The sequence below is a fragment of the Peribacillus simplex genome (assembly GCF_900156045.1).
In the GTDB taxonomy this organism is placed as follows: Bacteria; Bacillota; Bacilli; order Bacillales; family DSM-1321; genus Peribacillus; species Peribacillus simplex_D.
Genome location: NZ_FTMX01000004.1, coordinates 115,343 through 576,715 on the forward strand (window position 1 = coordinate 115,343; position 461,373 = coordinate 576,715).

Here is a 461,373-nt window from a genome sequence, read left to right on the forward strand (position 1 = left end):
CCGTCCGATAGCCAAAAGAAATGCTTTCTTGTTCTTTAAGAGGACCTTCAATAATCCCTCTATCATCTACTAGGAATGCACAAAAAGAATCATAATTTTGTGCATGATTTAAAGCAAGTCGTGCATTTTCCTCCGCAGCCAATGCAGTTTCCCCATAGCCGATCCCAACATTCGATGGTAATTCCGATATTAAAGCTAATTTTTCCAATAGATCCCCAATTTGTTGCCCTGTTTCTTTTATGGAACCTCTCGTGGAGAAAATTACAAATGTTCCAACCCCAAGAGGTACAAAAGTGCCGAAAATCGATTCGGAAAAGTTTAATACGGCATCTTGTACCTTTAAGTTCAAGCGATGTAAATCGTAGGATATGGTGTGGTGATTCATGTTTGTATCCATATTCTCTACTTTGATAAATATAGCAGCAATTTGTGATTGTTTAAAATGAAGGGTTTCCCATTTTTGGATCGCTGTTTTTAGCGTTTCACGTATGTTACTGCGTGTAGGGGTAACTCGATAAACAGGAATTCCTTGTAACTTCAATTTTTCGTATACAAAGTATAGACAGGTAATGCAAATATCAACTTGTCCCTCTTTAAATAGTTTTTGATGATATGCAAGAAGATCCTGGAGAGTAGTATCATGAAGATATTCATGAACATGAATATCTTCATATGAAATGCCAAGATCATGATATGTCTCATATACATCACTTTCTTTAAGCAAATCTATACTCATCCGATTGAGGCTTTTAGAATCTTTATAACCTACTTCCACCAACGTTTTTGTTAAGCTTGCCCCATCTAAGTTAAGATAAAAAAAAGGTTGTTTGGAACCGCTTTTTTCAACAAAAGGATAGAGGGCTGGACCCGCAAAAATCCAAAGGTCGACCAACTGTTGATTTTGTTTCACGATATTTGTCGCCTCTTCAGCATTTTGATATCCAAATGGAATCGGGTACAGTCTGTCGGAGTATTCTTTTGCAATATCGCATATAATCTGTACATAGTCACTTGGACCAACAATTCCGGCTTTTATTTTCATAGTCGAACACCACCTAATAGAATAACTTGCAAAATTTTTCGAAAACGTTATGTATTATATAGGGAAATATATTAATTAATCGATTAATTCCAGCATTTTGCCTACTAATTTGTTAGGGTTTTCTTTAATTGATTATAACAATTATAGTAAACATTAGTATATATGTTGAGTGAATTGCTCTATTGCAACAAGCAGCATTTCTTCTTTTAAAAGAAACGGACCTTTAATGGATGATCAAGAAAAATAAAATTATAAGAATTGTTAGAAAATTCAGTTGACATTCTGCTGGATTTTTTTTATGATTTATTTAAGGAACACATTGAGAATTATTCCTTAAATAAAAAAAGGGGGATGCATTTTATATGAGTAATAACTCTTCTCGGGATAATCAATCGTTACAGTTAGTGAGTCCTGAATCGTTTAGAAATGTAATCAGTCATTTCACAAGCGGAGTATCGATAATTACAGTAAGGGAAAGTGAAATAGATTATGGGATAACTGCCAGCGCAGTTAGTTCCGTGTCTCTTGAGCCTCCAATGCTACTAGTATGTGCCAATAAAAATACAGGTACATGCCATGCTATTTCGAAAGCGGGTTCATTTACTGTAAACATTCTTGCTGAAAACCAGGGGGAGCTTGCGATGCAGTTTGCCAGGTCGAACACTGAGAAGTTCAAAGGTGTGGAAATGTCCTATGGCGAACTGGGTAACCCCGTTTTAAATAACACACTTGCCCAGATTGAATGCCGGGTGGTCGAAGAAGTAACAGGAGGTACTCATTCCGTCTTTCTGGCGGAGGTTCAAAAAGCCCATGCACTCATAGGGGATCCGCTCGTGTATTTCAAAGGAGAATTTGGTTCGTTCAAGAAAGCTTAAAACTGAAGGAAAACAAGCTGTTGGTCTAAGCCCTTTCAAAATGAAAATTGGATAACAAATCATCTAAAAGGAGGAAATAGTATGGCTTTAATGACTGGTAAGCAATATCGTGAATCATTGAATGACGGCAGGGAAGTATTCATCGATGGGAAAAGGGTCAAAAATGTAGCTGAACACCCATCATTCAAACCGATAGTTGATGTGAAAGCAAGAATGTATGACATGGCCTTTGAACCTGAAAAAAAGGAGAAGTTAACAACTAGATTGGAAGATGGCGAAGTCGTTTCACGAGCGTATAAAGCTCCAAAGACTAAAGAGGATTTAACTGGAATCCGCAATCACGTGGAAACCGTGCTTGATGATCTTGGCGGAGTGGTATACCGTGTTGGGGATGAAACGATAGGTGAAATGTGGTCCTTATATGACGCGCAGGATAAATTAAATGAAATTAACCCTTCTTATGCGAAAAATATTGCGAATCATATCGATAGAGTGGCAAGAGAAGATTTGTTCCATGTTTCCGCTAATACGGATCCAAAAGGTGATCGAAGCAAACTTTTTAGCGGAAAAGATGGCGGAACCCTGCTGCATGTTGTTGAAGAAAACGATAAAGGAATTGTCGTAAAAGGTGCGAAGTTTGAAACGGCTGCCGCCTATGCTCACCAGGCATTCGTTAAACCGACTATCTTGAATTGGGAAGCCGGAGAAGAAACTATGGCGCCGTTCGCTTGTGGATTCATCGCTGATATGGGAGCTCCCGGATTAAAGCACATTTGCCGTACGTCTCTCGGGACAGGAAAAAATGATACAGATTATCCGATCTCTACAAAATTTGAAGAAATTGATACATTGCTAATATTCGATAACGTACTAATTCCATGGGAAAATGTCTTGTTCCATCGTTCATTGGCCTCTGCTGCGTACATTCGTTCCACACTGCATCGGTATTCTGCCTTTAACTACGTCCTTAGAGTATTGCGCAGAGCAGATTATTTGCTAGGAACGGCTTTATTGAACGTTGAACAAACAGGTCTGACAAAGCTGCAGGCAGTAAGGGAAAAAATATCTCAGCTTATTAATTATCGTGAAGGAATTAATGCTCATTTAACAGCTGCTGTTGCAAATGCGGAAGTCAGCCCCGGCGGTTTAATGATGCCAAACCAATCTCTTCTGTATACTGGCCGTGTATTTGCACTATCTAATTTCCCGGCGATGGCGCATTTAACAAGGGAACTCGTAGGAGGGCAACTAGCCGTTACACCAGATTCCGAAACGTTTGCAGATCCAGCGATTCAAGAATATGTTGATAAGTACTATTCCGTTGGTGAGTGGAGCGCGAAAGAAAGAGGAAAATTACTATACTTTGCGAGAGACCTTTTGAATTCTTCTTACGCAGGCCATAGAACTACTTTTGAATTGTTTGCTCAAAGTCCTCCATTTGCTCAACAGATGTCAGTTTTCAATAGCTTCGATATGGAAGCACAGCGCGAAATGGTTCGTAAAGCAGCGGATTTAAAAGCGGCTATTACTGTTACTAATCAGTAATCTTGAATATAGAAAGGGGAAGTTTTCATTGGAAATACATACACAAGGCACCTTACAGCTTTCTGAATCGGTTCTATCGATTGGTGCACTCGACGGCATCCACAGGGGGCATCAAGCATTGCTATTAAAGGCAAAAGAACGGGCCATGAAGCTTGGAGTTCCTTTTGTTGTATATACTTTTGATCCTCCTCCAAAAGTCTTTTTTAAAGGATGCCAACTGTTAATGTCAGTGGAAGAGAAGCTTCAGCGCCTCGAAATGCTAGGAGTTGACCATGTTATAGTCGGTCCATTTGATGAAGCGTTTACTCAAAAGGAAGTTCCGGTATTCATTGAAGAATTAAAAGAAATAAATCCCATTGAAATCTGGGAAGGCCCTAACTTCTTATTCGGAAAAAATAGAAAGGGCACCATCGATGTATTACGCCGCTATTTTAAAGTAGAAGTGTTACAGCCCCTGACATGTGAACGAGGTGAAATGATCTCTTCTTCACGCATTCGCAAGCTTTTGCAACAAGGAAACTACCCTCAGGCAAAAAAGCTGCTAGGGGCCGAGTGTTTTACGATGATTTCAATGTGTGAGAACCCATATGCCAGAAAAAATAGGTTGGAAATTCATTAATATAATAAGAAGCAAGGGAGAATTAAGAAAATGGAAATTAAAAGATACCGTAAATTTGAAACGAATAAATTTTATCCAGCTGATATGGGGGAGGAATCTCATCACGTAGCAAATGAGTTTTCTATGGTTGTCCGTGCTGGAAACCGTATCTTCATGAGAGGGCAAACTGCATTTGATCTGGAAGGTAATTTTCACGGGGAGAATGATGTTACTGAACAGACAGAGAATGCTTGTCGCTGCATCAAGCAGTTGCTTGAAGAAGCAGGGGGGAAAATGGAAGACGTTTGCAAACTCACAACTTATGTCACTGATCGTTCCTATCGAAAAGAAGCCTACGCTGTTATTGCTAAGCATTTTAAAGGCGTATATCCAGTTAGTACAGGACTTGTCGTCAATGGGCTGGCTCTTCCTGAAATGCTGGTGGAAATAGACGTCGAAGCAATTATTAGCGGTAAGGAATAAGGGGATATGTCGAATATAAATTAAATGAATGGAGCAGCAACTATTGAAAAGAATCATGCTTGTTGCTCCTTATTTTCTCAAGGGAGGATTAAAAATGAACATAACAAGTACGTTTTCCGTGGCAGGACGTTGCTCTAGAACAGGAGCTTTAGGAGCTATTGTCACTTCCAGCAGCCCAGCTGTTGGGGCAAGATGTCCCTGGGTCAAATCAAATATAGGTGTCATCCTGACGCAAAATGTCACAGATCCCAGACTAGCAGACATAGGACTTTCAGCTTTGGAAAAAGGTTACGGCGCCCAGGCGTCAATTCGGACAATGGTGGCTGCCTCGGACTTTCCTGATTTTAGACAGCTGGCTGTTGTCGATACCAACGGTGAATCAAGCGTGTTTACAGGTGAAAAAGCGCTTGGAGTACACGGGGACTATTATGCTGATAATGTTGCCAGCATAGGTAACCTGTTAAGCAATCCAGAAATCCCAAAAGCAATGGGCCAACATTTTCTTGAACGGAAGGACCTTTCTTTACCTGAGCGGTTAATTTCAGCTCTTGAACTCGGTTTTAACATGGGAGGGGAGCTTGATCAAGAACATTCTATTGCACTCTTGGTCTATCATCCGGATACTCCGTTTGCTTATGTAGATCTGCGTGTTGATTATAGCGATGATCCACTAAATGATTTGAAAAAACTATGGGAGATTTATAGTCCGCAAGCGGAAAATTATAAATCTAGGGCAATTGAGCCGGAGCTTGCACCTTCCTATGGGGTAAAAGGTGACGAATAAAAGGTAACGCTAACCAGTTTGGAGTTCCTGGGAGAAGGGTGGAAGTGAGCAGCTATGAAAATCGATATTGACCGATTATTGTCGGACATCAAGGAGTATGCTGAATACGGAAAAAATGATCAAGGAGGGGTGACAAGGCCCAGTTTTTCACAAGCCGATCATGAAGTGCGTGCACGGTTTATAAAGGAATTAGAGGACATAGATTTAAAGGTCACTATTGACGGGGCCGCCAATATTTGGGGAAGGCACAAGGGGAGTGGAAAAAAACAAGGCAGTATTGTCATTGGATCACACCTTGATTCCGTTCCGAATGGAGGTAAGTATGATGGCCCGTTAGGTGTTCTTATGGCGAAAGAAATTATTAAAACATTAATTGAAAATAACGTGATTCTTGACCATGACTTGGAAATCGTTTCATTTACGGCAGAAGAATCGAATGATTTTAACTTATCAACGTTCGGAAGCCGTTCTTTCGTCGGCCGATTGAAAATCGAGATGCTGAAAGATGTCTTTGATTCAACAGGTGCCCGGCTTAGTGATGAACTGATTAAAGCTGGGGGAGGCCTTGATAAATTCCCAATGATGAAGGAAATGGGAAAGAACAAAAAGGGTTTTATTGAACTGCACATTGAGCAGGGACAGCGGTTGGAAAGTAAAAATATATCCATGGCGGTCATCAACAGAGTTGTCGGAACTTATCGAAGTAAAGTAAGGGTTATCGGGCAGTCTAACCACTCCGGTACGACAATGATGGAACATCGGAAGGATGCATTGACTGCTGTAGCTGAAATGATCCTTGAAGTGGAACGTCAATGCCAAGAAAGTGGCAGCAGTGTAGTTGGAACAGTCGGTAAATTGAATGTTTTACCGAATGCAGCAAATATTATTCCAGGACAAGTTGATTTTATCTATGAAGTCAGAGGAGAAACAGAAGAGGGAATTCAACATAAGGTCAACGTAATACAGAGCGTTTGGGAAGAAATCGCCAGGGAAAGAAAGGTGGACATTCAGCACCGAGTTTTTCTTGATCAAAAACCAGTTGTTTTGGATGAGGATATTGTTCATATATTACAAAGCACAGCTCATGAGATGGAAGAACCTTTTATGACGTTCTCCAGTATGGCGATACATGATGCAGCTCATATGGCAATGATTACAAAATCAGCTATGGTCTTCGTGAAAAGCATTGATGGGAAGAGTCATTGTCCAGAAGAATACAGTCTGCCTAAGGATATTGAAAAAGCTGGTAACTTAATTTTGCAGGGAATTATGAACATTGATCGGGAATTGACGTGAAATTCCTCAGTTTATGAGTTCAAGTTTTTAAATAGTATAGTCAGCTTTACACGATGGCTCCGATTTTTCATGAAGGATATTTGCATTTTCAAACAAATAAGTTTCTTGGTGTTTTTTTCTATTAGAAATATTGCTCCGTTCGTTACTTTTTACCAAAAATGATAGAGTAATGCCCTCTATTATTAAATAAGTATGGCTTTAGAGATTAAATAGAGTTAAATTCTATTATGGTAGCTTTTTAATTACATGATGCTAATTTAAAAAAGTCAGGGGGATTGATTAATGGCATTTTTAACTGACAAACGCTCATTTTAACCGTTTAAGATTGTAAGCGCTATCAAATTTTTGAAAATTTCTTAGATAGTAATCGAAACTTGGAGTTAAAAAGTAAACGGGGAGTGAAAATGAGTGAAACAGGAAAACAATGTGAATGTGGTGAAAACCCCTTCTAAATGGCTAGCTTTAATACCAATCGTGTTTATGGCATGTGCACTGGCAATTGGGATTGGTGTTTATGGTGCTGATCCACATGTACCCCTTTTAATAAGTACGGTCGTTGCAGTGATCGTCGCTTTGAAGCTTGGTCATAATTGGCATTCAATTGAAGAACACTTAGTAAAAACAATTAGTGTATCAATTAAAGCCTTACTGATACTAGTGATAATCGGGGCCTTCATTGGAGCTTGGATGGCATCTGGAATTGTGCCATCGATGGTTTATTATGGATTAGGGGTCGTATCTCCAACGTATTTTCTTGTTACAGCCTGCATCATATCTGTTCTTGTCAGCATCGCTGGAAATGCCTGGTTTGCTGCTGGTACGATTGGAGTAGCGTTAATGGGAATTGGGCATGGCTTGGGTGTTCCATTACCGATGGTTGCTGGTGCAGTCGTATCGGGTGTTTATTTCGGCGATAAGATGAGCCCTTTATCGGATGTGACGAACTTCACCTCGGCGGTTGTGGGTGTAGACCTTTTTGAACATATTAGGAACCTAATGAACACTACATTCCCCACACTCATTATTTCGCTAATGCTGTATGCATTTCTCGGGTTTAAATTTCGTGGAGAAGGTGCAGATTTGTCACAGGCTGAAAAGATTCAAGGAATTCTTTCAGATCAATTCGTTATCTCGCCGTTTTTATTAATTCCGTTACTATTTATTGCGCTAATTTTCATTTTGAAGATACCGGCCATTCCTGGCTTGACTGTCGGGGTCCTTATTGGTGGGGCTTGTTCCCTATTTGTCCAAAAGACTTCGTTAGGTAATATGATTAACATCATGAATAATGGTTATGCTGCCAAAACGGGTTACAAAGTTACGGATGAATTGTTAAACCAAGGTGGGATTCAAGATATGATGTATACGGTTTCTTTAATCCTTATCGCTCTATCATTCGGCGCTATTCTCGAAAAAGCGAAAATATTGGAAACTCTTCTTGGGTCGCTGCTTCGGAAAGTAAAACGGACAGGCAGCTTAATTACAGCGACTGCTGGTACGTGTATCGCTTCAAACATCGTAGGATGTGACCAGTTCATGTCCGTTATTATCCCTGGACGCATGTATTTGAATGAATATAAAAAACGGGGGCTGCATCCGAAATTGCTCGGACGTACATTGGAAGATTGCGGGACAGTGACAGCAAGTCTTATTCCATGGACCACTTGTGGTATTTTTATGTTTTCTGTTCTAGGTGTTTCTCCGATTGAATATGCGCCGTATGCATTCTTTTGTTATATCAGTACTTTTGTAGCTATCGCTTTTGGATATTTAAATATAAAAATCAACCGTTTAGAAGTAGAAGAACTAGCTGGAAAGAGAAGTGAGAATAAAGGTAAAGATCTCGAATCTTCTTTTCCAATGGAATAAAAATCATAAAAAACAACTGGATTAATTATTCAGATTATTGACAATAGTCTAATTATAATATATATATTTATTTAAGGAATAATTCCTTATTTGTTCTCAATATAAATTTTACTAGGTTAATAGCGAAAGTGTTTCATTTTAGGGATTTTAAATAGTTATTACATTGGGAGGTATGGAATATGGTAATTTCTAAAACCGAGTCGAAAATCGAAAAATTAATTGAATCAGACAAAAAACATTATCTTCATCCAACGACTGTACCTAAATTGTTTATTGAAAATGGCCCAAAAATAATTTTTCAAGAAGGAAATGGGATCCGTGTAACAGACATTAAAGGTGATACATATATTGATGGCGCTTCCATGCTTTGGAATGTGAATTTAGGACATGGAAACAAGGAACTTGCGCAGGCTTCATATGATCAGATGTCTACTCTTGCTTACAGTTCTTCATTCTATGGCTACTCAAATGAAAAAGCTGTTCGCTTGGCCGAAAAAGTAGTTTCCGTAGCACCTGGTGATTTAAGTGCTATTTTTTTCACATCCGGTGGGTCGGAATCAAACGATACGGCTTTTAAACTAGCACGTTTTTATTGGAATTTAAAAGGTCGTCCAACAAAGAAAAAAATCTTATCGATAAGCCGTAGCTACCATGGTGCAACGGTTTCTGCTGGAACAGCAACTGGCATAGATGCTTTCCATAGTTTTGCAGGTTCAAGAGATGCCGATATGGTGAGGGCAAAATCACATTTGACTAATTGTGAGCTTGGCGATAAAAATGATCCGAACTATGAAGGATGCATTCGTGATGTCATCGAAAAAGAAGGAGCGGAAACCATCGCTGCCCTAATCCTTGAACCAATTCAAGGTGCAGGAGGAGTTCACGTTTCTCCTGATGGTTATTTAAAAGCAGTTAAAGCCCTGTGTGAAGAAAATGATATCCTGATGATTTCTGACGAAGTCATTTGTGGATTTGGCCGTACCGGAAAAATGTTCGGTGTCGATAACTGGGACGTTGTGCCTGATATCATGAGTGTAGCAAAAGGGATTACGAGCGGTTATGCCCAGCTTGGCGGCGTTTTGGTTAATAAAGAAATCAGAGATACTATCGTTCAATATGATCAAATTTTAGGTCATGGATTTACTTATAGCGGACATCCAACAGCTTGTGCCGTTGGATTGAAAACGATTGAAATTCTCGAACGCGACAACATTCTTGATAACGTTAACAAAATGGAGAAAGAGCTGAAGAAAGGGTTTGAATACTTAACGGATAAACACCGGTATTTCACGAAATCAAGAGCGGTCGGCTTGCTTGCCGGATTTGAGCTTCAGCAGGACCGTGACTTGGATGTACCATTTGCAGAATCAGTCAAACCAGCTTCGTTTGTCGTTGATCAGTGCTTCAAACGCAAATTGATTTTAAGAGCTGCAGACTTTGAAAAGGGCAAGGATATTGTTGCCATTGCTCCGCCGCTTATCATTAATAAACAAGAAATTTCGGAAATGATCAATATCATCGATACAGCAGTGACTGAATTTAATAAAACCATTAAATAAATGATTGGATTCATACAACATGCTAGAGAGCTAGAAGGCTTAGCGGCTCGATCTCTGGCATGTTTATTTTTAGACTGGAGGAACCAAGAATGGCGAACCAAACACTTGAAATCAGCAATAAGGTGAGTGAGTTTTTAAAAGGTACGAAAAAGTTGTACATCGATGGAAAATTTGTGGAATCGTGTTCTTCAAAAACCTTTGAAACTATTAATCCAGTTACTGAAGAAATATTGGCAACAGTCTATGAAGCGGAAGAAAAAGATATAGATTTGGCAGTTAAGGCAGCAAGGAAAGCATTTGATGAGGGGCCATGGTCAAAGATGAGTGCCGCTGAAAGAGCAAAGTTCATCTTGAAATTAGCTGACCTTATTGAAAAACATCAAGAAGAGCTGGCACAATTAGATACTTTGGACAATGGAAAGCCAATAAATGAAACACGGTCCGTCGATGTACCAGGTACGATTGAAACGTTCCGGTATTTTGCTGGTTGGGCGACAAAGAATATGGGGCAAACAATTCCTGTTTCCGGTCCATTCTTAAACTATACTCGTCACGAACCAGTCGGAGTAGTAGGACAAATTATCCCTTGGAACTACCCTATTAATATGGTTTCATGGAAAGTGGCTCCGGCTTTAGCTGCAGGCTGTACGGTTGTTTTGAAGCCCGCTGAACAGACTCCGTTATCGGCACTTTATTTTGCAGAACTTGTTGAAAAAGCAGGATTTCCTGCAGGAGTTTTTAACATTGTTCCTGGATTCGGTGCGAAAGCCGGTCATGCAATAGTGGATCACCCAGATGTAAATAAAGTTTCGTTTACCGGCTCGACGCCTATCGGGAAGCAAATAATGAAACAAGCCGCAGATTCAATGAAACGGTTGACGCTGGAGCTTGGGGGAAAGTCGCCTAATATCATACTCCCTGATGCGGACCTTTCAAAAGCGATTCCCGGAGTGTTCAACGGCATTATGTTCAACCAAGGAGAAGTTTGCAGTGCGGGGTCGAGAGTATACGTTCAGAAGGATCAATTCGATGAAGTTGTTTCCGGTATGGTTTCCCTAGCTGAAAACGTTAAGCTTGGAAATGGATTGGATACAGATACGACGATGGGGCCTCTTGTTTCTAAAAAACAACAAGACCGCGTGTTTGAATTTATTAACATTGGTAAAGAAGAAGGAGCAAAAGCAGTAACAGGCGGAAGAAAATCGGATAAAGGTTTCTTTGTCGAGCCGACTATTTTTATTGATGTAGAAGAGTATATGACGATTGCAAAAGAGGAAATCTTCGGACCAGTCGTCGTTGTCATGCCTTACGATACGGTGGAAGAAGTCATTGAACGCGCAAACAACTCTCCTTACGGTTTAGGTGCGGGTATCTGGACAGAGAACGTGAAAATGGCACATAAAGTTGCTAATCAATTAAAATCAGGGAATATCTGGATTAATTGCTATGATGTAATAGACCCTGCCTCTCCTTTCGGGGGATATAAACAGTCGGGATTTGGTAGAGATTTAAGTGCCTATGCTTTAGAAAGTTATACCGAGGTGAAGAGTGTTTGGGTAAATTTGGAATGAATATAGTTTGTGGTGAAATCACTATCAAGCCGTATTTAAATATATCTATCACATAGGAATAAAGATATAAAAGAAAACCAGTTTACAGATTTGTTTTTTGCTTGGGGATCTATATTTACAGTCATCGGTTTTTAAAGGAAAAATTGCTTATAGCGAAGACCTATTATGACAACAAAGGCGCCGGAGCTTGTGGGATTTTGGCTCCGGCTTTATTTCATGAATGATATAGAGATGAACTGATCGAAAACACAGTTATTATTTTGGCAGCCAGCTGCTCATATACGCATCATCTTCTATAGCGTGTGCTTCTTTTACGATATACAGCGGACGGAATGTATCGACCATGACTGCTAATTCACGCGTTTCTTTTTTACCGATACTTGCTTCAATTTTACCTGGATGCGGACCATGAGGTAAGCCGCTTGGATGAAGGGTAATCGATCCGGTTTCGATGCCGCGGCGGCTCATGAAGTCTCCATCCACATAATATAGCACTTCATCACTTTCCACATTGCTGTGGACATAAGGAGCAGGGATGGCTTCTGGGTGATAGTCATACATACGTGGTACAAATGAACATACAACATAATTATGTGCTTCAAACGTCTGATGAACTGGCGGTGGCTGATGAACACGTCCGGTTATTGGTTCAAAATCATGAATGCTGAACGCATAAGGGAAGAGGTAACCATCCCATCCAACCGCATCAAGCGGATGAAAATCATACGTATAGGATGTGATCATGCCTTGTGCACGCACTCTGATTTCATATTCTCCTTTTTCATCTTTAGGCTCCAATTTTTCTGGTGTCCGGAAATCACGCTCACAATATGGCGAGTGCTCAAGAAGTTGGCCAAACTCATTACGATAGCGTTTTGGTGGTACAATTGATGAATTCGATTCAAGGATGAAAAATCGAGCTTCTTCTGATTCCAAGACTACGCGATACGTGGTGCCAATCGGAATGATGAGATAGTCACCTGGCCAAAAGCTTAGTTCACCGAAAATACTTTCGATTTTGCCTCTTCCTTCATGGACAAACAACATTTCATCACCCTCACCGTTTCGATAAAAGTAATCCATTTGCTGGTTAGGGCGAGCAACGCCAAGTGCAACATCATCGTTTGCCATGAAAATTTTGCGAGCTTCAAGAAAATCGCCGCCAACATCCGTATTCCATGTCCGGAAATGACGATGTTTTAATGCATCTTTTTCTTCATATTCATAACGAACATCACGAATTTTTTGTGCTTTTTTTACTTGTGTTGGTTGATTGATATGATAAATGAGTGACTGAATACTCGAGAAACCTTTCGTACCCATCAATTGCTCATAATATATGCTTCCGTCCTCCTGGCGAAACTGAGTATGACGTTTATGGGGAATGCGGCCCATTTTAACATAATGTGTCATTGCCTAAACTCCTTCCATGTAGCAGTCTTTTACATTTAGTATATTAGTTGCTAAATCTTCATTTTTTGATTGCCTAAAATCTGTGCCTCCGAAAGGGCTGGTAAAACTTGACCGCTTACTTGACCAAATCCAATTCGATACCCATCTCCTTGACACCACCCGCTGATAGTCAACTTGTCCCCATCTTCAATCCAGCTTCGTTCACCGCCGTCGTTAAGTTGAAGCGGTTCTGTGCCGCGCCAAGAAAGTTCAAGGAGGCTGCCTCGTTCTTCACGGCTTGGACCGCTGATAGTTCCAGATCCATGCATGTCACCAGGACGGATATTACAGCCTGTAATGGTATGGTGAGCGACTTGCTGAGCGATTGACCAATACATATAGCTAAAGTTGGTATTCGTAATTCTGGTTGCTTGTTCTGTATTTTCTGGTGCCAAATGAACTTCAAGGTTAATATTAAATGCTCCATCTTTTGTTTGCTGCAAGTAGGGAAACGGCTCTGGATCCTGTTGCGGTCCAGCAGTACGGAAAGGTTCCAGCGCTTCTAGCGGCACAACCCATGGCGAAATGGATGTTGCAAAGCTTTTTGAAAGAAAAGGGCCAAGAGGCTGGTACTCCCATGCTTGGATATCACGTGCACTCCAGTCATTTACGAGTACGAGCCCGAAAACATGATTTTCTGCCTGATTAACTGGAATTGGTTCTCCAAGAGGGTTGCCAGTTCCAATAAACCAGCCCATTTCAAGTTCGAAATCAAGCTGTATAGATGGACCAAATACTGGATAATCTGCACCCGTTGGTTTGCGTTGTCCCGAAGGGCGACGCACATGGGTACCACTTGGTACGATGGAACTGGCACGTCCATGGTAACCAATCGGCAAGTGTGTCCAGTTTGACATGAGGGCATTGTCTTTCCCTCTGAAAATTGTACCCACATTGGTCGCATGCTCTCTTGAGGCATAGAAATCTGTATAGTCTCCAATATCTGCAGGAAGAAGCATCTCTACATCTGTCAATGGGTGAAACGCTTTCAAACGAAGCTCTTCATTATCTCGTAAATCAGGCGTTTTCGAATCCAAAAGGTATTGAAGTTTGTTACGTACAGCAGTCCAGACAGGACGGCCAAGTGACATAAATTGATTAAGAGAGGAAGAGGAAAAAACTTTTTTTTCTTCTGCACCGGTCCCACTTAGCAATCCAACTTCATCGATTACAGATAAATCAAGAACATAATCACCGATGGCTGTACCGGCACGGGGACTTTGCCCTTTTTTTTGGAAAATGCCGTATGGCAAGTTTTGAATTGGAAAATGTGATTCTGGTGTTGTCTCAATAAAGGAATGTTTCATCGTACTGCCTCCCCATGAAAAATAGTTAGCTCTCCTAGTTCTTCCTGAGGCTCATTAAAGCTGCAGCTTCCATATGAAGCTGCAAAGAAACTGCGCGCTTTGAAGATATCGGCCGAACTGACAGTAAAATCGCGCCAGGAAAGCGAGTCTGTTGTAAATGAAAAATTTGTTGGGTCTTCATCAAGCAAAATGGCTTGAATGGTTGCTGTATTGACAGAACGGCTATATGCCAAAATAGAAGCGGTAAATACGTTAACAAAACCATGCATACGTGTTTCCACTTCCGTTCGGTACTGGCGAATCGGATGGTGCAGTCCTGCTGTGAATTTAAGTGCCAGTTCTCGTTTCTGGCATTCGTGTATAACGAATGCGGCTTGTTTGACAGAAGGAAACAAATTAGCCGCGATTCCACCCATGCGCATTTTGATACCTATACGTTTCAGAGATTTTTGATTAATCGAATGGATGGTTTCCAATGTATTTAGAAGTTGATCATTCGTTCCTGTCATTTCACAATAAATGGGATAACTCCCTGTTCGTTTTTCAAGATTCTCTAAGAAGGAAGAATTAATCTGTGGTGGAAGCGGAAACTCGATTGCTTCTATGGTTCCCGCGGTTTTATATGTTTCTAAAAAAAGTCGGATAGCTTCCATTTCGGTTTCGATTTCTTCGGATTTCGTTAAAATTACAGATAACCTAAGTGGATATTGATCATTAAACTGGGCTTTAAATGGTATAAGTTCACCCAATCGTGAAGCAGGAATAACAAACGGGCCGAGCATCCAGCTGTCCGATTCATGGATGTATGCATGGAAATTTGAAATAGCTTTTGGAAGCGGAAGCGCGGCCGGTGGAAATAGACCTGCATAATCTATAAGTTCGGTCATAAAATGACTGACCGCTTCTTCCCTCCACTTAACATTTACTTTAGTTAACAACTACCTCACACCTCCTATTAAAGGAGGCCATACCGTGAGAGACAACGGTATGACCGTTCCAAATCAAATATTTCCGCGAAGTTCTTGCTCACGTTCAATCGATTCAAACAATGCTTTAAAGTTCCCGTCGCCGAATCCAAGTGCACCTTTACGCTGAATGACTTCGATAAACAGCGTTGGACGATCAACAAGTGGTTTAGTGAAGATTTGTAGCAAGTAGCCTTCATCATCACGATCAACCAAAATATTAAGTTCTTGAAGTCGTTTCACATCTTCATCAATATTTCCTACACGATCGGCAAGTTCTTTATAATAAGTCTCAGGGGTATTTAAAAATTCCACACCATTTTCTTTGAGGGCAGCCACCGTCCCGATGATATCGTTTGTCAAAAGGGCAAGATGCTGAACACCTGGTCCATTATAGTAATCTAGGTATTCTTGAATTTGAGACTTTCGCTTTCCTTCCGCAGGCTCATTAATTGGGAACTTAATGCGTCCTGTTCCATTCATCATGACTTTTGACATCAAAGCAGAGTACTCGGTCGAAATGTCTTCATCATCAAAATGCTTGAGTACTGTAAAACCGAATGCATTTTCATAATAGTTTGTCCATTCTTCCATAACTTCCACATTACCAACAAGGTGGTCAACACCAATTAAACCGGTTGGTTGAGATTTAAATGTGTCCTCGCGAGCTTCGAACCCTGGCATAAATACGCCTTTATAATCGATTGGTTCAATAAGCGTATGAATTGTATCCCCATATGTACCTAGAATCGCTTTTTTCACCTTGCCGTTTTCATCTTCTTCCACCCATGGTTCCCGAAGAGCGATGCCACCTCGTTCTATCGCACCCGCAAATGTTTTATCCAGATCTTTTACGAGGAGGGCGATATCTTTTACACCCTCGCCATGAAGTTTAATAAACTCGGCAACGTCTGTATCGTCTGATAAGGTGCCTGTTAAAATCAATCGGATAGCACCCTGTTCCATCACGTAAGATACACGGTCACGGGAACCTGTTTCTAATCCTTTATATGCTACAAGTTTGAAACCGAAAGATTTTGCATAGTAATAAGCTGCCAGCTTTGCGTTTCCTGTATAGATTTCTACGTAATGAACATTCTTTACCGGGAACAATTCTTCTTTTTTTGCTTTAGGTGATGCTACCATTTTTTCTGACATTTTAACCACTCCTTTATCATTTTTAACTTTTAAGAAACAGAATTTTCGAAATTCGGATTCTGTAATGTTTCACATCTTAATCTATAAAAATCCAACGCGCAAATATGTGTTTTAACGCGTTTAGTATTTGCGGCATCAGTCTTTTAAACCGTTAAAGCGAGTATGCGTTTGAGTGTACTCTTGCAAACATTTGGTTAATCCAATTAAAATGTTGGCAACAAAAACTGAAGGGGAGTTAACCATGAAAATTAACGTAAAGTTCTGTCCATGTAATTTCGAAGACGAGTTGGAAACTATAAAGGGAAAATTAATTGAGCGCAGCGACTTGGAGGTTATTGAGGATAAGTGCTTGTTATATTGCGGTCAATGTTTGATGGACCCATTTGCACTTATAAATGGTGAAAATATTGTTGCTGACGATCCGGATGAACTTTATAAAAAAATCAATCAATATGTGGCTAGCATTAAACCAAGGGAAACTGTGTAAAACGAAGAATAAAAAAATTTTTTGATAGATGTTTTGATCGAGAATTGTATTTTTAGGGTTGTTACCATCCGCAAACTTGAGGCCTTCAGAAGGGATCTATGTATGATAAAATATAAGTATGCCCTACTCCAAATTGATGATAGTAGGGCCTTATTTTTATTCTGAAGGGAATTTAATTATGACTGCATTAATTGGTAAAAAGTTCGAAAATGGTGTTTTTATCATGGCTGATAAAAGAATAACCTACAGAGGGACTGAAAACTTTAGTGATGATGAAAAAAAAGTAATAGCATTAAATCAAAATGTGATCTTTGCCTTTGCGGGTGTTAAAAATATCATCGATATATGTATGGAAGAACTAAAAATGTTTTCACTTGGAACAATTTCAATTGAAGAAATCGAGGCTCAATCACAAAGAATGTTTAGAAATTCATTGGAGATATTCAAGAAGTTATATCCTGAACAAGATTATGCAACTGTTTATATATTGGCAGGGGTTACAGCTGATGGTATACCTCGTGTCACTTACTTCTCTTCAGATGATGATTTTCAAAAAAGCAATCCTCTCGACTTTTTTTATAAAACGTTTCCGAATACAGAAATGATGTACCTTGGGAATTATTTAATAAATAAAGTGGATGACACCAGAACAGATATGAGTTATTTTATCAATAAATTTTCTTCAGCCATCCGTCAGATAAACAATGAAAAGGTCAGTAAGGCTACGTATTCTTTATTCTTAACCAAAAATGGCTTATTTGAGATAGACGTTGATGAGGATGGAATTATTAAGGTTGACCATATGAATCTTGATTGTTAAAAGAAAGAGACTTGCTGCTCCCCGCAGACTCTTTTATGATGAGAATTGAGAAAACTATTTAACTTTAACGCGGTGAAAGATAGCTGTTTTGCAGAATGTCCGCTTTAGAGTATAAGCTTGCAGGAGTGGGAAACTTGTAATAATATTTAGAAAAATTGTGAAAATTAGTGTATAAATTGCTCTAATTACACTATTTTCACAGTGAAGGGCAGGTGGAATTAAAAAACGAGTATATGTTATGATGCTGACAATATAAATATCACACTATAGTCAAAAACAATAAATTGATTTATGATGATGTAGACATATATTTTTTTGTATACATTATCTGAAAATTTTGATTACGGATGTGATAAAAATGAAATTAAAAACAGTACAGTCGCAAACTCTTCAAAATCAAGTATATGAATATTTACATGAACAAATTGTAAGCGGGAACATACCACCTGGCCAACGAATTGTGGAAGGAAAAGTTTCTCAGGAAACAGGTGTCAGTAGAAGTCCAATCCGAGAGGCGATCCGCAGGTTAAACAGTGAAGGATTAGTTTCCGTCAGTCCAAGAGGCGGAGTAAGAGTGTACCGCGCAACTTTTTCAGATTTTAAATATCTTTACGAATGCCGGCTAAGCCTGGAACCTACAGCAGCTTTTTATGCCGCTTCACGTATGAATGAAAAACAGCGTAAACAATTGTCAGATTCAGTTGATAAAATGAACCTCATGGTTGATAAGAAAGAGCTTGAAAAATTAAAGATCCTAAGCAGCCAATTTCACTACCTGATTGTGGAGGCTAGTGGCAATCCTTATTTGCTGAAAATGATGAATCAGTTGAATTCATTAATTTCTTTTTATCGAAATGCCGTATTGAATATCCCTAAGAGAATAGAAGAGGGTGCAGATGAACATAAAGCGATATGGAATGCTATAAAAAATGAGGATGGGAAAGCTGCAGAGGAGTTAATGAAGGCACATATTCAACGTGATTATCAATTTTATGTTTCCATGTACTCTGGTGTTAAGGATGACGAATATTAATAAAAGGAGAGTGAAAAAATGATTTTTCCAGAAAAACTTAAAATTCGTGATGTTACATTGAGAGATGGTCTGCAAAATGAGCCAGTTTTTGTAGAAACCGATCAAAAGATAAATAAAATTAAAAATTTAATTGAAGCAGGATTTGAACGTTTGGAAGTCACGTCCTTTGTTCATCCAAAGTGGGTTCCTGCGATGCAAGATGCGGATGAATTAGGACAAAATCTGCCAATGGCTCGTGGAGTAGAATATGAAGCTTTGGTCCCCAATAGACGGGGATTAGATAGGTTCCTAAATTCAAAGATACACAATGCGCTTTTTTTCCTGTCTGCGAGCACACAGCATAACCAGGCAAATTTAAATAAGAGTTCCAATGAATCTTTAATTGAAATAAAAGATTTAATTGAAGAAACCACTAAGGAGGGTAGAAAAACAATTGGTGCAATTTCAACCGCATTTGTTTGTCCGTTTGCTGGGATCGTACCGTACTCAGAGGTGGAAAGGATCGCAGAGTTCCTGGTTAATAATGGGATTTGTGAATTGGGCTTGGGAGATACAATCGGCAAAGCAACACCGAGACAGGTATATGAATATTGTAGCCGTTTAGCAGAGAAATTTCCGGACATTCCTATTGGACTTCATTTGCATGATACATATGGATACGGTTTGGCAAATGTTATGGCTGGGATACAGGCTGGTGTTCATTTAGTTGATGTAGCCCAAGCTGGTCTAGGAGGATGTCCGTATGCTCCTGGTTCTCCAGGGAATATTCAGGCAAGTCGTGTAGTGGAATTTTTAGAAAAACAGAACATCAAAACGGGGTTGGATTTGGAACAGGTAAAGAATTTAGATAAAGCATTCCCTCAGCTGTTGAATAATGCTAGAAATTTTAAAAAAACTGTATAAATTGATTAGGAATGGAAAGAACCCCGCAGTTAATTGTATACGTTATCTGAATATTCAGTTAATTTTAAAAATGACATTTTACCTTATTAGGGAAACAAGAGTGAAATGTTAATAATTGAAGGGCGGTAATCCTATGAGAAAACCTTTAGAGGGTATTAAAGTTTTAGAATTAGGTAACTTTGTAGCAGCTCCATTTGCTGGGAAAATTTTTGGTGAATTTGGTGCTGAAGTGATAAAGGTTGAGGATCCTAATAAAGGGGATTCTTTACGAAATTGGCGAGTGATGCATAACGGAACGTCCCTGTGGTGGTACGTGCATGCAAGAAATAAAAAATCTATAACTCTTAACCTTCGTGAAGAAGAGGGGCAGGAGATGGTTTGGGAGTTAGCAAAGGATGCAGATGTAATTATTGAAAATTTCCGTCCAGGAACGTTGGAGAAATGGGGAATTGGCTATGAAGATATTAAGAAAATTAATCCCAGTATCATAATGACAAGGATTTCTGGTTATGGTCAAACAGGTCCTTACCGAAATAAAGTAGGATTTGGCAGCGTTGCCGAATCAATGGGTGGTCTCCGATACCTGACAGGATTTCCTGATCGTCCCCCAGTTCGAGTTGGTTTAGCAGTTGGAGATTCCATAGCAGGTTTATATGCAGTGAATGGTACGTTAATGGCATTAAGAGCGAGGGATAACGATCCATTAAAAAGAGGACAATATGTGGATGTGGCTCTAACTGAAGCGGTATTTTCTTTGCTGGAAGGCGTACTGCCAGAATACGATTTAAAAGGAATAATAAAAGAAAGAACAGGTGCTACATTGGAAGGAATCGCTCCTTCAAATACCTATATATGTGCAGATGGAAAATATATCGTCATTGCAGCAAATAGCGATAGCATTTTCAAAAGATTTGCGCATGCGATAGGGCGACCAGAATTTGCGGAAAATCCGACTTATTTAACCAATAATGGCAGAGCTGAAAATGCGGAATATCTAGATCAAGTTATTGAAGAGTGGACTAGGAAACACTCACAAAAAGAAGTGCAAAAAATATTAGATGAGGCTGGTGTGCCGGTTGGGCCTATTTATAATATTGAAGATATTGTAAGGGATGAACACTATCAAGCACGTGATATGCTTCAGACGGTCACTTTGCCGGATGGGGAGCAGGTACTAGTTCCAGGAATTGTACCAAAACTATCAGAAACTCCGGGTAGCATTGAATGGATTGGTCCTGAACTGGGACAACATAACGACGAAGTCCTTGGGGGAAAAAAATTGAATCAGCAAAAATAGTGCACTTTATTTTTGCTAGATATATCATAAAATTTCATGCCTGTCTGTCGGCCTATAGAGGTAGAAAGGGAATGAATACCTTTAAGCTATAAGGGGTTATAATGCTCTTATTCTGACCTGAAAAAAAAGAGATGGTTACAGTGGATTTTCGGGTGATTTTTGAAAGCGGTACCAATAACGAACCTTGGGGAGGAAGTTTATGTTATCTATTTTAGGGTTTGCAATGATTTGTACCTTCTTATTTTTGATCATGTCAAAACGTATATCTCCGTTTATTGGCCTAACAATTGTACCTATCATTTTTGGTTTAATCGGAGGGTTTGGACCAGAATTAGGGACATTGATAATGGAAGGTATTCAAAATGTTGCGCCTACCGCTATTCTTTTGTTATTTGCCATTTTGTATTTTGGTGTCATGGTAGATACAGGGTTATTTGATCCCTTAACCTCAAAAATTATTCAGTTAGCTAAAGGAGATCCACTAAAGATTATCGTAGGAACTGCTGTGTTAGCGGGAATAATAGGGTTTGATGGTGATGGATCCACGACGATGATGATTGTTGTAACAGCTTTCCTTCCTCTATATAAAAAAATGGGGATCAGTCCTATCATATTGGCCTCCATTACAATCATGCAAATTGGTATCACAACACTTGTTCCATGGGGAGGACCTGCTGGCCGTGTAGCGAGTGTGTTAAATCTTAATCCAACTGAATTATATCTTCAAATGTTGCCAGGAATGCTTGCAAGTTTGCTGTATGTTATTGCCGTTGCTTATTTTATCGGTTTGAAAGAACGGACTAGATACAAAAAGATAAATACAGAATCTTTATCATTGCCTGAAGCAAGCATAATAGATGCTGCAATTGAAAGCGCTACAATAGAAAATATCTCACCAAAAAACACAAACATTAAGCGTCCTAAATTAATTTGGATCAATTTCCTTTTATCAATTGTTATTATGATTGCCATTGTACTAGAATGGTTACCTGCTTACGTACTCTTTATCATTGGTACCGCTCTAGGACTGCTCATTAATTATCCAGTCTTAAATGATCAACGAGATCGAGTCGCCGCTCATGCACCCAATGCAATAGCAGTGGTTACCATGGTTTTTGCTGCTGGGATTTTCTCGGGAATTTTCAAAGGTACTCCAATCTCTGATTCTATGGCACAATCGATTGTTTCCATTATCCCTACAGACCTTGGTCCATATATGGCTTTAATTACTGCGGTTGTTAGTGCACCTGCCATCTTCTTGATTGGTCCAGATGGATTTTACTTCGGGATTCTGCCAGTCCTGGCTGAAACTGCTTCTACTTACGGCATTGATACTTTATCAATTGGAACAGCTGCATTATACGGAACTCCTTTTGGTATTATGGGTCCACTCGTAGCATCAGTTTATTTATTGATTCACATAACTGGAATCAGCCTAGGTGACCTTCATAAATATGCAGCAAAATGGTCTTTAGGGATTTTTCTTATTTATATCATTGTAGGAGTGATATTAGGGACAATCTCTTTCTAAAAATGAATACTTAACAAAATCATTGGAGAGAAGGAAGACAAACTCCATTGGTGGCTGTTAATAGTTAGGTGGAGACATATTAGGGAACAAACCGTGGCGGTTGTATGCAGAGGCCAGATTTAAGATTTTTATTCTATATTAATAGTGTTTAAGAAAGGTTCCGAATAGTGGTTGCTTTGGTTTTATTCTGGAATAATCAACATATTTTAAAAGGAGGAATGAATAATGATTCATAAATTTAAAGGACACTACCCCAATGTACATCCAAGCGCATATATAGCCCCGGGAGCACAGTTAATTGGAAACATAGAACTTAAGGAAGATACGTCTGTTTGGTTCAATGCCGTTTTAAGAGGAGATAATGAGAAAATAACGATAGGAAAAGGATCGAATATTCAAGATGGTGCAATAGTTCACGTGGATCCAGGTTTTCCAATTAAAGTCGGAGAAAATGTTACTGTCGGACATAACGTGGTTCTACATGGCTGTACTTTAGAAGATGGGGCATTAATTGGTATGGGTGCAACAATTTTAAATGGGGCATTAATCGGAGAAGGCACTCTAATCGCTGCGGGGGCACTAGTTCCAGAAGGCAAGATAATTGAACCGGGTGTTTTAGTAGCCGGAGTTCCCGCCAAGGTCATCAGAAAACTTACACCAGAAAACATAGAGCGGGCAAAAGAAGGAGCATCCCAGTATATCAAAAATGGCGCTCTATATAAAGAAGAGAACATAAGCGAAAAAGAGGTATCATTTAAATAATTTGCAGCTCTGTAAGTAAAAAGTGAGAAGGCAGACTGTCCGCAAGATTGGACGAGTCTGCTTAAATATTAATAAAACGGTAGAAAGATTTGGATTAAAAAAGCAGAAAAACCTTGCTGTATATTTATTTGAAGAGCCTTTTGAATGGGTGTTTAAGGAAACATTTGTAATTGGTTCCCGGTTTAAAATATGAGCGCACCCCCATTGTGACGATAAATTTTTCTTCTAATATATATCATAATAGATATAATGGAGGTAGGTTATGTACAAAAATAAATTGTCTGAGAAAAACATAAAACAATTATTTAAGGCTATTCTTTCATTACAGACACAAGAAGAGTGTATGGCTTTTTTTGATGATTTGTGCACAATGAATGAAATAAAAGCTTTTACCCAAAGACTAGAAGTTGCTAGAATGCTTCAGGATGGCTTAACATACGAAGGTATTGAGGCAGAAACTGGTGCCGCATCAGCTACTATATCAAGAGTTAATAAACTATTGAATTATGGGAGTAATGGTGGTTATCAGATGTCGTTAGATCGCATGGATAATACTAAAAAATTGTAAGAGTTTCGGCAGTTGGGGACTGATATTTTGGGTCTAGGTCATTCTTTAATTTTTATGAAAAAATATCAATATAATAATAGAAGAAACTCGTCAATAAATAGCTTTTCGATTTCTTTTAAAACATACAACACTTGGGATTGTAATATACAGTCTCTTTTTTTGTTTGAAAAAGTGTCATAGCATAGATAGGGTAACGCTTGTCCAAACACTTGCATAATATATAAATAAGGCGTGAGGAAGCACCTGACGTCACCTTAGACTGACTATAGTCAGTCTTTTTTTCGGAAGAAAATTTACCCAATACTTAAAAGAATAGATAACATGTTTAAATATTATAAAAACAAGGAATTCTTCCACATGAATCCAATCGATTCCCGGTATGTAATTGTATGTATCGTTGTCAAAATAATTTGGCTTGTTTAAAAATCAAAAGAGTATGTGGATATATAGATTGTTGGTTTATTAGATGTTTAGTAGAGTTCAATGTTATTTTACTGAAAAATTGAGTTACCTAAAATTCTGAATATTCAAAAGATATTGTTGACATTTATAATGATGGCTTGTAATATTTCATTAAAGGAATATATAAGGATATATTCCGAATGTTACCAACTTCATTGTGTAAGAATATAAGAGGAGGAACAGAAAATGACTTAAAGAGGGCGTTGAAATGAAGAGAATTTGTAGGTTTGTCACCGAAAACTTTCAGGATACATTCCCCATTATGTATAGTCCTTAGTGCTCGTAATCGAAGATACCCTTTAAAAGTCGGAAAGACACAACTTCTTCAGAATATAAGGAGTTAAGCAGAGCAGATATGCTAGTACCGTGAAATGGAAAATCGGCTGAAATTAAACCAATAGTAAAAGGAAGGTGAAACTATGGCGGATAATTACACCAAGCAGGATTCATTTACACAGGACAAACTCCAAAACACGTTAAAGAACCGGCACGTAACAATGATAGCACTCGGTGGAATCATCGGAGCCGGGCTCTTCGTTGGAAGCGGTGCGGTCATCAATTCAACAGGGCCGGCGGCTGTAATCAGTTATACTTTGTCAGGAATTCTCATGCTTTTAATCATGCGCATGATAGGTGAAATGGCAGTAGCACAACCATCTGCCGGTTCAATTTCCGAATATGCACGGTCGGGATTAGGGAATTGGGCTGGATTTAGTGTTGGCTGGCTCTATTGGTATATGTGGGTGATCGTGGCTGCAATTGAGGCTGTAGCTGGTGCTGGAATACTTGTGAATTATTTTCCGGATATTCCACCTTGGATATTGTGCTTGGTATTATTAGTGGTGCTCACTTTGACCAACCTTTACTCGGTGCGTTCATTCGCTGAAACTGAGTTTTGGTTCGCATCTATTAAGATATTCGCGATAACCTTCTTCATTGTCTTTGGAGCCATATATACTCTTGGGCTATGGCCTGGTGAATCACCCGGTCTCTCGAACCTGTATACAGCAGGCGGCTTCTTTCCAAATGGGATCGTTGCAGCTCTAGTGGGAAGCGTTACTGTACTTTTCTCGATGGGAGGGGCAGAAATTGCCACCATTGCAGCAGCAGAGTCCGATCAGCCGGCAAAATATGCGGCGAAAGCTACCAATCAAGTCATGTATCGAATCTTATTCTTTTATATCCTCTCTGTCTTCTTCATCGTTGCAATCGTGCCATGGAATTTCGAGTTTGCTGGCATTGCTATTCAAAGCCCGTTTGCGATTGCACTAGAACGATTAGGTATTCCTTTCGCTTCTTCGCTAATGCAAGTAGTAGTTCTTACCGCAGTACTCAGTTCGCTTAATTCTTGTCTGTACATTACGTCTAGAAGTTTATTTACCTTAACCAGACAGGGAGACGCACCAAAATTTCTCATCAAACTTAATAAAAGGGGCGTTCCGATCAGGGCAATACTGGCAGGGACGGTCTTTGGATATGTAGGCGTTGTTTTAAACTACTTTTTTCCACAGACAGTTTTTTTATTTTTAATCAATTCCGCTGGGGCAATTAGCCTATTCTACTATTTGGTGCTCGCTTTCGCTCAAATCCGTCTGCGACGAAGGTTAGAACTGGAAGCACCTGAGAAATTAAAGTTGAAAATGTGGCTATTTCCCTATCTATCTTATGTAGCCATTATCTGGATGTTCGTAGTGCTTATAGCAATGGCATGGATTCCTGGTACACGTTCGCAACTTCTTCTCAGTTTAGCGAGTTTCGGTTTGATTCTTGTAGCCTATTTAGTACGGTCTTGGTACAGTAAACGGAAAAATGGGCAGATTGCTGAAGAGAGTGAGGACTATGCCGATGCTACTGTAGGTGAGTGAAAACATTAACTTTTATGTTGTGGGAAATATTTTCCCCAAGAATAAATCTTGGGAGGACATTATTTAATTAGGTAATAAAATAATGAACTGGAGGTATTGGATGATATGACAGGACTGGGAGAAGTTAAAAATTCAGGGATTAAGAGATTTAGGAAGTTCAAAACAGATCAGTATTATCCTTCAACGTTGGGAAAGCCAGAGCATCATATTGTAAACGAGTTTAGCATGGCAGTAAGGGCAGGAAACAGAATCTTCTTAAGAGGGCAAACTGGTTTTGATTTAGACGGTACTTTTCATGGGATTGGAGATGTGGTGAAACAAGCTGATCAGGCATGTAAGTGCGTTAGGCAGCTTATTGAAGAAGCGGGCGGTTCAGTCTATGATATTTGTAAGATTACCGTGTACTTGCTTGATCGGGAAGATCGAAGTAAAGTTTATCCCGTAATAGCCGAACATTTTAAAGATGTTTATCCTTGCAGTACTGGTCTAATAGTAAGTGGTTTTGCTATGCCGGAAATGCTAATGGAGATAGATGTTGAAGTTATGATTAGTGAAGGAAGAATTGAAAATTAATAGGTATCGCTATCAATGAGTGAAATCAATCAAAACGCAAACCCTTGAAACGTAAGGGTTTGCGTTTTTTTTATATTTCGTAATGGATGTAACCATTAGGGGGAGGGGACAATACTTGTGAGAACTACAATAAAAGTGTGTGAATTTCTTGTTATGAAAAGGCAGAATTACACGAGAGTGAAAATATTAGAATTCGAAAAAGAATAAGGCCTACAAAAAGCAACTACCCCTCAAAGCTTAATTCGTATTAATTAAGTTTAGTAGGCATACGAAAATTAAAAATTCTTTTATCAGAGGCACAGTTTTTGAAATTCGATATATAAATAGGAAGAAATACGTCATTATAAGCGTAAACAGATGTATGTGCTGTTAAAAAGTTTGTTAGCAAAGTAATTAAGATAGCAATTTTCCCTTATTGGAAAAAATAACTTCATTGTTAAATTATTGTTATTGAATTATAATCTTCTTGAAACATATGAAATGTTATGAATAGGAGAAAAGTATGAAAATGAAAAAACTGTGGACCATTTTACTTTCATTTACGTTGTTAATTAGCTTATTCCCGCAATTAGCGATGGCAGCACCAAGCAAAAATTTTGAGCAGGAACTCACAAAGTATTTAAAAGAGGTAAGCCTTGTTAGAGGTTTTGAAGTGACGAAGGATGATATTGAAACGTCTCTTTCTTTTTACGATGAGAGTATTGAAAACTTTGAATCTATTGATGATCTTAAAGATGCCTTGGGCGAAGTTATTAAAGCAGATTTAAGTAATTTAGATGTCATTTATGAAGATTATAATCTAACAAATGAGAGCCTAATTAAACTATTGCATGAAAATGGCGAAGAAATTGACGATTATATTTTTATCTGGGACCTCGATGAGGCTGTTTATTTCTATGCAGAAGAGGGCGATTTTGAACGCGATCCAAACTTTGACAAAGAATTTGTCAATTATTTAGCCAAGGTTAGTAAAGAAAGAGGCTTCGAAGTAACAAAGGAAGATATCGAAGCGTCTTTGGAACTCTATGATTTTAGCACGGAAGAATTCGAATCTGTCGCTGAGCTTAGCGAATTCTTAGGTGACGTGATAAAGGCAGACCTAAGCAACTTAGATTATTTTAATGAGAATTATGGATTGGATAAACAAGCGTTGCTTCAAATGTTGGAAGAAAATGGTGAAGATATTAACGATTATATTTACATAGATAATCTTGAAGAAACTGTTTGGAACCTTACTGGTGGGGGAATAGATGGTGAAGTTGCCGAAGATTTCCTTCCTATTTTCGAGGAAGAACTCGGTTTAACGGAAGAAGAATTACAGCGGCTTGAAGACCACTTAATGTCTTTGGAAGACCATCTTTCCAATCCGGAAACAGTCAAGCGACTTGAAGAATTGGGCAACCGCATGATGGCTTTCGAGGAATTTGATGTAGCAACCGAGCTTACAGCTGAACAGATAGCTGAAATGGCATCAATCTATGAAGAATTACTTTCCATCTTTAAGCTGAATGTATCCTATTCCCTTGTGAAAAGTGGCTCGGAATCTCCTGTAACCCTTTTGGATTTAATGAAATTGGAAGAACTGAAAGGTGCTAACCTGAAAATAGAGATATACTCTACTGACGGAAAGTTCCTGGCTGATCTTTTAATAACAGGTGATATGGTAGATTCCGACACTCTTACTAATGCAGGCGGACAAATAAAGGAATCTGCTAAAGAGGTGCAAAAGACCATTGAAAAGGCACCAGTTGCTAAACCAGTAAAACAAAAGATCAGCACTCATACTAATTCGGAACATCAAACTGTAAAAGGGGCTAAACTACCAAATACCGCTTCCGATTATATACCTAATGCCCTTTTAGGACTATGCATTGTCTTGTTCGGAAGCTTGATGTATCGAAAAATCAGGAAAGCTTAATATGAAACAATTAAAGAAAAGGCGGTTGCTTCTGCTTTCTTGCACAATTGCCATCATTTTATTTGGGGTTTGGTTTTCCACATCCAATATGTATAAGTTTGCAAAAGGCTACTTTCTTTACAAGACTCATACTCCAAGTAGCCAAGTGAATGAAACTGTTCAGAAGCCACCAAGTAGTGAACCAATAAGTAAAAAAACAACAAAGAAAGAGCTATATCCTGTCCGCCCTAAAACGGGTGAAGAAATCGGGGAACTGTATATACCCAAACTAAAAGCCAAACTCCCTATTTTCCATGGCACAAACGAGGATGAATTGGAAAAAGGCGTTGGTCACTTCGCAGGAAGTGTACTACCAGGTGAAAATGACAATTCCGTTCTTTCCGGTCATAGAGATACGGTATTCCGTAAACTCGGACAAGTTGGCGAAGGAGATTTGTTGATTGTAAGAACATCGGCAGGCGAGTTCACATACAAAGTCAACAAAGTTCGAATTGTGGATGAAGATGATCGAACCGTTATCGTACCAAAGCCGCGGGCAACGCTAACAGTCAGTACCTGTTATCCCTTTGATTATATCGGGGCGGCACCTGAACGCTATATACTTGTCGCTTATTTGTCTTCAAAAAAAGTAAGTTCTTAATAAGCAACTTTTTATTACATGTTCTAAAAAAAAAGAGTCCCGATAAGGTAAAACTTATCGGGACTCTTTTAATTTCCAATTCTTCTTATATGAGACGAGATTATTTCACATTATTATATTGTTAAGCTATCCTTATTGCTCAAAGTGCTCGATGTAGCGGATTTTAATATTTTATGATGGTAAATATAAGAGCCGGCTATCAATATATATCCGATAATGAAAAGCAGCCATCCACTGGCAGGGTCGCCCACTGATATGCTTGAATACATAGCACCCGTCAAATCAAATACAAAACCGGCATAAGCCCATTCCTTAATTCTCGGAAAACCTGGAATGAGTATTGCCGCGACACCTAATAATTTGGCTATTCCAATGAAGGGCAGAAGGTAGGTAGGATAACCTAAATGATCAAATAAAGCGACTGCATCGGGAACAGACATTATATCCGGAATAGAACCCAAAACCATTAGTGCCACCAAAAGCCCTGTGAAAATCCAATATATAATTTTTATTTTTTTCATTTATTCACATTCCCTCCCTTAGGTTGACATTTTAATCATATTCCACTTTCCTTTTTTTAATGCACTCTATATTATTGAACTTCTACAGTCGTGGCGCGATTCTTTAATAAGAATCGCGCCACGACTGCAGGCAAACTCGAAGAAAAGCGAGTTTGCCTGCGGTTTTTTCTTGAAAAATAGTCAGATGATTTCAGAAATCCGTCCCCACGAGTAAAGGTGCGAAATCAAAGGTGCAGCACGAATTCACGAGTAAAAGGCCAAAACTCACGAGTAAACGGTCCAAACTTACGAGTAAAAGGCCAAAACTCGCGAGTAAACGGTCCAAACTTACGAGTAAAAGGCCAAAACTCACGAGTAAATGGGCCAAACTCACGATAAACGTGCGAAATCATGGGTGCAGCGCGAATTCACGAGTAAACATGCGAAATCCCGGGCGTAGCACGAAAGCACGAACAAAATGTATATCGATAGGGGGATATGCTTGATCAGTCTTCCCTGTTGCAGCACTTGTAGGTATGGCTTTATCTTATAAAAATGTTTATTGCCTTAAAAGAATTGATAATGGAGACGCATATGCCGACACAGGAAATCGTGATGAGTGAATACATTAACTTTAAGTCATTCAATATAATAATTCCCGCAATTACTATGAGTGAATCAATAATAAAAATAATGATTCCAGGATTAGTTGCTGTGGTTTTAGCGATTAATAGTGCTAGTAAATCCACTCCACCGGGGCTAATATGTTGTCTCAGCATAAAACCAACACCAATCCCAATCGTCATTCCACCGATAATGGCACTCGTTATGATCGGTAGATGAACCAAACCGTTTAGTGGTGTTAGCCAATCAATAATGGTTGAAGTAAAAGCTAACCCAAGGATGGCATTGAAGAAATAAGACTTGTCGTATAGAAGAGATACAAGGTATATGGGAATGTTGATCATGATCATGGTATGTCCAACCTGGATTCCCCAAACATATTTGATTAACAAACTTATTCCGAATATCCCGCCATTTATTAGATGAATGGGGACAATGAACAGATTAAGACCTACTCCAATGCAAAAACTTGAAAAAAGCAGAGTAACGAACTTTTTCATAAAAACATTCCCCTTGTCCAAATCATTATCTTAAAATATATGAGAGGAAAGTAAATATATACTTAGTATAATGAAAGTACCATTGCAATTTGTGTATTGTTTGCTTTGCTCCCCAAATGATGTTCTGAAATTTTAGATGCATGCGAGCAGCAGTATCAAAATGGATGCCGTCACATTGAGCACATGAAGTAATTTGGCAAAAAAAAGAGACACTCATAAAAAGTGTCTCTTTTTTTTGCCTTAATGGGGCAAGTCAGTTTTTAAGAATTTTTTATACCTTGGAAAATAGGTTGAATTTAGCCTTGTTTATTCAAGCTCTTTTTTTTGATAGGCGATTTGTAATGGTATCTTCTTGAGGTGAAGTTTGCCGTATATAAAAGGCCAGTATGAATGCAACTATGGTCAATCCTGTTGCAATCATGAATGCATCATCCACTCCCATTACGCTACCTTGTTTAATGGCCATGGCCATTTGTGATGTATTATCTGGTGATATGTTTCTTTGAGATAAGATTTCCTGAACATGCTTCGTTCCCTGGTTTGTCATGATGGAAACAAAGAATGCCATGCCAACAGCACCTGCTACCATTCTCAATGTATTGACCATTGCTGTTCCATATTTATTTAGGCTAAGTGCCAATTCATTTAATCCAGCAGTGAAGATGGGCATCATCAGTATCGACATTCCGAACATTCTAATAGTATATACCCACACCACATAAGAATAGGACGTATCTGTTTCAAGCCGCGTTAAAAGATAGGTTGTAATGATAGTGATGGCAAGTCCGCTCACCGCAAGCCATCTCGCACCAAATCGATCGAACAGCTTACCTGTGATAGGAGACATGATCCCCATTAAAATCCCGCCAGGCAATAGCATGAGACCGGATTCCATCGGAGTAAACCCCCGGATATTCTGCATATAGATTGGCATGATGATCATTCCAGAGAACATACCCATAGTTGCGATGATGTTGATAACCGTCGTTAAAGTGAACATCCGATACCGAAAAATTCTAAATTCCAAAATAGGATGGGATACAGTAAATTGCCTCCAGACAAATAAAACTAAACTGATTCCCCCTACAAGGAACATCGTCAGTACTTCGGGACTGTCCCATCCCTTGGTACCGCCTGTAGCGAATCCATATAGAACTCCGCCAAATCCGATAGTGGAAAGAATTACACCCATTTTATCGAGTTTAGGCCGACTCGTTTTCCCTACTTTTTTGATGATGAAAATGGCAAAGATGAAGTCAAGCAGTGCAAATGGGAAAATGACAAAAAACAGAACCCGCCAAGAGTAGTTTTGTATAATCCATCCTGATAACGTCGGTCCTACAGCAGGGGCAAAATTCATCGCGATACCAAATATACCCATTGCGAAACCGCGTCTGTTAGATGGAAATATAGTGAAAATCACATTTGTGATCAAAGGGAATAAAATCCCCGCCCCGGCGGCTTGAACCACACGTCCGATCAATAAGACGGAGAAGCTGGGGGCAATTCCACATAGGAAAGTTCCTAAAGCGAAAAGTCCCATCGAAGCAAGATATAGTTGTCTTGTATTGAAACGTTCCATTAAGAAAGCAGTGATAGGGATGACGATCCCATTGACCAATAGGAAGATTGTAGTAAGCCAGTTAGCTGTTGCAGCTGAGATTTCAAAGTGATTCATTAATTGAGGCAATGCTATATTAATTAAAGTCTGATTTAAGAAAGCGACTAGAGCCCCAGCCAGCATCACCGCAAACATGGGACCCGTACGAACTTTAGTGATGGCTGTTTTGTCGTGATTCATTATTATGGCACGTCCTTTCCGCTAAGATAGTACGTATTGTACTGTCTGCTAGTTTTTAAAATTATAGAAGTTAAAGCGACTTCACTAAGTTTATAAGTAAACCAACCTATATTTTCCAATGATATACACCATCTTAAGGAGATTAACCTCAATTCACGATTTTGGAGGTGTTTATTCTTCATTAGCAACTTACTTGACAATAACCAGGATATATTCTCTTTTTTAGGAAATTCCCCAGTTTAACATCCATTCTACAGGTATACCATACTTCGAACAATAATCACCAATATAATACTTAATACGTATCAGAAAAATTGTTCCCTTTAGTATAAATACTTTAACATTCTATCATTCGTATTCACTAAATAATAGTTAATTGATAAAAAGGTGTGATGGACAATAAAATCACGCCTTTTCCGTATGTTGAGAATTAATGTTTTTTAAATATTCAAAATAATCATTGCAATCGATGTACTGTTTAATTATAATACAAAGCATAACAAATAAAAAATCTTTATGAGGAGGTGAAATAATTGAACATTGCAGGGATGAATATCACTTTTAGGCATTTCCCTTTTCATTATTTTTTGGATTGCATGGATCACCTTGAGATTAAAAGCATTGAATTATGGGGTGGGGAGCCACATCTATATGTTTATCGCAACATACTAGAAAATATAAGAAGTTTGAGAAGGGAAATTAAGTCCAGAAATATGAAAATCATCTGCTATACTCCAGAGCAATGTATCTATCCTTATAACATTGCATCCTCGGATGCACATTGGCGAAAAAAAAGCATTGAATATTTTATGGACAATCTTTACGCCGCGCTGGAGTTAGACACAAACATGATGCTTATCACTTCTGGAATAGGGGACTTTTCCGTCTCACAAGAGGAATCATGGAAGTATGCGAGTGACTCAATCTTTCAATTAACCAAAGTAGCTGAGATGGAAGGTTTGATTCTTGCTTTAGAGCCATTAACAAAATATGAATCCAATCTGGTAATAGACTCTATAGGGCTAAGGAAAATGTTAGAGGAAATCCAGTCTTCCTCATTAAAAGGAATGATAGATACAGTTTCGATGCAGCTGGCAGGTGAAACGCCTGATGAGTACTTTTCCTTCCTTCCCGAATTAAGCCATTTTCACCTAATGGATGGAGATGGTCAATCAGATACGCATCTGGCACTAGATGATGGGATTTTAAATTGGAGAGAATACTTAGCAAGCCTTAAAGACCATCGTTATAAAGGAAGTTGTTCTCTAGAGATTATGGGATCAAATTATTATCAAAATCCAAGAGATGCAATCATGAAATCTATTGAAAAAGTAAGGGAAATGGGAATTTAATCATCTAATTTGGAGGAACTCTTTATGAGTAATGGCACACTTACAAGAAAACTGGGTTTTTGGTCTGCTCTGGCTATTGCTGTTGGAACTACTATAGGGTCAGGTATTTTTGTCTCATCTGGTGATGTTGCAAGGGCTGCAGGTACTCCTTCCATTTCTATTCTAGCCTGGATAATAGGCGGGGTGATTGCCATACCGCAAGTAATGGTGCTGGCAGAGTTATCGACGGCATACCCCCAAAATGGAAGCGGTTACGTTTATTTAAATAAAGCTGGATGGAGGCCTTTGGCATTTTTATATGGATGGGCCACTTTCTGGGCTTTGGATCCTCCATCTATATCGATTATGGCATTAGCGATAGTTTCTTATTTAGCAACCTTTTTCCCATTTTTCTCAGGAGTGGCCGGGAAATTATTGGGTATTGCGATCATCCTGCTCATCACATCGATTCATTATCGAAGTGTGAAAGAAGGAGGTCTTTTCCAAGTCATAATCACGGCTGTCAAAATCATTCCTTTCCTGATTGTCATTGTCCTGGGAATCATGTATATGAACCCTGGTAACTTTACTTATACTCCAGGACCTGGTACCCAAAATTCAAGTTTAATAGGTGGTGTATCTGCAACCACATGGGCATATACGGGGATGGCCGCGATTTGTTTCATGGCTGGGGAGTTCAAAAATCCAGGGAAAATACTTCCGCGGGCTCTTATTAGTTCGGTATTCATCGTGTTGGCTTTATATACGCTGCTAGCCGTTTGTGTCATAGGCTTGATGCCATTTGAAGAATTAATGAACTCCAATGCGGCTGTTTCTGAAGCTGTTAAATATATTCCGGGATTATCTGATATTGCCTCATCATTTGTAGCCATTACGGCGATTATTGTTATCTTGGGTTCGCTGAGCTCTTGCATAATGTTTCAGCCCCGCCTTGAGTATGCAATGGCAAAGGACGGACTATTCTTTCAGCGCTTTGCAAGAGTCCATCCTAAATATGAAACTCCAAGTTTCTCCATCATCGTTCAGGTTACGTATGCATGTATTCTTGTGTGCTTTAGTAATTTAACGGTGTTACTAGGCTATTTCACACTGATTCAATTGATTATTAACATTATGGACTTTGCCGCTGTTTATAAATGTCGTAAAAGGGATGATTATAACCCAATCTATCGTATGCCAATGTGGAGATTAACGACGGTTTTAGCTATTCTTGGAGCATCATGGCTGGCCTGGGGAACATTTACTTGGGCGCCAATTCAAGGAGTGATTGCAGCATTGATCGTTATCGCAACAGGTCTGCCGGTTTACTATTATTGGGAAAAGAAATATGGATCAAAGAATAATAACGACAGCGATATCGTCGCTTAGCAGAATGCTAAGGGAAGTTAGGCCTCTTCGATAAACGCCCTAAAAATTTAAACTAAAACAATTGTGAGATTTATTATATTTGGATATAATACAAGGCATAACAAATAATTGAGGATACAGGGAGGAATATATTGATGCTAAAGTTTGATGAGGGGTTATTTCTTGATCTTGTAGAAAAAGAGGGCCTTGCTTTTAGAGGTCAGATTGAAGAAATCGTAGATGGAATCACAAAAAGGGGCTACAGCAATATTTTCCTGATCGGGGCTGGTGGCACCATTGCCATGATGTATCCATATGAATACATTTTAAAATCAAATTCTACCATTGATGTCCATGCAGAAATTGCTGCTGAGTTCATGGTGATGGATCATAAGCATTTCAGCAAAGATTCAGTCTGTATTTTTACATCTGTATCTGGGACAACTCAAGAAACAGTTGCCGCTGCTGAGTATTGTAAAGCAAAAGGGGCTACTACAATCGCTTTAGTTGCAGAGCCAAATACCCCGTTAACACAAATTGCGGATTACTGTATAACGACAGGTTCTGAAACGCACTCTTTTGATACTTTCTTTATGCTTTTGTACATGTTCGTCTTCCGTTTCATGTATAACAATGATGAATTCCCACAATATGAACAATTCACGAAGGAGGTTTCTCTACTTCCACGTGCAATTCTGGATGCCGTTAATTCTTTTGATAAAAAAGCAGAGGAATTTGCCATTACCCATAAAGACACGGATTACCACATGATGGTCGGTTCTGGTAACCTATGGGGAAACACTTATTCATATGCGATGTGCATTTTAGAGGAAATGCAATGGATCCAAGCGAAATCCATCCACGCGGCAGAGTTTTTCCATGGTACGCTTGAACTTGTTGTTGAAGATACAAGTGTTATTTTACTAAAGGGAGAAGACGAAACAAGACCGCTGATGGACCGTGTAGAGAGATTTGTAGAAAAAATCTCAAAAAATATAACGGTTATTGATACCAAAAACTTTGATATGGAAGGCATCAGCGAAGAATTTAGAAAGCACTTTTCTGTTAGTATTAACTGGTCAATATTAAGTCGAATCAGCGTTTACCTTGAGCGTGAAAGAAATCATCCATTAACACTTAGAAGATACTATCGACAAATGGAATATTAAGATATGTAGAGCATTACTTAGTAGTGCCCAAGACTGTATCTTAAAAAAAGTTCCAACAGATCAAAAAAGCATTCCAGTTGATTGGAGCGGGTGTGCGAGACTCCTGCGGGAAATACGTGCCCAAGGGAGACCCCACACACAGGCGCACATAGCGCCAAAGGAGGCTCCCTTTCCGCCGACTGTCTGCCAAGCCTCATCAAAGCATGAGCCAATGTGGTCTTGGCTAGCCAGTTATTCGGCAGGAGTGTCGCAAATCTCTTCAATTCAGAGGGTGTTTCGTTTCATTCTTAAAATCAAGTAAAAAACATGAAGGATTCACCTGACGTCAAAACGGAGCACTACTTAAGTAGTGCTCATTTCTTAAGTTCAAAGAAAGCGGGGGAAAATGATGAGAACGGTTTCAGTCGGAGATAACTGTATGGATGTCTATCAAAAGAGCGGGGAGGTCTATCCTGGCGGTAATTCTTTAAATGTGGCTGTCTATTTAAAAGGGTTAGGTGCTGAATCTGCTTATATTGGCTGGGTGGGTTCCGATCAATATAGTGAAAAAATGGTTCAAGCGATTCTGGGAAAAGGCGTTGATATAACTCATCTTTCGAGGAAAGAAGGAAAAACAGCGGTTACTTTTGTTGAAATGGTAGGAAATGACCGGAGGTTTGGAGAATACGACGAAGGTGTCATGGAACATTTCTGTTTAACGACGGAAGAACTCCAATACATTCAAACATTTCAGCTCATACATTCAGGGATTTGGGGACATGCGGATAAGTTCTATTCCTTTTTTAAAGAAAAAGGAATGCTCACGTCTTTTGATTTCTCAGATCAGCTTGATCACGATTTAGTGAAGACTTTGCCGCAGTTTGTTGATTATCCTTTTTTTTCTTATACGAAGGATGATGCCTTTATCCGCCAATTTCTAAAGGATGTAAAAAATCAAGGATCTAAAATTGCGGTCGCCACTTTAGGTGAAAATGGTTCACTTGCCTATGACGGTATTCAATTTTATCAATGCGGTGTCGTTGAAGCGAAAGTGTTGGACACTATGGGGGCAGGGGATTCCTTCATTTCTGGATTCATTTATGGAATATTGAATGGCAAATCTATCGGCAATTGCTTGGAATTGGGTACAGAGTCTGCTGCGAAAACAATTAGATATTTCGGTGCGTGGTGACTGGGACTGGAAATAATGTATAATAGATAGTAAATAATAAATTTTGACGGATAAGGATGAATCTAATATGAATTTAAATCCTTCAACCCCTCAGCCATTATATATGCAAATAAGGCAAATGTTGAAGAATGATATTCAGAACGGTAAATATAAACCAGATGAACAGATCCCAACCGAAGCGGAGCTTTGTGAAACTTATAGCGTTAGTCGCATTACCATACGAAAAGCAATAGAGGAATTGGTGAAGGAAGGAACACTGACACGTATTCCGCGCAGAGGTACCTTTGTTGCATCTAATAAGTTCCATAATGAATTGTTATCCATAAGTGGATTCTCGGAGTTTAGTCATCAGCTTGGGATGATACCTAATTCCCGGATTTTAAGAAGTGAGGTCATACCAGCGCCAAAAGATGTTGCAGGTCATCTCCTCATTGAAGAAGGTAGCCCCGTTCTCGAACTTGAGAGACTCATGTATGTGAATGATCGTCCGCTTTTCTACGATACCGCTCATTATTCGTTAATTCGTTTTCCGGATTTAGAAAAGAAGATTGCAAGGGATGAATCAACTTATAAAATCCTTATGGAAGATTACCATACAGAAATAGTCAGTAACGATAAAATTATAGACGTGATTGGTGCTACAAAAAACTATGCTAAATTTTTAGAATGTGATATTGGCGCCAATTTATTTAGAATATTAAAGACCGCCTTCGATGCAAACGACCGGCCTGTGCATCTTTCAACGTTCATGTGCGAAACCAACAAGGTCAATCTGACTGTTCATCGGGCAAAATAGGTCATGCCAGTTTATTGGCATGACCTATTTTGGTGTATTACTCCTTCAACTCTCATCTTCCAATCTTTCTTCTTTGATCATTGCATATAAAATATCCTTACAATTAAAACATAAGATTTTTTTGTTATCTAACAGAATACCGTTCAGAAATCCAGCAGTACAATATACTTTACGTGCACAGCGAACACAATTGCCAACTAGTTCGTCCATCGATACATCCCCTTATTCAGGAATCGGATATTGTTTGGTTTTCTATTTTGAATAAAGGTAAAGGCCAAAATCTTGCATAACGGAAGTGTGCCCCATTTGCCGCAACATGGTAGCAATATTGCCACGATGATATGATCCGTGAGTGACAACGTGTAAAACCGATTCGGAAATGGAAGTTTCAAGCAACCCAGCATATGGGTTATCCACGACAATTACCTTATCCGTATCCTCCTCTGTACTCAGTATTTCTTTGTTTCTGTCGTATAAAGCTACAAATATTTTTTTCATTTCCTCAATACTTTTCTTTTCAACCTCTTCTCTTAATTGATTGGAACATGCCATTGCTTCATCCATACTTTTACCCGAGATAATGTCAAACCACGCATAATCTGTGAGATAAATGTGAGACAACACTTTTGAAACCGACGAAAAACCACTCTGAATTTCCTTATGGTAAATGTGCTGTGGAAGATCATTTAACCGATCGATGATGACTCCGTTTGCCCATGAGTGATAGTTATACATTTCTAATACTGGCTCGGGATGATTCATTAAAAAAACCCCCATATACACTAGTTTTTTCGTATTCAACAATTTATGCAGTAAAAACAAAAAAATACACGAATGTATAATTATTAATATACTGTTCTCTTATATATATAACAATTCCCCCTAACCGTTCGTACGCTCATCGCGAATTTCCAATGTATAAAAAAGAGGTTTTGAGATAATACGGACTACTTATCACTCTGATTAGAAAAATGAATAGTTAGTGGAGGTCACCTTAGAGTATAATTTCTTGCAGGAAAACAGCTCCTTATATCGAACTGATAGTAAAGGAGATGGTATTTTTATGAATCTGAGGATCAAATATAGGCTTTATATCCATGTAGACGGAAAACTTATTCCAGAACAGTATGACCGATACGAGATACTAAATGTCAGGGAAGGTATAGATCCAAATGATACTAAGGATTACCAAGAGCTCATTAGTAAATTGAGTAAGTCGATTAATCGACCACTAAGTGAATTTGAAATAAAAAACTATGAAACAATGTAAGTGCAGTTACGTATTCTAAAATTTTCTTCTTCATTAGAATGAAAATCAAAATATAAAAGTGAAAATATTTAAAGAGAACTAGTTTCAGTCTCATTTTTCTTCTTTACTAGTTTAAAATGTTGTAGGTATCTGAGTGAGCACCGCCTGATGTATCTCTAAAAATAACGGCGGTGGTATAGACTTGCTCCGGTAGAGGCCAAGGAGACACACATGATTGAAGTGCATGATATATAACGCCAATTAAGCGCGCCATTTTCTTGGAGCGCTTAATTGGCGTTTACTCATTTAAATCAGATATCCGTCGAAAATATTGTTTACGGCTTATTTATTGAGAAATTGTTTCTGATTTTTTGAATAGTCGTTGAAGCGCTTCATCCGAATGGGCTGGCATTTATATTTGTGAACAAAAAACCTCCTTATTAACCTTGACTTTGTAATATTTATTTCATATTATATTTTATAATGAAATGTTTATTTTAATAATTAGGGAATTCACTTTGGGTACAACCGGGGGTGAATGAGAAGCTTGGAATGATGGTTGGTGGAAGCAATTTCAAAGTGTATACCTTATCTTCTTTTATCTTCTTATGGTCGGGCTGGACCTGGTTGCTTAATCAATTGAGTATCTGGGTTTGGTCTGAAAAATATCCACATTTAATAGAAGTTTGATTAAATTGTAAAAAATATCTTCTATTATTTATCAATCCTTTCGCATGAAAGAAATCTATATAAAGGGGAAATTAATTATGATACTACACGAGAAGAATTCATTGTCAGAAAAAACGAAAAAATCAGCTGATTTATTTGAAAAAGCTTGTGACGTGATTCCGGGCGGTGTCACAGCACATATTAAATACTTTCCGCCACATCCATTAATGATGGAAAAAGGAAAAGGCAGTAAGTTATATGATGTAGATGGCAATGAATATATCGATTATTTATTATGTTATGGAGCTCTTATATCAGGTCATGGTCATCAACAAGTATTTGATGCTGTGACAAAACAAATGTTAGAGTCTGGAACTACCATATTCGGTACGCCTCACAAGATGGAAACAACAATGGCTGAAAAATTAGTAGGGTTATATCCTGGGATTGAAATGGTTCGTTATACGAATTCGGGCTTAGAAGCTACACTTCTTGCAATTCGTACGGCGGTGGCTTATACCGGAAAACCGAAATTGGCAAAGTTTGAAGGACATTATCATGGGGGATATGATCAAGTATTAGTGAGTGTTAACCCTGATATGGATCAGGCAGGTAACGCAACAGCTCCTAAAGCGGTAGGGGAATCAAGAGGAATACCAGATTACTATATTGAAAATACCGTCATTCTTCCATTCAATGATTTAGAATCTACCGAGAAGATCTTACGTTCACATGCACATGAATTAGCAGGTGTTATTTTAGAGCCAATTCAAGGAGGGTTCATACCTGCTGAACAAGAATTCATGGAAGGACTTCGTAGAATAACAGAAGAACTTAATATTGTGCTTATTTTCGATGAAGTAAAAACAGGTTTCAGGATATCAATTGGGGGAGCTCAAAAAGTATATGGCATTAAACCGGATATCACTACCTTAGGAAAAGTTCTGGGCGGCGGATTCCCAGTAGGGGCCATTGGAGGTAAAAAAGAAATAATGATGATTACCTCTGCTAGAGGCGGACGAGATATTTTAACAGCTGGAGCAGATAATGCAGATAAACAAAATCCGTTATATCATAGTGGAACATACAATGGTCATCCAACCATATTGGCTGCCGGTTTAGCAACTATTGACTTATTGGAACAAGAAGGAACAATGGAAGATTTGTTTGCTAAGACGCAATCTTTACGTAAGGAACTTGAGAATGTGTATAAAAAACATGGCTTAAACATGCAAACGGTCGGTATGGGCAGTATCTTTAACATTATCTTAGCCGAAGGCCCGATTAAAAATTATCGTGATATGAGCAGGGCAAATACGAAGTTAAGAAAAGAGATTGACTATGAGTTATTAAAATTAGGTATTTATACAAAGCCGCTAAATCGTTATTCGATGTCTGTTGTACACACGGAGGAAGATATTCTTCGAACTGTGGAAGCGCATGACGAAGCCATTGGGCGGATCCTGAAATAATTCAGCTTAACTGAGTGTCAGATGAGAAAGCAAAAGGCCCGATCAAAGCGATTTTAATTGATCTGGCCTTTTTTAATTCCACCATGGCACTTGCAATTAACTTGACAAAAAAGGATGAAAAAACCTATTGTTAAATTATAATCCTTCACAAAAAGGAAATAGATACTCCTACAATACATAAATATAATTAAAGGGGCGCTCTTTTTAATGTCAAACGTCTATCAAAACATCGCTGGACAAATAGGGGAAATGAGCAAGTCCCACGTGAAAATAGCTACATATATTTTAGAGAATCAAACGACCGTTCCTTTCTTTACAGTTGGGAAATTAGCAAAAATGGCAGGCGTCAGTGATGCCACTGTTGTACGGTTTGCAACCTCCCTTGGCTATACAGGCTATCCAGAGATGCAGCAGTATATGCAGAATTCCGTTAAGCAGCAGCTGACAACGACAGAACGATTGAAGATGTCCCAAAAAGTATACAATAAAGAGTCTTCAGGGGTATACGAAGTTTTCCAGGATGACATCGCAAACATAAAATCCACTATGGAGAAATTGGATGAAGATGCATTCCATGAAGCAGTGAAATGCTTATTACAAGCGAGACGAGTATATGTTATCGCAAACCGCAGTGCCACTTCCCTAGGCGTGTTTTTGGAATATTATCTTCAAATTGTTTTAAATAATGTGGAACTTCTGCAGTCATTGGAGAATTCATCGGAAAAGTTATATAATTTAGGTGAAAAAGATGTAGTGATTGGCGTCAGTTTTGCACGATATACGAAAAGCACAATTCAAATGTTTTCGTTTGCAAAGGAAAAAAATGCGACAACAATTGCCATTACTGATAATTTACTCTCACCGCTTATTCCTCATGCGGACATTCCGTTGACAGCATCCAGTCAGATGCCCAGCTTCATTGACTCTTTCGTTGCACCATTAAGCTTGATTAATGCTTTGATCATGTTTGTCGGAAAAGAGAAGCAGGAAGATATACACGATCGATTAGAAGTTTTGGAAGACATCTGGAGTCATTTTGATGTTTTTCAAAGAAAGAAAATGCAATAGAAAAAAAGCCTTACTCTTCCAATGTGGAAGAGTAAGGCTTTTTAATTTATCACATAATGATATTCCGCCATAGCTTATTTCAATGGAGGCAAATTACTGGATAGTTTACTTTTCTCCTCTGCGCTACTGATTTTCTTTTTTCCGAAAAAATGAGTCAACACAATGATTACCCCGGTTAGTAATAGTGTTGAATATAGTTGGCTTCTTGTAGAATCGATAAAAGCCATGGAAATTAAAATGATGGAAATCCCCAGGATCGTCGCATATGTCAAATATGGGAACAACCACATCTTCACTTTCAGAGCATCAGGATTCTCTTTTTCCAATCTATTTCTCATCCTTAACTGAGAAATGGAAATAACCAAATAAACTAGCAAGATAATCGCTCCTGAAGAGTTAACCAGAAAGAGAAAAACCAATTCAGGCGAAACATAACTCATCACCACAGCAATATAAGAAAATATGGTAGCTGCAAAAACAGCTCTGGCAGGTACGCCATTTTTATTCAACTTACTAAAATATTGTGGGGCATCCCCTTTTTTTGCTAAAGAGAAAAGCATTCGGGATGTTGTATATAATCCAGCATTTAGACATGATAAAACAGCAGTTAGTACGATGAAATTCATGAGGTGAGCTGCAAAAGGAATTCCTAGGTTTTCTAAAACGGCAACAAATGGACTTTGTAATACATTAGCAGAATTCCAAGGAAGTAATGTCACAACTACGGCTATTGAGCCTACATAAAAGATCAAGACACGCCAAATTGTACTATTAATGGCTTTAGAGACGGACTTAACAGGATCCTTTGATTCAGCTGCTGCAATGGTCGCTACTTCTGTACCGGCAAAAGAGAAAAATACAGTGATGACTCCAACGAAGACGGAACTTACACCATTAGGGAAAAATCCCCCGTTTTGCACAAGGTTAGATATTCCAACCGTCGATTCTCCAGAAAATCCGAATATATAAGATACCCCTAAAATTAAAAAGGCGATGATGCTCGCTACTTTAATCATGGCAAACCAATATTCAAATTCTCCAAAGGATTTCACTGAATAGATATTTGTTAAAGTCAAAGCGATTGTCAAGGCCAAAGCAAGAAACCATAAAGGAATACCTGGGTACCACATATTGATGATGGCTGCACCTGCAATGGCTTCAATGGCAATAACGACAACCCATTGAAACCAATAAAGCCACCCAACCGTAGTACCTGCCCAAGGGCCAATTGCGTCCCGGGCATATTCTGAAAATGAACCACTTGATGGATTGGAAGTGGCCATTTCACCGAGGCTCTTCATAATCAAGAACACTAATACACCGGCAATTACATAAGAGACCAAGATGCCAGGCCCGACCTTATGTATGGCAGCTCCACTACCTACAAAAAGACCTGCACCAATGACGCCTCCGATTGCAATCATTGACATGTGACGAGAACTGAGTGATTGTTCTAAATCATTCTGTTGTTTTTTCATGTAAGACCTCCCTGAAAAATGTTGTGTAAAAGCTTACAATTACCCTAACCGAAACTGGATTGATTATAGTTTACACAATTTTTAGATTTTTTGAAATAAAAAATTCAAATTTATATACAAAAAGAAATAATCATTGCTTAATTGAATGAAATAAAATATTATTAAATTAAACACAGATTTCTAAAAAATCTGATAATTTTCGTTTGCAGAAAAGGATGTGCTTTTGTTGATTAAGGTTGCTGCAGTTCAATTACAAGCTATCCCTGGTGAAAGGGATAAAAATATTAAAAATTGTATAGAAATGGTTGAAGAGTCGGCTAAACAGGGAGCTGAATTAATCGTATTACCTGAACTTTGGGTGAGTGGCTACTATTTATCGAAGGAGCAATTCGAATCGTTGCAAGAGGTTCCGGCTGGAGAAACCGTTACATTATTTCAAAAGCTCGCTAAAGAGTTAAAAGTAATACTCATCGTCCCTTTTGTTGAGGGAGAAAATGGAAACCTTTACATATCCTTAGCTGTAATCGAGTCAACAGGGGAAGTCATTGCCACTTATCGAAAATCATTTTTATGGGGAAGAGAGAAGGATATATTTACTCCTGGTGAGAAAGTCTATAATGCAATAGAAACATCGAAAGGGAAAATAGGTGTTCTTATTTGTGCAGATATTGAATTTCCTGAACCAAGCCGGATTCTAGCTCTTCAAGGTGCAGAACTTATTATTGTTCCTTCAGTGTGGAGTTACGGAGCTGAAACAAGATGGGATATTCAACTTCCGGCACGTGCACTCGATAATACGGTTTATATTCTTGGAGTAAACACGGTTAATGAGGGAAGTTGCGGAAAGAGTAAACTTGTTGCTCCGAACGGTGAGGTCCTATGTGAAGCTTCAAGAACAGAGCAGAGTATTCTAATTCATGATGTGGATTTTTCAATTATATCCGAGGTGCGAAATGAAGTTCCTTATCTGGAGGATTTAGACAAGAAATTGTGGCCGAATGAGTCGTTATTTGCATTGGAAAAATAGATTTTTTCAAAATTCATTAAACGAATCACGTGGGTCTATAACTAAAATCTTATAAAAGTTTATTAAAATCCATTTTTCATTATTAAATGATTAATGGATTTTTTGTTTTATTAGGAATTATAAGCAAAATAATTTTTGAACCATGAATCGGGTTTTTCGAATTATCATGCCCCTTCTAAAGGTCAATGTATTGATCCCTGTAAAACTACATTTATCACAATAATAATTATAAACCGGGGAAAAATTTCAGAAAATTATTGTTTTTCTGAAATATACACTTTATAATTTACCTAACAAACGTTAGGTGGGGATGAATTGAAAAAGCAAGAATTGATAGATGCAGCCCTTTTGCATTATTCACTACATGGATATCAAGGAGCTACCATGAAGAAAATCGCGGATGAAGTGGGAATAAAACCAGCATCCATTTATTTTTTTTATAAAAACAAAGAGGAATTATTTATCGCCGCTTTTCAACATTTACTTGATAACCATTTAGCCGAAATGAAACGAATTTTAGCTAAAACAAGTTCACGATCAGTTGATCGGATTTTTAGCGAAATGCTTCATGGGATCGTTAAGTATCACAAAAATGATGAGAGAGGGACTATGGCGTATATATCGTTAGTTACGTCACCCATTCCGGAAATCAAACTATATTTACAAAAGTATTTGTTGCATTTTAATGATTGGATGGCCAGTTCACTTGAGGATCTATTGAGGCAGAGGTATCCGAGCATTTCTTCAGACGAAGTGGACCAAATCATTAAGCAATTTGTTTTACTCGGGAATGGATTATTCTGGGGTATAAACTTGTATGAGGGACAAGATTTAATGGAACAAGTTCATATTGCAGATCGTTTCATCAGCTCCATGTTTAGTGATATAGAGAGGAAATATGTGAAGTCATAATTATGGCAGGAATGGATTAGTTGCTAAAAGGGGGTGATATAAATAATAAAATCATGACAAAGAAAAAATGGTTCAGCATGTCTATTAAAAACAAAGGAGTGTATTCCAATAAAAATTAAAGTGATCATGCCAGTTATATCGGATATTTTTAATGAAGAAATTAGAAAAGAGATTAAATCTTATGTTTCTGAAAGCACTGAAGTAGGAGTTTGCAACCTTGATTATGGACCTGAATCAATTGAAAGCGAATATGATGAAGCACTATGTATACCTAATTTCCTGGAAAAAGCAAAGCAGGCTGAAGAAGATGGGTATCAGGGTGTAATCAGTGATTGTTTTGGAGATCCAGGTGTGAAGCCTGCAAGAGAAATATTGGATATTCCCGTTGTTGGGCCGTGTGAGTCCTCCATGCTTGTTGCGAGCTCATTGGCAAAATCCTTTTCGATTGTAACGGTGCTGCCTAATGTTGTGCCCATGATTGAAAATATAAGTAAAACTCTAGGTGTGGATGGGAATGTCGCCTCCATTAGATATGTAAATATTCCTGTTCTGGAAGTTCAAGACAAGGAAAAGTTAAAAAGTGCGTTGTTTGAAGAAATGATAAAGGCGATTGAACATGACAATGCCCATGCTTTAGTGTTAGGGTGTACAGGCTTTATGGGTGTTGCAGCGGAGCTTCAGGAACGATTATCGCAAAAAGGTTATGATGTTCCGGTTATTGATCCCGCATTTGCAGCTACAAAGATGCTTGAAATTTTAATTGCTATGGGGGTTAAACAAAGCCGCTTGACCTACATGACTCCACCTTCTAAACAGAGAGTAAAAAGTTCATAAACATTTTTGAAGAAAAAGAAAACACCGAATCTTGTAAAGTGAATTAACGGAATATTCAGGATATTAAAGATTCAGGATAGCTTTAAAAAGGCAGGGAAATCTCCAAGTTGATCGATAAAGCTGAGGAGTAATTCATAGGGGGTGAGTTTATGGAAGATCATACAAAGTTGGGAGACGATTACTCTCTATCGAGAGTTCCACAAAATGCGAGATTGCCAATGTGGGATATCATGATTGTCAGAGTCGGTGCCCTTGCTACACTTTCTCAATTTATGCTAGGAGCGGCATTAGGATACGGAATGACTTTTTGGCAGGCGTTTTGGGCCATGATGTTTGGAAGTGTCATTTTACAAGTTATAAGTTTTCTAATCGGTTATGCCGGTGCACGTGAAGGGCTTTCAACTAGTCTATTGTCGCGTTGGACAGGATTCGGCAGGTATGGTTCGAGTATCATTGGCGCGGTCATTGCTTTTTGTACAATTGGCTGGTTTGGAGTGCAGAACACTGTTTTTGCTAATGGATTGGTCGAAGCCACCGACGGTAAATTGACCCTCCCAATTGCAGCTGCCATTACCGGATTAGGTGTAACTGTGCTGGTTATATTTGGTTTTAAGCTATTAAGCATGACAGCTAAAATTACCGTTCCTGCCTTTTTATTGGTGGTAGGGATTGGCATCTATCAAGTTCTTAGTGATCATTCCATTTTAAGTTTAATGGGAACGCCGCCTCCGGGAGAGAGTCTTTCTCTGGGAGTGGGTGCAACAATGGTTGCTGGAGGATTCATTATTGGTGCCGTAATCACACCTGACTTCAGTCGGTTTGCCCGAAATGGTAAGGATGTTTTTTGGATGACTACCATTGGTACGCTAGTGGGTGAACTAGGGGTGGGAATGATCGCTGTGTTAATGGCCCATGCAGCAAAAACGAGCGATGTCGTCAGCATCATGCTACAAACATCTGGCTGGCTTGGCGCTGCAGTTGTCGTTTTTTCCACAGTGAAAATTAATAACGTAAATTTATATTCCTCTTCTCTTGGCTTTACTAATATTTTCGATTCTGTTTTTAAGGTCAAGATGAATCGAGGACTCGTTACACTTGTAATTGGTGCTATCGGCACTTTGCTTTCCATTATGGGCATTCTTGATAGATTTGTAGACTTCCTTGTTTTACTTGGAATCATGATACCTCCAATAGCCGGAATTATGGTGGTTGATTACTTCGTGCTTAGAACGTATCGAAAAGCCCTTGATGAAAGCAGGGAAAAAGGAACATTGCCATCTGAGCCTGAAAAATTGAATCCAGTTACATTAGTTGCCTGGGCAGCAGGATTTGCAAGCGGCTATTTCATTACAGTTGGCATACCATCTATCAATTCCCTTCTAATAAGCGGCATTATCTATTACGCAGGTGTGTTATTCACAAAAGCCATCAAAGGGAAAAAAGAGAATAGGGATCATATCGCATCATAATTTTTGAAAATCGGGGGTTGTGAGAAAATGAGGAGATTAGGTAAACAGGAAATTGAAGATATAGCAGTAGGTGCGGCTTTACTCGGAACGGGTGGAGGAGGAGATCCTTACATTGGTAAACTAATGGCTTTACAGGCAATTGAAGAATACGGGGAAATCACATTGTTGGATGTGGATGAAGTTCCTGATGACGCACTAGTAGTTCCTTCCGCGATGATGGGAGCACCGACGGTAATGTTGGAAAAAGCTCCAAGTGGTGAAGAAGCAACAGCTGCTTTCAAAAACCTCGAAGCTTATTTAGGAAAAAAGATTTTTGCAACGATGCCGATTGAAGCAGGCGGAGTGAATTCGATGGTGCCACTTGCGCTTGCTGCCAAACTTGGCTTGCCTGTAGTGGATGTTGATGGAATGGGAAGAGCTTTCCCCGAATTGCAGATGGTCACTTTCTATTTGGATGGAATTGCAGCCACTCCGATGGTTCTTGCGGATGAAAAAGGCAATACGTCACTGCTCTCAACCATAAACAATGTCTGGACGGAAAGGATTGCCCGTGCCGCAACGATTGAAATGGGCGGTTCCACCATGACAGCCATCTATCCAATGACAGGAAAGAATATAAAGGAAAGTGGAATTAGAAATATACTAAGTTTAGAAGAACAAATCGGCAAGACAATAAGGCTTGCAAAGCAAAACAATGTTGATCCAATAAAAGAAGTGTTGAATAAGGCGGACGGGTTTGAATTGTTTCGTGGAAAAGTGAGTGATATCAACCGCAAGACAGAGGCGGGATTTGCTAGAGGTGTGGCAACATTCGAGGGAATCAATGAGTATAAGGGAGAAAAACTCGAGGTGCGATTCCAAAATGAACATTTAATTGCACAGACAGAGAAACGCTTGCTTTGTGTCACTCCAGATTTGATTGCCGTGCTTGATGCAGAAACAGGCTTGCCAATCACTACTGAAGGGATCAGATATGGAGCAAGATGCGTGGTGATCGGAATGCCATGCCATCCTAAGTGGCGAACGGAAAAGGGAATTGAAGCTGTAGGCCCAAGATACTTTGGCTATGAAGTTGGTTATGTACCTGTTGAAGAACTAGTGAAAAAAGGAGGGATAGCATAATGGGTGTTTATCGAATAGGAATTGATGTCGGGGGAACCCATACAGATGCAGTGCTTTTAGATCAATATAATCAGGTCATTTCGGAAACGAAATCGCATACAACGGAGGATGTTTCCATTGGCATCTATACAGCAATGAGAAAAATAATCGATGATGCAAAGGTTCCGGTGGAGCAAATTAAGTATGCAATGCTCGGTACGACCCATTGTACAAATGCTATCGTTGAACGAAAGAGATTAAACAAAATCGCAGCAATCCGTATTGGTGCACCGGCTACTTTAGCAGTTAAACCGCTGATCGGCGTACCTGAAGACCTCTGCGCAGTACTCGGAAAATACGTATACCTAATCCGCGGCGGACATGAATATGATGGCCGTGAGATTGTTGAATTAGATGAAGCCCGTTTGTATCAAATTGCAGAAGAAATCAATGGGAAAGTGGATTCCATCGCGATTACATCTGTCTTCTCACCTGTATCGCAAACACATGAACAAAGAGCAAGTGAAATTTTCAAAGAAGTGCTGGGAGAAGAAATTTCAATTTCTTTATCTTCAGAAATTGGTTCAGTCGGTTTACTGGAAAGGGAAAATGCGACGATTCTTAATGCTGCTGTCGTAAATGTCGCTAAAACGACTGCTGACGGATTCATCAATGCCCTGAAGAATGAAGGAATTGAGGCAAAAGTATTCTTTTGCCAAAACGATGGGACATTAATGTCAATTGAATATGCGGTTAAATACCCAATCTTCACTGTTGCTTGCGGTCCGACTAACTCATTAAGGGGAGCATCCTATTTGAGTGAGTTAACAGATGCAATCGTTGTTGATGTTGGGGGGACAACAACAGATATTGGTGTTCTAGTTCAATCGTTTCCAAGGGAATCTTCTTTGGCAGTAGAGATTGGAGGAGCCAGAACAAACTTCCGGATGCCTGATTTAATTTCGATTGGACTTGGCGGAGGGACAATAATCCGCATAGAAGATAATGGGGAGTTTACAATTGGACCCGACAGTGTCGGTTACCGACTGCCAGAAAAATCCTTGATTTTCGGAGGTGATACTTTAACGACAACTGATGTTGCTGTGGCTCTTGGTAAGGTGGAACTTGGGGATGCTTCAAAAGTGGCTCACCTTGATAAGGAATTATTAAATAGAGTCTATTTAAATATGGTCAATCTGGTCGAAGAAGCCATTGATAAGATGAAAACAAGTGCTGCACCAGTGCCTGTCATTCTCGTTGGAGGTGGAAGCATCCTTTTACCTGAGGAATTAAAAGGTGCATCTGAAGTCATACGCCCGTTACATTCAGGTGTAGCAAATGCCATTGGGTCGGCTATCTCACAGGTTAGCGGACAGATTGAAAAAGTATATGCACTAGCTGAAATAGGAAGGGAAACAGCATTGGAACAGGCAAAGGAAATAGCGATGTCAGAAGCGATCAGCGCCGGAGCCGATCCAGAAACGCTTGTTATTGTCGATATAGAAGATGTACCTTTAGCGTATATGCCTGGGAATGCAACCCGTATTCGTGTGAAAGCAGCTGGTGATTTAGCCCAGACTGAAATGAATGAACTGGTGTAGGCGTGGCAGGGGACTGTAGTTTAGCTATTTACTGTGCAGATGGAAGCTTTTCTTTTTTCAGTAAGTGGAAAAGGCGAGGCGCTATGCTAACACAGATAAATAAGCTTATACACTAACTTGTTTGCCGAATAACATTGAATATAAATGTTTTTGATTGGCGATAATTATATTATTGTACTACCCCCTAAGTGGTACTCCTCCATTGTTAAAAGCCCCTCTCTTAATCGAGGGGCTTTTTTTGTGTCGGGAATTGTTAAATGAATTTGTAGGAGCTTTTTGGACTGCATTTAGATTGAATTGGATTTTTTATACTTCTGTCCAACCAAAAATATCAGCGGTGAACCTATAATGCTTGGAAGAAACCAAAAAATTAATGGGTTCCATTCATTCAAGAAAGTTATATTGGGTACATTCACTACAAGAATGGCAGTACAAATGGCGATATAGGAACCGAGCATCCCGCTAATATGAGATGCGATCCAGTTTTTCCATTTCTTCTTACCAGCAAGATAGCCTATAAATGCGAAAGAATATGAAAATATCCCAATGAAAAATAAATATGCGCTGCTTTCCCAATTCAATATTGCCATTGTCAGGGATGTGACAAAGAGTACAACATATGCACTGTGATAAATTTCACCACAAATTGTATGCATACCTCTTTTTTTATTTGAAGACATAGCACCTATTCCACTAATAAGACATATGCCTCCAGCGAAAATATGAATGAATAGAATGATCTGAAAGATAAGCATCTTTCCTTTCGTTAAATAATCAATATCATAACGTAACAGATTAAATATTTATTTTATTATAATACAAATATTTACCAAAATATGAATGTAATTTTTGCAAAGAACAAAATCAATTTAGTTATGGAAGATGAGTTTCAAAATACAATGGAACATCCTTTGCAAAAAGGGTTCAGACGCTGTATTCGTGGCGGATAGTCGTCAGTGAATCTGGTTTTTTTATGAGTTGAAAGGGCATACCCACTCAAATAGGCAGTATGCGTCGTCCTTTTTAAGGATAAAGGAGGATTTTTCGTTTCATTTGAAGAATGTTTTGAGGAATGGGGGTGGATTATTTGCGACAACATATTGAACAGGACTTATCTAAAGATGATATTTTTAGAATGATTGTTAAGCACCTTGATGTATTTCCGTTGACTAGTCTAGAGGCTATTAGAGAAGTGATCAGAAGTTCATTAAAACAAAGAGGCTTGATAGGGGGGATGAATAAACAATCAGGAGCCGCTAATGTAGCATATAACCGGAAAATATCAAACCAGGATATCCAGTTATTAAATGATTGTATTTGTGACCTTCTATATAGCCGCATTATCCAACCTGGTATTAATGAAGTTAATCAGGATTTACCATGGATTTCTGTTTCTGATAAAGAGAAACTTAAAACATATCTAAAATGAAAAATATAGTATTTAATCTGAAAAAAAAACCTTTATCATTCATGAAATATTTTCTTCTTCTACTTAAGGGGCACCATTTCTGTAAAGAATAAGGTTAAAGCATGAACGCCCACTTAGAGGTCAGTTTTTTTTCATATTCTTAATATATCGCGGCCCAATCAAATTAATATTTGAGGCTGCTGAATTCGTAAAACTTCAACGTTAGTTCAAAATTAGCTGCTCCAATTTTCTTCTGTACGACATAATTTCCGTGCACGTTCTCAGATTCTAATAAAATTAAGTGACTCGAAAAGGTAACCCCCTTTTTGAGTCACTTAATTTTATTCACGAAAAGACGTTATAATGTTAAAAATCCAGTAAATTGTGGTCACTAAGCCATGAGCGGACACAATCAATAAACTTTTTAGTGGCTGGGGATAAATTAGGTTTTGTAGCAATACCTATAAAACGAAAAGACTCCTTTTCCAAATTAAGTATACGAACGTTTTTAGGGATTTGAGATAAAGTCATTTCTGGTCTTATACTGATTCCTAAATTATTTTGCACCATGGCCATAATGGCTTGATCATCTGATACCTCAAATTTCACATTCGGTTTAATATTATTTTCTCTAAAAATTTGATTTATTTCATTATCCCAACCTACTTTGGGCATAATCATAGCTTCTTCTTCTATTTGTTTAAAGGTTATTTTATCTTGATTATGAAGAGGATGCTGATCTGATAGAATACAAAGCAAGTTATCCTGTTTTAAGGGAAGAAATTCAATTGATTTCGAAGTAGGTAAAGTGAGAAAACCACAATCAATAACCCCGCTTAAAATCCACTGTTCTAAGGTAGAGTAATCACCTTCAAACAATTTCACGACGATGCCTGAATAATCATCTTGGAACTGTTTTATAATATAAGGCAACCATTGAATAGCAACACTCGAAAATGTACCTATTCTCACTACACCCACATCTAATCCGTTTATTGCTGATGCTTCTTGTTTCATTCTATCATTTAAGATTAAAATATCACGGATATATTCAAGCATACGTTCACCGTTATTTGTTAAATAAATCCCTGATCGATTTCTTGTGAGCAACGAGAAACCTAATTCATTTTCAAGACTATTAATTGCATGGCTGATGCCAGATTGTGATAATTTTAACATTTCTCCAGCCTTTGTAAGACTCCCTGATTCGACTACAGTGTGAAATACTTCAAATCTACTAAGTGTCATCTTTATCTCCTTATTCTATTAATTCACCTCATACATTACATTATAAACATTCATTTTAATAATGCAAAATATTGGGTTATACTAGAAATAATCCATATAATCGATCCTGCAACTTGAAGTAGCTTCATGCTAAGTTATACGGTCTCTATCTATATGATAAATACTATTTAGGAAAAATGAAAACGCTTTAGTTATAAGTGGACAGTAACAGCTTATTTAGTTTTTCATTCTATTTTTTTAAAGCGCTTTCTTTGCAGTTTTAAAATGTGTTTAACTATGTATTTAATATGTAGATGTGAGTTGTATGTGAGAATATGTGACATGTTTATTGGAGGGGATATAGTTTATGGATATAATAAATGTTTGAATAAATAAAAATCCAAAAAAGTATTTCTAAAAAAGTCCGAATTTTCAAATATCTTTAGGGAGTAATAGAATAATCCATTGTAATTAAGATAGCTCAGGATTTTATGAATTCACTGTATGTATATTAAAGTTTCTCTAAAACCGAATAAGGAGGAAGTTTCCCATGAATTTTGAAGTAGAAATATCGGTTCAAGAAATTTTACAGAATAAACATTTTGAACATGCAAAAGTAATCGCTGGAAAATCCGGACTATATCGGCAGGTCAGATGGGTCCATGTTCTGGAAGTGCCATCTATTGAAAATCTGTTAAATGGAAATGAACTTATTCTATCTACAGGGGTTGGATGGAATGAAGATAAAGAGGTTTTTGGTTCATTAGTTCAACAGTCTATTAATTCTAATGCTGCTGGCCTCTGTATAGAATTAGGATCTTATTTATCTAAGGTACCAAAAGCAATTATAGAATTAGCTGACTCTTGCGATTTTCCAATAATCGTTTTCTTCAAAAAAGTGAAATTCATTGATATTACCCAAGAGATACATAGTCTATTTATAAAAAAACATTATCTAACTCTTTCGGAATTGGAAGAATATTCGAGTAAATTGAATCAATTACTTCTTACTTCTAATCCACAAAAAAAAATCTTGCAACTTTTACATGAGCAATTAAAAGTTACAGTAGTGAACATTTCCAATCAAGGGGAAGTTCAAGTTATCTCTAAAAAGACAAAAGCAGAACAAAAGCAAATAATTCAATCTCTAAAAGATGATAAGTTATCCAATCATTTGAACATTGCTCACCAATCTGTACAGGCCCTAAATCAGACTTTTGCAGATTTGTTTATTATTTCGGAAAGGGAGGATATTACCGAATTTGAATCTCTAATTTTAGACCGAAGTTCTATAGCTCTAGCTCAAAGTCTTTTACGCGAACTATATTTTGAAGAACAAAGTAAGGCTAAAGAAGCTGAATGGGTCCGAACTTGGCTTGAAGGGGGGGAAAGTGATGAACAAATTCATAGATATCTTTCAGAACTTGAACCTAATCTCAAACCCAATGGATGTACTGTTTTACTCTGTAAAGTGGATAATCTGGAAAAAGTAATTTCAGAATTTACCTACTTAAAATTATATATTCGCTCTATTTTTGAACAAAGAGGTATCTTCCTTTTAGCTCATACTGAAAAAAATAAAATGATTTTTGTACTTCTTAATAACCGCAAAAATAGTGATTTCAAATGTAGAGTGCTAGAAGGAATAGAATGTTTGAAAAGATCTGATTTTATAAAAAAACAAAAATTCCTTGAATTTAGTGTAGGGAAATTTGTGAATAATTTAAGTCATGTTAACAATAGTTATCATACAGCAATCGAAACATTAAATATTCGAGAAAAAATACCAAATGAATTAAGCAGTTACTTTTATGAGGATTTATATATTTTCCGCATGATATTAGCCGCCCATGATCAAGGAATTCTTAACGACTTTATTGCAGATTATTTGGGTCCGGTTCTATCACAAGATCAGCAGAATAGCGGTGAGTTGCTAAAAACACTAAAAACATATTTACAATGCAAAGGTGCAAAAAAAGAAACAGCCGAACAGCTCCATATTGTTCGCCAGACCTTGTACCATCGCCTTGAAAAATTGTACGAATTAATCGGAAGAGATTTTATGGATTCCTATAAGCGTCAAGCGATTGAAGTAGCAATTTCTGCTTATGAATATCTTTCTACTTCTAAGCCGGAGTATGAATACTCTTCCTTGCCAAGGGCAGCTAATAGTTTGTACTAAAGAACTTTAGTTTTGACGGGGGAGAATTATATGGAGGAAGTTATAAACTGGCACAATGGCAATGGAGTTGTTTGGAGTTCAGCACTGGTTTAAATTTTCTTGTAATTAGGACTATTCTATTTAATAGCTACTCACTTCCTTCAAATAAGACATTTCAAGGACATGAGAAAGTTAATTTTTTAAGGTGGAAGTTCTGGTTAAGGGTTTTCTCCTTTCCAAGCATTAGCCATAGTAGGCAACATCTCTAATAAAGGGGAAGTTCAAGTTATCCCTTAAAAAAACAAAATCAATCTTTAAAAGATGATAAGATACCCAATCATTTAATCATTGCTCACCAATCTGTACAAGCTTTAAATGAGACATTTGCAGATTTGTTTATTATTTCGGAAAGGGAGATATTACCGAAATTTAAAGTAGGTAGCAACAATAGTATGGCTTGGTTTAAACAGAAACATACTTTTAAATTAAGCTTTAAGAGGAAGACACTATTGTCATCATCTCTTTAAAACCGTTGGCAAAAATGAGATTTCAGAAAAGGAATAAATGAATGAAGGGGCGGTTTTTAATGGAGACATTAGTAAATTGGTTGAATGGGTATATTTGGAGTCCGGTTTTGGTTTTTATCTTTCTGGGAATTGGATTAGTTTACTCAATTGCTACTCGTTTTCTTCAGTTGAGATACGTTAAGGAAATGGCTGTATTGGTGTTTGATAGCAAGAGTTCTTCTTCTGGAATTTCCTCTTTCCAAGCATTAGCTTTGTCACTAGGCAGTAGAGTAGGAGTAGGAACCATTGCAGGTGTAGCTACGGCTATTGCATATGGAGGACCAGGTGCAGTCTTTTGGATGTGGGTTACGTCTTTTCTTGGAGCCAGTACCTCATTTGTTGAAACAACCCTTGCTCAAGTATATAAAAGCAAACAAGATGGTGAATTTCGAGGAGGCCCCCCTTATTATATTGAAAAAGGTTTAGGAATAAAGTGGTTTGCCGTATTATTTGCCATTGTTACCATGATTGTGTCGGCAGTTCTGCTGCCGGGTGTACAGGTAAACGCTGTTTCTGCTGCAATGGATAATGCATTCGGCGTAGAACCTGTGGTAACTGGATCAATATTTGTTGTTGCTCTAGGTCTGGTTATTTTTGGTGGTATCAAACGAATTGCAACAGCTTCTGAGTTTTTGGTGCCTATTAAAACAATTGCTTATCTTGTTGTATGTTTTATAGTTTTGCTTGCCAACATCAATGAATTGCCTAGTGTAATTGCGCTCATCTTTAATAGTGCTTTTGGTATGGATGCTACCTTTGGTGGGATTATAGGTTCTGCAATCGTATGGGGGGTAAAAAGAGGGGTATACGCAAACGCAGCAGGAGTCGGTAGCGAAACGTTTGGACCTGCTTCTGCAGAAGTATCCCATCCTGCTAAACAAGGATTAGTCCAGGCCTTTTCTGTCTATATAGATACATTGATACTTTGTTCAGCAACTGCATTCATGATTCTTGTTACAGGAATGTATAATGTCGGAGCAGAAGGAAAACCATTAATTGTAAATAATATTGGTAACATTGAGCCAGGCGCAATTAATGCGCAACAAGCAGTAGAATCGGTATTACCAGGGTTCGGGTCACCATTTATTGCTATTTCCCTCACACTTTTTGCTTTTACTACTTTATTGTCATACTATTATACTGCAGAAACGAACCTTGCTTTTCTTAATCGTAATCGTAAGGTGAAAATGGTTTGGCCGAGCTATATTTTAAGAATTGGCATGGTGATTGCTGTCTTCTATAGTAGTGTGAAAACATCTGCTCTGGCATGGGCTCTAGGAGACACAGGCTTAGGAAGTATGGCCTGGTTAAACGTTATTGCTCTGCTTCTTCTCACAAAACCTGCACTCAAAATACTAAAGGACTATGAAAATCAGAAGAAAGAAGGAAAAAATCCTGTGTTCGATCCAGTAAAGATAGGATTTAAAAACGCTGATTATTGGGAGAGAGAGTCCGAAAAAAGAGAAAATTCTGAATTAATAGAAAGAAAAAATATACCTTCCTAAGAAAAAAGTGATTGATGTTGGGGTGGATATCGTTGATACGGCGATTTGATATCTTGCAGGATTAACTTCTCAACCAAGTGTACAAACACTCCAATATGCATTATACCAGACTGTGTATTTCGTATGTTTAATAGTGATATGTTTTCCGCTCATGCCGCTCTTTGTAAAGATATGGGCGAAAATTTAATAGGTATCTTATATATGTCGAAGTTTTATCCACGAAAGGGAGAAAATTCATATGAATGTTCGTGTTGTTGTTATTACAGGGGCTGGAAGTGGGTTAGGTGCTTCATTGGCAAAAAAATATTCTGATCTAGGCTGTCACGTGTGCTTGCTTGGACGAACCAAAACAAAACTTACTCGAACAGCTGAAACATTAAGTAACAATTATTCTATCTATGAAATAGATATTTCGTCTAAAAATGATGTAGTAAAAACCATGCAATTGATTAAAGAAGAAGTTGGACTAATTGATCTATTAATAAATAATGCAGGAGTTGGCTTCTTTGATTTGACGGAAAATTTAAGCGAAGAGTCTGTCCATCAAATGATTGATATTAACTTAAAAGGCACTATCTTTTGTACTCAAGAAGTATTAAACGACATGAAAAAGAGAAATCAGGGTTGTATTGTCAACATCGTATCTCTATCAGGTAAGAGAGGGAAAATTAATGAGTCTGTTTATAGTGCGAGTAAATTTGGCGCAAGAGGGTTTACTGAAAATCTAGCCATTGAACTCGAGGATACTGGGATCAGGGTATTTGGAGCTTATATGGGGAACATGAAAACTGAATTATGGGAGGGGGCTAGAATAGAGGAAACGTATATGGAACCAGATGATGTTGCTGATATCATCATGGAAAGTATCAAACCGCGAAAAAACGTATTAGTTGAAGAAGTGGTTATTAAAGACAATAAATATAAGAATTAACAAAATAAGGTGTTTATACAAAGTCATATTAGTTAGAGTCTATTTAAAATTAATAAAGATAAAAAATACTTACATTTTAGGAGTGTTGAATTTGAGACTTAAAGATAAAGTGGCGTTAGTGACGGGTGCAGGATCTGGTATGGGAGCTGCGATTGCACAAAGATACCTTAAAGAAGGCGCACAGGTTGTTTTTGCAGATATAAATATAGAATCAGCGCAAAGAGCAGCTCAAGAATCAGGAGCGTCAGAGGATATGTGGCTTGCCACATACATCAATGTTGGCAGCCAAGTCGATGTGAAAAATTGCGTAGAACAAACAGTTCAAAAATTTGGCAAGTTAGATATTCTCGTGGCAAACGCAGGAATTACGATACGGAAACCTTTTCTTGAATTAACCGAAGAAGATTACGACCGTGTTATGCAAGTTAATGCTAAAGGAGTATTTCTTTGCAGCCAAGAAGCTGCTCGTGTTATGTCTACTCAAGGAGGTGGCGCTATTATACATATCTCTTCTACTACTTCTATCCTTGCAGAACCAAATACTGTAGAATATGGTGCTTCCAAAGGAGCGGTTGCTGCTATGACACGTCATATGGCATCTGATCTTGGAGGGATGAAAATCCGAGTGAACGCCATTGCACCAGGAACTATTCGGACCAATTTGACCGGGGCACGGCTCGCAGATCAAGGGGTAATGGAACGTGAAAGTAGTCTAACCATGCTTAACCGGGTTGGTGAGACTGGAGATATTGTAGGTCCAGCTGTTTTTCTGGCCTCAGACGAATCTTCCTTCATCACTGGGACTCATATTTTCGTAGATGGAGGTTACTCAGTGAAATAATTATGTGATTAGAAGCTATATGCAAATTCAAGGCAAGTTCGGACTATGAGAGTGTTGTCAATCCAAAGGTGTAATGTGTTTATGAATATGTCTCTGAGTTAATATATTCTTCTTTATATTTCTATATTATAAAATTTGTACTGAAACCCTTAAAACAGGTTACTCAATTTATCGACAAATGGAGTTCGGATGGTCTCTCAAATCATGATTTTAAAACAAGACTAGGTTATACATAATGGTTTTTTACTGACTTTTGAAACCCTTATTGATTTAAGAGATTTGCCACCGAACATCGTTAGAAGCTTGCGGTGAGGAGGATTGGCAGACAGTCGGCGAAATGGAAGTGTTTCTGAAGACAACTGAACGTTTTTCAAAGAAATTAACTGAAGGCAACTCGATTTCCTCGAATTTGTCTTCAGTCTTGAAACCCATAATACGGGTTTCTTTTTTTTATACAGGACAACTTGTAAATAATTTATTTTCATGTGCAGAAAAAAGTTGCAGAATATTTTACATCTTGTCTAATGGTGTGGATTTAGAGAGCTAATATAATAAGCTCTAAGGATGGCTAAACTTTTACATATAGGGGGATTTAAAGTGGAATTAACAAAGGAAGTTCAAATACTAAAGAACTATATCGGCGGAGAATGGGTAGAATCTGCAAGTGCGCAAATTGAGGAGGTTCCAAACCCAGCAACTGGAGAAATCATTGCTCGTATACCAATTTCTACTCGTGAAGATTTAGACCAAGCGGTTGTGGCTGCAAAGGAAGCCTTTAAAAAATGGAGAAAAGTGGCTGTACCTCGACGGGCACGCATTTTATTCCGCTATCAGCAACTGTTGATTGAAAACTGGGAAGAGCTGGCCAAGATTGTTACATTAGAAAATGGAAAAAGCTATAACGAAGCTTATGGAGAAGTTCAAAGAGGGATTGAGTGTGTAGAATTTGCGGCAAGTGTGCCAACTTTAATGATGGGGGAACAACTTCCTGATATTGCAACAGGTGTCGAGTCAGGCATGTATCGTTATCCAATTGGAGTTATTGGTGGTATTACTCCTTTTAATTTCCCTATGATGGTTCCGTGCTGGATGTACCCGCTGGCCATTGCATGCGGAAACACGTTTGTATTAAAGCCATCAGAAAGAACACCTTTGCTGGCTAACCGTTTAGCTGAACTTTTTAAAGAAGCAGGTCTTCCAGATGGCGTATTAAATATTGTCCATGGTGCACATGACGTTGTTAATGGCATTCTAGACAATGAGGATGTAAAGGCTGTATCTTTTGTGGGCTCTCAACCTGTGGCTGAGTATATATACAAAACAGCAGCAGCTAATGGCAAACGTGTTCAAGCTCTTGCTGGAGCAAAAAATCATTCGATTGTCATGCCAGATGCAGATTTGGACAATGCCGTAACCAATATTACAGGTGCTGCCTTTGGATCTGCAGGTGAACGCTGTATGGCTGCTGCCGTCGTTGTTGCAGTTGGAGACGTAGCAGAAGAATTAATCAATCGGCTTAAAAAAGCAGCTGATGAAATCAAAATAGGAAACGGGATGGATGAAGGTGTATTCCTTGGGCCAGTTATCCGTGATTCACATAAAGATCGCACCATTAGTTATATAGAAAGTGGCGAAGCTGAAGGCGCTTCCTTAATCCGAGATGGAAGAAATGATGCAGTAGATGAGCAAGGCTACTTTGTTGGACCGACAATCTTTGATCATGTGCAGCCTAAAATGAAAATCTGGCAGGATGAAATTTTTGCTCCTGTATTATCGGTTGTACGAGTGGAAAGTTTGGAAGAAGCAATTGAACTTACAAACAAGTCTGAATTCGCAAATGGTGCATGTCTATATACAGACAGTGCGAAAGCGATTCGTGAATTCCGTGAAGAAATAGATGCTGGCATGCTTGGTGTTAATCTTGGAGTCCCTGCTCCCATGGCTTTCTTCCCATTTTCAGGTTACAAGAAATCCTTCTACGGTGATCTTCATGCAAATGGAAAAGATGGGGTAAACTTCTATACTCGTAAAAAGATGCTTACTGCCCGATATTAAAAAATAAATATAGATTCAGTCGTATATGGGGGTTGATTATTGTGAAAACAACAGAGCTTACGAAGAGTTTACAAGCAACAGATGAAAAGTACTTATGGCATGCAATGAGAGGTGCAACTGTAAATCCATCAAATTTAATTATTACAAAAGCAGAAGGTGCATGGGTGACTGATATTGATGGAAAACGTTATTTGGACGGAATGTCAGGTCTTTGGTGTGTGAATGTTGGATACGGTAGAAAAGAGCTTGCGAAAGCCGCCTTTGAACAGCTTGAAGAAATGCCATATTTCCCTTTAACGCAAAGTCATGTCCCAGCCATTAAATTGGCCAAAAAGTTGAATGAATGGCTTGGTGATGATTACGTTATTTTCTTTTCTAATAGTGGATCGGAAGCGAATGAAACTGCATTTAAAATCGCTCGTCAGTATCACCAACAAAAAGGGGATAATGGACGCTATAAATTTATCTCACGCTATCGTGCTTACCACGGTAATTCAATGGGGGCTCTCGCAGCAACAGGTCAAGCACTACGTAAGTACAAATATGAGCCATTAGGGCAAGGCTTTTTACATGTAGCACCGCCTGATACATACCGAAATCCCGATGATGTTCATACCCTTTCGAGTGCTGATGAAATTGATCGTGTTATGACATGGGAGTTAAGCCAGACGGTAGCTGGTGTGATTATGGAACCGATCATTACGGGGGGCGGGATTTTGATGCCTCCTGATGGATATATGGAAAAGGTGAAAGAAATTTGTGGGAAGCACGGTGCGTTACTTATTTGTGATGAAGTAATATGTGGATTTGGCCGGACAGGGAAACCGTTTGGGTTTATGAACTATGGAGTCCAACCAGATATTATTACAATGGCAAAGGGGCTTACAAGTGCTTATCTTCCTTTGTCTGCTACAGCAGTCAGAAGAGAAATTTATGAGGCTTTCACAGGTAGTGAAGATTATGACCGGTTCCGCCATGTCAATACATTTGGAGGAAATCCTGCTGCTTGCGCTCTAGCTTTGAAGAATTTAGAGATTATGGAAGACGAAAAGCTCATTGAACGTTCCAGAGAGTTGGGTGAACGGCTGTTACGTGAGCTGGAAGATGTAAAAGAGCATCCAAACGTAGGAGATGTTCGCGGAAAAGGTCTTCTTTTAGGTATAGAACTAGTCGTAGATAAGCAAACAAAGGAACCAGTTGGGATTAAAAAGGTGAACAAAGTGATTAACTTTTGTAAAGAAAAGGGTCTTATTATTGGTAGAAATGGTGACACCGTTGCAGGTTATGATAACGTTTTGCAACTATCTCCTCCATTAAGTATTACAGAAGAGGATTTTACTTTTATTGTTAAGACATTAAAGGAAAGCATATTTCAATTGTAGTAACTTTGTCATAAATCAATTTTAACTAACAGACTTTGATAAAAAATATCTTATTTTAATGTTGTGTAAGAAACAGAATTGAAGTAGATTAAAAGCCTTTTAAATCAAATTTTTATAAAAAGGTGGGGCTTGCCCCATCTTTTTTATTTCTAAACAATAAGGAATTTGAGGGTAGGGGGAGAACTTTGATAGTCAAACATATACTGGTAGGCCAGCTTCAGCCACTTTTGGACTAAATGGACCGTAGTGTGAAAGTGTAATTAAAGATTGAAAGTATCAAAACGACTAATGAAATAAGTCTTAAGGTGACATCAACTCAACAATATAAACTCTATTAGTGCTCTATGCCCGGAATTGTTGTCAAAAATATAAGAAAATGGAATTAAAATAAAAGAGGTTTTTCTATGGAGATAAGTGACATATATTATGGCGGTTTTTCTTTGTTTAGGGGCTATTGATAAATGTATGGGGTAAATTATTTCAAAATTATTAATATTTTATTATTTAATTGATGAGTAATGAAATATTTAAATGCATAATCTTGTGGTAACTACTATATTACAAAACACGAGATTTAATAATAAATTGTTGAGATAAATTAACTGCAATATTTTCATGGTGGATGAGAAGTGAGTAAATTAAATGTTGGAAATATAGGGAGTAATACCTTTCAATAAAAGCTTTCCTTCTTCATTAAGCCGAGAGAACAAAAGTTAGATAAGCCAGAACAGAAACATCATTAGAAAGCCGGTATTTGGAAGAAGAAACTCTTTATAATACTCTGATGATCTCTCATAAGACAAAGGCAAAAATGAGAAATCAGAAGGGAAACTGCAACTGGATGAGAGGGGTATTCATTATGGGGACATTAGTAGACTGGTTGAATGGCTATGTTTGGAGTCCAGTATTAGTCTATACTTTTTTAGGTTTAGGATTGTTTTACTCAATTTCTACTCGTTTTCTCCAGTTCCGACTTGTTAAAGATATGATAAAACTTATTTTTGAAAGTAAAAGCTCTGAAGCTGGAGTATCTTCTTTTCAAGCATTAGCTTTATCATTATCTAGTAGAGTAGGGGTAGGAACGATTGCAGGAGTAGCTACAGCAATCGCTTACGGTGGACCGGGTGCCGTATTCTGGATGTGGTTTATGACATTTTTGGGTGCATGTACTGCATTTATTGAAACAACCCTTGCACAAGTGTACAAAAGAAAACTAGATGGAGAGTTTCGTGGTGGGACACCTTACTATATTGAAAAAGGATTAAAAATAAAGTGGTTGGCAGTTTTATTTGCTGTGATAACAATGATTGTTTCATCAGTTTTGATACCTGGTGTTCAAGCGAACGCTGTTTCATCTGCAATGAATACTGCATTTGGGATAGAACCTTTAGTCACAGGAATTGTATTTGTTGTTGGACTAGCAGCCATTATTTTTGGTGGTGTGAAACGTATCGCTAAAACTGCTGAGATTGTTGTTCCATTTATGGCCATTGCCTACATTTTAATTTGCGTGATTGTATTAATTAAAAATGTTGCTCAAATCCCTGATGTAGTAACCTTGATTTTTACGAGCGCCTTTGGGACAAATGCTGCATTTGGTGGAATTATTGGTTCAGCTATCACATGGGGAGTAAAGCGAGGTGCTTTTGCGAATGCTGCTGGATTTGGCAGTGAAACATTTTATCCTGCTGCTACAGAGGTATCTCATCCGGCAAAACAAGGGTTAGTTCAGGCTTTTTCAGTCTATATTGATTCATTAGTAATTTGTTCAGCAACAGCATTCATGATACTAGTTACAGGTATGTATAATGTGACACCAGAAGGAAGAGCACCAATGGTAAATAATCTAGGGGATCTAGAACCCGGTCCAATCTATACGCAAAAAGCAGTAGAATCTGTAATGCCAGGCTTTGGAGCTCCTTTCGTTGCCATTGCAATTTTGTTCTTTGCTTTTACTACTCTCATGACTTATTTCTATATGGCGGATACAAACCTTGCATTTCTTAATCGGAAACGAAAAGTGAAGTTAGTTTGGCCAAAACATGTTCTAAGGGTTGCCCTATTGATCACTGTTTTTTATTGTAGTATAAATACATCGACACTAGCATGGGCATTGGGTGATCTCGGTTTCGGGGTGATGGCCTGGTTAAATCTTATAACCCTCATAATTCTTACAAAGCCCGCCATAAAAGTTCTAAAAGATTATGAAAGACAGAAGAAAGAGGGGAAAGATCCTTTATTTGATCCAATAAGGATAGGTGTTTCAAATGCTGATTTTTGGGAGAAGGAATATCAGGAAATAGACTCCCCAGAAAAAAAAGAGCAAAAAACTATGTCTTCCTAAAAAAAGACACTTTAACTTATGCCTAGTATGTAGCTAAAATGCTTTGATGAATAACTAAAAATTCAGTAATAAAGCAGCGGATATAGATTCTCTTGATGAATATGTAACAACTTTAAGCAACCATTCCTTAATTCTCAATAGAATATGGTTGCTTTTTTTTATTAGGTTTAAAGTGGTCTGATTATACTTTTGTGTAATTTGAGGTTGTGTTGCGATATGTGTCAAATGAGAGAATAGCTATTTTTTACACAGTGTCCAATGGAAACAAAAGTAATATATCTTATCTTTAGATTAATCACATATTAAAAGTTCAATGAACTTAAAATTAGTGAATTCATAATTACGTTGAAGAGGTGAGTGTAATGAATTTAGTTATAAATGAACTTCAATCAGCTTTAGTCAACACTGATATTACTCAAAAAATGTATATCAACGGTGAGTGGGTGTTAAGTGAAGCCAATCAAACAAGAGACATCATTAATCCTGCAAATGGAGAGGTAATTGGAACAGTTACTGAGGGATCAACAGAAGATGCAAAAAAGGCAATTGAAGCTGCGCGAAAGGCATTTTATGTAAATGGATGGATGAATAGCAGAGCTAGACATCGTTCAGAACTCCTTCTGCAAATTTCAAATAAACTAGAAGAAAGAAAAGCAGAATTTGCTTATTTGGATACATTGAATAACGGAAAAACATTAAGAGAGTCATTGGGTGATGTTGAAGATGCAGTAAACCAATTACGTTATTATGCAGGGTTAGCAACGAAACCTCATGGTCAGACATATGATGTTCCGGATGATATTCAAGCAATGGTTGTACGTGAGCCAATCGGAGTTGTAGGAATAATCGTTCCGTGGAACTATCCATTAGTAATGGCAAATCAAAAAATTGCTGCTGCCCTAGCTGCAGGTTGTGCAATAGTAGTCAAACCAGCACAACAGACACCACTTTCTGTCATTCGCCTATTTGAAATAATAGAAGAAGTAGGATTTCCGCCAGGTGTCGTTAACTTAGTGTTGGGTGCTGGAAGTAAAGTTGGAGCCGAGTTAGTTTCTAATCCTGATGTAGATAAAATTTCCTTTACTGGCGGTACCGATACAGGTATTAAGTTAATGAAATCAGCGGCAGATACCGTTAAAAAAATTAGTTTAGAATTAGGTGGAAAATCTCCTAACATCGTTTTTGCTGATGCAGATTTTGAAACAGCAGTTGATTATGCATTATATGCTATTTTTGCAAATCAAGGCCAAGTGTGTTCGGCAGGTTCAAGGTTATTACTGGAAGAAAGCCTCTATGAAAAGTTTGTGCCTGAACTAGTGAAACGTGCGAATAAGATTAAGGTAGGTCCAGGATGGATAGACGGAATTGAAATGGGACCACTGGTTTCAGAGGCCCATATGAACACTGTGCTTGATTATATTGAGATTGGAAAAAATGAAGGAGCCACCTTGCTTTGTGGAGGAGACCGAATTGTCGAGGGTGATTATGGAAAAGGTTATTTTGTTAATCCTACAATCTTTGGCGATACGACTCCTAGTATGAGAATTGTACAGGAAGAGATTTTTGGTCCTGTTTTGGTGATTCAAACGTTCAAAACAGAAGAGGAAGCCATTGAATTAGCGAATGGTACTGCCTTTGGATTGGCAGGTGCTGTTTTCTCAAATGACGGCGCTAAAGCACAGCGTGTGATTCGCCAATTACGTGCAGGGATTACTTGGATCAATACGTATCATCCAACATTTAATGAAGCTCCTTGGGGCGGATACAAGCAAAGTGGAATCGGAAGAGATCTGGGAACATATGGTTTTGACGAGTATCTAGAAACGAAGCAAATTAACATAAATCTTAAAGTAGAACCATCAGGATTTTTTGAAGGAAACTAATCGTAGGGAAACTATTTATTTAGAGGGGATTACAAATGAGAAGTTTCGACGTCATTGTCATTGGAGCAGGTGTAATCGGATCTAGCGTTGCATATCATCTGACAAAAAAGGGTCTTAAGGTTGCATTAATTGAAAAGGGCGGCGTTGCCTCGGGTACATCCAGTAGATGTGACGCAGTTGCATTAATTTGTGATAAAAAACCTGGTATTGATACCGAAATAGGGTATGCAAGTATTCAACTCTTCAAACAATTAGCCAAAGAATTTTCAGTGGATTTCGAATTTGCCTCACGAGGAAGTCTATATGTTTGTGAAACAGAAAAAGAGCTTGAAATTGCTAGGGGATATGTTTCTCAACAAGCTAAAGATGGTTATGATATGCGCATGGTTGATAGACATGAATTGCAGGAAATTGAACCATATTTGGCTGATGATTTAGCTGGTGGGATTTGGACAGAAGTAGATTCTTCCATGAACCCATATAAATTATGTTATGCGTTTGTTGAAGAAGGAAAAAAGTTAGGGTTGGAAGTTTATGACTATCATTCTGTTCAGAGTATTTCACTGGATACCAAAGGGCGAGTTGAACGTGTAGTGACAGACCGGGGCACGTTTAAAACAAAAAGGATTGTAAACTGTGCCGGTGTATGGTCACCTAAGATAGCAGAAATGGTAGGGATTCACATACCGATCAAGCCAAGAAAAGGAATGGTATTAATCTCTGAAAAAACGCCATTCAAAGTAGCCAGTCAAAAAGTTCATGAATTTGGATACATGTTATCCAAATTTGAAGATATTCAGTATAAAAGAAATGTAAGTGAATTAGTAGAAAAACATAATGTAGCTTTTACAATTGAACCTACTGATGCCAATAATTTCTTGGTGGGAGGGCATCGGGCCTTTACAGGATATGATGTTAGTTCTGAAGTTGAAGTTATGCACGCAATAGCAGAGAGGGCAATTCGGTTCTTGCCTATCTTAAAAGAAATTAACTGTATAAGAGCTTACGCAGGAGTAAGACCTTGGGTTGAAGATCACCTTCCTATTGTATCAGAAGTAGAAGAAGTCCCAGGGTTCTTTATTGCCAGCGGACATGAGGGGGACGGCATCAGCATGGCTCCTATTACAGGAAGAATGGTGACGCAGCTTATTGCGGGTGAGCCAACAGATTTTAATATTGATAAACTAAATTATTCTAGATATAAGAAAAAACAAGCTGTTAATGGCTGAAACTTATGAATGTAATTAAAAATTAAAATAATAGGGTTAATAATAGGAGGAATAAATTATGAGTATTGCACCAAAAGGGATTTTTGTACCATTAATTACACCATTCAATGAGGATGAAACAATAGATTTTCCGTCTTATAAGAAAGTAATCGACTTTCAAGTAGAAAATGGAGTCCATGGTCTTCTGGTTGGAGGCACAACAGGAGAATATCATGTTATGTCATTAGAGGAACGTAAAAGCTTAATCAAGGCGGGGTGTGAATATGCTGCAGGACGAGTGCTTGTTATGGCAGGTGTTGGATGCTCAACGGCCCAGGAGACAATCGAACTTGCCAATTATGCTGCAGAATGTGGCGCTAAATGGGGGCTGGCTCTGCCTCCGTATTATCATAAGACAAGTGAAGAAGGCATTCTTGAATTCTTCAAAGAAATAGCTGCAAAATCAAATGTCGGAATCGTCATCTACAATTATCCAGGAGCAACTGGTGTTACCATTTCACCTGAAATGATTTATGAATTGAGCCAGGAAGAAAACATTGTAAGTGTCAAAGAGTCTGCAGATTTTGGTCACTTATGTGAAGTTGTGTCTTTGACGAAGGATGTTGAAAACTTTACTGTATTTACCGGTGAAGAACACTTTATTCTTCCTACTTTCTCTATTGGAGGACAGGGTGCTTTTGGAATCCTCGTCAACCTGCTTCCTAAGGAACTGGTTGAGCTATACGAGCTGGTCGTTGAGAAGAGCGATATAAATGCTGCACGTGATTTGAATCGAAAATTATCAAGTATCTATGGCTTAATGGAGGCGGAAGGCAATCCATATCCTGGTCCGGTAAAAGCAGGCATGGACTTGATCGGCCTGAAAGGCGGAAAAGTGAGAAAGCCTTTAACACAGCCTACTGACGAGATAAAAGCAAAACTTAATGAGGAACTGGTCAAGTTAGGATATGAGGTTAAATCACTGACAAAAGCGTAATTTGAATAGAATAAGATTAAGAGTTTCAGAGAATACACATTTGTATTCTCTGAAACTAGAAGGAGGGTCCTTCATTGACCACCAAATCATTGAACGATGAACGGGAATATGGCTATTTGGAAAAGGAAATCCAGATTATCACCATGAAAAAAGGGCAATATGTAGCGGGCTATTCCGTTGGCATTCTTTATTTAGATGACTGCTGGTATCCGGTTTTACCGGGAAACGTTGCTAACCTTTCCACTTACGACTTCCCAGTACAGCTAAAAGTAGTGCCCAACTGTAACCAGGAAAGAATCCATGCAGGCGATCCTACACTGCTGGATGACATAATAAAAGCAGCCAAGCAATTTGAAGCAGAGGGAGCACGCGCCATATGTGCAGCATGCGGATTTTTTGGGAATTTTCAAGATAAAGTAGCGGCAGCTGTTGATATCCCTGTTTATCTTTCAAGTGTTGTTCAAGTACCTTGGATCAAAACAGGCTTGAAGCCGAGCCAGAAAGTAGGCATGCTTACAGCAGACGCTCATGGAATTACGCCCGAGTTATTCAAAAGCTGCGGGGTAGATAATCCGGATATGTGTGTAGTAAAGGATTTGGGAAAACTGCCGGAATTTTCAGCGATTATCGAAAGCAGAGGATCTTTTGATAATGAAAAAGTGAGAAAAGAGGTAGTGGATGCAGCTGTACAAATGGTGAATGAAAATCCTGATATTGGTGCCATCCTGCTTGAATGCAGTGATTTGCCACCATATGCAGCTGATATTCAAAGAGCAGTGAAGCTTCCAGTATTTGATTTTATTACGATGATCAGATGGGCTCATTTTGCGACCAGCCAAAAACCATATAACGGCTTTATCTAAAACATAAAGATAAAACAAGATAAACGTAGCATGCAAATCTGTAAACACCCCAGCTTTTCAACATATCTTCTGATGTGCTGCTCTATACTGTACGTATGAGACATCTAACGTTCTCTTCTGCGTAAAAATAGTTGGTTGCGCATCTATTTTTATACAAGAAGAATGTTGATGTCTTTTCTTCTAAGGAATTGAATCCTTATAAGGAATTACTAGAACACTTTGATAGAAATTGCAGTTTCTAACACAATTCAAAAAAACTTAAAAAATAAACTAGCTATTTTGAAAGTAGTGGAGGTGCATTCAATGAATGAAAAACAAACAATAGTATGTAGATGCGAAGAAATCACTATGAATGAAATAAAAGAAACCATTGAACAGTTTCATTGTTCCTCACGTGAAGTGAAATTGCGAACACGTGCAGGAATGGGCTCTTGTGGAGGGCGTACTTGCCGCACCGTAATTGATCGATTAGTAGAACAGCTGGGAGGAACAGCTATTTCTAATGAAGTGCCACTTAGCTACCGTCCTCCTGTACGGCCTATTACATTCGGGGTTTTAGGAGGAGAAAAAGAATGAATTCTATGAGAGTGGAACATCATCCTGTTCTAGGGGATCTTAACAATCAAAAAGAAATTAAGATTTACTTTGATGGTCAACAATATACGGCTCGCGAAGGTGATACAATTGCCTCTGCCTTGCTCGCATCTGGAATTCGAACGCTTCGCCTTCATGAAGACAAAGCAACGCCACGTGGGATTTACTGCAATATCGGCCACTGTTTTGAATGTCGAGTAAGGGTGAATGGGAAAAATACAGTTCGTGCTTGTTTAACGCCAGTAGAAAACAAGATGCATATTGAATCAGGCAAAGCTCTTCCTGCCTCTTTATTAAAAGGAGGTACATTATGATTGACGTAGTTGTTGTAGGCGCAGGCCCCGCTGGGCTAAGCGCAGCTATTGGAGCTGCAGAACATGGGTTACAAGTATGCGTGGTTGATGAGTTTCTAAAGCCTGGAGGTCGTTTATTAGGGCAATTGCATGAAGAGCCTGATGGGAAATGGGTGAACGGTATCGAAGAAGCCCAAAAACTTTATAATCAAGCCATTGAGCTGGGCGTGGATATCCGCTGCGGTATCTCTGTGTATGATTTAAGAAAATTAGAAAGCAGCTGGTGTGTATATACCACTGATGACATGATCGAGTCTAAATGCCTTTTGCTTGCTACTGGTGCATCAGAAACTCCGATCCCTATTCCAGGGTGGACGCTTCCAGGTGTAATGTCGATTGGAGCAGCCCAGGTAATGGGAAATGTGCATCGTGTGAAGCCCGGGGAAAAAGGCATTATCATCGGTGTGAATGTGCTTTCGGTTGCCATCGCAAGAGAATTGCAGCTATGTGGAGTCCATGTTGAAAGTATTTTACTTCCGCAGCCAGGACTTTTGGCTGGAAGTGCCGGCAATCCAGAAAAAATGATGGAATCCCTTCTGAGATTGTCTCATCTGGCTCCTTCCCCTTTAATACGGATGGGAGGAAAATGGGTAAGTCCAAAATTGGGTGCGCGTTTGTTTCCGAAAAATGGATTCAAAATGTGGGGTATTCCGATTCAGCTGCGTAAAGCGGCTCTTGAAATCTTAGGGGACAATCAAGTGGAGGGTGTTCGAATGGCTGAAGTTTCTGCTAGCGGGGAAGTGTTGCCAGGAACTGAAAGAACAGTATCAGCTGATTTTGTTTGTATTGCCGGCGGCCTTACCCCTATGTCTGAACTTGCCTCTGTTGCTGGGTGCTCTTTCTGCTATGTTCCTGAACTGGGCGGGCATGTTCCCTTACACAATGAATTTATGCAGACGAACCTTTCCGGTTTGTATGTAGCAGGCAATATTACAGGTGTTGAAAGCGCTAAGGTGGCAAGGGCTCAAGGAACAGTGGCTGGTCTTACGATTGCAGGTGAACTTAACGCCCTAGCGGGACGTGCTGATGCAAAGATTAAAGAAGCTATTGCAGAGGTTATTGAAACACGACGCAAAGCGCTAATTCAATTCCAACCAGGAATTCAAGAAGCACGTACGGAACTTCATCATAAATTTTATGAAGAGCGTGGGAAAAGAATCTTGGTCTAATTACGGATATTCATGACTGTTAGTTGTTTTTTACTGAATACAATCTTGTGCCCATGCTAAAAAATTCAACTCCCGTATTAGAAAAAAGTCTAATGCGGGCGTACTTAGTTGACTTTCAGAAGATTATATTCCTGATTCGGTTTTCGTTAGGTTAAATTACGGGTTTTTCAAAATCAATGCATGGAGGTTATATAAATGAAGGTTTTAGTCATTGTAGCTCATCCAAATATTGAAGAGTCGATTGTGAATAGAACATGGATAGGAGAATTGAAGAATCATCCCTCTGTAACTGTTCATGAACTATATAAACAATATCCGGATGAAAAAATTGATATTGAAAGAGAGCAAAGGCTATGTGAAGAACATGATAGGATTGTTTGGCAGTTTCCATTTTATTGGTATAGCTCTCCGCCACTTCTTAAAAAATGGCAGGATGAGGTACTCACACATGGATGGGCTTACGGTTCGGATGGGAATAAATTACATAATAAAGAGCTCATTTTAGCAGTATCGACTGGAAGTGCAAAAGAAAGGTACCAAGCTGGTGGGCGTAATAATTATTCTATGAGTGAACTCTTAAAGCCCTTTCAAGCAACTAGTAATTTAATAGGGACAAAATTTTTACCTCCAATAATTTTCAATGGAACATATACCGCAAATGACGAAGAGATTAAAGAAAGTGCAAAAGCATATGTGGATTATATTTTTACCAAGGATGTTTTTCAATAAGAAATATTATATTTGCGATAAGTGAGGGATTGAATCTAGAGCATTATTAAGGTATTTTATGTTGCTCGAAAAACACAAAACTAATCTAAATTGAAACTTCATTTCCAGGTTTAGATTTTTTTACATAGATCCAAGTCCAGTTTCAAGATGACAATCAGCAATAAAAAAGATGAATTTAAGGTTAATGGATACAATTGGTTAACTCCCAGTCTTGACTTTTTACATATAAAAGCCCTTCTCATAATCGAGAGGGGCCAATTTTTATTTGAATTTATTAATCCATCATAGCAAGTTTTTTAAAACCATTATTTTTTTATATCCTTCATCTCAATTAAGTATATGTTTCACCTGTAAGGTGGGATTCAAACATATCGATGATTTCAAGAAAACGTTCAGCTTCACGGAAAACGTGATCTGCCAATAAAGGATGGATAATGCTCTTGATTTTGCATTCTTCGATTAAATCTCTGGCGGTTTTCTTAAAGTCTCGAAGTGATACGACGGAAACTCGGTTCTGATCTAGAAATTGATCCAAAAGAGGAGCGGTTTGAGATTGCGGTTTCATGGACTCTAAGTCCACAGCTTGAAAGACTAATTGATCAAAATCATTGCTAAATCCTCGCGCCATATCCACCAGCTTTCTTTCCGAGGGATCAAGAAGATGTCCGATGAATTTTGCATGATCCGCCATGATCCTTAAAAAGAAAACATTTTCTTTGATGATGGCATCTGCAAGTGGTTTCAATTTGCCCTCATTTAATTCTTTTAATCGTTTTCTGAAATAATTGGCTTCCCTGCTTGTATGGTCGACTAAAAGTGGGAAATTGTTTGCACCAGGCAATTTACAGGTGAGTATCAACCCCAATACCTTCCTTTTGAATAAAAATATTCCTGTAGCGGCTTGTTGCACTTCCGAGTTAAATCTCCTAATCTGTTCTGGATCAGTTTGATTTGTTAATGAATGGGATTGCTGTTCTATCCGTTCAAATAAATGATAAAACTGATTTGCCTCCTCAATTAGCTGTGTATCTTCACATCTAAAACCTAGTCTTAAAAATAACGAGTGTTCCTTCATTATTCTTGACCAAAAACGAATCTCATCTAAAGAGCGTGCAACAAACATTCCTGATTTATTCCTCATAGCTTCCTGTATGTCCTCATTCATATCTAAAGCCCCCTTTATAAAACAAAACCATCATTGAATCTTATTAACAAAGGGACATTAGTATTCTGCTCAATTTGAATATAGATAAAATTAATTACTATATCCTTTTAGCACCTCAAACCAATCGGTGCTTGTTGGCGTTTTTATGATGAGTTCTTATTGTAATTTCTTGAAGGGGAATGCCATTCATCCATGTTCTTGCCGTATATGTGATTATTTGCATTTTAGCGAGAAAGGAAAATGGATGTTGAACCTAGGATGGCACCAAAAGCAAGTAACATTAAAGATTCAAAGGGGGAATCGAATACCATGTATTTTCTAGAAAAAATTTCGGCAGCCGCTTTGTTTAAAAACCCTTAGACTTTTGCCTAAGGGATCTCACATTTTAATCCAGCAGTATCATTAGGTTACTATTGATCGTCATTTGTCACTAAGTTCATTTATTTTTTTCGTAAGCTCGTTAAACTTCTGGTCGAGTTCTGTGTACGCTTTATCGTTTGGAGTCATAAAGCTAAGCTTTCCCAAAACTTCTTGTCTTTCTGTTTCAAGTGTTAATCGTAGTTCTTCCAGATCATCTCTTTGGGAGGATGATTCATACAATTGTTTTTGTATGTGATGATTTGAAATGATGAGTTTGCTGCTTGTCGTTTTTTCGAGAAAATATCGATCATGCGAAACGACGATTAGCGTTCCAGTATACTGTGCTAAGGTATCTTCAAGTTGTTCCCGTGAAGCTAAGTCCAGGTGATTTGTCGGCTCATCCAAAATAAGCACATCTTTTTCTTCCAGGATATATTCCATTAACTTACACTTCACTCGTTCACCCATACTCATATTCTTAATGGGTTCTGTCCATTGAGATGCCGTGAAGCCTAAATGCTTCATTAAAGTTTGAACGTTACCTCTCGACTCGAAAGATTCTTTATGAAATAGCTGGGAGGGTGTTAGTTCAAGTGGCAAATCAAACACCTCTTGCGTCAAATAGCCAATTTTTGCAGATGGTGAAATCCAAACATTGCCCGTAAAAGTTTCATGACCAAGAATTATTTTTAGTAATGTCGTCTTTCCGCTGCCATTGGGACCTATTATGGAAACCTTCTCACCATGCTGAATCGTGAAATTGACGTTTTTAAATAGTGTTCGCTCGTTAAAACCCTTAGTCAAATTCTTAACTTCCAAAAAACGTTTTCCCGTCTTATTTTTTGCTTTAATTGAAAAGCGTACAGTATATTCGGATTCAACAGGTTCAGCTTTTGCTTTTTCTAGCTCTTTTTCAAGACGCTTTTGTTTAGATTTTACCTGTGCATCCATTCGTTTTGCTTTTACGCGATAGTATTCCTTAACTCCTTCCTTTTTCGTCGATTGGGAATGGGCTTTTTTTGACCAAGAAGTGATTTCATTCATTTGTCCCTCAATCCGTTCAACCATTTTTTGCTGTTTTTCAAATTCCCGTTGTTGTGTAAGTCTTTTTTGTTTGCGAACCTCCATATAACTAGAATAATTCCCTCTGTGTTCAATTAGCTTTTTATCTTCAATCGACCAAATTTTCGTTGCAACAGCATCCAAAAAATAACGATCATGCGAAACAAAAATGATGGTACCTCTATAATTTTTTATTTGTCCCTTGAGGAATTCTAAGCTGTCCTCATCAAGATGGTTCGTCGGTTCATCTAATAGTAAAAGGTCTGCATCCATAGAAAGTCCTTTTGCAAGTCGGGCTTTCAGTTTTTCTCCCCCGCTTAATTGCTGGAATTCATGGCCTGGTACATGCATTTTATCAAGTAATTTAACTTCGGAAGGGGTCTTATCTTCGGAAGGATGCGACACGACTTCTTGTTCAACCATAAAAACTTTCAAGTCTTGCTGCAGCCATTGGAATTGTCCACGTACAGGCTCTAAATCATGGTTAATTAATTGCAACATCGTAGATTTACCGGCACCGTTTTTGCCAATGATACCGATGATTTCCCCTTGTTGAACACTGGCATTTACATTTTCAAAAATGTTTACGTCCATTACTTCATAGCTAATATTAGTTAATTTTAATAATTCTTTCATATAATTCATCCCTCTCCTTAATGGGAGGATAAAAAAAATCCTCCCAATTCATATGGAAGGATTAGCCGTACCTGTGCATTGTCAAATAAGAGCTATTTGAGTATAGCTCTGTAATTTATAGAAAATGGGCAGACTAATCCTATTTCGTATGATTTGAAATATGTGATTTCAAATTTTAAAAATAAGATTAGTTAATCATCGGCCACCCATCATCCCTTCTGATATTAATAAAATCAGTATAGCATAAATTGATCTTTGAAAACAAAAGGAAACAGCATAATACTTTGCTTTCAGTCCAATTTTAAAGATTTATTATTGTTTAAACTCCATCAAATATCTTATTATAAGGTGGGCAATAGGACTGCATTAGTCCTATATATGATGTGTTTATTAGGGGTATGTTAAAATCATAAAACATTTACCGCCATAGGGTTGTTTCCTTAAGGAGGACATTAATATGGAATATATAAAGGGAATCGATGTTTCACATTGGCAAGGTGCCATTAATTGGGGGGAAGTTGCAAAGGCAGACGTGAACTTCGTGTTCATTAAAGCAACAGAGGGAACGAGTTATTCTAAGTTATCCTATTTCAAAGAAAATGCACCACAAGCATTGGCAGCTGGATTGAAAGTCGGGGCCTATCACTATGCAAAGTTTGCAACTGTTGCAGAAGCAAAGGCTGAGGCAGCTTATTTTTTAGATTCAATCAGCACTTTTGCTTTAAATTACCCTGTTGTTCTTGATCTTGAGGAAAATAAAAAAAGGGCAAAGAAAAAAACGCTGACCGATGCAGCATTAGCTTTTTTAGAGTCTATTGAAGAAGCTGGATATACGGCCATGCTGTATACTGGTAAATACTTTCTCGAAAATAGTTTGGATGAATCAAGGTTGACGAATTACGCATTGTGGATTGCCAGATACAACAGCGCGTTGGGACGTAGCGCAGATATTTGGCAGCATTCTGATTCGGGTAAAATAAGGGGCATCAGTACAAAGGTGGATTTGAATATAGCCTATAGGGATTTTACAAATACAATAAATACTTTTAGGAAGCACAACTCCCGTGCATTGAAAACCGAAACAACGACAACTTATACTGTAACAAAGGGCGACACACTTAGCTTCATTGCAAAAAAACATAACACAACTGTAAAATCCCTTGTTAGTCTTAACGGAATTAAAGACCCCGACAAAATTTATATCGGTCAAAAATTAAGGTTGAAATAAATAAAGGCTCTTCTCATTACGAGAGGAGCTCAGTTTGTATAATTTAAAACAGAGTAGATTGGAACGGAAGGTGCGAGACTCCTTCGGGAAAAGCGCGTTCAGGGGAGACCCCGCAGGCGCAAAGGCGCCGAGGAGGCTCCCGTACCGCCCGCGGAAAGCGAGTGCCTGGAGAGTAAATCAACGTTCAAATTGTACAAACCCTTAAAATACTGTAGATAAACTCGACTCATCTCATTACGATAGGACTTATTTTCTAATATATTCCTTATATTTCTTTAAGTTCGTCAATTGCTACTTCTGATCTTTCCTCTAATGGTCCTCTTAAATGTACGGTAGCCGTTCTTCCATCTTCATTTAAATTATCAATCCATACTGAGGTGCCATTATATCTCACCTCAATGTCGGATGAAGAAGAAAGTATCTGTTTTACACGCTTAACATCCACATATATCCCTCCCTGCTAATTAGTCTACCTATTATTTGGGGAAAGGCTTAATTTTATTCGTTTATTCAGGGAATAATGTTGCAACTAATTCATATAAGGCTAGATGATGTTTAACCTTCCGTGTTATTCTTAATCTTGAAAATATTGTAAAATGAATCTTGGCGTGATGAATTTTGAAAAAATGCAGACTGGAGTCAGTTTTTCTCAATGGGCTAAGTCTAAACAAAAAAGAATATGTTATAGAGCTAACGGATGCCTTCCTTTCAAATAGGGGAGTGCTTCGTACCTCCTACTCAAATGGAGTTTATGGGACGGAAGGGTTGAATAAGGAAGTAGTTAAGATGGGACAATATTGGAGGAGAAAGTGTTGTTTGGTTTGAAGTCCATAAGCATTCTATACATGTTTTAAGGGGGGTATCATGGAATTATCGTTATTATTGGAATATGGCTGGGTATTAATTATTCTAATTTTTTTAGAAGGATTATTATCTGCCGATAATGCATTGGTTTTAGCCATTATGTCAAAGCATTTACCAAAAGAACAGCAAAAAAAAGCGATTAATATTGGGTTGCTTTTAGCTTTTATATTTAGGATTGGTGCAATCTTTATTATTTCGTACCTTTTCCATGTTTGGCAAGTTCAAGCAATTGGTGCTGCATATTTGATTTTCATCTCATTAAAGCATTTACTAAAAAAAGATCACGGGGAGAAAGAGGGAAAAGGGAAAAGCTATCGCATGACCGTTGCGCAAATTGCATTGGCTGATATTGCTTTTGCTATCGATTCCATTTTAGCTGCAGTCGCTCTTGTCATTGCCTTGCCAGATACACCAATGGGTGATATAGGAGGTATGGATGGGGCAAAGTTCATTGTAATTTTATTAGGAGCAATTGCAGGTTTAATTGTCATCCGGTTTGCAGCAGGATACTTTGTTAAGATACTGACGGAACGACCTAGCCTCGAAACGGCAGCCATGTTAATCGTTGGTTGGGTAGGGGTTAAGTTATTAATGCATACCCTTGCTCATCCAGCCGTGCACATTATCCCACACGATTTTGTTGAAGGACCGATTTGGAATATTATCTTTTGGTCAGTCATGCTTCTTATTGCTATAGGCGGATGGTTTTTATCTGGAAAAACAGTGAAAAATGATAGGCAAAATGACTAATGTTATCAGAATAAAAAAGAGTGGAAATACCTTAGTGTTAATTTTTGTAAACCTTATGTTTCTAAATAGGATTTTTAGACCGACTTCCAATTTCGGTCTTTTTTTGCTTCCAGGCATTTGCTTTCCGCGGCGTTCCGGAAGCCTCCTCGGCTCCTTTACGCCTGCGGGTATACAATGGACTCGCTTTTCTAAGCAGGAGTTGATTTATTCACTGCTAAAATCTGTGTACTGTGCACTATGCGATGATGAGGATACTAGAAGATTTATGGGCAGCGTTCAAAAAACCAGAGGCAGCACTGCCGAAATGTAAGAAAGGGCACAGCATTGTTTTTATATCCACCCCGATGACCAGTTCTGATCGGCTAGGATCTACTTTCCTTCCTTATGGCACCGCCGAAATCCAAATGAATGAGCCCAGTTACATTAAGGATATATTTTTAAAAGAAGGCTCTTTTCGTAAAGATTGTTGTTTTTGTAACGAAACGATTTTAGGTTGATTGAAGCGGAAGTGCGAGACTCCTGCGGGAGCAGCGGGACAGGTGAGATCCCACAGGCGTTCACGCCGAGGAGGCTCACCGCCCGCCTCGCGGAAAGCGAGCATCTGGAGGGGAAATCAACCACACCGCATTACTTGGTAAATAGCAACAAAGTATGCGAAAACAGCCTAAAAGAATCAATTATAAAGGTCTAAATCTTTACAGTATTTCCGCACTAACCGTGATGCTTTTGATTGGCTAATGGATAATTGATGAGCGACCTTCCTTGTACTCCTGAGTTTTGTATATGAGTTAACAATCAGGTTTCTTTCAAGTTCTTCTATTGCTACATCTAATGAATCATCTTGTAGCATTTGACTTGATTTGTTCTGGATGGTGCTGTTTTGACCATGTGGCGTTTCTTGACTTGGGGTTTCTTGAGCATTTTTTTGCTGTAGCATTATCGGTAAATCGGATACTTGAATGATAGCATCACTCGTTACAACTAAGCTTTCTATTAAATTCTCTAATTGTCTTATATTTCCGGACCATGGATAGTCATAAAAAATATCGAGGACTTCCTTCGATATAATCCGATTAACTTGATACTTTTTATTGAATACTGAAAGAAAATGGTAAGATAGCGGAATGATATCTTCTTTTCTTTCCCTTAATGGCGGTATTTGTAAATTAACTACATTAAGTCGATAATATAAATCTTCTCTAAATCTTTTTTTCTGCACCATTTCAAATAAGTCTCGATTGGTAGCGGAAATAATACGAATGTCCACTTTCTTTAGTTCTCTGCCCCCGACAGGAAGAAATTCAAGGTCTTGAATAACCTGTAAAAGCTTAGCCTGAATATTAAACGGGATTTCCCCTATTTCATCCAAAAATACAGTACCGCCGTTTGCCATTTCAAGTAGTCCTTTTTTTCCGCCTTTATTTGCCCCGGTAAAAGAACCATCGGTGTATCCGAAAAGTTCTGATTCTATTAATTGTTCCGGTATGGTAGCACAGTTAATGGATAAGAAAGGCGAGTTCTTTCGAAGTCCTCTATTATGAATGTATTTAGCCAACACTCCTTTCCCAGTGCCAGACTCCCCTTGAATCAAAATGGTCGCATCAACCATGGAAATCTTATCGCAGACCTCCATTACATTGTTCATCTGTTCGTTGTTCGTAATTACGCTTTCTTTTAAAGAATTCTTTTCACTTAGTTTTTCTGGTTCTTGTTCGTCCGGAATGTATAACCCTTTATAGTTTGGTTCTTGTGCTGTTGTAATAATAAGTTCAATTTCCTGTTCATCGTTAAGTAAAGGGATAGCTGTTGTAATCATTTCCTTTCCAATATATGAAACTTGCTTGATTGTAACCGATTTCTTTTCTTTCAAAACAAAGGGTAAAATACTGGGTTTCCAATATCCTTTGGAGAAAATTTCATTATTATGTTTTCCGACTATTTCGTTTAACTGCTTTCCATAATGCCTTTCATACGCTTTATTTGCATAAATAATGCAGGCATCTTTGTTAAGAACATATATCTCATTAGGTGAATGATCTAAAATTTTTTTCAATATCTCCGTACTCATTTCAATTTTTCCTTCATTATTCATTAAGTTTTGCATGAGTTTGCTCCCTTCATCTCCTTTTAAGTGTTAGGTGAGTCTATAATAACTAGGATGAGTCTATTGTGGTTAAATTGAGTCAATTATAAATCATATTTATACATTAAAGAAGGGGGAAATAGTAAAATATCGGTAATAATAGGGGTCGCCGAAATGGCATTATCCTTGCATAAGAGTTAAGTAAAGCTTGCTGCAGAAATAAGGAAATATGATGCCAATCGGCAGAGGAGGTTTAAAAGTGATACCTGTATCCTTATTCAGAGCAAGTCTTTATTTTTAAGGATAATTAAAAGGAGGAACTGCCATTATGTCGACAAAAGAAGAAATGAAAAGGCTGGACTATACACTACCTTATAATAAGTATGTGGATCCTGAAGTCATGAAGGAGGAAAGGGAAAAAATTTTCTATAAAAATTGGATCATGGTTGGGCATACAAGCCAGGTAGAAAAGGTTGGAGACTTCTTTACATTTGATTTGGTTGGGGAGCCGATTATTGTAACACGGGGCAAGGACGAAGAGTTGCATGCTTTTTATAATATTTGCCCTCACCGTGGTGCGATAGTCGAGCGGACAGAACAGGGCAATAAAAAAATTCTCCAGTGTATTTATCATGGATGGACATTCCATTTAGATGGTAAGGTGAACAGGACTCCAAATTTCAAAACAAATGATATAGAAAAACCTAGCTGCATGACTCCCATTCGTTTAGAAGTGCATCAGTCGATGATATTTGTAAATCTAAATCAGGATGCACCTGCATTCGAAACAGATTATCAATCTTTTTTAAATAACATAAATGAATATACATTTCTTAGTTCTTTAAAAAAGGTCAGGGAAAACCGTCGAATTGTTCAAGCTAATTGGAAATCAATCATTGACAATTATTTGGAATGTGATCATTGTCAAATTGCACATCCTAGCTTCTCGAAGGCCTTCGATTTAACTAAATATAGTATTACTCCTTGTGATAATTTTTCCTATCAGTGTACAACAGCTAGTGATGAAGAAGAAGGCCCTGGTGCACGTTTTTACTGGGTTTGGCCGAATACCATGATAAGTATATACCCAGGTACTGGGAATATGACGACGAGCCATATCATCCCGGTTGATGAAAAAAGTTCATTGGCCATTTATCGTTATTATTTTGCTGATGAGAACTTGACTGCAGACGAGGAAGATTTAATTAAATTTGTAGATCAAGTGCGGGAAGAAGACTTCGAATTAGTTGAGTTATTACAAAGTGGATTACATTCCAGGGCTTGTGGAAGAGGAGTATATTCTCCGACCGAGCATGGCTTGAAACATTTTCATCAATTAGTCACAAAGGCGATGCAAAGCTAGTCTGTAAGCTATAAATGACCTATGGTTTGATGGAATGAAAGCGCTTTATATGTTGGTCGTTCGTTAGGTGAATGATATAAAAGCTGGAGCTGAAAGTGTAAGTTATCATACTATCAAAAAGCAATGAAAGAGGGGTTCTTTTATTATGAAACAATCAAATGTTGATAAAGCAATCTTTTGGCCGGCTCTAGCTATTCTTGCTGCTTTATCAATTCCTGTACTATTAAATCCTAAAAAAGGGACTGCAATCCTCGGAGATATTCATCATTTAATTGCCGAGAGTTTGAGTTCATTATATTTATGGGCTGTGGTGGCGGCTTTAGGTTTCTTGATTTGGCTGGCATTTAGTAAATATGGAAGGATAAAATTTGGTGCGCCTGATACCAAGCCGGAATTTTCGACATTCAGTTGGTTAGCCATGTTATTTACCGCGGGAATTGGTGCAAGCATCACGTACTGGAGCGCGATTGAATGGGCGTATTATTACACGGCTCCGCCTTTTGGGGCAGAACCAAAATCTGCGGCGGCGGCAGATTGGGCATCTACTTATGGATTATTTCATTGGGGTTTTAGCGCATGGGTACTATATTGTCTACCTGCTTTGCCGATTGCCTATAACTTATATGTGAGGAAAAATCCGAGTGTGAAATTGAGTTCAGCGTGTGAAGGTGTTCTCAAAAAGGGAGCAAATAGCTGGTTAGGTAAAGCGATTGACGTTTTTTTCATGGTTGGACTGGTTGGAGGAATAGGGGCTGCACTAGGCTTGGGACTTCCAATGATTTCTGAGGGTATTTCTGAATTATTTAATATACCTCGAAGCTTTATGTTAGATATGACGCTAATAGTGGCCTTGACATTGATATTCTGTGTTAGCACGTATTTTGGTCTGAAAAAGGGCCTGAAAAGATTAGCTAACATCAATACGTACCTTTTTTTGGCACTTTCTGCATTCGTTCTTTTAGCTGGTCCAACTTTGTTTATAATATCCAGATTTACGGATAGCGTTGGAATTTTGTTGCAGAATTTCTTTCGTATGAGTTTCTATACCGACTCTGTTGCCAATTCTGGCTTCCCGGAAGCTTGGACGATATTTTACTGGGCCTGGTGGTTTGCTTGTGCTCCTTATATGGGCATATTTGTAGCGAAAATCTCGAAAGGAAGAACGATAAGGCAAGTCATTTTTGCTGAATGTATTGGAGGAACAGTAGGGTGTTGGGCGGCGTTTTCCATCATGGGTAATACAGGTCTTTACTTTGAACTTAATAAACTTGTTCCTGTCATTGACATTTTAGAGAAAAAGGGTGGGGAAGCTGCCATTGCTGCCATTTACCAGGGGCTTCCCGGCGGCAGTATAGCCTTGTTTGCCATTATGATTATCACCCTTATTTTTCTTTCTGCTACACTGGACTCTTCATCTTTCACATTAGCAAGCGCAGCATCAAAAAAGTTGTCATTAGATCAAGAGCCAGCTGGATGGCACAAAATATTTTGGGCGTTGGTGATAGAGCTTGTAGCGTTTTCAATGATGTTCGGTGGAGGACTGCATGCTCTTCAATCAGTAGTAGTCATTACTTCCGTTCCACTCATCTTAATAATGGCGATGGCTTCGATATCGCTCATTAAATGGATAAAAGAGGATCAGGCAGGAGGCAGCAGTATAGAAAACACTATCAATGAAGAACCTACAAAGCTAACATCTTAAAGTATCATTCAAACTAGGAGGATACAGTATATGGGATAAAAAACAGGCACCAGCTAAAGAAAATAGCTGGTGCCTGTTTGGCGTGATTTGTAGACAAAAAATGTCTCTAAACTACTTATCGCCAAGCCTGTGATAAATGGGAGTTTGATTCAGCGGAGCTTATTGACGGAGGGGACGTTCAGATACCTATCTGTCCCTTAAAGAAATGATGCACCGTATGAATAAAAACAAAAATGCCTCCTCATATTAAAAGAGAGGGGATGTGTCACATGATAAAAAATATATCTACTTTTCAAGCGACACTGGTGCTGATTCTATCTATTGGGTTGATGAACCATGTTATCGTTTTGCCTTCTCTGCTTGGGGCATCCGGAAGAGATTCATGGATCAGTACTTTAGTCACCGGGATGCTTTTTCTATTATGGCTTCCCATGGTTTATTGGATCATAAATAAAACAAAACAACAGCATATCATTGGCTGGCTTCATACTCACAGTCACCCGCTCGCCGCCTGGTCCATAAAAATCCTTCTTTTCTTCTATATTTTTTTAAACTTGTTTGTCACTTTATTTAGCACATTTTCCTGGGTAAACAGTACTTATATGATTCAAACGCCAGAATATATATTATTTATACCTTTCATCATCCTATGTTTTATTGCCGCCGAGGCTGGAATCAAAACGATAGCCATTGCCGGGGGATTGGTTTTGCCCCTTGTTGTGGCACTTGGATTTATGATAATGACGGCTAATATACAGTATAAGGATTACTCCTTGCTTTTCCCCATTTTTGAAAATGGGATTACACCTGTTTGGGACGGGGTCGTAATTCTAGGTGGAGGTTTTACAGAGATATTTCTACTCGTTTTGATTCAACAGTTTGTAAAGACAGAAATAAAGTTCAGGAGTTTACTTTTTTTAAGTTTATTTCTTTTGTTTATCAGTATGGGACCCATAATAGGCTCCATTACAGAGTTTGGTCCGGTGCAGGCTGCTAAAATCAGCAATCCTGCATACGCTCAATGGCGGTTACTAACCATGGGGAAGTATTTGAACCGGCTGGATTTTTTATCAATATACCAATGGCTTTCAGGTGCATTTATCCGTGTCTCTTTATCGATATTCCTCATGGGGGAACTGTTTCAGATTAAATCAAGGAAAATAAAAAATATTGTATTGCTTGCTATATCTGTCTCCTTAATCATTGCGCTTTGTATACCAATCGACATTCCAGCGTACAGGGATTTTACGGAACGATATTATTTTAAAGTGAGTGTGATTAGCATTTTGGTTATAACCTTTTTCATTAACATGGTCATTTTTTTGAAAGAAAGGGTGAAAAAGAATGGAGCCTCTATTGAACAAGGCAAATAAGGGGAGTTCTTCGGAGATCCAACTAAAAACGGAGTATTTCAATGAAGTATTCGGAATGAGCTCGGATGTAAAATTCAAAAAGCATACCATTACATCTGAAGGGAAAACAGATTCGCCCCTTATTTGCACTTTGATTTATTCAGAGGTGTTGGTCGATGTCAAAAAATTGTGGGAATCAGTAGCACGGCTTGAAGGTAGTGTATTGATAAATTCTAAACTGAAGGAAGAAGATGTTATAGAGGATCCGCAAGACGAACTTAAAGTCAGTAGGGTTTTCTCTTCCTCCACTTTAAAAGAAGATGTGGAGGAGAACGTATTTTCCGGGATGGTCCTGATGCTATTTGAAGAATTGGAATTATTATTCATGTTTTCCCTACCAAGCATTCCGAATCGAAGCCCCGAGGAAACAAGTAGTGAAATTTCCATCCGAGGTCCACGTGATGGATTTATTGAAGATATCTCTGTTAATTTAGGATTGATCAGGAAGAGATATAAAACTGCATCACTCGAAAATCAAGAATTTACGATTGGGAAAAGGAGCAAGACAAAAATCAATTTATTATATGTGAAGGATGTTGTAAATCCAGAAACCATTGAAAAAGTAAAAAGGGAAATCTCCTCAATAAACACAGATATCTTGTTGGGAACTACTGAACTTGAAGAATTTTTATCAGGCAGTAAGTTCAAACTGATCCCGTTTTTTGATTATACAGGGAGGCCGGATTATGCTGTAGCCAGTTTAAATAATGGGCGCTTTGTCATTTTAGTGGATGGGTCACCAACTGCCTTAATTGGGCCAGGTAATATAACACTTTTGTTAAAAGCCGCGGAAGATCGTCATACTCCATCATACTATACAAATTTCGAATATTTCTTTCGCATTGTCGGACTGGTGGTATCAATATTTCTGCCAGGTTTTTATATAGCACTAATATCATTTCAATTAGACCAGCTCCCCTTCTCATTTTTGGCGACGATAACCGTATCTAGATTTGGGTTGCCTATATCACCTCAACAAGAGGCTTTCTTGATTTTGGGTTTATTTGAGTTGTTTCGGGAGGCAGGGATCACACTCCCAAAAGCAATCGGTCAATCACTGGCTGTTGTGGGTGGATTAATCATAGGTGATGCGGCAATTAGAGGCGGGATTACATCCCCGACGATGTTGGTGGTGGCTGGTACTACTGCGGTAGCCACCTATACATTAATCAATCAATCTTTAGGTGGAATTGTAAGCATGGCCAGGTTTTTTGTATTATTTCTCTCTTCTGTTTTAGGTTTATTCGGATTCTTTCTCGGTGTATTCTCTATTGTCCTTTATTTATCAAGGCTGCAGATTTATGGTTTACCCTACTTAGCTCCTATTTCACCAATATCCTTGAAAGATCTACTAGGGGGCGGTGTCTTTGTGAAGCCATATCTCTTTAGGAAGAAACGAGCCGAAATGCTGAAAACTAAGGACAAAACAAAAGGAAATCGCTAATGACAATGATCCTTAGAATTATACTATTTGTAACGAGTCTTGCTCTTTTAAGTGGCTGCTGGGATACCAAGGATATTCAAGATATTCAATATATAAGTGCAATGGGAATAGATTATCAGAATGGTCAGTATGTCATTTATGTACAGGTGACGTCTTTTGCCGGTGTGGCTAAACAAGAAGGCTTGGAACCAAAACCAACACCTGTTTGGGTTGCCAAAGGGCGAGGGAAAACAATGAACGAGGCCATGAATGACATTTATAAAAGGTCAAACCAGTATATTTATTGGGCTCATGTTAAATTGATCATTTTCTCTGAAAGCTTACTAAAACATGGATTGGTCAACGTAAACGATCCCATTTTAAGATTTCAGCAAATCAGGGAAACAACTTGGCTGTATGGAACCGATGATTCCTTGGAAAAGATCCTCTATGTCAATAGTCTATTCGGCTCTTCGGTGCAAACAAGCATTTTCAATCCGAAGGATATTTATAAATTAAGATCCTTTGTCGAACCCATCAGGATCCAAAGATTTTATACGCAAAATTATGAAACAGGAATGACAATAAAACTACCGAAGATATCGTTAAAAAATGAGGTGTGGAAAGCAAAAGGAAAATCACAGAACACCGTAAAACTATCAGGGGCCTATTTTATTGAAAATAATCAACTAAAGGGAGAGATAGCGAATAAACATCTTGGTGGGATAAGATGGTTGACAAAATCAACGGTAAGGTCCCCAATTGGAATAAAAATCAACAAAAACAACAATGTTCAATTATCTCTAATGAGGCCAAAATTCAATATAAAGCCAATCCATGTAAATGATGAAGTCGAATTCGATATTTCAATTGAAGTAGAAGGTGCCGTAATGGATATGGAAGAAAACATCTCCTTACCCCGCCTTAAAGAAAAAATACAGAGGGCATTAGAGAAAGAAATTAGGGATACTTACAAATATGCTCTTGAAAAAAATATAGACATCTATAATTTAGAAGGAGTTATCTACAGAAAGGATTTTAAGAAATGGAAAGAAGTTTCTAAAAAGGATTTTAGCCTTAATGAAGAATCCATTCGTAATATTCAGGTGGATATTGCTATTAAAAAAACAGGCGATTATAAATATGAGTACATGAATTGATACTTTTAGAAATGGATCGTAGGCTGCCATGACAGAATCTTTCTTCAAAGTCGTTACCAATGATTATGATATGGCAGCTACTGTAAATGATATATCCAACAACTACAATGTAAGGATTTATTTTGACCTACATAACGATAGAAGGAACCAGATTTTACTTTAATAGACCTAAACGAAATCCATAGACTACGACTTGGGTACGGTTCTTGGCTTTAAACTTTGTCATTAAACTGCTTATATAATCCCTTATAGTATGCTCGCTTAATTGCAATAATTCGGCCATCTTTTTATTGTTAAACCCCTCCGCCAGCAAATTTAAAATCATGGATTCCCGTTCCGTCAATTGTAGATCTGTATCAATGTATACCTCCTCATCCTTTCTTGATAAATATAAGCCTAACCTTTTTCCGACCTGTTCAAGTAAAGTTAATTCATCTTTTGAATAATCGAATTCCTCTCCTAATTGATCAAAGGTCAGCCAGCCGAAAACTTGCTGGTCATGAACAATCGGCACAAATATGACAGATGAAAGATTAAACAAGGTTATATGTTCCTTTTTAATATAGTGATTGGGGTCCTTTAAGAATACAGGCTTTTTTGAATTGAAAACAAAGGATTGCTTCAAGCTGAGTTGTCCTCTCATGCTTTGAACCTTAGGAAGCTCCAATCCAATGGTGCCATAAAATTGATTGGACCAAGGAATATAAGCATAAAAAACACACCTTTTATAGTGGAAGAACTCTTCACATTTTTTTAGGATATGAGCAAAATCCCTAATTCCTGATGAGTTAATTAGTAGCTCATCTAACTGGTCTAATAGCTGCAGCCTTTTCAGTTCAGCATTTTCTTCGTGGGCTTTTGAAAGTTGTATCGGTTCGACATCCATCCATTTGTTATAGCTATGGATGAGATGAGTGAAAATGGATAATAAGAACATTAGAATGGAAATGGTATGGGCATGTTTCAGGCTGGCCATTAAGGTAACGATGGACTTTTCAAAGATTAATCGGAATATGCTGAAATGGTTCACATTTAAAATGGGTAATTGTGATTGAAGCCAAGTTTCCAGATGCTTATCGTATGTTTCATTTATGTCTTCGATTTTTGGGGCAGATAAAAATAGTAGAAATGATTCGAGTAATGTTTGTATCACCTTACGTTCATTTTCTAATATAAGAGGCTCTAGATTCAAATAAATATTGATATTTTCTTCAATTTGTTTGTTATGGCTTTTGATGAATAATATGAATTGCTGAAACGATATCTCTTCATAAGTATGAGAGGGCTGGGTCATACGGGTCTCTTCTCCTTAAACGAAATACCCCTATATAAGGGGGATACTAACCCTATTATTATACAGCATATTATAGGATAGTATTTCAAAATGCGAGGAGTAAAATAAAGGCATAGACAGACAATGAAGCTTTTTTAGCGGCATTCCATTTAATGGGGTGGACAATTGTTAAAGTCAGCTTCATTTACTTGTAAAGGAATACTTGTCTAGTGAGAACCTCTAAGGATGAGGATTTCATTAGCAGAAAATAAGTAAAGGAGATCTGGTGAAATCATGAGACTTGAAAACAAAGTGGTAATCATCACTGGCGGGGGTACAGGAATCGGGAAAGAAACAGCTTTGCTATTTGCTAGGGAGGGAGCAAAAATCGTCATCACTGACATAAACCAACAATCCGGTGATCAAGCTGTGAATGACATTCAGGCCATCGGCGGAGAGGCACTATTCATTCGTCATGATGTCAGCAATGAAGAAGAGTGGAAAAAGGTTGCAAAGGAAACGATCGATACTTTTGATAAGGTGGATGTTCTGTTCAACAACGCGGGTATTTATATCATTAAACCGGTTGCGGAGATTGAACTGGAGGAGTGGAATCGTCTCATGTCGATTAACGTGACCGGCGTATTCTTGGGAATGAAGCATATTATGCCACTGATGGCGAAACAAAATAAAGGTTCAGTCATAAACGCTTCTTCTATAGCAGGCTTGATTGGCGCCCCTGGTCATGTTTTATACGGTGCAAGCAAGGGAGCGGTCCGGACAATGACTAAAGATGCTGCTATCGAGTATGCTTCAAAAGGGGTCCGTGTAAACTCGATTCATCCAGGATATATCGATACCGGGATGGCGGACTATGCATCTGAACAAACGGGCAGTTCAAAAGATGAATTGGGTAAAGAATTCCCGTTGGGACATCTGGGCAGCGTCAATAATGTTGCGAATACAGTGCTTTTCATTGCCTCTGATGAATCTTCCTATACTACGGGTACTGAATTTGTAATAGATGGCGGAGCGACTGCTCGCTAAAATCCCATTCTAACGGATATTGGAAACTAAAAAACTAAGGAGTGTTTAATTATGAGATTGGAAAATAAAGTGGCAATCGTAACTGGGGGAGCAAGCGGGATTGGAGCAAGTACAGCTCAATTATTTGCAGAAGAAGGAGCAAAGGTGGTCATTGCCGATTTTGCTGATCATGGACAAGCTGTGTCAGAAGAGTTAAATGGAAAAGGGTATGATACTCTTTTTGTTAAAACGGACGTGACAAATGAAAATGACGTAAAGAATATGATTGAAGAAACGGTTAATAAGTATGGAAAACTGGATATCATGTTCGCAAACGCTGGGATTGCAAGAGACGGAAACATCCATGAGTTAAGCTATGAACAATGGCAAAAAACAATTGATATTAATTTATCCGGTGTCTTCCTATCCGATAAATATGCGATAGAGCAAATGCAAAAACAATCTACAGGCGGCGCCATTGTCAATACAGGCTCCATCCATAGCCATGCAGGGAAACCAGGGGTAACAGCCTATTCTGCTGCGAAAGGCGGTGTCAAACTATTAACACAAACGTTAGGTTCGACTTATGCCAAAGATGGAATTCGTGTAAATGCAGTTTGCCCAGGATATATTGATACACCACTTATTGCGGAAGCACAAGGTGAGATCAGACAAGGTTTGATCGATTTACATCCAATCGGCCGTTTAGGTAGAGCGGAAGAAGTGGCGAAAGCCGTTCTCTTCCTTGCAAGTGACGATGCATCATTTGTTACAGGCACAAGCCTTATTGTAGACGGCGGTTATACGGCAGTATAATAAGGGCACGTCTGGTTCTCTCAAACAGTCAAATTCGTTTGCTGCGATATTAACATGGAATATAGAGTCCTCCAGTATGATAGGTGTCCGTATACACCAAACATACTGGAGGGCTCTTTTTTTTTGCATATGATGAATAAATCCCCGGAATGCTAAAAACATTTCCTTGGAAGATGAAACGATACAAGCAGTTGCAGGGGAGAGGTGATTCAGTAATTTTATGTCTATCGAGGATACTTTTAAACTCTTTTTGAGTGTGCGGCAATAAATAAGGCCAAACGGATAATTCGATTACGATCTAGATCGCTTAATAGCTCACTATAACTTTTATATATGTCCGGGTATCTCCCAGTAGGTATATACACCATTTCATTTCCTTCCTTTTTATATAGATTATATTTAGTTCAATAACAAAAGTGGAAGTAAATCCAATTAATAGTATTTTTATGTTAAAGTTATAAAGTTGATATTTTATTACATAATTTCCTTAGGAAGGAACGAAATCTGTTGATAAAGGAAGGGTTAAATGGCGAAAAGAATATTAGGTAGTATATTGCTTTTATTACTAGGCATGGTTAGTTTTTCATTTTTATCTGGCTTAAAAGTTGAAGCGGCAGATCGAGTGCATACTGTATCCTCTCAAGAAACGGTAGAATCGATTGCAGCGATCTATGATATATCGACAAAGCAATTAATGAATATGAATGGTTTACCGGATGGTAAGTTATATATTGGCCAGAAGTTAACCATTCAGACTGCTTATACTCCTTCGAACTATCAGTGGTCAGAGAGAGGGAAACAAATTGGGAATTATGCGAAATCTTTTACAGGATTTAAAAAAACGGCTGGAGAAGAGACACCTATCAAAGGGTTTGATTCTAGCGGATTGATTCATTGGGTACTCTCCCGACAAAAGGTGTCAATCGACCGTTTGTCAGTTGAAGGCTATTATAAGCAAGGAATGGATACAAATACGCCTAAGGCTGGAGATATTATATTTTTTCTGGAAAAGGGAAGTTCAACAGCCGTGACCGCTGGGATCTATCTGGGGGGAAATCAGTTCATTAATTCTGGATACGGAGCAGAGACAGTTCAGGTGAGATCTACCACAGAAAAATATTTTGCACAATACCAAGTCGAGTATAAAACGTATACACCAAAAGGAGAGCATGTCGTTCAAAATAATGAAACACTTAAAAGTATCTCGGATAATTACGGTGTATCGGTGGATACAATCAAAAAGCGTAACGCATTACCAAATGATAGCTTGATGCAGGGACAGTATCTTCAAATATACAGCAATCCCTTGTATCCATTTTATACAAATCAAGAGGCTTCCTATGATAAAGCTTATGATGTCATAAAGTATGCCTATACTCTACGTGGATTTACCTATGTTTTCGGAGAATATGATCCGATGATTGGAATGGATTGCAGCGGTTTTATCTATTGGGCCATGAAGGAGCAGGGCATTTCCCTTAAACGTGGTTCGGCAGCGGACTACTATTCCTCGCTGCCTAAACTCAGCGATCCAAAGGCAGGGGACTTAGTATTTTTCAGAGATACAGACTTAAGTCAAGAGATAACCCACGTCGGTATTTATCTAGGGGATGGTCGCTTTATTCATACAACAAGGAATACTGGAGTTCATATATCTGATCTTACTTCAAGTTATTTTACTCAGAAGTTCGAAAGTTTTGGGCAAGTCCAAGTCAATATGGACTAAGATAGCCACGAGAGAGTTAGACTATTTGAATTTTCTAGTCTTATTGAATACGGGATTTGTGTTTGATCTTCTCCTTTAGTTGAAGAAGGAGGCACCATTAACGAACGTTTATGATGAGAGCGTTTTTAAAAGTTTTCACTTTATGACAGGTTAATTGAAGTAATAATTATCTAGATGAGTTTTGGTTTATGTATACTCTCACCATTCTGAGGGGCTCTGTTTTTTTAAACCCGATAAATAATGCTCTACAGGATTCTAACGGGGCAGAATAGCTCAATAAAAATGGGTATAAGGGTGTTCAATAGTTTGTGGAGTAAATGAAAATAGAGAATGTTATGGATACTAATGATGTATAAAATATATCAAAAGAAAAAACCAGCTTTATTAGACTGGTTTTTTCATCTTAATTTAACACTTTGTTAAATTAGTTTTTAAGACTTACATGTTCAATCATACGCTTCATTGCCTGAATTTGCCCCATATGAGTCGCTTCATGCATTAATGTTAAACCTGCAAGTTCTATAACAGTCTTACAACCGAGGAATGGTGTATCCAAATCTCGATCTAGCTGTTCAGGAGGAATTTGCTTTAAACGAGTTAATTGATCTTTCAACTGTACAACCAGCTCATCCATAGCAGGTATATTCCCTGTCCAATCAGCTGGTTTTGTTCCATTCCCAAACAATTCTATATAATTCGTGGGAAGATGTGTTGTTACATGCGGGAAACCAAACATCGTTTGTTCTGTAATTGTCAAAACGTGACCAGTATGCCAATGAATTGTGTTATTAAAACCTTCTGGCTGCTTATCGGTTTGTTCCTTAGGAATGGACTCTGCATTCTTGATGAAGTATTCTCTTGTCATCTCAAATTGCTTAAATACAAGTTGATTCATCTTTTTCTCTCCTCTCATTAACAAAATCATCCATATTATACCAGTAAAAAACGGAAAAGAATATGGTTGAAACTTCCTGAAATTAGTTTTATGTCAACCGGTTCTTTTTCCACAATAGGGAGCGATCAAGAATCGCTTTACTTATAGAACTTATGGGTGAGTTATTTTATGTAAGGCTCAATAAAAATAATAAATCCAATTGCACCCTTCCATTTTATAAGCATTCTTACAAAAGTAAAAAGTCCCATAAGGTTTTTTGAAATTAACTGAAAATTCAATATATATACTTTAAATACTAATTTATAATTGTTATACAATTGTAAAATTATACAGCTTCATTTTCGGTATAATGGGAATTATTAGAAATTTATTATGGTGTATGAATATTTACCAATAGGGAGCTATTCATTTCTTCAAAATTCTAGAATTTTAAAAAATCATCATAAGGACGCTCTAACGTTCCCAGGAAGTTTGATGATTCCTGGAATACAAGGGAGGCCACCCCTTACCCGAATGTATTCTAAATATGATTTGGTGCAGTATAACGCCAATAGAAAGGCGAAAGATGCAGTGTGTTCCAAACTAAGTAGGCCTAAAGGATATGAATGTGAGGAATTTCGATTTGCCACTTATGAAGGGGCTGGAACTGGAGATGTAAGATTCTCGGTTTGATACATTCCGAGAGCAGCGAATAATACACATGGACGCTGGCTCGGTGCATGGTCTGCATATGATCGGCTTTTGCACAAAGATCAATTTTATATTGGATTTAATGAGTAACTGTCGCTGTGTCGGTTAGATGAGACTTAAGAGTTTGTACCGAACCACGTATTTCCCTTTTTCTATTGAATCGGCAGCCAGTGAGGGGTTGTTCACGCTCGCTATAGGGTGAAAATCCCGAATGTGCCCACCGTATAGTTTTAGCAAAAATCAATGGTACTTCCTCCTGAATAGAATGCTCGATATAAGTACAACCATTGAAATCCTTCAGACTTATCAAGACTCAGTTAAAGATTGACAGCTATATAACTTTGGTGAAGAACGCCTGCTTTTTGGCTTAACCACCATACAAGGCTATTAAATCTTTAGCTTGGTATTTGTTCGGCCTTTGAACAAATCTACTTTTTTGTAAAGTTCTGGAGAGCTTTTGGAGACAAAGAGTGTTGTCAATCCCTGTGATCTACCCCTTAGATAAATGTCGAATGTAGTTATGATAACCTCAAAAGAATCAACTATTAGAAGTAAGTTTGAGGGTAAAGGTATTAAAAGGGAGGCGAATTGTTTTTGACTATAATAGATATTGACCAATTGCTTTTAGCTACTGAAGAACTTGCTGAAGAGTCAATTCCATTTCATCTCGATGCATTTGATATTGATCAATTATTAGATAAAACGGATAACTGGTAAAGAAAAGCATACCCGAATGAAGTGAACCCAAAAAGATGATCCCGGCAATAGCGTCGGTGGCATTCTATATTAACGCCGGTTATGTACTGGATAAAGTGAAAGTTCGTCGGGAAAAATGGATAGGGGGCTTTAGTGGCTTAGGTCTAGCATTTTTCGTTTATCTCATGTTTCATGCATAAACGGTAACGGGAGTTATCATCTATCAAATCATTATACCTATATTTTCCGCAGTCTTATCCACTATTATATTTAGTCTGCCGCTGAAGTATTTACCGGAAGCAATAGGAGGTACGGCAGTGGGTGTGGTCAATTTAGGGATGCAGGTAGCTGGCTTCATCGCTCCTTTGACGATTGGTTTAGTCATAGACGCTTTCGATGGATCGTTTAATGGAGCTGTTTGGTTATTGGTTTCATTCGGAGTCGTTTGTTTTATCGCTTTTATGACCTTGAAATCGGGTAAGGGAAATTTCATGACTGAACATCCACAAACAATTCCTGCTGTAAAATAGATTGAAATCAATGCATACGGATTTATAAAAGTTTGTTCGAAATGGTATATAGATCGTGCAAAAACTCTACCTGGTAGATCTTTAAAGCCTGATGTTACTGAATTTCAGCTAACAGGGCTTTTTATTTTTGGCTGTTTTCGCATACTTTGTTGCTATTTACCAAGTAAAGTGGTGTGGTTGATTTCCCCTCCAGATGCTCGCTTTCCGCGGGGCGGGCGGTGAGCCTCCTCGGCGTAAACGCCTCTGGGGTCTCACCTGTCCCGCTGCTCCCGCAGGAGTCTCGCACTTGCGCTCCAATCAACCTTAAATCGTATCGTTTTAAAAACAACAATCTTTACGAAAAGAGCCTTATTTTTTTATACGACTTTAGCAATAATGTGCTGCAATTAATCTAAATGGTGGAGTGTTAAGACCTATATCCGGAAAAAGGGAAATGCATGTACCAGTATCGTGAGTAAAGTCCGAAGGAAGCACGGAAATCTAAGTTTTTATTAATGTATAACTTTGGTAAAATTAGATTTTAAAACTAACCAACATCTTTTGGGGAGGAAGCAAATGAAGGTAAATAAAATACATCATGTAGCAATAATTTGTTCCGATTATGAAAAATCCAAAAACTTCTATGTCAATATTTTAGGGTGCGATATCAAGAAGGAAACTTATCGGTCAGAAAGGAAATCATATAAATTGGATCTAAAAGTCGGAGGGGAATATCAGCTGGAATTGTTCTCATTTCCTGATAGCCCCCATCGACCTAGTTATCCTGAAGCAAGAGGGCTTAGACATCTTGCTTTTGAAGTGGAAGATATTAATCAAGCGATTGAGGATTTAGAAAAAGAAAACATTCCAGTCGAACCTATCCGTGTTGATGAGTTAACAGGAAAAAGGTTTACTTTTTTTTGTGATCCGGATGATTTGCCTCTTGAAATATATGAAAAGTAGGAATTACAAGCTTAGTTAGGTTGATGAGAGAGCTTTAAGACAAAAGTTTGCTGGGAGAGCAAAACTTCAAGAATTGAAGTTGATTTCAATTCTTGAATACGAATATTTAAAGAAGTTGGCCAATTATACGATAAGGATTCCTGAATGTGTCGAAACTTCTAATTTATCTCCACTTGTATTTCATATTTCGATGGGGGCTGAAATAACCACCAGCTATAATATCGGTAGATCGGTCATTTAAATATGTCAGGAGATAAAAAAATGAATGTTTACAAATTTACACTGTTGATACTTTTAACGACATTTTTAATGGGTTCTTCTTTTGCAGTGGTTAAAATTGGTTTGCCTTATTCATCGCCATTATTATTGGCAGCATTACGCTTCACACTTGCCGGATTCATAATGGCGATAATCGTAATCTTTTTAAAAAGACCGCATCCAAACTCTAGAGGGGATTGGATTAAAATTCTTATTATCGGCACTTTTCAAACAGCCGGAGTAATGGGGTGCATTTTCCTGAGTTTACGCACTATTACGGCAAGTGAATCCTCAATTCTTACTTTCACGAACCCGTTACTTGTTGTTGTATTCGGTACCATCTTTTCACAAACACGCTATAAACTATATCAATGGATTGGAGTTTCATTAGGATTAGTTGGTGTAATTATAACGATGGGGGCTCAACTTGAATTAAAGGTTGGTATTCTGTTCGGCATTCTTTCTGCTGTTTTCTGGGCCATTTCCACCTTATTGGCGAAAAAATGGGGAGCGATTTCCGATACATGGGTATTATCTGCTTATCAGATGCTTTTTGGCGGTTTACTGCTTTTACTTGGCAGCTTTATTCTTGAAAAACCTTTTTTCATAATGAATGGTCATTCGTTGTCCATTTTATTATGGTTAAGTATCATGTCATCGATCGTGCAATTCGCTGTTTGGTATTACCTTTTACAAAAGAGTGATCCAGGAAAAACAAGTACCTTTTTATTTTTGGCACCTTTCTTCGGAGTATTATCAGGGTGGGCACTATTAGGTGAACCGATATACACTTCACTCCTTATTGGCGGACTGTTTATTATCATTGGCATCTATCTTGTAAATAGCAATTTCCAAAAGGAAAATAAATTTGTTAAAAGAGCTTTATAGTAATCGCATGGATCGTCCTAAGCTGCTAAGGACAGAAAATCCCTCGTGAAAAAGAAGAGAGCCTCTTTACTTTTGGCTCTTTTCGTAAAGATTGTTGTTTTTAAAACGAAACGATTTAAGGTTGATTGGAGCGGAAGTGCGAGACTCCTGCGGGAGCAGCGGGACAGGTGAGACCCCACAGGCGTTTACGCCGAGGAGGCTCACCGCCCGCCCCGCGGAAAGCGAGCATCTGGAGGGGAAATCAACCACACCGCTTTACTTGGTAAATAGCAACAAAGTATGCGAAAACAGCCTTACTTTTTCACGAGGGATTATTAAATTATACCTCTATACAAAAAACTTCCTTAAATCCTTCTTTCCCTTTAGACGTTACTTTTACTGCGCGAATAGATGGAACACGGACTATCCAGCCTAGATCAAAAAAATGTGTAAGGAGCCCATTTCCTAAAGCACCGCCAAGATGATGGTGACGTTCACTCCAGTCTAAACATGAGTGCGAAAATGAACGACGTTTTTTCCTTAAATCAAGTAAATCGATGCCGAATTCAGAAAAAAAATGATCTCCTTTGGGTGTGACTGTAAACTCTCTCTCTTCTTTTATCAAATATCCGGCTTTCAACATCGATTCAGTTATTTGGACTCCTAGTTTTCCTGCCAAATGATCATAGCAAGTCCTGGCTTCCTTAAGCAATTTGACTTGGCTTGATTGTTTTAACGACCGAACTTCAGGAGGTGGGGAAATGGCCAGAAACGATTCTAAAATCTGCGCAATTTCTTCATTTGCTAGCTGATAGTAACGATGTCGTCCGTGCTTTTCAACTTTAACAAGGTTACCTTCTACTAATTTAGAAAGGTGAAAGCTGGCGGTTTGTGGTGTTATTACAGCCATCAATGCCAATTCACCTGCCGTATGAAAACGCCCATCCAGTAAACTTGCAAGAATTGTTGCACGTGACTTTTCCCCAAGAAGGGAGGCTATCTCCACCATATTTGGATTTATACTCAAAATAGTTACCAACCTTTCTACCGATATTTTAGTTGAGTTTTAGTTTGAATAAGCTGAACGCAAAGTAAATAGCATTAAAAGTATGTAAACTTATTTTTCTATTATACAGTACCGCTGCCCTGGTGATATTCTGTATATTCACGATTCCCGCTTTAAATATTTATTAATAAGCAGAAACGGTTATTTTCCGCGGTAATTATTTCTTATTTCATTGCTTGTACTTCCTTTTTAATATCTTATAAAGCTTTCTATAAATATGTACAGGACTTAACAGGTACATTACCTGATAAAGAAACAGCCGAAAAAATTCTTTAAGGCTGGATATGGTCATTTTAGAATTTACAGGGCTAAATTCTCTGGAGAAAATAGGGATTCTATATATCTTATCAAATCCGATTATTTCTCATCAGGCAAATACTTCCGGTTTGCGAAAGGTAAAAACATACGCAATCGATGCGAACCAGTTGAGTGCTGTATTTCAAAGGTGAACCTCATAAAATTAGAGGAATTCAGAGCTTTTAGACCTTCGTAATTTGTTAAGACAACAGTAAATCATAACGAATATGCTTGTGGAAGTTAAACAGAAGAAAGACTGTCTATCCATTGGTTAAGCGTTTTTTAATGAAGTATATTCTTTGTGAACTAGGCATACATTTTTACAAGCTCACTAACAGGAAATGTTCCTTAATAGTCTTGGAATAAATACCGGTGAATAGTCCCTTTTTGTCGAATTTAGTAGTCAAATAGGAGGGAATGAAGAGTATGAAAATATCAGACGTTGGATTTAAAGGTCAAGTTTTTGGATTTATAAAGTTCACACCTTTTGTGGAAAGTTTCTTGTCCGGAGATTTATATATGAATAATTTCAAAAAGTATATTGATATGGAAAGTGCTTCAGGGGAAAAAGGTGTAGGGGACAAATTTGAAGCAGCACATGTTTTTACGGAATTAACAATGAATTTCTTTACTCAAGATACTCATGAATTAATCATGTCGGGGCGAACTAAAAAAATGAATTTCAGAAAAAATATAAATGAAAAAAGACCATTATATTGTATGTTTGCAATTGTCGGCGATATGTTAAAAGTGGTTAAGGAAGATGAAAAGTATTTCTATACCAAATTTGATTTACCTAATGAACAAATCGATAAAATGATCAGGGAGTTCGGAGATAGCTTGATTTTTGTTACTCCATCGCAATTTATTGACAGAATTACTAGAACCCTCAATGAAAAAGGTTATGCTTACAGAGGGGGCTTGGTAAAATATGATGATTATAACATCAATTCCTCAGCTAGGATGAGCTCCTATAAAAATCAAGGGACTGATATTTATTTTTGGAAAGATAAATATTTTGAAAATCAATATGAATATCGCATAGTCCTCACAGATCAAGAAGTTGATGAAGCATTAATCGTGAACGTAGGTGATATTTCAGACATTAGTACTATATTTAATGCAAATGAATTTTTCAGTGATAAATTTGAAATAAGATTACGAAAGAAAAGAAATCCAAGCATCCATTAAATTGGGTGTTTTTTATTTGCAGGAGGGAAAAAGAGAAAATATTGAACTTTTTAAATAGAAGAGTTAAATTAACCGGAAATTCTAGGATTATCGCATACACAAGGGGGTTAATGACTCGTTTATATTCACTATTATTGGTTTTGTCTATTGGGTTTATAAATATGCCCGATCCAGAAGATATTTCCACCTTTCTGTACAAAAAGAACAAGAAATACCCGCTGCTTAAATTTCCTATCAAAAAGAACGACAATTGGAAAGTTGAGCACGGTTCGATTCGTCAAGTAGTAGAAACGAATGCAAGTATCAATAGACTTAAGGATATTATAGTTGTGAAAGAGTGGTATTCTGGTGAATTTAGAGCTACTTACTATTATTACGACAATGATTAGGCGACTTGGAAAGACTTTTAAAAACAGGTAAAGTCAAAACACCGCCTGCTATCGATCAAATACTGTATAACTTTAAGAGAAATAAAGCCATCTGTCTCTCGAACAAACAACAAAGCATGCATCCCAATTGGATACACTGCTTTGTTGTTTTCATTTTATTTATTTGTATCAAATTCCCCTTTACTGTCTCCAAGGTACCCTATTGTGAAAGAACTTTTCTTGTAAAAGGATTTCTTCCCATGTGATACCCAAATCGTTGAAAGAGCCTTTTATGCTGAATATTCTACTAAGCACCCATATTTAAAATAAATAATAAAATTTGCAAAATCGGTAGTATTAGTGTTTTTTACTCATTCTTTTTCAAATGTAAATACTGTTTTACCCCCTGATAAGAAACTCCTGATTTCTTCTAATGGCATTTCCATTATTATAGCCATTTGAATGAGCTCAATCCATTCTTTATCAAGTTTCTCTAGTGTGTTATTTGTCTGAATTAACTATTCCTCCTGAGGAGGTAACCTAGCCATCCTAGCATCGCAGTAGACTCGTTGGTATTCCGTCCTAAACTTTTGATTTGTTTGCCCCTTTTCTCTCACTTGGTAGCAGTTAGATAATACCATTTTAATGGTATATTCATAAAAAAGTTAAAACTTTATAATTTTCAAATAACCACGAGTGGGTTCCTGATCAACAAATTCCTGTCTTACTAAAAGGCTTTTGACTTTACGATCATTATTCAAATTGATTTATCCACTTCAGCGAATTCTGCCTTCTCTATAAGCTTTTGTGTGTAATATTGATTAACTATTTCAGTCCATTTTTTCAATGTTAGTAAGAAAGATGGTATTGGATGATTAATCGAATAATCAAAAGGATTTTGATTGTAGTCATTTGTTGCGATTTTTAGTTGAATATTATTATGCCTAATTTGAATAGGGTTACCTGAATCACAAAAGTGGAAACATATGATTTTTAATTTTTGATGTTATGTGAGTCTCCTTTAGATAGGTTAAAACACAATGTCTACTAAGACAACAGATAAATATTACGAAAGTAAGTGAATGAGTGAAACATGAAACAAAAATGTAAAATAATTAATCAAATTTTAAAAAAAGTATATTAAATACATCTTTAATGCGTTACTATAGTAATGGTAAAAATATATAACATAGTCAATATGGAGGGTACGGAGTGAAATATAGAAAAATTTTAGGTAATCCAGCATTAGCCTCGAGAATTATGGCGGGTTGTGATCAAACCGTTGAGAAAGATACAGTTACACATCGGGGTCTTTAGTTATTGGTAATAAATCATAAAAAATCAATTTTTTACTAGGGAAGGAAGTTTGTTACGATGTTTGAAAAAATTCTTAGGTTCACCAAAAAAAATTGGAGATACATTCTCCCTGCCATTATCGCTTTGTTTATTGGTTCATTGTTTGGCCCTTCCGGTGAAGAATATGATGCTGCTGTTCGTAAGAATGCAGAACTGGACAATAGGAATGAAGAATTGACATTAGAAAATAGCCAATGGGAGGAAGAAAACAAACAGCTTGAAGCTAAAGTGAAAGAAGCGGAACCTTTCTTCAAGTTAAAAGATGAAGAACGTAAAGAAAAAGAAGCTGAACTAAAGAAAAAAGAAGAAGCTGCCAAGGCTAAGAAAGAAGCTGAGGAAAAAGCAGCGCGTGAAGCTGAAGAAAAGGCTCAAGAAGAAGCTGATCGATTAGCAGAAGAGGAAGAAAAGAAAGGCTATGACACAGGAATCACCTATGACCAATTAGCTAGAACTCCTGATGACTATATCGGTGAAAAAGTAAAATTCCATGGGACAGTTGTTCAAGTAATGGAAGGTGACGGTACCACTCAAATAAGATTTGCTGTTGGTGATGATTACGACACTATCCTTTATGCAGAGTTTGACTCTTCTATCGTTGACTCTAGGATTCTTGAAGATGACAAAATTACGGTCATGGGATTATCAACCGGTTTGATAACTTATGAATCTACAATGGGTGGAGATATATCCATTCCAGGTATGTCTATTGAAAAAGTAGAACGCTAATTTGCCTATTGATTAATTAAGAACTAACGCTTATGTTTTTGAATACTTACAAACGAACAAACAACTTGGAATTAGCTAAACAAGGAATGACTGCAGAACAATTGGCAATGGTACAATCCGAAGTAAATAGCAAGGCAAAATCAAAAGGAATTGCTTATGCTCATTGGTGGTTCACAGGGTTTGGGGCTGTCATAGATTTTATGCTGGTGATACCGGTATGGGAATTGGAATGTTGCTGACTTTTGGCGGTCTTGGAATTTGGTCTCTATTTGACGGATTTGCTATCGGTAAAGCAATTGACCGTAAAAATGATACGATTGAAATGGAAGCTATTACTATGGTAAAAGTGCTACAACAAGCAAGTAACAACCGCACAGAAGCAGAATCTGCTATTTAAAAACAGAATATAGTCTATTACATGAGAATGTATGATAATCTATTGAACCCTAGTGGATTACCGTATATTCTCTTTTTTGCCAGAAACCAATATTACTCTTCCCCACCAGGGATTATTACATTTAATGATTGGGCGTGTTATTATGACGAAGAATACAACAAATCCAATCCACCACATTGAACTATGATACATAGCAAAAAATACGCTGAAATTGGAGATATTGTAATAATTGATCATGGAATTCTCGGTAAGTATGGTTATAAAGTAACCAATGATTTTCACATATTTTATCTATATATATAATGAGATGTTTAATAAAATTTCTTCTTCCTTCTGTAAGTGAGTAATCTCAATTTAGACCACCCCAAACTTCATCTGTATATAGATCGTCTTGTCCATCATCTTCCCAGTTACGAAGTTCACATATTTCATAACTCCTAAGCTCGTCTAATGTCGGAAATCCACAGCAAGGGCATTTTACACGTTGCACTAAAATCCCACCCTCATTTTTCTTATAAATTTCATTAATATCAAAATCTTTCTTTACGGATTAAATATTCTTTCTAAACTATCCTGCCCCGATAAGTGGATTAAGAACAAACTGCCTTGAAGACAGATCGGAACTTAAGCTAACGCACCTGTTACATACCTGTAGAATAGAAGACTTGGGGCATGTCAGTGTCTCAATTTTGTCTTCCCTCCAATTGTTAGTTGTGTCTAACAATTGGGGGGCAGTTCATTATTTAATGGTGACTTTATTGCTTTTATTTTTAACAGCAAATAACTGGATATCTGATGTAAATTCGTGTAATCTACAAAAGTATGTTTTTTCCTAATCGTAAAGGGGGACCATAATTGAGTTCAACAAATAGTAAACAGACAACGATTGTTGCCCTTTTGCTTGCGGGTACATTTATTGCGATCTTGAATCAAACATTAATGATTACCGCGATTCCTCCTGTAATGGAAGAAATGAATATTACGGCAAATAGTGCACAGTGGCTAACAACCGTTTTTATGCTGGTCAATGGGATCATGATCCCTGTGAGCGCGTTTTTACTGGAGCGCTTTACCACCAGACAGCTCTTCCTTTCAGCCATGGGGATCTTTGCTATTGGTACATTGGTAGCGGGGCTAGCTCCTAATTTTGGAATGCTGCTGCTAGGAAGGATGATTCAGTCGAGCGGAGCCGGAATTATGCTCCCGTTAATGCAAACAGTCTTCCTAATGATTTTCCCTGTTCATAAACGGGGTGCAGCCATGGGACTGGTCGGTCTGGTCATTTCCTTCGCGCCGGCTATTGGGCCAGCTTTGTCGGGATGGGTTACGGAGACCTACTCATGGAGGGTGTTATTCTTTATCATTCTTCCAATTGCCATTATTGATATCATAGTTGCGTTCTTCGCTCTAAAAAATGTAACAGAAGTTACACGGCCAAAAGTGGATGTACTTTCGATTGTTTTATCTTCCGTAGGTTTCGGTGGATTATTGTATGGATTTACAGCTGCAGGTAATTATGGCTGGACAGACGAGAGTACCATCATATCCCTAGGCATTGGCACAATTTCACTTGTTTGGTTTATCAAAAGGCAACTGCGATTGAAGCATCCAATGCTGGAGTTCCGTGTGTTCACATATTCATTATTCCCGATTGCCATTATTATTGGAGCCATTACCTTTATGGGTCTGATAGGTGCCGAAACGCTCATTCCGCTATTTATGCAAAACATGCGAGGATTTACGGCGTTTGAAGCTGGATTGGCGATACTCCCTGGAGCACTTATTACCGGGTTAATGTCCCCGTTCATCGGACGTATTTTTGACCGGATTGGGGCCAGGTGGTTGGTTATTGGCGGATTACTCCTCATAACCGCTTCCTCTTTTACTTTTATGGATGTTGGTCCTTCGACAAGTTTTACATTTATTATGGTAATGTACAGTATTCGGATGTTCGGATTAGCCATGGTTATGATGCCCGTTTCAACGGCAGCCTTAAACCAGCTGCCTAAACGGTTAATCGCCCATGGTGCAGCAATGGATAATACGATGAAAATGATTGCCGCATCTGTAGGTACTGCAATACTTGTTACTGTGATGACATCAGCTACCGAAAATGCTCAGCAGCGTCCCGAGATAGTCCATCCTGATATGTATGGCGCGCAAATCTCATTTATTGTCATCGCTGTACTTTCGTTAATTAGCTTCCTCATTTCTTTTAAAATAAAGGATCAAAAATCAGCAGGAAAAGAGTTCGGAAAGAAGAATTAAAGATTTGAATCCGAGTTTTTTAAGCTTGAAAAGAATCACAATATAGATTCATGATTCTTTTTAAATTAAATCTCCTATTTTTCGCCGCCAGAGTAGAAACGATTCCTAGTATCAATGGACTTAAGGATGTTATAGTTGTGAAGAAGTGGGGGTCTGGTGAAATTGGAGCTACTTACTATTATTACCACAATGATTACAGTAAACTTGGAAAGACATTTAAAACAGGTGAAGTCAAAACAAAGGCTGCTATCGCTCAAAACTGTATAACATTAAGAGAAATAAAGCCAGTTATCTTTCGAACAAACAACAAAACAGTGCATCCCAATTTTCGGGATGCACTGTTTTGTTGTTTTCATTTAGGTTTCCAAAAAGGATTAAATCTTGGTTTTAAAATAGATGCATATCAAATAGAGGCAGATCTCACATGGTCGGATTTTAATAATGCAGGATTCAGGCTCAGGGAGTCAGATGATCAAAAACGCCACGTTGACGTAGGCGTTTTTGCAGAAGAAAATTACACTTATGTCAATCGAGCATTCACAGATCAACCTGACGAAACGAATCAGTTCGTTGAAAGTACTGCACCATTTGATGCGAGTAAGAAGAAGGTTCATTTAAAGATTCTCGTCGATAAAACGAGTATTGAAGTTTTTGTGGATGATGGAAAGGCTGCTTATTCAAACTTAATATTCCCTCATGCTGAAGATAAAGGAATTACTCTCTTCTCCGAGGGAGGCAAAGCGATCTTTAAGAATGTGAAGGTTACACACTTTGATTCGATTAATTGAACCTCATCTTGGCAGATACCTTTCATATGTGTACACATACATTCTTTATAAGAAATGACTCTTCAAATATGAACATTTACTAAAAGGCGTACCACCAACATTTCGCGCAAAACATACGTTTAGCGATATATTGCGCGTGTTTTAAGTGATAATTTGCACATCCAACTTTTAACCCTAGCTACCTTCATATGAGAAGTTTAGCTGGGGTTCTTCATTAATTATGTCCAATCACTAAGCTATTTCGTGCAGCCTATACTACTTCGGTGGTAATGGATGTAAGGTGCTTGATTTCGAGGATACGTTCAATTTGAGTAAATAGACGGTAAAGTTACCGTTTATGACTTTCATGATGATTGTGAGCGCCTCGTAATCGGAAAAGTCCTCTCGATTAATGGAGATACCTAATTCACCCCATTTATATTCTAAAATATGGTGCATCTCGTCTTTAATGAGTTTCTAAAATTCATGAGCAAAACCAATGCGGGAGTAAAGCTGGGGATATCGCTAACCTTTTTTCAATCCCTGGCATCCCGATGAATATCATGGCTAGGTCATGTTGATCATAGATGTCACGAAGTTGCTCTAAGTGTTACAGTTTCAGTCGATCGATTTCATCCACCATAATTAAGTGAATCCCTTCAAAAGCAAAATGACCTATCTAAGGCTCATTTGGCAGGTATTTCTTTAGTGGTATGAACGATTGTTTTGTAAAAATGGATCTACTTTAAGTACTCATTGGTGTTAGCTTGATGGGTATGTGTCTGTACCCCTATAAGAGATACATCTTTTTTCGATGGATATTTGATTTATAGTTTGATTCAAAAGTGTTAACGCTTACATTTTTGCAAATTGAAGTTGCAATAAGATGTACTAAACTATTTGAATATTGCGACTTATAATAAAATTATGAAAGGAGTTACTATCATGAAAGACCGGACTCAACGAGTACTTACCAGATTTTTGACAGTAAATACCTTTTTGACTTGTGAGGATTTAAGTAAAGAGTTCAATATTAGTGAGCGTACTTTTCGAAACGAATTGGTCCTGATTAATAAATATCTGGCAGAAAATAATTATCCATCAATTACGACGAGTAGAGGAAAAGGGTTGAAGTTAGACCTATCTGATGTGGATCGCGAAAAGCTCCTGTCCAAAATTGGTGATGACAGAGAAACAGATTATTATCGGCCCAATGAACGTTTTCTTGCCTTGCTTTTAGATATTGCCGATACCACAAGAACGACAATGCTCTTTGAAATGGAAGAAAAACTGCAGGTATCGAAAAGTACATTGGATGAGGATATGAGAAGACTTCGTCAATTTTTAAAGGAATATGGTATTTCTGTAGTGAGTTTAACGAAGCAAGGTATTGTATTAAAAGGCGATGAACGATCAATACGCACTATGTTATACGATGTGATTAACAGTATGACAGATATCGCTAAACTAATGGAGTATCGAGATATAGATACAGTGAATACTTTTGCAGATCAATTTGTTCTTGATTATTTGGATACAAATGCATTGAGGGTCATTGGAGAACATTATGACGAAGTCTTTGAAAAGTCCAGAGTTGAGATTAATCATGTATACCGGAATCAAAGCATTCTTTTTTTAGGTATATGGGTAAGGCGGTTGCAAGAAGGAAATACCCTTAGGGAATTAGCCAAAGTTAGAGCCGAGATAAAAGAAGATCCTGTCAGAAATTTTGTCGATTCCATCTGTATGGAGTTTGGTTTGTATCCATCATTAAATGAAATTAAATATACTACCTTTACAATCGAATCGTTTAATCCAAAAGATATGAATAATTCATTCGATTGGGTTACCGCACAATTATTAACTATCCAATTAATTGAGCATGTAGAAAAAGTAACCAGAATCCCCTTTTCTCAGAGAGAAGAAGATTTGTATGAAGGTTTGTATAGGCATATCACAGGGTTATTAAGCAGGGCGAAGAACGATTTACAGGTATTTAATCCATTGAAAGACACTATTAAGGAGTCCTATGCCGAGATTTATCAGGCAGTCACTTGCTTTAGTAAGCAAATAGAGGACTACATCAAAAAAACATTATCAGAAGATGAAATCGGTTTTTTGACCGTTTATTTTTCAACGTCTGCCAGCCAGATAAAGCAGAAAGAACAATATGTTTATCAGGCGGTTGTGCTTTGTAATCATGGGATTTCAACTGGAAAGCTGTTGGCTGCGAATTTGAAAGAGCATTTCAATATCGAGATTGTTGCGATATTGAGTTCTTATGAATTAGCCTTTATTGACAAGCTGGATGTTGATTTAGTTTTTATGACCATTTCAATTGATTATCCAAGAAAACCTGTATTATTGCTTAATCCAATATTAAGAGAAAGTGACAAGAAGGAAATTAAAGATTTTTTACTCAAAAATAAGAATAAGAGAAGGATCGTTTCCAATAAGTTAGATGCCACACAGCTAATGCAGGATATTTTGATGTTAATTGTAGAAAGCGGCGGTAAGGTAACAAAGGAAAGCTATCACAAAGTAGAAGATACTTTTAAAGAACATCATTTAAAAATTAATACAAGGGAGATACAGCCGATGTTGCAGGATATTTTGAGGGATTCCAACATTCTACTAAAGCAAGAATGTAAAGACTGGAAAGAGGCGATTACGAAATCTGCCCAGGTATTGTTAACAGAAGAGGTCATTGAAGAGCGATATGTAAACGCCATGATTAAATCTGTTGAAGAGTATGGGCCTTATATAGTAGTAGGGAAGCATTTAGCGTTAGCACACGCAAGGCCGGAAGATGGAGTAAACAAATTAGGCATTAGTGTCATGACGTTAAAGGAACCGATTAATTTCGGAAATCCGGATAATGATCCGGTAAAAATTGTTTTTTGTCTAGCCGCAGTGGATTCTTATTCTCATCTAAATGTGATGAAAAATCTGATTGAGTTAATTAATGATGAAGAGAAATTAGACCTGTTAATTACAGCACAAGATGTAAACATGTTTAATCAAGTTTTATATGGTAGTGAAGTGGTGGAGAGAAAGTAACAGTTTTAAAAGCAATTGATAAGTATATAATCCCAAAATTGAAAAATGAGGAGAGAGCGAAATGAAAAAAGTAAATATATTATTTGTATGTGGAGCAGGTTTAGGAAGCAGTTTTGCTTGTCAAATGTCGGCAGAGGATGTATTAACCAAGTTAGGTGTCAACGCCAAGCTAGATCATAGTGATATCTCGTCTGCTGTTTCAGTAAAACCCGATATTATTATTACGGCACAGAATTTCAAATCCCAATTCGAGAAATTTTCAGTTGATCCTAAACAAACGACAATTGTTTATTTGAGAAATATTGTATCTAAGGCAGAGATTGAAGAAAAAATCACCCCGGTATTAAGGGAAAAAGGCGTTTTAGCTTAAAAATAAATAGAGATAGCTAGAGATGGGGTGGGAAAAAATGAGTGTAGTTAACTTTATTATCGAGAATATTTTGACACAGGCATCTGTCACAATCGCGTTGATTGCTATGTTGGGGTTAATTTTGCAAAAGAAATCAACAGGGCAAGTTATTTCTGGTTCTTTAAAGACGATGTTAGGGTTTATGGTATTGTCAGCAGGTTCTAGCATTATTGTTGGTAGTTTAGTCTATTTCGGTCATATTTTTACAGAGGGTTTCCATATGCAAGGGATTATTCCTTCGATTGAAGCTATTAATGGCCAAGCAATGAATGAGTTAGGATTGGGTCGTGATATCGCACTAACTTTCTTAGCTATCTTTGTTTTTAATATTATCATTGCCCGGTTCACTAAATGGAAATACATCTTTTTAACTGGTCAGGCAATTCTTTGGATGGCTACTATGACAACAGTATTTGGTTACTTTGCAGGTTTACGTGGTGTTGCATTGATTTTAGTAGGCGGTTTCATTGGGGGCGTATTTGCGGTAGCTATGCCCGCGATTGCACAACCATTTGTTCGTAAGATTACTGGTATGGATGATATTGCTTTAGGACACTTTTGTACGGTTGGGTATGTGTTTGAAGCAGGTGTAGCGAAACTAGTTGGGGGAAAAGGCGAAAAGAAAAAATCTGTTGAAGATTTGAAATTACCAGCTCAATTTGAATTCTTACAAGATACCTATCTATCTTTAATGGTGGTAATGACCCCTCTTTATATTATTACAGCAGCGTTTGCAGGTGAAAAGTTCGCTTCTACATTATCAGGAGATACCAATTATTTAATGTTTGCGTTCTTACAATCTATCCAATTCGTAGTTGGAGTGTATGTATTATTAGCAGGAGTTCGCTTATTACTAGGTGAAATTGTTCCGGCATTTAGAGGGATTGCCATGCGGTTGGTCCCAAATGCAATACCTGCATTAGATTGTCCAGTCCTATTCCCATTTAGCCCTAATGCAGTCATTGTAGGGTTTATCACAACTACTATAGGTTCGATTATTGCAATGTTTGTATTACCTGTCTTCGGGTTGGCGATGATCTTACCAGGTATGCTTACAGCTTTCTTCGCGGGGGGTACCGCCGGTATATTTGGTAACTTAACAGGTGGTATTCGTGGAGCAATTATTGGTGGTGTTGTACATGGTTTCTTCATTACATTATTACCAGCACTATTAGTAACGACATTCAATTCTATGGGGTTTGTCAATGCAACAGCAACAGATGTTGATACAGTAACAGCTGCTTTATTATATGCATGGCTCATTGGTCCACTTTTAAAAGCTTTCTAGGATGTAGGTAGAGAAAAGGAGGCTCAAGTAATGTTTGGATTTGGAAAGAAAAAACCTAAAGAACCGAAAAAAGAAACAATCGAAGTGGTATTGTTAACAGTTGAACGAAAAGAAGAGTTATTACGTACCATTTCCTTAAAAAAAGAAGAAGTAAATCAAGCAGCTGGAGAAAAACAAGCAAAAATTTATGAGGAGATTGGTTTAGCATTTAATGAACTTGGTGAAGAAGATCATGCTATTGATTCGTTAGAAAAAAGTATTCAGGCCAAAAAGTCATTAGGTAATGGTTACAAAACTTTATTAAAACTTTATAACAAGAAGCGTGCAGAAGCAGCAAAGGTGAATAATGAAGAATTATTACAGATATATCTAAAGAAAATGGATCAAATGATGCAAGTTTCTAAAGAGGTTACGCGTGGTGTTCGATAAGGAAGAAAATAAAAGATTAGTATAAAGGGAGAGTAATTGATCATGTATACAACATTAAAAGAAGTAACACTTAGGGCTGAAGAATTGAATTATACAGTTGGTTCATTTAATGCACATAATTTAGAGATGTTACCTGATATGATCCGTGCAGCAAAAGAGCAAGGAGCACCAATTATTATTCAAACAAGTATAGATACTGCGAAATATATTGGTCATGAAAATATTGTTGCTGTATGTAAAACGATGGCCACAAATGAAATGGTAGATGTGGTATTGCATTTAGACCATGCAAGGGATTTTGATGATATTAAAGAGGCAATCCATAAAGGATATACATCAGTGATGTTTGATGGTTCTCATTTACCATTCAAAGAGAACATTATGAAAACAAGAGCAGTAGTAGAATATGCACACAAATATGGTGTTTCAGTAGAGGGCGAACTAGGGACTATTGGCGGTACTGAAGAAGGAATTCATGTAGATGAGAATGATAAGGTTTATACTGACCCAAAAGATGCAGAAGAGTTTGTTAAAGCAACAGGGGTAGATGCTTTGGCCATTGCCATTGGTACTAATCATGGTCAATATAAATCTAAAACAGAAGTAAATCTACCACTATTAAAAGAAATCAACGCTGTAGTAGATGTACCTTTAGTTATTCATGGGGGTACAGGTGTTAATGAAATGGATGTACATGAATTAATTAATAACGGGATTCGTAAATTTAATGTAGGTACTGAGTTGTTAGTAACATGGACGAAAACAGCGAAAGAAACATTCGGAGAAACAAAAGTAACGAAATCATTACGACATAATATTATTCCATGTAATCAGGCAGTAAAAGAAATTGTCAAACATAAAATTGGAATCTTCATGAATAAAGAAGACCGTACCCTCCAATTAAAATAATGACATAAAAAGTTCATTAGTCTTTTTCATAAGGGTTGGAGAAGATGTGTCTAATAAAGAGAGTACTAGGAATTCCTTGTACTCTTTCTTTATTCGTTAGATGATGAGGTGGTAAGATGGAGAAAGTCTTAATCTTATTAGCAGGTTTACCAGGAACAGGAAAAACCTATTTAAGTAATATCATCCATAGTAAATTAGGGTCATTTTATAATCTTTCTCAGGATGACTTGAAAGAATATTATTGTGATATGTATGGTTATCGTAATCTAGAAGAAAAGCAGAAGATAGAAAAGATAGCATGGGCGAAGTACTTTGAAATAATGGAAAAGCAAATGCAAGTAGGTAGCAATATTATGTCTGATTATCCTTTTAGTCAAAAACAAAAGCCTCATATTCAGCAATTAGTAGAAAGATATAGTTATGAGGTTGTTACTATTCGGTTAATTGCAGATTTAGATGTATTGTTTGAACGACAAAAAAAACGAGATTTGGATCCGACAAGGCATTTGAGTCATATCGTAACTTCCTACAAAAAAGGGGATAAGTTAGCTGATAGAAGTATTGCAGATAACTTATTGAACTATGAGGAATTTATAAAAAGATGTACAACTAGAGGATATGACACGTTTGAATTAGGAACTTTATATGAAGTGGATGTATCAGATTATACAAAAGTGAATTATTCTATGTTGTTGGAAGATATAAGACTGGGGTACATTAAAATGTACATTTCTGGAACTAGCAAAGAATTTTAAAATCCAAAACTTAGGGGCTTTTTAATCTCATTAATATTATTCATCTCTTTGAGCATATAACCCTTGGTGCAGAATTTAAGGGCTTGAAGGATTCGATTTAACTGTAGAGAATGTCCTGACAAAGTAAGAGAATTATCGAATTTCTTCACTTATAAAATAAAAGAGTTTTTTAAAGATGGAGGAATAAAATTGAAAAAATATATTCAATAATTAGCGATTCTGGAATTCATGCAAGACCTGCGACCTTATTAGTTAGTATGGTTAAGCCATTTTCTTCAGATGTGATCCTTGAGTATAAAAGAAAACAGGTAGACTTAAAATCAATTTTGGGTGTAATGTCGCTAGGAATCCCGCAGGGAGAAACAATTAAAATAATTGCTCAAGGCGATGATGCAGAAGAAGCGCTATCTAATATTGATGAAATGATGAAAACAGAAGGCCTAGGTGTATAAAATCAGTTTCAAATTCGATAATCTAAAAATACTCCCTTGAATGGAATATGCGAATAATAAATTTAGCTAAATCAAAGGCATTCCCTTAATAAAAATATTTCTCTGGAGCAAATCGTTAATGGGTTTGCTCTTATTTAATTGAGCGATACAAAGTGGCACCCGAAATCCCAGTCGCCTCATATATTTCCTTCACTGTCATCCGCCTAGAATGAAATCTTCATTTAAAAACATTGCACAAATGCTGGAAAAACATACTGTAGATAACGCCCTGTTTGTTGAATAGCAAATAAGAACCTGATCTCTCCTTAAACTATACTTTTATATATATTTCTGCTTAAGGATTACTACCAAATCCTGTGAATAAGTGAGCATTCGAGAGATATTCGGATCAAACTAAGGGAGTTCAATAACATCAAGTAAAATATCATCCCAGTTTTATGTCGCATAAGAAAAAGATGTGCAATAAATAAGTAATAGACTAATAAATTATCTATTACTATATATTTCTTATTCATCTGTAATTTTAATCGAAAAATCGGGTGAGAACTGAATCTGGTACTGCTGTATTAAAGTGTGCTAGCGATTTCTTGACTAAGCCATACGCAAAGGGCAATGAGTTCGTTTGCTTGATACTTACTAGATCGCTATACAAAGCCAACTTGTTTGGCGATATCTTGTAGGACTACTGGAGATAAAAAGTACTGTAGTTCTTGTGCGAAAAGATTCAGTCCATTTGAAATGATAGGATTCATCAAAAACGCCATCCTTTCTCGTAAACATCTTACGATAAGCATAGCGTTTTTTCATTTTGAGGGTATGATTTTAACTTCGCTAACCTTGTACGACCGTCTAAAATGTATAAAAAGTACAAAATGTATAAAATGTCAAATCTATTAGTAAGTAAAAACACATGATTGATACCCCTCTTAAATTTAGAAAAGTATTTTTTCTGTTTTTATGAAATCTCTTATAACCCCTGTAAATACAAGATTTACAACCCTTTTAACAATTGAAGATAACATTCCTCCTATCCATGTGCTCATAACTTGGCACGTAAATTGCATTATATAAATTGAAACCCTTTACATATGATTGCCTAGCAAATGTAAAGGAGAATTACAAGTTGAGAGGAGACATAATATTGGAAAACATTAAGAGCAAAAACAAGTTAAGAGGAGACAATATGGATGTAATTTCAGATCGCAAATGGGTTTCAGAAACACTGGAGATTGGAAAAGAGATGTTATATTTAACTCAAAAAGAGGTTATTGGAATTGGAATTAATGAGGAAGAAATTCTTAATCTGACAAAAGATGCTTTAGTTGCACATGGTAAAAAAGAATACGAAATGCCTGCTAAAATTGGCGTACATCCTTATCAAGAAGTCTTTTATCATGCGATGCCTGCCTATGTGCCATCGAAAAATGCAGTTGGTATGAAATGGATCGAGTGTTACCCATCTAATCCAAGTAAATTTGATTTGCCACAAACTACAGGGCTTCTAGTACTCAACGATGTATCTTCCGGTTGCCCGATTGCATTGATGGACTCCGCATGGATTACGTCCAAGAGAACTCCTGCTGTGACAGCCCTAACAGCTCAGGCTTTACATCCAGATGCTGAAACTTTTGGAATGTTCGGATGTGGAATTCAAGGGATCGAACATGTTAAATATATTGGACATACGTTAAAAAAATTAAAAAAGATTTATGTTTATGATGTGAGAGAAGACGCAATGGATCGCTTAATTAAAGAGGTTCAACCTAAAATTGATGTAGAAATTGTTAAAGGAAAAAGTCCTGAAGCGGTAACCAAAAGTTGTGAAGTTTTAAGTTCTGCGACGGTTATATTAAAAGAACCCCTTTCAGTGGTTAAAAATGAGTGGATATCAAGAGGACAAACCATTTTACCATGTGATCTCAACACATTCTGGGATCCGGAAATATCTAAAAGAGCTGATAAGTACATTGTTGACAGTAGAGAAGAACATGAATTATTTAATGACATGGGATATTTCCCGAATGGGTTACCAAGCATCCAATGTGAAACAGGAGAAATCCTTGCCGGAGTTAAAAAAGGCAGAGAATCGAAAGAAGAATTGATCGTTTGTAGCAATATAGGAATCGCTGTATGTGACATAGTAGTTGGGAGAGAAATATTTAACCGCGCATTAGTAAATCAAGTAGGTAAGAAATTAACACTATAAGAAAAGCTGACAGTCATCGGTAGTTATGTTTGTATTACTTCTATTCCCCTTAGGGAATAGAAAATCAAACATAACTACATATACTTATATTTCTTAGATACTCGGATTAAAAACTTGAAACCAACATGAGCATGAAGGATTAGAAGATGGGGTTACTATAGGAGGATAACTATGGCACAAAACGTACAACTTCAGAAACAATTAAAAACCCGACACGTGACGATGATTACTATAGGAGGAGTCATCGGTGCTGGTATTTTTGTTGGGAGTGGAGCTGTCATTCATTCTACTGGACCAGCTGCTGTTATCAGTTATCTTCTAGCTGGTATATTAGCAATGTTTGTAGCACGTATGCTTGGAGAAATGGCTACTGCTAACCCACATGCAAGTTCCTTTTCAGAACATGTACGCTTAGCATTAGGAAATTGGGGTGGATTTACAGTTGGATGGTTGTACTGGTACTTCTGGGTTATTGCCGTTGCAGCCGAAGCTGTAGGAGCAGCCGGTATTTTACATTATTGGTTTCCTAGTATTCCAGTTTGGGCAATGAGCTTAGGCTTATTGATTCTCATGACCTTGACCAATATCTTTTCCGTAAAATCCTTTGGTGAAGTTGAATTTTGGTTTGCTTCTATTAAGGTAACGGCTATCATCTTATTTTTAACTGTAGGAATGGCCTATATACTAGGATTGTGGCCTGATAAAGTGCTTAGTTTTGAAAATTTAACCACTCATGGTGGATTTGCGCCGCACGGTATTGCATCTATCTTTCAAGGAATTGTTCCTGTTATGTTTGCCGTTATTGGTACAGAAATCGTCACCATTACCGCAGCAGAGTCAGTGAATCCTAAAGAAGCCATTGCGAAAGCAATTAAATCCGTTATTTGGAGGATTATGCTTTTTTATGTAGGTTCCATATTTATCATCATTTGTGTTTTACCTTGGAATCATGCAGGAATTATTGGTAGTCCATATGTAAGCGTTATCAAATTTCTTGGCATTCCCGGCGCAGACCAAATAATGAACTTCGTAGTGTTAACCGCCCTGCTTTCCTGCTTGAATTCAGGGTTGTATATTTCTTCGAGAATGCTGTTTGGATTAGCCAATAAGGGGGATGCACCGCGGATGTTTGTTTCTCTTAATCGAAATGGTGCCCCCGTTAAGGCTTCTCTTTGGAACAGTTTTTGGTTATCTGGCGATCATTGCAGCCTACTATTCGCCAGAGTTAGTATTCAAGTTTCTTATAAACTCAAGTGGTACTGTAGTGTTGTTCGTTTACTTGTTGGTTGCTATTGCACAGCTTCGTATGCGTGCTCGTTTGGAAAAAGAACAGTCAGAGTTGCAAGTACGAATGTGGGCGTATCCCTATTTGACATATTTCACCATTCTAAGCATTTTAGCTATCCTCGTTTTGATGGCTACAAACTCAGAAATGGTTTCTCAATTGATAATGAGTTTAGTTTCACTTGTAATTGTACTAATTATGTATGGAATAAGGCGTTCGAGGTATTCAGAGGTAAAACCGACCATTAGCAATGAAGTATCAGAAAAAAATCGAAAATTAGATCTTTGAACAATTGAGATAAATAACTATTTAAAAGGAGAAAAGAACAACATGAAAGTTGAGCAGGAACAAACGGTGTATGATATTTTAGACCAACTTAATATTTCCTATACAAGGTATGAACATGTGCCTGTTTTTACAGTTGAAGAAATCCGTAATTTGGATACTTTTATTCCCGGAGAACATTGTAAAAATTTGTTTTTGCGAAATCGAAAAGGAGACCAACACTTTCTAGTGATTGTATCAGAAGCCAGATATGTAGACTTAAAAAGATTATCTCAGCTTATAGATAGCACTAGTTTGAGTTTGGCTTCTTCAGATAGATTAAATAAACATTTGAACGTTAATCCTGGGGCAGTCGGTCCTTTAGGATTGATTAATGACATGAATAAGCATGTACATGTAGTATTAGACAGTGATTTGCTTGATAAGGACACAATTAACTTTCACCCTAATGTGAATACAGCAACCATCAACCTTTCAGTTCGAGACTTCCGAAGGTTGCTCGTTTGGACAAACAATCCTACTTCTTATGTGAAATTTTAGTTTTCGTAATTCCGAACAAGGATGATAAAATGATCGATAACCGCCCCTTAATCAAAATTCAAATGTTAAATGGCTGATTAAATCTAAGGAGTGAACGATAATGCACAAAAAAGATTCACTTTATCATACCTTGTTCAATATTCTTTTCAATAATGTTCAAGATGGAATTGCTATTATAAACAGTCAAGGGAAAATTGAAAAATGCAATCATATATTGCAAAAAATAACAGGCCAATTAGAGAAGGAAATCATAGGTTTGACTTTGGAAGAATTGATGCCCGGAATTCAATTAAATAACAAGGAATTTGTGCAATATCATATTACGTCTATGAAAAAAGACGTTATATTAAGAAAAAATGTAGTTATGGAAGGGAATAACCATTTAGAAATTTTCCTTGTAACAGAAAATAATATTGACGAAAATAATATTGACGTAAAACTTACTCATGAGTATAAGGAAATAAAATGGTTAAATGAAATGTACGAAAATGTACTAAATTCCATTGATGAAGGAATACACGTTGCTGATGTAAGTGGCTCTATCCGTTTTATTAATTCTGCACAAGAAAAATTGGACGGTTATAAATCTGAAGATATTTTAGAAAAACACTGGCTGGATGTATATGACTTAACAGAAGAATCTTCTTTAGTCTTAAAAGCAGTTAAAGATAGAAAACCTATTTTAGATAGATATCAAAATTATGTAACGCATAATGGGAAATATGTAAGTATAGTTGCAAGCGCTATACCGTTGTATTCTAATGGAAATCTTTTCGGTGCAGTCGCTATTACAAAAGATTTTATAAAATTCAAAGAAACTTCCGATAAATTACTAAAGCTATATAATGGAACGCCTAATCAGAATGGAAATAAATCAAAACACTCTATTAAAGATAGTCATTTTACGTTTAATGAGATTTTAGGGGAAAATGACCATATTTTGGAGAGTATTAAATTAGGAAGAATGGCTGCTCATAGTGAATCACCAGTATTCATTTTTGGTGAAACAGGAACCGGTAAAGAAATGTTTACTCAAAGCATTCATATGGCTAGCAAGCGATCCAAAGGGCCATTTTTGGCAATAAATTGTGCAGCTATACCGGAAAGCCTTCTAGAAGGAATACTTTTTGGAACTACTAAAGGCGCTTTTACAGGTGCAGTTGATAGAAAGGGCTTAGTTGAACAAGCTAATGGAGGAACATTGTTTTTGGATGAAATCAATTCAATGTCACTAACCTTACAAAGTAAACTACTTAGAGTGTTGCAAGAAAAGAAGGTGATGAAATTGGGCGGTAATCACGAAACCTCTGTTGACGTGCGAATTATTAGCAGTTGTAACATAGAACCTATAGAAGCTATTGAACAAGGAAAATTGAGAAATGATTTGTTTTATCGTCTGGCAGTAATTTATTTACCAATTCCTCCTCTTCGAGAGCGTTTAGATGACATACAGCTTCTTCTCAGACATTTTATTGAATACTACAATAAATCAATGAACAGAAATGTTATAGGAATCCGGCCTCAGGTTTTAAATATGTTTCATAATTATCAATGGCCTGGAAACATTCGACAACTTAAGCATTGTCTTGAATCTGCTATGAATCTAATTTCAATTGATGAAAGTTTCATTGGGCTCGAACATATACCTCAATATTTAAGAAATTCATTCAAATTGAATAACGAAATGAAGACAGGTATCGCAAGTGGAACTTCTAATCTTAACATTTTAGGTGAAATTAAAAGAGAGGAAAAAGAAAACATTATCATTGCCCTTAAGCGAAATAATGGAAATGTCGCCAAAGCAGCAGAAGATTTAGGCATGAGTAGACAACGACTACATTATCGTTTAAAAAAATATAACCTTAAATAAGTATTGTAGAATATTAGATTTTGCCACTTATAAGGACTCGGAATTTTTGAAGCCAATCAAAGGTTTAAGCAATCTTTAAGGGGTGCTACTACAGCACATCAAGCTAAGAAAACAGGTCACCCCAAAAACAAAAAATGCGCTTCCTTGTTTGCTTCTTTGTTATAAGAAAACCCAATATTTTGTTCTGGGGGAGTTATAAAACTTTAACTTGATGGCGATGTGGTGGTACCCCTTTTAGAGATATTTTGCACTTTTTAAAACTTATTTTGCTTGGATAAAAAATAAAGGATTACACAAATTAGTCCTGACTAATTTGTGTAATCCTTTTACATTTTTTCAATAAACACACTTTAATATTCAGTAGCAGAGACAAGAGTTTGATAGTATGCACCTTTTATCCTTGTGTAACTACATTCTGCGTACAATATAACAATGCTAAAAGGATGTCCAGGCACGCAGTTATATTGCGTTAAAAGCTCATACCAAGATTGTTTTCACACGTTATATCATGTTTGCGCTTAGTGCTCGAGAAGAGAAGGATCCAAAAACAATTGGTCAACTCTTCTATTTGTGTAGCAATGAAATGGAAGATATTTGTTTCGCTCAAGCTCTTATAAGGACTTTTTTCTAAATCGGCAATGCCCCGGTTAATGTATAAACAACTAGGTATATAAGTATAATGGGCCAAGCATAAAAAACATACTTTTTTTGAAAGTCTATAAAGTTTGTCTCCGTAGAATCAACTAACATATATAGAGCTGGAATAACTGGTGAAATTAGACGGAATGCCTGTCCCACCATGGAAGCTACAGCTGCTTCGCTAGCAGAAATTCCATATTGCCCCATAACATCTGACATTACGCCGGCAATCCCAAAGTAGAAAGCATCTTGCGGTAAAAATGTAATTGCAGGTGCTGCAATTAAGGCATAGATTGGTGCCATATTTGAGCCTAATGATTCTGGGATCATAGCTGTAATAGATGTTGCTAATGCAGTTGACATTCCACTACCTGTTAAAACTCCAGAGAAAACCCCGGCAGCCAAAGTTGCCAAAGCTGGTGCTAAAGCATCTGCTGCTAAGTCATCAATTCGTTCATTAATAAGGCTTGCAGACTTATAGTTTACCGTAAGGGCAATTGCTGCACCTATACCAAATAAAACACCGCCATGTGCGACATCCATCACAAGCATAACTAAAATAGCAAGCGTAAAAATCAAATTAAAAGCATATAGTTTAGGTCTCTTTAATTCAGGATCTTTTAGACGAATAGCGTTTAACATACTTTCCAATTGCTCTGGTGAAATATCTTTAGCAGTCTTAGGATCAAAGTTCAAGCGTTTTCTTTCCTTTATTCCGATAAAATAAGCCATGAAAATTGCAAATACTTCAGCAACTAGCATTCCTGGCAATAAATCTGCAAACAATTCGCTAATACTTACATCCATTGCTGTGCTTGCAGCAATTGTTGGGCCTCCCCATGGTAACTGATTAAAAATTCCAATAGGGGTAACAATAATTACAGCTAAATAAACTAGCTTAATATTCATTTGTTTATAAAGTTGAAGGAAAGCAGCAACACAAATAATAATAGTTGTAGTAGTATCACCATTCATAGTGACTACTGTTGCAGTTAAAACAGTTGCCATTGTAACTTTCAATGGATCCCCTTTTGCTTTTTTAATAAAGAATTCGCATAAAGGGTCAAACAAGCCGACATTAAGCATTAAACCAAAATACAAAACCGCAAATAAGATAACAATAGCCGGTGAAATAACCCCAGTAGAAACCTTTCCTGTTTCTTCATCTACACTAAATAAAATACCTTCTTTAATCCATTCAAAGAGATCTAAAAAGGAAGCACCCGTTACAAAGGTTGCAATTGCTCCAAAAACAAATGGAACAATTGTTAATGCTCCGAATACAGATAATTTATTTTTTGAGAGTAGTACAATGAATACAATGATCATTAATAATGCTAGGAATGTTAACATTCAAACCAGCTCCCATAAAAAGTTTAAATTGAATTATTTGTAATTTTAAATAGTTAAGTGTATTACTAATCTTTTATCCAGAGCCTTATCAGAAGGGAAAGCCTTTAATGAGGTTCTAGGTTCTTATTCGTTTACTTGATGAAACTAACTTGTTAGCAATGGAAGCGTATACAAAAATGTTCATCCCTTACGATAATTCGAAAAAACAAAACGTGTCATGTAGAGAATAAATTGGTAGGGCAATGTTGCTCAAATGATCTCTTTTATCTACACCTCCATTTCTTTAATTTTTGTGTGATAGGTCATTTTTTCTAATATCCAAGTTATCCAGCTTAAGAATGATCACAGATGAGAACTTATTTTTCTGAAAGCGCATCCAATAGTATAAATGCTATATTTCTAAATTTGATTGTATGTTAATGTATACATTAATGTCAATGTACTTTTTGAATTTTTAATCTTTTCCGATGTGGCAATTATAAAAAACACAGAGATTCTACATAATATACAAGCAACAAACCATATTTTTTCAAAAAATAATTTTATTAAAATAAATTAAAATTATTGACTTTAACGTATACGTTATTTAATAATTAGCTCATAAGATATTCATTAAGCTGATTCACATGAAAGAGATGTGGATAGTGGTAAGAGATCTATCGATGATTGAAAAACGTGTTTTGCATCTAGTTGTTAACCCTGATGAAGGAATTTGAAAAGAAATAAACAGTATGGTTACATGTACTGGATCATTTTGCTCAAGCATCAGGCGGGAAATTTTTCCTTTGAAAGCGGTTTCTTCCTTTGGGGTTGTGAGTATTACTTAAATGGACGTATGGTGGGAGCTAAGGGATTAGAAAAACTTAAACACGATTCTGTTATTTGTGGGCTCAATCGCGTTAGCTATAGCAATCGATATAGCTGGAATCGGGACACTAATAACAGAAAATTCCGTCATTACAACTTTGGGCAGTTACCAATTTTCTTCCCTTTCTACACAAAAAAAATTAAAGATAAAAAAGGAGAGTTATTATGAGCGTTATTATGGATAAGTTACAGCAAAAAGAAAAGATGACTGATTTGATGGCAAGGTTTGTCTCCCTTGTCAGCTACAAACTTCCTGATGATGTGGAAAATAAACTGAAAGAACTAAGTGAAGAGGAAGATAATAAGCTTGCAAAAATCATATACAAAACCATGTTTGATAATCAGAAGCTGGCTTATGAGTTAAAGAGACCTTCATGTCAGGATACGGGTGTTCTCCAGTTTTTTGTTAAGTGCGGACAGAACTTCCCCCTGATTGGACAGTTAGATAGTATTCTGAAGGATAGTGTGTATAAGTCAACTCAAGAAACTCCATTGAGACACAATTCTGTAGAAACATTTGATGAATACAATACAGGAAAGAACATCGGTGACGGTTCACCAAGCATCTTCTGGGAAATTGCAGAAGACAGTGATAAAGTGGAAATCTATACTTATATGGCAGGAGGAGGTTGTACCCTTCCTGGAGTGGCGACGGTCCTAATGCCGGGTGAAGGCTATGAAGGTGTGGTAAAGTTTGTACTCGATCGGATGACTAGTTATGGAATTAATGCCTGTCCTCCACTTCTTGTTGGTGTAGGCGTCGGTACTTCTGTAGAAACTGCAGCTATGAACTCTAAGAAAGCTCTTATGAGACCTGTTGGAAGTAGTAATGAAAATGAAAATGCTGCTAAGATGGAAAAGCTTCTTGAAGATGGAATTAACGCTATTGGCCTTGGTCCTCAGGGACTTAAGGGATCTAAATCTGTCATGGGTGTAAATGTTGTGAATACGGCAAGACATCCTTCTACTATAGGAGTTGCAGTTAATACAGGGTGCTGGTCCCATAGAAGAGGAAAGATCACCTTTGACAGTAATTTGAACTATGAAATTAGTACTCACGAGGGGGTAACACTATGAGTAAAAAAGTATTAACCACACCTATAAAAGATGAGGATCTTAAGGACATAAGAATTGGAGACATTATCTACCTAACAGGTACACTGGTTACTTGCAGAGATGTTGCCCACAGGAGACTCATAGAAGAGAAGATCCCTTTACCTGTAGATCTTAAGGGCAAAGCTATATTTCACGCAGGTCCCATTGTTAGAGACCTTGGAAATGAAAATTACGAGATTGTTTCTATTGGTCCAACAACGAGTATGAGAATGGAAAAATTCGAGAAGGAATTTATCAAAGAAACAGGTGTCAAACTTATTGTTGGAAAAGGTGGAATGGGGAAGAACACTGAAGAAGGATGCAAGAATCATAAAGCACTGCATCTCGTCTATCCAGCCGGAAATGCTGTTTATGCGGCAACAAAGGTTGAACAAATTAGAGAAGTACACTGGAAAGACCTTGGAATGCCTGAGTCTCTTTGGGTATGTGAAGTGAATGAGTTCGGTCCTCTTATTGTTTCCATTGATACAGAAGGAAATAACATCTTTGAAGAAAATAAGGTGGAGTTCAATAAAAAGAAGGAAGAACAATATGAGTTAATCAGTAAGCAAGTAAGATTCATTAAGTAAGTTATGGAGTTGGTGTGGTCATGCAGGTACTACAAAAAACACAAACGATAGTTCGCTATCAGCAACATAACGGAAAAATATATTACGGAATTGTTGAAGATGATGAAATTCTACAATTGTCTAGTGACTTTATTGAAGTTGTAAACAATGAACTAAAATATGATGGATCAAGAGTTAAATATAGTGATGTGAAGATTTTGGAGCCAGTAGTACCCTCAAAAGTCGTTAATTTTGGATGGACATATGTTGAACACGCAAAAGAGACTGGGGGGATGGCAAATCTGAAAGAACCGTTCCTGTTTTTAAAACCTACATCTTCGGTGATTCCAGATCAGGGGGAAATCATTCTTCCCTCTAGTGAACTAACCAAGCAGGTGGAGATGGAGGGGGAAGTGGCACTCGTTATTGGTAAACGCGGCAAAAATATAAAAGAAGAAGAAGCATTGGATTATGTTTTTGGCTGTACTATATTTAATGATGTGACTGCAAGAGATCTTACAAAAACTGATCCCCAGTTTACGCGCGGCAAAGGTTTTGATACCTTTGGCCCGTTGGGTCCGAGTATTGTAAAAGGTGTAGATCCTACTAATTTACGAATCGTTACAACTTTAAACGGCAAAGTCGTACAAGAGGGTAATACTAATCAGATGTCCCTTTCAATTCCTTTCCTTATCAGTTGGATTTCACAGGTTATGACACTAGAACCAGGTGATGTTTTGGCTACTGGTTCGCCTTCTGGAAGTTGTCCAATGAAGTCGGGAGATATTGTAGTTGTTGAAGTAGAGCAGATTGGTAAGCTTTGTAACTTTGTAAAATAGAAATATTATACTGAAAACTAATGGATGTTAATTCAACACTTGGTTAGTTTATATTAATAAGCATCATATCATAACTGATTGATCAATATTAAACACGACTGTCTAATAAAGAAAGGCTGTAGTTGATTTCTTTGAAATCTCTACAGCCTTTCTTTATTAATAATAATAGATTCTTACATCATGGAAAAGTCTCCTTATTTACCGTTTCTCTTCTGGTAACGGAGGCAAAGATCGAAGAGCCTCTAGAATTTCGTTGCGTGCTCTATAGCGATGAGACTGCAACATAGTTCGTACAGCTTCAGGCTCTCCTGCTCGCATGACTGCTAAAATCGCCTTATGTTCAATCACTGAACGTGTTGGCTTTGGTCGAAGCCCAATTGTGTATAAGCGTGCGCGATAGAGTTGGTCAGACTGACTGTCAACAATCCCTCTAAGGCGTGGGTTTTCGGCTAAATCAACAATGTAATTATGAAATTGTTCATCAAGGTCTGTCCATGCAAGTAGATCGTTAAGTTCTAGTGCCTTTTCTTGTTCTTCAATCAAATGCTCAAGTTGGGTTAACTCTTCGTGAGTAGCACGACCGGTAGCGAGTCTGCCTGCAACACCATCCAGCGCTTCCACCACTTCATAAATCTGTTGAAGATCATCTGCTACAAGTGGCGCAACAATAAAACCACGTCGCGGTATGAGCCGTACCCATCCTTCCGTTTCCAAACGGACAAGTGATTCACGTACAGGCGTCCTGCTCATGCCCAGGATTTCTGTCATCTCCCTCTCTAGCACAGTCTGTCCAGGCGGTAATTGAAGGTGGCGAATCGCATGGCGAATAGCTAGATAAGCACGTTGTGGCAATCGTGACTCTCCATTTATATCTAATTTAGATAAAAATGAACGAACAACTAGAGAAATGTCAGACTGATCTAGTCTTTTAACATTAGAATCAGGTGTTTGAGGTGTTTTTTGATTATTCATTTCATTATCACTCATCCCGACAAATATCAAATTTTATGTAACACTATAACCAAATACTGTTGAGTAGGTATGATTAACAAGGTTATATTATGACTTTACAAGTAAAATCATAACAGAAAAACAATCACTCCCTCAATTGGTAAAATAGAAAAAAGATAATCTGGGTATAGGCCATAAGTGATAATGAAAGAAAATTCCACCTCAAATCAAAATATAACCCGTACAGGTACACATATAAATTGCTTTAGAACATATCACCTTTATATATCAAACGTAATGTTTTGCTCGGTTGACGATTCACAGGTAGAAAGTGGTCAAACTTTATTTCACATCAAAATAACCACTGGATATGATCCTGAAGAGTGGAATGAAAAATCCAGTTTAGCTACTGCTAAAATTGAGTATTCATTTCTTCTAATTATGCGTAAAATTTTAAGTTTTACGCATAATTGGACATAGGAATGAATGTTTGGTTAAATGAGAAACCATTTGTACTTACATTCTTAAATGAAGATGAAAAGGGGAGTAACTGACTTTTACACATAGTTTGAAATTTAACTAGTTAACATAATTGTAATTATCGACATTGAAAGGGATCTTCAAACGAAGATCCCTTTATGTTTCTTGTTAAATTAAACAATAGAATTATTTTCTTTTGTTCTTTAAAAGTTTAAAAATTTGATAGAACAAAAAACCAATAAGATATAATCCAATTTCATATATATCGCTACAATATTGAACATCTTGTGGAGTAAAGATAAAACTTAGGCTTACATTCTTCTTGCGACCAGTTAGCAAGAAACTCATGTCCTATGTTTTTTTGAAATCATCTTTGCACCAGAACCACAATTAAAACCTCCACCGCGGTTTGGTGGGAGTTCAGGCATTCCGAACGTGTTTAGTTTGTTAAATGTTGTTAGATTATTTCAGAAAGTGATAAAAGTAAAAGCGGGAAACCCTGAATAATCAATGTTTTTCCCGCTTTTTATCATTTTATATTTGATTTACATATAATCATAAACAGAGTCATCAAAATAGAGCCAGTGATAATATTCAATCTGTGAATCTGTCATCTTGGAAATCTCTTTCTCATTGAATTTTTGTTGCTCAATTAATTTCTGCAATTTGGAATTTCTTTCTACTTGGCTCATTTTAAATCCTCCTTATAGTATGAGAAGTAACGAAGTATTTAAATATTGAAAACGCTTTCTTTTTTCTTATTTTGATTATATATCTCAATGTGAGATTAAACAAATATCATTTATAGATGATTTTTCAGGAAATAATATAGAAATGATATTTATCTATTTACTTTGAAGCAGTAAAAGAGGCAAGGTCGAATTGCCTAAGCCTGTGTTTTGTTAAGGATTATGGATTTGATTCAATAAGTTGGACACAAAAAAGTGGGGATTATGCTGCTTTTCGAGTTTGACCATCGAAAGCTTAAGGAGTCAGCGCAATTCATTCACACACTCTCTCAAGGTGAAAAAAGAAAAGTAATGATTGCAAGGACCCTCATGTCTTCACCGCAATTATTAATCTTAGATGAGCCCTGCAATGGACTGGATAGTTACTCTAAAGAAGAGCTGTTAGCATCTATTGAAGAGATGATTGCTGCACCGAACGGCCCAACCATTTTATATGTTACACATCATATTGAAGAAATTGTACCATCTATAACCCATGCTATGTTAATCAATTCGGGGAACGTTATGGGTAAGGGAGAAAAAAGGGACGTTTTAACCGAATCATTATTAGAAAAGACCTTTCGTGTCCCAGTCAAAGTAGAATGGGAGAATGAGCGTCCCTGGATCCGAATTAAATCCCTGTTATTAACTGAAAAAAAATAAACCTAGTATGTTGAAGAGTAAAGTAAAGCAGTCGTATTGGTAAAACTACAAGATGGATATAGATTGCTTTCCATTGCAGGGCCTAATTAAATAATTTAATTTAGTGAGTCATAATCATACTCGTTAGGACATCTTCATTTATCCCAATATGTAGAATGGTAGGTGTCACTATAAGAGAGTACTATACTTGGCATTGTTCCTTGTCCCTTTTAAAAAAAATGATTTTGAAAGTTCACTGGAAGAGGAGGCGAACCAGGCATGTCCAACTTGCCTGAGGATCAACGTCTTAAGAGGGTGTTTTTTTTATAAAAGACATTGATTTGGATAAAGGACCAGTTTGTCCGTACTTATATCAATGAGCGTTTTGTAGAACGGTTGAAAAAAGAAATGGAACTTGGTAAGTAAGTCATGGAAGGACATTCTTTACATTAACATCATGAATGATAAAAATATTTACAAGCACTAATCCAACAGATCCACATAATATCAGTAAATACTTCAGTTTTCCAATCTTATTTCATGGTTTCAATTATGGTACTTTACCTGACAACAAAGTTGTATCAAAAAACTATCTAGCCGAAAAATGCCAGAAAGTCCTTGCAAATAAGTATACAAGGACTTTTATCATTTACATAAAAGAAATAGCACCACTAATTATAGCTAATACTGTTAAGATTAACGATGTCAAGATGGCCCATTTGTATGCGAATTTCTGATATTCTCCAAGGTCTTTATCAACCATACCAACTAATAGAATGGTTGATGCAACAAGCGGACTCATTAAATGAGCGGGTTGTCCCAATATAGAAGCCCGAGCAATTTCTAACGGACTAATACTATAGGCTGAAGCTGCTTCTGCAAGAATAGGGAGAACTCCAAAATAATAGGCATCATTCGATAAAACGAAAGTGAATGGCATACTTGTAATGCCAACAATAACAGGAAAAAACTGTCCTAATGAAGCAGGTATTATCGCAACCAGTCCATTAGCAATAGCATCAACCATTTTTGTACCGGAAAAGATTCCTGCAAATACTCCTGCCGCAAAAACTAATAGGACAACAATTAATGCGTTTCCAGAGTGCGCTAAGATACGTCTTTTTTGCATTTCCAGATTGGGATAGTTAATCATTAAAGCAATAGCGAATCCGACCAAAAATAAAATGGGGGAAGGTACTAATCCCATAATAAGGAGAACCATAATGCCTACCACAATTAATAAGTTAACCCACAAAAAATGAGGACGTTTAATGTCAATATGAGGATATGTTTCAGTGGCTTCATTTTCTACAGTAGCAGCTATTTCATTTTTAAACTCTTCTATGTGTATTACACCAAGTCGTTTACGTTCTTTTTTCCCTAAAATAAATGCGACGAAAATAACCCAAAGGGCACCACCAATCATGGTAGGAATAAGTGGAACAAAAAATTCGGATGCATCAAGTCCCAATACTGCTATTGCTCGGGTAGCAGGTCCACCCCAGGGAGTCATGCCACTCATTACACTTAAAGCTAGCATGGCTACTGTGGCTAAAACTAATGGATTCATACCGATTCGTTTATAAAGTGGATACATAGCTGAGACAGTAATGATATACGTTGTTGTACCGTCTCCATCTAGGGCCACGAGTAAAGCAAGAATTGTGGTACCCATCGAAATTTTGACAGGATCCCCCTTGACAACTTCTAATAACTTTTTGATAAGTGGGTCAAATAAGCCCGTGTCTATCATAATACCAAAAAACAATATGGCGAATAATAATAGAGCTGCAGAAGGAGCGACTAGCTTAATGCCATCCATCATCATAGTGCCAATTTTACTTCCAAAACCACCAACTCCTGCAAAAATGATCGGTACTAAAGTTAAAGCAACAATGGGTGATAAACGTTTGGACATAATTAAATAGGTAAAAACGGTAACCATGGAGATGCCTAAAATTGTAAGAAACATTATTAAATCCCCTCCCAAATTTTGAATGCGCTTTCAAATGATCTCTGGATGACTAAGAATTAGTTTTGTGACTCTTCAGAAAAATTAACTGGTAGATTAATAAGTTTTACACTATGCTTATGCGCTTTTCTTTATTAAAGGTAATACAGGGAGAACAATAAGTTAAATACATATTTTTTTTGTATTGGTATCAAAATAATTTATTCTTAAAAAAAGATTAGGGAGGATAGCAAAGAAAGCCAAGGGATAAGTGATACAATAAAGAAATTTTTTAAAATTTGATGCTATTTTTAGTATTTAAAAAGAAGGTCATCATCTAAATATTGTGGATGATGACCTTCTTTTCTTTATAAATCAGACTTTTTCAGTGTTCTTGAGCAAAGCTCTCCCTTTTTTTATTTAACATTTAGTTTTAACGTTACTGTTCTTGTCTTTTTTTCTTAAACTTAATTTTAATACCAATCTTAGTAATGGAGGCACTGCGGCATAAATAAAAGCCATCCGAAATAGTTGATAGCTGGAAACAGTAGATACATCAGCATTTACTTCTTGTGCAATGATTCCCATTTGATCCATTCCACCAGGGGCTAAACTTAAAAAACCCGTAATAGTTGATAAATCATAATACTGGGTCAGTAGAAAACTAAAAAACATTGTTGCGCAAATCAAAATCAGTCCATTCATCAAAGCCAAAAATAAGGTTTTTCTTTTGTTGTCAAGTTGTTCCGGTTTTAATAGTAAACCGATATAACCGCCAACCATAAATTGAGATATATCAAGAAGTGAAGGAGGAAGTGGGGGTCCCTGCAAACCAAAAAGGCCAATTGCTGCAGCAACGATTACTGGTCCTAAAAAGTAAGGAGCTGGTAATCTGATTATTTTACCTATTCTTGCTGCGAGGAAACAAATAAGCGCGAACAGAAAGATAAGAGGAAATAAATCACTCCACTCTGGAATAACGTTATCCATTATTTTAGATGAGTCATTGGTACTTTTCGCTGCAAAAATAGGACTGAAAATTAAAAGGGGAACTAAGAAAACAACCATTATCACTCTTGTAACATGGAAAAAGGTTACTGTCGTAATATCAATACCTTTCATTTCTTCTGCAAACACAACAATTTGTGACAAACCTCCAGGAATACTACTCGTTAAGGAGGTAGGATAGTCAACGCCGGAGTATTTTGACATAAAAAAAGCCGAACATACACACACAAGGACAATTAAGGTTGTAAGGATCAACATTGAGGGAAGGTGTCTAATCATGTCAGACAGTGAGCTCTTGGTAAAAGAGATGCCAATTGAATAACCTACAATAATCAATCCAGTATTTCTCATCGAAACGGGCCAAATTAATTTAACGTTTTTGAAACGTGATGCAATTAATAGGGCTGCCATTGGACCTAGAAGCCAGGGGATTGGCAACTTGATAAGAGAGAAAAGGCCGCCTCCAATAAAAGCAGTTAGAAGTGCAGCAGAAAATTGGATTGTCTTGCTTGCATTATTTAAATCCCACTTTTTCATATTAATTCTCTTCCTTTGTCCGATTTTTATTTCTATTGTTTAGAAGCATTAAGAAAATCAATAAATGCTTTTACTTGTGCTAAATCCATAGTCACATCCCGATAAAAAACCCAAGTTTCTCTAAGCAAATAGCTATTATCGCTTAATACAATGGGGAAAGTATACAGTGGTTCATCATTTTTAATACAGATTTCTGGTAAGATGGCATATCCTAAACCATTAAGAACCAGTTCTTTACATGTTTCAATCCGATCTACCTCCATTGAAATCTTAGGTGGTAACGCAAATGTTTCCTGCCACCAGTTTTCAATAGTATTCCTTAACGATTGGTCTGTCTGATAATTAACTCTAGGAAGAAAAGGAAGTTCTTTTAAATCAATTTTTTTACTGGAGGCAATACAAATCTTTTCTTCTTGAAATAACACTTTATTTTCCTGCCATTTGTAAGGGCCTCTAACTATCCCGAGGTGTGCTTCTTCTTTTTGAAGCATTTGATGAATTTGAGAACTCCATCCAGTTTTCAAACTAATTTCAACCTCTGGATACAGAGTTAGAAATTCTTTTAATAATACTGGTAGTTTATAACGGGCAAACAAGCCAGATACACCCAATCGCAAAGTTCCTTTCACTTTTTTATCCAAATTTGAAATGTGTTCTTTTGCAGCTCCTAATTGCTTACGCATATTTTTCGAATATTGAACGAGGTATTCCCCTTCAACTGTAAACTCGACACCTCTTTTGCCTCTAGAGATTAAATTTGTTTTGAACTCTTTTTCCAGCTGTTTTATACGATAGGATAAAGCTGGCTGAGAAATAAATAGTCGTTGTGCCGCCTTTGTTATATTTCTTTCTTCGTAAAGAGTAATTAAAATAAGCCAGTCTTTTTCATCCATAAAATTTTTCTCCTTTAACCATAAAAAATATTTATGGGTAATTATAAATAATAATAATTTATTTGATTTCTAAAAGTATAATACAACTAATCAATAAAAGAAATCTATCTTTTTATGTAAAGCAATAGACTCACTCTAGTTCGCGTTTCCTGCATTTTTCATAAAATTTTTTTATGGCAATGAATAAAAAAACAATATTATTTTTATTCATTATTTTCACTTATTATTTACATGAAGAGTTATCACTACTTAACAGGAGGGGTAAAAATGGCAAATACACAAAATTATGATGTAGTTGTAGTAGGGGCAGGAAACGCAGCTTTATGTGCGGCAATCTCAGCAAAAGAGGGCGGTGCTAGAGTTCTTGTATTAGAACGAGGACCAATGGAAAAGCGTGGAGGAAACTCTTTCTTCACAGATGGAGCCATACGTGTTGCCTACAATAATTTAGACGCAATCAGAAAAGTAATACCTGAATTAACAGACGCAGAAGCCGAGTTAATTGTTATGCCTGAATACGCTGAATCTGATTATTTAGATGATTTAATGCGAGTAACAGGTGGACAGAGTAATCCTGAATTAGCAGAACAGCTGGTTACTAAATCGTATGAAACAATAGCGTGGATGCGTGATCAGGGAATAAAATTTGAATTGAATTATGAAAATCAATCTTTCGTACAAGATGGCAAGCGCAATTTCTGGGGAGGACTGCCAATCAAAACGGAAGATAAAGGCGTTGGCTTAATGAGACAGCTCTTTGCGCGGACAGAAGAAATTGGCATTGACGTTTGGTACGATTCACGTGCTGTGGAGCTTGTATCAGAGAATAACACAATATCCGGTGTCGTTGTTGAGAAGGATCATACAATGGTAACAGTTCAGACATCCGGTGTGATTTTGGCTTGTGGCGGCTTTGAAGCCAATAAGCAAATGAGATGTGAAAATATTGGTGAAGAATGGGAAGCGGCAATTGTTCGTGGAACCGAATTCAACACAGGAGACGGCATTTCCATGGCTATGGCAGTCGGGGCTCAAAAATTTGGGCAGTGGTCTGGATGTCATTCGATTGGGACAGATTATAACGCGCCAAAAGTAGGAGACTTCACGAAGCCGGGAGATATTTTTAAAAAGCATTCTTATCCGTACAGCGTCATGCTAAATAATGAAGGGAAACGTTTTGTTGATGAAGGAGCAGATTTGCGAAATTACACCTATGCCAAATACGGCCGTGAGGTATTAAAACAGCCAGGACATGTGGCATATCAAATTTATGATGCACAGGTACGCCCGATGCTGCGTAAAGAATATGACCTTGAAGAAGCGACTATTTATAAAGCAGATACACTTGAAGAGTTGGCTAGTTTACTGCCGGTCAATCAAAAACAATTCCTTAAAACGATCGAAGAATATAACAGTGCCGTACAAGATGGCGAGTATAGACCCGCAGAGAAAGATGGCAAAGGAACGAAAGGAATTACCCCTCCCAAATCCAACTGGGCACTTCGAATTGAGCAAGGGCCATTCTATGCTTTTCCTGTAACGTGCGGAATCACCTTCTCGTTCGGTGGTTTGCATGTAGATGTTACGGGTCATGTGTTAAACAAAGAAGAACAACCGATAAAAGGTCTATTTGCGGCTGGTGAAATGATTGGGGGGATTTTTTATGAAAACTATCCTGGTGGATCCGGGTTAATGTCTGGAGCAGTCTTTGGAAAATTAGCTGGTTCATCCGCAGCCCACTATATTCAAGAAAAGGTTGAAGCGATCAATAATCATTGAGTTTGCTCCTTGCATAGTTAATTAGATAAGAATTTTTCCAAAAGTTCTAGGGATACATTAAATAGAAGAATGAAAAACAGCCAAGGCTTAAAATAGTTCTTGGCTGTTTGGTACTTCAAATATTAAAAGTCTTTATGCATTGACTAAAACTCATATCATATAGGGATATGAGTTTTAGAAAATAGCTTTAAGCGTCCGGATGGCCAGGCAATAAATAATCGGTTTGTTTGTGGATATTTACCTCTATAACAAGGATGATAGATAACAATTAGTTTTCTTTTTGTTTAAATACCCTAGTAACCATGAAATTCTGGATTCAGTATCTATATCCTAAATTGTATAAGTGTGAGCGCTCCCTCCCGGAAATTTTTCAACTATTCTCAATCCTATTTTATAATTGAATTTTGTAGGCATCGGTTAGTTGGAGATACATTAGAGTCTGGGCTCAATTGAAAACTCACTTATACAAAACAAGGATCATTGAAGTAAACTATTTCGGAAAGAATTTTAGTGCCATTCATATTTATGAATAGTTCTTTCGCTTCTTTTTCTGTGTCAAATTCAAAAATTTTAATATTTCCTTTTAAAAAGACAGTGATGACCCACATTGCAAAGCCTCCAAATGATAGATAATTTTTTTGCGTAATTTGCAAAATCAATTCAAATCAAGCTAATTGATAGGTAAGCTCGTAATTATTTTTCGTGTACACGTATCCCTCTAAAATGATTCTCGCTGTGCGTACCACTTTAATAGCGCGAATGTGTCCTGCCAGAAAATCAACTTTTGTTTCCATTATCCCCGCCGGGTGGGCTAATCGAAAAATTTCCTGTTTGATGTCCACCATATCCGATAAAATCGTTTCCTGTAAGTAAGCTCCTGCAGTTGCACAGATTGCTCCTGTAATAGCAAGCGCTTGATGGGGCTTTTGCATCGACATCATTCTGATCATCAAATCCATCTCTGACGCTTTTCTTTCCGTTCCGTTTAGGTCGACGTAATCCATAGGAGGAGCAATTAGGGTCATTTTAGGCACAGCAGGAGATTGGACAGTTGCTGATTTCTTATCGGAAAATTGACACATTTCAGCTGCAATTGACCGGATTTCTTCTAGTTCATTTAATTTTTCCGGTGAATATTCAGTGGGCAATTCGCTCCCGTTTAGACCAATATCCTGTGCCCTTACAAAAACAAGTGGATTAGCAACATCAATAATTGAAACTTGAATCAGTCGATCCTTCGTTTTAATCATGTCAATTGGATTTCCTGTAGGGAATAGTTTTCCTGTAACTGCTCCTTCAGCACGAGTAAAAGAAAGATAGATAGGTGATCCTTTACCAGGCACGCCTGGAATTGAGCAGCTGCCTTCTGTTTTCACTTGTCCATTTTCAACCTCTACTTCTGCAATAATCAATTTTTGCGTATTTGTGTTAAAAATTTTCACCGTTGTAACAGGTTCTTTTGCCGGAACTAATCCGTGCTCAATTGCGTAAGGTCCTACAGCAGATGAAATATTACCACAATTCCCTTTAAAATCAACCATTTGATTATCGATGCTGATCTGCGCAAATGTATATTCCACATCGAATTCTGTTGAATCCGATTTTTTGATAATCGCAGCTTTACTTGTCAATGAATTCGCTCCTCCAAGACCATCAATCTGTCTCCGATCCGGACTGCCCATCACGTCAAGTAAGAAACCTTCCCAGTGTGAGCGATTCGAAGGCATATGTTCAAAGTTAAGGAACACACCTTTACTTGTCCCGCCGCGCATTACAACTACTGGTACTTTCATTGTATAACCACCTTTTCTCAAGACAATATTTATAGCACTACCGGTTCCATTGAGAATATAGTATGATGAGTTCTGTAATAAGTAAAATACATATTTTTTTAATAAAAATGATAAAAAAACTTATAATCTAAATGTGGGAGATGGTTAAGTGGACGAAAAAGATTGGATTGCGATAAGGATACTATATGAAGAAAAAAACATTAGCCGTGCCGCAGAGCGTTTATATATATCGCAGCCGGCGTTAACGTACCGGCTTAAAAATTTAGAAAAAGAATTTAGCACGAACTTATTTTTCAAAATAAAAGGAGGCATTGAGTTTACTTCCGAAGGGATACATTTAGCGGGATATGCGGAAGAAATGGTGAAAAAGTTGCAAAAAACGAAAGATTATATGCTGAATATGAAAAATGAGGTAAGAGGAACTTTAAGGCTTGGCGTTTCCAGCAACTTTGCCCAATATAAACTACCAGAAATATTGAAAAAGTTTTCAACACAATATCCTCATGTACAATTTAATGTGAATACAGGCTGGAGTACAGAAATCATGCATCTTCTGGATTCCTCTAGTGTTCAATTAGGCATTCTGCGTGGAAACTATGAATGGTATGGAATCAAATCGTTACTGCATAAAGAAAGACTTTGTTTAATCTCTAAAAAAGAGGTAGACTTGGATGATTTGCCACAACTTCCATTCATAAATTATAAAACAGACAGTTCTTTAAAAAACTTAATAAATGGCTGGTGGCATGATAGATTCCCGGAGCCACCATTTGTAACTATGGAAACAGATCGGCAGGAGACGTGCAAAGAAATGGTCAAAAATGATCTTGGTGTTTCTATTTTGCCGGAAATATGCCTGCAGCCTTCAGATAACTTGCATACATACGGGTTATCTTACAAAAATGGGAAGCCAGTCTTAAGAAATACATGGTTAATGTATAACCAGGATTCTTTAAAACTATCTACTGTGAAAAACTTTATTGATTTCTTGAATAAAAATTCCAATCTTTAATGAAAAAGCACAATGAAATTTATTGACAATTTCATTGTGCTTTTTCGATTTCCTAATTAATATAAAATGGATTATAAGTTTTTTTTTCGAAAAAGTAAAAAAAATATGTATTTCACTTATTTCAAGAAATGAACTATTCTAAAAATAGAAACCAAATCAACAGGGAACCAGAAAATATTATATAATGTTTTTTAACTATTCAAACTTTTTATCTGATTTGTAAGCGGTTTCTTTAATAGGAGGGGATTCATATTCTTACGTTACTTGGAATTTCAATGGTCGTTGTCTTTACTTATTTAATCATGTCTAAACGGTTATCACCTGTTAATTCTCTTGTGGTCATTCCAATTATCTTTGCATTAATTGGCGGATTTGGTCCAGAGCTCGGAGATATGATGCTCGATGGAATAAAGGTTGTCGCACCTTCAGCCGCTTTGCTATTGTTCGCTATTTTGTTTTTCGGAGTTCTGATTGACGCTGGATTATTTGATCCACTTATTAAAACTATGTTAAAAATCGTAAAAGGGGATCCGGTTAAAATAGCGATAGGAACAGCAGTAATCGCAATGACCGTTGCCTTAGATGGGGATGGTACCACGACTCATATGATTACGATTTCCGCTATGCTGCCTCTTTACTTACGACTTGGTATGAATCCACTTATTCTTGCCACTATTTCTATGCTGGCTGTCAGTATTATGAGTGGTATGACTCCTTGGGGAGGACCTGCAACAAGAGCAATAGCATCTTTAGGTCTCGATGCAAATGAATTCTTTGTACCGATTATCCCAACACTATTCGCAGGTATTGCAGCTATTCTTTTTACCGCTTATGTACTTGGGAAAAAAGAGCGCAAAAGGCTTGGTGTTGTACATATCAAAGCTGCACCTGAAATGAAAGGAGCTCTTGCTGAAGCAGCGGTAGCTTCCGCCATACAAGACGATTTAAAGCGCCCTAAATTAATATGGGTCAATCTTTTGTTGACGCTCACGGTCATGTTCATTCTTGTAATGGGCTTCGTACCGGTACCTGTGTTGTTTTTAATCGGATTTGTGCTTGCTTCGATCATTAACTACCCTAACTTAGAACAGCAAAAAGAGCGAATCGTGTCACATGCAGGAAACGCTATAACCGTCGTCACATTAGTATTTGCGGCTGGTATTTTCACAGGGATCTTTTCCGGAACGAAAATGGTAGACGCCATTGCAAATTCATTAGTGGCCATCATTCCGGATTCTTTAGGCTCTTTTTTACCGATGGTCGTTGCGTTCACAAGCATGCCATTTACGTTCGTTTTATCCAATGATGCTTACTACTTTGGTGTTTTGCCAATTCTTGCCGAAGCAGGAGAAGCTTATGGGGTGAGTCCTCTAGAAATTGCCAGAGCTTCCGTACTGGGCCAGCCTGTACATTTCTTAAGTCCACTCGTGGCATCGACTCTTTTATTAGTAGGGATGGTAAAGACAGATATCGGGGAACTACAGCGGTATGCATTTAAATGGGCTCTAATTTGTTCATTAGTCCTTATCATTGTTGCCATCTTGACAGGGGCTATCATTTAAGTAAAATGTTATCTAAAAAATTCTTCGAACTTAAACAAAGTAGGGCTGTGCCAAAACCAATTATTATTAGTGGTTTTGGCACAGCCCATTCTTTTATTTAATTCCAGTAGTCTCGCCGCTAGCTTGAGTAATTATTTTTACGATTGTTTTCGCAAGGTTCATAACCGTGTATAGACGAGTATCATTTAAAAATTGCATGGTTGGCAGCGGATCTATATAATTGACCATTCCTGTAATATGATAATCTCCCACTTCCGGCAATACTTTTTTTAAAGCTTTCCCTGGGACAAGTGGTCCATCCTTCAAGAAAACATGACCGACCTGGTTTTGATTCCCTAAACAAGCATCAACACTAAAAATAAGAGGCTTTTTGAATTGTTTTTTAATTATTTTCAACGTGTCTTTTAAATTAAATGCATGAACGGGATTTTCCAAAGTACCGTAAACACGATAAGGCACCGTTTGTTCTTTAAGCATTGTCCCGACTAAAGGGCCTAAAGAATCCCCAACTGATCGGTCTGAACCAATGCACAGAAAGATTACATCTTCATTTTGACATCCAGAAGATTGAATAATCTCTTTGACTTTTGATGCTAAGCAGTTTATTTCTTCGCCTTTTGGTTCCACAGAACAAATTGCTCCTCTTCTTGTAAATTAGACTCATCTTAATTCCCCTTTGTTCTATTATACGAACAAAAAGGACATCATGCATGTAAATATATGCATATGCTTGAGGTTAAAGGTTTTTATCCAATATTTTAATTTTGGAGGAACTTTTTAAATATACTTCTCTGTGATTATCTGGTCTTCTTCAAATTCTCACCTGGCGTGTCAGTATTGCTTTTGAAATACCGGGTAACAACATCTGAATATCATTAATCATCTTGTTCTTTTAGACATCTTCATCTAAAGTAAATGGATATATGATATAGAGGTGAAGAGATGGCATTTAGGCTATTACGGTATTTTATTTTTTTTCTTGGTTTAACTTTCTTTGGATTAGGGAATGCGATTGCGGTAAATGTTCAATCCTTGGGGCTGCACCCATGGGAAGTTTTGAACGTTGCCCTGTTCCAGCGGTTCGGGTTCACGATTGGGACGTGGAGTGTCATGTGTGGATTAGTACTTGTGGTGATCACCTTTGTAGTCGATAGGAAGTATATTAGTATTGGTACCTTTCTAAATGCTTTATCAATAGGACCAATCATGGATTTTTTCTTACATCTCAACATTCTTCCTCATGAAACGGATCAATTATGGTTGAATCTACTCATCTTGTTGATGGGTATCATCATATCCGGCATTGGCGGAGGAATTTATGTGGCTGCGGGAATCGGGGCAGGTCCTCGAGATGGTTTCATGCTTTCCGTTTCGGAAAAAACCGGGTTATCGGTCAGCCGGGCAAGAATCGTTGTCGAGAGCCTCATCTTGATATTCGGGTTCACCCTTGGAGGTCCAGTGTTTATTATGACGTTTGCATATACCTTTATTCAAAGCCCAATCTTTCAGTTTTCCATGAAGCTAATGCGTTCCTTTATCGCTAGTTTGGAGCGGAAGCAAAAGGGACAATTTGAGCTTCCATTATAAATTGGAAGGTGGATTCAAAAATGATACAGATATTGATGCACGAATATTTGCTGAGATGATTATCGAAAAACTCAACTATTCTTATGAAGATTTTAAAAGGGAGGGGTTTTGATAAAAGAGTTAGTTTTTCTTTTATTATGATTGGCAGGGGAAGATAAAATGCCCAGTATCACCTTCTTTACTGGTGATACCGGGCGGTACTTTTTTTATTTAGTAGTTGTTAAATAGGATTCCCCTAGAATTTCCTTCACTTGATAACGATCTGGTGAAAGCTCTTTATCAATGAAAGAGTTAACATCTGTTTTTTCAACATCGTACATTACTTCAATTTCCTTAGAAAATAGAAGTTTTTCTTTTTCAAGCAAGGTGGAAAGGGAAGGTTGTTGTTTTGGTTGCAGTTCTTCTGTATTTAGAACTTGTCTTAATCCGTCAACATAGTATTCAAAGGGACGACCACCGACAATTTTTACGCCTTTATTTTCCTCATTGATTATGATAATAGTAGGAAAACCTCTGGCACCCAAGCTTCTAGCTAGACCAAAATCTTCATTCAATAATTGTTGTCCGATGAGTTGCTCAGCCTCATTTACAATGGCTTCTCCATCAAGTCCAAGTTTATTTACGATTTCAATCATAACGGATAAATCTGAAATATTATGATTAAATGCGAAAAGTGCTTCTCTTGCACGGCGCAAATATTCAAATGCAATTGCATCATTATGATTTTTTTGAATTACTTTAAATACACGAGAAGGTGGGTAGGAGGATTGGACTGGGTTATCAATCATTAAAGTCCCATCAATTGGCATTCTTGAATATTCACCAACTTCTCTCCAGTGACCAGCAACGTCAGCCGGTTTATAAATTCCGTTTGCAGGATCGATTGGTCCGTCATGCCATTTTTCCAGTAAGCCTCCCATAACCGTATGGAAGTTAAAATAATCACCATACTGCTCGACAAAACGACGAAGAACCGGTTCAATTGCCCAGCAATGAGAACAGATAGGATCGGTCACATAATAAAGATTAATTGACTTCTTTGGTTGATTAAAGTCAATAACCTCCATTTCCTCACTGTCAGCCACTCCGCATACACCTGTTTCTAAATCACAAATCATATTATTATTGTTCTTCAATTCATTTCCCTCATCTCTATTCAATACTTTAATTACATACATAAAGGAAAGCGAGGAAAAGAAGTTATGTTCTTTTCCCACACTTTTGATCATTTCTTGAAATTATTTTCTAATTGTTCATGAAATGGTGCAGGCCTAGAGGTTGACATTTTTTCAAAATCCGTAAAGTGACATAGTGCCGGTTGTGTACGTACTGTTTACTTTTCAAAGAGGCAATATAATATTTGCTTTACAATTGAATTTTAAGTCATAATGATAAGCATCAACACCAATAGTTCTGTGGATTTGTCGTTTATACAACATATTTAAGAAATTGTTGAAAAAATAGGAGTGACAACAAAATGACGCAATCAAAGACGGACCCTCGAGTTCTACGTACCCGCAAATTAATTATGGATTCCTTCATTAAACTTTCAGAAGGAAAGGAATTTAAGGATATTACGATAAAGGATATAACGTCAGAGGCCATGATTAATCGTGCAACCTTTTATTATCATTTTGAAGACATATACGACTTATTAGAGAAGGTATTATCAGAAGTATTATTAGTTAATTTGGATTATGATATTTACCAAAATGACGTACTGACTGAAGAAGCTTTCGCTAGTATCTTTAAAGCTATTACAAATTTTCAAAAGTCATTATCCAATCGTTGTCATAGAGGATACAAAGATACCATTGCCCGTATTATTAGGGAACAGCTCGAAATCATTTTTTACAAAATGTTGTTAAAACAAAATACAACTGAAGAGGATGAATCTCTAAAAATTACTGCTGTCATGTTAAGTTGGGGAATTTACGGAGCATCTGTGGAATGGAGAAGGAATAGTAAGGTACCTCCAGAAGAATTTATCAAATTAGTCATTCCTTCTATAATGTATGGGATTGATTTTGAAACTGAAAATTAACAGGTATATAAGTTGACAATTAAAATAGGTTGATTCAATATACATGCTATAGCATGTATTTATTGATATCCATAAATCCACAATGGAAGATTTAGTAATATGCTTAGCCCTATCTTATATCTTAATTAATAGAGGTGATATATGGATTTACAAGATTTAATTGGGTATCTTATTCATCGTACGGATGTAAAAATGACCAATTATTTTACCAAGAGGTTAAAACCATATGAAGTTACCCCAGAACAATGGGGCATTATTAGTGTTCTTTGCAGCCAAAAAGGCACTACTCAAAAAGAGTTGGCAGAAGCCATTGATAAAGATCAAACTACTATCGTAAGAATGATACAGTCAATGGAAAAAAAAGGGGTTGTAATGAAGTCATTTAATGACCAAGACAGGCGTTCACATTACCTTTTCTTAACTGAAAAAGGTGACGATATAAAACAAACTATCCTGCCTGTGGTTAAAGATGCTCATCATTTCGTTACGAGTAATTTAAGCGAGGAAGAGATCCAGCAATTAAAATCGTTATTAAACAAATTATATGATACACGCTACTAATACTTGTTCCTTATGGATGCTATGCAATTATAAGGAACAAAGTCAATTTTTCGCATTATATATGCTATAGCATGTATTTTTCGCTTGTGTCATATATAGTTGGTAGCGTCAATAATTTTAATTACAAAAGCTAAATGAAGGAGTAGATAGAGGATGCTGAATGGAAAAGTAGCAATTATAACAGGAGCAAGTCGAGGGATTGGAGCTGCTACAGCCAAATTATTTGCTCAGTATGGGGCTAAGGTAGTTGTAAACTATGCCAATAATATGGGTGCTGCAGAGGAAGTAGTAGAATTCATCCGTGAAAATGGTGGACAATCCATTGCGGTTCAAGCAGATGTTAGAAATCAAGAAGATATGAATTCTCTAGTAAATCAAACTATTTCACATTTCGGAAAAGTAGATATTCTGGTAAACAACGCAGCCATTCACTTTGCTATGAAACCCTTCTTTGACATGGAATGGGATGAATTCAGGCCCAAAATTGAAGAGGAAGTGAAAGCAGCTTTCGTTTCAACAAAATCAGTATTACCGATTATGAAAGAACAGAAATACGGGAAGTTAGTTTTCATTTCAAGTGGTTTAAGCCACCAGCCTATGCATGGCTTTATTGCACATGGAACAGCAAAGGCAGCAATTAATTCCTTTGTACGGTATCTGGCTCAAGAATTAGGACCATATAATATTACAGCTAATACAATATCACCTGGTATGGTCGAAACAGATGCCACTAAACATACTCCTGCAGAAGAAAAAGAAAAAGCAGCCATGTTTACTCCATTAGGAAGAATTGCAAACCCTGAGGATATTGCTCGTGCTGCCTTATTTTTTGCAAGTGATCAAAGTGCCTTTATGACAGGAACTTATGTCCCGGTATCCGGTGGCATGGAAATGAATTCATGAATTTATAAAAAATCAAATCTAATTTGAGATGTTTACGGAAGTTTTAGTCAGGAGAAAAATAATATTAGCCTTTGATAGAGAGCTTGTGATTGCAGAGAAAACAAGATTACTTGTCGTTTTGAGACGGATTTTTTTTGCGCCATTAACTTCTGATGATTTATCTTATGTTAACTAGATTTGTATAGAGTATACAGTGTTCCCTTTTTATGTAATGTGTCCAATCTATATTTTAAATACTTCATACTATAATTATAGATCCTCTTATTCATAGGAGATATTTATTCTTTAGATCGGGTCAATTGTATGAAGGGTGAACTATGATAATGGGATATACAAAATGGTAATTTGTTATCAATATAGACGAATACTTTACTTTTTATTTGCTTTTCATATATTGATAGAAAACTTAATAGAAAAAGATGATATTACTGTAACTTGTTACTATGATTTTTGTTGTAAGAAGAAACACTATGGTTATGTTAAAACTTTATTTTAATTAGAGGGAGTGTAAAGATGTCTAAAAATTTAGCTATTGATTTATATTTAGAATTACTTAAAAAAACAATTTTGTATGAGATATGGCTTGAACATGAAGGTGTTGACCCTGATATTCGTCGACAAGGTCTTGATTGTCCAGCAATTGCACATAGTATGATTGGAAGACTTCGTATGGAAAATATACAACAATGTATGACATCTGTATTGGAGGAAAACATTGAAGGTGATTTTATAGAAACAGGTGTATGGCGAGGTGGAGCTTGTATCTTTATGAGAGGTTTCTTGAAGGTCCATGGAGTGAATGATCGTAAAGTATGGGTCGCTGATTCATTCGAGGGTTTGCCAGTACCAAACATTGAACAATACCCTCAAGACAAGGGAGACCCTCATCATACATTTGATTTTCTACGTGTATCACTCGATGAAGTACGGGGAAATTTTCAAAAGTATGACTTACTTGATGAGCAGGTCCATTTTTTAAAAGGATGGTTTAAAGATACGTTACCTACTGCTCCCATTGAAAAGATCGCTGTTGCAAGACTTGATGGAGATATGTATTCCTCAACTATGGAAAGTTTGAGAAACATTTATCCAAAAGTCTCTATAGGTGGATACATTATTATTGATGATTACGGCTGCTTACCAAATTGTGCAGCTGCAGTAACAGATTTTAGAAAAGAATTTGAAATAGATGAACCGCTTATAAAAATTGATAACACAGATTTAACTGGTGTATATTGGAGGAAAATGAAATAACTGACTCAACAAGGGAGTGCTTTTTTGCATGCCAATTTCCATAGTTTACAAAAGACAACTAGGAATGTAATAAGATTGTTTAACTAACGATAGTTGAAGAAGAAGCCGATTTCCTTATCTAAAGAAGAATCGTTTTTTCGCTACCTCCTGGCTTTATGTAAACTGGAAATGTATATCATATACAATTATATTATTTTGATAATAAACATCATATTTCCCACACTCTAATAATTAGGAAAGTTAGCCAAAAGAAGCATAAAAAAAGTGAATCCCTTGTTACTAATGGGATTCGCTTTTTTCAGTATTAACATTTTTATCGTTAATACATGATTTTTAACATAGTTGGCACATCAAAGTTTTCCTCTGCCAACAGTTCAGGGAACTACGCTACTTTAAATAAAACTCGCTAAATTTTCCTGAAATTGGCTCTAACCCAATCAATTAAAATAAAATTTAATAAAATAAAAGGATAAATTAAAAGGAGTTGTTATGATGGCAAACATTGTAAGTATTGGGACAAGTGTCCCTGCCCCTCCGGTGAGTGGTTCTCTTGATAGAGAGGTTACTACAACACCAATTTCTCTTGCATTATTTGGTTTAGTTATTCCAGAAGGTGACAATAGGGTATTATTACATGCTACAGTAGGAGTTACATCTGCCTTATTAGCCCCAGTATTAATATTTAACATATTTAGAGGTGACCAAGTAATTTTTTCTAGTAGAGAAGAAGTACTATTATCAGCAGGACAAGAACAAACGGTTTCACTTCACGCAATTGATACGAATGTTCCTGCTACAATCAACGAAGCATATTTGTTAACTGTTCAACTAGAAAGTGATCTATCCGCTGCAGATGTTACTGGACCAGTTACTTTTTCAGGAATATCATATTCATATCCATAAAATTATACAATCACTCCAAAGCTCTAACGCATAGTTTACCGACCTGCCTCTCCCAGCCATAGAATCAATATTGACGGTTCTAATCCATTTTCATTCTCTGTGGTGCAGGGACGAGTTTGCACTGCATGAATGACAAATGAGTGGGGGTAGTTGAATAAGAGATTGCATAAACCCCTACTTTTTTATGTAGTTCCCGGACTTCTTTAGAAGCCAAAAACGTTGATAAATCAATAATATATAAAATCTATGCATAATCGATAAAAAATGAAAGAAAGCCAAACCCAGATGTATCAAGGGTTTGGCTTTTTTGCTAACTTCTTGAAATTGACTTTATGTATACTGAATCATCAAAATGACAAAGACTATAGGCTCTTCCTTTTTCTATAGTTTTACGTTAGAGCGTAAAGACTCATGTTATTCGGTAGCAATTGTTGGATAATTAACCATAATTAAATATGGACGAAAAAAAGAACTCCAACGTGTCTAAGTGGTGGTGTAACACCCTTAAACATTTCCCCTAATTGCCCTAGGGAAAACACTTGTCGAAGTCCTTTGTTACTAATAAAGTTATATCACTTGTTTTAATGTTTATTGCTTTCAGTTTCAAGGGAAAAATATTGTTTCTTTCTATTTAGACACAATAAAAAAGATGCTGTTTCCCTTAATTTTTATCGGGATCAGTGTCTTTTTTAATGTCCTCTAAGGAGGAAATGCTATTTTAGTAGCAGGCAGAATTCTGATTTGCTGAATTTCTATTGGCTATCCAGCAAAGCCCCAACTTCCTCATTTATGATAATCGTCTTCCGTACCTTTGTGCCTTTTTCTAAAGTTATCTTTGATACAAGTCATTACTATGTCTATCTTGCTGGTCGTTAAGCACATATCCTCTTATTAAATCTAAGAATCGCTCTTTCTTCTGGTGTGAATTCCGTGTGAATCGAACTAACCCAAACCTATTTGAAGACGGAGGACACCGAATTTACTATGTAGGTATAAGTAGAGCTACGAACAGATTATTTATAGTAACACCAAAATTATCTAAAGAAACCGAGAAATAGTTAAATCAAAATTCCAATTAATATAATGGGAGCCATGAAAAGATCTCCAATTGACGAGTGTTCGGTAGGTAAGGTAACTAGCGTTCGGGGTAATGGATAAGTTAACTGAGGCATCATAAGAATTCAGTTTATATGAAGATTACATAACGTTTAGCGAGAATAGTAGAGAAAGGAGTTCATCAAACGATATCCACTTGATTCATTGAAGCGGCTGTAATGCTTCCAATTTGTCATATATAGAGGCGGCAATGGTCTTTACTGTATGGTGTGTCTACGAAAAAGAAGGAATTAACTTAGAGGGGACGGTCTGGAGACCGAATACAAGACTGTCGAGGTCTTCTCGACAGCCTAAGATTTAGTAAATGAATAGCTTTTAGCTTTATTTCATCTTGTAATTATTACCAAGGTTGACTTGTTGGTCCAATTGTAAACTCATTAATGTTCGTATCATCTGGCTGATCAATCGCGAATGCCACAACATTGGCAACTCGATCAGATGTAATACCGTATTGTTTGTACAAAGCAGTCATACCTTCTGAAGTATCCTTATCCGTAATCGTATCCAACAATTCCGTGTTGATTGCTGCTGGATAAATAGTTGCTGTGCGGATGTTAGTACCTTCTTGGGCAGATTCCATACGCAGAACCTCCATTAAATCACGAACAGCCCACTTTGTTGCGCCATAAACCGCACCTCCTGGATAAGCTTTAATCCCAGCTACTGATGAAGTGGTGATGATATGTCCAGAATTTTGCGATGTAAATGTTGGCAATACTGCCGCGATACCATTCAACACACCTTTAATATTAACATCAACCATGCTATTCCACTCGTCAGTTTTTAATTCAGAAAGGGGTGAGTTAGGCATTATTCCAGCGTTCAAGAAGATTACATCTACGCCACCAAAAGTGTCTTTAGCTAGTTGAACAAGTTGCTGACTATCATCTGGATTAACAACATCTGTGACGCGATAAGCAGCTTGTCCACCAGCTTTTTGAATTTCCTCGGTCAATGCTTTTAATTTGTCTTCGCGACGAGCGCCTAAAACAATTTTAGCACCTTTACTCGCCAATAATTTTGCAGTTGCTTCTCCAATTCCAGATGAAGCTCCAGTGATTATAACTACTTTGTTTTCAATTGCCATCTTTATTCCTCCTTTGTGTACATGGTGAGTTTACCCCTTAGAGTTAACTCTAACGCAAGAGGAAATTTTAATATTGTTAGAAATTAGTTTAATTGTTTGTAAAAAAGAAGAACCAGAATATCTTATTTTCTAAAAAAGAATTTCGATTTTTTTATTGCACTAACGTATTTGGTTGTGCAAGTAAATATCACAAAGAAGCAAGGCTTCCGTTAAGTTAGCAGTTGCCGGATTAGGGCGTATTGATGGTCAATATCACTGTAATCCATAGTGGCTACTTCGAGGAGTAGATTATAATAAATAATTCATTATATTTTTACGCGATTTTCCTATATATCTGATAAAGAACTTGGAAATTTCCCCTGAATTTCTTTTAAAAACAGTTCAGCAGCAGCGGAAAAAACCTGATGCTTTTTCCAAACAATGTTTAAGCCAGATTCAAGTCTTGGTTCTAGCGGTCTAAAACAAAGGTTACTATCACTAGACGTATTTACTATTTTATCAAGGGTTAGTGCATAACCAATACCCTCTTCAACCATGATCGCAGCATTATAGGCAAGATTGTATGTAGTCACGACGTTTAATTTATCAAAATTTCCACCAAACCAATCTGCAAATTCATTTTTAGACAATGTTTGTTTCATAGCCTGCCGTGAACAGATTAGCGGAACATTTAATAAATCCACTGCTTGAATGGTATCTTTGAAAGCAAGAGGGCTATCTTTCCTCATAACAACACCCCAAACATCTTTGGTTGGGATATTGACATAATTGTATTTGGATAAATCCGCCGGTTGAATTAATATACCAAAATCAAGCAATCCCTTGTCAAGCCGTTCATTCACATCATCTGAATTTCCACTGTACAGGTGATACCGGATATTTGGATAACTCAATTGTAAATTTTTCACTACCCGTGCAATCTGTCTCATGGCGTCAGTTTCCCCACCACCTATATATACGTCACCACTTATTGTTTCTTCCATAGAACTAAATTCTACACCTAATTTTTCGACCATATCAACGATTTCTTCTGCTCTCTTTCGGAGGAGCATCCCTTCATCTGTGAGTATGATACTGTGACTACTGCGAATAAATAGTTTTTTTCCTAACTCTTGTTCAAGATCTTTTATTTGTCTTGACAAGGTGGGCTGTGTCACATGCAAAACATTAGCTGCAGCTGTTATGCTTCCTTCTCTTGCAACAGTAAGAAAATACCTCAAAACTCTAAATTCCATTTATCACACCTCTTCTTTACTATTTTTAGTATATATATATTAGAAATGCTTAACAAGCATATCTCATTATAAGATATAAGCATTTGTTATGAACAAAAGGCACAGCTAGAATGAATTACACAAAGTAAAAAATAGTAAGAAAGGATGTTATCTACTATGTCTACTATTAAGATAAAGTTGTTGTGATTACGGGTGCATCAATTGGAATTGGTAAGGCAACCACTAAGAAATTTGCAGAAGAAGGAGCAAAAATAATCAGTGCCGCTCGTCGTGGAGAATCTTCAGCTTACTATCGGTATAAATGCAAAGTGATATAGCGTATGCAATCCCTTATGCCATAAACAAACCTGACACTGCTGCGGTAAGCGAGATCATCGTCCGCCCAACTAAACAAGTTGACTGACGGATACGTCAATGAAGGAAATAATGATTCTTCCTACAACACAATCGCAATGAAAAATATTGCCTATAAACTGATAGAGGCAATTTTCTGTTCATGGTAAACCAATAGTTTAAATTCCGTTTTATTGGCCTGTAACTGTACCCTTAATTGATAAAAGGATGTGAAAAAATTGAACTACAAAAAGCTAGCAGAAGAAATCATTTACTTCGTGGGTGGAGAAGAAAATATAAAAAATGTCGTGCATTGTGCAACGCGATTACGATTTAACCTTCATGATAATAAGAAAGCGGGTAAAGAAAAACTAGAAAATTTAGATGGTGTGTTGAGTGTTGTTGTAAATAGCGGCCAATTTCAAGTAGTAATTGGAAGCAATGTATCTGAAGTTTTTAAAGAAATACAATCTGCTGTAAATATCGATGGTGAAGGAACTACAAGACCATCAAAGCAAAAAGTAAATATTATTGAAAAGGTTTTTGAAGTGATCTCAGGAAGTTTCTCGCCTTTACTTGGTGCGCTAGCTGGGGCAGGTATGCTGAGAGCATTAATAGCTCTTTTAACAATGACCGGTATCCTATCAACTGACAGCGGAACTTACACTATTCTATTAGCTGCCGGGAATGCGATTTTTTATTTCCTTCCCATTTTTCTAGGTATCACAATTTCTACAAAGCTTGACGCAAACCCTTATGTAGGTGGGATGATAGGAGCAACATTACTAGAGCCTAATTTCACTGGATTGTTAGAAAATCGTGGGGATATGACAGATTTCCTTGATATCCCTGTTGTTTTAATGGACTATTCTTCATCTGTGTTTCCAGCTTTTATCGCAATCACTATTTATGCTTTATTAAATAGATATCTTAAAAAAATCATTCATAAAGATTTGCAAATGTTTATGCTCCCTATGTTGGCTTTAATTATTATCGTGCCATTAACAACGATAGCATTTGGTCCTATTGGTGTATATATTGCTAATTCGATCGGAACTTTCATTAATTTCTTATATGCAGAAACTGGCGTAGTAACTGGTGCTATCTTGGGTGGAAGTTGGACCTTCCTTACCTTATTTGGAATACACACTGGATTCACACCTTTTATTCTTGAAAATGTAGCAATTGGAGGTGATCCGATTCTTGCATTGGTGTCTGCGTCTGTCTTTGCGCAAATCGGTTTAGCATTCGGTGTGTTCTTAAAAACGAAAGATAAGAAATTAAAAGCACTGGCTGGCTCAACATTGATGCCTGGACTATTTTCAGGAATTACGGAACCAATCCTTTACGGGTTAGCACTTCGGTATAAACGTGGACTTATTTATATAGCAATCGCCGGGATAATCGGTGGAGGTGTCAGTGGTTTACTTGGAGCAGTAGCCACTGCATATGCCTTTCCTTCTATGTTGAGTGTTCCTATATATTCTCCGTTAATTTCTTATGTTATTGCCATGTTTCTTGCATTTGCAGTTTCAGCCGGATTAACAATTGTTTTAGGTTTTGAAGATAAGAAAACAAAAGCAATGGACGAAAAGAAATTAGAGTCAGAACCATCATCTGAAAAACACGAAACGATATTGAGCCCATTATCTGGTTTAGTTAAACCGTTAAAGGAAGTCAATGACTCTGTATTTTCTTCCTATGCGATGGGAAGAGGTGTTGCAATAGAGCCGACTGAAGGGCGAGTTACCTCTCCTGTGAATGGTGTCGTGACGATGGTTTTTCCAACCTATCACGCAATTGGGATTCAATCGGATGAAGGGGGAGAAATATTAATTCATATTGGAATTAATACAGTTTCGTTACGAGGAGAACATTTCTCATCTGAGATTAAGCAAGGAGACCGAGTGACTCAAGGGCAACATTTAATTGATTTCAATGTCGAGAAAATCAAAGAAGCCGGCTATGAAGTAATTACACCGATTATCATAACCAATACAGATCATTATATTGATTTTATTGAACTGAAATCCGATACCGTTCAAGCAAAAGAAAGGTTGTTAACATTAGTCCCGAACTAGTTGTGATCATACATAGAGATGTGACTATGTCGTGGGACAAGCATTTAAATTGATTTCCTTAAAATAGCGGATAAATAGAACAATGCTAATCCTACAATTTCTGTTTAATTGTATTTTTCTTAAAGTAATACAAAGAAAATGAACTACCTACGTGAAAAGAATGAAGGAGGAAATATTAAATGAGTGAATTTAAAAAAACTGTCTTCCCAGCAGGTTTCTTATGGGGCGGAGCAACAGCGGCTAATCAATGTGAAGGTGCGTTTGATGTGGATGGTAAAGGGATATCTGTTGCTGATACAATGCCTCGGGGTAAGGATAGGTTTTCAATCATTGCTTCACCAGACTTTGATTGGGAGATAGATCAAAACAAATACTATTATCCAAACCATCTGGGTATTGATCATTATCATCGATTTAAAGAAGATCTTGCTTTATTTTCAGAAATGGGATTTAAAGCTTACAGGTTTTCAATTGCTTGGAGCCGAATTTTCCCAAAGGGTGATGAAGGAGAACCTAACGAGGCTGGACTGTCTTTCTATGAAGAATTGATCGATGAATGTTTAAAATACGGAATTGAGCCTGTGATAACAATTTCTCACTATGAAATGCCAGTTCATTTGGCAAAAGTTTATAGTGGCTGGAAAAACAGAGAGTTGGTTGGTTTTTTTGAAAATTATTCTAAAGTTGTCTTGAATCGGTTTGCCCATAAAGTGAAGTATTGGATGACATTTAACGAAATCAATTCGGCAATGGAATTTCCGGCTCTATCTCAAGGGCTGATTGCATCTTCTGGCGCTCAAGACTATACAAATCGTTTTCAAGCTTGGCATCATCAATTTGTTGCGAGTGCTTTAGTAGTAAAAATTGCACATGAGTTAAGAGAAGATATTCAAGTAGGGTGTATGCAGATTTATGCCCCGTTATATGCTTTTGATTCGAATCCTGTAAATCAGTTTGCTTCACAATTAAAGCAACGAGCTTTTGATTATTTTACGAGTGATGTCCAAGTTCGTGGATACTATCCAAGCTATTTTAATCAATTACTAAAAGAGTACGATGCAAAAGCTCCAGAAATTGAAGATGGAGATTTAGAGATTCTAAAAAATAATACGGTGGATTATATCGGATTCAGTTATTACATGAGCATGGCAATTAATGATTCAAATTCTGAAAAGAGCGATCCAACTTCTGAAAAGAGCGATCCAACTTCGGGAAATCTTATGCAAGGAGTTAAGAATCCATTCTTAGAATCCAGTGAGTGGGGATGGCAGGTTGATCCTTTAGGGTTGAGAATCTCGATGAATGATCTGTGGGATCGTTATCAAGTTCCCTTATTTATCGTTGAAAATGGCCTCGGTGCAAAAGATGAAATAGAGGATAATGGTGAAATTAACGATGATTATCGAATCGATTATTTGAAAAAACATATTATAGCGATGCACGAAGCTGTGGAAGATGGAGTTGATTTAATAGGATATACACCTTGGGGCTGTATTGACTTAGTAGCAGCTTCTACAGGAGAAATGAGCAAACGTTATGGTTTTATTTATGTGGATTTAGATGATTACGGAAATGGTTCTCTTGATCGTATAAAGAAAAAATCTTTTTATTGGTATAAGGATGTCATTGCTACAAATGGAGCAAAATTAGAATAAACGTCAATATGAATGATTAAAGGAAGTGGAACACTAATTTATGAAGAATTCTAATAGTTTATTTATATTTATCTTAGCAGTTGGTGTATTTGGTATTATCAATACCGAAATGGGCGTAATTGGTATACTCCCTGCCCTAGCGGATCACTTTGATGTCAGTGTCTCTACAGCTGGTTTAATGGTTAGTCTTTTTGCGCTAGCCATTGCCATTGCTGGTCCAACTCTACCATTAGTATTTTCACGTATAAATCGAAAAAAGGTCATGTTACTGGTATTAGCTATATTCATTATCGGTAATGTTATTTCCATTTTTACAACTAATTTTACAGTAGGATTGCTAGTTCGTGTTATACCAGCCTTCTTCCATCCTGTATATGTCTCTATTGCTTTATCAGTAGCTGCTGCCTCTGTTAGTGAAAGGGAGGCACCAAAAGCCATCTCTAAAGTATTTATAGGGGTTTCCGCAGGTATGGTTCTAGGTGTTCCTGTGGTAAGCTTTATTGCCAATACGATTTCACTTGAAATGGCGATGTCCTTTTTCGCTGTCGTAAATATTTTTACATTTATTGCGACTTTACTATTTGTACCTTCTATGCCTGTGCAGGAAAGACTTTCTTATGGTTCTCAGCTAAAAATTTTAACGCAGGGCATTACTTGGCTCTCTATTTTGGCAGTTCTTTTTTTAAACGCAGCCATTTTCGGTGTATATAGTTACCTAGCTGAATATTTAGATGTAGTAACGAATATGTCATTAAATATGATTAGTACCATGTTACTTGTCTACGGCTTAGCTAATATTATTGGGAATATTATCGCAGGCAGATTACTAACGGACCATCCAATTCGTTCTGTCACAATCTTTCCCATTGTATTAACTGCTATTTATATTATCTTTTTCTTTGTGCGAGAGCTTACTGTACCTACAGCTATTATTATTTTAGTTTGGGGGATGCTTGGAGGTATTGGTGCAAACATTAATCAATATTGGATTATGTCGTCTGCGCCCAAAGCTCCAGATTTCGCGAATGGGTTATTCTTAACTTCCGTTAACTTAGGTACAACTATCGGTGCTGGTGTAGCCGGAATCATTATCGCACAATTTGGCACAGAATATATTTTATTCGTAGGTGTACTTACATTAGTATTAGGTTTTATATGTATTTTACTTAGAAATTATATGTATAGACTTAAAACAAATCAACTAATAGAGAATGATTATTGACAAACACAGGTAGAAATTAACAATCTTTAATTAATAAAACCAATCTTAAAATCTACTGAAAAAGAATCCATTTTGATCAGTCTTTTTTCAAAATGGATTCTTTTTATTTATCGTAAAAGTCTGGATTGTGAGATGTTCTTTTTGATCGAATTTTATTTCAAAGCAATCGTGCTTATTCTAGAGGTGTAAGTTCTGAAAATCCTATATATCTGATAAAGAATTTACATAGGAGCATTCCTTCATCTGTTTCCCTAACTCTCGTTCAAGTTCTTTTAATTGTCTTGACAAGGATGGCTATGTACCATGCAAAAAATCAGTAGCACCCGTAATACTTATTTCTCTTGTAACCATAAGAAGATATCGCAATTCTCTAAAGTCCATATAACAGTACTCATTTATAATGTTTTAGTATATATCAAGATATGCTCATAAAGCATATCTTGATATGAGATATAAGCAATGGGATATATGTATATAACACGCTAGAATAAATTACAAAGGAGGTTATGTGATAGCTGCCACAGAAGAAAATCCTTTAATTATCCTAATTTGAAAGGGTGTTATTTAAAATGAAAAAAAAATCGATTATCATGCGTGTACTCACAATGATAGCAATGGGCTTGCTTTTGTTTGTGACCATCGTTGCAGCCAAGACCGACGTTGGCGCCGTCTCCAAGACTGTTGCATACACGCCGGACATGTCCAATGGAGCAGACAATTTTTACAAGAGCAACAAGGTAAACATGAAGAAGGTTTCTTTTGAAAATCAATACAAGATGAAAGTTGCAGGGAACCTTTTTATTCCCAAAGGTTTGAAGAAGAAAACCAAAAATCCCGCAATCATTGTCGGGCATCCTATGGGTGCAGTAAAGGAACAAAGTGCGAATCTGTATGCACAAAAAATGGCTGAAAAGGGATTCGTTACTTTGTCCTTGGATTTGTCTTTCTGGGGAGAGAGTGAGGGGCAGCCTCGCAACGCTGTCTCGCCAGATATCTATGCCGAGGATTTCAGTGCTGCGATGGATTTCCTAGGCACGCGGCCGTTTGTTGACAGGAATCGGATTGGGGTTCTCGGGATTTGCGGCAGCGGGAGCTTTGCCATCAGCGCAGCCAAGATTGATCCGCGGATGAAAGCCATTGCAACAGTCAGTATGTACGAAATGGGGGCAGCTAACCGTAACGGGCTTAAACACTCGCAGACTGTCGAGCAGAGAAAGAAGATTCTTGAAGAGGCAGCAGAGCAACGCTATGTGGAGTTCACAGGCGGTAAAACCAAATACACCAGTGGGACGGTACATGAACTAAATAAAAACTCTACCGAAATTGAGCGTGAGTTTTATGATTTCTACCGTACTCCAAGAGGTGAATACACCCCTAAAGGTCAGTCGCCGGCACTTACAACGCATCCTACGCTTACCAGCAACGTCAAATTTATGAATTTTTACCCATTCGAAGACATAGAGACGATATCTCCTCGTCCGATGCTTTTCATCGCGGGTGAAAATGCTCATTCTAAGGAGTTCAGCGAAGAAGCATACAGGCTAGCCGGCGAACCGAAGGAACTCTACATTGTTCCGGGCGCAGGTCATGTAGATCTGTACGACCGAGTGAATTTAATTCCCTTTGACAAGCTTGAGTCCTTCTTCAAAGAAAATCTGAAGAAAAAATAATGCTTGTGTTGGAAGATCATGAAGAGCTTTTTGTGCTAATGATACATTGAATGAAACCATGGTGTGAATTCCACATATCTTGTCGGGATTCACATTTTTTTGTCTAGAGTTCCATATTTGGAAATGATTCAACAGGAGCTTTCAAGCGTTCTTCACCACATATGAAATCTCAGTACGCTACTAAGATTTGAGAGGTATTGTATTAATTACCATGAGGTGCAACGACTAAGAAATTTGTTCCTTATTGTGCAAATTTCTTAGTCGTTGCTTCACCAATTCCATTGGATGCTCCCATAAATAACAACAATTTACTTGTTACATCTGAGACTGCACTTCGGAGTTTTTTTGCTTGGCGGATTTAACGAACAGAGAAGAAGTCAGTATGAAAGTAATCCCCTTACCATCTAAAGATAAAGATATCCATCTTGGATTAATTAATACAGCGAGAAGCCCAGTCACGATGAATTTACTAGACAAAAAACGAAACTTGAAGGAGGAAAACGGGATGAACAAACAATTAATCCATTCATTTGCATTGTTACTAGCCCTCGCCCTTACTGCTTGCAATAACAATGATATTGAAACAAAGGACAATGCTCGTCAAGAAGAGGGTTCCTCTGGGGCTAAGTCTGGGGAATACGCTGAGATTGGATCTGGTGCTAACCTTGTAAAATTCCCTGAAGACCTTGAAAAGGGGATCGTGTTTGCCACTTATGATCGAGGAGATATCCATGAAAACATCTATGTAAATAGTAGGGAAGCAATTGAAGCGGTGCGGAATGGAGAGGAGCTTCCGAGCGGCACCGTTATCACTCTGGAAGGATTTCGAGATGGAGAGATTGAGCATTATTTAGTGATGGAAAAGCGTACCGGCTGGGGTTCCAAATACTCGCCTGAAGAGCGTAATGGGGAATGGGAATACCAGCATTTCACACCTGACAGAGAAGTGGCTGAAGACAATATTGGCCGTTGCTTTTCCTGCCACGCAAACCAGGAAAGAGATGACTATATGAATTCGATGGATCAGATGAAAGAGTTTGATTTGGGAGAGATTTCACAAGCAAAAAGCAGCAGTTCAGAAACCCCACTCGCATCTATCCTTACAGAGCATTGGAAGGTTAGTGAAATAGCTGCTCATGTGAATTATTCTAAGGATGTAAATAAAGATAGTAATGTAATAGATGATGAGGAAAAAGCGAAAAAAATTCAGAACGTTCTTTTAAAGATGTATTTACAGCAATATAAAAGCTAATCAAGCATTAAATAGAAAGAGGAGAATATTTTGAATCGAAAGATGTTATTCAGGCTTATTAATGACCTTGTTATGACAGTTCTTATGTTAATAGCAATGGCTTACTATATTACCGGAAATAGGATTCATGAAGTCATTGGCGTTGTGGTCCTTGTATTATTTATCGTCCATAATTTTTTAAATCGACGTTGGTATAAAGCGATTCTAAAAGGAAAGCACACTTTTCGGCGTATTCTGCAAATCGGCCTCAATCTGCTTTTTCTAGTTGCAATGATTTTGATGATGATATGTGGAATACTAATATCCAGTGATATATTTCCCTTTATACCGATAACTAATGACATGACCTTCCGGCAATTACATGTTCAGACAGCCTATTGGGGATTTATCATCATGGCTGTACACATAGGATTATCATGGGGAATGATTATCAATTCAGTACGGAGGATGTCGAGAATCACCGATATTAGCCCTATTCGTACCATTACTTTACGTATTTTGGCGGTATTAATTGTTGCCTACGGGGTGCATTCCTCCTTTGAGGAAGAAATGGGTACTAAGCTATTCATTTACAACCCATTTGGTTGGTTCAATGATGATTCTACAATAAGGTTTTTAATTGACCACTTATCAATCATGGGAATCTATATTGCTGGGACACATTACGCTTTGAAATTTATTTCGAGGCAGGAACAAAAAGAGGCACCAAGAACTAGTGGAGGTTTAAAAGGATAGATATCAAATGAATATCTTGGATTGGGTTCAGGCATCAGTTCAATAGAAGAATATGATGGGAACAGATGTAGCTTTATTCATTATGCTGATGGTACTCACCCTTCGGTAGTATTGCTAATGAAATAAAGGGTATCATCATCAATAAACGTACAAAAAGAAGGAGCAAACAAGATGAAAAAACTGTTAGGTTTGGCTATCTTAGTAATGAGCTTTCTCCTCGCTGCTTGCAGCAGTAATGACAATAATTTATCTGAAACCGACAGAAGTCATAATGCAAGTGACAAATCAAACCGTGCACAAGAAGAACCAACAGAAGATAGCCTTTCAGATATAAGAATAAAATTATCGTTTAAAAAGGAGGAAGTACTTGTTAGAATGTACGATAATCCAGCAAGTAGGGATTTTTTAACTCAATTGCCGTTAACGGTAACATTTGAAGATTACGTAGGTAAAGAGAAAATTAGTATTTTACAGAAAAGATTATCAGCAGATAATGAGCAATCCCGAAACCAACCAACAAAAGGAGACTTTGCTTATTTTTCACCTTGGGGAAATTTGGCTATTTTTTATAAAGGTCTTGAAGATTCTACAAGTGATCTTATTATATTAGGTCAGATTGAATCAGGAAAAGAAAATCTTGAAAATATTCAAAGTGATTTTACAGTTTCAATTGAAAAAGTTGACTAATTGATAGAGAATAAGATAGCTCCTTATATAACTCACTATTTTACTAAGAAACTATGCATTCCTCTATACAACAATTTTTTAGAGAAGGTATTCATTCCAACAATCTATAACAGTTTTCTAACCATTATTGATTTATCATCCATGTTCCATATCATTGACTGAATTACCGGTGATACCATAAAATGCCGAAAAAAGATAGTATCCGTCAAGCTGCGATTACATTAAATGAGCGGTATGGAAGATTAGTCGTATTGAATAATAATGCTGGCGTTTATTTGGATAAAACTGAAAAGTTATTGAATATGAACCTTCCATTATAGAAAAAACTATGGCAACTAATTTCTTTGGGGTTTACCATGTGGTATTTAATATTATTGGGAATAAGCCTATTCGAGAACGACTCTCGAGTAGGCTTATTTATTTTTAAAAAAAAGCCTTTACTTATGGTATGGTTCACGTAGTGCATCTAAATGATTTTTTTATTTTTCCGTTATCAAACTATCAATTGAACAATTTTTGTTTGATACCCTTTTGGTTATTTTTCGGAGGTGTAAGCTCTTTGGGAATTAGGGATGTATACGTTTCCCCGTCGAGTCTTTCAGCTAACTCTTTTTTAGCATGAACAAGTAATTCTGGGTTTTCAAGAGCCGAAATAGCGGTACATGCCATTGCTTTTCCAGCTAATAACATGGCATCATGGGCGTAGCTTTCTTTACCTTGTGCGACAGCCTGCCAAGTATGAAATGGTGTTCCAAATGCCCAGGTGGAAGTAACGCATTGTGCTGTTGGAACATTCCAGCTAACGTCGGCAACATCTGTAGACCCACCCATAAATGTTTCTTTTTCAGAAAAAGGAACGATAAAGTCGGCAATAGGTCGTTCTGCTAATTGAGAAGCTCCTTGTTTCCCAACTTGTAAAGCTGCCGCACGCTTCTCCTCGTCAGTTAACGATTCATAGATTGTTTTTGCATAGTTTATATCCTGTTCAGTAGCAAGAGGAGCTCCTATTTCCTGCATATATTGGTGCATCACTTTTTCAAGGGTCATATTAGGAATTAAATTATGGCAGGAACCTTGAATTTCGAAATCAACTTTCGTTTGCGTCATAAGTGCCGCACCGCGGGAACAGTTAACTACCCTGTCATAAAGCTCTTTTACTTGATCTGGTTTCGGTGCACGGATTAAGTAAGTCACTTCCGCCTCAGCCTGAACAACGTTTGGAGCCAATCCTCCTGTATTGGTTACAGCATAATGAATCCGGGCTTCATCAATCATGTGTTCTCTCAAATAATTGACTCCAATGTTCATAAGTTCGACTGCATCTAATGCACTTCTTCCTAAATGTGGTGATGCAGCGGCATGGGCACTTCTCCCTTTAAATTTAAAGTGTGCATGGATTACCGCATTGGCAGTGGAGTTCATGACAGCATTCATTGTTGAAGGATGCCATGAGAAAGCAGCATCAACATCTTTAAAAAGACCGTCTCTTGCCATAAAGGTTTTCCCGTATCCACTTTCTTCTGCTGGACAGCCAAAATATTGTACTGTTCCAACTAGCTTATTTTCCATCAAATAATCCTTAACCGCAATGGCTGCCGCTAAGGAACCCACTCCCAGCAAATTATGGCCACAGCCATGGCCATTTCCATTTTTAATAAGGGGCTCAGATTTACTGCTGCGTGCTTGTTGGCTTAGTCCTGCCAAGGCATCATATTCCCCGAGAATCGCAATGACCGGATGACCAGATCCATATGAGGCAATAAAACCGGTTTCAAGACTAGCTATTCCCTTTTTTACAGCAAACCCTTCCTTTTCCATTGCTTCGCTAAGCAGATCAGCCGAATGGAATTCCTCAAATCTAGTTTCTGCAAACTCCCATATTTGATCACTTAGCTGTGTAAACAAGGTGCGTTTATTATCTATTAAATTTGTAATTTTTTCTGATAGAGTAGTCAATTTTCCCATCTCCTAAATTGCATTTTTTTTGAAAGAAGGAACCTCTTTTTTAGAGCGAATTAAAAATAAAGATCCTGCACATAATAGCGCAAACATAATCAGCATCATAAAAGCAACTGTATAAGAGCCGTCAAAAGCATCGACTAAAAATCCTATTAACATCGGAGTCAGAACACCAGCGAATTGGGCACCGGTATTAATGAACCCATTTGCAGTACCTACAACCTCTTCAGATAGCATTTTTAATGGAGCTGAAATGATCAGAATAATATTAAACGACATGAATACAGTAACAACACTTTGATAGACAGCAAACATTGCTATATTTGGCGCATAAGCCATTAAATATAGAAAGACCGCCGTTAATACTGCAAATACAGCTGCAATTACCTTATCTTTCCCTTCAGGTAATTTATCCAAAATATAGCCGCTTACAATCATTGCAATAATTCCTGCAAACGCTGGAATAGCTGAAATATACCCGACCGATGTTAAGTCGAGATGGCGTTCCGCCACTAAATACGTTGGCATCCACGCCATTAATCCCCATTGAACTGCGTAAATGGCAAAATAGGCAATGAACAAATTCCAGATAATCGGAGTTTTTATAACTTCTCTTAAAGGCGCTTTATTTTTGGAGGGGTTTTCACTTTTTCCTACAGTTGAATCATTCCGCTTTTATGAAAAATACATAGAGGAAGGCAAATATAATACCAATGGCACCCGCAATATAAAAGATGGTTCTCCAACCGATAGTTTGCATGGATTGTGTACCAATTATTGGTGTTATTACACCCATAATCGTCCCAGAAGTTAGCATGAAGGACATGGCACGGCTACGTTCATTTTGTGGAAACCAACTCGCAATACCTTTTGACGCAGATGGAAAAAAGCTGCCTTCCCCAAGTCCAAAAAGAAATCGAATGAGGATCAAGGACATGAAGGACCACGCCATTCCTGACAAAATCGTGAAAACGGACCAAGCAAAAACAGCCATGATAATGATTTTTCGGAAACCAAACCGATCTGCGAGCCACCCACCGGGAATTTGCATTAAGGCATAACCTGCAAAAAAGCTGCTTAAAACAATTCCAGTCTGGGAGGCACTTAAATGTAGATCCTCTGAAATGCCTAAAATCGCATAATTCATAAAAAATCGATCAAAGTTTCCAATTGACCATCCTAAAAATAGCAAGATGATAATGACATACTTCCAGTTCTGCGACAATTTAGATACCATATAATTCCTCCTAGCAAAATTAGTAGAATTCTGTATCATTATAAAAAATTCTGACTATTCAAACAATGTGTGATTCTATATAATAATTACATAAACTATGTGGAGGTCTACATATTCCTATGGAGGTTGTAAAAAGTGGAAACATTGATGAAAATCAAACAATTTTTAGTGGGTGACTGTTGCCTTTCAAATTTTCAACTGTGGCAAAGCATAAATGGATTAGATTTTTCACTTGTTTTATCTCATCATTTTGACAAAAAAACACCCATACCAGAAAGATTTTTAAATGAAAAAATTCGCACCCATGAAAATTACACCGATATTTACTATCATTATTCCAATCATACAACCATTGTCCTCAGGCTCAGCGTATCATCCGCATTAAAAATCGAAAGCAAGCAAAAACTTAGGCCGATAATAGATTTACATTACTTGCAAGTAATGCTAGATAGAGAAAAATATATTAGGAACAAAATGATGGAGAGCATCCGTGATATATCCGTACACGAAGATTTAGATGACTTGTTAAAAAAAATATTAGAGAATGCCTTATCTGTTATACCTGTAGCTACTATGGGAGTTCTATGGATATACGAACCAAGCTTAGACGTGCTTTTTCCTAAAGCTTGGACAGGCGGTCCTAATGAAGAAATCGGAAAAATGAGGATGAGGGTAGGGGAGGGGATTATTGGGAAGACATTTAAAGATAATAAATCTTTTACGCTTACAAATATAGAGGGAATTCTCTCGGAATCCTCTAATATTTCACCAGGTAATCTTTTTCATTTGTATAACTCTGTCCAATTTGACGATTTACAATCCATTATTTCAGTTCCAATAAAGGTTGAAGAGAGTGCTTTATGTGTATTGATCGTCTACCAAAACGGTCCTTATCCTCTTTTAACGAAAGATGATCAACAACTGTTAGAAAGTTTTTCCGATCAGGTTTCTATTGTCTTAAGAAATTCGAAGTTATACCAAAATCTAAAAAAACAAAATGACCTTTTAATTCAACGAGATACCATACACAATTCTTTAATAAAACTGTCTCTTCAAAGTAAAGGGTTACAAAAAATCGCAAATGAAATAAAAAAGATGATAAACCATCCAGTAATGATAGTAGACTTAACAGATGATCAAATATATTCAAATCCAACCCCATGGAAAGTGGAGCTTCCTTCAGAGTTGATAAAAATAAATACAAAATTACCAACTCAATCTTTTTTTACTAAGTCCTATAATAGTCAGTCCTGGTACATTCACCCTATAATTGCCATTGATGTTCCAATTGGAATAATGGCCGTAGAAATGGAGGAAGATGACCTTTTTCCTTTAAACAAAATGATTATTGAACAGGCAAGCTCAGTAATTGCATTAGAGATTATTAGAAAACAAACATTAGTGGATTCTTTTTATCAAAAAACAAATGATCTATTTAATGATTTTATTCAGAGCCAAGAATATAACCTGATACGAAAGAAGGCCATTGAGCTTAGAATTAATGATCATCCCTATTATATGGCAATCGTGATTCATCTACATCCTCATGCAGATTTCCATTTCGTTAATATGCAAATGCATAAAATTATTGCCCAAATTAAAAAGCAATTAGGAATATTTGTTTCAATCGTTTTTGGTTATGGAAATAAAGTGACGTTGGTATGCCAATTTAATAACTTTGCAGATCAAGATTATGTAAAAAAGAGACTAGAGCTTATTCATTCCAACTGGGTTAATGTGCATGAAGAACCTCTAAAAATAGGGATTGGTACCTGCTATCCAAGTATGAATAATATAGCAAAAAGTTACTCCGAAGCGGATAAAGCCCTTTCTTTTCTGATCTCGAGGCAGCTTAAAAGTATCGTGAATTATCAAGATATTGGCATAAATCATCTTTTTATTCACCAACCCATTGATGACTTGAACTCTTTTGTAAATGAAGTTTTTAATCCCATCCAATCTGATAAAGACGGTACTTTGGATTTAGAACAAACCCTGCTTGCCTATATGGAAAACGACCGTCAAGCTACACAAACAGCCAAAATTTTGCATATCCATGTTAATACTTTATATCAAAGGCTAAAAAGGATCGAAGAAAAGCTTCAAATTTCCTTTTCGAATCCAGAAGATATTTTAAAAGTTCAACTTGCATGTTATTTGAGAAATTCAATCGTCTCACTAACTTGACTACCGCAATATTGCTATTAACAGTTTGGCAAGAAACTCAACGAACCTGTAGATGGATGGGATTATATTAGAACACTACTTTAAACTAAGATAATTAGATACTAAATTAAAAGGTAATATTAATATATCGTTGACGATGGTAGTAATGGATATATTCTTCTAGTTTTGCCCCCTTGGGTGAAGGGGATAAACTAAAAAAATTGAGAAAACAAAACAATGCTCTTGAAAAAATTATAAAATGTTAAAATGTAAGTATAATTACATTATTCAGTTAATTTGCTTTTTACACTAACACTGTTTGTTAGGTGACATTGGATATCGCCTATGAACGCAGCAACGGACCATGGAAACATTTTAAAGATATTGTACATGGGGAAAACCGTCTGAAAAGGATTTAATACGTTAAGGAGGAGAAAAAGTGAGCCGAACGGAAAGCATCATTTCACTTAAAAACATTATCTGGAAACGAAATGGAAAGCTGTTATTGAATGGGGTTTCATGGGAGGTCCAAAAAGGGGAACATTGGGCTCTTCTAGGACTAAATGGATCTGGGAAAACATCCCTTTTAAAAATGATTACAGGTTATCAATGGCCAAATAGTGGTGAAGTGTCCGTGTTAGGAAATCTTTTTGGAAAAACGAATATTCCTGAACTGCGGAAATCCATCGGCTGGGTCAGTTCCTCATTAGATCAGGAATATCAGTCTCGCCCAAATGATACAGCACTTGAAGTAGTTTTAAGCGGAAAATTTGCTTCAATTGGATTATATGAGGAAATTACAGAGGATGATGTAAAGAAAGCAAAAGCATTACTTGACCAATTCAGAATCAAACGTCTGTCTAACCAATTTATCCACACACTCTCTCAAGGTGAAAAAAGAAAAGTAATGATTGCAAGGGCCCTCATGTCTTCACCGCAATTATTAATCTTAGATGAGCCTTGCAATGGACTGGATATTTACTCTAAAGAAGAGCTGTTAACGTCTATTGAAGATATGATTGCTGCACCGAACGGCCCAACCATTTTATATGTTACACATCATATTGAAGAAATTGTACCATCTATAACCCATGCTATGTTAATCAATTCGGGGAACGTTATGGATAAAGGAGAAAAAAGGGACGTATTAACCGAATCATTATTGGAAAAGACGTTTCGTGTCCCAGTCAAAGTAGAATGGGAGAATGGGCGTCCCTGGATCCGGATTAAATCCTTGTTATTAACTGAAAAAAAATAAACCTAGTATGTTGAAGAGTAAAGTAAAGCAGTCATAATGGTAAAACTACAAGATGAATATAGATTGCTTTCCATTGGAGGGCCTAATTAAATAACTTAATTTAGTGAGTCATAATCATACTCGTTAGGACATCTTAATTTGTCTCAATATGTAGAATGGTAGGTGTCTCTATAAGGGAGTACTATACTTGGCATTGTTATGTGCTCTCAAACTAAAAAGGCGAAGACTAAAAATCTTCTCCTTTTTTTAATCCTTTTCAAGCCTTCTCTTGCTCAGGGTTTGTATAGAGGGCAGCCGTTGTGGTTGAAGTATGACCGAGTTGAGTCATCAACAAATGAATTCTCCTGATTGTTCCATTAAATTCGTCCCATAGGTATGCCTCAGTTTGTGTGGGGACATGGATTTATTGGAGTTAAAGGCCTTCTTGTATTTCTTTACTAGTGCCTCGATGCGGGAGTGGAATGAGTAGTTTTCTACATGGTTAGTGTATGATCTGATCTACTTAAACTAATATTTTATTTGGTAACTTTACACTATTTTTCAAGACACCAATATTAGAGACTTCAATTTCAATCTCATCGCCATCTAATAAGGTGAAGTCATTTGGTGGAATTATACATGTACCAGTCAATAATACAGTGCCGTCAATAATTTCATTGTCGCGTATGAGGAAAGAAATTAATTCATCAAATTTTCTTTTTAACTGGCTAGTATTCGCTTTTCCCTCTACTTTAAGCTCGTCATTGCGGTAGATTCGACATGTGATGTCAAAATTGTAGGGATCTTCCACAGACTCTGCAAGGAGAATGGCCGGTCCAATGGAACAAGAATTTTTCCACATTTTTGCTTGTGGTAGATAAAGAGGATTCTCCCCTTCAATGTCACGACAACTCATATCATTTCCAATCGTATATCCAAGGATTTCACCATCTCGATTAATAACAATGCCTACTTCTGGCTCAGGAATCTGCCAATTAGAATCACTGCGTATGTAAACGTCCTGTCCTGGACCAACCGTACGGGCAGCCGTAGACTTAAAGAAAATTTCTGGCCGTTCAGCCTCATATATCTTGTCATAGAAAGTGGTTGCATCAAGCTTTCCACCTGTTGCTTCATAGTTACGTGCATCGCGACTACGCTCATATGTAACACCGGAAGCCCATACTTCTTCAGCTACGATAGGAACAAGTAACGATAAATCTTCTACAGAGTATGGAATGGGCTTTGAATTGGAAATGGTGAATTCTACAAAAGAGAGGGGAGAAACATTTTGTTCGTTTGCCTGTTGGATTAATTCAATCAATCCATCTTGAGGAAGAGGGTATACTTTTCCCTCATTTGTAACAGCGGCTAGAGTTGTTTTTGAATGATCATGTAAATATCGGATAATACGCATAAATTTAGCCTCCTAATGTTTTATATTATAAAACTAAGTTTTTATATATAGACAAAAGAGAAGGGAACCATCTCTATGAAATTGGTATCCCATTTCCCATTTGTTCTGATAATTGGAAAGCTGCCTGTTTCAATTGTTCAATAAAAATGTCTAGCTGAGCCTCATCTATACGAGCTATAAGTGTAGAAATGCTAATAGCGGCAACAACTTTGTTCTCATGATTTCGAATGGGTGCTGCAATACAGCGAACACCTGGCTCGTTTTCCTGATTATCAACTGCGTACCCTTGAGATTGAACTTGTTGGAGCTCACGCAAAAATTCAGATTCACCTGAAATGGTAGATTCAGTTTGTTTAAAATAGACATATCCATTTAGAATTTTTTTAATTTCTTCTTGATCTTTAAAAGCTATTAAAGCTTTACCAACAGCGGAGCAGTGAAGTGGAATTCGTTTCCCTATTTTTGAATAAAGAATAACAGCCATAGGACCTTCAACTTTATCAATATAAACTCCCTCTTTGCCGTCTAGTATAACCAAGTGGGCAGTCTGTCCGGTTTTTAACGATAAATCCATTAAGTATTTTTTTGATAAATCTCTAACGTCTAAAGACTGAATGACATAGTTTCCTCTTTCAAAGAGCTTCATTCCCAATCCATACTTCCCATTCTCAGGATTTTGACTAATATACCCATGATTTAAAAGCGTTTTCAATAAAGAATGAACAGTGCTTTTGTGAAGTCCTAACTGATTACTTATATCTGTTATTTTCAATTCTGCTGTATGTTCGTCAAACAAATCAAGAATACGAAGAGCACGATCTACTGATTGAATAACAGGCATGAATTTCACCTACTTGTTTTAAATTATAAAACCTGTTTTTACTATTATAAACATCTTGCAATTCAAATATAATACTAGTTTTTTTAAAATGTCAAGAAACATATATAAATACATGGACATTTTTTGTCCAAAGAGAAATTATAAAGAATTTATTAATTATTCTCATTCTACAATGCGAAGTTATTAAGTCATACATTTATCTACGTAAGTTAATAACTTCTATTGAAACTAGTATTTATTTAGAATTATTCACTCTGTTTTTAAAACAATTAGATTCCTTTTGAGGTTCCTTACGTGGATATGAGTAAAATGTAGAGGTTTCTTATAAATAACATGAAATCTGACTCTATAATCGGCTCTAAAATAGTTGATTGACTTTTCAGAAAAAATATATATGATTATTTTAAATGGCAACAAAAGTTTAATATAGATGAACTCGGTTTTATAATATAAAACAAAGGGAGGGGTTTTTATAGAGAGTATTCAAAGATAAACAGTCCTATGAAAATTCAATATTCCTGATGATAAAAATTTAAATAGCAATAGGCAAACATGATAGTAATGGCTATAAATTAAGACGAAAATTAGCAGATTATTATGTGAGCTACATAAAAAATATTTCTTTTATTGTAATAAAAAAACCTTATTAACGGAGGAATACATATGTCATTGCAATCAATATTTGGCGAAGAGGATGTATCTTTTTACAAAGTTCAAACTCATTCAAAAGGGGCAGATGGTTCACTTCCACTTACATCCGAAATGTTGCTAGATTCACCAAGTGGTGACCTTTTTGGATTATCTCAAAATGTTGGAATGGGATGGGCACCTTCAAACCTCCTTGGAAAACAAGTTCTAATCCTCGGTACTCAAGGTGGAATTAGGAATCATGATGGTACTCCAATTGCATTAGGCTATCATACCGGCCATTGGGAAATAGGTTTATTAATGAAGGCCTCAGCTGAAGAGATTAGTAGACAAGGAGGAGTTCCTTTTGCAGGGTTCGTAAGTGATCCATGTGATGGTCGTTCTCAAGGAACTGCCGGTATGTTTGATTCCCTTCCTTTTCGGAACGATGCAGCTATAGTTTATCGAAGATTAATTCGATCATTGCCTACGCGTCGTGCAATTATTGGGGTAGCTACATGTGATAAAGGTCTTCCAGCAATGATGGTAGCTCTAGCGTCAATGCACGACTTGCCAACTATCATTGTCCCTGGAGGTGTTACTCTTCCGCCTACAAATGGAGAAGACGCAGGAAAGATTCAAACAATTGGGGCAAGATATGCAAACAACGAAATTACTTTACAAGAAGCTGCTGATCTCGGGTGTCGTGCTTGTGCTACACCGGGTGGAGGTTGTCAATTTCTTGGTACTGCTGGCACCTCCCAAGTAGTTGCTGAAGCCATTGGGATGGCTTTACCTCACTCGGCACTAGCACCTTCAGGTCAGCCAATATGGATGGAGATGGCTAAGCAATCAGCACGTGCAGCTTTAGAATTGGAGAAGAAAAAGCTATATACCAAAGATATTATTACGGATAAAGCGATAGAAAATGCTATGGTGATTCACGCCGCTTTCGGAGGTTCAACAAATTTATTGCTTCATATCCCAGCAATTGCTCATGCAGCTAATTGTAAAATCCCTACTGTTGAAGATTGGACTAGAATCAATAAGAAGGTTCCTCGCTTAGTCGATGTACTGCCTAATGGTCCTGTTGGTCACACAACCGTTAAGGTATTCCTGGCTGGTGGGGTTCCAGAGGTTATGCTTCATCTAAGAAAATTAGGTGTCTTGCATGAAGATGTACTAACCGTTACCGGAGAAACCCTTGGTGCAAACCTCGATTGGTGGGAAAAATCAGAAAGACGTGCATTGATGAAAAAGCAATTGTTAGAAAATGATGGGATTAATCCTGAAGATATTATCATGGATCCAGTCAAAGCAAAAGAAAAAGGTCTAACTTCTACAGTTACATTCCCAAAAGGAAATATTGCTCCTGAGGGATCAGTAATTAAATCAACTTCCATTGATCCATCTGTGGTAGGAGAAGACGGAGTGTATCGGCATACAGGAAAAGCTAAAGTCTTTACTTCAGAAAAGACAGCTATAAAAGCTATTAAAACAGGGGGCATTGAAGCAGGAGATATAATGGTAGTCATGGGCGGTGGTCCTTCAGGAACCGGGATGGAGGAAACCTATCAACTAACATCGGCATTAAAACATTTGTCTTTTGGCAAACATGTCTCCTTAATTACTGATGCGCGTTTTTCGGGTGTTTCGACAGGAGCATGTATTGGACATATTGGACCTGAGGCATTGGCTGGGGGAGCAATTGGGAAATTGCGTGATGGAGATGTTATTGAAATCATTGTTGACCGCAATCAGTTAGTGGGTTCCGTTAATTTTGTTGGAACTGAGAATGAAAGACTTTCTTTAGAAAAAGCAACGAATGTCTTAAAAGAACGTGACCTTCATCCAGACCTCAAACCGGATCCTGGTCTTCCGGATGATACTCGTTTATGGGCTGCGCTTCAATCAGTAAGTGGAGGAACTTGGCGCGGAAATATCTATGATACAGATCGAATTATTGAAGTTCTAAATGCGGGAGTTAAAGCATTAGGTGAAGAAAAAACACTAGTTCAAAATTAATCTATAATTGCACAACTTTAAAGCACATTTAAGACCTTACTTTTTTAACTTAATCGTTTATTCTCCCATTTTATTAAATAGTAGTGCACGCTAAAATTTTGTAATAACTTCAAATGAAAGCGATTACTATATTTCGTTTTTTCAAATATCTACACTTTATGACTAGTAAACAAAATAGCATAAGCATCCTAGAGTTACTTACTAATTAAAATATAGGTTCGGTATTTTTGTAAGTTGAGCAAATAGAAATATTTTAATTATTTTTTTGGAGGTTTATTATGCCATTACTTATAGTAGCGATTGGGATTATCCTGTTGCTAATTTTGATTACTGGATTCAAATTGAATACATTTGTTTCATTAATTATTGTATCTTTTATTGTATCTTTAGCACTAGGAATGCCGCTGGAAAATGTTGTTGCATCAATTGAAGGTGGATTAGGTGGTACACTTGGCCATATCGCTTTAATATTTGGACTTGGTGCCATGCTTGGTAGGTTAATTGCTGATGCAGGGGGAGCCCAGCGTATTGCAATGACCTTAATTAACAAGTTTGGAGAAAAAAGAATTCAGTGGGCAGTTGTAGTTGCTTCATTTATTGTGGGTATAGCACTATTTTTCGAAGTAGGCTTAGTTTTATTAATTCCGATTGTATTTTCAATTGCGAAAGAATTAAGAGTTTCTATTATGCACCTAGGTATTCCCATGGCTGCAGCCTTATTAGCAACTCATAGTTTCTTACCCCCACATCCAGGGCCAACAGTAATAGCTGGTGAATATGGTGCAGATATTGGCTTAGTTTTACTTTACGGTATTATTGTCGCAATACCAACCGTCATTATAGCAGGCCCTTTATATACTAAGGTTGCTAAAAAAGTTGTACCTGATGCATTTAACAAAACAGGTAATATAGCTTCTTTAGGGGAACAAAAAACATTCCAGCTTGAAGAAACACCAGCTTTCGGTATAAGTGTATTGACTGCAATGTTCCCCGTTTTATTAATGGCTATATCTACAATTATTGATATGATTCAAAAATCAGTAGGGTTTGAAGGGAATACATTATTAGAAATTGTACGTCTTATAGGAAACCCTTCGTCTGCAATGTTAATCTCTTTATTTCTTGCATTCTATACAATGGGAATAGCAAGAAATACTCCAATAAAAGAAGTGATGGATTCTTGTACATCAGCAATTGCAGCAATTGGCATGATGCTATTAATTATTGGCGCTGGGGGTGCTTTCAAGCAGGTACTAATTGATGGTGGTGTAGGAGATTATGTAGCAGAATTATTTACAGGAACTTCAATGTCACCTATCATACTTGCTTGGTTGGTTGCTGCGATATTACGAATATCTTTAGGATCAGCCACAGTTGCAGCTATGTCCACTGCAGGATTAGTTATTCCAATGTTGGCTCAATACGATGCTAATTTGGCCTTAGTAACTCTTGCAACTGGAGCAGGCAGCTCAATTTGCTCGCATGTTAATGATGCAGGATTTTGGATGATTAAAGAATATTTTGGGTTAAGCATGAAGGAAACGTTTTCAACATGGACAATACTTTCCACTATTACTTCTATAGCAGGATTAGGGTTTATTTTATTATTAGATGCATCTTTAATTATTTCGGGAGCAGTAATAATTCTTATTAGTATAGTATCCATATATTTCAGTATGTTTGACCGATTCAAAGATAAAAGAAACGCTTTGGGGAATATAAAAGCATAAAACCTTTGGAAAACAAGGGGACGGTTTGAGACCAGTGATAAAGTCTATTTAAATAGAAATGGAAGTTGAAAACCTACTATAATGTAAGACGGGGGAAGAATTGCTTGTGATGATTGAAGAGCAGAGAAATAAGTTTATAAATCTCGTCCAAAAAGATTTGCTCGATTAAGCAATTTCCGGGATATTTACATTATAGTAGGTTTTTTCGAGGTCCTCAGTGAGAGGGCTTTTTTTGTTGCAAATATAAATACCCGATCAATTCTAGTTATTTTTGGAGTAATGTGCGTATATGTATTGGATGCAATTCAAAAGGAATATTTTAAAAGTAAGCCCATTACACTAGGTTGGTTTGATAGACTAGAACAGTAAAAATTGAGAGGGTCACTTTATTTTATTAGGTATGAATGCAATTGCAATATTCATCTTTATAAGTCTTTTTCATTAATTTTAAAAAAAACGGTAAAGCTAAGAAACGTTTTCTTTTTGCTGGAGTTTCTTTTGTAGTGATGGTAATAGGCGCTTTATTTATGGTCGCTTTTCAATAGGGTGAACAGTATAGGAAGAAGCTGAAGCCGAACAAAAGGCTAAAGAAGAAAGAGAAGCTAAAGAGGCTGCCGCATAAGTTAAGATTTCACTTTACAATGAGATACTAATAAATAAAGCCTATATGAGATACCTAGTTGGTTTTCTGTCTATGGAGTCCCGGAAAAACCGTGATTGAAGTTTCCCCCAATTTTAAAAATGCTTTTTCCGTTCTTGTCAGGTTAAATAATTCTTCCCATGTACTAGCTGATCGAATGCCATCTAAGTATAAGCCATCAGGAACATCATCTAAATGGTCATCGATGTGAAGTAAAACAGAATCAGAACCGATGTTACCTGGGAATTAGCGGCATTTGTACAGTGCAAGTACCCAATAATGAAGCAGAAAATTGTATCTTTAGGGTTAAAGGACACTCAGATTTTAAAAGAGTGTTTTTTTGTGCAGAAGTCTACTGAATTATCTTAATTTTCCAAAATTATAATTGACCATAATGGGACGACTGATTTAGAATTGGTATGTATATGAAATTATGTTTTATATATAAAACGAAAAAGAGGGGGGAACGGCAATACCTTATGGACAATCTTCAATTGAAATAAAAATAAATCTGATTTGGGGAGGTAAGGAATATGTTTAAGAATAAATTGGCGTTCGTTCTGCTTTGTTTAGTATTAATATTGTCTGCGTGCGGTTCAAGTGACGAAACTACTACAGAAAATAAGGGGAGTTCAGAAGGAAAAGCGGTTAAGCTTACTTTTACGGAACCTGCACGGTTGTTGTCAGTTGCCCCTTTATATGTAGCCATCGAGCAAGGATTTTTTGAAAAAGAAGGAATTGACGCTGAGATTGTATCTGGTGGTGGAGGAGCACAAGTCATCGCTTCTGTATTATCGGGAGAAGCTCAATTTGCCGTTTCAGGTCCTCGAAGTATGTTCACTCCTCTTGACAAAGGTGAAGATTTATTGGCTATTCAATCATTGAATTCGGCGCTAACCTATCAAATTACACTCTCTAATCAATATCTAAAGAAAAAGAATGTTTCTAAAGACTCATCATTTGAAGATAAAGTCGCTTCATTGAACGGCGCAACAATCGGAACAAACCTTGTTGGTGATTCTGGGGACGTATACACCCGATATTTAATGCAAATGCATGGCGTTGATCCGAATACTCTTAAAGCAGTCAAATTAGCAGGAGATGGATCGAAGATTGGCGGTATGCAGGAGGGGGTTGTTGACGGGGGAATAGCATCACCTCCGATGGGTTTACAAGCGGAAAGTAAAGATGTTGGTGAGATTGTAATCAATACAAGTGAAGAGCCAATGTATGGGAATATGGTCTGGGAAGCTGTTTTTGCTAAAAAAGAATATTTAGAAGAAAATCACGAAACATCTTTAAAAGTAGTTCGGGCAATAGGGAAAGGTATGGAGTTCACACGTAATCATCCAAGAGAGGCAGCCGAATCAATCGTATCTTATTTTGATGGAATTGATGTTGATATTCTAGAGGAATCAATTATCGGATTGAAAAACACTTTTAAAGGCTATGGAGAAATGAATCAAGAAGCTTGGGATAATGCCCAGGATCCATTAGTTGAATTTGGCAAGTTGTCAGGCGTTTCTACTAAACAGGATACTACTGAAGATGTTATATGGACAAATAGTTATATAGAAGAAGCTTTTAAAAAATAAGTAGATGGAAAGGAGATGATGGTCAAGATGGAAAATTCACAACTTGAAAAGTTCAAATTGTCCACTCGTTTTTTGGATGTTACTTACGTAAACAATAAAACTGGTGCAGAAGTGATTGCCCTGCAGAATATAAACTTGCATATCAAAGATGGTGAGTTTATATGTATTGTAGGACCGAGCGGCTGTGGGAAAACCACTTTTTTAAATACTGTAGTTGGATTACTGAAGCCAAGCAAGGGAGAAATTCTATTAGATCAGCAAAAAATTGATGGGCCCGGCAAGGACAGGGCAATGGTTTTTCAAAACCCTAGTCTATTACCTTGGAGAACAGTTAAGGAAAATGTTCTTTATGGAGTTGAACTGCAAAAGCAAATAACACCAGAGAAAAAGAAAGAGGCCAAAGAATTTATTGAAATGGTCGGTTTAAAAGGTTATGAAAATCATTATCCCCACGAATTGTCAGGAGGGATGCAGCAAAGGGTAAACTTGGCTCGGGCATTAACGGTAAACCCGTCATTAATATTACTGGATGAACCATTTTCGGCATTAGACGCACAAACCAGGGAATTTATGCAAGGTGAGTTACTTAGAATATGGGATGAGACAAAAAAGACAAGTCTTTTTATTACACACCAAATTGATGAAGCGGTATTTTTAGCTGATAGAGTTTTTGTTTTTGGGGCAAGACCAGGACGTGTAGTGGAGGTTGTGGATGTTGATATACCTAGACCGAGAGATCTCCACGTGAAGCGTAGCCCGGAATTTTTAGAGTTTGTCGATCATATATGGTCCATCATTGAACAGGAGTCTTCAAAACAAGGTTTCGATAATAAAGAAAAATAATAACGGGAAAGGAGAATAATATGACGAAGGGTACGATCCAACTTACACAATCAAAGCACAAGATAAAAAAGGCGAAGAAAATAAAAAAAGAAAAGAAGTCATTTTTCATCAGTGTTGCTTCTGTTTTACTATTCCTGTTGCTTTGGGAAGTTGCTTCCCAAAATGAATGGATAAATCCATTGTTCATTAGCTCACCAATTGAAATTGCACAAGCGGCAGTTTTAATGGTCCAAGAAATTTCTTTTTGGGAAAATATGAAAGTAAGTGGTTACGAATTTATTGCAGGCTTTGTTTTAGCCATACTTATTGGAATTCCAATTGGTGTGTTATCGGGCTGGAATTCCAAATTTAATGCTGTAGTTAATCCTTTCATTTCAGGATTATATGTAACTCCTAAAGTCGCCCTTTTACCAGTGATCATAATTGCGTTCGGAATAGGCCCAGCATCAAAAATTGTTATCGTATTTTTGATGGCCTTCTTTCCAATAGTGATGAGCGCTCAAAAAGCTATGTTAACATTAGATCAAAACTTAATAAAAGCAGCAAGAACATTTAGTGCAAGTGAATTTCAAATTTTTAAAACGATTGCTTTGCCTTCGACGGTACCATTCCTTTTAAACGGTATTCGCTTAGGTATTGGTCAAGGATTAATTGCTGTAGTTGTAGGTGAATTATTCGCTTCGACAGCTGGTATCGGTTATCAATTGACAAGCAATGGTCAAAATCTGCAAACTGATCGTATGTTTGTTGGAGTGTTGGTCATTACGATTACGGGAATCATTCTTACTTCATTATTAGGCATTATTGAAAGACGATTTTCATCTTGGAAACCAGAAAATAGTTAATAAAATTTACCCTTTAAAGGTTATTATTGCATTACTGTTACAGATTAAAAGCCTCAAGACAATATTTCAAGTAAGCTTAAATTTGGAAAAGGTATTTGTAAACGAGTTTGTATACAAAAGGGGTTCCTTCTGAATTTTTAAACAAAGCTGATTGGAACGGAAGGTACGAGACTCCTGCTTAGAAAAGCGTGTCCAGGGGAGACCTCACAGGCGCCAAGAGCGCCGAGGAGGCTCCCGGACCGCCCGCGGAAAGCGAGTGCCTGGAGTGGAAATCAACGTTCATATTTTACACTCCCGCAAAAAAATGTAGGTAATCTTAATATCGAATTTGTCTACAGTCTGAACAAAAGGTGCTTCCAATACGAAGCACCTTTTGTTTAGCATGGTTTTCAAACCTAATCCATCTTTTAATGGAAATTTCCAATCCAATCTCATATGGAATAAAATTTCGTCAGCGATGATTACATCTCAAAATGTATTATGATTCGTTATTTTTACTGTTCCACTTCACAGCGAGATAGAAAATTTATTGAAGTTCTCCTGTATCCATGATACCTTCAGTTTATAGTGAATGGTTGGGAGGAATGGGTTTTGAACACTAAAGCGTTTTTATTGGCATCTATTACAGTTATTATTTGGGGATCTACATTCGCGGCCATTCGTGCAAGCTTACATGGCGGGTATTCAGCCGGCCATTTGGTACTTGTTCGTTATCTTATAGCATCTGGGATTTTTGTCCTTTATGCTCTATGGCCTGGGGTGAAATTTCGACTCCCGAAAAAAGAGGATTTACTGAGGATATCGATCCTTGCATTTATTGGTATTAGTATTTATCATATCGGGGTGACATTCGGGGAACAAACCGTTTCGGCGGGAACGGCTGGAATGCTGATTGGTTCAGCACCTGTTTTCATTGCGATCATCGCTGCGTTCGTTTTAAAAGAACGCCTCGGCCTATTCGGTTGGATTGGTTTAGGTATAGGATTCACAGGGATCACCTTAATAACATTAGGTACTGCAGGCCCTTCCCTGAAAATTTCTGAAGGTGCCTTTTTAGTGCTGATGTCCGCTATTGCTTCTGCAGTGTTTTTTGTTTTCCAAAAGCCGCTGTTTAGCCGCTACAATCCGATTGAATTGACAGCCTATTTCACATGGATCGGTACCATACCCTTTTTCATATTTTTTCCTGGGCTATTTCAAGAAATTCAACACGCTACAATGGAAGGTCATTTATCAGCGGTTTTTGTTGGTATTTTCCCTGCGGCCATCGGTTATGTAACTTGGGCAGTTGCTCTATCATTAGGAAAAGCCAGTTCCGTTTCCAGTTTGTTATACCTTGAGCCTGTGATTGCCATTTTCGTCGCTTGGGTTTGGCTGCGGGAAGTGCCTAGTACTCTTTCAGTCATGGGCGGCGGAATTGCGATATTAGGGGTTCTTGTCGTTAATGGGTTCGGAAAGTATAAGTCAGTAATGAAAAAAGCAGCATGATGGTTGTTTAAACCAACAGGAAAACATCACAGCATTTTTAAATTCATCATGAAGAATGAGAGTTTATCCTTCTTGTACGACGCAACAAATAGGAGGGCACCCAATAAAGGAATTCACCCAGGTTGCTGAGATATATCAGTTACACCTGGGGAATTGAATTTTTTCCTCCTCTTTTAATTACTTAAAATCAAATCTTTTTTTAAAGTCCCAATACAATTTAAATGAATTATTTTCACCTGTTAAAAATTTGTAATCGATATAGGATTTTTCCTTTTTAGACATTTCGTCGACAAATGGCGAATAGGTACGGAATACCAATCCATTTTTCTTTTCATCAAACTCTACAAGTCTTAGCCAGCCATTACCCCCTCGATAATTCGTTTGGTAATTGACCAGCATTTGAATGACATCATTTCCTGCTGAATTTTGTTTTACCCGATGTGCTATCCCAAAATAATGTCCATTAACCGTCATGAACACTTGATTATGGTCCTTTACAAGTTCATTCCAAATCAGCCGGCCATTAGACGACTCGACGGCGATGGTTTTATCATCCTTAACCTTCGGAAATATAATATCATGTGAGACGAGGATTGTCGGTTTATCTTTATGCAGATCTAGAACCTTTTTTGACCATTCCAGGTCCTTATGCAGATTTTTCATATCCACTATCAAGACTAAGTATTCATAACTCCCTGCCTTAGCGATTGCATATGAGCTATAACCAGAGAGAGACGACCCCTTATAGTATTTTTTATTCAAAAAACGCTGCGGCCCATAGTGTGTTAAGAAAGGGTCTCCGGCCGCATAGTCATGATTCCCTGCTGCCATCATATATGGAACTTCCTTTTTATCCAAAAGGGAAATGGCCTCGAGGGAATTCTGCCATTGTTTTTCTGAATCACTATCGACAATGTCCCCAACAAATGTATTCATGATGATATTGTTCTTCTTGGTGTTATTGGAAATCCAGTTCATTTGGCTATTAAAAATCTCTGGATTTTGGCTTGAATATTTCTGGGTATCTGGTACAAAAAGAAAATTATAATTCTTTTTATTCGTTAGAAAGGGTAAAGCCTTGTTGGATCCTTCGAATGGTTCATCGTCACGGGCGTCCTGCACAAGCCATTCTTTTTCGGTTAAAGCCTTATTAGCGACTCGTATTTCCTGGATATTCCCTTTGAATAGTGCACTAAACTTATTTCCCCACTCAGATGCCCCGATGTTCCAGCCTTTACCTTTAACTGCTGCAATACCTATTACTTTTTCTGATTTTCCGTAATCACTTATGCCATTCAACGTTAAAGTCGTCGTGTCACCATCATTTACAACTGCCAAATGGTACCATTCATCAGCGTTTAAAGATCGAGACCAATTGCTTACATTATAATTTAAATTAGATGGATGACTTGTCCAGTGGATTTTTTGATCACTGGATACAGTTAAAGCAGAAAGGATTTTTTTCTCGCCTTCCATTTTATTAAGATCGGCAGCCTGTCCTTGTCTAGAAAAAAGCCCCATGACACTCTTGGAATCACTTGGCAACTTAAAAATCGCTTCAATGGTAAAACCCTTATCGAAATTCTCCGAATTGATAGGTGCATTCTTATTGGTTTTGAAATATCTACCTGAAGGGGCGTTTTCGTAATTAGCGAACTCCAAGCTATCCACTTTTTCTTGATCATCATAATCTTCTTCAGACCATTGAATCATATTTTTTAATTCAGGCGAGGCAGGATCACCTATCGTCACTAACTCTAAATCATTTCCATGTTTGCTTGTATCTTTTATAATTAAATTACCTTTATCGATTGAACCGCTTTTAACATGTTGTTTTGTGAATTTCCAATTTGCTACGATACTGCTTCGATTATTTTCAGCAACGGAATCAGCCGATTTGGCAATACCAGGAACAATCATACATAAGAGTGAGAGACCTATTAATGCTTTTTTCATTCTCATAAAACATTCACCCCATTACATTTTGATTAAGCGATATACATTTATCCTTTTACTACCTGGATTAATTTGTAGCGAACTAAGCCTAGGTAGATTCCGTATAGCTGCAATATGGTATAGTTTGCTTATCTTCTCGATAACTTATTAAGGATGAGTAAAAAAGTCTTATTCTTTTGAAGGGCATTAGGATATAAGTCCTAATGTGTACGAATTATCTTGTTGAAATCAGGGAATGCAACTAATTGTCGAAAGAGATTTGCAGTAATTTGAACTTCAGATGGGAAAGCATGAATAGCATACTGGTAATTGGAGTTAATGGACAAAACGAAGAAAAAGCAAAAAAAAAGAGACAGCCATAAGCTGTCTTTTTTCACCACCTACAAATCCAAGACCACCCAAATCCGGGAACCCATACTCTTCTACAACGTGGAACCCAATGCCCGTGTTCCCAATGACCACCGCCATGACCGCCACCGTGTCCATCCCAATGACCACCGCCATGACCGCCACCGTGTCCATCCCAATGACCACCGCCATGACCACCGCCGTGTCCATCCCATTGACTGCCGCCATGACCGCCGCCGTGTCCGTCCCATTGACCGCCGCCATGACCACCGCCCGGGCCCGGTATTCGTTCTCCATCTATATAATAAGGCACATTATTAGGGTAATAAGCGTAATTATACATTCAAGAAATCCTCCTTTTTTGTTTACCCTTTCAGGATATGTACAAAGGGTGGGAAGTGTCCTATATGGACAATGATGTACGATAAAATAGGCCTGCCTATTTATTGTTGTCAAAATAAAAGACAGCAATATTAATGGCTGTTTTTTTCCCTCATATTGAATTTTAAACACTATTGGTACTTCAGTTGTTTTGTGATAGAGAACTGTTAGTATTATGAAAACTAAAGATGATAAGGAGTATTCAGTAGATAATAAGAAAAAATAATCCTTTTTAGACTTAACAAAACATTTGTTTTCTAGGTTGAACATCCAATCTTTACTTCTCGCAATGAACAAGCTTGATATGTAGATGATCAAGGAAATCATCTGCATTGGCCAGTAGGCAATTATCAATTCGAAGGTGTGAGAGAAACAACCTTCTTAACCGAAAACGTAGTAAAGTATCATCGTACAATTTCAACATATATAAATGACTTAATTGGTGCTTGATTCAGCGTAAGAGCCGTAAAGGAACCGATGCCATCTGATGAATTGTTAAAAAGTGTTCCTGAAATGATAGATGAAAACCGAAGGCCCATGTTTTTAATGATTTCAGCAGTAAATGAAACGAATTCTATTAATGAAGGAATCAAGTAAACGGAAAAAAGGCGTTTCTACGAAAGTAGGGACGCCTTTTAGTTATTATCATTATTTCTTTATACAATAAAGCGTTGATTATTGGCTTTAATTAGGTAATGATTAAATCAGTTACGTATGGAAAAGGGACTTTGGAGGAGGGAAATTGGATGGAGAAGGTATTTCCGCTTATTGAAACACGACGATTGATCTTAAGGGAAGTAACTATAGAAGACGCGGGTGATATGTTTAAATATTTATCTGATACGGATGTAGTGAAGCCAATGGGGCTAGATCCATGCCAAACAGTCAATGACGTATGGGATGAAATTAAGTGGTACGAATCTATATTCCAGGAAGGTACGGGAATCAGATGGGGAATTACATTAAAAGAATCCGGTAAGGTTATAGGAAGTTGCGGTTTTCTGAATATGGTCACCAAACACTATCGATCTGAAATTGGATATGAATTAAGTAAAGATCATTGGGGAAAAGGCATTGCTAGTGAAGCATTGGAAGCCGTTGTTAAGTATGGTTATCGCCACTTTCACCTGGAAAGGATTGAAGCGTTAATTGAACCTGATAATCACCCATCCCAAAAACTCGTGGAAAAACAAGGATTTAGAAGAGAAGGATTGCTAAGGCATTATGAATATACATGTGGCAAATTCGATGATTTATATATGTACTCACTCATAAAAGAAGATCTGATTGACATTTCCTTTAATTCTTTATCATGATTTTAAAAGAAAATTTGGTTGTGTTTTTTACTTTTGATGGTTTACAAAATTTGAACGTAGGGAACTGGCTTTCCCTCAGGAGTCTCGAACACCCGATCCAATCAACTTTGATTTGAAATTTAGATAGAAGCCCTTTTGTTCATAAAATGGAAAAGGATGTTGAAATCAACTGGAACTTGGAGATTCATTTAAATGGTCTCACTCCTAACCGTAATTTTAAAACAAACTTGGTGTACTTTTATATGGATGAAACCCTCATTGGATTGAAGAAATTTGCGACACTCCTGCCGAGACCCCACAGCCGTTAACGGCGAGGAGGCTTGGCAGACAGTCGGCGGAAAGGGAGCGGATTTCTGAAATCAACTGAATATTTTTAAAACTGAAGGCAAATCTGCTTTAATTCGAGTTTGTCTACATCTGAGACCGCTAAAAAAGCGGTCTTTTTCTATAGCTGGAAATTTCATGAAAAACCATCTCTGTACATGAAATCTTAGTTTCCTCACTTGCTTGTATAATCTCTTTCCACCTTGCAAATTCGGGTTGAGTATGACGAGTACCAATCCTTCATCCCTTTTTCCTGTGCCTTTTTGTGAGCAGCATTTTCTTTCCAAAGCTTTATGGCATCCAGGGACTTCCAATAGGATACGGTAATTCCTAAACCGTTTGGATCTCTTACGCTTTCCACTCCTAAATAGCCATCTTGTTGGGCAGCAAGTTCAACCATGAATTCCGCGGTTGAATTATAGCTTGCAGCATCCTTATCGCTTCTTTTAGAAGTGAAAATACATGCGTAATAGGGTGGTTCGGGAGTATTTGCAAACATGAAATGATGCCTCCTTTTAACTTAATATTCAAAACAATACCACATGGGCGGGAACATGGATAGATGCCAGGTAAAGCGGTTCCTTGATATCCGCCAAGAAAACAATGTGGTAAGCGCGGTATATATCACTGACACGGCTAATTCTTTGGAAGGGATTTTATTCTGATTACCGAATATATATTACTTTGACGGTTTTACAAAAAAAGGAGATGGTTTTGTGTGCGGAATATGATCCCAGAATTCCTTAGACTAAATAAATACCTATGTACGCAAGTGGGTGTCGAAATAAATGAAGACCATATCAAGAGTATAATGGATATGGTTATCTGAAAGTTATAAGACACTCGTTGTTCGTGTAAAATGTGTAATCACTTTTGGAGGGATGGCTAAGTGGCAGAATTGGTATATCATGTAGCGGTTTCACTGGACAATTTCATTGCGGATCAAGCAATGTTGGATGGGGATATCAATCAATCTTTTTTCTTATTTGAAGGAGATCATGTCCCAGACTTTTTATCCGATATCCAGCAATATGAAGCGGTGTTGATGGGAAGTAAAACATATGAATTTGGATTTCAATTCGGAGCTAAACCGGGTGAACCGGGTTATAAGGGCTTGAAACATTATATATTTTCGAGCTCCCTTCAGTTTGAATCGAATGAGGAGGTAGAACTTATCGAAGGAAACGCCGTTGCGTTTATTGAAAACCTCAAGCAGCAAGGTGATGGAAAGCTATGGCTTTGCGGGGGAGGAGAACTGGCTGGAACGTTATTGAAACATAAACTCATTGATCAATTGGTGCTGAAAGTGAATCCAGTCATAATCGGTGAAGGCATCCCTCTTTTCGGCAGCGTTAAGCCTAGTCTAAAATTAGATTTAGTTGAAATGAAACAGTTTCCAAATGGAGTGATTAAACCTACATATAATATTATTTATACTTAGGAATATGGTGGAGGGCTGCCGATACTTCATTCCTTCAATAGTTAGGGCTGCTTTGGCGCAGCCTTTTTCTTATGAATATTCACTGGTCATTAAAAGTGAAATAATTTAAAGAAAATTAATTAGAAATTTATTTTTAACATATATCCTTTCAGTATAACTTGAAAGGAGTTTTCTCTATGAGGAAAATGTTGAAAGTATCAAACAATATATTTTTTATCTTCATTGCTATTATCATATTTGTAGAAATGGCTGTTTTTATTTACCATAATTATCAAATGGGAAAGGAATCATCATTAATTAGAGAAGTAACATCGGTTGATTTTAATAACAAGGGAATTAATGTATATACGGAAGGCAGCGGTGAGGATACATACGTTTTTATGTCCGGTTCCGGGATTGCGGCTCCAGTTTATGAATTGAAAGGATTATATAGTAAGTTTGCAAAAGAAAATAGGATTGCAGTCATTGAAAGAGCTGGATATGGATACAGTGATGTTTTTCACGATGATAGGGATATTGATACAATATTGGAGCAAAGCAGGAAATCATTAATGGAAAGTGGAAATAAACCTCCTTATTTTTTGGTTCCACACTCAATATCAGGTATCGAAGCTATTTACTGGGCACAAAAATACCCAAGTGAAGTAAAGGGAATCATTGCTTTGGATATTGGTTTACCGCACCAATATGTAACTCATAAAATGGGCATGGTAGATTCATTGACTGTAAGAGGAGTGAATATTTTAACGAAAATGGGTTTGCATCGTCTTTTTCCTTCTGCTGTTTATAATCCCGAAGTGATTCGGCAATCTTTCTTAACTGACCATGAAAAGGAAATATATAAAGCACTATCATATAAACAGTTTTTTAATGATGATATGGAGCAAGAGCTTTTACAAAGTTACAGTAATGGGAAAAAATCAGTTAACTTGCCGATTCCAAAAGGTACACCCATTTTATTTTTAGATGCGATTGCCGATGAAAATAAGGATTCTAAATATACAAAACAAAAAAATGAAGATTATGAGAAGTTTGCACAAAAACTATTAAAAGCCGATGTAATTAAACTGAAAGGGACGCACAGCATTTATTTATATGCGCCAGATGAGATTTATGATCTTGCCATGGAATTTATCAAATGAATAAAGAAAGGCTTTGTGATGAAAAGATATAATATTTTAATTGTTGAAGATGATTTGATGATTGGTGATTTATTGAAAAAAATTTTGCAACGCGAAGAATACAATGTACGTTGGATGAAAGAAGGAAAAGATATTATAGAAATAATCCATGATATGGATTTAGTCATTATGGATGTTATGCTGCCAGGAGATGATGGCTATCAAATTACAAGGAAAGTAAATAGTCTAGGATTAAATATTCCAGTTATTTTTCTATCCGCCCGAAATGATATCGAAAGCAAACTCCAAGGTTTGACAATTGGTGAGGATTATATGACTAAGCCTTTTGATCCCAGGGAGCTATTACTAAGAATGCAGAAATTGCTGGATAATCAATATGGCACTTTCACGCAAATTAAGCATATATATATAGATGCCGAACATAAAAAAGTATTCAATAATGACTTGCATAATGAAGTGGTTTTTACTGCTATAGAGCGTAAAATATTTTTCTATTTATATGAAAATAGGGGTCGGATCTTAACGAAAGAACATTTCTTTGAATATTTATGGCAGCTCGAAGATAGGAATCAAAATATCATTAATGTTCATATAAAAAAAGTTAGAACAAAAATCAATGATAACAACGGTGAGATCATCCAAAATATATATGGGGAAGGGTATAGATTGAATACCTATATAAAGAAATGAAATTAAAGAAAAAATACCAGCTATTATTATTTATCGCCGTTATTAGCGTACCATTTATATTACTGTTAATCAGTATCTTTATGTCAGTCATTTATGATTTGGCCTTTAAAACCAAAAATGATGATATTCCTTTTCATGAATCTTTTGCATATCCTACAATGCTGGGGGTATTTATTTTATCATTGTTATTGTTAGCCTTCTTATTTTCCAAATCTATTAACTCACTATTAAATAAAATCAATATATTGAATGAAACCATCAGGAATTTGGCCAGTGATAAGGAGATTCCGAATAAATTAGAGATTAAAAGCAATGATGAAATCGGGAAATTAACTAAATCGGTGAACTTATTGATTGAAAGAACGACCTATCGGGAATTGGAACTAAAACAACAGGAGGAAATGAAAAAGGAACTCTTGAATAAATTAAGGCATGACATCAATACACCTTTAACAGCAATAAAATTACAATTGTTTTATTTAGAAGGTCAATATACGGATCAAGTTCCACTACTGCAATCACTATATCAACAAATTGATTATATTTCCGAATTAACAAATGAATATAAAATTCAATCCACTGAAGCGTTAGATAATTCTTATATCTTAAATGATGAAGTGAATATGCACGATTTATTAGAAATGATGGTTAAAAAATGGGACTATTTGTATAACATGCATGGTATTGAATTAATATATCACCCATTAAATGGAGAGTTGGGATGGATAAGTAATGACTTGTGGCTTCAAAGGTTGTTCGATAACGTTTTCCAAAATGTGTTGAATCACTCGAGGGCTGATAAACTTGTGATAACCATTGAAAATAATGGAGTCATTATCAAGGATAATGGAATTGGTTTTGATATCGATAGTAAAAGTAAGGGGCTTGGCTTAAAAATAATTGAGGATATAGCCAAGACACTACATATAAAATATAATTTGCAATCAAACGAAAGCGGAACTTCATTTTGTTTTACAGTCGAAAAAACGATATAAATCTCACTTGATTCGTTATTTTGCGGCGTTAACATCCGGGGATTTTGTCAAGGGTTCATCAATATCAATCTTTTCAGATAGTTTGCCCCATGCAACATAGTTATATATCACTTACTTATATAAAGCGATACAAAAAGGTTGCTATAGACCCACCCATTTTTAAGTTGATATGATATTCAGGTACTTAATTGTGGGGGGAAGTTGAATGGAAGAACAAAAATATAATGACCTCAAATTAGGCGAACGTGGTGCAATCATTAGTATCATTGCTTATATTTGTCTATCAATCATGAAACTTGTTATAGGATACATAAGCGACTCAGCGGCCTTGAAAGCGGATGGTTTGAACAACACGACTGATATTATCGCGTCCATTGCCGTGCTGATCGGTTTAAGGCTAGCTCAAAGACCCCCCGATAAAGATCATGGTTATGGTCATTGGAAAAGTGAAACGATTGCTTCGATGGTAGCTTCATTCATCATGTTTGCTGTTGGTGTACAAGTTTTAATAGATGCAGTTGCTTCCATGCTTAAAGGTGGAAAGGAATCACCTGATATTATTGCAGGGTATGTAGGTGTTTTATCAGCAATAGCCATGTATTTTGTATACCGATATAATAAAAAGCTTGCTATAAAAATTAATAGTAAAGCCGTTATGGCAGCTTCAAAAGATAATATTTCCGATGCTTGGGTAAGTATCGGAACAGCTATTGGGATTTTCGGTTCCCAATTGAATATGCCTTGGCTTGATTCACTTACTGCCATCATAGTTGGATTATTGATATGCAAAACAGCCTGGGATATTTTCATTCAAGCCTCGCATGAACTTTCTGATGGATTTGATGAAAATAAAATTCATCTATATAAGGATGTAATTACAAATGTTGATGGAGTCAAGGGGATAAAGGAAATTAAAGGGAGAAATTACGGGAATAATGAAGTGATTGATGTTGTCATCCTTGTCAATTCTACCCTGGATATTAAAGAAGCACATGATATAGCGACCCATGTAGAGAAAGTGATGATGAAAGATCATGGAGTGTATGATGTTCATGTCCATGTTGAGCCCAATTAATTCTCTCTCTTGAGCATTAATAAAAAGGGAATAATATGGCTTTACAAACATATGAATAATATGCAATCATTAATTCATTACATTGGAAGGAAAAGGTACCTTATACAATGAAGCAGTAATCTTATCAAATAAACAGTAAATCTAAATCTATATCAATGGGTGTAATCGGTTAGATATGTTCAATGAAAATACGCGTCACTTTTTTTGCTTACCGGATTTATTGGTGAGTAAAGTGAATCACTATTCCATTTGAACAAGAATCTTTTGAGATACCCTTGTGAGATTTTTAATGATTATGTTTAGAGATGGGATTCGTCTGTTCGTTTATAGGTACTAATTCATATACAACTGCTTTATCTGTTATCAAATCAGATGGGGTATATTTGGTTTATGTATATTAATTTAGTAACAGGCGATCTCTCTCTAGAAAAATAGAGGGGGATTTTTCATGTTATTTTTAAAAGCGAATGATTTAAAGAAAAGTTACGGGAACCGTAAAGTTCTTTCCGTTGACTCACTTCATCTTTACAGCCATGACCGTGTTGGTTTGGTTGGCAGGAATGGAGAAGGTAAAACGACCTTGCTTTCTATTCTAGCGGGCGTGAGGGAACCCGATACCGGTCATATAGAAAGCTATGGAACAGTCAGCTATATCCCGCAAATTGAAGAAAATGAACAAGAAATAAGCGGGGAGTTAACGAGCATATGGAAACTGCCCAATGAGAATCAAGAAATCATAAGCGGCGGCGAGCGTACTCGAAGGAAAATCGCCGCAGCTCTGTCCTCCAATGCGGATGTATTGATTGCGGATGAACCTACCAGTCATTTGGATATATCTGGAATTGAACAATTGGAAAAGGATTTAAAGTCTTTTAATGGCGCTATTTTGCTTACTTCACATGATAAAGCTTTCTTAAATCATCTGTGTACAACAATATGGGAAGTCGAGCAAGGCAAGGTAACTGTATATGAAGGGAATTACGAAGCGTATATCAAACAAAAGCAAGCAAAAACAGAAAAGGAAAATAAGCAATATGAAGAGTATACCCGTGAAAAGAATCGGTTGAAACAGGCTGCACAAAACCTTCAAGCCAAATCTGATTCAATCAGGAAAGCCCCTAAACGAATGGGCAATTCAGAAGCAAGGCTCCATAAACGGAGCTCCGGGAAACAGAAGGCGAAATTGAACCGTTCTGCTGAAGCGATTGAAACCAGAATCGAAAAATTAGCAAAAAAAGAAAAACCGAGGGAAGATTCCCCTATAATCTTTGATATTTCAGAATTTCCATCTTTGCATAGCAAAAGGGTCATTCGATTTAATGGCTGTTCCCTGAAAGTCGGGTCAAGAATGCTGAAACAACATATTTTTGGAGATGTCCCGCTAGCTTGCCGACTCGCCATCAATGGTCAAAATGGTTCAGGAAAAACGACATTATTGAAAAAGATAGTGGAACGGCACCGAGATTTATATGTCGCGAAGCCAGCAAAAATTGGATTTTTTGCCCAACAACAAGAAAATTTGAATGAAAGTAAAACGATACTTGAAAATATATTGGAGGACAGTCCCTACAATAAAGCCTTTATTCGTACACTATTATCCCGATTAGCTTTTAAAGGAAATGATGTTCACAAACAAGTATCACTTTTAAGCGGTGGGGAAAGAGTCAGGGCTTCTCTGGCAAAAGTTTTTTTGGGAAACTATAATGTACTGGTTTTGGATGAACCTACAAATTACCTGGATATTCAAACTAAAGAGGCTTTAACCGAGGTGTTAAAAGCATATCCAGGTACCATCGTTTTTGTAACTCATGATCGTTCATTGATCCAATCGCTTGCAACACACTCCCTTTCATTTGAAGATGAACCTCCGAGAGTATGTGCTATCAATCAGAAATCAACTAAATCGGCTGCGCTTGAAGACGGTCATCAAGATAAACAGGCTGAACTTCTTATGGTTGAAGTGCAACTCATCGAGACACTTGGGAAGCTGTCCAGTGTTATGAAGGAAGAGGAAAAAGCGGAATTGGATAGGGAATACCTCCAACTCTTGAACAAGAAAAAGGAGCTTGAGGGTTAAGTGCCATCCATTATTAAAGGCCCTTCTTAATCGAGAGGGGCCCTATTGATGGATAAAGAGCGGTTAAAGTAGGGGATGATAAAATAGCTATAAAATGGATTAGTCCTAATTAGTCTTGATCGGTATAGGAAATAAAAGGAGATTTTATCAAATGGCAGTTTTTTCGACGTGACAATTTCGATGACGCTGTATGGGGGAAGGGGGAAATTACGATTAAAATCAGTAATCCGTATCCACAGATAGGCTTGTGATCAAAACAACTGAAGAAAACCAATACATAGAGGAATAGAGGTCCTTGCTCAAACCTCAGTAATTTGAGGTAGAACCTTCACTTGGTCTTTTTGAACGGCGATTATTTACACCTATCAAAAAAAGGAATGCTAATTATTGAAGCATTCCAATGCATTCAGATTTTTTAATCTGGTATGAACTAAAAGCGTTGGTAACCAATAGAGGGTGAAAGTAAGTAAGAAGGAGGTCAATCATGAAACCGCGTATTACTGTCATAACATTGGGTGTGGATGATTTGGAAAAATCGTTGAAATTCTATCGGGATGGCCTGGGATTTCAAACAGAAGGAATAGTGGGCAAAGAATTTGAGCATGGAGCTGTTGCCTTTTTCGACCTGCAAGAAGGCTTAAAGCTTGCCATATGGAATCGAAGGGATATAGCTCATGAGGCCAAGGTTCCTTTGTCTCCGACAAGTCCTACTGAATTTACCCTTGGTCACAATGTAGGTAGTAAAGAGGAAGTGGATATTGTGTTGGAAAAAGCAAAAAAAGCTGGAGCGATCGTAACTGATCCGGCACATGTCACTTTCTGGGGAGGATACTCTGCACACTTTCAAGACCCTGATGGACACCTTTGGGAAATCGTTTGGAATCCGCAGTGGGACATCATTTAATCATGAATGTGATTCATATCAAGTTGATATCACTGAATGGAATCATGTTTAGAAAGCATCCTCATCACCTCAAGTTTTAATATTTCTAAAAAGACTCTAGGCAAAAGGATTCTATCTAAAGGTTAAAACAAAGTTGATTGGAACGGAAGGTACGAGACTCTGCGGGAACAGCGTGTCTACGGGAGACCCCACAGGCGAAAGCTGAGGAGGCTCCAGGACCGCCCGCGGAAAGCGAGTGCCTGGAGTGGAAAGCAACGTCCAAATTGTACAAGCCATAAAAAACTGTAGGTAAACTAGATTTTCATCGAGTTTGCCTACAGTATGAAACAAGCACTTAACCTAAGGGTTAAGTGCTTGTTTTTTATTAATGAATTCTCTACTTTTTGCAATACTTTCTTTATTCTTTTCTATCGCTTCGTTATTACTGTATTTCACCTGATTAACGGTCTCATTATCTTCCATGTATTCAAGCAACAAATCTACAGCTTTATCCATCAGTCTTTCGATGGGGATATTTCTTTCTTCAGCCAGATTAGCGAGTCTATTAGTCAAGTACGGATTGAGGGTAATGTTTATTGGTTTTCTCGTTTCAGAATTAATAAGTCGTTCCACCTACAATCTTTTTATCTATCATATACCTTTAATTGAAGTTAAACAAATATGTGTAGGGAAATGTAGACAAGAATTTTACACGCCTATGATTTCAAAGTCTGCAACACAAACCATATTTTCAATAAAAATATTGACATAATCAATATAACGTTATAATGTTTATTTATTGAAATTGTTTGTTTTTTCAGACTTTTATTCAAAAGGGGGAAAGGTTATTGAATAATTTTATGGGTTTACTCGAAATGAAAGTGCTTCCAGTTGCAAACAAGATTGGTTCACAAAGACATCTGCTGGCAATCAGGCACGGTGTTCTAGCAACACTTCCATTGACGATCATTGGATCATTCTTTGTTATTTTGTTGAATTTTCCAATTGATGGATATGATGAATGGATTGCACCTTATCGTGCTGCTTTGGATGTTCCGTTTCGGTTTACAGTGGGAGCAATGGCATTATATGCAGCTTTCGGGGTTGGTTCAGCGCTTGCTGGCCATTATAAATTAGATCAGCTCAGTGCAGGCCTTCTATCAGTCCTAGCTTTCCTGATTACATGTGTTGTGCCTACCCAAGTCATGGAATCCGTTCCAGGGGTGATAGAAGCGGGTCGCTGGTTACCTATCAGCTCTTTGAGCGCAGCGTCATTATTCGGAGCAATCGTAACGTCGCTGATTTCCGTTGAAATTTTTCATTTTTTAATTAAACGCGATATAAAAATCAAATTACCGGAAAGCGTTCCGCCAATGGTTTCCAATTCCTTTGCGGCCCTTATTCCAACATTGGTCGTGGTCCTTCTTTTCTGGGGCATTCGTTATGGTTTAGGCTTTGACATTAATTCGATCATCACCACTTTGGTGTCTCCTCTCAAAAATTTATTGGTTGGCAATAGTTTAATAGGTGGTCTGCTTACAGTCTTTCTCATCGTTTTCTTTTGGTCGCTGGGCATTCATGGACCGGCAATATTAGGTCCGATCATAAGGCCGATGTGGGATTCGGCGATTCTCGAAAATATGGATGCATTTGCAAGAACGGGTAATGCGGCGAATCTGCCCAACTTATTTACCGAACAGTTCATTCAATGGTTCGTATGGATTGGAGGGGCAGGATCGACTTTATCGCTTGTTGTACTGTTCTTATTTTCAAAATCGAAGTATTTGAAAGAACTGGGTAAACTGTCATTTGTTCCAGGGATTTTTAATATTAACGAACCAATCATTTTTGGAGCGCCGATTGTCATGAACCCCATTTTAATGGTTCCGTTCATTGTTGCTCCCTTGGTAAATGTCATAGTTTCCTATACTTTCTTTCAATTAGGGTTGATACCGATGATAATGGCTAAGCTGCCGTTTACGGTCTTTAGTCCAATTGCGGCTGTCATCAGTACAAATTGGACGATCATGGCCGGGGTACTGGTTTTGTTGAATTTCGTCATCTCATTAATGATCTACTTTCCATTTTTCAAGATGTTCGAGAAGCAGCATTTACGTGATGAAAATAAAATAGAAGCCGGACCTGAAGATAAAAAGGCGGGCATTAAATATGCTTGAAATAATTTTCGCAACCCTATCATTTGTAGGGGCCCAAATCATTTTTTCCCGTACCGCTCTAGGTGAGAAATTAACACCCTGGAAATCAGTCGGCCTGTCCATTGTAATCATTGGCTTTTCAATCATTCTGTTTAGCGCAATGGGATCGACTTATTATTTAATTGTCATTGTACCGACGGTCATTTGTTCTGTAATGGTATCCTCACGATACCGTGATTATTTAATGGATTTACAGGCCAGGAGGGCCCAATGGAAAGAAAGCAAGTAAGGAGGAATAATAGGTCATGAGAAGATTGGGTATTTCAATTTATCCGGAACACTCTACACCGGAAAAAGACAAGGAATATATTAAACTGGCCCATGGTTATGGTTTTGAACGAATTTTCACATGTTTATTATCGGTTTCAAAACCTTATGAAATTGTCATGGAAGAATATAAAAATATTATTTCTTATGCGAAAACATTACATATGGAAGTCATTCTTGATGTTGCTCCAGCTGTTTTCGACAAGTTTGATATCAGTTATGACGATTTGAGTTTTTTCGCAGAAATGGGAGCGGACGGTGTTCGTCTAGACCTTGGGTTCGATGGCTTGAAAGAAGCTAAAATGACATATAATCCTTATGGATTGAAAATCGAATTGAATATGAGTAATGATGTTGATTATTTATTGAATATTCTGACTCATCAAGGGAATAAAAATCAAATGATTGGCTGTCATAATTTCTATCCCCAAAAATTCACAGGTCTCCCTTACGACTTCTTTATTTCCTGCAGTAAACGTTTTAAAGAACATGGCATTCGTACAGCTGCATTTGTTACTTCGAAAACTGGTGATATAGGTCCTTGGAGTATTAATGATGGATTATGCACATTAGAACAGCACCGTGAACTTTCAATTGATGTACAAGCCAAGCATCTATGGGCAACTGGTTTAATTGATGATGTCATCATCGGGAATGCTTACGCGAGTGAAGAGGAATTAAGAATGCTGGGATCATTGCAGCGTGACATGATCGAACTGAAGGTGGAACTCCATTCAGATGCGACACCAATTGAGAAAAAGGTTGTATTGGATGAATTACACCTTCGCCGTGGCGATATCAGTGAATATATGGTCCGTTCAGTGGAGGTCAGGAAAAAATATGCGAATGAAGACTTTGCAATCCGGGAAAGTGTCCCACAGCGAAAAGGGTCCGTTTTCATCGGAAATGATTCTTTTGGTAAGTACAAAGGGGAACTTCAAGTCATTTTAAGGGATATGCCATTGGATGAACGAAAAAATGCAGTCGCCCATGTTGTAAAAGAGGAACATTTTTTAATGGATTATATTAGGCCATGGGGCACATTTAAATTGGTTAAATAACTTGTACCTAATTTTTAAGGAGGAATACAGAATGAATATACTATTATGCTGTTCTGCAGGAATGTCCACTAGTCTATTGGTCAATAAGATGGAGAAAGCGGCGGCGGAAGAAGGATTGAGCGTGAAAATACAGGCTGTTGCCACAACGGAAGTAAGAAACCATATTGACGACGTGGATGTTATTCTTTTAGGCCCTCAAGTTCGTTATTTACTTAATGATATAAAGAAAATAGGGGATGAAAAAGGAGTACCGGTAGATACGATAAATCCAATGCATTATGGATCATGTAATGGAAAGGAAGTATTGCGTACGGCCCTCCAATTAATTTCAAAATAAAATACTATCAAAAGGGGTGTTAATATGGCGAAAACGAAAGAGGATCTATCTGAATTATCATTTCAATTAATTCTTCATAGCGGGAATGCCCGCAGTTGTGCAATGGAAGCCATCGCCTTGCAAAAACAAGGTAAATCAGGCGAAGCCCAGGATAAATTAAAGGAAGCGGAACATGAGTTTGTTGCTGCACATAAAATCCAAACCGCATTGATTCAACAAGAAGTGAGCGGTGAGAAATTCGAAATTCCAATGCTCCTGATCCATGCTCAAGATCACCTGATGACCTCCATGACAACAAAAGATTTAGCGATGGAAATCGTGGAATTACACGAGAAAATACAAAGGAACCAATGAAGTGATTCATGCTGATGGATTCCTTTTAAGAGGCTGCTGCGGCAGCCTCTTTCTTATGGAACAAAGGGGTGAAATTACATGACAAGGCGGCGATGCATTTCTTTAGCATAGGTTCATGAATTTATGCTCGGGATATAAGGGTCACTCAAGATTAGGAATCTCCGAAATTTTAAATTATACTAATAATGATACTGCCTTGAACTAACGAAGGATGATCATGAAAAGCAGAACAAACAACTGATTAGCAAGATTAATCATGTTATAAAAGGGGAGAATAACATGCAAAGAGTCAATCTAACTGAAGATTTTAGTCTTTCACGCATTGTACACGGTATGTGGAGATTGGCAGATTGGAGATTTTCTACAGATGAAATCCTAGCTCTTATTGAACATGGGGTGGATCGGGGCATCACTACATATGATCACGCCGATATATATGGCAGCTATACGTGTGAGGAGATTTTTGGGAAAGCACTTGCATTAAAGCCATCTTTACGCGATAAAATGGAAATCGTTACGAAATGCGGCATAGTTCTTCAATCAGAAAACCGTCCATCACATAAAAGTCACCATTATGACACTAGTAAACCCCATATAATAAAGTCTGTTGAACAATCTCTAATGAATCTTAAAACGGATTATATTGATTTATTGCTTATCCATCGTCCGGATCCCCTGATGGACCCGGCGGAAACGGCTGAAGCGTTTAATCAATTAAAAGAATCAGGAAAGGTCCGTAACTTTGGAGTATCGAACTTCAAAAAAACGCAATGGGATATGCTTCAATCTTATCTTGAATATCCCCTTGTGACGAATCAACTGGAGCTTTCTGCATATAATCTTGAAAACTTCGAGGACGGAACCGTTAATCTATGTCAACAAACGGGCGTGGCTCCTATGGCATGGTCACCTCTTGCAGGAGGAAGCATCTTTGAGGAATCGAATGAAAAGGCTGCCCGGTTAAGAAAAATGTTAGAAATCGTAAAAGAAGAAATCGGTGCTAACGGAATAGATGAAGTGATGTATGCATGGCTATTGAGACATCCTGCAAAAATCATTCCGATTGTTGGATCCGGTAAGAAAGAACGACTGGACAGCGCAATTGATTCACTAAACCTAAGCATGGAAAAAGAGCAATGGTTCAATATTTTAACCAGCTCGATGGGACATGATATCCCGTAATGAAATGATATCCCGTAATGAAATGTACCGTTGAACAAGAAACCTTAATGGGGACCTCCGTGAAGAGGTTCCCATTCTTAAATTGCAAGAGATGGACTTTCACTTTTCAAACCATGATTTTTGTGAATTTTTTTAGTACTAATAAGATTCTGCCGTATAATAAAAATACTATTTCATTTCGAGGTGAAACAACATGAAAATCGGGGTAATAGGCTCAAAGTATTTTTTGGAATCCATATCAATCCACTTTCCCATGTTTCCTGAGGTACAATTCATTTCCTTTCAATATGACATGCCGGAAGAAAGCAGTCTATTAATAGAAAATGCGGGAAAACAAACCGATCTAGTACTGTTTTCAGGTTCCATACCTTTTTATTACGGATACGAAAAAGTTAAAAGGGGTTTATTGGAAGCTATTTATGTCCCATTTGATGAATTGACAGTTGCGCTTTCGTTGTTATCGATTTCTCATAGGGAACAGGTTACTATAAATCAAATCTCAATAGATTTACCGGACAGAAAAAGGTTAATGAATGTATTGGAAGAATCGGAAATTGTTGAAGAATTCCTTTGTGTGAAAGATTATCCTTGGATATACAAGAGGGAAGAAAGTATCCAGACACTAAATATAGCCGAATTCGTTCAATTCCATAGCAACCTGCATAAAGAAGGAAAAACACATATCGCATTAACGAGCATACATGCTGTATATCATGAGCTTCAAAGACTGTCCATTCCTTCCAGATTTATGGTCCAGCCCAAACACACCTTAGTAGACAGTCTTACAAGAGCTATCTCCTTATTAAAACTAAAGAAAACGAAAGAATCCCAGATTGCTGTCATTTCCATTCAAGATTATCAACAAAACGCTAATGAAAGTGAAAGATTATTAAATTTTTTACAGAAATTGAGTAAGAGATTACAGGCTCGTGTTTCACTTGAATACTGTAATCCACATTTGATTTATACGACACGCGGTGCATTGCAGGCATTTGAATCAGGTATATATGATGAAATTATCGTACAAATGGAACAAGAATTTCAATCCCTCTTCCAAATTGGCATTGGATATGGATATACGATTCAAGAGGCGGAAAAACATTCGGCTCAGGCACTATTTTTCACCAATAAATTTCTTAGGAACAAAACGGTAGTTTGCTTGGTGGATGAAGATCAAAAACTCAAGGGACCATTATTTGAAGGGAATCACCAAGTGGAATTGAAAAATGAAGATGAAGCCATTCAAAAATTAGCCAGTGAACTAAAAATGAGTGCAAAAAATATAAAAATGATTCATCAGTTTATTTCGATAAACCATTTTCGAGCTTTTTCTGCAGCAGAGCTGGAGGAATACATGAGTTGTACCAGACGATCGGCAGAAAGATTCGTAAAAAGACTTACTGAAGGAGGCTGTCTAACCAGAGTTGGAGAGGAACATCCATATGGGCAAGGAAGACCCCGCAATTTATATGTACCTGAGGAAAAATTCAAGAAAATTAACGGAAATTAAAATTTTCAGACTTTACAGAAAAAGGAGGTTGGTATATATTGTTTTTATTAACGACATATAACGACAACGGAAGGGGAGGTTAGTTTTGTTTATTGAACGTATTGAAATTCATGCCGTTCATTTGCCATTAAAAGAGCCATTTGTCATTTCCTATGAAACATACAAGCATATGCCATCTATTATCGTAAAATTAATAGCAGATAACGGTCTGGTGGGGTATGGTGAGGCAGTGCCTGATGAACATGTAACCGGGGAAACGTTTTTTGCGACATTCGAAGTACTAAAGCATGTCCTTTTACCTGCTATAAAGCAGGAAAACCCATTTAATTTAGAAAAGATTCACGATATCATGAATTCCGCCATCATTGGAAACCCCTCAGCAAAAGCGGCCATTGATATAGCCTGCCATGACCTGATGGGGAAAAGCGCAAAATTACCGATTTATGATTTACTGGGCGGGAAATTCCATGAATCCCTCTCTTTCGCCAAGGTATTGAGTATAGACGAACCGGGGATCATGGCTGAAAAAGCGCAGGAAGCTCTCAATCAAGGATATAGTTCTTTAAAACTTAAAGTTGGCTGGGATATTGAGTCAGATATAGAACGGATTGCTGCTGTCCGACAAAAGGTCGGGAAGAAGATTCCGATTCGGGTCGATGCAAATCAAGGGTGGGGGACATTTGCCAACGCACTTCCGGCAGTGAAGGCTCTGGAACCATTAAACCTTTCATGGTTGGAACAGCCGATTAGAATGGGGGATATAGACGGTCTTGCTGAACTAAAGGGAAAAACGACCATTCCACTTATGGCTGATGAAAGCATCCATAACGGAACCCATCTACTCGAAATCATTAAAAAGAATGCAGTGGATAAAATCAATATTAAACTAATGAAATGCGGCGGAATCTATCAGGCTATTCAATTGGCAAAGACAGCAGAGGCTGCAGGAATCAGCTGCCAAATCGGTTCCATGGTGGAGTCTTCCATCGGATCTGCAGCTGGGTACCATACGGCCATTTCACGAAAGAATATTACCAGTACTGAATTGACGGGCCCGCTTCTATTCAGTCTCGATATTGGGAATCTTGATTACGAAATTCCATATGTCCATCTTACAAAAGAACCTGGGCTTGGAATCGTAATTAACGAGGAAGTTCTTGAGCAATTAACGATAAAAAAAGAGCTGGTTTAATCATAAGCCGTACAGGATGGGGTGAACGGATGGAAACGGAAAAAAATAGTGTGACGGTCAAGAAAAAGGCAAGGTTGAAAGTACCGCATACATACACACTTATCTTTATCATAATCATCTTGGCAGGACTTGCTTCATATGTTATTCCGGCCGGCGAATTCGACAGGGTTGAAGATAAAGAATCAGGAAGAATGCTTGTAGTCGACGGAAGCTATCATTCTATTGAACAAGACCCAGTGAGCTTCTTTGACCTTTTCACCTCCATTCCATTGGGATTGGAAAAAGGAGCCCAAATCATTTTTTATATCTTTCTTGTAAGTGGTGTATTCGGGATAATACGCACTACCGGGGCCATTGAAGCAGGAGTCTACAAAGGGGTCCGATCACTTGAGGGCCGGGAAAAGCTTTTGATTCCATTGAGTATGCTGCTTTTTTCGATTGGCGGTTTTAGCATGGGGATGGCAGAAGAGACCATCATCTTTGTACCGATTGGTATCGCTATAGCTAGGGCGATGGGCTTTGACGCAGTTACTGGAACGGCCATGATTACACTGGGTGCAGCGAGCGGATTTTTTGGGGGTATGCTCAATCCCTTTACGGTAGGGGTGGCGCAATCACTTGCTGAAGTACCTTTATTCTCAGGAATCGGTTTTCGCTTTGTGATTTATATTTTTGTACTAGCATTTGCCATTTGGTATGTTAGCCGTTATGCGAATAAGGTAAAGCGGAATCCTGAAAATAGTGTTATCTATGATATTGAACAAAAAGAAAAACGAACGGTTGGTCTAGTCGACTTTCCAGAACTGACGGGGCGTCACAAGCTAGTCTTCATCGCGATGATTTTGGGTCTGGCTTTTAACATTTATGGTGTGTTTAAATGGGGTTGGTTTTTAACCGAGCTTACCGCTTCATTTTTGATTATGGGTATTGTAAGCGGGATTGTAGGCGGTTTACAGCTTGGGAGAATTTTCGATTCATTTATCGATGGGGCCAAAGCGGTAACATTTGGAGCCTTGATCGTCGGCTTCGCAAGAGCAATAACAGTAGTGTTGGAAGAAGGGAAAATCATAGATTCTTTGGTCTTCATGGCGGCGTCCGGGATCGGCCACCTACCGCAGGCATTGAATGTCGTAGGCATGTTCTTCACCCAAGCAATCCTGAATTTATTCATCTCTTCGGGTAGCGGGCAGGCTGCGGCAACAATGCCGATCATGGTTCCCATTACGGATATTTTAGGTTTGGAAAGGCAGCTTGCCGTTCTTGCCTTCCAATATGGAGATTCGGTTACGAATTCCATCATTCCAACGTCATCAGCGTTAATGGGATATCTGGCCATCGCTGGGATTCCCTATGAGAGATGGGTGAAGTTCATTTGGAAATTAATTCTCGGGTGGGCTTTGATTGCTTGCATTGCATTAATGGCTGCAGTGGCCCTCGGTATCTCCTAAGAAAATAAGGAGTGGTTTAGATGAAGGAATTATTGAATGAAATTAAACCTCAAATACTGGAGATTTTCCACCATCTTCATGAGAATCCTGAAGTGAGCTGGAAAGAATATCAGACTACGTCTTATATTTCAAAGATCCTCCAACAAAATGATATTGAGGTGACCAGTTATGAGGATATGCCTGGGATTGTGGGGAATTGGCATCCAGATGAATGGCGAAAAAACTTAACGGTCGGATTGCGTGCCGATATGGATGCTCTCCTTCAGGAGGTGGATGGGACAATTCGTGCCAACCACTCCTGTGGGCATGATGCTCATATGACGATTGTTTTGGGCGTCTTGCTGGTATTAAAAAAAATGAAGATTAATCTTCCAGGTACGTTAAAATTTATTTTTCAGCCTGCCGAAGAAGTTGGTGAAGGTGCTTTAAAGATGATTGAAAAACAGGTATTGGAAGATGTTGATTTTCTATATGGTCTTCATTTGCGCCCCATTCAGGAAATGAAACTTGGACAAGCCTCATCAGGCATCATTCACGGGTCAGCCAATACAGTGTATGGTGAAATTCACGGATTTGACGGACATGGTGCCAGACCCCATTTGACTTTAAATGCCATTGAAGTGATCACATCCATTGTTGACCAGCTTAAAGGAATACGGCTAGACCCGCAAATATCATATTCAGTCAAAATGACACAGGTTTCTGCAGGAGGGGAAAATGCGAATATTATACCTGGGTCCTCCAGGTTCAGTCTTGACTTACGCGCCCAGACGAATGAAGCGATGGATGAATTGATCGAAAAGGTGGAGTGTGTCTTGAAGAAAATGTCCGTCTTCCATCAATGCGAAATTAGCTTTCAGCATAAAGAAAGAGTATATGCCGCATCCATTGACCAAGAAGCGGAACGATTTATGGAGAAGGCAATTGAAAAAACCTTAGGGGCCAAAGGAGTAGTCAGGCCCATCATCACTCCTGGAGGTGAGGATTTTCATTTCTATACAAAAGAAAGACCTGCTATCAAGGCAACGATGTTGGGGCTGGGCTGCGATTTAGAGCCAGGTTTACACCATCCCAATATGGTGTTTAATCATGATGCCATTTTCACGGGTATTGAAATAATAACCAGGGCAGTCATTGAAACTTTTTCTAAAGATGACAAGTAAAAAAGGCACCATTTAATTTCTATCCCGCTAAGTTCTCCGAAAATGATTAAATTGCTAGGAATTAGACTTATTTTTATTATTCAAGTTAATGGTAAACAAGCGAGGCCACTAATTATTTAGTGGCCTTTGCTAATTAAAGATTGGCCTTGGCAGAGAATTTTTTGTTATTTCCCCAAAAAAACTTCCATTCCAACTATGAAGCCTGGAGTCGAACAGCGGGACATATGTCCTTTCCGGAATCTTTAATCCGTTATTTAATAATGGAAAGAAAGAAGGGGGGAGACACAGTGAAAGGGATTTTCTTTTCGTTTTTTGGAGGAGCCTTTCTAACGTTGCAAGGTGTAGCCAATTTTCAGATTAGCCGGGACCTTAGCACGTGGCAAGTCGCAACGATTACACAGTTCACTGGTTTCATCATCGCCGGGATGATATTAATTATGATACGTAAAGGGGATTCTCTTGAATTAAAAAAAGTAAAACCAATGTATTTGTCAGGTGGCGCCTTTGCTGCGGTGATAATTTTCAGTAATATTACCGCTTATAAACAGATCGGAGTGACGTTTTCGGTATCTGCTCTATTGCTTGCTCAGCTAATTCTTAGCTTTGTCATTGATAGCAAAGGGTGGTTTGGGGTAACGAAACAGAAGATGGAATTACCACAGTTCATTGGGCTTGGCTTGATGATGGCAGGAATCATTTTATTAGCGTTATAATTGTAAGGATATAAGTAATAGGCAGGAAGTGAATCTTAATCAGATGAAAGAAATAATGGATTCGGAAAAAATCAATCACTATTTGAAGGTCCATCAGTTGGAAAACATTTTTAATGGAGCCTTGATGCCCTATTTATCTCTCTACCATGTTGAGTCAGGTGAATGTATTTGCTCCCAAGGCGATCGAGTGAATTATTTGTACGTGCTGGTTAAGGGAAAAGTTAAAGTGTATACGACATCAGTTGAAGGCAAGAATCTGATTCTGTCATTCAAGACCCCTCTTGAAGTAATTGGGGATATTGAATATATACAGGGAATCGATATCATCAATACTGTTGAAGCGGTATCGGATGTCTATGTTATCGGCATCCATCATCAATGGTTAAAAAAGTATGCCGAAGGTCAACCGGCCTTCCTCCAATTTTTACTAAGGGTCATCACCCAGAAGTTTTATGTTAAATCCAAGTCACTTAGTTTCAATTTAATGCATCCAGTTGAAGTAAGGCTTGCAAGTTACCTCCTATCTGTTTCGTTCGATGAAACAAATGCCCAAATCACTGGACGGTTGAATACTGAGAGCCTGAAGGATACGGCAAACTTTATTGGGACAAGTTACAGGCACCTTAATCGGGTCATCCTGCAGCTTTGTAGGGATGGTTTGATTGATCGGTCCGATGGGTTCATCCAAGTTAAAGATTGGGAAGGTTTAAAGGCACTGTCAAGCCATAATATTTATGAGTAGATAGTTTATATGATTTGGAGGAGGCGTTACGATGTTACTTGGATTAAGTTGGGCAATCCTCGCGGGTTCAATGGTCAGTTTACAAAACGTTTTCAATAGTAAAGTAAATGAACATGTCAATTCATGGTCAACGACTACACTAGTATTAGGGTTGGGCTTTCTTGCCTCGTTTTTATGTGGGTTCGCATTTGAGGGAATGGAGTTTTTTCAACTGCATAATATGAAGCCCTGGTATTGGCTCAGCGGGTTGGTTGGCATAGGCGTGGTCATTTGTGTGACACAGGGAGTTAAGCTTCTAGGACCAACCTTCGCCATTTCAATCGTGATGGCGGCACAGCTTTTATTTGCTCTCGCTTGGGATTCTACAGGTTTGTTGGGGCTGGAGAAGGTTCCCTTTACATACAATCAGTTGGCGAGTATCCTGATTATCATTACTGGGATGATAATATTCAAAATAGGAGGGAAAAGGAAAACGGTCTCTTGAAATGACTTAGAAAGACCATTGTATGGTCACGAGTTATTCAAAGTATGATGAAACATTGAATGGAGCGATACACTTGAACAGATACAAAGCTTTATTTTTTGATATAGATGATACACTTTTAGACTTTCGAAAGGCTGAAAGTGATGCACTGCGCTTACTTCTCAAGGAGCAACAAATTTTGTATACACCGCAAGCGGAGGCGCATTATAAAACAATCAACCAAAACCTGTGGAAGTCATTTGAAATGGGGGAAATATCGCGGGATGAGGTAATCAATACACGATTTTTAATTTTTTTTAAAGAATTTGGCCGGACAGTGGACGGGGGTGCACTGGAGAAAACCTATCGTGGTCACTTGGAACAAGGGCACAAAGAAGTTAATGGGGCACAAGAATTGGTAGCGAATTTAGAACAGCACCATGATTTATATATTGTGTCAAATGGGGTCTCCATGACCCAAGATAAACGCTTGCGGGATTCAGGCTTGCATGCATATTTTAAACGAATTTTCATTTCAGAGGATACTGGATATCAAAAGCCGATGAAAGAGTTTTTTGATTACGTATTTGCCTGTATTCCTGATTTAAAACCGGATCAAGGATTGATAATCGGGGACTCATTAAGTGCGGACATAAGAGGAGGACAAATTGCCGGCATGGATACCTGCTGGTTTAATCCTGAACAGAAGCTGAATGAAACGGGGATAGAGCCAACCTACGAAATCAAGCAGCTTAGTGATCTATATTCCATAATCAACAAAGCATGACTTGAGTTTCAAAAGCTAGTTGTAATATCATTGTATTTGCGATCAGTACATGGACGATAAAGAATGGCTAAATAAGCAAGTATAACCTGAAGAAAAGAAGTGAATTGAATGGCTGAACCCTTAAAGGATTTATATAATGAAACGTTCATTCGTGAATTCGGTGAAAAAGTAAAGGGTGTCCATCCGTCCTTCTCTACCGAATTGTTTGTAGAGGAAGTGATTGATGAACATTGGGACGAGAGGAAGTTAAAAGAACGAATTAGACATATTTCCATTACTCTTGGAAAGCACCTTCCAAGTGATTATCAAGAGGCTTTGGATATTTTGTATCGACTTGATAAGGATTGTGAAGGTTTTAGATATTTATTTTTCCCGGATTTTGTAGAGGTACATGGATTGAATAAGAAAGATTGGCCGTTATCGCTTGATGCCTTGGAGCGGTTTACTTCAAAGTCATCTTCCGAATTTGCAGTGCGTGCTTTCATCTTACTTGACCCTGTTCAAATGATCGAAAAAATGAAGAACTGGACAAAACATGCGGATGAGCATGTCCGCAGGCTGGCAAGTGAGGGATGCAGGCCCAGGTTACCTTGGGGGCAATCTTTACCGATGTTCAAATCCGATCCGGCACCTGTCTTGGAATTACTTGAGAACCTGAAAAACGATTCATCCCTATATGTTCGCAAAAGTGTGGCCAATAATTTGAATGATATTGCCAAAGATCATCCTAAAACCGTAATAGAAACTGCAAAGTGCTGGTATGAAAGCGGAGAGCCCAACACGATTTGGATTGTCCGACGGGGATGCAGGACCCTAGTTCGTCAAGGAGATCCAGAAGTCCTTTCATTATTTGGATACACGGATGTATTGAATAATCCGAATATCATTACAAAGGCATTTATAAGAAATGAACCTGACTCGATTTATATTGGGGAAACCACTGAACTTCATTTCGGCTTTCAGGTGCATGCGGAGAAAACAGCGAAACTTCGCATTGAGTATGCCATCGATTTCGTAAAAGCCAATCAGAAAACGTCCCGTAAAATTTTCCTTTTGGCAGATAGGGATTTCTCAGATGGTGAAAGAGTTGAAAGAGTGAGGATTCACAGTTGGAAAGACCTGACGACCCGTCGACATTATATGGGAATCCATCGAATAACACTCCTTGTGAACGGAGTGGAGGTTGCAGAAACGCATATCAAACTAAACGCTGAAGGATAACTTAAAAAGTATGGGAGTTCTTGATTAATTAACAGGATTACCAGCACTTATAACTGACAAACGAGGAGCTGAAAGTTCCTCGTCATTAATTATTTGATGATAGTGAAAGAATTGCAAATAACACATTAAAAAGCAATCAAATCCAAAACGTTGGATAGCTCCGATTGCTGCGCAAATTATTAATGAGCAATGCCAGTAAGACGATTATCACAGCACCAGTTAAAACAGGCGTAAATAAATAACTCCAGCTATACTGGCCAAGCATGACTACAAGCGGGTCTGCCCCAGCTGGCGGGTGCGTCGTTTTTGTCAGCATCATCACCGCAATTGCTAATCCGACAGCCAAGCCGATCGCCCAAGGCTCATCGCCAAAAAAATGATAGGAAGCTAAACCTACGAATGTTGAAACGAAATGGCCGCCAATTATATTCCTGGGCTGTGATAACGGCGCGTTCCACAGACCGTACGCCAGTACACAGCTGGCACCAAAAGGAGCCATTAACCACGCTGCTGAAGTTATTCTTGTTAAAAGAATTAAAGCGAATATTGTTAAAAATCCCCCAATCAGTCCCGTTATTGCGTCCTTTACATTTATCGGTAAAGGGCTTCTTCCTTTTCCCTTCATCTTAGAAAAATAACGAAGATGAAAAAAGCGTTTGTCTTTAGGCCTCGCTATTGATATACGGTCCAATATTACCCCTCCCTTTTTATATAATTAGACATTACACGAAACACACTAACCTGTCAAAAACAATTTTATAGGTTAGTTTAAAAATTATAAAAAAACCAACTTTTATAATAAGTTGGCTCTTCATTGATCATCAGATTTCCGGTGTTGAAATCGGGCAACCTTTTTCCTATTCCCGCATATTTTCATTGAACACCACTTGCGCCTTCCGCTTTCATCGATAAATAACAGTACACAATCATCATTCGAGCACCGCTTTAGTGATGACAGCTTATTTTCTTCGATTAATGTTAATGTGTCAAAAGCAATATAAGATAGCAGGATATCTTCGGCTTCTCCAACAGGTATGGGAACAAGTTTTTGATTCATTAATTTATAAGCGAAAGGTGATTTTTCAATTTTATTTTCTAAAAAAGCGATAAACTCATCGGAAATCATATTTCCATCCGCTATTGACTCAAATTGTTTTCTTAAAAAAGTCCGCATTTCCAGTATGTCTACAAATACCTGTTGAATTCTCTCTTTAATTTTCAAGGATAGCTGATTATCCCAATATGCGTTTTTCCCTTTTATTACAGCAAGCCATTCCAACACATCCGATTCTGAGAGTAATAAGTCTTGCCGCTGACCACGACTGACTAGTTCCGTGTTCACTAAATCCAGAGAAAGATTACCTGATATTAATGGAAATTTATTAGTTTCGGACATAGATTCATCTCCCATTTTCTAACGAAATTCTAACCATTAAAATGCTAATGGAGAGGTTATGTCATCATTATACCCTATTTCGGAATTTTTCAGCTACTCGTCTTTCTTGAGAAATGACGGCGATAACATGAAGCGTATTATCAAAAATCATATTGTCAATTAACAGTATAGTAAATGAAATCACATGATTATCAATCCTATTAAAGTGAGGGAAAAAGTTCTTGACAGAACCTGTACGTACAGGATAATATGAAAGCGTATACAGAACCTATACGTACAGGTTATAAAAACAACTATATTTTGCTTTCTAGGGAAAGGAAGTAGTGAAATGGGTAAATACACAGAACCAGCAACGGATTTGCTTCAACATGTCGGAGGGAAAGAAAATATTGCAACGGTTACGCATTGTGCGACAAGAATGCGTTTTGCTTTGAAGGACCCCTCCAAGGCGGATGTGACGAATATCGAATCAATTAAGCTTGTGAAAGGAACGTTTACACAAGCGGGCCAGTTCCAGGTCATAATCGGGAACGAAGTATCATCGTTTTATAATGAATTCGTTTCCATAGCTGGACTTCAGGAAGCGTCAAAAGAAGATGTGAAAAATGCTGCTAAACAGAATATGAGCTGGCTGCAGCGTATGATTGCCCATCTTGCGGATATTTTCACCCCGCTGATTCCTGCCATTGTCGTTGGCGGACTCATTCTTGGATTCCGCAATATCATTGGTGATATTAAAATGTTCGATGATAGCACAAAAACCCTTGTGGATATTTCCCAATTTTGGGCAGGGGTCCACGCCTTCCTTTGGCTGATAGGTGAAGCTATTTTTCATTTTCTTCCTGTTGGGATTACATGGTCAATCTCGAAGAAAATGGGCACGACTCAAATTCTCGGCATCGTCCTTGGCTTGACCCTGGTTTCCCCACAACTTCTTAATGCATATGCAGTGGCAAACACAAAGGCAAGTGACATACCTTTTTGGGATTTCGGTTTTGCCCAGGTCGATATGATCGGCTATCAGGCTCAAGTCATCCCAGCTATACTTGCAGGGTTTGTCTTGGCGTATTTAGAACGGTTCTTGAGAGATAAAGTGCACAATTCCATTTCCATGATCGTCGTTCCATTTTTCGCTTTACTTCCAACTGTAATCATTGCCCATACCATTCTGGGGCCTTTAGGCTGGAAAATCGGTTCTGTCATCTCTACAGTTGTATATTCGGGATTGACTTCATCAGTTGGCTGGTTATTTGCTGCCGTTTTCGGCTTTGCCTATGCACCGCTTGTCATCACGGGACTGCATCACATGACAAATGCAATCGATCTTCAGCTTATGAGTGAACTTGGCGGTACGAACCTATGGCCGATGATCGCATTATCCAATATTGCACAAGGAACGGCCGTGCTTGCGATGATTTACATCAACAGAAAGGACCAGGAGGAAAGGCAAGTTTCCATACCCGCTACGATTTCATGTTATCTCGGTGTAACCGAGCCAGCCATGTTCGGGATTAACCTGAAATACGGCTTTCCGTTCTTAGCCGGTATGATCGGTTCACTTTTCGCAGGGATCGTTTCAGTCGGATCTGGAGTAATGGCAAATTCCATCGGTGTTGGAGGGATCCCAGGTATCCTATCCATCCAGCCACAGCACATGGGAATGTTTGCGCTTGCGATGTTGGTAGCTTTCGTTGTGCCATTCATTTTGACTATTGCATTCTCCAAACGTCCTAAAATGAATTTGAAAACAAGAACGAAAACAACGAAATTAAATGCTTAATAACGCGGAGGGAGAGCATTCTCCCTCTTTTTTACCATACTGGCAATAGATACATCAGGGATAGCAGAGGAGGATCACAATGAAGGATTTTAAAAAAAGCACCATCTATCAAATTTATCCGAAGTCATTTATGGATTCGAACGGTGACGGCATCGGGGACATAAATGGTGTTATTGAAAAACTTGATTATCTGAATGAACTGGGAGTGGATTATATTTGGCTGACCCCTTTTTATCGTTCACCTCAGAATGATAATGGATATGATGTAGCGGATTATACATCCATCGATCCTGTTTTCGGGACGATGGATGATTTCGAAAGATTGGTGAAGGAAGCCAATTCGCGGGATATCCAAATCATGCTGGATATGGTATTCAACCATACATCAACAGAGCATGAATGGTTCCAAAAAGCATTGGCTGGAGATAAAGAATATAAGGACTATTATATTTTCAAGAAATCGAAAAATGGAGAGCCCCCTACCAATTGGATATCGAAATTCGGAGGCCCTGCATGGGAATATGTAGCGGAACATGATGAATACTACCTTCACTTGTTCGATCGGACCCAAGCTGATCTTAACTGGGAAAATCCCAGAGTAAGGCAGGAAATCTTCAATGTAGTAAACTTCTGGATGGATAAAGGTGTCAAAGGATTCCGTTTGGATGTGATCAATCTTATTTCGAAACCTGACTCCTATGAAAATGACGATGATGGAGATGGACGTTGCTTTTATACAGATGGTCCCAAAATTCATCAATTCCTTAAAGAGATGAATGAAGAAACATTTGGGAAGGATGTAGAGGTGATGACTGTAGGGGAAATGTCATCGACGACCATTGACCATTGCATCAAATATTCATCTCCAGTTGAAAAGGAGCTGTCCATGGTATTCAGTTTCCATCATCTAAAGGTGGATTATAAAGATGGGGAAAAGTGGTCACTTGCAGATTTTGACTTCAGGCAGTTAAAGGAGATCCTAAGCAGCTGGCAGTATGGGATGCAAGAGGGAAATGGATGGAATGCCCTGTTCTGGTGCAACCATGACCAGCCGAGGATCGTATCCAGGTTTGGGAATGATCAAGAGTATCATAAGGAATCTGCCAAGATGCTGGCAACAGCCATTCATATGCTTAGGGGAACCCCTTATATTTATCAAGGGGAGGAAATAGGAATGACCAACCCTAAATTCAATGATATTGGACAATATCGGGATGTGGAATCGATTAATTATTATAATATTTTAAAAGAGGCAGGCAAGGATGAAAAGGAAATAATCGAAATTCTTCAGGCTAAATCCCGTGATAACTCTCGAACTCCCATGCAGTGGGAAGATACGGAGCACGCAGGCTTTACAAAAGTGACGCCATGGATTTCGGTGCCTGATAATGCTAAGGTAATAAACGCTGAACACGCACTGAAGGATCAGGATTCCATTTTTCATCATTACCAAAAACTTATATTCTTACGCAAGAAACATGATATCATTGCATATGGGGACTACCAGGAAATTCTAGGCGACCATGACCAATTGTTCGCATATGTTCGTAGTTATAAAGATGAGAAACTTTTGGTCATCAATAACTTTTATGCAAAAGAAGCGTCCTTCAAGATTCCAAAAGATATGGACCTATTCGGATACAACTCAGAGCTCTTGCTCTCAAACTATATCGATTCGAAAGAACTTGCAGGTGATTTTATCCTTCGTCCCTATGAATCGGTTGCCTATTTGTTGAAAAAGGACAAGTAGCAGACAAGAAAAATATATTGTGGTGATGAAATGAACAGCAAATATCTATCGCTATATGGTGATATCGTTTCAAAAATTGAAGAAGGAACCTTTCCGACAAATTCAAAGCTTCCTTCCGAAAGCAGCTTCATGGAAGAGTATGACATATCCAGGGATACGGTGAGAAAGTCCTTACAGTTGCTTGAACAAAATGGATATATCCATAAAATCAAAGGCAAGGGTTCATTTGTCTTGGATTTCAGCAAATTTAATTTTCCTGTAGCAGGATTGATTTCCTATAAAGAAATGGTGGAAAAGTTGAATTTGCATTCCAAAACGATCATCCATAAGTTGGAGCTTGAGACCCCCGACGCAAATATGTCCAAGCTTTTAGACTTAACTGATGATCGTGAGGTATGGAAAGTGTTCCGGGTACGGCAAATCAATGGCAAGAAAATCATACTGGACAAAGACTATTTCAAAAGCGAGTTCGTAACTAACTTGACGAAGGAAATTTGTGAGGATTCGATTTATGGATATATCGAAAAGGAACTCGGGCTCCAGATCGGTTTTTCCAATAAGGAAATTACCGTGGAACCATGCAGTGAAGAAGATAAACAATTATTGGACATTGAAGACTTCGATATGGTGGCAGTCGTGAAAAGTACGGTCCATTTAATCGATGGAAGCTTGTTTCAGTATAGCGAATCCAGGCATAGACCCGATAAATTCAAGTTCACGGACTTTGCACGCAGGACTTGGTGAAGGCTATAGGTATTTGATGCCTGGCAGACTACGGATGAAATGTAAAAACAATTAGCTTGCCAAGGAAATGCTGTAGAATCAGGGATGGACTGATTCATGAAAGTTCAGTTCCATGCAAAAGGAGAAGGTCGCCGTGGCGGCCTTTTTTAATGCTGTTCAATGTATCGTGTCATTCTTATAGATATCGAATTGGACTCTTTTTATTTTTGAACGACCGGGGGGAGAGGAGGAGAATCGTCAAACCATTAGTTTGACGATCCCTCTGCTTGTTTGGGAGAATGGGAAGCATTTAGTAAAACCACTCCACCAATGATTAATACTAAGCCACCAAATGTAGTGATACTAAATGGCTCACTCCAAAATAGTACGCCAATTAATGCCGTTAAAGCTGTGCCTATTCCTGACCAAATGGCATATGCCAAGCTTAACGGAATTGTTTTAAGACATATAGATAAGCTATAAAATGCAATTCCAAATCCTATTATAACTCCAAATGATGCGAATAAATGCGAGAATCCTTCAGACAACTTAAGCATGGTTGTACCAAATACTTCGCTTATGATGGATATCCCTAAAGCTATGTATCCTTTCATACTATTACCTCCGATTACTTATGTTAATTGCCCCCGCTTGAGACCTTCAAAACCACCACTCCTCCAATGATCAGGACTAAACCTAAAAATTTCTTCAGGCTAAAGCTTTCTTTATAAACGATAACTCCCACTAAAGCCGTTAAAGCTGTGCCTATTCCCGACCAAATGGCATAAGCCGTTCCAAGCGGAATGGTTATTAGTGATAATGACAGGCAATAAAAAGCCAAACCCATTCCAATTACCACACCAATGGAAGGGAATAACTTTTTAAACCCGTTTGATACTTTTAACATCGAGCTGCCAAACACTTCACTTAGGATGGCTATTGCCAAAAACGCATAAGGATTCAAGATGAACTCCTCCTAAATATTCATTCTAATTTCGTCACTTCCCCCAAGAATCTTAACATCTAAAGGACTCATATTAAACTAATACCACCTATAGTTAGTTTCATTTTTTCTGTCATTGCTGTTCACGCTCAATATTAGGCTGAAAGTGATGCAATAAGCGCTTCTTCGACCATGATAGCAACATATAAGAAGGATGAACTGATTTAAACAAAGAATGCTTCAATAAGGCGATTACGGATGTCAGCCATGCCGTTTCCATAAAAACATCTATACCCATTTTATCAGGAAAAAAGATAGTGGCTAATGACGTTTGCTTAACCCTTCTTGGCAGTAATTCCGATATTGTCATTATTTTGGCTTGCTTGAGCACTGGCGGAAGAATCTCTTCAAAGAGGTTTATTTTAAGATAAACCTCGATAGAATATATGGTATGGATATGACCCGACAATAGCTAAATACTCACGATTCGTTTTTCAGTAGGATTTATTCCCCTAAGTCCAGTGAGGAACGCGCCAAGTACAATACCGGAGCATTTAAGCCAATGGGTCTTTACAGAAGGTTCATTTTATAGCATGGAAACATAAAAAGATGGGGATATGCAGCAATTCCATACTAGCCTTTGGAATAAAATAAGAAAGGGGGAGAAAAAGTCAACCATATGATTTGTTCTCCTTTTTGTTCTTAGGAATTCGCCACTTCAATCAGACAGTTAGGGCGAAACAGCTAAAACTACATACTTTAATATAACCTAATTGTTCTTTCTTTACTTTTTCTCACCTCTGATAATCCTTTTATTACAGGCATATAGGCAATTAACATAGTAATTTTAAACTTACTATTACATCTTAAAATCAAACTATTAAACTATTACACTTTTATATTTCTTTCATATACTACTATATCTTTTAATAGAAAGGGGGAAGAAAGAGTGCAATCACCTTGTATCTTAGAAGTTGATGGTCAATTCTTTTTAGTTACTGAAATTGATGATGTAGCTACACTTAGAATCCGTATTTCATCTCTATTAGCATCAACTTTGATTGGATTAGGATTTCCAGTCTGCGGAGAATAGATCACGTTCCCAATAATTTAGGTATTCCATTTTAGTGCATACACTTCAAAACTAGTAATATAATCAGATGTTATCGGCATGTAAAAAGGGATCTTCCAATTGAAAATCCCTTTTTACTACTTCTTCAACTAACGACCAGTAAATCATAAGCTAAACAAAAAGTCTTTTTTTTACCCAGAATGAAAAAAGAACTTTGCCTGTGTCTTTAGGAATGGGATTCTTTTTTACGGCTATTGACTGGCTTTATAAATGATTGTACTTTTGAATGAAGACATTGTTGGTATATGGAAATTCACAGGATATAGACAGGGGGATAATCATGTATGTTTGTCAAACTAGGGATCATGAAGTAATTGCAAAATTAAATCGAAATGTTCACAATTTGCATGCAAAACTATATCCTAAGTATTTTAAGGAATATGATTATAGTGCCATGAAAGAAACTTTCAAAAATCTGGTTGAAAATAACAGTTTTGTTTTTCTCGTTTTAAAAGAACTTGAAGAACCGATCGGTTACGCATGGATTGAAATTAAAACCTATCCAGAAAGCGCTTTTAAAAATGAGTATAAATCAGTATATGTGCATCAGCTTAGTATCGATGAAAATCAAACCCAAAAAGGTTACGGTAAAAAACTAATGAATGAGGTCTATGAAATTGCCAAAAAGAATGATATAGATTTAATTGAACTGGATTATTGGTTTGAAAACATAGCTGCAAAAGAGTTTTATAAGAAACAAAACTTTAAAAAGTGTAGGGAGTTCGCGTATAGACAGTTGTAAATCCTTTGGATGTCCATTTTCAAAGGTTGAAGGAATGAATAAAAACCCCTAATTGGGGTTTTTTAATTAATATCTTAACATTCTCCTCGAATAACTGGGGGGTTGAGGAACTCCACAAACAAAGCTTTGGCTATAACACTCTTTCACAATACTTCGGGTATGCGGTATATATGTGTTGAAGTGTTTATTCACGGTAGTTGTATGTGTCGGGTGAAAAACTGGAATCACAGTGTTAATGACATTAGTTTTAACATTTTGCTTTGTTGGGGAGATTTGAGGTGGAATATACTGAGTAGGCATTCTGTGAGGTGGGCAATATTGTGGTGGACATTGACCGCCTTTCGGATGCCTCCAGGGCTTATTATACATTTAAACACCTCCTGGATTTTTTTGAGAGTCATTGTTAGTTTATGAAAAAAATTGATAAAGGGACTGGTATAAATGCCTTTATCAAAAGTTCATGGGCATATCAGATCTTTCACTCATTTTTAAAAAATTGAATGAACATTAATTTAAACGAATTTGGTTAATTGCTTGACGAACAAATGACTTGTGTCTTTTCCTCCAGCTATTTTCCTTGCTTTTTTCCAAGCCCCATTCAGGAAATGTAGATAACCGTAACGCGGCAAATAATTGCCAGAAGGGTAAGTTTGTAAAATTCACCTCCGGCATCATGGATTTATATTGATTTGTGAAGTGATCCATCGCTTGCATTCCAAAATGATATGAAATTTCGAGTTGACTATTGGCGAGGTCAGCCAAAGGGTCCCCTAAGCCTGAGTCTTCCCAATCAATTATTGAAACTAGTTTATCTTCTTTCCATAATATATTTCCTGGCCAATAATCACCATGAAGGATCACTTCTTTATTCATGGAGGGTAATGGAAAGGAAGATTTTAACAAATCTCTAATCAAGCTCAGATTTAATGTTTCGTCCAGGACTACCTTATTTTTATTATTTAACATCTCTACATATGTATTTTCTAGTTTAGGAAGGAATGATAAAGAAAGATTTGCACAATCAACACGATGGATTTTTGCCAGATTGATTGCCAATTGTAAGATATGATCATTAAGATTTGAAGGGGTGAATTCCGACTTACCCCCAATAAACTCGATAAGTATGCATGGCTTGGAAAATATCTCGCAGGATTCCTCGATGTAATAAGGCATCGGTACAGGCAAACCGGCAGCTTTCAATATCCCTAAGAGCTTGTGTTCATCTGCTGCAATATTTGGATTCCGTTTCAAGTCATTATCACCATGCTGACGAACGATCATTTTTATGATTCGCCCTGACGGTTGCAATATTTCAAGTCCTGTCACCTGTGCAGAAATTCCGCCTTTTAATTTCCATGCTCGAATTAGCTTGTTTCCTGGATCTAACTTTTGAACCAATCGTTCAAACTTATCATATTCGTTCATCATATGACATCTCCTTAATCCCGTTCAATGTTAAGGAATTTAACTTCACATTTTCCTATAACATTCATGAAAAATTCAAAAGCCTCATATTTGATTGCAATTTCAATAAATGAAACCAATAGCTTGTTACACACGTAAAGTAATTTAAACAAGTGAGGTGTGCTGGCATTGAAAATTGAAAAATATAAAGTGGATACACCAAAAGGGACGTTACAATATAATATTAGTGGAAACGGCAAGCCAAATATAGTTTTAATTAACGGTGGCTCTGGACCGATAGAGGGTTGGATGAAAATCCTGCCGGCTATTTCGGAAACTTCATCAGTATTTTCCTATAATCGTTTTGGTGTTGCTGGCAGCGATAAACCGAAGGAAAGCCAAGACGGGATAAATATTGTTAACACTTTACGAGAAGCATTAACAATCGTGGGATTTGAACCTCCATATTTATTGGTGGGACATTCCCTAGGCGGCTTATATGCTAATTTATATTCCCGACTTTACCCAAAAGAAGTAGCGGGAATTGTTTTTTTAGAATCCAGTACCACGAAAGATATTAGCCTTAATGAATATCAAGGCAAGGCAGTAAAAACCATTAATAAGATGTTCAAGATGTTTGATTCCTTGTCTTCACATAAACAATTCAATGAAGTTAATTTTGTGGAAAAAACTGTGGATCAAATCCAACAAACTGATACATTTCCCGAAATACCTGTATTTGTAATTACTGGTGGACAAGAAAATCGAATGATGCTAGAGGAAGTTCGAAAAAAAAGACTTGAGAACCAATTGGAATTACTATCATTGTCAAGAAACAGCAAACACATTGTCGCTGAAAAAAGTGGACATTTTCCACAATTATCAGAACCAACCATAGTGATTGACTCAATCAAAGATTGTGCAGAACAATTAAATAAAACAAACCATAAACATTAGATGCAAAGCTTTTCGTTAGAGTATTTTGGTTAATGCTGACTATTTTAAATCTCTCTATCTCCTTCCATCACTTTGTTTATAGATGGCTTATTCTCCAACAATTCCTGATACCAAAGTGAAAAAATAGAAGAAAGCTTTTTCAAAAAACTCTCGTCCGTTGGGAGAATGTCATAAAATAATATGCCATAAACACCTTTTGGGGTGTATTTTTTTTGGGAACGGAAGTCGAGATGAAGAATTCTATATTATTTTGAAATTTCTTTAATCCGATAGTTATGTGTACAAGCATTTGTTAATACATAGCATAAGATTAATAGAGGTGATAGAAATGGTAAAAGTATTTATTGATCCCGGCCATGGAGGTACGGATCCAGGCTCGGTGGGGAATGGATTGATAGAAAAGGATTTAACTTTATCCATTGCAACTCGAATCAAAGACATCTTATTACTAGAATATAAAAACGTTTATGTGAAAATGAGCAGGACCCAAGATTCGTACCCCTCCTTAAACGATCGTACGAATGCAGCGAACGTGTGGGGAGCTGACTTTTATCTCTCCATCCACATTAATGCCGGCGGAGGAACTGGGTACGAGGATTACATCTATACGTCCACTAACCAGATCACGAAAACGTATCAAGATTATATTCATTCAGAGATCATGAAGCTTATCAACATCCAGGACAGAGGACAAAAAACAGGAGATTTACATGTACTCCGTGAAACGGACATGCCTGCACTCCTGACTGAAAATGGATTTATCGATAATGTCAATGACGCAGCCAAATTGAAAACGGCATCCTTTATCGAATCACTGGCTCGCGGACATGTAAACGGATTAGTTAAATGCTTCAATCTTACAAAGAAAAGTACAGCTGTATACCACACTGTCGTTAGTGGGGATACCGTATACTCCTTAAGCATCGCTTATGGCAGTACGGTTCAGCAAATTAAAGATTGGAACGGTCTTGACAGTCAGTACACAATTACAGTAAACCAGAAGTTGCGGGTGAAATGAATAATTAATAATTGACTGGTTAAATTATTATTAACTTCCAGAAGCACTCCACGCAGGAAGCCCTTCTCAAAAAGAGAGGGGCTTTTCCTCATTCAGGAATATGCATGTAATGAAATAATCATGTACATTCAACTGTCCTGATTTGATCCATCACTTGGATATTCTGAAGGAAATGTGGGTCAATTTCTGGAAGGATATACAAGCGCATTTTTCAGGAAACAAGCCTCTGACGGGATTCGAACCCGCACTCCTTTCGTAAGCATAGGCTAGGGGAGAACACGCTTCCCTACGGATTTTCACCGGCAGGAATTCCACCTGCCTCAGCGTATTTGCTTTTCGGTGCTTCTGAAACCCTTACCTTGCGACCCGGTGGCTACAATGTTTTCCGGCGCTCTTCCCTTCTAGAGCTACAGAGGCAAATGCTTATTCTCCAATTATAAGATTCTTACATGAGTTATGAATCGAATAATAAAAAATAAGGCCTGCTACGCATATAGTTTCCAAATACAGTTACGCAATGAAATAAGTAATCTTGGTAAAATGGATATGATTTTAAATCGCCGAATGATAATTGCAGGTGATTCAATGTTACGATAGTTTTCGTTTTTTTTAATTCATCAGTAAATGGTCTAAAAAACTGGTTCTGCGGGAGTTGTATAAGCTGGTTATTCCACTTCTTAACTAAAGTAAGCTATGCTTTTTCATATAAGCTGACACAAATTTAAATGGATTCTTTGTAATGGCATATAAAAAGAACAAAAGCTAAAAAGCACAAACCATAATGGCTTGTACCTGAAATGTATCAGCAAATAACTGAATTGAATCTATGTATTGTTGCTCATTACTCATTTATTTTCCTTTCCGTAAAGAAACCCTCGAGTTAGATATTAATCGTATATTTTAATGGCTTGAACCACTTTTCCTAAAATACGGACTCTATCATTTTTGATGTTATATGTTTTTTCTTCATAAAAAGGATCCGTGCTGCAGGGAGTGAGTGTGATGTTCCCTTCATTGATATTCACTTTTTTGACCGTAGCATCGTGACCATTTACTAAAACCACACCAATCTTTCCGTTTTCGATGTAGGTTGTTTTTTCAACGAGAATTAATGATCCGTCTCTGAATTCTTTGTTCATGCTATTGCCATTCACTCTAAGGAAAAAATATTCTTTATTCGATTTTAGCATCGAATTTAATGTCGGCATATAGGCTTCAATATATTCATTGGTGAAATTAGGATCTCCAGCAGGGATATTTCCGTAAACACCAATTAATCTTACATTCTTTTCATTTAGGAATTCCATTCCAGGATTATTGCTGACGACAGGTGCTCCTTCAATGAGGTGGGATAGCGGTATTTCAAAGCATGTGGACATCATGCTCAGTTTATCCATTAAAGGTTTATTCCGCCCGGATTCCCAGGCCGATACTGCCGTTGGGGCCACTTTTAATATATTTGCCAAATCTTCTTGTGTCATTTTTCTTTCTTTTCTTAACATTTTAATCCGTTCACCAATGTGCATATTTCTTCACCTCTTACTTGAATATACACTAAGAGTGAAAGTGAGTAAACTTAAAGTGTGTGAATTTTGCGAAAAATTGTTGAAAACTATACTTCAAGTGTGATATTATTTTTTTAGACAGGTGGTGACAAGATATGACAAACGTTAAGTTCACTCTTAAACAAGCGAGGAAGTATAAAGGATTAACTCAAGATGAAATGGCTAAAGTGCTGAAGATGGCGAAGAGGACTTACATTGACTATGAGAAATATAAGATTCCTTTGCGAATCGATAAGGCTTATTTATTTGCTGAATGTGTAGGATTCTCAATCGACGAGATCATTTTTTTTGACCCTAACCTACACTTCAAATGTAGTTGAAAGTCCAAGTGTACCAGCGTTTATTTAACAGAGTGGCCATTAGGAATGTAAAGTCTAATCAAGGCAATCCTAACTTCCATGGGACAAGATTCAAGGAATGATGGAAAGAAGGTGAACAAAGTGGAAATGGAAATTAATTCTTTAGAAGTTGCAGTAGGAGCTGCTGCCGTTAGCACATTTAAGAGTGTAAGGAAATTCGTGGAGAGGTCATAGAGGATATTATCGTACACGGCGGTGTTGTCAAATTGGCTTATCACTGAAAATATTGATCCTGTTCTCAGGATGAAAAGGAGGAATTACTTAAAGGAGTAAAAATCCAAACTTCTTGGGTGTTCCTTAATAAAAGGGCTGTATGCTGATAAATTATATAAAATGGACGATTGATACTGAGATCCCAATGAATGACAGCCAATTGTTGTGAAACATTTTTATTTAATTAATGTATAGAACGGATTTTCAAAACACCATGAATAGGAGCAATTGGACAATGGCAAATTCGAAGGAAAAGTTAATATGGATGAACAAGCCCTTATCCTTTGCAGGATAAGGGCTTGTTCTCATTTTTGTGAACTTGAAGCAATCCGATTTCCTCCGTAATTACGACTTCATGAAATAAAAAAGACTGCATACCTAAATGACTGAAAGCGAATCTTCATACTTTATCTCCATTTTTAATGAACTTCTTCTAGTTTTTTTCTCCCATCTTTATGAACATGGCAGGTAATGGTATGCAAAAGTACAATTATATAATAATGAAGGCTATGGAAGTCCGGGGAAGGGGACATTGATAATAGGATGAGTTCGAAAAAATCCCACAGGATATTGGAGGAGATAACATTTGAAAAGAAATGTATTCAATTATGTCGTTTTTCTTGTCCTCATGCTAACCATATTAATTATGGCTAAGCCAGATATTTCCTCAGCAGGGAAATTGAAGCCGCCCTCCGAAACTTTCAGCCCAGGGGATTGGTTTCTTGGAAGCACTCCCCCCAATCTTGATAAAGAGAAACCACCGATCGTGTTTGTTCAAGGGAGAAACAGCAGTTCGACCAGTTGGTACGGTGAAACGGAATATCATGGAATCAATGATATGTATACCAAAGCGTATGAAGCAGGCTACCAAACGGTTTTTGTTCAGCTTCATGATTCAGCTGGAAATGGATCTGTGAGCCAATATGACAATGGAAGGCTTTTAGCCCAAATGCTTTCAGAAATCAGTAACCATTTCGGAGGCGCAAAAGTAAATATTATAGCTCACAGCAAAGGGGGGGCAGACACTCAAGCGGCTCTAGTACACTATGGAGCCCACCAATATGTTGGAAGGGTCATCACTTTAGCTTCCCCTCATCATGGTTCTTACCTTGCCGATTTGGCTTATAGCTGGTATGCGGGCTGGCTTGGTTCCCTATTAGGTCAAAAAGATGATGGAACTTATTCTTTACAAGTTGGTAAAATGGCGGAATTCCGTTCTGTCACGGATAACCATGTTAACTCTCGTAAAAACATGTATTTCACTGTGGCGGGTATGAACAGAGGCCCGGTTCTTTCTGCTTTATCAATGGGTGGACAATATTTATCTTCCTATGGCGAAAATGATGGTCTAGTAAATGTATGGAGTACAAAAATACCGTACGCAACACATTTATTTACGGATCCCAACTTTGACCACGACAATATTCGAATCGGTTCAGCTGTATTTTCAAGAATTGAACCCTATTTAAGGAGTACTTCCACAGCTGATATTCCAGGATTAAATGTCAGCTATAAAGAACGAGTTGAAGATGAGGTCATTACAACCGCACTAGCTCAAACCGTTCTGGGTGATGTCCTGAAACAAAATGTTTGGACTGAACAAAGTTTTCATGTAAATGAAACAGCCCCGGGTAATATTACCATATATACAGCCTCGGATGATGTCGAGGTTGAATTGATCTCTCCATCCAATAAAAAGTATTCACCTTCCTTAAAGGTTGATTCAGCCAAAAATGAAACTTCCTTTTTTAATGGTGCAACCATCCAATCATTCAATAGGAACAAGCTCGAAATCGGTGACTGGATAGTACGAATGAAGACTAAATCACCAAAAGACGCTTACCTGTTCACAGCACAATTTAACGAAAAGAATCCCATTACATTAAGCATTGCCGGAAAAGTTAAGCAAAAAGATGCAAAATTTTCAATAAAGAATCCAATGAATGGTAAAAAAACGCCCATTAGCACAACATTTTTGGTTCATTTAGTAGATGAAACCGGTAATGAAATTAATGGGAAAAGCTCAATTAAGGTACTGGAGACCGAAAAATTTACTGGTACCCTTCCAGAAGTACCTAAGTCAGGTGTTTATAATGTAACAATTGATGTCAAGGAAAAAAATGTGGATGGCACTGAAAGAACCCGGACGCTGATACGTTCGGTCTATATCGAGAAATAGTGAAATGCCTTCTCTTATTGAGCAGGTATCAAATTCAAAGAAAAGTCAGTTTGCCTATAGTTTTTTCTGTAGGCTCTTTTCATAAAGATTGTTGTTTTTAAAACGAAACGATTAAAGGTTGATTGGAGCGGAAGTGCGAGACTCCTGCGGGAGCAGCGGGACAGGTGAGACCTCACAGGCGTTCACGCCGAGGAGGCTCACCGCCCGCCCCGTGGAAAGCGAGCATCTGGAGGGGAAATCAACCACACCGCATTATTTGGTAAATAGCAACAAAGTATGCGAAAACAGCCTTTCTAACAAAGCATTCAGTTTGAAAAATCGCCTCCATTTTCACTGACTTTCTGCCAAGCCTCATCAAAGCATGCATCTAATGGATCTCGGTTAGTCAGTCTTTCGGCAAGAGCGTCGTAAATCTCTTAAATCAGGTGAGGGTTTCATCCATATAAACAAATAAAAAAATGAAGCATAACCTAGTTTTCTTTTTAAAATCATGGTTCGGGATAAGGGCATTCCGAACCTCCTTTTTCACCAAATTGATACCTCATCTTTTGAAAAGGAATTTTGTGGGTAATGTTTAATGTTATGGTTAACATGGTAGTTGGTGATTTAGACAAAGGAAACATTCAGGTAGTAATTGTTAATATAGATATTAATTTAACTGATGTTCCATGGGGATAGAAGCAAGCTGGGTCCTGGCAATACAAGAGACAAGGGGTTTATTCTGTTTTTTGATAAGTTTCTCTATAAGACAAAATACCCGTTTTAAGTGCAGCATAATTGCCAATGCTTGCATATCCATAAAACCAGCCCATGAAAATCCCTGCAACCAAATGATGACGATGACTGATGAAAATGGAAATGAATAAGCCAAGACCCAAAGCGATCAAAGGGATGAATTTTGGATGAATATGAAACATGATCTTAATAAGTTGAGTAAGAATCATGATGATAGGAATGGCTATTACTGCATCCCAAAAGTTTGTATGGATGGTTGGGAAGTCCATGATTTCACCACCTTAAATTGAAGTTTTCAAAATTAATTTTCACTTTTTATCAAGGCTTTATACAATAATAAATAAATTCATATTTAAAACTAATAAATAAAAGGCCATGCAACCAGGTTTTGAAGATTTTCAAAGTTCGGTTTAAAAAGCCGTCAATCCATATAATTATATGGTTTGACGGCTTTTTCCGGTTGGGGGAGGGAATGGTTTAATAAAACTCGGAAGGTTATCTATTGCAAAAATAATAAACGAAATAACGGAATCATTTTTGTTGGACAAGCTGTAACTTTTTTCATGGTTAAGAATACGATATGAATGAAGATAAACAGTAAAAAATAAGATAATACCTACTAATGGGAGGTTCTAATGAGCAAGGAAACATTGCTCCTTATGCCCAGAAAATCCAAAAGGAATTTAATATTTTACCTTCGGTTGTCATTGCACAAGCTTGCTTGGAGAGTGGATATGGGACAAGCCTATTAGCAAGTCAAGGAAAAAATATATTCGGTACAGAAGGTGACTTTAAGGGCGAGTCTGTCATTATCCAAACAATGGAATACGTTAACGGTGTGCCCGTTCAAGTATGGAACAAATTCAGAAAATACCCATCTTGGGAAGAAAGTCTTCGAGATCTTGCCAATCTATACGCAAAGGGGACTTCATGGAATAGAAGTCTATATACAGCTGTCATTGGAGAAAAAGATTATAAAAAAGCACTTAAAGCAATATTCGATACGGGGTATGCCTCGGATCCGAAATATACCGAAAAACGGGTGAACCTTATCGAAGCAAGCGCTTTAACTAAATATGATGCAAGCAACGAGGAGGTTTATCATATTGTCAAAAAAGGGGACTCCGTCTCTGTGAGTGCAAAAGCATATGGTTCAGCACAGTGCAGATTCAACAGTGGAATGGCTTGGTCGATCCTAACCTTATTAAAGTGAACCAAAGATTAAGAGTGAAATGAATTTTAACTGGGAGCGGTATTTTAACGCTCTCATTTTTTATTTGAATGAGCTTTTCCAAAGTATTTATATTAAGAGGGATAATGACCATTAGGTCCGAGATAAAAGATGTAATATTCCCATGAAAATAAATTCTATTAAAAAAATACCAAAATCTACTCTACCATATGCATATTGAGAGAATTAGGGACATAAATTAAACAAACAAAAAAAGCGCGGTTAGCGCTTTTAGTGTATTTGTCTATATAAGCCTATTACTTTTCCAAGTATCGAAACATCTCGTAAAATAATCGGTTCCATATTTGAGTTCTCAGGCTGAAGCCTTATGTAATCCGGTTCCTTAAAGAATCGTTTTACAGTGGCTTCATCATCTTCCGTCATGGCCACGACGATATCTCCATTATTGGCATTGCTTTGTTGTTTAACGATGACATAGTCTCCATCATGAATTCCAGCTTCGATCATACTCTCACCCATGATTTCCAGCATGAATACATGGTCATCATGCGGAACCATGCTTTCGGGAAGCGGAAAGTATTCTTCTATGTTCTCGATGGCCGTTATGGGCATGCCCGCTGTTACTTTTCCAAGTAACGGCACGTTCACGACATTGGCTTTGGGAATATTGCTCGCTTCCTCCGAATTCATTATTTCAATGGCCCTTGGCTTGGTTGGGTCACGTCTAATCAGGCCTTTACTTTCCAGGCGGGATAAATGTCCGTGAACTGTTGAACTTGATGCAAGTCCCACTGCTTCACCAATCTCCCGTACGGAAGGTGGGTACCCTTTTTGGCGAACCTCTTCTTTAATGAAATCAAGAATATCTTGCTGCCGTTTTGATAGTTTAGTCATTTGTGCACCTCTTCCCCAATGTTCTTTGCTATATTATAGCATGGCCCCCAACTCTATACAAACATAAGTTCGAATTTTGTTGTTGACTGAAACAAACGTTCGTATTATAATTTGACCATAACATACGAACGAACATTCGCTTTGGAGGGATATTTATGAAAAAATTATACAAAAATTATATTTATACGATTCTATTAGCGGGATCAGTATTCATCTTTTCAATTTTATTCTCTTGTACATTGAACAATGATCAAAAAAATGATTTCCTTTCTATAGAAGTAAGTGAAGGTGACACCCTATGGGGAATTGCCGAAGAATATGAAGAAGCAAATTTGACAAAAAAAGAATTCATTGGTTGGATAGAAGAGCATAATGGAGTAAGGGCGGATTCGATTAAACCTGGTCAAGTCATCGTCATACCGGTTAAAGGGGAAGAACTTGTCCAGAATTTGGCCAGTGAGCAGTAAGCAGTGAAGGTAGGGTATTATGAAAGCGGTAATCTATTGTAGGGTCAGCACAGAAAAAGAGTCACAGGAAACATCATTGGCAAGGCAGGAAGATGAATTAGTCAAATTGGCAGAAAAGATGGATGTCGAAGTCATTTCCATAATAAAAGAACAGGCAAGTGGTTATGAGTTGAATAGGGATGGCATTTTTGACATGCTCGAATTATTTAAAACCAAGGAAGCTGAAGTGCTATTAATCCAGGACGAAACAAGACTGGGAAGAGGAAATGCCAAAATAGCCCTTTTCCATGTCATCCTTAAAGAAGATGTGAAAATTTATACGCTCTCACACGATGGGGAACTTGAGCTATCGGATTCGGATGCAATGGTCATCCAGATAGTCGGAATTGTAGAAGAATATCAAAGGAAATTACATAATCTTAAAATAAAACGCGGGATGATAAGGGCCGTTGAAAAAGGGTATCGTCCTCAAGAAAATCTTCAGAATCAAAGGAATTCCACTGGAAGGGACCGTAAGGAGATTCCTATAGAAGAAATTATTAAACTCCGGGCCAATGGATTGACATTTGCAGAAATCGCAGCAACTTTAAGGGGCTTTGGATACAATGTATCTAAGGCTACTGTGAACAGGCGTTTTCTCGAACATCAACTGAATACACTGGAAAGTCAATCATAGAACTTGTAATTTCGCTATTTTTTTAATACCATGACAATATCCGCAGATTAAGAAGGAGCGAAATTATGTTATCAAAAGAAAAATTAGCCCGTATTAATGAACTTTCTAAAAAGGCAAAGGCTGAAGGTTTGACGGAAGTTGAGGCGAAAGAGCAAACCCAATTGAGAAGTGAGTATTTGGAAACATTCAGAAAGTCCATGACCAATACGTTGGAGCATGTGAAAGTCGTGGATCCAGAAGGTAATGACGTCACTCCTCAAAAGATAAAAAATATAAAAGAGAAAAGAAACTTACATTAATAATGCTTGGATTCTTATGATGGAACATTCCATTTGAGGATTCTATTAGCATTTAGGAGTAAAAAGAGAGTGCATTCATGTATGTATTCTCCTATTTAGTTTAATCTAAATAGGGGACTTCTCTTATTTCTGGAAAATTGCAATATTGATGCAGTAAATAGTGATTTTAGTTGTGATATTAGGCTTGTCACTATAATATAAAGAGGTACATTACAGGAAGGGATGTTTTTACGATATGTTAGATAAATTAGATGCACTTTCTATTAATACGATTCGTACACTATCGATTGATGCAATTGAAAAGGCTAATTCTGGCCATCCAGGTATGCCGATGGGTGCAGCGCCGATGGCGTATAAACTATGGACCGAATATATGAACCATAACCCGAAAAATCCAGATTGGTTTAATAGAGACCGCTTTGTTCTTTCAGCTGGTCATGGGTCTATGCTGTTATACAGCCTTCTTCATTTATCAGGCTATGGCTTATCTATCGATGATTTGAAAAGCTTCCGCCAATGGGGCAGTAAAACTCCAGGACATCCTGAATTCGGTCATACGGCTGGTGTAGATGCTACTACTGGGCCGCTTGGACAAGGGATCGCAATGGCAGTCGGAATGGCAATGGCAGAACGCCACTTGGCAGAAAGCTATAACCGCGATTCTTATAATGTTGTCGATCATTATACATATAGCATTTGTGGAGATGGGGATTTAATGGAGGGTGTTTCTGCAGAAGCCGCTTCATTAGCTGGACATCTACAACTAGGAAGACTTGTTGTTTTATATGATTCTAATGATATTTCCCTTGATGGAGACTTAAGTCAATCATTTAGTGAAAGCGTGGCAGACCGGTTCAAATCTTATGGATGGCAATATATCCGCGTTGAGGATGGGAACGATCTTCAGGAAATTGCTAAAGCGATTGAAGAAGCGAAAACCGACGATGCACGCCCAACATTAATCGAAGTGAAGACGGTTATTGGTTACGGTTCACCAAACCGTTCAGGTAAATCCGCTGTTCACGGCGCTCCTCTTGGTGCAGATGAGCTGAAATTGACAAAAGAAGCATATAAATGGACATTCGAAGAGGACTTCCATGTTCCGGAAGAAGTGTATTCACATTTCAATGAAGCTGTTGTTGATGCAGGCGCTCAAAAAGAAGAAGCTTGGAATGAATTGTTTAAAAATTACAAAGAAGCACATCCTGAGTTAGCAGAGCAATTGGAGCTTGCCATCAAAGGTGAGCTGCCTGCTGAATGGGATCAGGAAATTCCAGTCTATGAAGAAGGTAAGACATTGGCTTCCCGTGCTTCAAGTGGGGAAGTACTAAATGCGATTGCCAAAAAGGTCCCTAGCTTCATCGGGGGTTCTGCGGATTTAGCCGGATCTAATAATACCGCCATCAAAGGTGAGACAGATCTATTACCTGGTAATTACAGTGGCCGTAATATATGGTTCGGTGTACGTGAATTCGCTATGGGTGCGGCTTTAAATGGAATGGCACTTCATGGTGGATTAAAAGTATACGGAGGAACATTCTTTGTATTCTCTGATTATCTACGTCCTGCGATAAGAATGGCAGCACTAATGGGACTGCCTGTAAACTATGTCTTCACTCATGACAGCATTGCTGTAGGGGAAGACGGACCGACTCATGAGCCAATCGAACAATTAGCATCATTGCGCGCAATGCCTAACCTAGGGGTAATTCGTCCAGCTGATGGCAATGAAACGGCAGCAGCCTGGAAAGTGGCAATGGAGTCTACAAATAAACCAACTGCACTTGTACTGACTCGTCAAGGATTGCCAACAATAAAAGACACTTCCGAAACTGCGTATGAAGGTGTTTCAAAAGGTGCTTACATCATCTCTGCTTCTAAGAAAGAAGTAGCCGATGCATTACTTCTTGCGACAGGATCCGAAGTGAACTTGGCTGTGGAAGCACAGAAAGCTTTAGCGAACGAAGGAATTGATGTTTCGGTAATCAGCATGCCATCATGGGATCGTTTTGAAACTCAATCTAAAGAATATAGACAAAGCGTAATCAATCCGGCAGTGAAAAAACGTCTAGCTATCGAAGTGGCTTCACCATTTGGCTGGGATCGTTATGCAGGTGATGAGGGTGAAATATTGGCCATCAATCATTTTGGAGCTTCTGCACCAGGCGGTAAAATCATGGAGGAATTCGGTTTCACTGTAGAAAATGTAGTTGCTCGAGTTAAGGAAATGCTTAAATAATAGTAATGGGGAACTGACACCAACTGGATTGGTGTCAGTTTTTTTACCAAAAACAATCTTATTTTATATTGAATGTATTCCTATTCGAAAGGAAATCTTCTATTCGACAAAAAAAGAAGAAAATTTCTCCAGCAAACAACATATCTTTTTAGTTTGTCAATATATAATGAGAATAAATAAATTTCGTTTAAATGTGTCAGTTAAAGGGGAAAGTCATCAATAGTGGAAAATAGTGGAGAGGGTCCTGGTGGTTAGATGTTTTGTGACCAAAATAGGAGAGCTAGGAGGCATTGGCTGATGAGAACCTATCAAATTTATTTAATCGAAGATGAATTTGCCCATCATTATTATGGAAGAGAAAAGCTATTTTTCAATTTGTTTTTGGAGTATATTCAAGCAAGGGGCAGACTGAAGAGTATTTTGCAAAAACAAATCGAATACGTCACCAAAACAGTCCCGATTAATCAGTTGCAGGTAGCTATTGAACAACGTTTGCAAAAAAAGATGAATTATTGGACTCAAAATGGAAAATACTATTTAGAAAAAACAAACGGAACAAGTAAAGCCGTGTTAATCATTCAAAATGAGTCCATTACGCTTAAAGCTGAAGGAGATTATGAAGCGGAGACCGCTTTCTTTGAAAGTATTCGAAAATATGAAGCGAGTTTCCTGGCCATTGATTTTGAACATGAAAAATACGGTTGGTTAAAACCGATAAAAGAAAGAAAATTTGTCTAAATGGGGGACTTTTCGGTAGCGGGTATTGTATAATAACCTTTGGTCTAGTACACTGATGTTAGACAACATGAAGGAGGAAATAGTATGTGGGTTTACATTCTAGTTGGCGTACTGGCATTGATTGCTGGAGTAGTGCTGGGATTTTTCATCGCTCGTAAATACATGATGGATTACTTAAAGAAAAATCCGCCAATTAACGAACAGATGTTGAAAATGATGATGATGCAAATGGGTATGAAACCATCCCAAAAGAAAATTAATCAAATGTTGAGCGCCATGAATAAACAACAAACAAAATAAGATAGCATGAAACCTTGATATATCAATGTTCTTGGAAGATTGGATGCAAAATTTTATATAATATCGAAATGGTTGATTCTTTTAGATTGAATTCTTCCACCGATTTTATATAAAATTTTGGTTTATCTTTCATTTTTGTTTCTTAAGCCACTTTTTCTGAATGAATGATTCAGTAATGGTGGTTTTTGTTTTGGAATTGTAAGGTAAGTCCTCGTTCTATGGAAGGGCTTTCTTATTTTGAAAAATAAACAATCAAACTTAAAAAAATACTTGTCCACACCTTCTATCAAAAGATGCATATAAAGTATTAAGGAGGGTGTTAGAATGATAAATGATTTTGTGAAAAAATGCTTTGAGGATACTTGTAAATTGTGGTTTCCTATATGTGAACATAAATTTGAACACAAAAGTAAATTTAAAGACAACAAATGGGAATCTAAATTCAAATGGAAATCTAAATGTAAATGTAAAAAATAATCTCTTTTCTATTAATCCTTTATTTAAGCACTAACCAATAAAGAGTTAGTTAATATATAAAATTGATTAGAGGTAAACAACAAAGTAATAGGTGTTTTGGAATGAACTTTATAAATAGAAAAGCAATTAACCTGAATTTGGTCGGGTGCTTATTTTTTATATAGGATTTTTTACACCGACAGCCCCCATTGGCTTGTGGCAAATAACATAATCCGTTGGTTTATTTGGAAACTTTGATGAATCAAGCTCAAAACGCTGAAGTTGTAACTTTTACGATCATATCATCTGAAATGTTGGTATAAGGTTATTTAACTTCTTTTGGGTTAAATGGTTTCAAAAGGTTATTATCATCCTCAGGATAAAAGTGAGCAATATAGGTTAATCTAATATCGGCATATACAGCATGGAATTTTTCTCAAACAATGAGATATCCCTCTAAAAATCATTCCTTCTATCCTGTGTGTAGGGGGATTTCATTACAATAATAAATTAATCAACACAGTTATGGAAGCTGTTGAGTTTTTGACTTGACTTTATCAACTGTAAATATTATTATTACAGTAATCTTCTTGAGGAGGATGCGAAAGTGAATAGTGATTTTACCATAGCTGTGCATAGTTTGGTCTATTTAGCTTATCTACCAGATCATATGGCAAGCAGTGAGTCTATCGCAGAAAATGTTTGTACAAATTCGGCAAGGATTCGGAAAATGATGAGCTGCTTAAGAAAAAAAGGATTTGTTAAAACTAAAGAAGGTGTTGGCGGAGGCTATATTCTAGACTGTAACCCCGAAGAGGTAAGTTTGGCAGATATTTATATAACCGTTTCGCATGGGACCTTGAAACCGAAGTGGTGTACAGGTGATCCGGAGAAAAAATGTGTCATATCTTCCAATACCCAGATAGTCATGAATCAAATATTCGATGAAGCTGAATTATATTTTGAAAAATATTTAGAAGATATAACCCTCAGCACTTTTTTGGAAAAAATTAAACAATGTCCATGATATTGATTTAGTTTTTTCTTTGCACTAAATGTATATTTTATTATTACAGTTAATAACTATAGTTTAAATATCAAATGACATAAAAGGGGTGTTAAGGAAATGGTTGAAAACGTTCAGTTCAAAAATGGGGATTGGGTACAGGGAAAATCAAGAGACGGGGAACTTATCCATGGTTTCATTGAAACGGTAAGTGATAATCGAGAAATCGTTAAAGTGAATGTGGTGGAAAGTGACAATGAAAAAGCGGTTGGGAAATCGATTTGGATTCCGAGTAAATGGACTGAAAAACTGCCGGATCTAGAAATCAGTAACGAAAATCATCTTTTGGCCTTAATTGATTTAGCGTTACTTTCTAAAGATGAAACATGGTTTATGGAGTTATCCGGTAAATTGGAATCCATCAAAATCCATCCGAAAATAAATTCGAGGAAATCAGAGTTTCTTATCCCGGGAAATAGAATCGCTAAACATGATTTAAATAGATGATGAGTAAAGACCATAAATATTTCGGATAATACAAGGAGGAAATGATCATGACGATAAAACATGTAACAGATGATAATTTTGCTAGTGAAATCAAGGAAGGTTTAGTATTGGTTGATTTTTGGGCACCGTGGTGCGGTCCGTGTAAAATGATTGCTCCAGTGCTTAATGAAATTGATATGGAAATGGGTGATCGGGTTAAGATCGTAAAACTTAATGTGGACGAAAATTCAGATACGACAAGCGAATATGGAGTGATGGGAATTCCAGCTCTAATTCTATTCAAAGATGGAGAAAAGGTAGATCAAGCTATTGGCTTCCAGCCAAAAGAAGCCATTTCGGCATTAATCACAAAATATGCATGATCATAAAGATTATCATAATATGCGGATGTGTATTGTGAATTAAGGACTTATACCAACCAACATGGTAGTAACTAAATGGAGGATTACTAAATGAATTCTATATATACACCATTATTTGAATCGTTCAATTTAGGAAAGAAATTAGAAGTGAAAAATCGATTGGTGATGGCGCCAATGACAAATTTCTCTTCTAATCCTGATGGGACTGTAACCGACGCCGAAGTTAACTATTATGAACGTAGGTCAAGCGGGGTCGGCATGGTTATAACGGCATGTACTTACGTTACGGCTAATGGCAAAGGTTTTCATGGGGAATTTGGCGGAGATCAGGATGAATTGATACCAAGTCTAAGTCGTTTGGCATCAACGATTAAAGCGAAAGGTGCAAAGGCAATTCTTCAGATTTTTCATGGCGGACGTGAGGTACCACCGGAATTAGTAAATGGCGATGTTGTCAGTGCAAGCAATATCCCATCGGAAGGCGAAGGGAAGGCAGTTCCGCGTCCACTATCTGAAAAGGAAATTGAGTCGATCATTCTCGACTTTGGTGAAACCACCCGACGTGCCATTGAAGCGGGATTTGACGGTGTCGAGATTCACGGTGCAAATGGTTACTTGCTACAGCAATTCTTTTCGCCTCATTCAAACCGGCGTGAAGACAAGTGGGGCGGTTCCCTTGAAAAGCGTCTGACTTTTCCATTAGCGGTTGTAGATGAAGTGAAAAAGGCTGTTGCTGAACATGCCAAGGATCCATTCATCGTTGGATATCGTTTTTCACCGGAGGAGCCTGAAACACCAGGAATTACCATGGATGATACCCTTACATTAATTGATGGACTTGTAACAAAGAATCTTGATTATCTTCATGTTTCATTAATGGATTTCTGGTCGAAAGCAAGAAGGGGAGCCGAGGTTGACAGACCTCGGATAGAAATTATAAAAGAACGTATCGGAGACCAAGTACCTGTCATTGGTGTTGGTTCCATCTATACAGCGGATGATGCGATCAAAGCACTGCAATCGGGTGTTCCGTTAATCGCATTAGGCCGTGAAATCATTATCGATCCTGAATGGGTACAAAAAGTGGAACAAGGCAGGGAAGCAGAGATCGTGACAAAAATAAACAAGGATAATCAGCAGCAACTTGATATTCCAGACCCACTATGGCAAGCGATCATCCACTCTCCAGGATGGTTTCCAGGGATTGAATAAATAGACGTTCATATATTAGTGAAATAAAAAATGCATAGTGGTTTTACAAAACCATTATGGAATGAATATACTTGGAATAATAACCCCTGACAACGGACACACATATAAAAGTGTTCCTTAGTCCGGGGGTTTTTATGTTTATGGAAGGCTCTTTTCGTAAAGATCGTTGTTTTTAAAACGAAACGATTTAAGGTTGATTGGAGACTCCTGCGGGAGCAGCGGGACAGGTGAGACCCCACAGGCGTTTACGCCGAGGAAGCTCACCGCCCGCCCCGCGGAAAGCGAGCATCTGGAGGGGAAATCAACCACACCGCTTTATTTGGAAAATAGCAACAAAGTAAGCGAAAACAGCCTTATGGAAAGATCAAGTATATTCTTCTACTAGTAAAACCAAGCATAAAGGGTATATTGGACAATAAAATATGTGCCACATCCAAAAATGGTAAAATAAACATATATTAATGTTTTTTATCTAAGGAGTATCCTCTCTGAATCAAAAGAATCAGGGTTATGATCCTTCTCATTATTACTTTACTCTATTTTTCCTGATTTTGAGTTTCAGTTTGTAGAAATGATATTTCAAAATGAACTTTTGTTTTCATTCCAAAATTTCATTTGTACAGGTAGTTGGCATTTCAATATTGAAACCATTTAATTTAAATATGGGACAACCTATGTTTCTATTTACTCAACACTATAATCGGAGTATCCATTACTCGAGTTATAAGCTTTGATAACCAATAGAAAAATTTTTGAGCAATAGAGAGAAAAACACGGAGTGGTTTTATCCAACTCCGTGTTTTTCATAATGTAGGGATTATAAAACTCAAGCTTTCCTTAAAATAGAAAAGAATCAAGTGAGTATGGGCCAGCTCCGGTTAACGCAACGCCAATCGCCACTGCAAGAACGGCAAGATTATATTCATAACCATTTTGAGTTGCCCAGTAGCCATTTGCTCCATGGACTTTAACGATCGCAACGAGCATCGTTAGTGCAATTAATATACCTGCAAAGGGTGTAAGGAGACCTAAAGTAAATAAAGCTCCGCCAATAAGCTCGGATAGACCTGCAAATAGGGCCATGGTAACTCCTGGCTTCATGCCAATCGAATCAAACCAGCCACCTGTACCTTTCAAGCCATGTCCGCCAAACCATCCAAATAATTTTTGGGCTCCATGTCCAACAAACGATAATCCGATTACTACACGTATAACTAATAAACCTATACCAATCATTTATGATTCCTCCTGGAATTTTATTTTTAATTTAGATATCTTTAATTCAAGATTTATGCTAAAAAAAGTAAGGGTTTTATCTCGAATTAATTTATCTTTAATTAAAGATAATATTTTTCGAGCGATTTGTCAAATATAATTTTCTCATTTTAATTTGAATGATTGCCGTGGATAAAAAGGATGAGACCGATTCAGAAAAAGAGGAGGAATGTTCACTGTCAGCCACCACAATTACAGCGAACTGCATGCAAATCTGGATGGGAGGAAGTTTTGCTTTTTGAGATGGTACTGCTTTCAGAAACCGTAACACATTATTTTATCGTTCTGTAGGAGACTTCATCATGAATATTTTGGGAGTAACAGCCACAATTAGGGTCTTCAGACGAATGCTCTCCTGTTTACATCTATCTTACTCGTGAATTTGGCTGATTTACTCGTGATTAAAATGCCATTTATAGATTCATATAGGATACCTTTGATGGATCTGGCATTACCTTATTTAGGGCGCCCGATTGATTAGTTTATTAGGTGACTGCCGCATCGACTGTCACAACCACGCATTCAATTGATCGAGCAAGTTTTTTCTCGGATACTGGTGATCCTGCGACTGTTCCTGCATTAAGTACTGAAAACAGTTCATATGAGGTGTTCATTAATGGGGTGCTGCAAATGGAGAATTAACAACATACACACCAGGTGCCTTTGGGGTAGGAAGTCTTGTGATTATTGTTACCGGACGGTTTTTCCATCTTAGCTGATCTCCTATTGTTCTTGTTGTGACAAACTATGCACCGACATCCGATATTGTAACATGATTCATATGCATTATTTTAAAGGCTGTTTTCGTATAGATTGTTGCTCACTTGAAAATACAGATTATTGTTGAATATAATGCAGTAGTTTCAAGGAGGTATTCAAAATGTGGAGATATGTTTATGAAGATTTCAGTAAATTAGATAAAAAAATCAGTTGGCACTTTTTAAGGCGATGCAACAAGATTTATTTCCAAAGAGTTTATATAAATTAGACAAATTACTTACGAATATAAGAGAATCTCGTTTTTCGTCTGGTTTGGGATGTCTTCATTGCGGCAGCACTGTTGTTAAACGTAATGGTAAATATCGTTCCGGACAAAGATATTTATGTAAGAATTGCGGAAGAACATTCAATGATATGACAAATACGCCAGTCTCGGGTTCCCGTTACCCTGACAAATGGATGAAATACATTGAAATGATGATAAACGGATTAACATTGCCTAAAATAACTGAACAATTAAACATCCATATATCTACTGCATTTTACTGGAGGCATAAAGTTTTGAATGCATTAGGAAGTCAAGGATTTAATCAGTTATCCGGTATTGTAGAAAGTGATGAAACATTTTTTAGAGAGTCATTAAAAGGGCGTCAATTTACACATCGAAAACCCAAAAAACGCGGAGAAAAAGATGAAAAAAGATGAATCTCAAACCTAAAAATTGCTGTAGTTGTTGCATTAGATCGTACTGGTAATATTTTTGCAAGGGTAGCAGGAAGAGGTCGTGTAAAAGCTGAAGAAATTGATGCGGTTTTCGGGGAATGTATAGAACCTACTTCTTTGCTATACAATCCTCCACATACAGCACGTTAATAATTTTCACCGTCGTTTAAAAGGATGGATGGAACGTTTTCAAGGCGTTGGAACACATTATTTAGACAAATACCTCTACTGGTACAGTTGGCTTGAGTCACATAAAAAGTTAGCATTTGAAAATCGAATAGACCAAATGCTTATTTCAGCTTGCCAAAAAAATCCAACTAATTCACAGTAGAGACACTTAGAAAAAGGCCCATTTAACTATATAGGAAAAAAAGTTATTATACTTTCAAAATAAACACCTCACATTTTTATTTCTTTTTTCCTAGGATATTTTTTAATGGCTTTTGAAGTACATCCACAATGGCAGCGATGATAGCTGTTGCTAAAATCCCTATTAGACCTAGTGCTCTCGGACCTGCTGAGTCATCACCTGTGAAATAAGAATGCACCCTTAAGTAAACTATTCCTAACAAAATGAATAAAATGATTGTAAAAGCACATTTTTTTATAACCTTCAAGGATTTAAGGGATAACTCGTAAAAAGCGTTATTTTTATCGATATAGCTCAATAGTTTAAATGCTTGATACAAAGCAACAGAAAACGTAATGCATATTCCATACGCACATACTAACAATGGATATATCGAGTAATCTCCTGGACGCACTTTCGCATCTCTTATAGCTGCTTGAGGTAACCAATATATACACACAGCAAGTACCGCAATTCCAATAAGAAAAGCAACGACTCTTAAGAAAAAAGTTGAATCTGGTTTAACAGGCATTTAAAGCACCTCACTGATTTATGATAATATGATTTTAGTATATTTATTATCGTTTATCAATAAATTTATTTTGTTTTCCATTATATTATTATTGTTATTTAAATATTAATTTAATTATATGTGGGAATCATACTTCAGTTATTGTAAGTGTTATTATAAAGTAACATAACAATAGGGGCATTTTGTTTAAAATCAAAAATTATAAAAAGAAGGAAATATGCGCGACTTTATTCATTTCTTCAATAAACATACTGCCACAAATGATATCTATTGAATGTCGAATACAACGACAAATTTGATTCCTAAGCTTTTTAAAATTTTATTTTCTTTTGATTATTGTACATATAGAGCTATTTAAAAATTGGGAGATATCATTAAAGTTATGATTCAAGAGAGTTGTTTTATTAAATAATCAGAGTTGATCTATCAAGAATAAACTCTGTTTTTATTTTTAACCTCTAATAGCTACAACTTTGAGAAAACAGCCATTTTAAATAAAAAAACAGGAAAACAGGCAGCGCACATAGCGCTTGCCTGTTTTTTTATATAGCAAAGGTCATGCCTAAGTATTCAAATTGAGAATGAATGTAAAAAGGGGAGATTGACAGCAAAATAATTCATATAATAACATATGCGGTTATCTATGGGAGATGAACTGAGTTAAAAACCTGTACCGGTTTTATAAAAAAGTTCATTATATTTATTTAATAATTGATCAAGTTGCTGACTATATTCCACGGCAACATGCGAGTTTAAGCCATCTTTAGCGACAATCTTGATAAGTTCATTTCTCTTTAATTCAATCTGTTCGAGAAATTCATTCTTTTTAGCCATTATCTTTCCTTTCTGGCCCCAACTTTTTTTCAAGGTACCCTTAATTTATGTGTTCGTTGTAAAATATGTATGAATATAACAATTATATCGGCTTGGACTAATGAATACAAATAAGTTAACTTGATCCGTCACCCCATCCAGTTATAAGCAATTGGTTGTCATGAAATATTCACAGTTCCATAAATGTATTTTTTTATCTTATTTGTTACAATGTTTATAGGTTGACATACATAGGAGTGAGCTTACTTGGATGATATTAATATTTTTTTAGCTTTTGGGGCGGGATTTCTGAGTTTTATTTCGCCATGCTGCTTACCGCTATATCCGGCCTTTTTATCTTATATCACTGGTATGAGTGTTGGTGAAATCAAATCCGAGAACGCCATGCTCCAAAGAAGAAGCATGCTGCATACTTTATTCTTCCTTCTTGGGTTTTCTCTGGTTTTTATTGCAATAGGGTTTAGCACATCATACCTAGGTTCTTTTTTCTCGAATTATAAAGAATTAATTCGTCAGATTGGAGCCATCCTGATTATCATTTTTGGTTTATTCATTGTAGGAATCTTTCAGCCGAAATCTTTTATGAAAGACAGTCGTTTTGAATTTAAGAACCGACCTAGCGGATATATAGGCTCCATTCTAATCGGACTTGCCTTTGCGGCTGGATGGACCCCTTGTGCAGGTCCGCTATTAGGTGCTGTCATTTCACTGGGTGCAACTAATCCCAGTGCGGCCATGAGCTATATGACTGCCTATATTTTAGGATTTGCCATACCGTTTTTCATATTATCCTTCTTTGTCGGAAAATTGACATGGATCAAAAAGTACAGCCAATACATCATGAAGATTGGCGGATATTTAATGATTGTAATGGGTGTGATTTTGTTTTTTGATTGGATGACCAAAATAATCGCAGTCCTGTCTAGACTATTCGGTGGCTTTACCGGCTTTTAGTCCATAATAAGCTATTTTTTCAATAAAATTCAAAATTGAAAATCTTTAATTAGGTTTTATGATGTGATTTTTTAATTTTTGATCAGTGAGGGCGGGAATGGATGAGAAGCCATGGAATGATATCGAATTCTAATCCTGATCTAATGATGGGTATTCACATGCCATCTTGAGCGGGCTGGATGCCGTTAAAGAAATCAAGAAGGAATTTCAGGCTAATGTGCTCTGCCATGGGTCAGCAAAAAATGATTGTCGAGGATATAGAAGCTGGGGCGCAAGATTTTAACGTCAAGCATCTTGATGATGGCAGTGTATTGGATGACATAAAAACGGCGCTTGATTAATAACACTCTCCTTGTTTATCTCAAATAGGTAATATATACTTTGTTTATAAATTGAAGTCATATATAATTTTAATGGTATTTACCTATTTTTAGTTTAAAGGGATGGTTAAGAGATGATATATATATCAACAGGTATAGCGATTGTGATGGCTATAGGTGTTTTCATGTTACGGATGAAGGAAACGAAAAAACCAGTGAATGAAAAGAAAATCATTTTACCGCCGCTTTTTATGAGTACGGGTGCTTTGATGTTCATTTTCCCGATGTTCCGGGTGACTCGATACGAATTGATGGAGGCTCTTGTTGCAGGGATGTTATTTTCCATCTTATTGATTAAAACATCTAAATTTGAAGTTAGAGATGAAAAAATTTATATTTTGCGCTCTAAAGCGTTCATATTCATATTGATTGGTCTCATGGTGATTCGACTGGTGGCAAAACTGATGCTGGGAAGCACGATTGAAATCGGTGTATTGAGCGGAATGTTTTTCTTACTTGCTTTTGCGATGATCGTTCCGTGGAGAATTGCCATGCTTTATCAATATAAAAAAGTTAAAGCAGCCAGTTTCGGCAGAAGTAGCATGGTGTAATACATGTACTGTAGGATGTAATCAAAGGAACATTCATTAAACCTGAGTCGATAAATGACTCAGGTTTTTCATTTGCCTGGAAACTTTTCATGAGGATAAAAAAATTCATCCAAAAACCTAGTAATTTTATCTGAATTATATTATATTAGTATTATAATATTTTACTTAAGGAGGAAACGGTTCATGTTACAAATGATTCTGTTCGGTATTATTTGTGGTTTACTGCTGGGATTTGTGCTTCAAAGAGGCCGTTTCTGTGTTGTTGGTGCATATCGTGATTTGATTTTAGCTAAAGATGGACGGATGTTCTTAGCTACATTTATTGTAATAGCAATACAAAGTATTGGTGTTTATGCATTGAATGATACAGGGGTCATTCAGTTTGGAAATGATGGTTTTCCATGGTTGGGAACAATCGTGGGTGGCTTTATTTTTGGTATTGGCATGGTTCTGGCAGGAGGTTGCGCCACTGGAACATGGTATCGTGCCGGAGAGGGCATGATCGGAAGTTGGGTTGCTCTTTTTGGATATATGCTAGGGGCAGCTATGACGAAATATGGTGTATGGAAAGTGGCTGGAGATAATCTGTTATCTTATCGTACAAGTGATACGTATATTCATGAAACATTAAATGTTTCGCCATGGGTGCTTGTTATTATTGTGACTCTTTTGGTTGGCCTATTGGTGATTCGTGAATTGAAAAAACCGAAACTTCCAATCTTTAAAATGAAACCGAAAAAAACGGGATTGGCCCACATCTTATTCGAGAAAAGGTGGCATCCCTTTGTTACGGCATTATTGGTCGGCCTTATTGCGATCGTGGCATGGCCGCTAAGCGCTATGACAGGCAGGATGTTCGGACTGGGAATTACAGCTCCTTCCGCGAACATTCTAACTTTCCTTATAACAGGAGATGATGCGTTAATCGATTGGGGTACGTTTTTAGTATTGGGTATTTTCCTCGGTGCTTTCATTGCTGCCAAAGGAAGCGGGGAATTCCGTTGGCGTTTGCCTGATATGAAAACGTTACGTAACAATGCAATGGGCGGTGTAATCATGGGGTTCGGTGCAAGTGTTGCCGGGGGATGCACAATCGGAAATGGTCTAGTGAACTCGGCGCTATTTGCTTGGCAGGGTTGGATCGCGATTGTCTTTTTCCTGCTGGGTACATGGGTAGCAACTTATTTCACGATTATCCGTAAGCAAAAGCAGACAGCTGCTGCATCCAAAGCGGCATAAGATACGAGTCGAAAATTTTTAAATCGAGGAGTGGAATATAAATGGCAAAAGTATTGGAAACGACTGGAATGGTATGTCCATTCCCTTTAGTGGAAGCAAAAGAAGCGATAGTGGACATGGCAATAGGAGAGGAATTGATCATTAATTTCGATTGCACACAAGCAACCGAGAGCATACCGCGTTGGGCTGCTACCGAAGGTCATGGAATCACGGAGTTTGAGCAAATCGATGACGCTAAATGGCGTATAATCGTGAAAAAGGGAAAGTAAACTGATTTGAAGAAAACGTGTTCGGGTTTCCTGTGCACGTTTTTTTGTTTTTTCGAGGTTAAATAATTGGAGCTGAAAGTTTCTAGTGATAACATGTCTTTAACCAATTTATTAAGGAGATGTTGATAATGGTAGACAAGGTCATTTTAAACGATGTTCCACTTCATGTCACTGACCTTCTTTCTGAAACTGTAAAGGATTCTGAAGGAAAGGAAATCAGAAAAGTCAGTTTCAATTTTGAGGTTACACATAGTGAATATCATGATATTACAACACTGCTTTATCAAATGGTATTTGATTTAAAGATTCCACAGTCAAACGAGGAGTTTCGAGCAGAGATCTTTAACTACGCAACTTCGGTCACGAATCTATATGAAGAAAATGCCGTGGGGGAATTTTCGCTTGTCTTGCTGGAAGTGAACGGTCAGGAATGATTGCATTGCCAGTCTTGTAAAGATATGGGTTACTGTCTATAATAATAGTGACGATCATTCTATACATATGAGGTGGTACTTTTGCTTAGTGGATGGTTTTTATGGTTTATTCTATTTTGGGTAGCCCTTTTAATTATATTGATGAGCATAGGTGGCTTTTTCATGTTTCGGAAGTTCCTGAAAAGATTTCCGAAAGAAGATGGGAAATCCGATATGGATTGGGAAGAATACTATTTGGAACAAACAAGGCACTTATGGTCAAAGCAGCAAAAGGAATTACTGGAAGATTTAGTGAGCCCTGTGCCAGAACTTTTTCGTGATGTTGCACGTCATAAAATCGCTGGGAAAATCGGAGAGTTGGCGTTAAAGGAAAAAGCGGGCGATATTACGGAAGATTTAGTGATACGCGGCTATATCATTGCCACACCAAAACGTGACCATAAATTTTTACAAAAAAAATTGGCTGAAAGAAAGGTGAATATGGGTCCATATGAACATTTATTCAGCTAATGTTGAAAAAAGCAGACTCTTTTGGAGTTTGCTTTTTTTATTCTGAATCTTTCAAAAGAATGTGGCAGTGTGGTAAAAATTAGAACGTTTGTACCCAAACCATGCTATTCGTTAAATTTTTGATATAATAATAGTAAGTAAAAATTAGGACGGAGTGAAACTATGAAATTTATCCATACGGCTGATTGGCATTTAGGGAAAATCGTTCACGGTGTACATATGACAGATGACCAAAGGCATGCACTCTTGCAATTCATAGAAATTGTCGAAGAGGAAAAACCGGATGCGGTCGTGATTGCCGGTGATCTATATGATCGCTCGGTTCCGCCGACTGAAGCGGTGGAGCTTCTTGATGAAATCCTCTATACGATAAATGTGAAAATGAATACTCCGATCGTTGCGATATCGGGAAACCATGATTCTGCGGAAAGACTCGCATTCGGTTCATCATGGTATCGTCATAGTCAGTTATACATTCATGGGAAATTGACAAAATCATGTGAGCCGGTCCGTATCAAAGGCGTGAACTTTTATTGTGTTCCATATGCAGAACCTGGGACGGTCCGCCATCTTTTTGAAGATGATAGTATCCATTCCCATCAGGAAGCGATGAAGCGGATAACCGGAACGATTGCCGAGAATTTCAATAAGGATGAGCCGAATGTCTTCGTGGGACATGCTTTTGTATTAGGCGGAAAAACGAGCGATTCGGAAAGGGTCTTGTCTGTAGGTGGCTCCGGCTGTGTTTCAGCCGACTTATTCGATGCGTTCGATTATACGGCACTTGGGCATTTACATAGTCCAGACGCAATACGTCATCCTAAGGTGTTTTACTCTGGATCACTATTAAAATATTCTTTTTCCGAGGCCAAGCAAAATAAATCGCTTTCCATCGTCGATATGCATGAAGGTGGGAGCTTTGATATACGCTATCGTTCTTTGGCACCCAAGTTCGATATGAGGGAAATATCCGGATCGATGGAAGAGTTGCTTGATTCCGCTTTTTATCAATCGCAAAAAAGGGATGACTATTTGAAAATAACATTAAATGATGAGGGGGCACTCATCGATCCTATTAACCGCTTGCGCCAGATTTATCCGAACGTACTACATCTGGAGCGTAAATGGGATTTGACCGACCTTAGAAGAAAAAAATCTTTTTCCTCTGTAAAAGATGAACGGAAATCAGAATTGGACCTGTTTGAAACGTTTTATCAAGAAATGACAGATCGGGACTTTGATTCTCAAAAGCAGGATTTGATGGTATCGGTAATTGAGGCTGTTAAGAAAGAGGAGGCTTTGAAATGAGACCGGATATATTAACGATGCAGGCATTCGGACCATATGCAGGAAGGGAAACCATTGACTTTAATTCCCTTGGAGAACGGACGATGTTTGTCATTTCTGGAAAGACAGGCGCAGGGAAAACAACGATATTTGATGGCATTAGTTTTGCAATATATGGAAAAGCCAGTGGTGAAGATCGAAGCGGGCAAGATTTACGAAGTCAGTTTGCCGAAGATGTTATTTTGACGGAAGTCTCGTTACAATTTACCTTGCGTGGAAAAACGTATTTGGTGACCCGGTCCCCGCAGCAGGAACGCAGGAAAAAATCAGGTGAAGGAACAACAACGGTTGGAGCAAAGGCTGAATTATATGAGATATTGGCCGAAGGAAAAAAATTGCTTGGAGCAAATGTACGGGAAGTTGAAGAAAAAATCAAAGTACTCATTGGACTTGACGCTAATCAATTCCGGCAAATCCTGATGATTCCTCAGAATGAATTTCGAAAACTGTTAACATCCGACAGCAAGGATAAAGAACAGATTCTCCAGAAATTATTTCATACTGAACTTTATAAACGAATAGAAGAAAAATTAAAAGAAGAGGCTTCCATCCTAAAAAAGGAAAGTGAAAAAAGTGCTCAGCGGCGAATTGAATTAATGAAAGGCATCCAGCCTGGCAATAATGAAGAATTACAGGCACAAATACAAGGGGAAGAGCCTAATGAACAACAGGTTCTACCGCTGTTACAGGAAGTTCTTTTGAAAGCGGCAGAAAAAAATGAGTATATAAATAAACAAATACAGGAAAAGCAGAAAGCTCGTGACCAAGTAAATCAAGAACTTTCAAAAGCTGTCGATTTATTAAACCGATTTTCGGAAAAAGAAAAACTGCGAAATGAAAAGGAGGCCCTTGAAGCAAAGCTGCCAGAAATGGAATTAGTGAAAGTCCAAATAAAAATGGCACACAAAGCGGCTTCGCTTGAAAAGCAGGAACAATACTATTTGCGAATAGGCAAACAAGTACAAGATGCGAATGCCGAACTTCAAAAGTTAAGTGAGCAGTCCGAGAAGTTACTGATTGAGCGCATCGAGAAGCAGGAGTCCTATGATAAGGAAAAGTTGAAGGATAATCAAAGAGAGCAGGCAGTCCGAACTGTTCATCAGCTTGAGCAGGTAAAAGAGGCTGTCATGACTTTTGCAAGCTTAAAAGCACAGGTTACTTTAGATGAAAAAGAGTGGCAAACTAGTAAACGACTTCGTGAAAAAACTGTTTCGGAACAGCTGTCGATCGAGGCGGAAGCGGAGAAAGTCGCTCAAGAAAAAATAGAAGCGGAAAAAGCGGCTGTTCTTTATCGTGATCAGGAAATTGAAGCAGAAAGAAATAATCAATCGTTATCGAAGATAAAAAAGCTTCAAGAAGTTCTTTATGAAATCCAGAATACGAAACGAGTTCTGGATGATAAGGATAATCGGTTCCAAGAGTTACAAAGAATACAAATTCAGGAGAAGGAAAGACTGGAAACCCTGAACCGAAACTGGAGATCTGGCCAAGCGGGTATGCTTGCTTCCATGCTGCACTCTGGGGAAAATTGTCCTGTGTGCGGTTCGCAAAGTCATCCAAAACCAGCGCAATTGCATGAGCATATGCCGATGGATTTGGAACTGAAAGAGCAAGAAAACAAGCTGAAAACGGCAGAACAACAAAAAAGCCAAGCGGAAAGTGAATATTATCAAGCGAAATCCAAATATGATGCACTGGTAGAGTCTTCACAAGAAAAGTTAAGTGACTTACAAAATGACATGCCGGAGTTTAGGTGTGAAAATATTGATGGGCATTTGCAACAGTTTGTACAAAAAGGAAAAATGCTGCAAGAGCAGCTAAAAGAATTGATGAGGAAAAAGTCTGTTTTAAATGATCTGGAAAAAAGGTTGCAGGATTTAAAAGAGAAAGCATCCCAGCTTAAGGATAATATGATCTCTTTAGAGAGAAAAGAGGACCAAGGGAAAACGAGGTATATTGAAAACTCTACAAAACTAACAGGGTTAACCGATTCCCTGCCAGACGGAATACGGACTGAAGAAGAATATAATGAAGCTTATCAAATGGCAGTAAATACACAGAAACGCTTACAATCGGCCTTGGAAGATGCACAAAAAAACCTCCAACTTGTGAAGGAAAGAGAATCGGCCATCATTGCAAAAAAAGAATCCTTAAGTGGAAATATAGAGGCCTTGAATACAGAATTGAAAGAGGAGCGGGAAAAGTTAATTACGGATATGACCAATCAAGGCTTTTCCAATTATAAAGAATATACGGCAGCAAAAAAATCGGAAGCGGCTCTAGGAAATTTGGAGGACCAAGTACAACAATATAATCAAAATTGGCAAAGTGTTTTAAGTCTGTTTCATGATATGGAAATGAAATTAAAAGATGTGACCAAACCAGATCTTGAAGGATTGAAAAAGACTTTCGATTTCATAGATGGAGAATTGGAGTCGTTACGCCAAAATCAGAATGAATTACAGGCTGAAATTCGGACTAACGAAGAAATCGAAAGGAAATTGGCGCAAATCAGGGAAGATCAGAAAAGTTTAGATGAAAGGTACAGTATCGTCGGTCATCTGTCTGAAATCTCCAAAGGTCAAAACTCCTTCAAAATAACGTTTGAACGATATGTACTGGCAGCCTTTTTAGATGATATTTTAAAAGAAGCCAATTCAAGGCTGCTGAAAATGACAAGCGGCAGATATCAGCTGTTGCGAAAGCTTGATCCTACACGCAGGAATATCCAGAGCGGTCTGGAGCTATCTGTGTATGACCAATATACAGGACATGAGAGGCATGTCAAAACCCTTTCGGGAGGTGAGAGTTTCAAGGCATCCCTTGCACTTGCTTTGGGTCTTGCGGATGTTGTCCAGCAGAACGCTGGCGGTATTTCACTCGAAACGATGTTCATCGATGAAGGTTTTGGTACGCTCGACCCTGAATCTCTTGATCATGCGATTGAAGCATTAATGGATATACAAAGTACCGGGAGATTGGTCGGGATAATTTCCCATGTGCCGGAATTGAAAGAAAGAATCGATGCACAGTTACAAGTCATTTCGACACAAAATGGAAGTCGAACGTCCTTTTACTTTGCTGGATAATCAAGAAAAAAGAATGGCTAAGGGAGATGTGGTTCCCTAGGCCATTCTTTTTATTTTTATGAAAGAACTATTCAATGTTAATATCTTCAGCCGTTTTTCCGGGGGAAAACTTATGGATGCGAATCACCAATATCGGATTCGAGAATTCAGCGGTAATTCTTCGAGAGCAAATCGAAAAGGGGAAAGGGATCTTTCTCTGTGTTGGCAGTGTATCTTCTTTTTTTTCAAGAATTGGCTTATCAGTATCGTCAACGATGATCGATATCTCATTATCACATAGGCAAACTTTTATATCTTTCACATCATGATTTTCCAAAACCGCTTCCACCATATACTCATCGTCACTTTCGTATATATCAATTGAAAAAAGTTGATGATCCAACGCACAAGTTTCCGGATCCAGAAAAAAACTTTTTACCCATTCATCAAACTTTTCAACCTCATTCATTTGCGATCCATGTTGATTGTCTTGCATGTTGATACCCCCGGTTTTCCTTTGAGGTATTATATGTAGGACCATGAAGAATGGTGATTGAAAAAGTGAAATAGGTGCTGATAAAAAGATTCCAATAAAGTGGTTCAAAAAATGTAATGTCAACTAAGGACTTTAGAAAGGAATCAATGCAAAGAAACGATATGTGTGGGTATTAAAGGGAATTAATTTGCAGGAAATTAATGAAAGTGATGACCAATTCTATATGAGTTGGTCATTTCTTTAGGCTGTTTTCGCATACTTTGTTGCTATTTACCAAGTAATGCGGTGTGGTTGATTTCCCCTCCAGATGCTCGCTTTCCGCGGGTCTCACCTGTCCCGCTGCTCCCGCAGGAGTCTCGCACTTCCGCTCCAATCAATCTTAAATCGTTTCGTTTTAAAAACAACAATCTTTACGAAGAAAGCCTTTCTTTATTATCGATCTTGTTTTCTATTAAGCTCGTACCTCTATATCTTAATATTTAAAGTTAGGTTTTTACTGCCGTCAAAATGAACAATCCATATCATTGTTAATACAGTCACAAATAACATATTAAATGTAAATTTTAAATAATTTACCAAAAATAATTGCAATTCTGAAAATTAAGTAGTATATTATGTAATATAAACGGAAGGAAATAAAACATAATACAAAATTCAGAGGAGTGTTGAAGAATGAGTACAGCAGTCGAAGCAAAGCAAACGCTTACAATCCAAAAAAACAAAGAAACTGGGGTAGCGGAGGTACATCTTCATATTAATAAGACTAATGCCTATACGCTTGATTTTTACAAAGAATTAAATGCAGCAATTGATGATATTCGTTTTGATCCAGATATGAAAGTAGCTGTATTAATGAGTGATATGCCTAAATTTTTCTCGGTCGGAGCGGATATTAACTTCCTTAAAGCTGCTGATCCGGTTTTTAAAACACAATTCTGCTTATTCTGTAATGAAACTCTTGATAAAATTGCCCGTTCACCGCAAATCTGGATTGCATGCCTCGAAGGTCACACAGTAGGTGGGGGACTGGAAATGGCGATGGGTTGTGATCTTCGTTTTATGGGTGATAAAGCAGGGAAAATCGGTTTACCGGAAGTTAACCTTGGGGTCCTTGCAGGTACTGGCGGGACACAACGTATGGCTAGATTAGTTGGTCACTCCAAGGCAATCGACCTGAATATCACAGGAGAGTCCATCTCACCTCAGGAAGCTAAGGAAATACGATTAGTAGATCGGGTTTTCCCACAAGATGAAATACGTGAAAAAACATTGGAATATGCCAAAAATGTCGCAAGTAAGGCTAGTTACGCAGTAACTAATATAAAACTATCGATAATGAACGGCAAAGAAATGCCTTTAAACGCGGCGATTCGTTATGAAGGGGAAATACAGAATCTTTTATTTCGCTCTGAAGATGCTAAAGAAGGATTAGCTTCCTTCCTTGAAAAGCGTGAACCACAGTGGAAAGGTAAATGATTGATTTGTCCTTTTAAAAGTAAAAAAAGCAATATCGGTTCCTGCCGATATTGCTTTTTTACTACGAATGTTATTGGGAGGATGGTGTGTATATATAATGGAAGAAACTCATTTGAAAAGGCGCGTGAACGAAACGAAATTTCAAATTCAATGGGGTGATACAGACCGAGCAGGAATTGTCTATTATCCGAATTATTATAAATGGTTCGATTTAGCGGGTCATAATTTTTTTCGTTCCATGGATATGAGCCCTAAATATTTAGAAGAAGAGAAGAGAATCATCATTCCATTACTCGAAGCTAAGTGTACTTTTGAAAAACCGCTGTACTATGACGATGAAGTGACAGTATACACTCATGTGAATGAGGTGAAAACGAAGACCATTCGTTTTCATCATGAGGTTTATTGTGGGGAAAAAAGGACTGGGTATGGTTATGAAATTCGCGCATGGACTTCCATCGGGGATGATGGGTTCAAGGCTGTACCAATTCCGGAAAATGTAAAAAGACTATTAAAAGTCCTATAGCGGGATATGAAGGGATGATTAACTCCAACAAGTTTGAAAATTGAACCAATTTAGATTACATTAAGAAGAAAAGGCTTTATGAGAACAGGAGAATCAACATGAAACCAAGGTCATTATTGTATACTCTTTTTGGTGATTTCGTTCAATTCTACGGTGGGGAAGTATGGATTGGGACACTTATTAAAATGATGGGGCATTTTGGTGTTTCTGAATCCTCTGTGCGTGGAGCCATTCTCCGTCTTGTACAACAGGATTTAATTACTGGGCGAAAAATAGGTAATAAAAGCTATTATTCATTAACTCAAAAAGGGAAACGCAATATGGATGATGGTGTCAAACGTGTTTATACGATCCGGAATAATCATTGGGATGGTTTGTGGAGAGTTGTTACCTACTCCATCCCTGAGGAGAAGCGAGTGCTGAGGAATCAAGTGCGTAAGGAATTGAGCTGGACAGGTTTCGGGCTTTTGTCCAATAGTATTTGGGTCAGTCCCAATCCATTGGAAAAACAAGTTCTGACCTTGATGGATACATATGATTTAAATGACTACCTGATTATTTTCAGTTCCAGCCAAGTCATCACCCACTCAAATGAAGAGATTTTACGTGCTTGTTGGGATTTAAATGAAATAAACAAAAACTATTTAACTTTCATACAGCAATATGAAACGAAGCTTCAGGACATGCAGCAGGCTGTATGGGAAGATAGCATTTCAAATGAAGAATGTTTTTATGAACGAACCCGGCTTGTTCACGAATATAGGAAGTTCCTTTTCCTGGACCCTGGTTTCCCGCTAGATTTATTACCTGAAGACTGGCATGGAATCAAGGCTAGGGAGCTATTTTGGAATATTCATCAGCTTACCTCGGTCAAAGCAGTGAAATATTTTGAATCAATCATGGAATACCCTCCTGATAAGGCAGGATTTGTAAATCGCGAGAAAGCAATTAACCCTTTTTCAGAAATCTATCATGATTAAGAGGGGAGGTTTTACGCAGTAAAAAATCCATGTTACAGAAAAAGGTTTGGAAAAGCTGGATGCCTTGATTATGAGATATGTGCGATTAATAAGGGGAATGCTACTAATTTACCAAAGGCATTGCTATTGGATCAAAGGCGTATGAGTTAACAGTCGTAACAGGAGATAGAAAGGAAGCTTTGCTTGCCTTTCAACACAACTGGAAACCAGTTTTAGGGAGTGATGATCATTACTGAGCCATCAGGGAACTATCAACAATTAACGGAGTATTTAATTCGCATAGGCATACCTGTTCCATTCCCCATGAAGCATGTTTATTGTTATTTATTTCGAATGAAAGAAGAAATCGTACTGGTGGATGTTGGGTTTCCAACAGAAGTCGCCAAGAAGTATTGGGAAGAAGTCCTTGAAGAGTTGTGCATTAAACCAACAGATATATCAAAGATTATCCTGACCCATTTTCACCCTGATCATACTGGTTTAATCAGCTGGATGCAGCAAAAAACCGGTGCTCGCGTTTATATGAGTGATGCGGAAGCCCAAATGATTAAAACTGTCTTTGGGGGGAATACAAAACAGGCTGAAGCAATATACGAATTATTTGGTAAACATTCCGTACCTGAGCCTTTGTTGACAAAAGTGAGAGAAAACGTATTGTTTTTTTCGAATAAAGTGAGTCCGCTTCCTGAGATTGAGGGTATTCAAGAAACCTATATAGATAGTCCTGGAGGAAGATGGAGCGTCAAAACATATGGCGGTCATGCGGAGGGACATTTATGTTTTTATCAAGAGACCCAAAAAATCATGTTAATAGGCGATGTAGTCTTGAATAAGATCACTCCGAATATTAGTCTTTGGCCAAATTCCGATCAAAACCCTCTAAAAAGTTACTTTTCTACTTTGTATCAACTTGTTGATCAGGATGTGAACATTGCATATCCTGCCCATGGAACACCAATAGTGAATCTTGCCCAGCGGGCTAAGGAAATCATTGAACATCATCATGAACGTTTAGCGACCATTTTAACCATTCTGGAATCAAAAAAAGACGCGTATAAGATTACGGAAAAGCTTTTTCAACATAAGAAGCTCACTGATCATCAATGGCGATTCGCCATTGCGGAAACGTTAGCACATCTGGAATATTTAGTTGAAGAAAAAAGAATACAAAAAATTTCAAATGGCGGAATGTTTCGCTACGAATTATAACAAATAAAACGAGTTGCACTTTTGTGCATCTCGTTTTATTTGTTTTCTGAAAAATCTGATAAAGTGTTGACTAACCAGATAAAGTAAATTATTATATTACTTATATAAGACGATAGTTCAAAAAACATAATATGATGGGGGAGAGACAGATGACAGGGTTTACAAATGATTTGATGGGCAAGATCCAAGCCGGGTTTGTGGTCGAGAGACTGGAAGATATGGATGAAAACTATAAAAAGGCATTGAAACAAACTTTGATGATAGTTGCGGATACAGAATTATTAAGTGTTCCGCCACTTCTGACTGTTTATAAAGATGCCCCCAATTTAAATTACAAAATCACGGCACTTGCTGTGATGCAGGATGAAATCGGCCATGCGCATATTGCGTACAGATTATTAAAGGATTTAGGAGAAAACGTACAATTCATGTTATATGAGCGATCGCCAAATAGATGGAAGAATCCATATGCTTTTGATTTTAAATTAGATAACTGGGTTGAACTGGGAGTATTCAACGGATTATTTGATCGAGCAGGTTACACCTTATTGGGAGATGCGCACCAACATACTTCATACGGACCTTGGAAACGGGCATTGGTCAAGGTTGATAAGGAGGAACTATTCCATTTAAGAAACGGAGAAATCATAATGAAGGCAGCCATGAAAGATCCTGAAACGGCTAAGCAGGTTCAAGACGCTATTGATTGGATGTTCATCATGTCCCTTGAATTCTTCGGTGTAGCAGATAACTTGAAAAGCAGGTCAGCCCAACTGGATTATAAATTGAAAGGAAAGACTAATGATGAATTAAGGCAGAAATGGATGTCCACTGCCGTTCCTTTCTGTGAATCCCTCGGACTTAATGTACCTGCTCATTACGATGAAGGGACTGGAAGGTATGAATTGAAAGTTCCTTTTCCATGTAAATTCGATGTGGAAAACAAGCGGTGGAAATATGATGAACCCGATACGTGGGATAATGTCATCAACCGTTTTAAGCAGCGTGGTCCACAAAATCAGGAGTTCGTTAACCGGATTCAAAAAGGATATCAGCTACTTGATGCATATCGAAATGAGGCGATTTAGATGGGTGGGGTGTTATATAAGGATCCGGTATTAATCCATGCGTTACAAGAAGTTTCTGATCCTGAATTTCCTATAAGCATCGTGGATATGGGCTTGATTTATGGTGTAGAAAAGCAAGGGGATACAGCGTATGTAACGATGACCTATACTTCAACGGGATGCGGGTGCATGCAGTGGATTGAGAGTGATATTAAAAAAAGGCTTCTTCAAGAAGAAAGTGTTCATGCAGTGGAAATAGAGGTGGTTTGGAGTCCAGCTTGGACGGTCGACCAAATGAGTGAAGCAGGCAGGCAGATATTAAAGTCCTGGGGGGTCAGTTCAAAATGAGTGATAATAAGGTCCAAAACTTTGAATATGATGTGTTTTCAAGAATCAATCGTGGTGATGACTTAATGCATATTGGAACAGTTGAAGCAGATAATGATGAGTTGGCACGTGTTTATGCCCGTTATGTTTATGATGAAGAAAAATGGGTGGAAATGTTTATAGTCAAACGGGAAAACATGATTTGCATTAGAGAAGCAGAACCATTTTTTAAGAAAAGGGTGATTTAATATGGTGAATTCAACAAATGGCAACACTGAATTGATTACCTTGATAGAAACGATTGCTGATAATAAATTCATTTTAGGAGATCGTCTTGTTGAGGTCGGTGTCAGTGGTCCAGACTTAGAAGGGACCCTTGCCGCTATTGCAATGGCCCAATCGGAGCTAGGTCATGCCCGCCTTCTCTATAATTGGGGAACGAATTTGAAGAGCGGAAAAGGCAGCAAAAAGGAAGTGAAGGAACAAACGGGTAAAGCGTTTGACAGCATTGTTCAAATCGGGGAGTGGATACAACTGATTGCAGGGCTCTATTCTATGAATACGGCACTCAATACTTTGATAACCGCTTTGACCAGCCATCAAAAAGGCAGTGAAATCGAACTGCAATTCAATAAATTGGCAAGAGAACAGTTAGAGCATATTTTGTACTCGAAAAACTGGGCACTCAAGTTACTGAATGATGGAGGCTCAATTCCTGCCCGTTTTGGGAGAGCATTTAAACTTTGTGAACAAGAAGTAATTACTTGGTTGAAACAAGTGGAAAACAATAGTGTGCTTATTGAAAACGAGATCCTTCCTGTAAATAGTAATTTAGTAAACTCCTATAAGGAAGCTTTGATCCCGCGTTTAAGGGACGAGGAGATAATAAATGCCCGCTGAAAAGGAGAATCCGGCATGTCCATTTTGTGATGGCAAAAATGTTGAATTATATTCATCCTTCGGTACTGCACAGCTCGTTAGGCAATTCTATTGCCTAAACTGTAAAACGGTTTTTGAGAGTATACGATGGAAAGGTTCTTCTGATCGGCCTCATGAGCCAACTGATCCTAATGGGTAGTCATTACTTGCTAAAAGCCTTTCCAGTGCATTTTGCACTTGTGAATGTGTAAAATATTGGGGTGGATATCAGACTATAAGTTTCATAGCCTGTGGAATTACTTTACCCTTGATTGGAGGTTTGACTGATTTGAAAGCGGTTACTGAATGAAAAAGAGCATTGGCGGGAAGGGGACTTGCTCAAATTAGGTCGTATAGCGTTTCCAAATGAATGGCCTTTTTCCACAAAGGAGATTTTTAAAATGGAAGGTTAGTGAATTTATCCGGCTTGTATGGCAGCCGTCCTTCTTTATGGAATAAAGGAGACAGTGGATGACGTGTCTAAAACCAGTAGCTTTTTTAGGAGGGTAAATGTGTGATAAAAACCGAATGTAAAATTAGAGGACTGGGCGCGATGTACAATGCTTCCTATAATTTCTTCCAGAAAAACATTGAGGCAGGCAAGGGGGATAAAACCGCTATTTATTATGAAAATCAATCTTATACCTATCAAGATATCGATACCCTTGGTAATCAATTTGGTGCGGCATTAAAAGAATTGGGGATGGAGATGGAACAGCGCGTCCTGCTTTTATTACATGATTCTCCGGAATTCATCATCAGTTTCTTCGGTGCAATAAAGGTTGGTGCAATCCCGATTCCAACCAATACGCTTTTGCCCATAAAGGATTATGAGTATCTTTTGAATAATAGCCGTTCTAAAGTGTTGGTTACTACTTGTGAACAATGGGAGAAGTTAAAGCTTGTTAAAAATAGATTGCTTTTCTTGAGGCATGTCGTCTTGGTTGATGGGGTTGATCTGAAACTGAAGGAAGAAAACGAACATTCTTTCCAGACTCTTACTCGCAGGCAAAATAAAGACCTGCCTCCTTGTTTTAGCAACATTAATGATCAAGCATTCTGGCTCTATACTTCAGGAAGTACAGGTGAGCCAAAAGGGGTTATTCACCTTCAAACCGATATGGAAGAAGCCTTCAAAAACTACGCCAAGAACATTTTGCAAATCACCGAAAATGATATTACTTTTTCGGCTTCGAAGCTTTTCTTTGCTTATGGTTTGGGAAACGCGATGTATTTTCCTTTTGGAGCTGGGGCAACCACTGTTTTAATGCCGGACCGGCCGACTGCAGAAAAGGTATTCGAGACGATAGAGAAGTATCGTCCAACCATTTTTTTTGGTGTCCCGACTCTGTATGGATCGATGCTCAATTACCTTGAGAAGACGAAGGAAACCTATGATCTTTCTTCAATTAGACTTTGCGTATCAGCAGGAGAGGCACTGCCGGCTTCTTATATCGAACAATGGAAAAGAGTTTTCGGATTGGATATTATTGACGGAATTGGTTCGACCGAATCACTTCATATATACCTTTCCAATCAAGCAGATGATATTCGGCAAGGAAGCACAGGAAAAATCGTTCCCGGTTACGAAGCTAAAATAGTGGATGAACAAGGTCATGAAACTCAGGTGAATGAAGTGGGAGATTTATTAATTAAGGGAGAAAGCATTGCAGCTTCTTATTGGAATCTCAATGAAGAAAACAAAAAGAAGTTTATTGGTAATTGGCTGGTGACTGGAGATAAATACTTCAAGGATGAAGATGGCTTCTATTGGTACGCGGGCCGCAATGATGACATGATGAAGGTAAATGGAATTTGGGTATCGCCAATAGAAATAGAAAATGCACTCTTATCACATCCCGATATACTGGAAACGGCGGTTGTTGCTGTAAAGGATGAAAATGGTTTAGTAAAGCCAAAAGCCTTTATCGTATTAAAAGCTGATGCGGAATCAGGTGAAGGAGTAAAAGCGGAATTAAAAGGGTTTGTCAAAAAAGTGTTAGCACCGTATAAATATCCTCGTGACATTGAATTCGTGAACGAGTTACCAAAGACTTCGACAGGAAAGATACAAAGATTTAAATTAAGAGAGTCAGAGATCAAATCACAATCGTAAACAAGAAGGAGGATTCAATTCCTTGAATGTGGACTCAAAATGAATGCCTACAATAAGGGGGATTCATCCAGCATGAAAAAATATTAAATTGTCATTTGAATGGTGGGGGGCGAGAATAGTGAATGCAAGAGCATACCGGCATGAATTGATCGAAGTGGCACAAGGACAACGACCCGCTGATATGTTCATAAAAGGCGGAACTGTTATTAATGTATATTCCGGTGAATTTCTTCAGCAAAATATTGCGCTGTATAAGGACTGCATTGCATATGTAGGGGAAAATGAAGTGAAGATAGATGAAAACACCACTGTAATAGATGCAAATGGTATGTATGTATCTCCAGGATTCATTGAAACTCATGCACATCCCTGGGTTATATACAATCCTATAAGTATCACCGCAAAAGTATTGCCATTGGGAACTACCACTACAGTGAATGATAATCTATTTTTTTATTTGCACTTAGGTCACTCGGGCTTCAAAAAGCTTCTAGGCGAGTTGAAGAAACTGCCAGGAAACTTTTTTTGGTTAATAAGATTAGTTTCACAGGCTGGATATCCAGGTGAAAGGGATTGGTTCAATAAAGAGGATATAATGGACCTTCTTTCGATTGAAGAAGTACTTGGAACGGCAGAAGTGACTCGTTGGCCTTTACTATACAAAGGGGATTCGGTTTTACTCGATATTATAGATGCGGCTAAAAAAATGGGGAAAGTGGCAGATGGGCATAATGCGGGGTGCTCTTTTGAAAAATTAAATTCGATTGCAGCTTCAGGTATAAGTGCCTGTCATGAAGCGATAACCGCGGAAGAGGCCCTGGATCGTTTACGGTTGGGTTTATGGACAGTCTTAAGAAACAGTTCGCTTCGTCCGGACTTGTCAAAAATAATCAAGCTGATTACTGATGGACAGGTAAGTACCGGCAGGATCTTGATGACTACGGATGGTCCGCATCCATCTTTTATTGAAAAAGAAGGATTCGTAGATGGACTTGTAAGGCAGGCTGTGGAACATGGAGTCCCGGTTATGGAAGCCATTCAGATGGTCACCATCAATGCGGCTACATACCTTAAACAAGACGATTATATTGGCGGATTGGCTCCGGGTAAAAAAGCGGATATATTATTGTTGCCTGATTTGGAGCAGTTTCGTCCGGACTTAGTGATCTCAAACGGGAGAATTGTTGCAAAAAATGGAGAGTTGACGATCAAGATGCCAGATTTGGATTGGGATATGCATTTACCTGAAAGTACATTCTCCTTTTCAAGAGGAATTCTGGCAAATCATGATTTGTATCTATATCCACACACCTCTTCAAATGATTCAGTCCCTGTTATTCATTTTGTTAGCAATGTAATAACCGAACTGAAAAATTTGGTTCTCCCAGCCAAGAATGGTTATGTCGATCTTTCGGCCAAAGAGGGACTAATGTATGCAGCTCTTATCGATAGAAAGGGGGAGTGGGTTACAAAAGGTATTTTAGAAAATTTTGCGTTGAATTTAGACGGTATAGCCTCGACCTTTAATACAACGACTGACTTGCTCACCATCGGAAGAAATCCAGAGGCGATGGCAAAAGCTGCTTCAAGAGTTCATGAACTGGGAGGAGGAATCGTAATTGTCGATGGCCATGAAATAATACTTGAAATTCCTTTACAGGTTACGGGAATGATGACTTCTGATCCTTCATTTGATAAGGCAGTTGAATTTAATGATAAATTATTAAAGGTGCTCCAAGCGAGAGGATATCCTTTTCACGACATTTTGTATACTTTATTATTTTTAACTTGCGACTTTCTTCCTGGACTGCGATTAAATCCCTTTGGTCTATATGATGTGAAAACCGATAGAATCTTATTTCCTTCCACATCCATGACGAACTTTTTAAACGAATTGAAAGCGTAGAAAAGAATAAATGATAGGAGTATTTAATTTTGCACATATAGTATTAAATATGCGATGGTAATATTATTCAATTATTGGATGAGCCTATGTAGGAATAGAGGAACTGTGTTTCAAAAATATAATGCCCTACTCGCCACAAGTACAAGTTTTATTAGAAATGAATTTAGAAGAATTATGGCAAGTACCTAGTGATTAAGGAGCGAGATTCAAAGTTATCTATCATAAGTGTAAAAAAAATCTTCTTATTGCCATTCAGTAATAAGAAGATTTTTTTTAGATATTGTGTAGAAATAAATAAAAGATTTCGTTCTGATGTAAATAAGCATTAAATTTTCTAGAACTATCTTAGAAATACACCCAAACCAACAGATAGTCTTTGCAAATGAAATTGTACCAGTAACATCGTTGAAAAAATTTCATAAGGAACAAAAACAACTCAAAGAAAAGTAGAGCAGCTAAAAAAGTTTTAAAATAATTGGAAATCAATAATATTCGGAAGAAGAAGTAGAGACAATTATCCAGTTGAAAAGCCTATTAATTAGGCTTTTTATTGTGTTAATAAATTAAAGCAGGGGTCTCAGTCATAACTAATGGTTGGCATAAGAAGCACGATAATTTATAAGAGGTATAATTTTTACAAAAAAAATATTTTATTACCAGATTATTTTAAAGTGATATAATTTTCTTAAAATTATATTTATTTAAGTGAGGACTGATGGAGAGCATGCTGACATTTGGTACAGTTATAAAGCAAAATGCAAGTAAGTACAAAAATAAGCCGGCTGTTATTTTTCAAGATACGATCAAGACATATGAAGAGTTAAACATTCGCGCGAATAAAATTGGAAACGCTTTCTTGGGACGTGGCTTTCGAAAAGGCGATAAAGTGGCTGTCATATTAAAGAATCATTCTGCTTATGTCGAGATCATGGCCGGGCTGTCCAAAATCGGAGTCATCATTGTACCGATAAACTATCGCCTGGTTGGACCTGAAGTAGAATATATACTAAGAAACTCTGAAAGCCGGGGATTCATTATTTCAAAAGAATATGAAGGGATTGCCCAAGAGTTGCTTCCAAAAAACTCTCAATTAGACACCGTTCTGGTAGTGGGTGGTGCATCCAATGAAAATATGGAAGGGTATGTAGATTTTCTTGCTTCAGGCTGTGATGCGGAACCGAACATAGAGGTTAATGAGAAAGATACTTTCTATCTGGGCTACACTTCAGGTACGACCGGAAAGCCAAAAGGAGTGGTCATTTCCCATCGATCCCGCATACTGACAGGAATGGCCGCAGCTTATGAATACAAGATCGACGAATCAGATATTCACCTTGTTGCCGGGCCTGTTTATCATGCAGCACCATGGATTTTTCTTGTCATGCAGCTGCTCGTGGGCGGCACCCTTGTCATTCATGAATCATTTAATGCAGAACAGGTGCTTGAAGACATTGAGCGATACAAGATCACAAACACATTCCTTGCACCAACGATGTACAATTTCTTGATCAACACGAGGGAAGACACAAAAACAAAGCATGACATCACCTCTATGCGCGTGTTGATTTCAGCAGGCTCGCCGCTGCCGACACAAACAAAAATGGATATTCTGGAATTTTTCAAAAATGCCGATTTGAACGAATTTTACGGCTCGACTGAAAGTGCGATTACACTGAACATTAAACCGGGTGACATTCGCCGGAAGGAACGTTCAGTGGGACATCCTTTCCCGCTTGTGGAATGTTTAATTTTGGATGACGAGAAGAATCCAATTTCGAACGGTGAAGTAGGGGAGTTGTATTTTAAATCACCGTACAACTTAGACGGCTATTATAACAATCCGGATGCTGACGCCGCTTCATTTTATCATGGTTTTTTTACAGTAGGAGATATGGCGCTGCAGGATGAGGATGGATTTTACTATATTGTAGACCGAAAGAAAGACATGCTGATCAGCGGCGGTGTTAATATTTATCCGCGTGAAATTGAGGAAGTCCTTTATTCGCATCCCGGGATTCTCGATGTTGCGGTGATTGGTGTACCGGATGCCGTGTGGGGGGAATCGGTTAAAGCCATTGTTGTACAAAGAGAAGAGGCTAATCTCAAAGCAGAAGATATCATTAGTTACTGCGAAGGAAAATTAGCCGGCTATAAGAAACCAAAATCGGTAGACTTTGTGCATGAACTCCCACGCAACCCATCGGGGAAAATATTAAAAACAACATTGCGGGAATCCTTTGCAAATGATAGAAATGGAATCTTTCATATTAATTAATTTTTTCTATTACGGAAGCAAGTTAAAAAGCAACTGCGTTGATCAAGCAGTTGCTTTTTTTTTATAAAATAGACAAATTGGACTATCGATTCTCTAATGGTATTTCCATTTTAATAGCAATCTGAATGAGCTAAACCCATTCTATATCAAGTTTTCTAAAGTAACATAACTATTCCTCCTGAGGTAATCCCACCATTAAGGATTTAGGGACATCACCTTGTTTAAGGAAATTTAATCTACGGTCATCTCTCTAGCTATGCCGAGTGTGTTTCACATTAGTTAAATATAATAGACAATAATTAAAGTTGTGCATAAATTATGGAAAAAATAAAGAGAGCTAAAGAGAGATCTTCATCCCTCAGGTATTTTCCCCAACTTATGCATTGCTTTTTTTTTGAGGAAGAAAAGAACAGTTTATAGAAATATGCTCATAAAGGTGTATTCCAAGTATTTCCTCTGTTAGATCATAAGATTTTAACTAACTGATTCATTACTTCTATGTAAATGTTGTTGGGATATAATTTGTAAAATAAGAACGGTTTATTTTACACATATAAGCTCTTAAAGATTTTTAAATATAATGTTAAAGCGAAAATGATTATATGATGTAGCATGTGTTCTGGTAATTGAATGTTTGTTTTTGAGCTTAATTTTACCTATTTTTTTCAAATTAAAATGAATATTGATGAGGAATAACGAATAATAAATAAGATTATATATAAAATATAAATTTTTTTAAGTGTTGTGAAATTTTTAATAATCCTATATACTAAAAAAAAACTATTTTCCTATATGTAACTGGCGCAACATGGAGTACCATGGGGGAGCATATAGAGTATAAGCCGCGCGCCTGGGCAAACACTTGATTAATAAATAGATCGAGTGTTTTTTATTTTCCTAGGAAGAGGTGTAGGTAGAGATGAGTAATATGCATAGAAAGATGGGGACTTTTGCTTTAACTATGACAGGTATTGGTTCTATTATCGGCTCAGGTTGGTTGTTCGGAGCGTGGAAAGCTTCCCAGATTGCTGGGCCAGCAGCTATTTTTTCTTGGATTATCGGTATGGTTGTAATTTTATTTATTGCATTATCATACGCAGAGCTTGGGGCAATGTTTCCTGAAGCTGGAGGAATGGTTAAGTATCCTCAATATTCGCATGGCTCTTTTATTGGATTTTTAGCTGCGTGGGCGAACTGGATTTCTATCGCTTCGACTATTACCGTTGAGGCCATTGCTTCGGTACAATATATGAGTACGTGGCCTTGGGAATGGGCCAGATGGTCGCATTCTTTAGTTGATAACAATATCTTAACGACCAAAGGATTATTCATAGCTTCTTTATTATTATTGTTTTATTTCTTTGTAAACTATTGGACAGTTAACCTTTTTGCTAAAGCAAATTCATTTATTACTATTTTTAAATTAATTGTTCCAGGTGTAATGGCAGGATCGTTATTTTTTGCTGGATTCCATGGTGAAAACTTTACAAGTTCTCATGGAATCGCACCATATGGTTGGGCAAGCGTTTTAACAGCAGTAGCTACTTCTGGTATAGTGTTTGCGTTTAACGGATTTCAAAGTCCCGTTAATATGGCAGGAGAAGCTAAGTCGCCAAATAAGTCTATACCAATTGCTGTTATAGGGTCTATTCTAATTGCAGGTTTTATATACGTTATTTTACAAGTTGTTTTTATCGGTGCAGTTGATCCGTCTATGATCGTGAACGGATGGAGTCATCTGAATTTTAATTCACCTTTTGCAGATTTGGCAATTGCTCTTAGCCTTAACTGGTTAGCGATTGTATTGTATGTAGATGCGTTTGTATCACCGTCTGGTACAGGTGCCACTTATACAGCTACAACTTCGCGAATGCTTTATGGAATGCAGAAAAATGGGTACTTACCGAAAATCTTTGGTACATTACATCCACTTTATGGTGTTCCTCGTCCAGCAATGTTATTAAACTTAGGCGTATGTTTTATCTTTTTATTTTTATTCCGCGGATGGGGCGTACTTGCTGAAGTGATTTCAGTTGCTACACTTATTTCGTATATCATGGGGCCAGTTGCATTGGCAACTTTAAGACGTACTGCTTCTCATTTTAACCGTCCATTTCACTTAAAGGGTGCTTCTATTATTGCACCTTGTGGATTTGTTTTTGCATCGCTTACATTATACTGGGCGCGTTGGCCATTAACAGGAGAAGTCGTTTTCATCATTGCCATTGGACTGCCTATTTACTTTTATTATCAAGCTAAAAATAAATGGGATGGATTCAAAAAACAATTTTTATCAGGTGTTTGGATGCTTCTTTACTTAGGTTGTATGATTTTGATATCTTATATTGGAAGTGAGAAGTTCGGCGGAAAAAATATTCTTACATTTGGCTGGGATATGGTGGTCATCGCATGTCTGGCACTCTGCTTCTATTGGTGGGGAGTTAAGAGCGGGATTAAAACAGAATACATGGCTGAGGCTGAAAAAATCAACAAAGAATTTATCAATAAATAACTCTTAGTGTATAGACACAGCTATATGAGTAAAAAAAACATGGTTACTTTATGACCATGTTTTTTTATTTGGCTCTTTTCGTAAAGATTGTTGTTTTTAAAACGAAACGATTTAAGGTTGATTGGAGCAGAAGTGCGAGACTCCTGCGGGAGCAGCGGGACAGGTGAGACCCCACAGGCGTTTACGCCGAGGAGGCTCACCGCCCGCCCCGCGGAAAGCGGGCATCCGGAGGGGAAATCAACCACACCGCTTTACTTGGTAAATAGCAACAAAGTATGCGAAAACAGCCAACCAAAAAAAGAACTGTACATGGGACAGTTCTTTTAAAGAGGGATTATTTCACTTTTTTGAGAGGTGAAATGATTTTGTTATAAAAATATCTTTCCCATTTAGCTAATAAACTGTTCCCATTTTCACCTCGCTGTATTTCAATTTCGTGTTTTTTATGAAATTCGCTTACTCGCTTATTATGCTCTTTATGCCAGTGATGGAGAGCTTTTTGGTTCATTTTTATTCCTCCTCCAAAATATCATCATAATTATAGCTTTATAATTGTTAATTTTAAAGCTATTTTAGCCCGCAAATTTTGACATAAAAGATGCAAATTGATGTCAAAACCTTCTTTAACAAAATAGCAACAATCTATGCGAAAAGAGCCTTTTATTTATTAAAAAGTGTTCGCAAATTGGAACACCTGACAATATTAATGAAAAATTTAAACTTTTACCACACGTCTATAGCCGACCTCACTGAATAATGGATTGGCAGGTAGTATAAACATTTCACCTCCCAAGTCTAGTCGTATCGGATGAGAGATAATGTCCCCGTTATATATGAATGAGTGATATTCACCAAACTCACCACATGGATCAACATCCTCTGGTAAATCCTTAAATTTTTGGTCCGCAGCCAGTAAGTCCATCGGACTTCGGCAAGGCTCCGAAATGGCAAAACTGGAGCTGAAAACGCCTCTGGAGGGGGTTGTTTCGTATAATTAAAAAAATATTAAACCCAAATATTGTTCCTACTCGTGGATAAACATAACGTATTAGTTACGATAGTAAGCCAATTTTCAATAAATGTTACAATAGCCCGCCCGTTGCTGGATGGGCTATTCAAATTTATTTTATAGTACTCATGGAAAAAATCAAAATACGAATTGTGAGTAGGTTTAATCTATAATATGGTAAAAAATAGTTTCATAATCTCTTGAAAACCAATCTGAGTTTGTATGGAAAAATTCAAAAATGAATTATTGGGATTTCGATGAATCCTCTATAGAAAGGCATTATAACTGATTAAAATTCATTTATGAATTGACTGGTCTTAATACTAAGCGATTTTACACAAAAACGGGACTTGGCATGCAAGTTGCATAATCATAATAATAAGAATAAATCTAACATGCACGATATGAAATTCGTTTATGTGCGGAGGGATAACTGGTGGGAAAAACAAAAAATAAACCATGGGAGCAATGGTATGTTGAAAGAATGAAATCTATGAAACTACCGGAAATATCGGTCTATTCACTGCTTGAAATAACAGCAAGTAAGTTTCCACACCATACAGCTATCATTTATGAAGACCATTCAATGGATTATAAGAATCTAAAAATGCAGGTAGACAAACTTGCAGGGAAATGGAGAGAAATGGGCTTTGTCAAAGGTGAACGTATTGGTCTGATGATGGCCAACCACCCTTATTTCATAATCAGTTATTACGCCGCCCAGGCACTGGGCCTGATTGTTGTACAGATGAATCCCCTGTATAAACCGCGGGAACTTTTGCAAATTTTAATAGACTCGGATACCAAGAATATTGTATTTGACCAAACCGCCGCAAATACAATCGAAGAAACGAAAGCGATATATGAATTTGATGTTTGCATTGATACGGAAAAAGATCAAAATGGCTCCTGTTACCTTCAAACGATGATTCAAACCGGAGATGCCATTAAGAAGCCCGAAATGATAAGCCCGCATGAAGATACTGCAGTCATCCAATATACTGGCGGCACGACTGGGAAGATGAAGGGTGTCATGCTTACTCACCATAATTTAACCTCCAATGTCGTGCAGAGTTATGAAATGTATGGGGATTCCCTTAAACCTGGTGAAGAAATCGTTTTGGCAGCTACTCCTCTTTACCATGTTTATGCCATGACAAGTGCGATGAATCTAGGTATCTATATTGGAGCTGCCATCCTCTTATTTCCTAAATTCGAACTTCAAGATGTACTTGCAAAAATAAAAAAGTACCGCCCGACTTTCTTTCCAGGAGTTCCAAAGATGTATAATGCTTTCGTCAATCATCCTGGAATTGAAAACTATGGACTGAATTGTTTAAAAAGTTGTTCTTGTGGATCGGCGCCCCTGCCGGTTGAAGTAATCAAGCGATTTGAGGAGCTGACAGGTGCCAAAATCGGAGAGGGTTTCGGTTTGTCGGAAGCTTCTCCTTCCACTCATCGTAATCCGCCATTTGGAAAAAGGAAAATAGGAAGCATTGGCATCCCTTTTCCAGGCACGGACTGTATGATCATTGACGATGAAAATAATCAAGTGCCTAACACATGCGTCGGGGAGTTGCTCATAAAAGGCCCGCAAATCATGAAGGGTTATTGGAATAACGAAGCCGAAACCAAAAAGGCCTTACAGAATGACTGGCTATATACTGGCGATCTTGCGGTGATGGATGATGAAGGATATTTCTATATAGTCGGCAGGAAAAAGGAAATGATCATCGTCGGCGGATTCAATATTTATCCGCAGGAGGTGGAAGGTGTTCTATATGAACATCCGGCAATAAAAGAGGCAGCTGTGGTGGGCATCCCCCATAAAGAAAAAGGAGAAATTGTGAAAGCATTCATCGTACCTAAAGAAAGCGCTTCCGTGGATCTTGAAGAAATAGAAGGATATTGTTATTCCCAATTGACTCCTTATAAAGTACCAAAAGTATTTGAATTGAGAAAAGAACTTCCGCGGAATACAGTGGGTAAACTATTAAAAAGATTGTTAGTTAAAGAAGAATTGGAAAAGGGTTGAAAAGGGGAATGTGGTTTCTTTTATGAAACCTAAGTTGGATGATAGATCAGTGTGTGAACAAAAATGAAGAAGAGGAGGGTATTATATGCGTTGGGTTGTTCTCATTCTATTATTCCTTGGGGCCGTCATCAACTTTGCGGATAAATCGATCGTGGGTCTCGCAGCTGTTCCCATCATGAAGGAATTCAATCTTAGCTATGCGGAGTGGGGCCTTGTTGGAAGCAGTTATTATTGGCTCTACCCAGTAACAGGGATTTTTGGGGCAGCATGGGCTGATCGGCTGGGGGCTAAAAAAGTGCTTGGGTTCATCATGCTGACATGGACTGTTTTGCAATTCGGCGTTTTAGCCATCACCGCACTTCCATTATTGATTCTATATAGGATTTTACTGGGCGCATTCGAAGGACCTTATAGCCCAATCGCTTACAGTCATGCCGATAAGTGGTTTCCACCGAAACTGAAAGGCTTTGCCAATTCGGTAGTGGTTGGCGGAGGAACCGTTGGTGCGATGATCGTGGCACCGATCCTCGTTTCTTTAATTACGATATTCGGCTGGAAGGCTGCCTTTGCCGCCCTTGGTGGAGCAAGCCTTGTTTGGTTCTTCCTCTTTCAATTTTTAACAAAGGAAAATCCAGTTGAAGTATATGAAAACGTACAAAAGAAAAAGAAAGTGAAACTAGAAAAAATAAAAGTGAAAGACTTTTTGTTGCTAATGGCTTCACCTACTGCTTTGTTTACTACGCTTGCATATTTTTCAACGTATATTTTAGTTGTTTGGTTTTCTGTTTGGCTCCCGATTTATTTAGTGGAAGCCGTAAAAATGACTCCAGGTCAAATGGGAACCAGTGTTGCAATAATCGGAGTCGTTTCCGTATGTATTTATATGGGTGTTTCGATGGTGTCTGATCAATTATTCAAGAAGAATCAGAATTGGCGGTCATCGAGGGTATTTGTCGTCGCGGGCGCCATGATTCTTGGTGCATTGTTCTTTTCCTCAATCATGGTATTTCAAAATCCAATCTGGGTAATCGTCGCCATGTGTTTAGCAAAGGGCCTTACATATGCAATTTTACCGATCGGACCAACGATCATGATCAATGAAATGCAAGAGCGGGGGGGATTGATGACAAGCATCTTAACATCATCAGGAAATATAGCGGGCATTATTGCACCTCTATTAACTGGCTATATCATAAGTTTAGCAGGAGGAAATGAGTTATTGGGATATAACTTATCGATATTGTTCATGGCCATCCTTGTCCTGGCTTTTGGCATCCTGTTTGCGATATTCGTTAAACCAGCCAAATCAAAAGGGAAACATGAAAATAAAAGTTCGGATAACTATGACCTTAGGTCCTCATAAGCAAGGTAGAACCTGCTTACATTCAATGAAACTAGTGAAATGAAGGAATGCTTTCTAATGGGTGTTTAAAAAAGGAAAAGGAGCGGATGGGAAAATGAATAGAGATGCCGTCATAGTTTCTGCAGTTCGAACAGCAATTGGAAAACAGGGAGGTGCACTTGCATCGGTTCCCGCCCACGCATTTGGAGCAGTAGTGATGAAAGAAGCCATAAAACGGGCGAATGTCGAACCCCGAATTATAGATGATGTAATCATGGGGAATGTGTTAAGCGGAGGTGGAAACATTGCCAGGTTAACGGCGCTGGAAACAGGCCTCTCGATTTCTCTTCCGGGACTGACTGTCGACCGTCAATGCGGCTCGGGAATAAATGCTGTCAACTTGGCTGCACAAGCGATCCGTGCAGGCGAAGGCGATGTCTATATAGCCGGTGGGGTCGAGAGCATGAGCAGGGCGCCATACTTGATGGATCGTCCGGAAAAAGCATACAGTGCAAAGCCGCCGCAGTTCAGAAAATCACGGTTGTCCCCAAAAGAGATTGGCGATCCCCCGATGGGAATCACGGCTGAAAACTTAGCGGAAAAATATGAGGTCAGCAGGGAAGAACAAGATGAATTCGCTCTACAAAGCCAAAAAAAGATGGCCAGAGCAGTGGAAGAGGGCCGTTTCAATGAGCAAATTGCGCCTATTCACATTCCCGTCAGAAAAGGCGACGATATTGAATTTAAATTGGATGAACATCCACGTCCGCAAATAACGAAAGAAGGGCTAGCCAAATTATCACCTGCGTTTTTAGAAGGCGGTTCCGTGACTGCAGGCAATAGTTCGGGATTGAATGATGCCGCCTCGGCCCTGGTCATAATGTCGAGGGAGAAAGCGGTGGAATTGGGGATTAAGCCTTTAGCGACAATAAGGGCACAGGCCGTTGCAGGGGTAGATCCAAATTATATGGGAATAGGACCTGTTCCCGCTATAAGAAAGGTAATGGAGAATTCAGGTCTTTCTTTAAATGAGATGGACATCATTGAAATTAATGAGGCCTTCGCCGCTCAAGTCATTGCTTGCAATAGGGAGCTTGATATGAATCCCGCAAGAGTGAATGTGAACGGGGGAGCCATTGCACATGGACATCCACTGGGGGCGACTGGTGCCATCCTCATTACGAAAGCGGTTTATGAATTGAAGCGTTCTGCCGCAAGGTTTGCTCTTATTACAGCTTGCATTGGAGGCGGGCAGGGAATTGCTACGATCATTGAACGTGAAGCCTGATTTTGTAAGAGTGTGGACTCCAATTTACCACAAAGCAATGAATTCCATTGAATGATTAATTGATAAAGCCCTATATGCCCTATGAAGAAAACTTGTAAATGGCTATTCATGAACAGAACTAAGGAGGAATGAAATGATGACAATCACTTTAACCAAGGAAATGCAGCAAATGAAGGAAATGATCCGTAATTTTGTTGAAAGGGAAGTGGAGCCCTATGCCATACAAATTGAGGAAGAAGATGCAATCCCGGAGCATTTGGTGGAAAAAGCAAAAGACCTTGGCTTATTCGGGATAAGCATTCCAGAACAATACGGTGGAATTGGCTTGAATGCAGTTGGAAAGGCAACCGTATTAGAGCAGTTAGGAAGGACCCATAATGGATTCGTTTCATTAATAAGCGCCCACACCGGGATTGGGAGTACAGGTCTGGTTAAACTTGCATCCGAATATTTGAAAAATAAATATTTGCCTGAAATGGCAGCAGGCACGAAAATTGGCGCCTTTGCTTTATCTGAACCAGGAGCGGGATCTGATGCAACCAATTTGGCAACAACTGCAGAAAAGAAGGGTGATTACTGGGTGATGAACGGGACGAAACATTTCATCACGAATGGGCCGATAGCTGATGTCTATACCGTATTTGCTTTAACGGATAAAGATAAAGGAGCAAAGGGAGGGATTACAGCTTTTTTAGTAGAAAGAGATTTTCCTGGTTTAATTGTCGGCAAAAAGGACAAAAAGATGGGGTTAAGGGGATCATATACTTCACAGGTCATTTTCGAGGATTGTATCATACCTGAAGAAAATGTTATCGGCGAAGTTGGAATGGGATATATCTCTGCCTTGAAAATTTTAGGTGAAGGGCGTGTAGGTTTGGCTGCAAGATCAGTGGGATCAAGCGGTAAATTGATTGAATTATCAGCCAAATACGCAAAAGAGCGCATTCAATTCGGCAAACCAATTGCGGACAACCAAGCGATTCAATGGATGCTTGCTGATATGGCAACCGAAACGGAAGCCGCAAGAGCATTGACGATGATGGCGGCACAAAAGATTGATGAAGGAAAAAAAGTGATAAAGGAAGCATCAATGGCAAAGCTGTTCGCTTCAGACGTTTTTAATCGGGTCGCGGATAAAGCGGTTCAAATTCATGGCGGAATGGGATATATGGCTGAATATCCAGTTGAACGTTTTTATCGGGATGCCCGCATAACGAAGATCTATGAAGGAACGAATGAAATCCAACGTTTAATCATAGCGAGGAATGTCTTGGAAGAGTGTTGAGTGTTTACTGTTTTATTCGGGCAGGTAATCTTGTGCCAATGAATCTGGATTTTCAAGGGGGAGGAACGAAATGGGAGAAGATATCGTAATCGTTAGTGCTGTTCGAACACCGATTGGAAGGTACGGTGGAGCATTTAAAGAGATTAGTTCCGGTCATTTGGCGAGCGTAGCGATCAAAGAAGCGATCAAGCGAGCGAATATTGCAGCAGAACAAGTGGATGAAGTCATTTTCGGGGAGGTTAGGCAAACGACCGAATCCTCGAATGTCGCGAGAGTGGCAGCTCTGCGCTCAGGGATTCCCGAGTCTGCACCGGCTTTTACAGTAAATCGGTTATGTGCATCTGGAATGCAGGCCATCACCTCAGCAGCACAGCAGATAATTTCAGGTCAGGCAAATATAGTCGTTGCCGGCGGTACGGAAAGCATGAGCCGCGCACCGCTTTATTTAAGAAGTGCCCGTTTTGGAGGAGACAGGACCAAGCTAGTGGATTCCAATACAGAAGCTGGACAGCAACCTCAAGAAATTTACGGAAAAAGTTTAGGGATGGGAATCACCGCTGAAAATGTCGCACAACGATACAGCATTTCCAGGGAAGAACAAGATGCTTTTTCAGTGGAAAGTCAACGAAGAGCGGCGCAAGCGATAGAAGAAGGAAAGTTCAAGGATGAGATCGTTCCTGTTCAAGTCTCTGACAGGAAGAGTACGGTTACCATTGAAACGGATGAATATCCACGTCCGGAAACCACAATGGAAAAACTTGCAAGCTTAAAACCCGCATTCAGGGAAAATGGAACCGTCACTGCAGGGAATGCCTGTGGCCGTAATGACGGGGCTGCTGCATTGGTATTAATGAAGGAGAGTGAAGCGAAACGGTTACAAATACAACCAATCGCTAAGATTGTCGATTGGGCGACCGCGGGAGTTTCTCCAGAAGTGATGGGAATTGGTCCAGTACCAGCCGTCGGAAAACTTATGGAGCGCACCGGGAAAAAAGTAGAGGAAATTGGGCTTTTCGAATTAAATGAAGCGTTCGCTTCACAGGCATTGGCAGTAATCCGGGATTTATCGCTAGATGAAAACAAAGTTAATGTAAATGGGGGAGCGATCGCTCTTGGACACCCAGTCGGATCGACGGGCGCCCGGATCGTGACAACGCTAATTCATGAACTGATTCGCAGGAAAGAAAGATTTGGTGTTGCTACACTTTGTGTTGGCGGCGGACAGGGAATGGCTATCATGATCGAAGCGGTATAGGCCAACGATTAAGGAGTGGAAACCCCATACGTTTCTGCTCCTTTCCGTATATAAGTTGAATCGCGCCAAAGTGAGGGGGAGGAAGATTGCCTGTTGAAGTGGAAGATATTCGGAATCAATTCGAAAGTAGTGCATTCTTTTCACATATAGGATTTGAAATCATTCGGTTTGAAGAAGGGAATGTTACGATAAAGTTGAACATAGAAGAACATCTGCTTAATGTTAATGGAACACTGCACGGGGGCATTCATGCTACCATGCTCGATACCATTCTAGGAATGGTGACCCGTTCCGTTACCAAATCCAAAGTCGTTACGACAAGCTTAACTGTACATTATTTAGCCAGCATATCGAGCGGGGAATTATTTGCGGAAGCAAAAGTCCTTCAAAAAGGATACAAAATTGCCTTTACTGAAGGAGAAATAAAAGATATTGAAGGCAACACAATTGCAAAGGGAACAGGGATTTTTAAAATCATTCGAGATAAATGAGGCAAGTTTGATCAAGTTGGCTGACAAATGACTATGCTCCATCTTAATTGAAAAAAATGAGGTGTGAAAAAAATTGACCAGAACTTGGCATGGATTTTATCCGAAAGAAACCCCTGCTGAAATTGACATTCCTGTATTGTCATTATATGGACTACTTGAACGTTCAGCCCGACTTTATCCAACCTGCAAAGCTGTAATAGATGGGGATCGGGAAATGACATATATGGAATTAAAGGATGCCTCAGATCGTTTTGCTGTGAATTTAGACAACCGTGGATTTCAAAAAGACGATCGTATAGCAATCATGCTGCCAAATTGTCTAGAATATATCATTGCCTATTATGCCATTCATCGTTTGGGAGGTGTGGTCGTTCAAGTGAACCCACTGTATCAGACGAGTGAATTGGATTATATATTACGCGATTCCGAAGCCAATTGGTTCATTGGGCGTAAGGAACAACGGGAAAAGTTAGTGCTAACAAGTTTTGCTGATAGGTTAATGTTCATATCTGCCGAACAATTAATGGAATCTGGAACGGATATATCAAGGAAAGATTATGAACTTCCTGCTCGGGACATCGATCCGAAGGAAGCTGTGGCTGTACTTCAATATACTGGGGGGACTACAGGGAAATCAAAAGGGGTCATGCTCACGCATTTTAATTTGATCTCGAATGTTTATCAAGACTTTGCCTTTACGGCAAATGCCCTTCAACTCCAAAGGCCTGGTGAACGGATGCTTGGATTGACCCCATTATTCCATGTATTTGGTAATGGACGATTGAATAGTGCCATATATGCCGGATCGACTTTTATCACATTAGAGAAATTTGAAATAAACAAGGTGGTGGATTTGATTCGAACACATCGGCCAACCATTTTTCCAGGTGTCCCTACCATGTATATTGCTTTACTGAATCATCCGGATTTAACGGCGGACGATTTAAGCTGCTTTAAGTACTGCAGCTGTGGTTCAGCCCCGCTCCCGATAGAAATCATCCATCAGTTCGAAAAAAAATTACGGGTCACGATATTAGAAGGATTTGGAATGTCGGAAACTTCACCCACTACCCACCGCAATCCAGTCATAGGGCAGAAAAAGCCAGGAAGTATCGGAATTCCATACCCAAATACTGACGCTAAAATCGTTGACCTGAAAACAGGCATTGATGAATTGACAGCAGGTGAAAGAGGCGAACTGATCATTAAAGGTCCGCAAGTAATGAAGGGATATTGGAAAAATTCAGAGGAAACGGCAACGGCTTTGCGGGATGGATGGCTTTATACTGGGGATATCGCGACGATGGATGAAGAAGGATATTTTTATATCGTAGGCAGGAAGAAAGATATGATCATTGCAAGTGGTTATAATGTTTATCCAATCGAAGTTGAAGATATTATATATCAGCATCCAGCCGTAAAAGAGACATGTGTATATGGGGTTCCGGATTCATACCGTGGGGAAACGGTAAAAGCGGCCATTGTCTTAAAGAAAGGAAAGTCAGTTCCGGAGCAAGAAATCAGGGAGTTTTGCGTGCAACGATTGGCCAGATACAAAGTGCCGCGAAGTTTTGAGTTCAGGGAGAAACTGCCAAAATCAGCTGTAGGGAAAATATTGCGCAGAATATTAATGGAGGAAGTGACACAGAGCCCTACTGTCGGGGAGAGTTAAGCATTTCATTTATCTTTAGGGAACTCATATGAAACCCTAAATAAGTGAAACCTTTATTCGAGGTTCCACTTATTTAAGGTTTTCCATCATTTTTTTATAGACTATAAAACTACTTTCCTTTTAGGGGAATCTCAAATGAAGTCCCCTCCACCAATAATTCATGAGACTCACCATCCGCAATATCATCGGTAGTGAATGCAAATGAATCGAGCCGTTCGAAGTTTTCCTCGGGATCAACCAAAAGGCCAATTGTGCCATTTCTTTTTTCTCCTGGTTGGTAATCTGATCGGCTTACTTTTTTTGTCCCCATAAATGTATCCCCGGAATGGATGAAATTTTTAGAAGGTACATCATATGTAAGATCATCATTGAAAGTAACATTTTCCATGCTGAAGAACTGAAGTTCCTTCGTATCTTTATTTTCCACGGAATAAGTTATCTCTAGATAGGAAACCTTTTCATCAATATCCGTTTTAGACAACGCAGCCCGTTGATCGATTTCCTCCATGGATAAATTCTCTTTATAATATATCGAATAGGCCTCTTCAAAACTCAATCCCGTATAGGACTTGAGCTCCTCCTTTGCTTCATCTGTGAGTGAAGACAATTGAATCCTGCGGATATCCTTGATTGTGATGACCATTGGTGCCAATTCAAATGACTCATTAATGGACTTCGTTTCTAGTAATGTGAATGTTCCCCAATTTTTTTGGCGGACCTTATCGCCGACTTGTTCTAGATGGATCCCGCCATATTCCTGCACCTCAGGAATTTTGGTCTCCTTGGCTTCCGCATTTTTTCCTTTTTCCTTTTTCTCGCTCTCGAAATAATTGAAGGCAATTACACCTAATAAAATAAGCAATAATCCAACAATTGCAGAGATGATCCACCGTTTATGGATAATTCATCACTCCTTATCTTAAACCATTGATGTCATAAACTATAATATACCATTTTTTCGCAAATGGCTGATTGGGTAACTGAAGAAATTAAAAGGCATGAGCCTGGTAGACTTCCGGGTACATGCACTCAACGCTGTGCTTATTTAAATAAAGTGTTTACCTTTTATAATTGGCAATCAATTTGTTGAAACGGTTGGGTCTCATACTTCATTGAATAAAAAACAAGCAAAGGAGCTTGCCATCGATTCGATGCAAAATGTCAATCTACCAAATCCCGCGAATCTATTAAAAAGCTATCCTTTTCAACTGTATGAACATAAAAGCCGATGATGAATTGGACAAATAAAGAACTGCTTTACAAAATCTTAACATTGGATTAATGTGGGATTTATATTGAGTGATTATGATTAAACCGTAACAAACAGTAATAAACATTAATAATTCCACATTAAATGGAGGCACTTTTTATGAATTACACATTCAAGAAGAATTGTTACAAGTCTATTCAAGCTGTGATGTTAGGAGTGAGTGTACTAGGATTAGCTGCTTGTGGAGCTACTAATGAGGAGGCTGCTCCAGTTATTAAGGATCCAAGTTCGTTAACCCTGAAAGAAATTGAAACAAAGGCAAAAGAAGAGGGGACAATTAATAGTGTCGGTATGCCTGATTCATGGGCTAACTGGGGAGAAACGTGGAATGAAGTGATGAAAAAATATACGTTGGAACACAATGATACAGATTTATCCAGTGCCGAAGAGATTGCCAAAATGGAATCGGAAGGAGAGAATGCAACAGCTGATATCGGCGATGTAGGGGTTTCCTTTGGGCCCATCGCGGAACAAAAAGAATTAACGATGCCATATAAAACTTCCTATTGGGACGAGGTACCTGACTGGGCAAAAGATGACAATGGAGATTGGGTTGTTGGCTACCAAGGAACGATTGCATTCTTAACTAATAAAGAATTAGTAGATAACCCGCCAAAATCATGGGATGACATATTAAAAGGAGATTATAAAGTAACAGTTGGAGATGTTCAGCGTGGTACACAGAACCAAATGGCTGTTCTTGCTGCCGCTAAGGCTTACGGCGGTGATGAAACAAATCTCCAACCAGGAATTGACTTTTTTGCTAAGCTTGCCAAGCAAGGCCGCCTTAGCTTAACTGATGCCAAGCCGGCTAACATCGAAAAAGGGGAAGTGGAAGTTGCCCTTGTTTGGGATTTCAATGCTCTTGGTTACGCTGACCAAATTAACCGTGATCAATTTGATGTCTCGATTCCAAGTGAAGGTTCAGTCGTAAGCGGCTACGCAACTATTATTAACAAAAATGCAAAGCATCCGCATGCGGCGATGGCAACTAGAGAATATATCTTAAGCGATGAAGGACAAATTAACTTAGCTAAAGGATTTGCCCGTCCAATTCGCGATGTAGAACTACCGAAAGAAGTAGCTGAAAAAATGGTTCCAGAAGAACAGTACAAAAATGCAAAACCAATTGAAGATTACAAAGCTTGGGAAGAAACGGCTAAAAATTTACCGCAGCTTTGGCAAGAAGAGGTGTTAGTCCATGTCAAATAAAGTAATAGCAATTGTAGTTGATGGTATGAGATATGATAAAGCATGTGAGACACTTGGATTTATTCAACATTTAGTTGAAACAAATCAGGCAGCACTTTACAAAGTAAAGTCGGAACTCCCAAGTCTTTCCCGTCCATTATATGAAGTGTTACTAACGGGTACACCGGCATCAGTGAACGGAATTACGTCCAATCAAGCTGTTCGCTTATCTACTGAGAAAAGTCTCTTTCATCTTACGAAAGAGAACGGCTTAAGAAACGGAACAGTATCTTATTACTGGGTAAGCGAACTTTATAATCGCGCGCCATTCCATTTTATTGAAGATCGTGAGCAAGAGGATGAGTCTAAGCCAATTCAATATGGGAAATTTTATTGGGATGATGACTATCCAGACAGTCATGTGTTAATGGATGCAGAAGCTTTGCGCAGAAAGCATGACCCACACTTTTTATATATTCATCCGCTCGGTGTAGATGTAAAAGGAGAAATGTTCGGTTCGGAATCGAAAGAATATCGTGAACAAATCTTGAAAATGGGAAGCTTGTTGGCACAACTTTTACCAATTTGGATCAAAGAAGGTTACCACATTTTAATTACATCTGATCATGGCATGAGTGAATATGGCAACCATGGCGGCATAACTGATGGTGAGCGTGATGTACCGCTCTTTATCATGAGTCCAAAAGTTGAGCCTGGCGTTTACAGTGAAGTGGTTCCGCAATTAGCTTTTGCACCGCTCGTTTGTGAACTTTTAAATATAGAGCCGTCTAATAAAATGATTTCCTATCAATTTCCAGGTTTGAAAGAAAAAAATACCCTTTAAAGTAGATACAATATTTCAAAATAAAATGAAGAATAAAGGTTGACGGGAATTGGTTTACCGAACTTACTGTTAAACCAATTCCCAAATTGTTAGAGAACAAAGAGGAGCGAGAAGTCTTGCGAAAAATAAAAAAACAAAAAATTTACTTATTAGCTCTTTTACTGCCATTTATTTTGTTTGTGATTGGATTTGAATTAGGACCATTAGTAGCAATGATTAAAAATAGTTTTTATGCTGACGATGGAATTCAAGTTACGATCGATCAATATCTCACCATATTTAAAAGTGAATTTTACTTGCAAGCCATTCAAAATAGCCTTGTCATTTCTTTATTTTCCGCTGTAACTTCTGTGATTATAGCGGTCATTGCAGCCTATTCGATTACAAAGTTCTCACAAAAAATACAAAATCGCTTACTGATGATTGCCAATATGACGTCGAACTTTGAGGGGATTCCCCTTTCATTTTCATTTATTATTTTGCTTGGAAACAATGGGTTGTTTACGTTGCTTTTTTCAAAGATTGGTGGGGATGTGTTTGCGGATTTTAATTTATATTCATGGACAGGCCTCATTCTTGTTTATATATATTTTCAAATTCCGCTTGCTATTATGCTGATCTACCCGTCTTATCAAGGAATTAAGAAACAATGGAAAGAAGCTTCTTCATTATTAGGAGGATCAACATTATCATTTTGGCTTCACATTGGGATTCCAGTTCTTTTACCTAGTATCGTAGGTACATTCAGCATTTTGTTTGCTAATTCGATGGGAGCTTACGCTACAGCCTATGCATTAGTAGGCAGCAACTATAACTTATTGTCATTGCAAATTGCCTCACTAGTTGCAAGTGACGTTGCATTAAAGCCGCAGCTAGGCAGTGCGATGGGAGTACTTCTAGCAGCGACAATGATAGGGGCGATGTGGTTCAATGAACGAATGATGCGCCGCATTAGGAGGGATTTACGATGAAACCTTCATTGACTTTTCATAAAGTGATTATTGGGTTACTCGTCATGTATTTATTAATTCCGCTTGTAGGAACATTTTTATTCTCGATTGCCGGAAAATGGGATCATACCATTTTACCTGAGAGTTATACAATGAAATGGTATATTGAATTATTTCAAGATGAACGGTTTTATGATGCTTTTCGACGAACGCTGTTTTTAATTGTCATGTCTGTAGGTCTTAGTGTTGTTATTATGCTTCCGACCATTTTTATCATCACGGTATATTTCAGTAAATGGGAAGGATTACTTCAAGCAGCAGCCATGCTTCCTTATGGAATTCCTCCCATTGTTGGAGCTGTAGGATTAATAAAGGTATATTCAGATGGACCGATTCACATTGCCGGAACACCTTGGATTTTAATCGGTGCTTATTTCATAACGATTCTGCCATTTATGTATCAAGGTATACGTAGCAGTCTTCGTACGATTAATGCCGTGCAGCTTGTTGATGCAGCTGAATTACTCGGTGCCACAAAATTCCAGGCGTTTCGCACAGTGGTGTTTCCAAATATTATATCTGGTATTTTAGTGTCTACCTTATTATCAGTCGCTCTTTTATTTAGTGAATTTGCTTTTGCCAATTTGCTTGTCGGGGGCCGATTTGAAACCATTCAAATTTATCTTGCCGACAAACTAAACAGCAGTGGTCACTTAACAAGTGCAATTGTCATTACTTATTATTCACTGATTTTACTTTTAACGGGGTCTGTATTAAAACTTACGTTTAGAAACGAAAAAAATCGTGTCGTGTCAAATAAGAAGCGTATTCTTTTATTTTTTAAAAAACAATACTGTAATAAAAATACCGCTATAGAAGGTGAAAAATAATGGGCTATGTAACCATCGATCAAGTGACTAAGGGGTATGAAAATCAAGTCGTTCTAGATGACATTTCTTTAACATTAAAAAAAGGGGAATTTGCTACACTTCTTGGGCAAAGTGGATGCGGAAAAAGTACATTGTTACGTTCCATTGCGGGGCTTGAAGGTGTTGATATAGGTAGAATCTTAATTGAAGGAAAAGATATAACTCATTTATCACCGCGTCAGCGTGAGGTTGGTATGGTATTTCAGTCTTATGCGCTTTTCCCGAATATGACCGTTTTTGATAATATAGCATACGGCCTTAAAATGAAGAAGGTGAAAAATGTTAAATCAAGAGTGAAAAAGATGATTGATATGGTTGATTTAATAGGAAAAGAAGATTCATATCCTCATCAGTTATCTGGAGGGCAACAGCAGAGGGTTGCTCTTGCCCGTGCGCTTGTCATGGAGCCAAAAGTTCTGCTTTTGGATGAGCCGTTAAGCGCATTGGATGCTAAAATTAGAAAAAGTTTGCAAAAAGAATTAAAGAGAATACAGAAAGAATTAGATATTACAACAATTTTTGTTACTCATGATCAGGAAGAAGCAATGACGATGTCTGATCGGATTTTTGTCATGAATAAAGGAAAAGTTGTACAATCCGGTTCTCCATCAGAAATTTATACGTCTCCAGTCAATACATTTGTTGCAAAATTCATCGGAAATTATAATGTTTGTAAAATGGAAGTTTTCCATCATCTTGTTCGCAGCAAAGAATTAATAGGGAATGAAGTCGCCATTCGTCCTGAAGTTTTACAATTAGTTTCTGTTGGTGTGGATGGCTTGGATATACAAGAGAACTGGGGAATTAAAGGGTTTATTAAAGATGTTTCTATGACCGGGAATGTTTTAAGATATGAAGTGGAAACAGAGGAGTCCGCGTTCCTTGTAGATTATCTTCACCACCGAGGGAAAACGTTTGAACTAGGAGAACGCGTTCAAATTCTTGTACCGAAGAAAGAATGCATTATTTTATAAATTCTTAATGATCACGGGGGGGAGAAATATGTCTGTTTTGCCAGAAGAAAGAAAGAATGAAATTTTAAAAGAACTTAACAAAATGGGAAAAGTAAAAGTTATGGAATTAGTTGATCAATTTAATGTTTCAGAGGAAACGATTCGACGCGATTTGATGATGTTAGAGGAAAAAGGACTTTTAAAGAGGGTTTACGGTGGAGCGATTAAAACAGTTTTTGAATTTGAGGAGCCTCCATTTACACAGCGTACAACGGTGAATCAAGAAGCGAAAATCCAGGTTGGGAAAAAAGCAGTGGAACTCGTTTCTAACGGAGATGTGATTGCCATTGATGTAGGGACAACCATGCTTGAATTTGCGCAGTGCATTGAAAATAAAAAAGACATTACGGTTTTAACCAATTCTCTTCCTGTGTCGTCCGTGTTAACCGAATTGCTCAATGAAAATAAGTTTACAGGACAAATTCTATTACTAGGAGGACAAATTGATCCTAAGCATCAATCTATAAGTGGCGGTCTCACTGAACAAATGTTAAATCAATTTAATATTGATAAAGCGTTCATTTCAGCTGGTGGTGTTACCATTCAAAATGGGGTTAGTAATTATCATTTACATGAAACATTAGTTTCACGCAAGATGGTCGAGGTATCAAAGCAAGTTATTTTGCTAACGGATTACTCTAAAATTGGTGTCGACACATTTAGTAAAGTTTGTCCTCTAGAAAAAGTCGATGTGATTGTCTGCGAGCAACCATTTCCAGAGGAATGGAGAAATCATTCAAAATTAGAGGAAGTCAATTGGATTCAAGCATAGCTGATAATGGGACATATCGATGGAAGAGGGGGTACTCTCTTTTTTAATTCGATTTTTGTTGATAGCAGATAAAAAAAGCTAGAAAGAGAATCTAATAGATAGAATGAGAAAAGGAGCCATTAGCATGAGTTTCATTGCGATAGATTTAGACGGAACATTATTAAACGACGAGAATGAAATTAGTGAAGAGAATATAAAGGCGATTCAATATGCCCAAGATAGAGGCTTTGAAGTAGTCATTTCAACAGGACGGGCTTATTTTGACGTTCAAACAATTTGTGAAAAAGCAGGGATTTCCCCATTTGTAATCGGGACAAATGGTGCAACCACTCATTCCAAAAGCGGAAAGTGCATTTCTTCTATTACGATAACTAAAGATCTTGTCGAATCAATTCTCAAATGGTTAGATGAAAGGAATTATTATTACGAAGTGTTTACTGATAAAGCCATTTATACTCTTAAAAAGGGTAGAGAACATTTCCAAAATGAGATTAAAAGTTTGAAGAACGCAGATTTGAATGCAGATATGAAAGAATTAGTTGAAGTAGCGGAAAGGCAATTTGACCAGTTTGGATATGTATTAGTCGAAAGCTATCATGATATCTTAAAACAGGAGGAAGAATTCTATAACATATTGGCATGTTCTTTTGATAAAAAAAAATTAGCGGAAGCATGGAACAAATTCAAACAGTTTGATGAGCTGATGGTTGTTTCATCTGCTGATCACAACATTGAAATTACTAGTAAAAGGGCTTCAAAAGGAATGGCTCTTGAAAAATTGGCTTTTTTAATGAATGGCTCCTTAGATCAGGCTATGGCAATCGGGGACAGCAACAATGATTTATCCATGTTCGAGAAAGTTGAATACAGCGTAGCGATGGGAAATGCGAAAGATGTCATAAAAGCTGTTTGTACAACGACAACCCTTAAAAATGATGAGAATGGGGTAGCTTATGCGATTTATCGATATATGGAGAACTTCGTGGTTCCAAAATAAGTGTCAATGCCGAAGGAGAGAGCGATAAAATGGCATGGATATATATCATAATGGCAGGACTTTTGGAAATCGTCTGGGTGATCGGTCTTAAATATTCACACGGATTCACCAAAATTATACCTAGTATAGTAACGGTAGTTGTAATAATCTTTAGTTTCTTTTTACTTTCAAAAGCTTTACATTCCATTCCCTTAGGAACTGGTTACGCCATTTTTACTGGAATCGGAACGGTGGGAACGGTAGTAACTGGAATGATTTTTTTGGGAGAGACCATTAATCCACTGAAAGTATTTTTTATGGTTTTAATGATATTGGGGATAATTGGAATAAAAATCAATCCAGCCCAACCTGAACATTAAAGGAAGTGAAAGGATTTATACAAGGTTAGGGGATGATTCAATGGCTTGGTTTTTTCTTCTTATTGCCGGAGTTGCCGAGATTGGCAGTGTTATAAGCCTGAAACGTGCAAACGGGTTTAAAAAATTGCTTCCCTCTGTAGCTTGTCTTTTTTTGGGGAGTTTAAGCTTTTATTTTCTTTCTTTGTCATTAAATTCCATACCGGTGGGGACTGCCTATGCAATATGGACCAGTATCGGCTCTGTTGGAAGTGTTTTAGCAGGAATGATCTTCTTTAATGAACCTAGAAGTTTAAGATTAACCCTATTTATTATGTGTATTATTGCAGGGGCTGTAGGTATTAAAATGACTTCTGGACATTAAGGGCAGGATTTTAAAATGGAAATAAGTAGAGAAAGGTATTACCTATGGAGGAGAGCGAGATGAAACTATTCAAGATTTAAGAATGCTGCATTCTGATCTGACCGTTTACAACTGTCATAATCTCTGCTTCAATTTTTGAATCATTCAACGTAATGGTGCGATACTTCAATAACGAAGTGTCGCTTTTTTTTGACCTTCCGCTAAAGTCGTACCCGACCTAAAAATAGCTGACTCTTTCCTTCGTCGATGAATCGCTTTCATAGCTTCCCTTATCTTGTGCAAATCTGGACCTCGCGTATAGTACGTTCCGGATCCTCGAGACAATCGTTCCTCGAACATCTTGGTTCTTTTGAATTCTCCTTTTTGAACACTTACTTAAAGAGAATAATGAATTTTTTGTATTTTCAATATTTACAGTCAATATTTGAAATGGTAGTATAACAATATCTATTAAGAATTATCAAATTATAAGGTTTTTTCCAAAAAAATATTTTTTTATTATAATGAAAGTTTTTCTAACTAAAATATTATTATTATAGTTAGAATATTTTGTGTTTATATTTCTTTAGGGGATGAATGATGATGAGTATTAAAAAAATGTCAAGTGCAATAAAGTCAACTGAAATAGTAAAGCAAACAACTGGAATATATGAAGAAGCTGTGAGATTAAGAAGAATGATCCATGAAAATCCTGAACTTGGATTTGAAGAGCATAAAACGGCTGAAATTATTGCGAATTATTTAAAAGAGCTTGGAATCGAAGTGACATCCGGAGTGGCTAAGACAGGGGTTGTGGGTATTCTTCGTGGAGATAAAGAGGGGCCTGTGCTTGCTTTACGGGCTGATATTGATGCCTTACCTATTCAGGAGAAAACGGATGTAAGCTACAAATCTAAAAATCCTGGGGTAATGCATGCTTGCGGACATGATATGCATACCGCAATGTTACTATCTGCCGCTAATGTTTTATCTCAAAATAAGCATCATATTGCGGGTACAATTAAATTCATTTTTCAACCTGCTGAGGAGATGAAGGGCGGAGGAATCATGATGGTTGAAGAAGGTGTATTGAGCAACCCTCCCGTTGACCATGCTTTTGCTTTTCATGTTTGGCCTGAATTAGCTACTGGTACTTATGGTTTTAGAAATGGTGCCATAATGGCAAGTATGGATTCTTTCGATGTTGTATTAAAAGGTAAGCAAGGTCACGGGGCAGCACCGCATCAAGGAGTAGATGCTATTGTGGGTGCTGCTCATGTTGTAACAGCTCTGCAAACAATTGTTAGCCGAGAAACAGATCCAGTAGATTCCGTTGTTATTACAATCGGAACAATTGAAGCAGGGGATGGCTATAATATTATTCCTGAAAAAGCTAGTTTTAAAGGAACTGTACGAACACTTAATGCGAACACACGTAAGGAAGTGGCTGCAAGTATTCAACGAATTATCGAAGGTGTGGCCTCCGCACTTAAATTAGAAGTTGAAATAAACTATAACTTTACAGTGGGGTATCCTGTTACAATGAATGATCCAAAATTTAATGAACATGTTGCTGCTATTGCTACTGATTTATTTGGAGAAAACTCAGTGCAGTGGTTGTCTAAACCAAGTATGGCAAGTGAAGATTTTGCTTTCTATTTAGAAAAAGTCCCGGGTACATTTGTCTTCTTGGGAGTAGGAGAAAACCCTGAGGATCCGATGAAGCTGCATAGTGACGTATTCTTACCTGATGAAAAAGCTATGATTCAAGGGATTTCCCTTATCGTAGGACTAGCTATGAATACTACTGAAAAAATTCAATAAGTTAAAAAATGATAAGCAAAAATAGTTTGTAGAAAAGGAGTGTAATAAAGTGCAAGAAAATTCTCTGCGTAATTGGAAAATTCATTTATTTGTTTTGATATTAGTCTGTGTTACAGAATTTATTGGCGTCAAAACGTTTAACATTGGGATTGGAGCCATTGCATTATTTCCAATGTTGTATGCATTAATTATCGGAGCCATTATTAGTCTACCTTCTTTAAAAATTTTAAAAATGAAGGAAATGAATGTAGCGGCCAATATTTTAGGAATTTCATTCATGCTTTTTGTAGCCAAATTGGGAATGTTAATGGGGCCTTCATTGCCGAAGATATTTGATGCTGGGATTTCTTTAGGATTACAAGAAGTGGGACATTTCGCAGGGACAATCCTATTAGGTTTACCGATTGCTTTATTACTTGGAATGAAAAGAGAAGCAGTCGGTGCTACTTTTTCAATCGATAGAGAACCTAACTTAGCCATTATTGCTGAGAAATATGGCTCGGATTCACCTGAAGGACGGGGAGCGCTGGGCGTATACGTTTGTGGAACTTTGTTTGGGGCTTTATATCTGTCAGTGTTAGCCAGTTTTTTGGCTCAAACTGGTTGGTTTCATCCAATTTCACTAGCCATGGGTGCGGGTGTTGGTTCAGGTAGTATGATGGCTGCCATGTCAGGGGCATTAGCTGTTATCTTCCCAGAATCCGCAAAGGATATCGCAGTTTTTGCTGGTGCTGCTAACTTAATTACAACAATTTTAGGAACGTATATTTGTGTATTCTTTTCTCTTCCTTTTACAAACTATTTATACAAAAAATTTGAGCCTATTTTAGGGCGAAAGTCAAAAAAAGATCAAATCAAAAATATTGAAGCATAGGGCATAAAGGGGAGATTTTATATGAAAGATAAAATATTGACTTTTATAATTATCGGTATAATAGCTATTATGGGAAATTGGATTGGATACAATGTTTCACCAATTGACGCATTACCAGGTATGATGATCATTGTTGCTGTAACGATATTAGGGTTCTTTTTCGCAAAAATCTCCCCTATTAAACTACCAATTGTTGTTTGGGTTTCTATGTTAGCCTTATTGGTTACAACTCCGATTTTTCCAGGAAACGCATCAATCATAAAAATAACAGAACAAGTTAATTTTATGGCCTTGGCAACACCTATTTTGGCTTATGCTGGCCTTTCTTTCGGGAAAGATTTGAAAGAATTTAAAAAATTGGGATGGCGTATAGTAGTTATATCTCTAGTTGTATATACAGGAACATTTTTGCTATCAACTCTAGTTGCAGAAATTGGGTTTAGATTAACTGGTAAATTCCATTAAGTTTTTGTGATCAAGCTATTCGTATTTAACTTAAAACCAAGGAAACGAAAAATCGAAATATGGCGATTAGAGAACGAATTTTGAAGTGCCTACACTGCATGAAGTGTAAAAAGAGCCACACAGTTTCACTTTCACTTTCACTTTAATAGCTTTATAAAATGTCCGATTCCAATATTAGGAATCGGGCATTTTTTATGCAAGGAAAGCATCAATTTCCCCAGTAAGAACCGAACTATTAGGTTCTTGGGGTTAGCATCTTATTTCCAATGGATATGAGATATGATTAGCAAAATATCCTACTCAATATATAGCCTTTTATACTCTTTAGCATTGTAGCAGCCAGAGGATTGCCTTCCTTTAGTTATTACAATGTCTGTTTCATATAATGAAGCAACTTATAAACAGTTAGAAGGAAAGGAAACAATAAATATCTCATGAACTAGATAAATTAGAAGTATTTTTATTTAGTGGTCTATTGCAATTTAAGGAATATATTGATTTGACTATGGAAGGATTGTTAAGGATTGAGAAGCCTATTATGGAGAGTTAGATGAAAAGTGCTAATTATATGTAAAGAAATGTATCTACACATCTTAGAAGTGTAAATGATATTAGGTCAAGATAAGAAGAGATTCATAATGAAATCCTATCCTTATTAGAGATTCAAGAATGCTGATACCCTAAATGCAAAAGAGAAATAATCAACCATATATTAGATTGATTATTTCTCAAATTAATAATGATCAAAGTTATTCTTCTAAGAATAACCTTACACCGAATACTAATGTACTGTACCCGTAATACCTTCTATGGCTCTATTAACACACTCTCTTTTTAAGAACATTCTTAGCTGTCGTATTAGTACGATATAGAGTAAGTACCAAATACTTGTAAGTACTGTAAAAGTCAGTCCAAATAAAAGAAACTGGAAAAAATGACTTTGATTATCTAAAATAAATTGAGGTAAGAAGCTCAGAAAATTGAAAATTTTATTGATTTATTTTCGCTAACAAATGTTGAACCTAAAAGCAATATACCACCAAGCATTTGAACAAATGTCATTTGCTCTTGCAAGATAAGAGCAGAAATCAGTATCGCTACAAATGGATCTATATAGCTTAGCATAGCAATACTTTGTCCTTTTAACTTTTGCATACCTGAAAAAAATAACCAAAATCCAATACCAGTGTTAACAATACCTAATAGTATTATAAAGGGAATGGATGATCTGGATACTTCCAAGATACTAAATCCCTCAGTAATAAGCACATATGGTAATAGCAGCAAAGCAGTTGTTCCAAGTTGGATCATGGTAATCTCTAACTTGGCCATGTTTTGAATGAATTTATTTAATAACATTAATGCAGCGTAAAATGCAGCTGCAACTAATCCAAAAAAGATCCCTAGCAGATCACCTTTTCCAGATGCACTTATGCCATTTCCAACAATCAATAACATTCCTAATATCGCAACACCAATACAAACAATCTTTTTGATAGGTAATTGTTCCTTAAGGATAATTGGTGAGAGAATCATGACAAACACAGGTGCAAAGTAATACCCTAATGTTGCGTTAGTGATTGTTGTATAATCGTAAGATTGATAAAGAAAAATCCAATTCCCTCCTAATGTAATACCAGAAAGAAATAGGATGGAAGCATTAGTTTTCAATAATTTCCACGAAATGGATTTTTTCATCATAAAAAATACGAACATTAAAAATAGACATCCGATTGAACTACTTAGTAAAGCTGTTTCACTCGAAGATAAATCAATGTATCTTTGCACTAAACCAATCGTACCAAAGATTATCATTGATAATATAAACTGAATGTTAGATTTCATCGTTTACTCCTTCGAATCTGCGAAACAGCTTATATTTCGCAGATTCTTAATCTGTTTTTAATATAAGCTTATTCAGTACTAATATAACAAATCGAGTAAACGGTGGTGGCGGTGATGTTGAAAATGGCTTCCAAGTGTTTAAGTATGTATTTGATAATGGCATCATAATTCCCCCTATTTTTTCTATTAATAGATTTTGAAAGTGACAAGTTAAGCATTCCTTCATATAGAGCTGCAAAGACAGAAGCTAGGTTGCCTTGTCATTGCGTAAGAAGATGTTGTTCTGTCTTCAATTCATGATGTAAGACCTCACCAATACGTTTTATACCTTCCCTAATTTGTTCTTTCGTTGTATTCGAGTAATTTAGCCGTAATGTGTTCTTTTGTGTACCATTTGGAAAAAATGGAATACCAGGAACAATGGCTACATTATTTTTCAAGCACTCCACAAAGATTTTACTTGAATCAACAGAAGCAGGAAGCTCCACCCAAATAAATAACCCGCCTTCCGGCTTGCTGTAGGAGATATTTTTAGGGAGAAATTGATCGATGCAGGCAATCATCGTTATGCATCTTTCTTTGTATACGGCTTTAATTTTTTCAATATGAGCCTCTATATCATAAAGTTCCATATACTTAGCGGTGATCCGCTGTGCAAAGCTGTCAGAGTGTAAGTCTGCTGTCTGCTTAAATGCTACGTATTTTTCAATAAATACTTCATCCGCACAAATCCAGCCAAGCCGAAGTCCCGGTGTGAAGATTTTCGAAAAGGTGCTCAGATAAATGACCCGGCCTTCTGTATCAAAATGTTTTACTGGCGGAAGGGTAGTTCCAGAAAACCGGATAGCTCCGTACGGATTATCTTCCAAAATCAAAACATCATACTGGCTGGCGAGCTCGATCATTCTTTTTCTTCTTTCAAGCTTGAGCGTTCGGCCTGTCGGGTTTTGAAAATCGGGAATGGTATAAATGAATTTTGCCTGGGGATTCTCCTGAAGCTTTTTCTCCAGCGCTTCCATCATCATGCCGTCTTCATCCATCTCTACTTCTACAAAGTTGGCATTGTATGCTTTAAAGGCATTGACCGCAGCCAGGTATGTGGGGCTTTCGCAAATGATCGTATCCCCTTCGTCAAGAAAGAGCTTTCCTGTCAGGTCAATGGCTTGCTGGGACCCTGATGTAATCACGATTTGCTGTAAATGGGCTTGAATACCGATCGCATCCATCCGCTTAATGATCGCGTTTCTAAGCGGGATATATCCTTCTGTTGTACTGTATTGAAGGGAAGCAGGGCCGTCTTCTTTAAGAACGGCTTCACATGCCACATTCAGTTCCTCTACGGGAAACAGTTCCGGAGCCGGGAGACCTCCTGCAAAAGAAATCACTTCTGGCCGTTCTGTGACCTTTAAGATTTCACGCGTTTCAGACGATTTAACCAAACTAGCTCTCTTTGCAAATTTGTTGTGCATTTCTAAATGCTCCTTTTAATCATATTGTTTAAAAATCATTAGCTGTTTCGAGGCATGATATCCTCCAGTTAAATTTGAATTATCATAACACGCACATAAAAAACCATACAATATTATAATCGTATGGCAAACAATATTTTTTTCACTTTTCAATTATTTTTTTAAGTATAATTAGCGCTTTTTCAAGTTCCTCTTTCGTTTCTGGCGCACAAATCCCCAAACGCACGGCATTTGCCGGTGCGACATTGCCTACCGCAAATCGCCCTCCACTATAAACTTGTACACCTTGTGCTGCAGCTATTCGTTCAAATTGGTCCCCTGTATAATAGTTCGGCAGATGTAACCAGCGAAAAATCCCTGTTTCTCCGCCTAAACAATTATCCTTATCTAAATAATGATTTACCAATTGATTGCGAGCTTTAGTTTCCTCTTTATGAAGTGCAACAATGTTTTCAAGTTGACTCGATACAATTGCTCGTGCTGTTAACTCCGCAAGTAGTGGCGATACGGAAATATTTAAGTTATAAAGAGCTTTTCGAGTGGAATCCAGGAATTTGAAAGGAACTGACACATAAGCAAGACGGAGTCCAGGTGCCATCGATTTCGATAAACTTGCTATATAAATCGAATGCTCAGGTGCATATGTCGCCAAGGCCGGCAATACGTTGTCTTGGGTTAAATGATACATTCCATCTTCAATGATAAATAAATTGTACTTTATGGCAATTTCCGCAATAGCCTTTCGAGTTTCAATGCTCATTGTATACGTCATCGGATTCTGGTAATCCGGAATAATATATAAGCCTTTAATGTTTTCGTTTTTGCATGCATAAAGAAGTGCTTCCGGACTCATTTCATCAGTTTCTGACCGAATCGGGACAAGCTGGATGCCCAGCATCGCGGCAGCTGTCTTTAACCCTGGATATGTATGGTGATCGACACCTATCCGGTCTCCATGCTGACAAAGACCTGCAAGTGTTGCGGTGATGGCATTTTGTCCGCCATTAGCCAGTAAGATATGCTCTCTAGTCGTTTCAACACCGGCATATTTTAATAATTTGACGCCTGCATCTTTTTGCCAAATCGAATCACCTGGCCGGCTGTATCCAAACCATCTCGCACAATCGGATTCTTGTAACATGGATTGCAGTAGGTCATGTAAAGGTCCATATGATACACGATCTGGTAGCATTGCGCCCATTTCAATTAGATGTTTTGGCTTTTCTTCTGAAAGTAAGTATGCGTTCGAAATCGCATCATATGAAACATACGTTCCACTGCCAATGGTTGCACTAATCAATCCTTTTAACTCAGCTAATTTAAAAGATTTTGAGATTGTACTTAGATTCACATCCAAATAGTCTGCTAACTCTCTTTGCGGTGGAAGTTTTGTGCCTGGAACTAATCGTCCCTTTTTAATGTCAGATTCTAACTGCTTAGCTAATGCCTGATAGATCGGTCTATCTTCTCGATTTAATGTCGGCTTCCATGTCATTGGATATTCTTCAAACGAATTAATAGGCACAATCCTCATCCTTTTTTCATACAATTATAAAATTGTATGGCAACAAATTCAAATTATATGGGGGCACAGGCAGCAGGTTTCATATCACCTCTTGTCATGGGCTTTATCATCACCTTTACAGGATCCTACAATGGGGCATTTTGGTTCTTGATCGCATGTTCCGCCATTTCAATAATTGCCGCGCTTTCCATTAAAAAGAATAATCATATGGAGCAACCAAAAGATGTTGACCTATTAGCATAGTATATGAAAAGGCGAGGCATACATGTTAAAAACGAAAACAATATGAAAAAGAAAAAACCCCGGGTTTGGCCTTGAAAACCACCCCCGGGGTTTTTGAATTTATTTAAGAAGACTCAAAAATAAGCAGGTTTCTCTCTTTCCTTACCTTCATTGAAATATTTGTAGTTTTTTCTAGTATCCTCAGCTACAGTACAAGCCGTTATATAATAAAGACATATCATATAACGAAGGGGAAAAATCTTGAAAAACTGAGAACAAGCAATTATTCTTCTATTGTTTTTTCATCCAAGGAACCCCATCTCTCTATTAACAAATTTTATAAAAAGGAGACGTTTAGGGAATGTGGCCATTTGACAATGGTGAGGAAAGGATACATCAGCCGAATAAAAGTACAATGCTGTCCCGGCAAGAGATAAATGCCATTGAGTCCTGGATTTCTCAAATAGGGATATTCCAATTTTATAAAACAGTTGGACAAAAAATGTCTGCTGCCAGAAAAACGCTAAAGTTAAAGTATAAAATCATTGGGCATGGATTTAACCGGGTCGTCTATGATTTAAATAATGGCTATATATTAAAAGTGGCATTTTCAGAAGTTGGTTTAATAAGCAATGCAAATGAAGCCTATTTATATAATAACTGTAATGAGGAAGTCAAAAAGTATTTATGTCCGGTTAAGGAGCATGGGACGGGCTGGATTATCATGAAGAAGGTGGACACGAAAGTGCCGTTTGCAATCAAGGAATATACGAAATTGATCAAGTTGGAATTAAAATTCCTGAGGTACGGGATTATACCAATAGATTTGCGTTTAGATAATGTCGGATATAACGAGAAAGATGAAATGGTTGTCATTGATTATGGTCTATTCACCATGGATCTCAAAAGCCCTGTGCTCCGTTGGTTTGTTTGATGATGGGTCTATCCAAAGAAAATATAAAATGGAAATTACAATGAAGTGATTAGGCGAAGCGGTAAATCGTATGGGCCGTTCTTGCCTAAATGAAAGAAGCATGTTACGACGGGCTTTTTGTGCAACATGCTTTTTTATTTGGTTTACAAGATCATAACTGATGACACAACGCTTGCCACTTTTTTATCATTTTGAAATAAATCTGCGAGTACATAAGCAGTTTTTTTTCCGATTCGGTCTACTTTTGCTTCAACTTGTACGTCTCCTAATCTCACTGGTCGATGAAAGGTAGTATGTAAATCAATAGATGCGAAGGATTGCCCGATACTTAATTTAGATGATATCGCATAAGCCATCATTATATCTGCTGCAGAAGTAACAAATCCACCCATTGCTACTCCAATTCCGTTAATAAACTTTTCATCTACTTTCCATACACCTTTCGCAATTCCATCCTGGGCATAATTTGCTTCAATCTGTAACGTTAGATCACAATTCGGAGGTTGTTTCCCTTCTGTTAAAACTTGTAAAAGTTCGTGTCCTTTAAGTGATTTCCCCATTAAATTGCCCCCTTTGAATAAGTTGAAACTACAGAATATTCTAACATATATCATGATGTTAAATGTCAATGAAGTTATTGAGTTTACAAATAAAGTAAATAGGGAGCGGATTTCTGAATCAACTGGAATGTTTTTAAGGGTTTGTAAAATTTGAACGTTATTGGAACGTAGGGTACTCGCTTTCCGCGGGCGGTTCCGGAAGCCTCCTCGGCTTGAGCCTGCGGGGTCTTTCTAGACGCGCTTTTCTAAGCAGGAGTATCGAACACCCGCTCCAATCAACTTGAATGTATTTTTTAGAAAAAAGCTTAAGGGAAAATGGCATTTCTTCGATTTTGTCTACCTTCTTATGGTTTATCTAAATAACCTATGATCTGTTTGAAATTTAAAGTCGTTAATTATCGAAAAAATCAAAAATCTTCTTCTTTTTCTAATTAAATTGTGATAGTGTATAAAACAAAGAAGGATTACCTTCGACATTTTGATAATAAGAAGTATTTAATTCGTCGGAAAGGGGTAATATTTTGGAACATCTTCCTTTTAAATTATTAGTAAAGGAAAAATTTGACCATTTATCGGCAGGTCAAAAAAAAGTTGCGGCTTACCTGATTGAAAATTTGGATGAAGCCGCCTTTAAAACGGCATTTCAAATTGGTCGGGAAGCGGAGGTTAGTGAAACGACGGTCATTCGGTTTTCCTATTCATTAGGATTTGAAGGGTTTAGTAAAATGCAGGCCAGAATTCAAAAACAGCTTCTGCACCAAAATCATATGGACATATCCAATAATGATTCGATTCTCCGCATTGATGACAAGCAAGATCCATTCACCAAAGTGATAGAAAACGAAGTTCATATATTAAGACATCTATTAGATCATACGAACGTTCAGGATATATGGAGAGCAGTCGATGTCTTGATCCAGGCTGACCAAATATTAATTGCGGGGCATCGCATTTCCCATGCCGCCGCCTATTGGTTTTCCTATACGCTAAGTTCGTTAAGGGAAAATGTAAGTTTATGTTCACCAACAGGTGATTTCTATGAAAAGTTTTGTAACCTCACTAACAAGTCTGTGATAGTCGTTTTTTCCTTTCCGAGGTATGCGAATGAAACATTAAAAGTTGCTGAGTGTGCCAAAGAACAAGGAGTTTGTTTAATTTCAGTTACAGACCGCCTTCTGTCACCTGTTGGCCGCATCGCTGATATTGCATTGACAACTGAAGAAAACGCAGAAACCGGAACCAATTCAATCGCTTCCGTCATCAGCTTATTGGACTTGGTTATTGCAGGCATACATCAAAAGGACGAAAAACGGATCCACACTCATCAGCAAAAATTAGAAAGGCTATATTCAAGTTATGAAGTGTTTAATGAATGAGTCTTTAATAAAGTTAAAATTCATGTAAAAGAGGAGGTGCATCATTATGAATCCGATTCAATATATTGATCAGCATCAAGAATCATTGATAAAGTCCTACCATGACCTGCATGCTTTGGCTGAGCCAAGCTGGCAGGAGGAAAAAACGTCTTGCTACATATTAAAATGCCTTAGGAAAGCGGGAATGACCACAAAAACATTTCAAAGCCATCATGGAATCATTGCCGAGATTCCAGGCATCTCAAAAAAGGTTGTGGCATTAAGGGCTGATATGGATGCGCTTGTTCAGGAAGTAGATGGAGTTGTAAAGGCCAATCATTCATGTGGACATGACGCACATAGCACAATGGTTTTATATACGGCATTGGCCATTGCCTCCAGTGGATTCCGGCCTAAACACACTCTCCGATTCATATTTCAGCCTGCGGAAGAAAAAGGAGAAGGCGCTCTTCAAATGATCAATGATGGAGCATTGGAGGATGTTACATATTTATTCGGTGTACATGTAAGACCCAGTACGGAGGTTTCTTATATGAAAGCTTCCCCCGTCATTGTCCATGGCTCTGCCGAAACGATAAGGGGAACAATCAAAGGTGTACAAGCCCATGCATCCCGACCGCAAGATGGAATAAATGTCATCGAGGCAGCAGCTTTACTTATACAAAAATTACAGCAGATTAATCTAGATACCGAAACTTCTTATTCCATCAAAATGACTCAATTTCAAACAAACAACAATGCATCAAACGTTATCCCGGAAACAGCTGTCTTTGCAATTGATGCAAGAGCTCAATCAAATGATGTAATGATTGAATTAAATCGCTTATCAGAGGAAGCTTTTGACCAGACAATGCAACAAACTGAAACATCCATCTCCTGGTCTGCGGAAGAATTCGTCCCAGCTGCGAGTTTGCATGAAAAAGCCATAAAGCTGGCTGAGGCCGCCATTGGAGAAATCCTTGGGACGGAAAATGTCGTTCCGGTCTGCATTTCTCAAGGAGGAGAGGATTTTCACTTTTATACAGCCCAAAATCCTGATATAACAGCAACCATGATAGGGTTAGGCTGCGATTTAACGCCTGGTCTGCACCATCCGGATATGAAGTTTAATTTACAAGCACTTATTTATGGAACGAAAATTTTAATTAACACTGTAATGATGGCGACAGAAGAATAGAATTTTTTCGATAAAAATCTACTGAAGGGGTGTTTTATGGAAAATACCGCACATACATCACAAACCGGGGATCAAACAGCTACTGATGGAAAACAACTGGAGCGCAAACTCAAACCAAGACATCTTTCCATGATTGCAATCGGCGGAACCATTGGAACGGGGCTATTTTTAGCAAGCGGTTCCATTATTCATACTGCGGGTCCCGGAGGAGCTGTAGCTGCCTATATAATTGCCGGAATCATGGTTTACTTCCTGATGACAAGCTTAGCCGAAATGGCTGCTCTCATTCCTATTACAGGCTCTTTTAGTACCTATACATCAAGGTTTGTCGATCCGGCTTTAGGATTTGCGATCGGATGGAACTATTGGTATAACAACGCAATCGTAGTCGCGTTGGAATTGGCGGCTTCCTCCCTGATCATGAAATATTGGCTGCCTGCTGTTCCGGGCATCATTTGGAGCGCATTATTTCTTGCCCTCATATTTGGCCTGAATGTTTTATCGGTAAAAGGATATGGAGAATCAGAATTCTGGTTTGCCATTATAAAGGTTTTGACGATTATCATTTTTATAGCAGTGGGGTTATTAATGATTGTAGGAATCATGGGAGGGGATGCCGTAGGTTTTGAAAATATCACCAAAGGAGAGGCACCGTTTAAAGGAGGCTTTTTATCCGTTATAAGTGTCTTTATGGTGGTCGGATTTGCTTTCCAAGGCACCGAGTTAGTAGGAATTGCGGCCGGCGAGAGTGAAAATCCGAGAAAAAATATACCCAAGGCCATTAAGCAAATCTTCTGGAGACTGCTCTTGTTTTATGTATTGGCGATAATCGTGATTGGATTTTTAATCAGCTATAATGACCCGCGTTTGTTAAGCTCTGATATAGAAGATATTGCGGTAAGTCCCTTCACTTTAGTTTTTCAAAACGCTGGACTTGCGATTGCTGCATCGGTTATGAATGTGGTCATTCTTACTTCTGTTCTTTCTGCAGGCAATTCCGCCATGTACGGTGCTTCTCGCGTCCTTTGGGTGCTGGCAAAAGAAGGCAAAGCCCCTTCGTTTCTAAAAAAAGTGAATTCAGGCGGTATTCCAGTTAACGCTGTGTACTTTTCTACCATCGTTGGGATGGCAGCTTTCCTGACCTCTCTTTTCGGTGAAGGAATGATTTATACTTGGTTATTGAATGCTGCAGGATTATCCGGCTTTTTATCCTGGTTAGGAATTTCGATTACACATTATCGATTCAGGAAGGCATATATTGCACAAGGAAGAGACTTGAAGGATTTGCCTTATGTATCAAAATGGTACCCCTTCGGTCCGATATTAGCCACATTTTTATGTGTTACGGCTATCCTGGGACAAAATTACTCTGCCTTTTTCGGCCCTGAGATCGACTGGTATGGAATATTAATTTCTTATATCGGGCTTCCTTTATTTTTCCTGGCTTTTCTAGGATATAAAATAGTAAAGCGAACGAAAATGATTCCATTGCAAGAGGCTGATTTCAGTAAAGTTGAATAAGTTCTTTTGTTCAAAAAACAGGAGAGTATTTCATTTTAAACATAGTATTTAAATGATAGCTCCAGTGCCTAGTAACGACAAGCCGTCGGCTGTGGAAATTACTTGTCCATCTTATGTTGGGGCGATCAAGGCACTTGAGCTTTTCCTAGGAGGTTGGACATGACGAAAACACAGGAAATTGCAATTCGTTCTCTTCATCGAATTGAAGAGCTAGAGGACGTAAGAAAGCTAGAATCCGCCATTTGGGGAGAAAACGACTCGATCCCCACACACCAAACCATAACAGCTGTGAAAAACGGTGGTTTGGTTCTAGGAGCTTATTGCGAGGAGAAGCTGATCGGATTTCAGTACAGCTTTCCGGGATTCAATGGGCAAACAGCCTATCTTTGTTCACATATTCTAGGAATAGATGAGCAATTCCGCAACAAAGGAATAGGGGAGAAGTTAAAGTTAGCCCAACGTGAGGAAGCGTTAAAGCTTGGCTTTTCCCTTATTACCTGGACTTACGATCCTTTGGAAAGTATTAATGGGTATTTAAATATAGCAAAGCTTGGTGGGGTCTGTTCCACATATATCGCAAACTGCTATGGTGAAATGGAAGATCTTTTAAACAGCGGAATTCCATCTGACCGCTTTCTTGTCGAATGGCATATTGGTAAAAAGGAGACAACGGATTCTAGTGGACGGGGAACTCCGCTGGATTTTGTGATGGAAAACTCACTTATTCAATGGGAGACCATCGAAAAGGGAGTGCCTGTTCCTTCTTGCACCCTTCCACTGCCTGAACAGGAATGTGATACAGCTTTTGTGGCCATTCCAAAAGACTTCCGAACAATAAGGGGCACAAATAGTCAAGCAGCCAAAGAATGGCGGATGAAAACCAGGGACACATTTACCGATTTATTTCAGCAAGGATGGGAGGTAACAGATTTTATAAAGAATTCCATGACGGAAATTCCCGTTCAGTTTTATGTGCTGACAAGGAAATAAGCAGGTGAATTTTAATAAGAGCTCGTAATTTCAGGCTGCTGTCAGCCTATTTAATAAAAAATTGGTAAGACTGTGTCTTTTAACAGTTTTATCACAAAGGAGAATTTCCAAGTGAAAATTAAACAAGTTATTCTAAGGCATCTTAAACTAGACCTGCTTGAACCTTTTACAACTAGCTTTGGGACCGAATACAATAGGGATTTCATCCTTGTAGAAGCAAAAAGCGATGACGGCATTTCCGGTTGGGCTGAATCGGTTGCGATGCTCGACCCTCTGTATAATGAAGAAACCTTAAAAACAAACTGGCATATACTCGAGGATTATCTAATTCCAATTATCCTTAAAAATGAAATCAAGCATCCGGATGAACTCTCTGAAAAATATTTCTCCCATATTCGCGGCAATTATATGGCAAAGGCCGCTTTAGAGGGTGCTGTTTGGGATCTGTATGCGAAAAAGCAAGATGCTTCACTCTCAAGTTTATTAGGTGGAACAAAAAAGAAAATTGAAGTGGGGGTAAGCATCGGGATAAAGGACTCGATCGATTCGACCCTAGATATGATTGAAGCTCGTCTCGGTGAAGGCTATAAACGCTTTAAACTAAAAATCAAACCGGGCTGGGATGTTGAATTAATAGACAAGGTCCGAAAAGTATATCCTGAAATCCCGCTCATGGCAGACGCAAATTCAGCTTATACCTTACAAGATATAGATCGGCTATCCGCCTTGGATGATTATAAATTAATGATGATTGAACAGCCGCTTGCCTATAACGATATTATTGACCATGCAGATTTACAGTCAAGGTTAAAAACACCTATTTGCCTGGACGAAAGCATTCACTCCTTAGAGGATGCAAGGAAAGCTATTAAATTAGGCAGCTGTAAAATTATTAATATTAAGATTGGCCGTGTCGGAGGTTTGACTGAATCCAAGAAAATACATGATTTATGTCTTGAACATGAAATTCCACTATGGTGTGGGGGTATGCTGGAATCAGGCATTGGAAGAGCGCATAATATTGCCATTACATCGCTGCCAAACTTTACTCTTCCGGGAGATACGGCAGCTTCCTCGCTCTACTGGGCAGAAGATATCATTGACCCTGAAGTTACAGTGGAAAACGGAATAATCAAAGTTCCGGAATTACCCGGAATTGGCTATGAACCAAGCTTGGAAAAAATCAATAAGTATACTATACACAGTCAAACATTTAATTTAAGTTAGAATTGGTTAAAAGAAAATGCTGTTTTCGCTTACTTTGTTGCTATTTTCCAAGTAAAGCAGTGTGGTTGATTTCCCCTCCAGATGCTCGCTTTCCGCGGGGCGGGCGGTGAGCCTCCTCTGCGTAAACGCCTGTGGGGTCTCACCTGTCCCGCTGCTCCCGCAGGAGTCTCGCACTTCCGCTCCAATCAACCTTAAATCGTTTCGTTTTAAAAACAACAATCTTTATGAAAAGAGCCAAAGAAAAAGGGCAGTCACTAGCTTCAACATCTATTTTCCTTACATAAAGGCATGATTCCCCATGGAGGGAACATGCCTTTTTTTAAACAAAAAAATAATGATTGGAAGTACTTTAAATGCCACGGCAAAGGTAAAGACTATTATTCGATATATTTCTATCCTTGAGGAGTAATGCTGAACTTAAATAGCTAATAGTTAATGACATGGCTAAGAAATCCTAAGAATTCCAGAGGAATCTCCAAATCGTGATTTGTTTATTGAAAAGGTTAGTGGAATAACAATCTTTTGTTAATCCTATTTTGCTATAATGGAAATAAAATCTTTAAGAATATTAAGACATGGACGAGAAATTCAAAACGACAGATTTTTTATCCTTTACTTTGCTTGTAAAGATGAACGGGTGCAGTTGTATGCAAAAGTATTTACCGCTTGTGTTGTAGCTTATGTATTCAGTCCAATTGACCTAATGCACGATTTTATAACTAACTCATTCTGATTGTGATGTGAAAATTCTTCCGCAATTCAAAACCTGTAATAGTTTTCTTGACGTAAAGTCATTAATAATAATTGAATATTAAAACAACATTTGTATGTGAATCAATGCACATACAAAAAGAAGGGATGAAATAGTGTATACCGACAATGATGCTAACGCTTACAATAAGGTCAAGAAGGAGGTGAGTATTAAGTGATTGATGAAAGAAGCATGAAAGTATTACAAGAAATTTTAAATAATCAAAACACAACATTATCTGTTTTAGAGAGTAAACTTGGAATTAATCGGCGTCAGATTAATTATAGCTTTGAAAAAATCAATTATTGGATAAGTAGTTTAAACCAACCAAAAATCGAAAGAACGAAAACCGGAAATTTCATCGTACCTTCGTCATTGATTCATATACTCCCTTTAAATAATGAAGGTATTGATGTGGAGACATATATTTTATCTGAGAATGAACGTATTGCCGTTATTCAACTTATGTTACTTAGCAGAGATGAGGAATTATCATTAATTCATTTTACTTCAACACTTGGAGTTGGAAAGAATACGATATTAAGGACAATAAAGGCGGCACAATGTGATTTAGAGAAATATCAGCTTAAAATAATTTATTCGCGCCAAGATGGGTACAGAATTCAAGGTCAAGAGTTTGATAAACGACGCTTACTAATTACGGTCGTCCAGTCGGTAATCTCATTTTATAAAGGGGAAGAGATTATCATACATTATTCTGGCATTAAGGACAAAGAGGTAGAAACTCTTCGTAAAAAACTGGAACAGATTGAGGTTCACTTAAGTATTAAATTCACAGACGAGAGGTTATTGGCACTTCCTTATATTATAGCTGTTTGGATAAATCGAGTAAATCAAGGGAAAATCATTGAGCCTAATTTTAATATCGATTTCTCTGAACTTAAAGATACTAAAGAATATCATGCGGTAGTAAATGTTTTCCCTGAATTTGAAGTCATACCACCTAAGGAATTACTTTTTCTCACTTTGCAGCTAATAACTATAAATATATCTTCCTCCCAAGTTCTGAATGATGACAAATTGCCAGACTTAAAGGACGCTCTATTTGAGATGGTTAAAATTATAGAAAATATTAGTGCTTTTGAAATTCCTCATAAGCAGGAATTGATCGATAAGTTATTCCTTCATGTAAAGCCTGCCTATTATCGAATAAAGTATAATTTAGGCTTTATGACTTCAACGTTTATTCAGTTCGATGAGAAATTGGAGGATTTACACGAGATAGTCAAGGTATCTACTAGTCCTATTGAATCCTTATTAGGGTGTTCCATTCCTGAGAGTGAAAACATCTTTTTAACAATGATTGTTGGTGGGTGGTTAACTAGACATGGAGTTCAATTAAATAACAAGAAAATTGCAGCTGTTGTCTGTCCTAATGGATTATCAGTATCAAAACTATTACAAGCAAGTTTAAAATCCGGATTGCCTGAGTTTACGTTCCTTGAGTCTATGTCCCACAGAGAATTTTATAATTATAAGGGAAAAGTTGATATCTTATTTACTACTCAAAGGTTATCTACAGATATTAAACAGTACATTGTCCCAGTCGTTATAAATGAGAGAGAGAGAAACGAGCTTAGGAAAAGAATCCTTCATGAAAAATATGGATTTGTATCTAGTCATATAGATCTAAAAGAACTTATACGAGTTATAAGTAAGCATGCTGAGATTAAAGATTCCAACGGATTATTGAAAAGTTTAAATCGTTATTTTGGTGAAAGTAACTTTGTAAGCAATACAGAAGTTGAAACAAAATCAACATTAACGCTCAAGGACCTAATATATTCTGAAACAATTATCATTCAAGATAAGGTGAAAGATTGGAAAGAGGCATTATGGTTAGCTTCAGAACCTTTGTTAAAAGACATGTATATTGGCCATAAATATGTGGAATCAATGATTGAACAATATCAACACGACAGTAGATATATTATGCTAGCAAACAATATTGCCATTCCCCATTCCAGACCAGAGAACGATGTCTATCAAGTAGGAATGAGCTTTCTAAAGTTGAATGAGCCAGTAGAGTTTAGTGGTGGAAATTCTGTTAAGCTTATCTGCGTTATAGCTGCTGTTGATAAGGAACAACATATACGTCCTATCTTACAGCTTAGAAGACTGGCAGAAAGTCAAACAGATATAGAAAGTATAAAAAATGCAAATACAAAAAAGGAAATATTCTCAATTGTTGATGAATTTTCCAAGGGATAAAGAGCGGAACGGAGAGGTAGAATGACTAAGATTATTATCTCAGAAGAATCTATTTTCACGGATTTAGAAGCATCCAATAAAGAGGAGGCATTAAGGATCCTAACAGACTCACTTTTAGAGCAAGGATTCATCCATGATGATTTCTATGATAGCTTGCTGAATAGGGAACAAAACTTCCCAACAGGTTTGGAATCGTTTGACGCAGGAATTGCCATTCCTCATACAGATCCCAAACATGTCAAGCAAGATTCTATTGCTGTTGCGGTTTTAGAAAAACCGATTACATTCCAAAATATGGTTGATAAAAGTATGAGCATTGATGTGAAAATCATCTTCTTATTAGGTTTGTCACAAAGCACGAAGCATTTAAATATTTTGAGACAAATTATGGGACTAATTAAAGAAAAAGGGGCTTTGGAGGAAATTTCAAATATGTCTAAGAGTCATCTTTATAGTCATTTAGTAGAGAATTTGTCTACAGAATAAAATCATGAACCGGGAGGAAATAGAAATGAAAAAACATATTGTATTTGCTTGTTCAAGTGGGATTGCAACTTCAACGGTAGTAGCGGAGAAAGTAGTGGAGCATTGTAAAAATAATGGGATTGATGTTGTATACCAACAGGCAATCATTGGGGAATTGCCTTCATTAGATAACTCAGTAGATTTATTTGTAGTAACGTCACAAGTGGAAGCAAAATTAACTACAACTCTTGTAAATGCATTACCTATTGTAACGGGGTTTGGAGAAGAAGAGGTGCTTGATAAAATTGTTGAATTGTTGAAAGGGTGAATGAAGATGAAAAAACATATTGTATTTGCTTGTTCAAGCGGAATAGCAACTTCAACGGTAGTAGCAGAGAAAGTAGTGGAACATTGTAAATACCATGGGATTGATGTTGCATATCAACAAGTAATCATAGGGGAATTACCTTCATTAGATAACTCAGTAGATCTATTTGTAGTAACGTCACAAGTAGAAACAAAATTAAATACCCCTCTTGTAAATGCACTACCTATTGTAACGGGGTTTGGAGAAGAAGAATTGCTTGATAAAATTGTTAAACTGTTAAAATGTTGAAAGGGTGAACGAAATGGGACAACAGATATTAGAAGCATTCCAGTACGTTCTTGGTTTTGGTCCTACGGTTATGTTACCAATTGTGGTATTCATACTCGCACTTTGTTTTCGAGTTAAACCTGGGAAAGCATTAAGATCAGCCGTAATTATTGGAATGGGGTTTGTTGGGATCTTCCTAATCTTCAACCTATTAATTGAGAGCGTTGGGCCTGCAGCTCAAGCAATGGTGGGAAGAACAGGAATAGATTTACCGGTTGTAGACACCGGATGGCCGGCACTTGCTGCAATTGCTTTTGCATCACCAATCGCACCGTTTGTCATCCCGATGGTCGTTTTACTAAACATTGTCATGATCATGCTTCGTTGGACGAAAACCGTCGATATTGATTTATGGAACTATTGGCATTTTTGCTTAGCAGGAGCGCTAGTTTATGGTGTTACAGGTAACTTTTTATTTGGGTTGCTTGGTGCAGCCATAGCTACAGTCACAACTTTAAAATTGGCTGACTGGTCTTCACCGTATATACAGAAACGATTCAATTTGCCTGGTATCTCCCTACCAACATTATCAGCAGCTGTATTCTTTCCAGTTGGAATAATAGGAAATAAAATGATTGATTCAATACCAGGAATAAGAAACTTAAAAGCTGATCCAGAGTCCATTCAGAAACGCTTTGGTGTTTTTGGTGAACCGATGATGATTGGTCTAGTTTTGGGAATTATTATTGGAATTCTTGCAGGCTTCAATTTGGATGAAATATTGAAATTAGGAATGAACTTGGGAGCTGTCATGCTTATTATGCCTCGTATGGTTCGTATCCTTATGGAGGGTTTAATCCCACTGTCTGATGCTGTGCGTACCCTGCTTAAAAAGAAATTCCCTGATCGTGCAGATATTACGATTGGTCTTGATATTTCAGTAGCGATTGGTAACCCGGCAATTATTTCAACAGCGTTATTGATGACACCAATTACTATATTGTTAGCTGTTATTCTACCAGGGAATAAGATTATGCCGTTAGGTGATTTACCAACTTTGACCGTGCCATTGGCTATGATTGTTCTAGCCTGCGGAGGTAATATTATACGATCACTTATTATTGGCATACCAGTTATTATTGCTGACTTATACATCGCTTCTTACTTGTCTCCACTTGTTACCCAAGTAGCGAAGAGTATCGATTTTCAGTTCCCGGAAGGGGCATCATCATTGGTGAACAGCTTCCTGGATGGAGGAAATCCATTCCGCTATTGGCTGGTCATGTTATCCCAAGGAAATATCTTTGCGATTGGAATGATTCCAGTTATCGGTCTTTTTATTTGGTGGGCATATAAAATTACCAAAAAAGATTTTAATGAGAATGGTGAATTGAAGGCTTCAGATACAAAAGTATCTTAAGAATTATTTTTCAATAAGGGGAAATTTCTAATGAAAGGGGTTTTACTCTTAAAAATACCCCACCCCCTATTTTTCTCGAGAAAGGAGATTTTATGATGAGAGCCAGTGTATACCACGATGTTAATGATTTTCGAGTGGAAAACGTCGAAACTCCAGAAATTGGTTTTGGAGAAGTGTTGTTGAAGTTAAAAGCCTGTGGAGTATGCGGGACGGATATTCACAAAGCAATTCATAAAACCGTTAACCCCGAAACTATTCTTGGGCATGAATATGCAGGTGAGATTGTTAAGGTAGGAGAGGGTGTTACAAAATTTGAAATGGGAGACAGAGTTGTTGGAGCTATCCATGTTCCTTGTTTCACTTGTCATTATTGTCAACGACAGCAATATACACTTTGCCCTGAATTTAAAGAAACGAATATAGATCCAGGCGGATTTACACAATATATTCGATTATCAGAAAGACATGTACGCCATTTACTTTTTAAAATTCCTGACACTTTAAGCTACCTGCACGCATCTTTAGCTGAACCAGTAGCTTGTTGTATTCATGGACAAAAAGCTGCAAATATACGTCCTGGAGATAATGTTTTAATTATGGGGGCAGGTCCGATAGGGCTAATACATGGTCAACTCCTAAAACATAAGGATGTGAGTAATGTAATTATTTCTGATGTTTCTGCGTATAAGCTGTCAAAAGCTAAAGAGTTTGGTATCGATTACGCAGTAAATATTAAGCATGAAAGTCTTAAAGACGTAGTTGATAAGGTTACTAATAATATAGGTGTTGATACTGTTATCATAGCTGCGGGAGTCTCTTCTCTGTTGCCAGAAGCCGTGCAACTGCTAAGACGCGGCGGACGAGTGATCTGTTTTTCTCCATTTGACAAGGACCCTGAAGTGAAAATTGATGCAGGAAGATTCTTTAAGGATGAAATATCAATAGTAGGTACCTATAGTGTATCCCCATATGAATTTGACGAGGCTATTTTGCACATTTCAAATGGAACAATTGATGCAGAGAAAATGATTACACATGAGATGACGATTGATCAGGTAGGAGAAGCGATTACATTCGCTGCAAGTCCTGACGAAGAAGTTATAAAAGTGGTTATTATTGATTAATTTATTTATTAGGAGGAATTTAATATGTCATTAGTAAATATGAAATCGTTCTTACAATTGTTAGAAGAGAAAAACCTTATTGCTCCAGCTTTTAATACTACTAATTTAGAAATGACACTTTCTATCATCGAAGGAGCAAAAGAGGTAGGATTGCCAGTTATTGTCCAAATTGCTCCTACAAACGTTAAGCTGTCAGGATATGATTACATTTCCAGCATTGTAAAATCTGCTGCGGAGAAAGTGGATATTCCTGTAACTTTACATTTAGATCATGGAATGACCTTCGAGGACATTAAACAGGCTGTAGACGCTGGTTTTAACTCTGTCATGATTGATGCTTCAAAATTACCATATGAAGAAAATATTAAGTTCACTAGAGAGGTTGTGGAGTATTGTCATGAACGAGGGGTTTCGGTAGAAGCTGAATTAGGAGAGTTAGGCGGCAAAGAAGACGATCATGAGTCTGATGAGTCGGCACAAACAGATCCTATGCTTGCAAGAGAATTTGTAGAGCGTACAGGAATCGACCTTCTAGCTGTATCCGTAGGAAATATACACGGTTTAGATGAACAACCTGAAATTAACCTAGAATTACTTCGTGAAATAGCAAATACTGTTGAGGTTCCATTAGTTATACATGGTGGCTCTGGAATTTCTGAGGACATCTTAGCGCAATTGAAAAATTACAATGTACGTAAAATAAATCTTGCCAGTGATCTTCGTAAACGATTTATTTCTTCTGTTGGAAAACGGTATGAACAAAACCCAAATGAATATAACCTTATTAGTGTATTGCTAGAAGCACAATCTGGGGTTAAAGAAGTAGTTATTGATAAATTCAGCACTTTAAACAGATAATGATTGAATCTAAAGGGTGGGATTGAAAATGTATGTAATTGGAATTGATATTGGAACAACTAACGTAAAAGTTTGTCTATTTCAATTACCAAATTTTGAATTAGTAGAATTGTATCGTTTTTCTACTCCTACTAAATGGAATGAAAAAGAATCAGAGTTTGAAATGGATAAAATTTGGGAGGGCGTGAAGGAAGGTCTTCACCTCTTCTCAAAAAAAGTGGGAAATCCAGAAGAGATAAAAACTATTTCGATAGCCAGTGCAGCTCAAACTATCGTTTTATTAGATGAACAGGATCAAATTTTAGAACCAACCATTACTTGGTATGATCCTCGTTCTAAAACCGAAGCAGAATTAGTTAATAATACTGTTGGAAATGAAGCACTATATAGGATTACGGGAATAGTCTCTCATAGTAATCATAGCCTTACCAAGCTCCTTTGGATTAGAGACCATTTTCCTGATAAATATGCAAAATTTAAAAAATGGACGTGTTTATCAGGATTTGTGGCTTTTAAGTTATCTGGAATATACGCAACAGACTTGAGCCTTGCATCGAGAACGTTACTCCTGGACATGTCTACTCGAAAATGGTCAAAGAAATTAATTGAAGATTTCGACTTGGGAGTTCAAACGTTTCCTACTATTGTTGAGTCTGGTGCTGCTCATTCATTGCTTAAAGAGTCTATAGCAAGGGAAATCGGATTAAGTCCTAATACAACCATTTCGATAGCTGGTCACGATCATATGGCAGGATCAATAGTTACTAATTTGGATGTGGATAAGGAACTGCTGAATTCAACTGGAACAACAGAAGGATTACTTTTATTGAAAAAGGAATCATTTTTAAGCAGTGACTTTCAGGAAAAAGCTATTTCAAATGGTTTATATGTAAAAGACAATTTGTTCAGTCTCTATGGATCAATGCCAACAGCTGGTTATAGTATAAATTGGTTTACAAGGAATTTTTTATCTTCACTTGATGAATTAACTCAAATGAGTGCTGGGTTATATAAAGAATACCAGAAAAACTCGAAGGAATTTATAGAAAATTTGCTTGTTTTCATTCCACATTTAAGAGGAAGTGGTCCCCCTCATCGTGATTCTCATTCTAAAGGGATCTTATATGGACTACAGGACCAAACAGAAAAGAGAGATATTTTATTCTCGATTTTTGCTGGCCTATGCTTCGAATTGAGAAATTTAAAAGACGCATATATAGATTTAACGGATCAAGATATCAAGAGTATTAAAGTTATTGGCCCGGCCACATTAAATCCATTATGGCTACAGTTAAAAGCAGATGTTCTTAACTGCGAAGTACTTTCTTATAAAATAGAGGAAGCCGTTTCAAAAGGCGGCGCGATGTTAGCCGCATTAAAGCAAAATTTTATTGACCAATTACCCGTTAATTCATTTGATAGGTATCTTCCTTCACAAGAAAATTTCAAACTGTATGATGAGTACTTTAACAGGATGTATACTCCACTCTCAAAAATTAAAAAAGAATTTGATTTATATAAGTCGACGGAGATTTGATTCTTAACACATGAAAGCCTAAGAAAAGCAGTTGAAGCTGTAATTAATCCTTATGGGATGCAGTAAGTACGGAGGTATTACTGAAAATGGAATCATTATGTTTCTATGGAATTCAGGATTTGAAATATGAAGAGTCTCCTCCACCAACAATTGAGCAGAACGATGAAGTTATTATTAGAGTAAGAAATGCAGGTATCTGTGGGTCAGATATTTCTCGTTATAAAAAATTGGGCCCCGTGACTCCCGGTAACATTTGGGGACACGAATATGCTGGTGAGGTAGTTGAATGTAGTGATAATGTAACGGATTTACATGTAGGCACCCGGGTGGCTGTATGTCCTGCGCTTTATTGTGGAAAGTGTCAGTATTGCCGTTCAGGTTACTTTGCCGCATGTCCTGAATTACTTGTAACAGGCGCAAAAGTCCCCGGTGGATTTGCTACATACGTGAAGGTGCCAAGAGAAAATGTTATCTGTATCCCAGATAGTGTTTCTTTTGAAGAAGCTGCCTTTGTCGAGCCATCTGCAGTTGCGCTTCATGGGCTTTTTAAAACCAACATGCAGCCAGGATACTCTGTTGCTGTTATGGGATGCGGAACAATTGGATTACTTGTAATCCAATGGGCAAAAATTTTTGGTGCAGAAAGAGTATATGCTATTGATATTGAAAAAGAGAAATTAACCTTAGCTAAACAAGTTGGAGCCGATGTATTAATAAATCCGAAAGATAGAAATACATTTGAACAAATCATGACATTTACAAACGGGCATGGAGTGGATTTAGCAGTTGAAGCTGCCGGATCTCCTATTACTTCTGCTCAAATATTCGCCTTGCCAAAAAAAGGGGGAGAAGTAGTTTTTATGGGTATTCCGTATGCTGATGTGCAGATTGAACGTTTCTACTTTGAAAGTATCGTTCGTCGAGAGTTACATGTTTATGGGTCATGGAATGCCATATCCTCGCCGTTCCCAGGTAGAGAGTTTCATGCAACCATTCACTGCATGAATACAGGACAATTACAAGTAAAACCTCTTATATCTCACCGGGTTCCACTTAGGATGGGACCAGAAATGTTTGAACGGATCATAAGTAATAAAGAGATGTTTACAAAGGTTATGTTCGAACTGTAAATTATTAAATTTTTTTCAAGAGTGTCTTAAAAGGCGTAACATTGAAGTTTTGTGTTTTTGAAATTATCATGCACAAAACATGCTTTGTTCACTTAGCACGCACGATTGCCCATAAAGTTCGCGTTGACGAGAAATCTGTCACGACTTTAAAACGGTTTAATTAAATCTCCAAAAAGGACTAGCAATATTGGATGGAAAATGATTTTTTAAAGAAAGCTGAGACTTTTCTGGGATCCCCTTCTAATAGACAGATAAAAAAGAACTTTATCTTCTAACTTTGAAGGGGATTTTCTATAGGTATTTTTCAAAAAAATGGAAGAATTAATCTTGTTCTCTAACCCAGACAGCCATCAAACGGGATTATTAGCCGTGAACAATCTTATGGCAAGGCCTTAATACTTCCAGACGAGGAGTGAAATGTACAATGAAAGCAGTAGTGAAGGCAGAGTCAGGTTATGACAACATGTCACTAGTTGAAATTCCAGAACCAGTAGGAACGGGGGATTTAGTGAAAATTAAAGTTGCTTACACTGGAATTTGCGGTACGGACATTCATACATTTACCGGGGAATATAGAAATTCAAAAACTCCCGTTGTTTTGGGTCATGAATTTTCCGGAGTTGTTGTAGAAGTTGGAGACGCAGTAAAAAATGTTAAAGTAGGGGACAGGGTTACAAGTGAAACCACATTCACAACATGCGGCGTGTGCGAATACTGCTTAGAAAAAGATTATAATTTATGCTTTTCCCGTAAAGGAATTGGAACTCAAGTAAATGGCAGTATGGCTGAATATGTAGTTTCACGCGAAGAAAGTGTTCACGTTTTGTCAGGGAATATAAGCCTTGAAGCAGCTGCCCTAACTGAGCCGTTAGCTTGTTGTGTACATGCGGCATTTGAAAAAACAACTATTAAAAAAGGCGACAAAGTACTTATTTTTGGACCGGGACCAATTGGTCTACTCCAATCCCAAGTTGTGAAATCACAAGGGGCGTTTGTCATTTTAGCAGGCATCACAAAGGATAAGCAGCGCCTAGAATTAGCTAAATCATTAGGTGTAGACGTAATTGTCGATGTTCAAGAAGAAAGTTTAAAAGAAGTTGTCATGAAACATACCGATGGTTATGGAGTTGATAAAGTGTTTGAATGCTCTGGTGCAGTGCCAGCACTTAATCAAGGCTTGCCATTAGTGAGGAAAAAAGGAACATTTGTACAAGTGGGTATTTTTGCGAATAAAATGAACCAGCTGGATCAAGAATCGATTGTTCAGAGAGAATTAAAGTATCTTGGTACACGTTCCCAAAAACCTAGCTCATGGCACATAGCCTTACAACTCCTAGAAGAACAAAAAATTGATACAGACAGAATGATTACAAAAATTGTGCCTTTAGAAGACTGGCGCGAAGGATTTGAGGCAGTAATGGCTGGAAACCAAATTAAGGTTATTATTGCGTCATAATCGCATGATTTCTAGGCTATAAACTTTATAGAATGCTATATAAGTAACTTTGAAAGGACGTGCTGTTTATAAACCGGCAAAAAGACTTGAGTTCATTAAAGGGTACGTAATGGTATTGGTGACAATTATATCGGCCTCGCAATTTATAAAAATGCCCACGTAAGCGTAGCGATAGGAAATGCAAACAATGATATTAAGTCGTGTACCACACAGACAACCTTAACGAATGATAAAAATAGTTTATCTTAAATTCACTTGATATTTTAATAAAAGGAGCTTTAAAAATGACAGGAAAAATATTTACAGTTATTGAAAAAACGGGTATCCATGCCCGCCCAGCAACAATATTAGTTCAAAGCGCCAGCAAATTCAACTCGGACGTAAACCTTGAATACAATGGCAAAAAGGTCAATCTAAAGTCTATCATGGGGGTTATGTCACTTGGTATTGCCCATGGAGCTCAAATTAAAATCATAGCTGAAGGAACGGATGAAAAGGAAGCGATCCTCTCTCTTGAAGACACTATTATAAAAGAAAAACTGGGTGAAAAAAAATAAGTTTCTTTAAAAAATCACAACTGCCTAAAAACTTTTAGGCAGTTTTAAAATTGAACTAATTAATCTGTACCATCATCGTCAAGTTTACACAGGTGAAAACTTTAGGAAAGAAGTAGTGGTTTTGTATTCTGTACCAAACGGATTAGATTGTTGAATTGTTTTTCCTACAAGTAGTATGCGTTTAATCGAATTTTCATGTATAATTCTGAATGAGAATATTCTATTTTACCATTAAATTGAAGAAAGGATGCAATATGAGAAATAAAGGGAAATACCGTATTGTTATTGAGGTATTGAGTATTATATTTGGTAGTTTGTTAATTGCTATTGGTGCAAATACATTATTACTTCCAGCCAATTTACTCTCTGGAGGTATCATTGGGATTTGTATGATTTTGTACCACTTTTTTCATTGGTCAGTGGGAGTGCAGTATTTTATCTATAATATTCCACTTTTAATCTTAGGATATATCCATTTAGGGAAAAAATTTATCATTTATACGATTCTTGCCGTCATTTCTGACACCATATTCTTACACTTTATCCCTATTCGTCTCATGTGGACAGAAAATGTTATTTTAGCCTCAATATTCGGGGGTATAGTTTCGTTTGCTGGCGGAGCCATCATGCTTCGTGTAGGCGGCTCAAATGGCGGATTGGATGTCCTTGGACGGATCATTGCAAAACACAAAAATCTGTCCATTTCAAAATTTGGTCTTATCGTTAATCTGATAATTGTTGCTATATCTGCTGTAATTTTTGATGTTCAGGCAGCTATGTTTACCATTCTTTCGTTATATGTAGGAGCTAAAACGTATGAATCCTTACTTAATATTGCGGAAAGAAGTTCAGTAATTATAGTGACGGATAAGGGAGAAGAGATATCTGAAGCTCTCAATCAAGCTTTCCATCGCGGTGTTACATCTTGGGAAGCTTTAGGGGCTTACTCACATAGTGAAAAACAAGTCATACTTTGTGTGATTGTGAATATCCAATGGGCAGAATTATGTCAAACTGTACAAAGTATAGATGATCGTGCATTTATTTCTGCCATGCCAGCTCATAAAGTCATTGGTAATTTCAAAAACGTTTGGTAAAAAAAGGAGTAATCACAAGAAATGGATCCGTTCGTATTCCTGAAAAGATAAACGAAATTTTTAAGCCATACTCACCCTATAATTTGATAGATATAAGAAATTAAACGTAATGGCTCGTATATGTACGAAGTTATAAGGATTAGAATCTTTTAACATTTAAATATAATATCGACATTTTCCAAAACATCCATCTTATTAATGGGCAATAAATCTATTATGAGGAAGATAAAAAGGCGTCTATGTGAACATCATAGATGCCTTTTATTTTATTAAGAATTGAAAGAGGAGAATATTCTTGTTTTTCGGTATGTCCTAAGATGTATGGCTAAGAGAAGGCTATATCAAAGTCATGAGAGCAAAGGCTTCTTTATATTCTAAAAAATTTATCGTTATCTGATAATTCAATAATTAAACCTTGGTCAATACTTGACACTCTTTCTCTTAAAATAGGGACTATGTATTGTCGTTTTATATCTTTTGATAATTAAAAAATAGTATCAAGTTGGTAAATAAGTAATATAATGAGGAATTTACGCATATAAAGAAAAAACACTATCCAGATTCTTTAATTAAAATTCTAAGCAAAAACAATCAATGATTTCTTAATAGTCAATACAGCAAATCCTTACTCCGCTTGTGCTTTTATTGTGAGAATTAAGAAAAATGATAGGTAGAAGGTGACAAACATGGAAGCAATCGTCCTAGCAGCTGGATATTCCAGCCGAGCGAATGCATTTAAAATGACTTTGCCGATGGGGCAAATGAGTGTGTTGGAGCAAACGATCTCTAAATTTGAAGGATTATGCAGCAGGGTCATCGTCGTAGCTGGGTTTCAAGCGGAAATCATCCAAGAGGAAATTGCCAAAATCATCAGTGAAAATGCCTATTCATTTCAGATCAAGTTTGTTTATAATGAAAACTTTAACCAGGGAATGTTTGATTCCATTCAAATGGGCTGCAACGAAGTAAATGCCCCATCCTTCTTTATAACACCCGGAGATTGTCCGCTTGTTAAAAAAGAGACTGTTCAGCTACTAGCAAAACACAAAGGAAACGTGGTTATTCCCAGCTTTGACTATAAAGGCGGCCATCCCATTAAATTATCAAGCGAAGTGAAACAGAAAATTCTCGAAACCAATCCAGAGAGTAATTTGCGTGTGGTCCTGAGCGGTTACGAAAAGCAATACATGAATGTAGATGATGTGGGAGTATTAATGGATGTTGATACACCGGAGGATTACCAAAAAGCCATTGATTATGCTAAAGCTTTAAATTTCTCGAAGTAAAACAATAATTAAAAACTACGAAAATCTTGAATAGAAATGAATAATTCTCATTGATAAAATCGTAGGAAGAGGTTTCTATTCAGAATATGTCCCTTTAAAAAAATGAGTCGAAGGGTGTTGTTGCAATGAATCTCAAAGACATAAGCACCTCAGTGCCCAAAAAGGACCATAAAGGTAAAGTATCGGGCCAGTTGCCCTATATTAGTGACGTGAAAGTGGAAAATATGGTTTATGGTGTTTTGTATCGATCGCCAATTGCTTATGGAAAAATCATATCCATTCAATTACCTAACCTTCCAGAAGGGTATGAAGCTGTTGGAGCAGAGCATATCCCAGGACCGAATTATGTCAAAATTATCAAAGAAGATCAGCCCATTTTTGCCAATGAGTGGGTCAATTATATTGGTGAGCCGATTCTCATGCTCACGGGCAAAGACCTGGATATCCTGTACAGTTTGTTAAATGAAGTGAAGGTTGAATTTGAAGAACATCAGGCTATCTATACATTGGACGAAGCGATCAAGCAAAAATCAGTATCCTTAGTTTTGGCAAGCTATGAATTTGGGGAAAGCTTAGAGAACATTTCAGCTATCGAGCAGGGAGCACATCAAATCATCGAAGAAGAATATGATACGGGTTATCAGGAGCATGTCTACCTTGAGCCGCAAGGAATGCTCGCCGTTTATAAGGATGATGAAATTGTCGTCCAGGGATCGATGCAATGTCTTTATTATATAAAAAATGCATTGCTAAGCGCATTAGCCTGTAGTGACGATGAAGTTAGAGTTATTCAAAGTCCTACTGGCGGAGGTTTTGGCGGCAAAGAAGATTATCCTTCGATGATGGCTTGTCACGTAGCCGTTGCCGCAAGAGCAGTCAAAAAATCGGTAATGCTCGTGTTCGACCGTTCTGAGGATATGCTGGTCACGACGAAAAGGCATCCGGCCAAACTCAAATATCGAACGGCCCTTGATAAGGAAGGAAATATTTTGAGCATGTGTGTGGACATCTTTCTCGATGGAGGGGCAAATGTGGGATTGAGCTCTGTCGTGCTGCAGCGCGCATTAATAAACGGTGCCGGTGTTTATAAAATTCCGCATTTTCATGCAAAAGGCTATGTCTTAAAAACCAATACCGTTCCGAACGGCGCCTTCAGAGGCTTTGGTGCTCCACAAAGCTTTGCCGGAATCGAAAGTCATATTGGACACCTTAGTAAACTGGCAAAAATCGACCCGCTTGAATATAAACGAAAATACCTCGTCAAACAAGGAGACCCCACCATCACCAAAGGTAAATTCCGCGACCCGATATTAGTGGAAGAAATGATTGAGGACGTACTCAACGTGTCAGAATACAAAAAGAAAAAAGAAGACTTTCAGCGCTTAAATCAACAAAATCAGCGCTATAAAAAAGGCATAGGAACTTCGTTGTTCCTCCACGGCTGTGGATTTACAGGCAGTGGCGAAAGAGATCATATTAAAGCAACGGTGAAGCTGGTTAAATCAAAGGACGACCAGGTATCACTAAAAATCTCAAACTCTGATATGGGACAAGGTATTTTGACGACGTTGTGTAAAATTGTCGCCAAAGAACTTAACCTCCCGTTCGAAGATATTTTGTACCCTTATCCCGACACAAAAGAGGTTCCCGACTCGGGTCCGACCGTAGCTTCCAGGACGACGATGATTGTCGGAAAATTGCTTGAACGAGCCGCAAAAAAACTTAAGGATCAGTGGCAAACAGGGGCGGAACAGGAAGTAGTTGAGCACTATGTTCACCGTGAAATGATTCCTTGGGACGAGAAAACTTTCACTGGAGATGCATACCCGGCTTATTCATGGGGCGTTAATATCGTTGAAGTAGAAGTTGATACGTTAACAGGAAATATAAAGTTAGAAAAAGTATACGGCAATTATGAAGTTGGGAAGGTCATCGATGAACGGATTATGAAAGGTCAAATTGACGGTGGTTTGGCTCAAGGGCTAGCATACGGTTATCTAGAAAAGATGACGTCAAAGCAAGGTAGAATCCAACAAAAAAGCATATCTGATTATGGACCGCCGACTTCATTGGATATTGTTTCAATTGAAAGCAAGGTCTTTGATAACCCCTATGCTGATGGTCCATACGGGGCGAAGGGCGCAGGTGAATTGACTTTAATCGGAGGGGCTCCAGCAGTCCAAGCTGCGATCGAGGATGCCCTGCAAACTTCTTTTCAGCAAATTCCGATTACACCGGAAGTCATTATTGAAAGTCTTTGGATGAAAGAAGGTGAAGAGGGTTGATTAAATTCACATTAAATGGAAGAACGGTAGAAACTGACGCCCCTGCTACAGCGAGATTACTAGATTTATTAAGAGATGAGTTTGAGTTAATCGGAACAAAGGAAGGCTGTGGTGAAGGGGAGTGCGGAGCCTGCAGTGTTTTTATGAATAACCTCCTGCAAAACAGCTGCCTTATTCCAATTGGCTCGATTGCTGGTGCCGATATTCAAACGATCGAAGGCATCATTGAAACGGAACAATTTAAAATTTTAGATGAGAGTTATTCCATCGCCGGGGGAGTGCAGTGCGGCTATTGCATTCCGGGGATGATTATGGCAAGTACGGCTTTGTTATCTAAAAATCCTCATCCTTCAGAGGCTGAAATTCGTGAAGGCATCTCCGGAAATCTGTGCCGATGTACGGGCTACAATATGATTGTTGAGGCGATTAACCTAGCAGCTAAAAAAGGTGATGGCTTATGGTAGAGAAAATAACAGCGTATCGCTTCGAGCGTTTAGACGAAACGTTGAGCCAATTGAATAGAGAAGATTGTGCAATCATAGCCGGAGGCACCGATGTTATGGTTCTTCACAAAAGTAGAAGGGGAGTACCTCCGAAAATCCCTAAACCGATTGTTTTTATTAATCATCTTTCCGAATTAAAGCAGGTGTATCAACATCACAAGGATCTCCACATCGGGGCCTGCTGTACCTATAGTGAATTACTTGAAAATCCGTTAATTCCTTTTGCTTTAAAGAATGCAATTAAAACAATTGCTGCCCCGGCAATTAGAAACCGGGGAACATTAGGCGGTAATATTTGCAACGCCTCTCCAGCCGGTGACATGCTTCCTTTATTATATGTACACAATGCAAAGCTTCTGTTGCGCTCCGTAAATGGTGATCGTATGGTTGCGATTAGCGATTTTATTCAAGGTCCACGACGGGTTCAACGTTTTCACAATGAAATAGTAACGGAGATTATTCTGCCGTTCGTATTAGAAGATTCACATGTCGTTTTCGAGAAAGTCGGCAACCGCAACGCAGATGCCATTGCCAAAGTATCGTTTGCGGGTTTCGTCCGGATAAGCAAAGATCGAATCGATGACATTCGATTTGCCTTCGGGGCGGTCGGACCTACGATGGTTCGTTCCATTGATATTGAGAAGACGCTGGTTGGAAAAACGATACCATTAGCCGATGCAGACATCGCTGAGATTGTGGCAGCCTTCGATAAGATCATTAGACCAATCGACGATCAACGCTCCACTGCGGCTTACAGAAAAACCGTTGCGTTACATCTTTTACGTTATTTTCTTAGCATGAAGCAATATCAACCGAATTAATGTTTAAAATAGGGGGGACTTTTCATGCTGCTGATGGAAAAAGTGTCCATGCTGACGCGTCAAAACGAAACCTTTGCTTTAGCCATGATTATTGAATCAAAGGGCTCGACTCCCAGGCATGTTGGAAAAATGATTGTCTACCGGGATGGTACCATTGAAGGGACTGTCGGAGGGGGTTTGGCTGAACACTATGTGATCGAAGATAGTGTAAAGGCGATTCAAAATGGCCAATCGAAAATTGTTGAATATAAATTGAATAAACATGCAAAAGACGGAATTCAGATGAATTGTGGCGGCACGTTACGGGTCTTTATTGAAGTCTATACAAGCAGGCCTGAACTCATTCTGGCTGGGGCCGGTCATTTAGGCCATGCGTTGGCAAAGCTCGCTGATTTCCTCGAATATCCTTATTGCATTGTCGATGATCGCGTTGGTTATTGTACGAAGGAACGCTTTCCTAATGCGACAAACCTTTTTGTGAACGAGGATATTGGAAAGGCTTTGCTCGCAGCCAATCTAAATGAAAAGTCATATGTGGTAATTGTTACAAAAGATTGTGATGATATTGTATTAAAAACGGCACTGCAATTTCCGATTGCATATGTTGGGATGGTCGCCAGTAAACGCAAGGTCATAAGCATATTTGAAAAGTTAAAAAGTGAAGGGGTCACGCAAGAACAGTTGGAGCAGGTCCATTCTCCAATCGGATTGGAAATTGGCTCGGAAACATCAGAAGAAATTGCCATCAGTATTATCGGACAAATCATCAAAGTAAGCAAGGAAAAAAAGCCTGTAAAAGTGAAACAATTAAATAGATAAGTAAAAGGGTATAACACCTGAGGCAGATAAAGCTAAATCACAATGTTTAATAGACAATAGGGTCAGTCACCGCTGTGTTAAAGTATTAACTCAGTGGGACTGACCTTTTTTCTTTGATAAAAGCTAGAAGCAGGCCCTTGCTCTTCAGGGTTGGCTTTTTGTCGTTTTGATTAATTCATTAATATGGTAGGGATATTTTACTTTATATGCTACTACTATCATGCAATACACAAAGAAAAATTTTGGGAGGGATTTTGTATGGGGAAATTAGATGGACTTATGGGAAACGGGTTCTGGTGCAAAGATTACATCCATTGGAAAGAGGTATATAGATTCCTATGGAATCAGCTTTTATGCAGCCATTCTAAATAGTTGATGAAAGACCTTCACTTGATTTTGGACAGACTTGTCCTGTAAAGTAAGTTGCCCAATCGATCCTGGTGAGCCAATTGAATTTGATGTAAGCAAAGCGAGTGAGTTCCAATTAAAAGAAAATGGAATTAGCTGGGTTCCAAGGAGCTTAAATGAAGCCATTCATGCTCTATCCGAAGATTCCATATTAGCACAAACTATCGGTAGAACATATGGGAAGAATTTATTAATATCAAACGGACAGAATGGGATAAGTACAGCAAACATGTCAGTGATTGGGAACAAAAACTATTTGCTATGAGTTTCTAGTCTTTTATAAATATTCTTAATTAAGTATAGGTGAAATGGGGGCTTTTCAGGAAGAAGAAAAGTTCCCATTTTACTTTTTGAGAAATGGGCTGAAAACCTGCTTATCAGTTTATCAGGATAAAGAAAAAGGACTTCCCGATCTCTAATTTCATATGTAGCGCATGAAGTAGTGGATATACAAAACCGCTTCATGAAAAATTGAATCTTTGGATAGATGATAATATAAAAAATATTGATTAAAATTATATGGAGAATAATGTGTTTCAAGTCAAAACGGGTGAGGAGGAATGAGCATGAAAATGTTTAAAATGAGTGCTGTGGCATTGGTCGCTGCGTTGTTGTTCCCTTCTTCTACATTTGCAAGTGGCTGGGATTACTTAGGAGAACAATCTCTTTATTCTAATGGTGCTGAAAGTGATGTGTTTGCCTCTACTGGTGGTGATTATAAGATCTGTCGGGATTCTTACGTGGGTCCAGCTGGTAAGTTAAAAGTTGAATTATGGGAGTACGATCCTGACAGTTATAATGATTATGTAGGGGTAAGATATTTAGATCGAGGCCAATGTGGCATTTTCCGGGGTATTGGTAACTTTGTTGATGGAGGAAATGAAGCGGAATTTTTTGCGAAATCAAGGACTAACAGTGATATGCATTTAATCTTTTTTGATTAATTCACTAAATGAATGAAAAAAAGACCTGGGATTGATTTGTAAAGACTAAAGACCCTTTTTGCATCCAAACAAATTCGTTTAATCAATAAAACGCGACTATTGCCCTTGTATCAGCCTGAAAAGTTGGTGCAGGGGTTTTATTTTGTTTGGCTACCTTTACGTCCCAAGGAAAATAGCGAAATGTTGGAAGCTTTGCCACGTTATTTTTCACAGGCGGGAAACAACCCTCACAATTTTAGGCAACATAAATCTTTCCCTGTTCATATAGTGAGGTCATCTTCACGTCATACCAACCTCCACAAAATAGTCATAGCAATTCTCACTTATCGATTAAATTATTTTTTTAATAAACCACATCTCCATTAGGGAAGTTACACCAAAATAAACCCCTTGGATCCATGGGGTTTCTTCACTTTTATTATTCTAGAAATACAGAATATAAGAAAAATGATGGAATAAATATTTCATAAATACCCGACTTGAACGATGCAAATAAATGGGGCGTTTCATCTACGGCTACTTCCGCCATACCGAACGAGCCGGAAACCGAAAGAATAAGGGATTAAAGAATTAGTTGAATAAAAAGTCACAAGGATAGCAGCCGGGCGGCTGCTTTTTTTATTATTTTTTCACTTTGCCTTCCAAATCGTATTGATTCAATTGCTAAAAATTCTTTTAGTAGACAAAACCAGCTTCGTCCTTATGCATTTTATTTTTTTTGTATGATAAGGGAGTCATATTCAGAGAATTTTTAAATTCTTTAATAAAATAGCTTGTACTATTAAAACCAACCTGATAAGCAACTTCAGTAATAGTAGAATTACCTTGCTGCAGTAGATATAAGCTCTTCTGAATACGATAATCTATAACATATTTTAATGGTGTACAGTTTAAAAATCTCTTGAAATACCGACAGCATTCAGAACGGCTCAGTTGACCGGCCCTTGCAATATCTTCTAACATAATTTTTTCTTCATAATGCTGATGTATCCAACTTAACATTTGCTTCATTCTTTGACTCTTTAATACTTCTGTCTGAACATACTCTAGTTTAAAACCATTATCGATTAAGTTTTTCCAAATTAATGTTAGATGCATGGATATATCGATTTCAAAGTATAGGGGCTTTTGCTCAATACTTTGATAGATTTCTAAAATTCCATCTAAAATATTTTTTCCCCAAATCTCATTGGCATCAACATATAAGTAGGGTAAATTAGTCGCTTGGATATAAGGTTTTACATAGGTAGTATAGAGTTCTTGTGATAATACAAAAAAAGGAGAAAGATTTAAGCAAATATAGACACAACCCGACTGATCCTTTTCTTTTGCCATATGCAGGCGTCCACTATTAATAAACAGTCCATCACCTTCTTGAACCACTATCCATTCTTCATTAACTTGAAAAATCGCTTCCCCTTTTACTATCAATACAAATTGAATTTCGTCATGCCAATGAAGTGGAATATAGCCATGTATATTTTGAGTAATGATGGTTTGATAACATGCAATCGGCATTACAACTGTTTGATGTTTAGTTAGCTCTTTTAAACTTTCATCAATCAGGAAGTTTTTTATTTGCATGGTCAGTCACCTCAATATTTTTATATTTTTATATTTAATAATAGTATTTTTAGAACAATCATTAAACTAATATAACATTATAATTACATTTTAAAAATGTGATTCACTAAAAAATCAGCTGATTTACTTTATGTTTTACCAATTTGTTAACCTGGTTGTTTTAATCTACTTTACCTTTTAAAAAGGAGTGAAATGACAATGTCAATTACCAATTTAAAACTATCAATCAACTCTGAACGCTTACTTAACCGCATCCAGGAACTTGGACGAATTGGTCTGGGCAATGACAACAAACGAACGAGATTAGCTGCTTCAGATGCAGATAAAGCTGGACGTGACCAATTAGTCACTTGGATGAAGGAAGCTAGTTTGGAAGTTGAAATCGACAGAATCGGTAATATCTTTGGGATTTGGTATGGTCCTGAAAGTAGTAATGAAGCACCAGTTTTGTTGGGTTCGCACATCGACACTGTCATTAACGCTGGTATGTACGACGGATGCTATGGAGTACTTTCTGGGCTTGAAGTAATCAACACTTTGCAGGAGAAAGGTTTTATTCCAACCCGTCCAATTGCAGTAGCAGCATTTACCAATGAGGAGGGAGTGCGCTATCAGCCCGATATGATGGGTTCTCTTGTGCATGCTGGTGGGCTTTCGGTTGATGATGCGCTTAAATCAGAAGGTACTGATGGCACATTTCTAGGCGAGGAGCTTGAACGTATTGGATATGCCGGTACAAAGGAGCCTGGTTTTTTAAAGCCATATGCTTACATTGAGCTTCATATCGAACAAGGTCCAATTCTGGATAAAGTGGATATTCCAATTGGTGCTGTAGAAAATCTTCAAGGCATTTCCTGGCAGCGCATTACGATTGAAGGTGTTGCAAATCACGCTGGTACTACACCAACTGATATGCGACGTGATGCAGGACTTGCGGCGGCAAGAGTAATAACATATTTACGTGATCGTGCAAACGCTAATAATGGGCAAACTGTTGCAACAGTTGGAACTATTAGTTTTAAGCCAGATGCCATTAATGTCGTTCCATCTTTAGCAACATTCACTGTTGATTTGCGTAATCCGAACGAGCAGAGTTTGCAAGCGGAAGAGCTAGCACTTGCAAACTACCTTAAAAAACTAGCGGCATCCGAAGAAGTATCAATTAAATCTGAACAACTAGTACGGTTTCACCCAGTTTCATTTGATGAAACAATCGTTAAACTGATAGAGCAAGTTGCCAGTATACGAGGACTCCAATCAAGACGAATGACATCTGGCGCGGGACATGATGCTCAAATGATGGCTCGTATATGTCCTACAGCTATGATTTTCGTTCCAAGTATCGATGGTATTAGTCATAATCCTAAGGAGAATACCAAAGATACCGATTTGGTAGCTGGAACCAATGTATTACTTGACGTAGTTAGCAAACTTGCAGGTATTCAGTAAATCATCTTTTGAATTAATAAAAACTCATGGCTTAAGAATTTGAGATGCCTTAACTATTTAATTAGGATGGCACAGGCATTTAAAAAGAAATGTAAGTGCTTGCAAGGATGAAGAAAAGCATATCTTTCAGATTAGACACATGAAGGAAACACAAGGAGGAACTTAATAATGGTTAAAGAAGTAATTTCAACAAAAAAGGCACCTGGAGCAATAGGACCTTATTCTCAAGCAATTAAAGTGGATAACTCTATTTTTGTTTCAGGTCAACTTCCTGTTAATCCTCAGACTGGTGAAATACCAGAGGATATAAAAGAACAAACTAAACAATCTTTAAATAATGTAAAAGAAATATTAGAGACTGCTGGAGCTTCTTTAGAAGATGTTGTAAAAGTAACAGTATTTTTAAAAGATTTATTAAACTTTTCTGAAGTTAATGAAATATATGGAGAATTTTTTGCGAAAAATTATCCTGCTAGATGTTGTGTCGAGGTATCTAGGTTACCTAAAGATGCCGGTGTAGAAATAGAGGTCATGGCAGTTTTAGAATAATACTTTTTTAAAGGAGAAAAAATGAGAAATTTAACAGAAATCAAATATATTGTAAATGAAATTGCAAGGAAAACAGATGATCAGAAGGTATCCTTAGAATTTATTAATAGTGAAGTAGTTGAAAAGGTAAGAAATTTTCATAAAAGCTTTCCAGAGTATAAAGTAACTCCGCTTCAGAGCTTAGATCAGTTGTCTAAGCAACTGGGAGTTGACAATATATGGGTGAAAGATGAGTCTTACAGATTTGGACTCAATGCTTTTAAGGTATTAGGTGGTTCCTATGCTGTTGGTAAATACCTTGCAGAAAAATTAAACGTCGATATTTCAGAGCTTTCATTTGAAAGACTAAGAAGTAAAGAAGTAAAAGAGAAACTTGGAGATATTACATTTGTAACAGCAACTGATGGAAATCATGGAAGAGGAATTGCCTGGGCTGCAAACCAGCTGGGACAAAAATCAGTAGTATTTATGCCAAAAGGGTCTTCGGAAATAAGATTAAACAATATTAGAAAAGAAGGAGCAGAAGCTTCTATAACAGATTTAAACTATGATGATGCTGTCAGATTAGCTAATAAATATGCAGATGAACATAATGGAGTATTGATTCAGGATAGTGCTTGGGAAGGTTATGAAGAAATTCCAACATGGATTATGCAAGGATATGTAACACTTGTTGATGAAGCATTTGACCAGATTAAGGCTAATGGAAAAGATATGCCTACTCATGTATTCCTTCAAGCAGGTGTTGGTTCTTTTGCAGGAACTGTACAAGGATATTTAGCATCTAAATTTGGCAATGATAGACCAACAACTGTTATCGTTGAGCCAAATGATGCAGCATGTATATATAAATCTGCTAAAGCAAATGATGGAAAGCCTCATGCAGTAACAGGTTTTATGCCAACTATAATGGCAGGACTTGCTTGTGGAGAGCCTAGCACTGTTGGTTGGAAGGTTTTAAGAGATTATTCCGATATGTATATATCCTGTCCAGATTATGTAGCAGCAAGAGCAATGAGAATACTTGGTCATCCATTAAAAGGAGATCCTAAAGTTATATCTGGAGAATCTGGTGCAGTAGGTCTGGGTATTTTGAGCTTAATTTTAGATGAAAACGGTTTAAAAGAAATAGCTGAAATTTTAAATATAAATAAAGACTCAAAAATACTTATTATCAGTACAGAAGGTGACACTGATCCGGATAATTATAGACAAGTAGTATGGGATGGGGCATATCCTGTAAAATAAATTTTTTAGGAGAGGGCTGCTTTCTGACATGTATCGCCTTAGCATGTTGCCCCCTTTCCCCTTTCCATAAAAAATTAATCAAAAGTATTTTATGAGGGGTTGAGATTAATATGAGTAACGAAAATTTCGAAAAACAGCTTACTGAGTGGCGGCATTATCTTCATTCGCACCCTGAAAGTGCTTTCGAAGAAAAAAATACTTCTGAATTTCTTGCAAAAGTACTAATAGGTATGGGATTAGAGGTTCACAGAAATATTGGTGGAACTGGAATCGTTGCTAATCTTACAGTGGGCGATGGGAAAGGTATTATAGGTATTCGATCAGATATTGATGCTATTAACCTAACAGAGGTGGGGCAACATCCATACACTTCCCAGAATCCGGGTAAAATGCATGCGTGTGGTCATGATGGACATATGGCCACAGTATTGGGTGCAGCCCAGTTATTAACAGAGCGTAAAAATTTTAGCGGAACAGTTAGATTTATTTTTCAACCTGCAGAGGAACCTGGTAAAGGCGCTTCTGCGATGATAAAAGATGGACTTTTTGAACGTTTCCCAATGGATGAGATTTATGGAATGCACAATAGGCCAGGTATGCCTGCAGGTTCAATTTCAACTCGTGGGGGTGGAATTATGGGAAGTGAGGATAACTTTGTGATCCATATTAAGGGGCAAGGCTCACATGCTTCAAGTCCTCATGTGGGGAAAGATCCAATCGTTATTGCGTCTGAAATTGTTCTTGCTTTGCAGACCATTATATCCCGTAATATGGACCCAAGTGTTCCTGCAGTCATTTCATGTACTGAATTTATTACAGATGGGATTCACAATGCGATTCCTACGAATGTAGTGATTAAAGGGGATACTAGAAGTTATACTCCAGAGGTATCAAAGTTGCTAGAAGAAAGGATGCAAACGATTAGTGAGGGAATTTGCAAAATAAATGGGGCAGAATGTCAATTTGAATATACCCATGAATTCGCACCAACTGTTAACTCGGCAAAGTGTGTTGATATTGCGGTAAGAGCATCACGGAATGTTGTTGGTGAAAATAAGGTGGATGGAAATTGTCAACAGTGGATGGCTTCTGAAGATTTTGGTACGTTTTTACAGAGGATTCCTGGCTGTTTTGTATTTATAGGAAATGGTGACGATTCTGAAGGCATAGGCAATGTTCCACTTCATAATTCACGCTATGACTATAATGATAAGATACTAACAATTGGAGCGAAATATTTCGCAGAGTTAATAAAAGTCCGCCTGCCAAAATAAATAGTTTAATATTTTAGATGCCAGGTTTGTTTGGTACGTTATTTATGTAGGGTCTTAGAATTATTTTTCTGAGACTTGGCTTAACTATTTCGTGAAAGCGGTTTCAAATAGAAATATGATTTTGATTTTTCAAGGAAATCTCTATTTATTAGCCTTAAAAAGATGCTCAAACATAGTATACAAGGAGAGATTATCTATGAATGGAAATGCAGCTGAAAAAATTCCAGTAAAAAATGAAGAATTACAAGACCCTAAAAAATGGCATAAACAAGATACCACCTGGGCATTGAGCCTTTTTGGAACAGCAATTGGAGCAGGAGTACTCTTTTTACCTATTAATGCAGGAGTAGGAGGTATAGTGTCATTACTGCTCATTACCATACTTGCTTTTCCAATAATGTACTATGGACATAGGGCGTTTGCTAAAATTATCTATACTTCCAAAGCTGCTGATGAGGGGATTACAGGTACTATAAGAGAGTATTTCGGAAATAGAGCAAGTAAAATTTTTAACTTGGTATATTTTTTCGCAATTTATACCATCGTGCTGATGTATTCGGTTGCATTAACAAATACTGCAAATAGTTTTATCGTGAATCAATTGCACTTTAAGGAGCCACCAAGGGCAGTTTTATCACTTGTATTGGTGCTCGTTCTTATATTTATCGTAAACTTTGGTCAAGATAAGACTATCAAGGTAATGAGCATGCTTGTATATCCTTTTATAGCTTCTCTATTGTTTATAGCAATCTATTTGATTCCCCAGTGGAATACGGCGAGTTTAAGTTTTTCAAGTGTTTCTACAGCTTCAACGGGACAAGGTGTTTTGAGTATGTTATGGATGATTCTCCCAATTACGGTATTATCGTTTAATCATTATCCGATTATATCACCTTTTGTTATCAAACAGAGGGAAACCTATGGAGAAGAAGCTACTGACGCCAAATGTGTTCAAATACAAAAATACGGTTATATTTTGACATTTTCTGTCGTTATGTTCTTTGTTTACAGCAGTGTCTTGAGTTTGTCTCCAAACGATCTTGCCATGGCAAAAGAACAGAATTTGTCAATCCTTTCGTATCTTGCTAATCATTTTAATATGCCAATAATCATTTATGCTGCTCCTATCATTGCTTTTGTTGCCATAACAAAGTCCTTCCTTGGCCATTATGTAGGAGGATACGAGGTAATGCGTGACATTATAATGGAGACCAGTAGGGATCGTGGAAAAGAATTAAATGAAAAAACAGTTAATACAATGATACTTGTTTTTGTAATATTAACATGCTGGTATACTGCCTATGCAAATCCAAGCATTCTTGGAATCATAGAAAGCATCAGCGGGCCGACTGGTGCTGTAATTCTCTTATTATTACCGATGTATACGATCCGTAAAATTCCTGTGTTAGCTAAATACAGGGGGAAAATTAGCAATGTTTTTGTCACAATTATGGGCGTTATTACTGTCCTAGCCATTTTTAAATCATTATTCTCATTTTAAAAATTCTAAGTTTTATGGATCCCATTCTTCGAATTGAGATATTCCAATCTAAAATGTATTCTCTTAGAATTATAATATATTTCTTTTTGAGCTTGTTCGGGTTACTCGTCATTGACATCCTGAATAAGCTTTCTTTTTATTGTTATATAGAATGATTCGATAACGACGAACTGTACGACTCATGCTTCGCCTAAATTTCGTATGTTCCTGTACCATTTACGGCTACTGACGCCATACCGAACGAGCCGGAAACCGTAAGAATAAGGGATTAAAGGATTAATAGAATAAAAGGTCACAAGGATAGCAGCCACTCGGCTGCTTTTTTTATTTATTTTTTCCTTTTGCCATTCGAATCGTAAAACAGCGCAGGCCGGCTAACCTCACCCGAACCTTTCCGGCAGGAAGCTAAGACGGCCAGTCAATCGATCAGGGGCAAAAAACTTTTTGATTAGGGGCGCTATCGCAACATCAAAAACTTTGTCAAAGGGGAAAAATAATCCCCCTTTGGGAAACTAATTCGCTTCGCTCCCCGATTAATGAACATTATCTACAATCCATTTGCCATTCAAAAAAATATATTGTAATTCGACTTTCTGCCATGTATGGTGTTATGAAATGCACATTAGCTTTTCTTATATACTTTAAAAAGTTATCATGATAGAGTCTCTGTACATTGTATATATACACATTTATGATACAAAACTGTATGTATGGAAAAAAGGGGTGAGGCGATGAGAAAGTTACATATTAACTGTGCCGTTATAACCGTCTTCCTTTTCTTTTTTTGCTGTTTCTTTCCTTTTGCCGTGCATTCGGAAGCCCAAAAAGTGATACGGGTTGCAGGGGATAATAACTTTCCACCTTTCGAATACTTGAGCGATTCGGGCGTTTATACCGGTTTTAATGTAGATATAATGAATGCCATTTCCATCGAGACTGGCATTAGGTTTGAATATTATCCTATGCCGTGGAACGAGGCAGTACAAGCTATGCGCTCTGGAAGAGTGGATGCGATTCAAGGCATGAAGTACAATCAGGAACGTGAAGAGATTTATGATTTTTCAGCTCCGTATTTCACAAGTTCACAAGGGATTTTTGTGTTGAAAGATAACATGTATATCCGAAAAATAGAAGATCTTAAAGGCCGGAAAGTAGCTGTCCAAAAAGGTGATGTTGCAAGCGGCCTATTAAGTAAAGTAGATCGTTTGCAATTGGTGGAAACTAATAATCAACAAGAAGCCGTTCAGTCGTTGATTGACGGAAAAGTGGATGCTTTCATTGGAAACCGGATTACTGGTCAATATTTTCTTCAGAAAAATGAGCAGCAATCACTCATTAAGATTGTCGGTGAGTCACTTGACACAACAAATTATGCCGTCGCTGTGATGCCAAAAAATAAAGAGTTGCTGACACTATTCAATCAGGCAATTTCTCAAATCAAGAAAGATGGGACGTATGAAAAGATAGAGAAAAAGTGGTTCGGGGAATATATCCTGCCGAATACTCAACGACTACGCAAAACGCTGTTGTATTTGGAGATTGGTCTTTTTATTACATTCATTGTAATTTCTCTCATCTTATGGTGGAATCTCAGCCTTAAACGAGAAGTGGCTAAGCGAACCGAGCAAATTGAGCACGTGAATAAAGACTTGGAAGAGAAGATGCTGCTACTTGAGGAAAACATCCATTTTCAGCAGCAAGTATTAAACAGTGCATACAGTTCGCTTATTACATTGAATCAGCAAGGTCTTGTATCAATGATCAATGTTAGGGCTATGGATTATTTGGAGTTGGACGGCAATGTTGTTAGAAAACCTTTTCAGGCTCTGCCCATTATCTATTTCATCCCGGAAAAGGAGATTAAGGCTGCGTTAGAGAGAAAGAGAGTTTTCTTACAAAAGGAAACGGTGTGGTCTCAGAATGCGGGCAAAAAAAGGTATATTACTTACAGCGTGTACCCAATTCAGACTATTGGGGGAGAAAGTGTAGGTGCGGTGTTGAATTTTTTCGATATTACGGAACAAAAACAGCTGGAGAGAAAAGTGGCCCAGGATGACCGCTTGCGTTCATTGGGACAACTTGTGGCGGGTATCGCACATGAGATAAGAAACCCGTTAACATCGATCCTTACCTATACACAATTACTGCCGAAAAAATTTGCAAGCGCAGATTTCCGTACATTCTTTTCCGAACAGGTCACTAGTGAAATTACCAGACTTAATACATTAATTAACGATTTGCTCGATTATTCCCGTCCTAAAAAATCAGAACCTGTCACGTTTTCGCTCAATGAGACCATGGAAGGGATTGAGCTATTGCTTAAGCCGAAAATCAAAGAAAAAAACCTGCGTATTGTTCGTGAGTTCGCCGGAGACATTCAGACAACGGCAGATACACAGCAGATCAAACAAGTGCTGGTGAACGTCATTCTCAATGCCATTCAGGCGTCCAATATAGGGGGAACCCTTATTTTTCGGGCATATTATCGGGATATGTTCACTGTCGTTGAAATCGAGGATGAAGGCATCGGCATTTCGGAAGAAGACATTGATAGGATCTTTGAACCGTTTTACACTAGGAAACCGAATGGGGTAGGGCTTGGGCTTTCTATTTCGTATCAGCTTGTCAAAGAAAACGATGGTACTATTGAGACAAGAAGTGAAGTAGGAAAGGGTACAGTAGTGACGATTTGTTTACAGCATTAATACAGAAAGGGTGAAGACGATGCACGATATCATGATTATTGATGATGAGCCAACCATTTGTCAGTCACTAACGTTTGCATTGGAAGACCAGTATCGCGTTTATTCGTTTACAGACCCACGTGAAGCACTTCCACTTCTCGAAAGAGCGGAAATCGCCATCGTTTTGCTGGATTTGAAAATCGGGGAATACAATGGGATGGAAGTGTTAGAAGAAATCAAGCGCCTCTCCCCCTCGACAGTCGTCATCATGATGACGGCCTATGGTACCATTCCATCTTCCGTGGAAGCAATGCGTAAGGGGGCGTTTTCCTATGCAACAAAGCCTCTTCATATTGATGAATTGGAAGTGCTGATGCAAAAAGCAGAAGAAGTGTATACGCTTCAGTCCAAAGTGAAATGGCTGAGTGAAGAATTGGATAAGGTGGCAGGTGTGAACGGCCTTATCGGTGAAAGCTTGTCAATGCGCAAAATATTCTCCCTAATCGAAAAAGTGAAGGATATCGATTCTAACATTCTCATAGAAGGGGAAAGTGGAACAGGCAAAGAAGTCGTCGCCCGAACGATCCATAATCAAAGCAAGCGCAGAAACAAAAAGTTTCAGGCCATTAATTGTGCCGCCATTCCGACTCACCTGTTGGAATCAGAATTATTTGGATACGAAAAGGGCGCATTTACAGGGGCGACACAGCGGAAGTATGGACTTTTTGTGTTGGCAGAAGGAGGAACAATCTTTCTTGACGAAATCGGTGAGATGGATTTGGCGCTGCAAGGTAAAATTTTGCGCGTTCTACAAGAGAGAAAGGTAATGCCCGTTGGAGGGATGGAAGAAGTCAGCATCGATGTCCGTATCATTGCTGCGACAAACAGAGACTTGGTCAAAGAAGTAAAAGAAAATCGATTTCGTGAAGATTTATATTACAGATTGAATGTGATTCCGATTCACCTTCCGGCTTTACGTGAACGAAAAGAAGACATTCCATTGTTGTTGGAATTTTTCATTGCCAAAATCGGCGATAGAATGGGAAAACCTGTAGAAGGAATTTCCCATGAAGCGCTGCAACTTTTACAGCAATATGACTTCCCAGGAAATATTCGGGAACTCCAGAACGTGATTGAAAGGGCCATTGCGCTTACGAATGAGTCTTATATACAGAAATCCGATTTACCTTCCGATATCCAAAAAAGTTCGCGCGCATTTTTCGGCAACACTTTAATCCCTGTCTATGTCGGCGAACCGCTTGAAGAAATCGAAAAAAGAGTGATTCTTCATAACCTTGCCGCTTTTAACGGTCATCAAAGGAGGACAGCACAAACAATTGGCATCGGGGAGAGGACATTGCGAGATAAGTTGAAGAAATATCGGGAAGAAAAGTAGGCGGAAATTGCCGAGCGGCAATTTTCGCCTACTTTTTATTTTGAATATATCTTAATTATCCACTGTTTTTAAGGCGATGAACCTGGCATGAAACTTGCTTAATTAATATTGCAGTACAACCATTAAACAGAATGGAGGGAATATAGATATTACACCATAATGGTTTACAGTGCTGGACTGGGAGTTACTGTGCAGCGGAAGCGGGATGTGCAAATAAGTCACTAGCCTATCAACGTTTAACGAAAACTAAAAGGAAAAGCCATTGCACCAGATCTTTTATTATTGTACAACCCGAAATTGATTGGCGATTGCACATATGAAGTATTTTTATTTATGGGGAGGAAAAATAAATGTATGCGTTACCAAATATGGATTTATGGAAAGGCAGAACAGATAGTCTAATAGATAAAGATGAATTTAGGATTCATCAAATAGTTAAAGATAATCAAATAACTTCAATAAATAATGCATGTGGAATAATAGGGTTCTCTTGTGATGAGGGCGTACGCAGGAATAAAGGAAGACTTGGAAGCAAAGAAGCTCCCGATGAAATACGTAAATCCTTATCTTCTTTGTCTTGGCACGGCCAAGCAGAGGATAGTCTAGTTGATTTCGGAAATATCATTTGTGAAAATCAACAGTTAGAAGCAGCACAAGCTGAATTAGGGAGTCACGTAGAGAAAATATTAACTAAAAATATGTTTCCTGTTATATTGGGGGGCGGACATGAAACCTTTTATGGTCATTATCTAGGGATCAGGTCGAGTGTAGGACCCGAAGCCAATATAGGCATCCTTAACATTGATGCTCATTTTGACTTACGCTCATATGAAGAAATAACTTCTTCTGGAACGATGTTTAAACAAATATTAGATCATGATCCTCATGCTAGTTATTTGCCTATTGGTATTCAACGTTATGGAAATACAAAAAAATTATTTGACACTGCAACTTCACTTGGTTGTTCTTGGATATTGGAAGAAGAATTGGTGGATGGAATTTCGGAGGAAAATGAAAATGAAATTCTGAATTTTATGAATCAACATGATCATATTATTTTAACGCTTTGTATGGATGTTATTAACGCTTCGGAAGCACCAGGTGTTAGTGCACCTTCCTCATTTGGTCTTTCTGGAAAAATGGTTAGGCAGTTAATTCGTAAAATTATTTCACATCCGAAAACCATTTCATTTGATATCTGTGAAGTAAATCCATCATTGGATAATGATAATCGCACTGTAAAACTAGCTGCAAACTTAATAAATGAAGTATTTTTGTGTGTGGAGAGGAGATAGGCAATATGAACATCGAGATTAATCAAACGATCACTATTTTTTTAGCGGTACTGCTTTTAGCACTAGGCGGGATTATCGTAAGGAATGTCAAAATATTTAAACACTTTTGTATCCCTGCACCTGTTGTAGGGGGATTACTGTTTGCGATAGTCGCTACAAGTCTTAAAACCTTTCTAAACGTAACCATTTCATTAGATACGACACTCCAGGGATTATTTATGTTAACGTTTTTTACGACGGTTGGATTGGGTGCCAGTTTTCAATTAGTAAAAGTCGGCGGTAAATTATTATTAATATATTGGTTGTTATGTGGGTTTCTGGCATTTGCTCAAAATTTAATTGGAATATCTTTAGCACCCGTTTTTGGGATTGATCCATTGATTGGTATGATGGCTGGAGCAATATCCATGGAAGGTGGCATAGGTGCGGCTACAGCATTTGGGGGTACCATTGAATCGCTAGGAATTCAATCTGCCCAAGCAATTGGAATAGCAGCAGCTACTTTAGGATTAGTATTTGGTGGATTAGTTGGAGGTCCAACTGTAAAATATCTAATTAATAAACACAAATTAACACCAAGTAAAAAGGATATTGAAATTCAGGAAAAGAAAGAAATGGAAGACAAAATAGAATTGAATGCAGCTTCATTTATGAAACAAGTTTTAATACTGACATTTTGTATGGCTTTAGGTTCATATTTAGGAGAGTTGTTTTCAGCGAAGACAGGTTATGTTTTACCGAATTATGTTGGAGCAATGATAGTGGCTGTAATAGTCAGGAATATTTTGGATAAAATAAATGGAAAAATCATCGAAATGCCTAGTATAAATTTTATTGGAGATATTACTTTAGGTATTTTCTTATCAATGGCATTAATGAGTATAAAACTATGGGAAGTTGCTGACCTTGCGTTACCTATTATTTTAATTGTGGTGATACAAGTAATCTTTATTATACTTTTAAGTATATTCATCATGTTTCGTTTTCTTGGCAAAAACTACGATGCGGCAGTTATGGTTGGAGGATTTATCGGACATGGTATAGGGGCTACACCAAATGCTATGGCCAATATGTCAACGATCACTGCTAAATATGGACCTTCAAGTAAAGCGTATTTAATCGTTCCGATCGTGGGTGCATTTCTTATTGACGTTTTTGCCATGCCGATTATCATAATAAGTATTAATCTATTGAAATGATAATTTGTTCTTAATGATGGAATGAATTTCAAAATTAATAGTTTTTATGCAAAGCCTGATATGGTCAAAGTATAGTTAGATATAGTGTTGATACCGAATGTTTTTAGTTGTATCAAAAACATTCGGTATTGTCTTTTTCTGGAATTGCTCACATAGTAGGTAATTCACACTGGTTTGTTTAGTAATGCACCGGAACACCATCAATTTCAGGTTATGCTACGATGATCAGAGACCAGTACACCTAAGCTCAATAATGCCTCTCTGTTAATCGTATCCACCCTAATGGAAATGAACAATTTTTTTGTTCTGTACTCTGGTCGAAATTGTTTTCAACTGAAGTAAAGTAATAATTAAAAGGGGAGAAAATAGTTGTCATATTCTCTAAATGTAATAAGAAAAAGTGAACAAACCTCCAGTCTTTGGTCAGGTGGTAAAACAACTCAACTTGCCATTTATCCTGAAGATGGAGATTATTCGAAGCGTGATTTCAAATGGCGGATAAGCACCGCAGATGTCGAGGTGGATGAATCCTTATTTACTCACCTTCCAGGCATTCAGAGGATCATCATGATCCTTGATGGTGAAATGTCGCTGGAACATAAAGGAAAGCACCGGGTGCATTTACAGCCATTTGAACAGGATCGGTTTGATGGAGGCTGGACAACCCGAAGTATTGGGAGGGTTACGGACTTTAATTTGATGTTAGCAGAAGGGTGCGAAGGAGACCTTGGCACGATTCATTTGAATGATGGAATTCATTCTGAAGTGTTGGATAATGGGGATTCTGCGAAAAGATCCGACGCCTATTATTGTTTCAAAGGAAAAAGCAGAATGAGTATCGATGAAAAAGAGTCTATTGTTTTAGGGAAAGGTGACTTGGTGATCTTGAACATGGATCAATTCTGCAACAATTTAAATATAAAGTTATCCAATTACGAAGACGGCTCATCTGCAACAATTATTAAGGTAAGTATTTTTTATTGATGGAAATTCTGGGTTGCCAAAGCATTCATCCTTCTCATATATAAATTGATTGCGCCCCAATGATGAGATTTGACGTCAAGCGTTCACTGCCAAATGGTTTACATCTCGTACCTTTTTTAGATTAATAGTGCCAGATACATCCAAGTTTATGAGTTTACTTTATTCAGATTATATACAGTAAAAAGTAAACAGGATATTGAATAATCATTAATCAGAGCTGTCCTTAGACAGCTTTTTCTTTTTGGCTCTTTTCGTAAAGATTGTTGTTTTTAAAACGAAACGATTTAAGGTTGATTGAAGCGCAAGTGCGAGACTCCTGCGGGAGCAGCGGGACAGGTGAGACCCCACAGGCGTTTACGCCGAGAGAGGCTCACCGCTAGCCCCGCGGAAAGCGAGCATCTGGAGGGGAAATTAACCACACCGCTTTACTTGGTAAATAGCAACAAAGTATGCGAAAACAGCCTTCTTTTTAAAATAAATGGTACAGATTAGTTGGTATTGATAAAAAGTCTCTAGAGATAATTTTAAAATTATTTTGAAATACCCAATTTGGGAATGTTCGGTATGTGAAACCAGAATTAAAACACTTACATTTCCTATTATCTGTGTATAATTACCTGAATATATCAAATTATCTTTAAATTCAAACGATTTAATGTTATTATTTTAGAATATTCAAACTATTAAATTGGAAGGTGAGGAACTCATATGTCACAGATGTTGGCTTTAGTTATTGTTATTCTGATTTTATTTGTAGGAGACATTGTGGCGGTCCGAACAAAAGCTTGGGTACCTTCCGTTTTCGTTTCTGCAATCCTGTTTCTATGTGGTTATTGGACGTTCTTCCCGCAAGACATCGTTTCGATAGCAGGTGTTCCACCGGTAGTGGCAACCATGATGATGTACCTATTGATCACGAATATGGGAACATTGCTTTCAATAAGAGAGTTGGTAAATCAATGGAAAACAATTGTCATCTCCTTATCTGGCATTCTTGGTATTGTTGCACTATTATTCGCAATTGGCACATTTATATTTGATCTGCAAACTGTCCTTGTAGCGATTCCACCTTTAGTGGGCGGAATGGTATCTTCAATAATCATGTCAGAAGGAGCGGCAGACGCAGGACTTACGAGTTTGTCCGTTTTTGCCATTGTTATTTATGTAATGCAAGGCTTTGCTGGATATCCTTTAACTTCAATTGTGTTGAAGAAAGAAGGGAAGAAGCTTTTGGGGCAATATCGCAATGGGCAATTAACGGTAAAAAAGAGTGATACTGCAGACGCTTCAGAAGGTATGACGGAACTTAAGCTGTTTAAAAAACTTCCTGAAAAATATAATACGGAATATTTTAAATTTTTCAGACTTGCGATTGTTGCTTTTCTGGCTTACCTTGTTTCGACTGGATTAGAGCCCATTATATCAATAAATGCATTTGTTCTTTGCTTACTATTCGGGGTTGTCGGAAAAAGTATAGGTTTCTTGGAAAAACAGACTCTGCAAAAAGCAAATGGATTTGGATTTGCCATCATGGCCCTTATGCTTTTCGTCTTTGACGGATTGAAAAGTGCAACACCAAGTATGATGATGGAGATTCTTTACCCACTTATTGTTTGCATTTTCCTAGCTGTTATTGGCATGTATATATTCTCATTCATTGCAGGTAAATTGTTAAAAGTCAGCAAAGAAATGGCCTTCGCTGTATCTTTAACAGCATTATACGGATTTCCTGCCGATTACATTATCACCAATGAAGTCGTCAATTCATTAACAAAAGATGAAAATGAAAAAGAAGCATTGCTAAGCCATATGTTGCCGCCGATGCTTGTTGGTGGATTTATATCGGTTACGATCGTGTCGGTTATTTTGGCGGGAATATTTGTACAATTCTTGTAAAATTGGAGGGATTCTAAGTGAGTCTTATCGAACGTATAGAAAAGCAAATAAATGATTTGAACGAATTCACATCAACACCCGGAAAAGGGACAACCCGGCTTACGTATAGCAAGGAAGACTTACTTACACGCAATTATATTAAAAATAAAATGATGGATTCCGGTCTAACAGTAAAGGAAGATGGACTTGGAAATATTTTTGGAAAGCTTGAAGGTACTTTAAAAGATGCACCAAGCATTTTGATCGGTTCACATTTTGATTCCGTACCAAGTGGCGGTGCGTATGACGGACCAGCCGGTGTAATTGTCGCTCTTGAAGTGGCTGCCCTATTTGCAGAAAATCAATTAACACCTAAATATCCATTGGAAATCGTTGCCCTGATTGAAGAAGAGGGTGCTCGTTTTGGCGGAGGACTAATGGGGTCGAGAGGAATAGTGGGAACACTTAGTGAGGAAAGTTTTAAAAACTTAAGGGATAAAGAAGGTATCACAACAATTGAAGCGATGTCAAAAATTGGTCTGGATTCATCACTTCCGAAAAGGAGAAATCCTAATAGCATTAAAGCATTTCTCGAATTGCATATAGAACAAGGGCCAATCCTTGAAGAGAAGAATATCCCTATTGGTGTTGTAGAGGCTATTGTTGGTTTAACTCAATTTGAAGTAACCATTGAAGGAAAGGCAGGACATGCAGGCACAACCCCGATGGATCGCCGTACGGATGCATTGGTTGCAGCCGCCCAGATTATTTCTCAATTACCGAGCTTTGCAATTGAGGAAGGTGAAGGAACGGTTATCACGACAGGGCGACTACATGTTTTACCAAATGGAGCCAACGTCATCCCAAATAAAGTCGAATTTTCGGTAGATATCCGATCTAGCAAGGAAGAACATATTAACAATGTCATCAAGCGAATGAAAGAATTAATAGAATCCTACCATGAGCAGGGAATCCATACAGCTGCGGAACAGGTGTTATATATGCCGCCAAAGGTATTGAGTGATGTGATAAAAGCTTTATTAAAGGATAAAAGTTCTGATTTGGAAATTCCATACTGTTCCATTAATAGTGGAGCAGGTCATGATGCGATGGTTTTTTCCGATGTGACTGATGTTGGCATGCTCTTTGTTCCAAGTAAAGCAGGACTAAGTCATTGTCCAGAGGAATGGTCTGATGCACGTCATTTAGCAAATGGAGTGCAAATATTTTACGAAGTGGCTAAATGTTTAACGGAGGTAGAATGAGGATGATTAATCAAACGATAAAAGAAGTGATTCAAAATAATAGTGATGAATTAATTGAAATACGTAGAAAACTTCATAGCGAACCTGAGTTATCATGGGAAGAAGAAAATACAACGGCCTTTATTTGTGAATACCTTGATAAATTAGAAATACCTTATCGCAAAGCAGAACCAACAGGTGTCATTGCAGAAATTAAAGGCGGTAAGGCAGGAAAGACGGTAGCATTAAGAGCGGATATGGACGCCCTATCTGTTGAAGAATTAAATAAAGACTTGCCGTATGCTTCAAAAGAAGAAGGGAAAATGCATGCATGTGGTCATGATGCACACACATCCATGCTATTAATTGCAGCGAAGGCTCTAAACGGAATAAAAGAAGAATTACCTGGGAATGTGCGATTAATTTTTCAGCCAGCTGAAGAAGTGGCAACAGGTGCAAGGGAAATGGTTAAACAAGGGGCTGTCAAAGGTGTTGATAATGTTTTTGGCATACATATTTGGTCGCAAATGCCAACAAACAAGGTTGCTTGTACTCAAGGACCTTCATTCGCTTCAGCAGATATCTTTACAGTAACGTTTAAAGGAAGAGGGGGACATGGTGCCATGCCTCAGGATTGCATCGATGCAACCATTGTGGCCTCTTCATTCGTCATGAATGTACAATCTGTCGTATCAAGAACGGTCGACCCACAAAATCCCGCAGTATTGACAGTTGGAAAAATGGCCGTTGGCACACGATTTAATGTCATTGCAGAAAATGCCGTCATTGAAGGGACTGTCCGTTGTTTTGATCCTAAAACACGTGATCATATTGAAAAACAGCTCCAGATTTATGCTGAAAATGTTGCCAATATTTACGGTGCGACCGCACAGGTTGAGTATTACCGTGGAACGCAAGCTGTCATTAATGATGAATACAGCGCCAAATTAGTGCAAAAAGTTGCTTCAAATGCGTTTGGAGAAGACGCAGTATATAATGAAAAGCCAACAATGGGTGGAGAAGATTTTAGTTTCTATTTAGATGAAGTACCTGGAAGCTTCGCTTTAGTTGGATCTGGAAACCCTGAAAAAGATACGGAATGGGCCCATCATCACGGGAAATTCAATATCGACGAAGATGCGCTTGCTACCGGTGCAGAACTTTACGCTCAATATGCCTGGGCATATTTGCACGAATAATGGTCTGAAGAAAAGAGGGAATCCAGTAATTACTAAAGTGTGTTTGAACGTCAGAAGGCCGCCAATTGGCGGCCTTCTGGCGTTAAGGTTTAAATTTCACTAAAAGGGCTTTGCACATAGTCAAAAAGGGAATGGATTTTATCATTCCCTTTTTGTTTTCCATTAATAAGGAATGAAACAACAAAGATTCTTTTGTCAAAATCAAAAGTAAGAAATCAATTAATTATCAACAAAAACTTAAATTAACTTAAATTAATGCAGAATTCATTGCTATTAAAATTAAATAGACTTATAATTGGATCTATAGGGTGAAATCATGTAAATGGACTGGTGACTATTTCGACAAATATGAAAATGGATTGATATCGAAACAATTTGTTAAATAAATAATAAATCCAAAAACACCACTAGAAGAGATATGAAAAAATGGAAGATAAGAGAAAACTCAATCAAATACTGGATGGTTGCCTCTTGTTCTCCAATGAAGTCTATTAATCATGATCATCTTAAAATACAAACGTACTAGAGGAGGATTTTACAGGTGAATCAGGAAATGGAAGGTTTGTCCCGCAGAAAGTTTATAGGTAACGTCTGTAAAATTGGAAGCGCTTCCGCGGTTCTCGGTGTCACGGACACGATGGGATTGTTCATGCCTGAGATGGCAAGTGCGGATACTGAGAAGAAGGCTGGCCATAACACCAAAAAACCAGGAAAAAACAGTTCCTACATGTTGATGAATGTTCGATTGGAAAGTGGATACAAGTATAAAAATGGCCAGGTCGTCGCAACCGAAACGGTATTGAGGAACCTCCATATTGTTAAAGGCACCATTACCAGAATACTAGATACTAAGTCCCCTTATGGAAAAGGTATCGATTGCTACGACGCGAAAGGCATGCTGCTACTTCCTTCTTTTAGAGATATGCATATTCATTTGGATAAAACCTATTATGGGGGTCCTTGGAGAGCAGCTGCTACGAGGAAAAATGGCATTTTTGACATGATTACCTTGGAGCAGACGTTACTTCTGGAGCTCCTTCCAACAGCCCAGGAGCGTGCGGAGAAATTAATTGAACTAATACTTGGCTATGGCTCGACATATGTCAGAAGCCATTGCAACATCGATCCAGTCGTTGGTCTAAAGAATCTTGAGAAACTCAATCGGGCCTTAGCAAACTATTCAGATAAAATATCACATGAAATTGTTGGCTTTCCTCAACATGGCCTGCTTCGTTCAAATGCTCAGGGACTGATACGCGAAGCCATGCAACTCGGAGTTACACATGTTGGCGGACTAGATCCAACCTTAGTTGACGGTGATATGGAAAAATCGTTGCAAACAATGGTACAGATCGCGGTGGACTACAAAGCAGGTATTGATATTCACCTTCATGAAGGTGGCGAAACGGGATTGAAGGCAATTCGTCGATTGGCTGACCTGACTGAGGAAGCCGGTTTGCAGGGGAAAGTGACGATCAGTCATGCATTTTCGCTCGCTTCGTTAGGGGATGGAGCCGATATAGAAATGGCAAAACGCCTTGCATCGCTGGGTATTTCCATTGCCTCAACCGTTCCGATCGGCAAAGACGTAATGCCGATTCCGCTGCTTCAGAAGCATAAGGTGAACGTCATGCTTGGTAATGATAGTATTACTGATCACTGGTCACCATTCGGGATTGGCGATACGCTGCAAAAGGCACATCTCGCTGCAGATCTGTATGGATGGTCAAACGAATACAACCTGTCACGCGCACTGTCCCTTGCTACCGGCGGCATTACACCGCTAGACGAGTCCGGTAAGCAAATATGGCCAAAGGTAGGCGATGCCGCGACCGCCGTACTCATTCCGGCAAGCTGCTCGGCCGAAGCCGTAGCCCGTCTGCCGAAGCGTGCTGCCGTATTGCATAAGGGAACTCTGTCTTCGGGTTCTCTGGATAGCGTGAAGCCTAAGCTTCATACCAATTAAAAGGATGTGACATTGTTAATGAACCTTGGTAAAAAAGAATTGGGGATAGGTTCGATGAGCACATAAACGTTTAACGTTTTAAAGGAATTACAAAATATAAATACCAATGGGGGAAGTTATGCTACAAAATATTGGAATACCAGGATTGATGCTAATTTTAGTGATTGCCCTTATTATTTTCGGCCCTTCAAAGTTACCGGAAATTGGAAGGGCGTTTGGCTCAACATTAAGAGAATTTAAAAAGTCTACCAGAGACCTTGTAGCAGATGACACTAATGCCGATGTGACCAATAAGAAAGAAAGCTAATCAAATAAATGAAGAGGGGATGTAGGATCTGTCTTACATCTTTTTTTCCTGGAGTGATGAAGTTGGAAAATCAAAAAAAAGCGAGCATGATTCAGCACCTTGAGGAGTTACGTAAACGTATTATTATCACTTTAGTCGTTTTCACGCTGTTCCTCGTACTGACATTTATTTATGTTCAAGATATTTATAATATAATAGTTAAAGACTTGCCGTTTAAGCTAGCTCTGTTAGGACCGAGTGATATTATACTCGTTTATTTAATTATTGCCACCGTCGTTGCCATCGCGGCTACTATACCGGTTGCTGCTCACCAAACTTGGCTGTTTGTACGTCCAGCGTTAACACCAAAAGAACGCAAAGTTACTAGCGCTTATATTCCAGCACTATTTATTCTATTCACACTAGGAATCAGTTTTGGTTACTTCATTTTATTTCCGCTTGTACTGAATTTTTTAATGTCTCTATCAAACGACATGTTTACAACTTTCTTTACAACGGAGAAATATTTCCGATTTATGCTTCATATGACACTGCCTTTTGGATTTCTGTTTGAAATGCCGGTTGTCATTATGTTTTTAACAAGTTTAGGAATAATAAATCCATACCGTTTGCAAAAAATCAGGAAATATTCTTACTTTATACTAATAGTTATTTCAATTTTGATTACTCCACCAGACTTTCTATCAGATATCCTGGTTACTATACCTTTATTACTATTATATGAAAGCAGTGTAAGCTTATCCAAATTCGTATATAAGCGACATCAAAGGGAAAAAGAAGGTAAAAATGAGATGTATGAATCTATCTAAAAAGGGCCTGGCAATAAGACAGTATCATCTCCATGTTAGGGTTATTTTTATTCATACACCGAATATACCCCTTCCAATGGTCGATAATTTGGTGGACTAACCGTCATGTTTAATCCTTGATTAATATCCCCGATATGGAATTCTGATAACTAAATATATTGATTACAGTGTTCAGTATTTAGTAATAATCTACCCTCGAAAGCTTAATTATCCTTAATATAATTCAGGTTTCGTTGTGAATAAACTTGGATTAACTTATAATTAAATCTACGAGGTGAGATCATGCTACAGGATGAACGACTAGACGCCATTGTTCAATATTTAAACGAACATGAACGGATTGATATTGAAACAATTTGCAATATAAATAATGTATCTAAAGATACGGCCAGAAGAGACTTAATAAATTTAGAAGAGAAGAGGAAGATCATTCGAATACGGGGTGGGGCGAAAAAGGCTCTGCTTTCAAATGAAGTCCATAATTATGGTGAGCGCATGAACATGGCATCGGAAGCTAAAGGTAAGATCGGAAAATTTGCAGCTTCTTTGATAAACGATGGTGACCATCTTATTTTGGATGCCTCCACAACAGTTCAATTTGCAGCTAAATATTTAACGAGCCGGAATAATACTGTCGTGACAAATTCGATTAACATTGCCAGTGTACTAAGCCAAAGAGAAGATATAAAAGTTAATTTATTAGGAGGAACATTAAGCACTAGACACCAAGCCATTTATGGTTCAAGAGCCATTAGGGATGTCCAGGATTATAAGGTGAATAAATGCATCATTGGTACTTGCGGAATATCTTCTGAAGGACTGTCTACTTCAGTAGAGGAAGAAGGCCTCCTCGTTCACGAAATGATTAAGCGTTCTGACCAGGTCATTGTGATTGCAGATTCAACTAAATTTAATAAAACTTTTTTTCAAAAAGTATGTGACTTAGATGCCGTTGATATAGTGATTACAGACAAAGAAGTACCAAAAAACTTGCAGGAAATCCTAAATAAACATGTGGTAGAAGCGATTGTGGTTCCAGGTCAAGATTGAGTATTAGAATTTTGGGCTCGAGTTTAAAAACTACTCCTCTGATATAAAAAGTATCAGTAAACCTTGAATTTCTTGGTTTCAGCCTGAAATAGTGTTGAACGAAAAGCAACAAGATATGTTTGTGAAGCACCTTGAAAAAATAATTCACGAAAAAAGAGCGCCAAGAGGTGCTCTTTTTTTAGTGGATAGATTGTAATTTAACTTTTGTAAAGGTGAGAAGCTGTGTACTCCACATTGCTGGTAAAGGCAAAAAAACAAGGGAATGAGCCATGTTATTTCATTCTCCCTAATGTGCATTCAACTTTTGAATTTTTAACATACTCTTTTCTCTTAATGAGCAGGAAACCCCATCATGGCAGTCGAACATCAATTAGTAACAGAGCGGTCTAATTAAGAGAAGCTGAATAGGAGGGTGAATATGCAGAATCATGAGCTGGAACAAGTCATAAAAAATGCGGACAGGGCAATAAACAATGAGGATTTCGATCATTTAATGGAGTTCTATTCAGAGGAAGCGACTTTAGTTGTCAAACCTGGAACATTCGCAAAAGGGAAAGAGGAAATTCGTCGTGCATTCATTGCTATCGCTGAATACTTTAATCACAGTTTAATCGTCAATCAAGAAAAGATGGCAATAATCGAAACGGGTGATACGGCATTGGTTGTGGCAAAAGCCCAGCTTAGTGCCAATCAAAAGGACGATTCCGAATACTCTATGGAAAGAACTGCGACTTATGTTTTTAAAAAGGATTCCACGGGTACATGGCGCTGCATAATTGACAACTCTTATGGTGCTGAAATAATTGAAGAATTGAAGTAATTGGTGAAAGCTGCCGTTATGGTGGCTTTTTATTTTTTTCAATACAGTTAATATACATCTTCTATAACTACAACAAAAAACATTAATTTACGAAAAAACAAGAAGACGAAATCTTTAAGATATCGCCTTCTCATATACTTCGGTTTAAAATTTTCCCTGTGTTCATTCGTCGCTTATTTTAAAGCTGATAAACTTCTGCTCCATCATTTCCTGCATCGCATATTTGACGCCTTCCCGGCCAACACCGCTGTCCTTCCAGCCGCCATAAGGCATATTATCAATTCGGTAAGTTGGGATATCATTGATTACGACCCCACCTGTTTCCAAGCGTTCCGCCGCATAAAAAGCTCGTTCTATACTCGGTGTCATCACTCCTGAGTTCAATCCGTAACGCGAATCATTTGCATCATTGATGGCATCATCCAGCGTATCGAAGGGGAAAATGCAGACAATTGGACCAAATACTTCGAAACGAAATACCTTTGAGTCACGATTTACATTGGTTAAGACGGTAGGCAATAGTACATTGCCTTCCACTGTACCGCCGCACTCAATTTTTGCTCCTTCCTGTACTGCCTCGTCGATCCAACTTTGTAACCGTTCCAATGATTTTTTTGAAATAACCGCTGTAATATTTGTATTTTCCTCCAGGGGGGAACCGATGACAAGCTGTTTTGTTGCACTGACGAATCGATCTAAAAATTGTTGGTATAGCGATTTGTGGACATAAATTCGTTGAATCGAGATACACACCTGCCCATTATTCGTAAATGAACCCATCACACTTCTTTGAATAATTTTATCGATGTCGACACCTTCATCAACAATGAAAGGCGAGTTGGATCCGAGTTCAAGTGTAAGCTTGCGGAAGCCTGCCTGCTGCTGGATAAGGTGTCCGACCTCTACACTGCCTGTGAAAGTCACTTTTTTTACATATGGATGGGTCGTCAACGCTTCACTTAAAACATCCCCTTTGCCCGGTATGATGTTCAAAACTCCATCCGGCAAACCTGCTTCTTTAAAAATATCGGCAAGAACCAGTGCACTCAACGGGGTTTGTTCGGCAGGTTTTAACACAATTGAATTTCCAGCCGCAATAGCTGGACCAACTTTATGGGCGACCAGATTAAATGGAAAGTTAAATGGTGTGATCGCGGTAACGACGCCAATCGGGGTGCGAACCGTGAATCCAAAACGGTTTACCCCACCAACTGCAGCATCCATCGGGATTTGTTCTCCATAATTGTTCTTTGACGCTTCTGCAGCAAAACGATAGGTCTGAACTGTACGATTCATTTCTTCACGAGCATTTCGAATCGTTTTCGCAGCCTCCAGAGAAATGATTTTCGCAAGTTCTTCACTGCGTTCTTCCATGATTGCTGCAGCTTTAAATAAAATTTCCGCTCGTGCATGAGCCGGGTAGGATCGGTATTTCTGAAAAGCTGCATTTGCCTCGACAATCGCTTCAATGGCATCTGCTGGTTCAGCCTGTCCGATTTGTGCAATTTCTTCATTTGAATGGGGATTATATAATGGCTCATATGATTTAGCCTCCCGCCATTTACCACCAATCCACAATTGCCACTTTTTCTTCATCTGAAATCCCTCCAATAATATCTGCCTTTATAATTTACAAATATAATCACCTAGTGTTTTAGAGAGCTTTACATTTTCCGAATAATCGACATCCACATCAATCAAGACAATTTCCTGACTCGAAATCGCTTCTTCCAATGCATGAAGCAATTCATCGGAGTGGGTTACTTTCACTCCTTTAACACCAAAACTTTTTGCAAAGCTTAAAAAGTCTGGGTCTGTAAATTCAATCGCATTCGTACGATCAAATTTATTCAATTGCTTCCACTCAATTAGGCCGTATTTTGAATCATGGAAAATGACTATCACGAAGGCAAGACCTAGACGTTTTGCAGTTGCCAATTCAACCCCATTCATCAGAAATCCGCCATCCCCTGTAACCGCAATGACAGGTTTATCAGGTTTTGCCAGTTTGGCTGCAATTGCGCCAGGAATGGCAATTCCCATCGATGCAAAGCCATTAGAAATGATGGTGTGATTAGGTATTTCCGGCTGATACATCCGGGCCATCCATAATTTATGGGCTCCCACATCCGAAATGACAATGGCATTGCCTTTTTCCGCCCTTTTCAAATCGGCGATAATTCGCTGAGGGATAATAGGACTTCCTGAAACATCATCCGAAGAATGAAATTTTTCTATGATTTGAGACCTTAACTTTTTCACTTCAGGCCAAAGCTCCTTTTCCACTACACCAGTGGACAACGCTTCCAGTCCCTCCGTAACGTTCCCGACCAATTCGGCTTGGACGGGGTAATAAGCATCAATCTCAGCCGGTCGAGCATCAATATGAATAATCGGATTCATTGCCTCATCGTTCCAATACTTTGGCAAATACTCGACGAAATCATAACCGACGGTGACAATAAGGTCGGCCAAATCAAATCCGCATAGAACATAATCCCTTGCTTGCATCCCTACTGTAAAAAGGGTCAATGGATGGTTGGAAGGTAAAACTCCTTTGGCCATGAACGAATTCACAACGGGAATTTGCTTCTCTTCTGCAAATTTCCTCAAGGCCTCCGCAGCTCCATCGCGGACTACGCCATTACCAGCTAGAATAATAGGCTTTTTTGCGCGATTTATTAATTCGACGGCTTTTTTGATTTCTTCCTCAGCAGGGCGGGATCTAGGAAGTGGTGTAACCGGGAGGGGTTCACCTTCAGTATCCATCATCGCAACATCTTCGGGGAGTTCGATATGAACAGCTCCCGGCTTTTCTATGACTGCAGTTTTAAATGCTTTCCGGATAATTTCAGGAATCGTATGCGGCACCTTAATTTGTTGATTCCATTTCGTTACTTCCTTAAAAACCCCAATGATGTCCACATATTGATGCGACTCCTTATGAATTCGATCAAGGCCCGCCTGACCTGTAATCGCGACAACAGGGGAATAATCCAGATAAGCACTTCCTATCCCTGTCAATAAATTTGTTGCCCCCGGTCCCAATGTACCCAAGCAGACGCCAGGCTTTCCAGTTAGCCGGCCATAGATGTCTGCCATAAAAGCTGCAGCTTGTTCATGATGAACCAAGATGAATTTAATATCAGAGCTTATTAGAGAATCAATAAGATCCGTATTTTCCTCACCAGGTATCCCAAAAATATACTGAACCCCTTCATTCTCCAAACATCTTATAAACAAATCAGATGCCTTCAAATTATTCCCTCCTCGACGATTTCGATTTCTTCATTTCTTTCCCTATATGTTGGCTTTGTCTACTGGAAATTATGTACTTGTGTATTGTTAAAACCATTTAGAACATTGGCATCTCTATAATACTTTTGCAATTTCGGGGGCCGTTTCCTGTTAACCCCTTGTCAATCCAGTGTTCTTCCAATTTTCTTTTCAGTCTCTTTTAGCAAAACTTTATTTTTACTCGAACAGTGGAATGTTGGTTGATGGGGTGGATTCAGCAGAAGATATTTTGGTTTTACAGAGATTGTGAAGTTAAAATAAACATTTCCGCAGTTTGATAAAAAGTGCTTAATCATGGTATAAGTGTAAAAGAAGCAGGGACATTTTGCTTTTTAATTTTGGGATAAGGGGTTGGCCTGGTATCCCACATCATGAGAGGATTTGAATTTGAAGATGATAGATAATTTTTGGCGTGATTTACCACGACCATTTTTTATATTGGCACCAATGGAAGATGTGACGGATGTAGTTTTTCGCCATGTAGTGAGTGAAGCAGCAAGACCTGATGTGTTTTTTACAGAGTTTACAAACACGGAGAGTTATTGTCACCCAGAGGGCATCCGTAGTGTGCGTGGGCGTTTGACTTTTACGGAGGATGAACAACCAATTGTAGCCCATATATGGGGGGATAAGCCTGAATACTTTCGGCAAATGAGCATAGGTATGGCGAAACAAGGCTTTCGGGGCGTGGATATCAATATGGGCTGTCCTGTACCTAATGTGACACAGAATGGGAAGGGAAGTGGCCTTATCCGTCGTCCAGAAGTTGCAGCAGAATTAATACAAGCAGCAAAAGCAGGAGGATTGCCCGTAAGTGTAAAGACAAGGCTTGGTTTCACGGATGTAGACGAATGGCACGACTGGCTGACACACATATTGAAACAAGACATTGTTAATCTTTCCATTCATCTGCGTACAAGAAAGGAAATGAGCAAAGTAGATGCTCATTGGGAACTAATCCCGGAGATTAAGAAACTTCGTGACCAGGTGGCACCAGATACGCTCTTGACGATCAATGGGGATATCCCTGACCGTCAAACTGGCTTAAAGCTCGCTCATCAATACGGCATTGATGGGGTTATGATTGGGCGTGGTATTTTCAATAATCCATTTGCCTTTGAGAAGGAGCCGAAGGATCATAGTAGTAAGGAATTGCTTGATCTCTTAAGGTTGCATCTGGATCTCCATGATAAATATTCAAAATTGGAGCTACGTTCGTTCAAGGCTCTTCATCGCTTTTTTAAGATTTATGTCCGTGGGTTTCGAGGGGCAAGTGAATTAAGAAATCAATTAATGAACACGGAGTCAACAGATGAAGCGCGTGCTTTGCTCGAAAACTTTGGGTCAAAGAATCTTGATGGAATGGGGGAACAGTAGAAGTATCCGAATTCAAGGTAAAAGCGAAGTAGGATGTTAAACTGTTCTGCCCACAAAAAGTAGGGTTTATACTAAGCCGTTAATAGGCTAATGTGAAGGCGGTACTCATTCCCGCCAATTTTTGCTTTATATGTTTGTTATTATAGTAATCTATGTTAGGTTATGAATTTAAAAGGAAGCAAATGGGGTAGACAATTATTTTCTTCAATATTTTAGATAAATTATCAGCTTACAAGTATAAAACACAGATAAAATGGCGTCTTAAATGAAATATTGCTAACGGAATCAGGTGATACTGGTTCCGTTAGTTTTTTTGTGAAATCACCAACACAACTTGTGTTGTCAATTACAGTCCACGCACGTGGAGGTGTAGTAAAAATAAAAAACCTACCTTTCATCTCAATTAATATTTATGATTGCACAGAATTTCTAGGAATCTATTTATGTAAAAGTACTGTATAAAAGATAGTTTAGAAAATTGACAGGGAAGGGACGTGGGTTCGAATCCCTCACAGGTCATCAACTACCAAAGGCTCAAATCCTTGATATAACAGGGGGTTGGGCCTTTTTTATTTTGTCTTGTTGGATGCGTTTAGATCAACTATAGTGATTTGCTCACATTTTGCTAACGGGACCTCTTAAGGGCGTTGTGGAAAATATCAGCCACTTCATCATCTTGGTTTGGCATCATATGGGCGTAATGCTCTAACGTGATGCTAGGTTTAGGATGTCCTAAAGAGTTTGTACTTTGACGATATCTACCCCTTCAGAAATCAAGACGGAGGTGTGTGTGTGCCGGATATCGTGAAACCGAATGGGTGTTACGTTAGCCGCTTAAAATGCCATCTTTATTTCCTAAACAATTATTAATTGAATGACCATGATGCTGTAATCATTGGCCCGAATAAAAGGTTTGATCGGGATGTCGGTGATTAGCTATGGTTCATTACTGTTTGTTTAGCATGTTCAAAACAGGACATTGGTCGGAAGGGAAATATAAAATCCGAGGGGAAATGGTAAGGGAGTTCGGATGTACAAAAGAAGAGGGAGATGTAGCTATGAAGAAATTATTTATTAGTTTAGTAGTATTAGCAATGGCCCTTGGGATATCTTTTTCCACTGCTTCAGCATCAGCTGGAGGGTTTCACCATCCCGAAAGCTGGGATAAAAACTCTATTTTGCGGAAGGACTCTCATGGGGTGGAGATCAGAAATATGCAGTATATCCTGAATGTCATGGGTTTTTATACGGATTCAGCAGTGGTTGACGTTGATGGAATTTTTGGACCAAAAACCGAAGCTGGTGTAAAGAAATATCAAAAAGAAAACAACTTGAAAGTGGATGGTGTGGTTGGCCCCCGGACTTGGGATAGCTTCTCGCAATATATTAAGAAGTATGGTAATGAAACATATGGAGCAGGCGGAAACATGGGACTAAGAATTAAATGGAAGTACGACAATTCTTCCTATACATCCGGCTCTAAAGCCTATATTTACGGTAATGGGGATACATTAAGCGACCAATATCGCTTGTACGCGAATTGAGATACGGGAAGGACCAATGAAGCTCCCCCTCATATGAAAAACGTGCCTATAAATAGGCACGTTTTTATTTTTGGCTTTCACGAGTTGATTTTTATGTTCTATCTATGATCCATAACTTTCTTATCATAATGTAATTGAAGTGAATCTTGGAAAGAAGACTATGTGAAGTTTGATTGATATATTAATGTATTTTAAGTGCTATTTTTTGATGAGGTTTTTGCAGTTTGTGATTCCCGTATACTCCATATAAAGTGGTTAGCCATCCGATACATCAACGTTTTTTTATTTCGAAATTATAAAAAAACCAAATATGAATTATGCAATATTGAATTTTTTATTCTGATACGCATGATGATATTGCTAATTTTACTTATGATTGGCCGTTATAACAGTACTTTTTTAATTTGGAATAAGATTTGCATATTGAATATATAGAAAATTCAAAAAATAACAGGAGGACGAGAGAAATGTATATTTCCAAATAACGAGGTTATTTTTTGTATAAACTGGTCTGACCGGTCTGATATCTAAAACTATGGAGTTGAACTTAAAGATGACAATTGTAAGTGAAACTGTTCAAAAATTTTTATGTGATTTTATTCTTAAGAATAGTCTTATGAGTGGTGACCAGCTTCCGTCTGAAAGAGAATTGGCAAAACTATTAGAAGTAAGCAGATCTTCTGTAAGAGAGGCGTTGCAATCACTTTCTGAAAAAGAAATTATTGAAAAAAAAATAGGGAAGGGGGTGTATGTAAAGAAAAGTTTACATCTCCATGACAGTGCATTTTCAAGCACGTTCGAAATATCTGTCAATATCGATAATTCTCTAGACTTATTAGAACTTCGCAAAGTGATTGAAGCTGAAATCGCCTTTTTGGCTGCAAAAAGGATAAAACCGAGTGAAATCCATATTCTTGAACAATCGCTTGTCGACTTGGAAGTGTGTATTAAAATGGGAACTTCTATCATCGTTCCCGATCTTGTATTTCATAGAACACTAGCACGATCGACAAACAACCAAGTGATTATTGATATGTACAATAATATTTCAGAATTTTTCAAAAAAGTAAGGATTGAAATGGCAACTTATGATGATACAAAAAATGCACTTCATTACCATCAACAGATTTTGAAGGCGGTGAAAAAAGGAGATTCAGATAGAAGTTCTAAATTAATGAAAGAACATATTGAAGATGTGAAAAGCCATTATATCAAAATGGTGGAGGAGTATAGGAGCGTCCAAAACACTCACACCTGATACCATTAATAGGGGGAAATAAAATGAGAGCTAAAACCATCGTTAATTCAGGTTTAATTCAAGAAGAGCCAAATTTTAAGAGAGTACTAACCCTCCCATCCCTTGTATTTTACGGCCTTGCTTATTTAATACCTACGACAGTTTTTGATATGTATGGAATTGTATCGAATATAACTCACGGAATGTTTTCCTTAACTCACGCGTTAACAGCATTAGCAATACTGTTCACGGCATTTAGTTATGGAAGCATGGTTGCCGCTTTCCCGGTTTCAGGTTCTGCATACACGTATGCCCAACAGGCAATAAATCCATATATTGGTTTTTTGACAGGTTGGACTGTCATGATGGATTATCTTCTTGTACCTATGCTGTCTTACGTTATTGCCGCTAATTATATGAATGCGATTTTCCCTGGAATACCTAATTGGATATGGATCCTCGGATTAACTGTCCTTGTGACAACGGTTAGCTACGTTGGCATTAATGTTACTGCCAAAGTAAATAATATAATTGTGTTGGTTCAGCTCTCCATTATAGCTATTGTAACGATTTTTTTACTTAAATTTATTGCCCAAGGAGGAGGAATGGGATCCTTTTTCTCGTGGGATGTATTTGTAAACACTAGTGAGTTTGCTAAACCGGAAGTAGGATGGGGAGTCATTTTTACTGGTGCATCTATACTGGTACTATCATATTTTGGATTTGATGCTGTAACGATGGTAGCGGAAGAAGCTATCAATCCGAGAGTTAATGTTCCAAGAGCGGTATTAATAATTTGTGCGGGTGCGGGGCTTTTATTTACGACCGTATCTTACTTAATGCTATTAGCCTGGCCTGCAGGCTGGAGTGAATTCACGGATGTAAATACGGGAGCACTTGAATTATTTAAAAAGATTGGATTAGGTATACTCGCTGTTATCTACCCTTTCTTCACCTTGATTGGAGCCATTGCGGGCCCTTTAGCTGCACAAACCTCTTGTTCCCGTATGCTGTGCAAAATGGGTGGCGACAGAATTATACCAAAGTTTTTTGGCTACATTCACCCTAAAAAAGCTACTCCAACAAATAGTATTTTATTTATCGGGTCTCTTAGTTTAACTGCTTTGTTTCTTGATGTAAAAACAGTCATTTCTTTAGTGAACTTCGGAGCACTGTTCGGCTGTACCTTCGTAAATATATCCGTTATATTCTATTATTTTATTAAGCAGAAAAAACGTAAAGGCATAAATATTGTACGATACTTGTTATTTCCTTCAATTGGAGCATTGATCACGCTATTCTTTTTATACAAATTGGATATGTATGCAAAGACTGCAGGTTTGATTTGGTTGACAGTTGGAGTTATTTACCTAGGACTCAATACAAATTTCTTCAAAAAACTTCCACCGGAATTAAATATGAATGAAATGAAAGGATGATACTTTAATGACACAATCATATTGGTTAGCAAATGTATTGCTTGAAAGCGCTTTCCTTCGTAAGGATGGAATGGTTACAAAAACAATAACGGAAAACTGTCATATCCTAGTTGAAGAGGGGAAATTCACTAAAATAATCCCGGCTCATGAGAATTTACCCGTTGAGTTGCCAGTTCTGGATACGGGCGGACTGCTAATGCTTCCTGGTTTTCAGGATATGCATATTCACCTGGACAAAACATACTATGGAGGTAAATGGAAAGCTTGTACCCCATTTGTGGATGTATTTGGCCGAATGAAAGAAGAAGAAGACATGCTTCCGTCTCTTCTTCCTGTTACGGAAGACAGGGCGAAGAAGATTTTGGAGCTGCTTTTACAGAATGGAGTAACCCACATACGGGCTCAGTGTAATGTTGACCCAATAATTGGGTTGAAAAACATGGAAGCAGTTTTACAGGCATTACAATCATACGATGGACAGCTTTCTTACGAGTTAGTTGCTTTTCCTCAGCACGGACTCTTGCGAAGTAATTCCGTTCCACTTGTAAGGGAAGCATTGCGAATGGGAGCTACCGCTGCAGGGGGATTGGATCCGGCCATTGTAGATGAAAATATTGAAGCTTCATTACATGCACTCATAGAACTTGCAGTTGAAGCGGATGCAGATATAGATTTGCATTTACATGAACCTGGTCACCTGGGAATTTATACGATGAAACGATTGGCAAAACTTACAGAAGAAGCAGGCTGGCAGGGAAGAGTTACAATTGGACATGCGTTTGGACTCGGGGATGTTCCAGTTGAAGTGGCAGCTGATGCAGCGGAAACTTTAGCTCAAGCGGGTATTTCAATTGCTTCCACTGTACCTATCGATATTCCCACAATTCCAATCCCATTGCTTCATGAAAAGGGTATAAATGTCTCGCTTGTAAATGACAGCATAACGGATCATTGGGACCCATTTGGCACAGGGGACGTGCTTTACAAAGCTAGTCTGATGGCTGAACGTTTCGCTTGGATTGATGAGTGGTCTTTAGGACGAGCCCTAGGTTTTATCACTGGCGGGAAAATGCCTCTTAATTCAGAGGGGGAGAGAGTTTGGCCGACCATTGGTGATAAAGCGGATGCTGTTTTTGTGGAAGCTAGTTGTTCAGCGGAAGCAGTCGCAAGACGTGCAAGGCGCCTTGCGGTTATGCACAAAGGGAAAATTGTTTCAGGTTCATTCAATCAAATCTTAGCAAAAAATTAACATAAAAACGTAAAAACGCTATTCTTTTTGTAGAAATATACAGAACTGATGGCGTTTTTTATGAGTTTTGCTTTCTTAGATGAAATCTATTTTCAAGAAAAACCTCTTATGGTGCCAAAATAATAGAAGATTTGAAGTAATTAGTGAAAGCTGCCGTAAATGGTGGCTTTTATTTTTTAGGCTTTGTTAAAGAATAATGTTGTTATTTGATTTATTCGAACATTTGTTCTGTAATGAACTAAATTACAGCGAGTGAGTTTTAATGGTGTAGCGGCTAAATATCTAGACCATTATTTGAGCTGGTTCCAATTCTTAGACACCATCAAACATATAAAAGATAACTTTACGATAACCAAAATGGTTTTAGACAGTTGTTCTTTCTCAGTTAACACAACTTATGATAAACTAAGGTTATCAGAATTTTCCAAATAACGGAATGTTATTGTTCCGTTAAAGGGCCAGTTTAATTGAAAAAGGAATTGGCATGACACCTTAATTAGTGACCTCTCTACAACAAGCCGCAAATGAATTTTGACCAAAGGGATTATCCAGTAAAGGGTTTAAATTGGAGGGAATAGAAAATGGATGTAAAAACACTTTTGTCACAGCAATGGGCGAGCTGCTTAGATGAAGAAGACTGGTTTCCACCACTTGAAAAAGTGCTGGAGGATATCACTTTTGAACAGGCAATTTGGAAACCAGCTGATGGGGCAATGAATTCCATTTGGGAATTAGTTTGTCATTTACTTTTCTATGAAAAGAGATATCTGATGCGATTTCTTGGTGAAACAGCGAATGAACCACAGGCAGAAAATAATGACTCTACATTTCGATTACCAACTGAGACGTTAGAAAATTGGAAGGAAACAAAACAAGAATACTTTTATGTTCATCGTGAACTTGGAAAAATACTAGCAAAATCAGAACATGAAGATTTGTATAGACAGGTCCCAGGAGAAGATAATTCATTAGTGCTTGAACTGAAGAGTTTAGCAATGCACGACGCATATCATATTGGGCAAATTGTATTCCTTAGTAAAATGCAAGGTGCTTGGGCAGCGAAACGTAGCTTTTAAAAAAGCTTCATTAGCTTTACAGTTATTCCATTATAGGGGGCTTTAATGGAATAAGAACGGGAACGTCCAAATCGGACGTTCCCATATTTTATACCTGAAAAACAACAATACTATTTAACAGAGCCATTTTTTAATAAAAGTGTGAATTAAACGGCTTGACAATATACCCCTATGGGTATAATATGAACTCACAAGTTAAGAATGCATAAATTCACGAGTAAAATGTGCAATCTCACGAGTAAAATGCGCAAATTCACGAGTAAAATGCGCAAATTCACGAGTAAAATGCGCAAATTCACGAGTAAAGTACTCATACTCACGAGTAAAATGTGCAGACCCACGAATAAAGCACACAAATTATGGATATTAGGGCTCATTAGCGTGAGAATGTTGATAAAGAGGCTTTGAATATTCCTTAAGACTATTTGAAGCGTTAATTTGGACATGAACTTGGGGCTTCGCTTCTTAATCGGATAAGGAAATAAGGTAATCAGTTGAGTTTAGTAATTTCATTTGTAAATAGATGGGTGGGCAGAGTATGGAGTATGATAAAAGTGTCATTAATCGTCTGAAGAGGATTGAAGGACAAATCAAGGGTGTTCTTGGTATGATGGAGCAGGGACAGGATTGCAGGGAAATCGTCACTCAGTTGTCGGCTGCACGTAATGCCATCGATAGGACCATGGGTGTTATCGTAAGTGCCAATCTTGAGCAATGCGTTCGGGAAAACGTTGAAAAAGGCGAAGGCACTGATCATTTAGTCAAGGAAGCGGTTGAGCTACTGATAAAAAGCAGGTAAAAGAATTTGACCTGACCTTTAGAAAAAGGAGTGTTATTCATGACTTATATTTTACAAGTGGATTTTAAAATGGAGGGACCATTTGGCCACGAAATGGTAAAAGAATTTACTGATTTAGCAAAAAGCATGAATGAAGAAGAAGGCTTGATCTGGAAGATTTGGACCGAAGACAGAGGGGCAAAGGAAGCTGGTGGCATTTATCTGTTTGAAACGAAGGAATCCGCATGTAAGTACTTGACTATGCACACAGCTCGGTAAAAAGGGTTTGGTATCGAGAAGGTTAACGGAAAAATTTTCGAAGTGAATGAAGTTTTGACTTCAATCAATCATGGACCAATAAAATAAAGAAAAACCTATTCATTCCTTTTTTTAGTGAAGCAGGTTGACGAATTATATTTTTTAGAATATTATATACCCTATAGGGTATATAAAGAAGTGATATCGATCAGGGGGAAAACATAATGACTGAAAAGAAAAGAACGACGATCATATTATTTAGTGGTGATTATGATAAGGCAATGGCTGCTTATATCATTGCAAATGGGGCGGCGGCTTACGATCATGAAGTGACCATCTTCCATACCTTCTGGGGATTGAATGCCTTAAGGAAGGATGAGCCGGTTTCATTAAAAAAGGCATTTATGGAAAATATGTTTGCAAAAATGATGCCGCGTGGTTCAGATAAAATGGGACTATCCAAGATGAACTTTGCTGGAATGGGTCCTAAAATGATCAAACATGTGATGAAAAAGCATAACGCCATGTCACTCCCAAATTTAATTGAGTTGGCCCAAGAACAGGAAATCAAATTAATAGCCTGTACGATGACAATGGATTTATTGGGTTTGCAGCAAGAGGAATTAATGGATGGAATTGAGTATGCAGGTGTTGCGGCATATTTAGCTGAAGCAGAGGATGGAAATGTAAACTTATTTATATAATTTTGGGTACGGGGGATGAACTTTAAATGGGAACTATATTTAATCTCATCATATTAGGTTTCATCGTTTGGTTTTTATATCAGCGATTTGTCCCATCAAAGGGGATAAAAAATATAAATGCGACTGAGTTAAAAGCTGAGCTGAGTAACAAAGGAAATAAGCAATTCATTGATGTCCGTACTCCTAATGAATATAGGGGCAATCATATTAAGGACTTTAAAAATGTACCTTTAAGCGAACTTGGCAAAAGGGCACAAGAACTTTCTAAAGATAAAGAAGTGGTTGTGATCTGCCAAAGCGGGATGCGGAGCAGTAATGCATGTAAAGCATTGAAAAAACTAGGATTTAAAGAAGTCACTAACGTGAAAGGCGGCATGAGTTCTTGGCGCGAATAAAAGGAGGATCTTAAAATTATGAAAGATATTTTACCGAATGAAGTGAACGCATTATTAAAGGGAAACTCGCCAGTCCACATTATTGATGTGCGAGAGGTGGAGGAAGTAAAGGCAGGGAAAATACCCAATGCTTTGAATATCCCGTTGGGTCTAGTGGAATTTAGAATGCAGGATCTGGATAAATCAAAAGAGTATATCATGGTCTGCCGGTCAGGGGGCAGAAGTTCAAGGGCCGCACAGATACTTGAGGATCATGGATATAAAGTGTTGAACATGGTGGGTGGTATGAATGGATGGGAAGGTCCCACAGAATAAATTTTAAATTAGAATATACCCCCATACCTATTAAGGAAACAAGGAGGATATAAAAATGATTAAAACAAATTCCGTTTTGGATGCTAAAGGTTTAGCTTGTCCAATGCCAATCGTAAAAACGAAAAAAGCCATGAGTGGCCTGGAAGCAGGAGAAGTACTGGAAGTTCAAGCGACTGATAAAGGGTCAACTGCCGATATGAAAGCCTGGGCGGAAAGTACAGGTCATCAATATTTAGGTACAGTTGAAGAAGGAACCACACTAAAACATTATCTTCGGAAAGCAAGCGGAGAAGAAACAAAAGTGAAGAAGCATGAAAAAATCATTTCAAATGAAGAACTTCTTCAAGTGATGGAAGAAAATCGAAATATGATCCTTCTGGATGTACGAGAATCCGCAGAGTATGATTTCCATCATATTCCATCAGCAAAATCCTTTCCAATGGGTGAATTGGAACAACGTATGGGTGAACTTGATAAAGAGTCAGAGATCTTCGTGATATGCCGTTCTGGCAGCCGAAGTGATCTTGCTGCACAAAAACTGACGGCGGCTGGATTTGAACAGGTATTCAATGTTGTACCAGGCATGAGTCAATGGAACGGACCTTCACAAAAATCCGTTAATGAATAAAGGTTACTCAAAAATGGAGGAATATATCATGACTAACAAAGTAGCTATAATCGCAAGTAATGGTGGTGTATTTGACGCATATAAAGTGTTTAACATCGCAACCGCAGCGGCAGCAACAGATCAAGAAGTGGCCATTTTCTTTACTTTTGAAGGCTTGAATTTAATTCATAAAGAAACGAATGGACAGCTTCCTTTGCCTGAAGTTAAGGAGCATTTTGCCGAAGGTTTTAAAAAGGCTAATGTTCCGTCCATTCCGGAATTAGTTACTATGGCACAGGAAATGGATGTCAAGTTTATTGGGTGTCAAATGACCATGGACGTTTTGGGGATGGAAAAAGAAGCTTTAGTTGATGGTATCGAAGTAGGTGGGGCAATCACATTTTTAGAGTTCGCTAAAGATGCCGATGTTACATTAACCTTTTAATGAATAATGAAGGTAAAAATTTTTGGAATTTTTAATACTATAGGGGGTATATAGGATGGCGTTTAAGAAAATGACAGCCGCTGAGATTTCAAAGAAGGTAATCAAAAAAACTGACTTATTTATTTTGGATGTTCGAAATGAAAGTGACTTTAATGATTGGAAAATTGAAGGGCAGAACTTTGAATTCCTTAATATCCCTTATTTTGACCTACTGGATGGCGTAGAGGAAATCCTCGATCAAATCCCGGCCAATAAAGAAATCCTAGTAGTATGTGCAAAGGAAGGCTCATCTGTCATGGTAGCTGAAATGCTATCTGAAGCTGGATTGGATGTTTCTTATTTAAAGGGCGGCATGAAAGCATGGAGTGAACACTTGGAACCAGTTAGGGTCGGCGAATTGACCAATGGCGCAGAAATTTACCAATTTGTTCGACTTGGTAAAGGATGTCTATCTTACATGGTCATCTCCAATGGTGAAGCAGCCGTTATTGATTCTACAAGAATGATAGATGCCTATCTTGATTTCGCCGATGGTATCGGAGTGAAAATTACACATGTTCTGGATACGCACTTACATGCCGATCATATTTCAGGTGGAAGACGAATAGCGGAAGTAACAAATGCAGCCTACTGGCTGCCGCCAAAAGATGCGGCTGAAGTAACTTTTGAATATCAGCCATTAGAAAGCGGTAAAGTGATAACGATCGGTCATACCGCGATTGATATCCAAGCATTATACTCCCCGGGCCATACCATTGGATCCACTTCATTTGTGGTCGATCAAAAATACTTGCTTTCCGGGGATATACTATTCATTGATTCCATTGGAAGACCGGACCTAGCTGGATTGGCTGAGGATTGGGTAGGGGATTTGAGAGAAACACTTTATACACGTTATAGACAATTATCGGACGAGTTAATTGTATTGCCATCACATTTCATGATCATCGATGAATTGAATGAAGACGGAAGTGTCGCTAAAAAGTTGGGTGCGCTGTTTGCTGACAATCATGGATTGAACATTGCAGATGAAACGGAATTCAGAGAGTTGGTAACAGGTAATTTACCGCCTCAACCAAACGCTTATCAAGAAATCCGCGAAACCAATATGGGAAAGATCGAGCCTGATGATGAAAAACAACGGGAAATGGAAATCGGACCAAATCGTTGTGCGGTTCGCTAATGCTGGTAAAAATAGAATCCAAGAAAATAGGAGAGATGAAATATGAATACAGATAAAGTGTTAGACGCTAAGGGACTTGCATGTCCAATGCCGATAGTTAAAACGAGAAAAGCGATGAATGATTTGCAAACCGGGCAAGTACTGGAAATACATGTAACCGATAAAGGAGCTAAAGCCGACTTAGCGGCTTGGTCAAGATCTGGTGGCCATGAACTGGTGGAAACGGCTGAAGAAAATGATATACTGAAATTTTGGATCAGAAAAGGCTGATAAAGGGAAGGGAACCATTAGGGTTCCCTTCTTTTAAGGGAGGCACTTACAATGGATATCACCTTTATTTTGACCATCTTTTTGATTGGTTTTATAGGTTCATACATTTCTGGAATGCTCGGCATCGGCGGCTCGATAATAAATTATCCAATGCTCCTGTTCATTCCTCCGATCTTTAGTTTAGCGGCATTTAGTGCCCATGATGTGACAGGCATAAGTGCTGTACAAGTCTTATTCGCTTCCATCGGAGGTATATGGAGCTATCGGAAGAGCGGACATTTAAATAAAACGCTTATTCTCTATATGGGGATCAGTGTGTTAATCGGAAGCATGGTAGGAAGTTTTGGATCACAATCGATGTCGGAAAACGGAGTGAATATCGTCTATGGCGTTTTGGCGTTGATAGCTGCTGTCATGATGTTCATACCGAAGAGAGGGATAGATGACATTCCTTTGGATCAAGTTACCTTCAACAAATGGCTTGCGACCATCCTTGCCTTAATCGTCGGAATAGGCGCTGGTATAGTCGGTGCCGGAGGGGGATTTCTATTAGTTCCGATCATGCTTATCGTTTTAAGAATTCCAACCAGGGTAACGATTGCGTCTTCATTAGCCATCACTTTCATTTCATCCATAGGTGCAACAGTAGGGAAAATCTCAACGGGACAAGTTGAATACTATCCGGCATTAATCATGGTTGTTGCTAGTTTAATGGCATCTCCGCTTGGGGCAATGGCCGGTAAAAAAATGAAGGTAAAAGTTCTGCAGGTCATACTGGCTTTATTGATTTTAGCGACGGCTGTGAAAACCTGGGTGGGTATCATGTCTTGAGGCACTTTCTTGCAGAAAGGGGTGAGTCTTGGGGAGATTTCATCACAGGTACTATAACTGATTCTTGGTACCCCCTTATGGTATCAAGTTTTTTTTTCGTTGCAACAGGCTTCAACTAAAAGGTAGGTAGTTTAACAAAGGGTTGCTGCGGCAACCTTTTTCTTTTGGCACTAAAGGCAGACTAGTCCAAGGAACAACTATTTAGGAAAACTACTTTTAGAAAATCAAGTAGAGTGATAAATTAAATGATTTAAAATTAAGTGGGTTTATGAGAATTGCAATGATTATCTAATAGCTAAGTTTTATATTAGAAGATTACCCTTAATAAATATTTAATTATTTTGTTACTTCTGCATCAGAATTGTAAAAATGCATCAAAAAACCCGATATTAATTAATTTATAGAGTTTTATCAATTGTAAAGAGTTGGCATGCATCTTGCGAGAAGGTATATAAAAAATTAAGGAGGATAAAAGTGGATAAAGGTAGAGTAATAGGGTTTATTCATAGCGGAATAACTGTAAAAAACTTAGAAAATGCACTTGATTTTTATGTAAATATATTAGATTTTGAACTTTTATCAACTCAAGTTGCGAATAGTGCTTATATCTTTGACATTGTAGAAATTACAGGATTAAAAGAAATTAAAATTGCTTTTGTTCAAATTCCTGGGGGGCATGTAATTGAGATTTTAGAATATGTAGGCATTGATATTTATTCGGGAAGTGCACGATCTTGTGATTATGGAACAGGGCATATCTGTTTAAGAGTTGAAAATTTAGAAGAAATGTTTAAAGAATTAAAAGCTAAAGGAATTAAATTTAAGTCTAAAAAAGTAGCAAATATTACAGCAGGTGCAAATAAAGGATCAAAGGCGGTTTATATGCTTGACCCAGATGGCTATATTATTGAATTGATGGAAAAAAGCAAATAAAAATTTCAATAATAAAAAAAGCGTATGTTATCTATGGTGAGAAACAATTGTAACTGTAAGAAAAGATTTAAGCTTATTATTTTTAAAAAAATTGAGTTGAAAATTTTTTGAATCCTTTCTCCAAAGGAGGGAAATCTTTTAATTATGCTTAGACTATTAGAAGGAGATAGTTTTTATGACAATGAATCTGTTTGATTTAACTGACAAGATTGCGTTAATTACAGGCGGCAGTAGAGGGCTGGGAAAAAATATAGGTATGGCCTTGGCTTCAGCAGGCGCAAAAATTATACTTGCGGGTAGAAGTACTAATCAATTAATAGAAACGCAACAAGAGTTTAGGAAGTTAAATCTTGAGGTTTCTATACTAGAATTGGATGTCATCGATCTTAAACAAATTGAATCTCTTGAAGATATTATTCAGGAGCAATTTGGTTATATAGATATTTTGGTTAATGCAGCAGGAACGAATGTACGTGGTCCGATCATCGAAGTTACACCCGATGAATGGGATCAAGTGATTAATACAAATTTAAGAGGCACTTTCTTTGTGTCACAGTCTGTTGCTCGAATGATGTTAAAAAGAAATAAAGGAAAGATATTAAACCTTGCATCGTTAACTAGCTTGATAGGACTGCCTAATATGGGGCCTTATTGTGCATCTAAAGGTGGTGTCGGTCAAATTACAAAATCAATGGCTGTTGAATGGGCCCCATATATTCAAGTTAACGCGATAGCACCAGGATATTTTAACACCGATATGACTAGTGCGATATTCAATGACTCTGAGAAAGTTCAAAACATCTTAAATCGTATACCATATGGTCGTACAGGAATACCAGAAGACCTTTTGGGAACAGCAATTTTTCTTGCTTCTGATGCCTCTACGTATATTACTGGACAAATTCTTTATGTGGATGGTGGGTGGAGTGCTTCCTAGTATTTTTTAGAAGAATAAATAGCTTAATTCAATAAAGATAGAAGTAGAAGCAAGGAGAGTTGACCAGTAAGCATCAAAATGTGCCATAAATGATCTTAAAATAAAAGAGCCATTGGCAAACAACAGTTTTGAATAGAGTGAGGAGATTATTAAAATGAAAGCGTTGTTAAAGAAAAGTCAAGGATTTGAAGGGGTAGAATTGGATGAAATTCAGGAACCCATTACGAAAGCAAATGAAATTAAAGTGAAAGTGTATGCAGCAGGGATTTGTGGTACGGATCTTCATATTATTCATGATGAATATCCGTATACTCCACCTGTGGCGATGGGGCACGAATATTCCGGAACAGTTGTAGAAGTTGGAGAAGAAGTGGAGAAATTTCAAATCGGTGACCGGGTAGTTTCTCTTACAGCTATTGTAACTTGCGGCTCATGCCGATACTGTAATCAAGGACTTCTTATGTTATGTGAACATCGTAAATCCATTGGATCCGGGGTTCATGGAGCATTTGCTGAGTATATTGTTGTTCCAGCAAAATCGGCTTATAAAATTCCAGAGAATATCTCTCTTGATGAAGCAGTACTTACAGAACCTCTAGCATGTGCCGTTCGTTGTATTATGGAAAGGGGGCGTGTCAATGGAGGAGATTTTGTTCTTATCTCAGGACCAGGCACAATCGGACTACTTGCCTTGCAAGTTGTTAAAGCAAATGGAGGGAATTGCATTGTCATTGGTACCTCACATGATAAAGAACGTTTAAATTTAGCATTAGAAATGGGTGCAATGGCGGTTATCGATGTAGAGGAAGAAAATTCTGAAGAAAGATTAATGGCACTGACGAAACAGCAAGGTTTTGATGTAGCCATTGAATGTGCCGGGGTTTCCATATCATTGAATAATTGCATTAAGTTATTACGCAAGCAAGGTATGCTCATTCAAATGGGGTTGTTTGGAAAGAAAATTGAATTTGATTCAGATCTTTCTTTGATCAAAGAAATAAATTATGTAAATGGATTTGCTACAGAACCTACATCATGGGAAATTGCCTTACGGCTTTTAGAATACAAGCATGTTGACGTTTTGCCCTTAATTTCTAATAAGCTTTCTATTGATAACTGGCAAGAAGCTATCCATTTAGCTGAACAGAAAGTGGGCTATAAAACATTGTTATTTCCTAATACATAAAGATGGAAAAACGAATGTAGTAATGTTTGATTTCATTAATAAATTGCTATCCCTTGTATAATCTATTCAATTATGAAAAAAATTAAACGTAATTATATCAAGATTAACCTTAGAATAACTGAATTACACTAGTCAATACTTATAAATATTAAAAAGGCATCGTCATTTATCGACGATGCTAATTTTTATTTTGTAATCTTGTATTTTTGCATTTTTCTCACTAAAGTTGATTGGTCAACTTTTAAAGCTGTTGCAGCTTTCCTGATACTTGGGAAGTTTTTGACGGTATCTCTAATAATCTTAGCTTCAAATGATTCTAGGAGATCTTTTAATGGTTCAACATTAGAACTAAATTTAGGTGAATCAGATGGTGATGTTTCTAAGCTGAACCGAAGATTATCATGAAATTGTAATTCTTTTTGTAAATCATTAAGATCTATTTCGGGATTTTGACTCATTAAGGCGATTCTCTCCACTAAATTTTGTAATTCACGTACATTTCCTGGCCATTCATAATTTGTAAAGGCATTTAAAGCTTCATTTGAAAATTTTCGATTGATACCATACTTATGATTAATATGATTTAAGAAATGATAAATCAAAGGAATAATGTCTTCTTTTCTTTCTTTTAAAGGAGGTATTTTAATTGGGATGATATTTAAACGATAATATAGATCTTCCCTAAATTCACCTTTTGTGATCATTTCTGATAAATCACGATGTGTTGCAGCAATAATTCGAATATCCACAGGAATAGTTTTTGTTCCACCTACACGAGTAATTTCATGTTCTTGTAAAACACGTAACATTTTAACCTGTAATTGGAGCGGCATTTCACCTATCTCATCTAAAAAGATGGTGCCGTGATTAGCTGCTTCAAATAGTCCTGCTTTACCTTTTTGATTCGCACCTGTAAAAGAGCCAGATTCATATCCAAATAGTTCCGATTCTAATAGCGATTCGGGTATTGCGCCACAATTTATTTTAATTAAAGGGTAATCTTTTCTAAGACTATGACGATGAATTAATTCGACGATCTTCTCTTTCCCTACCCCTGAAGCACCTTGGATAAGAACCCCAGAATCTATTTGCGCTACTCTTAATGCACGGTCCAATGCGTCTTTCATAATGTCCGAATGGGCGATTATGGAAAGCTTTGGATCATTTTGTTCTTTTAGTATTTCTAATTCTTCATTAATTTGTTTGTTTTGCTTTTCTAAATGTTGTATTTCTGCTTCGAGAGTATTTAATTGTGTTAAATCCCTTACATTATTAACTATCTTTTCAATTTCGCCATTTTTATTTCGAATTGGAGCAGCCGAAACGAGAACGATTGCTCCTGTGTTGATTTTTTGAAGAATAGTAACTTCTTTATTTTCTTTTAAAGCTTTTAAAGAAGCGGAAGCATCAATAACCCCTTCATCAACAAGGTCTTTAAGACTTCGACCAATACAATCTTTTGCTGATAAACCCGTAATTTGCTCGTAAGAAGGATTTTGATGAATAATAATCCCATCTTTATCGGAAATAACTATACCGTCGAAAGAGGAATTAATAACTTCGTTTAATTCGATTCTTACATTTTGTAAAGAGTCTATTTCCTTTTTTAATCTAACTACATCATTTATTGGATTAATTAAAATAACAATTTGATCATTGTGTATAAAAGTTATGATTTCCGCTGGATAATTTACTAAGTTGAAAGATTGGGCACCTTCTAAAGAAACCTCGATTAGATGTTCAAAATAGTAAGTATATTTTTTTGCTATTGAATTTGAAAATAAGATTTCACCATTTATATTTAATATGACGACGCCAATGATGTTTATTTTTGAAAATAAGTTCTCCATAACTACCTCCTTGCATCATTTTATGATTTGATGAAATTTTACATCGTTTTATTCAATTATACATCATCATTTAAGCAGGAAAGTAGAAAATAATAGGAAAATTAATAGTTTGAAAGTTGGCACGGAAATTGCTTATATTACTTTTGGTAAGGCTTACATATGAAAAACAGGAGGTAAAAATATGTCAAACTTAAATACTGTGAAAGAATCTACTTTTTCAACAGAAAAATTAAAAACGATGTTATATGACATGATGGTTATTAGAAGTTTTGAAGAAACATTGAAGAAATTATATCAAAAAGGGAAAATCCATGGAACGATGCATTTATGTATTGGGCAAGAAGCTACAGCAGTTGGGGCATGTGTTCCATTAACAAATGAAGACAAAATTACAAGTACTCACCGAGGACATGGCCATAGTATTGCCAAGGGAACTAATGTTAAGAAAATGATGGCTGAATTACTAGGAAAAGAAACAGGTTACTGTAAAGGCAAGGGTGGATCTATGCATATTGCCGACTTAGATGTAGGTAATCTTGGTGCAAATGGGATTGTAGCCGCTGGTTTGCCTTTAGGAACAGGAGCTGCATTAACTTCAAAAATGAAAGACTTAGGTTATGTTGTTTTATGTTTCTTTGGGGATGGAGCTTCGAATGAGGGAGCTTTTCATGAATCACTTAATCTAGCATCTGTTTGGAAGTTACCTGTTATTTTCTTCTGCGAAAATAATTTGTATGGTATGTCAGGTTCAATAAAAGAAATGACAAATATTAAAAATATCGCAGATCGTGGAGCTGCATACGGAATTCCAAGTGAAACGATTAATGGCAATGAAATATTAAAAGTTGTTGAAGCAACAGAAAGAGCAGTGGAAAGAGCAAGAAACGGCGAAGGCCCTACTCTAATAGAGGCACATACTTACAGATGGGAAGGACACTCACGTAGTGATGCCAGAAAATATAGAACTAGAGAAGAAGAAAAAGAATGGAAGAAACAAAGAGACCCAATTGCATTATTTAAAGAACAATTAATTGATGAAAAAGTCATTACAGAAGAAGAATTTATCGAATTGGGTAAAAGAGTTCAAGCTGAGATGGATGAAGCAGTCGAATTTGCTGAGAACAGCAAAGCACCAGGTTTAGAAACTTTAACAATAGATATTTATGCTTAAGAGAAAGGTGATGAAATAAAATGAGAGATATTTCTTATTTAGAAGCGATTAGAGAATCAATGAGTCAAGTGATGAGAAAAGATGAAGATGTTTTTATTATGGGAGAAGATATTGGGATTTATGGAGGTGCTTTCGGATTAACAAATGGAATGATTGAAGAATTTGGACCTGAACGGGTAAGAAATACTCCTATATCTGAGGCTGCTATTAGCGGGTGTGCAGTTGGTGCAGCAATGACAGGCATGAGACCTATTTTAGAAATTCAATTTTCAGATTTCGTTATGATCGCTATGGATAACATTGTTAACCAAGCAGCAAAAATGCGGTATATGTTTGGAGGTAAAGCAAAAGTTCCTGTCGTTGTAAGACTACCAGGTGGTTCCGGTGCAGGATTTGCAGCTCAGCATTCACAAAGTTTAGAAGCATGGATGACACATGTACCCGGATTAAAAGTAGTACAACCTTCAAATGCTTATGATGCTAAAGGGTTAATGAAAGCTGCGATTAAAGATGATAATCCTGTATTGTTTTATGAGCATAAACTCCTTTACAACATTAAGGGGGAAGTACCGGAGGAAGATTATGAAATTCGATTAGGTGTAGCAGATATCAAAAAGGAAGGAACGGATATCTCGATCGTCGCAACAGCCATCATGGTAAATCGAGCACTTGAGGCAGCTGCTGAGCTTGAAAAAGAAGGCATCAGTGTAGAAGTGATCGATCCTCGGACATTAGTTCCATTAGATACAGAAACAATTTTAGAATCTGTTAAGAAAACAAGTCGAGTATTAGTTGTTTATGAAGCGGTAAAAAGAGGCGGTTATGGAGCCGAAATTGCGAGTATGATTGCGGAAAGCGATGTGTTTGATTATCTGGATGCCCCAATTAGACGTTTAGGTGGAGTAGCTACGCCAATTCCATATAATCCAGAATTAGAAAAAGCAGCAATTCCACAAGTAAATGACATTATTCAAGAGTGTAGAAAGTTAATGAATAAGTAAGGAGGTGTCATGATGGCAACAGAAGTAGTAATGCCTAAACTAGGCGCAACAATGGAAGAAGGGACAATTGTTTCTTGGTTAGTTCAAATTGGAGAAACAGTAGAAGAAGGAGACCCTATAGCTGAAATTCAAACAGATAAAATTGTATTAGAGATTGAAGCAGAGACAACGGGTGTCTTACTTAAAACATTATATGATGCAGGGGCAGTGGTAAAAGTACATGAAAATATCGCCTACTTAGGTGAAGAAAATGAAAGTGTAGAAGACTTGGAAAAACAGTCACCAAGCGTCTCTTTACAGTCTGCTGAAGAACTGATTCCGACACCGGCTGAAGAGTCAGCCATTCAAACTAGACAACTAGAAAGTGGTTATAAAATTAGAAGAACACCTGCTGCTAGAAAATTAGCTAAAGACACTCAAATTGATTTAAGAAGTTTTACAGGTTCAGGTCCACTTGGACGTATACAAAAAAAAGATGTAGAAAGTTATTTAGCTGAACATAGTCAGAAAATTACGCCGCTTGCGAAGAAAATTGCTGAAGATCAAGAGATTGATTACCGTGGGATTACAGGGAGTGGCACGCGAGGAAAGATCGTTAAAGATGATATTATTACAGGTTCTGCGGGTGAAAATAATGGAAATAAGACAAACGCTCAAGATGAAAGACGAGTTCCGTTTATAGGCATGCGTAAAGTTATAGCAGATAGAATTTCAAGCAGTGCTTATACCGCTCCACATGTAACGCTCTTATCGGAAGTCGACATGACAAAGTGTGTATCTCTTCGTAAGGATTTATTACCAGTCATTGAAAAAGCGGAAGGCTTAAGAATATCTTTCAATGACATTCTAATTAAAGCGACAGCATTTGCTCTAAAACTACATCCAGGTATGAATATTTCATTAGAAGGAAACGAAATCGTCTACCATTTTAACATTAATATCGGTTTAGCTGTAGCAGTGCCAGATGGTTTAGTTGTACCTGTTCTTAAAGATGTTGAACAAAAAGGACTTGCAACTATTACAAGAGAAGCAAAAATGATCGGGAAACAAGCCCGGGAAGGAAAACTATCTCCTGATGATATGCGGGGAAGCACATTTACGATCAGTAATTTAGGAATGTACGCTGTTGATGGATTTACACCAATTATTAATACTCCAAATGCAGCAATTTTAGGTGTAGGTCGTATTCGGGAAAAGCCAGTCAGTGTAAATGGTGAAGTAGTTGTTCGATCTATGATGAACTTAAGCTTATCTTTTGATCATCGTATTATTGACGGTGCACCAGCAGCCGCATTCATAACTGATTTAAAAGATACATTAGAAAACCCTTTCAAATTAATGATATAAGGTGGTAACAGTATGACCTCGTACGATGTGGTAATAGTAGGTGGTGGCCCAGGCGGTTATGTTGCTGCGCTTAGAGCTGCCAAAAATGGAAAAAAAACAGCGCTTGTAGAAGCAGATTATTTAGGCGGTACATGTCTGAATAGGGGCTGTATTCCTTCTAAAACTCTATTAAAACATGCAGAAATTATTGAAGGAATTGAGAAGGCGAAAAACTGGGGAATAAAAACTGAAAACCTGAGCTTTTCATTAACAGAGATGTTTGCCCGTAAAGACCAAGTAATTGCTTCCCTGCGGAGTGGCATTGATCATTTACTGAACGCTGCAAAAATTGATGTTTATAAAGGATACGGAACAATCCATGATGATAAAAAAGTAACGGTTCAACTAGAAAATGAGTCACAACAAATCAGCGGGGAAAAAATTATTATCGCAACAGGCAGCCAACCTGTCGTACCGACAATTGAAGGTCTCGAGGATGTAAGTTATCACACAACAGATACTATTTTTAGCATCACAAAGATCCCTAAGTCGATTGTGATTGTCGGTGGAGGGGTGATCGGAGTAGAGTTTGCGAACATTTTTGCTAGTTTAAATACAGAAGTGACTATTGTCGAACTAGGTGTAAGAATTATTCCAACAGAAGATGAAGATGCTTCGAAGGAGTTACTGAAAAGTTTAAAGAAAAAGGGCATTAAAGTGTTAACGAAGTACCAAGTGATGTCAGTTAATGAAAGCGATAGCGGAAAAATCATTAATGTAAAGTCCGAAAAAGGTGAATTCGAATTCTTAACATCCGATGAAATACTTTTGGCTGTTGGCCGTAAACCAAATCTCTCTGCTGTTTCAGAACTACATCTTCATATGAACGGCAGACATATTGCGGTAAATGATTATTTAGAAACAAGTAAAAAAGATTATTTTGCTGTTGGCGATGTGATAGGTGGGCTGCAGTTGGCTCATGTTGCAAGTGCTGAAGGGTTAACGGCTATTGAGAATTTAGATGAGGAAAAGGAAAAAATGAATTACAAAGTGATGCCTCGCTGTATATATACAAATCCACAAGTTGCTAGTGTAGGGCTGAGTGAAGCCGAACTAAAGGATAGAGGAATTAAGTATAAGGTAAATAAATACTCTTTATCTGGTAATGGAAAAGCTTTAGCAGCAGGTGAAACAGAAGGGTTTTCAAAAGTAATGGTTGATGAGAAATATGGTGAAATATTAGGTGTTGTTATGGTAGGCGCTCAGGTGACAGAAATGATTAGTCAATCCTCTGCTTATATGTACTTAGAAGGAACGGTTGATGAGTTTGCTCATATGGTGCAACCACATCCATCTCTTTCTGAAATATTAATGGAATCCGCAAATTCACTTATTGGAAAAGGTATTCATTCTTAAATTAATAAGAAGGTGTGTATTTATGTTTGATTTACATGGTAAAAAAGCCATTATAACTGGTGGCGCTCAAGGATTAGGCTTTTCAATAGTAGAGGCTTTTCATCATGCAGGTGTTGAAATTGCAGTAATCGATATTTCAGATGAAGTATTTAATCTCTCTACTAAATTAGAAGCCTATGATGCTAAAGTTCATGCTGTAAAAGGGAATTTATTAGATATTGAGAATTTAAGGCAGTCTTTCACTGAATCTTTAGAGAAATTAGGCGGTACAGTTGATATTTTAATTAATAGTGCTGGCTTAATCGAGAGAAAACCTGCATTAGAATTTTCACTTGAAAGCTGGAATAGAATTCTCGGATTAAACGTAACCGCTGTTTTTGAATTATCGAAATTAGCTGCTAAAGAAATGAAAAAACAGGAATCAGGAAAGATCATTAATATGGGATCTATTCTTTCGGTACTAGGCGGTTTTAATGCAGCCGCTTATTCGACTAGTAAAGGTGCAGTTTTACAATTAACAAAGTCTTTATCAAATGAATGGGCAGAGTATGGCATTCAAGTCAATGCCATCGCACCAGGCTATATGTTAACGACAATGAATGATGATCTTATGAATGATCCAGTAAGAGGACCGCAAGTAGAAGCTAGAATTCCTGCTAAAAGATGGGGAACACCTCAAGACGTTGCAGGTGTCGCTTTATTTTTAGCTGCTCCTGCATCTAATTATGTGACAGGTACATTAATACCTGTAGATGGCGGCGTACTAGGAAGATAAATTTTTTGAAGGGGTGCAATCTAGAGTGAGAAGGTTATATATTAATGGTGGATGGATTGATCTGAACAATAAGCAGGAGTTAATTTCCCCTTATTGGGGACGCAGCTATTGCTGCTGCTAATAATACAAGAGAAGTAATGGCAAACCCAACAGCTTTTGAAAAGGCAGAAACTCCTAGAGAAATTTGCCACTATATTAAAGGAAAATAGAATAAAGGCTGCTCAAATTATCTCTTTGGAATTCGCAAAACCCATTAAAGTTTTCTTTGGGAGAAGGATATAGAACGATTGAAACATATAAGTTTGCTGCAGAAGAAGCCAAACTAATTCATGGTGAAATGATTTCTGTAGATGTTGCTCAAAATAGGGTGAATCGACTAGGGTATACGTGTTATGACTGCATATTGATATGTTCGCAGATTCATATAAGCTGCTTGTTTTGGGAAGAATAATATGAGGAGTTGATTGTATGATGGAAAAACCTTCTAGAGTTCGTTATGGGATTATTGGATTTTCATTTGTAGCCTGCTTGATTAACTACGGAGATCGTATAGCAATCTCAGTTGCTTCGCCTGCAATAATTGAAGAATTAAATTTTACCCCTATAGAATGGGGATATATATTAAGCGCTTTCTTTTGGACTTACTCATTATTTGGATTAATTGGTGGCTTTGTCAATGATAAATTTGGAGCAAGAAACACTTATGGTTTTACGATGATCATATGGTCTATGGCAGTGGGGCTTACTTCTATGGCGTGGAATTTTATTTCATTACTTATCATACGTTTGTTGTTTGGAGCAGGTGAGGGGCCTCAAGTTCCAACAGCAACAAAGGTTGTTTCAAACTGGTTTCCGAAAGCTGAATCTGCTAGAGCACTGTCCTTATCTCAGGTGGGGACAACCATTGGTCCTATCATTGCGACACCGCTTGTAGCTTGGTTAACAGTGGAAATGGGGTGGAGAGTAAGTTTTATTGTTTTAGCATCATTAGGTATTATTTGGGCGATAGGCTGGTTTTTATTTGCAAAGGAATATCCAAATCAGCATAAGAAGGTAAATCAAAAAGAACTAGATTATATTCAACAAGATAAAGGAAACGAACTTGATAATGATGGTATAGAAACAACCAGCGGCTCTAAGATTTCGACATGGTCTTTTATTAAAAAACCGTACATCTTGAGTGTGAGTTTATGCTATTTTGCTTATTCCTTTGTATTATTCTTAGTAGTTACTTGGTTCCCAAATTACTTAGTAGATCAAAGGGGTATGACAATGAAAGAAATGGGTATCTTTTCAATATGGCCATGGGTTGGGGCTTCTATAGGATTGATGATAGGAGGTTACCTTGCTGACCATTTGGTAAAGAAATCAAAAGACGGAAATTTAGTTTCAGGTAGAAAACATATGATTATCATTTGTCAAATTTTTACAGCTATTACATTTTCACTTTCTGCCGTGGTAGAGTCTACTGCTTTAGCATTAACTTTAACTACCATTGCTATGGCATTTTTATTAGGAAGTTGGCAGTATCAATCTCTTGTAATTGCTATTGTGCCTAAACAAAAATTAGGTGCAGTATCAGGTTTTGTACAATCTATTTCAGCTGTAGGGGGTATCTTAGCTCCAATCGTAACTGGATATATTGTTGAGTTATCTGGTTCTTATAATACCGCTTTTTATTTAGGATCAATTTTCTGTCTTATAGGTGCAATATTAGTTGCGATTTTTGTTCGTCCTATTAAAGAAAACACAGAGCAAAATCTAAAAAATACAGCGAATTTGTAAATAGCAATTATTTGGTGAATGGGGCGATACTGTTTAACTTAATTATGGTTTTTTGGGCAATGCAAAATAAAAACTATCAAAAATAATGAACTTCAGTTTAGTAAAAAAAATGCTTTCTTAATAAACTAACGGGTACGTAATATCATAAGGTCGACCAGTAAATTACTGGTTGGCCTTTTTTAAATAGAATCTATTATATCAGTAACCAGGGTACGACGTACGAGTGTGTGGGACTTGATCCAGTGAACTTAAACTGTTCGCCTCCTTACTTGTAGAAACATGTTTGAGGCTGGTTGAGCCGTAGAATGTGTATAACAAGCGAAGCTATGACACTGCATGGAGAACAAGGGGTACTGATTAGTAAGTAGAGGAGTAAAAAACAATGAATCCAGTTGTTTGTCTGGATGTGGCAGAAGGAGAGCCAAGTTCAGGCAAATTTTAAATCAATTTAAACCGATGGGAAGAGCTTTTCAATTAAGTATATCAAAGCGGAAATAGATCGTTTTTTAGACTTTCTGATAGAAGTCGAAGAGGTGACAGGGCAGATGTTTATGGACATTTTAGAATCTAGAGGAAATACCCATTCTCCCGTTATTCAATACCTGGCTGAACAAGGGTTTCTATATATCTAATAAATCTGATATTTGAAAGGGTTTGTTCTATTGATCTTGTATCAACTTATGAATAACGGTTAATAAATTTTTCTTTATTTCAAACACCTTCAGTAAAAACGGCAACATTGAAGGTATGTAACTTATAAAATAACCGAACCGGAACTTATTATTCACTTCGTTTTTTACCCTAATTACATGACTGCACCGAGTACAAAGGGTGGAGACATGCTTCTAATGGTTTACTGAACTTTATGTAAAGGAGTTTATTTAGATGACTCAATCTAAGCGACAAGAAGAACGCCAATGGAAAGATCGTAAACAATCGCAAAATCCACATGGTAAGGTTAAATCATTTGACCAATTAGCTGAAGGCATGGGCAAAAATGAATCTGAAACTAAGTAAAATTGTTTATGAATGAGAGGCTATCCGAGGAGAACCCTACATAATAGTGAGGTCATTCCCTTGGGAATCATTTCTTTTATAGATCAGAGGAGTGGCATACCTCAATAACTGCTTCCGCGTTTAGGTGAACATTTTACACTATAAAAGAAAAGGGAACATGACTCGGATTAATGATCTGCCATAAAATCATTAAGTAACACGATGGTAATATTGTCTATCAAAGTAAAGTGACCGAAGGAACCTTGGTGGAGATTACTTTGTCTTTGGCCTGTTAGTAATATTTTCATCTTAAACAATGATTGCTTATAAAAACTAATGGACGCTTCCTTTAATGGGACGTCAATTTTTTTTATATTTACCCATATATTAAACCTTTAGTTAGCGTTATGAATGATAGAAGCGATTATTGAAAATACGCATATGGGTACCTGCAGAAATCAGCTAAGGCATTTTGGATCTCCATGCAATCTGGGAATAGGGCATTTTATGAGGAAATTTGCATATAATCGAAGGGAAAAAGAGTTATTTAGTCCTGTGTGATAGTTGAAATTGGAAAACCTTTCCGGTAACATATAAAAAGAATCATATAATAGGAGGTTGTCCATTGGCTTTACAAATTAAAGAAGTTACGAAAAAATTCGGGGAATTCACTGCTGTCAACAAGCTTGATTTAACTATCCCCGAAAAAGAAATGTTCGGCTTTTTAGGCGGGAACGGAGCGGGGAAAACGACTACGTTCCGAATGATACTCGGCCTGCTTGACCCGACTGAAGGGGAAGTGACCTGGGATGGTAAAAAAATCGATTATACCACCAGTTCATTGATTGGCTATCTTCCTGAGGAACGCGGACTATATCCAAAACTGAAGGTGCGCGATCAAATTGTGTATTTGGCTAGATTAAGAGGGATGAACAAAAGGGATGCTTTGAAAGAATTGGAGTATTGGCTGGACCGCTTTATGGTTCCCGAATATCTCGATAAGAGAGTTGAAGAGCTTTCAAAGGGAAATCAGCAAAAAATCCAGCTAATCGCATCCATGATCCATAAACCTGAATTACTTATCCTTGACGAACCCTTCAGCGGCCTGGATCCCGTAAATGTGGAAATACTGAAGAAAGCCGTCATCGACTTAAGGGACAGCGGTACGACAATCGTTTTCTCTAGCCATCGCATGGAGCATGTTGAGGAGATGTGTGAGCATCTTTGCATCATGCATAAAGGTTCTCCTGTTGTGGCTGGAAAATTAAAAGAAATCAAGCGTTCTTTTGGTAAAAAGAATGTGTCAATTAAAGCTGATTTTGATTTATCCTTTTTGGATAATTATTCAGGTGTAACAAAAGTAAAGAACACGATGGAAGGAAAAATTCTTCAAGTCACTGGTGAAGATGTGGCTGAGAACATGATTCGTGATCTTGTTCCAAGAGGTTTCGTCAGGAAGTTCGAATTGGAAGAACCATCGCTGACGGATATTTTCATTGAAAAAGTGGGTGCCGTCTATGAATAACTTTTGGATTGTCCTTTCCCATACATATCTATCAAAATTAAAAACGAAATCCTTTATCATTTCTACAATCATTATGATGGCCCTGATTCTTGTCCTTACGAATATTTCGAATCTTATTGATAAATTCGACAGTGATGATCAGGAAAAGGTTGCCGTCATCGATCAAACTGAAGGTAGCTTATTTGATTCTTACAAAAAAGCGGTAGCAGGTGTGAACGATGACCTATCGATTATATCCGCCCAGGATGAAAAGGAAGCGGAGAAAATGGTCAACGCGGAAGATATCGTTGGGTATTTGTTAATCGAAAAGGATGAAACCGTCGGCTTCAAGGGAACGTATAAAGCGAATCAAATTTCAGATTCTGCGGTAAGTAATGATTTGCTTTTAGCGCTTACCCAATTGAAGGGTCAAATAACTGCGAAGGAATTGAAGTTGACAGAGCAGCAAATCGCACAATTGAATACGCCGCCAGCATTTGATACGATTGCGCTTCAGAAAAATGCAAAAACGGAAGAGGATCTCAATCAAGCACGCGGTCTCGTGTATGTGCTCCTATTCGTCATTTACTTCGGTGTATTGATGTATGCAACGATGATTGCAATGGAAGTGGCTACAGAAAAAACATCACGGGTCATGGAAATCCTGATTTCAAGTGTCCCGCCAGTAACACAGATGTTTGCCAAAATAATGGGTGTTGCTTTGCTTAGTCTTACGCAAATGATTTTATTTTTTGGGGTGGGCTATTTCTCGATTAAACAAAACTTGACAGGTATGGATGAAGGATTCTTTTCATTTTTCGGTTTCGGAAGCACCGATATCTCAACTATCATTTATGCAATCATCTTCGCTTTGCTTGGTTATTTTCTTTACGCGACTCTTGCGGCATGCCTTGGGTCCGTTGTCAGCAAAATTGAAGATGTCCAGCAAATGATTTCACCGATGACCATGTTAGTCGTCATTGCATTCATGATTGCGATGTTTGGACTGGGGAATCCGTCAGCGAGTTATATTACGATTACATCATTCATTCCATTTTTCACGCCTATGATCATGTTCTTGCGCGTAGGGATGCTTGAAGTTCCATTCTGGGAAATCGCCATCAGCATTGCTGTGTTGATCTTAACCATTGTTTTACTTGGAATTATCGGAGCAAAAATCTATCGTGGTGGAGTCTTGATGTACGGAAGCTCAAAATCACTGAAAAGCATCAAGAATGCCTTGCAACTATCAAAGAAAAATTAACATGCAGCCTGGATCCTTCATTTCCGATGGAGGTATTCAGGTTTTTTACTAAGTTAATAATTTCAATTTATGAAAAAGGAATGAAAAGCAACATAGATATAAAGGAACATTAGTATATTCCAGTTAGGCAACCACGATTAGGAGTGAATTATTATGAGCAATCTGGTAACGTTGACGATAGCTTCAGAAGCGTTTCTCTTGCTATCCTTCATCATTATTATTTTATCAAGCAGGAATCTGAAAATGAATGTTCTTCTCTGGGTCATCCTCCTCATAATTGGAGGTGCACCGCTTCTATATTTAGCCATTGATCATGTGAAAAACGATTATATGGATGCAAATATCGGGTTGGGCCTCGCCTTTATGTTTACCTGGATATATAGCGCTGTAGCCTTTATCATTGCCATCATTCTTTTAGTGAAGAGGAAAAGGAATAATAATATTTCAAAAGAACAGTAAACATTACATTTTGGAATCGTAAATTAAATGAAAATAAAAAGGCTGAGGATGCATGAGTATCCTCAGTTATTTTTAATGAGGTTCGGAATGCTCTCACTCAGAACCAGGAATGTTGATTTTCTCTCCAGGCACTCGCTTCCGCGGGCGGTCCGGGAGCCTCCTCGACGCTTCGCGCCTGTGGGGTCTCCCTTGGACTCGCTTTTCTAAGAAGGAGTCTCGCACCTTCCGTTCCAATCAACTTATTCAGATAAAAACACTTTTGTCTAAAAAAGGGTGCCGAAGTAGCTCACCCCGAATCCTTTTTTAATTGTTTGTCCTTCATGTTTTTTACCTTTTTATACGGGGTGAAACCTCATTAGATTGAAAAAATTTTCGACACACCTGTCGAAAAACTGGCTAGCCGAGACACCACAGTCGCTTGCTTTGATGAGGCTTGGCAGAAAGTCGGCTTCTGAAATCAACTGAATATTGTTTTTCATCAGTGTTTATATGTTAACTGGTTGAATAAAACTTACTATCCTTTTCTTAGGCAAATAGGTTCTTGGCGGTCTATGTCCTTGATAGTACAACTCATAAAATGTCCGTTTCTTAGCTTAAGAATAGAAAACATTATTAAACGAATAGTAATAAATAAGGAACATAAATTTTTTTCTTTGCATAGGGTAGTAGGGTATGGTATATTAATTTTCGAGGAGGGATGAGAAATGGATGAAATGTTGAATGGTAAAGATTCTGTGAATGAAGAAGAATGCTGTACGACCTCTTCCCACGGCCGAAAGAGTCATCACTCAGAAGCAGTAAAAAAGAATTTAACGACCCGGTTGAATCGAATTGAAGGTCAAATTCGCGGTATAAAGGGTCTTATTGAAAAAGATACGTATTGTGATGATGTGATTACCCAAATAGCAGCTACACAAAGCGCGATGAATAGTGTAGCCAAGATATTATTAGAAGGCCATCTAAGGAATTGTGTGGTCGAACGCCTGAATGAAGGGGATACAGAGGTTATAGATGAAGTGCTCGTAACGATACAAAAATTAATGAAAAAATAAAGGAGTAGAGGTTGAAATGGAAAATGTAACATTGAGTGTAAGTGGAATGTCTTGTGGTCATTGTGTGAATGCAGTTGAAGGGAATGTAGGAAAACTTGCAGGCGTTGAAAGCGTAAAAGTGCATTTGGACGCAGGAAAAGTAGATGTAGCGTTTGATAAGGAAAAAGTATCACTTGAGAAAATAAAAGAAACAATCGATGATCAAGGCTACGATGTCGAATAAGTCATGTGAGTGCTGTTAAGCACTTTTTTTTACAAAAAAATATACCCCATAGCGGTATAGGAAGGCGGGGATGATGTGAGCGGCCAAACAAAAGAAACAACCTTGCAGATTACAGGTATGACTTGCGCTGCCTGTGCTAACCGGATTGAAAAAGGGTTAAACCGAATGGAAGGCGTTGAGGAAGCCACCGTTAATTTGGCTCTTGAGAAATCTGTCATTAAATATGATACGGAAAAATTAAGCAACAAGGACTTTGAAAAGAAAATTCAAGACCTTGGCTATGATGTAGTAAAAGAGAAAAAGGAATTTACGATTACGGGCATGACCTGTGCTGCCTGTGCTAACCGAATTGAAAAAGGGTTAAATAAGCTGGATGGAGTAAGCATGGCCAATGTGAATCTTGCGCTCGAAAATGCGACAGTCGAATATGATCCTTCAGAGGCCTCCCCAGTTGACATCATTCAACGGGTGGAGAAGTTAGGGTATGGGGCGATCATCAAGGAAGAAAACCAGGAATCCGCGGATTTCCGTCAAAAAGAAATTCAAAAACAAAAGAATACATTCATTTTTTCGGTCATATTATCATTTCCATTGTTATGGGCGATGGTAAGCCATTTTAGTTTTACTTCGTTTATCTATATGCCTGATTTCCTCATGAATCCTTGGGTGCAAATGGCATTCGCCACCCCCGTGCAATTTCTGATTGGAAAGCAGTTTTATGTTGGGGCTTATAAAGCCTTGAAAAATAAAAGTGCCAACATGGATGTATTAGTCGCAATGGGAACATCCGCTGCCTATTTTTACAGTGTTTATCAGGCGATCATCTCGATGGGATCCCATCACAATACGGTACAACTTTATTTCGAAACTAGTTCGATTCTTATCACCCTCATTCTCTTAGGGAAGCTTTTTGAAGCAAAAGCAAAAGGACGTTCCTCTGAGGCCATCAAAAAATTGATGGGGCTTCAGGCCAAAACGGCACTGGTGTTAAGGAACGGGGAAGAACATGAAATACCACTTGAGGAAGTCATCGTGGGAGATACGATTTTGGTGAAGCCGGGTGAAAAGATCCCTGTCGATGGAGAGGTAGTTGAAGGGAACTCTGCCGTTGATGAATCCATGTTAACGGGTGAGAGCATTCCGGTGGATAAAACAAACGGGGATACTGTGATCGGTTCAACATTAAATAAGAATGGTTTTCTCAAAATGAAAGCGACAAAGATCGGAAGGGATACAGCTCTTTCCCAAATCATAAAAGTGGTCGAAGATGCCCAAGGGTCCAAAGCTCCGATTCAACGTCTTGCTGACCAAATTTCCGGTGTCTTCGTTCCCATTGTTGTCGGAATCGCCCTGTTAACTTTTCTGGTTTGGATGATATGGGTTAACCCTGGAGAATTCACACCAGCTTTTGAAGCGATGATTGCAGTGCTAGTCATAGCCTGTCCATGTGCTTTAGGTCTGGCCACTCCCACATCCATCATGGCAGGATCTGGTCGGGCCGCTGAATTCGGTATTTTATTTAAAGGCGGGGAACACTTGGAAACCACACACCATATAGATACGGTCATTTTGGATAAAACGGGAACAGTGACAAATGGTACCCCCGTGTTGACCGATGTCCTCATCGAGAACGGTATGGAAGAAGAACAGTTTTTATCTATAATCGGCTCAGCTGAAAAACAATCTGAACACCCGCTTGCGCAATCAATCGTTCAAGGAATTCAAGCAAGACAGATATCAGTTGCTGCGATAGAGGAATTTGAAGCGATTCCTGGATACGGCGTGAGAGCTGTAGTGGATCAAAAAGTGTTATACGTCGGAACGCGTAAGTTGATGAAGCAAAATAACGTGGATATTACTAAGGCCTCGACAGCGATGGAAGCATTTGAAGAGCAAGGGAAAACAGCAATGCTCGCTAGCATTGATGGGGAATATGCAGGACTCATTGCCGTTGCCGATACGATAAAAGATACCTCGCTAACGGCGATTAAAAGGTTGAAAGCAATGGATATCCAGGTCATCATGATAACCGGGGATAATCAAAGGACAGCAAATGCCATCGGCCATCAAGTGGGCATTGACCAAGTGATTGCAGAAGTCCTTCCTGAAGGGAAAGCGGAAGAAGTGAAAAAACTGCAGGCCGCAGGTAAAAGAGTGGCAATGGTCGGAGATGGGATAAATGATGCTCCAGCGCTGGCATTGGCCGATATAGGAATGGCTATAGGAACCGGGACGGACGTAGCCATGGAAGCCGCCGATATCACTTTGATCCGGGGGGATTTGAACAGTATTGCAGATGCAATCCTCATGAGCCGGAAAACGATGCGGAATATCAAACAAAACCTTTTCTGGGCTTTTGCCTATAACGTAATCGGGATACCAATTGCTGCAATCGGACTGCTTGCCCCCTGGTTGGCTGGTGCTGCCATGGCTTTCAGTTCTGTATCAGTCGTATTGAATGCACTTCGCCTTCAACGTGTAAAGCTCTAAAGATCATGTAACATATAATGAAGGCATTTGTACTGACTTAATATAACCAGCCACGAGCGTTTGGATTTTCATTCCAACAAATAAAAGCCGATGATTCCTTGGCAAGTGAATTATCGGCTTTCATCTGGAATAGCCGTGCTTTTATATGTTTATAGCGACTCCTAAATGATGTTCCTTCATACTTTCGGTTGCCAAACCGCTTATTTTAAACAATAAAATACATAATCCGTTGGTGCGCCACGCTCGCCTTGCTGATGGAGCATCGCTGAAACATTACCGCGATGATAGGTCCCATGATTCACTACATGATGGATGAGGTCGGCAAGTATAAACTCACAAGCCCCCATTTTGGGATGTTCGGTCACAATGGTCCGTTCAAGATCAGGCTGAGAAGTAAAAAAATTATCATAATCCTTTGCAAGTTCATCATAGGAGGATTCAAGTTCAAGTATTGAGAACCCGTCCACTTCTTTCCGCCGCTGTTCAACTTTCTTAAAAGTATCTTGAACGGTGCTTCCTTTCATTATCTCCAACCAGGTAATATCTGTTGCGTAAAGGTGAACAAGGACTTCCTTGATGGATGGAAAGACACTTTTTATCGTGTCGCCATAGACTCCGTCCGGTAATTGTTTTAGGTTTTGGAACACTTGCTGATTAGCCCACACGTGGTAATCATACATTTTCCTTGCACGGTTCATTTCCATTTTTTCACTCCTTCAATTGTTACATATCCTTTTCGACATAATTTAAAAAATACCTCTATAAAAAATAACGGTCATCCTTTAAAGAAAATTACTTTTTTGATAAGTGAATAAATTGGTTTTTTACCAAAAAGTCCTTGTTTATAGAAATTTTTCATATGGCAGCCTTTTTACTGGACCAGTCTATTAAGTTTAGTAAGACAAGCAATAAAATAAAGTTTAGTAGAGCCTAAATAAAAGAAGTAATGGGCTAGACACTTGACTATTTTGTTACCCATTTTGAGGCATTAGTTCAACAATATAAACATTATTTCGATTCGATAAAGTTTTTTAGAAGGTATCTGATAATTTGTCCATGCCAATGCCTCGTTTTATACATACCATGATAGAAGATGCCATCCTACTACTGTCATTAAGTTGATTACCATCAATGTTGCGTTCACCACTGTTAGAATGTCTATCCACTTTAAGATAGTAGTAGAGCCAAAGTAAATGATTAAGGGTTTCCTCAAGTAGGGAATCCACAGACATGAAGTAAGGGTAAAAGGTGATATAAAATAAAAAAGAAAAAACGGTTGGATATGTAACCAATAGTCATTCAGGGATGGAAAGCATAAACTAGCGAATTAATTTGTTAGAAAAATAGAACCGTCAGCCATCGATAACAAGCGGTTTTTATTCTTCAACTGTCGGGCTAATTTTTGGAATCTAAGAGTGTGCAAGTTCGCTTTATATGAAATTATTGTTAATAATTATAATAACTCTTATCGAGAGAGGTGGATAAAAATGAAAGCAGATGCCGTTTTTGAAGGTGGGGGGGTCAGGGGAATTGCTTTTATTGGAGCGATTCAAGCAATGGAAGAGGAAAAAGTAGAATGGGAGAGACTTGCTGGGACATCAGCAGGAGCAGTAATCGCAGCTCTTTTGGCTAGTGGCTATAAAAGCCATGAAATTAGAGAGCGGTATAGTGAAATCAACTACTCAAAGATTCGAGGCAGGACATTTCTGAATCGAATTCCCATTTTGGGCTTCTTTTTGGAACTTATGGTTCATCTTGGGATTTTCAAAAACGACTATTTGGAAAAATGGGTGGATTCTCTTCTTTCAGAAAAAGGGATTAAGACATTCGCGGATCTTCCAGATGGAAAGTTGAAGATAATTGCGTCGGATGTTTCGAATGGAAAGATGCTTATTTTGCCAGATGATTTGGTACGCTATGGTATGTCACCTGCTGATTTAAAAGTTTCAACTGCCGTAATGATGAGTGCCTCTCTGCCATTTTTCTTCCGTCCGGTTATCTGGAAATCAAAAGACCGGAAAAAATCCTACATTTTAGATGGTGGTTTACTTAGTAACTTCCCAATATGGATTTTCGATACAGATAATCCTCGCTTTCCAACATTCGGATTCCATTTTGTGAAAGATGAAGTTAACATAGATCCGGTTATACCAACGCCAATCCACCTTTTCAAAAATATATTTAAAACGATGCTTCAAGCCCATGATTTACGACATATGAACGAAGAAACGATTGAACGCACGATTCAAATTCCTACTGGCGGCATCAACGCAACGGACTTTGAACTGAATGAGGAAGAAATCGACTTTCTCTATCAATCAGGCTATACTTCTGCAAAAGAATTTTTGTCTAAGTGGGATTTTGAACAATATAAGCTCAAACGGATGCAAAGAGTAAAAAATAAGTAGGAGAATCATTACGCTATCGTTTCAAAAGGGTGAAAGAGGGGGATGAGGAGCTGTTACAACGGCTCTTTTTCTTTTTGAACTAACGATCAATAGTTGAATATGAGGCATAGAGGTCTTGAGCATAAAAGCACTAAGTGGAAAGACGAAATCATAAAAAATTAACATGAGATATTATTTTAGAATTTTTTTAATGAATAAACGGAAATAAATGAATAAGAACTTCCTTACCGGATTCAGGAGATGGATCAATCGAATAAATCGTTTCCGCTATAAATTATGAACAGCCTCAAGGAGCAGAGACACTGTGAGGAACGGATGATGAGCCAGCCTTTCATTCCTCTTTTAAAAATGCAGTTAAAAAATATAGTTATAATAATGAAATCAGTATTCCGGGTGCATATCAGGAAGTAGTGGCAATGCCATTAACCATCTAGGCTTCCATTAAGATTTAATAATACCCATAGAAAAAGTGGATTCAGTAACACCAAGCGAAAAATTAATGTCCCACTTATCTAATAAACAATATACTGCTTTATCAGGTACGTCTATGGACGTCACGCATGTATCAGGAGAGCTTGCTTATCTTATAGAAAAATAATAAAAAACGTCTCTAAGCCTTTCGGTAGCAAAGCTAGAGATGGAAATGGATCGTTGGGTAAAGTTTGCTAAGATTTTACTCTCAAAAAAAGCGGTCTCTCAATTTTTCCCACTTGGCATAAAACGTTTACTAGGAATATAATCCTAAAAATAAGAATAAAGATTGACAATCACACATCCTCATAATACGATACTTTACAGAATAAAAAGAATTTTCTTTTTATATTTTTTTGCCACAAAACAAAAACCGAGTTTTATATTATAAAACAACAACAACAACAACAACCTCCTTGTATATACATATTCTCCAAGCGTGCAATTTGGTTTTTTCTAATTTTGGAAGCGCTGCCAATTACGGCGTTTTATATAACAAGGGGGGATAAGGTATGGAAGCAAGAATGGAAACAAAGCAAGAAAAGCCATTGAATATTGGCCGGAAATTTCGCTGGACCGTCGTCATCTGGTTATTGATTGGGGGAATAATCAATTATCTAGACAGGGCCAACCTCTCCATAGCAGCTCCCGAAATGATGAAGGATCTCGGACTAAGCGTGACCGAAATCGGGTTATTGGGAACTTTTTTTTCTTGGAGTTATGCATTAATGCAGCTTCCTTCCGGCTGGCTGATTGATCGGTTCGGTACCAAAAAGGTGTATACAATTGCGCTTATTTGGTGGAGCGGTGCGACCATTTTAACCGGAGCCGTTCATAAAATGAGTTCATTTATTGCTGCACGGATTTTACTTGGAGTGGGAGAAGCACCGTGTTTTCCGACGATGGCTAAGATCACTTCATATTGGTTTCCTAAAAAGGAACGAGGCTTGGCAACTGGAATTTGGGATTCTTCGTCCAAATGGGGACCAGCCATCGCACCGCCTATTCTCGTTTTCATCATGGTGACTTTTGGGTGGAGGGCGCTGTTTTATATAACGGGTGTGATCGGCATCATCTTCGCGATCGGTTTTGTTATTTTTTATAAAAATCCTGAAAAAAGCCAAAAACTTTCCAAGGAGGAATTTGATTACATTAAGTCGGAAGGCGGCGGAGTGGAGCAAGGCATTCAATCATCAAAAATAAAATGGGGTTCGTTATTTAAATATCGAAGCGTGTGGGGGATGATTCTGGGCTTCTTCTGTACCATTTGGATCTGGAATATTTTCCTTGTCTTCCTTCCCCTTTATTTGTTTGATGTCCATCATGTCTCACTTAAAGAAATGGGTATATATGCGGGTATTCCTTGGCTTGGCGGAATCTTTGGCAATATTTTCGGAGGATATCTTACTAAAAAATGGGTGGACAAGGGAATTACTACACCTATTAAAGCAAAGCGTGCCTTAATTAGTATATGTGCCATCTCGGCCGCTATCGTTGTATGTGCAGTTCCACTTGTCAAAGGGCTCGCTATTACCTTAACATTACTGACCCTCGCTCTTTGTTTTATTTCTGCCATTACAGGCAGTGCGTGGGCACTTGCCGGTGACATTGCTCCTCCTCCCATGGTTGCTTCCGTCGGCGCAATTCAGAATTTTGGCGGTTATTTTGGTGGAGCCTTTTCCCCTGTTGTGGCCGGCATGATAGTGGATGCAACTGGTTCTTACTCTCTTGCCTTTATATCCGGCGGTTTAATCGCAGGATGCGCCGCAATCTGTTATTGGTTCATTGTAAAACATCCTATTCAAGAATAGGGTAACCGAGGAGGACATAAATTGATGCCAAAAGTCTATATAGCAAGACCAGTACCGGCCGAGGTAGAGGCTTTTATTTCGAAGTATTGCCAGTATGAAAAATGGAACGGCCCTGAACCAATCACCAGAAGCCAGCTGTTTAAGGAAATTTCCGATGTGGATGGATTGCTCATCACTGGAGAAAAAATAGATGATGAATTTCTGGACCATGCACCATGTCTAAAGGCTGTCAGCAATATCTCGGTAGGCTACAACAACTTTGATCTAGAAGTAATGAAAAAGAGAAGCATAATCGGTACCAATACACCTGAGGTTCTCAATGAAACTGTGGCTGATTTAGCTTTAGCGTTAATGCTCTCAGCAGCCCGCCGTATTCCGGAATTGGACAAGCTTGTAAAGGATGGCAAGTGGGGAAATAAAGGTGATGAACCCCTCTTTGGCGTTGATGTTCATGGAAAAACATTGGGCATCATCGGTATGGGGAGAATTGGGGAATCTATTGCAAGACGAGGCAAATTCGGTTTTAACATGGAAGTTTTGTATCATAATCGGCGAAGGAATTTCGAAGTGGAGGAAACGCTCGGTGCAACCTACTCCTCTTTAGAGCACCTTTTACGGGTATCCGATTTCGTCCTTTTAATGGTCCCTTATACTCCGGAGACGAGGCATCTTATGGGAGGGGAGCAATTCGCACAGATGAAAAAATCCGCTATCTTTATCAATACATCCCGCGGTCAGACGGTGGACGAAAAAGCCCTCATTGAAGCACTGCAAAATAAGGAAATCCTTGCAGCCGGTTTGGATGTATTTGAACAGGAACCCGTATCGCCCGACAATCCGCTTTTAGCCATGCCGAATGTGGTTACCCTGCCGCATATAGGCTCAGCTACTTATCAAACACGATTTGATATGGTCATGCTTGCGGCGAAGAACCTCGTTGCAGCGGTTACGGGAAGGCAGGTAAGCAATGTTGTCCCTGAATTGAAAGGGTTTCAGTCACTAAAATAGTAAAAAATCATTATCACAGCGAAAATATTAGGTTGTCCATGACAACTTAAAAGAATCGTTGATATTTTAAAACTCATACCATTCATAAACTTAGATGAGATAGATAGTTTTTTATTAAATGCAGGACATAAAACAAAAATTCGATTGAATTTGGCATCCATTCAATATGGATGCTTTTTAAATGGGGAGAAAGAATGTGTTCAAAAATGACCCTGAACAATTTGTTCCACGCTACAATTCCAACCAACAAAATAAGACGTTGAAGACTTGTCTAGGAAGTTTTATGTACGATAAACTGTTTCAAAAGGAGGTGTGGATATTACAGAAAAATTTGTCCATGGGCACAAGAAGCATACGAGGTGATTAAGTAAGAGAAATATGCTGCATGAACTACATAGTGACCATTAAAAATAATTCTAAAATAACTCCAGGTGTGCAGTTGTAATGATTCCAAGAATTATTAGTAGAATTAGACAAATTTTTAATATTTAATTTTTTTTTTCATTTCCTAAGTAAATTCAACAGTTTATCTAGTTCCTGGCTTTTATATAATGTTGTTGGGGCTGTAAAACCATATATCATTCCTGTAGATATTAATTCTTTCCTCAATATCTCAATTTTTTCATGTAATTCTTCCATACTCTCCAATGCAGAATCCCTCAAGTACTTTCATTTTTTATTATGAAACCATTATTACATAAATTAGGATGTTTTTAAATAAAAAGTGAGTAATTACTCATAAATTTTTCAGGCATTCGTTAGTCTGATATCGACCATGCTATTATTCTAATTATTCACAGACTTTACATAAACAGATTAAATACTATAAGTTTATTGAAGTTTTTTCATTGTTAAAATAACCCATGGCAGTTATTTGTAACGATTAAATAAATGATTCATGAAGAGAATTAGGATGAAAGACTGTCGGTAAATGTAAAAGTTTGTAGGTCAATGTAATTGTATGAGTGAATCATATCTCTTTTTGTGTTCGATGGGGACCATTAGTCCTGCCTGAAAATTCCTAAATGGGAACTTATTGATTTACACTTCTTCATACACCTTTAAAAATGCCCTTCTATACTTGAACCAGATTCAAATATTAGGAGGGAAAGATCAATGAATAATGAAAGAGCAATGGATGATTTAATTAAGAATTGGAGCGAATTAGGCAAGAACATGGACCGCAGAAACTTTATCCAGGGAGCAAGTAAGCTTGCCGGACTTTCATTAGGTCTTGCCCTTGCCCAATCAATGGGCGGGATTGAAGTGAATGCTGCCCCGAAATTCAGTGATTATCCATTTACTCTCGGTGTAGCTTCAGGTGATCCGCTCTCGGATAGTGTAGTTTTATGGACAAGGTTGGCACCTGATCCGTTGAATGGCGGAGGAATGACAAATGAAGCCATTTCCGTTAAATGGGAAGTGGCAAAGGATGAGAATTTCAGAAAGATTGTCCAGCAGGGCAAGGAAATAGCCAGGCCGGAACTTGGCCACTCCGTTCATGTGGAAGTAAGCGGGTTAAAACCTGACAAGGTCTATTTTTACCGTTTTAAAAGCGGAGGGGAAGTAAGTCAGACTGGGAAAACGAAAACTCTTCCGTCAGTAGGTTCAAGTGTTTCGAGCTTGTCATTCGCGTTTGTTTCATGCCAGCAATTTGAGCATGGTTATTATACGGCCTATAAACATTTGGCAAAAGAAGATCTGGATATTGTCTTTCACCTTGGCGATTATATATATGAATATGGACCAAATGAATATGTTTCATCTACAGGTAATGTCCGTGTACATAGTGGTCCAGAGATCATCACGCTAGAGGATTATCGAAATAGATACGCACAATACCGCTCTGATACCCATCTAAAAGCGGCACACGCAGCTTTCCCATGGGTCGTGACATGGGATGATCATGAAGTTGAAAACAATTATGCAAATGTTATCCCGGAAAAAGGACAATCGGTAGAAGCATTCATCAAGAGAAGGGCCGCCGCCTATCAGGCTTACTATGAGCATATGCCCCTTCGTAAATCGTCTTTGCCTAAGGGAGCGGATATGCGGCTATACCGAAATTTCACATATGGCGATCTGGCCTCTTTCTTTGTATTGGATTCCCGTCAATACCGCGATGATCAGGCAAACGGCGATGGAAGTTCCCCGCAAACGCCTGAGTCACTTGATCCGAAACGGACATTGCTAGGTCCAGAGCAGGAACAGTGGCTAACTGACAATCTATCAAAATCAAATACGAAGTGGAACGTTCTGCCTCAGCAGATTTTCTTTGCACAACGGAATTATGGAACACCAACCGCTCCCAAATTCAGCATGGATTCCTGGGATGGATACCCGGCTGCACGCGATCGTTTAATTGATGTAATCAAAGGAAACAACCTGGAAAATCTGGTCGTGTTGACCGGTGATGTACATGCTAGCTGGGCAGCCAATCTAAAGGCGGATTTCGATGATCCAAATTCAAAGATTTTCGGTGTGGAGTTTGTCGGAACTTCCATCACATCTGGTGGAAATGGAGCGGATAAGCGTGCGGATACTGATAAAATACTAAGTCAGAATCCACATATAAAGTTCTTTAATGATTACCGGGGATATGTCCGTTGCAAAGTAACCCCAGAACAATGGAAGGCTGACTACCGTGTAGTCCCATTCGTGACAGAACCAGGTGCGGACATATCGACAAGAGCATCCTTTGTTTTTGATAAGGATCAAACAGGGCTGCGTAAGGTTGCTTCAGCAGCGGTTATGGAAGGTGTACAAAAAACGAACGAAGTTGAGGAAGATCGGACACGTGCCCATAATCGCGCACACGAAAAACAAAGAATGAAAAAGCAGGGGAAAGTGACGAATTGATAGGGAACCATAATGATGCTTGACAAGAATATGGCGAATAAAAATGAGAAAATCAGAGGAGTGAATAAGAATGCTTTCAAATATAGGAATACCCGGTTTGGTGATTGTCCTCGTGATTGCACTGATTATTTTTGGACCGTCCAAGCTGCCGGAAATCGGCCGTGCATTTGGCCGGACCTTGTCCGAGTTCAAAAGTGCAACAAAGGGATTGGTGAATGATTCAGAAAAAGAGGATGAAAACGAGAATAAAGCTGCGTTAAGAGCTGTTAAAAAAGAGGGATGAATTTAATGGGATAGAGCGGGCGGAAAGACTCGCCTGCTTCTTTTCATGATAGGGTTCGAGGGAGATGCTATTTGCAATAGTGCAAGTAAAATGTCTAAAAAGGAGGAGTGAAGGTGGAAAGTAAGGATTTACACGTTATTGAGCATATGGAGGAACTCCGAAGCAGAATCATTAAAACACTGATAGGTTTTCTGGCTTTTTTCATAGTGAGTTTCATATTCGTACAGGATATTTATGAACTGCTCATTAAGGATTTGGAAGGAAAGCTTGCCGTGCTCGGACCAAGTGAGATCCTTTGGGTTTACATGATTATCGCTGCGGTTTGTGCAATAGCTGCAACGATTCCGCTAGCAGCCTATCAGTTATGGCGCTTTGTGGCTCCAGCGCTGAAACCGGAAGAGAGAAGAGTTACATTTCGGTTCATACCCGGGCTCTTCATTCTATTCATCACCGGTATCTCATTTGGATATTTTGTGTTGTTTCCAATCGTGCTGGGCTTCCTCACTTCCCTATCGGCCGGGCAGTTCGAGATGATGTTCACAGCGGAAAAATACTTTCGGTTCATGATTAATTTGATCTTACCTTTCGGGATATTATTCGAGATGCCGCTTGTGGTCATGTTCCTGACCAGATTAGGCATCATCAATCCAACAGTGTTGAAAAAGTCACGTAAGGTTTCTTATTTCGTCTTGGTTGTCATCTCGATCCTGATTACGCCTCCAGATTTAATTTCGGACATTTTGGTCATCGTCCCTTTGCTTGTGCTTTATGAAGTGAGTGTACAACTGTCCAATATGGTTTACCGAAAAAGGCTAATGAAAGATGAGACGGCATTACCTGTAACGTGAAAGGGCTAATCCACAACCTTATGAAAGAAACATTTCTTAGGAAATAGTCATTGAACACTAAAAGTTGAGAGGAATATCCCTCAACTTTTTTATTGCGGAATAATAATTGATGATATAAATAGGGGAATATACTTTCCATACCTAAACAGTTTTCTTTTCTTTTTTGTCAGGTTTTGATGTCGGACTAAGTCTATTTAAGCGAGATTATAAATAGCCTTCTCCTTGTATAAACCTTTGGGAATTTATTGGAATGCTTATTCATTCAGGTAAACTCAAAGGCTTCTGAACAGCGTTACGTTGTTCAAGAAATCTGCATTGCTTAAATGTTTATATAGTAAACATGAACATTCTCAAGTTTTAAGGAGGATGTTTTATTTTATTTATTAGAAGGAGAGAGGATTCTGGGTAGCGAATTATTGTAATCACTTGAACCAAAATATGCATTCTTCATAAAATCATTCAAAAATAACGAAAGGGAAAAGGTTCGAATAAATGGTTGTAAGAGGTGAATGTGTATCTTATGGTTCAAGTATAAATATATATTTAAGGGGGGAAACATTATCAAAATATTGAACGGGATGGTGAGAAGTTTATGAAGGATTTAGTGAAAATTATTGCAGGAAACATTTCCATGACCTTTGCCTATGCTTATTTAATCGTTCCCAATGAAATTATCAATGGCGGGGTAACTAGCTCGGCATTATTATTGAATGCATTATCAGGTTATAACATTGCCATGCTAGCCAATTTCGTAACAGGATTACTGTTAATCATTTGTTTAGTTTTTCTAGGGAAAGAATACTTTTTCAAGTCGATTGTAAGTTCGCTTAGCTATATGGTTTTTTTCAATTTTTTTTATTCATTGAAGATTAATTTCGAAATAAATATCGCTTTAGTGATTATCATTTCGTCGATTCTGATAGCGATAGGATATTATTTATGTATAACAGCAAATGCCTCCACTGTTGGCTTTGACGTGATCGCCTTAATCTTACATCATAAAAATGAAAAAATAGATATTGCAGCGACAATAAGGATTATTAATCTTTTCGTACTGATATTGGGACTTCTTGTTTACGGTTATACATCGATTGTTAAGGGAATTGCGTTTACATTGCTTTTTTCATACCTTCTAAAGAAAATGCTGGATAGGAAGCAGAATACCGTAAAATTAGCAACGGAAAGTGTGTTAGATGAATCCTCCAAGGTGAAAGAAGTAAAATGAAAAATATTTGAGGTTTTCAGTATTAATGGGCACCTTTTTTATTTGAAAATTTACATTTTGTTATCTAAATATTCTGATTTTTAAATTGACTTTAAAAAAAACAGAGTGTATTATACACATAGTAAGTGGTCCTAACATCATGACGTAGTGATGTTAGATCCGCTTCGAATGTCAAAATAGCCTTAAGGAAGGGGGAATAGGGTGATATAGAATCTTAAGTTCATAGCGTCATCTCCTGTGTTGTTTTTAAAATGCCATGTTTCCAAGTTCCCACTATCTTTGTGAAAGTGTAAAGGACAGGCAGTTGAAAAAGCCTTGTTTTTACATGCAAGTAGCGATTATTTTAGTTGATTCCCCAAAATATTGAAAGTTGGTGGAGGGTATGAAACATCAACAGGAAGAACTGAAACCAGGCCTGAAACAAAGACATTTAACGATGATATCCTTAAGTGGTGTTATAGGCGCTGGTTTATTCGTAGGAAGCGGTATCATTATTGGTCAAACGGGCCCCGGAGCGATATTATCATATGTTTTGGCAGGCTTGATCGTTGTTCTAGTCATGAGGATGCTTGGGGAAATGGCCACAGTGAATCCCAATACTGGATCTTTTGCCGTTTATGCAAGAGAGGGGATTGGTGAATGGGCCGGTTTTACAACAGGTTGGTTATATTGGTTCTTTTGGGTTATCGTCATTGCCTTGGAAGCAACAGCGGGAGCTGCAATCATACACAGCTGGCTTCCTTCCGTTCCCGTCTGGGTCATAAGTCTATCTTTGATTATCCTATTGAAACTGACGAATATTTTTTCCGTAAAATCGTTTGGTGAGTTCGAGTACTGGTTTTCAATCATTAAAATAATCAGTATCATACTATTTTTGTGCCTGGGTGTAGCAGTGATATTAGGATTTATCCCAACGATAAAACCACCTGGCGCTTCCAATCTTTTGAATTTTGGCGGTTTTATACCAAATGGGCTAAGTTCTGTACTTGTTGGCGTCGCGATTGTATTTCATGCATTTGTTGGAGTGGAGATTCCAGCGATTGCCGCGGGTGAAACGAGTGATCCGGTTAAGTCAGTTAGAAGCGCATTGAATAGTGTAGTATGGCGAATCCTGATTTTCTATATTGGGTCCATCGCTATTCTAGTGACATTATTACCTTGGAATTCGGCTTCCCTGCTGAAAAGTCCATTTGTTGCCGTACTTGAAATGATGGGAATCCCTTCTGCTGCCCTGATCATGAATATAGTGATTCTCATTGCCTTGCTTTCTTGTTTGAATTCGGGGTTATATACGAGTTCACGCATGTTATTTTCACTTGCACAAAAGGGCGATGCTCCAAAGTTATTTTCAAAAGTGAGCAAGAACGGTGTCCCTATATTTGCTGTCGTCGGCTCTACATTATTTGCCTTTATCAGCACCATTTTCAGTTATGTCTCACCTGATAAAATCTTTTTCTTTTTAGTGAATTCCTCGGGTGGAGTGGGAATTCTTGTTTATCTGGCCATTGCGGTTTCCCATCTCAGATTAAGGAAGAGAATGGAGAAAGAAAATCCCGGAATTTTCAAGATCAAAATGTGGTTATTCCCTTATTTGACTTATGTAACCATACTTTCCATGATTTCCGTGTTGATATTAATGGCATTTATCGATTCGCAACGTCCACAGTTTATCTTTACCATGCTATTTAGCTTGATCGTTATCTGTTCATTCTTTTTCCTTCGGCGAAAAAGGGCGAAGTATATGGAGAATGAATTAAATATTGTTTCTGGTTCCCCTAATTCTGAAAAACTATAACTTTTGCTCTATACCATTTTAAGGCAATGCTTCATTTACTTCTATGGAACTCCTCAGACAAAATTCTTCAATCACTAATCAGCTAGAATATGATTCCCATAGAAAAAGAGAGTTGTGCCAACAGGTGCTTGGCGCCATCTGTCTTTTAAATCATGAAGGAGGGATTATGTTGAATGGTTTCCGTGTAATGACTAGTGGGGTTATCCTTGGAGCCATGTTGCTGTCAGGCTGCAGCAATTCAAGTGAACCGGACGAGGCTCAACAAGAAAAAAGCCCAGCCATGAATGAAAATCCGGATTCAAATACGGGTGAAACCCAAAATGCAGTGGTTATTAAAAAAGGTGTCGGCGATGTGATTCAATCCATAAACGGATTGGAATCAGAAATAAGTGCGGAGGCGGATTCAGGGGAAATTCAAGAAATGGGCAAAGAGATCAGTTCTACATGGGATTCGATAGAAAAGCAAGTGGAAGATGAATACCCCGATTGGTATGAACGGATTGAGAAAAACCTTTATCCATTAATTGGGGAGTCCGGGAATGCGGATAAGGACCTTGAAAAAATGAAACGTCTCTCTGAGGCTACTCAAGAAGATTTACAGTTATTTTTGGAAAAAGTGAAATGAATTTTTTTTACCCAGGTTGTCACCAGGGGGAATTTATGGGTTTAGCAAGTTTGTGATTTTATAGGGGTAAGGATGAGGAGGGAGCATAGGTTGGAAAGTGCAAAAGAATGCAAAGAGGTTCAGGCAGTGATTTTTGATTGGGCAGGAACTACGGTGGATTATGGTTGTTTTGCACCGGTCCAAGCTTTTGTCGAAATATTCAGGATAAGGGGAATAGATATTACCGTTAAGGAAGCAAGGGAACCTATGGGTTTATTGAAAATGGATCATATAATGGAACTCCTGAAAATGAAACGAATCTCCAATTTATGGATTGCTAAATTCGGGAAAGAACCGGATGAAAAGGATCTAAAATCATTATATATGGACTTTGAGGCTTTGCTTTTTAAGGTTCTAAAGGAAAACGCCAAACCGATACCAGGCGTAATTGAATTAGTCAGCCGTTTAAGGCAGCAAGGAATAAAAATCGGTTCGACGACCGGGTATACTCGTGAAATGATTGATGATGTTAAACCAGAGGCGGAAAAATGGGGCTATCAACCAGATTCCATCGTTGCGTCTAACGAAGTGCCTGCAGGAAGGCCTGCCCCTTGGATGTGCTTTAAGACGGCGATGAATCTCCAAGTGTATCCACTCAGCAAAATCGTTAAAGTCGGCGATACGATCAGTGACATCAAAGAAGGCATTTCTGCGGGAATGTGGACTGTTGCCGTATTGAAAGGCGGCAGTGAAATCGGCCTTTCAGAAGCGGAAATCAATGAAATGGACCCATATGATCTGCAAAAAAGGATGAAACATGCAGAAAATCGTTTTTGGAATGCAGGAGCTGATTTCGTAATTGATGAAATAGGTGATTTATTGGAAATCATCGATAGGATCAATTACAGATTGACAGAAAAAAAGGATATATTTATTGGTTAAAAAACGCTTCAAATACATGAGTTAGTGCCTATGATGGCTAGAGATGTGAAATAAATTCAAAATATTCAATTTATTTATTGACTGTTTCATCAAATGGTAGTATTATACAACTTATAACTGGTACGGACGTCGCAACGTCATTATCAGAAATAACTATAATTAAGGAGAATGTGCTATGGTCGAAACAAAAATGTTAAGAGGAACGAAAGTTAAAATGACACCAAGTGAAGCCATCGTTGAGACATTAGTGGCCGAGGGAGTTAAACATATCTCGGGAATTCTGGGATCCGCTTTCATGGATATGCTTGATTTATTGCCAACTGCAGGCATCCGTTTCATTGGTGTCCGCCATGAACAAAGTGCAGCACATATGGAAGATGCCTATTGTCGTGTCTCTGGTGTTGCAGGAGTTGTCATCGGACAAAACGGACCTGGAATGACGAATATGGTTACCTCTGTTGCAGCGGCCAATCAAGCTCATACTCCAATGGTGGTCATATCACCATCTGCTGGTACACCAACGGTTGGTTGGGATGGATTTCAAGAATGTGATCAGGTTTCCATCTTCAAGGCCATCACTAAGGAAACGGTTAGAGTGACACACCCAGGTCGGGTCGCTGATTGCCTTAGGACAGCATTTCGGATTGCCTATGCCGAGAGGGGACCGGTTTTATTCGATATCCCCCGTGATTACTTCTATGGTGAAGTGGAGGATCAAATACTTCAACCACATCAATATCGCGTAGATGAACGTGGCTGCGGATCTTCTGCATCCTTGGATAGAGCGGCAGAAATCTTAGCTGAGGCTGAGTATCCTGTCATTATTTCCGGTAGGGGAACGGTCGATTCAGATGGTATTGAGGAAATTAAGAATATTGCAGAATATTTAACAGCTCCGGTAGCTGTCTCCTATATGCATAATGATGCCTTTCCTGCAGATCATCCATTGTCAGTCGGCCCAATCGGTTACATGGGTTCAAAAGCAGCCATGAATACGCTTAAGAAAGCGGACGTCATATTGGCGGTCGGTACAAGATTATCGGTTTTTGGAACGTTACCATGCTATGACATTGATTATTTCCCTAAGGATGCACAAATCATCCAAATAGATATTAATCCAAGGCAAATAGCGAGGACACACCCTGTGGAGGTCGGGATCATCGGAGATGCCCGTGAAGCGAGCCATGAAATCTTGAAACGGTTGAAGGCTAATAAACCTAGCCTAAAACAAGAAAAAAAGCGGATGGTCGAGGTAACGAATGAAAAACAAAAATGGGAAGAAGAATTGGTGAAACTTGCGATGATCGAAGGAACCCCGATCAATCCGCGTCGAGCCCTTTTGGAATTGACTAAAGTGTTGCCTGAAAATGCCATCGTTACTACTGATATCGGTAATGTATCGTCAACTGCAAACGCTTACTTAAAATTCAATCAGAGCCGCAGGCATATCGCTGCACTTACATTCGGGAACACGGGATTTGCTTACCCATCTGCACTTGGTGCCAAGTTAGCTGAACCGAACACGCCTGTTTTAGCCATTGTTGGAGATGGCGCGTGGGGCATGAGCTTACATGAAGTGAGTACGGCCGTTGAAGAAAACATACCGGTCATAGCATGTGTGTTCAATAATAATGCATGGTGTGCAGAGAAAAAGAATCAGGTCGATTTTTATAATAATCGTTTTGTAGGGGCGGATATCCAAAATCCTGATTTCGCAGAAGTTGCCCGATCAATGGGTGCTGTTGGTATTAGAGTGGAAAAACCTGAGGAGTTAGGCACTGTCATTGAAGAAGCAATAAAATCAAACAAACCGACTGTCATTGATATACAAGTGGATGGAACACAATTAGCTCCTCCATTTAGAAAAGATGCATTAAAAATGCCTACTAGATTATTAGAAAAATATTCACATTTAGATCATAAAAACTGGGACAAATAATGGTGTGAAAAGGTGATATGACAGGTGCGATGACCTATTTTGTCATCGCACCATCACCAATGAGGTCTGTATCAGCATGGGAACTTAACTTAATTGCGTTCAATGAAAAATAAGGGGGGTTCAATTGTGAAGATGGAAACTGAAACGAAAGACCTTGTTCAAATGGATAAAGACCATTTATGGCATGCGATGCATCGCTATAATGAGAAGGATGCTCCCATGATGGCTACAGAAGGATCCGGTTCATGGTTCACAGATACTAAAGGTGATAAATATCTAGATGGGGTTTCAGGTTTATGGTGCTTGAACCTGGGTCACGGGCGAAAAGAGATTGCGCAGGCAGCCTATGAACAAATGATTAACTTATCTTATTTCCCTTTAACGTTAAGCCATCAGCCGGCAATCGAATTATCTGCAAAAATAAGCGAACATTTAAAGGGCTCCTATACAACGTTTTTTACGAACAGCGGCTCTGAGGCGAATGAGACAGCTTTTAAAATAGCCAGGCAATATCATTCCCAAAACGGCAATCAGGGTAAATACAAATTCATCTCAAGGTACAGAGCTTATCATGGCAATACTTTTGGCGCGCTAAGCGCAACCGCACAGGCAAATCGGAGAGTGAAATATGATCCTGCAGTTCCAGGCTTCCTGCATGTGCCTCCACCGTATAGTTATCGGAGTCCGTTTGGGGAAAACGTTGAAAACTCAGATTTGCTTGCAGCTGAATATATCGATCAGGTCATTAATTTTGAAGGGGCTGAAACGGTAGCTGGTGTTATTCTTGAACCATTCATCTCTGGTGGCGGTGTCCTTATTCCTTCGAAAGAATACTTAACGAGGGTTTCGGAAATCTGTAAGAAGCATGATGTTCTTTTAATTGTGGATGAAGTGGTTTCAGGTTTCGGAAGAACTGGAAAAATGTTTGGGTTCATGCACTCCGATGGGGTTCAACCGGATATTGTTACAATGGCAAAGGGGTTGACCAGCGGTTATCTTCCCCTTGGAGCAACGGCGGTGAATTCGAGGATTTATGAGAAATTCAAAGAGAACGGAAAATTAAATCATTTCAGGCATGTGTCAACATATGGAGGCCACCCTGCATCTTGCGCAGTTGCGCTAAAGAACATTGAAATCTTGGAAAATGAAAAAATCGTTCAACGTGTATCTGAGCTTAGTGAATCGACACTAAGTGAGCTCTTTGAATTGACAGCCCTGGATAAAGTAGGGGAAGTTCGGGGAGTCGGGTTTTTATATGGCATTGAATTAGTGGAAGATAAAAAGACAAAAACGCCTGTTTCCGATGAGTTCATGGGTAAAATAATCGGGGCTTGCAAGGAAAAGGGTCTTATCATCGGCCGTAATGGTGATACAGTTCCTGGATATGGAAATGTATTGATCATTGCACCCCCTTTATCTTCGACCGTTGAAGATCTACGCTTTGTCATAGAAACGGTTAAATCCGTTTTATATCAATTATGCTAATAAAAATAGATGATTGAGCTTTAGGGACAATATATAGAGACGAAAAATGAAGATGGGCATGATATGTCTAACCGTTATGACATCCATGTCCATTTTTTCATGGTGGGTCTAATAGGGGGAAAACTGGAGAATCCGAAGTAGGAGGAAATATGCAATCACAACATAGGTTATTGGTGGTTCTTGCACATCCCGATGATGAGTCATTCCTGTGTGGCGGTACCATTGCCAAAATGTCTGAACGAGGTGTTCATATTACATTACTATGTGCGACAAAAGGTGAAATGGGCAGGCGCATGGGAAATCCCATCATTACAACAAGGGAGGCATTGCCTAAACTAAGGGTAGAGGAGCTAAAAAGAGCTTGTGAAGAATTGGGGATAAGCGACCTGCGATTTTTAAACGTAAGGGATAAAACGATTGAATTTGAAAGCTTCGATTTATTGGCGGAGAGAATCGTAAAGGTGATTCGTGAAGTTCAACCGGATGCACTAGTAACATTCCACGGGAAATATGGGGGGCATCCAGACCATTGTGCGATAGGCCGTGCTGCCGAATTTGCTTTTCTAAAATCCGGTGATCCCAATTTTTATCCAGATCAAGTATTTTCAGCTTTTAAGGTTCAAAGTCTGTACTTTGTCCTTTGGCATGCTTTTTATGATGAATGGATAAAGGAAAACGGGATGAGCAGTATCACAAGAGTGAATATAGCAGGGACTTTACAGAAAAAGATCCGTGCCTTAAGGTCACATCGTTCCCAGACCCTGGCCGTTTCTGAATTGTGGGGGAATCAAAATCCAAGCTTGCCTTTTTTAAAGAAATCCGAGTGCTTTATCAAAGGGAATTCACCCACCAATATAGAAGAAACCGATTTTTTTCAAATGATTGAAAGGTTGGGATGATACGTAATTTGGGCTTTAGTTTATCTGGAAAGGGGGAAGGAATATATGGAATTACAAAAATATGAGCCACTGCAAGAAACACCACAAGAGCAGCAAAAGTTGCTTCAAAACAGGGTGGTTTTGTGGCTGAGCGGTATCGCATTCACCTTTTTTATTGCCCTCTTAGGCTTGGGGCTGTCCAAGATTGCAGGGTTCAATCGAATCGGTCCACTTGCTTGCTCGATCATCATTGCCGTGATTTATCGACAAATTGCGGGATATCCAGAAAAGTTCAGGACAGGAATAGAATTTTCCGCAAAAAAACTTTTGCGTTTTGCCATTATTTTATACGGGTTGAAATTAAATATCGATGTGATTTTCAATCAGGGTCTGCCATTGTTGGTACGTGACATAGGAACAGTGACTTTTGCAATAGTCGTGATGGTCCTGATTGCAAAGTGGTTTAAGGCAGATGCCTCCATTTCCCTTCTTCTTGCTGTTGGAACTGGGATATGCGGTGCAGCTGCCATCGCGGCAATATCTCCTATCGTGAAAGCGAAGGAAGAAGATACAGCCATAGGCGTCGGGATAATCGCGTTAATGGGAACACTTTTCTCCATTGTTTATACACTTTTACGTCCGATCCTTCCGTTATCTGCTTTGGATTATGGAATTTGGTCTGGGATCAGTCTTCATGAAATCGCGCATGTTGCCTTGGCGGGAGCACCGGCTGGGGAAGATGCGCTAGCGATTGCACTTCTTGCAAAATTGGGCCGTGTCTTTTTACTTATCCCATTATGTTTCATTTTTATGTATTGGATGAAAAAACGCACATCCGGGAAAATGGGCCATGATGCCAAAATTGATTTTCCATGGTTTCTCGTCGGTTTTATAATCATGAGTCTAATAGGAAGTTATGTGTTTGGAAAGTATATCACGGTGTCTCCTCTCGTAATGGATGGTATTTCCAAATCGACTACATTTATATTGACAATGGCCATGATCGGTCTTGGACTGAATGTTAGCCTGCAGGCACTGCGGACAAAAGCCATGCGTCCTCTTTTAGCCATGACCATAACCTCTTTGCTGCTCTCGATAATCTCGTACTTTATCGTTTAATAGATAAGCTTTACTATTTTTGCCCATTAAATATGCCTGAAACGTGATAAAGGTTGCATATAGGATAAGCCCTGAATACTTAAATCTATTCAGGTTTTTTTCATCTAAAGAAACGTTTTATTGGAAAAGAAGGAGTGGAAAAATGGTAAAATACTAATTTAAGGAAAAAATCGGCCGTCAGCATGTTTGAATATTATAATTATTTGGTTTACAATATAATAACTGATACGAACATTATGATGTCTTTTTCTGTTTGGAGGAAATTTTATGGAGTTAGACTTTAAAAATCCAATCCCTTTACATGCTCAATTGAAAACCATATTGGAAAATCAGATTTTGGAAGGTTATTATAAAGATAAAATCCCGAGTGAAAGGGAACTCATGGATATGTATTCTGTCAGCAGGAGCACTGTGCGGGAAGCAGTATCCATTCTGGTTCGTGAGGGGATATTGGAAAAAAGGCATGGTAAGGGAACGTTCGTTTCCCTTAAACCTGTACAAGAATGGCTTAAGATGATAAGTTTTACGGAAACCACTAAAAGCATGGGCATTGAACTACTGGATCATGGCCGTGTAATGACACCTGAAAATATAGCTGATGCAAATGGGTTTGAGGATGAATCTTATCATATTAAAAGATTGCGGTTGCAGGGGGATGTCCCAATAGCCATAGAATTGCATTATTATTCTTTGGACCTAGGAAAAAAATTGACGAAATTCGATTTAAGTACAACCGTATTGTATGATGCACTCGAAGGTGATCTAAACATTGACTTTTGTGAAGCGGAACAAATCATAACCTGCGGCTTCCCAACAAAAGAAGATGCAGAACATTTAGGTATAGCCGAAACGATGTGCTTACTGATCACAGAACGAATGATTTTTGATTCTGATGGTAACTTAGTAGAATATTATAAAGGGTTATTCCGATCGGATATGTATTCATTCGCAATGAAAATGTCTCGGAAGAATTGATTTTGCACATAAAGTGACCTAAGCCTTTCTAAGATGCAGAGAGGCTTAGGTCATTTTCGCTTCTATATCATTGAGTTAGTCGATCTTGAACCGGATTAAAACGCCAGTCAAGACTTTCTATAAAAACCCGATTAGCTATAATATGATTTACCACCGGGTTCAACGTAGTTTTAGGGTAGAAAAATGGCTGATTTAGTTGAGACAATATTTAAAGTAAATCTATCATATTCAACGTACACATTGATAGGACTTTATGATAGGATTGGCTGTTTCATGAAATAACTGCCTCTTCAGTCTTTCAAGATAAATCGTCCCCCCAGACGCTCCAAGTCAAATCCTTAAAAGCCTATTTATGCATACTGGTACACAAAGATAAAACGATTCGAAAACAAAGGTAGTCAATAAGATTGCACACAATGACAAGTATACGCACAACGTCCATTACTTATTATGGTCAATGGTTGGCAGCGACTAACCTCTCCAGACATGCCAAGTGACACATAACAACCACAAAGCAAATTACCACGAATGGGCAGTTTAGAGATAAAATTAAAGAAATGATCCAGGCGGAAAAAGCTGAAATATGGACTATAAGGGTGAAAGGAGTTAATTCCTTGAAAGAGCAATCAAATAATAAAAACAATGCTTCAATTAGTGATAATAGCATAGGCTGGTGGAAAGCAATTATAGAATCAATCAATGATGGTGTTTTAGTGATTGATCATAATGGGTATGTAAGGATGATCAATCCTGAATATACACGTATTACTGGTGTTACTGCTGAAATCATAGGGAAGCCACTGGTAAAATATCGGCCCGGAGCGCAACTTACAAAAACACTAAAAGATTGTCAGTGTCGTGTTGGAGTCTACCGAAAGACAAAAGACCGAGAATATGTGGTCGATATGGCTCCAATTATTCTCAATGAACAGGTTGTTGGCGCTGTGTCCGTCTGCAAAAGTTTAACTGAAGTTCATAAATTGTCAATTGAACTTCAAAAACAAAACGAGAAAGTCCGGCAGCTTAAAAAGCAGATGAATTCGCTTTATCAAGTAAAATACACTTTTGATGACATCATCGGAAAAGATGGCGGGTTGAAGGACGTTGTGTATGTGGCAAAACGGGTTTCCGATTCCAACTATCCAATTTTAATTATCGGCGAGAGCGGAACAGGAAAAGAATTATTCGCACAGGCTATTCATCATAAAAGCCATCGTGGTAATAAGCCTTTTATTCCAGTTAATTGTGCGTCTATTCCACCTTCTTTATTAGAAAGTGAGTTATTCGGTTATGGAGATGGGGCCTTTACCAATGCAAAAAAAGGCGGTAAAATCGGTTTATTTGAAATGGCAGACCAGGGTACGCTCTTTTTGGATGAAATTGGTGATATGTCATATGATCTTCAGGCTAAGTTACTCAGGGTGTTACAAGAAAGTAAGATCAGAAGAGTAGGAGAAACAGAAGAGCGAAATATTGATGTCAGGATTATTGCCGCTACACACCGTGATCTACAACAGCTTGTAAATAAAAATCATTTTCGCGGAGATTTGTTTTATAGACTTAATGTTATAGGTTTAAAGATAGCACCTCTTCGAGAACGAAGAGAGGATATTCCTGAACTGGTTCATTCATTGCTTCGTTCGTCATTAACTCCATCTAAGGAAGGTTCTATGTACACTATTGACGAACAAACTTTAGAATTTTTACGGTCATATGAATGGCCTGGCAATGTTCGAGAATTGAGAAATGTGATCGACTATGCAACTTGTATGGCAGAAGGTATGGAGATAAAGATCCAACACCTACCTGATGTATTGATGAAGCTCGAATTGAATCGCTTAGATTCTACTCTAAAACCAAACGGTCAAACACTAAAGGACATAACGGAAGAAGCAGAATCAAAATTCATTCAAGAAATTTTGGGGCAGTTTGGAAATGATATGGAAGGAAGAAAAAAAACCGCAAATTCTCTAGGGGTGTCCTTGGCCACCTTATATAATAAAATGAAAAAATACCGTATTATTTAGAGCGATTTCTAAAAAATTAGAATAATATCCATTGATTTCTAAAAAATTAGAAATCAACCAAGGCTATAGAATTAGGGGATAAAGTAATTTATTTGAGAATCTTAGTAATATTTTCTAAAAAATTAGAATTTGAATCCACTATAAATGAAAGCGCTAGCAACAAAGTGCTTTCTTTTTTTTGTTTTTTAAATTTTTAAATGAGTACTTAAATAACTGATAAATCAGCATTAGAGTGAACAAACACCTAAGAAAATCAAACTGCAATAATAATTTAAATATTACTTTCTTTGTTTAGGCATGGTTCTTGCAAAAGTATAGTACACAGCAAAACTCTTATAGAAAGGGCAATGAAATCCTTGGTGAATATGCCTCGTGGGGAAAAATCTTTTCATCTGAGCTATGTCAGTAAACATTCAATTTACGACTCATTGGGAGGGATTATATGTTAGCTATTTTAGGTTTCTTGACAATAGGAGTTTTCCTTTACCTCATTATGACAAAACGTTTATCAGTCTTAATTGCTCTGGTGTTGGTGCCAATCGTTTTTGCTTTGATCGGTGGATTTGGCTTGGGGATAGGAGAAATGATGCTAGCGGGTATCGAAAAGGTTGCTCCTACCGGAATTATGGTGGCTTTTGCTGTTTTATATTTTGGGCTGATGATGGACACGGGTTTGTTTGATCCAATCGTATCTAAGATGCTTCTTATCGTGAAAGGAGATCCCTTAAAAGTGGTGGTGGGCACGGCCGTTATCACGATGCTTGTATCCTTAGATGGGGATGGTGCTTCTACTTTTATGATTACTGTTTCCGCCTTACTTCCTCTTTATAAGAGATTGAAGATGAACCCTCTCATTTTAGCAGGTGTAGTGGCTTTGGGCGCAGGTGTGATGAATCTTGCACCATGGGGCGGTCCAACAGCAAGGGCGATGGCAACTTTGAATGTCACTTCTGCTCAACTATTTAATCCTATTTTACCTGCTATGGTTGCAGGTATCCTATGGGTGTTGTTTTCATCCTATTTACTTGGAAAAAGAGAAAGGGAAAGAATAGGGATTATAGATTTGGAGGAAAAGGACAACATAGCTTTTCAAGAATTAGCGGCAACGACGTTAGAATTTAAGCGTCCCCAACTTTTTTGGTTCAATCTAATTTTGACACTGATTCTTCTCATCGCTTTAATCAAAGTATGGCTTCCACTTCCTACTTTGTTTATTATTGCTTTTACAATTGCTTTATTGGTGAATTACCCAAACCAAAAACAGCAGATGGAGCGTATCACAAGTCATGCAAACAACGTTGTTATGGTTTCGACCATGATTTTTGCGGCGGGGATCTTTACCGGTATTTTGACCGGAACAAAAATGATTGATGCTATGGCGCTTTCTATGGTGTCGATTATTCCTGAAGCGATGGCGGGCTACTTACCTATTTTGACAGCTATAACAAGCATGCCTCTAAGTTTAGTTTTTACACCGGATGCTTACTATTTTGGAGTCTTACCTATCATTAGTCAAACCGCTTCTACTTTTGGAATTGATCCCATTGAAATTGGCCGGGCAGCTATACTGGGGCAAATGACAACCGGCTTCCCATTAAGTCCATTAACAGCCTCTACGTTTATTCTTATAGGAATGACAGGCGTCGATTTAGGGGATCATCAGCGTTTTATTTTTAAATGGGCATTTGGAACAACGATTATCATGACTATCGTAGCCCTGCTAACAGGAGCTATTACTATAATTTGAGGTGATTATGTTGATTAGAATCGGTTCAGGTGCAGGATTTTCAGGTGATCGGTTGGAACCCGCACTACTCCTTGCAGAAAAAGGGAATTTGGATTATCTAGTGTTGGAATGTTTGGCGGAACGGACAATCGCGCTGGCGCACAAGCGAAAAAAAGAGAATTCTTCATTAGGCTATGATCCGCTGCTTGAAAAGCGGATGGAGCTATTACTTCCAACACTCATTCAAAATGGTGTGCGGTTAATTACAAATATGGGAGCAGCCAACCCGGTCAGTGGCGCTGAAAAAGTAATTGAAATTGCCCAACGACTAGGTCTTTCTATCAAAGTGGCGGCTGTGACAGGGGATGATGTATCGTCATTCCTGGATACAGATGCCCAGACTATGGAAACAAATAAGCCTCTACATTCATATGGCCCAATTTTATCGGCAAATGCCTATCTTGGTGTGGAAGCTATTTTACCTGCGTTAGAAAAAGAAGCAGACATTATTCTGACCGGGAGAGTGGCGGATCCATCCTTATTTTTAGCGCCAATGGTTCACCACTTCGGATGGTCGGTTGACGACACAGATTTGATTGCAAAGGGCACCATTATTGGCCACCTTTTGGAATGCGGTGGTCAAATTGCTGGCGGTTATTACGCAGATCCTGGAAAAAAGGATGTTCCACACTTGGAGAACTTAGGATTTCCGTATGCGGAGGTACGAGCAGACGGTTCTGCCTTGATTACAAAAATTTCAAATACAGGTGGAGTTATCAATCTAATGACGGCGAAAGAACAGCTTTTATATGAAGTCACAAATCCGAACGAATACATTACACCTGATGTAATTGCAGACTTTATGTCAGTAAAGCTTCGAGAGGCAGGGCCGAATCGAATTGAAGTAACAGGAGGGAAAGGAAAGAAACGGCCGGAAACGTTAAAAGTAAGCGTCGGTTACCATGCAGGGTTTATAGGTGAAGGAGAAATTTCATATGCCGGTTCAAATGCATGGGGACGAGCACAACTAGCTGGAGACATTATGAGAACGAGACTTGAGAAGAGTTTTGATGAGTTGCGGATTGATTATATCGGTGTTTCATCCACACACCGGAATACGTTTGGACAATGGAATGAACCATACGAAGTCCGACTAAGGGTCGCAGCTAAAGCACAAAGTCTAAGTGAAGCCGCTAAAATTGGTGAAGAGGTTGAATCTCTTTACACAAACGGGCCAGCCGGTGGAGGAGGAGCAAGAAAGTATACACACGAAGTTTTAGGAATTGTTTCTTCTCTACTTCCTCGTGAAGAAATTGAAGTGAATGTTGTAATAAAGGAGAGTGTACTGCATGAAGAGAAAACTATATGAGCTTGCCCACAGTCGCGCCGGTGATAAAGGGAATATTTTGATGCTTTCGCTTATTCCATATCATGAAAAAGACTATGCCCTTTTATGCAAAGAAGTAACAATCGAGAGAGTAAAACAACATTTTAAGGACATTGTTGATGGTGAAATTTTTCGATATGAGATTCCAAATATCGCTGCTCTTCAGTTCGTTTGCCATCAAGCTTTGCTTGGCGGGGTTACAATATCACTCGGTATGGATACGCATGGGAAAAGTTTGAGTTACGCCTTATTGGAGATGGAAATAGAGGTACAAGAAGCGTTATAGGAGGGGGATAAAAAAAATTTATAAATAGTATCGGACGTTATATCATCTGTTTGAAGACCATCTGCATCAAAGAAAAGGGTTTCTTTTTCAACACTCAGGTGCGTTAAGTGGTATAAGAAGGAGCTGTTCCAAAAAACTGTTCTTAAGATAAAAATGTTCGTTCATAAGCAAATCTAAAGATATATAAATGTGGTTCTTAGCCATACTAATAAAGATTAAAATTCGTTAGGAGGCAATATAATGGGAAGATCAAACAATCATAAACCATCTAGCAGCAAAAAGGCGTTACCTCAAACTCCCGAAAACTTAAAAATAGAACCGGATCGTGTTGATGAAGAGTTTTCTCGTGAGCTTGGTGAAAGTGGAAAAATAAGAGCTACAAGACCTAAATGAAACAAAAAAGTGAAAGATGCGGAATGATTTTTACACTCCTTTTTAAATTTAAGTAAAACAAAAAAACGCGCTGTTTTTTTATTTTCTTATAGAATCAAAGGTGCGTTAGTGAAACAATAATCGCGGAACGGAAGTGGATTGGCGAAAAAACTTTGCAAGCTTACTTAAGAGATCGATTTTATAGTTAATGAAAAAAGGATCTTCAATGTGGAGATCCTTTCATACTGTTTCTTCAACTAAAGATAATCTTAGTCGAAGAAACAGTGTCACTTTAATAAATATCAATAGTAGTTAACACTCATTTTTTCCGGATTTATAAGAAAAAGACTGAGCTAGTTTTTTAGGTAGTTACATGTTAAAAATATCTATATTTGTTGGCAATTAATAAATCTTGGATGATTTATTTAGACTCTTTCTTACCTAGTTCCTTACATACCTTACTTCATGATCTAGAATATCAAGGCTTGCCCGCCGTAACCAGCCGTTTGATTCTAGAGGGCTTGCCATCCTCCAATTTAGCCGAAATTAACCCAAGTACTACTCCAAGCAGCGCACCTGCTCCCACTTCCACAGGCTGATGTCCGAGCAGTTCCTTCAGTTCTTTCTCACGCTCCACATACTCAAAGCTTGGAAACTCTCCAGAAAATTTCGCCATATTATCTTCAAGATCATTCACAAGCTTAGCAATTTCGCCTGTATGGCGCCGAATCCCCTGAGCATCATACATCACAATTACGCCGAACACTGTCGCAAGCGATGTTTCCGTATGCAGCCAGCCTTTATTCGCTGCCACATAAGATGCCAGTGCGGCCACACCTGCAGAGTGCGAACTTGGCATGCCACCTGTTGAGAAAGCCTGTTTCAAATCCCACTTTCCTGTCAGCTTATTATGCGTTAAAATTTTCAGTCCTTGTGCAATGCCGATCGCCGACAGCGCCGTTAAAATTCCCCGATTCATCTTTTCCATGAGCAACTCCTCCACTCCAGACCAGTCCAACCTAATCCAGGAATTTATCTTCTTTCTTTTGATACCCAAAAAATAATTTTTATATGCGGAAGATCCATGATTATCGGCATTTATTAAAAGTCTACTTGTGTTAAGTTTCATGTATATAATGGCCCAGTGTCAGTGTTCGATTATTTCATAATAATATTTATAGGATGGGTACCTTAAGGAAAATATATAACGGAAGATTATTAACATGGTGTTAAGGGTGGCAATGGGATGAACAAGATCAAGGATATAAATCCGGAAGAGTTAAAAAAGATCATGAAGGTAACCGAGCGAATGACTTTTACAAAAAACTTCAGGTCCGCTACGGCTGAAGAATGGTTTGTTTTCATTCCAGGCTTTAATGATCCAATTACTGAAGGAGCTGCTGGAAAGGCTATAGTGCACTACAATCTATATGGAAACAAAGATATGTTCATTAACACGACAATAATTCTGGATGATCCTATACTATTTAAGGAAGAAAATTTTCAGCTGGTTTACTCAATTTGTGATGAACTTATAAATCGTCTAGTAGGATACGCTGATACTTTACTGTCAGTACACGCAGGTTCAAATTCTTATAATGCTGAATACAAACGATAATGTTCGTAAAAGAACAAGGAGGAAAAACAGTGCATCATAATCTGGTTCAGTCAATAATCGAACAATCAGTCAAACTTAAAAGTGAAGCAGATTGGGATAAGCTCATTCAACAAGTCAAAAATTCAAAATTTGTTTTGCTGGGAGAGGCATCGCATGGAACATCCGAGTTTTACACGGCCCGAGTTGAAATAACAAAAAAACTGATTCAAGAAAAAGGGTTCACCTTTGTAGCCGTTGAAGGCGATTGGCCCGCATGCCAGGCAATTAATAGGTATGTTAAAGGCTATGACCAAGTATCTAAATCGGCAAAGGATGTGCTTAAAATTTTTGACCGCTGGCCGACCTGGATGTGGGCAAACGAGGAAATGATAGATTTGATTGAATGGATGAAAGAATACAATGAGTCTGGACAAAATCAAACAAAAGTAGGGTTTTATGGGATAGATATCTATAGTCTCTGGGAATCCATGGATGAAGTTATCCATTACTTAAAACAAATTGATTCGCCTGACCTCGAAGCTGCAAGACAGGCATTCACATGTTTTGAGCCTTTTAATCGTAATAATGAGGAGTACGCAGTTTCCGCAGGCATTTTTTCAGAAGACTGTATAGAGGAAGTAGCCAAATTACTGACAACTATACAACGAAAAAAAGAAAAATACCCCCATCATGAAGAATTGAATTTGAATCTTCAAGTGAATGCATTAGTAGCGTATAATGCAGAAAATTATTACAGGACAATGGTGGTACATGATGATAAATCATGGAATATTCGAGATATGCATATGGTGGATGCACTTAATGAAATTATGGATTTTTACGGTTCAAAAGGCAAGGCGATTGTATGGGAACATAATACCCATGTTGGCGATGCCAGCGCTACTGATATGAGAGATTCAGGGATGATTAACGTAGGTCAGGTCATTCGTGAGCAAAACCCAACTGAGGATGTATTTATCACAGGATTCGGAACCTACAGAGGAACTGTTATTGCAGCAGATGAGTGGGGCAAGGATCTTGAAATAAAAACAGTACCCCCTGCAATTAATGGAAGTTGGGAGGAGGCCATGCACCTTTCGGGGGCGTATGATAAATTGCTCATTTTCACTGATGAAAATCGTCAGCTATTCCAAGATAGGATCGGACATCGGGCGATTGGGGTTGTATACAGACCTGAATATGAACAATATGGAAACTATGTACCTTCTGTAATGTCAGATAGATATGATGCTTTTATTTACATTGATGAAACTCAGGCGCTTCACCCGCTTGTTCATGAAACAGCACCCGTTGTGTAATAAATTTCAAGCCCTTAATAACATTTCAGGTTATTAAGGGCCTGTTCGTGCTTATTCCTATTGACCTGGTTTTTTCTTTTTAGAAGTATCGTGTGGAAAAAATCAGACCAGAATGGCAGCAAATGGTGAGGTTCCACGGTCTGATTGTATCATTTAAGAATAACCTATAGTAAATAGCATGATCCCATCAAATATAGGTTAATGTTTGTTTTATTCACATTTAACACACTTATTCATTCATTAATTCTTTTATCATTAAAAGATGTGGACCGCCATCTTCCATAAAGACATCGGATGAAGCCTGATAGCCGAGTTTTTTATAAAACCCCTCTGCCTGTGTTTGTCCATGTAATTTAACCTTGGATAATTCCTTTTCCATTGCGATCTCTTCTAACGTTTTAATTATTATTTTTCCAAGGCCAAATTTACGGTAAGGCTCCAATATGCAAATTCTCTCCAATTTACCAAAACCATCAACAACTCTTAACCTTCCAGTTCCTACTGGTTTTTCATTATAATAGACTAATATGTGTTCAGAAGAAGCATTAAGTGCATCAAATTCATCAAATTCAATTTCTAATTGGAAACCCTGTTCCTCAACAAATACTTCTTTTCTGATATGAAAGGCTATTTTTAAATCATTTTCAGTAGTAATTCTCTTTGAATCCAATGTTCTTCATCCCTTTTCTAGATTTATGCAATAAGACAAGTCATAATAAATGTATATCCTTTTTTAGTATAAACGAAATTATTTTTGTTGTAAATACAACAAAAAAGTTAGGGGCACTTTGAATGAAAGAAATACTCCGTGAAATTGGAATGATAGCAAGGGCATTGGACTCTATAAGTAATATTGAATTTAAAGAATTTGACCTTACAAAAGGGCAGTATTTGTATCTTGTCCGAATATGTGAAAATCCAGGAATCATTCAGGAAAAGTTAGCAGAAATGATAAAGGTTGACCGAACGACAGCGGCTCGTGCCATTAAAAAACTTGAAATTCAAGGTTTTATTGAAAAGAAAAATGATGAGGGCAACAAAAAAATTAAAAAGTTATATGCTACTGATAAAGGTGAAAAGGTCTATCCCTTTTTGAAAAAAGAAGGGGAGTATACCGACAAGGTTGCATTATCTGGGTTTTCTTTGGAGGAAACGGAAACGATGTTGCATCTTCTTCAAAGGGTCAGAAAAAATATTGAGGTAGATTGGGAATTTGTTAAAAAGGGAAATAAAAGGGGATATTGATACAGCTTATAAGTTATCACTGATTCATGGATGCTTAATTGGTGTGCCTCCATGGAATGTTTATGGATAAAATTTATAAAGAGAGGCTCGATTCCGATTGGAAATTGAGCCTCTTTCTTATTATCCAGCTGCATTTTCAGTAAACTGACTATTGTAAAGATCTGCGTAGAACCCATTCACCCTCAAAAGGTCTGAATGGGTTCCCTTCTCTATCACTTTTCCTTGATCCATAACAAGAATCAAATCTGCATCCTTAATCGTTGAGAGACGATGGGCAATGACAAAGCTAGTTCTTCCTTCCATCAGTCGGTTCATGGCTTTTTGGATAAAGACTTCGGTCCGAGTGTCCACACTAGACGTCGCTTCATCCAATATCATGATTGGTGGATCTGCTAGAACAGCTCGGGCGATTGTTAAAAGCTGCTTTTGGCCTTGGGAGATGTTCGAAGCTTCTTCGTTTAAGATTGTCTCATAGCCATCTGGCAGTGTACGAATGAAATGGTCGGCATGTGCCGTACGAGCAGCTGCGAAAATTTCTTCATCAGTTGCTCCATTCTTGCCATAAGCGATATTTTCTTTAATCGTGCCATTAAAGAGCCATGTATCTTGAAGCACCATCCCAAAGTTCTTTCGAAGATCACTACGGGACATACTCCTTGTATCAAGACCATCAATATTAATCTTTCCGCCATTGAGTTCATAAAATCTCATCAAGAGATTTATCATGGTCGTTTTTCCAGCACCAGTCGGTCCAACGATTGCGACCGTCTGACCAGACAAGACATCGATGTTCATATCTTTAATTAACATTTCTTCCCCATATCCAAAGTCCACATGTTCGAAAGAGACAGCACCAATTGCCCTTTTTATATTAGCTGTGGTTTGTTCTTTCATTTCCTCTTCTTCATCAAGTAGTTCAAAAACACGCTCAGCTGCTGCAACCGTCGACTGAATAATGTTTGCGATGTTAGCCGTTTGTGTGATTGGCTGGGTGAACTGCTTTGAATAAGTGATGAACGCTTGAATATCACCAATTGAAATCGAACGTTGCGTTACCAATATTCCGCCGACAACGCTGATGAGGACATAGCTCAAATTTCCGATAAAGAACATCAGCGGCATGATGATACCAGATATAAACTGTGCTCTGCTTCCCGCTTTATACAATTCCTCATTAACCGCAGTAAACTGGGCACTCGCCTTTTTTTCATGTCCGAATGCTTTAACGACTTGATGGCCGGTATACATCTCTTCAATGTGCCCATTTAATTGTCCGAGTTTACGTTGTTGATCGGCAAAGTACTTTTGGGATTTTTTCAAAATAGGCCGGATTGCAAATATTGATAAAGGTAAACTGACTATCGAGATTAATGTCAATAACGGGCTAATTGAAAGCATCATGATGATAATCCCCAAAATCGTTACGATTGATGTGATGAACTGCGTTAAGCTTTGCTGAAGGGTGCTCCCGATTGTATCAATATCATTTGTCATTCGGCTAAGTGTTTCTCCGTTTGGACGTCCTTCAAAATATTTGAGTGGAAGTTTCTCGAGCTTTTCGTTAACATCTTCTCGAAGATCATATACCGTGTCTTGTGCAACACTTGACATAATGTATTGTTGTACATAGTTGAAAAGGCTGCTTAAGGCATACAGTCCAGCAAGGAGCAGAAGTATATGACCAATTTTATCAAAGTTAATGGCTGCTCCTGGTATCCCTTGGAATTTTCCGTACGCTCCTTCGAATAATTCCGTAATTGCCGTTCCCATGATTTTTGGTCCGACAATCATAAAAATCGTACTCATGATTGCAGCAAAGAACACGGCAATCAATTTGTTGCGCCGAGGTTTTAAATAGGTCAAAAGACGTCTTAGTGTTCCTTTAAAATCTTTAGCTTTTTGACCCATCATCATCATGTTACCGCCACCAGGACCATGCCCAACATGACCGCCGCTTTGAGGTTTTTTTTGATTACTCATGCAATTTCCTCCTCCGTGAGCTGTGATAAGGCGATTTCACGGTATATGTCGTTTGTACTTAGCAACTCTTGGTGTGTGCCCATACCTACAATGTGTCCTTCGTCTAAAACAATGATTCGATCAGCGTCAACCACCGTACTGACACGCTGGGCAACGAGCAGTACCGTCGAATTTTTCGTTTCATCTTTCAGGGCTGCGCGAAGGTTGGCATCCGTCTTGAAGTCAAGTGCAGAAAAACTATCATCGAATATATAAATATCGGGTTTCCGAATGAGTGCCCGTGCAATCGAAAGCCGCTGTTTTTGCCCGCCTGATAGGTTTGAACCGCCTTGTTCGATTTCTGCCTGATAGCCGTCTTTCATGTTGCTGATAAAATCTTCCGCTTGCGCGATCCGAGCAGCATGCTCGACTTCATCTTGTGTGGCTGTTTGTTTTCCAAAGCGAATGTTTTCAGCGATCGTACCTGTAAAGAGGACGGCCTTTTGTGGTACAAAGCCAATTTTTGAACGAACTTCATCTTGTGAAGACTTACGAATATCAACACCATTGACGCGAATCGTTCCGCTTGAAATATCATAAAAGCGGGGGATCAAATTGACGAGCGTTGTTTTCCCTGAGCCTGTTCCACCAATTATTGCGGTGATTTCACCAGGACTTGCAGAGAAACTAATATCCGATAATGCAGGTTCTTCTGCTCCCGGGTAACTGAACGTCACATGTTCAAATTCAAGTGTACCGTGTTCACGATCTGCCTTTTCTGTACCCTCATCCAGGAATGAAGGTTTCATGTCAAGGACTTCGTTTATCCTTGTTGCCGACACGGCCGCTCGTGGAACCATAACGAACATCATGGAAGCCATAACGAGAGCGAACATAATTTGCATAACATATTGGATAAAGGCCATTAAGTCCCCGATCTGCATACCGCCGTTATCAATACGAACTCCACCAAACCAAATGATGCCAACAACCGTCAAGTTCATTACAAGCATCATTACAGGCATCATGAAGGCCATAATTTTATTGACTTTGATTGAAACATCCGTCAATTCTTTATTCGCTTTCTTTAGACGTTCTTTCTCTTGTGTTTCACGATTGAAAGCTCGAATGACGCGAATACCAGTTAAATTTTCTCGTAATACAAGGTTCAACCGATCTAATCGTTTTTGCACCGTTTGAAAGAGTGGTACACCTTTATATAGAATAAGCAAGATCGACCCAATCAATAAAGGCATTGTGACAACAATGACAAGTGATAATCTTGCATCCATGGATACAGCCATTATCACTCCGCCGATTAACATGATAGGTGCACTGATAACCATACGAAGCATCATGATAACCACTTGCTGGACTTGCGTTATATCATTGGTCGTCCTTGTAATCAATGACGCCGTACCGACTTCATCAAATTCTTGTAACGAAAATTTTTCAACATGATTAAAGACTTTCAGGCGGAGATCGCGTCCCATTCCCATTGCCGCTTTGGAAGAATAGTAGCTTGCGATTATGGATGCACAAGCGCCAAGTGCGGAAACCAACAGCATCAAACCACCGATTTTCCAAATGTATGGAATGTCTCCCTGAACGACGCCTTTGTCAATAATATCAGCCATTAGTGTAGGCAAAAAGAGGTCCGACATGGATTGAATAAAAACCAGACCGATAACTGCTGAAATAATCCACTTATAAACGGATAAATTTTTCAGTATTTTTATCATTTTGAACACTCTCCCTGTTCGGTAGCTTGCGCTTCTAAAAAGTTTGTAATTTGAAGATGCGTTTCTAGCAACCCTTCAAACTGGTCGTCGGAAAGCATTTCAATGGCCGTTTGAAAGACTTGGTGAATGCTTCCTTCGTGAAAATGAATCGTTTTTAATAAATTTTTCCCCTGATCGGTGATTGACAACTGAATCTCACGCCGGTTGCCCTCCACATGCTCACGGTGGAGCATGCCTGCCCGAACGAGACCATCGACCGCTTGGCTCAAGGTGCTTTTTGGAAGAAATGTTTTCTCCCCCACATTTTTTTGAGTGGTTTCTTTGTAAAGGGTAATGGTCATCAAAATGGAATATTGAGGAACTGTTAATCCATTTTCCGCGGCTGTCTTTTGAACGAAACGCATGATATTTTTCTGCACGCTCCAAAATGAACGCAATAGTTGTACGGAACGCATTAATTGTTTTTCATTCTCCACTCAACATCACCATTCTTTCTGTTTTGAACTGTTCCATTTCGAACATTTAATTTTATGAATCACTTTAATTTACAGCTATTTTTCCGCTTAGTCAACAAAAAAACGATCACATAATTTCGGTGTTTATCTAGACCTTGGTCGTACATAAAAATAAGCTTTGTTTCTTCAGCGAAAATCTGAATTGTCTAGGCAATTCATCATCGCGTGAGAAAACCCACTTTTCCATATACTTGATTCAATAGACATAAAAATGTCCTTTTAACAGAGTGAAATTAGTTGGAAATTTGAGATAAAAAGTGGTAGGATAATATTGCATTGAGTTAGTACCAGGTAATAATACTAGATGATAACGCATTTGAGGGTGTTAGATGGCAAGCATGCATACATAAACGAGATTTTTCTTCCTTAGATAAATACCGGATATAAAGTTTGTTTTAACAGAAAAATGTATTAATTATTAGGAGGGATGATGACATATGGTTGAAAACCGTCATCTACAGGCAGGTCTCAGTGATGAGCAGGTGCTTGAGATGTATAGAATAATGTTATTGGCAAGACGTATAGATGAACGGATGTGGCTGTTGAACAGATCTGGAAAAATTCCTTTTGTCGTTTCTTGTCAAGGGCAGGAAGCAGCTCAAGTGGGAGCTGCATTTGCTTTGAATCGTGAAACGGATTATGTCCTTCCTTATTACCGCGATCTCGGTGTGGTGCTTGCGTTTGGGATGACCGCAAGGGATTTAATGTTATCCAGTTTTGCAAAAGCGGAAGATCCAAATTCGGGCGGGCGTCAAATGCCTGGGCATTTTGGGCAAAAAAAGAATCGTATCGTGACGGGATCGTCGCCAGTTACCACTCAAGTCCCACATGCAGTGGGGATTGCACTCGCCGCAAAAATGGAAGGAAAAGATATTGTTTCATTCGTTACATTCGGAGAGGGGTCATCAAACCAAGGTGATTTCCATGAAGGAGCGAATTTCGCAGGTGTACATAAACTTCCGGTTATCTTGATGTGCGAGAATAATCAGTATGCCATTTCCGTACCGATTGAAAAGCAATTGGCTTGCGGGAAAGTATCGGACCGGGCGATTGGTTATGGCATGCCAGGGGTGACGGTTGATGGAAATGACCCGATCGAAGTATACCGGGTGGTGAAAGAAGCGGCCGAGAGAGGCAGGCGTGGTGAAGGACCAAGCTTAATCGAAACGGTTTCATACAGGCTTACACCACACTCAAGCGATGATGATGATAGTCAATACAGGTCGCCTGATGAAGTGGCGGAGGCGAAAAAAATAGATTCGATCATCACTTTCGGTGCCTATTTAAAAGAAGCAGGAATCCTGGATGATCAAATGGAGAAACAAATGAACGAGGAAATAATGGAAGTTGTGAACGAAGCGACTGACTATGCGGAAAATGCTCCATTTGCAAGTGAAGACACGCTCTCAAATTACGTTTACGCAGGTAAGTAAGGAGGAAAGAAGATGGCAGTGATATCTTATATAGATGCCGTGATAATGGCGATGAGGGAAGAAATGGAACGTGATCCCCGTGTATTTGTTTTAGGTGAGGACGTGGGGGTAAAAGGCGGAGTGTTTAAAGCGACTACAGGGTTATACGAACAATTCGGGGAACAGCGTGTCATTGATACGCCGCTTGCTGAATCCGCAATCGCAGGAGTTGGCATCGGCGCGGCCATGTATGGAATGAGGCCGATTGCGGAAATGCAATTCGCTGATTTTATCATGCCCGCAATCAACCAAATCATTTCGGAAGCTGCAAAAATCCGCTATCGCTCCAATAATGACTGGCATTGCCCTATCGTCATCAGAGCTCCATACGGCGGGGGTGTACATGGGGCGTTATACCATTCACAATCCGTTGAAGCCATTTTTGCCAATCAACCGGGACTTAAAATTGTCATGCCCTCTACACCCTACGACGTGAAAGGTTTATTGAAAGCAGCCATTCGCGATGAAGATCCAGTCCTTTTCTTTGAACATAAACGTGCCTATCGCCTTATTAAAGAAGAAGTGCCGAATGATGATTATGTTTTACCGATTGGGAAAGCGGATGTAAAACGTGAAGGAGAGGACGTTACAGTGATCACTTACGGCCTTTGTGTTCATTTTGCGCTTCAGGCAGCTGAAAGGCTGGCCAGTGATGGCATATCCGTTCATATTCTTGATTTACGAACCGTTTATCCATTAGATCAGGAAGCCATTATGGAAGCTGCATCTAAAACAGGAAAAGTCCTATTGGTTACTGAAGATAATAAGGAAGGAAGCATCATTAGTGAAGTATCGGCGATCATTGCAGAAAACTGCCTCTTCGATCTGGATGCCCCAATCATGAGACTCGCGGGCCCGGATGTCCCAGCGATGCCATATTCACCATCATTGGAGAAATCCTTCATGGTGAATCCTGAAAAAGTAGAAAAGGCACTTAGGGACCTTGTTGCCTATTGAACGAATCTTAAAATAGTACAAACAAAGCATCCTCCATCTGGGGGATGCTTTGTTTGTTCACGTGATTGATCATGCCCATTAAAAATCAATTAAGGAAATCGCCAAGGATGTCACTTGATCAAAAATACGCATGAATAAAAAAATCATTGAAACGGCATTTGAAATGCGTGGTATTATATGGTAAAGAATCTATATAAAGGAGCTTAAGATGAATACTGGACAATTCTCCAATAATAAACTATTAGATATAGTGTTTGAAAGTACATATTATGGAATTGTAATTGTCGATAGTAATGGGAAAATTCAATACATTAGCAATAAATATTGTGAATTTTTAAATGTTGAACGCGACACAGTGATTGGTGAACATGTGACGAATATAATTGAAAATACAAGGCTACACCTTGTAGTGCAAATAGGTAAATCGGAAATCGCTGATATACATTTTATTCGTGGTGATTTTGTTATTGCAAATCGCATTCCTATCATCGAAAATAATGAAATAATTGGTGCAATCGGGACAATAATGTTTCGTGATCTTGATGACTGGAATAAAATGAATAGTCACATTAAGGAGATACTGACAAAACATAATTTTTACAGAAATGAAATAGATGTTACAAATGGAGTAAAGTATTCCTTACACAACTTAATTGGAACTTCTCAAGAAATACAACAGTTAAAAGAACGTGTGAAAAGGTTGGCTAGAGGTGATATCTCTGTACTAATTAGAGGAGAAAGCGGTACAGGCAAGGAAATAATAGCACATAGCATTCATCAGTTAAGTGGAAGAAGCGACAAGCCGCTTGTGAAAATAAATTGTAGTTCAATTCCGGAACACTTGTTAGAATCTGAACTTTTCGGTTATGAAGAAGGTGCCTTTACAGGGGCAAAAAAGGGAGGTAAAATAGGAAAGTTTCAATTTGCTGATGGTGGGACGGTTTTTCTTGACGAAATTGGTGATATGCCTCAGCAAATGCAAGTCAAGTTATTAAGGGTCCTTCAGGAGAAAGAGTTTGAGCCTGTAGGTTCGCTTTACCCAAAAAAACTAAATGTTCGAGTGATTGCTGCAACAAATCGCCCTTTAGAAAAATTGGTTGAAGAAAAGCTATTTCGTGAAGACTTATTTTATAGAATTAATGCTGTCCAATTATTTGTTCCTCCTTTAAGAGATAGAATTGAAGATATCCCTTTACTTGTAGATTATTTTTTTAAAAAAATCACAGCTCGAATAGGAAAACGAGTAACCTCCATACACCCAGAGGTGATTTCATTAATAGAGCGCCATAACTGGCCAGGGAATATCAGAGAACTAGAGAATGTGATTGATGCAGGTGTTCACCTATCAAATGAAGAGGTAATGGGAAAGGATGCTTTACCTGATTATCTAAAACTTCATAAGGTGCATATGAAAGAATTAAGTTTAAAGGATTGTGTAGAGGAAACAGAAAAGAAGGAAATCGAAAGAGCGTTAAGGAGGTTCAAGTTTGATAAAAAAAGGGTTGCGGAAGCTCTTGGGATAGGGAATTCTACCCTTTACGATAAAATTAGAAAATATCAGATTTCTGACCAATAAAAATAAATCCGGGATTTCAGAATTCATTCCGAAATCCCGGATTTATTTTTTAATTTCCGTATTAATGTTGATAGAGTTCACTTTAAAGGAGAAACAAGGCTATAAATTATGAAAATTAATGAATGAAAAATCAGCTGATCTTACTTCAGTTGATTTTTTTTGGTTGTTTTCCGAAAAACCAGAAAATAAGTTATTGGGTTTTTCGCGATTATTAAGGACTGTAAGTCAGTAAGGGTTTTTTCGGTTTTGGAATGAATCTTGCATTCAAAATTAGAAGAAAGGAGGAAAGAAAACGATAAAGACGAGTGGTCAAATTAATGGCTTGTAAGAGGGCCCCGTTTAGAAAGTTTTAGAATTGATTAGAACATTATTTAGCGGCATTGCAGCCTGAATTTTGTCTATATTTTTTTAATTAAAAAGGAGGAATTTCATTGGATGTCGGTTTTATCACAAGAAAAATGGCGAATGATTTAAATAATATTAATCCTAAAAAAATAGCAATAAAAGAAGAAGTAGGAAAGTCGATGACGTACATGGATCTCCACCTTATATCAAATGCGTATGCAAACAAGCTTTACGAAATTGGAGTGCGAAAAGGGGATCGTGTCGGTATTTTGCTATACAACTGTCTTGAATATTTTAGTCTATATTTTGCCATTGCGAAAATCGGTGCAATTGCAGTTCGACTTAATTTTAGACTTTCAAGTGCTGAGCTTGAGTATGCATTAAATGATTCACAGACAAAAATATTGTGCTTCCATTCTAACTTAGCCAATCAGCTGGAATCAGTTTGTAATCAAGTTTCTGTTGAACGTTATTTTTGTCTTCCTCATAGAAATGGCTCATCCCCAGGTTGGTCTGAGTCATGGAGTGTTTTAGAAAGTGGTTCGGTAGATGAGGTCAAAGTCGATAACATTAAATTAAACGATCCAGTTATGCTTATGTACACTTCAGGAACAACGGGAAGACCTAAAGGTGCGATTTGGACTCATGATACAACTTTCTGGTTTTCCACGATACAAGCTCTGAAATGGAAATTTACAGGGCGAGAAGTTGCGATGACGACAGGGCCACTATACCATGTTGGAGCGATGGAAGATATTGCACTTCCCATTCTACTGATGGGTGGAAGGGTAATAATTACAAAAAGCCAAGAATTCGAGATTGGAAGAATTCTTTCCGTTATTGAAGAGGAAAAAGTGACCGATTCTTTTTTATTCCCTTTCATGATTTATGAAATGCTAAATTTGCCTGAAATTGAAAAGTATCAGCTTAAATCTTTAAAAACTATTTATACAGGTGGTGACCCGCTTATGCCATGGGCACTGGAACAATTAAAAAAGAGGTATCCTCAAATTGGAGTTGTTCAAGTTTACGGGTTAACTGAAGGACAGCCAATTGCGGCTTCGCTTGAACCCAAGGATGCTTTTACAAAAAGCCATACCGTTGGAAAGCCGATGCCACTTACAGAAATAAATATTATCGATGAAGAGGGGACGCCTTTGCCAGTTGGTGAAATTGGTGAAATTACTATTAAAAGTCCAGCGGTGTCTGAGGGGTATTGGAGGAAACCAGATGCCACTATGGAAACATTTGTGAATGGGTGGTGTAAAACAGGAGACATGGGAAAATTCGATCATGATGGGTATCTATCAATTGCAGGCAGAAAAAAAGATATGATTCGGAGCGGTGGTGAAAACATTTACTCAGCGGAAATTGAAGATGTCTTATACCGCCATGAGGAAGTGAAGGAAGTTTCAATAATTGGTATTCCTGATCCCAAATATATTGAGGCTGTATGTGCTGTTATTGTTAAAAAAGAAGGAGCCAAACTGACGGAGGAAGATGTTGTTAATTATTGTAAGGAACATCTTGCTAGCTACAAAAAACCTAGAAAGGTCACATTTGTTGATGAAATACCACGTACCCCATCTGGGAAGGTTCAAAAGTTTATTCTTCGTAAACAATTTAGTGGAATGGATAAATAAGGGGTTTATGGAGGGGTGAAAAAGGTTTTGTGAATACATTATTTCACTTTGTTTTAAAAGTCACACAACCACAAAGGATTCTCTCATAAATATCTGGGGCACCCACTGATTCACGTTTTTAAATATGCCAGAGCATTTGGAACCCACATGTACACTTTAGGTTTAGGAGGAAAGCTGATGAAGAATAAGGATCAAGTTGTTTCATGGTCAAAACAGGGTAATATTGCAACGATTATTATTGATAATCCACCTGTTAATGTATTGAGCGCAGATGTAATAGAACAATTGAATCTTGTGGTGGATGAAATTGAAAGCGATTACAATATTAAGGTCATTATACTTACCGGTGAAGGCGAAAGAGCTTTTGTTGCTGGAGGAGATATTAAAGAATTTCCGGAATGGATTGGAAAAGGAGTGGAAGAAGGAAAGGGGAAATCACTTTGGCTTCAGAAACCACTTAATAAAATTGAACGGTTATCTCGACCAACTATTGCTGCAATCAACGGGTTAGCACTAGGTGGAGGATGTGAACTTGCCTTAAGTTGTGATATTCGAATTGCGGAGGAACATATTAGGATTGGTCTTCCTGAAATTAAATTAGGATTGTTTCCAGGTGCAGGGGGAACTCAAAGACTTCCTAGACTGATAGGTAAAGCCAAAGCAAAAGAAATGATCTTTACTGGAGAGCCACTGAATGCAGAAGATGCCAAACAAATAGGGCTTGTTAATCATGTTGTGCCAAAGGGCGAATCTTTAGAAAAAGCAAAGGAAATGGCAAAATGTATTTGCAATTATTCTTTACAATCTTTAACTTTTGCAAAGCATTCTATTGATTATGGTTATGAACAAACACTTGAAGATGGACTCGTGATTGAGGCTGAAAATTTTGGTCATGTTTTTCAGACTAAGGACGTAAAGGAAGGAGTTGAAGCCTTTATCAATAAAAGAGATCCAAACTTCATTGATCAGTAATCCCCCATGACCAAATCCAGGTCAAGTCCCATTTTTTTAAAAAAGCAAATTCTAAAGTAACTCATCTTTGTTAATAAACAAAATCGTTTAATAGGAACAGTGGATTTACTCGGGAAATTAATTAGAGTTATTAACTAAATGTGCACCGGAAAACTGTCCTAAAATGCCAATAAATCTTGGGGCAAAGCATTCAAACCAGCAACAAATGATAACATATTATATTTTGAGAAAAAGGGGGAAGTCGAGTTGGATGTAATGATTATTATTATTTCACTAGGATTACTTATGTTTCTAGCATATCGGGGATTTTCCGTTATACTTTTTGCACCATTGTGCGCTTTGTTTGCTGTATTTTTAACGGATCCTGGACATGTTTTACCTTTCTTCTCTAATATATTTATGGTTAAGTTGGTCGAATTTGTTAAATTATATTTTCCGGTTTTTCTACTAGGTGCTATTTTTGGGAAATTGGTTGAAATAAGTGGTGTTGCAAAAAGCATAGCTAAAATTATTGTCCGTTTTATCGGAGCTAAACAAGCCATTCTAGCCATTGTGATAATGGGCGCAATCCTGACATATAGCGGAGTTAGTTTGTTTGTTGCAGTGTTTGCCATCTATCCATTTGCTGCTCAGCTGTTTCGCGAGGCTAATATTCCAAAGCGATTAATTCCTGCGACAATCGCAGTTAGTGCATTTACCTTTTCCATGGATTCACTTCCAGGTTCTCCACAAATTCAGAATGTCATTCCGACGGGATTCTTTAAAACTGACATCTATGCTGCACCGACATTGGGGATCATTGGGGCAATATTTATCATTTCGTTGAGCCTTTTATACTTAAATCATTGTCGACATAAGGCAGCTAGAAACGGTGAAGGGTATTTTGGAATTGGTGATAAAGCTATTGATAAGGAAGCTGCTGAAGCAGAAATGGCAGCCAGTTCTGCTATATCAGTGGAAACGACTAACAAGTTGGGAATGGATTCTGAAAAAGCTATAAGTAGAAAAGACTGGCTTGCTTTTATTCCGTTGGTGTTAGTCGGAGTGATGAATAAGTTTTTTACTGAGTCTTTTCCTCTTTGGTATGCCAAAGGATTCGATTTTGCTACGATTGGGTTAAAAGATTATGGTATTGTCGATATGTCTAAAGTTATTGGTGTCTGGTCTGTAGAGATGGCTCTTATTCTCGGAATAATAGCCATCGTCTTATTAAACTTTAAAGCTGTTAAATTAAATTTCAATACGAGTATTAATATAGGCATTAGTGGGGCATTGCTAGCAACCATGAATACGGCAACCGAATATGGCTTTGGAGGTGTGATTGCAGCTTTACCCGGCTTTACTGTGGTACAGGATTATCTCACTGGAATGTTTTCGAATCCTTTAATTAATGGGGCGATCATGACAAATGTTTTGTGTGGCATCACTGGATCAGGATCTGGTGGCATGAGCATTACGTTGAGTTTAATGGCGGATACGTATATACAAACTGCTGCTCATTTTGACATTCCGTTGGAAGTTTTACATCGTGTCATTTCTATGTCAGCAGGTGGATTTGATACTTTGCCACATAACGGAGCTATAATAACTCTTCTAGCTGTTACTGGACTCACACATCGCCAGGCATATAAAGACATTTTTGTTATTACCATTATAAAGACACTTGCTGTATTCTTTGTAATTGGTATATTCAGCTTGTTTGCAATCGTTTAACCATTTCCCGTTGAACATAGGAATATACATTTCTATTTCTAGCTTTAACCGCTATTTATTTGGAATAATATGTATCCTAAAGGAAAAAATTTTTATTCGTGTTGATTATAAGAAATAACACTAAATTATATAGTCTTTTAATATTTAATATCAGAATCTTCCGACTGATGATTCAATCACAAATAAAGGGGGATGAAGTAATGTTTAATAAATATTTTCATCAATATGAAATCGGAGAAACATGGATGTCGAAAGGACGTACTATAACCGAGGCTGATTTAGTAATGTTTTCTGCATTTAGCGGTGACTGGTTTCCTCTCCATACTGATAAGGAGTATGCAGCAAATACACAATTTAAGCAACGCATAGCCCACGGAATGCTTATACTTTCGGTTGCAACCGGCTTATTTCATTTTGAACCGGGAATCGTTGTTGCATTTTACGGTTTGGAGAAAGTTCGGTTTATAAACCCAACTTTTGTTGGGGACACGATACATGTAGAATTAAAGGTGATTGACCTTTTTGAAAAAGGCTATCAAGGTGTTGTGACAGTCATCCAAGAAATAAAAAAACAAACCGGAGAAACTGTAGCCATAGCCAACATGAAAATAATGGTCAATTCTGATGCCAATGTAAAAAAAATATAGTAGTCACTTGATTTATTAGGCGACAAACATAAAAATAATTGAAAAGGTAATACGAGCTTTGGACTACTATCACTATCATTAGTATAGTCAATCGAATTAGCTAATAGATAGAAGAGGAAATTCGGAGTAAATGTATTACACCAAAATTTAGCACTGAATATAAACGGGCGGTAGGAGGAAACGAAATAACATGTTGCGTTTTTAAGGCAAGCCTATAGACTGGTTTGCCTTTTTTAATGCCTCCAGCACTTATATTTATTCACATGGTTGTGACCGTTTGACTCCGTTCGTTTAGTCGTTTTGGCAATTTCACTGATGGTTTTACCTTCAAGATAAAGCAGCAGCATGTATCGTTCGAACATTCTTTTGCAATAGGAAAAAGCATGGCTTATCCTCATCATTCATTTGATTCGAAATCTGCGGCATTTTTTTTTGCCTTTATAAGGTTTTGTTTATTCTATATCCAATTTGGCGGAAAATAACTTTCAAGTTCTTAAATAGCAAGATTTTATATGAAATCCATAACAATGTTTGTCATAATAAGAAAGTAGGAAGGGGGGAACATCATGCTTCGATTATACGGGGCTTTAATCGGCCTTAGTTTGATATGGGGTTTATCGTTCGTTTTCATGAAGTGGCTGCTCCCGCCAGCGGGAATTTGGGGGATTGTGTTTCTCCGCTGTTTGGCGGGTGCTGTTGTTCTGCTTCCCATTTTATGGTGGAAGCGCAGTGAAATCAACTGGGGATTGCCATGGAAAGCGCTGGTTGTTGTCGGAATCTTCAATTGCGGATTAGCATGGGGTTTAATTGCTTTAAGTGAAACAGAGATTAACAGCAGCACGGCATCGATTCTTAATGCCACCACTCCGATCTGGACGGGGATCATCGGATTTATCATTTTTTCTTATGTTTTAACCGCCCGACAATGGATGGGCATTCTTATCGGTTTTTTCGGAATTCTAGTATTGATGGATTTTCAAGTCGGTCAGCTTTTCGGCAAGGAATTCATCGGGATCGGGACAATGCTGCTTGCATCCACCTGTTATGGTTTTGCCGGCCAATATACGAAAAGATTTCTTTCCAGTACCAGCATATTGGTCATTACTACGTTTACGCTGCTCACGGGTGCCTTTATCGGTTTGATAGGGATGTTAATAACAGGTCCGATTAAGCCAGTGATGTTGATGGACCCGCTAACGATTTTCTCCATAGTCGGTCTTGGATGCTTTGGCTCTGGGCTCGGCCAGCTGATCTATTTCTACATCAATAAAAATGGCAGCCCAGAGTTAGCCGCAACGGTTACATACCTTATTCCTGCAAGCGCTATGGTTTGGGGGTATGTCCTGCTTGGAGAAGCGATTAATCCTAATGTAATTATTGGCCTGCTGATTATTTTCGCAGGGGTTTATCTTTCTTCTAAAAAGTCAAAAGAAAAAGATGGTGCTAACTCTTCATCCGGAAAACAAGCGGAATTCCGTCATGTAAAATAAGAAACCAAAAAGAAATAGCCCTCACGTAAAGGTTTTGTCTTTACCTGGTGGGCTTTTGTATTGAAATACTGATTCTATTTTACAAACAATTGATTGATCGTCTTTGCCGCGAATTATATCTATAGACAGTAACCCCTTGGAATGGCATTTGCTTTAGAAAAGACATTCTGTTCCCATGATTCTTTCGAAAAACAATTAGATTCAATTGAAAATTGTCAAAATTTTTTAGAATTTATTTTGACTTTGAGATATATTAATTTGAGATAATGTGGTTGACAGCGAATTTTATTCATGTTAAATTATCTTTAAGTAAAGATATATTAATTCAAGATAATAATGAAACCTTATCCAATCCCTTTAATGAATAGCCACTCTTCTTGAAGGAAAAATATTGGGGATTAATTCAAAAGCTAAACATCCAAAAATTGAATCGTTTTAATGGGAGGAATAATTTATGAATGGATTAAAAGGTATACACCATGTAACGGCCATAACAAGCAGTGCAGAAAAGAACTATGAATTTTTCACAAATATATTAGGCATGCGTTTAGTCAAGAAAACAGTTAACCAAGATGATATCCAAACCTATCACCTGTTTTTTGCCGACGATGTTGGCGGTCCAGGTACTGACATGACATTCTTTGATTTTCCTGGTATTCCTAAAGGAGTGCATGGGACTAATGAGATTTCAAAAACATCCTTCCGTGTACCGAATGATGCGGCATTGGAGTATTGGGTTAAGCGATTCGACCGTTTGGAAGTAAAGAATACAGGGATCCAGGAACAGTTTGGTAAAAAGATCATTTCATTTGTGGATTTTGATGATCAGCAATATCAATTGATTTCCGATGAAAACAATCAAGGGGTTGCAGCGGGGATTCCTTGGCAAAAAGGACCGATTCCCCTGGAATATGCCATTACAGGATTAGGACCAATTTTCATTCGGATCGCCAACTTCGATTATTTTAAAGAAATGATGGAAAAAGTTCTATTATTCAAAGAAATAGACAAGGAAGGATCTTTTCACCTATTTGAAGTAGGGGAAGGTGGGAATGGTGCACAAGTGATTGTTGAGCATAATTCGATCCTTCCTCAGGCACGGCAGGGTTTTGGGACTGTTCACCATACAGCCTTCCGTGTTGAAGACCGTTCCGTTCTGGAAGAATGGATCAAACGAATGGAAAGCTTCCAATTCCATACGTCCGGTTATGTTGATCGTCACTTTTTTGAGTCGCTTTACGTACGAGTGGCGCCGCAAATATTATTCGAATTTGCCACGGATGGTCCTGGATTTATGGGGGATGAGCCGTATGAAACGCTTGGGGAAAAGTTATCTTTACCACCGTTCTTGGAACCGAAAAGGGATCAAATTGAAAAGTTGGTCCGTCCCATTGATACTGTAAGAAGCACCAAGGAATTCAATAAAGAATAATTGACAACCTTTAGCGAATGATATATTGGTTTATGCCCATACTAAAATAGGTAGAAATAATAAATGGAATAATCATTTGAAATAGAAAAAATGCTCTGGAGGAATGAATCATGACAAAAGATTTTTACACGGCGATTAAAGAGAGACGTTCATATTATGGAATCAATAAAGAGGTCCAAGTATCGGATGAGAAAATTAAAGATATTGTTGAATTTGCGGTAAAACACACGCCATCGGCTTTTAATTCCCAATCTTCCCGCCTTGTTGTTTTGACAGGCTCTGCCCATGATAAATTATGGGATATTACGACGCAGGCTTTAAGGAAGGCGGTTGGTGAGGGGGATTTCTCTGGCACTCAACAAAAAATGGATTCCTTTAAAGCGGGATATGGGTCAATATTATTCTTTGAAGATGAGTCTGTTGTGAAATCACTTCAAGAACAATTTGCAACGTATGCCGATAACTTCCCAATCTGGTCACAACAAACATCAGGCATGCATCAATTAGTTGTTTGGACTGCACTTGAATCAGAAGGATTGGGAGCAACTTTACAGCATTATAATCCACTAATAGATGATGATGTGAAAAAAGAATGGGATGTTCCGAGCAATTGGAAATTGATTGCGCAAATGCCATTTGGAAATCCAACATCTCAACCGGGTGATAAAGAATTCAAACCACTTGAGGAGCGTATAAAATTTTATAAATGAGTGAGATGCTAAATATCTCAACAGAGAGCCAACCCTGATTGGCTCTTTTTTTCGTTGTTCCGCGATATCTTGACAATGACAATGTCATATTATATATTTACGTCAGTCGATACTGACATAAGATTGATGATAGAGGGTATTTAAATGAATGGTAATAGAAAACAAGACACTTCTGATAAAATTATGATCGCTGCTATAGATCTTATGGCAGAAAGAGGATACAATGGCGTATCCACCCAAGAAATAGCTGATGCGGCGGGTTTAAGCGAAAAGACGCTATTTCGCCATTTCGGCAGCAAACAAAACCTTCTTGAAACCGCGTTTGACCGATTTCATTATGCTGAAGAGATGAGAAGCCTTTTTGAGGGGAAACTCGTTTTTGATTTGTCTCAGGATTTGCTTCTGATCAGTCGAAAGTATCATGAAATTATGAACCATAACCGAAAGCTGATTCAAATCGGAATGAAAGAGCAAGTTAATTTGCCTGGTTTACACGAAAAAATGCAAAAGCATCCTCAACAATTATTGATGATCTTATCCAATTATTTAAGGGGAATGTCGGAAAAAGGAAAAGTCATTCGGTCCAATCCTGAATTGCAAGCCTTATCATTTATGATGATGCATTTTGGTGCTTATATGAACGAGATAGAAACCAATGCAGACTTTCCAAGCATATCATTGGATGATTTTATCAAAGAGAGTGTCACCATATTCACTAGGGCTTTAACCCCTTAATATATTTTTAAGATATTCCTATATTAAAATCATTTTCCAAGTGCTTTTCCCAAAAAAGCAGAAGAATTCACAAAGGCTGGCCAAACTATATAAAAAACAAAGCAACAGGCAATCTTTTAGTTAAGAGAGCCTGTTGCTTTGCTGTTACCTGTCTTTGCAAAAGAAGGCTGGCGTGTTTTTACATTCATTCATTCATCCAACGGCTGTGGTGTGATTTTTTCCATCTTCATTATAATGAATCCACTCCAGGCAAACATTAAGGAAGCAATGTAAAAGATGCTGCCGATCGTTAAAAAGTCGACTAAATATCCGGTTGCAATCACCGCAGCTGCAGCACCGATGGATGTCCAAACATGGTAGTTTCCAATTTCCTCACCCGCCGTTTTCTTCGTAACATACCTTGCAAGTACCGTTTTTTCTGTGTTTTTTTGTACTGCCCCAAGTACCCCCATAATGATTTGCAGGAGATAGACATGCCAAATTTCATATGCCAGAGGAAAGGCAAGATGGATTAGTGCCATCCCCCATGAATAGAAAAGGAGAAATGCTTTGTCACCGGCTTTGTCAGTGAATTTTCCGATAAAAGGATAGCTTAGTGCTGCAGTCAATGAGAATATTCCATAAGCCCACCCGAATTGCGAATAACTGGTGCCTACATTTTTGATTAGCAAAATATAAAAAGGGAAAATCATGCTGGCAGCCATTCCAACAGTGCCTTGGTAAAAAACAAAACGTTTATAATTCATGGATGGTACTCCTCATAGAAAAGATTCATGAAGCGATTATCAGGATCATATTTCTTCTTTAATTGAAAGAATTCCTCAGTACGCGGATACGCTTCAAATAATTGTGTCTTGGTTGGATACCCATAATAGGGCAAATAGTAGCTGCCGTTATGGTCAAGCGTCACATCAATCATGTTTCGGATGACCCTTCCGGTATTTGCCTTACTTTCGTCATCAGTCCCTTGATTGATGAGCATTACAAGAGCGAACATATCATCCTTGGCATAGGACATGAGTGATTCTTCATTATGCTCCACATAACGTATTGTAATATTTAATAAGTTAAAATCTTTTTCATCAGATAAGGTTTTTCTTAAATCATCGATATAATCAGCAAATTGATCAATCGGAACGAAGTATTCTTGCAGTACTTCAGTTTTGGTGGGGTTGCTGTAATCCATAAAGGCTGAGTCCGACCGCATCACATTATTCCTCGAAACCAAGTTACCATCAATATTGGCCGTGTAGGTTTTTTGAGTTTCCCAAAACTTTTCTTTACCCCAGTCATTATAACGTGAGAGTCCAAGAAAGAATTTAGGCACGGCAATGATCGTTTCCCGTTTGAGAGTATTGTAGTTAGATAGCTGTGTTTGGTCATTTGCTCTATGATAATCAGTTACATACATTTCATCAAAATAGGAGTCAGGAGCCACAGATATTCTTGCAAGATGCATTTTAACATCATCGTTTTGAAGAACTTCTCTTTTAAAGTACGAAGTATATTCATCATAATGGAGTGATTTGGTTTTAATTTTATAAAGTTCGTCATCGGTAAGGTGGAGTGTTACATCGAGTATTACTCCAAACAAACCATACCCGCCAATAACCGAATGGAAGAGCTCCGAATTTTCTTCGCGGCTCACTGTTAGGATTTGGCCTTTTGCGTTAAGCAGCCTAAAAGATTCCACGGTTTCTATCAAGGCATGATGACGGATATCGCGGCCATGGACATTAACGCTCAATGAACCGCCAATGGTAAAAATGTTTTGAGATTGACTGACCTTCAGTGCAAGTCCATATGGGTTGATATATTCCTGGAGAGCAGCCCAGGTTGCTCCGCTTTGGACCGTGATGCGTTTTTCTTTTACATCTAAATCAAGTATTTTATCATAGTGCTTCATATCGAGCAGGATCCCATTTGGATATAATGTCTGACCTCCTTGGCTATGTTGCATACCGGCAATGGAAATGGGATCATCGTTTTTTTTTGCATCCAAAACGACCATTTTGATTGCTTCTTCACTATCTTCTGCCTTTATCGCTTTCATTTTAACTGGCATCAGACGGCTGATATCTTCTGCAATAGGGTGGTCAAGCTTGAAATTAAAAGCCTGCAGTGATAATCCAAATAATAGTGTATATAGGATGATAAAGAAAAATTGTTTCATGATATCTAGCTTTCGACTCCTCGTTTAATATGTCTGACACTCATTTGAATAATGAAAATGTATGAACTTATAGATTAATGGAGTTACCCTGACCATTCAGTGTGATTGAAAACGAACCCTTTGATTTATGTATTAGTTCTTCGTTTTCAGCCCATCAATGATTGTTTTGGTTAGCGGTATGGATAGCGATTCCAAGCTTTGTTCTGAGTTGTTTAATCCCCAATGATAGATGATTCCCATCAGGCTTTGGGTGATAAGTTGTGAAATTTCGTTAACTGATTGATCAGTGTCAATGGCGTTTTGTTCTTTCGCCTCTTCAACTAATGAACGAATAATTTGGAAGAGTGAGCGATTCGAATTTAAAAAATAAGTATGTTCTTTTGAATCTAAAGCGGAACTGTAAATCACTTTCATTAAATCTTTGCCCATTTCTTCTTCCAGAAAACGCATCAATTTGCGTATGAAAATAAACAATTTCTCGGTAGCGTCCATATCGACTGGGAACGAACGGAAGACTTCGCGATAGTAATCATCGACTTCTATGAATCTCGCTAAAAAAATGTCCGATTTCGCTGAAAAGTGTTGGTAAAATGACCCTTTTGATGTGCCGCTTTTTTTCACGATCTCGTCAACGGTAACTTTATCATAACCTTTTTCGCTAAATAGCTTTAAAGATATTTTTAAAATTTTTTCACGAGTCTTTTCTCCCCTAAGCTGTTTCTTTCTGGGTTCAATCATAAAAAACCTCCAAATGATAATTGACAGAATATTCCTGCTTAGTTTAATATCAGACTACAGTCTAGTTAACTGATTGGTGGTCTATTTAATCTAACGTAGATCATCAATAATCACAACGCTTTCTTAATTTCATTTTGTGTATTTGGAAAGCGCTTACAAAAATGTTGTTGGATTCAGTATATGTAAATGGAGGGAAGTGGTATCAGGATAAATTGTTGGTCCTATGAATGAACCAGAGTGTCGGGAAACAGGAGAAGAGATGTGCGGTAAACGAATTATTTTTTGGGAAATAGTAGCATGAAAAGGGAGGAAATAATCATGAATCATTCCATTGGCGAAATAGAGAAAAGAACGATCGGTAAAACGATGAAACGTATTCTTCCATTTATCTTGCTCCTATACATCATTGCTTACTTGGACAGGGTCAATTTAGGCTATGCTGCTTTACAAATGAATGCAGAATTAGCCTTATCCGCTGAAGTTTTTGGATTGCTATCAGGCATTTTTTTTATAGGCTATTTCTTCTTTGAAGTTCCAAGCAACATGATCATGCATAAAGTGGGAGCTCGGATATGGATTGCCCGTATAATGATTTCGTGGGGACTCGTGGTAATATTGACAGGTTTTGCGCAAACAACGATGCATTTATATATTCTCCGTTTTTTATTAGGTGTCGCCGAAGCTGGTTTTTTCCCAGGTATAATTTTGTATTTAACTTATTGGTTCAGGGCCCGCGAAAGAGGAAGGGCAACAGCGGTTTTACTTTTAGCCCTACCGATTGGCGGATTGATTGGTGCACCTGTGTCGACATGGATTCTTGACAATATTTCCTGGTTAGGTATGGCAGGCTGGAGATGGATGTTCATCCTTGAAGGCATTCCGGCCATTATGATCGGAATTGTTGTTGTTTTCTATTTAACTAATAGACCGACCAACGCTAAATGGTTATCTAAGGAAGAAAGTGAATGGTTAGAAGGGGAATTGAGTGCGGAAAGAAAGGTTAGTTCGAAAATAAATAAAGTCACTAAGCTTGATATGCTGAAAGATTTGAAAATCTGGAAGTTGGCCCTTTTTTATTTCGCAGGTTACACATCTATCTATGGATTGTCATTCTGGATGCCAACCATTATAAAATCTTTATCGGAAAATGCAACAACCAATTTAGAAATTGGCTGGTTAGCGATGATTCCATCATTGGTCGGAATACCTGCCATTATGTTTGTAGGCTGGAATTCAGATCGGACCAATGAACATAAATCACACTTGCTCGTTTGCCTCATGATAGCAGTTGTCGGATTTATCGGGTGCGGCTTTTCGGATAGTGTCTTTATGATGGTACTTATGTTAACGATCACATCTTTCGGGTTATACGGGTTCAGTGGATGTTTCTTTGCCTATATGACATTTTTCTTCACTGAGTCCACTGCGCCAGTTGGAATAGCCATAGTCAATTCATTTGCAGCTTTAGGCGGTTTTGTAGGACCGATGATTCTCGGAACTGTTGCATTTACTCAAGGGATGTTTATTTTATCCGGATTACTTATGATAGGAGTCATCACCCTATTATCATTAAAATTGACAAGTGCTTCAAATGAAAACATCGTAGAAGAAGTTAAAGTCAATATTAATCAATTATAAAGGTTCTAAATGTATTGAAGATTAAAAGTGACAATAATAGAAACATTATTGGAAATCATAACGTTTCCATGATGTTTCTTTTTATATTTGGCTCTTTTCGTAAAGATTGTTGTTTTTATAACGAAACGATTTAAGGTTGATTGGAGCGCAAGTGCGAGACTCCTGCGGGAGCAGCGGGACAGGTGACACCCCACAGGCGTTTACGCAGAGGAGGCTCACCGCCCGCCCCGTGGAAAGCGAGCAACTGGAGGGGAAATCAACCACACCGCTTTACTTGGTAAATAGCAACAACGTATGCGAAAACAGTCTTATATTTTCATATAGGAAATCCATATTGGGATGAAAATACCGGTTAAGCATGTCAAAATCCAATCTAAATCGAAGGTTCTGCCCAATAAGACTTGTTTGTGGTTTTCGGCGGGATTAGAATGGAGATGAGATACAAGTGCTTTTGAAAGACAGATTCCTTTTCTTAACAAGTACTGACTTCATATTTATTCATTACAGGAATAACAGCAGAAATGAGGTGATGATGTGGAAATTCATTTGGTGGCGAAAGATGAGATTGAGGCTCAAGGAATTCGTTGGATAGTGGAGTCCCACCTAACGGGAGTTAGACTGATCTTTTGGAAAACGATTGAAGAATTTGATAAGGGCATACGCAATCAGCATCCTGAATTCGTTATTTTGGATATGGATATTTGGACGGATGAAAGTGAGGCGATGGGTGTTTCGTTAAAGCGGAAGGGAATACGATGGTTAGGCATATCATCTGAGCGAATCTTTCAAACGGCTTATCGAGCCTTACGTTTTCGTGCTGAAGATGTTTTATTCCGCCCTTTTTCTTCGGCGGATTTGGTAAAACATATCCAACAATTGCGTTTTCAATTGAGAAATGGTCCAGGTCTTCTTTCGACAAACACCATGGATGGTGGGAATGCTTTGGATATTGGATATCCGGATTTTTTCTTGACAGACCGGAGGCATGAAAGCCGAATAACCATGGTCGCTTTTTTGACACCTGATAACAAGACCCTTCCTTTGGTTTATGATGAACTGCAACGATATTCTTTTACTGGGAAGAATCAAATCTTCGCTTTATCGGATTTTATTTTATGTGTCCAGGAAACGAATGAAAATGAGGTATATAAGGAAGAGTACCAAGCGTTCCTTGCCAACTGGAAAGAAAGAATGGATGAGCCCCTTGCCATCATAATAAAAGCGGCAACTTCAGATGAATCTTTAAAAAGGATGTATCAGCAAACACGTGAATTTACGAGACAAATCTTTTTCGATGGATACGATATCATTTTAGCCGAAAGTCAACAGACTTCGCCTCGAGAGATGGATCCATTCCTCACTCCCCTTGAACAAAGACTTTGGATAGAAATGCTCGAAAGGCGGGATGCAAAAGCCATCAGGAACTGGATTGAGCGTGAATTCCTTACTTTTGAACGACCATACCCCGACCCGGAAATCGTTCGTATCCGCCTTACAAGCGTACTCGCACAGATTCGTAGGCATATGAAATCATACGACCTGCAAAATGCTTCTCTAGAAGCAATATACTATGATGTATTTCAGCAAATTGTACATAAACCTGTCATCCATCAAATAGTAAAGGAGCTGCATGCGTTCACCACCCATATGCTTCTGCAAGACCATGGACAATTACAGGAAGGGGCACGCACACTTAGCGAAAAAGCAAGGGAGCTGATCGAGTCCAACTATTGGGACGCCCTGTGGAATCTAGCGAGTTGTGCAGATACTCTGCGTATCAATAAAAGCACACTTAGCCGTCGTTTTGCAGCTGAATCCGGCGAGTCTTTTCGAAATACTCTGCATCAAGTTCGAATTAGGGAAGCTAAACGTTTATTAAAGGAAACGGATTTATCACTGGAGGAAATCTCACAATTAGCCGGTTATTCACATCAAACTTATTTCAATGCCAAGTTCAAACTGCTTGAAGGTTGTACACCATCAGCATATCGGTCTGGATTATAAAAAAGGACGATTCAATAAATGAATCGTCCTTTTTTATTTAGGCTCTTTTCGTAAAGATTGTTGTTTTTAAAACGAAACGATTTACGGTTGATTGGAGCGGAAGTGCGAAACTCCTGCGGGAGCAGCGGGACAGGTGAGACCCCACAGGCGTTCACGCCGAGGAGGCTCACCGCCCGCCCCGCGGAAAGCGAGCATCTGGAGGGGAAATCAACCACACCGCTTTACTTGGTAAATAGCAACAAGTATGTGAAAACAGCCTTTATTTATTTCTTAACAATGTAATTCGTGAAATTAATCATAAAAAAATAAAGTTAACTACAAAAACATAAAATAAATTATAAAATAATCATTAAACTATAATTAATTATTCTGAATTTTTCTTATAGAATGAATATATAACAAAAACAAGGGGGAAATGAAAAATGAACACGATTACAAACAAGGTTATCCGTTATACTGGAACAGAATTGCATACTAAAGGATGGCAACAAGAAGCAGTGCTTAGAATGCTTATGAATAATTTGGATCCTGAAGTTGCTGAACGTCCAGAAGATTTGGTGGTATACGGAGGGATTGGGAAAGCAGCTCGTAACTGGGAATGCTTTGATGCAATCGTCAAATCACTAAAAGAGCTTGAAGAAGATGAAACTTTACTTGTCCAATCAGGGAAACCGGTGGCCATTTTTAAAACGCATTCGGATGCACCACGTGTCCTGCTTGCAAATTCAAATATCGTGCCTGCATACGCGAACTGGGAAACATTCCATGAACTTGATAAAAAGGGATTGATGATGTATGGGCAGATGACAGCAGGCAGCTGGATATATATCGGATCTCAAGGGATCGTACAAGGTACATACGAGACCTTTGCGGAGCTTGCAAAACAACATTTCAATAACTCGTTAAAAGGCACCATTACACTAACGGCAGGTTTAGGCGGAATGGGAGGGGCACAGCCGCTGGCAGTTACGATGAACGGTGGTGTCTGTATCGGGATCGATGTAGATGAGACGAGAATTGACAGGAGAATTGAGACTCGTTATACCGATGTGAAAACGGATTCATTGGATGAAGCCATTCGTTTAGCCAATGAAGCTAAACTTGCAGGGAAAGCATTATCGATTGGTTTGATTGGGAATGCTTCAGATATTCTACCGGAAATGATCGCAAGGAACTTCATCCCTGATGTCTTGACGGATCAGACTTCGGCCCATGATCCGCTAAATGGATATACTCCTTCAGGCCTGTCAATGGTGGAAGCGGCAGAATTACGAAATTCGGATCCAGAAAAGTATATTGAACTCTCTAAAGCTTCAATGGCCAATCATGTTAGAGCGATGCTTGAAATGATGGAAAAAGGAGCCGTGACGTTTGATTATGGCAACAATATCCGTCAAGTTGCGAAAGATGAAGGGGTAGAGAATGCTTTTGACTTCCCGGGATTCGTTCCAGCTTATATCCGTCCACAATTTTGTGAAGGTAAAGGTCCATTCCGCTGGGTGGCTTTATCTGGGGATCCAGAAGATATTTATAAAACAGACCAAGCCATTTTACGCGAATTCGCTGATAATGAACATTTATGTAACTGGATCAGAATGGCTCAAGAAAAAATTCAGTTCCAAGGTCTGCCTTCCCGCATATGCTGGCTTGGTTATGGGGAGCGCGCCCGTTTTGGAAAAATCCTCAATGATATGGTTGCAAGCGGTGAATTGAAGGCCCCGATTGTAATTGGGCGTGACCATTTGGATTCTGGCTCTGTCGCATCGCCGAATCGTGAAACGGAAGCAATGAAGGATGGTTCCGATGTTGTGGCTGACTGGCCGATCTTAAATGCAATGGTGAATGCTGTGGGCGGTGCAACTTGGGTTTCCGTACATCATGGCGGCGGCGTAGGAATGGGTTACTCCATGCATGCAGGCGTTGTAATTGTGGCAGACGGCACAAAAGAAGCAGCAGCCAGGATTGAGCGAGTGTTGACAACTGACCCTGGGATGGGTGTAGTGCGTCATGTTGACGCAGGATATGAACTGGCAGAGGAAACAGCACGTGAAAGAGGTATTAATATCCCGATGCTTGATAAAGGAATTGATAAATAATGACAAAACCAATTTGGATAAAACATGCCGCTCAACTTGCAACCCTTACCTCTGATAGGAAAGGTCCTCGTTCCAAAGAGGCAATGTCAGAGCTTGGGTTGATTGAAGATGGAAGTATATGGATGGAATCTGGTTTGATCCAAGCGATCGGTACGACCAAAGTATTGGAAGAACTCTATGCAGATAGAATGCATGAAGCTGAAGTCTTTGATGCAACTGGCCATTTGGTGACGCCTGGGCTAGTTGACCCACATACGCATGTTGTATATGGCGGGAGTCGGGAACGTGAATTTGAAATGCGTCTGGAAGGCGCAACATATATGGACATTATGAACGCAGGTGGGGGCATTCATGCTACCACCCGCATGACAAGGGAAGCAAGTGAAGAAGAATTGATGGAGCAAACCATGCGACGACTTGATTCGTTTCTCGCTCATGGTGTGACTACAGTAGAAGGTAAAAGCGGTTATGGAATGAATTTGGAAACCGAATTGAAACAGTTGCGGGTGATGAAGAAGTTACAGGAAGAGCATCCGATTGATCTGGTTCCCACTTTTATGGGTGCCCATGCGGTTCCAAAGGATTACAAAGGCCGTGAGGATGAATTTGTCGATCATCTGATTAATGATATGCTTCCAATCGTCTCTGAAGAAAAGCTTGCAGAATTCAATGATGTCTTTTGTGAAAAGGGGGTTTTTACCCCTGAACAATCAGAGCGGATTTTAAATGCGGGGAAAAAGTACGGCTTGATCCCTAAAATTCATGCTGATGAAATTGAGCCATACGGTGGAGCTGAATTAGCTGCGAAGATAGGAGCCATTTCAGCTGAGCATTTGTTAAAAGCTTCCGATGAGGGGATTACTGCTATGGCGAAATCAGGCACCATTGCCTGTTTGCTTCCAGCTACCGCCTTGTATTTACGAGAAGAAGCGGCCCCTGGACGACGAATGGTTGATGAAGGTGTGGCTGTTGCCATTTCGACCGATTGCAATCCCGGTTCTTCACCGACGACATCCATGCCGCTTGTCATGAATCTGGCATGCATTTCGATGCGGCTTACCCCTGCAGAAGCTCTGACGGCAGCGACATACAATGCTGCTTGTGCAATCAACAGGCAAGAAAGGGTCGGATCGCTTGAAGTCGGAAAACAAGCGGATGTCGTTTTATGGAATGTTGAAAACTATCAGGAGTTGCAATATCTATTTGGAGTCAATCACGTTAAGTCTGTTTGGAAAAATGGTGTGCAAGTAGTGAATGATAAAGTGAAGACTGATTCCAAAAGCCTGACTGGTCTATAAAATTCACTAAAAGAAGAGAGGCTATACCCATCGACCCATCATTAGGTTGACCGGATCTCTCATGAAACGCCCATTTAATGAACTTCAATCTATGTATCAGGAGCCTCTTTATATCCGCTGGAATTTTGGCGGATGTAAAAAGGCTTTGATACGTACAGCATAATCTAACAGTATTCCGAGTTGCCAAAGCAAGAAATGTATCTGATATTTCAGTTGCACTGGTATACATGCTTCTACCTATGGTGGATTGCCTGCTGATGGGTTTTTTAATATTTTACTAGAATTTGGCCAGTATCCGATTGTCATGCAAGTTGATTTTTTCTGCCTTGATCAGAGCTTCTCTATGGGGGTCGAAACAGTCAAGACCAGGGTATATTCATGGCTGTATAATGCAGACTAGATTTAGGGTTTTAAGATAACTGTTTTTATGTTTTAAAATCAGTCAGTATTGCTGCTCTCTAACAAACATCAAGGAGTGATTACATGTTGAGAAATAACTATCGTTATTTTATCATTTTTATGATCATTGTTATTACAATCATAAATTATATTGATAGAGGTGCACTTTCATATGCCCAAGCTGAAATAATCAAGGAGTTCAATTTAGATCCAGAAAGTTGGGGGGCGATCCTGGGTTATTTTGGATATGGATATATATTCGGTGCATTATTTGGTGGGGCTTTAGCAGATAAGAAAGGTCCTAAATTCATGTGGATCATTGCCGGAACGACATGGTCTTTTTTTGAAATTGGGACAATATTCGCAGGTCACATAGGTGCAGCATTATTTGGAGGCTCTGCCTTGGCAGGATTTGCGGTGTTTCGTGTATTATTTGGTTTAGCTGAAGGACCTACATTATCAACGATGAACAAAACGATGGCAAACTGGGTATCTCCTAAAGAAAAAGGATTTGCTGTAGCGCTTGGATTAGTTGGAACGCCAATTGGGGCATTAATTACTGCACCCGTCGTAGTAGGTCTTCTAACATTCACTAACTGGAAAGTAACATTTGTTATTCTCGGTATATTAGGCTTTATTTGGGTAGCAATTTGGAACAAGGTATTTACAAACTTACCTGAAGATCATCCAAAAGTCTCGAAAACCGAGCTAGAAGAAATTCGAAGAGCAGATATTTTAATAAAAGGTGAGACGAAATTAGACGAGCAAATAAATGTACCATGGTACCATTTTTTTAAAAACCCTACGTTAGTATTTAATGCAATTGGATATTTTGCCTTTTTATATGTAAATATTTTATTACTTACATGGACACCCAAATATCTGCAAGATGAATTTAATTATTCACTTTCTTCTCTTTCATATATTGGTATGATTCCCTGGATAGGAGCTATTATCACTGGATTATTAGGTGGTAAAATCTCGGATATATTACGTAGAAAAACAGGGAATTTACGTATTGCTAGATCTTGGTTCACAGTAGTCTCCTTATTTTGTACAGCTGTATGTTTTATGTTGATTCCAACTGTCGATAGTGCGGCGGCCGTACTTGCTTTAATGTGTATAGGAAATGCCTTTAATTATTTACCGAATTCCATTTATTGGATCGTGGTTCTGGATACAGAACCGAATAAAGCTGGAACATTTGGCGGGGTAACTCATTTCATTGCCAATCTGGCTACCATTATTGCCCCTACCTTGACAGGAAGTCTTGTCGCCATATATGGATATAATGCCATGTTTATTGCAGCATCAATAGCCGTCACGATTGGCATGATAGCCATGGTTTTCGTGAAGCCTGGCAAACGAGGAAACTCATCGGAAACCACCAAAAATATGGTTAGCTAAGATAAGTCATATATGGATTTATATTGATTACGGATTATGTATTTCACTTTCAGAAGAAATTTACAAGAGGAGCATCCGATGCCTGAATGGCTTTTAAGAATCACTAAAATAGATAAGGGCTTGATTTTCCATTTCAGCAGATGAATTGGGCTTTTAGAAGTATTTATCCACATGTAATGGTGTTGAATAGTAGGATGGTGTTTTATCATCCTACCCATTGGCAGCGTTCAATGCTTTACTGCTTTACAGTGAAATTAAATGAAAGCGCGTTTCAGGAAATCGGGAAATTAATCTTCCATGTGGAGGGAATTTTATGTGGGTAATCACTATCCATTCGAAAAATGGCATAAAAATGTTTGAGTTTACCACAGAAAAGGAAGCTAGGGAAAAATTTGAGGGAATAGAAGGCTGTAAAATCCTTAGTGAAGTCATTTATTTCAATGATAAACAATTGATCGAATCCTAAAACTATATGTTCCATAATGAAATAGAAATTAAATAGTATAATGGTTGAAATAAATCATAAAAAGATTACTATTTCATAATATTCTTTGCTGAATTTTAGTTCTAGTCTTAACCATAAAATGAAAACTACCTGTAAGTACTAGATGTCTAACATGCATGCAGGTGTACATTCCTTGTTGGGAAGGTCAGTAAAATGTCATTATTTAGTGTGTACTGAAATCCATTCATTTAATTTCAGGTTCAATACCGGAGTATGGCAGCAAAATTTTTTTCGATCCATAAATCTGATAAATCAAAAAATGGAGGGAATTCTTTGAACGAACAAAAATACACTATAGACGATGCCCCATTTAACAAGTTTCATTTTCGAATTGCAGGCCTTACATTCGGTTCAAGCTTCTGTGATGGCTATTCACTTGGGATCATCGCGATGGCCCTTACAGTATTCGGGCCTCAAATGAATATGAATGCGATGTGGACAGGACTGATCGGCAGTTCTGCTTTAATCGGTCTCTTTGCAGGATCTTTAATACTTGGAAGACTTTCCGATCGTGTAGGCAGACAGAAAATCTTTCTCGTAAACTTTTTACTTATTACGGTAGCTACTATTTTACAATTTTTTGTCAGCAGTCCAGAACAGCTTTTTATTTTACGGTTGCTAATCGGTTTTGGACTTGGAGGAGATTACGCTGTCGGTACAACTTTACTCGCCGAGTTTTCACCAAAAAAGTATCGCTCCTCGCTCCTCGCGTCCATAAACGTAGTATGGACGCTTGGATATGTAGCATCAAACTTTGTTGGTCATTACCTGGGACAGGGTGGTTCAGACTCATGGCGTTGGATGCTTGTCAGTGCTGCCATTCCAGCTATAGTGGTTTTAATCTTAAGAATAGGAACGCCCGAATCACCAAGATGGCTTGTCAGCATGGGACGTGTCGAAGAAGCTCGCCAGATTGTAAAAAAACACCTTGGACCGAACGTTGAAATGGGAGAAATGACGACTGGCACTGAAAACCAAAAGACATTAGGATTTCGTGGACTTTTCAGTAAAAAGCTTCGTAAGCGCATGGCTTTTGGTGGAATATTCAAATTAACTCTTGTTATTCCGTACTTTGCTATTTACACTTTCCTGCCGTCCATACTAAGTACAATGGGTTTTGAACAAAACTTTTTTGCCGATACGATGCTGAATCTATTCTTGCTTGTTGGGGCAATTGTTGGTCTTTGGTTGCTTGCAAAATTTTCTCGTAGAGGATTTACCATCGGGGCATTTACAATCCTTACAGTTTCATTGTTTTCACTCAGCTTCTTACACAATAGTTCTCAATTCTTAATGTTGATTGCCTTTTTGATCTTTACTTTTTTCATGTCAGCAGCATCGAACCTTACATTAGTATACCCAGCCGAGCTTTTTCCAACTGAGATTCGTGGATCGGGAATAGGTATGGTTACGGCAATTAGTCGAATTGGTTCTGCGATTGGAACATTTCTGCTGCCTGTTTCTTTAAGTTCATTTGGATTAGGTGCCTCAATGGCAGGAATGGCAGCCATTCTGCTGGTCGGATTGATCGTATCGATCGCTTGGGCACCTGAGACAAAATCGCTTTCACTTAATGATGCCAGTAATCCTTTACTTGAAGCGGGGCACCTTCCGAAGGAAACCGATATTCCCTTTACAAAAAATGAAAAAATAACATAAGATTAAAAGCAAATAAATGAGAAGGACCAAAACTTTTTTCTCCTTCTTGATGAGTTATATGAGAGGAGATGTGTAAGGATGACAACTACAGTTTGTTCACATCCTATGGATATTAAAGAGGTGGCACTAGGGGATGGTGCCATCTCGATCCAAGAGGTAATTGCGGTTGCAAGATATGGTGCAAAAGTTACTTTCACTGAGACATATTGTGAAAGGGTAAATAAATCGCGAAACTTAATAGAAAAGTTTTTAGATGATAATAGATTGATTTACGGTGTAACAACTGGTTTTGGCAGTAATATGACAGAAGTGATTTCTCCACAGGACGCAGAAACCCTTCAACGGAATATTGTTCGTTCACATGCTGTTTCAGTAGGGGAAACCCTTGAAAAAGAAGTCGTAAGAGCCATTCAATTGATGATCCTTGTGAATTTGGGCCAGGGTTATTCAGGAGTCCGTTTACAAGTTTTAAAGCTGATCGCTTCACTGTTAAATCACGATATACTTCCCTATGTTCCAGGTGAGGGGTCTGTGGGGTATCTGTCTCCTGAAGCGCACATGTCCTTATTGGTGATCGGGGAGGGGCGGGCGTGGTACAACGATGAGCTTCTCCCGGGAAAGGATGCGTTAGCGCAATCTGGATTGAGGCCAGTTACGCTTGGGTGTAAAGAAGGACTGGCTCTTATAAGCGGAACTCCTTCCGTCACTGCGATGGCCGTTCTGGCTTTATACAATAGCATGCAAGCAGCGAAAACCGCGGACATTACGGGAGCTATTTCCTTAGAAGTGCTAAAAGGGACAATAAAAGCATTTGATCCCCGTCCCCATGCATTGAAAAAACATGAGGAACAGGCAAAGACAGCCAGAAATGTAACAAGGATTCTTGAAGGTAGCCAGATCATTGATACATACAAGGATCATAGATTACAAGATGCACTTAGTTTACGATGCATTCCACAAGTCCATGGAGCGATAAAAAGAGTATTGAAAGACGCTGCAGTTTCGATTGAGAATGAAATGAATTCCGTAAGTGACAATCCTCTGATTTTTCCGGAAGAGGAAGATGGAATGGCACTAATGGCTGGAAATTTTGATGGTTCATTTGTTGGGATATACGCGGATGCGATGTCCATAGCGCTAGCAAACTTAGCAAAAATAACAGAACGCAGAATAGATCGGCTTGTAAACCATCACCTTAGTGAATTACCTAATTTCTTAGTGGTTAACCCAGGGTTAAATAGTGGCTACATGATTCCACAATATACAGCTGCCGGGCTACTAAACGAAATCAGGGTGCTCTCGCATCCAGCCACTATAGATAATATCCCTACATGCGCAAATCAAGAAGACGTGATAAGTTTTGCCTATTTCGCTTCGAAGAAAGCGTATCGGATTTCGAAGAAACTTGAATATATTTTAGCCATTGAACTGATGACGGCAACGCAAGCAATGGATTTTCATCTGCCATTGAAACCGTCACCGGTCACGGAGGGGGTATATCAGTTAGTTCGGAGCGAAGTCCCGATGGTTGAAGAAGATCGCTTTTTCCATCCTGACATTGAAGCGGTTTATCGGCAAATTCATGAAGGAGAAATAGTGAAGCTCGTTGAAATGAAAATCGGGGAAATAGAGTTCTAAAAACCATGTGGAAGCTGTTTTACTTTATTTTATAAGGTAAAGTGGCTTCCTTTTTTTAAAATGAAGGTTCATATTTAAAAGAGGAGGGATGTAAGATGCACTATGATGTAATTGTAATTGGAGCTGGATCTATGGGAATGTCTTCAGGTTATTACCTTTCAAAAAAAGGACAAAAAGTATTATTATTGGATTCCTTTGCTCCTCCTCATAATAAGGGCAGCCATCACGGGGAAACAAGAATTATAAGACATGCTTATGGTGAAGGAAGGGAGTATGTTTCGTTGGCACTTAAAGCCCAAAAGCTATGGGGTGAATTGGAAAGAAATTCGGGGGAACAATTATTTCTTCCAACGGGGGTCCTGAATGCTGGAAGCGAAAATTCCACTTTCATTAACCAAGTGAAAGCGGGGGCAAAGGAATATGGTTTACCTATGGAAATCTTGGATTCACATGAAATTCATGATAGATGGCCTGGTATAACACTGCCAGAAGATTACATTGGGTGCTATGAATCGACTTCGGGCGTGTTGAAAAGTGAAGAGTGCATAAGAGCGTATCAACAACTCGCGAATTCTAATGGTGCCGACATCATTGTAAACAGTGAAGTAAGGAACATAGTAGTTCATGGTGATGGGGTCACGGTTAAAACGGATGAACAGACATTCCACTCAGAATCTTTAGTGGTTGCAGTTGGGGCATGGGCCCCGAAAATACTGGCGATGTTAGATTTAAATCTGCCGCTAGAACCCATTAGAAAAACATTTGCTTGGTTTCATGCAAATGAAAAATTATATAATCATAATGATTTTCCGGCTTTTTCTTTTGATACATCAGTTGGTACATATTATGGCTTTCCTAGTATAAATGGTTCCGGATTGAAAATAGGGAGACATGATGGAGGAAACCATATAAATCCTGATGGCTGTATTGAAGGGTTTGGTGATTTGGATGATGATGAGGGTGATTTGGTGAAGTTTTTACGGAAATATATGCCTGCTGATCAAAAAATGAAATATGGGAAAACTTGCATCTACACCATGACCCCTGATGAGCATTTCATAGTGGATAAACATCCTAATTATCCACACATTGCTATAGCAGCGGGTTTCTCTGGACACGGTTTTAAATTCAGCAGTGTCATGGGTGAAATTTTGAGTGACTTGATTATCTCCGGTACTAGCCAGGAAGATATTTCATTGTTTTCTATTAATCGATTTAATTAAAAAATGAGAAGACTTGAAAAAAATATTTCGCCATCGAGATGAAAATACAAAATCACAAGTTTAACTTGAACCTGCATATAGAATGAAAATCAAAGTCGTTGATTCCTTATCATAGGAATCAACGACTTTTTTTAATCAGCAAAAAAAAAGGTTTAGTATATGTTTTTGCCGGTTTATTGATATTACATCTATGTACATAATCTTCTGTTTAATCAAAGAAAATAGTAGAAAAAAACATAAATGATATTCGAGATTAATGAAAAAATACAAAAACATATGTTAGGTTAGCTAACAATTGTATTGTCGAAATAAAAAAAACATGCTAGAATAAGAATATTCCGAAATATGAAACCTTAATTCCGAATTTCGGATTTAATGAAATTTAATGAAAGTGAAATATTTTTATCTACATATTTTTAGGTTTTATTGTTCGAAATTTCTGTAAATAGGAGGAGTGTACAATGAATACAGTTGATTTGAATTGTGATTTAGGAGAGAGCTTTGGCACATATCGAATTGGAAATGATGCAGAGATTTTGGATTATGTAACATCTGTCAATGTTGCTTGTGGATTTCATGCTGGTGATCCGACCGTTATGAGAAAAACGGTTCAGCTTGCTTTAGAGAAAGAAGTAAAAATCGGAGCCCACCCAGGTTTCCAGGATTTAATAGGTTTTGGAAGACGCAATATGAATATTTCACCACAGGAAGCTTATGATATTGTTGTCTATCAAATTGGTGCATTAAATGGCTTTTTGCAATCTGAAGGCGGGAATATGCAACATGTTAAACCACATGGTGCTTTGTACAATATGGCGGCAAAGAATAAAGAGTTGTCTCTTGCCATAGCTGAAGCTGTGTACAAAATTAATCCTGAGCTCATTCTATTTGGCTTGTCGGGCAGTGAATTAATACTTGCTGGACAGACCATTGGATTACAAACGGCTAGTGAAGTGTTTGCAGATCGGACATATCAACAAGATGGTTCATTGACTTCTCGAATGAAAGCGCATGCAATGATAGAAAATGATGATGATGCTGTTGCACAAGTAATTCGAATGGTTAAAGAAGGAAAGGTTTTGTCACAGCAAGGAACTGATGTGACTTTAAAGGCAGATACAATTTGTATTCATGGGGACGGAGCACATGCTTTAACCTTTGCTCGGCATGTTAAAAAGTCTTTAGAAATATCTGAAATTACAGTTAAGTCTATTTCTAAATAAAATTACAAACATCTAGGAGGCAGATTCCATTGGAGCAAATCAAGAATTTAACTGACCCGAAAAAAAATCATTCTAAGCCAAAAACTAACCGGACCTTATTGCTAGGTGCAGCATTTCTGATGGCAACATCAGCCATAGGACCAGGTTTTTTAATGCAGACAACTGTTTATACCCAAAGTCTTGCAGCAAGTTTTGGGTTTGTTATCCTTATTTCAGTTATTCTTGATATTTTTGCACAAACAAATGTATGGCGCATTATTGCTGTATCTGAAAAACGAGGACAAGAGATTGCAAACATGGTTCTTCCTGGGCTGGGTTATGTACTAGCCGCACTAATCGTTATGGGCGGGCTGGCATTTAATATTGGAAATATAGCAGGAGCTGGATTAGGTCTAAATGCAATGACGGGAATATCCCCAACGGCCGGGGCAGCAATAAGCGCAGTCATCGCTGTATTGATTTTTGTAGTGAAAGAAGCGGGAAAAGCCATGGACCGTTTTACGCAAATTGCCGGATTTTTCATGATTTGTTTGATGATTTATGTTGCTTGGACAACCTCTCCTCCAGTCGGGGAAGCGGTAGTGAGGACTTTTGCACCTGATAAAATCGATATTATCGCAATCGTTACATTAGTTGGTGGATCTGTGGGTGGCTATATTACATTTGCTGGTGGTCATCGTCTATTGGATGCAGGAGTGAAAGGTGTCGGAGCACTGCCACAAGTAACAAAGAGTTCAGTAATGGGTATTTTAATAACCACAGTTATGCGAGTTGCATTATTTTTAGCAGTTCTAGGTGTTGTATCTAAAGGATTGCAAATTGATTCAGAAAACCCTGCGGCATCCGTTTTTCAACTTGCTGCTGGAAATGTAGGTTATAAAATGTTTGGTATTGTTATGTGGGCTGCAGCAATCACATCAGTAGTTGGTGCTGCATATACTTCTGTTTCGTTTATCAGAACATTCAGCGAAAAAATAAATAAAAAGGCTAACTGGATTATCATTGGCTTTATAGTCGTATCGACCATTTGCTTTCTATTAATTGGTCAACCGGTTAAAGTACTACTTGTAGTAGGGGCAATTAATGGACTCATTTTACCAATTGCCCTTGGGACATTGCTAATTGCCGCATATAAGAAAAACATCGTGGGTGATTATAAGCATCCTTTATGGTTAACGATTTCCGGTGTGTTCGTGGTAGTCATCATGGCGTTAATGGGCGTATATACATTAATGAAACAACTGCCCGCTCTTTTTTAATGATACATCAATAAAACGGGGTGGAAGTGGCGTGCTAGTTTGTCACTGACTCCCAGTTCTTAATAGGAGATGAATATTAATGATCGATCTTTCTCAAGCTACCCCGGCTGAATTGCGCGCAATGATCCGCAATAATGAATTGATTAAGCCAACTGCTGGAATGGCAAACGGATATGCACAAGCAAACTTGGCCATCTTAAAAAAAGAGCATGCTTTTGATTTTTTATTGTTTTGTCAACGTAATCCTAAGTCTTGTCCACTTCTAGACGTAACAGAAATTGGTTCTCCTATTCCTAAATTTGCTGCTCAGTCTGGTGATATACGTACAGATATTCCAAAATACCGGATATATAAATACGGTGAATTAATGGAAGAAGTAACGGATATTTCAGATTATTGGGAAGATGATATGGTTGGGTTTTTAATCGGTTGCAGCTTTACATTTGAACATGCCCTTTTAAACAACGATATTTCCATTCGTCATATTGAAGAGAACTGTAATGTACCGATGTATAAAACGAATATTTCATGTGTTGAAGCAGGGATATTTCACGGGAAAATGGTAGCGAGCATGCGTCCGATTCCTCAGAAAGATGTGGTGCGAGCGGCTCAAGTTACATCGCGTTTTCCTGCTGTTCATGGTGGTCCAATCCATATTGGAGATCCGGAGGCGATTGGTGTTTCTAACATACAGCAACCTGATTTTGGTGATGCAGTAACGATTCGTGAAGGAGAAGTGCCGGTCTTCTGGGCTTGTGGAGTAACGCCTCAATCTATCGCAATGGAAACAAAACCGGCGATTATGATTACGCATGCTCCAGGACATATGTTTATAACGGATATCCGTGATGAAAAATTAGGCGTTTTATAATATTACTAACAGAAAGAGTTGAGTTCTATGCCGGAAAAGCTTTTGAATAAAACTACATGCAAACTGTCTCCCTTAGGCGATTCCGCAATCGTGATTACATTTGGGAATGAAATTAAATACGACATTCACAAAAAAATTAAAATGTTTATGGATTTGCTTGAAGATGAACCTTTTGTTGGATTTATAGAATGTGTGCCGGCTTTTACAAATTTAACAGTTTTTTATGATCCTCTAGTTATCTATAAGAAACAAAAACAAAACAATAATGATGAATTTATTTCTCCTTATGAAGTGGTTCGTTCTATCATGGAAAGGAAACTACAGTGGTTAAAAGAAGATAAAAAGCTGACACATCGAACTGTTTCTATTCCTGTATGTTATGGGGGGGAATATGGCCTGGATTTAGAATATGTAGCTCGTTATAATAATTTAACTACTGATGAAGTCATCCAAATTCATTCAAATGGTGAGTACTTAGCCTATATGATTGGATTTGCTCCAGGTTTTCCGTTTCTCGGTGGACTATCAGAAAAAATTGCAACACCTAGACGATCTTCTCCTAGAATGACCATACCAACAGGAGCAGTTGGAATTGCAGGTATGCAAACGGGTGTATATCCAATATCTACGCCTGGAGGGTGGCAATTAATTGGACAAACGCCAACCAAACTATTCTTACCAGATGTAAATCCTCCAAGCCTATTACAAGCAGGAGACATTGTGAAATTCCATCCAATTTCTAATCAAGAGTATATTGAAATTATTCTTAAGGAGGGGTTACAGTGAGCCTGCGTGTAATCAAACCGGGATTATTAACTAGTATTCAGGATCTTGGAAGAAAAGGGTTTCAGCAACATGGAGTGATTGTAAGCGGCGCAATGGATGCATATTCCCTACGAATTGCCAATATGTTAGTTGGCAATGAAGAAGGTGAAGCGGCCATAGAAATTACGTTAATGGGTCCGACTCTTAAAATAGAAAAAAATTGCTTGATCGCGATAACAGGTGGGAATTTATCACCTACTATTGACAGTCAAGCTGTTCCCATGTGGAAGCCTGTTTATGTAAAAAAAGGCTCTATTCTTCGATTCGCGGGATGTAAAACAGGTTGTAGGACTTATCTGTCTGTAGCGGGAGGATACGTTATTTCTACAGTTATGAATAGTAAAAGTACATATCTAAGAGGGGAAATTGGGGGCTATAAGGGAAGAGCATTAAAAGTAGATGATGTTGTGGATTTTAATGAAACTTCTACGATTCTAGATAAACGGGAGTTTAAAGAAGCGTTTATCGCTCCAAGGTGGTTTGTCAATGAAAAGGAGTTTATGCCAAGTCGTATGCCGGTTATTCGTTTCATCGATGGAAGCCAATATGAAAGTTTCACAGATTCAAGTAAAGATAGTTTTGTAGCAGGGGCATTTAAAGTTTCCAATCAATCCGACCGCATGGGATATAGATTATCAGGACCGACACTGGAATTAAAGGATAATGGGGAGTTATTATCTGAAGCGGTCACAAATGGGTCCGTTCAGGTTCCTCCTGATGGAAACCCGATCATTCTCCTTGCGGATAGCCAAACGACTGGCGGATATCCTAAGATAGCACAGGTGATCACGGCAGATTTACCAAGTATCGCGCAGGTTAAACCAGGGGAATCCATTCAGTTCTCACGGGTGAACCTGAAGGAGGCTGAAAAGCTTTTGCTTCAAAAAGAACTACAATTGAAGGAATTGAAGGTTTCGATATCCTTAGCCCTGAACAAATGGCTGGATACATAATTCCGCTTGCAAACGATGAGAAAGTACTCTTTAAGAGTACTTTCTTTTTTTGATTCCTTGTACAAAGTAAATGATAAGACGTTTCCGTTCTTAGCCCTTTACCAATTTAAAGTGTTGACCGTTCTGACATCAGTACGGTTTTTTTATTTGCAAAAGTTAAGGGGATTTTTCCAAAAGGATAGGGAAGTTCCCCGATATGGAAAAATCGGGGCAGTTCTTACAATAAGGGTATGGTAATTGTTTGTAATGAGGAGGAATAGTAATGCAGGCAAAAGTCGCAGCAAATCAAAAAACAGGAAAATCGATTGATAATGCTTTTGCATCACATTTTGCTAAGTCTATGTTTCTAGCAGTTTGCGGACTTGTATTCTTATCGTTTATTGGTACGAGAATGTTTACACACGTAGATTTAAACCTTTATGGCTATATGGTGGGGACGATTATTTTTATTGGGGGGTTCTTTTACAGGTTTATCGCATGGGGAGAAAGGCCGCCAACAAAGATTTTTATAAAAAAAGGCATCAAACTTCTATTTAGAAAATCAACGCCTAAAACATCAGTTGAACATTTAGCTACATACAATTTCATCTGGAATAGGGGAATTTACCGATGGACTCAGCACGTACTAATCGGATGGGGATGTATTCTTTCCTGCTTCGTGACATTCCCTCTAGTATTTGGATGGATGTACTTCACCATGGACGACAATGGCTACTACAACATCATCGCAATGGGGATGCGGGTAATAACAGTACCAGCTAATGGGATCATTGCGTACTTATCATATAACGCCCTGAACATTACCGCTCTAATGGTCATTGCCGGAGTATGCATGGCTCTATACCGTCGCTTGAAAAATATGCAGGCAAGAGCAGAACAAAAATTCATGTATGACTTTCTTCCATTGTTCATGCTGTTATTGGTCAGCGTTACAGGATTGGCATTAACGTTCATGAATATCTTTTTGCACGGTGCAGGACAGCCAGCCATGTCGCTGATTCACCAGTGGTCCGTCATCATAACATTGATTTATCTTCCGTTCGGAAAACTTGCTCACATACCTTTCCGCCCACTGAGTGTATTTGCTAGAAACTACAGGGAGCATTATGCGGAACAATCGATGAAAGAATGCAAAGTTTGCGGTAATGAGTTTGTTTCAAAAGAACAATCAAAAGATGTCATAGAGGTTCTCGGTAAGAATGATATAGAATTTCAAACGAAGGATGGACACCATCTCGCCGAAATGTGCCTACCTTGCCGAAGAAAATACCGGATAGCCCAATTTTCCGGTTTTCCTATCCACGAGGTAAAAGTTAAGGAGGCTAACCAGAATGCAAAGGGATAAGTTTTTCAAAGATGTAGAGAATGTGTTACACCCTAATGAAACATTGGTTAAAACGCATTGTGCATATTGTGGAATGCAGTGCGGGATGAATTTAAGGGTAAATAGAGCGACAAATAAAATCATTGGGGTTGAACCACGTTATGACTGGCCCGTAACTGTTGGGAAAATGTGTCCAAAAGGGGTTACAGCTTACCAGCAGACGAACCATGATGATCGCATTTTAACACCGCTTATTCGTGATGATGCATCATTAAAGGGAACAAAGGAAGGCTTCCGAGAAGCAAGCTGGGATGAAGCATATGATTTAATCGCGAAAAAATTCAGTGAACTTCAAAAAAAATATGGAAAAGATTCATTATCCGTTTTCAGCGGCGTATCAATGACAAATGAAAAATGTTATTTAACAGGGAAATTTGCACGTGTGGCTCTTGGCACACGCTACATTGACTATAATGGCCGATTCTGCATGTCTAGTGCGGCCGGGGGATTCCTTCGTTCTTTCGGCGTAGATAGAGGTTCAACATTACCCTGGACAGATATTCATGAAACTGATTGCTTATTTCTTGCAGGAAGCAACACGGCAGAATGCCATCCAACTTCTATGTTCAGAGTCTGGAACGTTCAAGAAAGAGGCGGTTACATTATCGTGGCGGATCCCCGCGAAACGCCTGTTGCTAGAAGGGCGGATGTTCATCTTGACTTGAAACCAGGAACGGACCTTGCCCTTGCTAATGGAATCTTAAATGAATTAATTCAAAATGGTTATGCTGATGAAGAATTTATTAATAATCATACAAATGGATTTGAAGAAACAAAAGAGCTTGTAAAGGAATTTACGCCGGAATATACGAGTGAGCTTACAGGTGTTGCACCGGAAAAGATCATTCGCGCAGCAGAGATTTACGGAAGATCACCGAATGCAGTTGTCATGTTTGCCCGTGGAATTGAACAGCAGCATAAGGGCGTTGACAATGTTTCGGGATATACAAACATGGCGCTTGTAACAGGTAAGATTGGCCGTCCGAAGTCTGGTGTAGCAACATTCACTGGTCAAGGAAACGGACAGGGTGGACGCGAGCATGGTCAGAAAGCGGATTTATTGCCAGGATACCGGAAAATCACGAATCCTGAACATGTAAAAGAAGTTTGTAGCGTATGGAATATCACTCCGGAGGAAATGCCTAAGCCTGGTGTTTCGGCATATGAAATGTTTGAACTGATGGAGCAAAAAACGATTCGCGGATTGTATCTGCTATGTTCTAACCCTGCAGTATCTGCCCCTAATTTGAATTTTGTCAGAAGCGCGATGAAAAACCTGGATTTTATGCTGTGTTCTGATTTCTATCTTTCTGAATCAGCAGAGTTTGCAGATGTGATCCTGCCGTCCGTAACGTGGTCGGAAGATGAAGGAACAGTTACAAATCTTGAAGGACGCATTATTAAAATAAATAAAGCACAAGAACCAATCGGAGAATCTAAGCCCGATTGGCAAATGCAAGTAGAACTTGCGGAACGCCTTGGGAAAGGAAGATATTTTTCCCATTTGAAAACTGCAAAAGATGTGGCAGATGAATTCAGACTGGCCAGTAAAGGCGGAAATGCCGATTATTACGGCGCCACATGGGATAAGATTGACAAACAGGACGGGGTATTTTGGCCTTGTAAGGATGAAAATGACAAGGGAACGCCGCATATGTTCTTGGATAAAAAATTCTATCACGCAGACGGTAAAGCGAAAATTTGTGCACTTCCTTACCGTCCCCCTGCTGAGGAGCCAGATGAAAAATATCCGCTTCGTTTAACAACTGGACGTGTCGTTTACCACTATTTATCAGGGAACCAGACGAGAAGAATTCAGTTTCTTCGTGATATGTGTCCGGAACCTTACGTGGAAGTACATCCGGATACAGCAAAAAAATACAATATGGACCATGAGGATAAGGTCCGCCTGTATACCCGAAGAGGTGAGGCAATCTATAAAGTGAAAATTACAGAAGCAATTCGTGAAGACACTGTATTTGTTCCATACCACTTTGGGCACGAGCAATCTATCAATCTATTAACCATTGCAGCACTTGATCCAATGTCCCGTATGCCGGAATTTAAGGTCTGTGCAGCCCAAATGGAAAAAGTCGAAATAAAGAAGGTGCAATAAATGAAAAAGAGGCTCTACTTAGAACTTGAAAACTGCATAGGATGCAGGTCATGTCTAGCGGCTTGTACACAATGCGGAGGGCATGAAGAGCGGAACAGAAACTATGTATATGATGTAAACCCTCTGGTCAATCGGCAAACGATGCCTCTTATGTGCCTTCATTGCATAAATCCAGCCTGTGCAAGGAGTTGTCCGGCCCAGGCAATCCAAATCCATGAGACAGGGGCCGTATTATCAGCACTCGTTGAAAAATGTATCGGCTGCCAAAATTGTACGATTGCTTGCCCGTATGGAATACCGAAATTTGACACTGAACAAAACTTAATGTACAAATGCGATTTATGTATCGACCGGACAAAAGACAGTATCCCGCCAATGTGTGCAAGTGTTTGCCCATCCAACACACTTCAATGGTTGACAGATGAAGAAATTGAAAATAAAAGAAAACAATTTAATCTAGATAATGGAAAATGGGTGACTAGCCTTCCTTATCTTGAAAGTGAAACGAACGTTAAGGTTAATCTCCCAGGAATTTTACAGGGGATAACCAAGCTATATTAGGAGGGATTAAGATGCCGTCAGATAAAAATAATAAAATTCCCTTTAATGAAGATAATTATACTCATAATATTGAACGGAATAATGAAAGAAAGCTTGACAGGCGTGGGTTCATGAAAACAATGGTGGGTGCTGCTGGCGTATTCGCCATTTCCTCCCTCCCTTGGGGGGCGGTGGCGGCTAAAGAATTGATGGGGCTTGGGGAGAAGGAGTATCCTCACAAAAAAATTACAGATGTAAGCAAACTTGCAATTGGTGAGGCAATGAATTTTAAATTTCCAGGTGATCATGATGATGCCATTTTAATCAGATTGTCAGAAAAGAAATACGTAGCATATCAAAATGCATGCACACATCTTCGCTGCCCAGTTTTCTGGGTGAAGGAAGAGGGAGAGATGATCTGTCCTTGCCATCATGGGAAATTTGATGTTGAAACAGGTGTTCCAACAGCGGGGCCGCCAAGAAGGCCGCTGCCTGAGATTCAGGTGAAAGTGGAAAATGGGGCGGTATACGCAGTAAGGGTGAAGCGTTATGAGGCTTAAGTTTATTGGTGTAGCGTTACTTTGTGCCTTCTTGATGATGAATATTGTATTTACCCAATTCATGGTTCACCAATATTATTATGAAAATTATGTAAATGTTTTAATATTTGGGGGATTAAACATAGTGGTGTTTCCCTTAGCGTTATTTACGTATAAAAAAACAAAAAACGAAAAGGCGTGAACCAAATGAACAGTGAAACATACTTTGATTTTTGTTTTGTAAAAGAAGCATCTGGAAATTTTGCTGCTGAAATCGATAAGCTCCTTTCAGACCTATTTAAAGATGTCCGTCTTAACTGGTATTTAGATGAAAAGTCAATAGATGGGGCCGATATTGTAGTTGCAGAAGTAAAGGGAATGAGCAATTGGGAGTCTATAGTGGAAACAATTGAATTTATCGAGAATCATGCAGAAGATACATTCTGGGAATATTTGCAGGGTTTTCAAATGAATGTTTACACGGCAAAGAGAGGATGCAATACCTGTGGAACACATTAAAATAGAAGATATACAACCATTAATATCGGAAAAAGCAAGTGTAGCCATCTTAGATGATGATGGCCAGGGTAAAGCTCCTTTCGTTTCTAAAACGATTGTTAAGGTGGAGCTTTGTCCTGACAAGACACATCTACGGATATATTTTGACAACCATAATTTTTTCGCAGTCCCTTTGGCATGCAAAATGGCTAAAAACAAAAATGAGTGGTCAGCTTTTGACGAAAGCACGGGTTTACAATATGTAATTAGAAGAGAGTGTGATCAGAATGATTAGGAAAATACAGCTCCCATTACAGACTTTAAACTTAGTAGTAGGATTTATGGTGTGGGTATTAATTTCTTCTCTAATGCCTTTTATTAAAGAAGATATTGCTATACCGGAAGGTCAGCTTGCACTGGTGACAGCCGTTCCTGTTATTTTGGGATCAGTACTTCGCATCCCCCTTGGCTTTTACGCCAATCAGTTCGGGGCAAGGAAAATTTTCCTGATTAGCTTTATTTTACTATTGTTCCCTGTTTATTATATCAGTATTGCCGAATCCCTTGCCGATTTGTTGATTGGAGGACTTTTCCTTGGTATAGGAGGAGCCGTATTCTCTGTTGGAGTAACCTCTTTACCCAAGTACTATCCAAAGGAACGTCATGGCTTTGTAAACGGCATTTACGGTGCAGGGAACCTTGGAACAGCGGTATCGGCTTTTGCAGCACCCGTTGTAGCTGAAAATTTTGGTTGGTCAACAACTGTACAGCTTTATCTTGTGATATTGGCGGTCTTTATCGCAGGTAACTTTCTGTTAGGGGATAAAAAAGAGCTGAAAGTAAAAACACCGCTTTTAGAACAAGTGAAGAGTGTCTACAAAAATGAAAAACTATGGCTGCTAAGTTTATTCTACTTTATAACATTCGGTTCTTTTGTTGCATTTACTATCTATCTGCCAAATTTTCTTGTAGCGAACTTTGGATTGGATAAAGTTGACGCCGGTTTGAGGACAGCAGGCTTTATTGTTCTTGCTACCCTAATGAGACCAATTGGCGGATGGCTTGCAGATCGCTTTCATTCCCTCATTCTACTCATGTTCGTTTTCGGAGTGTATACGGTTTCAGCGATGATTTTATCCTTTGCTCCATCGATTGGCTGGTACACTTTTGGTTGTTTGAGTATTGCCCTATGTGCGGGAATGGGAAATGGTGTCATTTTTAAACTGGTGCCCATGTATTTCCAAAAGCAGGCTGGTATTGTAAATGGTATTGTTTCCGCAATGGGCGGTTTGGGAGGTTTTTTTCCACCATTAATTTTATCCTTGTTATTCAATATCACAGGACATTATGCAATCGGGTTCATGGCATTGTCAGAAGTTGCCCTTGCAAGTTTGATTTTAGTTGTCTGGATGTATTTCCAAGGCAAAATGGGGCTTGCCAAAGAAGTGATTGATCATACAATAGAAGGGATTCTTATTACCGATACCTCCGGCAAGATCATTTCTGTAAACCCTTCGTTTTGCAGTATTACGGGTTATCAGGAAAATGAAGTAATAGGGAAGAACCCTAGTATACTTAAGTCAGGTAGACAGCCTCAAACTTTTTATGAAGATTTGTGGAAATCCATTGAGATAAATGGGTTCTGGCAAGGTGAAATCTGGAATAGCCGAAAGGATGGACAGCAATACCTACAATGGCTGACCATTAGTTCGATAAAGAATGATGCAGGGGATGTCGTTCAATATGCAGGAATGTTTAGTGACATTTCAAGTCATAGAATGAAAAAGGCATAAAATGAACTGTGTACATGACAACATTGGATTTGAAGGCTGAATGGGAGTTTTCAAGAACCAGAAATTCTAATTGAATGGCCAATAATCAGCGACAATCGAAGAAGGAGGGTGGGAATGAATACTCAGCCACTCAAAAACAACCTCAGTTCTTATATCATACAAACACATGAAGAAGAAATTAAAAGAATTGCCATGGAGCTTCATGAAGGAGTGGGGCAGTCCCTTTCCAGTCTCTTTTCCGGAATGCAGCTCATTGAAACGGCAATCGAACAGCCTGCCATGAAAAGCTATGCAGGTGATCTGAATCTATTATTGGAAAAGACAATTCAAGAAATCAGGCATTTGGCTGTAGAATTGCATCCGCCTACACTTACAACTCTTGGGCTTATTTCAGCGATAAAAAGCTACATAAAATTATACACTTCAACCTACGGCCTTGAGGTTGAGCTGGAGAACCATGGGATTGAATCGCAAATCTCTGATAGAGTTAGCATTACACTTTTCAGGGTCTGCCAAGAAGCATTGGTGAATATAGCAAGGTATGCTGACACAACGAAGGCATGTATGATATTTAAATGGGAAAAAAGCAGGTTATTGATTATGATTAAAGATTCAGGGAAAGGGTTTGAGGTTGAAGCCGCTATGAATAAGTTGAGCGGGCTTGCTGCCATGTGTGAAAGAATGCATTTGATTGGCGGAAATTGTACCATTGTTTCAAAAATAGATGACGGAACTTCTATAGAGATTTCTCTGCCATTATATTAAAATGCTAAACAAGGGGTTTGCGAATTTTGCAATCCCCATTGTTGTTTCATATTCATTTATAACGATAGAAATACGAACAAAGCTAAGGGGGAGCTGCTTTGATAAAAATTTTGCTTTGCGATGATCACGCCGTTGTAAGGATGGGCTTAAAGATGCTATTAAACAATCATGCGGATATGGAAGTGATAGGGGAAGCTTCAGACGGGAACGAGGGAATACAACGAGCACTAGAGCTTCAGCCTAATGTGATAGTCATGGATTTAAGCATGCCTCATGGGAAAGATGGCTTATCGGCGACTTCCGAACTAAAAAAACTAATGCCTGAGGTAGCCATATTAATACTTACCATGCATGATGATGATGAATATTTGTTCAGAACCATTCAAGCGGGGGCTTCAGGCTGTATTTTAAAAAGCGCACCCCATGAAGAATTATTGGTAGCCATCCGATCTTTAGCGAACGGAAATGCTTACCTTCATCCATCTGCAACAAAAAGGGTAATGGAAGAATACTTAGGCAGTGTGAAGCAGGGGGCCGCTGATTCTTTCAATCTGTTGTCTGACCGGGAAAAAGAGGTACTGACCTTGATAGCGAAAGGGTTTTCCAATAAAGAGATTGCCGGACAGCTTGTCATAAGCGTGAAAACGGTTGAAAGCCATAAAGGAAACCTAATGGAAAAGCTCAAGATGAAAACAAGGCATGAACTTGTTGCATTCGCTTTAAAAAAGGGGTTATTAGGGTATGGAATTTAGCGGGGGCAGTAAATCGAAAGAGGGTCAAACGTTTAAAGAAGCGTGTGAACATGCATTAGAAGAAATGAACTGTGACTTTGTAGGCCTTGCTTTACAAAACAGTAAAGGTCCTGACATAAGCTGGCATTATGCCGCCGGAAACAGCAATGATAAATACAAAAGGATAACTGTTCGATATGGAAAAGGAATAGCAGGTAAGGTCATATCAACGGGGAGGCCGATGAAAATCGAGGGCTTTCCAAATAATATTCACGGCAAAGCCTTGGAATATCCCATCATGCTTGCGGAAAATCTCAATTGTGCCTTCGCAGTTCCCATTCATTTTAAAGGTGTTCCAAAAGGGGTATTATTAGTAGGTAAACGAACGGATCAGCCTATTTCTGAAAGTGACCAGCATACGATCCTTGATGCAGCGAAAAAATTGGAAAAGGAAATGAACAGCTCGATTTAACATGGCAACAAGGAGGATTATGTATGGACTTGAATAAACATTTGGAAATGAATAAAGGGATTACTCCTGGATCTAGCGATGCGACAATCCTTGTCAATGAATCAGGAGTCATCTCTTTTGCGAATCAACAAGTATATGAAAGCTTTGGTTATGAACAACATGAATTGAATGGGGAAAATCTCCTGAATCTTATACCAGGGGTAAACCTTCAGTCAAGTGGGGAAGGGGAAATTATCCACCATTTTGGAATTCACCGGGATGGTCATGCTTTTTCGCTATTTTTCAGGGTGAACTCCTTTCAGCTTGCGAATGAGCTCTATTCTTTAATCGTGGTCCATAAAGTGAAAGACCAATCACGGATTAACCAGCAGCAATCCTATCCGATAAATGAGCTGGTTGATTTAAGTTACGCACTTGATGAATCAACAATTGTTGCATTTACGGATGAAAAGGGCATGATAATATACTTGAATAAGAAATTTTGTGAGGTATCCAAATATTCAGCAGCAGAGCTTATTGGGAAGGACCACCGAATTATCAATTCAGGTTTTCATTCAAAGCGATTTATGCAAGATCTTTGGCGTACAATTTCATCAGGAAGAGTATGGCGGGGTGAAATTAAGAACAAAGCGAAGGATGGAACTTATTATTGGGTGGATACCACAATTGTCCCTTTCTTAAATGAAAACGGGAACCCTTATAAATACCTGGCAATCCGGAAGGAAATCACCGAATATAAACGAGTTTTGGAGGAATTAGGGAAATCCGTTAATAAAATGGCCGATTTTCAATTTGCTTTGGATTCTTCCTCAATTGTGGCAATAACCGATCAAAGAGGGACGATCAAATATGTCAATGATCAATTTTGCTGGATTTCAAAGTTTTCCAAAGAAGAGCTGATCGGACAGGATCATCGAATTATTAACTCGGGATTTCATTCGAGAGAGTTTTTCAACAATCTTTGGAAAACAATATCAGCAGGGGAAGTATGGAAAGGCGAGATTAAAAATAAGACCAAGGATGGAACTTACTATTGGGTGGATACGACAATCGTTCCATTTCTTGATGAGTTCAATAAACCTTACCAGTATTTAGCGATTCGTCATGAAGTGACCCAGCGCAAGCTTGCAGAAGAAGAGATTCAGAAAATGACCGGGAAAATCATTGATGTGCAGGAAGAAGAAAGAAAACGCATTTCCCGGGAGCTTCATGATGATATCGGACAAAACTTATACAGCCACCTCATAACGATTAACAGGCTGCAGACAGAAATGGACCATCCCCTGTTAGATCAGATGCAGGATGAAACGACCGAAATTATCGAAGCACTCCGGCATCTATCCTGGGAATTAAGGCCATCCGTACTTGATGATCTTGGTCTGTTCCCTGCGATCCGCTCTTTATTAGTGCAATTCTCAGAGCATCATCATATAAAGGTCCATTTTGACTGCTATTTGAATTGTCGTATGAATACAAACAAAGAAATTACCATTTACCGTATTATTCAAGAAGCATTAACAAACATAAGGAAATATGCTCAAACCGAAGATGCTACAGTGACGATCCGGGAAATAGAGGAAGAAGTTCGTGTGGAAATAGAAGATAAAGGAAAGGGCTTTGATATAGAAAAAGTTACCCGCGGAGTAGGCTTATTCAGTATGGAGGAAAGAGCCAGAGCTTCCGGCGGAAACCTTATTCTTCATTCTGGTGAAGGGAAAGGGACAAAAGTAATATTGAAAATGCCTTTATAGTGAATTGGTTTTCGTAATGATGAAGAAATTAATCCTCTTAATATGAAAACTCGCAGGGTGTTAAAATGATTCGATCACGATCAAAATAAAGAAGGAAATGAGAATACAGTCAGAGCATTTACGAAAAAACAATGAATACGGTTATATTGCATTACATCCTTTCTTTCATGTTTTATAATAGAATGATAGTTAAGGAAAACATGTATCATGAAAGGAGACAATGTATGCAGGCACATAACAAAACCGTCGTGAAATCCATGCAAATCCTAACCCTTTTCATAAATCATCCGAAACTGACATTTAATGAAATGATGGAACTTTCTAATTTGCCGAAAACGTCGTTACACCGAATGGTGGGATCATTGGAGGAAATGGGGTTTTTAACAAAAGACGATGATGGCCATTATTCACTTGGACTGATATTCCTGCAGTTTGGCCAACTGGTAGGGGAGCGTTTGGATATTAGGTCTATCGCCTATCCCATCATGAAAGACCTTCGGGATGATGTTGAAGAAGCAGTGAATTTAATTGTGAGGGATAAGGATGAAGCGATGTATATTGAAAAGGTGGACACCCTGCATCCTGTTCGCCTATATACATCCATTGGAAGACGTTCGCCATTGTACGCTGGCGATTCTCGAATCATCTTAGCATATTTGCCAGAAGAAGAGCGGGAAAATTATTTGGGAAGCGTTCAATTAAACCAAATTGCCATTGGAACGATAACGGATAAAACTAAACTCCGTCATGCTTTGGATGAAGCGAGATTGGATGGTTACACGATAACTTCATCTGAACTTGAGGATTATACAAAAGCGGTGAGTGCACCGATACTCAATGGTAAAGGTCAAATAGTAGCCGGTATTAGTGTGGCTGGGATTGAAGCAAGATTTCAGGAAGATCGCTTGCCTGAATTGATTGACAAAGTAACGAAAGCCGCCAAGGCCATTTCCGTGAAACTGGGTTCTCAAACACATTAATGAAAATGGAAAAATCATGTCATTTTCGGAATATATTTTCCTAAAATAAGATATGTACATAAGATAGTGGATTCTATATGTAGGAAACAGAACCGCCGCATATGGTGGTTTTTTGGCATGTTGGTATGCAATGCAATACTATCTGGCCAGGACGAAAAGGTGAACCATATGGGGGTTCACCTTTTCTAATAAAGTAAGACTTAGGCAAGATTTTTGGTTAGCCATTAAATATGCACAAAGTCAGATTGATTTATATTTCTCGGCACCCCGATGTCAGCCATTGTAAGTAAACCTGGTTTACGGAGGGCATCAATTTGCTTAGCGGTATTGATAATCATCGCAGCGGTTGCGGTATCTCCAAAAATTCCGTTGGGAACAATCAACCTTTGGGTTTCGTTCCCATCAATAACAATTTCATCTTCTTGTTTAATACCTGCAGACATCGTTAAATCCAAGGAAATTTCCTTTC

The 461,373-nt window shown here is 38.1% G+C and carries 405 protein-coding genes, 11 pseudogenes and 1 riboswitch (2 of these 417 only partly in view); of the genes and pseudogenes, 338 read left to right on the plus strand and 78 right to left on the minus strand.

Annotation, left to right across the window (positions count from 1 at the left end; translation table 11 throughout):
* Positions 1-1,042, minus strand: the 5' portion of a protein-coding gene (locus BW986_RS14895) for a helix-turn-helix domain-containing protein (protein ID WP_076368663.1). It extends 278 nt beyond the left edge of the window; the window shows 1,042 of its 1,320 coding nt (coding positions 1-1,042); the start codon lies at positions 1,040-1,042; the stop codon falls past the left edge of the window.
* Positions 1,043-1,404: 362 nt separating this feature from the next.
* On the opposite strand from BW986_RS14895, the gene BW986_RS14900 reads away from it, so the two are divergent.
* The 9 genes from BW986_RS14900 to BW986_RS14940 all read left to right on the plus strand — a co-directional run bounded on the left by BW986_RS14900 (position 1,405) and on the right by BW986_RS14940 (position 11,622).
* A complete protein-coding gene (locus tag BW986_RS14900; RefSeq protein WP_076368664.1) occupies positions 1,405-1,917 on the plus strand; it encodes a flavin reductase family protein in 513 nt (170 codons plus the stop codon).
* 81 nt (positions 1,918-1,998) lie between these two features.
* Positions 1,999-3,462 (plus strand): 4-hydroxyphenylacetate 3-hydroxylase family protein, encoded by a 1,464-nt coding sequence (locus BW986_RS14905; RefSeq protein ID WP_076368665.1) that lies wholly within the window; start codon positions 1,999-2,001, stop codon positions 3,460-3,462.
* A gap of 28 nt (positions 3,463-3,490) precedes the next feature.
* Positions 3,491-4,081, plus strand: a complete 591-nt coding sequence (locus tag BW986_RS14910) for an FAD synthetase family protein (protein ID WP_076368666.1) — start codon at positions 3,491-3,493, stop codon at positions 4,079-4,081.
* A 30-nt stretch (positions 4,082-4,111) separates the two neighbouring features.
* Positions 4,112-4,543, plus strand: coding sequence for a RidA family protein (locus BW986_RS14915; RefSeq protein WP_081395634.1), 432 nt, complete (start codon positions 4,112-4,114; stop codon positions 4,541-4,543).
* A 94-nt stretch (positions 4,544-4,637) separates the two neighbouring features.
* Positions 4,638-5,327 (plus strand): DUF1028 domain-containing protein, encoded by a 690-nt coding sequence (locus tag BW986_RS14920; RefSeq protein WP_076369040.1) that lies wholly within the window; start codon positions 4,638-4,640, stop codon positions 5,325-5,327.
* A gap of 54 nt (positions 5,328-5,381) precedes the next feature.
* Positions 5,382-6,623 (plus strand): M20 family metallo-hydrolase, encoded by a 1,242-nt coding sequence (locus BW986_RS14925; protein ID WP_076368667.1) that lies wholly within the window; start codon positions 5,382-5,384, stop codon positions 6,621-6,623.
* Positions 6,624-7,031: 408 nt separating this feature from the next.
* Positions 7,032-8,492, plus strand: a complete 1,461-nt coding sequence (nhaC, locus tag BW986_RS14930; RefSeq protein WP_081395635.1) for a Na+/H+ antiporter NhaC — start codon at positions 7,032-7,034, stop codon at positions 8,490-8,492.
* A 179-nt stretch (positions 8,493-8,671) separates the two neighbouring features.
* Positions 8,672-10,051 carry an aminotransferase family protein gene (locus tag BW986_RS14935; protein WP_076368668.1) on the plus strand — a complete coding sequence of 460 codons (1,380 nt, stop codon included), beginning with the start codon at positions 8,672-8,674 and terminating at the stop codon, positions 10,049-10,051.
* 89 nt (positions 10,052-10,140) lie between these two features.
* Positions 10,141-11,622, plus strand: coding sequence for an aldehyde dehydrogenase family protein (locus tag BW986_RS14940; RefSeq protein WP_076368669.1), 1,482 nt, complete (start codon positions 10,141-10,143; stop codon positions 11,620-11,622).
* 255 nt (positions 11,623-11,877) lie between these two features.
* Here BW986_RS14940 and BW986_RS14945 read toward each other — a convergent pair whose 3' ends face one another.
* From BW986_RS14945 to hppD, 4 genes are all read right to left on the minus strand, one after another.
* On the minus strand, positions 11,878-13,035 hold the full coding sequence (locus tag BW986_RS14945; RefSeq protein ID WP_076368670.1) for a homogentisate 1,2-dioxygenase: 1,158 nt from the start codon (positions 13,033-13,035) through the stop codon (positions 11,878-11,880).
* 50 nt (positions 13,036-13,085) lie between these two features.
* Positions 13,086-14,381, minus strand: a complete 1,296-nt coding sequence (gene fahA, locus BW986_RS14950; RefSeq protein ID WP_076368671.1) for a fumarylacetoacetase — start codon at positions 14,379-14,381, stop codon at positions 13,086-13,088.
* Entirely contained in the window at positions 14,378-15,319 is a 942-nt protein-coding gene (locus BW986_RS14955) for a hypothetical protein (protein ID WP_081395636.1), read from the minus strand. Before BW986_RS14955 ends, fahA begins: the two co-directional genes overlap by 4 nt.
* A gap of 63 nt (positions 15,320-15,382) precedes the next feature.
* The gene (hppD, locus tag BW986_RS14960) at positions 15,383-16,504 is read right to left on the minus strand and encodes a 4-hydroxyphenylpyruvate dioxygenase (RefSeq protein WP_076368672.1); all 1,122 of its coding nucleotides are present in this window, start codon (positions 16,502-16,504) and stop codon (positions 15,383-15,385) included.
* Between the two features lie 241 nt (positions 16,505-16,745).
* On the opposite strand from hppD, the gene BW986_RS14965 reads away from it, so the two are divergent.
* The 12 genes from BW986_RS14965 (at position 16,746) to BW986_RS15020 (ending at position 29,363) form a co-directional block, all read left to right on the plus strand.
* Positions 16,746-16,991 (plus strand): DUF1450 domain-containing protein, encoded by a 246-nt coding sequence (locus BW986_RS14965; RefSeq protein ID WP_076368673.1) that lies wholly within the window; start codon positions 16,746-16,748, stop codon positions 16,989-16,991.
* 178 nt (positions 16,992-17,169) lie between these two features.
* Positions 17,170-17,811, plus strand: coding sequence for an Ntn hydrolase family protein (locus BW986_RS14970; RefSeq protein ID WP_076368674.1), 642 nt, complete (start codon positions 17,170-17,172; stop codon positions 17,809-17,811).
* 358 nt (positions 17,812-18,169) lie between these two features.
* Positions 18,170-18,844, plus strand: coding sequence for a GntR family transcriptional regulator (locus tag BW986_RS14975; protein ID WP_076368675.1), 675 nt, complete (start codon positions 18,170-18,172; stop codon positions 18,842-18,844).
* A gap of 18 nt (positions 18,845-18,862) precedes the next feature.
* On the plus strand, positions 18,863-19,747 hold the full coding sequence (locus BW986_RS14980) for a hydroxymethylglutaryl-CoA lyase (RefSeq protein ID WP_076368676.1): 885 nt from the start codon (positions 18,863-18,865) through the stop codon (positions 19,745-19,747).
* 133 nt (positions 19,748-19,880) lie between these two features.
* Positions 19,881-21,044, plus strand: a complete 1,164-nt coding sequence (locus BW986_RS14985) for a CaiB/BaiF CoA transferase family protein (protein WP_076368677.1) — start codon at positions 19,881-19,883, stop codon at positions 21,042-21,044.
* A gap of 199 nt (positions 21,045-21,243) precedes the next feature.
* Positions 21,244-22,575: a CitMHS family transporter gene (locus BW986_RS14990; protein WP_076368678.1), complete on the plus strand. Its 1,332-nt coding sequence runs from the start codon at positions 21,244-21,246 to the stop codon at positions 22,573-22,575.
* Between the two features lie 225 nt (positions 22,576-22,800).
* Positions 22,801-23,337 (plus strand): gamma carbonic anhydrase family protein, encoded by a 537-nt coding sequence (locus BW986_RS14995; RefSeq protein WP_076368679.1) that lies wholly within the window; start codon positions 22,801-22,803, stop codon positions 23,335-23,337.
* A 262-nt stretch (positions 23,338-23,599) separates the two neighbouring features.
* A complete protein-coding gene (locus BW986_RS15000) occupies positions 23,600-23,905 on the plus strand; it encodes a YerC/YecD family TrpR-related protein (RefSeq protein ID WP_076368680.1) in 306 nt (101 codons plus the stop codon).
* Positions 23,906-24,786: 881 nt separating this feature from the next.
* The gene (locus BW986_RS15005; RefSeq protein WP_076368681.1) at positions 24,787-26,232 is read left to right on the plus strand and encodes an amino acid permease; all 1,446 of its coding nucleotides are present in this window, start codon (positions 24,787-24,789) and stop codon (positions 26,230-26,232) included.
* A gap of 105 nt (positions 26,233-26,337) precedes the next feature.
* Positions 26,338-26,805: a RidA family protein gene (locus BW986_RS15010; RefSeq protein ID WP_076368682.1), complete on the plus strand. Its 468-nt coding sequence runs from the start codon at positions 26,338-26,340 to the stop codon at positions 26,803-26,805.
* 508 nt (positions 26,806-27,313) lie between these two features.
* Positions 27,314-28,723 carry a processed acidic surface protein gene (locus tag BW986_RS15015; protein WP_076369043.1) on the plus strand — a complete coding sequence of 470 codons (1,410 nt, stop codon included), beginning with the start codon at positions 27,314-27,316 and terminating at the stop codon, positions 28,721-28,723.
* 1 nt (position 28,724) lies between these two features.
* On the plus strand, positions 28,725-29,363 hold the full coding sequence (locus BW986_RS15020) for a class D sortase (protein WP_076368683.1): 639 nt from the start codon (positions 28,725-28,727) through the stop codon (positions 29,361-29,363).
* 113 nt (positions 29,364-29,476) lie between these two features.
* Here the strand turns inward: BW986_RS15020 and BW986_RS15025 are convergent, their stop codons facing one another.
* The 3 genes from BW986_RS15025 to BW986_RS15035 all read right to left on the minus strand — a co-directional run bounded on the left by BW986_RS15025 (position 29,477) and on the right by BW986_RS15035 (position 32,788).
* Entirely contained in the window at positions 29,477-29,884 is a 408-nt protein-coding gene (locus BW986_RS15025) for a DoxX family protein (protein ID WP_076368684.1), read from the minus strand.
* A 521-nt stretch (positions 29,885-30,405) separates the two neighbouring features.
* Positions 30,406-30,987: a YitT family protein gene (locus BW986_RS15030; RefSeq protein ID WP_076368685.1), complete on the minus strand. Its 582-nt coding sequence runs from the start codon at positions 30,985-30,987 to the stop codon at positions 30,406-30,408.
* Between the two features lie 310 nt (positions 30,988-31,297).
* The gene (locus BW986_RS15035; RefSeq protein ID WP_076368686.1) at positions 31,298-32,788 is read right to left on the minus strand and encodes a DHA2 family efflux MFS transporter permease subunit; all 1,491 of its coding nucleotides are present in this window, start codon (positions 32,786-32,788) and stop codon (positions 31,298-31,300) included.
* A gap of 533 nt (positions 32,789-33,321) precedes the next feature.
* Here BW986_RS15035 and BW986_RS15040 point away from each other — a divergent pair.
* The 5 genes from BW986_RS15040 to BW986_RS15060 all read left to right on the plus strand — a co-directional run bounded on the left by BW986_RS15040 (position 33,322) and on the right by BW986_RS15060 (position 38,623).
* Complete coding sequence (locus tag BW986_RS15040; protein ID WP_076368687.1) at positions 33,322-34,140, plus strand: TIM barrel protein; 819 nt, start codon at positions 33,322-33,324, stop codon at positions 34,138-34,140.
* A 24-nt stretch (positions 34,141-34,164) separates the two neighbouring features.
* Positions 34,165-35,508, plus strand: coding sequence for an amino acid permease (locus BW986_RS15045; RefSeq protein ID WP_076368688.1), 1,344 nt, complete (start codon positions 34,165-34,167; stop codon positions 35,506-35,508).
* Positions 35,509-35,642: 134 nt separating this feature from the next.
* Positions 35,643-36,656, plus strand: coding sequence for an SIS domain-containing protein (locus tag BW986_RS15050; protein ID WP_076368689.1), 1,014 nt, complete (start codon positions 35,643-35,645; stop codon positions 36,654-36,656).
* 388 nt (positions 36,657-37,044) lie between these two features.
* On the plus strand, positions 37,045-37,827 hold the full coding sequence (frlD, locus tag BW986_RS15055; protein WP_076368690.1) for a fructoselysine 6-kinase: 783 nt from the start codon (positions 37,045-37,047) through the stop codon (positions 37,825-37,827).
* A gap of 67 nt (positions 37,828-37,894) precedes the next feature.
* Positions 37,895-38,623: a GntR family transcriptional regulator gene (locus BW986_RS15060; protein WP_076368691.1), complete on the plus strand. Its 729-nt coding sequence runs from the start codon at positions 37,895-37,897 to the stop codon at positions 38,621-38,623.
* Positions 38,624-38,668: 45 nt separating this feature from the next.
* On the opposite strand, the gene BW986_RS30260 is transcribed toward BW986_RS15060, so the two are convergent.
* Positions 38,669-38,833, minus strand: coding sequence for a hypothetical protein (locus tag BW986_RS30260; protein ID WP_179086082.1), 165 nt, complete (start codon positions 38,831-38,833; stop codon positions 38,669-38,671).
* A 42-nt stretch (positions 38,834-38,875) separates the two neighbouring features.
* Entirely contained in the window at positions 38,876-39,385 is a 510-nt protein-coding gene (locus tag BW986_RS15065) for a DinB family protein (RefSeq protein WP_076368692.1), read from the minus strand.
* Positions 39,386-39,686: 301 nt separating this feature from the next.
* Between BW986_RS15065 and BW986_RS15070 the strand changes: the two genes are divergently transcribed.
* The 3 genes from BW986_RS15070 to BW986_RS15080 all read left to right on the plus strand — a co-directional run bounded on the left by BW986_RS15070 (position 39,687) and on the right by BW986_RS15080 (position 43,081).
* Positions 39,687-39,893 carry a hypothetical protein gene (locus tag BW986_RS15070; protein ID WP_076368693.1) on the plus strand — a complete coding sequence of 69 codons (207 nt, stop codon included), beginning with the start codon at positions 39,687-39,689 and terminating at the stop codon, positions 39,891-39,893.
* A 746-nt stretch (positions 39,894-40,639) separates the two neighbouring features.
* Positions 40,640-42,013, plus strand: a complete 1,374-nt coding sequence (locus BW986_RS15075) for an aspartate aminotransferase family protein (protein ID WP_076368694.1) — start codon at positions 40,640-40,642, stop codon at positions 42,011-42,013.
* Positions 42,014-42,220: 207 nt separating this feature from the next.
* A complete protein-coding gene (locus BW986_RS15080; protein ID WP_076368695.1) occupies positions 42,221-43,081 on the plus strand; it encodes a MurR/RpiR family transcriptional regulator in 861 nt (286 codons plus the stop codon).
* Positions 43,082-43,155: 74 nt separating this feature from the next.
* Here the strand turns inward: BW986_RS15080 and BW986_RS15085 are convergent, their stop codons facing one another.
* Entirely contained in the window at positions 43,156-44,559 is a 1,404-nt protein-coding gene (locus tag BW986_RS15085; protein WP_076368696.1) for an amino acid permease, read from the minus strand.
* Between the two features lie 217 nt (positions 44,560-44,776).
* Between BW986_RS15085 and BW986_RS15090 the strand changes: the two genes are divergently transcribed.
* The 6 genes from BW986_RS15090 (at position 44,777) to BW986_RS15115 (ending at position 51,503) form a co-directional block, all read left to right on the plus strand.
* Positions 44,777-45,586: a nitrilase-related carbon-nitrogen hydrolase gene (locus BW986_RS15090; RefSeq protein WP_260320861.1), complete on the plus strand. Its 810-nt coding sequence runs from the start codon at positions 44,777-44,779 to the stop codon at positions 45,584-45,586.
* A gap of 315 nt (positions 45,587-45,901) precedes the next feature.
* A complete protein-coding gene (locus tag BW986_RS15095) occupies positions 45,902-46,498 on the plus strand; it encodes a TetR/AcrR family transcriptional regulator (protein WP_076368698.1) in 597 nt (198 codons plus the stop codon).
* A 126-nt stretch (positions 46,499-46,624) separates the two neighbouring features.
* Positions 46,625-47,332 (plus strand): aspartate/glutamate racemase family protein, encoded by a 708-nt coding sequence (locus tag BW986_RS15100; RefSeq protein WP_260320862.1) that lies wholly within the window; start codon positions 46,625-46,627, stop codon positions 47,330-47,332.
* 149 nt (positions 47,333-47,481) lie between these two features.
* Complete coding sequence (locus tag BW986_RS15105) at positions 47,482-48,801, plus strand: purine-cytosine permease family protein (RefSeq protein ID WP_076368700.1); 1,320 nt, start codon at positions 47,482-47,484, stop codon at positions 48,799-48,801.
* Positions 48,802-48,828: 27 nt separating this feature from the next.
* Positions 48,829-49,923, plus strand: coding sequence for an S-methyl thiohydantoin desulfurase family protein (locus BW986_RS15110; RefSeq protein WP_076368701.1), 1,095 nt, complete (start codon positions 48,829-48,831; stop codon positions 49,921-49,923).
* Positions 49,923-51,503 carry a hydantoinase/oxoprolinase N-terminal domain-containing protein gene (locus BW986_RS15115; RefSeq protein WP_076368702.1) on the plus strand — a complete coding sequence of 527 codons (1,581 nt, stop codon included), beginning with the start codon at positions 49,923-49,925 and terminating at the stop codon, positions 51,501-51,503. Before BW986_RS15110 ends, BW986_RS15115 begins: the two co-directional genes overlap by 1 nt.
* A gap of 287 nt (positions 51,504-51,790) precedes the next feature.
* Here BW986_RS15115 and BW986_RS15120 read toward each other — a convergent pair whose 3' ends face one another.
* Entirely contained in the window at positions 51,791-52,258 is a 468-nt protein-coding gene (locus BW986_RS15120; protein WP_076368703.1) for a DUF2306 domain-containing protein, read from the minus strand.
* 332 nt (positions 52,259-52,590) lie between these two features.
* Between BW986_RS15120 and BW986_RS15125 the strand changes: the two genes are divergently transcribed.
* Positions 52,591-52,932 (plus strand): hypothetical protein, encoded by a 342-nt coding sequence (locus tag BW986_RS15125; protein ID WP_142244628.1) that lies wholly within the window; start codon positions 52,591-52,593, stop codon positions 52,930-52,932.
* Between the two features lie 345 nt (positions 52,933-53,277).
* On the opposite strand, the gene BW986_RS15130 is transcribed toward BW986_RS15125, so the two are convergent.
* Positions 53,278-54,159, minus strand: coding sequence for a LysR family transcriptional regulator (locus tag BW986_RS15130; protein ID WP_076368705.1), 882 nt, complete (start codon positions 54,157-54,159; stop codon positions 53,278-53,280).
* A gap of 529 nt (positions 54,160-54,688) precedes the next feature.
* On the opposite strand from BW986_RS15130, the gene BW986_RS15135 reads away from it, so the two are divergent.
* The 15 genes from BW986_RS15135 to BW986_RS15205 all read left to right on the plus strand — a co-directional run bounded on the left by BW986_RS15135 (position 54,689) and on the right by BW986_RS15205 (position 73,719).
* Entirely contained in the window at positions 54,689-56,320 is a 1,632-nt protein-coding gene (locus BW986_RS15135) for a PucR family transcriptional regulator (RefSeq protein ID WP_076368706.1), read from the plus strand.
* Between the two features lie 565 nt (positions 56,321-56,885).
* Positions 56,886-58,370 (plus strand): alanine/glycine:cation symporter family protein, encoded by a 1,485-nt coding sequence (locus tag BW986_RS15140; protein WP_076368707.1) that lies wholly within the window; start codon positions 56,886-56,888, stop codon positions 58,368-58,370.
* Between the two features lie 238 nt (positions 58,371-58,608).
* On the plus strand, positions 58,609-59,301 hold the full coding sequence (locus BW986_RS15145; protein ID WP_076368708.1) for an SDR family oxidoreductase: 693 nt from the start codon (positions 58,609-58,611) through the stop codon (positions 59,299-59,301).
* 91 nt (positions 59,302-59,392) lie between these two features.
* Positions 59,393-60,142 carry an SDR family NAD(P)-dependent oxidoreductase gene (locus BW986_RS15150; RefSeq protein ID WP_076368709.1) on the plus strand — a complete coding sequence of 250 codons (750 nt, stop codon included), beginning with the start codon at positions 59,393-59,395 and terminating at the stop codon, positions 60,140-60,142.
* Between the two features lie 597 nt (positions 60,143-60,739).
* Complete coding sequence (locus BW986_RS15155) at positions 60,740-62,197, plus strand: CoA-acylating methylmalonate-semialdehyde dehydrogenase (RefSeq protein WP_076368710.1); 1,458 nt, start codon at positions 60,740-60,742, stop codon at positions 62,195-62,197.
* A gap of 41 nt (positions 62,198-62,238) precedes the next feature.
* Positions 62,239-63,579: an aspartate aminotransferase family protein gene (locus tag BW986_RS15160; protein WP_076368711.1), complete on the plus strand. Its 1,341-nt coding sequence runs from the start codon at positions 62,239-62,241 to the stop codon at positions 63,577-63,579.
* 859 nt (positions 63,580-64,438) lie between these two features.
* Entirely contained in the window at positions 64,439-65,923 is a 1,485-nt protein-coding gene (locus BW986_RS15165) for an alanine/glycine:cation symporter family protein (protein WP_076368712.1), read from the plus strand.
* Positions 65,924-66,285: 362 nt separating this feature from the next.
* Positions 66,286-67,806, plus strand: a complete 1,521-nt coding sequence (locus BW986_RS15170; RefSeq protein ID WP_076368713.1) for an aldehyde dehydrogenase family protein — start codon at positions 66,286-66,288, stop codon at positions 67,804-67,806.
* Positions 67,807-67,841: 35 nt separating this feature from the next.
* The gene (locus BW986_RS15175) at positions 67,842-69,035 is read left to right on the plus strand and encodes an NAD(P)/FAD-dependent oxidoreductase (protein WP_076368714.1); all 1,194 of its coding nucleotides are present in this window, start codon (positions 67,842-67,844) and stop codon (positions 69,033-69,035) included.
* Between the two features lie 58 nt (positions 69,036-69,093).
* Positions 69,094-70,011, plus strand: coding sequence for a 4-hydroxy-tetrahydrodipicolinate synthase (gene dapA / locus BW986_RS15180; RefSeq protein WP_076368715.1), 918 nt, complete (start codon positions 69,094-69,096; stop codon positions 70,009-70,011).
* Between the two features lie 74 nt (positions 70,012-70,085).
* Positions 70,086-70,874: an aspartate/glutamate racemase family protein gene (locus BW986_RS15185; protein ID WP_076368716.1), complete on the plus strand. Its 789-nt coding sequence runs from the start codon at positions 70,086-70,088 to the stop codon at positions 70,872-70,874.
* 303 nt (positions 70,875-71,177) lie between these two features.
* Positions 71,178-71,450, plus strand: a complete 273-nt coding sequence (locus BW986_RS15190; RefSeq protein WP_076368717.1) for a (2Fe-2S)-binding protein — start codon at positions 71,178-71,180, stop codon at positions 71,448-71,450.
* Positions 71,447-71,782, plus strand: coding sequence for a (2Fe-2S)-binding protein (locus BW986_RS15195; RefSeq protein WP_076368718.1), 336 nt, complete (start codon positions 71,447-71,449; stop codon positions 71,780-71,782). The genes BW986_RS15190 and BW986_RS15195 overlap by 4 nt, the downstream gene beginning before the upstream one ends.
* A complete protein-coding gene (locus tag BW986_RS15200) occupies positions 71,779-72,990 on the plus strand; it encodes an NAD(P)/FAD-dependent oxidoreductase (RefSeq protein ID WP_076368719.1) in 1,212 nt (403 codons plus the stop codon). Before BW986_RS15195 ends, BW986_RS15200 begins: the two co-directional genes overlap by 4 nt.
* A 195-nt stretch (positions 72,991-73,185) precedes the next feature.
* Positions 73,186-73,719, plus strand: coding sequence for an NAD(P)H-dependent oxidoreductase (locus BW986_RS15205; protein WP_076368720.1), 534 nt, complete (start codon positions 73,186-73,188; stop codon positions 73,717-73,719).
* Between the two features lie 331 nt (positions 73,720-74,050).
* Here BW986_RS15205 and BW986_RS15210 read toward each other — a convergent pair whose 3' ends face one another.
* Positions 74,051-74,884 (minus strand): DUF2935 domain-containing protein, encoded by an 834-nt coding sequence (locus tag BW986_RS15210; RefSeq protein ID WP_076368721.1) that lies wholly within the window; start codon positions 74,882-74,884, stop codon positions 74,051-74,053.
* A 420-nt stretch (positions 74,885-75,304) separates the two neighbouring features.
* Positions 75,305-76,942: a ribosomal protection-like ABC-F family protein gene (abc-f, locus tag BW986_RS15215; RefSeq protein ID WP_076368722.1), complete on the minus strand. Its 1,638-nt coding sequence runs from the start codon at positions 76,940-76,942 to the stop codon at positions 75,305-75,307.
* Positions 76,943-77,399: 457 nt separating this feature from the next.
* Between abc-f (BW986_RS15215) and BW986_RS15220 the strand changes: the two genes are divergently transcribed.
* Positions 77,400-78,170: a GH25 family lysozyme gene (locus tag BW986_RS15220; protein ID WP_076368723.1), complete on the plus strand. Its 771-nt coding sequence runs from the start codon at positions 77,400-77,402 to the stop codon at positions 78,168-78,170.
* Between the two features lie 265 nt (positions 78,171-78,435).
* On the opposite strand, the gene BW986_RS15225 is transcribed toward BW986_RS15220, so the two are convergent.
* Positions 78,436-78,615: an H-type small acid-soluble spore protein gene (locus tag BW986_RS15225; RefSeq protein ID WP_076368724.1), complete on the minus strand. Its 180-nt coding sequence runs from the start codon at positions 78,613-78,615 to the stop codon at positions 78,436-78,438.
* Positions 78,616-79,034: 419 nt separating this feature from the next.
* On the opposite strand from BW986_RS15225, the gene BW986_RS15230 reads away from it, so the two are divergent.
* Positions 79,035-79,784 (plus strand): TerC family protein, encoded by a 750-nt coding sequence (locus BW986_RS15230; RefSeq protein ID WP_076368725.1) that lies wholly within the window; start codon positions 79,035-79,037, stop codon positions 79,782-79,784.
* A gap of 673 nt (positions 79,785-80,457) precedes the next feature.
* Here BW986_RS15230 and BW986_RS15245 read toward each other — a convergent pair.
* Positions 80,458-81,888 carry a sigma-54 interaction domain-containing protein gene (locus BW986_RS15245; RefSeq protein ID WP_081395642.1) on the minus strand — a complete coding sequence of 477 codons (1,431 nt, stop codon included), beginning with the start codon at positions 81,886-81,888 and terminating at the stop codon, positions 80,458-80,460.
* A 307-nt stretch (positions 81,889-82,195) separates the two neighbouring features.
* On the opposite strand from BW986_RS15245, the gene BW986_RS15250 reads away from it, so the two are divergent.
* The 5 genes from BW986_RS15250 (at position 82,196) to BW986_RS15270 (ending at position 88,927) form a co-directional block, all read left to right on the plus strand.
* Positions 82,196-83,230: an aromatic ring-hydroxylating oxygenase subunit alpha gene (locus BW986_RS15250; protein ID WP_076368728.1), complete on the plus strand. Its 1,035-nt coding sequence runs from the start codon at positions 82,196-82,198 to the stop codon at positions 83,228-83,230.
* A gap of 145 nt (positions 83,231-83,375) precedes the next feature.
* Positions 83,376-84,932: a BCCT family transporter gene (locus BW986_RS15255; protein ID WP_076368729.1), complete on the plus strand. Its 1,557-nt coding sequence runs from the start codon at positions 83,376-83,378 to the stop codon at positions 84,930-84,932.
* Between the two features lie 269 nt (positions 84,933-85,201).
* Positions 85,202-86,305 (plus strand): endospore germination permease, encoded by a 1,104-nt coding sequence (locus BW986_RS15260; RefSeq protein WP_179086083.1) that lies wholly within the window; start codon positions 85,202-85,204, stop codon positions 86,303-86,305.
* Positions 86,277-87,788 (plus strand): spore germination protein, encoded by a 1,512-nt coding sequence (locus tag BW986_RS15265; protein ID WP_076368730.1) that lies wholly within the window; start codon positions 86,277-86,279, stop codon positions 87,786-87,788. Before BW986_RS15260 ends, BW986_RS15265 begins: the two co-directional genes overlap by 29 nt.
* Positions 87,788-88,927, plus strand: a complete 1,140-nt coding sequence (locus BW986_RS15270) for a Ger(x)C family spore germination protein (protein ID WP_076368731.1) — start codon at positions 87,788-87,790, stop codon at positions 88,925-88,927. Before BW986_RS15265 ends, BW986_RS15270 begins: the two co-directional genes overlap by 1 nt.
* 154 nt (positions 88,928-89,081) lie before the next feature.
* On the opposite strand, the gene BW986_RS15275 is transcribed toward BW986_RS15270, so the two are convergent.
* Entirely contained in the window at positions 89,082-90,221 is a 1,140-nt protein-coding gene (locus BW986_RS15275) for a LuxR C-terminal-related transcriptional regulator (RefSeq protein WP_076368732.1), read from the minus strand.
* 273 nt (positions 90,222-90,494) lie between these two features.
* Here BW986_RS15275 and BW986_RS15280 point away from each other — a divergent pair, with 273 nt between their 5' ends.
* The 3 genes from BW986_RS15280 to BW986_RS15290 all read left to right on the plus strand — a co-directional run bounded on the left by BW986_RS15280 (position 90,495) and on the right by BW986_RS15290 (position 93,768).
* Positions 90,495-91,247: an SDR family NAD(P)-dependent oxidoreductase gene (locus BW986_RS15280; RefSeq protein ID WP_076368733.1), complete on the plus strand. Its 753-nt coding sequence runs from the start codon at positions 90,495-90,497 to the stop codon at positions 91,245-91,247.
* 51 nt (positions 91,248-91,298) lie between these two features.
* Positions 91,299-92,042 carry an SDR family NAD(P)-dependent oxidoreductase gene (locus BW986_RS15285; protein ID WP_076368734.1) on the plus strand — a complete coding sequence of 248 codons (744 nt, stop codon included), beginning with the start codon at positions 91,299-91,301 and terminating at the stop codon, positions 92,040-92,042.
* Positions 92,043-92,568: 526 nt separating this feature from the next.
* A complete protein-coding gene (locus BW986_RS15290) occupies positions 92,569-93,768 on the plus strand; it encodes a C40 family peptidase (RefSeq protein ID WP_076368735.1) in 1,200 nt (399 codons plus the stop codon).
* Between the two features lie 424 nt (positions 93,769-94,192).
* Here BW986_RS15290 and BW986_RS15295 read toward each other — a convergent pair whose 3' ends face one another.
* Entirely contained in the window at positions 94,193-94,663 is a 471-nt protein-coding gene (locus BW986_RS15295; RefSeq protein WP_076368736.1) for a DinB family protein, read from the minus strand.
* A gap of 1,284 nt (positions 94,664-95,947) precedes the next feature.
* On the opposite strand from BW986_RS15295, the gene BW986_RS30735 reads away from it, so the two are divergent.
* The 4 genes from BW986_RS30735 to BW986_RS15320 all read left to right on the plus strand — a co-directional run bounded on the left by BW986_RS30735 (position 95,948) and on the right by BW986_RS15320 (position 98,667).
* A complete protein-coding gene (locus tag BW986_RS30735) occupies positions 95,948-96,070 on the plus strand; it encodes a hypothetical protein (protein ID WP_260320863.1) in 123 nt (40 codons plus the stop codon).
* Positions 96,071-96,366: 296 nt separating this feature from the next.
* On the plus strand, positions 96,367-96,579 hold the full coding sequence (locus BW986_RS15305; RefSeq protein ID WP_076368738.1) for a hypothetical protein: 213 nt from the start codon (positions 96,367-96,369) through the stop codon (positions 96,577-96,579).
* Between the two features lie 555 nt (positions 96,580-97,134).
* Positions 97,135-97,521, plus strand: a complete 387-nt coding sequence (gene gloA2, locus BW986_RS15315) for an SMU1112c/YaeR family gloxylase I-like metalloprotein (protein WP_076368740.1) — start codon at positions 97,135-97,137, stop codon at positions 97,519-97,521.
* A 261-nt stretch (positions 97,522-97,782) separates the two neighbouring features.
* Positions 97,783-98,667, plus strand: coding sequence for a DMT family transporter (locus tag BW986_RS15320; protein ID WP_076368741.1), 885 nt, complete (start codon positions 97,783-97,785; stop codon positions 98,665-98,667).
* Positions 98,668-98,986: 319 nt separating this feature from the next.
* Here BW986_RS15320 and BW986_RS15330 read toward each other — a convergent pair whose 3' ends face one another.
* Positions 98,987-99,673 (minus strand): ArsR/SmtB family transcription factor, encoded by a 687-nt coding sequence (locus BW986_RS15330; RefSeq protein WP_076368743.1) that lies wholly within the window; start codon positions 99,671-99,673, stop codon positions 98,987-98,989.
* Between the two features lie 762 nt (positions 99,674-100,435).
* On the opposite strand from BW986_RS15330, the gene BW986_RS15335 reads away from it, so the two are divergent.
* The 5 genes from BW986_RS15335 to BW986_RS30745 all read left to right on the plus strand — a co-directional run bounded on the left by BW986_RS15335 (position 100,436) and on the right by BW986_RS30745 (position 104,047).
* Positions 100,436-101,200: a hypothetical protein gene (locus BW986_RS15335; protein ID WP_076368744.1), complete on the plus strand. Its 765-nt coding sequence runs from the start codon at positions 100,436-100,438 to the stop codon at positions 101,198-101,200.
* A gap of 110 nt (positions 101,201-101,310) precedes the next feature.
* Positions 101,311-101,589, plus strand: coding sequence for a hypothetical protein (locus BW986_RS15340; protein WP_076368745.1), 279 nt, complete (start codon positions 101,311-101,313; stop codon positions 101,587-101,589).
* A gap of 1,353 nt (positions 101,590-102,942) precedes the next feature.
* Positions 102,943-103,650 carry a toxin regulator gene (locus BW986_RS15345; protein WP_076368746.1) on the plus strand — a complete coding sequence of 236 codons (708 nt, stop codon included), beginning with the start codon at positions 102,943-102,945 and terminating at the stop codon, positions 103,648-103,650.
* A gap of 32 nt (positions 103,651-103,682) precedes the next feature.
* Positions 103,683-103,889: a hypothetical protein gene (locus BW986_RS30740; RefSeq protein WP_260320864.1), complete on the plus strand. Its 207-nt coding sequence runs from the start codon at positions 103,683-103,685 to the stop codon at positions 103,887-103,889.
* Positions 103,868-104,047 (plus strand): TM2 domain-containing protein, encoded by a 180-nt coding sequence (locus tag BW986_RS30745; RefSeq protein ID WP_260320865.1) that lies wholly within the window; start codon positions 103,868-103,870, stop codon positions 104,045-104,047. The genes BW986_RS30740 and BW986_RS30745 overlap by 22 nt, the downstream gene beginning before the upstream one ends.
* Before the next feature lie 349 nt (positions 104,048-104,396).
* Here BW986_RS30745 and BW986_RS15355 read toward each other — a convergent pair whose 3' ends face one another.
* Entirely contained in the window at positions 104,397-104,537 is a 141-nt protein-coding gene (locus BW986_RS15355; protein ID WP_081395644.1) for a CPCC family cysteine-rich protein, read from the minus strand.
* Positions 104,538-104,902: 365 nt separating this feature from the next.
* On the opposite strand from BW986_RS15355, the gene BW986_RS15360 reads away from it, so the two are divergent.
* Entirely contained in the window at positions 104,903-106,315 is a 1,413-nt protein-coding gene (locus tag BW986_RS15360) for a DHA2 family efflux MFS transporter permease subunit (RefSeq protein ID WP_076368747.1), read from the plus strand.
* Between the two features lie 395 nt (positions 106,316-106,710).
* Positions 106,711-107,103: pseudogene (locus tag BW986_RS30750) on the plus strand (GH32 C-terminal domain-containing protein); the annotation flags it as partial.
* Positions 107,104-107,353: 250 nt separating this feature from the next.
* On the opposite strand, the pseudogene BW986_RS30755 reads toward BW986_RS30750, so the two are convergent.
* Positions 107,354-107,746, minus strand: a pseudogene (locus tag BW986_RS30755) (AAA family ATPase); the annotation flags it as partial.
* Between the two features lie 281 nt (positions 107,747-108,027).
* Here BW986_RS30755 and BW986_RS15375 point away from each other — a divergent pair.
* From BW986_RS15375 to BW986_RS15405, 7 genes are all read left to right on the plus strand, one after another.
* Positions 108,028-110,142 carry a BglG family transcription antiterminator gene (locus BW986_RS15375; protein WP_076368749.1) on the plus strand — a complete coding sequence of 705 codons (2,115 nt, stop codon included), beginning with the start codon at positions 108,028-108,030 and terminating at the stop codon, positions 110,140-110,142.
* Positions 110,143-110,203: 61 nt separating this feature from the next.
* The gene (locus BW986_RS15380; protein WP_076368750.1) at positions 110,204-110,512 is read left to right on the plus strand and encodes a PTS sugar transporter subunit IIB; all 309 of its coding nucleotides are present in this window, start codon (positions 110,204-110,206) and stop codon (positions 110,510-110,512) included.
* A 37-nt stretch (positions 110,513-110,549) separates the two neighbouring features.
* The gene (locus BW986_RS15385) at positions 110,550-111,839 is read left to right on the plus strand and encodes a PTS sugar transporter subunit IIC (RefSeq protein WP_057915490.1); all 1,290 of its coding nucleotides are present in this window, start codon (positions 110,550-110,552) and stop codon (positions 111,837-111,839) included.
* A gap of 30 nt (positions 111,840-111,869) precedes the next feature.
* Positions 111,870-112,268 carry a hypothetical protein gene (locus tag BW986_RS15390; RefSeq protein ID WP_076368751.1) on the plus strand — a complete coding sequence of 133 codons (399 nt, stop codon included), beginning with the start codon at positions 111,870-111,872 and terminating at the stop codon, positions 112,266-112,268.
* A gap of 42 nt (positions 112,269-112,310) precedes the next feature.
* Positions 112,311-113,177 carry a class II fructose-bisphosphate aldolase gene (locus tag BW986_RS15395; RefSeq protein WP_076368752.1) on the plus strand — a complete coding sequence of 289 codons (867 nt, stop codon included), beginning with the start codon at positions 112,311-112,313 and terminating at the stop codon, positions 113,175-113,177.
* 116 nt (positions 113,178-113,293) lie between these two features.
* A complete protein-coding gene (locus tag BW986_RS15400; RefSeq protein ID WP_076368753.1) occupies positions 113,294-113,932 on the plus strand; it encodes a P-loop nucleotide/nucleoside kinase family protein in 639 nt (212 codons plus the stop codon).
* 188 nt (positions 113,933-114,120) lie between these two features.
* The gene (locus BW986_RS15405; protein ID WP_076368754.1) at positions 114,121-114,384 is read left to right on the plus strand and encodes a phosphocarrier protein HPr; all 264 of its coding nucleotides are present in this window, start codon (positions 114,121-114,123) and stop codon (positions 114,382-114,384) included.
* 572 nt (positions 114,385-114,956) lie between these two features.
* Here BW986_RS15405 and BW986_RS15410 read toward each other — a convergent pair.
* Positions 114,957-115,136, minus strand: a pseudogene (locus BW986_RS15410) (IS4 family transposase); the annotation flags it as partial.
* Positions 115,137-115,525: 389 nt separating this feature from the next.
* Here BW986_RS15410 and BW986_RS15415 point away from each other — a divergent pair.
* From BW986_RS15415 to BW986_RS15430, 4 genes and pseudogenes are all read left to right on the plus strand, one after another.
* On the plus strand, positions 115,526-116,590 hold the full coding sequence (locus tag BW986_RS15415; RefSeq protein ID WP_221408322.1) for an ornithine cyclodeaminase family protein: 1,065 nt from the start codon (positions 115,526-115,528) through the stop codon (positions 116,588-116,590).
* A gap of 171 nt (positions 116,591-116,761) precedes the next feature.
* Positions 116,762-118,163: pseudogene (locus BW986_RS15420) on the plus strand (amino acid permease).
* Positions 118,164-118,205: 42 nt separating this feature from the next.
* Positions 118,206-118,700 carry a prolyl-tRNA synthetase associated domain-containing protein gene (locus tag BW986_RS15425; protein WP_076368756.1) on the plus strand — a complete coding sequence of 165 codons (495 nt, stop codon included), beginning with the start codon at positions 118,206-118,208 and terminating at the stop codon, positions 118,698-118,700.
* A 100-nt stretch (positions 118,701-118,800) separates the two neighbouring features.
* Entirely contained in the window at positions 118,801-120,570 is a 1,770-nt protein-coding gene (locus tag BW986_RS15430) for a sigma 54-interacting transcriptional regulator (protein WP_076368757.1), read from the plus strand.
* A 627-nt stretch (positions 120,571-121,197) separates the two neighbouring features.
* Here the strand turns inward: BW986_RS15430 and BW986_RS15435 are convergent.
* On the minus strand, positions 121,198-122,562 hold the full coding sequence (locus BW986_RS15435) for a citrate:proton symporter (RefSeq protein WP_076368758.1): 1,365 nt from the start codon (positions 122,560-122,562) through the stop codon (positions 121,198-121,200).
* 712 nt (positions 122,563-123,274) lie between these two features.
* Here BW986_RS15435 and BW986_RS15440 point away from each other — a divergent pair.
* Genes BW986_RS15440 through BW986_RS15455 form a run of 4 tightly spaced genes read left to right on the plus strand, consistent with a single transcriptional unit; the run spans position 123,275 to position 125,932 of the window.
* A complete protein-coding gene (locus BW986_RS15440) occupies positions 123,275-123,598 on the plus strand; it encodes a hypothetical protein (RefSeq protein ID WP_076368759.1) in 324 nt (107 codons plus the stop codon).
* Positions 123,595-124,506 carry a L(+)-tartrate dehydratase subunit alpha gene (gene ttdA, locus BW986_RS15445; RefSeq protein ID WP_260320866.1) on the plus strand — a complete coding sequence of 304 codons (912 nt, stop codon included), beginning with the start codon at positions 123,595-123,597 and terminating at the stop codon, positions 124,504-124,506. Before BW986_RS15440 ends, ttdA begins: the two co-directional genes overlap by 4 nt.
* On the plus strand, positions 124,503-125,114 hold the full coding sequence (ttdB, locus tag BW986_RS15450; RefSeq protein WP_076368760.1) for a L(+)-tartrate dehydratase subunit beta: 612 nt from the start codon (positions 124,503-124,505) through the stop codon (positions 125,112-125,114). Before ttdA ends, ttdB begins: the two co-directional genes overlap by 4 nt.
* 20 nt (positions 125,115-125,134) lie before the next feature.
* Complete coding sequence (locus BW986_RS15455) at positions 125,135-125,932, plus strand: fumarylacetoacetate hydrolase family protein (RefSeq protein ID WP_081395645.1); 798 nt, start codon at positions 125,135-125,137, stop codon at positions 125,930-125,932.
* A 198-nt stretch (positions 125,933-126,130) separates the two neighbouring features.
* Here the strand turns inward: BW986_RS15455 and BW986_RS15460 are convergent, their stop codons facing one another.
* Positions 126,131-126,904 (minus strand): GntR family transcriptional regulator, encoded by a 774-nt coding sequence (locus BW986_RS15460; RefSeq protein ID WP_076368761.1) that lies wholly within the window; start codon positions 126,902-126,904, stop codon positions 126,131-126,133.
* Between the two features lie 1,004 nt (positions 126,905-127,908).
* Positions 127,909-128,055: a BH0509 family protein gene (locus tag BW986_RS29630; protein ID WP_142244631.1), complete on the minus strand. Its 147-nt coding sequence runs from the start codon at positions 128,053-128,055 to the stop codon at positions 127,909-127,911.
* 261 nt (positions 128,056-128,316) lie between these two features.
* On the opposite strand from BW986_RS29630, the gene BW986_RS15465 reads away from it, so the two are divergent.
* Positions 128,317-128,754, plus strand: coding sequence for an ATP-binding cassette domain-containing protein (locus BW986_RS15465; protein WP_081395646.1), 438 nt, complete (start codon positions 128,317-128,319; stop codon positions 128,752-128,754).
* A gap of 628 nt (positions 128,755-129,382) precedes the next feature.
* On the opposite strand, the gene BW986_RS15470 is transcribed toward BW986_RS15465, so the two are convergent.
* The 3 genes from BW986_RS15470 to BW986_RS15480 all read right to left on the minus strand — a co-directional run bounded on the left by BW986_RS15470 (position 129,383) and on the right by BW986_RS15480 (position 133,122).
* Entirely contained in the window at positions 129,383-130,705 is a 1,323-nt protein-coding gene (locus BW986_RS15470; RefSeq protein WP_076368762.1) for a CitMHS family transporter, read from the minus strand.
* 399 nt (positions 130,706-131,104) lie between these two features.
* Entirely contained in the window at positions 131,105-132,229 is a 1,125-nt protein-coding gene (locus BW986_RS15475) for an AbrB family transcriptional regulator (RefSeq protein WP_076368763.1), read from the minus strand.
* Between the two features lie 32 nt (positions 132,230-132,261).
* Positions 132,262-133,122 (minus strand): LysR family transcriptional regulator, encoded by an 861-nt coding sequence (locus BW986_RS15480; RefSeq protein WP_076368764.1) that lies wholly within the window; start codon positions 133,120-133,122, stop codon positions 132,262-132,264.
* A 267-nt stretch (positions 133,123-133,389) separates the two neighbouring features.
* Here BW986_RS15480 and tcuA point away from each other — a divergent pair, with 267 nt between their 5' ends.
* Positions 133,390-134,901, plus strand: a complete 1,512-nt coding sequence (tcuA, locus tag BW986_RS15485) for an FAD-dependent tricarballylate dehydrogenase TcuA (RefSeq protein WP_076368765.1) — start codon at positions 133,390-133,392, stop codon at positions 134,899-134,901.
* A gap of 461 nt (positions 134,902-135,362) precedes the next feature.
* On the opposite strand, the gene BW986_RS30265 is transcribed toward tcuA, so the two are convergent.
* Both BW986_RS30265 and BW986_RS15490 read right to left on the minus strand, forming a co-directional pair.
* The gene (locus BW986_RS30265) at positions 135,363-135,509 is read right to left on the minus strand and encodes a hypothetical protein (RefSeq protein ID WP_179086084.1); all 147 of its coding nucleotides are present in this window, start codon (positions 135,507-135,509) and stop codon (positions 135,363-135,365) included.
* Positions 135,510-135,566: 57 nt separating this feature from the next.
* Positions 135,567-136,694, minus strand: a complete 1,128-nt coding sequence (locus tag BW986_RS15490) for a 2-methylaconitate cis-trans isomerase PrpF family protein (protein ID WP_076368766.1) — start codon at positions 136,692-136,694, stop codon at positions 135,567-135,569.
* A gap of 148 nt (positions 136,695-136,842) precedes the next feature.
* Here BW986_RS15490 and BW986_RS15495 point away from each other — a divergent pair, with 148 nt between their 5' ends.
* Both BW986_RS15495 and BW986_RS15500 read left to right on the plus strand, forming a co-directional pair.
* Positions 136,843-137,706 (plus strand): LysR family transcriptional regulator, encoded by an 864-nt coding sequence (locus BW986_RS15495; protein ID WP_076368767.1) that lies wholly within the window; start codon positions 136,843-136,845, stop codon positions 137,704-137,706.
* A gap of 251 nt (positions 137,707-137,957) precedes the next feature.
* Positions 137,958-139,268, plus strand: a complete 1,311-nt coding sequence (locus tag BW986_RS15500) for a CitMHS family transporter (RefSeq protein ID WP_076368768.1) — start codon at positions 137,958-137,960, stop codon at positions 139,266-139,268.
* Positions 139,269-139,361: 93 nt separating this feature from the next.
* Here the strand turns inward: BW986_RS15500 and yyaC are convergent, their stop codons facing one another.
* The gene (gene yyaC / locus BW986_RS15505; RefSeq protein WP_081395647.1) at positions 139,362-139,895 is read right to left on the minus strand and encodes a spore protease YyaC; all 534 of its coding nucleotides are present in this window, start codon (positions 139,893-139,895) and stop codon (positions 139,362-139,364) included.
* Positions 139,896-140,210: 315 nt separating this feature from the next.
* Here yyaC and BW986_RS15510 point away from each other — a divergent pair, with 315 nt between their 5' ends.
* On the plus strand, positions 140,211-140,855 hold the full coding sequence (locus BW986_RS15510; protein ID WP_076368770.1) for a YczE/YyaS/YitT family protein: 645 nt from the start codon (positions 140,211-140,213) through the stop codon (positions 140,853-140,855).
* Between the two features lie 206 nt (positions 140,856-141,061).
* Here the strand turns inward: BW986_RS15510 and BW986_RS15515 are convergent, their stop codons facing one another.
* Positions 141,062-141,973: a DsbA family protein gene (locus BW986_RS15515; protein WP_179086101.1), complete on the minus strand. Its 912-nt coding sequence runs from the start codon at positions 141,971-141,973 to the stop codon at positions 141,062-141,064.
* Positions 141,974-142,332: 359 nt separating this feature from the next.
* On the opposite strand from BW986_RS15515, the gene BW986_RS15520 reads away from it, so the two are divergent.
* The 5 genes from BW986_RS15520 (at position 142,333) to BW986_RS15540 (ending at position 146,520) form a co-directional block, all read left to right on the plus strand.
* A complete protein-coding gene (locus tag BW986_RS15520; RefSeq protein ID WP_076368771.1) occupies positions 142,333-142,899 on the plus strand; it encodes a TetR/AcrR family transcriptional regulator in 567 nt (188 codons plus the stop codon).
* A gap of 141 nt (positions 142,900-143,040) precedes the next feature.
* A complete protein-coding gene (locus BW986_RS15525) occupies positions 143,041-143,460 on the plus strand; it encodes a MarR family winged helix-turn-helix transcriptional regulator (protein WP_076368772.1) in 420 nt (139 codons plus the stop codon).
* Positions 143,461-143,613: 153 nt separating this feature from the next.
* Positions 143,614-144,363 (plus strand): SDR family NAD(P)-dependent oxidoreductase, encoded by a 750-nt coding sequence (locus BW986_RS15530; RefSeq protein ID WP_076368773.1) that lies wholly within the window; start codon positions 143,614-143,616, stop codon positions 144,361-144,363.
* Positions 144,364-144,876: 513 nt separating this feature from the next.
* On the plus strand, positions 144,877-145,617 hold the full coding sequence (locus BW986_RS15535; protein ID WP_076368774.1) for a TylF/MycF family methyltransferase: 741 nt from the start codon (positions 144,877-144,879) through the stop codon (positions 145,615-145,617).
* A gap of 489 nt (positions 145,618-146,106) precedes the next feature.
* Entirely contained in the window at positions 146,107-146,520 is a 414-nt protein-coding gene (locus BW986_RS15540) for a hypothetical protein (protein ID WP_179086085.1), read from the plus strand.
* Positions 146,521-147,976: 1,456 nt separating this feature from the next.
* On the opposite strand, the gene BW986_RS15545 is transcribed toward BW986_RS15540, so the two are convergent.
* Positions 147,977-148,723, minus strand: coding sequence for an SDR family oxidoreductase (locus tag BW986_RS15545; protein ID WP_076368776.1), 747 nt, complete (start codon positions 148,721-148,723; stop codon positions 147,977-147,979).
* Positions 148,724-149,049: 326 nt separating this feature from the next.
* Complete coding sequence (locus BW986_RS15550; protein WP_076368777.1) at positions 149,050-149,958, minus strand: LysR family transcriptional regulator; 909 nt, start codon at positions 149,956-149,958, stop codon at positions 149,050-149,052.
* 182 nt (positions 149,959-150,140) lie between these two features.
* Between BW986_RS15550 and BW986_RS15555 the strand changes: the two are divergent.
* From BW986_RS15555 to BW986_RS30270, 9 genes and pseudogenes are all read left to right on the plus strand, one after another.
* Positions 150,141-150,236, plus strand: a pseudogene (locus BW986_RS15555) (SDR family NAD(P)-dependent oxidoreductase); the annotation flags it as partial.
* Between the two features lie 294 nt (positions 150,237-150,530).
* Positions 150,531-152,372, plus strand: coding sequence for a beta-glucoside-specific PTS transporter subunit IIABC (locus BW986_RS15560; protein ID WP_076368778.1), 1,842 nt, complete (start codon positions 150,531-150,533; stop codon positions 152,370-152,372).
* A gap of 179 nt (positions 152,373-152,551) precedes the next feature.
* Positions 152,552-154,027 (plus strand): glycoside hydrolase family 1 protein, encoded by a 1,476-nt coding sequence (locus BW986_RS15565; RefSeq protein WP_076368779.1) that lies wholly within the window; start codon positions 152,552-152,554, stop codon positions 154,025-154,027.
* 40 nt (positions 154,028-154,067) lie between these two features.
* Complete coding sequence (locus BW986_RS15570; RefSeq protein ID WP_076368780.1) at positions 154,068-155,249, plus strand: MFS transporter; 1,182 nt, start codon at positions 154,068-154,070, stop codon at positions 155,247-155,249.
* 569 nt (positions 155,250-155,818) lie between these two features.
* Complete coding sequence (locus BW986_RS15575; protein WP_076368781.1) at positions 155,819-156,919, plus strand: alpha/beta hydrolase; 1,101 nt, start codon at positions 155,819-155,821, stop codon at positions 156,917-156,919.
* 505 nt (positions 156,920-157,424) lie between these two features.
* Positions 157,425-158,171, plus strand: coding sequence for a cytochrome P460 family protein (locus BW986_RS15580; protein WP_179086086.1), 747 nt, complete (start codon positions 157,425-157,427; stop codon positions 158,169-158,171).
* A 30-nt stretch (positions 158,172-158,201) separates the two neighbouring features.
* Positions 158,202-158,906: a DUF4405 domain-containing protein gene (locus BW986_RS15585; RefSeq protein WP_076368783.1), complete on the plus strand. Its 705-nt coding sequence runs from the start codon at positions 158,202-158,204 to the stop codon at positions 158,904-158,906.
* A gap of 171 nt (positions 158,907-159,077) precedes the next feature.
* Entirely contained in the window at positions 159,078-159,593 is a 516-nt protein-coding gene (locus BW986_RS15590; RefSeq protein WP_076368784.1) for a cyclophilin-like fold protein, read from the plus strand.
* Positions 159,594-159,775: 182 nt separating this feature from the next.
* On the plus strand, positions 159,776-159,913 hold the full coding sequence (locus tag BW986_RS30270) for a hypothetical protein (RefSeq protein WP_179086087.1): 138 nt from the start codon (positions 159,776-159,778) through the stop codon (positions 159,911-159,913).
* Positions 159,914-160,094: 181 nt separating this feature from the next.
* Here BW986_RS30270 and BW986_RS15595 read toward each other — a convergent pair whose 3' ends face one another.
* Together BW986_RS15595 and BW986_RS31245 are read right to left on the minus strand one after the other, a co-directional pair.
* On the minus strand, positions 160,095-161,549 hold the full coding sequence (locus BW986_RS15595) for a M20 family metallopeptidase (protein WP_260320867.1): 1,455 nt from the start codon (positions 161,547-161,549) through the stop codon (positions 160,095-160,097).
* Positions 161,550-161,561: 12 nt separating this feature from the next.
* Positions 161,562-162,789: pseudogene (locus BW986_RS31245) on the minus strand (MFS transporter).
* Between the two features lie 135 nt (positions 162,790-162,924).
* On the opposite strand from BW986_RS31245, the gene BW986_RS15605 reads away from it, so the two are divergent.
* Positions 162,925-164,976 carry a helix-turn-helix domain-containing protein gene (locus tag BW986_RS15605; protein WP_081395649.1) on the plus strand — a complete coding sequence of 684 codons (2,052 nt, stop codon included), beginning with the start codon at positions 162,925-162,927 and terminating at the stop codon, positions 164,974-164,976.
* A gap of 418 nt (positions 164,977-165,394) precedes the next feature.
* Entirely contained in the window at positions 165,395-166,213 is an 819-nt protein-coding gene (locus BW986_RS15610; protein ID WP_076368786.1) for an ABC transporter ATP-binding protein, read from the plus strand.
* 502 nt (positions 166,214-166,715) lie between these two features.
* Here the strand turns inward: BW986_RS15610 and BW986_RS15620 are convergent.
* Positions 166,716-167,609 carry a fumarylacetoacetate hydrolase family protein gene (locus BW986_RS15620; protein WP_076368787.1) on the minus strand — a complete coding sequence of 298 codons (894 nt, stop codon included), beginning with the start codon at positions 167,607-167,609 and terminating at the stop codon, positions 166,716-166,718.
* A 73-nt stretch (positions 167,610-167,682) separates the two neighbouring features.
* The gene (locus BW986_RS15625) at positions 167,683-168,450 is read right to left on the minus strand and encodes an IclR family transcriptional regulator (protein WP_076368788.1); all 768 of its coding nucleotides are present in this window, start codon (positions 168,448-168,450) and stop codon (positions 167,683-167,685) included.
* Positions 168,451-169,113: 663 nt separating this feature from the next.
* On the opposite strand from BW986_RS15625, the gene BW986_RS15630 reads away from it, so the two are divergent.
* The 6 genes from BW986_RS15630 to BW986_RS15655 all read left to right on the plus strand — a co-directional run bounded on the left by BW986_RS15630 (position 169,114) and on the right by BW986_RS15655 (position 178,243).
* A complete protein-coding gene (locus BW986_RS15630; RefSeq protein ID WP_076368789.1) occupies positions 169,114-171,102 on the plus strand; it encodes a YjhG/YagF family D-xylonate dehydratase in 1,989 nt (662 codons plus the stop codon).
* 278 nt (positions 171,103-171,380) lie between these two features.
* Entirely contained in the window at positions 171,381-172,832 is a 1,452-nt protein-coding gene (locus BW986_RS15635; protein ID WP_076368790.1) for a GntP family permease, read from the plus strand.
* Positions 172,833-174,005: 1,173 nt separating this feature from the next.
* On the plus strand, positions 174,006-175,067 hold the full coding sequence (locus BW986_RS15640) for an ABC transporter substrate-binding protein (protein ID WP_076368791.1): 1,062 nt from the start codon (positions 174,006-174,008) through the stop codon (positions 175,065-175,067).
* Positions 175,068-175,094: 27 nt separating this feature from the next.
* The gene (locus BW986_RS15645; protein WP_142244633.1) at positions 175,095-175,910 is read left to right on the plus strand and encodes an ABC transporter ATP-binding protein; all 816 of its coding nucleotides are present in this window, start codon (positions 175,095-175,097) and stop codon (positions 175,908-175,910) included.
* 20 nt (positions 175,911-175,930) lie between these two features.
* Positions 175,931-176,755, plus strand: a complete 825-nt coding sequence (locus BW986_RS15650; RefSeq protein WP_076368793.1) for an ABC transporter permease — start codon at positions 175,931-175,933, stop codon at positions 176,753-176,755.
* 591 nt (positions 176,756-177,346) lie between these two features.
* Positions 177,347-178,243, plus strand: coding sequence for a DMT family transporter (locus tag BW986_RS15655; RefSeq protein WP_076368794.1), 897 nt, complete (start codon positions 177,347-177,349; stop codon positions 178,241-178,243).
* Between the two features lie 177 nt (positions 178,244-178,420).
* Here BW986_RS15655 and BW986_RS15660 read toward each other — a convergent pair whose 3' ends face one another.
* Together BW986_RS15660 and BW986_RS29640 are read right to left on the minus strand one after the other, a co-directional pair.
* On the minus strand, positions 178,421-180,205 hold the full coding sequence (locus BW986_RS15660; protein WP_081395650.1) for a laminin G domain-containing metallophosphoesterase family protein: 1,785 nt from the start codon (positions 180,203-180,205) through the stop codon (positions 178,421-178,423).
* Between the two features lie 367 nt (positions 180,206-180,572).
* Positions 180,573-180,890 (minus strand): hypothetical protein, encoded by a 318-nt coding sequence (locus tag BW986_RS29640; RefSeq protein ID WP_142244634.1) that lies wholly within the window; start codon positions 180,888-180,890, stop codon positions 180,573-180,575.
* Between the two features lie 299 nt (positions 180,891-181,189).
* On the opposite strand from BW986_RS29640, the pseudogene BW986_RS30770 reads away from it, so the two are divergent.
* Together BW986_RS30770 and BW986_RS15675 are read left to right on the plus strand one after the other, a co-directional pair.
* A pseudogene (locus BW986_RS30770) lies at positions 181,190-181,525 on the plus strand (class I SAM-dependent methyltransferase); the annotation flags it as partial.
* A gap of 149 nt (positions 181,526-181,674) precedes the next feature.
* Positions 181,675-182,244, plus strand: coding sequence for a GNAT family N-acetyltransferase (locus BW986_RS15675; protein WP_076368796.1), 570 nt, complete (start codon positions 181,675-181,677; stop codon positions 182,242-182,244).
* Positions 182,245-182,743: 499 nt separating this feature from the next.
* Here the strand turns inward: BW986_RS15675 and BW986_RS15680 are convergent, their stop codons facing one another.
* Entirely contained in the window at positions 182,744-183,067 is a 324-nt protein-coding gene (locus BW986_RS15680) for an antibiotic biosynthesis monooxygenase family protein (protein WP_076368797.1), read from the minus strand.
* Positions 183,068-183,457: 390 nt separating this feature from the next.
* Here BW986_RS15680 and BW986_RS15685 point away from each other — a divergent pair, with 390 nt between their 5' ends.
* From BW986_RS15685 to BW986_RS15715, 7 genes are all read left to right on the plus strand, one after another.
* Positions 183,458-184,009, plus strand: a complete 552-nt coding sequence (locus BW986_RS15685) for a dihydrofolate reductase family protein (RefSeq protein WP_076368798.1) — start codon at positions 183,458-183,460, stop codon at positions 184,007-184,009.
* A 176-nt stretch (positions 184,010-184,185) separates the two neighbouring features.
* Positions 184,186-185,151 (plus strand): alpha/beta fold hydrolase, encoded by a 966-nt coding sequence (locus BW986_RS15690; RefSeq protein WP_076368799.1) that lies wholly within the window; start codon positions 184,186-184,188, stop codon positions 185,149-185,151.
* An 18-nt stretch (positions 185,152-185,169) separates the two neighbouring features.
* Positions 185,170-185,841: a response regulator transcription factor gene (locus tag BW986_RS15695; protein WP_076368800.1), complete on the plus strand. Its 672-nt coding sequence runs from the start codon at positions 185,170-185,172 to the stop codon at positions 185,839-185,841.
* On the plus strand, positions 185,838-186,836 hold the full coding sequence (locus BW986_RS15700) for a sensor histidine kinase (protein WP_076368801.1): 999 nt from the start codon (positions 185,838-185,840) through the stop codon (positions 186,834-186,836). The genes BW986_RS15695 and BW986_RS15700 overlap by 4 nt, the downstream gene beginning before the upstream one ends.
* Positions 186,837-187,041: 205 nt before the next feature.
* Complete coding sequence (locus BW986_RS15705; RefSeq protein WP_076368802.1) at positions 187,042-187,911, plus strand: cation diffusion facilitator family transporter; 870 nt, start codon at positions 187,042-187,044, stop codon at positions 187,909-187,911.
* A gap of 448 nt (positions 187,912-188,359) precedes the next feature.
* Positions 188,360-189,988 (plus strand): ribosomal protection-like ABC-F family protein, encoded by a 1,629-nt coding sequence (gene abc-f, locus BW986_RS15710; RefSeq protein WP_076368803.1) that lies wholly within the window; start codon positions 188,360-188,362, stop codon positions 189,986-189,988.
* Between the two features lie 484 nt (positions 189,989-190,472).
* Positions 190,473-190,892, plus strand: a complete 420-nt coding sequence (locus BW986_RS15715; RefSeq protein WP_076368804.1) for a VOC family protein — start codon at positions 190,473-190,475, stop codon at positions 190,890-190,892.
* A gap of 339 nt (positions 190,893-191,231) precedes the next feature.
* On the opposite strand, the gene BW986_RS15720 is transcribed toward BW986_RS15715, so the two are convergent.
* Positions 191,232-191,504: a ribbon-helix-helix domain-containing protein gene (locus BW986_RS15720; RefSeq protein ID WP_076368805.1), complete on the minus strand. Its 273-nt coding sequence runs from the start codon at positions 191,502-191,504 to the stop codon at positions 191,232-191,234.
* 215 nt (positions 191,505-191,719) lie between these two features.
* Here BW986_RS15720 and BW986_RS15725 point away from each other — a divergent pair, with 215 nt between their 5' ends.
* From BW986_RS15725 to BW986_RS15795, 15 genes are all read left to right on the plus strand, one after another.
* The gene (locus BW986_RS15725) at positions 191,720-193,048 is read left to right on the plus strand and encodes a PTS sugar transporter subunit IIC (RefSeq protein ID WP_076368806.1); all 1,329 of its coding nucleotides are present in this window, start codon (positions 191,720-191,722) and stop codon (positions 193,046-193,048) included.
* Entirely contained in the window at positions 193,041-193,316 is a 276-nt protein-coding gene (locus tag BW986_RS15730; protein ID WP_076368807.1) for a hypothetical protein, read from the plus strand. Before BW986_RS15725 ends, BW986_RS15730 begins: the two co-directional genes overlap by 8 nt.
* A gap of 16 nt (positions 193,317-193,332) precedes the next feature.
* Positions 193,333-194,415, plus strand: coding sequence for a DUF871 domain-containing protein (locus BW986_RS15735; protein WP_076368808.1), 1,083 nt, complete (start codon positions 193,333-193,335; stop codon positions 194,413-194,415).
* 31 nt (positions 194,416-194,446) lie between these two features.
* Positions 194,447-194,752 carry a PTS sugar transporter subunit IIB gene (locus tag BW986_RS15740; RefSeq protein WP_076368809.1) on the plus strand — a complete coding sequence of 102 codons (306 nt, stop codon included), beginning with the start codon at positions 194,447-194,449 and terminating at the stop codon, positions 194,750-194,752.
* 24 nt (positions 194,753-194,776) lie between these two features.
* Positions 194,777-195,106, plus strand: a complete 330-nt coding sequence (locus tag BW986_RS15745; RefSeq protein WP_076368810.1) for a PTS lactose/cellobiose transporter subunit IIA — start codon at positions 194,777-194,779, stop codon at positions 195,104-195,106.
* A gap of 279 nt (positions 195,107-195,385) precedes the next feature.
* Complete coding sequence (locus tag BW986_RS15750) at positions 195,386-196,288, plus strand: aldo/keto reductase (protein ID WP_076368811.1); 903 nt, start codon at positions 195,386-195,388, stop codon at positions 196,286-196,288.
* A gap of 193 nt (positions 196,289-196,481) precedes the next feature.
* Entirely contained in the window at positions 196,482-197,798 is a 1,317-nt protein-coding gene (locus BW986_RS15755; RefSeq protein ID WP_076368812.1) for a hypothetical protein, read from the plus strand.
* A gap of 85 nt (positions 197,799-197,883) precedes the next feature.
* Positions 197,884-198,990, plus strand: coding sequence for a mandelate racemase/muconate lactonizing enzyme family protein (locus BW986_RS15760; RefSeq protein ID WP_076368813.1), 1,107 nt, complete (start codon positions 197,884-197,886; stop codon positions 198,988-198,990).
* A gap of 29 nt (positions 198,991-199,019) precedes the next feature.
* Entirely contained in the window at positions 199,020-200,438 is a 1,419-nt protein-coding gene (locus tag BW986_RS15765; protein WP_076368814.1) for a YfcC family protein, read from the plus strand.
* 20 nt (positions 200,439-200,458) lie between these two features.
* Complete coding sequence (locus BW986_RS15770) at positions 200,459-201,601, plus strand: M20 peptidase aminoacylase family protein (protein ID WP_076368815.1); 1,143 nt, start codon at positions 200,459-200,461, stop codon at positions 201,599-201,601.
* A gap of 287 nt (positions 201,602-201,888) precedes the next feature.
* Positions 201,889-202,314, plus strand: coding sequence for a DMT family transporter (locus BW986_RS15775; RefSeq protein WP_076368816.1), 426 nt, complete (start codon positions 201,889-201,891; stop codon positions 202,312-202,314).
* Positions 202,315-202,357: 43 nt separating this feature from the next.
* Positions 202,358-203,056 (plus strand): Crp/Fnr family transcriptional regulator, encoded by a 699-nt coding sequence (locus BW986_RS15780; protein ID WP_076368817.1) that lies wholly within the window; start codon positions 202,358-202,360, stop codon positions 203,054-203,056.
* Between the two features lie 31 nt (positions 203,057-203,087).
* Entirely contained in the window at positions 203,088-203,540 is a 453-nt protein-coding gene (locus tag BW986_RS15785) for a DMT family transporter (protein ID WP_076368818.1), read from the plus strand.
* A gap of 73 nt (positions 203,541-203,613) precedes the next feature.
* Positions 203,614-204,306 carry a YjjG family noncanonical pyrimidine nucleotidase gene (locus BW986_RS15790; protein WP_142244657.1) on the plus strand — a complete coding sequence of 231 codons (693 nt, stop codon included), beginning with the start codon at positions 203,614-203,616 and terminating at the stop codon, positions 204,304-204,306.
* A 108-nt stretch (positions 204,307-204,414) separates the two neighbouring features.
* Positions 204,415-205,527, plus strand: a complete 1,113-nt coding sequence (locus BW986_RS15795; protein ID WP_076368820.1) for a DNA alkylation repair protein — start codon at positions 204,415-204,417, stop codon at positions 205,525-205,527.
* Between the two features lie 136 nt (positions 205,528-205,663).
* Here the strand turns inward: BW986_RS15795 and BW986_RS15800 are convergent, their stop codons facing one another.
* Both BW986_RS15800 and BW986_RS15805 read right to left on the minus strand, forming a co-directional pair.
* Positions 205,664-206,218, minus strand: coding sequence for an HPP family protein (locus BW986_RS15800; RefSeq protein WP_076368821.1), 555 nt, complete (start codon positions 206,216-206,218; stop codon positions 205,664-205,666).
* Positions 206,219-206,338: 120 nt separating this feature from the next.
* On the minus strand, positions 206,339-206,923 hold the full coding sequence (locus tag BW986_RS15805; protein ID WP_076368822.1) for a CGNR zinc finger domain-containing protein: 585 nt from the start codon (positions 206,921-206,923) through the stop codon (positions 206,339-206,341).
* Positions 206,924-207,251: 328 nt separating this feature from the next.
* Between BW986_RS15805 and treP the strand changes: the two genes are divergently transcribed.
* From treP to treR, 3 genes are all read left to right on the plus strand, one after another.
* Positions 207,252-208,703, plus strand: coding sequence for a PTS system trehalose-specific EIIBC component (treP, locus tag BW986_RS15810; RefSeq protein WP_076368823.1), 1,452 nt, complete (start codon positions 207,252-207,254; stop codon positions 208,701-208,703).
* 79 nt (positions 208,704-208,782) lie between these two features.
* The gene (treC, locus tag BW986_RS15815; RefSeq protein ID WP_076368824.1) at positions 208,783-210,453 is read left to right on the plus strand and encodes an alpha,alpha-phosphotrehalase; all 1,671 of its coding nucleotides are present in this window, start codon (positions 208,783-208,785) and stop codon (positions 210,451-210,453) included.
* Between the two features lie 30 nt (positions 210,454-210,483).
* Positions 210,484-211,197 carry a trehalose operon repressor gene (gene treR, locus BW986_RS15820; protein ID WP_076368825.1) on the plus strand — a complete coding sequence of 238 codons (714 nt, stop codon included), beginning with the start codon at positions 210,484-210,486 and terminating at the stop codon, positions 211,195-211,197.
* Between the two features lie 245 nt (positions 211,198-211,442).
* Here the strand turns inward: treR and BW986_RS15825 are convergent, their stop codons facing one another.
* Complete coding sequence (locus BW986_RS15825) at positions 211,443-211,790, minus strand: DMT family transporter (protein ID WP_076368826.1); 348 nt, start codon at positions 211,788-211,790, stop codon at positions 211,443-211,445.
* A 23-nt stretch (positions 211,791-211,813) separates the two neighbouring features.
* Positions 211,814-212,140: a DMT family transporter gene (locus BW986_RS15830; protein WP_076368827.1), complete on the minus strand. Its 327-nt coding sequence runs from the start codon at positions 212,138-212,140 to the stop codon at positions 211,814-211,816.
* A gap of 257 nt (positions 212,141-212,397) precedes the next feature.
* Here BW986_RS15830 and BW986_RS29645 point away from each other — a divergent pair, with 257 nt between their 5' ends.
* The 3 genes from BW986_RS29645 to BW986_RS15840 all read left to right on the plus strand — a co-directional run bounded on the left by BW986_RS29645 (position 212,398) and on the right by BW986_RS15840 (position 213,993).
* Positions 212,398-212,550, plus strand: a complete 153-nt coding sequence (locus BW986_RS29645; protein WP_260320878.1) for a hypothetical protein — start codon at positions 212,398-212,400, stop codon at positions 212,548-212,550.
* Between the two features lie 518 nt (positions 212,551-213,068).
* Positions 213,069-213,212: a DUF3956 family protein gene (locus BW986_RS29650; protein ID WP_142244635.1), complete on the plus strand. Its 144-nt coding sequence runs from the start codon at positions 213,069-213,071 to the stop codon at positions 213,210-213,212.
* Positions 213,213-213,531: 319 nt separating this feature from the next.
* Positions 213,532-213,993: a GNAT family N-acetyltransferase gene (locus BW986_RS15840; protein WP_076368828.1), complete on the plus strand. Its 462-nt coding sequence runs from the start codon at positions 213,532-213,534 to the stop codon at positions 213,991-213,993.
* A 66-nt stretch (positions 213,994-214,059) separates the two neighbouring features.
* Here BW986_RS15840 and BW986_RS15845 read toward each other — a convergent pair whose 3' ends face one another.
* Positions 214,060-214,362: a CotD family spore coat protein gene (locus tag BW986_RS15845; protein WP_076368829.1), complete on the minus strand. Its 303-nt coding sequence runs from the start codon at positions 214,360-214,362 to the stop codon at positions 214,060-214,062.
* Positions 214,363-214,500: 138 nt separating this feature from the next.
* Positions 214,501-215,421, minus strand: a complete 921-nt coding sequence (locus BW986_RS15850; RefSeq protein WP_260320870.1) for an aminoglycoside phosphotransferase family protein — start codon at positions 215,419-215,421, stop codon at positions 214,501-214,503.
* 165 nt (positions 215,422-215,586) lie between these two features.
* On the opposite strand from BW986_RS15850, the gene BW986_RS15855 reads away from it, so the two are divergent.
* Together BW986_RS15855 and BW986_RS15860 are read left to right on the plus strand one after the other, a co-directional pair.
* Positions 215,587-216,354: an alpha/beta fold hydrolase gene (locus BW986_RS15855; protein WP_076368830.1), complete on the plus strand. Its 768-nt coding sequence runs from the start codon at positions 215,587-215,589 to the stop codon at positions 216,352-216,354.
* A 328-nt stretch (positions 216,355-216,682) separates the two neighbouring features.
* Positions 216,683-217,372, plus strand: a complete 690-nt coding sequence (locus BW986_RS15860; RefSeq protein WP_076368831.1) for an N-acetylmuramoyl-L-alanine amidase family protein — start codon at positions 216,683-216,685, stop codon at positions 217,370-217,372.
* 887 nt (positions 217,373-218,259) lie between these two features.
* On the opposite strand, the gene BW986_RS15865 is transcribed toward BW986_RS15860, so the two are convergent.
* Positions 218,260-218,898 (minus strand): LexA family protein, encoded by a 639-nt coding sequence (locus tag BW986_RS15865; protein ID WP_076368832.1) that lies wholly within the window; start codon positions 218,896-218,898, stop codon positions 218,260-218,262.
* A 134-nt stretch (positions 218,899-219,032) separates the two neighbouring features.
* On the opposite strand from BW986_RS15865, the gene BW986_RS15870 reads away from it, so the two are divergent.
* Positions 219,033-219,257 (plus strand): helix-turn-helix transcriptional regulator, encoded by a 225-nt coding sequence (locus BW986_RS15870; RefSeq protein ID WP_076368833.1) that lies wholly within the window; start codon positions 219,033-219,035, stop codon positions 219,255-219,257.
* Between the two features lie 880 nt (positions 219,258-220,137).
* Positions 220,138-221,688, plus strand: coding sequence for an esterase/lipase family protein (locus BW986_RS15875; RefSeq protein ID WP_076369052.1), 1,551 nt, complete (start codon positions 220,138-220,140; stop codon positions 221,686-221,688).
* A 716-nt stretch (positions 221,689-222,404) separates the two neighbouring features.
* Here the strand turns inward: BW986_RS15875 and BW986_RS15885 are convergent.
* On the minus strand, positions 222,405-222,692 hold the full coding sequence (locus BW986_RS15885; protein WP_076368835.1) for a hypothetical protein: 288 nt from the start codon (positions 222,690-222,692) through the stop codon (positions 222,405-222,407).
* A 353-nt stretch (positions 222,693-223,045) separates the two neighbouring features.
* On the opposite strand from BW986_RS15885, the gene BW986_RS15890 reads away from it, so the two are divergent.
* The gene (locus tag BW986_RS15890) at positions 223,046-223,636 is read left to right on the plus strand and encodes a glycoside hydrolase family 73 protein (protein ID WP_076368836.1); all 591 of its coding nucleotides are present in this window, start codon (positions 223,046-223,048) and stop codon (positions 223,634-223,636) included.
* Positions 223,637-223,885: 249 nt separating this feature from the next.
* Here BW986_RS15890 and lexA read toward each other — a convergent pair whose 3' ends face one another.
* Positions 223,886-224,509 carry a transcriptional repressor LexA gene (gene lexA, locus BW986_RS15895; protein ID WP_076368837.1) on the minus strand — a complete coding sequence of 208 codons (624 nt, stop codon included), beginning with the start codon at positions 224,507-224,509 and terminating at the stop codon, positions 223,886-223,888.
* Positions 224,510-224,664: 155 nt separating this feature from the next.
* Here lexA and yneA point away from each other — a divergent pair, with 155 nt between their 5' ends.
* From yneA to BW986_RS15945, 10 genes are all read left to right on the plus strand, one after another.
* On the plus strand, positions 224,665-224,976 hold the full coding sequence (gene yneA / locus BW986_RS15900) for a cell division suppressor protein YneA (RefSeq protein ID WP_076368838.1): 312 nt from the start codon (positions 224,665-224,667) through the stop codon (positions 224,974-224,976).
* A gap of 19 nt (positions 224,977-224,995) precedes the next feature.
* Complete coding sequence (locus BW986_RS15905; RefSeq protein ID WP_076368839.1) at positions 224,996-225,652, plus strand: YneB family resolvase-like protein; 657 nt, start codon at positions 224,996-224,998, stop codon at positions 225,650-225,652.
* A gap of 65 nt (positions 225,653-225,717) precedes the next feature.
* Positions 225,718-225,951 carry a DUF896 domain-containing protein gene (locus BW986_RS15910; RefSeq protein ID WP_076368840.1) on the plus strand — a complete coding sequence of 78 codons (234 nt, stop codon included), beginning with the start codon at positions 225,718-225,720 and terminating at the stop codon, positions 225,949-225,951.
* A 235-nt stretch (positions 225,952-226,186) separates the two neighbouring features.
* On the plus strand, positions 226,187-228,190 hold the full coding sequence (tkt, locus tag BW986_RS15915) for a transketolase (RefSeq protein WP_076368841.1): 2,004 nt from the start codon (positions 226,187-226,189) through the stop codon (positions 228,188-228,190).
* Between the two features lie 297 nt (positions 228,191-228,487).
* Positions 228,488-228,928, plus strand: coding sequence for a sporulation inhibitor of replication protein SirA (gene sirA, locus BW986_RS15920; protein ID WP_076368842.1), 441 nt, complete (start codon positions 228,488-228,490; stop codon positions 228,926-228,928).
* A gap of 84 nt (positions 228,929-229,012) precedes the next feature.
* Positions 229,013-229,228, plus strand: coding sequence for a YneF family protein (locus BW986_RS15925; protein ID WP_076368843.1), 216 nt, complete (start codon positions 229,013-229,015; stop codon positions 229,226-229,228).
* 1,063 nt (positions 229,229-230,291) lie between these two features.
* Entirely contained in the window at positions 230,292-230,711 is a 420-nt protein-coding gene (locus BW986_RS15930) for an RrF2 family transcriptional regulator (protein ID WP_076368844.1), read from the plus strand.
* A 99-nt stretch (positions 230,712-230,810) separates the two neighbouring features.
* Positions 230,811-231,197: an IDEAL domain-containing protein gene (locus tag BW986_RS15935; RefSeq protein ID WP_076368845.1), complete on the plus strand. Its 387-nt coding sequence runs from the start codon at positions 230,811-230,813 to the stop codon at positions 231,195-231,197.
* A 47-nt stretch (positions 231,198-231,244) separates the two neighbouring features.
* Entirely contained in the window at positions 231,245-231,559 is a 315-nt protein-coding gene (trxA, locus tag BW986_RS15940; RefSeq protein WP_076368846.1) for a thioredoxin, read from the plus strand.
* 90 nt (positions 231,560-231,649) lie between these two features.
* A complete protein-coding gene (locus tag BW986_RS15945; protein ID WP_076368847.1) occupies positions 231,650-232,771 on the plus strand; it encodes an NADH-dependent flavin oxidoreductase in 1,122 nt (373 codons plus the stop codon).
* An 837-nt stretch (positions 232,772-233,608) separates the two neighbouring features.
* Here the strand turns inward: BW986_RS15945 and BW986_RS15955 are convergent.
* Complete coding sequence (locus BW986_RS15955; RefSeq protein ID WP_076368849.1) at positions 233,609-234,007, minus strand: DoxX family protein; 399 nt, start codon at positions 234,005-234,007, stop codon at positions 233,609-233,611.
* 528 nt (positions 234,008-234,535) lie between these two features.
* On the opposite strand from BW986_RS15955, the gene BW986_RS29655 reads away from it, so the two are divergent.
* Both BW986_RS29655 and BW986_RS29660 read left to right on the plus strand, forming a co-directional pair.
* Positions 234,536-234,688, plus strand: a complete 153-nt coding sequence (locus BW986_RS29655; RefSeq protein WP_260320872.1) for a DUF4183 domain-containing protein — start codon at positions 234,536-234,538, stop codon at positions 234,686-234,688.
* A gap of 238 nt (positions 234,689-234,926) precedes the next feature.
* Positions 234,927-235,846: pseudogene (locus BW986_RS29660) on the plus strand (IS1595 family transposase).
* Between the two features lie 50 nt (positions 235,847-235,896).
* Here BW986_RS29660 and BW986_RS15965 read toward each other — a convergent pair.
* Together BW986_RS15965 and BW986_RS15970 are read right to left on the minus strand one after the other, a co-directional pair.
* Positions 235,897-236,370 carry a DUF2975 domain-containing protein gene (locus BW986_RS15965; RefSeq protein WP_076368850.1) on the minus strand — a complete coding sequence of 158 codons (474 nt, stop codon included), beginning with the start codon at positions 236,368-236,370 and terminating at the stop codon, positions 235,897-235,899.
* A gap of 660 nt (positions 236,371-237,030) precedes the next feature.
* Positions 237,031-237,204 (minus strand): aspartyl-phosphate phosphatase Spo0E family protein, encoded by a 174-nt coding sequence (locus BW986_RS15970; protein ID WP_076368851.1) that lies wholly within the window; start codon positions 237,202-237,204, stop codon positions 237,031-237,033.
* Between the two features lie 246 nt (positions 237,205-237,450).
* Here BW986_RS15970 and BW986_RS15975 point away from each other — a divergent pair, with 246 nt between their 5' ends.
* The 9 genes from BW986_RS15975 (at position 237,451) to BW986_RS16015 (ending at position 245,977) form a co-directional block, all read left to right on the plus strand.
* Positions 237,451-238,158 carry a cytochrome c biogenesis CcdA family protein gene (locus tag BW986_RS15975; RefSeq protein ID WP_076368852.1) on the plus strand — a complete coding sequence of 236 codons (708 nt, stop codon included), beginning with the start codon at positions 237,451-237,453 and terminating at the stop codon, positions 238,156-238,158.
* 179 nt (positions 238,159-238,337) lie between these two features.
* On the plus strand, positions 238,338-238,499 hold the full coding sequence (locus tag BW986_RS30275) for a response regulator (RefSeq protein ID WP_179086088.1): 162 nt from the start codon (positions 238,338-238,340) through the stop codon (positions 238,497-238,499).
* 113 nt (positions 238,500-238,612) lie between these two features.
* Positions 238,613-239,089 (plus strand): CcdC family protein, encoded by a 477-nt coding sequence (locus tag BW986_RS15985; protein WP_076368853.1) that lies wholly within the window; start codon positions 238,613-238,615, stop codon positions 239,087-239,089.
* Between the two features lie 183 nt (positions 239,090-239,272).
* Entirely contained in the window at positions 239,273-240,328 is a 1,056-nt protein-coding gene (locus BW986_RS15990) for a YeeE/YedE family protein (protein ID WP_179086089.1), read from the plus strand.
* A gap of 41 nt (positions 240,329-240,369) precedes the next feature.
* Entirely contained in the window at positions 240,370-240,597 is a 228-nt protein-coding gene (locus tag BW986_RS15995) for a sulfurtransferase TusA family protein (protein WP_076368854.1), read from the plus strand.
* A gap of 128 nt (positions 240,598-240,725) precedes the next feature.
* A complete protein-coding gene (locus tag BW986_RS16000; protein ID WP_076368855.1) occupies positions 240,726-241,031 on the plus strand; it encodes a DUF3219 family protein in 306 nt (101 codons plus the stop codon).
* An 81-nt stretch (positions 241,032-241,112) separates the two neighbouring features.
* On the plus strand, positions 241,113-241,541 hold the full coding sequence (locus BW986_RS16005; protein ID WP_076368856.1) for a DUF2621 domain-containing protein: 429 nt from the start codon (positions 241,113-241,115) through the stop codon (positions 241,539-241,541).
* A 162-nt stretch (positions 241,542-241,703) separates the two neighbouring features.
* A complete protein-coding gene (locus BW986_RS16010; protein ID WP_076368857.1) occupies positions 241,704-242,849 on the plus strand; it encodes an exonuclease SbcCD subunit D in 1,146 nt (381 codons plus the stop codon).
* Entirely contained in the window at positions 242,846-245,977 is a 3,132-nt protein-coding gene (locus BW986_RS16015) for an SbcC/MukB-like Walker B domain-containing protein (protein ID WP_076368858.1), read from the plus strand. Before BW986_RS16010 ends, BW986_RS16015 begins: the two co-directional genes overlap by 4 nt.
* Before the next feature lie 67 nt (positions 245,978-246,044).
* On the opposite strand, the gene BW986_RS16020 is transcribed toward BW986_RS16015, so the two are convergent.
* Positions 246,045-246,452, minus strand: coding sequence for an Hsp20/alpha crystallin family protein (locus BW986_RS16020; RefSeq protein WP_076368859.1), 408 nt, complete (start codon positions 246,450-246,452; stop codon positions 246,045-246,047).
* A 672-nt stretch (positions 246,453-247,124) separates the two neighbouring features.
* Between BW986_RS16020 and BW986_RS16025 the strand changes: the two genes are divergently transcribed.
* The 13 genes from BW986_RS16025 (at position 247,125) to BW986_RS16085 (ending at position 261,764) form a co-directional block, all read left to right on the plus strand.
* Complete coding sequence (locus BW986_RS16025) at positions 247,125-247,928, plus strand: enoyl-CoA hydratase/isomerase family protein (protein ID WP_076368860.1); 804 nt, start codon at positions 247,125-247,127, stop codon at positions 247,926-247,928.
* Positions 247,929-248,025: 97 nt separating this feature from the next.
* On the plus strand, positions 248,026-248,454 hold the full coding sequence (locus tag BW986_RS16030; protein WP_179086090.1) for an acyl-CoA thioesterase: 429 nt from the start codon (positions 248,026-248,028) through the stop codon (positions 248,452-248,454).
* Between the two features lie 98 nt (positions 248,455-248,552).
* On the plus strand, positions 248,553-249,434 hold the full coding sequence (locus tag BW986_RS16035; protein ID WP_076368861.1) for a PaaX family transcriptional regulator: 882 nt from the start codon (positions 248,553-248,555) through the stop codon (positions 249,432-249,434).
* Between the two features lie 222 nt (positions 249,435-249,656).
* Positions 249,657-250,643, plus strand: a complete 987-nt coding sequence (locus BW986_RS16040; protein ID WP_076368862.1) for an MBL fold metallo-hydrolase — start codon at positions 249,657-249,659, stop codon at positions 250,641-250,643.
* Positions 250,644-250,792: 149 nt separating this feature from the next.
* Positions 250,793-251,731 carry a Phenylacetic acid catabolic protein gene (locus BW986_RS16045; protein WP_179086091.1) on the plus strand — a complete coding sequence of 313 codons (939 nt, stop codon included), beginning with the start codon at positions 250,793-250,795 and terminating at the stop codon, positions 251,729-251,731.
* On the plus strand, positions 251,732-252,058 hold the full coding sequence (locus BW986_RS16050) for a metal-sulfur cluster assembly factor (protein ID WP_076368863.1): 327 nt from the start codon (positions 251,732-251,734) through the stop codon (positions 252,056-252,058).
* Complete coding sequence (locus tag BW986_RS16055; RefSeq protein ID WP_076368864.1) at positions 252,055-252,285, plus strand: hypothetical protein; 231 nt, start codon at positions 252,055-252,057, stop codon at positions 252,283-252,285. The genes BW986_RS16050 and BW986_RS16055 overlap by 4 nt, the downstream gene beginning before the upstream one ends.
* A gap of 1 nt (position 252,286) precedes the next feature.
* A complete protein-coding gene (locus BW986_RS16060; protein WP_076368865.1) occupies positions 252,287-252,937 on the plus strand; it encodes a Phenylacetic acid catabolic protein in 651 nt (216 codons plus the stop codon).
* A complete protein-coding gene (locus tag BW986_RS31410; protein ID WP_076368866.1) occupies positions 252,927-253,115 on the plus strand; it encodes a PaaD-like zinc ribbon domain-containing protein in 189 nt (62 codons plus the stop codon). Before BW986_RS16060 ends, BW986_RS31410 begins: the two co-directional genes overlap by 11 nt.
* 393 nt (positions 253,116-253,508) lie before the next feature.
* On the plus strand, positions 253,509-255,071 hold the full coding sequence (locus BW986_RS16070; RefSeq protein WP_076369056.1) for a benzoate-CoA ligase family protein: 1,563 nt from the start codon (positions 253,509-253,511) through the stop codon (positions 255,069-255,071).
* A gap of 118 nt (positions 255,072-255,189) precedes the next feature.
* Positions 255,190-256,977: an adenine deaminase C-terminal domain-containing protein gene (locus BW986_RS16075; protein ID WP_076368867.1), complete on the plus strand. Its 1,788-nt coding sequence runs from the start codon at positions 255,190-255,192 to the stop codon at positions 256,975-256,977.
* Positions 256,978-257,692: 715 nt separating this feature from the next.
* Positions 257,693-259,252 carry a class I adenylate-forming enzyme family protein gene (locus BW986_RS16080; RefSeq protein WP_081395653.1) on the plus strand — a complete coding sequence of 520 codons (1,560 nt, stop codon included), beginning with the start codon at positions 257,693-257,695 and terminating at the stop codon, positions 259,250-259,252.
* A gap of 784 nt (positions 259,253-260,036) precedes the next feature.
* Positions 260,037-260,115, plus strand: a riboswitch (ZMP/ZTP riboswitch).
* Positions 260,116-260,171: 56 nt separating this feature from the next.
* Complete coding sequence (locus BW986_RS16085; protein ID WP_076368868.1) at positions 260,172-261,764, plus strand: glutamate/serine transporter AimA; 1,593 nt, start codon at positions 260,172-260,174, stop codon at positions 261,762-261,764.
* A gap of 334 nt (positions 261,765-262,098) precedes the next feature.
* Here BW986_RS16085 and BW986_RS30280 read toward each other — a convergent pair whose 3' ends face one another.
* Positions 262,099-262,272, minus strand: coding sequence for a hypothetical protein (locus BW986_RS30280; protein ID WP_179086092.1), 174 nt, complete (start codon positions 262,270-262,272; stop codon positions 262,099-262,101).
* A 937-nt stretch (positions 262,273-263,209) separates the two neighbouring features.
* Here BW986_RS30280 and BW986_RS16100 point away from each other — a divergent pair.
* The 7 genes from BW986_RS16100 (at position 263,210) to BW986_RS16130 (ending at position 272,141) form a co-directional block, all read left to right on the plus strand.
* A complete protein-coding gene (locus BW986_RS16100; RefSeq protein WP_142244636.1) occupies positions 263,210-264,808 on the plus strand; it encodes a long-chain-fatty-acid--CoA ligase in 1,599 nt (532 codons plus the stop codon).
* Between the two features lie 85 nt (positions 264,809-264,893).
* Positions 264,894-266,171 (plus strand): MFS transporter, encoded by a 1,278-nt coding sequence (locus tag BW986_RS16105; RefSeq protein WP_076368871.1) that lies wholly within the window; start codon positions 264,894-264,896, stop codon positions 266,169-266,171.
* 94 nt (positions 266,172-266,265) lie between these two features.
* Positions 266,266-267,438, plus strand: a complete 1,173-nt coding sequence (locus BW986_RS16110; RefSeq protein WP_076369059.1) for a thiolase family protein — start codon at positions 266,266-266,268, stop codon at positions 267,436-267,438.
* Positions 267,439-267,574: 136 nt separating this feature from the next.
* Complete coding sequence (locus tag BW986_RS16115; RefSeq protein WP_076369060.1) at positions 267,575-268,723, plus strand: acyl-CoA dehydrogenase family protein; 1,149 nt, start codon at positions 267,575-267,577, stop codon at positions 268,721-268,723.
* Positions 268,724-268,793: 70 nt separating this feature from the next.
* A complete protein-coding gene (locus BW986_RS16120) occupies positions 268,794-269,978 on the plus strand; it encodes a thiolase family protein (RefSeq protein ID WP_076368872.1) in 1,185 nt (394 codons plus the stop codon).
* Between the two features lie 86 nt (positions 269,979-270,064).
* Positions 270,065-270,469 (plus strand): PaaI family thioesterase, encoded by a 405-nt coding sequence (locus tag BW986_RS16125; RefSeq protein ID WP_076368873.1) that lies wholly within the window; start codon positions 270,065-270,067, stop codon positions 270,467-270,469.
* Positions 270,470-270,542: 73 nt separating this feature from the next.
* The gene (locus tag BW986_RS16130) at positions 270,543-272,141 is read left to right on the plus strand and encodes a long-chain-fatty-acid--CoA ligase (protein WP_076368874.1); all 1,599 of its coding nucleotides are present in this window, start codon (positions 270,543-270,545) and stop codon (positions 272,139-272,141) included.
* A 109-nt stretch (positions 272,142-272,250) separates the two neighbouring features.
* Here BW986_RS16130 and BW986_RS16135 read toward each other — a convergent pair whose 3' ends face one another.
* The gene (locus tag BW986_RS16135) at positions 272,251-273,003 is read right to left on the minus strand and encodes a hypothetical protein (RefSeq protein WP_081395654.1); all 753 of its coding nucleotides are present in this window, start codon (positions 273,001-273,003) and stop codon (positions 272,251-272,253) included.
* Between the two features lie 507 nt (positions 273,004-273,510).
* On the opposite strand from BW986_RS16135, the gene BW986_RS16145 reads away from it, so the two are divergent.
* The 12 genes from BW986_RS16145 (at position 273,511) to BW986_RS16200 (ending at position 283,969) form a co-directional block, all read left to right on the plus strand.
* On the plus strand, positions 273,511-274,623 hold the full coding sequence (locus tag BW986_RS16145) for an ABC transporter substrate-binding protein (protein WP_076368876.1): 1,113 nt from the start codon (positions 273,511-273,513) through the stop codon (positions 274,621-274,623).
* Positions 274,613-275,446, plus strand: coding sequence for an alkaline phosphatase family protein (locus BW986_RS16150; protein ID WP_076368877.1), 834 nt, complete (start codon positions 274,613-274,615; stop codon positions 275,444-275,446). Before BW986_RS16145 ends, BW986_RS16150 begins: the two co-directional genes overlap by 11 nt.
* Before the next feature lie 116 nt (positions 275,447-275,562).
* Positions 275,563-276,417, plus strand: a complete 855-nt coding sequence (locus tag BW986_RS16155) for an ABC transporter permease (RefSeq protein ID WP_076368878.1) — start codon at positions 275,563-275,565, stop codon at positions 276,415-276,417.
* Positions 276,414-277,286, plus strand: coding sequence for an ABC transporter permease (locus tag BW986_RS16160; RefSeq protein WP_076368879.1), 873 nt, complete (start codon positions 276,414-276,416; stop codon positions 277,284-277,286). The genes BW986_RS16155 and BW986_RS16160 overlap by 4 nt, the downstream gene beginning before the upstream one ends.
* Positions 277,286-278,299 carry an ABC transporter ATP-binding protein gene (locus tag BW986_RS16165; protein ID WP_076368880.1) on the plus strand — a complete coding sequence of 338 codons (1,014 nt, stop codon included), beginning with the start codon at positions 277,286-277,288 and terminating at the stop codon, positions 278,297-278,299. The genes BW986_RS16160 and BW986_RS16165 overlap by 1 nt, the downstream gene beginning before the upstream one ends.
* A gap of 28 nt (positions 278,300-278,327) precedes the next feature.
* Positions 278,328-279,110, plus strand: coding sequence for a DeoR/GlpR family DNA-binding transcription regulator (locus tag BW986_RS16170; RefSeq protein WP_076368881.1), 783 nt, complete (start codon positions 278,328-278,330; stop codon positions 279,108-279,110).
* Between the two features lie 124 nt (positions 279,111-279,234).
* Positions 279,235-280,107: a Cof-type HAD-IIB family hydrolase gene (locus BW986_RS16175; protein ID WP_076368882.1), complete on the plus strand. Its 873-nt coding sequence runs from the start codon at positions 279,235-279,237 to the stop codon at positions 280,105-280,107.
* A gap of 29 nt (positions 280,108-280,136) precedes the next feature.
* Positions 280,137-280,466: a DMT family transporter gene (locus BW986_RS16180; protein WP_076368883.1), complete on the plus strand. Its 330-nt coding sequence runs from the start codon at positions 280,137-280,139 to the stop codon at positions 280,464-280,466.
* Positions 280,467-280,506: 40 nt separating this feature from the next.
* Positions 280,507-280,827, plus strand: coding sequence for a DMT family transporter (locus tag BW986_RS16185; protein ID WP_076368884.1), 321 nt, complete (start codon positions 280,507-280,509; stop codon positions 280,825-280,827).
* Positions 280,828-281,409: 582 nt separating this feature from the next.
* Complete coding sequence (locus BW986_RS16190) at positions 281,410-282,630, plus strand: M20 metallopeptidase family protein (RefSeq protein ID WP_260320873.1); 1,221 nt, start codon at positions 281,410-281,412, stop codon at positions 282,628-282,630.
* Between the two features lie 49 nt (positions 282,631-282,679).
* On the plus strand, positions 282,680-283,504 hold the full coding sequence (locus BW986_RS16195) for a DUF3100 domain-containing protein (RefSeq protein ID WP_076368885.1): 825 nt from the start codon (positions 282,680-282,682) through the stop codon (positions 283,502-283,504).
* A 21-nt stretch (positions 283,505-283,525) separates the two neighbouring features.
* Complete coding sequence (locus BW986_RS16200) at positions 283,526-283,969, plus strand: hypothetical protein (RefSeq protein ID WP_076368886.1); 444 nt, start codon at positions 283,526-283,528, stop codon at positions 283,967-283,969.
* A 749-nt stretch (positions 283,970-284,718) separates the two neighbouring features.
* Here the strand turns inward: BW986_RS16200 and BW986_RS16205 are convergent.
* From BW986_RS16205 to BW986_RS16220, 4 genes and pseudogenes are all read right to left on the minus strand, one after another.
* A pseudogene (locus BW986_RS16205) lies at positions 284,719-284,948 on the minus strand (LysE family translocator); the annotation flags it as partial.
* Complete coding sequence (locus tag BW986_RS16210) at positions 284,942-285,814, minus strand: DMT family transporter (RefSeq protein ID WP_076368887.1); 873 nt, start codon at positions 285,812-285,814, stop codon at positions 284,942-284,944. The gene BW986_RS16210 and the pseudogene BW986_RS16205, both read right to left, overlap by 7 nt.
* Before the next feature lie 260 nt (positions 285,815-286,074).
* Positions 286,075-287,283 carry an aminotransferase-like domain-containing protein gene (locus BW986_RS16215; RefSeq protein ID WP_076368888.1) on the minus strand — a complete coding sequence of 403 codons (1,209 nt, stop codon included), beginning with the start codon at positions 287,281-287,283 and terminating at the stop codon, positions 286,075-286,077.
* A 142-nt stretch (positions 287,284-287,425) separates the two neighbouring features.
* Entirely contained in the window at positions 287,426-288,808 is a 1,383-nt protein-coding gene (locus BW986_RS16220; protein WP_076368889.1) for an aminotransferase-like domain-containing protein, read from the minus strand.
* Between the two features lie 36 nt (positions 288,809-288,844).
* On the opposite strand from BW986_RS16220, the gene BW986_RS29670 reads away from it, so the two are divergent.
* Positions 288,845-289,051, plus strand: a complete 207-nt coding sequence (locus BW986_RS29670) for an MFS transporter (RefSeq protein WP_142244637.1) — start codon at positions 288,845-288,847, stop codon at positions 289,049-289,051.
* 340 nt (positions 289,052-289,391) lie between these two features.
* Positions 289,392-289,964: a hypothetical protein gene (locus BW986_RS16225; RefSeq protein WP_076368890.1), complete on the plus strand. Its 573-nt coding sequence runs from the start codon at positions 289,392-289,394 to the stop codon at positions 289,962-289,964.
* A gap of 143 nt (positions 289,965-290,107) precedes the next feature.
* On the opposite strand, the gene BW986_RS16230 is transcribed toward BW986_RS16225, so the two are convergent.
* A complete protein-coding gene (locus BW986_RS16230) occupies positions 290,108-290,524 on the minus strand; it encodes a PaaI family thioesterase (protein WP_076368891.1) in 417 nt (138 codons plus the stop codon).
* Between the two features lie 521 nt (positions 290,525-291,045).
* Here BW986_RS16230 and BW986_RS16235 point away from each other — a divergent pair.
* The 23 genes from BW986_RS16235 to BW986_RS16350 all read left to right on the plus strand — a co-directional run bounded on the left by BW986_RS16235 (position 291,046) and on the right by BW986_RS16350 (position 317,103).
* Positions 291,046-291,900 carry a MurR/RpiR family transcriptional regulator gene (locus BW986_RS16235; RefSeq protein WP_076368892.1) on the plus strand — a complete coding sequence of 285 codons (855 nt, stop codon included), beginning with the start codon at positions 291,046-291,048 and terminating at the stop codon, positions 291,898-291,900.
* A gap of 46 nt (positions 291,901-291,946) precedes the next feature.
* A complete protein-coding gene (locus BW986_RS16240; protein WP_076368893.1) occupies positions 291,947-293,077 on the plus strand; it encodes an amidohydrolase in 1,131 nt (376 codons plus the stop codon).
* A 36-nt stretch (positions 293,078-293,113) separates the two neighbouring features.
* Entirely contained in the window at positions 293,114-294,598 is a 1,485-nt protein-coding gene (locus BW986_RS16245; protein WP_076368894.1) for an amino acid permease, read from the plus strand.
* A 159-nt stretch (positions 294,599-294,757) separates the two neighbouring features.
* Positions 294,758-295,588 carry a GNAT family N-acetyltransferase gene (locus BW986_RS16250; protein ID WP_076368895.1) on the plus strand — a complete coding sequence of 277 codons (831 nt, stop codon included), beginning with the start codon at positions 294,758-294,760 and terminating at the stop codon, positions 295,586-295,588.
* A gap of 111 nt (positions 295,589-295,699) precedes the next feature.
* Entirely contained in the window at positions 295,700-296,815 is a 1,116-nt protein-coding gene (gene menC, locus BW986_RS16255; protein ID WP_076368896.1) for an o-succinylbenzoate synthase, read from the plus strand.
* 925 nt (positions 296,816-297,740) lie between these two features.
* Positions 297,741-299,798 (plus strand): BglG family transcription antiterminator, encoded by a 2,058-nt coding sequence (locus BW986_RS16265; RefSeq protein ID WP_081395655.1) that lies wholly within the window; start codon positions 297,741-297,743, stop codon positions 299,796-299,798.
* A gap of 21 nt (positions 299,799-299,819) precedes the next feature.
* A complete protein-coding gene (locus tag BW986_RS16270) occupies positions 299,820-300,284 on the plus strand; it encodes a PTS sugar transporter subunit IIA (RefSeq protein ID WP_076368898.1) in 465 nt (154 codons plus the stop codon).
* 25 nt (positions 300,285-300,309) lie between these two features.
* Entirely contained in the window at positions 300,310-300,591 is a 282-nt protein-coding gene (locus BW986_RS16275; protein ID WP_076368899.1) for a PTS sugar transporter subunit IIB, read from the plus strand.
* A 6-nt stretch (positions 300,592-300,597) separates the two neighbouring features.
* Positions 300,598-300,879 carry a PTS sugar transporter subunit IIB gene (locus tag BW986_RS16280; protein WP_076368900.1) on the plus strand — a complete coding sequence of 94 codons (282 nt, stop codon included), beginning with the start codon at positions 300,598-300,600 and terminating at the stop codon, positions 300,877-300,879.
* A 13-nt stretch (positions 300,880-300,892) separates the two neighbouring features.
* Positions 300,893-302,278: a PTS galactitol transporter subunit IIC gene (locus BW986_RS16285; RefSeq protein WP_142244638.1), complete on the plus strand. Its 1,386-nt coding sequence runs from the start codon at positions 300,893-300,895 to the stop codon at positions 302,276-302,278.
* 92 nt (positions 302,279-302,370) lie between these two features.
* Entirely contained in the window at positions 302,371-303,402 is a 1,032-nt protein-coding gene (locus BW986_RS16290; protein WP_221408323.1) for an alcohol dehydrogenase catalytic domain-containing protein, read from the plus strand.
* A gap of 24 nt (positions 303,403-303,426) precedes the next feature.
* Positions 303,427-304,260 carry a class II aldolase gene (locus tag BW986_RS16295; RefSeq protein WP_076368903.1) on the plus strand — a complete coding sequence of 278 codons (834 nt, stop codon included), beginning with the start codon at positions 303,427-303,429 and terminating at the stop codon, positions 304,258-304,260.
* Between the two features lie 28 nt (positions 304,261-304,288).
* The gene (locus BW986_RS16300) at positions 304,289-305,797 is read left to right on the plus strand and encodes an FGGY-family carbohydrate kinase (protein WP_076368904.1); all 1,509 of its coding nucleotides are present in this window, start codon (positions 304,289-304,291) and stop codon (positions 305,795-305,797) included.
* 86 nt (positions 305,798-305,883) lie between these two features.
* Positions 305,884-306,927: a galactitol-1-phosphate 5-dehydrogenase gene (locus BW986_RS16305; RefSeq protein ID WP_076368905.1), complete on the plus strand. Its 1,044-nt coding sequence runs from the start codon at positions 305,884-305,886 to the stop codon at positions 306,925-306,927.
* Between the two features lie 424 nt (positions 306,928-307,351).
* On the plus strand, positions 307,352-308,383 hold the full coding sequence (locus BW986_RS16310; RefSeq protein ID WP_076368906.1) for a zinc-binding dehydrogenase: 1,032 nt from the start codon (positions 307,352-307,354) through the stop codon (positions 308,381-308,383).
* Between the two features lie 284 nt (positions 308,384-308,667).
* Positions 308,668-308,940: a phosphocarrier protein HPr gene (locus BW986_RS16315; protein WP_076368907.1), complete on the plus strand. Its 273-nt coding sequence runs from the start codon at positions 308,668-308,670 to the stop codon at positions 308,938-308,940.
* A 254-nt stretch (positions 308,941-309,194) separates the two neighbouring features.
* Positions 309,195-310,037, plus strand: coding sequence for a YitT family protein (locus BW986_RS16320; protein WP_076368908.1), 843 nt, complete (start codon positions 309,195-309,197; stop codon positions 310,035-310,037).
* 686 nt (positions 310,038-310,723) lie between these two features.
* The gene (locus BW986_RS16325) at positions 310,724-311,323 is read left to right on the plus strand and encodes a nucleotidyltransferase family protein (RefSeq protein WP_076368909.1); all 600 of its coding nucleotides are present in this window, start codon (positions 310,724-310,726) and stop codon (positions 311,321-311,323) included.
* A gap of 125 nt (positions 311,324-311,448) precedes the next feature.
* Complete coding sequence (locus tag BW986_RS16330) at positions 311,449-313,608, plus strand: xanthine dehydrogenase family protein molybdopterin-binding subunit (RefSeq protein WP_076368910.1); 2,160 nt, start codon at positions 311,449-311,451, stop codon at positions 313,606-313,608.
* A complete protein-coding gene (locus BW986_RS16335; protein ID WP_076368911.1) occupies positions 313,605-314,072 on the plus strand; it encodes a (2Fe-2S)-binding protein in 468 nt (155 codons plus the stop codon). Before BW986_RS16330 ends, BW986_RS16335 begins: the two co-directional genes overlap by 4 nt.
* Positions 314,066-314,932, plus strand: a complete 867-nt coding sequence (locus BW986_RS16340; RefSeq protein ID WP_076368912.1) for an FAD binding domain-containing protein — start codon at positions 314,066-314,068, stop codon at positions 314,930-314,932. The genes BW986_RS16335 and BW986_RS16340 overlap by 7 nt, the downstream gene beginning before the upstream one ends.
* A gap of 24 nt (positions 314,933-314,956) precedes the next feature.
* On the plus strand, positions 314,957-315,751 hold the full coding sequence (locus BW986_RS16345; protein ID WP_076368913.1) for an XdhC family protein: 795 nt from the start codon (positions 314,957-314,959) through the stop codon (positions 315,749-315,751).
* 974 nt (positions 315,752-316,725) lie between these two features.
* Positions 316,726-317,103 carry a hypothetical protein gene (locus tag BW986_RS16350; RefSeq protein WP_076368914.1) on the plus strand — a complete coding sequence of 126 codons (378 nt, stop codon included), beginning with the start codon at positions 316,726-316,728 and terminating at the stop codon, positions 317,101-317,103.
* A gap of 675 nt (positions 317,104-317,778) precedes the next feature.
* On the opposite strand, the gene BW986_RS16355 is transcribed toward BW986_RS16350, so the two are convergent.
* The gene (locus BW986_RS16355; protein WP_076368915.1) at positions 317,779-318,687 is read right to left on the minus strand and encodes an AraC family transcriptional regulator; all 909 of its coding nucleotides are present in this window, start codon (positions 318,685-318,687) and stop codon (positions 317,779-317,781) included.
* A 198-nt stretch (positions 318,688-318,885) separates the two neighbouring features.
* Between BW986_RS16355 and BW986_RS16360 the strand changes: the two genes are divergently transcribed.
* From BW986_RS16360 to BW986_RS16445, 18 genes are all read left to right on the plus strand, one after another.
* Positions 318,886-320,136, plus strand: coding sequence for a Zn-dependent hydrolase (locus BW986_RS16360; RefSeq protein WP_076368916.1), 1,251 nt, complete (start codon positions 318,886-318,888; stop codon positions 320,134-320,136).
* Positions 320,137-320,304: 168 nt separating this feature from the next.
* Positions 320,305-320,685: a RidA family protein gene (locus tag BW986_RS16365; protein WP_076368917.1), complete on the plus strand. Its 381-nt coding sequence runs from the start codon at positions 320,305-320,307 to the stop codon at positions 320,683-320,685.
* A 21-nt stretch (positions 320,686-320,706) separates the two neighbouring features.
* Positions 320,707-321,933, plus strand: a complete 1,227-nt coding sequence (gene dpaL, locus BW986_RS16370) for a diaminopropionate ammonia-lyase (RefSeq protein ID WP_076368918.1) — start codon at positions 320,707-320,709, stop codon at positions 321,931-321,933.
* A 110-nt stretch (positions 321,934-322,043) separates the two neighbouring features.
* Positions 322,044-323,207 carry a M20 aminoacylase family protein gene (locus BW986_RS16375; protein WP_076368919.1) on the plus strand — a complete coding sequence of 388 codons (1,164 nt, stop codon included), beginning with the start codon at positions 322,044-322,046 and terminating at the stop codon, positions 323,205-323,207.
* Between the two features lie 196 nt (positions 323,208-323,403).
* Positions 323,404-324,708, plus strand: a complete 1,305-nt coding sequence (locus tag BW986_RS16380) for an aromatic amino acid transport family protein (protein ID WP_076368920.1) — start codon at positions 323,404-323,406, stop codon at positions 324,706-324,708.
* A gap of 731 nt (positions 324,709-325,439) precedes the next feature.
* A complete protein-coding gene (locus BW986_RS16385; RefSeq protein WP_076368921.1) occupies positions 325,440-327,413 on the plus strand; it encodes a transporter substrate-binding domain-containing protein in 1,974 nt (657 codons plus the stop codon).
* A gap of 19 nt (positions 327,414-327,432) precedes the next feature.
* Complete coding sequence (locus BW986_RS16390; protein ID WP_076368922.1) at positions 327,433-328,788, plus strand: sigma-54-dependent transcriptional regulator; 1,356 nt, start codon at positions 327,433-327,435, stop codon at positions 328,786-328,788.
* Positions 328,789-329,138: 350 nt separating this feature from the next.
* Complete coding sequence (gene hutG / locus BW986_RS16395; protein WP_076368923.1) at positions 329,139-330,083, plus strand: formimidoylglutamase; 945 nt, start codon at positions 329,139-329,141, stop codon at positions 330,081-330,083.
* A 5-nt stretch (positions 330,084-330,088) separates the two neighbouring features.
* Entirely contained in the window at positions 330,089-331,282 is a 1,194-nt protein-coding gene (gene gltS, locus BW986_RS16400) for a sodium/glutamate symporter (RefSeq protein ID WP_076368924.1), read from the plus strand.
* A gap of 369 nt (positions 331,283-331,651) precedes the next feature.
* Positions 331,652-332,266, plus strand: a complete 615-nt coding sequence (locus BW986_RS16405; RefSeq protein WP_076368925.1) for a HutD/Ves family protein — start codon at positions 331,652-331,654, stop codon at positions 332,264-332,266.
* 708 nt (positions 332,267-332,974) lie between these two features.
* Complete coding sequence (locus BW986_RS16410) at positions 332,975-334,162, plus strand: hypothetical protein (RefSeq protein WP_076368926.1); 1,188 nt, start codon at positions 332,975-332,977, stop codon at positions 334,160-334,162.
* 17 nt (positions 334,163-334,179) lie between these two features.
* The gene (locus BW986_RS16415; RefSeq protein ID WP_076368927.1) at positions 334,180-335,406 is read left to right on the plus strand and encodes a Zn-dependent hydrolase; all 1,227 of its coding nucleotides are present in this window, start codon (positions 334,180-334,182) and stop codon (positions 335,404-335,406) included.
* A 2-nt stretch (positions 335,407-335,408) separates the two neighbouring features.
* A complete protein-coding gene (locus tag BW986_RS16420) occupies positions 335,409-336,584 on the plus strand; it encodes a M20 family metallopeptidase (RefSeq protein ID WP_076368928.1) in 1,176 nt (391 codons plus the stop codon).
* Between the two features lie 727 nt (positions 336,585-337,311).
* Positions 337,312-338,550, plus strand: coding sequence for an amidohydrolase (locus tag BW986_RS16425; protein WP_397222491.1), 1,239 nt, complete (start codon positions 337,312-337,314; stop codon positions 338,548-338,550).
* 118 nt (positions 338,551-338,668) lie between these two features.
* Positions 338,669-338,857, plus strand: coding sequence for a twin-arginine translocase TatA/TatE family subunit (locus BW986_RS16430; protein WP_063236065.1), 189 nt, complete (start codon positions 338,669-338,671; stop codon positions 338,855-338,857).
* A 56-nt stretch (positions 338,858-338,913) separates the two neighbouring features.
* On the plus strand, positions 338,914-339,666 hold the full coding sequence (gene tatC, locus BW986_RS16435) for a twin-arginine translocase subunit TatC (RefSeq protein ID WP_076369064.1): 753 nt from the start codon (positions 338,914-338,916) through the stop codon (positions 339,664-339,666).
* Positions 339,667-339,948: 282 nt separating this feature from the next.
* Positions 339,949-340,716, plus strand: coding sequence for a DeoR/GlpR family DNA-binding transcription regulator (locus BW986_RS16440; RefSeq protein WP_076368929.1), 768 nt, complete (start codon positions 339,949-339,951; stop codon positions 340,714-340,716).
* A gap of 418 nt (positions 340,717-341,134) precedes the next feature.
* Complete coding sequence (locus BW986_RS16445; protein WP_076368930.1) at positions 341,135-341,536, plus strand: YybH family protein; 402 nt, start codon at positions 341,135-341,137, stop codon at positions 341,534-341,536.
* A gap of 162 nt (positions 341,537-341,698) precedes the next feature.
* Here BW986_RS16445 and BW986_RS16450 read toward each other — a convergent pair whose 3' ends face one another.
* Entirely contained in the window at positions 341,699-343,132 is a 1,434-nt protein-coding gene (locus BW986_RS16450) for an aldehyde dehydrogenase family protein (protein ID WP_076368931.1), read from the minus strand.
* Between the two features lie 27 nt (positions 343,133-343,159).
* On the minus strand, positions 343,160-344,794 hold the full coding sequence (locus BW986_RS16455) for an acetolactate synthase large subunit (protein ID WP_076368932.1): 1,635 nt from the start codon (positions 344,792-344,794) through the stop codon (positions 343,160-343,162).
* A gap of 432 nt (positions 344,795-345,226) precedes the next feature.
* Between BW986_RS16455 and BW986_RS16460 the strand changes: the two genes are divergently transcribed.
* The 20 genes and pseudogenes from BW986_RS16460 to BW986_RS16550 all read left to right on the plus strand — a co-directional run bounded on the left by BW986_RS16460 (position 345,227) and on the right by BW986_RS16550 (position 361,597).
* The gene (locus BW986_RS16460) at positions 345,227-346,210 is read left to right on the plus strand and encodes a tRNA dihydrouridine synthase (protein WP_076369065.1); all 984 of its coding nucleotides are present in this window, start codon (positions 345,227-345,229) and stop codon (positions 346,208-346,210) included.
* 1,058 nt (positions 346,211-347,268) lie between these two features.
* On the plus strand, positions 347,269-347,754 hold the full coding sequence (locus BW986_RS16465; RefSeq protein WP_179086094.1) for a peptidoglycan-binding domain-containing protein: 486 nt from the start codon (positions 347,269-347,271) through the stop codon (positions 347,752-347,754).
* A gap of 553 nt (positions 347,755-348,307) precedes the next feature.
* A complete protein-coding gene (locus BW986_RS16470) occupies positions 348,308-349,012 on the plus strand; it encodes a FadR/GntR family transcriptional regulator (protein WP_076368934.1) in 705 nt (234 codons plus the stop codon).
* A gap of 23 nt (positions 349,013-349,035) precedes the next feature.
* Complete coding sequence (locus BW986_RS16475) at positions 349,036-350,430, plus strand: APC family permease (protein ID WP_081395658.1); 1,395 nt, start codon at positions 349,036-349,038, stop codon at positions 350,428-350,430.
* A 7-nt stretch (positions 350,431-350,437) separates the two neighbouring features.
* Entirely contained in the window at positions 350,438-351,679 is a 1,242-nt protein-coding gene (locus BW986_RS16480; RefSeq protein ID WP_076368935.1) for an amidohydrolase, read from the plus strand.
* Positions 351,680-351,937: 258 nt separating this feature from the next.
* Positions 351,938-352,111: pseudogene (locus BW986_RS30780) on the plus strand (IS1595 family transposase); the annotation flags it as partial.
* A 149-nt stretch (positions 352,112-352,260) separates the two neighbouring features.
* The gene (locus BW986_RS16485; protein WP_076368936.1) at positions 352,261-352,755 is read left to right on the plus strand and encodes a DinB family protein; all 495 of its coding nucleotides are present in this window, start codon (positions 352,261-352,263) and stop codon (positions 352,753-352,755) included.
* A 538-nt stretch (positions 352,756-353,293) separates the two neighbouring features.
* The gene (locus tag BW986_RS16490; protein WP_076368937.1) at positions 353,294-353,554 is read left to right on the plus strand and encodes a metal-sensitive transcriptional regulator; all 261 of its coding nucleotides are present in this window, start codon (positions 353,294-353,296) and stop codon (positions 353,552-353,554) included.
* Positions 353,555-353,593: 39 nt separating this feature from the next.
* Positions 353,594-353,899, plus strand: a pseudogene (locus BW986_RS16495) (monooxygenase).
* Between the two features lie 116 nt (positions 353,900-354,015).
* The gene (locus BW986_RS16500; RefSeq protein WP_076368938.1) at positions 354,016-354,495 is read left to right on the plus strand and encodes a DsrE/DsrF/DrsH-like family protein; all 480 of its coding nucleotides are present in this window, start codon (positions 354,016-354,018) and stop codon (positions 354,493-354,495) included.
* Between the two features lie 26 nt (positions 354,496-354,521).
* On the plus strand, positions 354,522-354,890 hold the full coding sequence (locus BW986_RS16505; protein ID WP_076368939.1) for a rhodanese-like domain-containing protein: 369 nt from the start codon (positions 354,522-354,524) through the stop codon (positions 354,888-354,890).
* 18 nt (positions 354,891-354,908) lie between these two features.
* Positions 354,909-355,205: a rhodanese-like domain-containing protein gene (locus tag BW986_RS16510; protein WP_076368940.1), complete on the plus strand. Its 297-nt coding sequence runs from the start codon at positions 354,909-354,911 to the stop codon at positions 355,203-355,205.
* A 49-nt stretch (positions 355,206-355,254) separates the two neighbouring features.
* Entirely contained in the window at positions 355,255-355,833 is a 579-nt protein-coding gene (locus BW986_RS16515) for a sulfurtransferase TusA family protein (protein WP_142244641.1), read from the plus strand.
* 28 nt (positions 355,834-355,861) lie between these two features.
* Positions 355,862-356,257 carry a DsrE/DsrF/DrsH-like family protein gene (locus BW986_RS16520; protein ID WP_076368942.1) on the plus strand — a complete coding sequence of 132 codons (396 nt, stop codon included), beginning with the start codon at positions 355,862-355,864 and terminating at the stop codon, positions 356,255-356,257.
* A 55-nt stretch (positions 356,258-356,312) separates the two neighbouring features.
* On the plus strand, positions 356,313-357,440 hold the full coding sequence (locus tag BW986_RS16525) for an MBL fold metallo-hydrolase (protein WP_076368943.1): 1,128 nt from the start codon (positions 356,313-356,315) through the stop codon (positions 357,438-357,440).
* A 42-nt stretch (positions 357,441-357,482) separates the two neighbouring features.
* Positions 357,483-357,710 (plus strand): sulfurtransferase TusA family protein, encoded by a 228-nt coding sequence (locus BW986_RS16530; RefSeq protein ID WP_076368944.1) that lies wholly within the window; start codon positions 357,483-357,485, stop codon positions 357,708-357,710.
* Between the two features lie 51 nt (positions 357,711-357,761).
* Positions 357,762-358,541, plus strand: a complete 780-nt coding sequence (locus BW986_RS16535) for a sulfite exporter TauE/SafE family protein (protein ID WP_076368945.1) — start codon at positions 357,762-357,764, stop codon at positions 358,539-358,541.
* Between the two features lie 474 nt (positions 358,542-359,015).
* Positions 359,016-359,474 (plus strand): VOC family protein, encoded by a 459-nt coding sequence (locus BW986_RS16540; protein WP_076368946.1) that lies wholly within the window; start codon positions 359,016-359,018, stop codon positions 359,472-359,474.
* 175 nt (positions 359,475-359,649) lie between these two features.
* Positions 359,650-360,411, plus strand: coding sequence for a glucose 1-dehydrogenase (locus BW986_RS16545; RefSeq protein WP_081395660.1), 762 nt, complete (start codon positions 359,650-359,652; stop codon positions 360,409-360,411).
* A gap of 154 nt (positions 360,412-360,565) precedes the next feature.
* Positions 360,566-361,597: a zinc-binding dehydrogenase gene (locus tag BW986_RS16550; RefSeq protein ID WP_076368947.1), complete on the plus strand. Its 1,032-nt coding sequence runs from the start codon at positions 360,566-360,568 to the stop codon at positions 361,595-361,597.
* A gap of 185 nt (positions 361,598-361,782) precedes the next feature.
* On the opposite strand, the gene BW986_RS16555 is transcribed toward BW986_RS16550, so the two are convergent.
* Positions 361,783-363,447, minus strand: coding sequence for a sigma-54 interaction domain-containing protein (locus BW986_RS16555; RefSeq protein WP_076368948.1), 1,665 nt, complete (start codon positions 363,445-363,447; stop codon positions 361,783-361,785).
* Between the two features lie 181 nt (positions 363,448-363,628).
* On the opposite strand from BW986_RS16555, the gene BW986_RS16560 reads away from it, so the two are divergent.
* The 13 genes from BW986_RS16560 (at position 363,629) to BW986_RS16615 (ending at position 378,909) form a co-directional block, all read left to right on the plus strand.
* Positions 363,629-364,618 carry a thiamine pyrophosphate-dependent dehydrogenase E1 component subunit alpha gene (locus BW986_RS16560; protein ID WP_076368949.1) on the plus strand — a complete coding sequence of 330 codons (990 nt, stop codon included), beginning with the start codon at positions 363,629-363,631 and terminating at the stop codon, positions 364,616-364,618.
* A 20-nt stretch (positions 364,619-364,638) separates the two neighbouring features.
* Entirely contained in the window at positions 364,639-365,619 is a 981-nt protein-coding gene (locus BW986_RS16565; protein ID WP_076368950.1) for an alpha-ketoacid dehydrogenase subunit beta, read from the plus strand.
* Positions 365,620-365,631: 12 nt separating this feature from the next.
* Entirely contained in the window at positions 365,632-366,966 is a 1,335-nt protein-coding gene (locus tag BW986_RS16570) for a dihydrolipoamide acetyltransferase family protein (RefSeq protein ID WP_076368951.1), read from the plus strand.
* Between the two features lie 12 nt (positions 366,967-366,978).
* The gene (lpdA, locus tag BW986_RS16575) at positions 366,979-368,361 is read left to right on the plus strand and encodes a dihydrolipoyl dehydrogenase (RefSeq protein WP_076368952.1); all 1,383 of its coding nucleotides are present in this window, start codon (positions 366,979-366,981) and stop codon (positions 368,359-368,361) included.
* Positions 368,362-368,383: 22 nt separating this feature from the next.
* Positions 368,384-369,136 carry an SDR family NAD(P)-dependent oxidoreductase gene (locus BW986_RS16580; protein WP_076368953.1) on the plus strand — a complete coding sequence of 251 codons (753 nt, stop codon included), beginning with the start codon at positions 368,384-368,386 and terminating at the stop codon, positions 369,134-369,136.
* Between the two features lie 468 nt (positions 369,137-369,604).
* On the plus strand, positions 369,605-370,921 hold the full coding sequence (locus BW986_RS16585) for an MFS transporter (RefSeq protein WP_076368954.1): 1,317 nt from the start codon (positions 369,605-369,607) through the stop codon (positions 370,919-370,921).
* Positions 370,922-371,806: 885 nt separating this feature from the next.
* Positions 371,807-371,938 (plus strand): DUF6254 family protein, encoded by a 132-nt coding sequence (locus tag BW986_RS30530; protein WP_221408324.1) that lies wholly within the window; start codon positions 371,807-371,809, stop codon positions 371,936-371,938.
* 604 nt (positions 371,939-372,542) lie between these two features.
* On the plus strand, positions 372,543-373,442 hold the full coding sequence (locus tag BW986_RS16590) for an ABC transporter ATP-binding protein (protein ID WP_076368955.1): 900 nt from the start codon (positions 372,543-372,545) through the stop codon (positions 373,440-373,442).
* Complete coding sequence (locus BW986_RS16595; RefSeq protein WP_076368956.1) at positions 373,435-374,685, plus strand: ABC transporter permease; 1,251 nt, start codon at positions 373,435-373,437, stop codon at positions 374,683-374,685. The genes BW986_RS16590 and BW986_RS16595 overlap by 8 nt, the downstream gene beginning before the upstream one ends.
* Positions 374,686-374,838: 153 nt before the next feature.
* Positions 374,839-375,144 carry a hypothetical protein gene (locus tag BW986_RS16600; RefSeq protein WP_076368957.1) on the plus strand — a complete coding sequence of 102 codons (306 nt, stop codon included), beginning with the start codon at positions 374,839-374,841 and terminating at the stop codon, positions 375,142-375,144.
* A gap of 713 nt (positions 375,145-375,857) precedes the next feature.
* Positions 375,858-376,196: a metal-sensitive transcriptional regulator gene (locus tag BW986_RS16605; RefSeq protein ID WP_230303800.1), complete on the plus strand. Its 339-nt coding sequence runs from the start codon at positions 375,858-375,860 to the stop codon at positions 376,194-376,196.
* A gap of 16 nt (positions 376,197-376,212) precedes the next feature.
* The gene (gene copZ / locus BW986_RS16610; RefSeq protein WP_076368959.1) at positions 376,213-376,419 is read left to right on the plus strand and encodes a copper chaperone CopZ; all 207 of its coding nucleotides are present in this window, start codon (positions 376,213-376,215) and stop codon (positions 376,417-376,419) included.
* Between the two features lie 75 nt (positions 376,420-376,494).
* Positions 376,495-378,909: a heavy metal translocating P-type ATPase gene (locus BW986_RS16615; RefSeq protein WP_076368960.1), complete on the plus strand. Its 2,415-nt coding sequence runs from the start codon at positions 376,495-376,497 to the stop codon at positions 378,907-378,909.
* A gap of 200 nt (positions 378,910-379,109) precedes the next feature.
* Here BW986_RS16615 and BW986_RS16620 read toward each other — a convergent pair whose 3' ends face one another.
* On the minus strand, positions 379,110-379,613 hold the full coding sequence (locus BW986_RS16620) for a DinB family protein (protein WP_081395661.1): 504 nt from the start codon (positions 379,611-379,613) through the stop codon (positions 379,110-379,112).
* A 783-nt stretch (positions 379,614-380,396) separates the two neighbouring features.
* Here BW986_RS16620 and BW986_RS16625 point away from each other — a divergent pair.
* From BW986_RS16625 to BW986_RS16635, 3 genes are all read left to right on the plus strand, one after another.
* Positions 380,397-381,317 carry a patatin-like phospholipase family protein gene (locus tag BW986_RS16625; RefSeq protein ID WP_076368961.1) on the plus strand — a complete coding sequence of 307 codons (921 nt, stop codon included), beginning with the start codon at positions 380,397-380,399 and terminating at the stop codon, positions 381,315-381,317.
* 983 nt (positions 381,318-382,300) lie between these two features.
* Positions 382,301-383,599, plus strand: coding sequence for an MFS transporter (locus tag BW986_RS16630; RefSeq protein ID WP_142244645.1), 1,299 nt, complete (start codon positions 382,301-382,303; stop codon positions 383,597-383,599).
* Between the two features lie 21 nt (positions 383,600-383,620).
* Entirely contained in the window at positions 383,621-384,607 is a 987-nt protein-coding gene (locus tag BW986_RS16635; RefSeq protein ID WP_076368962.1) for a 2-hydroxyacid dehydrogenase, read from the plus strand.
* Positions 384,608-385,108: 501 nt separating this feature from the next.
* Here BW986_RS16635 and BW986_RS16645 read toward each other — a convergent pair.
* A complete protein-coding gene (locus BW986_RS16645) occupies positions 385,109-385,246 on the minus strand; it encodes an aspartyl-phosphate phosphatase Spo0E family protein (protein WP_081395662.1) in 138 nt (45 codons plus the stop codon).
* A gap of 477 nt (positions 385,247-385,723) precedes the next feature.
* Here BW986_RS16645 and BW986_RS16650 point away from each other — a divergent pair, with 477 nt between their 5' ends.
* The 17 genes from BW986_RS16650 (at position 385,724) to BW986_RS16730 (ending at position 405,378) form a co-directional block, all read left to right on the plus strand.
* Positions 385,724-387,466, plus strand: coding sequence for an alkaline phosphatase D family protein (locus BW986_RS16650; protein WP_076368964.1), 1,743 nt, complete (start codon positions 385,724-385,726; stop codon positions 387,464-387,466).
* A 70-nt stretch (positions 387,467-387,536) separates the two neighbouring features.
* Positions 387,537-387,749: a twin-arginine translocase TatA/TatE family subunit gene (locus BW986_RS16655; protein WP_063233420.1), complete on the plus strand. Its 213-nt coding sequence runs from the start codon at positions 387,537-387,539 to the stop codon at positions 387,747-387,749.
* 146 nt (positions 387,750-387,895) lie between these two features.
* Positions 387,896-388,597 (plus strand): twin-arginine translocase subunit TatC, encoded by a 702-nt coding sequence (tatC, locus tag BW986_RS16660; protein WP_397222494.1) that lies wholly within the window; start codon positions 387,896-387,898, stop codon positions 388,595-388,597.
* 592 nt (positions 388,598-389,189) lie between these two features.
* Positions 389,190-389,822 carry a YitT family protein gene (locus BW986_RS16665; RefSeq protein ID WP_076368966.1) on the plus strand — a complete coding sequence of 211 codons (633 nt, stop codon included), beginning with the start codon at positions 389,190-389,192 and terminating at the stop codon, positions 389,820-389,822.
* A gap of 382 nt (positions 389,823-390,204) precedes the next feature.
* Entirely contained in the window at positions 390,205-391,617 is a 1,413-nt protein-coding gene (locus tag BW986_RS16670; protein ID WP_076368967.1) for an amino acid permease, read from the plus strand.
* A gap of 166 nt (positions 391,618-391,783) precedes the next feature.
* Positions 391,784-392,242: a hypothetical protein gene (locus BW986_RS16675; RefSeq protein ID WP_076368968.1), complete on the plus strand. Its 459-nt coding sequence runs from the start codon at positions 391,784-391,786 to the stop codon at positions 392,240-392,242.
* Between the two features lie 90 nt (positions 392,243-392,332).
* A complete protein-coding gene (gene phnX, locus BW986_RS16680) occupies positions 392,333-393,163 on the plus strand; it encodes a phosphonoacetaldehyde hydrolase (RefSeq protein ID WP_260320874.1) in 831 nt (276 codons plus the stop codon).
* Between the two features lie 175 nt (positions 393,164-393,338).
* Positions 393,339-395,102, plus strand: a complete 1,764-nt coding sequence (gene xsc / locus BW986_RS16685) for a sulfoacetaldehyde acetyltransferase (protein ID WP_076368970.1) — start codon at positions 393,339-393,341, stop codon at positions 395,100-395,102.
* 132 nt (positions 395,103-395,234) lie between these two features.
* Positions 395,235-396,587 (plus strand): aminotransferase, encoded by a 1,353-nt coding sequence (locus tag BW986_RS16690; RefSeq protein ID WP_142244664.1) that lies wholly within the window; start codon positions 395,235-395,237, stop codon positions 396,585-396,587.
* Between the two features lie 149 nt (positions 396,588-396,736).
* Entirely contained in the window at positions 396,737-397,486 is a 750-nt protein-coding gene (locus BW986_RS16695; protein WP_076368971.1) for a PIG-L deacetylase family protein, read from the plus strand.
* 45 nt (positions 397,487-397,531) lie between these two features.
* The gene (locus BW986_RS16700; protein WP_081395663.1) at positions 397,532-398,584 is read left to right on the plus strand and encodes a YeiH family protein; all 1,053 of its coding nucleotides are present in this window, start codon (positions 397,532-397,534) and stop codon (positions 398,582-398,584) included.
* A 267-nt stretch (positions 398,585-398,851) separates the two neighbouring features.
* On the plus strand, positions 398,852-399,559 hold the full coding sequence (locus BW986_RS16705; protein ID WP_076368972.1) for a GntR family transcriptional regulator: 708 nt from the start codon (positions 398,852-398,854) through the stop codon (positions 399,557-399,559).
* A gap of 614 nt (positions 399,560-400,173) precedes the next feature.
* Positions 400,174-401,586 carry a sigma-54 interaction domain-containing protein gene (locus tag BW986_RS16710; protein ID WP_076369072.1) on the plus strand — a complete coding sequence of 471 codons (1,413 nt, stop codon included), beginning with the start codon at positions 400,174-400,176 and terminating at the stop codon, positions 401,584-401,586.
* Positions 401,587-402,028: 442 nt separating this feature from the next.
* The gene (locus BW986_RS16715; RefSeq protein ID WP_076368973.1) at positions 402,029-403,333 is read left to right on the plus strand and encodes a CitMHS family transporter; all 1,305 of its coding nucleotides are present in this window, start codon (positions 402,029-402,031) and stop codon (positions 403,331-403,333) included.
* 7 nt (positions 403,334-403,340) lie between these two features.
* Positions 403,341-404,681, plus strand: a complete 1,341-nt coding sequence (locus BW986_RS16720; protein WP_311316560.1) for an acyclic terpene utilization AtuA family protein — start codon at positions 403,341-403,343, stop codon at positions 404,679-404,681.
* Positions 404,662-404,985 carry an AtuA-related protein gene (locus tag BW986_RS16725; protein ID WP_076368974.1) on the plus strand — a complete coding sequence of 108 codons (324 nt, stop codon included), beginning with the start codon at positions 404,662-404,664 and terminating at the stop codon, positions 404,983-404,985. The genes BW986_RS16720 and BW986_RS16725 overlap by 20 nt, the downstream gene beginning before the upstream one ends.
* A gap of 240 nt (positions 404,986-405,225) precedes the next feature.
* Complete coding sequence (locus BW986_RS16730; RefSeq protein ID WP_076368975.1) at positions 405,226-405,378, plus strand: YfhD family protein; 153 nt, start codon at positions 405,226-405,228, stop codon at positions 405,376-405,378.
* 457 nt (positions 405,379-405,835) lie between these two features.
* Here the strand turns inward: BW986_RS16730 and BW986_RS16735 are convergent, their stop codons facing one another.
* A complete protein-coding gene (locus BW986_RS16735) occupies positions 405,836-406,345 on the minus strand; it encodes a divergent PAP2 family protein (protein WP_076368976.1) in 510 nt (169 codons plus the stop codon).
* 258 nt (positions 406,346-406,603) lie between these two features.
* On the opposite strand from BW986_RS16735, the gene BW986_RS16740 reads away from it, so the two are divergent.
* On the plus strand, positions 406,604-406,975 hold the full coding sequence (locus BW986_RS16740) for a hypothetical protein (RefSeq protein ID WP_076368977.1): 372 nt from the start codon (positions 406,604-406,606) through the stop codon (positions 406,973-406,975).
* Positions 406,976-407,004: 29 nt separating this feature from the next.
* Entirely contained in the window at positions 407,005-408,273 is a 1,269-nt protein-coding gene (locus tag BW986_RS16745) for an erythromycin esterase family protein (RefSeq protein ID WP_142244647.1), read from the plus strand.
* 229 nt (positions 408,274-408,502) lie between these two features.
* Here the strand turns inward: BW986_RS16745 and BW986_RS16750 are convergent, their stop codons facing one another.
* The gene (locus tag BW986_RS16750; RefSeq protein ID WP_076368979.1) at positions 408,503-408,943 is read right to left on the minus strand and encodes a GNAT family N-acetyltransferase; all 441 of its coding nucleotides are present in this window, start codon (positions 408,941-408,943) and stop codon (positions 408,503-408,505) included.
* Between the two features lie 122 nt (positions 408,944-409,065).
* Here BW986_RS16750 and BW986_RS16755 point away from each other — a divergent pair, with 122 nt between their 5' ends.
* Positions 409,066-409,518, plus strand: coding sequence for a MarR family winged helix-turn-helix transcriptional regulator (locus BW986_RS16755; protein WP_076368980.1), 453 nt, complete (start codon positions 409,066-409,068; stop codon positions 409,516-409,518).
* A gap of 120 nt (positions 409,519-409,638) precedes the next feature.
* Here BW986_RS16755 and BW986_RS16760 read toward each other — a convergent pair whose 3' ends face one another.
* The 3 genes from BW986_RS16760 to BW986_RS16770 are packed head-to-tail and all read right to left on the minus strand — an operon-like array spanning position 409,639 to position 413,695.
* Positions 409,639-411,498 carry an ABC transporter ATP-binding protein gene (locus tag BW986_RS16760; protein ID WP_076368981.1) on the minus strand — a complete coding sequence of 620 codons (1,860 nt, stop codon included), beginning with the start codon at positions 411,496-411,498 and terminating at the stop codon, positions 409,639-409,641.
* Positions 411,495-413,219 (minus strand): ABC transporter ATP-binding protein, encoded by a 1,725-nt coding sequence (locus tag BW986_RS16765; RefSeq protein WP_076368982.1) that lies wholly within the window; start codon positions 413,217-413,219, stop codon positions 411,495-411,497. The genes BW986_RS16760 and BW986_RS16765 overlap by 4 nt, the downstream gene beginning before the upstream one ends.
* Entirely contained in the window at positions 413,216-413,695 is a 480-nt protein-coding gene (locus tag BW986_RS16770) for a MarR family winged helix-turn-helix transcriptional regulator (RefSeq protein ID WP_076368983.1), read from the minus strand. The genes BW986_RS16765 and BW986_RS16770 overlap by 4 nt, the downstream gene beginning before the upstream one ends.
* A 476-nt stretch (positions 413,696-414,171) precedes the next feature.
* Here BW986_RS16770 and BW986_RS16775 point away from each other — a divergent pair, with 476 nt between their 5' ends.
* The 11 genes from BW986_RS16775 to BW986_RS16825 all read left to right on the plus strand — a co-directional run bounded on the left by BW986_RS16775 (position 414,172) and on the right by BW986_RS16825 (position 427,426).
* Complete coding sequence (locus BW986_RS16775; RefSeq protein WP_076368984.1) at positions 414,172-415,167, plus strand: thiamine pyrophosphate-dependent dehydrogenase E1 component subunit alpha; 996 nt, start codon at positions 414,172-414,174, stop codon at positions 415,165-415,167.
* 12 nt (positions 415,168-415,179) lie between these two features.
* The gene (locus BW986_RS16780; RefSeq protein ID WP_076368985.1) at positions 415,180-416,163 is read left to right on the plus strand and encodes an alpha-ketoacid dehydrogenase subunit beta; all 984 of its coding nucleotides are present in this window, start codon (positions 415,180-415,182) and stop codon (positions 416,161-416,163) included.
* Between the two features lie 208 nt (positions 416,164-416,371).
* Positions 416,372-417,739, plus strand: coding sequence for a sigma-54 interaction domain-containing protein (locus tag BW986_RS16785; protein WP_076368986.1), 1,368 nt, complete (start codon positions 416,372-416,374; stop codon positions 417,737-417,739).
* Between the two features lie 431 nt (positions 417,740-418,170).
* The gene (locus tag BW986_RS16790) at positions 418,171-419,727 is read left to right on the plus strand and encodes an acyl-CoA synthetase (RefSeq protein WP_076368987.1); all 1,557 of its coding nucleotides are present in this window, start codon (positions 418,171-418,173) and stop codon (positions 419,725-419,727) included.
* A 177-nt stretch (positions 419,728-419,904) separates the two neighbouring features.
* On the plus strand, positions 419,905-420,699 hold the full coding sequence (locus tag BW986_RS16795; protein ID WP_076368988.1) for an enoyl-CoA hydratase/isomerase family protein: 795 nt from the start codon (positions 419,905-419,907) through the stop codon (positions 420,697-420,699).
* Positions 420,700-420,945: 246 nt separating this feature from the next.
* Positions 420,946-422,412, plus strand: coding sequence for a GntP family permease (locus BW986_RS16800; protein WP_076368989.1), 1,467 nt, complete (start codon positions 420,946-420,948; stop codon positions 422,410-422,412).
* A gap of 200 nt (positions 422,413-422,612) precedes the next feature.
* Positions 422,613-423,059 (plus strand): MaoC/PaaZ C-terminal domain-containing protein, encoded by a 447-nt coding sequence (locus BW986_RS16805; protein ID WP_076368990.1) that lies wholly within the window; start codon positions 422,613-422,615, stop codon positions 423,057-423,059.
* 566 nt (positions 423,060-423,625) lie between these two features.
* Positions 423,626-424,549, plus strand: coding sequence for a DMT family transporter (locus BW986_RS16810; RefSeq protein WP_076368991.1), 924 nt, complete (start codon positions 423,626-423,628; stop codon positions 424,547-424,549).
* A 454-nt stretch (positions 424,550-425,003) separates the two neighbouring features.
* Complete coding sequence (locus BW986_RS16815) at positions 425,004-425,981, plus strand: ring-cleaving dioxygenase (RefSeq protein WP_076368992.1); 978 nt, start codon at positions 425,004-425,006, stop codon at positions 425,979-425,981.
* A 110-nt stretch (positions 425,982-426,091) separates the two neighbouring features.
* Positions 426,092-426,691, plus strand: coding sequence for a nitroreductase family protein (locus tag BW986_RS16820; RefSeq protein WP_076368993.1), 600 nt, complete (start codon positions 426,092-426,094; stop codon positions 426,689-426,691).
* A 144-nt stretch (positions 426,692-426,835) separates the two neighbouring features.
* Positions 426,836-427,426, plus strand: coding sequence for a TetR/AcrR family transcriptional regulator (locus BW986_RS16825; RefSeq protein ID WP_076368994.1), 591 nt, complete (start codon positions 426,836-426,838; stop codon positions 427,424-427,426).
* Between the two features lie 188 nt (positions 427,427-427,614).
* Here the strand turns inward: BW986_RS16825 and BW986_RS16830 are convergent, their stop codons facing one another.
* From BW986_RS16830 to BW986_RS16840, 3 genes are all read right to left on the minus strand, one after another.
* Positions 427,615-428,172: an MFS transporter gene (locus BW986_RS16830; RefSeq protein ID WP_076368995.1), complete on the minus strand. Its 558-nt coding sequence runs from the start codon at positions 428,170-428,172 to the stop codon at positions 427,615-427,617.
* Positions 428,169-429,599, minus strand: a complete 1,431-nt coding sequence (locus BW986_RS16835) for an FAD-binding oxidoreductase (protein WP_076368996.1) — start codon at positions 429,597-429,599, stop codon at positions 428,169-428,171. The genes BW986_RS16830 and BW986_RS16835 overlap by 4 nt, the downstream gene beginning before the upstream one ends.
* Before the next feature lie 132 nt (positions 429,600-429,731).
* The gene (locus BW986_RS16840) at positions 429,732-430,337 is read right to left on the minus strand and encodes a TetR/AcrR family transcriptional regulator (protein WP_076368997.1); all 606 of its coding nucleotides are present in this window, start codon (positions 430,335-430,337) and stop codon (positions 429,732-429,734) included.
* 318 nt (positions 430,338-430,655) lie between these two features.
* On the opposite strand from BW986_RS16840, the gene BW986_RS16845 reads away from it, so the two are divergent.
* The 26 genes from BW986_RS16845 to BW986_RS16975 all read left to right on the plus strand — a co-directional run bounded on the left by BW986_RS16845 (position 430,656) and on the right by BW986_RS16975 (position 460,904).
* Positions 430,656-431,975, plus strand: a complete 1,320-nt coding sequence (locus BW986_RS16845; protein WP_076368998.1) for an MFS transporter — start codon at positions 430,656-430,658, stop codon at positions 431,973-431,975.
* Between the two features lie 534 nt (positions 431,976-432,509).
* Positions 432,510-433,979, plus strand: coding sequence for a helix-turn-helix transcriptional regulator (locus tag BW986_RS16850; RefSeq protein WP_076368999.1), 1,470 nt, complete (start codon positions 432,510-432,512; stop codon positions 433,977-433,979).
* 422 nt (positions 433,980-434,401) lie between these two features.
* A complete protein-coding gene (gene hutU, locus BW986_RS16860; RefSeq protein WP_076369001.1) occupies positions 434,402-436,075 on the plus strand; it encodes a urocanate hydratase in 1,674 nt (557 codons plus the stop codon).
* Positions 436,075-437,373, plus strand: coding sequence for an imidazolonepropionase (gene hutI, locus BW986_RS16865; RefSeq protein WP_076369002.1), 1,299 nt, complete (start codon positions 436,075-436,077; stop codon positions 437,371-437,373). The genes hutU and hutI overlap by 1 nt, the downstream gene beginning before the upstream one ends.
* A 483-nt stretch (positions 437,374-437,856) precedes the next feature.
* The gene (locus BW986_RS16870; RefSeq protein WP_076369003.1) at positions 437,857-439,179 is read left to right on the plus strand and encodes an MFS transporter; all 1,323 of its coding nucleotides are present in this window, start codon (positions 437,857-437,859) and stop codon (positions 439,177-439,179) included.
* 313 nt (positions 439,180-439,492) lie between these two features.
* A complete protein-coding gene (locus BW986_RS30285; RefSeq protein WP_179086097.1) occupies positions 439,493-439,645 on the plus strand; it encodes a hypothetical protein in 153 nt (50 codons plus the stop codon).
* 312 nt (positions 439,646-439,957) lie between these two features.
* A complete protein-coding gene (locus BW986_RS16875) occupies positions 439,958-441,343 on the plus strand; it encodes an MFS transporter (RefSeq protein ID WP_076369074.1) in 1,386 nt (461 codons plus the stop codon).
* 78 nt (positions 441,344-441,421) lie between these two features.
* Positions 441,422-442,981: a histidine ammonia-lyase gene (gene hutH / locus BW986_RS16880; RefSeq protein ID WP_076369004.1), complete on the plus strand. Its 1,560-nt coding sequence runs from the start codon at positions 441,422-441,424 to the stop codon at positions 442,979-442,981.
* A gap of 95 nt (positions 442,982-443,076) precedes the next feature.
* Positions 443,077-444,204 (plus strand): N-methyl-L-tryptophan oxidase, encoded by a 1,128-nt coding sequence (solA, locus tag BW986_RS16885; RefSeq protein WP_076369005.1) that lies wholly within the window; start codon positions 443,077-443,079, stop codon positions 444,202-444,204.
* A gap of 461 nt (positions 444,205-444,665) precedes the next feature.
* Positions 444,666-445,427, plus strand: a complete 762-nt coding sequence (gene pxpA / locus BW986_RS16890; protein ID WP_076369006.1) for a 5-oxoprolinase subunit PxpA — start codon at positions 444,666-444,668, stop codon at positions 445,425-445,427.
* A gap of 119 nt (positions 445,428-445,546) precedes the next feature.
* The gene (locus BW986_RS16895; RefSeq protein WP_142244666.1) at positions 445,547-446,686 is read left to right on the plus strand and encodes an NRAMP family divalent metal transporter; all 1,140 of its coding nucleotides are present in this window, start codon (positions 445,547-445,549) and stop codon (positions 446,684-446,686) included.
* A gap of 79 nt (positions 446,687-446,765) precedes the next feature.
* Positions 446,766-447,557 carry a putative hydro-lyase gene (locus BW986_RS16900; RefSeq protein WP_076369008.1) on the plus strand — a complete coding sequence of 264 codons (792 nt, stop codon included), beginning with the start codon at positions 446,766-446,768 and terminating at the stop codon, positions 447,555-447,557.
* Positions 447,558-447,584: 27 nt separating this feature from the next.
* The gene (gene pxpB / locus BW986_RS16905) at positions 447,585-448,343 is read left to right on the plus strand and encodes a 5-oxoprolinase subunit PxpB (protein ID WP_076369009.1); all 759 of its coding nucleotides are present in this window, start codon (positions 447,585-447,587) and stop codon (positions 448,341-448,343) included.
* Entirely contained in the window at positions 448,340-449,335 is a 996-nt protein-coding gene (locus tag BW986_RS16910) for a 5-oxoprolinase subunit C family protein (protein WP_076369010.1), read from the plus strand. Before pxpB ends, BW986_RS16910 begins: the two co-directional genes overlap by 4 nt.
* A gap of 262 nt (positions 449,336-449,597) precedes the next feature.
* Positions 449,598-450,680, plus strand: a complete 1,083-nt coding sequence (locus BW986_RS16915; protein WP_076369011.1) for a hypothetical protein — start codon at positions 449,598-449,600, stop codon at positions 450,678-450,680.
* Entirely contained in the window at positions 450,667-452,835 is a 2,169-nt protein-coding gene (locus BW986_RS16920) for a molybdopterin oxidoreductase family protein (RefSeq protein WP_076369012.1), read from the plus strand. Before BW986_RS16915 ends, BW986_RS16920 begins: the two co-directional genes overlap by 14 nt.
* Entirely contained in the window at positions 452,836-453,396 is a 561-nt protein-coding gene (locus BW986_RS16925) for a 4Fe-4S dicluster domain-containing protein (protein ID WP_076369013.1), read from the plus strand. It begins immediately after the preceding gene.
* An 11-nt stretch (positions 453,397-453,407) separates the two neighbouring features.
* Positions 453,408-453,935, plus strand: a complete 528-nt coding sequence (locus BW986_RS16930; protein WP_076369014.1) for a QcrA and Rieske domain-containing protein — start codon at positions 453,408-453,410, stop codon at positions 453,933-453,935.
* 186 nt (positions 453,936-454,121) lie between these two features.
* Positions 454,122-454,433, plus strand: coding sequence for a hypothetical protein (locus BW986_RS16940; protein WP_076369016.1), 312 nt, complete (start codon positions 454,122-454,124; stop codon positions 454,431-454,433).
* Positions 454,420-454,707, plus strand: coding sequence for a hypothetical protein (locus tag BW986_RS16945; RefSeq protein WP_076369017.1), 288 nt, complete (start codon positions 454,420-454,422; stop codon positions 454,705-454,707). Before BW986_RS16940 ends, BW986_RS16945 begins: the two co-directional genes overlap by 14 nt.
* Complete coding sequence (locus BW986_RS16950) at positions 454,700-456,205, plus strand: nitrate/nitrite transporter (protein ID WP_076369018.1); 1,506 nt, start codon at positions 454,700-454,702, stop codon at positions 456,203-456,205. The genes BW986_RS16945 and BW986_RS16950 overlap by 8 nt, the downstream gene beginning before the upstream one ends.
* 114 nt (positions 456,206-456,319) lie before the next feature.
* Positions 456,320-456,970, plus strand: coding sequence for a sensor histidine kinase (locus BW986_RS16955; protein WP_076369019.1), 651 nt, complete (start codon positions 456,320-456,322; stop codon positions 456,968-456,970).
* Between the two features lie 98 nt (positions 456,971-457,068).
* Positions 457,069-457,722 (plus strand): response regulator transcription factor, encoded by a 654-nt coding sequence (locus tag BW986_RS16960; protein ID WP_076369020.1) that lies wholly within the window; start codon positions 457,069-457,071, stop codon positions 457,720-457,722.
* Positions 457,712-458,173 (plus strand): GAF domain-containing protein, encoded by a 462-nt coding sequence (locus BW986_RS16965; RefSeq protein ID WP_076369021.1) that lies wholly within the window; start codon positions 457,712-457,714, stop codon positions 458,171-458,173. The genes BW986_RS16960 and BW986_RS16965 overlap by 11 nt, the downstream gene beginning before the upstream one ends.
* Positions 458,174-458,196: 23 nt before the next feature.
* Entirely contained in the window at positions 458,197-459,924 is a 1,728-nt protein-coding gene (locus BW986_RS16970; protein ID WP_076369022.1) for a sensor histidine kinase, read from the plus strand.
* Positions 459,925-460,148: 224 nt separating this feature from the next.
* The gene (locus BW986_RS16975) at positions 460,149-460,904 is read left to right on the plus strand and encodes an IclR family transcriptional regulator (RefSeq protein ID WP_076369023.1); all 756 of its coding nucleotides are present in this window, start codon (positions 460,149-460,151) and stop codon (positions 460,902-460,904) included.
* A 224-nt stretch (positions 460,905-461,128) separates the two neighbouring features.
* Here BW986_RS16975 and BW986_RS16980 read toward each other — a convergent pair whose 3' ends face one another.
* Positions 461,129-461,373, minus strand: partial view of an NAD(P)H-dependent amine dehydrogenase family protein gene (locus BW986_RS16980; protein WP_081395665.1) — the 3' end only. The gene runs 778 nt beyond the window's last position; 245 of the gene's 1,023 nt are visible here — the last part of the coding sequence; the start codon falls outside the window, past its right edge; the stop codon is at positions 461,129-461,131.

Coding starts and splice junctions, on each gene's coding strand:
- BW986_RS16450 (WP_076368931.1), bottom strand. CDS start 343,132: ATGAAGAAAAAGTGGCAATTGTGGATTGGTGGTAAATGGCGGGAGGCT.
- BW986_RS15100 (WP_260320862.1), top strand. CDS start 46,625: ATGCCAGTTATATCGGATATTTTTAATGAAGAAATTAGAAAAGAGATT.
- BW986_RS15540 (WP_179086085.1), top strand. CDS start 146,107: ATGATGGCAAACATTGTAAGTATTGGGACAAGTGTCCCTGCCCCTCCG.
- BW986_RS16105 (WP_076368871.1), top strand. CDS start 264,894: ATGCGTTGGGTTGTTCTCATTCTATTATTCCTTGGGGCCGTCATCAAC.
- BW986_RS31410 (WP_076368866.1), top strand. CDS start 252,927: ATGCCCGCTGAAAAGGAGAATCCGGCATGTCCATTTTGTGATGGCAAA.
- BW986_RS16695 (WP_076368971.1), top strand. CDS start 396,737: ATGCAATCACAACATAGGTTATTGGTGGTTCTTGCACATCCCGATGAT.
- BW986_RS15635 (WP_076368790.1), top strand. CDS start 171,381: ATGCCATTACTTATAGTAGCGATTGGGATTATCCTGTTGCTAATTTTG.
- ttdA (WP_260320866.1), top strand. CDS start 123,595: ATGAGCGTTATTATGGATAAGTTACAGCAAAAAGAAAAGATGACTGAT.
- BW986_RS16445 (WP_076368930.1), top strand. CDS start 341,135: ATGCAGAATCATGAGCTGGAACAAGTCATAAAAAATGCGGACAGGGCA.
- BW986_RS15295 (WP_076368736.1), bottom strand. CDS start 94,663: ATGAATCAACTTGTATTTAAGCAATTTGAGATGACAAGAGAATACTTC.
- BW986_RS16900 (WP_076369008.1), top strand. CDS start 446,766: ATGATCGATCTTTCTCAAGCTACCCCGGCTGAATTGCGCGCAATGATC.
- BW986_RS15640 (WP_076368791.1), top strand. CDS start 174,006: ATGTTTAAGAATAAATTGGCGTTCGTTCTGCTTTGTTTAGTATTAATA.
- BW986_RS15480 (WP_076368764.1), bottom strand. CDS start 133,122: ATGGATGAAAAAGACTGGCTTATTTTAATTACTCTTTACGAAGAAAGA.
- BW986_RS16275 (WP_076368899.1), top strand. CDS start 300,310: ATGAAAAAACATATTGTATTTGCTTGTTCAAGTGGGATTGCAACTTCA.
- BW986_RS15730 (WP_076368807.1), top strand. CDS start 193,041: ATGCTTGAAATAATTTTCGCAACCCTATCATTTGTAGGGGCCCAAATC.
- BW986_RS16510 (WP_076368940.1), top strand. CDS start 354,909: ATGAAAGATATTTTACCGAATGAAGTGAACGCATTATTAAAGGGAAAC.
- BW986_RS15530 (WP_076368773.1), top strand. CDS start 143,614: ATGCTGAATGGAAAAGTAGCAATTATAACAGGAGCAAGTCGAGGGATT.
- BW986_RS16585 (WP_076368954.1), top strand. CDS start 369,605: ATGATGGAAAAACCTTCTAGAGTTCGTTATGGGATTATTGGATTTTCA.
- BW986_RS16290 (WP_221408323.1), top strand. CDS start 302,371: ATGATGAGAGCCAGTGTATACCACGATGTTAATGATTTTCGAGTGGAA.
- BW986_RS16115 (WP_076369060.1), top strand. CDS start 267,575: ATGACAATCACTTTAACCAAGGAAATGCAGCAAATGAAGGAAATGATC.
- copZ (WP_076368959.1), top strand. CDS start 376,213: ATGGAAAATGTAACATTGAGTGTAAGTGGAATGTCTTGTGGTCATTGT.
- BW986_RS16440 (WP_076368929.1), top strand. CDS start 339,949: ATGCTACAGGATGAACGACTAGACGCCATTGTTCAATATTTAAACGAA.
- BW986_RS15905 (WP_076368839.1), top strand. CDS start 224,996: ATGAAAGCGGTAATCTATTGTAGGGTCAGCACAGAAAAAGAGTCACAG.
- BW986_RS15080 (WP_076368695.1), top strand. CDS start 42,221: ATGTCAAACGTCTATCAAAACATCGCTGGACAAATAGGGGAAATGAGC.
- BW986_RS16380 (WP_076368920.1), top strand. CDS start 323,404: ATGAATGGAAATGCAGCTGAAAAAATTCCAGTAAAAAATGAAGAATTA.
- BW986_RS16470 (WP_076368934.1), top strand. CDS start 348,308: ATGACAATTGTAAGTGAAACTGTTCAAAAATTTTTATGTGATTTTATT.
- BW986_RS15845 (WP_076368829.1), bottom strand. CDS start 214,362: ATGTATAATAAGCCCTGGAGGCATCCGAAAGGCGGTCAATGTCCACCA.
- lpdA (WP_076368952.1), top strand. CDS start 366,979: ATGACCTCGTACGATGTGGTAATAGTAGGTGGTGGCCCAGGCGGTTAT.
- BW986_RS16330 (WP_076368910.1), top strand. CDS start 311,449: ATGAATCTCAAAGACATAAGCACCTCAGTGCCCAAAAAGGACCATAAA.
- BW986_RS16690 (WP_142244664.1), top strand. CDS start 395,235: ATGGAAACTGAAACGAAAGACCTTGTTCAAATGGATAAAGACCATTTA.
- BW986_RS30270 (WP_179086087.1), top strand. CDS start 159,776: ATGCCGAAAAAAGATAGTATCCGTCAAGCTGCGATTACATTAAATGAG.
- BW986_RS16795 (WP_076368988.1), top strand. CDS start 419,905: ATGAAGAATAAGGATCAAGTTGTTTCATGGTCAAAACAGGGTAATATT.
- BW986_RS16110 (WP_076369059.1), top strand. CDS start 266,266: ATGAATAGAGATGCCGTCATAGTTTCTGCAGTTCGAACAGCAATTGGA.
- BW986_RS15625 (WP_076368788.1), bottom strand. CDS start 168,450: ATGCCTGTTATTCAATCAGTAGATCGTGCTCTTCGTATTCTTGATTTG.
- BW986_RS15535 (WP_076368774.1), top strand. CDS start 144,877: ATGTCTAAAAATTTAGCTATTGATTTATATTTAGAATTACTTAAAAAA.
- BW986_RS16320 (WP_076368908.1), top strand. CDS start 309,195: ATGAGAAATAAAGGGAAATACCGTATTGTTATTGAGGTATTGAGTATT.
- BW986_RS14990 (WP_076368678.1), top strand. CDS start 21,244: ATGTTATCTATTTTAGGGTTTGCAATGATTTGTACCTTCTTATTTTTG.
- BW986_RS16735 (WP_076368976.1), bottom strand. CDS start 406,345: ATGGAAAAGATGAATCGGGGAATTTTAACGGCGCTGTCGGCGATCGGC.
- BW986_RS15260 (WP_179086083.1), top strand. CDS start 85,202: ATGATAAAAAATATATCTACTTTTCAAGCGACACTGGTGCTGATTCTA.
- BW986_RS16520 (WP_076368942.1), top strand. CDS start 355,862: ATGACTAACAAAGTAGCTATAATCGCAAGTAATGGTGGTGTATTTGAC.
- BW986_RS30530 (WP_221408324.1), top strand. CDS start 371,807: ATGACTCAATCTAAGCGACAAGAAGAACGCCAATGGAAAGATCGTAAA.
- BW986_RS16340 (WP_076368912.1), top strand. CDS start 314,066: ATGGTAGAGAAAATAACAGCGTATCGCTTCGAGCGTTTAGACGAAACG.
- BW986_RS16070 (WP_076369056.1), top strand. CDS start 253,509: ATGTACAATGCTTCCTATAATTTCTTCCAGAAAAACATTGAGGCAGGC.
- BW986_RS16060 (WP_076368865.1), top strand. CDS start 252,287: ATGGTGAATTCAACAAATGGCAACACTGAATTGATTACCTTGATAGAA.
- BW986_RS15805 (WP_076368822.1), bottom strand. CDS start 206,923: ATGTCCGAAACTAATAAATTTCCATTAATATCAGGTAATCTTTCTCTG.
- abc-f (WP_076368722.1), bottom strand. CDS start 76,942: ATGAAAGAATTATTAAAATTAACTAATATTAGCTATGAAGTAATGGAC.
- BW986_RS15335 (WP_076368744.1), top strand. CDS start 100,436: ATGAAAATATCAGACGTTGGATTTAAAGGTCAAGTTTTTGGATTTATA.
- BW986_RS16015 (WP_076368858.1), top strand. CDS start 242,846: ATGAGACCGGATATATTAACGATGCAGGCATTCGGACCATATGCAGGA.
- hutU (WP_076369001.1), top strand. CDS start 434,402: ATGAACACGATTACAAACAAGGTTATCCGTTATACTGGAACAGAATTG.
- BW986_RS15680 (WP_076368797.1), bottom strand. CDS start 183,067: ATGTTTGCAAATACTCCCGAACCACCCTATTACGCATGTATTTTCACT.
- BW986_RS29640 (WP_142244634.1), bottom strand. CDS start 180,890: ATGTATAATTACGCTTATTACCCTAATAATGTGCCTTATTATATAGAT.
- BW986_RS16345 (WP_076368913.1), top strand. CDS start 314,957: ATGCTGCTGATGGAAAAAGTGTCCATGCTGACGCGTCAAAACGAAACC.
- BW986_RS15745 (WP_076368810.1), top strand. CDS start 194,777: ATGGCGAAAACGAAAGAGGATCTATCTGAATTATCATTTCAATTAATT.
- BW986_RS15840 (WP_076368828.1), top strand. CDS start 213,532: ATGTATGTTTGTCAAACTAGGGATCATGAAGTAATTGCAAAATTAAAT.
- BW986_RS15255 (WP_076368729.1), top strand. CDS start 83,376: ATGAAACAATCAAATGTTGATAAAGCAATCTTTTGGCCGGCTCTAGCT.
- BW986_RS16625 (WP_076368961.1), top strand. CDS start 380,397: ATGAAAGCAGATGCCGTTTTTGAAGGTGGGGGGGTCAGGGGAATTGCT.
- BW986_RS16920 (WP_076369012.1), top strand. CDS start 450,667: ATGCAAAGGGATAAGTTTTTCAAAGATGTAGAGAATGTGTTACACCCT.
- BW986_RS15580 (WP_179086086.1), top strand. CDS start 157,425: ATGAACAAACAATTAATCCATTCATTTGCATTGTTACTAGCCCTCGCC.
- BW986_RS16240 (WP_076368893.1), top strand. CDS start 291,947: ATGAATCCGATTCAATATATTGATCAGCATCAAGAATCATTGATAAAG.
- BW986_RS16720 (WP_311316560.1), top strand. CDS start 403,341: ATGTTGATTAGAATCGGTTCAGGTGCAGGATTTTCAGGTGATCGGTTG.
- BW986_RS14995 (WP_076368679.1), top strand. CDS start 22,801: ATGATTCATAAATTTAAAGGACACTACCCCAATGTACATCCAAGCGCA.
- BW986_RS30275 (WP_179086088.1), top strand. CDS start 238,338: ATGCCGTTAAAGAAATCAAGAAGGAATTTCAGGCTAATGTGCTCTGCC.
- BW986_RS16655 (WP_063233420.1), top strand. CDS start 387,537: ATGCTTTCAAATATAGGAATACCCGGTTTGGTGATTGTCCTCGTGATT.
- BW986_RS15985 (WP_076368853.1), top strand. CDS start 238,613: ATGATATATATATCAACAGGTATAGCGATTGTGATGGCTATAGGTGTT.
- BW986_RS29670 (WP_142244637.1), top strand. CDS start 288,845: ATGGCAACAAATTCAAATTATATGGGGGCACAGGCAGCAGGTTTCATA.
- treC (WP_076368824.1), top strand. CDS start 208,783: ATGAAGGATTTTAAAAAAAGCACCATCTATCAAATTTATCCGAAGTCA.
- BW986_RS16650 (WP_076368964.1), top strand. CDS start 385,724: ATGAATAATGAAAGAGCAATGGATGATTTAATTAAGAATTGGAGCGAA.
- BW986_RS15105 (WP_076368700.1), top strand. CDS start 47,482: ATGGAAGATCATACAAAGTTGGGAGACGATTACTCTCTATCGAGAGTT.
- BW986_RS14905 (WP_076368665.1), top strand. CDS start 1,999: ATGGCTTTAATGACTGGTAAGCAATATCGTGAATCATTGAATGACGGC.
- tatC (WP_076369064.1), top strand. CDS start 338,914: ATGAAGTTGGAAAATCAAAAAAAAGCGAGCATGATTCAGCACCTTGAG.
- BW986_RS15755 (WP_076368812.1), top strand. CDS start 196,482: ATGAAAATCGGGGTAATAGGCTCAAAGTATTTTTTGGAATCCATATCA.
- BW986_RS16870 (WP_076369003.1), top strand. CDS start 437,857: ATGTTGAGAAATAACTATCGTTATTTTATCATTTTTATGATCATTGTT.
- BW986_RS16430 (WP_063236065.1), top strand. CDS start 338,669: ATGCTACAAAATATTGGAATACCAGGATTGATGCTAATTTTAGTGATT.
- BW986_RS16185 (WP_076368884.1), top strand. CDS start 280,507: ATGGCTTGGTTTTTTCTTCTTATTGCCGGAGTTGCCGAGATTGGCAGT.
- BW986_RS15470 (WP_076368762.1), bottom strand. CDS start 130,705: ATGTTTCTTACAATTTTAGGCATCTCCATGGTTACCGTTTTTACCTAT.
- BW986_RS15765 (WP_076368814.1), top strand. CDS start 199,020: ATGGAAACGGAAAAAAATAGTGTGACGGTCAAGAAAAAGGCAAGGTTG.
- BW986_RS15875 (WP_076369052.1), top strand. CDS start 220,138: ATGCTAACCATATTAATTATGGCTAAGCCAGATATTTCCTCAGCAGGG.
- BW986_RS16845 (WP_076368998.1), top strand. CDS start 430,656: ATGAATCATTCCATTGGCGAAATAGAGAAAAGAACGATCGGTAAAACG.
- BW986_RS15885 (WP_076368835.1), bottom strand. CDS start 222,692: ATGGACTTCCCAACCATCCATACAAACTTTTGGGATGCAGTAATAGCC.
- abc-f (WP_076368803.1), top strand. CDS start 188,360: ATGTTATTTTTAAAAGCGAATGATTTAAAGAAAAGTTACGGGAACCGT.
- BW986_RS16085 (WP_076368868.1), top strand. CDS start 260,172: ATGAGTAATATGCATAGAAAGATGGGGACTTTTGCTTTAACTATGACA.
- BW986_RS15375 (WP_076368749.1), top strand. CDS start 108,028: ATGAAAGACCGGACTCAACGAGTACTTACCAGATTTTTGACAGTAAAT.
- BW986_RS15785 (WP_076368818.1), top strand. CDS start 203,088: ATGTTACTTGGATTAAGTTGGGCAATCCTCGCGGGTTCAATGGTCAGT.
- BW986_RS15060 (WP_076368691.1), top strand. CDS start 37,895: ATGAATTTAAATCCTTCAACCCCTCAGCCATTATATATGCAAATAAGG.
- BW986_RS16365 (WP_076368917.1), top strand. CDS start 320,305: ATGGTTAAAGAAGTAATTTCAACAAAAAAGGCACCTGGAGCAATAGGA.
- sirA (WP_076368842.1), top strand. CDS start 228,488: ATGAGAACCTATCAAATTTATTTAATCGAAGATGAATTTGCCCATCAT.
- BW986_RS15750 (WP_076368811.1), top strand. CDS start 195,386: ATGCAAAGAGTCAATCTAACTGAAGATTTTAGTCTTTCACGCATTGTA.
- BW986_RS15130 (WP_076368705.1), bottom strand. CDS start 54,159: ATGACACTTAGTAGATTTGAAGTATTTCACACTGTAGTCGAATCAGGG.
- BW986_RS16020 (WP_076368859.1), bottom strand. CDS start 246,452: ATGCAAGACAATCAACATGGATCGCAAATGAATGAGGTTGAAAAGTTT.
- BW986_RS29630 (WP_142244631.1), bottom strand. CDS start 128,055: ATGAGCCAAGTAGAAAGAAATTCCAAATTGCAGAAATTAATTGAGCAA.
- BW986_RS14975 (WP_076368675.1), top strand. CDS start 18,170: ATGAAATTAAAAACAGTACAGTCGCAAACTCTTCAAAATCAAGTATAT.
- BW986_RS15025 (WP_076368684.1), bottom strand. CDS start 29,884: ATGAAAAAAATAAAAATTATATATTGGATTTTCACAGGGCTTTTGGTG.
- BW986_RS14945 (WP_076368670.1), bottom strand. CDS start 13,035: ATGACACATTATGTTAAAATGGGCCGCATTCCCCATAAACGTCATACT.
- BW986_RS16285 (WP_142244638.1), top strand. CDS start 300,893: ATGGGACAACAGATATTAGAAGCATTCCAGTACGTTCTTGGTTTTGGT.
- BW986_RS16965 (WP_076369021.1), top strand. CDS start 457,712: ATGGAATTTAGCGGGGGCAGTAAATCGAAAGAGGGTCAAACGTTTAAA.
- BW986_RS16535 (WP_076368945.1), top strand. CDS start 357,762: ATGGATATCACCTTTATTTTGACCATCTTTTTGATTGGTTTTATAGGT.
- BW986_RS16950 (WP_076369018.1), top strand. CDS start 454,700: ATGATTAGGAAAATACAGCTCCCATTACAGACTTTAAACTTAGTAGTA.
- BW986_RS16760 (WP_076368981.1), bottom strand. CDS start 411,498: ATGAGTAATCAAAAAAAACCTCAAAGCGGCGGTCATGTTGGGCATGGT.
- BW986_RS15290 (WP_076368735.1), top strand. CDS start 92,569: ATGGCGAAAAGAATATTAGGTAGTATATTGCTTTTATTACTAGGCATG.
- BW986_RS15735 (WP_076368808.1), top strand. CDS start 193,333: ATGAGAAGATTGGGTATTTCAATTTATCCGGAACACTCTACACCGGAA.
- BW986_RS16955 (WP_076369019.1), top strand. CDS start 456,320: ATGAATACTCAGCCACTCAAAAACAACCTCAGTTCTTATATCATACAA.
- BW986_RS15270 (WP_076368731.1), top strand. CDS start 87,788: ATGACAATGATCCTTAGAATTATACTATTTGTAACGAGTCTTGCTCTT.
- BW986_RS16225 (WP_076368890.1), top strand. CDS start 289,392: ATGTGGCCATTTGACAATGGTGAGGAAAGGATACATCAGCCGAATAAA.
- BW986_RS15490 (WP_076368766.1), bottom strand. CDS start 136,694: ATGAAAGTACCAGTAGTTGTAATGCGCGGCGGGACAAGTAAAGGTGTG.
- treR (WP_076368825.1), top strand. CDS start 210,484: ATGAACAGCAAATATCTATCGCTATATGGTGATATCGTTTCAAAAATT.
- BW986_RS15035 (WP_076368686.1), bottom strand. CDS start 32,788: ATGAATCACGACAAAACAGCCATCACTAAAGTTCGTACGGGTCCCATG.
- BW986_RS15230 (WP_076368725.1), top strand. CDS start 79,035: ATGGAATTATCGTTATTATTGGAATATGGCTGGGTATTAATTATTCTA.
- BW986_RS16280 (WP_076368900.1), top strand. CDS start 300,598: ATGAAAAAACATATTGTATTTGCTTGTTCAAGCGGAATAGCAACTTCA.
- BW986_RS16215 (WP_076368888.1), bottom strand. CDS start 287,283: ATGCACAACAAATTTGCAAAGAGAGCTAGTTTGGTTAAATCGTCTGAA.
- BW986_RS16030 (WP_179086090.1), top strand. CDS start 248,026: ATGGAAGAAACTCATTTGAAAAGGCGCGTGAACGAAACGAAATTTCAA.
- BW986_RS16360 (WP_076368916.1), top strand. CDS start 318,886: ATGTCAATTACCAATTTAAAACTATCAATCAACTCTGAACGCTTACTT.
- tatC (WP_397222494.1), top strand. CDS start 387,896: ATGGAGGAACTCCGAAGCAGAATCATTAAAACACTGATAGGTTTTCTG.
- dapA (WP_076368715.1), top strand. CDS start 69,094: ATGAGTATTGCACCAAAAGGGATTTTTGTACCATTAATTACACCATTC.
- BW986_RS15645 (WP_142244633.1), top strand. CDS start 175,095: ATGGAAAATTCACAACTTGAAAAGTTCAAATTGTCCACTCGTTTTTTG.
- BW986_RS15890 (WP_076368836.1), top strand. CDS start 223,046: ATGGGAGGTTCTAATGAGCAAGGAAACATTGCTCCTTATGCCCAGAAA.
- BW986_RS15825 (WP_076368826.1), bottom strand. CDS start 211,790: ATGAAAGGATACATAGCTTTAGGGATATCCATCATAAGCGAAGTATTT.
- BW986_RS15570 (WP_076368780.1), top strand. CDS start 154,068: ATGAAGAATTCTAATAGTTTATTTATATTTATCTTAGCAGTTGGTGTA.
- BW986_RS15395 (WP_076368752.1), top strand. CDS start 112,311: ATGTATACAACATTAAAAGAAGTAACACTTAGGGCTGAAGAATTGAAT.
- BW986_RS16665 (WP_076368966.1), top strand. CDS start 389,190: ATGAAGGATTTAGTGAAAATTATTGCAGGAAACATTTCCATGACCTTT.
- BW986_RS15175 (WP_076368714.1), top strand. CDS start 67,842: ATGAGAAGTTTCGACGTCATTGTCATTGGAGCAGGTGTAATCGGATCT.
- BW986_RS16565 (WP_076368950.1), top strand. CDS start 364,639: ATGAGAGATATTTCTTATTTAGAAGCGATTAGAGAATCAATGAGTCAA.
- BW986_RS15190 (WP_076368717.1), top strand. CDS start 71,178: ATGAATGAAAAACAAACAATAGTATGTAGATGCGAAGAAATCACTATG.
- BW986_RS16230 (WP_076368891.1), bottom strand. CDS start 290,524: ATGGGGAAATCACTTAAAGGACACGAACTTTTACAAGTTTTAACAGAA.
- BW986_RS15275 (WP_076368732.1), bottom strand. CDS start 90,221: ATGACCCAGCCCTCTCATACTTATGAAGAGATATCGTTTCAGCAATTC.
- BW986_RS16120 (WP_076368872.1), top strand. CDS start 268,794: ATGGGAGAAGATATCGTAATCGTTAGTGCTGTTCGAACACCGATTGGA.
- BW986_RS15170 (WP_076368713.1), top strand. CDS start 66,286: ATGAATTTAGTTATAAATGAACTTCAATCAGCTTTAGTCAACACTGAT.
- BW986_RS15145 (WP_076368708.1), top strand. CDS start 58,609: ATGAATGTTCGTGTTGTTGTTATTACAGGGGCTGGAAGTGGGTTAGGT.
- BW986_RS16250 (WP_076368895.1), top strand. CDS start 294,758: ATGACGAAAACACAGGAAATTGCAATTCGTTCTCTTCATCGAATTGAA.
- BW986_RS16915 (WP_076369011.1), top strand. CDS start 449,598: ATGCAGGCAAAAGTCGCAGCAAATCAAAAAACAGGAAAATCGATTGAT.
- dpaL (WP_076368918.1), top strand. CDS start 320,707: ATGAGAAATTTAACAGAAATCAAATATATTGTAAATGAAATTGCAAGG.
- BW986_RS15120 (WP_076368703.1), bottom strand. CDS start 52,258: ATGCTTATCTTTCAGATCATTCTATTCATTCATATTTTCGCTGGAGGC.
- BW986_RS16605 (WP_230303800.1), top strand. CDS start 375,858: ATGTTGAATGGTAAAGATTCTGTGAATGAAGAAGAATGCTGTACGACC.
- BW986_RS15205 (WP_076368720.1), top strand. CDS start 73,186: ATGAAGGTTTTAGTCATTGTAGCTCATCCAAATATTGAAGAGTCGATT.
- BW986_RS15700 (WP_076368801.1), top strand. CDS start 185,838: ATGAAATTAAAGAAAAAATACCAGCTATTATTATTTATCGCCGTTATT.
- BW986_RS16755 (WP_076368980.1), top strand. CDS start 409,066: ATGAAAGAAATACTCCGTGAAATTGGAATGATAGCAAGGGCATTGGAC.
- BW986_RS15435 (WP_076368758.1), bottom strand. CDS start 122,562: ATGTTAACATTCCTAGCATTATTAATGATCATTGTATTCATTGTACTA.
- pxpB (WP_076369009.1), top strand. CDS start 447,585: ATGCCGGAAAAGCTTTTGAATAAAACTACATGCAAACTGTCTCCCTTA.
- BW986_RS14980 (WP_076368676.1), top strand. CDS start 18,863: ATGATTTTTCCAGAAAAACTTAAAATTCGTGATGTTACATTGAGAGAT.
- lexA (WP_076368837.1), bottom strand. CDS start 224,509: ATGACTAAACTATCAAAACGGCAGCAAGATATTCTTGATTTCATTAAA.
- BW986_RS16350 (WP_076368914.1), top strand. CDS start 316,726: ATGAAAATGTTTAAAATGAGTGCTGTGGCATTGGTCGCTGCGTTGTTG.
- BW986_RS15620 (WP_076368787.1), bottom strand. CDS start 167,609: ATGCGTATTATCCGATATTTACATGATCATTCAAAAACAACTCTAGCC.
- BW986_RS16530 (WP_076368944.1), top strand. CDS start 357,483: ATGAATACAGATAAAGTGTTAGACGCTAAGGGACTTGCATGTCCAATG.
- tkt (WP_076368841.1), top strand. CDS start 226,187: ATGTTAGATAAATTAGATGCACTTTCTATTAATACGATTCGTACACTA.
- BW986_RS15070 (WP_076368693.1), top strand. CDS start 39,687: ATGAATCTGAGGATCAAATATAGGCTTTATATCCATGTAGACGGAAAA.
- BW986_RS30280 (WP_179086092.1), bottom strand. CDS start 262,272: ATGAACCAAAAAGCTCTCCATCACTGGCATAAAGAGCATAATAAGCGA.
- BW986_RS16475 (WP_081395658.1), top strand. CDS start 349,036: ATGAGAGCTAAAACCATCGTTAATTCAGGTTTAATTCAAGAAGAGCCA.
- BW986_RS15550 (WP_076368777.1), bottom strand. CDS start 149,958: ATGGAATTTAGAGTTTTGAGGTATTTTCTTACTGTTGCAAGAGAAGGA.
- solA (WP_076369005.1), top strand. CDS start 443,077: ATGCACTATGATGTAATTGTAATTGGAGCTGGATCTATGGGAATGTCT.
- BW986_RS16930 (WP_076369014.1), top strand. CDS start 453,408: ATGCCGTCAGATAAAAATAATAAAATTCCCTTTAATGAAGATAATTAT.
- BW986_RS16940 (WP_076369016.1), top strand. CDS start 454,122: ATGAACAGTGAAACATACTTTGATTTTTGTTTTGTAAAAGAAGCATCT.
- BW986_RS16080 (WP_081395653.1), top strand. CDS start 257,693: ATGGAGAGCATGCTGACATTTGGTACAGTTATAAAGCAAAATGCAAGT.
- BW986_RS16970 (WP_076369022.1), top strand. CDS start 458,197: ATGGACTTGAATAAACATTTGGAAATGAATAAAGGGATTACTCCTGGA.
- BW986_RS15630 (WP_076368789.1), top strand. CDS start 169,114: ATGTCATTGCAATCAATATTTGGCGAAGAGGATGTATCTTTTTACAAA.
- BW986_RS15390 (WP_076368751.1), top strand. CDS start 111,870: ATGTTTGGATTTGGAAAGAAAAAACCTAAAGAACCGAAAAAAGAAACA.
- BW986_RS15005 (WP_076368681.1), top strand. CDS start 24,787: ATGGCGGATAATTACACCAAGCAGGATTCATTTACACAGGACAAACTC.
- fahA (WP_076368671.1), bottom strand. CDS start 14,381: ATGAAACATTCCTTTATTGAGACAACACCAGAATCACATTTTCCAATT.
- BW986_RS15200 (WP_076368719.1), top strand. CDS start 71,779: ATGATTGACGTAGTTGTTGTAGGCGCAGGCCCCGCTGGGCTAAGCGCA.
- BW986_RS16835 (WP_076368996.1), bottom strand. CDS start 429,599: ATGAAACAATTTTTCTTTATCATCCTATATACACTATTATTTGGATTA.
- gloA2 (WP_076368740.1), top strand. CDS start 97,135: ATGAAGGTAAATAAAATACATCATGTAGCAATAATTTGTTCCGATTAT.
- BW986_RS15030 (WP_076368685.1), bottom strand. CDS start 30,987: ATGAAAAAGTTCGTTACTCTGCTTTTTTCAAGTTTTTGCATTGGAGTA.
- BW986_RS16555 (WP_076368948.1), bottom strand. CDS start 363,447: ATGGAGAACTTATTTTCAAAAATAAACATCATTGGCGTCGTCATATTA.
- BW986_RS15400 (WP_076368753.1), top strand. CDS start 113,294: ATGGAGAAAGTCTTAATCTTATTAGCAGGTTTACCAGGAACAGGAAAA.
- BW986_RS30265 (WP_179086084.1), bottom strand. CDS start 135,509: ATGTGGGTCATCACTGTCTTTTTAAAAGGAAATATTAAAATTTTTGAA.
- BW986_RS15460 (WP_076368761.1), bottom strand. CDS start 126,904: ATGAATAATCAAAAAACACCTCAAACACCTGATTCTAATGTTAAAAGA.
- BW986_RS16550 (WP_076368947.1), top strand. CDS start 360,566: ATGAAAGCGTTGTTAAAGAAAAGTCAAGGATTTGAAGGGGTAGAATTG.
- BW986_RS16545 (WP_081395660.1), top strand. CDS start 359,650: ATGACAATGAATCTGTTTGATTTAACTGACAAGATTGCGTTAATTACA.
- BW986_RS16925 (WP_076369013.1), top strand. CDS start 452,836: ATGAAAAAGAGGCTCTACTTAGAACTTGAAAACTGCATAGGATGCAGG.
- frlD (WP_076368690.1), top strand. CDS start 37,045: ATGAGAACGGTTTCAGTCGGAGATAACTGTATGGATGTCTATCAAAAG.
- ttdB (WP_076368760.1), top strand. CDS start 124,503: ATGAGTAAAAAAGTATTAACCACACCTATAAAAGATGAGGATCTTAAG.
- BW986_RS16045 (WP_179086091.1), top strand. CDS start 250,793: ATGACAGGGTTTACAAATGATTTGATGGGCAAGATCCAAGCCGGGTTT.
- hutH (WP_076369004.1), top strand. CDS start 441,422: ATGACAACTACAGTTTGTTCACATCCTATGGATATTAAAGAGGTGGCA.
- BW986_RS15265 (WP_076368730.1), top strand. CDS start 86,277: ATGGAGCCTCTATTGAACAAGGCAAATAAGGGGAGTTCTTCGGAGATC.
- BW986_RS15245 (WP_081395642.1), bottom strand. CDS start 81,888: ATGCAAAACTTAATGAATAATGAAGGAAAAATTGAAATGAGTACGGAG.
- BW986_RS15385 (WP_057915490.1), top strand. CDS start 110,550: ATGAGTGTAGTTAACTTTATTATCGAGAATATTTTGACACAGGCATCT.
- BW986_RS14935 (WP_076368668.1), top strand. CDS start 8,672: ATGGTAATTTCTAAAACCGAGTCGAAAATCGAAAAATTAATTGAATCA.
- BW986_RS30745 (WP_260320865.1), top strand. CDS start 103,868: ATGGGAATTGGAATGTTGCTGACTTTTGGCGGTCTTGGAATTTGGTCT.
- tcuA (WP_076368765.1), top strand. CDS start 133,390: ATGGCAAATACACAAAATTATGATGTAGTTGTAGTAGGGGCAGGAAAC.
- BW986_RS15910 (WP_076368840.1), top strand. CDS start 225,718: ATGTTATCAAAAGAAAAATTAGCCCGTATTAATGAACTTTCTAAAAAG.
- BW986_RS16295 (WP_076368903.1), top strand. CDS start 303,427: ATGTCATTAGTAAATATGAAATCGTTCTTACAATTGTTAGAAGAGAAA.
- BW986_RS15565 (WP_076368779.1), top strand. CDS start 152,552: ATGAGTGAATTTAAAAAAACTGTCTTCCCAGCAGGTTTCTTATGGGGC.
- BW986_RS14970 (WP_076368674.1), top strand. CDS start 17,170: ATGACTGCATTAATTGGTAAAAAGTTCGAAAATGGTGTTTTTATCATG.
- BW986_RS15425 (WP_076368756.1), top strand. CDS start 118,206: ATGAAAGTTGAGCAGGAACAAACGGTGTATGATATTTTAGACCAACTT.
- BW986_RS30260 (WP_179086082.1), bottom strand. CDS start 38,833: ATGGACGAACTAGTTGGCAATTGTGTTCGCTGTGCACGTAAAGTATAT.
- BW986_RS14900 (WP_076368664.1), top strand. CDS start 1,405: ATGAGTAATAACTCTTCTCGGGATAATCAATCGTTACAGTTAGTGAGT.
- BW986_RS16190 (WP_260320873.1), top strand. CDS start 281,410: ATGAGTATTAAAAAAATGTCAAGTGCAATAAAGTCAACTGAAATAGTA.
- BW986_RS16035 (WP_076368861.1), top strand. CDS start 248,553: ATGAAACCAAGGTCATTATTGTATACTCTTTTTGGTGATTTCGTTCAA.
- BW986_RS16465 (WP_179086094.1), top strand. CDS start 347,269: ATGAAGAAATTATTTATTAGTTTAGTAGTATTAGCAATGGCCCTTGGG.
- BW986_RS15000 (WP_076368680.1), top strand. CDS start 23,600: ATGTACAAAAATAAATTGTCTGAGAAAAACATAAAACAATTATTTAAG.
- BW986_RS16420 (WP_076368928.1), top strand. CDS start 335,409: ATGATTAATCAAACGATAAAAGAAGTGATTCAAAATAATAGTGATGAA.
- BW986_RS16460 (WP_076369065.1), top strand. CDS start 345,227: ATGATAGATAATTTTTGGCGTGATTTACCACGACCATTTTTTATATTG.
- BW986_RS16580 (WP_076368953.1), top strand. CDS start 368,384: ATGTTTGATTTACATGGTAAAAAAGCCATTATAACTGGTGGCGCTCAA.
- gltS (WP_076368924.1), top strand. CDS start 330,089: ATGAACATCGAGATTAATCAAACGATCACTATTTTTTTAGCGGTACTG.
- BW986_RS16840 (WP_076368997.1), bottom strand. CDS start 430,337: ATGATTGAACCCAGAAAGAAACAGCTTAGGGGAGAAAAGACTCGTGAA.
- BW986_RS15690 (WP_076368799.1), top strand. CDS start 184,186: ATGAGGAAAATGTTGAAAGTATCAAACAATATATTTTTTATCTTCATT.
- BW986_RS14925 (WP_076368667.1), top strand. CDS start 5,382: ATGAAAATCGATATTGACCGATTATTGTCGGACATCAAGGAGTATGCT.
- BW986_RS16785 (WP_076368986.1), top strand. CDS start 416,372: ATGAATACTGGACAATTCTCCAATAATAAACTATTAGATATAGTGTTT.
- BW986_RS15250 (WP_076368728.1), top strand. CDS start 82,196: ATGTCGACAAAAGAAGAAATGAAAAGGCTGGACTATACACTACCTTAT.
- BW986_RS15050 (WP_076368689.1), top strand. CDS start 35,643: ATGCTAAAGTTTGATGAGGGGTTATTTCTTGATCTTGTAGAAAAAGAG.
- BW986_RS15510 (WP_076368770.1), top strand. CDS start 140,211: ATGGCATTTAGGCTATTACGGTATTTTATTTTTTTTCTTGGTTTAACT.
- BW986_RS14965 (WP_076368673.1), top strand. CDS start 16,746: ATGAAAATTAACGTAAAGTTCTGTCCATGTAATTTCGAAGACGAGTTG.
- BW986_RS15220 (WP_076368723.1), top strand. CDS start 77,400: ATGGAATATATAAAGGGAATCGATGTTTCACATTGGCAAGGTGCCATT.
- BW986_RS16010 (WP_076368857.1), top strand. CDS start 241,704: ATGAAATTTATCCATACGGCTGATTGGCATTTAGGGAAAATCGTTCAC.
- hppD (WP_076368672.1), bottom strand. CDS start 16,504: ATGTCAGAAAAAATGGTAGCATCACCTAAAGCAAAAAAAGAAGAATTG.
- BW986_RS16210 (WP_076368887.1), bottom strand. CDS start 285,814: ATGAAATCTAACATTCAGTTTATATTATCAATGATAATCTTTGGTACG.
- BW986_RS15770 (WP_076368815.1), top strand. CDS start 200,459: ATGAAGGAATTATTGAATGAAATTAAACCTCAAATACTGGAGATTTTC.
- BW986_RS15675 (WP_076368796.1), top strand. CDS start 181,675: ATGGAGAAGGTATTTCCGCTTATTGAAACACGACGATTGATCTTAAGG.
- BW986_RS14920 (WP_076369040.1), top strand. CDS start 4,638: ATGAACATAACAAGTACGTTTTCCGTGGCAGGACGTTGCTCTAGAACA.
- BW986_RS15140 (WP_076368707.1), top strand. CDS start 56,886: ATGGAGACATTAGTAAATTGGTTGAATGGGTATATTTGGAGTCCGGTT.
- BW986_RS15465 (WP_081395646.1), top strand. CDS start 128,317: ATGCTGCTTTTCGAGTTTGACCATCGAAAGCTTAAGGAGTCAGCGCAA.
- BW986_RS16175 (WP_076368882.1), top strand. CDS start 279,235: ATGAGTTTCATTGCGATAGATTTAGACGGAACATTATTAAACGACGAG.
- BW986_RS15990 (WP_179086089.1), top strand. CDS start 239,273: ATGTTACAAATGATTCTGTTCGGTATTATTTGTGGTTTACTGCTGGGA.
- BW986_RS16830 (WP_076368995.1), bottom strand. CDS start 428,172: ATGAATTATAAACGTTTTGTTTTTTACCAAGGCACTGTTGGAATGGCT.
- BW986_RS15280 (WP_076368733.1), top strand. CDS start 90,495: ATGAGACTTGAAAACAAAGTGGTAATCATCACTGGCGGGGGTACAGGA.
- BW986_RS16730 (WP_076368975.1), top strand. CDS start 405,226: ATGGGAAGATCAAACAATCATAAACCATCTAGCAGCAAAAAGGCGTTA.
- BW986_RS16315 (WP_076368907.1), top strand. CDS start 308,668: ATGACAGGAAAAATATTTACAGTTATTGAAAAAACGGGTATCCATGCC.
- BW986_RS15575 (WP_076368781.1), top strand. CDS start 155,819: ATGAAAAAAAAATCGATTATCATGCGTGTACTCACAATGATAGCAATG.
- BW986_RS16485 (WP_076368936.1), top strand. CDS start 352,261: ATGGATGTAAAAACACTTTTGTCACAGCAATGGGCGAGCTGCTTAGAT.
- BW986_RS16355 (WP_076368915.1), bottom strand. CDS start 318,687: ATGCAAATAAAAAACTTCCTGATTGATGAAAGTTTAAAAGAGCTAACT.
- BW986_RS16815 (WP_076368992.1), top strand. CDS start 425,004: ATGAATGGATTAAAAGGTATACACCATGTAACGGCCATAACAAGCAGT.
- BW986_RS16490 (WP_076368937.1), top strand. CDS start 353,294: ATGGAGTATGATAAAAGTGTCATTAATCGTCTGAAGAGGATTGAAGGA.
- BW986_RS16200 (WP_076368886.1), top strand. CDS start 283,526: ATGAAAGATAAAATATTGACTTTTATAATTATCGGTATAATAGCTATT.
- BW986_RS16245 (WP_076368894.1), top strand. CDS start 293,114: ATGGAAAATACCGCACATACATCACAAACCGGGGATCAAACAGCTACT.
- BW986_RS15285 (WP_076368734.1), top strand. CDS start 91,299: ATGAGATTGGAAAATAAAGTGGCAATCGTAACTGGGGGAGCAAGCGGG.
- BW986_RS16630 (WP_142244645.1), top strand. CDS start 382,301: ATGGAAGCAAGAATGGAAACAAAGCAAGAAAAGCCATTGAATATTGGC.
- BW986_RS16170 (WP_076368881.1), top strand. CDS start 278,328: ATGTCTGTTTTGCCAGAAGAAAGAAAGAATGAAATTTTAAAAGAACTT.
- BW986_RS16040 (WP_076368862.1), top strand. CDS start 249,657: ATGATCATTACTGAGCCATCAGGGAACTATCAACAATTAACGGAGTAT.
- BW986_RS16595 (WP_076368956.1), top strand. CDS start 373,435: ATGAATAACTTTTGGATTGTCCTTTCCCATACATATCTATCAAAATTA.
- BW986_RS14940 (WP_076368669.1), top strand. CDS start 10,141: ATGGCGAACCAAACACTTGAAATCAGCAATAAGGTGAGTGAGTTTTTA.
- BW986_RS16780 (WP_076368985.1), top strand. CDS start 415,180: ATGGCAGTGATATCTTATATAGATGCCGTGATAATGGCGATGAGGGAA.
- BW986_RS15870 (WP_076368833.1), top strand. CDS start 219,033: ATGACAAACGTTAAGTTCACTCTTAAACAAGCGAGGAAGTATAAAGGA.
- BW986_RS15965 (WP_076368850.1), bottom strand. CDS start 236,370: ATGCCTGTTAAACCAGATTCAACTTTTTTCTTAAGAGTCGTTGCTTTT.
- BW986_RS15780 (WP_076368817.1), top strand. CDS start 202,358: ATGAAAGAAATAATGGATTCGGAAAAAATCAATCACTATTTGAAGGTC.
- BW986_RS30740 (WP_260320864.1), top strand. CDS start 103,683: ATGTTTTTGAATACTTACAAACGAACAAACAACTTGGAATTAGCTAAA.
- BW986_RS16765 (WP_076368982.1), bottom strand. CDS start 413,219: ATGATAAAAATACTGAAAAATTTATCCGTTTATAAGTGGATTATTTCA.
- BW986_RS16600 (WP_076368957.1), top strand. CDS start 374,839: ATGAGCAATCTGGTAACGTTGACGATAGCTTCAGAAGCGTTTCTCTTG.
- BW986_RS16500 (WP_076368938.1), top strand. CDS start 354,016: ATGACTGAAAAGAAAAGAACGACGATCATATTATTTAGTGGTGATTAT.
- BW986_RS16525 (WP_076368943.1), top strand. CDS start 356,313: ATGGCGTTTAAGAAAATGACAGCCGCTGAGATTTCAAAGAAGGTAATC.
- BW986_RS16775 (WP_076368984.1), top strand. CDS start 414,172: ATGGTTGAAAACCGTCATCTACAGGCAGGTCTCAGTGATGAGCAGGTG.
- BW986_RS15320 (WP_076368741.1), top strand. CDS start 97,783: ATGAATGTTTACAAATTTACACTGTTGATACTTTTAACGACATTTTTA.
- BW986_RS30285 (WP_179086097.1), top strand. CDS start 439,493: ATGTGGGTAATCACTATCCATTCGAAAAATGGCATAAAAATGTTTGAG.
- BW986_RS15545 (WP_076368776.1), bottom strand. CDS start 148,723: ATGGCAATTGAAAACAAAGTAGTTATAATCACTGGAGCTTCATCTGGA.
- BW986_RS15210 (WP_076368721.1), bottom strand. CDS start 74,884: ATGAATGAGGACATACAGGAAGCTATGAGGAATAAATCAGGAATGTTT.
- BW986_RS15925 (WP_076368843.1), top strand. CDS start 229,013: ATGTGGGTTTACATTCTAGTTGGCGTACTGGCATTGATTGCTGGAGTA.
- BW986_RS15520 (WP_076368771.1), top strand. CDS start 142,333: ATGACGCAATCAAAGACGGACCCTCGAGTTCTACGTACCCGCAAATTA.
- BW986_RS15850 (WP_260320870.1), bottom strand. CDS start 215,421: ATGATGAACGAATATGATAAGTTTGAACGATTGGTTCAAAAGTTAGAT.
- BW986_RS16705 (WP_076368972.1), top strand. CDS start 398,852: ATGGAGTTAGACTTTAAAAATCCAATCCCTTTACATGCTCAATTGAAA.
- BW986_RS16300 (WP_076368904.1), top strand. CDS start 304,289: ATGTATGTAATTGGAATTGATATTGGAACAACTAACGTAAAAGTTTGT.
- BW986_RS15590 (WP_076368784.1), top strand. CDS start 159,078: ATGAAAAAACTGTTAGGTTTGGCTATCTTAGTAATGAGCTTTCTCCTC.
- treP (WP_076368823.1), top strand. CDS start 207,252: ATGGGTAAATACACAGAACCAGCAACGGATTTGCTTCAACATGTCGGA.
- trxA (WP_076368846.1), top strand. CDS start 231,245: ATGACGATAAAACATGTAACAGATGATAATTTTGCTAGTGAAATCAAG.
- BW986_RS15065 (WP_076368692.1), bottom strand. CDS start 39,385: ATGAATCATCCCGAGCCAGTATTAGAAATGTATAACTATCACTCATGG.
- BW986_RS15970 (WP_076368851.1), bottom strand. CDS start 237,204: ATGGCTAAAAAGAATGAATTTCTCGAACAGATTGAATTAAAGAGAAAT.
- BW986_RS16305 (WP_076368905.1), top strand. CDS start 305,884: ATGGAATCATTATGTTTCTATGGAATTCAGGATTTGAAATATGAAGAG.
- BW986_RS15010 (WP_076368682.1), top strand. CDS start 26,338: ATGACAGGACTGGGAGAAGTTAAAAATTCAGGGATTAAGAGATTTAGG.
- BW986_RS16270 (WP_076368898.1), top strand. CDS start 299,820: ATGACTAAGATTATTATCTCAGAAGAATCTATTTTCACGGATTTAGAA.
- BW986_RS16810 (WP_076368991.1), top strand. CDS start 423,626: ATGCTTCGATTATACGGGGCTTTAATCGGCCTTAGTTTGATATGGGGT.
- hutG (WP_076368923.1), top strand. CDS start 329,139: ATGTATGCGTTACCAAATATGGATTTATGGAAAGGCAGAACAGATAGT.
- BW986_RS16570 (WP_076368951.1), top strand. CDS start 365,632: ATGGCAACAGAAGTAGTAATGCCTAAACTAGGCGCAACAATGGAAGAA.
- BW986_RS16375 (WP_076368919.1), top strand. CDS start 322,044: ATGAGTAACGAAAATTTCGAAAAACAGCTTACTGAGTGGCGGCATTAT.
- hutI (WP_076369002.1), top strand. CDS start 436,075: ATGACAAAACCAATTTGGATAAAACATGCCGCTCAACTTGCAACCCTT.
- BW986_RS16055 (WP_076368864.1), top strand. CDS start 252,055: ATGAGTGATAATAAGGTCCAAAACTTTGAATATGATGTGTTTTCAAGA.
- BW986_RS15135 (WP_076368706.1), top strand. CDS start 54,689: ATGAATTTTGAAGTAGAAATATCGGTTCAAGAAATTTTACAGAATAAA.
- BW986_RS16975 (WP_076369023.1), top strand. CDS start 460,149: ATGCAGGCACATAACAAAACCGTCGTGAAATCCATGCAAATCCTAACC.
- BW986_RS15515 (WP_179086101.1), bottom strand. CDS start 141,973: ATGATTTGTGATTTAGAAACAGGTGTATGCGGAGTGGCTGACAGTGAG.
- BW986_RS16560 (WP_076368949.1), top strand. CDS start 363,629: ATGTCAAACTTAAATACTGTGAAAGAATCTACTTTTTCAACAGAAAAA.
- BW986_RS16410 (WP_076368926.1), top strand. CDS start 332,975: ATGTCACAGATGTTGGCTTTAGTTATTGTTATTCTGATTTTATTTGTA.
- BW986_RS14915 (WP_081395634.1), top strand. CDS start 4,112: ATGGAAATTAAAAGATACCGTAAATTTGAAACGAATAAATTTTATCCA.
- BW986_RS16715 (WP_076368973.1), top strand. CDS start 402,029: ATGTTAGCTATTTTAGGTTTCTTGACAATAGGAGTTTTCCTTTACCTC.
- BW986_RS16425 (WP_397222491.1), top strand. CDS start 337,312: ATGTTGATGAATGTTCGATTGGAAAGTGGATACAAGTATAAAAATGGC.
- BW986_RS16025 (WP_076368860.1), top strand. CDS start 247,125: ATGAGTACAGCAGTCGAAGCAAAGCAAACGCTTACAATCCAAAAAAAC.
- BW986_RS16480 (WP_076368935.1), top strand. CDS start 350,438: ATGACACAATCATATTGGTTAGCAAATGTATTGCTTGAAAGCGCTTTC.
- BW986_RS16725 (WP_076368974.1), top strand. CDS start 404,662: ATGAAGAGAAAACTATATGAGCTTGCCCACAGTCGCGCCGGTGATAAA.
- BW986_RS16620 (WP_081395661.1), bottom strand. CDS start 379,613: ATGGAAATGAACCGTGCAAGGAAAATGTATGATTACCACGTGTGGGCT.
- BW986_RS16180 (WP_076368883.1), top strand. CDS start 280,137: ATGGCATGGATATATATCATAATGGCAGGACTTTTGGAAATCGTCTGG.
- BW986_RS16825 (WP_076368994.1), top strand. CDS start 426,836: ATGAATGGTAATAGAAAACAAGACACTTCTGATAAAATTATGATCGCT.
- BW986_RS15430 (WP_076368757.1), top strand. CDS start 118,801: ATGCACAAAAAAGATTCACTTTATCATACCTTGTTCAATATTCTTTTC.
- BW986_RS15020 (WP_076368683.1), top strand. CDS start 28,725: ATGAAACAATTAAAGAAAAGGCGGTTGCTTCTGCTTTCTTGCACAATT.
- BW986_RS16390 (WP_076368922.1), top strand. CDS start 327,433: ATGCACGATATCATGATTATTGATGATGAGCCAACCATTTGTCAGTCA.
- BW986_RS15475 (WP_076368763.1), bottom strand. CDS start 132,229: ATGAAAAAGTGGGATTTAAATAATGCAAGCAAGACAATCCAATTTTCT.
- BW986_RS15045 (WP_076368688.1), top strand. CDS start 34,165: ATGAGTAATGGCACACTTACAAGAAAACTGGGTTTTTGGTCTGCTCTG.
- BW986_RS16325 (WP_076368909.1), top strand. CDS start 310,724: ATGGAAGCAATCGTCCTAGCAGCTGGATATTCCAGCCGAGCGAATGCA.
- BW986_RS15660 (WP_081395650.1), bottom strand. CDS start 180,205: ATGAGAATGAAAAAAGCATTAATAGGTCTCTCACTCTTATGTATGATT.
- BW986_RS15455 (WP_081395645.1), top strand. CDS start 125,135: ATGCAGGTACTACAAAAAACACAAACGATAGTTCGCTATCAGCAACAT.
- BW986_RS15075 (WP_076368694.1), top strand. CDS start 40,640: ATGATACTACACGAGAAGAATTCATTGTCAGAAAAAACGAAAAAATCA.
- xsc (WP_076368970.1), top strand. CDS start 393,339: ATGGTCGAAACAAAAATGTTAAGAGGAACGAAAGTTAAAATGACACCA.
- BW986_RS15740 (WP_076368809.1), top strand. CDS start 194,447: ATGAATATACTATTATGCTGTTCTGCAGGAATGTCCACTAGTCTATTG.
- BW986_RS15650 (WP_076368793.1), top strand. CDS start 175,931: ATGACGAAGGGTACGATCCAACTTACACAATCAAAGCACAAGATAAAA.
- BW986_RS16645 (WP_081395662.1), bottom strand. CDS start 385,246: ATGGAAGAATTACATGAAAAAATTGAGATATTGAGGAAAGAATTAATA.
- BW986_RS15865 (WP_076368832.1), bottom strand. CDS start 218,898: ATGCACATTGGTGAACGGATTAAAATGTTAAGAAAAGAAAGAAAAATG.
- BW986_RS16805 (WP_076368990.1), top strand. CDS start 422,613: ATGTTTAATAAATATTTTCATCAATATGAAATCGGAGAAACATGGATG.
- BW986_RS15165 (WP_076368712.1), top strand. CDS start 64,439: ATGGGGACATTAGTAGACTGGTTGAATGGCTATGTTTGGAGTCCAGTA.
- BW986_RS16675 (WP_076368968.1), top strand. CDS start 391,784: ATGTTGAATGGTTTCCGTGTAATGACTAGTGGGGTTATCCTTGGAGCC.
- BW986_RS15705 (WP_076368802.1), top strand. CDS start 187,042: ATGGAAGAACAAAAATATAATGACCTCAAATTAGGCGAACGTGGTGCA.
- BW986_RS15085 (WP_076368696.1), bottom strand. CDS start 44,559: ATGAAAAAACAACAGAATGATTTAGAACAATCACTCAGTTCTCGTCAC.
- BW986_RS15525 (WP_076368772.1), top strand. CDS start 143,041: ATGGATTTACAAGATTTAATTGGGTATCTTATTCATCGTACGGATGTA.
- BW986_RS16145 (WP_076368876.1), top strand. CDS start 273,511: ATGAATTACACATTCAAGAAGAATTGTTACAAGTCTATTCAAGCTGTG.
- BW986_RS14985 (WP_076368677.1), top strand. CDS start 19,881: ATGAGAAAACCTTTAGAGGGTATTAAAGTTTTAGAATTAGGTAACTTT.
- BW986_RS16820 (WP_076368993.1), top strand. CDS start 426,092: ATGACAAAAGATTTTTACACGGCGATTAAAGAGAGACGTTCATATTAT.
- BW986_RS16150 (WP_076368877.1), top strand. CDS start 274,613: ATGTCAAATAAAGTAATAGCAATTGTAGTTGATGGTATGAGATATGAT.
- BW986_RS15795 (WP_076368820.1), top strand. CDS start 204,415: ATGGCTGAACCCTTAAAGGATTTATATAATGAAACGTTCATTCGTGAA.
- BW986_RS15995 (WP_076368854.1), top strand. CDS start 240,370: ATGGCAAAAGTATTGGAAACGACTGGAATGGTATGTCCATTCCCTTTA.
- BW986_RS15115 (WP_076368702.1), top strand. CDS start 49,923: ATGGGTGTTTATCGAATAGGAATTGATGTCGGGGGAACCCATACAGAT.
- BW986_RS16895 (WP_142244666.1), top strand. CDS start 445,547: ATGGCAACATCAGCCATAGGACCAGGTTTTTTAATGCAGACAACTGTT.
- BW986_RS15380 (WP_076368750.1), top strand. CDS start 110,204: ATGAAAAAAGTAAATATATTATTTGTATGTGGAGCAGGTTTAGGAAGC.
- BW986_RS16700 (WP_081395663.1), top strand. CDS start 397,532: ATGGAATTACAAAAATATGAGCCACTGCAAGAAACACCACAAGAGCAG.
- BW986_RS16050 (WP_076368863.1), top strand. CDS start 251,732: ATGGGTGGGGTGTTATATAAGGATCCGGTATTAATCCATGCGTTACAA.
- BW986_RS15860 (WP_076368831.1), top strand. CDS start 216,683: ATGGTAAAAGTATTTATTGATCCCGGCCATGGAGGTACGGATCCAGGC.
- BW986_RS15195 (WP_076368718.1), top strand. CDS start 71,447: ATGAATTCTATGAGAGTGGAACATCATCCTGTTCTAGGGGATCTTAAC.
- BW986_RS16165 (WP_076368880.1), top strand. CDS start 277,286: ATGGGCTATGTAACCATCGATCAAGTGACTAAGGGGTATGAAAATCAA.
- BW986_RS15945 (WP_076368847.1), top strand. CDS start 231,650: ATGAATTCTATATATACACCATTATTTGAATCGTTCAATTTAGGAAAG.
- BW986_RS16670 (WP_076368967.1), top strand. CDS start 390,205: ATGAAACATCAACAGGAAGAACTGAAACCAGGCCTGAAACAAAGACAT.
- BW986_RS15935 (WP_076368845.1), top strand. CDS start 230,811: ATGGTTGAAAACGTTCAGTTCAAAAATGGGGATTGGGTACAGGGAAAA.
- BW986_RS16310 (WP_076368906.1), top strand. CDS start 307,352: ATGAAAGCAGTAGTGAAGGCAGAGTCAGGTTATGACAACATGTCACTA.
- BW986_RS15340 (WP_076368745.1), top strand. CDS start 101,311: ATGACTCGTTTATATTCACTATTATTGGTTTTGTCTATTGGGTTTATA.
- BW986_RS16505 (WP_076368939.1), top strand. CDS start 354,522: ATGGGAACTATATTTAATCTCATCATATTAGGTTTCATCGTTTGGTTT.
- yneA (WP_076368838.1), top strand. CDS start 224,665: ATGAAAAAATTATACAAAAATTATATTTATACGATTCTATTAGCGGGA.
- BW986_RS16000 (WP_076368855.1), top strand. CDS start 240,726: ATGGTAGACAAGGTCATTTTAAACGATGTTCCACTTCATGTCACTGAC.
- BW986_RS15955 (WP_076368849.1), bottom strand. CDS start 234,007: ATGATTGGTATAGGTTTATTAGTTATACGTGTAGTAATCGGATTATCG.
- BW986_RS15715 (WP_076368804.1), top strand. CDS start 190,473: ATGAAACCGCGTATTACTGTCATAACATTGGGTGTGGATGATTTGGAA.
- BW986_RS16160 (WP_076368879.1), top strand. CDS start 276,414: ATGAAACCTTCATTGACTTTTCATAAAGTGATTATTGGGTTACTCGTC.
- pxpA (WP_076369006.1), top strand. CDS start 444,666: ATGAATACAGTTGATTTGAATTGTGATTTAGGAGAGAGCTTTGGCACA.
- BW986_RS15345 (WP_076368746.1), top strand. CDS start 102,943: ATGTTTGAAAAAATTCTTAGGTTCACCAAAAAAAATTGGAGATACATT.
- BW986_RS15110 (WP_076368701.1), top strand. CDS start 48,829: ATGAGGAGATTAGGTAAACAGGAAATTGAAGATATAGCAGTAGGTGCG.
- BW986_RS15695 (WP_076368800.1), top strand. CDS start 185,170: ATGAAAAGATATAATATTTTAATTGTTGAAGATGATTTGATGATTGGT.
- BW986_RS16740 (WP_076368977.1), top strand. CDS start 406,604: ATGAACAAGATCAAGGATATAAATCCGGAAGAGTTAAAAAAGATCATG.
- BW986_RS15015 (WP_076369043.1), top strand. CDS start 27,314: ATGAAAAAACTGTGGACCATTTTACTTTCATTTACGTTGTTAATTAGC.
- BW986_RS16385 (WP_076368921.1), top strand. CDS start 325,440: ATGAGAAAGTTACATATTAACTGTGCCGTTATAACCGTCTTCCTTTTC.